At 59.1% G+C, this 461,373-nt stretch carries 397 protein-coding genes, 2 tRNA genes, 4 rRNA genes and 11 pseudogenes (2 of these 414 only partly in view); 184 read left to right on the top strand and 230 right to left on the bottom strand.

Annotated elements, in window-relative coordinates:
* On the top strand, positions 1-125 hold the 3' end of the coding sequence (elbB, locus tag ACOYXE_RS23815) for an isoprenoid biosynthesis glyoxalase ElbB (protein WP_160059851.1). The gene continues 544 nt to the left of window position 1, outside the view; 125 of the gene's 669 nt are visible here — the last part of the coding sequence; its start codon lies off the left edge, out of view; the stop codon is at positions 123-125.
* A 129-nt stretch (positions 126-254) separates the two neighbouring features.
* On the opposite strand, the gene ACOYXE_RS23810 is transcribed toward elbB, so the two are convergent.
* Both ACOYXE_RS23810 and ACOYXE_RS23805 read right to left on the bottom strand, forming a co-directional pair.
* A complete protein-coding gene (locus tag ACOYXE_RS23810) occupies positions 255-710 on the bottom strand; it encodes a YaiI/YqxD family protein (RefSeq protein WP_007911138.1) in 456 nt (151 codons plus the stop codon).
* Between the two features lie 132 nt (positions 711-842).
* Positions 843-2,741: an FTR1 family protein gene (locus ACOYXE_RS23805; RefSeq protein WP_460926734.1), complete on the bottom strand. Its 1,899-nt coding sequence runs from the start codon at positions 2,739-2,741 to the stop codon at positions 843-845.
* A 188-nt stretch (positions 2,742-2,929) separates the two neighbouring features.
* Here ACOYXE_RS23805 and ACOYXE_RS23800 point away from each other — a divergent pair, with 188 nt between their 5' ends.
* From ACOYXE_RS23800 to ACOYXE_RS23780, 5 genes are all read left to right on the top strand, one after another.
* Complete coding sequence (locus tag ACOYXE_RS23800; protein ID WP_460926733.1) at positions 2,930-4,330, top strand: COG3014 family protein; 1,401 nt, start codon at positions 2,930-2,932, stop codon at positions 4,328-4,330.
* 207 nt (positions 4,331-4,537) lie between these two features.
* Positions 4,538-5,932, top strand: coding sequence for a COG3014 family protein (locus ACOYXE_RS23795; protein ID WP_160059854.1), 1,395 nt, complete (start codon positions 4,538-4,540; stop codon positions 5,930-5,932).
* Positions 5,933-5,947: 15 nt separating this feature from the next.
* The gene (locus ACOYXE_RS23790; RefSeq protein WP_007911131.1) at positions 5,948-6,322 is read left to right on the top strand and encodes a YcfL family protein; all 375 of its coding nucleotides are present in this window, start codon (positions 5,948-5,950) and stop codon (positions 6,320-6,322) included.
* A 36-nt stretch (positions 6,323-6,358) separates the two neighbouring features.
* Positions 6,359-6,946, top strand: a complete 588-nt coding sequence (lpoB, locus tag ACOYXE_RS23785) for a penicillin-binding protein activator LpoB (protein ID WP_016772610.1) — start codon at positions 6,359-6,361, stop codon at positions 6,944-6,946.
* A 3-nt stretch (positions 6,947-6,949) separates the two neighbouring features.
* The gene (locus ACOYXE_RS23780; RefSeq protein ID WP_160059855.1) at positions 6,950-7,693 is read left to right on the top strand and encodes a penicillin-binding protein activator LpoB; all 744 of its coding nucleotides are present in this window, start codon (positions 6,950-6,952) and stop codon (positions 7,691-7,693) included.
* Between the two features lie 115 nt (positions 7,694-7,808).
* Here ACOYXE_RS23780 and rhtB read toward each other — a convergent pair whose 3' ends face one another.
* The 3 genes from rhtB to ACOYXE_RS23765 all read right to left on the bottom strand — a co-directional run bounded on the left by rhtB (position 7,809) and on the right by ACOYXE_RS23765 (position 11,126).
* Positions 7,809-8,441 (bottom strand): homoserine/homoserine lactone efflux protein, encoded by a 633-nt coding sequence (gene rhtB, locus ACOYXE_RS23775; protein ID WP_034152015.1) that lies wholly within the window; start codon positions 8,439-8,441, stop codon positions 7,809-7,811.
* Between the two features lie 193 nt (positions 8,442-8,634).
* On the bottom strand, positions 8,635-9,216 hold the full coding sequence (locus tag ACOYXE_RS23770) for a mechanosensitive ion channel family protein (protein ID WP_160059857.1): 582 nt from the start codon (positions 9,214-9,216) through the stop codon (positions 8,635-8,637).
* Positions 9,216-11,126, bottom strand: a complete 1,911-nt coding sequence (locus tag ACOYXE_RS23765; RefSeq protein WP_160059858.1) for an ATP-binding cassette domain-containing protein — start codon at positions 11,124-11,126, stop codon at positions 9,216-9,218. Before ACOYXE_RS23765 ends, ACOYXE_RS23770 begins: the two co-directional genes overlap by 1 nt.
* Positions 11,127-11,176: 50 nt before the next feature.
* Between ACOYXE_RS23765 and ACOYXE_RS23760 the strand changes: the two genes are divergently transcribed.
* Positions 11,177-11,638, top strand: coding sequence for a TIGR02444 family protein (locus ACOYXE_RS23760; protein ID WP_460926732.1), 462 nt, complete (start codon positions 11,177-11,179; stop codon positions 11,636-11,638).
* Here ACOYXE_RS23760 and ACOYXE_RS23755 read toward each other — a convergent pair.
* Positions 11,635-12,798: an AlgP family protein gene (locus tag ACOYXE_RS23755; RefSeq protein WP_460926731.1), complete on the bottom strand. Its 1,164-nt coding sequence runs from the start codon at positions 12,796-12,798 to the stop codon at positions 11,635-11,637. The genes ACOYXE_RS23760 and ACOYXE_RS23755 overlap by 4 nt on opposite strands.
* A 192-nt stretch (positions 12,799-12,990) precedes the next feature.
* On the opposite strand from ACOYXE_RS23755, the gene ACOYXE_RS23750 reads away from it, so the two are divergent.
* A complete protein-coding gene (locus tag ACOYXE_RS23750) occupies positions 12,991-13,656 on the top strand; it encodes an FKBP-type peptidyl-prolyl cis-trans isomerase (protein ID WP_160059861.1) in 666 nt (221 codons plus the stop codon).
* Positions 13,657-13,716: 60 nt separating this feature from the next.
* Here ACOYXE_RS23750 and ACOYXE_RS23745 read toward each other — a convergent pair whose 3' ends face one another.
* The 8 genes and pseudogenes from ACOYXE_RS23745 to ACOYXE_RS23710 form a co-directional block, all read right to left on the bottom strand.
* Positions 13,717-14,175, bottom strand: coding sequence for an Rsd/AlgQ family anti-sigma factor (locus tag ACOYXE_RS23745; RefSeq protein WP_064116385.1), 459 nt, complete (start codon positions 14,173-14,175; stop codon positions 13,717-13,719).
* A gap of 183 nt (positions 14,176-14,358) precedes the next feature.
* Positions 14,359-14,910, bottom strand: coding sequence for a disulfide bond formation protein B (locus ACOYXE_RS23740; protein WP_160059862.1), 552 nt, complete (start codon positions 14,908-14,910; stop codon positions 14,359-14,361).
* Positions 14,911-15,128: 218 nt separating this feature from the next.
* On the bottom strand, positions 15,129-16,367 hold the full coding sequence (locus ACOYXE_RS23735) for a heme biosynthesis protein HemY (RefSeq protein WP_405122672.1): 1,239 nt from the start codon (positions 16,365-16,367) through the stop codon (positions 15,129-15,131).
* Entirely contained in the window at positions 16,364-17,506 is a 1,143-nt protein-coding gene (locus ACOYXE_RS23730; RefSeq protein ID WP_405122671.1) for a uroporphyrinogen-III C-methyltransferase, read from the bottom strand. The genes ACOYXE_RS23735 and ACOYXE_RS23730 overlap by 4 nt, the downstream gene beginning before the upstream one ends.
* A 16-nt stretch (positions 17,507-17,522) precedes the next feature.
* On the bottom strand, positions 17,523-18,284 hold the full coding sequence (locus tag ACOYXE_RS23725; protein ID WP_160059865.1) for a uroporphyrinogen-III synthase: 762 nt from the start codon (positions 18,282-18,284) through the stop codon (positions 17,523-17,525).
* Positions 18,281-19,222, bottom strand: a complete 942-nt coding sequence (gene hemC / locus ACOYXE_RS23720; protein ID WP_160059866.1) for a hydroxymethylbilane synthase — start codon at positions 19,220-19,222, stop codon at positions 18,281-18,283. Before hemC ends, ACOYXE_RS23725 begins: the two co-directional genes overlap by 4 nt.
* A 138-nt stretch (positions 19,223-19,360) precedes the next feature.
* On the bottom strand, positions 19,361-20,107 hold the full coding sequence (locus ACOYXE_RS23715; protein ID WP_007911111.1) for a LytR/AlgR family response regulator transcription factor: 747 nt from the start codon (positions 20,105-20,107) through the stop codon (positions 19,361-19,363).
* Positions 20,104-20,244: pseudogene (locus ACOYXE_RS23710) on the bottom strand (sensor histidine kinase); the annotation flags it as partial. The pseudogene ACOYXE_RS23710 and the gene ACOYXE_RS23715, both read right to left, overlap by 4 nt.
* Positions 20,245-20,578: 334 nt before the next feature.
* Between ACOYXE_RS23710 and argH the strand changes: the two are divergent.
* Entirely contained in the window at positions 20,579-21,973 is a 1,395-nt protein-coding gene (gene argH, locus ACOYXE_RS23705; protein ID WP_007911110.1) for an argininosuccinate lyase, read from the top strand.
* Between the two features lie 126 nt (positions 21,974-22,099).
* Here the strand turns inward: argH and ACOYXE_RS23700 are convergent, their stop codons facing one another.
* Positions 22,100-22,759, bottom strand: a complete 660-nt coding sequence (locus ACOYXE_RS23700) for a glutathione S-transferase family protein (protein WP_160059867.1) — start codon at positions 22,757-22,759, stop codon at positions 22,100-22,102.
* Positions 22,760-22,882: 123 nt separating this feature from the next.
* On the opposite strand from ACOYXE_RS23700, the gene ACOYXE_RS23695 reads away from it, so the two are divergent.
* The 3 genes from ACOYXE_RS23695 to ACOYXE_RS23685 all read left to right on the top strand — a co-directional run bounded on the left by ACOYXE_RS23695 (position 22,883) and on the right by ACOYXE_RS23685 (position 26,715).
* Complete coding sequence (locus tag ACOYXE_RS23695) at positions 22,883-23,167, top strand: hypothetical protein (RefSeq protein ID WP_160059868.1); 285 nt, start codon at positions 22,883-22,885, stop codon at positions 23,165-23,167.
* A gap of 275 nt (positions 23,168-23,442) precedes the next feature.
* Positions 23,443-23,688: a TIGR02647 family protein gene (locus ACOYXE_RS23690; protein WP_008084565.1), complete on the top strand. Its 246-nt coding sequence runs from the start codon at positions 23,443-23,445 to the stop codon at positions 23,686-23,688.
* A gap of 183 nt (positions 23,689-23,871) precedes the next feature.
* On the top strand, positions 23,872-26,715 hold the full coding sequence (locus ACOYXE_RS23685; RefSeq protein WP_460926730.1) for a class I adenylate cyclase: 2,844 nt from the start codon (positions 23,872-23,874) through the stop codon (positions 26,713-26,715).
* Positions 26,716-26,721: 6 nt separating this feature from the next.
* Here the strand turns inward: ACOYXE_RS23685 and rnk are convergent, their stop codons facing one another.
* From rnk to cyaY, 3 genes are all read right to left on the bottom strand, one after another.
* Positions 26,722-27,132: a nucleoside diphosphate kinase regulator gene (gene rnk / locus ACOYXE_RS23680; protein WP_007911103.1), complete on the bottom strand. Its 411-nt coding sequence runs from the start codon at positions 27,130-27,132 to the stop codon at positions 26,722-26,724.
* A 128-nt stretch (positions 27,133-27,260) separates the two neighbouring features.
* A complete protein-coding gene (locus tag ACOYXE_RS23675) occupies positions 27,261-27,485 on the bottom strand; it encodes a DUF1289 domain-containing protein (RefSeq protein WP_080750722.1) in 225 nt (74 codons plus the stop codon).
* Positions 27,486-27,489: 4 nt separating this feature from the next.
* Positions 27,490-27,822, bottom strand: coding sequence for an iron donor protein CyaY (gene cyaY / locus ACOYXE_RS23670; protein WP_160059870.1), 333 nt, complete (start codon positions 27,820-27,822; stop codon positions 27,490-27,492).
* Positions 27,823-28,148: 326 nt separating this feature from the next.
* Here cyaY and lptM point away from each other — a divergent pair, with 326 nt between their 5' ends.
* From lptM to ACOYXE_RS23640, 6 genes are read left to right on the top strand one after another with little or no spacing between them, the layout of a single operon-like run.
* Positions 28,149-28,322 carry an LPS translocon maturation chaperone LptM gene (lptM, locus tag ACOYXE_RS23665; protein WP_007911098.1) on the top strand — a complete coding sequence of 58 codons (174 nt, stop codon included), beginning with the start codon at positions 28,149-28,151 and terminating at the stop codon, positions 28,320-28,322.
* 9 nt (positions 28,323-28,331) lie between these two features.
* Positions 28,332-29,579, top strand: a complete 1,248-nt coding sequence (gene lysA, locus ACOYXE_RS23660) for a diaminopimelate decarboxylase (RefSeq protein ID WP_064389521.1) — start codon at positions 28,332-28,334, stop codon at positions 29,577-29,579.
* Between the two features lie 3 nt (positions 29,580-29,582).
* Positions 29,583-30,413, top strand: a complete 831-nt coding sequence (gene dapF, locus ACOYXE_RS23655; protein WP_160059871.1) for a diaminopimelate epimerase — start codon at positions 29,583-29,585, stop codon at positions 30,411-30,413.
* A gap of 13 nt (positions 30,414-30,426) precedes the next feature.
* A complete protein-coding gene (locus tag ACOYXE_RS23650) occupies positions 30,427-31,152 on the top strand; it encodes a DUF484 family protein (protein WP_008084574.1) in 726 nt (241 codons plus the stop codon).
* Between the two features lie 2 nt (positions 31,153-31,154).
* Positions 31,155-32,054 (top strand): tyrosine recombinase XerC, encoded by a 900-nt coding sequence (gene xerC / locus ACOYXE_RS23645; RefSeq protein ID WP_160059872.1) that lies wholly within the window; start codon positions 31,155-31,157, stop codon positions 32,052-32,054.
* Entirely contained in the window at positions 32,051-32,758 is a 708-nt protein-coding gene (locus tag ACOYXE_RS23640; protein WP_405122667.1) for an HAD family hydrolase, read from the top strand. The genes xerC and ACOYXE_RS23640 overlap by 4 nt, the downstream gene beginning before the upstream one ends.
* A 192-nt stretch (positions 32,759-32,950) precedes the next feature.
* Here ACOYXE_RS23640 and sutA read toward each other — a convergent pair whose 3' ends face one another.
* From sutA to glnK, 4 genes are all read right to left on the bottom strand, one after another.
* On the bottom strand, positions 32,951-33,277 hold the full coding sequence (sutA, locus tag ACOYXE_RS23635) for a transcriptional regulator SutA (RefSeq protein ID WP_007920420.1): 327 nt from the start codon (positions 33,275-33,277) through the stop codon (positions 32,951-32,953).
* A gap of 102 nt (positions 33,278-33,379) precedes the next feature.
* On the bottom strand, positions 33,380-33,805 hold the full coding sequence (locus tag ACOYXE_RS23630; RefSeq protein WP_095049349.1) for a secondary thiamine-phosphate synthase enzyme YjbQ: 426 nt from the start codon (positions 33,803-33,805) through the stop codon (positions 33,380-33,382).
* Between the two features lie 215 nt (positions 33,806-34,020).
* A complete protein-coding gene (locus ACOYXE_RS23625; protein ID WP_034152035.1) occupies positions 34,021-35,358 on the bottom strand; it encodes an ammonium transporter in 1,338 nt (445 codons plus the stop codon).
* 38 nt (positions 35,359-35,396) lie between these two features.
* On the bottom strand, positions 35,397-35,735 hold the full coding sequence (gene glnK, locus ACOYXE_RS23620) for a P-II family nitrogen regulator (protein WP_002555808.1): 339 nt from the start codon (positions 35,733-35,735) through the stop codon (positions 35,397-35,399).
* A gap of 414 nt (positions 35,736-36,149) precedes the next feature.
* Here glnK and ACOYXE_RS23615 point away from each other — a divergent pair, with 414 nt between their 5' ends.
* On the top strand, positions 36,150-36,410 hold the full coding sequence (locus tag ACOYXE_RS23615; protein ID WP_008086041.1) for an accessory factor UbiK family protein: 261 nt from the start codon (positions 36,150-36,152) through the stop codon (positions 36,408-36,410).
* Positions 36,411-36,769: 359 nt separating this feature from the next.
* The gene (locus ACOYXE_RS23610) at positions 36,770-37,297 is read left to right on the top strand and encodes a BRO-N domain-containing protein (RefSeq protein ID WP_460926729.1); all 528 of its coding nucleotides are present in this window, start codon (positions 36,770-36,772) and stop codon (positions 37,295-37,297) included.
* Here ACOYXE_RS23610 and ACOYXE_RS23605 read toward each other — a convergent pair.
* Complete coding sequence (locus tag ACOYXE_RS23605) at positions 37,292-37,561, bottom strand: HigA family addiction module antitoxin (RefSeq protein ID WP_460926728.1); 270 nt, start codon at positions 37,559-37,561, stop codon at positions 37,292-37,294. The genes ACOYXE_RS23610 and ACOYXE_RS23605 overlap by 6 nt on opposite strands.
* 204 nt (positions 37,562-37,765) lie before the next feature.
* Between ACOYXE_RS23605 and ACOYXE_RS23600 the strand changes: the two genes are divergently transcribed.
* Positions 37,766-37,963 (top strand): hypothetical protein, encoded by a 198-nt coding sequence (locus ACOYXE_RS23600; protein WP_160059876.1) that lies wholly within the window; start codon positions 37,766-37,768, stop codon positions 37,961-37,963.
* A 147-nt stretch (positions 37,964-38,110) separates the two neighbouring features.
* Positions 38,111-39,604 (top strand): YifB family Mg chelatase-like AAA ATPase, encoded by a 1,494-nt coding sequence (locus ACOYXE_RS23595; protein WP_405122666.1) that lies wholly within the window; start codon positions 38,111-38,113, stop codon positions 39,602-39,604.
* On the opposite strand, the gene ACOYXE_RS23590 is transcribed toward ACOYXE_RS23595, so the two are convergent.
* From ACOYXE_RS23590 to ACOYXE_RS23580, 3 genes are all read right to left on the bottom strand, one after another.
* Positions 39,601-40,815, bottom strand: a complete 1,215-nt coding sequence (locus ACOYXE_RS23590) for an aldose 1-epimerase family protein (RefSeq protein ID WP_460926727.1) — start codon at positions 40,813-40,815, stop codon at positions 39,601-39,603. The two genes, ACOYXE_RS23595 and ACOYXE_RS23590, sit on opposite strands and share 4 nt — an antisense overlap.
* A 219-nt stretch (positions 40,816-41,034) precedes the next feature.
* Complete coding sequence (locus ACOYXE_RS23585; protein WP_460926726.1) at positions 41,035-43,011, bottom strand: methyl-accepting chemotaxis protein; 1,977 nt, start codon at positions 43,009-43,011, stop codon at positions 41,035-41,037.
* A 184-nt stretch (positions 43,012-43,195) separates the two neighbouring features.
* Complete coding sequence (locus tag ACOYXE_RS23580) at positions 43,196-44,116, bottom strand: LysR substrate-binding domain-containing protein (protein WP_160059903.1); 921 nt, start codon at positions 44,114-44,116, stop codon at positions 43,196-43,198.
* 158 nt (positions 44,117-44,274) lie between these two features.
* On the opposite strand from ACOYXE_RS23580, the gene ACOYXE_RS23575 reads away from it, so the two are divergent.
* Positions 44,275-45,672: a NorM family multidrug efflux MATE transporter gene (locus ACOYXE_RS23575; protein ID WP_160059904.1), complete on the top strand. Its 1,398-nt coding sequence runs from the start codon at positions 44,275-44,277 to the stop codon at positions 45,670-45,672.
* A 107-nt stretch (positions 45,673-45,779) separates the two neighbouring features.
* Here ACOYXE_RS23575 and ACOYXE_RS23570 read toward each other — a convergent pair whose 3' ends face one another.
* Positions 45,780-47,453 carry a putative bifunctional diguanylate cyclase/phosphodiesterase gene (locus tag ACOYXE_RS23570; protein ID WP_160059905.1) on the bottom strand — a complete coding sequence of 558 codons (1,674 nt, stop codon included), beginning with the start codon at positions 47,451-47,453 and terminating at the stop codon, positions 45,780-45,782.
* Positions 47,454-47,715: 262 nt separating this feature from the next.
* Here ACOYXE_RS23570 and rep point away from each other — a divergent pair, with 262 nt between their 5' ends.
* On the top strand, positions 47,716-49,725 hold the full coding sequence (gene rep, locus ACOYXE_RS23565) for a DNA helicase Rep (RefSeq protein ID WP_008086063.1): 2,010 nt from the start codon (positions 47,716-47,718) through the stop codon (positions 49,723-49,725).
* Between the two features lie 57 nt (positions 49,726-49,782).
* The gene (locus tag ACOYXE_RS23560; RefSeq protein WP_034152041.1) at positions 49,783-50,355 is read left to right on the top strand and encodes a xanthine phosphoribosyltransferase; all 573 of its coding nucleotides are present in this window, start codon (positions 49,783-49,785) and stop codon (positions 50,353-50,355) included.
* Positions 50,356-50,485: 130 nt separating this feature from the next.
* Here ACOYXE_RS23560 and ACOYXE_RS23555 read toward each other — a convergent pair whose 3' ends face one another.
* The 6 genes from ACOYXE_RS23555 to dadA all read right to left on the bottom strand — a co-directional run bounded on the left by ACOYXE_RS23555 (position 50,486) and on the right by dadA (position 56,791).
* Positions 50,486-52,408 (bottom strand): acetyl-CoA hydrolase/transferase C-terminal domain-containing protein, encoded by a 1,923-nt coding sequence (locus ACOYXE_RS23555; protein WP_460926725.1) that lies wholly within the window; start codon positions 52,406-52,408, stop codon positions 50,486-50,488.
* Between the two features lie 353 nt (positions 52,409-52,761).
* Positions 52,762-53,175: a c-type cytochrome gene (locus tag ACOYXE_RS23550; protein WP_102901447.1), complete on the bottom strand. Its 414-nt coding sequence runs from the start codon at positions 53,173-53,175 to the stop codon at positions 52,762-52,764.
* 181 nt (positions 53,176-53,356) lie between these two features.
* Entirely contained in the window at positions 53,357-53,905 is a 549-nt protein-coding gene (locus ACOYXE_RS23545) for a cupin domain-containing protein (RefSeq protein WP_007920393.1), read from the bottom strand.
* 88 nt (positions 53,906-53,993) lie between these two features.
* On the bottom strand, positions 53,994-55,067 hold the full coding sequence (gene alr, locus ACOYXE_RS23540) for an alanine racemase (protein WP_460926724.1): 1,074 nt from the start codon (positions 55,065-55,067) through the stop codon (positions 53,994-53,996).
* Between the two features lie 94 nt (positions 55,068-55,161).
* Positions 55,162-55,515 carry a RidA family protein gene (locus ACOYXE_RS23535; protein WP_034152045.1) on the bottom strand — a complete coding sequence of 118 codons (354 nt, stop codon included), beginning with the start codon at positions 55,513-55,515 and terminating at the stop codon, positions 55,162-55,164.
* Positions 55,487-56,791 (bottom strand): D-amino acid dehydrogenase, encoded by a 1,305-nt coding sequence (dadA, locus tag ACOYXE_RS23530; protein ID WP_460926723.1) that lies wholly within the window; start codon positions 56,789-56,791, stop codon positions 55,487-55,489. The genes ACOYXE_RS23535 and dadA overlap by 29 nt, the downstream gene beginning before the upstream one ends.
* Before the next feature lie 155 nt (positions 56,792-56,946).
* Between dadA and ACOYXE_RS23525 the strand changes: the two genes are divergently transcribed.
* Positions 56,947-57,435: an Lrp/AsnC ligand binding domain-containing protein gene (locus tag ACOYXE_RS23525; RefSeq protein ID WP_003177284.1), complete on the top strand. Its 489-nt coding sequence runs from the start codon at positions 56,947-56,949 to the stop codon at positions 57,433-57,435.
* A gap of 110 nt (positions 57,436-57,545) precedes the next feature.
* Here ACOYXE_RS23525 and ACOYXE_RS23520 read toward each other — a convergent pair whose 3' ends face one another.
* Positions 57,546-57,899, bottom strand: a complete 354-nt coding sequence (locus tag ACOYXE_RS23520; protein WP_160059908.1) for a YkgJ family cysteine cluster protein — start codon at positions 57,897-57,899, stop codon at positions 57,546-57,548.
* Positions 57,900-58,047: 148 nt separating this feature from the next.
* Between ACOYXE_RS23520 and ACOYXE_RS23515 the strand changes: the two genes are divergently transcribed.
* On the top strand, positions 58,048-59,358 hold the full coding sequence (locus ACOYXE_RS23515; RefSeq protein ID WP_160059909.1) for an NAD(P)/FAD-dependent oxidoreductase: 1,311 nt from the start codon (positions 58,048-58,050) through the stop codon (positions 59,356-59,358).
* 58 nt (positions 59,359-59,416) lie between these two features.
* Here ACOYXE_RS23515 and ACOYXE_RS23510 read toward each other — a convergent pair whose 3' ends face one another.
* Positions 59,417-59,662 (bottom strand): DUF1127 domain-containing protein, encoded by a 246-nt coding sequence (locus ACOYXE_RS23510; protein ID WP_160059910.1) that lies wholly within the window; start codon positions 59,660-59,662, stop codon positions 59,417-59,419.
* Between the two features lie 179 nt (positions 59,663-59,841).
* Between ACOYXE_RS23510 and ACOYXE_RS23505 the strand changes: the two genes are divergently transcribed.
* Together ACOYXE_RS23505 and ACOYXE_RS23500 are read left to right on the top strand one after the other, a co-directional pair.
* Entirely contained in the window at positions 59,842-61,263 is a 1,422-nt protein-coding gene (locus tag ACOYXE_RS23505) for an aminotransferase-like domain-containing protein (RefSeq protein ID WP_160059911.1), read from the top strand.
* A gap of 60 nt (positions 61,264-61,323) precedes the next feature.
* Complete coding sequence (locus ACOYXE_RS23500) at positions 61,324-62,892, top strand: phospholipase D family protein (RefSeq protein WP_160059912.1); 1,569 nt, start codon at positions 61,324-61,326, stop codon at positions 62,890-62,892.
* A gap of 12 nt (positions 62,893-62,904) precedes the next feature.
* Here ACOYXE_RS23500 and ACOYXE_RS23495 read toward each other — a convergent pair whose 3' ends face one another.
* Both ACOYXE_RS23495 and ACOYXE_RS23490 read right to left on the bottom strand, forming a co-directional pair.
* A complete protein-coding gene (locus tag ACOYXE_RS23495; RefSeq protein ID WP_405122660.1) occupies positions 62,905-64,050 on the bottom strand; it encodes an MFS transporter in 1,146 nt (381 codons plus the stop codon).
* 192 nt (positions 64,051-64,242) lie between these two features.
* Positions 64,243-65,736 (bottom strand): aldehyde dehydrogenase, encoded by a 1,494-nt coding sequence (locus ACOYXE_RS23490; protein WP_460926722.1) that lies wholly within the window; start codon positions 65,734-65,736, stop codon positions 64,243-64,245.
* A gap of 239 nt (positions 65,737-65,975) precedes the next feature.
* Here ACOYXE_RS23490 and ACOYXE_RS23485 point away from each other — a divergent pair, with 239 nt between their 5' ends.
* A complete protein-coding gene (locus ACOYXE_RS23485; RefSeq protein ID WP_160059914.1) occupies positions 65,976-66,338 on the top strand; it encodes a cupin domain-containing protein in 363 nt (120 codons plus the stop codon).
* Between the two features lie 179 nt (positions 66,339-66,517).
* Here ACOYXE_RS23485 and rpmG read toward each other — a convergent pair whose 3' ends face one another.
* The gene (rpmG, locus tag ACOYXE_RS23480; RefSeq protein ID WP_003177274.1) at positions 66,518-66,673 is read right to left on the bottom strand and encodes a 50S ribosomal protein L33; all 156 of its coding nucleotides are present in this window, start codon (positions 66,671-66,673) and stop codon (positions 66,518-66,520) included.
* An 11-nt stretch (positions 66,674-66,684) separates the two neighbouring features.
* Positions 66,685-66,918 (bottom strand): 50S ribosomal protein L28, encoded by a 234-nt coding sequence (gene rpmB / locus ACOYXE_RS23475; protein ID WP_007920377.1) that lies wholly within the window; start codon positions 66,916-66,918, stop codon positions 66,685-66,687.
* A gap of 448 nt (positions 66,919-67,366) precedes the next feature.
* On the opposite strand from rpmB, the gene ACOYXE_RS23470 reads away from it, so the two are divergent.
* The gene (locus ACOYXE_RS23470; protein WP_405122659.1) at positions 67,367-68,953 is read left to right on the top strand and encodes an ABC transporter substrate-binding protein; all 1,587 of its coding nucleotides are present in this window, start codon (positions 67,367-67,369) and stop codon (positions 68,951-68,953) included.
* A 148-nt stretch (positions 68,954-69,101) separates the two neighbouring features.
* On the opposite strand, the gene radC is transcribed toward ACOYXE_RS23470, so the two are convergent.
* On the bottom strand, positions 69,102-69,776 hold the full coding sequence (gene radC / locus ACOYXE_RS23465; RefSeq protein WP_034152053.1) for a RadC family protein: 675 nt from the start codon (positions 69,774-69,776) through the stop codon (positions 69,102-69,104).
* Between the two features lie 133 nt (positions 69,777-69,909).
* Between radC and coaBC the strand changes: the two genes are divergently transcribed.
* From coaBC to ACOYXE_RS23430, 7 genes and pseudogenes are all read left to right on the top strand, one after another.
* Positions 69,910-71,118: a bifunctional phosphopantothenoylcysteine decarboxylase/phosphopantothenate--cysteine ligase CoaBC gene (coaBC, locus tag ACOYXE_RS23460; RefSeq protein ID WP_160059916.1), complete on the top strand. Its 1,209-nt coding sequence runs from the start codon at positions 69,910-69,912 to the stop codon at positions 71,116-71,118.
* Positions 71,119-71,123: 5 nt separating this feature from the next.
* The gene (dut, locus tag ACOYXE_RS23455; RefSeq protein WP_160059917.1) at positions 71,124-71,579 is read left to right on the top strand and encodes a dUTP diphosphatase; all 456 of its coding nucleotides are present in this window, start codon (positions 71,124-71,126) and stop codon (positions 71,577-71,579) included.
* A 268-nt stretch (positions 71,580-71,847) separates the two neighbouring features.
* Positions 71,848-73,224 (top strand): annotated as a pseudogene (locus tag ACOYXE_RS23450) (phosphomannomutase/phosphoglucomutase); the annotation flags it as partial.
* Positions 73,225-73,241: 17 nt separating this feature from the next.
* Positions 73,242-74,147: an acetylglutamate kinase gene (gene argB / locus ACOYXE_RS23445; RefSeq protein WP_003229488.1), complete on the top strand. Its 906-nt coding sequence runs from the start codon at positions 73,242-73,244 to the stop codon at positions 74,145-74,147.
* 211 nt (positions 74,148-74,358) lie between these two features.
* On the top strand, positions 74,359-74,610 hold the full coding sequence (locus tag ACOYXE_RS23440; RefSeq protein WP_160059918.1) for a hypothetical protein: 252 nt from the start codon (positions 74,359-74,361) through the stop codon (positions 74,608-74,610).
* Positions 74,611-74,628: 18 nt separating this feature from the next.
* Complete coding sequence (locus ACOYXE_RS23435) at positions 74,629-75,201, top strand: hypothetical protein (RefSeq protein ID WP_160059919.1); 573 nt, start codon at positions 74,629-74,631, stop codon at positions 75,199-75,201.
* Complete coding sequence (locus ACOYXE_RS23430) at positions 75,188-75,571, top strand: hypothetical protein (RefSeq protein WP_160059920.1); 384 nt, start codon at positions 75,188-75,190, stop codon at positions 75,569-75,571. Before ACOYXE_RS23435 ends, ACOYXE_RS23430 begins: the two co-directional genes overlap by 14 nt.
* Before the next feature lie 103 nt (positions 75,572-75,674).
* Here ACOYXE_RS23430 and pyrE read toward each other — a convergent pair whose 3' ends face one another.
* Positions 75,675-76,319, bottom strand: a complete 645-nt coding sequence (pyrE, locus tag ACOYXE_RS23425; protein ID WP_460926721.1) for an orotate phosphoribosyltransferase — start codon at positions 76,317-76,319, stop codon at positions 75,675-75,677.
* Positions 76,320-76,401: 82 nt separating this feature from the next.
* On the opposite strand from pyrE, the gene ACOYXE_RS23420 reads away from it, so the two are divergent.
* Positions 76,402-77,181, top strand: coding sequence for an exodeoxyribonuclease III (locus ACOYXE_RS23420; protein WP_160059922.1), 780 nt, complete (start codon positions 76,402-76,404; stop codon positions 77,179-77,181).
* A gap of 80 nt (positions 77,182-77,261) precedes the next feature.
* Here ACOYXE_RS23420 and gltS read toward each other — a convergent pair whose 3' ends face one another.
* The 3 genes from gltS to rph form a co-directional block, all read right to left on the bottom strand.
* A complete protein-coding gene (gene gltS, locus ACOYXE_RS23415; RefSeq protein ID WP_405122658.1) occupies positions 77,262-78,470 on the bottom strand; it encodes a sodium/glutamate symporter in 1,209 nt (402 codons plus the stop codon).
* 356 nt (positions 78,471-78,826) lie between these two features.
* On the bottom strand, positions 78,827-79,195 hold the full coding sequence (locus tag ACOYXE_RS23410) for a DUF4870 domain-containing protein (protein WP_007920344.1): 369 nt from the start codon (positions 79,193-79,195) through the stop codon (positions 78,827-78,829).
* 28 nt (positions 79,196-79,223) lie between these two features.
* A complete protein-coding gene (gene rph / locus ACOYXE_RS23405) occupies positions 79,224-79,946 on the bottom strand; it encodes a ribonuclease PH (RefSeq protein WP_016985814.1) in 723 nt (240 codons plus the stop codon).
* A 269-nt stretch (positions 79,947-80,215) separates the two neighbouring features.
* On the opposite strand from rph, the gene ACOYXE_RS23400 reads away from it, so the two are divergent.
* The 6 genes and pseudogenes from ACOYXE_RS23400 to ACOYXE_RS23375 all read left to right on the top strand — a co-directional run bounded on the left by ACOYXE_RS23400 (position 80,216) and on the right by ACOYXE_RS23375 (position 85,522).
* Complete coding sequence (locus tag ACOYXE_RS23400) at positions 80,216-81,079, top strand: YicC/YloC family endoribonuclease (protein ID WP_160059924.1); 864 nt, start codon at positions 80,216-80,218, stop codon at positions 81,077-81,079.
* A gap of 12 nt (positions 81,080-81,091) precedes the next feature.
* Positions 81,092-81,712 (top strand): guanylate kinase, encoded by a 621-nt coding sequence (gmk, locus tag ACOYXE_RS23395; RefSeq protein ID WP_008078609.1) that lies wholly within the window; start codon positions 81,092-81,094, stop codon positions 81,710-81,712.
* Between the two features lie 167 nt (positions 81,713-81,879).
* Positions 81,880-82,143, top strand: a complete 264-nt coding sequence (gene rpoZ, locus ACOYXE_RS23390; RefSeq protein WP_007894670.1) for a DNA-directed RNA polymerase subunit omega — start codon at positions 81,880-81,882, stop codon at positions 82,141-82,143.
* A 57-nt stretch (positions 82,144-82,200) separates the two neighbouring features.
* Positions 82,201-84,307: pseudogene (spoT, locus tag ACOYXE_RS23385) on the top strand (bifunctional GTP diphosphokinase/guanosine-3',5'-bis pyrophosphate 3'-pyrophosphohydrolase).
* Positions 84,308-84,331: 24 nt separating this feature from the next.
* Positions 84,332-84,712 carry a RidA family protein gene (locus tag ACOYXE_RS23380; RefSeq protein WP_014340863.1) on the top strand — a complete coding sequence of 127 codons (381 nt, stop codon included), beginning with the start codon at positions 84,332-84,334 and terminating at the stop codon, positions 84,710-84,712.
* 69 nt (positions 84,713-84,781) lie between these two features.
* Positions 84,782-85,522: a hypothetical protein gene (locus ACOYXE_RS23375; RefSeq protein ID WP_405122657.1), complete on the top strand. Its 741-nt coding sequence runs from the start codon at positions 84,782-84,784 to the stop codon at positions 85,520-85,522.
* 140 nt (positions 85,523-85,662) lie between these two features.
* Here the strand turns inward: ACOYXE_RS23375 and ACOYXE_RS23370 are convergent, their stop codons facing one another.
* Positions 85,663-86,520: an SDR family oxidoreductase gene (locus ACOYXE_RS23370; protein WP_160059926.1), complete on the bottom strand. Its 858-nt coding sequence runs from the start codon at positions 86,518-86,520 to the stop codon at positions 85,663-85,665.
* Between the two features lie 188 nt (positions 86,521-86,708).
* Here ACOYXE_RS23370 and exbB point away from each other — a divergent pair, with 188 nt between their 5' ends.
* The 6 genes from exbB (at position 86,709) to ACOYXE_RS23340 (ending at position 93,518) form a co-directional block, all read left to right on the top strand.
* Positions 86,709-87,662, top strand: a complete 954-nt coding sequence (gene exbB / locus ACOYXE_RS23365) for a tonB-system energizer ExbB (RefSeq protein WP_405122656.1) — start codon at positions 86,709-86,711, stop codon at positions 87,660-87,662.
* Between the two features lie 6 nt (positions 87,663-87,668).
* The gene (exbD, locus tag ACOYXE_RS23360) at positions 87,669-88,097 is read left to right on the top strand and encodes a TonB system transport protein ExbD (protein ID WP_007920333.1); all 429 of its coding nucleotides are present in this window, start codon (positions 87,669-87,671) and stop codon (positions 88,095-88,097) included.
* Entirely contained in the window at positions 88,094-88,840 is a 747-nt protein-coding gene (locus ACOYXE_RS23355) for a TonB family protein (protein WP_038359287.1), read from the top strand. Before exbD ends, ACOYXE_RS23355 begins: the two co-directional genes overlap by 4 nt.
* 183 nt (positions 88,841-89,023) lie before the next feature.
* Positions 89,024-89,953 (top strand): hydrogen peroxide-inducible genes activator, encoded by a 930-nt coding sequence (locus tag ACOYXE_RS23350; protein ID WP_405122654.1) that lies wholly within the window; start codon positions 89,024-89,026, stop codon positions 89,951-89,953.
* A gap of 9 nt (positions 89,954-89,962) precedes the next feature.
* Positions 89,963-92,038, top strand: a complete 2,076-nt coding sequence (gene recG / locus ACOYXE_RS23345; RefSeq protein WP_460926720.1) for an ATP-dependent DNA helicase RecG — start codon at positions 89,963-89,965, stop codon at positions 92,036-92,038.
* Between the two features lie 79 nt (positions 92,039-92,117).
* The gene (locus ACOYXE_RS23340; RefSeq protein WP_460926719.1) at positions 92,118-93,518 is read left to right on the top strand and encodes an HDOD domain-containing protein; all 1,401 of its coding nucleotides are present in this window, start codon (positions 92,118-92,120) and stop codon (positions 93,516-93,518) included.
* Positions 93,519-93,582: 64 nt separating this feature from the next.
* Here ACOYXE_RS23340 and ACOYXE_RS23335 read toward each other — a convergent pair whose 3' ends face one another.
* Positions 93,583-96,195, bottom strand: a complete 2,613-nt coding sequence (locus ACOYXE_RS23335; RefSeq protein WP_460926718.1) for an NHL repeat-containing protein — start codon at positions 96,193-96,195, stop codon at positions 93,583-93,585.
* A gap of 191 nt (positions 96,196-96,386) precedes the next feature.
* On the bottom strand, positions 96,387-96,770 hold the full coding sequence (locus ACOYXE_RS23330) for a hypothetical protein (RefSeq protein ID WP_007920327.1): 384 nt from the start codon (positions 96,768-96,770) through the stop codon (positions 96,387-96,389).
* 584 nt (positions 96,771-97,354) lie between these two features.
* Between ACOYXE_RS23330 and ACOYXE_RS23325 the strand changes: the two genes are divergently transcribed.
* Complete coding sequence (locus ACOYXE_RS23325; RefSeq protein ID WP_160059930.1) at positions 97,355-97,726, top strand: DUF6124 family protein; 372 nt, start codon at positions 97,355-97,357, stop codon at positions 97,724-97,726.
* A gap of 63 nt (positions 97,727-97,789) precedes the next feature.
* Here ACOYXE_RS23325 and ACOYXE_RS23320 read toward each other — a convergent pair whose 3' ends face one another.
* From ACOYXE_RS23320 to ACOYXE_RS23140, 37 genes and pseudogenes are all read right to left on the bottom strand, one after another.
* Positions 97,790-98,809 (bottom strand): hypothetical protein, encoded by a 1,020-nt coding sequence (locus tag ACOYXE_RS23320; RefSeq protein ID WP_460926717.1) that lies wholly within the window; start codon positions 98,807-98,809, stop codon positions 97,790-97,792.
* A gap of 97 nt (positions 98,810-98,906) precedes the next feature.
* Positions 98,907-99,893: a hypothetical protein gene (locus tag ACOYXE_RS23315; protein WP_100846806.1), complete on the bottom strand. Its 987-nt coding sequence runs from the start codon at positions 99,891-99,893 to the stop codon at positions 98,907-98,909.
* A 54-nt stretch (positions 99,894-99,947) separates the two neighbouring features.
* Positions 99,948-100,709, bottom strand: a complete 762-nt coding sequence (locus tag ACOYXE_RS23310; RefSeq protein ID WP_238156312.1) for a lysozyme inhibitor LprI family protein — start codon at positions 100,707-100,709, stop codon at positions 99,948-99,950.
* Positions 100,706-101,569, bottom strand: a complete 864-nt coding sequence (locus ACOYXE_RS23305) for a tetratricopeptide repeat protein (protein ID WP_460926716.1) — start codon at positions 101,567-101,569, stop codon at positions 100,706-100,708. Before ACOYXE_RS23305 ends, ACOYXE_RS23310 begins: the two co-directional genes overlap by 4 nt.
* A gap of 4 nt (positions 101,570-101,573) precedes the next feature.
* Complete coding sequence (locus ACOYXE_RS23300) at positions 101,574-102,029, bottom strand: hypothetical protein (RefSeq protein WP_460929876.1); 456 nt, start codon at positions 102,027-102,029, stop codon at positions 101,574-101,576.
* Positions 102,030-102,117: 88 nt separating this feature from the next.
* Positions 102,118-102,870: a hypothetical protein gene (locus tag ACOYXE_RS23295; protein ID WP_460926715.1), complete on the bottom strand. Its 753-nt coding sequence runs from the start codon at positions 102,868-102,870 to the stop codon at positions 102,118-102,120.
* Complete coding sequence (locus ACOYXE_RS23290) at positions 102,863-103,351, bottom strand: cell division protein (RefSeq protein ID WP_460926714.1); 489 nt, start codon at positions 103,349-103,351, stop codon at positions 102,863-102,865. Before ACOYXE_RS23290 ends, ACOYXE_RS23295 begins: the two co-directional genes overlap by 8 nt.
* Positions 103,352-103,489: 138 nt before the next feature.
* Complete coding sequence (locus ACOYXE_RS23285) at positions 103,490-104,854, bottom strand: lysozyme inhibitor LprI family protein (RefSeq protein WP_460926713.1); 1,365 nt, start codon at positions 104,852-104,854, stop codon at positions 103,490-103,492.
* 20 nt (positions 104,855-104,874) lie between these two features.
* On the bottom strand, positions 104,875-105,336 hold the full coding sequence (locus ACOYXE_RS23280) for an XAC2610-related protein (RefSeq protein ID WP_405122648.1): 462 nt from the start codon (positions 105,334-105,336) through the stop codon (positions 104,875-104,877).
* A gap of 38 nt (positions 105,337-105,374) precedes the next feature.
* The gene (locus ACOYXE_RS23275; RefSeq protein WP_405122647.1) at positions 105,375-106,304 is read right to left on the bottom strand and encodes a tetratricopeptide repeat protein; all 930 of its coding nucleotides are present in this window, start codon (positions 106,302-106,304) and stop codon (positions 105,375-105,377) included.
* A gap of 307 nt (positions 106,305-106,611) precedes the next feature.
* A complete protein-coding gene (locus ACOYXE_RS23270) occupies positions 106,612-107,388 on the bottom strand; it encodes a hypothetical protein (RefSeq protein WP_460926712.1) in 777 nt (258 codons plus the stop codon).
* A 14-nt stretch (positions 107,389-107,402) separates the two neighbouring features.
* Positions 107,403-107,909 carry a hypothetical protein gene (locus ACOYXE_RS23265; RefSeq protein WP_405122645.1) on the bottom strand — a complete coding sequence of 169 codons (507 nt, stop codon included), beginning with the start codon at positions 107,907-107,909 and terminating at the stop codon, positions 107,403-107,405.
* 2 nt (positions 107,910-107,911) lie between these two features.
* Positions 107,912-109,669 carry a peptidoglycan-binding domain-containing protein gene (locus ACOYXE_RS23260; protein ID WP_212620771.1) on the bottom strand — a complete coding sequence of 586 codons (1,758 nt, stop codon included), beginning with the start codon at positions 109,667-109,669 and terminating at the stop codon, positions 107,912-107,914.
* A gap of 11 nt (positions 109,670-109,680) precedes the next feature.
* Positions 109,681-112,129, bottom strand: a pseudogene (gene tssI / locus ACOYXE_RS23255) (type VI secretion system tip protein TssI/VgrG).
* A 28-nt stretch (positions 112,130-112,157) separates the two neighbouring features.
* On the bottom strand, positions 112,158-113,159 hold the full coding sequence (locus ACOYXE_RS23250; protein WP_095119789.1) for a serine/threonine-protein kinase: 1,002 nt from the start codon (positions 113,157-113,159) through the stop codon (positions 112,158-112,160).
* Positions 113,156-113,884: a PP2C family protein-serine/threonine phosphatase gene (locus ACOYXE_RS23245; protein WP_038359322.1), complete on the bottom strand. Its 729-nt coding sequence runs from the start codon at positions 113,882-113,884 to the stop codon at positions 113,156-113,158. The genes ACOYXE_RS23250 and ACOYXE_RS23245 overlap by 4 nt, the downstream gene beginning before the upstream one ends.
* Positions 113,884-117,423 (bottom strand): type VI secretion system membrane subunit TssM, encoded by a 3,540-nt coding sequence (gene tssM / locus ACOYXE_RS23240; RefSeq protein ID WP_460926711.1) that lies wholly within the window; start codon positions 117,421-117,423, stop codon positions 113,884-113,886. The genes ACOYXE_RS23245 and tssM overlap by 1 nt, the downstream gene beginning before the upstream one ends.
* Before the next feature lie 13 nt (positions 117,424-117,436).
* Positions 117,437-118,312: a type IVB secretion system protein IcmH/DotU gene (icmH, locus tag ACOYXE_RS23235; RefSeq protein WP_016985783.1), complete on the bottom strand. Its 876-nt coding sequence runs from the start codon at positions 118,310-118,312 to the stop codon at positions 117,437-117,439.
* 5 nt (positions 118,313-118,317) lie between these two features.
* The gene (gene tssK, locus ACOYXE_RS23230) at positions 118,318-119,649 is read right to left on the bottom strand and encodes a type VI secretion system baseplate subunit TssK (RefSeq protein WP_460926710.1); all 1,332 of its coding nucleotides are present in this window, start codon (positions 119,647-119,649) and stop codon (positions 118,318-118,320) included.
* Positions 119,650-119,651: 2 nt separating this feature from the next.
* On the bottom strand, positions 119,652-120,152 hold the full coding sequence (gene tssJ, locus ACOYXE_RS23225; RefSeq protein ID WP_186613293.1) for a type VI secretion system lipoprotein TssJ: 501 nt from the start codon (positions 120,150-120,152) through the stop codon (positions 119,652-119,654).
* Between the two features lie 5 nt (positions 120,153-120,157).
* Entirely contained in the window at positions 120,158-121,354 is a 1,197-nt protein-coding gene (gene tagH, locus ACOYXE_RS23220) for a type VI secretion system-associated FHA domain protein TagH (RefSeq protein WP_034152083.1), read from the bottom strand.
* Between the two features lie 18 nt (positions 121,355-121,372).
* Positions 121,373-121,513, bottom strand: coding sequence for a hypothetical protein (locus ACOYXE_RS23215; protein ID WP_003229566.1), 141 nt, complete (start codon positions 121,511-121,513; stop codon positions 121,373-121,375).
* A 93-nt stretch (positions 121,514-121,606) separates the two neighbouring features.
* Positions 121,607-123,127, bottom strand: a complete 1,521-nt coding sequence (locus tag ACOYXE_RS23210) for a sigma-54 interaction domain-containing protein (RefSeq protein WP_460926709.1) — start codon at positions 123,125-123,127, stop codon at positions 121,607-121,609.
* Positions 123,128-123,137: 10 nt separating this feature from the next.
* Positions 123,138-125,795, bottom strand: a complete 2,658-nt coding sequence (gene tssH / locus ACOYXE_RS23205) for a type VI secretion system ATPase TssH (protein ID WP_160059949.1) — start codon at positions 125,793-125,795, stop codon at positions 123,138-123,140.
* 11 nt (positions 125,796-125,806) lie between these two features.
* Positions 125,807-126,814 (bottom strand): type VI secretion system baseplate subunit TssG, encoded by a 1,008-nt coding sequence (gene tssG / locus ACOYXE_RS23200; RefSeq protein ID WP_160059950.1) that lies wholly within the window; start codon positions 126,812-126,814, stop codon positions 125,807-125,809.
* Positions 126,778-128,565: a type VI secretion system baseplate subunit TssF gene (gene tssF / locus ACOYXE_RS23195; protein ID WP_160059951.1), complete on the bottom strand. Its 1,788-nt coding sequence runs from the start codon at positions 128,563-128,565 to the stop codon at positions 126,778-126,780. The genes tssG and tssF overlap by 37 nt, the downstream gene beginning before the upstream one ends.
* Before the next feature lie 69 nt (positions 128,566-128,634).
* Positions 128,635-129,057, bottom strand: coding sequence for a hypothetical protein (locus ACOYXE_RS23190; protein ID WP_160059952.1), 423 nt, complete (start codon positions 129,055-129,057; stop codon positions 128,635-128,637).
* Between the two features lie 270 nt (positions 129,058-129,327).
* The gene (locus tag ACOYXE_RS23185) at positions 129,328-129,714 is read right to left on the bottom strand and encodes a hypothetical protein (protein ID WP_146011287.1); all 387 of its coding nucleotides are present in this window, start codon (positions 129,712-129,714) and stop codon (positions 129,328-129,330) included.
* Positions 129,711-130,703 carry a DUF6402 family protein gene (locus ACOYXE_RS23180; protein ID WP_102356311.1) on the bottom strand — a complete coding sequence of 331 codons (993 nt, stop codon included), beginning with the start codon at positions 130,701-130,703 and terminating at the stop codon, positions 129,711-129,713. Before ACOYXE_RS23180 ends, ACOYXE_RS23185 begins: the two co-directional genes overlap by 4 nt.
* Before the next feature lie 11 nt (positions 130,704-130,714).
* Positions 130,715-131,239, bottom strand: coding sequence for a PAAR domain-containing protein (locus tag ACOYXE_RS23175; protein WP_160059953.1), 525 nt, complete (start codon positions 131,237-131,239; stop codon positions 130,715-130,717).
* 11 nt (positions 131,240-131,250) lie between these two features.
* Positions 131,251-131,658, bottom strand: coding sequence for a type VI secretion system baseplate subunit TssE (gene tssE, locus ACOYXE_RS23170; protein WP_007920274.1), 408 nt, complete (start codon positions 131,656-131,658; stop codon positions 131,251-131,253).
* A gap of 9 nt (positions 131,659-131,667) precedes the next feature.
* The gene (gene tssC / locus ACOYXE_RS23165) at positions 131,668-133,143 is read right to left on the bottom strand and encodes a type VI secretion system contractile sheath large subunit (RefSeq protein ID WP_007920272.1); all 1,476 of its coding nucleotides are present in this window, start codon (positions 133,141-133,143) and stop codon (positions 131,668-131,670) included.
* 25 nt (positions 133,144-133,168) lie between these two features.
* Entirely contained in the window at positions 133,169-133,672 is a 504-nt protein-coding gene (gene tssB, locus ACOYXE_RS23160) for a type VI secretion system contractile sheath small subunit (protein ID WP_003229587.1), read from the bottom strand.
* 32 nt (positions 133,673-133,704) lie between these two features.
* A complete protein-coding gene (tssA, locus tag ACOYXE_RS23155; protein ID WP_007920270.1) occupies positions 133,705-135,267 on the bottom strand; it encodes a type VI secretion system protein TssA in 1,563 nt (520 codons plus the stop codon).
* Positions 135,268-135,910: 643 nt separating this feature from the next.
* The gene (locus ACOYXE_RS23150) at positions 135,911-136,186 is read right to left on the bottom strand and encodes an HU family DNA-binding protein (RefSeq protein ID WP_003213368.1); all 276 of its coding nucleotides are present in this window, start codon (positions 136,184-136,186) and stop codon (positions 135,911-135,913) included.
* Positions 136,187-136,376: 190 nt separating this feature from the next.
* The gene (locus tag ACOYXE_RS23145; RefSeq protein WP_160059954.1) at positions 136,377-137,525 is read right to left on the bottom strand and encodes an NAD(P)/FAD-dependent oxidoreductase; all 1,149 of its coding nucleotides are present in this window, start codon (positions 137,523-137,525) and stop codon (positions 136,377-136,379) included.
* Positions 137,526-137,545: 20 nt separating this feature from the next.
* A complete protein-coding gene (locus ACOYXE_RS23140; protein WP_003437744.1) occupies positions 137,546-137,713 on the bottom strand; it encodes a rubredoxin in 168 nt (55 codons plus the stop codon).
* Positions 137,714-137,913: 200 nt separating this feature from the next.
* On the opposite strand from ACOYXE_RS23140, the gene ACOYXE_RS23135 reads away from it, so the two are divergent.
* Together ACOYXE_RS23135 and ubiA are read left to right on the top strand one after the other, a co-directional pair.
* Entirely contained in the window at positions 137,914-138,474 is a 561-nt protein-coding gene (locus ACOYXE_RS23135) for a chorismate--pyruvate lyase family protein (RefSeq protein ID WP_460926708.1), read from the top strand.
* A complete protein-coding gene (gene ubiA, locus ACOYXE_RS23130; RefSeq protein ID WP_405122638.1) occupies positions 138,474-139,364 on the top strand; it encodes a 4-hydroxybenzoate octaprenyltransferase in 891 nt (296 codons plus the stop codon). Before ACOYXE_RS23135 ends, ubiA begins: the two co-directional genes overlap by 1 nt.
* 111 nt (positions 139,365-139,475) lie before the next feature.
* Here ubiA and ACOYXE_RS23125 read toward each other — a convergent pair whose 3' ends face one another.
* Complete coding sequence (locus ACOYXE_RS23125; protein WP_134176439.1) at positions 139,476-139,859, bottom strand: COG4315 family predicted lipoprotein; 384 nt, start codon at positions 139,857-139,859, stop codon at positions 139,476-139,478.
* A 151-nt stretch (positions 139,860-140,010) separates the two neighbouring features.
* Between ACOYXE_RS23125 and phoB the strand changes: the two genes are divergently transcribed.
* From phoB to ACOYXE_RS23110, 3 genes are all read left to right on the top strand, one after another.
* Positions 140,011-140,700 (top strand): phosphate regulon transcriptional regulator PhoB, encoded by a 690-nt coding sequence (gene phoB, locus ACOYXE_RS23120; protein ID WP_460926707.1) that lies wholly within the window; start codon positions 140,011-140,013, stop codon positions 140,698-140,700.
* Between the two features lie 139 nt (positions 140,701-140,839).
* Positions 140,840-142,126 (top strand): phosphate regulon sensor histidine kinase PhoR, encoded by a 1,287-nt coding sequence (gene phoR, locus ACOYXE_RS23115; RefSeq protein WP_238785362.1) that lies wholly within the window; start codon positions 140,840-140,842, stop codon positions 142,124-142,126.
* 110 nt (positions 142,127-142,236) lie between these two features.
* Positions 142,237-143,577 carry a hemolysin family protein gene (locus tag ACOYXE_RS23110; RefSeq protein ID WP_007920256.1) on the top strand — a complete coding sequence of 447 codons (1,341 nt, stop codon included), beginning with the start codon at positions 142,237-142,239 and terminating at the stop codon, positions 143,575-143,577.
* 137 nt (positions 143,578-143,714) lie between these two features.
* On the opposite strand, the gene ACOYXE_RS23105 is transcribed toward ACOYXE_RS23110, so the two are convergent.
* The 8 genes from ACOYXE_RS23105 to ACOYXE_RS23070 form a co-directional block, all read right to left on the bottom strand.
* Positions 143,715-144,611, bottom strand: coding sequence for a peptidoglycan DD-metalloendopeptidase family protein (locus ACOYXE_RS23105; RefSeq protein WP_160059959.1), 897 nt, complete (start codon positions 144,609-144,611; stop codon positions 143,715-143,717).
* 208 nt (positions 144,612-144,819) lie between these two features.
* The gene (locus ACOYXE_RS23100) at positions 144,820-145,776 is read right to left on the bottom strand and encodes a response regulator (RefSeq protein ID WP_095049645.1); all 957 of its coding nucleotides are present in this window, start codon (positions 145,774-145,776) and stop codon (positions 144,820-144,822) included.
* Positions 145,777-145,952: 176 nt separating this feature from the next.
* Positions 145,953-146,714, bottom strand: coding sequence for a phosphate signaling complex protein PhoU (phoU, locus tag ACOYXE_RS23095; RefSeq protein WP_007954334.1), 762 nt, complete (start codon positions 146,712-146,714; stop codon positions 145,953-145,955).
* A 121-nt stretch (positions 146,715-146,835) separates the two neighbouring features.
* The gene (gene pstB / locus ACOYXE_RS23090; RefSeq protein WP_016985765.1) at positions 146,836-147,669 is read right to left on the bottom strand and encodes a phosphate ABC transporter ATP-binding protein PstB; all 834 of its coding nucleotides are present in this window, start codon (positions 147,667-147,669) and stop codon (positions 146,836-146,838) included.
* 93 nt (positions 147,670-147,762) lie between these two features.
* Entirely contained in the window at positions 147,763-149,433 is a 1,671-nt protein-coding gene (pstA, locus tag ACOYXE_RS23085; protein ID WP_007920248.1) for a phosphate ABC transporter permease PstA, read from the bottom strand.
* Positions 149,434-149,449: 16 nt separating this feature from the next.
* The gene (locus ACOYXE_RS23080; protein ID WP_460929874.1) at positions 149,450-151,483 is read right to left on the bottom strand and encodes an ABC transporter permease subunit; all 2,034 of its coding nucleotides are present in this window, start codon (positions 151,481-151,483) and stop codon (positions 149,450-149,452) included.
* Positions 151,484-151,905: 422 nt separating this feature from the next.
* A complete protein-coding gene (locus tag ACOYXE_RS23075) occupies positions 151,906-152,904 on the bottom strand; it encodes a phosphate ABC transporter substrate-binding protein PstS (RefSeq protein ID WP_007920246.1) in 999 nt (332 codons plus the stop codon).
* Between the two features lie 233 nt (positions 152,905-153,137).
* On the bottom strand, positions 153,138-154,436 hold the full coding sequence (locus tag ACOYXE_RS23070; protein WP_460926706.1) for an MFS transporter: 1,299 nt from the start codon (positions 154,434-154,436) through the stop codon (positions 153,138-153,140).
* A 376-nt stretch (positions 154,437-154,812) separates the two neighbouring features.
* On the opposite strand from ACOYXE_RS23070, the gene ACOYXE_RS23065 reads away from it, so the two are divergent.
* Entirely contained in the window at positions 154,813-155,217 is a 405-nt protein-coding gene (locus ACOYXE_RS23065) for an acyl-CoA thioesterase (protein ID WP_003229628.1), read from the top strand.
* A gap of 57 nt (positions 155,218-155,274) precedes the next feature.
* On the top strand, positions 155,275-156,174 hold the full coding sequence (locus tag ACOYXE_RS23060) for a D-hexose-6-phosphate mutarotase (RefSeq protein ID WP_460926705.1): 900 nt from the start codon (positions 155,275-155,277) through the stop codon (positions 156,172-156,174).
* A 124-nt stretch (positions 156,175-156,298) separates the two neighbouring features.
* Here the strand turns inward: ACOYXE_RS23060 and ACOYXE_RS23055 are convergent, their stop codons facing one another.
* From ACOYXE_RS23055 to ACOYXE_RS23035, 5 genes are all read right to left on the bottom strand, one after another.
* A complete protein-coding gene (locus ACOYXE_RS23055; RefSeq protein ID WP_460926704.1) occupies positions 156,299-156,835 on the bottom strand; it encodes a DUF3299 domain-containing protein in 537 nt (178 codons plus the stop codon).
* Between the two features lie 93 nt (positions 156,836-156,928).
* Positions 156,929-157,174 (bottom strand): GlsB/YeaQ/YmgE family stress response membrane protein, encoded by a 246-nt coding sequence (locus ACOYXE_RS23050; RefSeq protein WP_007920223.1) that lies wholly within the window; start codon positions 157,172-157,174, stop codon positions 156,929-156,931.
* A gap of 110 nt (positions 157,175-157,284) precedes the next feature.
* Positions 157,285-158,367: a 5-(carboxyamino)imidazole ribonucleotide synthase gene (locus ACOYXE_RS23045; RefSeq protein ID WP_158958421.1), complete on the bottom strand. Its 1,083-nt coding sequence runs from the start codon at positions 158,365-158,367 to the stop codon at positions 157,285-157,287.
* A 10-nt stretch (positions 158,368-158,377) separates the two neighbouring features.
* Positions 158,378-158,869 carry a 5-(carboxyamino)imidazole ribonucleotide mutase gene (gene purE / locus ACOYXE_RS23040; protein ID WP_007920220.1) on the bottom strand — a complete coding sequence of 164 codons (492 nt, stop codon included), beginning with the start codon at positions 158,867-158,869 and terminating at the stop codon, positions 158,378-158,380.
* 330 nt (positions 158,870-159,199) lie between these two features.
* Positions 159,200-160,108, bottom strand: coding sequence for a LysR substrate-binding domain-containing protein (locus ACOYXE_RS23035; protein ID WP_460926703.1), 909 nt, complete (start codon positions 160,106-160,108; stop codon positions 159,200-159,202).
* A 180-nt stretch (positions 160,109-160,288) separates the two neighbouring features.
* On the opposite strand from ACOYXE_RS23035, the gene aspA reads away from it, so the two are divergent.
* The 6 genes from aspA (at position 160,289) to ACOYXE_RS23005 (ending at position 171,976) form a co-directional block, all read left to right on the top strand.
* On the top strand, positions 160,289-161,713 hold the full coding sequence (gene aspA / locus ACOYXE_RS23030; RefSeq protein ID WP_122596765.1) for an aspartate ammonia-lyase: 1,425 nt from the start codon (positions 160,289-160,291) through the stop codon (positions 161,711-161,713).
* Between the two features lie 485 nt (positions 161,714-162,198).
* A complete protein-coding gene (locus ACOYXE_RS23025; RefSeq protein WP_160059964.1) occupies positions 162,199-163,647 on the top strand; it encodes an alanine/glycine:cation symporter family protein in 1,449 nt (482 codons plus the stop codon).
* A 172-nt stretch (positions 163,648-163,819) separates the two neighbouring features.
* On the top strand, positions 163,820-164,824 hold the full coding sequence (locus ACOYXE_RS23020; protein ID WP_160059965.1) for an asparaginase: 1,005 nt from the start codon (positions 163,820-163,822) through the stop codon (positions 164,822-164,824).
* A gap of 248 nt (positions 164,825-165,072) precedes the next feature.
* On the top strand, positions 165,073-166,065 hold the full coding sequence (locus ACOYXE_RS23015; protein WP_160059966.1) for an AraC family transcriptional regulator: 993 nt from the start codon (positions 165,073-165,075) through the stop codon (positions 166,063-166,065).
* Positions 166,066-166,192: 127 nt separating this feature from the next.
* Positions 166,193-167,218, top strand: coding sequence for a histone deacetylase family protein (locus ACOYXE_RS23010; protein ID WP_460926702.1), 1,026 nt, complete (start codon positions 166,193-166,195; stop codon positions 167,216-167,218).
* Positions 167,219-167,371: 153 nt separating this feature from the next.
* The gene (locus ACOYXE_RS23005) at positions 167,372-171,976 is read left to right on the top strand and encodes a dermonecrotic toxin domain-containing protein (RefSeq protein WP_460926701.1); all 4,605 of its coding nucleotides are present in this window, start codon (positions 167,372-167,374) and stop codon (positions 171,974-171,976) included.
* On the opposite strand, the gene pdxR is transcribed toward ACOYXE_RS23005, so the two are convergent.
* Positions 171,933-173,486: a MocR-like pyridoxine biosynthesis transcription factor PdxR gene (gene pdxR, locus ACOYXE_RS23000; protein ID WP_160059969.1), complete on the bottom strand. Its 1,554-nt coding sequence runs from the start codon at positions 173,484-173,486 to the stop codon at positions 171,933-171,935. The two genes, ACOYXE_RS23005 and pdxR, sit on opposite strands and share 44 nt — an antisense overlap.
* Positions 173,487-173,578: 92 nt before the next feature.
* Here pdxR and ACOYXE_RS22995 point away from each other — a divergent pair, with 92 nt between their 5' ends.
* The 3 genes from ACOYXE_RS22995 to ACOYXE_RS22985 are packed head-to-tail and all read left to right on the top strand — an operon-like array spanning position 173,579 to position 175,343.
* Positions 173,579-174,202, top strand: coding sequence for an FMN-binding negative transcriptional regulator (locus ACOYXE_RS22995; protein ID WP_160059970.1), 624 nt, complete (start codon positions 173,579-173,581; stop codon positions 174,200-174,202).
* A gap of 10 nt (positions 174,203-174,212) precedes the next feature.
* Positions 174,213-174,659, top strand: coding sequence for a GNAT family N-acetyltransferase (locus ACOYXE_RS22990; protein ID WP_460926700.1), 447 nt, complete (start codon positions 174,213-174,215; stop codon positions 174,657-174,659).
* Between the two features lie 12 nt (positions 174,660-174,671).
* Complete coding sequence (locus ACOYXE_RS22985) at positions 174,672-175,343, top strand: GNAT family N-acetyltransferase (RefSeq protein WP_160059972.1); 672 nt, start codon at positions 174,672-174,674, stop codon at positions 175,341-175,343.
* A 111-nt stretch (positions 175,344-175,454) separates the two neighbouring features.
* Here ACOYXE_RS22985 and ACOYXE_RS22980 read toward each other — a convergent pair whose 3' ends face one another.
* The gene (locus ACOYXE_RS22980) at positions 175,455-176,354 is read right to left on the bottom strand and encodes a homocysteine S-methyltransferase family protein (RefSeq protein WP_405122630.1); all 900 of its coding nucleotides are present in this window, start codon (positions 176,352-176,354) and stop codon (positions 175,455-175,457) included.
* Between the two features lie 113 nt (positions 176,355-176,467).
* Between ACOYXE_RS22980 and ACOYXE_RS22975 the strand changes: the two genes are divergently transcribed.
* Positions 176,468-177,289 carry an ABC transporter substrate-binding protein gene (locus ACOYXE_RS22975; protein WP_460926699.1) on the top strand — a complete coding sequence of 274 codons (822 nt, stop codon included), beginning with the start codon at positions 176,468-176,470 and terminating at the stop codon, positions 177,287-177,289.
* Positions 177,286-178,123 (top strand): annotated as a pseudogene (locus tag ACOYXE_RS22970) (amino acid ABC transporter permease). Before ACOYXE_RS22975 ends, ACOYXE_RS22970 begins: the two are co-directional and overlap by 4 nt.
* A 32-nt stretch (positions 178,124-178,155) precedes the next feature.
* Here ACOYXE_RS22970 and ACOYXE_RS22965 read toward each other — a convergent pair.
* Both ACOYXE_RS22965 and ACOYXE_RS22960 read right to left on the bottom strand, forming a co-directional pair.
* The gene (locus ACOYXE_RS22965; RefSeq protein WP_150793866.1) at positions 178,156-178,434 is read right to left on the bottom strand and encodes a helix-turn-helix domain-containing protein; all 279 of its coding nucleotides are present in this window, start codon (positions 178,432-178,434) and stop codon (positions 178,156-178,158) included.
* Complete coding sequence (locus ACOYXE_RS22960) at positions 178,431-179,783, bottom strand: type II toxin-antitoxin system HipA family toxin (RefSeq protein ID WP_460926698.1); 1,353 nt, start codon at positions 179,781-179,783, stop codon at positions 178,431-178,433. Before ACOYXE_RS22960 ends, ACOYXE_RS22965 begins: the two co-directional genes overlap by 4 nt.
* A gap of 228 nt (positions 179,784-180,011) precedes the next feature.
* On the opposite strand from ACOYXE_RS22960, the gene ACOYXE_RS22955 reads away from it, so the two are divergent.
* Both ACOYXE_RS22955 and ACOYXE_RS22950 read left to right on the top strand, forming a co-directional pair.
* A complete protein-coding gene (locus ACOYXE_RS22955) occupies positions 180,012-182,969 on the top strand; it encodes an autotransporter outer membrane beta-barrel domain-containing protein (RefSeq protein ID WP_460926697.1) in 2,958 nt (985 codons plus the stop codon).
* A gap of 200 nt (positions 182,970-183,169) precedes the next feature.
* Entirely contained in the window at positions 183,170-185,353 is a 2,184-nt protein-coding gene (locus tag ACOYXE_RS22950; RefSeq protein ID WP_460926696.1) for an autotransporter outer membrane beta-barrel domain-containing protein, read from the top strand.
* A 179-nt stretch (positions 185,354-185,532) separates the two neighbouring features.
* On the opposite strand, the gene oadA is transcribed toward ACOYXE_RS22950, so the two are convergent.
* The gene (oadA, locus tag ACOYXE_RS22945) at positions 185,533-187,341 is read right to left on the bottom strand and encodes a sodium-extruding oxaloacetate decarboxylase subunit alpha (RefSeq protein ID WP_160059978.1); all 1,809 of its coding nucleotides are present in this window, start codon (positions 187,339-187,341) and stop codon (positions 185,533-185,535) included.
* A gap of 101 nt (positions 187,342-187,442) precedes the next feature.
* Complete coding sequence (locus tag ACOYXE_RS22940) at positions 187,443-188,858, bottom strand: acetyl-CoA carboxylase biotin carboxylase subunit (RefSeq protein WP_025112637.1); 1,416 nt, start codon at positions 188,856-188,858, stop codon at positions 187,443-187,445.
* A gap of 190 nt (positions 188,859-189,048) precedes the next feature.
* Between ACOYXE_RS22940 and ACOYXE_RS22935 the strand changes: the two genes are divergently transcribed.
* Entirely contained in the window at positions 189,049-190,011 is a 963-nt protein-coding gene (locus ACOYXE_RS22935) for a LysR family transcriptional regulator (RefSeq protein ID WP_077575110.1), read from the top strand.
* On the opposite strand, the gene ACOYXE_RS22930 is transcribed toward ACOYXE_RS22935, so the two are convergent.
* The 3 genes from ACOYXE_RS22930 to ACOYXE_RS22920 form a co-directional block, all read right to left on the bottom strand.
* Positions 189,953-190,156 carry a PA3496 family putative envelope integrity protein gene (locus ACOYXE_RS22930; RefSeq protein ID WP_077575111.1) on the bottom strand — a complete coding sequence of 68 codons (204 nt, stop codon included), beginning with the start codon at positions 190,154-190,156 and terminating at the stop codon, positions 189,953-189,955. The genes ACOYXE_RS22935 and ACOYXE_RS22930 overlap by 59 nt on opposite strands.
* 158 nt (positions 190,157-190,314) lie before the next feature.
* Positions 190,315-191,181, bottom strand: coding sequence for a transcriptional regulator HexR (gene hexR / locus ACOYXE_RS22925; protein ID WP_008078846.1), 867 nt, complete (start codon positions 191,179-191,181; stop codon positions 190,315-190,317).
* Between the two features lie 127 nt (positions 191,182-191,308).
* Complete coding sequence (locus tag ACOYXE_RS22920) at positions 191,309-194,179, bottom strand: putative bifunctional diguanylate cyclase/phosphodiesterase (RefSeq protein ID WP_405122628.1); 2,871 nt, start codon at positions 194,177-194,179, stop codon at positions 191,309-191,311.
* A gap of 257 nt (positions 194,180-194,436) precedes the next feature.
* Here ACOYXE_RS22920 and uvrD point away from each other — a divergent pair, with 257 nt between their 5' ends.
* The 3 genes from uvrD (at position 194,437) to ACOYXE_RS22905 (ending at position 198,338) form a co-directional block, all read left to right on the top strand.
* Positions 194,437-196,620, top strand: coding sequence for a DNA helicase II (uvrD, locus tag ACOYXE_RS22915; protein ID WP_003229685.1), 2,184 nt, complete (start codon positions 194,437-194,439; stop codon positions 196,618-196,620).
* Positions 196,621-196,917: 297 nt separating this feature from the next.
* Entirely contained in the window at positions 196,918-197,793 is an 876-nt protein-coding gene (locus ACOYXE_RS22910) for a Tim44 domain-containing protein (RefSeq protein WP_160059981.1), read from the top strand.
* Positions 197,794-197,930: 137 nt separating this feature from the next.
* Positions 197,931-198,338, top strand: a complete 408-nt coding sequence (locus ACOYXE_RS22905; RefSeq protein ID WP_003187120.1) for an SMI1/KNR4 family protein — start codon at positions 197,931-197,933, stop codon at positions 198,336-198,338.
* Between the two features lie 21 nt (positions 198,339-198,359).
* On the opposite strand, the gene ACOYXE_RS22900 is transcribed toward ACOYXE_RS22905, so the two are convergent.
* A complete protein-coding gene (locus ACOYXE_RS22900; RefSeq protein ID WP_460926695.1) occupies positions 198,360-200,123 on the bottom strand; it encodes a cation:proton antiporter in 1,764 nt (587 codons plus the stop codon).
* A gap of 279 nt (positions 200,124-200,402) precedes the next feature.
* Here ACOYXE_RS22900 and ACOYXE_RS22895 point away from each other — a divergent pair, with 279 nt between their 5' ends.
* Positions 200,403-200,885, top strand: a complete 483-nt coding sequence (locus ACOYXE_RS22895; RefSeq protein WP_097089417.1) for an acyl-CoA thioesterase — start codon at positions 200,403-200,405, stop codon at positions 200,883-200,885.
* A gap of 104 nt (positions 200,886-200,989) precedes the next feature.
* Here ACOYXE_RS22895 and pdxY read toward each other — a convergent pair whose 3' ends face one another.
* On the bottom strand, positions 200,990-201,862 hold the full coding sequence (pdxY, locus tag ACOYXE_RS22890) for a pyridoxal kinase PdxY (RefSeq protein WP_160059983.1): 873 nt from the start codon (positions 201,860-201,862) through the stop codon (positions 200,990-200,992).
* Positions 201,863-201,979: 117 nt separating this feature from the next.
* Between pdxY and ACOYXE_RS22885 the strand changes: the two genes are divergently transcribed.
* Entirely contained in the window at positions 201,980-202,393 is a 414-nt protein-coding gene (locus tag ACOYXE_RS22885; protein WP_026000521.1) for a DUF3301 domain-containing protein, read from the top strand.
* A gap of 6 nt (positions 202,394-202,399) precedes the next feature.
* Here the strand turns inward: ACOYXE_RS22885 and ACOYXE_RS22880 are convergent, their stop codons facing one another.
* On the bottom strand, positions 202,400-203,365 hold the full coding sequence (locus tag ACOYXE_RS22880; protein WP_460926694.1) for a CobW family GTP-binding protein: 966 nt from the start codon (positions 203,363-203,365) through the stop codon (positions 202,400-202,402).
* Positions 203,366-203,394: 29 nt separating this feature from the next.
* On the opposite strand from ACOYXE_RS22880, the gene ACOYXE_RS22875 reads away from it, so the two are divergent.
* Complete coding sequence (locus tag ACOYXE_RS22875; protein ID WP_460926693.1) at positions 203,395-203,751, top strand: NADH:ubiquinone oxidoreductase; 357 nt, start codon at positions 203,395-203,397, stop codon at positions 203,749-203,751.
* Positions 203,752-203,755: 4 nt separating this feature from the next.
* Here ACOYXE_RS22875 and ACOYXE_RS22870 read toward each other — a convergent pair whose 3' ends face one another.
* Positions 203,756-204,400 (bottom strand): DUF1826 domain-containing protein, encoded by a 645-nt coding sequence (locus ACOYXE_RS22870; protein ID WP_160059986.1) that lies wholly within the window; start codon positions 204,398-204,400, stop codon positions 203,756-203,758.
* Positions 204,400-205,605, bottom strand: coding sequence for a zinc metallochaperone GTPase ZigA (gene zigA, locus ACOYXE_RS22865; RefSeq protein ID WP_160059987.1), 1,206 nt, complete (start codon positions 205,603-205,605; stop codon positions 204,400-204,402). The genes ACOYXE_RS22870 and zigA overlap by 1 nt, the downstream gene beginning before the upstream one ends.
* A 221-nt stretch (positions 205,606-205,826) precedes the next feature.
* Here zigA and ACOYXE_RS22860 point away from each other — a divergent pair, with 221 nt between their 5' ends.
* Positions 205,827-206,204 carry a glutamine synthetase gene (locus tag ACOYXE_RS22860; protein WP_460926692.1) on the top strand — a complete coding sequence of 126 codons (378 nt, stop codon included), beginning with the start codon at positions 205,827-205,829 and terminating at the stop codon, positions 206,202-206,204.
* On the opposite strand, the gene ACOYXE_RS22855 is transcribed toward ACOYXE_RS22860, so the two are convergent.
* Complete coding sequence (locus ACOYXE_RS22855; RefSeq protein ID WP_405122625.1) at positions 206,201-207,403, bottom strand: N-acetylmuramoyl-L-alanine amidase; 1,203 nt, start codon at positions 207,401-207,403, stop codon at positions 206,201-206,203. The genes ACOYXE_RS22860 and ACOYXE_RS22855 overlap by 4 nt on opposite strands.
* 84 nt (positions 207,404-207,487) lie before the next feature.
* Between ACOYXE_RS22855 and folE2 the strand changes: the two genes are divergently transcribed.
* The 6 genes and pseudogenes from folE2 to ACOYXE_RS22825 all read left to right on the top strand — a co-directional run bounded on the left by folE2 (position 207,488) and on the right by ACOYXE_RS22825 (position 212,695).
* Positions 207,488-208,384 (top strand): GTP cyclohydrolase FolE2, encoded by an 897-nt coding sequence (folE2, locus tag ACOYXE_RS22850; RefSeq protein WP_160059990.1) that lies wholly within the window; start codon positions 207,488-207,490, stop codon positions 208,382-208,384.
* Positions 208,381-209,049 carry a metal ABC transporter ATP-binding protein gene (locus tag ACOYXE_RS22845; protein WP_160059991.1) on the top strand — a complete coding sequence of 223 codons (669 nt, stop codon included), beginning with the start codon at positions 208,381-208,383 and terminating at the stop codon, positions 209,047-209,049. Before folE2 ends, ACOYXE_RS22845 begins: the two co-directional genes overlap by 4 nt.
* Positions 209,049-209,916, top strand: a pseudogene (locus ACOYXE_RS22840) (metal ABC transporter permease). The gene ACOYXE_RS22845 and the pseudogene ACOYXE_RS22840 overlap by 1 nt, the downstream one beginning before the upstream one ends.
* 11 nt (positions 209,917-209,927) lie before the next feature.
* The gene (locus ACOYXE_RS22835) at positions 209,928-210,803 is read left to right on the top strand and encodes a metal ABC transporter substrate-binding protein (RefSeq protein WP_460926691.1); all 876 of its coding nucleotides are present in this window, start codon (positions 209,928-209,930) and stop codon (positions 210,801-210,803) included.
* The gene (locus tag ACOYXE_RS22830; protein WP_460926690.1) at positions 210,800-211,360 is read left to right on the top strand and encodes a gamma carbonic anhydrase family protein; all 561 of its coding nucleotides are present in this window, start codon (positions 210,800-210,802) and stop codon (positions 211,358-211,360) included. Before ACOYXE_RS22835 ends, ACOYXE_RS22830 begins: the two co-directional genes overlap by 4 nt.
* Before the next feature lie 3 nt (positions 211,361-211,363).
* The gene (locus tag ACOYXE_RS22825) at positions 211,364-212,695 is read left to right on the top strand and encodes a dihydroorotase (protein WP_460926689.1); all 1,332 of its coding nucleotides are present in this window, start codon (positions 211,364-211,366) and stop codon (positions 212,693-212,695) included.
* Positions 212,696-212,805: 110 nt separating this feature from the next.
* Here the strand turns inward: ACOYXE_RS22825 and ACOYXE_RS22820 are convergent, their stop codons facing one another.
* Positions 212,806-213,324 carry a DUF3617 domain-containing protein gene (locus ACOYXE_RS22820; RefSeq protein ID WP_122604649.1) on the bottom strand — a complete coding sequence of 173 codons (519 nt, stop codon included), beginning with the start codon at positions 213,322-213,324 and terminating at the stop codon, positions 212,806-212,808.
* 131 nt (positions 213,325-213,455) lie between these two features.
* Between ACOYXE_RS22820 and cls the strand changes: the two genes are divergently transcribed.
* Positions 213,456-214,895, top strand: a complete 1,440-nt coding sequence (cls, locus tag ACOYXE_RS22815; RefSeq protein WP_405122620.1) for a cardiolipin synthase — start codon at positions 213,456-213,458, stop codon at positions 214,893-214,895.
* 49 nt (positions 214,896-214,944) lie between these two features.
* On the opposite strand, the gene cfaB is transcribed toward cls, so the two are convergent.
* From cfaB to hflK (ACOYXE_RS22775), 8 genes are all read right to left on the bottom strand, one after another.
* Positions 214,945-216,132, bottom strand: coding sequence for a C17 cyclopropane fatty acid synthase CfaB (gene cfaB, locus ACOYXE_RS22810; RefSeq protein WP_460926688.1), 1,188 nt, complete (start codon positions 216,130-216,132; stop codon positions 214,945-214,947).
* A gap of 84 nt (positions 216,133-216,216) precedes the next feature.
* Positions 216,217-217,005, bottom strand: coding sequence for an HvfC/BufC N-terminal domain-containing protein (locus ACOYXE_RS22805; protein WP_160059998.1), 789 nt, complete (start codon positions 217,003-217,005; stop codon positions 216,217-216,219).
* The gene (bufB, locus tag ACOYXE_RS22800; protein WP_160059999.1) at positions 216,996-217,841 is read right to left on the bottom strand and encodes an MNIO family bufferin maturase; all 846 of its coding nucleotides are present in this window, start codon (positions 217,839-217,841) and stop codon (positions 216,996-216,998) included. The genes ACOYXE_RS22805 and bufB overlap by 10 nt, the downstream gene beginning before the upstream one ends.
* 66 nt (positions 217,842-217,907) lie before the next feature.
* Positions 217,908-218,159: a BufA2 family periplasmic bufferin-type metallophore gene (gene bufA2 / locus ACOYXE_RS22795; protein ID WP_160060000.1), complete on the bottom strand. Its 252-nt coding sequence runs from the start codon at positions 218,157-218,159 to the stop codon at positions 217,908-217,910.
* Between the two features lie 111 nt (positions 218,160-218,270).
* Entirely contained in the window at positions 218,271-220,178 is a 1,908-nt protein-coding gene (locus ACOYXE_RS22790; protein WP_460926687.1) for a heavy metal translocating P-type ATPase, read from the bottom strand.
* Positions 220,175-221,224: a protease modulator HflK gene (gene hflK / locus ACOYXE_RS22785; protein ID WP_460926686.1), complete on the bottom strand. Its 1,050-nt coding sequence runs from the start codon at positions 221,222-221,224 to the stop codon at positions 220,175-220,177. The genes ACOYXE_RS22790 and hflK (ACOYXE_RS22785) overlap by 4 nt, the downstream gene beginning before the upstream one ends.
* Complete coding sequence (gene hflC, locus ACOYXE_RS22780) at positions 221,221-222,249, bottom strand: protease modulator HflC (RefSeq protein ID WP_460926685.1); 1,029 nt, start codon at positions 222,247-222,249, stop codon at positions 221,221-221,223. Before hflC ends, hflK (ACOYXE_RS22785) begins: the two co-directional genes overlap by 4 nt.
* The gene (gene hflK, locus ACOYXE_RS22775; protein WP_460926684.1) at positions 222,246-224,207 is read right to left on the bottom strand and encodes a protease modulator HflK; all 1,962 of its coding nucleotides are present in this window, start codon (positions 224,205-224,207) and stop codon (positions 222,246-222,248) included. The genes hflC and hflK (ACOYXE_RS22775) overlap by 4 nt, the downstream gene beginning before the upstream one ends.
* Positions 224,208-224,418: 211 nt before the next feature.
* Between hflK (ACOYXE_RS22775) and lpdA the strand changes: the two genes are divergently transcribed.
* The gene (gene lpdA / locus ACOYXE_RS22770; RefSeq protein WP_160060005.1) at positions 224,419-225,819 is read left to right on the top strand and encodes a dihydrolipoyl dehydrogenase; all 1,401 of its coding nucleotides are present in this window, start codon (positions 224,419-224,421) and stop codon (positions 225,817-225,819) included.
* Between the two features lie 128 nt (positions 225,820-225,947).
* On the opposite strand, the gene ACOYXE_RS22765 is transcribed toward lpdA, so the two are convergent.
* A complete protein-coding gene (locus ACOYXE_RS22765) occupies positions 225,948-226,421 on the bottom strand; it encodes an Lrp/AsnC family transcriptional regulator (protein ID WP_160060006.1) in 474 nt (157 codons plus the stop codon).
* Between the two features lie 144 nt (positions 226,422-226,565).
* Here ACOYXE_RS22765 and ACOYXE_RS22760 point away from each other — a divergent pair, with 144 nt between their 5' ends.
* Positions 226,566-227,195 carry a LysE family translocator gene (locus tag ACOYXE_RS22760; RefSeq protein ID WP_160060007.1) on the top strand — a complete coding sequence of 210 codons (630 nt, stop codon included), beginning with the start codon at positions 226,566-226,568 and terminating at the stop codon, positions 227,193-227,195.
* Here ACOYXE_RS22760 and ACOYXE_RS22755 read toward each other — a convergent pair.
* The 6 genes from ACOYXE_RS22755 to ACOYXE_RS22730 form a co-directional block, all read right to left on the bottom strand.
* Entirely contained in the window at positions 227,192-229,330 is a 2,139-nt protein-coding gene (locus ACOYXE_RS22755) for a hypothetical protein (protein ID WP_460926683.1), read from the bottom strand. The genes ACOYXE_RS22760 and ACOYXE_RS22755 overlap by 4 nt on opposite strands.
* A complete protein-coding gene (locus ACOYXE_RS22750; protein ID WP_160060009.1) occupies positions 229,317-230,501 on the bottom strand; it encodes a DUF3142 domain-containing protein in 1,185 nt (394 codons plus the stop codon). The genes ACOYXE_RS22755 and ACOYXE_RS22750 overlap by 14 nt, the downstream gene beginning before the upstream one ends.
* Before the next feature lie 135 nt (positions 230,502-230,636).
* On the bottom strand, positions 230,637-231,476 hold the full coding sequence (locus tag ACOYXE_RS22745) for a class I SAM-dependent methyltransferase (RefSeq protein WP_034152164.1): 840 nt from the start codon (positions 231,474-231,476) through the stop codon (positions 230,637-230,639).
* Complete coding sequence (locus ACOYXE_RS22740; RefSeq protein ID WP_160060011.1) at positions 231,470-232,624, bottom strand: acyltransferase family protein; 1,155 nt, start codon at positions 232,622-232,624, stop codon at positions 231,470-231,472. Before ACOYXE_RS22740 ends, ACOYXE_RS22745 begins: the two co-directional genes overlap by 7 nt.
* A complete protein-coding gene (locus ACOYXE_RS22735; protein WP_405122610.1) occupies positions 232,621-233,922 on the bottom strand; it encodes a glycosyltransferase in 1,302 nt (433 codons plus the stop codon). The genes ACOYXE_RS22740 and ACOYXE_RS22735 overlap by 4 nt, the downstream gene beginning before the upstream one ends.
* On the bottom strand, positions 233,916-235,493 hold the full coding sequence (locus ACOYXE_RS22730) for a glycosyltransferase (protein WP_238785186.1): 1,578 nt from the start codon (positions 235,491-235,493) through the stop codon (positions 233,916-233,918). Before ACOYXE_RS22730 ends, ACOYXE_RS22735 begins: the two co-directional genes overlap by 7 nt.
* Before the next feature lie 427 nt (positions 235,494-235,920).
* On the opposite strand from ACOYXE_RS22730, the gene ACOYXE_RS22725 reads away from it, so the two are divergent.
* Genes ACOYXE_RS22725 through ACOYXE_RS22690 form a run of 8 tightly spaced genes read left to right on the top strand, consistent with a single transcriptional unit; the run spans position 235,921 to position 244,909 of the window.
* Entirely contained in the window at positions 235,921-236,835 is a 915-nt protein-coding gene (locus ACOYXE_RS22725; protein ID WP_160060014.1) for a GDP-mannose 4,6-dehydratase, read from the top strand.
* Positions 236,832-237,803, top strand: a complete 972-nt coding sequence (gene gmd / locus ACOYXE_RS22720) for a GDP-mannose 4,6-dehydratase (protein ID WP_160060015.1) — start codon at positions 236,832-236,834, stop codon at positions 237,801-237,803. The genes ACOYXE_RS22725 and gmd overlap by 4 nt, the downstream gene beginning before the upstream one ends.
* A 3-nt stretch (positions 237,804-237,806) precedes the next feature.
* Positions 237,807-239,249 (top strand): mannose-1-phosphate guanylyltransferase/mannose-6-phosphate isomerase, encoded by a 1,443-nt coding sequence (locus tag ACOYXE_RS22715; protein ID WP_160060016.1) that lies wholly within the window; start codon positions 237,807-237,809, stop codon positions 239,247-239,249.
* A complete protein-coding gene (locus tag ACOYXE_RS22710; protein ID WP_123454862.1) occupies positions 239,250-240,047 on the top strand; it encodes an ABC transporter permease in 798 nt (265 codons plus the stop codon).
* The gene (locus tag ACOYXE_RS22705) at positions 240,047-241,300 is read left to right on the top strand and encodes an ABC transporter ATP-binding protein (protein ID WP_160060017.1); all 1,254 of its coding nucleotides are present in this window, start codon (positions 240,047-240,049) and stop codon (positions 241,298-241,300) included. The genes ACOYXE_RS22710 and ACOYXE_RS22705 overlap by 1 nt, the downstream gene beginning before the upstream one ends.
* Positions 241,297-242,664, top strand: coding sequence for a glycosyltransferase family 4 protein (locus ACOYXE_RS22700; RefSeq protein WP_160060018.1), 1,368 nt, complete (start codon positions 241,297-241,299; stop codon positions 242,662-242,664). Before ACOYXE_RS22705 ends, ACOYXE_RS22700 begins: the two co-directional genes overlap by 4 nt.
* Complete coding sequence (locus ACOYXE_RS22695) at positions 242,648-243,778, top strand: glycosyltransferase family 4 protein (RefSeq protein ID WP_460926682.1); 1,131 nt, start codon at positions 242,648-242,650, stop codon at positions 243,776-243,778. The genes ACOYXE_RS22700 and ACOYXE_RS22695 overlap by 17 nt, the downstream gene beginning before the upstream one ends.
* A complete protein-coding gene (locus ACOYXE_RS22690) occupies positions 243,779-244,909 on the top strand; it encodes a glycosyltransferase family 4 protein (RefSeq protein ID WP_160060020.1) in 1,131 nt (376 codons plus the stop codon).
* A gap of 132 nt (positions 244,910-245,041) precedes the next feature.
* On the opposite strand, the gene ACOYXE_RS22685 is transcribed toward ACOYXE_RS22690, so the two are convergent.
* The 19 genes from ACOYXE_RS22685 to mnmG all read right to left on the bottom strand — a co-directional run bounded on the left by ACOYXE_RS22685 (position 245,042) and on the right by mnmG (position 264,611).
* Positions 245,042-247,072, bottom strand: coding sequence for a pyridoxamine 5'-phosphate oxidase family protein (locus ACOYXE_RS22685; protein WP_460926681.1), 2,031 nt, complete (start codon positions 247,070-247,072; stop codon positions 245,042-245,044).
* A gap of 45 nt (positions 247,073-247,117) precedes the next feature.
* Positions 247,118-247,744: a glutathione S-transferase family protein gene (locus ACOYXE_RS22680; protein ID WP_160060022.1), complete on the bottom strand. Its 627-nt coding sequence runs from the start codon at positions 247,742-247,744 to the stop codon at positions 247,118-247,120.
* A 105-nt stretch (positions 247,745-247,849) separates the two neighbouring features.
* Positions 247,850-248,776, bottom strand: coding sequence for a LysR family transcriptional regulator (locus ACOYXE_RS22675; protein ID WP_160060023.1), 927 nt, complete (start codon positions 248,774-248,776; stop codon positions 247,850-247,852).
* Positions 248,777-248,851: 75 nt separating this feature from the next.
* Positions 248,852-250,684: a glutamine--fructose-6-phosphate transaminase (isomerizing) gene (glmS, locus tag ACOYXE_RS22670; RefSeq protein ID WP_460926680.1), complete on the bottom strand. Its 1,833-nt coding sequence runs from the start codon at positions 250,682-250,684 to the stop codon at positions 248,852-248,854.
* A 2-nt stretch (positions 250,685-250,686) separates the two neighbouring features.
* Entirely contained in the window at positions 250,687-251,463 is a 777-nt protein-coding gene (locus ACOYXE_RS22665; RefSeq protein ID WP_160060025.1) for a DeoR/GlpR family DNA-binding transcription regulator, read from the bottom strand.
* A gap of 157 nt (positions 251,464-251,620) precedes the next feature.
* Complete coding sequence (gene glmU, locus ACOYXE_RS22660; protein ID WP_460926679.1) at positions 251,621-252,988, bottom strand: bifunctional UDP-N-acetylglucosamine diphosphorylase/glucosamine-1-phosphate N-acetyltransferase GlmU; 1,368 nt, start codon at positions 252,986-252,988, stop codon at positions 251,621-251,623.
* Positions 252,989-253,106: 118 nt separating this feature from the next.
* Complete coding sequence (locus ACOYXE_RS22655) at positions 253,107-253,532, bottom strand: F0F1 ATP synthase subunit epsilon (protein WP_007911962.1); 426 nt, start codon at positions 253,530-253,532, stop codon at positions 253,107-253,109.
* Between the two features lie 45 nt (positions 253,533-253,577).
* A complete protein-coding gene (gene atpD / locus ACOYXE_RS22650) occupies positions 253,578-254,957 on the bottom strand; it encodes a F0F1 ATP synthase subunit beta (RefSeq protein ID WP_016984062.1) in 1,380 nt (459 codons plus the stop codon).
* A gap of 27 nt (positions 254,958-254,984) precedes the next feature.
* Positions 254,985-255,845, bottom strand: a complete 861-nt coding sequence (gene atpG, locus ACOYXE_RS22645) for a F0F1 ATP synthase subunit gamma (RefSeq protein ID WP_007911960.1) — start codon at positions 255,843-255,845, stop codon at positions 254,985-254,987.
* A 50-nt stretch (positions 255,846-255,895) separates the two neighbouring features.
* A complete protein-coding gene (gene atpA, locus ACOYXE_RS22640) occupies positions 255,896-257,440 on the bottom strand; it encodes a F0F1 ATP synthase subunit alpha (protein WP_016984064.1) in 1,545 nt (514 codons plus the stop codon).
* A 21-nt stretch (positions 257,441-257,461) separates the two neighbouring features.
* Entirely contained in the window at positions 257,462-257,998 is a 537-nt protein-coding gene (locus tag ACOYXE_RS22635) for a F0F1 ATP synthase subunit delta (RefSeq protein ID WP_007911956.1), read from the bottom strand.
* Between the two features lie 12 nt (positions 257,999-258,010).
* Positions 258,011-258,481: a F0F1 ATP synthase subunit B gene (locus ACOYXE_RS22630; RefSeq protein WP_003229781.1), complete on the bottom strand. Its 471-nt coding sequence runs from the start codon at positions 258,479-258,481 to the stop codon at positions 258,011-258,013.
* Positions 258,482-258,540: 59 nt separating this feature from the next.
* Complete coding sequence (atpE, locus tag ACOYXE_RS22625) at positions 258,541-258,798, bottom strand: F0F1 ATP synthase subunit C (RefSeq protein ID WP_003097235.1); 258 nt, start codon at positions 258,796-258,798, stop codon at positions 258,541-258,543.
* A 133-nt stretch (positions 258,799-258,931) separates the two neighbouring features.
* Positions 258,932-259,801: a F0F1 ATP synthase subunit A gene (gene atpB / locus ACOYXE_RS22620; protein WP_007911917.1), complete on the bottom strand. Its 870-nt coding sequence runs from the start codon at positions 259,799-259,801 to the stop codon at positions 258,932-258,934.
* Between the two features lie 16 nt (positions 259,802-259,817).
* Positions 259,818-260,225 carry a F0F1 ATP synthase subunit I gene (locus tag ACOYXE_RS22615; protein ID WP_008084411.1) on the bottom strand — a complete coding sequence of 136 codons (408 nt, stop codon included), beginning with the start codon at positions 260,223-260,225 and terminating at the stop codon, positions 259,818-259,820.
* Between the two features lie 148 nt (positions 260,226-260,373).
* On the bottom strand, positions 260,374-261,246 hold the full coding sequence (locus ACOYXE_RS22610) for a ParB/RepB/Spo0J family partition protein (protein ID WP_116028606.1): 873 nt from the start codon (positions 261,244-261,246) through the stop codon (positions 260,374-260,376).
* Between the two features lie 9 nt (positions 261,247-261,255).
* A complete protein-coding gene (locus ACOYXE_RS22605; RefSeq protein ID WP_008084406.1) occupies positions 261,256-262,053 on the bottom strand; it encodes a ParA family protein in 798 nt (265 codons plus the stop codon).
* A gap of 18 nt (positions 262,054-262,071) precedes the next feature.
* Positions 262,072-262,716: a 16S rRNA (guanine(527)-N(7))-methyltransferase RsmG gene (gene rsmG, locus ACOYXE_RS22600; RefSeq protein WP_007911906.1), complete on the bottom strand. Its 645-nt coding sequence runs from the start codon at positions 262,714-262,716 to the stop codon at positions 262,072-262,074.
* Positions 262,713-264,611: a tRNA uridine-5-carboxymethylaminomethyl(34) synthesis enzyme MnmG gene (mnmG, locus tag ACOYXE_RS22595; RefSeq protein WP_016984066.1), complete on the bottom strand. Its 1,899-nt coding sequence runs from the start codon at positions 264,609-264,611 to the stop codon at positions 262,713-262,715. Before mnmG ends, rsmG begins: the two co-directional genes overlap by 4 nt.
* A 571-nt stretch (positions 264,612-265,182) precedes the next feature.
* On the opposite strand from mnmG, the gene ACOYXE_RS22590 reads away from it, so the two are divergent.
* From ACOYXE_RS22590 to ACOYXE_RS22580, 3 genes and pseudogenes are all read left to right on the top strand, one after another.
* Entirely contained in the window at positions 265,183-265,689 is a 507-nt protein-coding gene (locus ACOYXE_RS22590) for a sigma-70 family RNA polymerase sigma factor (RefSeq protein WP_160060027.1), read from the top strand.
* On the top strand, positions 265,689-266,636 hold the full coding sequence (locus ACOYXE_RS22585) for a FecR domain-containing protein (protein WP_160060028.1): 948 nt from the start codon (positions 265,689-265,691) through the stop codon (positions 266,634-266,636). Before ACOYXE_RS22590 ends, ACOYXE_RS22585 begins: the two co-directional genes overlap by 1 nt.
* 119 nt (positions 266,637-266,755) lie before the next feature.
* Positions 266,756-269,192 (top strand): annotated as a pseudogene (locus ACOYXE_RS22580) (TonB-dependent siderophore receptor).
* A gap of 40 nt (positions 269,193-269,232) precedes the next feature.
* On the opposite strand, the gene mnmE reads toward ACOYXE_RS22580, so the two are convergent.
* From mnmE to rpmH, 5 genes are all read right to left on the bottom strand, one after another.
* Complete coding sequence (gene mnmE / locus ACOYXE_RS22575; protein ID WP_460926678.1) at positions 269,233-270,603, bottom strand: tRNA uridine-5-carboxymethylaminomethyl(34) synthesis GTPase MnmE; 1,371 nt, start codon at positions 270,601-270,603, stop codon at positions 269,233-269,235.
* Positions 270,604-270,682: 79 nt separating this feature from the next.
* Positions 270,683-272,362, bottom strand: a complete 1,680-nt coding sequence (yidC, locus tag ACOYXE_RS22570) for a membrane protein insertase YidC (protein ID WP_160060031.1) — start codon at positions 272,360-272,362, stop codon at positions 270,683-270,685.
* Between the two features lie 2 nt (positions 272,363-272,364).
* A complete protein-coding gene (gene yidD / locus ACOYXE_RS22565; protein WP_077430980.1) occupies positions 272,365-272,610 on the bottom strand; it encodes a membrane protein insertion efficiency factor YidD in 246 nt (81 codons plus the stop codon).
* Positions 272,603-273,004, bottom strand: coding sequence for a ribonuclease P protein component (rnpA, locus tag ACOYXE_RS22560; RefSeq protein WP_042704971.1), 402 nt, complete (start codon positions 273,002-273,004; stop codon positions 272,603-272,605). The genes yidD and rnpA overlap by 8 nt, the downstream gene beginning before the upstream one ends.
* Before the next feature lie 16 nt (positions 273,005-273,020).
* Positions 273,021-273,155, bottom strand: coding sequence for a 50S ribosomal protein L34 (rpmH, locus tag ACOYXE_RS22555; protein WP_003213577.1), 135 nt, complete (start codon positions 273,153-273,155; stop codon positions 273,021-273,023).
* A 566-nt stretch (positions 273,156-273,721) separates the two neighbouring features.
* On the opposite strand from rpmH, the gene dnaA reads away from it, so the two are divergent.
* The 16 genes from dnaA (at position 273,722) to ACOYXE_RS22475 (ending at position 290,793) form a co-directional block, all read left to right on the top strand.
* Positions 273,722-275,251 (top strand): chromosomal replication initiator protein DnaA, encoded by a 1,530-nt coding sequence (dnaA, locus tag ACOYXE_RS22550; protein ID WP_038359566.1) that lies wholly within the window; start codon positions 273,722-273,724, stop codon positions 275,249-275,251.
* 39 nt (positions 275,252-275,290) lie between these two features.
* Positions 275,291-276,394, top strand: coding sequence for a DNA polymerase III subunit beta (dnaN, locus tag ACOYXE_RS22545; protein WP_007911887.1), 1,104 nt, complete (start codon positions 275,291-275,293; stop codon positions 276,392-276,394).
* A 14-nt stretch (positions 276,395-276,408) separates the two neighbouring features.
* Positions 276,409-277,512 carry a DNA replication/repair protein RecF gene (recF, locus tag ACOYXE_RS22540; RefSeq protein WP_038359568.1) on the top strand — a complete coding sequence of 368 codons (1,104 nt, stop codon included), beginning with the start codon at positions 276,409-276,411 and terminating at the stop codon, positions 277,510-277,512.
* Between the two features lie 5 nt (positions 277,513-277,517).
* Positions 277,518-279,935, top strand: a complete 2,418-nt coding sequence (gene gyrB, locus ACOYXE_RS22535) for a DNA topoisomerase (ATP-hydrolyzing) subunit B (protein WP_007911885.1) — start codon at positions 277,518-277,520, stop codon at positions 279,933-279,935.
* 403 nt (positions 279,936-280,338) lie between these two features.
* Positions 280,339-281,163, top strand: a complete 825-nt coding sequence (locus ACOYXE_RS22530) for an acetaldehyde dehydrogenase (acetylating) (protein ID WP_238785187.1) — start codon at positions 280,339-280,341, stop codon at positions 281,161-281,163.
* Positions 281,160-282,155, top strand: coding sequence for a 4-hydroxy-2-oxovalerate aldolase (gene dmpG, locus ACOYXE_RS22525; protein WP_460926677.1), 996 nt, complete (start codon positions 281,160-281,162; stop codon positions 282,153-282,155). The genes ACOYXE_RS22530 and dmpG overlap by 4 nt, the downstream gene beginning before the upstream one ends.
* A 22-nt stretch (positions 282,156-282,177) precedes the next feature.
* The gene (locus tag ACOYXE_RS22520) at positions 282,178-283,728 is read left to right on the top strand and encodes an amino acid adenylation domain-containing protein (RefSeq protein WP_160054411.1); all 1,551 of its coding nucleotides are present in this window, start codon (positions 282,178-282,180) and stop codon (positions 283,726-283,728) included.
* A gap of 37 nt (positions 283,729-283,765) precedes the next feature.
* Positions 283,766-284,737 (top strand): chlorinating enzyme, encoded by a 972-nt coding sequence (locus ACOYXE_RS22515; RefSeq protein ID WP_202982144.1) that lies wholly within the window; start codon positions 283,766-283,768, stop codon positions 284,735-284,737.
* Positions 284,731-284,961, top strand: a complete 231-nt coding sequence (locus ACOYXE_RS22510) for an acyl carrier protein (RefSeq protein WP_160054413.1) — start codon at positions 284,731-284,733, stop codon at positions 284,959-284,961. The genes ACOYXE_RS22515 and ACOYXE_RS22510 overlap by 7 nt, the downstream gene beginning before the upstream one ends.
* 53 nt (positions 284,962-285,014) lie before the next feature.
* A complete protein-coding gene (locus tag ACOYXE_RS22505; RefSeq protein WP_160054415.1) occupies positions 285,015-286,448 on the top strand; it encodes a class I tRNA ligase family protein in 1,434 nt (477 codons plus the stop codon).
* 16 nt (positions 286,449-286,464) lie between these two features.
* Positions 286,465-287,079 (top strand): LysE family translocator, encoded by a 615-nt coding sequence (locus ACOYXE_RS22500; protein ID WP_160054417.1) that lies wholly within the window; start codon positions 286,465-286,467, stop codon positions 287,077-287,079.
* Position 287,080: 1 nt separating this feature from the next.
* Complete coding sequence (locus ACOYXE_RS22495) at positions 287,081-287,473, top strand: cupin domain-containing protein (RefSeq protein WP_460926676.1); 393 nt, start codon at positions 287,081-287,083, stop codon at positions 287,471-287,473.
* Positions 287,466-288,209: a thioesterase II family protein gene (locus ACOYXE_RS22490; RefSeq protein ID WP_460926675.1), complete on the top strand. Its 744-nt coding sequence runs from the start codon at positions 287,466-287,468 to the stop codon at positions 288,207-288,209. The genes ACOYXE_RS22495 and ACOYXE_RS22490 overlap by 8 nt, the downstream gene beginning before the upstream one ends.
* Positions 288,210-288,230: 21 nt before the next feature.
* Entirely contained in the window at positions 288,231-288,827 is a 597-nt protein-coding gene (locus ACOYXE_RS22485; RefSeq protein WP_160054423.1) for a LysE family translocator, read from the top strand.
* Positions 288,824-289,807, top strand: coding sequence for a quinone oxidoreductase family protein (locus ACOYXE_RS22480; protein WP_160054425.1), 984 nt, complete (start codon positions 288,824-288,826; stop codon positions 289,805-289,807). The genes ACOYXE_RS22485 and ACOYXE_RS22480 overlap by 4 nt, the downstream gene beginning before the upstream one ends.
* A gap of 167 nt (positions 289,808-289,974) precedes the next feature.
* Positions 289,975-290,793 carry an AraC family transcriptional regulator gene (locus ACOYXE_RS22475; RefSeq protein ID WP_174244421.1) on the top strand — a complete coding sequence of 273 codons (819 nt, stop codon included), beginning with the start codon at positions 289,975-289,977 and terminating at the stop codon, positions 290,791-290,793.
* Positions 290,794-291,396: 603 nt separating this feature from the next.
* Here ACOYXE_RS22475 and ACOYXE_RS22470 read toward each other — a convergent pair.
* Positions 291,397-292,113, bottom strand: coding sequence for a response regulator transcription factor (locus tag ACOYXE_RS22470; protein WP_460926674.1), 717 nt, complete (start codon positions 292,111-292,113; stop codon positions 291,397-291,399).
* 169 nt (positions 292,114-292,282) lie between these two features.
* Between ACOYXE_RS22470 and ACOYXE_RS22465 the strand changes: the two genes are divergently transcribed.
* Positions 292,283-293,815 (top strand): sensor histidine kinase, encoded by a 1,533-nt coding sequence (locus ACOYXE_RS22465; RefSeq protein ID WP_160054429.1) that lies wholly within the window; start codon positions 292,283-292,285, stop codon positions 293,813-293,815.
* Positions 293,816-293,984: 169 nt separating this feature from the next.
* On the opposite strand, the gene ACOYXE_RS22460 is transcribed toward ACOYXE_RS22465, so the two are convergent.
* The 4 genes from ACOYXE_RS22460 to glyQ all read right to left on the bottom strand — a co-directional run bounded on the left by ACOYXE_RS22460 (position 293,985) and on the right by glyQ (position 298,396).
* Entirely contained in the window at positions 293,985-294,764 is a 780-nt protein-coding gene (locus ACOYXE_RS22460; protein ID WP_160054431.1) for a lysophospholipid acyltransferase family protein, read from the bottom strand.
* An 83-nt stretch (positions 294,765-294,847) separates the two neighbouring features.
* Positions 294,848-295,387 carry a D-glycero-beta-D-manno-heptose 1,7-bisphosphate 7-phosphatase gene (gene gmhB / locus ACOYXE_RS22455; RefSeq protein WP_174244422.1) on the bottom strand — a complete coding sequence of 180 codons (540 nt, stop codon included), beginning with the start codon at positions 295,385-295,387 and terminating at the stop codon, positions 294,848-294,850.
* Between the two features lie 4 nt (positions 295,388-295,391).
* Entirely contained in the window at positions 295,392-297,446 is a 2,055-nt protein-coding gene (glyS, locus tag ACOYXE_RS22450) for a glycine--tRNA ligase subunit beta (RefSeq protein WP_150649159.1), read from the bottom strand.
* Positions 297,443-298,396: a glycine--tRNA ligase subunit alpha gene (gene glyQ, locus ACOYXE_RS22445; RefSeq protein ID WP_460926673.1), complete on the bottom strand. Its 954-nt coding sequence runs from the start codon at positions 298,394-298,396 to the stop codon at positions 297,443-297,445. The genes glyS and glyQ overlap by 4 nt, the downstream gene beginning before the upstream one ends.
* A gap of 81 nt (positions 298,397-298,477) precedes the next feature.
* On the opposite strand from glyQ, the gene ACOYXE_RS22440 reads away from it, so the two are divergent.
* The 3 genes from ACOYXE_RS22440 (at position 298,478) to ACOYXE_RS22430 (ending at position 300,276) form a co-directional block, all read left to right on the top strand.
* On the top strand, positions 298,478-299,035 hold the full coding sequence (locus ACOYXE_RS22440; RefSeq protein ID WP_460926672.1) for a DNA-3-methyladenine glycosylase I: 558 nt from the start codon (positions 298,478-298,480) through the stop codon (positions 299,033-299,035).
* A gap of 40 nt (positions 299,036-299,075) precedes the next feature.
* Positions 299,076-299,963: a lysophospholipid acyltransferase gene (locus tag ACOYXE_RS22435; protein ID WP_160054439.1), complete on the top strand. Its 888-nt coding sequence runs from the start codon at positions 299,076-299,078 to the stop codon at positions 299,961-299,963.
* Positions 299,964-300,036: 73 nt separating this feature from the next.
* Positions 300,037-300,276 carry a PilZ domain-containing protein gene (locus ACOYXE_RS22430; protein WP_095119686.1) on the top strand — a complete coding sequence of 80 codons (240 nt, stop codon included), beginning with the start codon at positions 300,037-300,039 and terminating at the stop codon, positions 300,274-300,276.
* Between the two features lies 1 nt (position 300,277).
* Here ACOYXE_RS22430 and ACOYXE_RS22425 read toward each other — a convergent pair whose 3' ends face one another.
* The 5 genes from ACOYXE_RS22425 to def form a co-directional block, all read right to left on the bottom strand.
* Positions 300,278-300,592 (bottom strand): tetratricopeptide repeat protein, encoded by a 315-nt coding sequence (locus ACOYXE_RS22425; protein ID WP_095119685.1) that lies wholly within the window; start codon positions 300,590-300,592, stop codon positions 300,278-300,280.
* A 150-nt stretch (positions 300,593-300,742) separates the two neighbouring features.
* A complete protein-coding gene (gene trkA, locus ACOYXE_RS22420) occupies positions 300,743-302,119 on the bottom strand; it encodes a Trk system potassium transporter TrkA (RefSeq protein ID WP_077575169.1) in 1,377 nt (458 codons plus the stop codon).
* A 22-nt stretch (positions 302,120-302,141) separates the two neighbouring features.
* Complete coding sequence (gene rsmB / locus ACOYXE_RS22415; protein ID WP_160054441.1) at positions 302,142-303,452, bottom strand: 16S rRNA (cytosine(967)-C(5))-methyltransferase RsmB; 1,311 nt, start codon at positions 303,450-303,452, stop codon at positions 302,142-302,144.
* Positions 303,449-304,408 carry a methionyl-tRNA formyltransferase gene (gene fmt, locus ACOYXE_RS22410; RefSeq protein WP_405122596.1) on the bottom strand — a complete coding sequence of 320 codons (960 nt, stop codon included), beginning with the start codon at positions 304,406-304,408 and terminating at the stop codon, positions 303,449-303,451. The genes rsmB and fmt overlap by 4 nt, the downstream gene beginning before the upstream one ends.
* Before the next feature lie 58 nt (positions 304,409-304,466).
* Positions 304,467-304,973: a peptide deformylase gene (gene def / locus ACOYXE_RS22405; RefSeq protein WP_064116564.1), complete on the bottom strand. Its 507-nt coding sequence runs from the start codon at positions 304,971-304,973 to the stop codon at positions 304,467-304,469.
* A 160-nt stretch (positions 304,974-305,133) separates the two neighbouring features.
* Here def and ACOYXE_RS22400 point away from each other — a divergent pair, with 160 nt between their 5' ends.
* The 8 genes from ACOYXE_RS22400 to ACOYXE_RS22365 all read left to right on the top strand — a co-directional run bounded on the left by ACOYXE_RS22400 (position 305,134) and on the right by ACOYXE_RS22365 (position 313,295).
* On the top strand, positions 305,134-306,159 hold the full coding sequence (locus tag ACOYXE_RS22400; RefSeq protein WP_460926671.1) for a LysM peptidoglycan-binding domain-containing protein: 1,026 nt from the start codon (positions 305,134-305,136) through the stop codon (positions 306,157-306,159).
* Positions 306,160-306,239: 80 nt separating this feature from the next.
* Positions 306,240-307,340, top strand: coding sequence for a DNA-processing protein DprA (dprA, locus tag ACOYXE_RS22395; protein WP_460926670.1), 1,101 nt, complete (start codon positions 306,240-306,242; stop codon positions 307,338-307,340).
* A 55-nt stretch (positions 307,341-307,395) separates the two neighbouring features.
* Positions 307,396-307,953, top strand: coding sequence for an L-threonylcarbamoyladenylate synthase type 1 TsaC (locus ACOYXE_RS22390; protein WP_160054449.1), 558 nt, complete (start codon positions 307,396-307,398; stop codon positions 307,951-307,953).
* A 268-nt stretch (positions 307,954-308,221) separates the two neighbouring features.
* Positions 308,222-308,890: a GNAT family N-acetyltransferase gene (locus tag ACOYXE_RS22385; protein ID WP_460926669.1), complete on the top strand. Its 669-nt coding sequence runs from the start codon at positions 308,222-308,224 to the stop codon at positions 308,888-308,890.
* Positions 308,868-309,602: an iron-containing redox enzyme family protein gene (locus tag ACOYXE_RS22380; RefSeq protein WP_460926668.1), complete on the top strand. Its 735-nt coding sequence runs from the start codon at positions 308,868-308,870 to the stop codon at positions 309,600-309,602. The genes ACOYXE_RS22385 and ACOYXE_RS22380 overlap by 23 nt, the downstream gene beginning before the upstream one ends.
* Before the next feature lie 42 nt (positions 309,603-309,644).
* Positions 309,645-310,739 (top strand): DUF3419 family protein, encoded by a 1,095-nt coding sequence (locus ACOYXE_RS22375; protein WP_405122594.1) that lies wholly within the window; start codon positions 309,645-309,647, stop codon positions 310,737-310,739.
* Complete coding sequence (locus tag ACOYXE_RS22370; protein ID WP_405122593.1) at positions 310,736-312,004, top strand: aminotransferase class I/II-fold pyridoxal phosphate-dependent enzyme; 1,269 nt, start codon at positions 310,736-310,738, stop codon at positions 312,002-312,004. Before ACOYXE_RS22375 ends, ACOYXE_RS22370 begins: the two co-directional genes overlap by 4 nt.
* Positions 312,005-312,008: 4 nt before the next feature.
* The gene (locus ACOYXE_RS22365) at positions 312,009-313,295 is read left to right on the top strand and encodes a phenylacetate--CoA ligase family protein (RefSeq protein ID WP_460926666.1); all 1,287 of its coding nucleotides are present in this window, start codon (positions 312,009-312,011) and stop codon (positions 313,293-313,295) included.
* Positions 313,296-313,350: 55 nt separating this feature from the next.
* Here ACOYXE_RS22365 and ACOYXE_RS22360 read toward each other — a convergent pair whose 3' ends face one another.
* Positions 313,351-314,328 (bottom strand): NADPH:quinone reductase, encoded by a 978-nt coding sequence (locus ACOYXE_RS22360; RefSeq protein WP_405122592.1) that lies wholly within the window; start codon positions 314,326-314,328, stop codon positions 313,351-313,353.
* A 150-nt stretch (positions 314,329-314,478) separates the two neighbouring features.
* Here ACOYXE_RS22360 and hemF point away from each other — a divergent pair, with 150 nt between their 5' ends.
* Entirely contained in the window at positions 314,479-315,393 is a 915-nt protein-coding gene (hemF, locus tag ACOYXE_RS22355; protein WP_160054461.1) for an oxygen-dependent coproporphyrinogen oxidase, read from the top strand.
* Positions 315,394-315,402: 9 nt separating this feature from the next.
* On the top strand, positions 315,403-316,224 hold the full coding sequence (gene aroE / locus ACOYXE_RS22350) for a shikimate dehydrogenase (protein WP_160054463.1): 822 nt from the start codon (positions 315,403-315,405) through the stop codon (positions 316,222-316,224).
* A gap of 116 nt (positions 316,225-316,340) precedes the next feature.
* Here the strand turns inward: aroE and ACOYXE_RS22345 are convergent, their stop codons facing one another.
* The 3 genes from ACOYXE_RS22345 to betC all read right to left on the bottom strand — a co-directional run bounded on the left by ACOYXE_RS22345 (position 316,341) and on the right by betC (position 320,618).
* Entirely contained in the window at positions 316,341-317,909 is a 1,569-nt protein-coding gene (locus tag ACOYXE_RS22345; RefSeq protein WP_460926665.1) for a SulP family inorganic anion transporter, read from the bottom strand.
* Between the two features lie 257 nt (positions 317,910-318,166).
* Positions 318,167-319,087 carry a choline ABC transporter substrate-binding protein gene (choX, locus tag ACOYXE_RS22340; RefSeq protein ID WP_460926663.1) on the bottom strand — a complete coding sequence of 307 codons (921 nt, stop codon included), beginning with the start codon at positions 319,085-319,087 and terminating at the stop codon, positions 318,167-318,169.
* 16 nt (positions 319,088-319,103) lie between these two features.
* A complete protein-coding gene (betC, locus tag ACOYXE_RS22335; RefSeq protein WP_160054469.1) occupies positions 319,104-320,618 on the bottom strand; it encodes a choline-sulfatase in 1,515 nt (504 codons plus the stop codon).
* A gap of 114 nt (positions 320,619-320,732) precedes the next feature.
* Here betC and ACOYXE_RS22330 point away from each other — a divergent pair, with 114 nt between their 5' ends.
* Positions 320,733-321,683, top strand: a complete 951-nt coding sequence (locus tag ACOYXE_RS22330; protein ID WP_160054471.1) for a choline sulfate utilization transcriptional regulator — start codon at positions 320,733-320,735, stop codon at positions 321,681-321,683.
* A gap of 72 nt (positions 321,684-321,755) precedes the next feature.
* On the opposite strand, the gene ACOYXE_RS22325 is transcribed toward ACOYXE_RS22330, so the two are convergent.
* Positions 321,756-322,421, bottom strand: coding sequence for an NAD(P)-dependent oxidoreductase (locus tag ACOYXE_RS22325; RefSeq protein ID WP_077575182.1), 666 nt, complete (start codon positions 322,419-322,421; stop codon positions 321,756-321,758).
* A gap of 82 nt (positions 322,422-322,503) precedes the next feature.
* Here ACOYXE_RS22325 and ACOYXE_RS22320 point away from each other — a divergent pair, with 82 nt between their 5' ends.
* Entirely contained in the window at positions 322,504-322,830 is a 327-nt protein-coding gene (locus tag ACOYXE_RS22320; protein WP_160054473.1) for a DOPA 4,5-dioxygenase family protein, read from the top strand.
* A gap of 16 nt (positions 322,831-322,846) precedes the next feature.
* On the opposite strand, the gene ACOYXE_RS22315 is transcribed toward ACOYXE_RS22320, so the two are convergent.
* Positions 322,847-323,248, bottom strand: a complete 402-nt coding sequence (locus ACOYXE_RS22315; RefSeq protein ID WP_460926661.1) for a GFA family protein — start codon at positions 323,246-323,248, stop codon at positions 322,847-322,849.
* A gap of 322 nt (positions 323,249-323,570) precedes the next feature.
* Here ACOYXE_RS22315 and ACOYXE_RS22310 point away from each other — a divergent pair, with 322 nt between their 5' ends.
* The 9 genes and pseudogenes from ACOYXE_RS22310 (at position 323,571) to ACOYXE_RS22270 (ending at position 334,037) form a co-directional block, all read left to right on the top strand.
* Complete coding sequence (locus ACOYXE_RS22310) at positions 323,571-324,878, top strand: CitMHS family transporter (protein WP_095119664.1); 1,308 nt, start codon at positions 323,571-323,573, stop codon at positions 324,876-324,878.
* Positions 324,879-324,963: 85 nt separating this feature from the next.
* On the top strand, positions 324,964-325,731 hold the full coding sequence (locus ACOYXE_RS22305; RefSeq protein ID WP_034152222.1) for a TerC family protein: 768 nt from the start codon (positions 324,964-324,966) through the stop codon (positions 325,729-325,731).
* A 305-nt stretch (positions 325,732-326,036) separates the two neighbouring features.
* A complete protein-coding gene (locus tag ACOYXE_RS22300; protein WP_460926660.1) occupies positions 326,037-327,695 on the top strand; it encodes a Na/Pi cotransporter family protein in 1,659 nt (552 codons plus the stop codon).
* 166 nt (positions 327,696-327,861) lie between these two features.
* Positions 327,862-329,253 carry a M16 family metallopeptidase gene (locus tag ACOYXE_RS22295; RefSeq protein WP_460926659.1) on the top strand — a complete coding sequence of 464 codons (1,392 nt, stop codon included), beginning with the start codon at positions 327,862-327,864 and terminating at the stop codon, positions 329,251-329,253.
* Positions 329,254-329,444: 191 nt separating this feature from the next.
* Positions 329,445-330,473 carry a DUF5924 family protein gene (locus ACOYXE_RS22290; protein ID WP_007911799.1) on the top strand — a complete coding sequence of 343 codons (1,029 nt, stop codon included), beginning with the start codon at positions 329,445-329,447 and terminating at the stop codon, positions 330,471-330,473.
* Between the two features lie 54 nt (positions 330,474-330,527).
* Positions 330,528-331,676 carry an ABC transporter permease gene (locus tag ACOYXE_RS22285; protein ID WP_460926657.1) on the top strand — a complete coding sequence of 383 codons (1,149 nt, stop codon included), beginning with the start codon at positions 330,528-330,530 and terminating at the stop codon, positions 331,674-331,676.
* Positions 331,673-332,476: an ABC transporter ATP-binding protein gene (locus ACOYXE_RS22280; RefSeq protein WP_095113112.1), complete on the top strand. Its 804-nt coding sequence runs from the start codon at positions 331,673-331,675 to the stop codon at positions 332,474-332,476. The genes ACOYXE_RS22285 and ACOYXE_RS22280 overlap by 4 nt, the downstream gene beginning before the upstream one ends.
* A gap of 1 nt (position 332,477) precedes the next feature.
* The gene (locus tag ACOYXE_RS22275; protein ID WP_016986431.1) at positions 332,478-333,416 is read left to right on the top strand and encodes an MlaD family protein; all 939 of its coding nucleotides are present in this window, start codon (positions 332,478-332,480) and stop codon (positions 333,414-333,416) included.
* Positions 333,413-334,037: pseudogene (locus ACOYXE_RS22270) on the top strand (ABC-type transport auxiliary lipoprotein family protein). Before ACOYXE_RS22275 ends, ACOYXE_RS22270 begins: the two are co-directional and overlap by 4 nt.
* A 121-nt stretch (positions 334,038-334,158) precedes the next feature.
* On the opposite strand, the gene ACOYXE_RS22265 reads toward ACOYXE_RS22270, so the two are convergent.
* The 5 genes from ACOYXE_RS22265 to ACOYXE_RS22245 all read right to left on the bottom strand — a co-directional run bounded on the left by ACOYXE_RS22265 (position 334,159) and on the right by ACOYXE_RS22245 (position 338,609).
* A complete protein-coding gene (locus ACOYXE_RS22265) occupies positions 334,159-335,388 on the bottom strand; it encodes a nucleoside recognition domain-containing protein (protein ID WP_460926654.1) in 1,230 nt (409 codons plus the stop codon).
* Between the two features lie 198 nt (positions 335,389-335,586).
* Positions 335,587-336,918 carry a glutamate/aspartate:proton symporter GltP gene (gene gltP, locus ACOYXE_RS22260; protein ID WP_034152229.1) on the bottom strand — a complete coding sequence of 444 codons (1,332 nt, stop codon included), beginning with the start codon at positions 336,916-336,918 and terminating at the stop codon, positions 335,587-335,589.
* Positions 336,919-337,620: 702 nt separating this feature from the next.
* Entirely contained in the window at positions 337,621-338,085 is a 465-nt protein-coding gene (locus ACOYXE_RS22255; RefSeq protein ID WP_160054491.1) for an inhibitor of vertebrate lysozyme family protein, read from the bottom strand.
* A 2-nt stretch (positions 338,086-338,087) separates the two neighbouring features.
* Positions 338,088-338,252 (bottom strand): DUF1328 domain-containing protein, encoded by a 165-nt coding sequence (locus ACOYXE_RS22250; RefSeq protein WP_003177151.1) that lies wholly within the window; start codon positions 338,250-338,252, stop codon positions 338,088-338,090.
* Positions 338,253-338,324: 72 nt separating this feature from the next.
* The gene (locus ACOYXE_RS22245) at positions 338,325-338,609 is read right to left on the bottom strand and encodes a hypothetical protein (protein ID WP_160054493.1); all 285 of its coding nucleotides are present in this window, start codon (positions 338,607-338,609) and stop codon (positions 338,325-338,327) included.
* Positions 338,610-339,036: 427 nt separating this feature from the next.
* On the opposite strand from ACOYXE_RS22245, the gene algB reads away from it, so the two are divergent.
* Positions 339,037-340,383, top strand: coding sequence for a sigma-54-dependent response regulator transcription factor AlgB (gene algB, locus ACOYXE_RS22240; RefSeq protein WP_047297450.1), 1,347 nt, complete (start codon positions 339,037-339,039; stop codon positions 340,381-340,383).
* A 10-nt stretch (positions 340,384-340,393) separates the two neighbouring features.
* The gene (locus ACOYXE_RS22235; protein ID WP_160054495.1) at positions 340,394-342,184 is read left to right on the top strand and encodes an ATP-binding protein; all 1,791 of its coding nucleotides are present in this window, start codon (positions 340,394-340,396) and stop codon (positions 342,182-342,184) included.
* On the opposite strand, the gene ACOYXE_RS22230 is transcribed toward ACOYXE_RS22235, so the two are convergent.
* From ACOYXE_RS22230 to ACOYXE_RS22200, 7 genes are all read right to left on the bottom strand, one after another.
* A complete protein-coding gene (locus ACOYXE_RS22230; protein WP_174244487.1) occupies positions 342,181-343,794 on the bottom strand; it encodes an EAL domain-containing protein in 1,614 nt (537 codons plus the stop codon). The two genes, ACOYXE_RS22235 and ACOYXE_RS22230, sit on opposite strands and share 4 nt — an antisense overlap.
* A 76-nt stretch (positions 343,795-343,870) precedes the next feature.
* Positions 343,871-344,653: an N-acetylmuramoyl-L-alanine amidase gene (locus ACOYXE_RS22225; RefSeq protein WP_460926649.1), complete on the bottom strand. Its 783-nt coding sequence runs from the start codon at positions 344,651-344,653 to the stop codon at positions 343,871-343,873.
* 101 nt (positions 344,654-344,754) lie between these two features.
* Complete coding sequence (locus ACOYXE_RS22220) at positions 344,755-346,812, bottom strand: GGDEF domain-containing protein (protein ID WP_460926647.1); 2,058 nt, start codon at positions 346,810-346,812, stop codon at positions 344,755-344,757.
* Positions 346,809-347,687, bottom strand: a complete 879-nt coding sequence (locus ACOYXE_RS22215) for an endonuclease/exonuclease/phosphatase family protein (RefSeq protein ID WP_007911779.1) — start codon at positions 347,685-347,687, stop codon at positions 346,809-346,811. Before ACOYXE_RS22215 ends, ACOYXE_RS22220 begins: the two co-directional genes overlap by 4 nt.
* Before the next feature lie 14 nt (positions 347,688-347,701).
* Entirely contained in the window at positions 347,702-348,343 is a 642-nt protein-coding gene (locus ACOYXE_RS22210) for a thiol:disulfide interchange protein DsbA/DsbL (protein WP_160054503.1), read from the bottom strand.
* 266 nt (positions 348,344-348,609) lie between these two features.
* A complete protein-coding gene (locus tag ACOYXE_RS22205; RefSeq protein ID WP_460926645.1) occupies positions 348,610-349,221 on the bottom strand; it encodes a c-type cytochrome in 612 nt (203 codons plus the stop codon).
* 43 nt (positions 349,222-349,264) lie between these two features.
* Positions 349,265-349,555 carry a c-type cytochrome gene (locus ACOYXE_RS22200; protein ID WP_038365005.1) on the bottom strand — a complete coding sequence of 97 codons (291 nt, stop codon included), beginning with the start codon at positions 349,553-349,555 and terminating at the stop codon, positions 349,265-349,267.
* Positions 349,556-349,746: 191 nt separating this feature from the next.
* Here ACOYXE_RS22200 and yihA point away from each other — a divergent pair, with 191 nt between their 5' ends.
* Positions 349,747-350,391 (top strand): ribosome biogenesis GTP-binding protein YihA/YsxC, encoded by a 645-nt coding sequence (gene yihA, locus ACOYXE_RS22195; protein ID WP_282356628.1) that lies wholly within the window; start codon positions 349,747-349,749, stop codon positions 350,389-350,391.
* Positions 350,392-350,803: 412 nt separating this feature from the next.
* On the opposite strand, the gene polA is transcribed toward yihA, so the two are convergent.
* Entirely contained in the window at positions 350,804-353,608 is a 2,805-nt protein-coding gene (polA, locus tag ACOYXE_RS22190) for a DNA polymerase I (protein WP_405122581.1), read from the bottom strand.
* 74 nt (positions 353,609-353,682) lie between these two features.
* On the opposite strand from polA, the gene ACOYXE_RS22185 reads away from it, so the two are divergent.
* Both ACOYXE_RS22185 and ACOYXE_RS22180 read left to right on the top strand, forming a co-directional pair.
* Positions 353,683-353,973: a DUF2782 domain-containing protein gene (locus tag ACOYXE_RS22185; RefSeq protein ID WP_064389732.1), complete on the top strand. Its 291-nt coding sequence runs from the start codon at positions 353,683-353,685 to the stop codon at positions 353,971-353,973.
* 54 nt (positions 353,974-354,027) lie between these two features.
* Positions 354,028-354,981 (top strand): homoserine kinase, encoded by a 954-nt coding sequence (locus tag ACOYXE_RS22180; protein WP_460926641.1) that lies wholly within the window; start codon positions 354,028-354,030, stop codon positions 354,979-354,981.
* Positions 354,982-355,071: 90 nt separating this feature from the next.
* Here the strand turns inward: ACOYXE_RS22180 and ACOYXE_RS22175 are convergent, their stop codons facing one another.
* Positions 355,072-355,992 (bottom strand): zinc ABC transporter substrate-binding protein, encoded by a 921-nt coding sequence (locus ACOYXE_RS22175; RefSeq protein ID WP_460926639.1) that lies wholly within the window; start codon positions 355,990-355,992, stop codon positions 355,072-355,074.
* Positions 355,993-356,058: 66 nt separating this feature from the next.
* Between ACOYXE_RS22175 and ACOYXE_RS22170 the strand changes: the two genes are divergently transcribed.
* The 4 genes and pseudogenes from ACOYXE_RS22170 to ACOYXE_RS22155 all read left to right on the top strand — a co-directional run bounded on the left by ACOYXE_RS22170 (position 356,059) and on the right by ACOYXE_RS22155 (position 358,859).
* Positions 356,059-356,541, top strand: a complete 483-nt coding sequence (locus ACOYXE_RS22170) for a Fur family transcriptional regulator (RefSeq protein ID WP_007911760.1) — start codon at positions 356,059-356,061, stop codon at positions 356,539-356,541.
* Positions 356,541-357,326, top strand: a complete 786-nt coding sequence (gene znuC, locus ACOYXE_RS22165; RefSeq protein WP_008081224.1) for a zinc ABC transporter ATP-binding protein ZnuC — start codon at positions 356,541-356,543, stop codon at positions 357,324-357,326. The genes ACOYXE_RS22170 and znuC overlap by 1 nt, the downstream gene beginning before the upstream one ends.
* Positions 357,319-358,108, top strand: a pseudogene (znuB, locus tag ACOYXE_RS22160) (zinc ABC transporter permease subunit ZnuB). Before znuC ends, znuB begins: the two are co-directional and overlap by 8 nt.
* Before the next feature lie 37 nt (positions 358,109-358,145).
* Positions 358,146-358,859: a PA5502 family lipoprotein gene (locus tag ACOYXE_RS22155; protein WP_160054511.1), complete on the top strand. Its 714-nt coding sequence runs from the start codon at positions 358,146-358,148 to the stop codon at positions 358,857-358,859.
* A 124-nt stretch (positions 358,860-358,983) separates the two neighbouring features.
* On the opposite strand, the gene katE is transcribed toward ACOYXE_RS22155, so the two are convergent.
* Positions 358,984-361,125: a catalase HPII gene (gene katE / locus ACOYXE_RS22150; RefSeq protein ID WP_160060036.1), complete on the bottom strand. Its 2,142-nt coding sequence runs from the start codon at positions 361,123-361,125 to the stop codon at positions 358,984-358,986.
* A 260-nt stretch (positions 361,126-361,385) separates the two neighbouring features.
* Between katE and ACOYXE_RS22145 the strand changes: the two genes are divergently transcribed.
* From ACOYXE_RS22145 to ACOYXE_RS22135, 3 genes are all read left to right on the top strand, one after another.
* Entirely contained in the window at positions 361,386-362,393 is a 1,008-nt protein-coding gene (locus ACOYXE_RS22145; RefSeq protein ID WP_160054513.1) for a methionine ABC transporter ATP-binding protein, read from the top strand.
* A complete protein-coding gene (locus ACOYXE_RS22140; RefSeq protein WP_160054515.1) occupies positions 362,393-363,067 on the top strand; it encodes a methionine ABC transporter permease in 675 nt (224 codons plus the stop codon). Before ACOYXE_RS22145 ends, ACOYXE_RS22140 begins: the two co-directional genes overlap by 1 nt.
* Positions 363,068-363,143: 76 nt before the next feature.
* Positions 363,144-363,914 (top strand): MetQ/NlpA family ABC transporter substrate-binding protein, encoded by a 771-nt coding sequence (locus ACOYXE_RS22135; RefSeq protein ID WP_095125096.1) that lies wholly within the window; start codon positions 363,144-363,146, stop codon positions 363,912-363,914.
* A 281-nt stretch (positions 363,915-364,195) separates the two neighbouring features.
* Here the strand turns inward: ACOYXE_RS22135 and ACOYXE_RS22130 are convergent, their stop codons facing one another.
* Genes ACOYXE_RS22130 through ACOYXE_RS22110 form a run of 5 tightly spaced genes read right to left on the bottom strand, consistent with a single transcriptional unit; the run spans position 364,196 to position 368,104 of the window.
* On the bottom strand, positions 364,196-364,831 hold the full coding sequence (locus ACOYXE_RS22130; protein ID WP_007911741.1) for an SCO family protein: 636 nt from the start codon (positions 364,829-364,831) through the stop codon (positions 364,196-364,198).
* Entirely contained in the window at positions 364,828-365,727 is a 900-nt protein-coding gene (cyoE, locus tag ACOYXE_RS22125) for a heme o synthase (protein ID WP_038365028.1), read from the bottom strand. The genes ACOYXE_RS22130 and cyoE overlap by 4 nt, the downstream gene beginning before the upstream one ends.
* Complete coding sequence (locus ACOYXE_RS22120; RefSeq protein ID WP_460926633.1) at positions 365,715-366,794, bottom strand: COX15/CtaA family protein; 1,080 nt, start codon at positions 366,792-366,794, stop codon at positions 365,715-365,717. The genes cyoE and ACOYXE_RS22120 overlap by 13 nt, the downstream gene beginning before the upstream one ends.
* A 10-nt stretch (positions 366,795-366,804) precedes the next feature.
* Positions 366,805-367,398, bottom strand: coding sequence for a hypothetical protein (locus ACOYXE_RS22115; protein WP_405122577.1), 594 nt, complete (start codon positions 367,396-367,398; stop codon positions 366,805-366,807).
* On the bottom strand, positions 367,364-368,104 hold the full coding sequence (locus ACOYXE_RS22110; protein ID WP_405122576.1) for an SURF1 family protein: 741 nt from the start codon (positions 368,102-368,104) through the stop codon (positions 367,364-367,366). Before ACOYXE_RS22110 ends, ACOYXE_RS22115 begins: the two co-directional genes overlap by 35 nt.
* A 71-nt stretch (positions 368,105-368,175) precedes the next feature.
* On the opposite strand from ACOYXE_RS22110, the gene ACOYXE_RS22105 reads away from it, so the two are divergent.
* On the top strand, positions 368,176-368,379 hold the full coding sequence (locus ACOYXE_RS22105) for a twin transmembrane helix small protein (RefSeq protein ID WP_102902573.1): 204 nt from the start codon (positions 368,176-368,178) through the stop codon (positions 368,377-368,379).
* 102 nt (positions 368,380-368,481) lie between these two features.
* On the opposite strand, the gene ACOYXE_RS22100 is transcribed toward ACOYXE_RS22105, so the two are convergent.
* From ACOYXE_RS22100 to coxB, 4 genes are all read right to left on the bottom strand, one after another.
* Complete coding sequence (locus ACOYXE_RS22100) at positions 368,482-369,369, bottom strand: cytochrome c oxidase subunit 3 (protein ID WP_160054525.1); 888 nt, start codon at positions 369,367-369,369, stop codon at positions 368,482-368,484.
* A 25-nt stretch (positions 369,370-369,394) separates the two neighbouring features.
* Positions 369,395-369,946, bottom strand: a complete 552-nt coding sequence (locus ACOYXE_RS22095; RefSeq protein ID WP_007911727.1) for a cytochrome c oxidase assembly protein — start codon at positions 369,944-369,946, stop codon at positions 369,395-369,397.
* A 126-nt stretch (positions 369,947-370,072) separates the two neighbouring features.
* Positions 370,073-371,659, bottom strand: coding sequence for a cytochrome c oxidase subunit I (gene ctaD / locus ACOYXE_RS22090; RefSeq protein WP_008081194.1), 1,587 nt, complete (start codon positions 371,657-371,659; stop codon positions 370,073-370,075).
* Between the two features lie 82 nt (positions 371,660-371,741).
* Entirely contained in the window at positions 371,742-372,869 is a 1,128-nt protein-coding gene (gene coxB, locus ACOYXE_RS22085; RefSeq protein ID WP_405122574.1) for a cytochrome c oxidase subunit II, read from the bottom strand.
* Positions 372,870-373,238: 369 nt separating this feature from the next.
* Between coxB and ACOYXE_RS22080 the strand changes: the two genes are divergently transcribed.
* A complete protein-coding gene (locus ACOYXE_RS22080; protein ID WP_095119633.1) occupies positions 373,239-373,889 on the top strand; it encodes a hypothetical protein in 651 nt (216 codons plus the stop codon).
* A 119-nt stretch (positions 373,890-374,008) separates the two neighbouring features.
* On the opposite strand, the gene ACOYXE_RS22075 is transcribed toward ACOYXE_RS22080, so the two are convergent.
* From ACOYXE_RS22075 to ACOYXE_RS22065, 3 genes are all read right to left on the bottom strand, one after another.
* Positions 374,009-375,535: a SulP family inorganic anion transporter gene (locus ACOYXE_RS22075; RefSeq protein WP_460926628.1), complete on the bottom strand. Its 1,527-nt coding sequence runs from the start codon at positions 375,533-375,535 to the stop codon at positions 374,009-374,011.
* Between the two features lie 90 nt (positions 375,536-375,625).
* Entirely contained in the window at positions 375,626-376,354 is a 729-nt protein-coding gene (locus tag ACOYXE_RS22070) for a carbonic anhydrase (RefSeq protein WP_007911720.1), read from the bottom strand.
* A gap of 237 nt (positions 376,355-376,591) precedes the next feature.
* Positions 376,592-377,650, bottom strand: a complete 1,059-nt coding sequence (locus tag ACOYXE_RS22065) for a PA0069 family radical SAM protein (RefSeq protein WP_405122572.1) — start codon at positions 377,648-377,650, stop codon at positions 376,592-376,594.
* 221 nt (positions 377,651-377,871) lie between these two features.
* On the opposite strand from ACOYXE_RS22065, the gene ACOYXE_RS22060 reads away from it, so the two are divergent.
* Complete coding sequence (locus ACOYXE_RS22060) at positions 377,872-378,174, top strand: hypothetical protein (protein ID WP_160054536.1); 303 nt, start codon at positions 377,872-377,874, stop codon at positions 378,172-378,174.
* 69 nt (positions 378,175-378,243) lie between these two features.
* Here ACOYXE_RS22060 and ACOYXE_RS22055 read toward each other — a convergent pair whose 3' ends face one another.
* The 3 genes from ACOYXE_RS22055 to ACOYXE_RS22045 are packed head-to-tail and all read right to left on the bottom strand — an operon-like array spanning position 378,244 to position 382,091.
* Positions 378,244-379,545, bottom strand: coding sequence for a c-type cytochrome (locus ACOYXE_RS22055; RefSeq protein WP_160054538.1), 1,302 nt, complete (start codon positions 379,543-379,545; stop codon positions 378,244-378,246).
* A 12-nt stretch (positions 379,546-379,557) separates the two neighbouring features.
* The gene (locus ACOYXE_RS22050; protein ID WP_405122569.1) at positions 379,558-381,342 is read right to left on the bottom strand and encodes a GMC family oxidoreductase; all 1,785 of its coding nucleotides are present in this window, start codon (positions 381,340-381,342) and stop codon (positions 379,558-379,560) included.
* A gap of 2 nt (positions 381,343-381,344) precedes the next feature.
* Positions 381,345-382,091, bottom strand: a complete 747-nt coding sequence (locus ACOYXE_RS22045) for a gluconate 2-dehydrogenase subunit 3 family protein (RefSeq protein WP_460926624.1) — start codon at positions 382,089-382,091, stop codon at positions 381,345-381,347.
* 304 nt (positions 382,092-382,395) lie between these two features.
* On the opposite strand from ACOYXE_RS22045, the gene ACOYXE_RS22040 reads away from it, so the two are divergent.
* A complete protein-coding gene (locus tag ACOYXE_RS22040) occupies positions 382,396-383,040 on the top strand; it encodes a dual specificity protein phosphatase family protein (protein ID WP_460926622.1) in 645 nt (214 codons plus the stop codon).
* A gap of 4 nt (positions 383,041-383,044) precedes the next feature.
* Here ACOYXE_RS22040 and ACOYXE_RS22035 read toward each other — a convergent pair whose 3' ends face one another.
* The 3 genes from ACOYXE_RS22035 to prlC all read right to left on the bottom strand — a co-directional run bounded on the left by ACOYXE_RS22035 (position 383,045) and on the right by prlC (position 387,524).
* Positions 383,045-385,069, bottom strand: coding sequence for a M3 family metallopeptidase (locus ACOYXE_RS22035; protein ID WP_460926620.1), 2,025 nt, complete (start codon positions 385,067-385,069; stop codon positions 383,045-383,047).
* Between the two features lie 113 nt (positions 385,070-385,182).
* Positions 385,183-385,476 carry a YheV family putative zinc ribbon protein gene (locus ACOYXE_RS22030; protein ID WP_150652827.1) on the bottom strand — a complete coding sequence of 98 codons (294 nt, stop codon included), beginning with the start codon at positions 385,474-385,476 and terminating at the stop codon, positions 385,183-385,185.
* Entirely contained in the window at positions 385,473-387,524 is a 2,052-nt protein-coding gene (prlC, locus tag ACOYXE_RS22025; RefSeq protein ID WP_160054548.1) for an oligopeptidase A, read from the bottom strand. The genes ACOYXE_RS22030 and prlC overlap by 4 nt, the downstream gene beginning before the upstream one ends.
* An 88-nt stretch (positions 387,525-387,612) precedes the next feature.
* Between prlC and ACOYXE_RS22020 the strand changes: the two genes are divergently transcribed.
* Together ACOYXE_RS22020 and ACOYXE_RS22015 are read left to right on the top strand one after the other, a co-directional pair.
* Positions 387,613-388,158, top strand: coding sequence for a gamma carbonic anhydrase family protein (locus ACOYXE_RS22020; RefSeq protein ID WP_160054550.1), 546 nt, complete (start codon positions 387,613-387,615; stop codon positions 388,156-388,158).
* Positions 388,159-388,187: 29 nt separating this feature from the next.
* Positions 388,188-388,838, top strand: a complete 651-nt coding sequence (locus tag ACOYXE_RS22015; RefSeq protein ID WP_460926618.1) for an HAD family hydrolase — start codon at positions 388,188-388,190, stop codon at positions 388,836-388,838.
* Between the two features lie 84 nt (positions 388,839-388,922).
* Here the strand turns inward: ACOYXE_RS22015 and ACOYXE_RS22010 are convergent, their stop codons facing one another.
* Complete coding sequence (locus tag ACOYXE_RS22010) at positions 388,923-390,014, bottom strand: aminopeptidase (RefSeq protein WP_160054554.1); 1,092 nt, start codon at positions 390,012-390,014, stop codon at positions 388,923-388,925.
* Between the two features lie 59 nt (positions 390,015-390,073).
* Between ACOYXE_RS22010 and ACOYXE_RS22005 the strand changes: the two genes are divergently transcribed.
* Positions 390,074-390,496 (top strand): PA0061/PA0062 family lipoprotein, encoded by a 423-nt coding sequence (locus ACOYXE_RS22005; protein ID WP_460926617.1) that lies wholly within the window; start codon positions 390,074-390,076, stop codon positions 390,494-390,496.
* A 40-nt stretch (positions 390,497-390,536) separates the two neighbouring features.
* Positions 390,537-390,956, top strand: coding sequence for a PA0061/PA0062 family lipoprotein (locus ACOYXE_RS22000; RefSeq protein WP_160054556.1), 420 nt, complete (start codon positions 390,537-390,539; stop codon positions 390,954-390,956).
* 6 nt (positions 390,957-390,962) lie between these two features.
* Here the strand turns inward: ACOYXE_RS22000 and ACOYXE_RS21995 are convergent, their stop codons facing one another.
* The gene (locus tag ACOYXE_RS21995) at positions 390,963-391,202 is read right to left on the bottom strand and encodes a DUF1161 domain-containing protein (protein WP_160054558.1); all 240 of its coding nucleotides are present in this window, start codon (positions 391,200-391,202) and stop codon (positions 390,963-390,965) included.
* Between the two features lie 247 nt (positions 391,203-391,449).
* Complete coding sequence (locus tag ACOYXE_RS21990; RefSeq protein ID WP_160054560.1) at positions 391,450-391,881, bottom strand: OsmC family protein; 432 nt, start codon at positions 391,879-391,881, stop codon at positions 391,450-391,452.
* Positions 391,882-392,123: 242 nt separating this feature from the next.
* Between ACOYXE_RS21990 and ACOYXE_RS21985 the strand changes: the two genes are divergently transcribed.
* The gene (locus ACOYXE_RS21985; protein WP_405122562.1) at positions 392,124-393,125 is read left to right on the top strand and encodes an LLM class flavin-dependent oxidoreductase; all 1,002 of its coding nucleotides are present in this window, start codon (positions 392,124-392,126) and stop codon (positions 393,123-393,125) included.
* Positions 393,126-393,378: 253 nt separating this feature from the next.
* Here the strand turns inward: ACOYXE_RS21985 and ACOYXE_RS21980 are convergent, their stop codons facing one another.
* Positions 393,379-393,603, bottom strand: a complete 225-nt coding sequence (locus ACOYXE_RS21980) for a DUF1161 domain-containing protein (protein ID WP_160054564.1) — start codon at positions 393,601-393,603, stop codon at positions 393,379-393,381.
* A gap of 128 nt (positions 393,604-393,731) precedes the next feature.
* Positions 393,732-393,947: a dodecin gene (locus tag ACOYXE_RS21975; RefSeq protein ID WP_016985551.1), complete on the bottom strand. Its 216-nt coding sequence runs from the start codon at positions 393,945-393,947 to the stop codon at positions 393,732-393,734.
* Between the two features lie 157 nt (positions 393,948-394,104).
* Between ACOYXE_RS21975 and ACOYXE_RS21970 the strand changes: the two genes are divergently transcribed.
* Positions 394,105-394,431 (top strand): ElaB/YgaM/YqjD family protein, encoded by a 327-nt coding sequence (locus tag ACOYXE_RS21970; protein ID WP_007911686.1) that lies wholly within the window; start codon positions 394,105-394,107, stop codon positions 394,429-394,431.
* Here ACOYXE_RS21970 and ACOYXE_RS21965 read toward each other — a convergent pair.
* Positions 394,404-395,321 (bottom strand): annotated as a pseudogene (locus tag ACOYXE_RS21965) (LysR family transcriptional regulator). The gene ACOYXE_RS21970 and the pseudogene ACOYXE_RS21965 overlap by 28 nt on opposite strands.
* Positions 395,322-395,435: 114 nt before the next feature.
* On the opposite strand from ACOYXE_RS21965, the gene trpB reads away from it, so the two are divergent.
* The 3 genes from trpB (at position 395,436) to ACOYXE_RS21950 (ending at position 398,058) form a co-directional block, all read left to right on the top strand.
* Positions 395,436-396,668, top strand: coding sequence for a tryptophan synthase subunit beta (gene trpB / locus ACOYXE_RS21960; protein ID WP_160054568.1), 1,233 nt, complete (start codon positions 395,436-395,438; stop codon positions 396,666-396,668).
* Positions 396,668-397,480, top strand: coding sequence for a tryptophan synthase subunit alpha (gene trpA, locus ACOYXE_RS21955; protein ID WP_460926615.1), 813 nt, complete (start codon positions 396,668-396,670; stop codon positions 397,478-397,480). Before trpB ends, trpA begins: the two co-directional genes overlap by 1 nt.
* A gap of 122 nt (positions 397,481-397,602) precedes the next feature.
* Positions 397,603-398,058 (top strand): anti-virulence regulator CigR family protein, encoded by a 456-nt coding sequence (locus ACOYXE_RS21950; protein ID WP_160054572.1) that lies wholly within the window; start codon positions 397,603-397,605, stop codon positions 398,056-398,058.
* A gap of 84 nt (positions 398,059-398,142) precedes the next feature.
* Here the strand turns inward: ACOYXE_RS21950 and ACOYXE_RS21945 are convergent, their stop codons facing one another.
* The 11 genes from ACOYXE_RS21945 to ACOYXE_RS21895 form a co-directional block, all read right to left on the bottom strand.
* Positions 398,143-400,104, bottom strand: coding sequence for a DUF7844 domain-containing protein (locus ACOYXE_RS21945; protein WP_160054573.1), 1,962 nt, complete (start codon positions 400,102-400,104; stop codon positions 398,143-398,145).
* The gene (locus tag ACOYXE_RS21940; RefSeq protein WP_007911662.1) at positions 400,101-400,421 is read right to left on the bottom strand and encodes a DUF2388 domain-containing protein; all 321 of its coding nucleotides are present in this window, start codon (positions 400,419-400,421) and stop codon (positions 400,101-400,103) included. Before ACOYXE_RS21940 ends, ACOYXE_RS21945 begins: the two co-directional genes overlap by 4 nt.
* 43 nt (positions 400,422-400,464) lie before the next feature.
* Positions 400,465-400,782 (bottom strand): DUF2388 domain-containing protein, encoded by a 318-nt coding sequence (locus ACOYXE_RS21935; RefSeq protein WP_077575231.1) that lies wholly within the window; start codon positions 400,780-400,782, stop codon positions 400,465-400,467.
* 107 nt (positions 400,783-400,889) lie between these two features.
* Positions 400,890-401,207, bottom strand: coding sequence for a DUF2388 domain-containing protein (locus ACOYXE_RS21930; RefSeq protein ID WP_007911658.1), 318 nt, complete (start codon positions 401,205-401,207; stop codon positions 400,890-400,892).
* Between the two features lie 135 nt (positions 401,208-401,342).
* Positions 401,343-401,552 (bottom strand): DUF1127 domain-containing protein, encoded by a 210-nt coding sequence (locus ACOYXE_RS21925; protein WP_160054575.1) that lies wholly within the window; start codon positions 401,550-401,552, stop codon positions 401,343-401,345.
* Positions 401,553-401,809: 257 nt separating this feature from the next.
* Positions 401,810-402,025, bottom strand: a complete 216-nt coding sequence (locus tag ACOYXE_RS21920) for a DUF1127 domain-containing protein (RefSeq protein WP_007911656.1) — start codon at positions 402,023-402,025, stop codon at positions 401,810-401,812.
* Positions 402,026-402,346: 321 nt separating this feature from the next.
* Complete coding sequence (locus tag ACOYXE_RS21915) at positions 402,347-403,840, bottom strand: acetyl-CoA hydrolase/transferase family protein (protein WP_123593397.1); 1,494 nt, start codon at positions 403,838-403,840, stop codon at positions 402,347-402,349.
* A gap of 215 nt (positions 403,841-404,055) precedes the next feature.
* Positions 404,056-405,489 (bottom strand): NAD(P)(+) transhydrogenase (Re/Si-specific) subunit beta, encoded by a 1,434-nt coding sequence (locus ACOYXE_RS21910; RefSeq protein ID WP_160054577.1) that lies wholly within the window; start codon positions 405,487-405,489, stop codon positions 404,056-404,058.
* The gene (locus tag ACOYXE_RS21905) at positions 405,489-405,809 is read right to left on the bottom strand and encodes an NAD(P) transhydrogenase subunit alpha part 2 (RefSeq protein WP_003187417.1); all 321 of its coding nucleotides are present in this window, start codon (positions 405,807-405,809) and stop codon (positions 405,489-405,491) included. The genes ACOYXE_RS21910 and ACOYXE_RS21905 overlap by 1 nt, the downstream gene beginning before the upstream one ends.
* A 15-nt stretch (positions 405,810-405,824) precedes the next feature.
* A complete protein-coding gene (locus ACOYXE_RS21900) occupies positions 405,825-406,946 on the bottom strand; it encodes a Re/Si-specific NAD(P)(+) transhydrogenase subunit alpha (RefSeq protein ID WP_160054579.1) in 1,122 nt (373 codons plus the stop codon).
* A gap of 434 nt (positions 406,947-407,380) precedes the next feature.
* Entirely contained in the window at positions 407,381-408,280 is a 900-nt protein-coding gene (locus ACOYXE_RS21895) for a LysR family transcriptional regulator (RefSeq protein WP_460926610.1), read from the bottom strand.
* Between the two features lie 158 nt (positions 408,281-408,438).
* Between ACOYXE_RS21895 and ACOYXE_RS21890 the strand changes: the two genes are divergently transcribed.
* The 8 genes and pseudogenes from ACOYXE_RS21890 (at position 408,439) to rrf (ACOYXE_RS21855) (ending at position 416,873) form a co-directional block, all read left to right on the top strand.
* Positions 408,439-409,620, top strand: coding sequence for an acyl-CoA dehydrogenase (locus tag ACOYXE_RS21890; protein ID WP_007953903.1), 1,182 nt, complete (start codon positions 408,439-408,441; stop codon positions 409,618-409,620).
* Between the two features lie 13 nt (positions 409,621-409,633).
* Positions 409,634-410,855: pseudogene (locus tag ACOYXE_RS21885) on the top strand (CaiB/BaiF CoA transferase family protein).
* Between the two features lie 574 nt (positions 410,856-411,429).
* Positions 411,430-412,966 (top strand): 16S ribosomal RNA (locus ACOYXE_RS21880).
* A 123-nt stretch (positions 412,967-413,089) separates the two neighbouring features.
* Positions 413,090-413,166: transfer RNA gene (locus tag ACOYXE_RS21875), tRNA-Ile, on the top strand.
* 10 nt (positions 413,167-413,176) lie between these two features.
* Positions 413,177-413,252, top strand: a tRNA-Ala gene (locus ACOYXE_RS21870).
* A 234-nt stretch (positions 413,253-413,486) separates the two neighbouring features.
* A 23S ribosomal RNA gene (locus tag ACOYXE_RS21865) occupies positions 413,487-416,380 on the top strand.
* A gap of 156 nt (positions 416,381-416,536) precedes the next feature.
* Positions 416,537-416,652 (top strand): 5S ribosomal RNA (rrf, locus tag ACOYXE_RS21860).
* 105 nt (positions 416,653-416,757) lie between these two features.
* A 5S ribosomal RNA gene (gene rrf / locus ACOYXE_RS21855) occupies positions 416,758-416,873 on the top strand.
* The 16S, 23S and 5S rRNA genes sit together here with 2 tRNA genes alongside, the layout of an rRNA operon.
* A 72-nt stretch (positions 416,874-416,945) precedes the next feature.
* On the opposite strand, the gene ACOYXE_RS21850 is transcribed toward rrf (ACOYXE_RS21855), so the two are convergent.
* From ACOYXE_RS21850 to ACOYXE_RS21835, 4 genes are all read right to left on the bottom strand, one after another.
* Complete coding sequence (locus tag ACOYXE_RS21850; protein WP_160054586.1) at positions 416,946-418,124, bottom strand: PepSY-associated TM helix domain-containing protein; 1,179 nt, start codon at positions 418,122-418,124, stop codon at positions 416,946-416,948.
* Between the two features lie 78 nt (positions 418,125-418,202).
* Entirely contained in the window at positions 418,203-420,707 is a 2,505-nt protein-coding gene (locus ACOYXE_RS21845) for a TonB-dependent siderophore receptor (protein WP_160054588.1), read from the bottom strand.
* Between the two features lie 87 nt (positions 420,708-420,794).
* Entirely contained in the window at positions 420,795-421,796 is a 1,002-nt protein-coding gene (locus tag ACOYXE_RS21840) for a FecR domain-containing protein (RefSeq protein ID WP_160054590.1), read from the bottom strand.
* Positions 421,796-422,296, bottom strand: coding sequence for a sigma-70 family RNA polymerase sigma factor (locus ACOYXE_RS21835; RefSeq protein WP_160054592.1), 501 nt, complete (start codon positions 422,294-422,296; stop codon positions 421,796-421,798). The genes ACOYXE_RS21840 and ACOYXE_RS21835 overlap by 1 nt, the downstream gene beginning before the upstream one ends.
* A 304-nt stretch (positions 422,297-422,600) precedes the next feature.
* On the opposite strand from ACOYXE_RS21835, the gene ACOYXE_RS21830 reads away from it, so the two are divergent.
* On the top strand, positions 422,601-424,481 hold the full coding sequence (locus ACOYXE_RS21830) for a methyl-accepting chemotaxis protein (protein WP_034151784.1): 1,881 nt from the start codon (positions 422,601-422,603) through the stop codon (positions 424,479-424,481).
* A 146-nt stretch (positions 424,482-424,627) separates the two neighbouring features.
* Here the strand turns inward: ACOYXE_RS21830 and ACOYXE_RS21825 are convergent, their stop codons facing one another.
* From ACOYXE_RS21825 to ACOYXE_RS21805, 5 genes are all read right to left on the bottom strand, one after another.
* Positions 424,628-425,095 (bottom strand): SRPBCC family protein, encoded by a 468-nt coding sequence (locus ACOYXE_RS21825; protein ID WP_460926606.1) that lies wholly within the window; start codon positions 425,093-425,095, stop codon positions 424,628-424,630.
* Positions 425,096-425,118: 23 nt separating this feature from the next.
* Positions 425,119-428,511: a non-ribosomal peptide synthetase gene (locus ACOYXE_RS21820; protein ID WP_460926604.1), complete on the bottom strand. Its 3,393-nt coding sequence runs from the start codon at positions 428,509-428,511 to the stop codon at positions 425,119-425,121.
* A 13-nt stretch (positions 428,512-428,524) separates the two neighbouring features.
* Positions 428,525-429,454, bottom strand: coding sequence for a diiron oxygenase (locus ACOYXE_RS21815; protein WP_160054598.1), 930 nt, complete (start codon positions 429,452-429,454; stop codon positions 428,525-428,527).
* Entirely contained in the window at positions 429,451-430,224 is a 774-nt protein-coding gene (locus ACOYXE_RS21810; RefSeq protein ID WP_460926602.1) for a DUF3050 domain-containing protein, read from the bottom strand. The genes ACOYXE_RS21815 and ACOYXE_RS21810 overlap by 4 nt, the downstream gene beginning before the upstream one ends.
* A 749-nt stretch (positions 430,225-430,973) precedes the next feature.
* Positions 430,974-431,684: a GntR family transcriptional regulator gene (locus ACOYXE_RS21805; RefSeq protein WP_160054602.1), complete on the bottom strand. Its 711-nt coding sequence runs from the start codon at positions 431,682-431,684 to the stop codon at positions 430,974-430,976.
* A 197-nt stretch (positions 431,685-431,881) separates the two neighbouring features.
* Here ACOYXE_RS21805 and lapG point away from each other — a divergent pair, with 197 nt between their 5' ends.
* Both lapG and lapD read left to right on the top strand, forming a co-directional pair.
* Positions 431,882-432,574 (top strand): cysteine protease LapG, encoded by a 693-nt coding sequence (lapG, locus tag ACOYXE_RS21800; protein ID WP_160054604.1) that lies wholly within the window; start codon positions 431,882-431,884, stop codon positions 432,572-432,574.
* A 14-nt stretch (positions 432,575-432,588) separates the two neighbouring features.
* Entirely contained in the window at positions 432,589-434,535 is a 1,947-nt protein-coding gene (gene lapD, locus ACOYXE_RS21795) for a cyclic di-GMP receptor LapD (protein WP_160054606.1), read from the top strand.
* Positions 434,536-434,805: 270 nt separating this feature from the next.
* On the opposite strand, the gene ACOYXE_RS21790 is transcribed toward lapD, so the two are convergent.
* Positions 434,806-435,144 carry a hypothetical protein gene (locus ACOYXE_RS21790; RefSeq protein WP_007918987.1) on the bottom strand — a complete coding sequence of 113 codons (339 nt, stop codon included), beginning with the start codon at positions 435,142-435,144 and terminating at the stop codon, positions 434,806-434,808.
* 149 nt (positions 435,145-435,293) lie between these two features.
* The gene (locus ACOYXE_RS21785; protein ID WP_460926598.1) at positions 435,294-452,732 is read right to left on the bottom strand and encodes an immunoglobulin-like domain-containing protein; all 17,439 of its coding nucleotides are present in this window, start codon (positions 452,730-452,732) and stop codon (positions 435,294-435,296) included.
* A 357-nt stretch (positions 452,733-453,089) separates the two neighbouring features.
* Between ACOYXE_RS21785 and ACOYXE_RS21780 the strand changes: the two genes are divergently transcribed.
* From ACOYXE_RS21780 to ACOYXE_RS21750, 7 genes are all read left to right on the top strand, one after another.
* Positions 453,090-454,439 (top strand): TolC family outer membrane protein, encoded by a 1,350-nt coding sequence (locus ACOYXE_RS21780; RefSeq protein WP_007918308.1) that lies wholly within the window; start codon positions 453,090-453,092, stop codon positions 454,437-454,439.
* A gap of 34 nt (positions 454,440-454,473) precedes the next feature.
* A complete protein-coding gene (locus ACOYXE_RS21775; RefSeq protein ID WP_160054610.1) occupies positions 454,474-456,630 on the top strand; it encodes a type I secretion system permease/ATPase in 2,157 nt (718 codons plus the stop codon).
* Positions 456,620-457,987: an HlyD family type I secretion periplasmic adaptor subunit gene (locus ACOYXE_RS21770; protein WP_007918311.1), complete on the top strand. Its 1,368-nt coding sequence runs from the start codon at positions 456,620-456,622 to the stop codon at positions 457,985-457,987. The genes ACOYXE_RS21775 and ACOYXE_RS21770 overlap by 11 nt, the downstream gene beginning before the upstream one ends.
* Positions 457,988-458,344: 357 nt before the next feature.
* Positions 458,345-459,241 carry a TauD/TfdA dioxygenase family protein gene (locus tag ACOYXE_RS21765; RefSeq protein WP_160054612.1) on the top strand — a complete coding sequence of 299 codons (897 nt, stop codon included), beginning with the start codon at positions 458,345-458,347 and terminating at the stop codon, positions 459,239-459,241.
* Between the two features lie 22 nt (positions 459,242-459,263).
* Positions 459,264-460,124, top strand: coding sequence for an ABC transporter ATP-binding protein (locus ACOYXE_RS21760; RefSeq protein WP_016985557.1), 861 nt, complete (start codon positions 459,264-459,266; stop codon positions 460,122-460,124).
* Between the two features lie 20 nt (positions 460,125-460,144).
* Complete coding sequence (locus ACOYXE_RS21755; protein ID WP_160054616.1) at positions 460,145-461,011, top strand: ABC transporter permease; 867 nt, start codon at positions 460,145-460,147, stop codon at positions 461,009-461,011.
* Between the two features lie 128 nt (positions 461,012-461,139).
* A protein-coding gene (locus ACOYXE_RS21750) for a LysR family transcriptional regulator (protein WP_025113444.1) crosses the window boundary here: on the top strand, positions 461,140-461,373 show its beginning. 684 nt of this gene lie beyond the right edge of the window; 234 of the gene's 918 nt are visible here — the first part of the coding sequence; its start codon is at positions 461,140-461,142; its stop codon lies off the right edge, out of view.

Below are 461,373 nucleotides of genomic sequence, written 5' to 3'. Positions count from 1 at the left end.
ACAAGGCGCGTAAACTGGTGACGACCCCGGCTTACATGCTGGCGCAGAACATCAGTGAGGCGGCTTCGGGGATCAACAAGCTGGTCGACCGTGTGCTCGAACTGACCCACGAAAACGACGCCTGATCCCCCGCAGCACACACGACAACTGTGGGAGCGAGCCTGCTCGCGAATGCGGTGTGTCATTCAACTCGATGTTGTCTGATACAACGCCTTCGCGAGCAGGCTCGCTCCCACAGGGGATTTGTGTAGGGCTTAAGGTTTTCGCGTCAGTCGGGTGAGAATCCGGTCCAGTGCATTGGCGAACGCCTGCTTCTCGCGATCGCCAAACGGCGCCGGCCCGCCGCTCATCTGGCCCTGCTCGCGCAGATCGGTGAACAGGTTGCGCACGGCCAGGCGCTCGCCCATGTTCTGCGCATCGAACTCCTTACCGCGCGGATCCAGCGCCGCGACGCCCTTCTTCACCAGCCGGTCGGCCAGCGGGATATCGCTGCAGATCACCAGTTCACCAGGCACCGCGTGCTCGACCAGATAATCGTCTGCCGCATCCGGGCCGCTCGGCACCACGATCAGTTTGACGATGGCCAGCCCCGGTTTGATCTGCGGCTGCCCGGCCACCAGCACCACTTCAAACTGACGCTTGAGGGCGAACTTCACCACCAGATCCTTCGCCGCCCGTGGGCAGGCGTCGGCATCGATCCATACACGCATTTTCTTTACCTCTAAAAGCAAAAGATCGCAGCCTGCGGCAGCTCACAGAGTGCGCGTCGTGCCGCAATATTGCGACATGCTACGCCCCTGTAGGAGCTGCCGAAGGCTGCGATCTTTTAAGGGAGCACTCAATCAAGCAGCCGAAACCCGCCGCTTCTCCGCCACCCAACTACGCCCATACAACACACCAATCGCCAGAATCGCCACCGCCTGCGCCGTTAACGAATACGCATCGGCATGAATGCCCAGCCAATCGAATTCAAAGAACGCCACCGGCCGCGTGCCGAAGATCCCGGCTTCCTGCAAGGCCTTCACACCGTGCCCGGCAAACACCACCGACAGCGCACACAGCAGCGCCGCGTTGATGCTGAAGAACAGCGTCAGCGGCAGTTTCGCCGAACCGCGCAGAATCACCCACGCCAGACCCACCAGCAGCACCAGCGCCGTCGCCCCGCCCGCAAGCACCGCGTCATGCCCGGCAGGACCGGCCTGCAACCACAGGGTTTCGTAGAACAGGATCACTTCGAACAACTCGCGGTACACCGAGAAGAACGCGAGGATCGCGAAACCGAAACGTCCGCCGCCACCAACCAGGCTGCTCTTGATGTAATCCTGCCAGGCCGCTGCGTGGCGACGGTCATGCATCCACACGCCGAGCCACAAGACCATGACACTGGCGAACAGCGCTGTTGCGCCTTCGAGCAGTTCACGCTGCGAGCCACTGACATCGATCACATACGCTGCCAGCGCCCAGGTGCCGAGGCCGGCCAGCAGCGCCAGCCCCCAACCGACGTTGACGCTGCGCACCGCCGATTGCTGGCCGGTGTTACGCAGGAAGGCGAGGATCGCCGCCAGCACCAGAATCGCTTCCAGACCTTCGCGCAGCAGAATCAGTAAACCGGAGATGTAGCTCAGCGACCAGCTCAGACCATCGCTGCCAAGCAGGCCGGCAGACTCTTTTAACTTGGCCTTGGCCACGTTCAGGCGCTGCTCGGCCTGCTCGACCGGCAAGCCGTCCTGCAACGATTGCCGGTACGCCATCAGCGATTTTTCGGTGTCCTTGCGCACGTTGGCGTCGACGTTATCCAGCGAGCTCTCGACCAGCTCGAAGCCTTCCAGATAGGCCGCGACCGACAGGTCATAAGCCTGATCGTGATCACCGGCGCGATACGCCGCCAAGCTCTTGTCCAGCGTTGCGGCGGTGTAGTCGAGCAACTGCGCCGGACCACGCTTGACCTGCGGCGGCTGCGCGCGTTGCGCACGAAATGTCGCCGCCGCTTGCGGGCCTTCGGCAGCCTGCACTTCGGCCGGGGTCTGGCGGGCCAGATCGGCGATGTTGTAGCTCTTCTCCGACTTGGCCGCCGCCGGATCGGCGCTGAAGCCGGCGATGTAAGTCGCCAGATCCCAGCGCTGACGATCGTCAAGCTGATCGGCAAACGCCGGCATGTCGGTGCCTTCGACGCCTTGGCCGAGGGTGTTGTAGATCGCGTACAGGCTCAGGTGATCCAACCGCGCCGCATCACGCAGATTGGCGGGTGCCGGGGTCATGCCGAGTCCCGCCGGGCCGTCACCGGCGCCGCTGTCACCGTGGCACACCGAGCAATTCTGCGCATAGAGCGGTGCGCCGCGAGTCGGATCCGGAGTGATGATCGGTGCCTGGCTGACTTCATAGGCTACCGCCAGTTGCGCGCCCAGTTGCCGCGCCTGACGAGCCACTTCGGCGCCGTCCTGCTTCGCGGTGATCGCTGCCTTCAATGCGCTGACACCTTGCTCCAACGCAGCTTTTTCAGGCTTGGCCGGCATGCCGGCGATCAAGCCTTGCAGCGCTTGGGTGAACTCCAGTTGCTCGCGATATTCGGAGTCATCGACCACCTTGCCTGCGGCTACCGTCGGCGGGTAGTCGGCGCTGATGTAGTCGAGCAGGTGCAGCGCTTGCGGTGCGCCTTCCGCGGTATCGGCCAGCAGATTGAAGCTGCTCAGGGCAAACAGCGGGAACACCAGCCAGGCCAGGAAACGGGACGAGGCAGTCATGAAGAATTCTCAAATGGAAATGCGAAGTTACATATTGTTCACTTCGAACGCATTTCCCTCAAGCTTTGTCGATGCCGCGTCAGACATGACGCGAGCTATCGGAGAAAAAAACGACACATCACTTAGCCACTATTGCACCCTATACTGCGCTAACTGTCGCATTTCCCGCTCAAGGATGAACCCCTTTCATGCGCCATCGCTTGCACTTGCCCCTGTTGATCGCCGCCGTTGTGCAACTGAGCGGCTGCGGTGCGTATCGCAATTACGATATGGAACTGCAACAGACCACCGACCAGTTCAAGGCCGGCAACATCGACAGCGCCCTGTCCGTGATCGAAGCGAACAATCCGGCCCCGGAAAAAGACCTGCTCTACTATTTCGAAAAGGGCGCCGTACTGAGTGCCGGCGGCGAGTTTGCGCAGAGCCAGACCACCTGGCGCAGCGCCGAGCAGATGATCATCGAGCGCCAGGACACCATTGAAACCACCGGCGACAAGTTGCTCGCCGCCATGGGCGATCACTGGGGCAGCATCATCAATGACAAGCTGCGCCGCTACGATGGTTACGACTACGAAAAAGTCATGCTGACCACACAAATGGCCCTCAACCAACTGGCCATGAATGATTTTGACGGCGCCCGTGCCGACATCAAGAAAACCCACGAGCGCGAAGCGCTGATCGCCCGCCAGCGGGAGCTGGAATACGAGCGTGTCGAAGAAGCGGCCAAGGCCAGCGGCGCCCGCGTCCATTACAAGGATCTGCAAGGCTACCCGGTGGTCATGCTGGAATCTTCCGCCGTCATCGCCTTGAAGAACGGCTATCAGAGCGCGTTCAGTCACTATCTTGCCGGCTTCACCTATGAAGCGCTGGGCGAGAAAGATCTGGCAGCGCCCGGCTATCGTCAGGCAATAGAACTGCGTCCGGACATGGCGTTTTTCCAGCAGGCATTGCGCGACCTCGACAGCCCTGGACTGAAGGTAGACGAAAGCGATGTGCTGATCATCGTGCAGAGCGGCCTGGCGCCGGCTCGCAGTTCCGTGCGCGTGCCCTACCCGGTGAAGTTGGCGGACGGGCAAGTCATCGTTGCCAATGTATCGTTTCCCGTGATGGTCCCTGACACCTCGACCCCGGCGTTCAATCAAGTGAGCATCGACGGTCGTCAGAAAAAGCTGATCGCCGTCAACAGCATTACCGACATGTCCTTGCGTACGCTGCGTGACGACATGCCGGGCATTATCCAGCGCACAACCTATCGGGCATTTCTGGCGGCCGATGTTCAGGCAACGGACAATCGACGCGATCCGAGCAAAGCCTCCTACGTCACTCACTGGGATGGCTTCGAGCAAGCCGACACCCGTACCTGGCGAACCCTGCCCAACCTCACCCAAGTTGTGCGCCTGCGCCTGAAAAAAGGTGAGCACCTGATCAGCCTGCCCAACGCGCCCGGGGCTGCGCCACTGAAAATCCGCATCGACCAGAACCGCCAGGTCATCAACTTGCGTGCCTTGGATGATCGGGTGTTTGCCAATGGCAGCGCATTCCAGTCGGACGGGGCGTCGGCAAGGAGCGTGGTATCCAACCTGAAATAAGCAATGGCACCAAACTAACAAGTGAGATTAAAAAGCTATTACATAGCCATCACCGCCTGCTTATAATGCCGCGCCCGCGTTATTGCGCTCGGGCATTAAAGCTCCTCAGGTTATGAGGAATTGGCAGGAGGCCAGCGCCACTGCCGATGGGTCACACCAGCCCGACCAGCATCCGCGGCTGTATTACTCCAGGGAAGAAGTACCCCCATGGCATTCCGCGCCCCCACTCTGATCGCGCTCAGCGCCGTCACTTTGCTGTCCGGCTGTTCGGCGTTTCGCAACTACGACTCGGAACTGGCACAGACCAACCAGCAACTGGCCACCGGCAACGTCGACGCCGCGCTGACTTTGCTGGAAAAGAACAACACCGGCCCCGACAAAGACCTGCTCTATTACTTCGAGAAAGGTGAGTTGCTGCGCGCCAAGGGCGACCTTTCGGGCAGCCAGAATGCCTGGACCAGCGCCGATGGGGTGGTGGGTCAGTGGGAGGACTCGGTCAAGCTCGACACCGGTAAGTACCTGGCTCAGTTCGGCAGCTTCATCGTCAACGACAAAGTGCGTCGCTACGAAGGCTACGACTACGAAAAAGTCATGCTGACCACGCAGATGGCCCTGAACCTGCTGGCGGTCAATGACTTCGACGGCGCACGTACTGCGATCAAGAAAACTCACGAACGTGAAGCAGTGATCGCCGACCTGCGCGACAAGGAATACCTCAAGAGCGAAGAAGAGGCCGAAAAAGAAGGCATCAAGACGCAGTACAAGGACTTGCAGGGTTATCCGGTCGCCAGCCTCGACGCACCGGAAGTGGTGGGTCTGAAGAACAGCTACCAGAGTGCCTTCAGCCATTATCTGTCCGGCTTCGTCTATGAAGCGCTGGGCGAAAAAGGCCTGGCTGCACCGGGCTACCGCAAGGCTGCCGAACTGCGCCCGAACACGCCGCTGCTGGAGCAGGCGCTGGTCAATCTCGACAAGCCGAGCAAGTCCGACGACAGCGACATTCTGATCGTGGTGCAAAGCGGTCTGGCGCCGGCCCGTGATTCGATCCGTGTGCCACTGCCATTGCCAATCTCCAACAACGTGGTGATCACACCGCTGTCGTTCCCGATCATCAAACCTGACACCTCTACGGCGACGTTCGCGCAAATCGGCGTCGACGGTCAGCAGGTCGATCTGACCGCGCTCAACAGCACCACCGCCATGTCCCGCCGCGCCCTGCGTGACGACATGCCGGGGATCATCCTGCGCACCACCGTGCGGGCGATCACCAAAGGCGTGGCGCAGAAGCAGATCAACGAAACCAACCCGCTGGCCGGTCTGGCCGTCGGTATCTCTTCAGCTGTGCTCGAAGGTGCCGATACCCGTACGTGGCGCACCCTGCCGGACTACACCCAAGTGGTGCGTCTGCGTCTGAAAAAGGGTGAGCATCAGGTTACCCTGCCAAGCGCCGTGGGCGGTTCGGTGGTCAAGGTCACTGTCGATCAGCGTTATCAAGTGATCACTTTGCGCGCCGTGGGCAACCAGGTGTTCGCCGGCGGCCTCGCCGCACACGTCATCCCGAGCGCCGGCGCGACCAACGTCGCCAGCCTCAAACAACCTTAAGAACGGAGTCTTTGCATGCGTTTCAAACTCATCGCCGTCGCCGCCCTCGCCTTGCTGGCGAGCGGCTGCGCCACCCCGCCACCGCCAGAGCCGGGCAGCGCCGCGAGCAAAGTCGTGGCCATGGGTCCGCAGAAACACATCGTCGTCGGCGCCATGCGCGTCGCCCGCGAAAACGGCTTCATGACGGTCAATGTGCAGTTGAGCAACACCCTCAACAGCAACAAGATTTTCTACTACCGCTTCGCCTGGCTCGGCGCGGAAGGCTTCCCGATTGCCGAAGAAGAAGTCTGGAAAAGCCAAATGATGTACGGCGCCCAGACCAGCTTCATTCAAGGCATCGCCCCGACCCCGAAAGCCGTGGACTTCCGTCTGGAAATCAAGACGCCGTAAGCCTGCCACCCTATTCCTGTTTTAGAGAGCACTCCCATGTTTGCACGCTTTTCCTGCATCGCCGTTATCGCCCTGCTGGCCTCCGGTTGCGCCAACACTTCGCCGACCCTGGGCAGCAAGAACATCAGCTACGGCGACACCAAAGCGGTTGAAACCGTAACCAACGAATTCGGTTCGACCGACCTGCAAATGATCGCCGAATCGATGACCCGCTCGCTGGCCCAGTCCGGCATTCTGCAGGGTCGTCCGGTGGTTCAGGTCTACGACGTGAAGAACAAGACCAGCGAGTACATCGACACCCGCGAAATCACCACCAGCATCAAGACTCAGCTGATGAAAACCGGTGTTGCGCGTTTCGCCAGCGACAACAACGCCATGCAAAGCCAGGTTGACCAGCTCAAGCTGCAAAACCAGAGCGGCCTGTACAAGAAGAGCACCGTGGCCAAGACCGGCAACATGGTTGCCGCCAAGTACCGCATCGAAGGCTCGATCAGCTCGATCGTCAAGCGCAGCAGCGACTACAAGGACGTCTTCTATAAATTCAGCCTGCAACTGATCGACGTTGAAAGCGGTCTGGCCGAGTGGATGGACGAAAAAGAGATCCGCAAAACCACGGAGCGTTAATTGATGCGCGCATGGATTGGCATGATGGCCCTGGCTTGCGCGTTCAGCGTGCAAGCGGCCCCGAAAGTCGCGGTGACGGATCTGGCGTATCAGGAACGTGTGGAGCAATACATCCACATCGTTTCCGCTCAGAGCAATCATCGCGAGGGTTACTACAGCTCCAGCGGCTCGTCGAGCTACAACGAGATCGAAGCGAGCACCAGCTACATCGAGCAAGGCGAGCTGCGCAAATTCACTGGCGACATCAAGGGTGAAATCCTGCGTACCGGCATGTTCCAGCTGGTGCAGGGCACGCCGTACACCGCGTCGTCCAAGGGTGACGTTTATGACGTGATCAAGCGGATCAAGGCCGGCAACTTCAAAGGCGCCGACTATGTGCTGTTTGGTACGGTGTCGGACATCGACTTCACTCAGGACGTCAACGAGCTGGCGCACACCGACAGCTATTCGGCGGTACTGGGCCTGACGTTGGTGGCGGATTTCAGCCTGATCAACACCAAGACCTTCGAAATCACTTCGGCCTTCACGGCGATGGGTGAAGCGCAGGACACCAAACTGGTGAACCATCGCGACATCAAGATCTCGCTGAACCGCCCACGAGTGGTGCGTGACGTGTCGAAGGCGCTGGGTGAAGACGTGGCCGGGCAACTGAGCATGCAGCTCGGTGGCGGTGGTTACGAGCAGCCGCGCGAAGCGCCGCAGCGCAACAATCTGCCGCGCGATACTGCGCCAGTGATTCTGCGCTGATGACTGGCCCCTGATCATTCCCATGCTCCGCGTGGGAATGCATCCCGGAACGCTCCGCGTTTCAGCCAAAAAAAAGGCGACCCGCAAAGGTCGCCTTTTTTTGTGCCTGCGCGGTTTATGCTGCCGCTTTACGCAACGTCGCCATAAACGCCGCCGCGCCGATGAACAGCCCGGCAAATGTACGGTTCATGCGCTTCTGCTGCTGCGGGGTGCGCAACAGACGCAACACCTTCGACGCCAGACCGGTGTAGCCCGCCATGACGATCAGGTCGACACAAACCATGGTCACGCCGATCACCACGTACTGAATCAACAGCGGCGCATGCGGGTTGATGAACTGCGGCAACACCGCGAGCATGAACACCAGGGCCTTGGGGTTGCTGATGTTTACCAGAAAGCCACGGAACACCAACGCCAGCGGTTTGCCGATCGGCCGCACTGCTGCGTCATCGCTCATGTCCATGGGCAGTGCACGCCACTGCTTGATGGCCAGATATACAAGATAAGCGACACCGAACCATTTGATCGCGTGGAAGGCCGTGGCCGAAGCGGTGAGGATCGCGCCAACACCGGCGCCGACAATCGCAATCTGCACCGCCAGACCGATTTGCAAGCCGAGGGCGTTCCAGTAACCACGCCAGAAACCGTATTGCAGACCGCTGGACATCGACGCAATGGCGCCAGCACCCGGGGACAGACTGATCACCCAGCAGGCGGCAAAAAACGCCAGCCATGTTTGAAGCTCCATCGCACACCTCGACTCATGCTCGTGACAAATGCCTAAGCTAATGCGGGTTTGAATGGATGACTACCGATTTTTTGCTGAATGTTGCAGGTGCTGCTGAGGGCCCCTTCGCGAGCAAGCTCGCTCCCACAGTAGACCGCGATCAAATGTGGGAGCGAGCTTGCTCGCGAAGGCGTCAGAACAGACGCCGCAGAATCTACTTCTCGAAACCGCTCGACGGAAACACATCCGTACCGCGCCAACGCCGCACCGAGCGCTGGAAAAACAAGCTGTTCGGCACCTGCACCATCGCGCTGCCAGTGCCCAATTCCTCAGCCTCGATCAACGTGGTGTAGAGCAGATTGATCGCCACCACCCGGCCTTTGACGCCTGGCTTGTCGGTGGTATCGACCAGCTCGACGATATCCCCGAGGCGAAACGGCCCGACGGTGAAAATCAGAATCGCGCAGAGCAGGTTCGACAGCACGCTCCACATCGCGAAGAACGCCACCGCCGCCACCGCGACGAACCCCGACAGCGCCGTCCACAACACCGTGGCCGAGACACCGAGACGTTCCAGCACAAAGATCAGTGCACTGCCCATGATCAGCCAGCGCAGCACACCACGCAGCGGCATCAGCAACTGCGGCGGGAACGGATAGCGCTCACCCAATCTTGTCAGGCCTTTGGCGACGAAGCGCTGGGTGAGGTAACCGGCCAGCAGGATCAGCAGAATCTGCACGACAAACCAGATCGGCTCGACCCACTCCGCCGGCAGCGGCAGCTTGAACGCATCCATCAGGACAGCGCCTCCAGCTCCGCTTGCATGCTTTCCAATACCTCGAGGGCTTCCATCCACGCCTCTTCCAGCTCGCCTTCACGAACCTTCAGCTTGGCCTGTTCGGCGAGCAGATCACGCAATTCGTTCTTGCGTGCCGGCTCGTAGATGTCGCTGTCGCCGAGGCTGGCGTCGACCTTGGCGAGCTTCTCGTGAAGCTTGCCCAACTCGGCTTCGAGCTTGTCGGCTTCACGCTTGTGCGGGGCCAATTGCTGACGCAACGCAGCTGCGGCCTGACGCTGAGCCTTCTTGTCGGTCTTGTCCGGGTTCACCGGCGTATTGCTGACTGGCGCGTTGCGCTGGCGGTATTCCACCAGCCAGCGCGCATAGTCTTCGAGGTCGCCATCGAACTCTTCGACCTTGCCGTCTGCGACCAGGTAGAAGTTATCGGTGGTGCTCTTGAGCAAGTGCCGATCGTGAGACACCACCAACACCGCACCGCTGAATTCCTGCAGCGCCATGGTCAGCGCCAGGCGCATTTCCAGGTCGAGGTGGTTGGTCGGTTCGTCGAGCAGCAGCAGGTTTGGTCGTTCCCAGGCGATCAGCGCCAAGGCCAGACGCGCCTTTTCACCACCGGAGAAATTCAGCACTGGCTCATCGATGCGTGCGCCACGGAAATCGAAGCCGCCGAGGAAGTCGCGCAGAGTCTGCTCGCGTTCGCTCGGCGCCAGACGCTGCATGTGCAGCAACGGACTGGCCTTGGAATCCAGCGAGTCGAGCTGATGCTGAGCGAAGTAGCCGACCACGGTGTTCTCGCCACGGGTCAGGCGCCCGGCGATCGGAGACAGCTCGCCGGCAAGGTTCTTGATCAGGGTCGATTTACCCGCGCCGTTCGGCCCGAGCAGGCCGATCCGCGCACCCGGGGTCAGTTGCAGCTTGACCTTCTCGAGGATGGTTTTGTCGCCGTAACCGAGGCTCGCATCAGACAGATCGATCAGCGGGCTGGAGATCTTGCTCGACTCGCGGAAAACGAAATCGAACGGCGAATCGACGTGGGCCGCCGACAGCTCTTCCATCCGCTCCAGGGCTTTGATCCGGCTCTGCGCCTGACGGGCCTTGGTCGCTTGCGCCTTGAAGCGGGCGATGTAGCTTTCCATGTGCGCACGTTGCGCCTGCTGCTTCTCGTAGGCCTGTTGCTGCTGGGCCAGACGCTCGGCACGGGCGCGTTCGAATGCGGTATAGCCGCCGCGATACAAAGTGATCTTGCGCTGATCGACATGCGCCACGTGGTCGACGACTTCGTCGAGGAAATCGCGGTCGTGGGAAATCAGCAGCAAGGTGCCCGGGTAGCTTTTCAGCCACTCTTCGAGCCAGATGATCGCGTCGAGATCCAAGTGGTTGGTCGGTTCGTCGAGCAGCAACAAGTCCGACGGGCACATCAAGGCCTGCGCCAGATTCAGACGCATCCGCCAGCCACCGGAGAAATCACCGACCTGACGATCCATCTGCTCGTTGGTGAAACCCAGACCGGCGAGCAACTTGCGCGCTCGTGCGTCGGCGGTGTAACCGTCGGCGCTGTCGAGTTCCGAGTGCAGGCGGGCCTGAGCGGCACCGTCGTGCGCGGCTTCGGCGGCGGCGAGGTCACGTTGCACCTCGCGTAGACGCAGGTCGCCATCGAGCACATAGTCGACGGCAAGCCGCTCGAGCGTCTCGATTTCCTGGCGCATGTGGGCGATGCGCCAGTCGGCCGGCAAGAAGCAGTCACCCGAATCCGGGTGCAGCTCACCCCGGATCAAAGCGAAAAGGCTCGATTTGCCGGCGCCGTTGGCACCGATGAGGCCGGCTTTGTGGCCGGCGTGCAGGGTCAGCTCGGCGTCTTCTAGCAGACGTTGCGGGCCACGCTGTAAAGTCAGGTTCTGAAGTCGGATCATAATGGCGGCGGAGTCTACCAGCTTCGCTCACAACTGGCGCGAGTAGCACGATGTCCTCTGACCTGTGGAGCTTTTCCCTTGCCACCTACGCCCGACCGGGCGTGGAAGACGCCTGCCTGCAACTGCAAACGGCGGGGGCCAATGTGTGCCTGCTGCTGTGCGGCTTATGGCTGGAACAACGTGGCGCAACCTGCGACGAACAACGCGTAAGGCAGCTTCAGGCGCTGACCGGACAGTGGGATATCGAGGTGGTGCAGCCGCTGCGAACCCTGCGCATGCAATGGAAAGCGCGGGCGGTGGATGACGCGGTTTTGAAAGGCATGCGCGAGCAGATCAAATCACTCGAGCTGGAAGCTGAGCGAGCGTTGCTGTCACGGCTTGAGGGTGTGGCGCAGGAGTGGATGCAAAACGACGCAGGCTCGGAAACCTGGCTGGAAGAATTGGCCGGCACAGCGGCCAGCCCGAACCGCGACGCGCTGCAAGTGCTGCGCGTCGCGGCAACCGGCACTTAGGAAGCGCTGGTCGGGTTGTTGCTGACGCTCCACGCAGCGGCTGGCGATGGCGTAGTCGATGGCGTCGAGGTAGTAGCGGCTGGAGCAGGTGCCGATGGCGCAGCCGACGCTGCCGGTGCGGCTGGCTTAGCAGCAGGCGCGGTAGCCGGTTTAGCAGCAGCTGGTTTGGCAGCGGCTGGCTTTTTAACGGCTGGTTTTGCGGCAGGTTTTGCAGCTGGCTTGGCGGCTGGTTTTGCAGCAACAGGCTTGGCAGCAGCGGCCGGTTTAGCGGCTGGCTTGGCTGCCGGTTTGGCGGCGGCATTCACGGCTGGTTTGGCAGCAGCTTTTGCTGGCGCTTTTGCAGCAGGTTTGGCGGCAGCTGGTTTAGCGGCAGTCTTGGCAGCTGGTTTTGCAGCAGCAGGTTTAGCTGCGGCGGTTTTCGCTGGAGCAGCTTTTGCTGCAGCTGGTTTGGCGGCTGGTTTAGCAGCGGCGGCACGGGTAGCCGGCTTGGCAGCGGCAGTACGCGCAGCAGGTTTTGCCGCCGTGCTTTTAGCCGCTGGTTTTGCAGCGCTCGCCGCAGCAGGTTTCTTCGCTGCAGGTTTTGCGGCCGCTTTGGCAGCTGGTTTTGCAGCGGCTTTCACCGGTGTTTTTGCAGCTGGCTTGGCAGCGGTTTTAGCAGCAGCTTTTGCAGCAGGCTTGGCCGCCGCGGTTTTCGCTGGAGCTTTTGCAGCAGCAGGTTTGGCAGCTGCTTTCTTCGCCGGTGCCGCTGCCGGTTTGGCTGCACGCGAGGACAACACTTTGCCCACGGCTTCTTGAACGCGACCAACACCTTGGGCCAGTTTCAGGCTTTCCTGGGCATCGCGCTTGAGTTGCAGAATGTAGCTGCGGGTGTCGGACTGACGATCCTTCAAGGCATCGAGAAGGTCTTCCAGTTCTTTCACTGCGCCCTTGGCTTTGGTCTGTGCCTTGGCTTTGCCGGCGGCAGCTGCGTCCTGCAATTTGGTGCGGGATTTATGAAGTTTTTCCTGCGCCTTGCCGCGTTGCTTTTCCAGTTTGGCGAGCAGTTTTTCAGCATCAGCCAAGGCTTGGGAGCAAGCGTTTTCCAGATGCTCGAGCAAGCTGCCCGAGAGTTGTTGGAGTAAGTGCAACGGAGTATTTACAGGCTTCTTGGTGGCCGACATGGTTTACCTCCTGGCTGACGTGGGTGCGGCTCATACTAGACCTCTGCAGTTACCGCCGCTAGGGCATCTTGACAGTATCGATTGCGTTGCGTTGCACCGAATCGAAAATGTTCTGCGCGAAGTCAAAAGCAGTTCACCGTTGCAGACGTTCGCGCTGGCATAATCCACCGCATCTCAGGACGGAGAGTGCCCATGTCGCGCTACTTTTTTTTATCCCTCTGGATGATTTTTTCGGCCGCTCACGCGGACGAAAAAACCACCGCGAACGATGCTCACGATCTGGCCTACAGCCTCGGTGCCAGCCTCGGTGAACGGCTGCGCCAGGAAGTCCCGCAATTGCAGATTCAGGCGCTGATCGATGGCTTGCAGCAAGCCTATCAAGGCAAGCCGCTGGCACTGAGCGAAGCACGCATCGAACAGATTCTGGCCGATCATGAAGCGCAACATGCCGAACATTCTGCGCAGCCTTCGAGCGACGCGGCGATGGAAAACGAGCAACGTTTTCTGACCGCTGAAAAAGCCAGACCGGGCGTAAAAGAACTGGCCGACGGCATCCTGCTCACCGAGCTGACACCTGGCAATGGCACCAAGGCCGGGCCTGACGGAAAAGTGCAGGTGCTGTATGTCGGTCGACTGCCGGATGGCACGGTGTTCGATCAAAACACTCAGCCGCAATGGTTCAACCTCGACAGCGTGATCGCGGGTTGGCGCACCGCGCTGCAGAACATGCCGGTGGGAGCAAAATGGCGACTGGTGATTCCGTCGGATCAGGCCTATGGCGCCGACGGTGCCGGCGACCTGATTGCACCGTTCACACCGCTGGTATTTGAAGTGGAATTGCGTGGCGCGACGAGTTGATCGGGCAATAAAAAACGGTGCGCTTTCGGGCGCACCGTTTTTTTTGATCAGGATTCGGGATCAGGCCTGAACCGGATCTTCTTCCTTGTGTGCTGTGTGCAGCACTTCAATCAGGCAGTCTTCCAGCTCGAAGCGCTCGTGCAGCAGGCCGCCGAGTTCCTTGAACTTCTCGGCTACGCATTTGCCTTCATCGCACAGATCGTTGAAGGCGAGCAGCTTCTCGGTGATGACGTCGATGCGCGGATAGATCGTCTCGGCGAGTTCCAGACCACGCTTGTCGTTGAACGCCTTGGCTTCGCCAGTCAGCTGTTCGTAGATTTCGAAGTGCCCGGCCGAGACGTAATCGACCAGCACACCGCAGAATTCCTGCAGAGGCTTGCGGCTCTCGGACAGCGACTCAGGCTGTGCACCGAGTTTGTCGTAGGCACCGATCAGATCTTCACGCTCTTGCAACCAGCGGTCGATCAGCAGATGAACTCCACCCCAACGTTCCTGAGCATTCTGACAACTTTCGAGCATGGCGATCTCTCTTCCCTTGTGGGTCATGCTGCTCTACACCCGCGCCCCTCTTTTGATTTTGCCTTGGGGAACGGCCGGGCAGAGCGTCATCGAGCAACATAAATCCAATGACACGTGCGGGCCAGATTATGCCCGCGCGCCTATGGCTTCAAGGTACGCAGGAGATAAAGTTCATACAAGTGTTTAATCCCGCAGCAGCACCGAGTGCGACGCTTCGCCGCTGAGCGGGCGTTGCAGAGCACTCCAGACCAGCCGCAACAATTGATACACCGCCAGAATCGAGACGGCGACAAAGAACAACAGGCTCCACTCCGGGATGCTCAGGTCGAACAGGGTCCAGGAAATTTCCGCACAATCGGCACCGCCGCTAAACAATGTTTGCAAGGCACAGATCCATGGCAGACCGCTGAATAAGGCCTCGGGAGCTGGCGAGCAATTGAGCAGGTGCAGCAGCGGATCGCTCTGTATCAATACCTGCCGCCAGGCCGCCGTGGTGCCTCCCATGCTCGCGCCCAAGGTCAACAGCCAGTACAACCACAGACCAACACGCCTGGGGCCGTGCACCGCTGCCACACCACTGGACACGCACAGTAGCGTAAGGAACAGACGCTGCACCAGGCACAGGCTGCACGGCGTCAGGCCGACAGCATATTCAAGATAATAGGAAGCTCCCAGAGCAAAGGCCCCCGCAGTGAAAGCCATGAAGAACAAGGAGCGTGAGCAGGCCAACGACATGGCTTTTCCGTAACAGTAGAGACAGACGGTTACGGTAGAGGAAAGCGTGTCAGCCTTTCAAGGCAAGGCCCTGCCGACAGTTCACCAGAGGTGTAGGGAAAACCCGACAGGTTCGATAGGAATCGGTGTAGCCCGTTGTAGGAATTTGCCTCAGGCGCTCAACGAAGTGGAAAATTCAGCCACAAAAGGTAAGCGAGGGAGCGAACTCCCTCGCCACTTCAGACATGGGCCGGAACCGGCAACGGCGCGGCCAGCAGGCGCTCGTCCAGCAGACCAAGGCCTTCCTGGAACAACTGATTGCTGCGCTCGGTATCGCCCAACTGGGCGAGCAGGCGCGCCAGCTCCGCACAGGCCTCGGGATTGCGCTGCACACGCAGACTGCTTTCCAGGTAATCCCGTGCCTTGCCCCACAGACTGGTTTGCAGGCACAGTCGGCCGAGGGTCAACAGCAAGCTCGGATCGTTCGGATGATCCTTCAGCCAGCCTTCGGCGGTTTGCAACTGACGCGCTGGATCGCTACCGCGCACCAGACCGTAGAGACGGGCCAGATGGCTGTCGTACTTGCGCTTGAGGGCATTGCGCAGCACTTCTTCCGCTTCGACCTGAGCGCCCAACTGACGCAGTTGTTCGGCGTACGCCAACACCAAGGGTGGCTCCTGACGTTGAGCTGAGGTGAGTTGCTCCCAAGCGCGCGTGAGCGACTGCAAGCCAACGGTCCCGTCCTCTTCACGCTGCGCTGCCAGCGACAGGTTTTCACCCCAGGCGCGGCGTTCCAGTTCAGCCAGTTCGGCGGGTGGCAGGACTTTGTCCTTGCGCAACTCCGGCAGCAAACGAATCACCGCCGACCATTCGCCGCGCTGCTGATACAAGCGCTGCAACTGACGCAGCGTCTGTGCATTGCGCGGATGGCGATCGTGCATCGCTTGCAGGGTGACCAAGGCACCGTCGGTATCGCCACGGTCGGTCTGCAACTGCGCATGACTCAGAGCAATAGCCAGTTCTGCTTGAGGCTGACGCTCCAGTGCGCGCTCCAGCAAACGATCGCACTCTTCGTAATTGCCTTGCTCATTGGCTGCGCGGGCAGCGCCGAGGTAGTACAGCAATGGCTGACGCTCGGCTTCAGCTGCTCGATAAAGATGACGCTGAGCACTGGCCCAGCGACCTTCGGCCAGATCCAGTTGACCGTGCTCGATCGCTACCTGCACGCGCCGACTGCGGTTACGGCGCGACCAGGGATTGACCACGCCCGTGGAGGTCATGACCAGCTCGACCAACGCCTTGATGCCCCAGATCAGCAGCCACAACACTGCGATCACCGCCAGTGTCGCCCACAGGCTCGACTCGTAGCGGAAGCTCTTGTAGGCCACCAGCACGTAACCGGAATGCTCGGCAATAGCCAGACCCAGTGCCGCCGTCGCCGCTATCACCAGAAACACAATCACATACAGGCGTTTCATGGCGTAGCCTCCTGCGCGGTGCTGGCGGCAGGTTTGGCGAAAGGTTTCACCGATTCTTCGGCATTGACGTTGCGCCGCTCAAGATAGGCTTGCACCGCACTCAGCGTGCCGGCCAAGTCCGGCGTCGTGACCGTGACCGGTTCCTTGCTTAGCTCGGCAACCTGTTCGAGCATCACTTTGCTTTGCGGATTGTCCGGGTTGAAATTGCCCTTGAGGACATCACGCGCCTCAGCCAGCGCCTGGGTGTAGACCGGCGCCTGACCGTTGAGCGCGGCCCACTGCGCCTGCTCCAGCGCCAGGCTCAGGGCCAGACGCACTTGACTCAGGCTCTGCCCGGCCAGCAGCGGCCGCACATTCTTGTCGGCATTGAAATCGATACGGATGTAGCGCGAGACCTTATCCCACCACTGCGCCCAACGACTGGCGCCATCACCGTCGGCAGTCAGGCCCAGCAGCGATTCACCGCGATCCTTGTACTCCGGCGCCAGCTCGGTGAGGTCGATGACTTGATCACGCAGCGCGCCGAGACGCAGGAACAAACCGGTACGATCCGGTTGTGCAGTGCTGCGCAGCGCCACGAGGGTTTTCGCCACTTGCTCGCGAGCGGCGAAGGAACCGGGATCGTTTTGCTCACGGAGGATTTCGTCAGCTCCCTGCACCAGCGCTTGAGCGCTGCTGATGTCCTGCAACGCCGAAAGACGCAGGCTGGCCAGACGCAGCAGATGCTCGGCCTCGGCCAGGCGCCAGTCCTTGCGGCTGGCGCCCAGCACCGTTTCAAGACGTTGATTGAGGCGCTGTTGGTCGCCCTGGAGTTGCGTCACCAGACGCTGGCGCTCGGCAAGTTCGTCGGCCCCTGGCAACTGCGCGAGGCGCTCGGTCAGGCGCTGTTCATTGAGCTTCAGGCTCTGCGCCTGATCGTTCAACGCCTGCACTTCACCGGACTGCTGCTGAGTGTTGGTCTGCAGGTGACGGACCTGCCAGACACCCCAGCCGCCGATCGCGACACCGGCGGCGCCGAGCAACAAGGCGACGATGGCCAATCCATTGCCTCGGCGCGGCTCTGTGGCCGGCGGTGGAGTTTCAACCTGGGGTTCAATCACAGGCTGGACGTCATCTTTTGGCAAGGCTGTTTCGCTCACGTATCCATCCTTTGCATTAGAAAACGGGTACGGGATGCTCCCGTAGCGCCGTCAGCAAAGCCGCGGCACTCGCGCCGCGGCAATCCACAACTGTTTGAGCCCCGGCGGCAAGTGCCAGCTCGGCGACTCTTGGGCTTGGAACAAACAACGGCAATTGCGCAATTGTTGGCCAGGCATCGCCGGCCATCTGACGCAGGTGCTCGAAACCCTGTCCACTGCTGACCACCAGCCCGTTCAAGCGTTCCGCTTCGATCCGCCGTGGCAGTTCATCCGGGGCATAGGCTGGCAGGTCGCGTCGATACAATTCCAGATACTCGACACTAGCACCTAGCTCGCGCAAACGCTCGGCGAGCAGTTCACGCCCACCCTCTCCACGCAGGATCAATACCTGCGCCCCGGGCTGACCGACCGCTGCACGCAGACGCGGCAATTGCAGCAAGGCTTCACTGTCATCGCCATCGGCCGGGAAGCTGACGTCGAGGCCATGCTCGCGCAGAATCTGTGCGGTCGCCGCGCCGACGCTGAACCACGGCATTGTCAGCGAAGACGAGTTGCCGAGCAGATCCAGCGCAATGCGTGCCGCCGGCTTGCTGACCACGATCACCGCGTCGCAACGCGGTAACCGCGCAATCGCCTGACGAATATTGTCAGAGACCGGCAGCGCAACAATGTCCAGAAGCGGCAAACAACTACTGAAAAAACCCTGCACTGCCAACGTCTGCGCCAGCGCCGTGCAGTCATCCGCAGGGCGGGTCAGCAGCAGGCGCCAGCCAGTCACTCGTGACCCGCCTCGCCATAGACCGCTTTGAGAATATCGTCGGCGCCCTGGCTGAGCAGATCTTCGGCCACCTTCACGCCCAATCCTTCGGCATCGGCACGTGGCGCACGAGCTTCGGCGCTAAGCAGCTTGCCACCGCTCGGTTCACCGACCAGACCGCGCAACCACAACTGCTCGCCTTCCAGCACGGCGTAGCAGGCGATCGGCACTTGGCAGCCGCCATTCAGATGTTTGTTGAGGGCACGTTCGGCAGTGACGCGCGACGAGGTGTCGGCGTGATGCAGCGGTGCGAGCAAGGCGTGGATTGCAGTGTCAGCGCTGCGGCATTCGATACCGACTGCACCCTGGCCACCGGCCGGCAGGCTGTCATCGACACTGATCGCCGAAGTGATGCGGTCTTCAAAACCGAGGCGGATCAAACCGGCTGCCGCGAGAATAATTGCGTCGTACTCGCCGGCGTCAAGCTTGGCCAGGCGGGTGTTGACGTTGCCGCGCAGGAAGCGAATTTGCAGATCCGGGCGACGGGTCAGCAATTGCGCCTGACGACGCAGGCTGGAGGTGCCGACAATGGCGCCGGCAGGCAACGCATCGAGGCTGGCGTAGGTATTGGAAACGAAGGCATCACGCGGGTCTTCGCGCTCGCAGATGCAGAACAGACCGAGGCCTTCCGGGAAGTCCATCGGCACGTCTTTCATCGAGTGGACGGCGATGTCGGCTTCGTTTTCCAGCAACGCGGTTTCCAGTTCTTTGACGAACAGACCCTTGCCGCCGATTTTCGACAGGGGCGAATCGAGCAGCTTGTCGCCGCGACTGACCATGGGCACCAGCGTCACCAGCAGACCCGGATGGGCCGCTTCCAGACGGGCTTTGACGTATTCGGCCTGCCAGAGGGCCAGCGCACTTTTACGGGTGGCGATGCGGATTTCGCGAGAGGACATGGATCAATCCGTACTGAATAGATACGGCGGATAATAACAGCTCAGCCAAATCCACTTTGACCTGAATCAGAGTCGGCGCGGCCTCCCTGGCCTGCAATGCCCGGTTAAAAGGAGCTGGAGCCGTCCGGAATGACCGGGTTACAGGCCCTGCATCATCTTGCGCACACCGGCCACATGCCGACGGCTGACGATCAGCGCATCACCATTGAGACCTTTGAGGAACAGCTGGAAATGCCCCAGCGGCGTGCGTTGCAGACGTTCGATACGGTCGCGGGCGACCAAGGCGTTGCGGTGGATACGCACGAAGCGCTCGCCGAATTCGTCTTCGAGAGCCTTGAGTGGCTCGTCGAGCAGCACTTCGCCGGCCTCGTGGCGCAAAGTCACGTATTTATGATCGGCAATGAAATAGACCACCTGATCCAGAGGGATCAGTTCGATGCCTTTGCGGGTGCGCGCACTGATGTGGCTGCGCGGGCCGGTGCCACTTTCGGCAGCGGGACGGGTCAGGGCCGAGAGTTGCGCCCGGTTGGGACGTTCAGCCCGTTTCAGGGCGTCATGCAGATGTTCAGTTCGCACGGGTTTCACCACATAGCCCACGGCGCTGGCCTGCAGGGCTTCCACGGCAAATTCATCGGGGCTGGTGCAAAACACCACGGCCGGCGGCGTTTCGCGTTCGCACAGACGGGCAGCGACCTGCAGGCCATCAAGGCCTGGCATACGGATATCGAGCAGCACGATATCCGGCTTGTGGCTGTCGATCAGTGCCAACGCCTCTTCGCCATTCGTGGCGCTGGGCTCCAGAACTGTATAACCCTCGAGCTCGCTCACCATTCGGCTGAGGCGCTCGCGAGCCAGTGGTTCGTCATCAACGATCAGGACATTCATATTGCGCTGGATTCCTGCGTGAGTCTCGCACAAGGATAGCGTAGACAGGTGAAGTGACGTCCGTCACCGCGATCCACGCTAAGACTAGCCCGAGCGCCAAAAAGTGCCGTACGTCGGCCAGCAATATTTGCCAGTGTCCGGGTCGTACTGCTCAAAGCCCGCTGTTTCCTGCGTTTCTCACGGGGTTTGCCGAAGGACAAAACACCCACCCCCTCTTCTTATAGTCGGCGGCCAGACCTTTGCGCGATCCGGAGCCGCGTCGACCCTTATGTCCAACTGTAGACGCTCGCCGGGCCGATATTGCTCAATCGAAAAATATCCTTGCGCAAAACCTCCGGGGCCAGCGGCGACTATGGCGCACACAATGAGAAAAAAACGTATCGACCAGTGTCAGCGACAGGATTGGCAACCCTGTTATTATCCGCGCCAGCGTTTCACGCCTTCTTTCTTCAAGCCGATACGAGCGAATTCATGAGCACTGACAAGACCAATCAGTCCTGGGGCGGCCGCTTCAGTGAACCCGTCGACGCCTTCGTCGCCCGCTTCACCGCCTCCGTCACTTTCGACCAGCGCCTGTATCGCCACGACATCATGGGCTCGATCGCCCACGCCACCATGCTGGCCAAGGTCGGCGTGCTGACCGATGCCGAGCGCGACAGCATCATCGATGGCCTGAAGACCATTCAGGGCGAAATCGAGGCCGGCCAGTTCGACTGGCGCATCGATCTCGAAGACGTGCACATGAACATCGAAGCACGCCTGACCGACCGCATCGGCGTCACCGGTAAAAAGCTGCACACCGGGCGTAGCCGCAACGACCAGGTCGCCACCGACATCCGCCTGTGGCTGCGTGACGAGATTGATCTGATCCTCGCCGAAATTACCCGCCTGCAAAAAGGCCTGCTGGAGCAAGCCGAGCGCGAAGCCGCGAGCATCATGCCGGGCTTCACCCACCTGCAGACGGCGCAGCCGGTGACTTTCGGGCACCACATGCTGGCCTGGTTCGAAATGCTCAGCCGCGACTACGAGCGTCTGGTCGACTGCCGCAAGCGCACCAACCGCATGCCACTGGGCAGCGCCGCGCTGGCTGGCACCACCTACCCGATCGACCGTGAATACACCGCGCAACTGCTGGGCTTCGACGCCGTCGGCGGCAACTCGCTGGACAACGTCTCCGATCGCGACTTCGCCATCGAATTCTGCTCGGCCGCGAGCATCGCGATGATGCACTTGTCGCGTTTCTCCGAAGAGCTGGTGCTGTGGACCAGCGCGCAATTCCAGTTCATCGATCTGCCGGACCGTTTCTGCACCGGCAGCTCGATCATGCCGCAAAAGAAAAACCCCGATGTGCCAGAGCTGGTGCGGGGCAAGACCGGCCGCGTGTTCGGCGCACTGATGGGCCTGCTGACCTTGATGAAGGGCCAACCGCTGGCTTACAACAAAGACAACCAGGAAGACAAAGAGCCGCTGTTCGACGCCGCCGACACCCTGCGTGACTCGCTGCGGGCCTTTGCCGACATGATCCCGGCGATCAAACCCAAGCACGCGATCATGCGTGAAGCGGCGCTGCGTGGCTTCTCCACCGCGACCGATCTGGCGGATTATCTGGTGCGTCGTGGTCTGCCGTTCCGTGATTGCCACGAGATCGTTGGTCACGCCGTGAAATACGGCGTGGACACTGGCAAGGATCTGGCCGAGATGAGCCTGGAAGAACTGCGCCAGTTCAGCGATCAGATCGAGCAGGACGTGTTTGCCGTGCTGACCCTGGAAGGCTCGGTGAATGCCCGTGACCATATCGGCGGCACTGCGCCGGCGCAGGTCAAGGCTGCTGTGGTTCGCGGTCAGGCGCTGATCGCCAGCCGCTAAAAGCCAAAAGCTTCGCGAGCAGGCTCGCTCCCACAGATTCTGCGTCGAACACGTAATCGTGTTTCAGCACATAACTCTGTGGGAGCGAGCCTGCTCGCGAATGCGATCTTCAGAACAGCAAAAAAATCACTTCTTGGCAGCGATCATCGCCAAAAACGCCGGCATCGCCGCTTCCTTGTCCGCCGCAATCTTCTGCACATGCGGATTCTGCTCCAGCCGTTCCAGCAACGCCTTCGCCTGCGGCATCTCCGCCAGCAAATCGATCCCGAACAGCTTCTGCCCGACCGCACAGGCCAGCGGCACGCTGTAGAAGAAATACAAATCGGCAATGCTCAGACTGTCGCCCGCCACGTACGGGGCGAATTTGCCGTGACGGCCCAGCGCAGCAAAACCCAGTAGCAATTCAGTCTTGGTCTTTTCCTTGATCGCGTCCGGCAAGGTCATGCCGAAGAACGCCTCGCCATAGCAGGCACGCCCAGGCAACTCGATGTACAGCTCGATTTCCTTGGCAATCGCCAACACCTGCGCGCGCTCGAATGGATCGCTTGGCAGCAGCGGTGTGCCTTTCTGGGTCTGCTCGAGGTATTCAAGGATGATCGCGGTTTCGTTGATAAAACCGGCGTCTACACCGAGCACCGGCACTTTGCCGCGCGGGCTGATGGCCAGTGATTCAGGGGTCGACGTCGGGTAGAACGTGACCTCTTCGAACGGCAGGCCTTTTTCCAGCAGCGCCAGCTTGACCATGTTGTAGTAGTTGCTGACTGAGAATCCGTAGAGCTTGAACATCACATAGCCTCCAGGCCGTGCGGGGTGGGCAGGGCCTGTTTATAGATCGCACAGGCGAATCGCGCCAGCAGCATCACCCCGCGGAATGCGGGTAAACTGGCGCCTTTCCATGAGGAGCCTGCCATGAGCGAGCCGACAGACATCGACAACGACGACGAAGAGTTCACCGAGGCTACGTTGATCGAAGCCATCGAGAACCAGATCGAAAGCGACAACCCGCCAGCGGCCAAAGCGACGTTCAACAAGCTGACCTTGGTGGGTGTGGAGCGCGAAGAGATCCTCAACCTGATGGCGCACGTGCTGGCCTGCGAGATTGACGCGATGCTCGATGAAGACCGTGCGTTCAATACCGAATGGTACGAAGCGGCGCTGCGCGCACTGCCAGAGTTGCCACCCGAAAAGCAGTAACAACACATTCCCCCCTGTGGGAGCGACGGTGCGACGATTCGACTTGCTCGCGAAGGCGTTTTATCAGTCAACTTATTTGCTGAATGACACACCGCTTTCGCGAGCAGGCTCGCTCCCACACAATTTGTCACCCATCCATCCAGCCAACTCTCCGGCCCCGACTACACTGGAATCCGCCTCAAGACAAAATCCCTGATCTGAGCACTGGACATGCCGCAAAAGCGGGTTCACCTTAGGGACGCTGTCGTCCAATTCCTAGAAAGTCTGGAGTCCTTATGTCGCTTACCCCTGAGTTGGTTGCCGAACTGGAAGTCCTCGCACTCTTTCCCCTGGACAGTTCCCAGGAAGGTTTGAAAATTCATCAGACCGCTGCCCCGAAACATATTTCTGCCGCCAAACGCCTCTTTGAAAAAGACCTGACGGATCAGCCCGATGGCGGGTATCTGACCAGCCTCGGTCGCGATGCCGCACAAAATGTGCAAACCGTGCTGACCATTCTGAGAGAGCAGGAAACCGCCTGATCCTTCCCGACTTTGCCCACGGGAACTCCTGCCACGGGATTTCCGCGGGCCTGCCCGGCCTCCCGCGATATAAATCTGACGTCAAAAAACAAATTCAGCTTAAAAGTCCCGCTGCGCTAAGGCTAAACTGCCTGACATTCCGAGACCCTCTACGTCCGAGCCTGCGAGCCGGTTTGAGCTGACATGACGCGCACCCACGAAATCCGCCCCGACCTGGACGAAGGCATTGACCGCAAGGTCCTCAGCCAACTGCGCGCGCGTTTTCTCAAACTCAATGAAGGCCGCCTCGGCCGCGCCCTGGAAGGTTTGTCGACGCGCCAACAGAGCGTGTTGACGCTGTTGCCGCTGTTCTTCCACGTCAACCATCCGCTGCTGCCGGGTTATGTCTCGGGCAGTACGCCGGCCGGTCTGTCGAATTACGAGCCGGACACCAATACGCTCGCCGAAGCGCAACGCCTGACCCGTTCGTTCTCCTACAAGCCGCGTCACGGCAGCAACCCGCCACGACCGATCCACGGCCTGTTCCTGATGGGCAGCCTTGGCACGCTGGCACAGGCCGATCAGAGCGACATGGACGTGTGGGTCTGCCACGCGCCTGACTTGAGCGAAAGTGAACTCAGTGAGCTGAGCAAGAAATGTCAGTTGCTCGAAACCTGGGCTGCGAGCCAGGGCGCCGAAGCGCATTTTTTCCTGATCGACCCGGAGCGCTTCGTCAAAGGCGAACGCGACACCCAGCTCAGCTCGGAAAACTGCGGCAGCACTCAGCACTATCTGTTGCTGGACGAGTTTTACCGCACCGCAATCTGGCTGGCCGGGCGCACGCCGATCTGGTGGCTGGTGCCGGTTTACGAAGAAACCGCCTACGACCTCTACACCCACACCCTGCTGTCCAAGCGTTTCATCCGCGCCGACGAAACCCTCGACCTTGGCCACCTGGCGAGAATCCCGCCAGGCGAGTTCATCGGCGCCGGGTTGTGGCAGTTGTTCAAAGGCATCGAGTCACCGTACAAATCGGTGCTCAAACTGCTGCTGACCGAGGTCTACGCCAGCGAACACCCGCAGGTGCAGTGCCTGAGCCTGCGCTTCAAAAAAGCCGTGTTCGCCAACCAACTGGATCTGGATGAACTGGACCCGTACATGGTCGTGTACCGGCGTATCGAGGAATACCTCACCGCGCGTAACGAGCCGGAGCGGCTGGAACTGGTGCGCCGCGCGCTGTACCTGAAGGTCAACCGCAAGCTCACCGGCAACAGCCGCACCCAGAGCTGGCAACGCACGTTGCTGGAACGGCTGGCCAGCGAGTGGCATTGGGATCAGCGACAACTGACCCTGCTAGACAGCCGCAGTCAGTGGAAAGTCCGCCAGGTCAGCGCCGAACGCCGCGCGCTGGTCAATGAGCTGAACTACAGCTATCGCTTCCTGACCCAGTTCGCTCGCACCGAGCAGACCGTCAGCCTGATCAACAAGCGCGACCTCAATGTGCTCGGCCGCAGGCTCTATGCCGCCTTCGAGCGCAAGGCCGACAAGGTCGAGTTCATCAACCCCGGCATCGCCCCGGATCTGGCCGAAGACACCCTGACCCTGGTGCAGTCGCGCAACAAGAAGGAGCCGGGACAAACCCAGTGGGGCCTGTACAACGGCAGCCTGACCGCATTGGAGTGGGAACACTTCGCGCCAATCAAGCGCAGCCGCGAGTTACTGGAGCTGTTGACCTGGTGCCACCGCAACGGTGTGATCGACAGCAGCACGCGCCTCGCTTTGCATCCCGGCACCAGCGACCTGAGCGAGTTCGAGCTGTTCAACCTGCTCGGCAGCCTGCAGCAGTGCATCGCCCTGCCCTTGCCCACCGTCGCGGAAGAACCGCTGCTGTGCGCCGCGGTGCCGAGCGAAGTGTTGATTCTGGTAAACGTCGGGATTGATCCGCTCAAACATCACCGCGACCTCAATATCCTGATGACCACCGAGCGAACCGACTCGCTGAGCTACGCCGGTGTGCGCGAAAACCTCGTGCTGACGCTGGATCAGGTCACGCTCAACAGCTGGAACGAAGTACTGGTCAACCGCTTCGACGGCCCGCATGCCCTGCTCGACTGCCTGCGCGATTACCTCAACAATTTGCCACGCGGGCCATCGCAGCCGTCGCTGAAGGTGCGCTGCTTCTGCCACAACCGCGCGCAGTTCATTGCCCGTCGGGTTGAAGAAATCATCGACACCGCGCAGAACCTGCTGCTCAGCGAGTTGAATCACCGCTATCTGATTCAGGTGCAGCAGCATTATCACGTACTGGAATTGGTGCCGGGCCAGGTCAACCACGTCGCCCTCGCCACCCTGCCGGCGCTGGTCGATTACCTCGGCGAGGAACAGCCGCGCTACAGCCCGCTGCACCTGGACCCGATGGCGCTGGAGGAACACGACCTCGCGCTGATCCTGCCAATGGGCCAGCCGGAGTGCATTCAGGTGTTCTACCGCATTACCGAACAGCAAGCCGAGCTGTACGTATTGGATGAATTCAATGCGCTGTGGCAGCAGCATTTGCCGTACCACGACGAGCAGAGTCTGCTGGTGCCGCTGCAGCGCTTCCTGCAATCGATCCTGTTCCGTCGCGAAGCCGTGTTGCCGATGGATGCCGGCCCGGGTGCCCGTCTCGAAACGTTGTATTACCAGTTATTGCCTTCGGGGCCGGGACGCGCACGACGGGTCGAAGCGCGGCCGGCACCGCAGACGCCGGTGAACAAGCCGTTCTACGACGTGCAGGCGATCGTCGGCAAAGCCGCACCGGGCGAAGTGCAGGTCACTCTGTACTGCAATCAACGGGAATTCAGCGAGCTGGAACATGGCGACCAGCTGTTCAGCGTGGTCGCCCGGGAGATCGTCGAGCAGCGCCGCGACAGCGAACGCTATCGCTGCTACATCACCGACCTCGACCTCTCGGGCCTGCTCGGTGACGGGCAGAGTTCAAGCAATCTGTATCTGCGCTACAAGGCTGACCTGGAGCGCGCCCTGAACGAGGCACTCGAACAGGTCTGAGGCGGATTACTCGGGAAACGCGCCACCGTTGGCCGGTTGCGATTCGACTTCCAGCAAAGTCAGTTTGAGGGTCTTGCCACCGGGTGCCGGCCAGTCAATGTGCTGACCGACCTTCAGGCCCAGCAACGCGCTGCCGACCGGGGCCAGAATCGAGATCTTGCCTTCATCGGCGTTGGCATCCTTTGGATAGACCAGCGTCAGGTGATAGTCCTTGCCACTGCCTTCTTCGCGGCAATGCACACGGGAATTCATCGTCACGACATCGGCGGGCACTTCATCGTGGCCGACCACGGTATCGGCGCGGTCCAGCTCGGTTTGCAGCGCAATCACGCCCGGCAGCGTGTCATCCAGGCTGTCGATCAGGCGTTCCAGACGTTGCACGTCCAGACGGGTAAGGGTGATGGAAGGTGCGGTCATGATCCGGGCAGACTCCTTTCTTCTGCACACAAAAAAAGCAAAACCCCGCCAAAAAAGACGGGGTTTTCACCAGGCCTCGATGGGTTGAGGCGTGTTCGGACACTATCACAGCTCAAAAAATATACAAGTCACGCCCCGCCGCACTGTTTGCGCTGCGACGCCTGCGCGCAAATTACCCGTCGCCGCTCGTCGTCCGCCGAACGCCATTCGCGAATGTCCTCGACATGACGGAAGCAGCCGAGGCAGACCTTTTGTTCGTCGAGTCGGCAAACGCCGCTGCACGGCGAGGGCACGGCCGGGCTGATGTTGCTGTAGAGCGGCTTCGGTGGACGAACAGGAGCGGTGTCGGTCACGGAATCACAGACCTTCGAAGTCGAATTCAGCGCCAGCCTGCTGCTGGACGATGCGCTCGAGCATTTCGCCCAATTGCTCTTCGCTCTTGTCGCACATCCAGCGCTCGCTTTCTTCGTCGTAGTCGAAGTGGAAACCACCGGACACCGCCGCCAGCCACAGCTGACGCAGCGGCTCCTGGCGGCTGAAGATCAGCTGCGAGCCGTTTTCGAACTTGACGGTGAGCACACCGGCCGAGTTCTCCATGTCGATATCCAGATCACTTTCGTCAAAGATGTCTTCCAGTTTTTCCTGGGTTTCATCGACCAGATCGTGAAAACGGGCTTCGGACAAACTCATTGCGGCAACCTCAAAAAATGTCTGATCAGGCTCAAGCGCCGAAAGATACGGACGCTGCCGGCCGATTGCAAAGATTAACGACCAAGCACCTGCCGGCCCAGTAACACCGAACCCTGTGGGAGCGAGCCTGCTCGCGAATGGCCGGCACATCCAACATTATCGCTAGCTGACACTCCGCTATCGCGAGCAGGCTCACTCCTACAGGAGATTGCGGCGGTTCGGGCAGCTTTGGGCGAGCCCCGCCGGACGGGAACCCCCTCGCATAGGCAAGCTGCCGGGTGGCCGGTATACTCCGGCGCAATTAACGCATTTTCAAGGATTTCGCCATGAAGCGCCTGATCTCTTCCCTTGCTGCGCTCGTCGCGGTTGCCTGCCTCGTTTCGGCCTGTGGTCAAAAAGGCCCGCTGTACCTGCCGGATGACGATCAGGACCCGGCCGAGCAAGCCCAGTCTTCGCAGAAGCAACCGTCCAAAGCACACAAGCACGACGTTTACCAATAAGGGATCGCCATGGACGCTTTTAACTACCGTGGCGGGGAACTGTTCGCGGAAGGTGTGGCGCTGTCCGCCATCGCCGATCGTTTCGGTACGCCTACTTATGTGTACTCGCGCGCGCATATCGAAGCTCAGTATCTGGCTTACGCCGATGCCTTGGCCGGCATGCCGCACCTCGTCTGCTTTGCGGTCAAGGCCAACTCCAACCTCGGCGTACTGAATGTCCTGGCCCGTCTCGGTGCCGGTTTCGACATCGTTTCCCGTGGTGAACTGGAGCGTGTACTCGCCGCTGGCGGCAGTGCTGACAAGATCGTCTTCTCCGGTGTCGGCAAGACCCGTGACGACATGCGTCGCGCACTGGAAGTCGGCGTGCACTGCTTCAACGTCGAATCCACCGACGAGTTGGAACGCCTGCAAGTGGTCGCCGCCGAGCTGGGCGTTCGCGCCCCGGTATCGCTGCGGGTGAACCCGGACGTCGATGCCGGCACCCACCCGTACATTTCCACCGGTCTCAAAGAGAACAAGTTCGGTATCGCCATTGCCGACGCCGAAGACGTGTACGTACGCGCCGCGCATCTGCCGAACCTGGAAGTGGTTGGCGTCGACTGCCACATCGGTTCGCAACTGACCACCCTGCCACCGTTCCTTGATGCCCTCGACCGCCTTCTGGATCTGGTCGATCGTCTCGGCGATTGCGGCATTCACCTGCGCCACATCGATCTCGGTGGTGGTCTGGGTGTGCGTTATCGCGATGAAGAGCCGCCATTGGCTGCCGACTACATCAAAGCCGTACGCGAGCGTCTGAACGGTCGTGATCTGGCGCTGGTGTTCGAGCCGGGCCGTTTCATCGTTGCCAACGCCGGCGTGCTGCTGACTCAGGTCGAGTACCTCAAGCACACCGAACACAAGGATTTCGCCATCGTCGACGCGGCGATGAACGACCTGATTCGCCCGGCGCTGTATCAGGCGTGGATGGACGTCACGGCGGTCAAACCGCGTGACACCGCTGCGCGCAAATACGACATCGTCGGCCCGATCTGCGAAACCGGTGACTTCCTCGCCAAGGATCGCGAATTGGCCCTGGCCGAAGGCGATCTGCTGGCCGTGCATTCGGCCGGCGCCTACGGTTTTGTGATGAGCTCCAACTACAACACCCGTGGCCGTGCCGCTGAAGTGTTGGTAGACGGTGATCAGGTTTTTGAAGTGCGTCGCCGCGAGACCGTGGCCGAGCTGTTTGCCGGCGAAAGCCTGCTGCCGGAGTAAGCCATGCTGCTGCGTTTTACTAAAATGCACGGCTTGGGCAATGACTTCATGGTTCTCGACCTGGTCAGCCAGCACGCGCATATTCAGCCGAAGCACGCCAAGCAATGGGGCGACCGCCATACCGGCATCGGTTTCGACCAGCTGCTGATCGTCGAGGCACCGAGTAACCCGGACGTGGATTTCCGTTACCGGATCTTCAATTCCGATGGCTCGGAAGTCGAGCAGTGCGGCAACGGTGCGCGCTGCTTTGCGCGCTTCGTGCTCGACAAGCGTCTGACCGCGAAACGACAGATTCGCGTCGAGACCAAGGGCGGCATCATCGAACTGGACGTGCGTAACGACGGCCAGATCGGTGTGAACATGGGCGCCCCGCGTCTGGTGCCGGCGGACATTCCGTTCGAAGCGCCGGCGCAGGCCATCAGCTATCAGCTGGAAGTCGACGGCACCACGGTCGAACTGGCTGCCGTGTCGATGGGCAACCCGCATGCGGTATTGCGCGTGCAGGACATCAACAGCGCACCGGTGCATGAACTGGGGGCAAAAATCGAACACCATCCGCGCTTCCCGGCGCGAGTGAATGTCGGTTTCCTCCAAGTCATCGACCGTAACCGTGCGCAGTTGCGCGTGTGGGAACGCGGCGCCGGGGAAACCCAAGCCTGCGGTACCGGCGCGTGTGCAGCGGCTGTCGCTGCGATCAGCCAGGGGTGGATGGATTCGCCGCTATTGATCGACCTGCCCGGCGGGCGTCTGTCCATTGAATGGGCGGGCCCTGGCCAACCGGTGCTGATGACCGGTCCGGCAGTGCGTGTATACGAAGGACAAGTACGTCTTTGAGTGAGCAGAAACCATGACCGATAAGCCTCAGGTACCCGCCCGACAGTCCGACGAATCAGCGTCCGAAAGCCTGGAGGCGGCAGCGGTTGCTGCGTACCTTGAGGCGCATCCGGACTTCTTCGTCGAGCACGAAGAACTGCTGCCCGCCCTGCGCATTCCTCACCAGCGCGGTGATACCGTTTCGCTGGTCGAGCGGCAGATGACCATTCTGCGCGACCGCAACATCGAGATGCGTCACCGCCTCTCGCATTTGATGGACGTCGCCCGCGACAACGATCGCCTGTTCGACAAGACCCGCCGCCTGATTCTTTCTCTAATGGACGCCGCCAGCCTGGAAGACGTGGTGATCAGCGTCGAAGACAGTCTGCGCCAGGATTTCCAGGTGCCTTTTGTCAGCCTGATCCTGCTCGGTGACAACCCGGCACCGGTCGGTCGCTGGGTCACTCACGCTGACGCCCAAGTCGCCATCGGCGGCTTGCTTACCGAAGGCAAAAGCGTCAGCGGCAGCCTGCGTGAGCATGAACTGGACTTCCTCTTCGGCGAAGAACAGCGCAAGCAGATCGGCTCCACCGCCGTGGTCGCGGTCAGTCATCAAGGCATCCACGGCATTCTCGCGATCGCCAGCCGTGATCCGCAGCACTACAAGAGTTCGGTCGGCACGCTGTTCTTGAGCTACATCGCCGAAGTCATGGGCCGCGTGCTGCCACGGGTCAACAGCTCCCTGCGCTCGGTACGCTGAACATGGAACGACAACTGGACGCTTACTGCGAACACCTGCGCAGTGAGCGGCAGGTGTCGCCGCACACGATCTACCATTACCGACGCGACCTCGACAAAGTGTTGGGCTGGTGCGTCAAACAGAACATTGGTAGTTGGGCCGCGCTGGACACACAGCGGATGCGGGGCTTGATCATTCAACTGCATGGCAAAGGCCAATCCTCCAGCAGCCTGGCCCGGCTATTGTCGGCGGTGCGTGGGCTCTATCGGTACCTGAACCGCGAAGGTTTGTGCGAACACGATCCTGCGAACGGCTTGTCGACACCCAAGGACAAACGTCGGTTGCCGAAAGTCATCGACACTGACCGCGCCCTGCAATTGTTTGAAGGTGCAGTGGAGGACGATTTCCTAGCCCGACGGGATCAGGCGATTCTTGAGCTTTTCTACTCCTCGGGTTTGCGCTTATCAGAGCTGACAGGGCTTAACCTTGAACAACTCGACCTCGCCGATGGGATGGTTCAGGTGCTCGGCAAAGGCAGCAAGACTCGCCTGCTTCCAGTGGGGAGAAAGGCGCGTGAAGCCCTAGAGCTATGGCTGCCCTTCCGCGCCATGGCCAACCCGGTAGACGATGCGGTATTTATCAGCCAGCAAGGTCGGCGCCTAGGTCCTCGTTCGATCCAGCTAAGAGTCAAAGCGGCAGGAGCGCGGGAACTGGGACAAAACCTACACCCGCACATGTTGCGACACTCCTTCGCAAGCCATTTGCTGGAGTCTTCCCAAGATCTGCGAGGGGTGCAGGAACTGCTAGGCCATTCGAATATCACGACCACCCAGATCTACACCCACTTGGACTTCCAGCACCTTGCAACGGTCTACGACAGTGCCCACCCACGGGCCAAACGCATGAAAGGCGATGATTCATGAGCATCCAGTTGATCACCTTCGACCTCGACGACACCCTGTGGGACACCGCGCCAGTGATCGTCAGCGCCGAAGCGGTATTGCGCGAATGGCTGAGCGAACATGCGCCGAACCTGGGCGCGGTGCCGGTCGAAGATTTGTGGGCGATTCGCGAGCGTGTATTGGCTAACGAACCGGGGCTCAAGCATCGGATCAGCGCGCTACGTCGGCGGGTGTTGTTTCATGCGATGGAAGACGCTGGATATGCCCATGGCCAAGCTACCGACCTGGCGGACAAGGGTTTTGAAGTATTTCTGCATGCGCGGCATCAGATCGAAGTGTTCCCTGAAGTCGAGCCGGTGCTGGAGATCCTCGCCAATCACTACGCGCTTGGCGTAGTCACCAATGGCAATGCCGATGTGCGCCGGTTGGGGCTGGCGGACTACTTCAAGTTTGCGTTGTGTGCGGAAGATATCGGCATCGCCAAACCGGATGCCCGGTTGTTCCACGAAGCCTTGCAGCGCGGTGGCGCCACGGCCGAAACCGCCGTACATATCGGCGATCATCCGGGCGATGACATTGCCGGCGCGCAGCAGGCGGGGTTGCGGGCGATCTGGTTTAACCCGGCGGGTAAGGTCTGGGAAGCGGATCGCCTGCCGGATGCCGAGATTCGCAGCCTGAGCGATTTGCCAGCCGTACTCGCGCGCTGGAATGCCTCCTCGAACTGATCTACCACCCCCCTGTGGGAGCGAGCCTGCTCGCGAAGGCAATCTGTCATCCAATATTGATGTTGACTGACCCGCCGCTTTCGCGAGCAGGCTCGCTCCCACAAGGGAATTGCGTTCACTTCAATTGCGGAATTCCAGGCATGAAAAAGCCCGCAGCGACGGCGGGCTCTTTCAGCAAGCAAGCGGCACGCCTCAGATAGGGCGGCTGCCGTACTTGTTGTCTGGCTTCTTCGGCGGATCGGCGACCACGTTGGCCTCCACTTCCTGAACCTTGCCGCCACGCGACAGGAACTCTTCCATGGCCTTGGCCAGGGCGTCGCGTTCCTTGTTCTTGGCTTCAATGCTCGGCAACTCGTCTACCGACACCGCAGCCTTGGCTTTGCCTTTGGCAGCCGGGGCCGGCGTATCGTCGCCACCATCGTCGTCAGCAACGTCTTCCGCTGCTGCTTCCAGACCTTCCTCGGCCTCGTCTTCGTCGCCTACTTCGAGGTCGTCGTTTTCCAGATCATCGTCGCTCATGTTCTACCTCATGACTTGCGAAAAGCAGATTAGTTATAGACCAGCTTTGGCAACTGTCGAAAGTCGCCGTTAAAAAATCAGTAACCATTGGTGACCAACGGTTTATGCCCCTTCACCGTGCAAGGTGGCGAGGACTTTTCGGGCACCGCCATGATCACGGTGCTCGCCCAGATAAACGCCTTGCCAGGTTCCCAGTGCCAGACGACCTGCCGAAACCGGCAGACTGATCTGGCAGCCAAGCACGCTGGCCTTGAAGTGCGCCGGGAGGTCGTCCAGGCCTTCGTCGTTATGCTCATAGCCGTCTGTTCCTTGTGGGATCAGACGATTGAAAAATCGTTCGAAGTCGCGACGTACCGCCGGATCGGCGTTCTCGTTGATGGTCAACGACGCCGAGGTATGCTGCAGCCACAAATGCAACAGACCGACCCGGCACTGCCTGAGTTCAGGCAGGCCAGCGAGTAACTCGTCCGTTACCAGATGAAAGCCCCGGGGCCGTGCCCGCAGGGTTATCAGAGTCTGTTGCCACATACAGTTCTCCGCACGTTCGGGGCGCATTCTAGCGCGCTCTGGGAAAAAACAAAGGCCCTAATATTCGCTCAATGATGTAAGCCATTGGCCGGTGAAAAACCGCCGTCGTAAACACGACTAAAGGCGTACGAAAAATCCTTTCAGCCTGTCGCTTAATGACAAATCCCGGACAAAAAAATGCCCGGCGAACCGGGCAATTTTTTCAGTGCGCGTACTTACAGGTTGTAGCCGCGTTCGTTGTGTTGTGCCAGATCGAGGCCAACCGACTCTTCTTCCTCGGTCACACGCAGACCCATGACGGCGTCGAGGACCTTGAGGATGATGAAGGTGACGATCGCGGTGTAGATCACCGTGAAGCCCACGCCTTTGACCTGAATCCACACTTGCGCACCGATGTCGGTGACGGTGCCGAAGCCACCCAGAGCAGGAGCTGCGAATACACCGGTGAGGATCGCGCCGAGAATACCGCCGATACCGTGTACGCCGAAGGCGTCCAGGGAGTCGTCATAACCGAGCTTGCGTTTCAGGGTGGTGGCGCAGAAGAAGCACACCACACCTGCGGCCAGACCGATGACCAGTGCGCCCATCGGGCCCACGGTGCCAGCTGCTGGAGTGATCGCTACCAGACCGGCAACTACACCCGATGCGATACCCAGTGCACTTGGCTTGCCGTGGGTGACCCACTCGGCAAACATCCAGCCCAGTGCGGCGGCAGCGGTAGCGATCTGAGTGACCAGCATCGCCATGCCGGCGGTGCCGTTGGCCGCCGCAGCGGAACCGGCGTTGAAGCCGAACCAGCCGACCCACAGCATCGCCGCGCCCATCAGGGTGTAACCCAGATTGTGCGGAGCCATCGGGGTGGTCGGGAAGCCTTTGCGCTTGCCCAATACCAGGCAGGCAATCAGACCGGCCACACCGGCGTTGATGTGCACCACGGTGCCGCCGGCGAAGTCGAGTACGCCCCAGTCCCACATCAGGCCGCCGTTGCCGGACCAGACCATGTGCGCGATCGGTGCATAAACCAGGGTGAACCAGATGCCCATGAAGATCAGCATCGCGGAGAACTTCATCCGCTCGGCGAACGCACCGACGATCAGCGCCGGGGTGATGATCGCGAAGGTCATCTGAAAGGTGATGAACACCGCCTCAGGGAACAGCGCCGCAGGGCCGGTCAGGCTCGAAGGCGTGACACCGGCGAGGAACGCCTTGCCCATGCCGCCGAAGAACGAGTTGAAATTGACGACGCCCTGCTCCATACCGGTGGTGTCGAACGCAATGCTGTAGCCATAAATGACCCACAGGATGCTGATCAGACCGGTAATGGCGAAGCACTGCATCATCACGGAAAGAATGTTTTTCGAGCGAACCATGCCGCCGTAAAACAGCGCCAGGCCGGGGATGGTCATGAACAGCACGAGGGCTGTTGAGGTGAGCATCCAGGCGGTATCGCCGGAATTGAGGACCGGGGCCGCCACTTCGTCTGCCGCCATAGCAAGGCCGGGCATTACGATAGACAACAGGGCTCCTAGCCCTGCGAATTTACGCAGAGTCATATTGTTTTCTCCTGGGGCGTTGGGGTTTGTGGCGGCGCTTAGATCGCGTCGGTATCGGTTTCGCCGGTACGGATGCGAATCGCCTGTTCCAGATTGACCACGAAGATCTTGCCGTCACCGATCTTGCCGGTGTTGGCCGCTTTGGTTATCGCTTCGATAACCCGATCCAGATCCTTGTCGTCGATGGCCACGTCGATTTTCACCTTGGGCAGAAAATCGACCACATATTCCGCGCCGCGATACAGCTCGGTGTGACCCTTCTGCCGGCCGAAGCCTTTGACTTCAGTAACGGTAATGCCCTGCACGCCGATTTCGGACAGCGACTCGCGCACGTCGTCCAACTTGAACGGCTTGATGATGGCAGTGACTAGCTTCATGAAAACTCTCTCCCGAATTGGTGGACTTGCCCCAGGAAAACAAACCCGACTCAAGTCTAAGCGCAGTGCCTGGCTTTGTAACGCATCGTCGGCCGTACCTGCCCGACTGACGCCAGCTAACCGCTGCCGACGAAACTCCCCGCTCCGTCTGCCGCACTGCATTCGTCACAGCGACTGCATCAGTGCATGGGTCGAAGGTGACTAAGCAGAAACCTTGCCATCTCGCCAAAAACCTCTGATTTCAATCCCTTGGCCTCTGTCGCACGCCATCCCGTGCAAAACCCCATCCGGATACGCACAACAACGGTGCGTCGCCATCCGTCCGCCTGCGCGAAAAGCGTGCATCCCTGACCACGAGATTGACTATAGACACTGCGTGATACACTGCCGGCCATTGTTTCCAGGACATCCACCATGCTCGCGCCCAAAGACTTCCTCGACGCCCTGAGCGGCACCGCTTCCCGCCTGTTCAACGGCGACACCCCGCTGCCAAAAGCCGAAATCGAAAGCCAGTTCAAGATGCTGCTGCAGAGTGCGTTCAGCAAACTCGACCTGGTGAGCCGTGAAGAATTTGATAGTCAGATGGTTGTGTTGGCGCGTACTCGCGCTCGACTTGAAAGCCTCGAAGCCAAAGTCGCCGAGATGGAAGCGAAGCTGACGCCGCCCGCTGAATAATCCGCGCCCCCTGTAGGAGCTGCCGAAGGCTGCGATCTTTTGATCTCCAGCCCTTCAACCATCCCGGCAACGTCCTACAACCTGCACCACCGCCGTCCGATTGCGCCGAAAAGCCCAGGTTTCTAAGCTCACCCGATGCTGAATGTTCAGCACCGGGTTTGGCGACCCGAACAGCTTAAGGCGCACGACAACCATGATGGCGGCTACATTTACCGCCACATCGTTTCATGGCGGTTGTGCGTGGGAGACCTTCGGGTCTGCCGGGTTCCTTTTGCTCCGGTTCGCCAACCCGCGTACAACTGCCACCCAATCGTTTGGCGACGATTGAGGGCAGCCCCTTAAGCAAGAGGAACTGCTCCATGAATCAAGAAGAGACTTATCTAAGCCCGCACATCTTCACCCGCCACAAACTCCCCCTCCACGCCCTTCTCATCCAGAACCAACCCTGGTTCTGCGCCCGAGACCTGAGCCGCCTGCTGCACATCTACCTCAACGAACGCATGCTGCGAAAACTCGACCCCGACCAATACCAAACCCGTAAAACCCTGATCCACAACCAGATCGAAAACACCCTGCTGATCAGCGAATCAGGCATCTACGCCCTCCTCGTCTACCACTACTGCCCCGAATACCGAGCGCTGCGCGAATGGCTCACCCACCAAGTCATCCCCACCCTGCGCGACGCCCAACACCCCACCACAAGCGAACGCCCACACCTGAGCCTGCTCAGTTGGCCGGACATGACATTGAGTTTGTTGCACTGGAATAACCAGCCGTGGATACGGTTGCAGGATGTGCCGCAGATGATGGTGGAACGGGAACAGACCAAGCGCCCAATGACGGGGCCATGGTGGAAAAGAGCTTCGCGAATGCTGCAATCGCTATAAACCCGCATGCCGGAGCTGGGCCCTGCGCAAATCGTAAGTCGATTGCAGATTCATCCAGAACTCAGGCGTAGTGTTGAGATGAGTGGCAAGGCTGATTGCCAGATCGGCGCAGATCCCGAGCTGGCATTTCACAAGCTTTTCGATCTCACTTTCGGGCCATTTCGTGGGCATGGCCAGATCCATGACAGTCATGCCCAACGGCTCCATGAATTCCTTATTCAGAACCTCGCCCGGATGAATCGGGCGCATACCATTGCGGTCCATTTTTCGCCTCCAGAGGCTGCATTGAACGGCCAAACTGGAGCATCCGACTCCCGGATACAAGACCTTCACCCCCCTTTCGCCGGCGTCCTACACCTATTAGGGCATGGCCCTACAAACATCAGCGTCTGCGCCTGATTACGCGACTTTTCCTCCTTGTACTACGGTGGCCAACAAAGCATCTGTCACCCAAAAAACGAGGCCTCAATGAAAGACAAAAAGAGAAGGGCAAAGCTAGAAGAGATTGTTGGATATCACGCTGAAGCACTTCGGTTAGCCGGAGGTATTTCAGCCAATCAGCGTCATTTTATTGAGGTAGCGGCCAAGTACGGTAAAGAACTCGAACCGAATGGTTGGCTGGCCGGGGGAGGAAGCCAAGTAAGAAATCTCGAAGAAGAAAACTAATGTGGCGCCTCTACTGAACGTGGAAGGGCACCTTGGCAACATCCAGTGAAGGTTTGCCCTCGCATCCGTGTCGCCTGGATTCGCTCTCCCAACTACCCTTCAAAAACCCGCAGGAAGCGGCTCCCCGATTCAGCTCAAGGAACGACCATGTCCCTCTCCATCGTCCACAGTCGCGCCCAGATAGGCGTGGAAGCCCCCGCTGTCACCGTCGAAGTCCATCTGGCCAACGGTCTGCCGTCGCTGACCATGGTCGGCCTGCCCGAGGCGGCGGTGAAGGAGAGCAAGGATCGGGTGCGCAGTGCGATCATCAACTCCGGGCTGCAGTTTCCGGCGCGGCGGATCACCTTGAATCTGGCGCCGGCAGATTTGCCCAAGGATGGCGGGCGGTTTGATCTGGCGATTGCCCTGGGGATTCTGTCGGCGAGTGTGCAGGTGCCGTGTCTGACGCTGGATGATGTGGAATGTCTGGGTGAGTTGGCGTTGTCCGGCGCAGTACGAGCGGTGCGTGGCGTGTTGCCGGCAGCGTTGGCGGCGCGCAAGGCGGGTCGTGCGTTGGTGGTGCCGCGGGCGAATGCCGAGGAGGCGTGTCTGGCCTCGGGGTTGAAGGTGTTTGCGGTGGATCATTTGCTGGAGGCGGTGGCGCATTTCAATGGGCATACGCCGGTTGAACCTTATGTCTCCGACGGGCTGATGCATGCCAGCAAGCCTTATCCCGACTTGAATGAAGTGCAGGGGCAAGTGGCGGCGAAACGGGCGTTGCTGATTGCTGCTGCGGGCGCCCATAACTTGCTGTTCAGCGGGCCGCCTGGGACGGGTAAGACATTGTTGGCGAGTCGCCTGCCGGGGCTGTTGCCGCCGCTGGCCGAGAGTGAAGCACTGGAGGTGGCGGCGATCCAGTCAGTCGCCAGTGGCGCACCGCTGACCCATTGGCCGCAGCGCCCATTCCGTCAACCGCACCACTCCGCATCCGGGCCGGCACTGGTCGGTGGCAGTTCAAAACCGCAACCCGGTGAGATTACCCTCGCCCACCATGGCGTGCTGTTTCTCGATGAGTTGCCAGAATTTGATCGCAAGGTATTGGAGGTTTTACGCGAGCCTTTGGAGTCGGGTCATATCGTGATTTCCCGAGCCAAGGATCGCGTACGTTTTCCGGCACGCTTCCAGTTGGTCGCAGCGATGAATCCCTGCCCCTGTGGATATCTTGGCGAGCCGAGCGGCAAGTGCTCGTGTACACCGGACATGGTCCAGCGCTATCGCAACAAGCTTTCGGGGCCGTTGTTGGATCGGATTGATCTGCACCTGACGGTGGCGCGGGAAGCGACGGCGTTGAACCCGCAGGTAAAGCCGGGAGAAGACAGCGCCAGCGCCGCAGCGTTGGTAGCCGAGGCGCGAGAACGGCAGCAAAAGCGTCAAGGCTGCGCCAATGCGTTTCTCGATCTGCCGGGATTGAAGCGGCACTGCAAGTTATCCACAGTCGACGAAGCCTGGCTGGAGTCGGCCTGTGAGCGTTTAACGCTATCGCTGCGTTCCGCGCACCGGCTTCTCAAGGTCGCCCGCACTCTGGCAGACCTCGAGCAAGTCGATGCAATCAAACGCGAACACTTGGCCGAGGCACTGCAATACCGGCCGGCGACGCCTTAATGCTCGGTCAGATCAACCAGCGGCGTCTGCCGCACTTCGGTCTCGCGCCCCGCCTGAATTTCGGTCACACGCTTCAAGGCCTTATCCACAGCACCTTTGTCCGCGAGCAGGCTGTAGCTGATCTGGAACTGTTTGTGTTCTTTCGGTGCAATGGTCGGCACCAGATTCAGCGGACGCTGATAGCGGCGGTTGTAAGAAAAACTGGTGCCCGGCTCCAGCCCCGTGACATAGCCCTGGCCTTGGGTATCGGTATTTTTCCACAGGGAGAACACCGGCAACTGCTGGGTATTGAAGCCAACAGAAACACCGAGGCTGCCCGTCTTGTTATGCAAAACGGTCAGGGTTTCGCCTTTGGCGTCGGCATAGGGCACGACGTTGTAGACGGTTTCGTCGTAGTCCTTGGTCGGTGCGCGGTAGGTCTGCCAGTCTGGCAAATCACCCTTGGCCTTGTCGTTGAACGGCGACACCTGTTTCACCGGAGCGGCAAATCGTGCGCCTTGCTCGAGGAACGGCGTACTGAAGTTGCTGTGATACAGCGCCTGGTATTCCTTCGGGTAATCGCCGTTGTTGGTCAGCGTATCGTTGAGGGCGAAGCGCACGCTGCCGGGCTCGGTGACCAGCTCAGTGACGACCGAGAAGTCGACTTTCTTGAACGCTTGCTCTTTCAGCTCGCCGCGCAGGCTGATGGCGTAGGGCGGCTTTTCGTCGATGTGCAGCGTGACCGTACTCGCCGGAATGTTGGCGGCGCGTCCGTGCAAGGTCAGCAGCTCACCATTATCGATGCCGGGATGGCCGACCCATTCGTAACCGCAGCGGGCGACCAGCTCATTGAAGCCTTCCAGCCAACCCAGCCCACCGCGTCCGTTGAGCTCGATGAAGGCCGGGTTGACCACGTCCTTGACCGGCGAATCCCAACCCATGCGCACGTTGCCGACAGAGGCTTGCAAGACATTCATGCCTCGGGTTGGTACCACCGAGAGTTTCATCGTGCCGTTATCGATATCAACGATGCTGACACCTTCCTGCCGCCCTCCGTGCAAGGTACGCAGGCTTACGGAGAAGGGTTTGTCGGTTTTCACACCGAGCTGTTCACTGGTGATGGTCCAGTTTTGCGCGGGCTTGTTGGTATCGAGAAGGACGTAATCCCATGCCATGGCGTGGGAAGCAGCAGTGAATGCGCCGAGGGCGACGGCGAGTTTGAGCGGGGTCATGGCAGCAGCCTTTATTGGAGTTGTGCCATTTTTATAGCGCTGCGGAAACGTTTCAGCAAGTGTATTAGACCGACAGATCGCATGTTCTGCCGAAGATCCTCAGTGATGCAATCGCGAGCAGGCTCGCTCCCACAGGGGATCCGGGTCTTCACAAAAACTGTGAATCACACCGAACACTGTGGGAGCGAGCCTGCTCGCGAAAGCTATTTCAAAGGCGCATCAACGAAAGCGATCAACCTCGGAACGCAGATCCGCCGCCAGCTTCTCCAGCTCTTTAGCCGTAACAGCCAGGTTCGACACAACCTCACGCTGCTCACTGTTGGCCAACGCAATGCTCTGCAAATTGCTGCTCAACAACGTCGCGGTGCTGCTCTGCTCCTGAGTCGCCGTGGTAATCGCGGCAAACTGTTGCCCCGCCGACCGGCTCTGCTCGTCAATACGTGCCAGCGCCGAGGCAACATTGGCATTGCGCGACAAACCTTCCTGCATCAGCACATTGCCCTGCTCCATGGTGCTGATCGCGTTACCGGTTTCCTGCTGGATGCTGTGAATCATGCTGGAAATTTCATCGGTGGCCTGACGAGTACGCGAAGCCAGGCTGCGCACCTCATCGGCCACCACAGCAAAGCCACGACCCTGCTCACCAGCACGGGCAGCTTCGATTGCTGCGTTAAGTGCCAGAAGGTTGGTCTGCTCGGCGATCGAGGTGATCACACCCACGATGCCGCCAATTTCCTGCGAGCGCTGACCGAGGGTGTTGATCACGGTGGCGGTGCTGTTCAGGGCGCCAGCGATTTGCTCCAGCGAGGACGACGCTTCTTCCATCGAGCTGCGGCCAATCTGGGTTTGCTGGGCGTTTTCCTGCGCCAGACGCTGGGTCGCGCCCATGTTGTCGGCAATGTTCAGCGACGTTGCGCTGAACTCTTCCACCGCGCCGGCCATGCTGGTGATTTCGCCAGATTGTTGCTCCATGCCTTCATAGGCACCGCCGGACAAACCGGACAGGGCCTGGGCACGGCTGTTGACCTCTTCCGAGGAGCGACGGATGTGCTCGACCATCGTCGACAGCGCCTGGCTCATCTGGTTGAAAGCGCGGGACAACTGACCGATTTCATCGTTGCTCGATACGTTCAGACGCACGCTCAGATCGCCAGCACCCAAAGCTTCGGCCTGACGCACCAGGTCACTCAGTGGCGCCAGTTTGCTGCGCAGCAGCCAGACCACAGAACCGACCGCCAACAGCATCGCCAACAGACTGCCGATCGCCAGTTGCGTACCGACGCTCCAGGTCACTGCACGGATTTCGGCTTTCGGCATGCTCGCCACCACCGACCACGGCCCGCCGTCGAACGGTACGGCAACGCTGTAGAAATCCTCGGATTTGTCAGCCCAGAACTGACCTTTGCCCGGCGTCTTGGCCAGACCAGTGATCACTGGAATCGACTGATCCAGCGCTTGCACACCGGCTGGCGCGACCAGCCATTTGTTCTGCTCGTCGAGCAGCGCCAGCGAGCCGGTCTGACCGATACGGAAACGCTTGAGGTTGTCGAACTGGGCGTTCTGCGCGTCGGTGTAGTCGAAACCGACGAACAGCACCGCAATCACCTTGCCGCTGCCATCGCGCACCGGGGTGTATTGGGTCATGTAGGAGCGCTCGAACAACAAGGCACGACCGACGTAGCTTTGTCCTGCCATCAGCTTCGCGTAGGCCGGGTGCGCGTGGTCGAGCAAGGTGCCGATGGCGCGCGTGCCGTCCTGCTTGGTCAGCGAGGTGCTGACCCGCACGAAGTCTTCGCCGCTGCGTACGAACAGGGTGGCGACGCCAGCGGTCATCTGTTTGAACTCGTCGACCTCCTTGAGGTTGTTGTTCAAGACTTCGCTGCCCAGGTGCAGACCCGGGGTCTGGGTGCCGGCCACCGTCACCGGTTCACTCGGGTGAATGCTCAGACCCGCGCTGAAGCGCTTCTCGAACAGTCCGCTCAGGCGCTGGGTGCTTTCACGCAGCGTGCCGTGAAAGGTACTCAGTTGGTCGGCCAGCAGCCGCGCCTCACTGGCCAGATGCTCTTCACGGGTGGCGAGGTTGGCGGAATCCAGCGAACGCAAGGCGAACACCGTACTGCCACTGATAACTATCGCCAGTATTACAGCGAGCGCGAGGCCCAGCTGCGAGGCGATCCGAGCGCGAGGTTGAGACATGGACAGCTCCTGGCCGAGCCACGGGATCCTCCTTGATCTCGACTCGGATAATTTTCTAATAGTGGGGGCGAATCGTGGATACCGGCACGACGGTTCCACTTGCTCATAGTCGGCGGGAAAACCGAATACTTGAGCGCGCAACGTGGGTATGGCGCAAGGCCGCTATTGTGGCGGCTCGAACGTTTCAGCTCAAGCGCTCAACCGCCGGCAGCTCCATGGCGCGGACTTCGCCTTGCAGAAAGTCGCTGAGGCGGCGCAAACGTTCACCTCCGGGACGGGTCTTTGGCCACACCAGATAATAATTCAGTCCGCTGGCGACGGCCGTCGGCCACGGCAGACTCAGGCGTCCTTGCGCGACGTCCTCGGCGACCATCAACAGATCACCCATCGATACACCGTAACCGCGCGCCGCTGCGATCATCCCTAACTCGAGGGTATCGAACACCTGTCCGCCCTTGAGCGACACCTGATCGGACAGCCCCATGTGCTCCAGCCAACTGCGCCAATCGCGACGGTCGGGCGTCGGGTGGAGCAATTCGGTGCAGGCCAGTCGAGCCAGATCCCATGGCTGATCATTCAGCAGGTTTGGCGCACCCACCGGAATCAGCTCTTCAGGAAACAGCAGGCTGGCCTCCCAGTCCGGCGGAAAATGCCCGTCACTCAACAACACAGCACAGTCGAAAGGCTCATCGTTGAAGTCCACCGAATCCACATCCATCCAGGCGCTGGTCAGTTGCACTTCGTTGCCCGGCTGCAAGTGGCGGAAGCGACTGAGTCGCGCGAGCAGCCAGCGCATGGTCAGGGTCGACGGCGCCTTCATGCGCAGAATGTCGTCTTCGGCGCGCAAGGTATTGCAGGCCCGCTCCAGAGCACCGAAGCCTTCGCGGATTCCCGGCAATAGCAGACGCGCCGCTTCGGTCAGTTGCAGATTGCGCCCGCTGCGATGAAACAGCCGACAGGCGAAGTGATCTTCGAGGGTTCGAATATGCCGGCTCACCGCACTCTGGGTAATCGACAACTCTTCAGCCGCACGGGTGAACGAGCTATGTCGCGCCGCCGCTTCAAATGCGCGCAGGGCATACAAGGGAGGAAGACGACGGGACATACAGAAAGCTCCTATAGCGGGATGCAGCCGGACTGACAGAATCTGCTCAGGATGAGTTTTACTCATGCCATCCATCCTTTTTATCCCTTTGTGCAACGCCTGCCAAGCGCCGAGAATCGACGGTCTCCTGTTCCCTCTGAAATCGAGTGGTGATGACCATGCAGCATCCTGTGCGTACCGAACTCTGGGCTATCCTGCGGCTGGCAGGGCCGTTGATCGCTTCACAGTTGGCGCACATGTTGATGGTGCTGACTGACACTTTAATGATGGCGCGCCTCAGTCCGGAAGCGTTGGCTGGCGGCGGACTGGGTGCGGCGACTTATTCGTTCGTGTCGATTTTCTGCATCGGCGTGATTGCGGCGGTCGGCACGCTGGTGGCGATTCGCAAGGGCGCCGGCGACATCATTGGCGCGGCACGCCTGACCCAGGCCGGGTTGTGGCTGGCGTGGCTGATGGCACTGGGCGCCGGCTTGCTGCTGTGGAACCTGAAACCGGTGTTGCTGCTGTTCGGCCAGACCGAAACCAACGTCAATGCCGCCGGACAATTCCTGATCGCCCTGCCCTTCGCTCTGCCCGGCTACCTCAGCTTCATGGCTTTGCGCGGCTTCACCAGTGCGATTGGCCGGGCGACGCCGGTGATGGTTATCAGCCTGGCCGGTACGGTGGCCAACTTCCTGCTCAATTACGCGCTGATCACTGGCATGTTCGGCCTGCCGAAAATGGGCCTGATGGGCATCGGCCTGGTCACGGCAATCGTTGCCAACTGCATGGCGTTGGCATTGGCCTGGCACATCCGTCGGCATCCGGCGTATGACGCTTATCCGCTGCGCGCGGGCCTGTCACGGCCGAATCGCCAGTACCTGAAAGAACTGTGGCGCCTCGGTCTGCCGATTGGCGGGACCTACGCTGTGGAAGTCGGTTTGTTCGCCTTCGCGGCGCTGTGCATGGGCACCATGGGCAGCACGCAACTGGGCGCACACCAGATTGCCCTGCAGATTGTTTCGGTGGCATTCATGGTGCCGGCGGGGATGTCGTACGCGATCACCATGCGTGTCGGTCAGCACTACGGTGCCGGGCAATTGAACGATGCGCGAATGTCCGGGCGGGTCGGGATCGTCTTCGGCGCCGTGGTCATGCTGGGTTTCGCCATGGTGTTCTGGTTGCTGCCGAACCAGTTGGTCGGGTTGTTTCTCGATCACAACGATCCGGCGTTTGCCGAGGTGATTCGCCTCGCGGTGAGCCTGCTGGCGGTGGCGGCGTGGTTTGAGTTGTTCGACGGCACGCAGACGATTGCCATGGGCTGCATTCGCGGACTCAAGGATGCGAAAACCACGTTCCTGGTCGGTCTCGGCTGCTATTGGCTGATCGGTGCACCGGCCGCGTGGTGGATGGCGTTCCACCTCAATTGGGGGCCGACGGGCGTCTGGTGGGGGTTGGCGCTGGGGTTGGCGTGTGCGGCGGTGAGTTTGACGCTGGCGTTTGAATGGAAGATGAAGCGGATGATTCGGCTGGAGCCTGCGTCATCAAGTCAGTTCACTGTCCCGCAGACCGACTGAGATCCCTTGTAGGAGTGAGCCTGCTCGCGATAGCGGTGTGTCAGACAACTCATCATTTCTGACACACCGCTATCGCGAGCAGGCTCACTCCTACATTGGTTATGTGCTCAGCTCACGATCTCGAGGGCTGACTGCTGGCTTGAGCCGAAGGTCAGATACTCAACCAGTTCCGCCAACGGCAACGGCCGGCTGATCAGATAACCCTGCACCTGATCGCAACCAAACCCGCGCAGCAGTTCTAGTTGTTCAGGAGTTTCCACCCCCTCCGCGACCACTTCCAGATGCAGGTTGTGCGCGAGATTGATCATCGCGTGCACCAGTTTGCGGTTTTCTTCGCGTTGTTCCATGCCGCCAACGAAGCTCTTGTCGATCTTCAACAAGGTGATCGGCAGGCTGTTGAGGTGCACGAACGAGGAAAACCCGGTGCCGAAGTCATCCAGAGAAAAGCGCACGCCGAGGCGACCAAGCGCATCCATGGTCTGCTTGACCAGATCGCTGCGGCGCATCACGGCCGTTTCGGTCAGCTCAAACTCCAGCCATTGCGCTTCGACGCCACGCTCTGCAATCAATCGGCTCAATGTCGGCAATAACTGACTGTCCTGGAACTGGCGGAACGACAGGTTGATCGCCATGTGCAGCGCCGGCAACCCGCGCTCGCGCAGCGCCTGCATGTCACGCAGGGCCCGGGAAATCACCCAGTAACCCAACGGCACGATCAAACCACTCTGCTCGGCCAGTGGCACGAATTCACTCGGCGGCAGCAGGCCGCGCTCGCTGTGCCGCCAACGTACCAACGCTTCGAGGCCAACAATCTGGCCATCCTGCATATTCAGACGGGGCTGGTAATGCAGCTCCAGCTCATCGCGGCGCAAGGCCCGGCGCAGTTCGCTTTCCAGATCAGCCATGCTCCGCGCGTTGCGGTTGATGCGTTCGTTGAAGATATGAAAAGTGCAGCCTTGGGTACTTTTTGCCTGCTGCATGGCGATGTGCGCGTGCCACATCAGCGGGTCGGCGCCGCCCTGCGCCCGGGCGTGGGCGATGCCGAGGCTGGAGCCGATCAGCAGGCTCTCGCCATCAACCCAGTAAGGTTCGGCGAGCGCTTCAGTGATGCGTTCGGCCATCCACTCGGCGCGCTGCGGAGCGCGGCGGGTGTCGATCAGCAAAGCAAATTCATCGCTGCCGAGGCGTGCCAGTTGATCGCCAGCCTCGAGCTGACTTTTCAGCCGCGCGACGACTTGCAGGATCAAGCGATCGCCGGCCTGATGGCCAAGCGCGTCGTTGGCGTGGCGGAAGTTGTCGAGATCAAGATGCCCGAGGGCCAGGCCGCGACCGTCGTTTTCCGCGAGGCGCGCGGCGAGCAAGGTCTGAAAACCCTGACGGTTGGCAATGCCGGTCAGCGGATCCTGTTCGGCCAGGCGTTGCAGCGTGGTTTCGAGAACGCCGCGTTCGCGTACATGGCGCAGGCAACGCCGTAGCATGCCGGCGTCGAGGGCGTCGAACACCAGCCAGTCACTGACGCCAACCGGCGCGGTGTCCGGCTCATGTTCCAGCAGCAAGACCGTCGGCAGGCTGCAACGGCCGGGTGCCGGTTGCAATGCCGGAAGGGTCAACAACACCGCATTGCGGTTGTCTTCGAACAAACTGCTGACCGACTCCCAGCTCGGCGCGCTGATCAGCACCGCCGCGCTCCCCATCGGAGCCAGACACTCGCGCAATAACGCTGTCCACGCAGGCTCTTCGGCCAGTAGCAGCAAACGCAAGGGTTCGACAGGCGTAGACAAGCTAGCTCCCTAGACTCTGCAATGATGTGGGCGGGGCATTATGCCGTTGCGATGTTCAATGACCAAATGACAACGGTTATCAAAACGTTATTTTGTGTCACGAATGAGAACATTAGCCGCAAAATCACCGCGCATCCTGCGTGAAAGTAACAAAACCGGCAAATTTGAATCGCGTGGTACGTCACAAGTCGGAGAGAGCAGCACAAATCGCTGAGCCTGTTAAAATGCCGGCCCATTTCGTCAACGACTCCCGAATTTTCGTATGTCCCGACTCAATCCCCGGCAGCAAGAAGCCGTGAACTACGTCGGCGGCCCTCTATTGGTGCTCGCCGGTGCTGGCTCCGGCAAGACCAGCGTGATCACGCGTAAAATCGCGCACCTGATCCAGAACTGCGGCATCCGCGCCCAGTACATCGTCGCCATGACCTTTACCAACAAGGCCGCGCGCGAGATGAAAGAGCGGGTCGGCACCCTGCTGCGCGCCGGTGAAGGTCGCGGCCTGACGGTCTGCACGTTCCACAACCTTGGTCTGAACATCATCCGCAAGGAACACGCGCGGCTGGGCTACAAGCCCGGTTTCTCGATCTTTGACGAGACCGACGTCAAGTCCCTGATGACCGACATCATGCAGAAGGAATACGCGGGCGAAGACGGCGTCGACGAAATCAAGAACATGATCGGCGCCTGGAAAAACGACCTGATCCTGCCGCCGCAGGCGCTGGAGAACGCGCGTAATCCCAAGGAGCAGACTGCCGCCATCGTCTACACCCACTATCAGCGCACGCTGAAAGCGTTCAACGCGGTGGACTTCGACGACTTGATCCTGCTGCCGGTAAAACTCTTCGAAGAACACGCCGACATCCTCGAAAAGTGGCAGAACAAAGTGCGCTACCTGCTAGTCGACGAGTATCAGGACACCAACGCCAGCCAATATTTGCTAGTGAAAATGCTCATCGGCAAGCGCAACCAGTTCACTGTGGTAGGCGACGACGACCAGTCGATCTACGCCTGGCGCGGCGCGCGCCCGGAAAACCTGATGTTGCTCAAGGACGACTATCCGTCCTTGAAAGTGGTGATGCTCGAGCAGAACTACCGCTCGACTAGTCGCATCCTGCGTTGCGCCAACGTGCTGATCTCGAACAACCCGCACGAATTCGAAAAGCAGCTGTGGAGCGAGATGGGCCACGGCGACGAGATCCGCGTGATCCGCTGCCGCAACGAGGACGCCGAAGCCGAGCGCGTGGCCATGGAAATCCTCAGCCTGCACTTGCGCACCGACCGTCCATACAGCGATTTCGCCATCCTTTATCGCGGTAACTATCAGGCCAAGCTGATCGAACTGAAGCTGCAGCACCATCAGGTGCCGTACCGCCTGAGCGGAGGTAACAGCTTCTTCGGCCGTCAGGAAGTGAAAGACCTGATGGCCTACTTCCGCCTGATCGTCAACCCGGATGACGACAACGCCTTCCTGCGGGTGATCAACGTGCCGCGCCGGGAAATCGGCTCGACTACGCTGGAAAAACTCGGCAACTACGCCACCGAACGCAAGATCTCGATGTACGCCGCCACCGACGAAATCGGTCTGGGCGAGCATCTGGACAGCCGCTTCACCGATCGCCTGTCGCGCTTCAAGCGTTTCATGGACAAGGTGCGCGAGCAGTGCGCCGGCGAAGACCCGATCTCCGCCCTGCGCAGCATGGTCATGGACATCGACTACGAGAACTGGCTGCGCACCAACAGCTCCAGCGACAAGGCTGCCGATTACCGTATGAGCAACGTCTGGTTCCTGATCGAGGCGTTGAAAAACACCCTCGAGAAGGACGAAGAAGGCGAAATGACCGTCGAGGACGCCATCGGCAAACTGGTCTTGCGCGACATGCTCGAACGTCAGCAGGAAGAGGAAGACGGCGCCGAAGGCGTGCAAATGATGACGCTGCATGCGTCCAAGGGTCTGGAATTCCCTTACGTGTTCATCATGGGCATGGAAGAAGAAATCCTCCCGCACCGCTCCAGCATCGAAGCCGACACCATCGAAGAAGAACGCCGCCTGGCCTACGTGGGCATCACCCGCGCGCGCCAGACCCTGGCCTTCACCTTCGCCGCCAAGCGCAAGCAGTACGGCGAGATCATCGACTGCGCGCCCAGCCGCTTTCTCGATGAGCTGCCGCCGGACGATCTCGCGTGGGAAGGCAACGACGACACACCCACCGAAGTCAAAGTCGTGCGCGGCAACAGCGCATTGGCTGATATACGCGCGATGTTAAAGCGCTAGAATTGACCCCTTTTTACTAGACCTTCGGCGCACAAAGCGCCAAAAGAGGACAGCTTCATGGAAGCATTGCAGCAGAAAATCCGCGAACAAGGCATTGTGCTTTCCGACCAGGTCCTGAAGGTCGATGCCTTCCTGAACCACCAGATCGACCCGGCCCTGATGAAGCTGATCGGCGACGAATTCGCCTCGCTGTTCAAGGATTCGGGCATCACCAAGATCGTCACCATCGAAGCCTCGGGCATCGCCCCGGCGATCATGACCGGTCTGAACCTCGGCGTGCCGGTGATCTTCGCCCGCAAGCAACAGTCCCTGACCCTGACGGAAAACCTGCTGTCGGCGACCGTTTACTCGTTCACCAAAAAGACCGAAAGCACCGTGGCCATCTCCCCGCGCCACCTGACCAGCAGCGACCGCGTGCTGATCATCGACGACTTTTTGGCCAACGGTAAGGCCTCGCAAGCGCTGATCTCGATCATCAAACAGGCCGGCGCGACCGTTGCCGGTCTGGGCATCGTCATCGAGAAGTCGTTCCAGGGCGGCCGCGCCGAACTGGACTCGCAGGGCTACCGCGTTGAATCGCTGGCCCGCGTGAAATCGCTGACAGGTGGCGTGGTCACCTTCATCGAATAAAGCCACACCGCAGCCCCCCCCTGTAGGAGTGAGCCTGCTCGCGATAGCGGAGTGTCAGTCGACATCTTGTTTGACTGATACACCGCCATCGCGAGCAGGCTCACTCCTACAGTTGTTTTGGGTCAGGCAGTTATTGCGCGGTGGCTTTCAGGCCGGTGAGGAGCAGGCGCTGGAACAGGTCTTCTTTCAGGCCTTCCGGGTTTGTAAGTTGCATGCGCTCAAGGTGCTCGGGGTATAGCGAAGCCTCCGGCGCATCGAGAGCTGCCTTGCCCAGCTCCAGAATCTCGGTGAGTTTGAATTTGCTCTTCAGCCAATTCAGCGCACGCAATAGATCCCGTTCGATCGCGGTGAAATCACAGCCCAGCGGATACTCGGGAAACAGGTTCGGATGGCGTGCGGCGATGGCTTGCAAACGCTGAGGCGTGTTCTCGGTGAAGCGCGGATCGAGACGGAAATCCTTTGGCAGCTTGCCGACTTTTTGCGCTTGCTCGATCAGGCCCTGCTGGAAGCGTGAATCGCTGATATTCAGCAGCGATTCAATGACGACCGCATCGGATTTACCGCGCAAATCAGCGATGCCGTACTCTGTGACGACGATGTCGCGCAGGTGCCGTGGGATCGTGCAATGGCCGTATTCCCAAACGATGTTGGAGCTGACGTCGCCACCGGACTCACGCCAGCTGCGCAGGATCAGAATCGAACGCGCATCGTGCAGCGCGTGCCCCTGCGCGACGAAGTTGTACTGCCCGCCGACACCGCTGAGTACTCGGCCATCTTCCAGTTGATCCGCCACGCCAGCGCCAAGCAGGGTCATGGTGAACACGGTGTTGATGAATCGCGCGTCGAGGCGCTGCAGACGCTTGAGTTCTTCCTGCCCGTAGAGCTCGTTGATGTAGCTGATGCGGGTCATGTTGAATTCGAGGCGTTTGCTCAGTGGCAGCTCACGTAAGCGCTCGTAAAAACTGCGCGGGCCAAGGAAGAAACCGCCGTGCACCGAGATGCCGTCAGTTTGCGCGGCCTCGTCGAGGGTGCCGGCGTTGGCCTGTTCCTGAGTCTGCACGTCGGGGTAGACCTTGCGCCGAATAATTCCCGCGTCCGCCAATACCAGCAGGCCATTGACGAACATTTCGCTGCAGCCGTAAAGGCCTTTGGCGAATGGCCCAGTGCCGCCCTCGCGGTTGATCAATTGCGCCCATTGGCTGAGGTTGATGTCGTCGAGCAACGCCTTATAACCGGTGTTATCCGCCTGACGCGCCAGCAATGCGGCGGTCAACGCGTCGCCCATCGAACCGATGCCGATCTGCAACGTACCGCCGTCGCGCACCAGCGTACTCGCGTGCAAGCCAATGAAATGATCCTGAAAACCGACGGGCATGTTTGGCGTGGAAAATAGCGTGCTGCTGTCCTTCGCGTCGATCAGCAGGTCGAAGGTGTCGATATCGACTTCGGCGTCGCCGGGCATGTACGGCAGATCGGTGTGCACCTGGCCGACCAGCAAAATAGTCTCCCCGGCCTCGCGACGCTTGGCGATCATCGGCAACAGGTCGAGGGTGATGTCCGGGTTGCAGCTCAGGCTCAGGCGATCCGGATGTTCGCTGCTGCTGGCGAGCAATTGCGCCACCAGATTCAGCCCGGCGGCGTTGATGTCGCGCGCGGCGTGGCTGTAGTTGCTGCTGACGTAATCCTGCTGGGTCGGCGCGCTATTGAGCAGGCTGCCGGGCTGCATGAAGAACTGTTCGATGCGAATGTTGGCGGGCAGGCTGTCGCGGTGCAGGTCGGCGAGGAAATCGAATTCCGGGTAGTCACCGAAGACGCGTTCGACGAAGGGTTCGATAAAGCGCTTCTGCAAACCGTCACCCAGGTTCGGCCGGCCGAGGCACAGCGCGGTGTAGATCGTCAGTTGCCGCTCGGGCAGGCTTTTGATCCGCCGGTACAGCGCGTTGACGAAGTGATTGGGCTTGCCCAGGCCCAGCGGCATGCCCATGTGGATATGCGCCGGCATGCGTGCCAGCACGTCGTCCACTGCCTGTTCGATCGAACACAACTGCACCATCTGAAGCCTCCTGCCCGTTCCGTGAATAGGGGTAGACCGAGCTTGCCTTGAGTTTGCTGCAATGAACAGCTTGGAGATTGGATCAGTGTTTTTTCCAGATTCGTTTAGGGCCTTAAACCGTCACCCTCACCCTAGCCCTCTCCCGGAGGGAGAGGGGACTGAATGGGGGATATTGGGGAGGTACGCCGACGTGAAATAGCTTTGTTGAATCCATAATCGCTAAGGTCTTTCAGGTCGATGTCGGAACCTCGGTCTGCCCCCTCTCCCTCCGGGAGAGGGCTGGGGTGAGGGGTTCTTGAATCGCGCCCACAAAAAAACCGTCCGAAGACGGTTTTTTTCGTCAGAAGTGCGCCTTACTTCAGGCCGGACATCTTCTCGATTGCGCCTTTCAGGTCGGCGTCGGAGCAATCGGCGCATGTGCCTTTAGGCGGCATGGCATTGATGCCGGTGATGGCCTTGGCCAGGATGCCGTCGAGGCCGCCCTGGTGATCGGCTCGTTCTTTCCAGGCTGCGGTGTCACCGATTTTCGGCGCGCCTAACAGGCCGGAGCCATGGCAAGCGTTGCAATGTTTGGCAATGATTGAGTCTGGAGTCTTGGCATCACCGCCGCCGGCAGTCGCAGCCACTTCCATCCCTTTGCATTCCTGCCCCTGAACACACACCTGGCCGACTGGCTCGAGGCGCTTGGCAATGTCGTCATTCGTCGCAGCTTGAGCGCTGACAGCCCAGAGGGCCAATACGGTTGCTGGTGCAGCCAGCATTTTCATAATTAGGTTCACGCGTTCACCCTCAATGGTGGCTATTCACGCCTGCGGCCACGGTTCGCAGGCGGGCGGAAGTATAGCGGGTAGCCCGTCACACTGAAACAACCCCATAGTCGAAGGGGTTATACCGCACGGTAGAAAAACTCTCCGGGTGCCTTTGCCATCATGGCTTGGCACCTCTTTGTTAAAAATTCGCCGGCGTGGCTGCGCTGATTAGTCGCGCAGGCGCGTCGAACGGATTACGGAAACGGTGCGGCTTGGTACTTTCAAAGTAGTAGCTGTCGCCGGCTTCGAGAATAAAAGTTTCCAAGCCCACCACCAGTTCCAGACGGCCTTCCACCAGAATCCCGGTTTCCTCGCCTTCATGGGTGAGCATTTCTTCGCCGGTATCGGCGCCCGGCGGGTAGATTTCATTGAGGAAGGCGATGGCGCGGCTGGGGTGTGCGCGGCCGACCAGTTTCATGGTCACGGCGCCGTCGGAAATGTCGATCAGCTCGTTGGCCTTGTAGACGATCTGGGTCGGGACTTCCTGCAGGATTTCTTCGGAAAAGAACTCGACCATGGACATGGGAATCCCGCCCAGTACCTTTCTCAACGAACTGATCGAGGGGCTGACGCTGTTCTTTTCGATCATCGAAATGGTGCTGTTGGTGACGCCCGCGCGTTTGGCGAGTTCACGCTGGGAAAGCCCTTTGAGCTTGCGGATCGATTGCAGTCGTTCACCGACGTCCAAGGCGGGAGCCTCCTGATGTTGTAAGAATATTGAGCGTTATCATGGCGACAGCGTTCAGTATTTACAACACTTGACCCCCGCAGCGGCTTTAACCCTCGGAATAGAGCCTTGGCACCCGACGCAGATTGCAGAAGATCTGATACGGAATGGTGTCGGCCCACTGCGCCACTTCACTGGCGAGGATGTTTTTGCCCCACAGCTCGACGGTTGAACCGAGGTCGGCTTCCGGCACATCCGTCAGATCGATGCACAGCATGTCCATCGACACCCGACCGAGAATGCGGCTGCGCTTGCCGGCAACCAACACTGGCGTACCGGTCGGTGCCTGACGTGGATAGCCGTCGGCGTAACCCATGGCAACCACGCCGATGCGCATTGGTTTGTCGGTGATGAATTTGGCGCCGTAACCGATAGGTTCACCCGCTGGCAGCTCACGCACGCAGATGACTTTCGATTCCAGGGTCATCACCGGTTGCAGACGCTCGGCCACGGCATTGGCTTCTTCGAACGGGGTTGCACCGTAAAGCATGATGCCCGGGCGCACCCAGTCACTGTGAATCTGCGGCCAACCGAGTACGGCGGGCGAGTTGCGCAGGCTGACTTCCGCGGCCAGACCCTGACGCGCCGCCTCAAACACCGCGACCTGTTCGGTGCTGCTCTGCGCGTGCAGTTCATCGGCGCGGGCGAAGTGGCTCATCAAGACGATTTTCGCGACTTTACCGCTGGCCAGCAGACGCTGATAAGCGGCTGCGTAATCCTTTGGATGCAGACCGACGCGGTGCATGCCCGAATCGAGCTTCAGCCACACAGTAATCGGTTTGCTCAGGGTCGCCTGCTCGATCGATTCGAGCTGCCACAGCGAATGCACCACGGTCCAGAAATCATGCTCGACAACCAGCGCCAGCTCATCGGCTTCGAAGATGCCTTCGAGCAACAACACCGGGGCCTTGATGCCGGCCGCGCGCAACTCCAGCCCTTCTTCGATGCAGGCGACGGCAAAACCGTCGGCCTCGGCTTCCAGTGCCTGGGCGCAACGTACCGCGCCATGGCCGTAGGCGTCCGCCTTGATCACTGCAAGCGCCTTGGCGCCGGTGACTTCGCGGGCAATTCGGTAGTTGTGGCGCAGGGCTTCTAGGTCGATCAGGGCACGGGCAGGACGCATGGCGGCAGACTTCTAGGCGGTCATGGGAAGAAAAACCGGCGCCGACTGACGACGTGAACCGCCAACAGCGCCGGGAGAGGGATCTTTACAACGGTTACGGCAGCGCGGCGACGATAGAAATTTCTACCAGAATGCTCGGCTTGGCCATTTTCGCTTCGACAGTAGCGCGGGCCGGGGCAGCGCCTTTTGGCAGCCACTGATCCCACACCGAGTTCATCCCGGCGAAGTGCGCCTCGATGTCGTTCAGGTAAATCGTCGCCGACAACAGATGCTGTTTGTCAGTCCCGGCCAGATCAAGCAAACGCTCGATATTGGCCAGTACGTCGCGGGTCTGCTGTTCAATCCCGGCGTCGAAGTCGTCGCCGACCTGTCCGGCCAGATACACGGTGCCGTTGTGGCTGACGATCTGACTCATGCGCTCATTGGTGAGCTGGCGCTGGATTGACATGTTTTGCGGACTCCTGGGTTTTGTTGCCATAACGGGAAATATCGAGGCCTTCGGCGCTGATCTGTGGTTTTTTCTTCGCCATCAGGTCGGCCAGCAAACGACCGGAACCGCACGCCATGGTCCAGCCGAGCGTGCCGTGACCGGTGTTGAGGAACAGGTTTTTGAACGGCGTGGCACCGACGATCGGCGTGCCGTCCGGCGTGGTCGGACGCAGACCGGTCCAGAAACTCGCCTCGGCCAGATTACCGCCCTGAGGATAAAGGTCGTTGACGATCATCTCCAGGGTTTCGCGGCGACGCGGGTTCAGCGACAGGTCAAAACCGGCGATCTCGGCCATGCCGCCGACGCGGATGCGGTTGTCGAAACGGGTGATCGCGACCTTGTAGGTCTCGTCGAGAATGGTCGAGGTCGGGGCCATCGCCGGGTTGGTGATCGGCACGGTCAGCGAGTAACCCTTGAGCGGATACACCGGGGCTTTGATGCCCAGTGGCTTGAGCAGTTGCGGCGAGTAGCTGCCGAGGGCCAGCACGTAGCGGTCGGCGGTTTCCAGCTTGCCGTCGATCCACACACCGTTGATGCGATCACCGGCGTAGTCGAGTTTCTGGATGTCCTGGCCGAAGCGGAATTCGACACCGAGCTTCACGGCCATTTCGGCGAGACGCGTGGTGAACATCTGGCAGTCGCCAGTCTGGTCGTTTGGCAGGCGCAGGGCACCAGCGAGGATGTCAGTCACACCTGCCAGTGCCGGTTCGACGCGGGCAATGCCGGCGCGGTCGAGGACTTCAAACGGCACCCCGGATTCTTTCAGCACGGCGATGTCTTTGGCGGCGCCATCCAGCTGTGCCTGGGTGCGGAACAACTGGGTCGTGCCGAGGCTGCGGCCTTCGTAGGCGATGCCGGTTTCGGCGCGCAATTCGTCGAGGCAATCGCGGCTGTACTCGGACAGACGCACCATGCGCTCTTTGTTCACCGCGTAACGGTTGGCGGTGCAGTTGCGCAGCATCTGCGCCATCCACAGGTACTGGTCGATGTCGGCAGTGGCCTTGATCGCGAGAGGGGCGTGGCGTTGCAGCAACCACTTGATCGCCTTCAGCGGTACGCCCGGCGCGGTCCACGGCGAGGCGTAGCCCGGCGACACCTGACCGGCGTTGGCGAAACTGGTCTCCATGGCCGCAGCAGGCTGCCGGTCGACCACCACCACTTCAAACCCGGCACGGGCCAGATAGTAAGCACTGGCGGTACCGATGACGCCGCTACCCAAGACCATTACACGCATTTTGTATCCCTCATCGCGGCTGGGCCGCGCACGTCTGTTGTTAGAGCAATGATGCGCGCAGTGTAAAAAAGAAATGCCAGTGCTTTTCACTATATAAGCGCCTATATTTGGCGACAATTCTCGGCAAAAACCCTTTTCACGGAGGCGCATCCCCTATGCGTACCAACACTCAGACCAAACGTGAGCTGGACAAGATCGACCGCAACATCTTGCGGATCCTGCAGGCGGACGGACGGATTTCCTTTACCGAACTCGGCGAAAAAGTCGGCCTCTCCACCACGCCGTGCACCGAGCGGGTGCGGCGTCTGGAGCGCGAAGGGATCATCATGGGCTACAACGCCCGGCTGAATCCGCAGCACTTGAAGGGTAGCTTGCTGGTGTTCGTCGAGATCAGCCTCGACTACAAATCCGGCGACACGTTCGAAGAGTTCCGCCGCGCGGTGCTGAAGTTGCCGCACGTGCTGGAATGCCATCTGGTCTCAGGGGATTTCGACTATCTGGTGAAGGCGCGGATTTCCGAGATGGCCTCGTACCGCAAGCTGCTGGGCGACATTCTGTTGAAGCTGCCGCATGTGCGGGAGTCGAAGAGTTATATCGTGATGGAAGAGGTGAAAGAGAGCCTGAGCTTACCTATTCCGGATTGAAGATCGGTGGCGCTCCATTCGCGAGCAGGCTCGCTCCCACAGGGGAATGCATTCCAAATGTGGGAGCGAGCCTGCTCGCGATGGCGTCGACTCGGTCCCGAGTGAACGCGTTAAACCAACACCTGCCGATGCGCCGCCATGTACTCGAAGATCTGCTTCTCGACCCGCGGATGAATCAGCTCCACCGGCCGCCGCTCATTCGGGCAAGGCAAGGTTTTGGTCGTGCCGAACAGCCGGCAAATCAACGGCCGCTCTTCATACACCGTGCAGCCATTCGGCCCCAGGTGCACACAGTTCAGTTCTTCCATCGCCGCATCCTGCTCGGCGCGGGTCTTGCGCGGCAGGCGGGCCATTTCTTCCGGTGAGGTGGTCACCGGCCCACAGCAATCGTGGCAGCCAGGCACACACTCGAACGAGGGGATCTGCTGACGCAAAGTGCGGACTGTCTGGCTGTTGCAGCTCATCAAAACGGTAACCAAGGTGGAATAGGCGCCAATTGTGCCGCAAAAGCCCTGATCCAGACACCGCAAGCCGACCAGTGTTGCCCACGTTCGGGGGTGCGGCTTATGCTCCGTCAAATTTTCTCGACACCTTAGCCGTTGGATGACGCCCATGACTGCCCGCGCCTTTACCTCCGCGAGCCAACCCCACGTTGCCTCTTACTACGCCGCCAGCAGCCTGCCGCAGCCCGATCACCCGATCTTGCAAGGTGAGGTGCTCGCCGATGTCTGCGTGGTCGGCGGTGGCTTTTCCGGGTTGAACACGGCGCTGGAACTGGCTGAACGCGGCCTCAGCGTAGTGTTGCTGGAAGCGCACAAGATCGGTTGGGGCGCCAGTGGTCGCAACGGCGGGCAGCTTATTCGCGGGGTCGGTCACGGTCTCGATCAGTTCGCCAACGTCATCGGCGCCGACGGCGTGCGTGAGATGAAACTGATGGGCCTGGAAGCGGTGGAAATCGTCCGCCAGCGCGTCGAGCGTTTTCAGATTGCCTGCGACCTGACCTGGGGCTACTGCGACCTCGCCAACAAACCCGCCGACCTTGAGGGTTTTGCCGAGGACGCCGAAGAATTGCGTGGCCTCGGTTATCGCTACGAAACCCGTTTGCTGCAAGCCAACGAGATGCACACCGTAGTCGGTTCCAAGCGCTATGTCGGTGGTTTGATCGACATGGGGTCAGGGCATTTGCATCCGCTCAATCTCGCGTTGGGCGAAGCAGCGGCGGCGCAGCAATTGGGCGTCAAACTGTTTGAACACTCGGTGGTGACACATATCGATTACGGCCCCGAAGTCAAAGTCCACACGGCCCAAGGTTCGGTGCGCGCCAAAACATTGGTGCTCGGTTGCAACGCCTATCTCAACGATCTGAATTCACAGCTTAGCGGTAAGGTTCTGCCCGCCGGCAGCTACATCATCGCCACCGAGCCGTTGAGCGAAGAACAGGCGCATAACCTGCTGCCGCAGAACATGGCGGTCTGCGACCAACGTGTCGCGCTGGATTATTACCGACTCTCGGCGGATCGTCGTTTGCTGTTCGGCGGTGCCTGCCATTATTCGGGGCGCGATCCAAAGGATATCGGCGCCTACATGCAACCGAAGATGCTCGAAGTGTTCCCGCAACTCGCTGGCGTGAATATCGAATATCAGTGGGGCGGCATGATCGGCATCGGCGCGAACCGCTTGCCGCAGATTGGTCGGCTCGCGGATCAGCCGAACGTGTATTACGCCCAGGCGTACTCCGGGCACGGGGTGAATGCCACGCACCTGGCGGGCAAGTTATTGGCCGAGGCGATCAGCGGGCAACACAGCGGTGGCTTTGATCTGTTTGCCAAGGTGCCGCACATCACCTTCCCGGGCGGCAAGCATTTGCGCTCGCCGTTGTTGGCGCTGGGGATGTTGTGGCATCGCCTCAAAGAGTTGGTCTGATGGTTTGCGGCGCTCATGAGACCTGCTCGCGAAGGGGCCGGCAAGAACAATACAGATCTCAGATCCGCCAGAACGGCTTCAACCCCTCCTCCTGCGCCTGTTCACGCGTCAGCCCGATATCCCTGAGCTGATCCGCCGTCAGCGCCAGCAACGCCTTGCGCGTGTGCAGACGATGCCAGAACAGATTCCAGCGACTCAGGCCGGACGGTGCGTTACGCATGATCTCATTGCGTGCACGATCCTTCTGCCCTGCCGCCAGTTCCTGACTGTGTAACGTCAGCCGCACATCGCTCAAGCCATTCATTTTCAATGCTCCTGTTTACTTGGGTAGCCAGAGATTCCATGATGCGCGGGCAAGCAAAACCATTACAGATTCAAAGCAACTGTATTAACTCCATACAGATTCGTCGTTTTACCGACTGAATTGTCAATTTTTGCCACGTCTGTACTGGTTTATCGAATCACCTGCACCGAGGCAGCGCCATGACCCTTTACGTAAATCTCGCCGAATTGCTCGGCACGCGCATCGAAAACGGCTTCTATCGTCCCGGCGATCGGTTGCCGTCGGTGCGCGCCTTGAGCGTTGAACACGGGGTCAGCCTGAGCACGGTGCAGCAAGCTTATCGCGTGCTCGAAGACAGTGGCCTGGCCACGCCGAAACCCAAATCCGGCTACTTCGTGCCAGTCGGCCGCGAACTGCCGGAGTTGCCCGCCGTTGGCCGCCCGGCACAGCGACCGGTGGAAATTTCGCAATGGGATCAGGTGCTGGAATTGATTCGCGCGGTGCCGCGCAAGGATGTCGTGCAACTGGGTCGCGGCATGCCGGACATCAGCTCGCCGACCATGAAGCCGCTGCTGCGCGGCTTGGCACGAATCAGCCGCCGTCAGGACATGCCCGGTCTGTATTACGACAATATCCACGGCACCCTCGAACTGCGCGAGCAGATCGCCCGACTGATGCTCGATTCCGGCTGCCAGTTGAGCGCCAGCGATCTGGTGATCACCACCGGTTGCCACGAAGCGCTGTCGACCAGCATCCACGCGATCTGCGAGCCGGGCGACATCGTCGCGGTGGACTCGCCAAGCTTTCACGGTGCCATGCAGACGCTTAAAGGCCTGGGCATGAAGGCCCTGGAAATCCCCACCGATCCGCTCACCGGCATCAGCCTGGAAGCCCTGGAACTGGCGCTGGAGCAATGGCCGATCAAGGTCATCCAGATCACCCCCAACTGCAATAACCCGCTGGGTTACATCATGCCGGAGTCGCGCAAACGCGCCCTGCTCACCCTCGCGCAGCGCTTCGACGTGGCGATCATCGAGGACGATGTATATGGCGAGCTGGCCTACACCTACCCGCGCCCGCGCACGATCAAATCTTTCGACGAAGACGGCCGCGTATTGCTGTGCAGTTCGTTTTCCAAGACCTTGGCGCCGGGCCTGCGCATCGGCTGGGTCGCACCGGGCCGTTACCTCGAGCGCGTGCTGCACATGAAATACATCAGCACCGGATCGACCGCGCCGCAGCCGCAGATCGCCATCGCCGAATTCCTCAAGGCCGGCCACTTCGAACCGCACTTGCGGCGCATGCGCACGCAATACCAGCGCAGTCGCGACATGATGATCGACTGGGTTACCCGCTATTTCCCGGCAGGCACACGCGCCAGTAGGCCGCAAGGCAGCTTCATGTTGTGGGTCGAATTGCCGGAAGGTTTCGACACCTTGAAACTCAATCGTGAGTTGCACGACCAAGGCGTACAGATTGCCGTCGGCAGCATTTTTTCCGCCTCGGGCAAGTACCGCAATTGCCTGCGGATGAACTACGCTGCCAAACCGACAGCGCAGATCGAAGAGGCGGTGCGCAAGGTCGGCGAGACGGCCGTCAGATTGCTGGCCGAGGCCGACTGACCTTTTTCCAGAGAACCGCGTCCATATGCCGACCCTAGCCGCCATTCGGAATGACCCTACGTGAGATTCAGACAGCCCCTGTTCGCTTTGCTGTTACTCGCCTCGTTCCTGAGCGGCTGTGCCAGTCTCGATGTTCCGCGCGAGCCGAGTCAGGCATTGCCGGCTTCCGATTCCAGCTTCGGCCGTTCGATTCAGGCACAAGCGGCGCCCTATCAAGGCCGCTCGGGGTTTCGCCTGCTGTCCAACAGCAGCGAGGCGTTCACCGCGCGCGCCGAACTGATCCGCAACGCCCAGACCAGCCTCGATCTGCAGTACTACATCGTCCACGATGGCATCAGCACGCGGATGCTGGTGGAGGAACTGCTCAAGGCTGCCGACCGTGGCGTGCGCGTGCGCATCCTCCTCGATGACACCACCAGCGATGGCCTCGACCAGATCATCGCCACTCTGGCGGCGCATCCGCAGATTCAGATTCGTTTGTTCAATCCGCTGCATCTGGGCCGCAGCACCGGCGTCACCCGCGCGGCCGGTCGCTTGTTCAACCTGTCGCTGCAGCATCGACGCATGCACAACAAGCTGTGGCTGGCGGATAACAGCGTGGCCATCGTCGGCGGGCGCAATCTGGGTGACGAGTATTTCGACGCCGAGCCGAACCTGAATTTCACCGACATCGACATGCTCAGCGTCGGGCCGGTGGCCGAGCAGCTCGGACACAGTTTCGACCAGTACTGGAACAGCGCGCTGAGCAAGCCGATCGACGAGTTTCTTACCAGCCAACCGACCGCCAAGGACCTGCAGAACACCCGCACACGCCTGGAAGAATCGCTGGAAGACACCCGCAAACAAAATCACGCGCTGTATCAGCAGTTGATGACGTTCAAGACCGAACCGCGCATGGACATCTGGCGCAAAGAACTGATCTGGGCGTGGAATCAGGCGTTGTGGGACGCGCCGAGCAAGGTCTTGGCCAAGGGTGAGCCGGATCCGCAATTGCTGCTGACCACGCAACTGGCACCCGAGCTTACAGGCGTGAGCAAAGAGCTGATCATGATTTCGGCGTACTTCGTGCCGGGCCAGCCGGGGCTGGTTTACCTGACCGGTCGCGCCGATGCCGGCGTCTCGGTGAGCCTGCTGACCAACGCGCTGGAGGCCACCGATGTGCCGGCGGTGCATGGCGGATATGCACCGTATCGCAAGGCGCTATTGGAGCACGGCGTGAAACTGTACGAACTGCGGCGCCAGCCTGGGGATAACTACGGCAGCGGCCCGCATGTGTTTTACAGCAAGTCGTTTCGCGGTTCCGATTCAAGCCTGCACAGCAAAGCGATGATCTTTGATCGGCAGAAGTCTTTCATTGGCTCGTTCAACTTCGACCCGCGCTCGGTGCTGTGGAATACCGAGGTCGGGGTGTTGGTGGACAGCCCTGAGCTGGCCGGGCATGTGCGCGAACTGGCGCTGCAAGGCATGGCGCCAGCGCTGAGTTACGAGGCGAAATTGCAGGATGGCCAGATTGTCTGGATCACTGAGGACAACGGCCAGATGCACACCCTGACCAAGGAGCCGGGGAGTTGGTGGCGGCGGTTCAACGCGTGGTTCAGCACCACTGTCGGGCTTGAGCGAATGCTTTAAAGAGCAAAAGATCTACGCAGGCTCGGTCACTGGGCCAAACGCACCCTGACGCAAAAGCAGCAGAACCAACCCAAACGCCCCAATCGCCATCAACAACGGCAACGCATGCCCGCTGATCCACTGACTGCCCGCCCCGGCCGCGAGCGGCCCGACCAGACAACCCACACCCCATAGCTGCGCAATGTGCGCGTTCGCCCGCACCAGCGCATCGTCGCGATAACGCTCGCCAATCAGAATCAGCGACAGGGTGAACAAACCACCGGCACTCGCCCCGAACAATACCCAAAGTGGCCAGATCAGCAGCGTGTCGAGCAACAGCGGAATCGCCAGACTCGACAGCATCAACACCACGGCGCAGCCGGCAAACAACGTACGCCGCGACAGATAATCGGCCAACGCGCCAATCGGCAATTGCAGCAACGCATCGCCGACCACCACCGTGCTGACCATCGCCAGCGCGATTTCAGCGGTGAAGCCCTGTTGCAGGCAATACACCGGCAGCAACGTCAGGATCATCGCCTCGAACGCGGCAAACAATGACACCGCCCAGGCAATTGCCGGCAGCTCTCGGGCAAATCCCCACAGATCGCGGAACGTCACACTACTGGCTTCACTGCTCGGTGCACCACTGCGGCCCAACAGAAGCAAAGGCGAAACCAACAGCAGGCCGACGCCGACCCAGAATCCGTAATCCTCTTCGGTGCCGAGCGCACCCAGCAGCAATGGGCCAGACAACTGGCTCAACGCATAGCTGCTGCCGTACAGCGCCACCAAGCGACCGCGCCAGTGCTCAACCACCAGTTGATTGATCCAGCTCTCGCCGAGGATGAACACGATGGTCAGGATCACCCCGATCATCAGCCGTAGCACCAGCCAGATCGGGTAACTCGGCAACAGCGCCAACAAGCCGATCGACAGCGCCCCGGCCCACAGGCACAGGCGCATCAGATTGGCCGTGCCGAAGCGCGCCGCCAGATGACTGGAAATCTTCGCGCCGAGCAACACGCCAATCGCTGGCATCGCTGCCATTACACCGATGGCGAAGGAGCCGTAACCCCAGCCTTCCAGGCGCAACGACACCAACGGCATGCTGACCCCCAGGGCCAGACCGACACTCAAGACAGACGCCAACACGGCGAAATACGTCGCCCACCGCATGTTCCACGCTCCTGTGGATAATTATTTTTTGGAGGCCACATCAAACAAATGTGGGAGCGAGCCTGCTCGCGAATACGGCTGCACATTCAGCACATGGGCTGACTGATACACCGCTTTCGCGAGCAGGCTCGCTCCCACAGGGATCTGCTTCGTCTGGAGGTTCTGCTCTTGCGAACAGACCCTCCTAACGGCTTACAGCTTGATCCACGTCGCCTTCAGCTCGGTGTATTTGTCGAACGCGTGCAGCGACTTGTCACGACCGTTGCCCGATTGCTTGAAGCCGCCAAACGGTGCGGTCATGTCGCCGCCGTCGTACTGGTTGACCCACACGCTGCCGGCACGTAGCGCCTTGGCGGTCAGGTGCGCCTTGGAGATGTCCTGGGTCCAGACTGCTGCGGCCAGGCCGTACGGCGTGTCGTTGGCGATCTGGATCGCTTCTTCAGCGGTATCGAAAGCGATGACCGACAGTACTGGGCCGAAGATCTCTTCCTGAGCGATCTTCATCGCGTTGCTCACGCCGTCGAAAATCGTTGGCTCAACGTAGGTGCCACCGGTTTCCTGCAGAATGCGTTTGCCGCCAGCCACCAATTTGGCGCCATCGGTATGACCGGATTCGATGTATGACAGCACGGTATTCATCTGCTGGGTATCCACCAGCGCACCAACGTTGGTCGCCGGATCCAGGGGATTGCCCGGTTTCCAGGCTTTCAGCGCCTCGATCACCATCGGCAGGAACTTGTCTTTGATCGAACGCTCGACCAGCAGACGCGAGCCGGCGGTGCAGACTTCGCCTTGGTTGAAGGCGATGGCGCTGGCGGCGGATTCAGCCGCGGCCTGCAGATCCGGAGCATCGGCAAAGACGATGTTCGGGCTCTTGCCACCGGCCTCCAGCCAGACGCGTTTCATGTTCGATTCGCCGGAGTAGATCATCAGTTGCTTGGCGATCTTGGTCGAACCGGTGAACACCAGCGTATCGACGTCGTTGTGCAGGGTCAGCGCCTTGCCAACGGTATGACCATAGCCCGGCAGCACGTTGAGCACGCCTTTCGGAATGCCGGCTTCAACCGCCAGTGCGGCGATGCGGATGGCGGTCAGCGGGGATTTTTCCGATGGCTTGAGGATCACCGAGTTACCGGTCGACAGCGCCGGACCGAGTTTCCAGCAAGCCATCATCAGTGGGAAGTTCCACGGCACGATGGCGCCGACCACGCCTACCGGCTCGCGGGTCACCAGACCCAACTGGTCGTGCGGCGTAGCGGCGACTTCGTCGTAGATCTTGTCGATCGCTTCACCGCTCCAGCTCAGCGCTTGCGCCGCGCCCGGGACGTCGATGTACAGCGAATCGCTGATCGGCTTGCCCATGTCGAGGGTTTCGAGCAGGGCCAGTTCTTCGGCGTGCTGCTTCAGCAGGCCGGCAAAACGGATCATGGTGGCTTTGCGCTTGGTTGGCGCCAGGCGCGACCAGACGCCGGAATTGAAGGTGGCGCGGGCGTTTTCCACGGCGCGCTGGGCGTCGGCGGCGTCACAGCTGGCGATCTTGCCAAGCAGACGGCCATCGACCGGGCTGATGCACTCGAAGGTCTCGCCGGAGACGGCGTCGGTGTATTCGCCATTGAGATAAGCGCGGCCTTCGATCTTCAGGTCGCGGGCGCGTTGCTCCCAGTCGGCACGAGTCAGGGTGGTCATTTCGAGTGTCCTCCGCTTGTTGAATACGAGCGCCGCGCGATCTTCGCCAGCGTCCTCAGGAATTCTGCCCGGCCAGCCGGTTTTTCGGCCAGAGGCACCCGCCACCCTAAACCAGCGGCCGGGGTTGTTTCAATATATTTGACATAAGGTGGCCATACGGCCTTGCGGTGTTGATTTTAATCAACATAGACTTTGGCCCTTTCCAGCCAATCGCGCCGTATTCACGGGAGATAACAACAATGAACATCCAGAACGTCGTCGACATCAGCCTGACCAGCAGCGAAGCCGAACGCTATCGTCCGGACCCGGCGAAGGTGCTGAAGGGAGATCCTGAGCAAGCGGTGTTCCATCAGTACGAAAGCCCTTGCGGGCAGATGGGCGTTGGCGTTTGGGAAGGTGCGATCGGGCAGTGGACGGTGAATTACACCGAGCATGAGTACTGCGAAATCCTGCAGGGGGTTTCGGTGCTGCGTGACAGCGATGGTAACGCCAAGACCTTGCGTGTTGGCGACCGGTTTGTAATTCCGGCGGGTTTCCGCGGCACCTGGGAAGTGCTTGAGGCTTGCCGCAAGATCTATGTGATCTTTGAACAGAAGGCTTGATCGAACGCCCCCTGTAGGAGCTGCCGAAGGCTGCGATCTTTTGCCCTTGATCCTTAAAAACAAGATCAAAAGATCGCAGCCTTCGGCAGCTCCTACACAGACCGCGTGCAGATATCGAGGCAACAAAAAAGGCCCGTATCGTGAGATACGGGCCTTTTTTGTAAGTCGGGAAAAATCAATTACTTGATTTTGCCTTCCTTGTAGATCACGTGCTTGCGAACAACCGGATCATATTTCTTGATCTCGATTTTGTCCGGGGTAGTACGCTTGTTCTTGTCGGTAGTGTAGAAGTGACCAGTACCGGCGCTCGAGATCAAACGAATCAATTCACGCATGATTAGCTCCCTTAAATCTTGCCATCGCGGCGAAGTTCGGCGAGCACGACAGTGATGCCACGCTTGTCGATGATACGCATGCCTTTGGCAGATACGCGCAGACGCACAAAACGTTTCTCTTCTTCAACCCAGAAGCGGTGATGCTGCAGGTTCGGCAGGAAACGACGACGGGTTTTGTTGTTTGCGTGGGAAATGTTATTCCCAGTCACCGGACCCTTACCGGTAACTTGACATACTCTCGACATGCCTCAGCCCTCTAAAACCACATGCCCAACCCGGCATGGGTTGGCCGCTTAATCTCTCAGTCATTTGGCGCCAGGCGCCGCGTTTCTTTAGAGGTCTTACCGGCTACACCTACAGTGAAGGAACCGGGCCCCTAGAAAAGAGCGCTGCTTTATACCAGAAAGACCGGGGTGCAACAACATTCGGTGTGAAATCAATCGGTAAAAAGGCGCTTTTTTGGTCTGCGAACGCTTTGGATAAAGGCCGGCATCGATTTTTACCACTCGTCGCAGAAAGTCGCCCAAGCAGGCGTTTCAGACTTTTTGCGAAGCACCGCGGTCTGAAAAACGGCCACCACTGTGCCCTTAAAATGCAAAAAGGGGATAGTCATTTGTAATCCAGCCCTCTAGGGTAGGCCTTTTCCAGACTGCACTTGCAGATGGGCCTTCGATCTGTAAAAGGAAACCGACCATGCGCCTCGCTGCCCTACCCTTGTTGCTCGCCCCGCTCCTGCTGAGCCCCCTGGCGCAGGCCGCCGCGCTGAGCGTCTGCACCGAGGCCAGCCCGGAAGGGTTCGACGTAGTGCAATACAACTCGCTGACCACCACCAATGCCTCGGCCGACGTGCTGATGAACCGCCTGGTGGATTTCGATACCACCAGCGGCAAAGTCGTGCCGAGCCTGGCCGACAGCTGGGAAGTCAGTACCGATGGCCTGACTTATGTATTCAAGCTGCACCCGCAGGTGAAATTTCATACGACTGATTACTTCAAACCGAGCCGCGAGTTGACCGCCGAAGACGTCAAATTCAGCTTCGACCGCATGCTCGACCCGGCCAACCCGTGGCACAAGGTCGCTCAAAGCGGCTTCCCGCATGCGCAGTCGATGCAGTTGCCAGCGCTGATCAAGAAGATTGACGCGCTCGATCCGCTGACCGTGCGCTTCACCCTTGATCATCCTGATTCGACATTCCTGGCGACCCTGAGCATGGGCTTCGCCTCGATCTACTCCGCCGAATACGCCGACAAACTGATGAAGGCCAACGCCACGGACAAGCTCAACAGCCAGCCGATCGGCACCGGCCCGTTCGTGTTCAACCGTTTCCAGAAAGACGCAGCGATCCGTTACAAGGCCAACCCGGATTACTTCGGTGGCAAGCCTGCGGTGGATCCGTTGATCTTCGCCATCACCCCGGACGCTAACGTGCGCCTGCAAAAACTGCGGCGCAATGAATGCCAGATCGCCCTGTCGCCAAAACCTTTGGACGTACAGGCCGCGCTGAAAGAACCGACGCTGAAAGTCGAAAAGACTGACGCGTTCATGACCGCATTCGTCGGCATCAACAGCCAGCATCCGCCGCTGGACAAACCAGAAGTGCGTCAGGCGATCAACCTCGCCTTCGACAAGGCCAACTACATCAAAGCCGTGTTTGAAGACACCGCCGAAGCCGCCAACGGCCCTTACCCGCCGAACACCTGGAGCTACGCGAAGAACCTGCCGGGGTACCCGCACGATGTCGCCAAAGCCAAGGCGTTGTTGGTCAAGGCCGGGTTGAAGGATGGCTTCCAGACCACCATCTGGACGCGTCCGTCGGGCAGCCTGCTCAACCCAAACCCGAGTCTGGGCGCGCAGATGCTGCAGTCGGATCTGGCGGAAATCGGCATTCAAGCGGAAATCCGTGTGATCGAGTGGGGCGAGCTGATCCGTCGCGCCAAGGCGGGCGAGCATGACCTGCTGTTCATGGGCTGGGCCGGCGATAACGGCGACCCGGACAACTTCCTCACGCCGCAGTTTTCCTGCGCAGCGGTCAAGTCGGGCACCAACTTTGCGCGCTACTGCAATGCTGATCTCGACAAGCTGATCAGCGCCGGCAAGACCACCAGTGAGCAAGGTGTGCGCACCAAACTGTACGAACAGGCGCAGACGCAGATTCAGCAGCAGGCGTTGTGGCTGCCGCTGGCGCACCCGACTGCCTACGCGCTGACGCGCAAGGATGTGCAGGGTTACTCCGTGAGCCCGTTTGGCCGGCAGGACTATTCCAAGGTCAACCTGAAATAACCTGCCCGGCACAAAACTCTGTGGATGCAATCAAACCTGTGGGAGCGAGCTTGCTCGCGAAAGCGGTCTGTCCGTAAAAGTGATGCTGACTGACACGAAGCCTTCGCGAGCAAGCTCGCTCCCACAGGGATTTGATCGTTCCTGGGCGTTACATCCAGCCACACTCCGCCATCGATAACGGCTCCCCATCGCCGACGATGAAGTGATCCAGCACCCGTACATCAATCAGCTCCAGCGCCTTTTGCAGGCGCTTGGTCAGCAGCCGATCTGCCTGACTGGGGTCGGTATTCCCCGATGGATGGTTGTGGCACAGGATCAACGCCGCCGCGTTATTGGCCAAACATCGCTTCACCACCTCGCGCGGATGCACGCTGGTGTTGTCGATCGAGCCGCGAAACAGTATCTCGAAATTCAGTACTTGATGTTTGGAGTCGAGAAACAGGCAACCAAACACCTCATGCGGTTCGTGGCGCAGCATCGATTTCAGATAATCGCGAACGACCTGAGGGTTTTCCAGGGCTGGTTTCTGCCGTGATTTCTCAGCCAGATGTCGCCTGTTCATTTCCTGAGCAGCTTGCAGTTGCGCAAACTTTGCCGGTCCGAGCCCCAATTGTTTGCTGAATGCGTCCTGATCGGCCTCAAGCAGCAAACGCAGGCTACCGAATTGAGTCAACAGATTGCGCGCCAGGTCCACAGCGCTTATTCCGGGCAATCCGGTGCGCAGAAAAATGGCCAATAACTCAGCATCCGAAAGGCTCGCTGCACCGTGTTCCAATAACCTTTCCCGCGGGCGTTCCGCCGCAGGCCAATCGCGAATACTCATACACATTCCCTGTCTGTGGGCGCCGCTGTTCCGTAGCGGTCGCTGTGATATCGTAGCCCATCTTTTTTGCGGTCGATTCAACCCTGGGGAGGGGCATCGCATCGCAGTCATCAACGAAATGAAAGGCAGACCTATGCAGCGGCTGTATCGGAAACGCATCGTTCTGGGCGTCGGCGGCGGCATCGCGGCCTACAAGAGCGCCGATCTGGTTCGTCGCCTGATCGACCAGGGTGCCGAAGTGCGCGTGGTCATGACACACGGTGGCGCCGAGTTCATCACCCCGCTGACCATGCAGGCCTTGTCCGGCCACCCGGTTCACCTCGACTTGCTCGACCCGGCCGCCGAAGCCGCGATGGGTCACATCGAGCTGGCCAAATGGGCCGATCTGGTGCTGATCGCCCCGGCCACCGCCGACCTGATTGCCCGTCTTGCCCAAGGCATCGCCAACGATTTGCTGACCACTTTAGTGTTGGCCACCGACGCTGTCGTCGCCGTTGCTCCGGCAATGAATCAAGCGATGTGGCGCGATCCGGCGACCCAGGCCAACCTGCAACTCCTGGAAAGCCGTGGCCTTAAGGCCTTCGGCCCGGCGTCTGGCAGTCAGGCCTGCGGCGACGTCGGCATGGGCCGCATGATGGAAGCCACCGATCTGGCGCAATGCGCAGCGGACTGTTTCCAGCGTCAGGCACTGACCGGCAAGCACGTGGTCATTACCGCCGGCCCGACCCAGGAAAACATCGACCCGGTGCGCTACATCACCAATCACAGCTCCGGAAAAATGGGCTTTGCCCTCGCCGAAGCAGCCGTGGAAGCCGGCGCCCGTGTGACCCTGATCAGCGGCCCGGTGCACCTGCCGACGCCAGATCGCGTCACACGCATAGACGTGGTCAGCGCCCGCGACATGCTCGCAGCCTGTGAATCGGCGATCCCGTGCGACGTGTTCATCGCCTCGGCAGCCGTTGCGGACTACCGCCCGGAAGTCGTCGCCCCGCAAAAACTCAAGAAAGATCCTACGAGCGGTGACGGCTTTGTCCTGCAAATGGTGCGCAATCCAGACATTCTGGCCACCATCGCGACCCGTCCCGACCGTCCGTTCAGTGTCGGCTTCGCCGCCGAGACCGAACACCTTCTCGACTACGCTGCACGCAAGCTGAAGGACAAGAATCTCGATTTGATCGTCGCCAACGACGTCGCCAACCCGAGCATCGGTTTCAACAGTGAAGAAAACGCCTGCAGCGTGATTGACCGTGCGCTGCACGCCACGGTTTTCGCCCAGACCAGCAAGAGCAAGATCGCTCGCCAACTGGTCACTTTTATCGCCGAACGTCTGAACCAGGTTTAATTTACATGCACGCTTTGCAAGCCAAGATCCTCGACCCACGCATCGGCAGCGAATTCCCGCTGCCGCAATACGCCACTCTGGGTTCCGCTGCCCTGGACCTGAGAGCCATGCTCCAACAGGACACGATGCTGAATCCAGGAGAAACCCTGCTCATCCCAACAGGATTATCTATCCACGTTGGCGACCCGGGTCTGGCGGCGTTGATTTTGCCTCGCTCAGGGCTGGGTCATAAACACGGCATAGTGCTGGGCAATAGCGTCGGTCTGATCGATTCCGACTACCAAGGCGAATTGATGGTTTCATGCTGGAACCGCGGATCGACTGCATTCAACATCGAGGTTGGCTCACGTATCGCTCAATTGGTTCTTGTACCCGTGGTTCAAGCTCACTTTGAGATAGTCGAGCAGTTTGACCAAAGCGAACGCGGCACCGGTGGCTTCGGCCACACCGGCACCAACTAAGCGGAAAAATCCCCTGCAGGCGCTGCCGGAGACAGCGCCACAGGGGAAAATTTCAGGCAGATCAGCTGAATGGTTTACCGCCAAAAATCAAGGTTTTGCCGGCCGAAAGTCACGCCAGCCGAGGCGTCATGGCCCTTTCGCACCACGAACTCTCTGTGGAAAACGCCGTCATACCCTTCAGTTTGAGCCTGCCGTCGAACGATTCGTCGGTCTGTCCCGCCACTTTCGAGATGGAGCATTTCCGTAGATGAGCACCCCAGCCAAGATTGCCCCGAAGCTGCCCGACAGCATTTTCCGCGCCTATGACATTCGCGGCACCGTGCCGGAATTCCTCAATGCCGAAACCGCTTACTGGATTGGCCGCGCCATCGGTTCGCAGAGCCTGGCCCAAGGTGAGCCGAACGTGTCCGTCGGTCGCGACGGCCGCTTGTCCGGCCCCGAGCTGGTTGCCGAGCTGATCCGCGGCATCGCCGAGAGCGGCTGCCACGTCAGCGATGTCGGTCTGGTGCCGACGCCGGCGCTGTACTACGCCGCCAACGTCCTGGCCGGCAAATCCGGGGTGATGCTCACCGGCAGCCACAACCCGTCGAACTACAACGGTTTCAAGATCGTCATCGCCGGCGACACCCTCGCCAACGAACAGATCCAGGCCCTGCATGAACGCCTCAAGACCAACAACTTGAGCAGCGGCACGGGCAGCGTCACCCAAGTAGAAATCCTCGACCGCTACAACACCGAAATCGTCCAGGACATCAAACTGGCCCGGCGCATGAAGGTCGTGGTCGACTGCGGCAACGGCGCGGCCGGCGTGATTGCCCCGCAACTGATCGAAGCGCTGAATTGCGAAGTGATTCCGCTGTTCTGTGAGGTCGACGGCAACTTCCCGAACCACCACCCGGATCCGGGCAAGCCTGAAAACCTCGTCGACCTGATCGCCAAGGTCAAGGAAACCAACGCCGACATCGGCCTCGCCTTCGACGGCGACGGCGACCGTGTCGGCGTGGTGACCAACACCGGCAGCATCGTCTACCCCGATCGCCTGCTGATGCTGTTCGCCCGCGACGTAGTGGCGCGCAATCCGGACGCGGAAATCATCTTCGACGTCAAATGCACCCGCCGTCTGGTGCCGCTGATCAAGGAATACGGCGGCCGACCGCTAATGTGGAAGACCGGTCATTCGTTGATCAAAAAGAAAATGAAACAATCCGGTGCGCTATTGGCCGGCGAAATGAGCGGGCACATCTTCTTCAAGGAACGCTGGTTCGGCTTCGACGACGGTATCTACAGCGCCGCACGGCTGCTGGAGATCCTTAGCAAGGAAAAATCCACTGCGGAAGAGCTGTTTGCGACCTTCCCGAACGATATTTCTACGCCGGAAATCAATATCCATGTGACCGAAGAGAGCAAATTCAGCATCATTGATGCACTGCACGACGCACAGTGGGGCGCAGGCGCTGACCTGACCACCATCGACGGCGTGCGAGTCGATTACGCCAAAGGCTGGGGCCTGGTGCGCGCGTCCAACACCACACCGGTGCTGGTGCTGCGCTTCGAGGCCGATGACGAGGCTGAATTGCAACGCATCAAGGATGTGTTCCACGCCCAACTGAAACGCGTTGCACCTGATCTCCAACTACCGTTCTGATCCACCCGGAGCCCTGAATGACCCTCGAACGCGAAGCCGCCGCCCATACCGCCCAGGTCCTGTCCGAAGCGTTGCCTTACATCCGACGCTATGTCGGCAAGACCCTGGTGATCAAATACGGCGGCAACGCGATGGAAAGCGAGGAGCTGAAAACCGGCTTCGCCCGCGACATCGTCTTGATGAAAGCCGTGGGCATCAACCCGGTGGTCGTGCACGGTGGCGGCCCGCAGATCGGTGATCTGCTCAAGCGCCTGTCGATCGAAAGCCATTTCGTCGATGGCATGCGAGTCACCGATGCCGCGACCATGGACGTGGTGGAAATGGTCCTCGGCGGCCAGGTCAACAAGAGCATCGTCAACCTCATCAACCGTCACGGCGGCAGCGCCATCGGCCTTACCGGTAAAGACGCCGGGCTGATTCGTGCGAAGAAGCTCACCGTGACCCGCCAGACGCCGGAGATGACTCAGCCGGAAATCATCGACATCGGTCAGGTAGGTGAAGTGGTCGGGATCAACACCGAACTGCTGAACTTGCTGGTCAAAGGCAACTTCATCCCGGTCATCGCGCCGATTGGCGTGGGTGAGAACGGCGAGTCGTACAACATCAACGCTGACCTGGTCGCTGGTAAAGTTGCCGAGGCGTTGAAAGCCGAGAAGCTGATGCTGCTGACCAACATCGCCGGCCTGATGGACAAGTCGGGCACCGTGCTGACTGGCCTTAGCACCCAGCAGGTCGACGATCTGATCGCCGACGGCACCATCTACGGCGGCATGCTGCCGAAGATTCGCTGCGCGCTGGAAGCGGTTCAGGGCGGCGTCGGTAGTTCGTTGATCATTGACGGTCGAGTGCCTAACGCGATCCTGCTGGAAATCTTCACTGATACCGGTGTGGGTACGCTGATCAGCAATCGCAAGCGTCCTTGATCGGTAATTGCTGAAAAGCCAAAGATCGCAGCCTGCGTCGGCTCCTACATCACACGGAATTTCATTTGTATGAATTCCCTGTAGGAGCTGACGAAGTCTGCGATCTTTTTTGTGCCCGCAAGAAACGTCCGACATAACTCAGCGAAACGTCCGACATTCCCTCAGAACAAATCTCCCTAGGATCCTCCCTTCATCCACCGGAGATTTACCCATGCAAAAAGATTACGTCCCTTACGGCAGCGATGTTTCCCCTGGCACTTACGAGTGTGTTGATTGCGGCCATCAGTATTCCAATCAAGCCAAGACCTCGATGCCTCCGTGCCCGCAATTTCGCAAAACAGCACATGCGTTGAATGGCTGGAAAATCCTCACTGGGCAAGGTGATGCGATCAAAGACCCTTATCCAGAACAGCCTGCCAACATCAAAAGCGCCGAGGTCATCACGCCCTCGAACAAAAAATAACCCCGGAGCGCCTGAGACATGCAGATCTCGTTCACGATTGACGCCGACGCTTTCGAGCTGGAACAAAAGGAACCGGTCAAGAAAACCTTGCGCATCGGCGACGCGGAAATCGCCCACGCCTTGCAGCGTATAGCCAAGGCCAGTCTGACCGAATACCTGAAAATGCTGGTCGAGGGCGGCATGCCCAGTCGCGCTGACGAGGCCAAGCAGGATCGCCTGCTCTACCTGATTCAAAGCTACTTCGGGCAAACACTACCGACCGAGTCGCAGATCTCGACGATCTTCCAGCTGACCCAGAGCCAAAGCAAAACCTTGCTGAAGAACACCGTTTCACGCTTTCGCAATCAGCTCGACGACATCCTCCAGCACAGCATGCGCGCGGTGATCGAGACAGCCGAACACGCGCAAACCGTGTTTCTGGTGGTCATCAGCTCGGACGTGATTCGCGATGAGCTGAACATGCTGATCACCCAGAACGAGCCGACCTTCAAACCCATCACCAAGCGCAAAGGCAGCGCCGGGCAGTTCGAGATCAGCGAAGACTCCCACGACTTGCTCTGCACGACGCTGGGGCTCAATGCCGTTCAGTGACATCGTCGCGGTCAGTGGCTTGCTGCTGACCCTGACCACGTTCATGTTCAATCTGGCGTGGCCGGCGCTCAGTGAAGCGCTGGCGCTGGATGAATACCAGTCGGGGCCGCTGAACAGAAAACGCAGCAGGGACAAGGTTCGGGGGGCTTTTTACGGGCGCGCGCTGCCGCTGACGTGCGCGTTTGTGGCGCTGTTTTACGTCAACCTGCCGGCCGCGGTGGGGATTATTCGCAGCAGCACACTGGATCTGTGGGATTTTGATGTGGATCGCACGCTGTACGTAATGGTCGTAATGGCGTTGCTGGCATTTGCACTGATCAACACGGGATTAACCGTGAAACTGCTCAGAAAATGGCGAAACCTGCGTTAAACCGCCCCCCCCTGCAGAAGCTGCCGAAGGCTGCGATCTTTTGATTCTGTTTTTAAGATCAAAAGATCGCAGCCTTCGGCAGCTCCTACAGAATGATGTCGTATCAGACGCCGAACTGGGCGCGGTACGCTTCCACGGCTGGCAGGTGTTGCTTGAGCTGCGGATCATCGGCAAGGAATTCCAGCACCTGATTCAGCGAAACAATGCTGATCACCGGAATGCCGAAGTCGCGCTCGACTTCCTGGATGGCCGACAACTCACCATTGCCACGCTCCTGACGGTTCAGGGCAATCAGTACGCCGGCAGCCTTGGCGCCGTCCTGCGAGGCGATGATCTGCATCACTTCACGGATTGCGGTGCCGGCGGTAATCACGTCATCGATGATCAGCACATCACCGGTCAATGGCGCGCCGACCAGACTACCGCCTTCGCCATGAGCCTTGGCTTCCTTGCGGTTGAAGCACCATGGCAGGTCACGGTCGTGATGCTCGGCCAGCGCAACGGCAGTGGTTGCCGCCAGCGGGATGCCTTTGTAGGCCGGGCCGAACAGAACGTCGAAAGGAACACCGCTTTCAGCGATGGCCGCAGCGTAGAAACGCCCGAGCTGCGCCAAGGCCGAGCCCGAATTGAACAGGCCGGCGTTGAAGAAGTAAGGACTGGTGCGCCCGGACTTCAGGGTGAACTCACCGAAGCGCAAAACGCCGCGATCGATGGCAAAACGAATGAAATCGCGCTGATACGCTTGCATGAAAAAAACCCCAAATACCACGGATTTAGCTAATTAGCTTGACGCCGTGTATCATACACGCACGCGATTTTTGGGGCCATTTATGCGGATCATCAGTGTGAACGTCAATGGTATTCAGGCTGCAGTCGAGCGTGGTTTGCTCAGTTGGCTGCAAGCACAGAATGCCGACGTCATCTGCCTGCAGGACACCCGTGCCTCCGCCTTTGAACTGGATGACCCAGCCTTCCAACTGGATGGCTACTTCCTTTATGCCTGCGATGCTGAAGTCCCTGCCCAAGGCGGCGTGGCTTTGTATTCGCGGTTGCAACCGAAGGCTGTCATCAGCGGTCTCGGTTTCGAGACGGCCGACCGCTACGGGCGCTACCTGCAAGCAGATTTCGACAAAGTCAGTATTGCCACCTTGCTGCTCCCTTCGGGGATGAACGGCGACGAGGACTTGAACCAGAAGTTCAAGCTCATGGACGACTTCGGCAAGTACCTGGACAAACAGCGACGCAAACGTCGCGAGTACATTTATTGTGGCTCGTTGTACGTGGCGCAGCAGAAGCTCGACATCAAGAACTGGCGCGACAGCCAGCAATCTCCGGGCTTCCTGGCGCCAGAACGCGCCTGGATGGACGAGATTGTCGGCAACATGGGCTACGTAGATGCCCTGCGCGAAGTCAGCCGTGAAGGCGACCAGTACAGCTGGTGGCCGGACAGCGAACAGGCCGAGATGCTCAATCTGGGCTGGCGTTTCGATTACCAGATCCTGACTCCAGGCCTGCGACGCTTTGTGCGCAGCGCACGCCTGCCACGTCAGCCACGGTTCTCGCAGCACGCACCGCTGATCGTCGACTACGACTGGACGCTGACCATCTAAGCGTCGTTTTGCAGTACAAAAAATGCCCGTATCGCAAGATACGGGCATTTTTTATGCGTCACTTCCAGACAGGCTCGAATTCAGACTGCGACGAAGAACGGTAAGGCCAGATACAGCTTGATCACGATGACATTGATTATGTCGATGAAGAACGCTCCGACCATCGGCACCACCAGAAAAGCGATCTGCGAGGGGCCGTAGCGTTGCGTCACGGCCTGCATGTTGGCAATGGCAGTCGGCGTGGCACCCAGGCCAAAACCGCAATGCCCCGCCGCCAGGACGGCGGCATCGTAATTACGGCCCATCACCCGGAATGTCACGAAAATCGCGAACAGCGCCATGACCATGGCCTGCATCGCCAGAATGATGAAGATCGGCAGCGCTAGCGCGGCCAGATCCCACAACTTGAGCGACATCAGGGCGATCGCCAGAAACAACGACAGACTGACATTACCCAGTACCGAGACCTCACGCTCAAACACCTGATACAAGCCCAGCGCTGAAAGACCGTTGCGCAGCACAACGCCTACAAACAGGACACACACAAACGTCGGCAACTCGAATGCAGTCCCTTGCAGTAGGCCGTTCAACAGATTGCCCGCGAGCAAGCTGACTGCAATCAGAGCGAGGGTTTCGACAAACGAAAATGGCGTGATCGAGCGCTCCTTGTTCGGCTGTTCAAAACCTTTTGGCAACCGTGGCACTTCCTGCTGATTGCAACCGGGCACCTCCACTCGCTTGATGAGCAACCGCGCAACCGGCCCGCCGATCAAACCACCCAGCACCAGACCAAACGTCGCGGAGGCCATCGCCAGTTCGGACGCCGAGGCCAGACCGTACTTCTCGCTGAATACCGTGCCCCAAGCAGCGCCGGTTCCATGACCGCCCGCCAGGGTGATCGATCCGGTCAGCAGCCCCATCAACGGGTCGAGCCCAAGCATTTTTGCCAACCCGATCCCCATCGCATTCTGCACCACCAACAGACCGGTGACCGCCAGCAGGAATATTCCGACGATGCGCCCGCCTTTTTTCAGACTGGCAAAGTCTGCGCTCAGCCCAATGGTGGCAAAAAAGGCCAGCATCAAAGGTGTTTGCAAGGAAGTATCAAAGCGAATTTCAATATCGAACGTTCGCAGTAACAGTAAAATCAAGGCAACTACCAAGCCACCTGCGACAGGTTCAGGGATATTGTAACTGCGCATGAAGCCAACACGCCTAACGAGCCCGCGCCCCAGTAGAAGTACTAAGGAAGCGGCCACAAGCGTTCCGTAAAAATCGAGCTGAATCATTGGAATTATTCTTGGCTATTTATTCAGAGGCGAATTTTTACCTGCATCCACCCCCTGAACCGGCTGATTGTCTCAACACTGATTACTCGGGAATTCAAGAGCCTTCGATGGCTTGAACATATCTTAATATTTCATTAGAAATATTAGCCGAGCAACTTTAACAATCGTTGACCTTGATTCCAAGGACATGAATCCTAACCAAGCCAATGCAGTTGTGACTAAAAGTGTATATGCGAAAATAACAGGACTTGTCATCGCAGCCAGACTATTCCTACATACAGTAACGATTAATTATGCTGCATAAATAAAAATGCCCTGACATGTCAGGGCATTGGTATTAGAACTTTGCGCGTTTCTTATTTGATCAGGCGCCACGTAAATGGATATCTGTAAGGAAAACCTTCATTGGCTTTCACTCCGGCAATGATCGTCAAAACCAGTGCGCCGATAGCCAGTATTCCCAACAGAAAGAAACCGATGATCAGCACCATCAGCAGAAAGCAGATCAACGATGCAATGGCGACAGTGATCTGAAAATTCAGCGCCTCCTTGCCTTGGGCATCGATGAACGGGTCTGTCTCGCGCTTCATCTGCCACAGGATCAACGGCCCGATCAAATTGCCGAATGGAATCCAGATCCCCAACAAGGCGGACAAGTGACAAAACATCGCCCATTGGCGAACCTCTTGGCTCGGTTTGGGCAGCAACTCTTGCTCGTCACTCATCGCGTCCTCCTTGCGGTTATCAACCTGCTCAGTCGGCCAGTGCAGCCTTTTGCAGTTCGAAGATTTCGTTCATGCCCTGCTTGGCCAGTTCCAGCATGGCGTTCAAGTCTTCAGGCTGGAACGGCGCGCCTTCAGCGGTGCCCTGTACTTCGATGAAACCACCGGTGCTGGTCATCACTACGTTGAGGTCGGTCTCGGCAGCGGAATCTTCAAGATAGTCCAGATCCAGCACGGCCTCGCCCTGATACATGCCGACGGATACCGCACCGATCATTTGCTTGAGCGGATCGCCACCCTTCAGGCCGCCACGCTTCTTGATCACTTTCAGCGCATCAACCAGTGCAACCATTGCGCCAGTGATAGAAGCGGTGCGAGTGCCACCGTCAGCCTGGATCACGTCGCAGTCAACGTAAAGGGTGACGTCACCCAGCTTGGACATGTCCAGCGCAGCGCGCAGGGAACGACCGATCAGACGCTGGATTTCCAGGGTGCGACCGCCCTGCTTGCCACGGCTCGCTTCACGCTGGTTACGCTCGCCGGTAGCACGCGGCAGCATGCCGTATTCGGCAGTCAACCAGCCTTGGCCCTGGCCCTTGAGGAAACGCGGCACGCCGTTTTCGACGCTGACGGTGCAGATGACTTTGGTATCACCGAATTCGACCAGTACGGATCCCTCGGCGTGTTTGGTGTAGTTGCGGGTAATGCGGATCGAGCGGAGCTGATCGGCAGCGCGACCACTTGGACGTTTCATAGGGAATACCTGTACTGGGGACGGAAAACTGCCGAGCATTATAGAGCGCTGCACCGCGCCTGGGCACTCGTTAAAAAATCCGGGCGACGCTCGAAGCCCCTGAAACACCGATTACCGACGGGCTGCAGCCCTTTGTCACACCGTGTGTTTGGGCGCATTCGCCGCACTGCGCTACAATCCTGCGCCTTTGCTGCCAGTCGGCTTAAATTCATTGATATCGAGCCTGCGGAACATCCTGCTGCGCCGATCTGCATTGCGAGGTCACCGCCATGGTGCACAGCATGACCGCCTTCGCCCGCGTCGAAAAAGCCGGCGCCCAGGGCACCCTGAGCTGGGAGCTGCGCTCGGTCAACAGCCGCTATCTGGAGCCACATTTGCGTCTGCCAGAGTCGTTTCGCGACCTCGAAGGCGCGGTGCGTGAAGCGCTGCGTCAGGGCCTGTCGCGAGGCAAACTCGAATGCACCCTGCGGTTCACCGAAGAAAGCACCGGCAAAACCCTGCAAGTCGATCGCGAGCGCGCCGCGCAACTGGTCGCAGCAGCCGAGACCATTGCCGGCCTGATCAAGAATCCTGCCGCACTCAATCCCCTGGAAGTGCTGGCCTGGCCCGGTGTACTCGTGGGTGATGCGACTGACCCGCAGGCATTGAACGCCGACGCACTGGCCCTGTTCAATCAAGGCCTGAAAGAGTTGAAGGCCGGCCGCGAGCGCGAAGGCGCGGAGCTGGCACGCCTGATCAACGAGCGCCTGACTTCCATTGAAGAAGACGTAGTGACCCTGCGTGAACTGGTGCCACAGATGCTCGCCACCCAACGCCAGAAAGTCCTCGACCGCTTCAACGACATGAAAGCCGAGCTGGACCCGCAGCGCCTCGAACAGGAAATGGTCATGCTCGCGCAAAAGAGCGATGTGGCCGAAGAACTGGATCGCCTGAGCACCCACATCATCGAAGTGCGCCGGGTACTGAAGTCCGGCGGCGCTGCCGGGCGCCGCCTGGACTTCCTGATGCAGGAACTCAACCGCGAAGCCAACACACTGGGCTCCAAGGCCTTCGACCCGCGCAGCACCCAAGCCGCCGTCAACCTCAAGGTGTTGATCGAGCAGATGCGTGAACAAGTGCAGAATATTGAGTAAGGCAACCCCGACATGACCCACAGCACCGGCACTCTGTACATTATTTCCGCGCCATCGGGCGCGGGCAAAAGCAGCCTGGTCAAGGCTTTGACCGACGCCATACCGGAAATTCGCGTTTCGGTTTCGCACACCACCCGCGCCATGCGTCCGGGCGAAGTGGACGGCGTGAACTATCACTTCGTGACCCGCGAAGAGTTTGTGAAGATGGGCGAGCATGGCGACTTCCTCGAACGCGCCGAAGTCTTCGGCAACTTCTACGGTACCTCGCAAAGCCGCCTGCAGCAGACGCTGGACGAAGGTCACGACCTGATTCTGGAAATCGACTGGCAAGGCGCCGAGCAAGTGCGCAAGTTGATGCCGCAAGCACGCTCGATCTTTATCCTGCCGCCGTCGCTTCAAGCCCTGCACCAGCGCCTGACCAACCGCGGTCAGGACAGCGACGAGATCATTGACGGCCGGATGCGCGAAGCGGTCAGCGAGATGAGTCACTATGTCGAGTACGACTACCTGATCATCAACGACGATTTTGCTCACGCACTGGACGATCTGAAGGCGATTTTCCGCGCCAATCAACTCCAACAGAAACGCCAGCAGGTACGTTTCGGCAAATTGCTTGCCGAATTGCTCGGTTAATCAGCACTTCCCAAAACGCCTGCAAGCGCTTTACATTGGAGCTTGCAGCGCGTTGAAGGGCTTGGTCAAAAAATCAGCGCTTCCCTAATCGCTGGTGATTTTTTAAACTGTTGAGTCCGCTCGCCCAACCGGGCAGCGCGCATATTGCATTCGCTCCGAGGAATACCATGGCCCGCGTAACCGTTGAAGACTGCCTGAACCACGTGGAAAACCGTTTTGAGCTGGTCATGCTCTCTACCAAACGTGCCCGTCAACTGGCCACCGGCGGCAAAGAGCCACTGGTTCAGTGGGAAAACGACAAGCCTACCGTTGTTGCCCTGCGTGAAATCGCTGAAGGCCTGATGAGCTACGAGTTCATCGCCAACGCTGAGATCGTCGAAGACGAACCGCTGTTCGCAGCGTTCGAGGACGAGTCCAACGAGGCCGTCTAAGCCTATGCCTGGTCGACGTAGCACGGCGCGGGATCACAGCTTACGGCAGGAATTATCATGCCGAGCATAGACGCCCTCGCCGATCGCTTATCGACCTACCTCGGCAACGACCAGGTCAACCTGGTCCGCCGAGCGTATTTCTACGCCGAACAAGCCCATGACGGTCAGCGCCGTCGCAGCGGCGAGGCGTATGTCACGCATCCTCTTGCGGTGGCGAATATTCTTGCCGACATGCACATGGACCATCAGAGTCTGATGGCCGCGATGCTGCATGACGTGATCGAAGACACCGGTATCGCCAAAGAAGCGCTGCAAGCGCAGTTCGGTGAAACCGTGGCCGAACTGGTCGATGGGGTCAGCAAACTGACCCAGATGAATTTCGAGACCAAGGCCGAAGCCCAAGCCGAAAACTTCCAGAAAATGGCCATGGCCATGGCGCGCGACATTCGCGTGATCCTGGTCAAGCTTGCCGACCGCCTGCACAACATGCGCACGCTGGAAGTGCTGTCCGGCGAAAAACGCCGCCGGATCGCCAAGGAAACCCTCGAAATCTATGCGCCCATCGCCAACCGGCTGGGCATGCATGCGATCCGCATCGAATTCGAAGACCTCGGCTTCAAGGCCATGCACCCGATGCGTTCCGCGCGGATCTACCAGGCGGTCAAACGCGCCCGGGGCAATCGCAAGGAAATCGTCAACAAGATCGAAGAATCCCTCGGCCATTGCCTCGCCATCGACGGCATCCAGGGCGAAGTCAGCGGTCGCCAGAAACACCTCTACGGCATCTACAAGAAAATGCGCGGCAAGCGTCGGGCCTTCAACGAGATCATGGACGTCTACGCGTTCCGGATCATCGTCGACAAGGTCGATACCTGCTACCGCGTGCTCGGCGCTGTACATAATTTGTACAAACCGTTGCCGGGGCGCTTCAAGGATTACATCGCGATCCCCAAGCGCCAACGGCTATCAGTCGCTGCATACCACGCTGTTCGGCATGCACGGCGTACCGATCGAGATTCAGATCCGTACCCGCGAAATGGAAGAGATGGCCAACAACGGCATCGCCGCCCATTGGCTGTACAAATCCAGCGGTGACGAACAGCCGAAAGGCACTCACGCCCGCGCCCGCCAGTGGGTCAAAGGCGTGCTGGAAATGCAGCAACGTGCCGGCAACTCGCTGGAATTCATCGAGAGCGTGAAGATCGACCTGTTCCCGGACGAGGTCTACGTGTTCACGCCCAAAGGCCGGATCATGGAGCTGCCGAAAGGCTCCACGGCGGTCGACTTTGCCTACGCGGTGCACACCGACGTTGGCAACAGCTGCATTGCCTGCCGGATCAACCGTCGTCTCGCGCCGCTGTCCGAACCGCTGCAAAGCGGCTCCACGGTCGAGATCGTCAGCGCTCCCGGCGCCCGACCGAATCCGGCATGGCTCAATTTCGTCGTCACCGGCAAGGCGCGCACGCACATCCGCCATGCGCTGAAACTGCAACGTCGCTCCGAGTCCATCAGCCTCGGCGAACGCCTGCTGAACAAGGTGCTCAACGGTTTCGACAGTTCGCTGGAGAAGATCCCGGCCGAACGCGTCAAAGCCATGCTCACCGAGTACCGCCTCGAACTGATCGAAGACTTGCTCGAAGACATTGGCCTCGGCAACCGCATGGCTTACGTCGTTGCCCGACGGCTGCTCGGCGAAGGCGAACAGTTGCCAAGCCCGGAAGGACCGCTGGCCATTCGCGGTACCGAAGGTCTGGTACTGAGCTACGCCAAGTGCTGCACGCCGATCCCGGGCGACCCGATTGTCGGGCACCTGTCGGCGGGCAAAGGCATGGTCGTGCACCTGGACAACTGCCGCAACATCAGCGAAATCCGGCACAACCCGGAAAAATGCATCCAGCTCTCGTGGGCCAAGGATGTCACCGGCGAATTCAACGTCGAACTGCGCGTCGAGCTGGAACACCAGCGCGGCCTGATCGCTCTGCTGGCCAGCAGCGTCAACGCGGCTGACGGCAATATCGAGAAAATCAGCATGGACGAACGCGATGGTCGCATCAGCGTGGTCCAGTTGGTGGTCAGCGTCCACGATCGTGTGCACCTGGCCCGCGTGATCAAGAAGCTGCGCGCCTTGACCGGGGTGATTCGCATCACCCGCATGCGTGCATAACGCAACCCTAACAAGGAGTCATACATGACCAAGACTGTTATCACCAGCGACAAGGCCCCGGCCGCCATCGGTACTTACTCCCAGGCGATCAAGGCAGGCAACACCGTTTACATGTCGGGTCAGATTCCTCTGGACCCAAAAACCATGGAACTGGTTGAAGGCTTCGAAGCCCAGACCGTCCAGGTGTTCGAGAACCTCAAAGCAGTGGCCGAAGCCGCCGGCGGTTCGTTCAAGGATATCGTCAAACTGAATATCTTCCTCACCGACCTGAGCCACTTCGCCAAGGTCAACGAGATCATGGGCAAGTACTTCGACCAGCCATACCCGGCCCGCGCCGCCATTGGCGTGGCTGCCCTGCCAAAGGGTGCGCAGGTTGAAATGGATGCCATTCTGGTCATCGAGTGATGCGCACGGCGCGGCCCTCAAACGCCGCGCCGACTGCTCAGCAAGAAAAGGTTTTGAAAGGATTCCACCATGCGCAAAGCGCTAGCTCTCCCGCTGTTCGCCATTTTCCTCGGCGGCTGCGCCAGCAACCCTGCCGACCGTGACATCAGTGGCACCTGGATCAACCAGGTGGCGATCGATGCCGCAGCCAAGGGCGGCCCCCTGCGCGAAGCGCTTCAGGCTTACGGCCCGAACCTTGAGTGGGACGTTAACACCAAGGCCGGTCAGGCCCGCTACACCAACGGTTTTGAGAACGTCGAAGGACGGCTGCTGGGTGAGAAATCCGGCGCCTGGAAGGTCGACTTCTATGGCAGCTCCGCCAGTGAGCTGAAACGCGATGGCGGGCAACTGCAGCAAGCCGCCAGCGAGAACGAACCCGAGCAGGTTTTCGACCGCGCACAGATTCCCGTGCCGGAGGGCGCACCGATCGGCGCCAGCTTCGAACGTGCGCTGTATTCGGCCTATCTGGGCGGTGACTGGAAAATCACCAACGGCCAGGGCGAAGGCAGCACCGTGAAATTCCAGGCGGATGGCCAGGTCTCCGGCTTACCGGGTGCCGACCGTTATGCGTTATGCCTGGCGGGCGATTGCGCCTCGATGAGCAACGGCAATGACAGCATGTGGTTGCAGCAGAATGGTCAGGGCAATAACTGGATCTTTGTGCGCAAGGGCAAAGAGCTGGAAATTCTCCAGGCGGTGAATGCTGCGTTGGCGGATGAACAACCGCAGTTCACCGCTGGTGAGCGCAAGTGGTTGCTGGAGAAGCAGTAACCCGGACCTCAACTCGCTGAGATCCCCTGTAGGAGTGAGCCTGCTCGCGATAGCGGTCTAACAGTCAGCATAAGTGTTGAATGTCAGACCGCTATCGCGAGCAGGCTCACTCCTACATTTGTTTTTGGGGTGTCAGGAAGTCAGCATTTACCTTCGAGGATCGCGGCGTAGCCTTCGCGGTAACTTGGGTACGTTGGCGTCCAGCCCAACGCTTTCGCCCGGCCATTGCTGCAGCGCTTGCTGCCGGTGCGCCGCACACTGGCATCTTCAGACCATTCGGTAACGCCCAGATACTCACGCAACCAGCCTACGACTTCCGCTAACGGCGCGGGCGCATCGTCAACGCCGATATAGAAATCCTCCAGCTTCACGCCCTGCCGATCTTTCTCCAACAGGAACGCCAGCAATCCTGCCGCGTCGTCAGCATGAATCCGATTGCCATACAGCGGCGGATCAACCGCCACGCGATAACCGCGACGCACTTGAGTCAGCAGCCATTCGCGGCCCGGCCCGTAGATCCCGGTCAAACGCAGAATGCTCGCAGGAATGCCACTGTTCAGCGCCACTTGCTCCGCTTCGAGCATCAACCGCCCGGAATAACCCGCAGCGACCGTCGCCGATGTCTCATCGACCCACTCACCCTCCTGCTGCCCATACACACTGCTGCTGGAAACGAAGACCAGCCGCTCAGGCACCTGCCCATAGTCGTCCAGCCAACTCAGGACATTCTGCAAACCCTGCACATAAGCCGCGCGATAACCGGCCTCATCGTGATCAGTGGCGGCGGCGCAATACACCAGATAGTCCACGGCACCCACCGGCCAGGTCGCCGGGCAGTCTTCATTGAACAGGTCGCCGGCAACGCCGATCACTCCAGCAGGCAGCTTCGAAACATCCCGGCGCAGGCCGTGAACTTCCCAGCCAGCCGCCAGCAATTGCTTGGCCAGACGACTGCCGACATCACCACAACCGGCAATCAAAACAGAAGGCGCGGACATCAAAAAACTCCTATCGGAAAGGCACAGACTAGCTCTGGCACAGGACGAACGGCTAGCAATGGTAGAAAAAAAGATACTCTATTACTTTTGTTAACAAGAATTACTTGCAATAATGCACGCCACTTTTGTTCTCGGCCTCACGAGGCCTGGAAGAGCATCAACGTTTTTCTATCTCAGGTCCGGCCAGCATGACACGTAATCAAATCCCCGCTTCGCCAACCAAACGACCTCGCGCCTGGAGCGCAGTGGCGGCTCTGCTGCTCAGCCTGATGCTGGCACCGACCGCCGCTTTCGCCGACGCCCAGGCACCTGCAACGCCAGCCGCCACCGAGCAAAGCGCACCAGCCGCTGCTCCGGCTGCCCCGGCCGCTACCGATCCGGTGCAAGCAGTTGACGCTGCCGACGTTCCTGAAGTTCTCGAAGCCGACAACAGCCTGGGCATGGCCCACGACCTGTCGCCTTGGGGCATGTACCAGAACGCCGACATCATCGTGAAAATCGTCATGATCGGTCTGGCCATCGCTTCGATCATCACCTGGACCATCTGGATCGCCAAAGGCTTCGAGCTGATGGGCGCCAAGCGTCGTCTGCGTGGCGAAATCGCTGCACTGAAGAAAGCCACCACCCTTAAAGAAGCCAGCGCCACCGCCGGCAAGGAAGGCACCCTCGCCAACCTGCTGGTGCACGACGCCCTCGAAGAGATGCGCCTGTCGGTCAACAGCCGCGAGAAAGAAGGCATCAAGGAACGCGTGAGCTTCCGTCTCGAGCGCCTGGTCGCGGCCTGCGGTCGGAATATGAGCAGCGGCACCGGCGTCCTCGCCACCATCGGTTCCACCGCGCCGTTTGTCGGCCTGTTCGGTACCGTGTGGGGCATCATGAACTCCTTCATCGGCATCGCCAAAACCCAGACCACCAACCTTGCTGTCGTCGCGCCCGGCATTGCTGAAGCCCTGCTGGCCACTGCATTGGGTCTGGTTGCTGCGATTCCGGCCGTGGTGATCTATAACGTCTTCGCCCGGTCCATCGCCGGTTACAAGGCGCAGGTTTCCGATGCCTCGGCAGAAGTACTGCTGCTGGTCAGCCGCGACCTCGACCACCAGCCTGAGCGCAGCTCCCAGCCGCACATGGTCAAAGTGGGGTAATCGGCCATGGGCCTGCATTTGAAAGAAGGCGCAGACGACGATCTGGCCGAGAACCACGAAATCAACGTCACGCCGTTCATCGACGTGATGCTGGTGCTGTTGATCATCTTCATGGTGGCCGCTCCGTTGGCCACCGTGGACATCAAAGTCGACCTGCCTGCCTCGACCGCCAAACCGGCACCGCGGCCAGAAAAACCGGTGTTCCTCAGCGTCAAGGCTGACCAACGCCTGTACATCGGCGACGATGAAGTGAAAGCCGAAACCCTTGGCGCCGTGCTCGACGCCAAGACTCAGGGCAAGAAAGACACCACCATCTTCTTCCAGGCCGATAAAGGCGTGGATTACGGCGACCTCATGAGCGTGATGGATAAACTGCGCTCCGCCGGTTATCTGAAGGTCGGTCTGGTCGGACTTGAGACGGCAGCCAAGAAATGATCACGACGCGCCATAAGCTGACGCGTTACAGCGGTAGCCTGGCCGTGGTGCTGGGCGTTCACGCGCTGGCCATCGCGCTGGCGCTGAACTGGACCGCCCGCCCGCCCATCGAATTGCCCCCACAGGCAATGATGGTCGAGCTGGCCCCGGTTCCGGCCCCGCCACCGCCTGCTCCGCCGAAAGTCGTCACACCGCCGCAGCCACCGGCTCCGGTTGAAGAGTTGCCGATTCCGAAGCTGGCCGAAGCACCGAAAGCTGAAATCGCGGTGCAGAAACCCAAGCCGAAGCCCAAGCCTAAACCGCCGAAGCCGGTCGAGAAGAAGCTGCCCGATCCACCGAAGGAAAAACCTTCCGAGGAGAAGCCGGCCGACACGCAACCGACCCAGGCCCCGACGGAGAAATCCGCCCAGCCTGCGCCAGGCCCGTCGCCGGCCCAGATGGCTGCCAAGGCCAGCTGGCAAGGCACCCTGCTCGCGCATTTGGCCAAGTACAAAAAGTACCCGGCCAGTGCTCAGGCACGGGGCAAGGAAGGCTTGAACCGCCTGCGTTTCGTGGTGGATGCCGAAGGTAATGTGCTGTCGTTCGAACTGGTGGGCCGCTCGGGCAACGCCGATCTGGACCGGGCTACCCTGGAAATGATCCGCCGCGCGCAACCGCTGCCCAAGCCACCGGCCGACATGCTCAACAACGGCTCGATCGAAATTGTTGCGCCGTTTGTTTATTCCCTCGAACGCCGCCGTTAAGTAGCAAGACCAAGAGATCGCAGCCTTCGGCAGCTCCTACATTGGAATGCATTTCCCTGTAGGAGCTGCCGAAGGCTGCGATCTTTTGCTTTATGACGTAGTCGCATTGGGCCCTCAGTCTGATAACGTGCGTCTATCGATTGCAGCCGGTATGCTTGGCCCGCATCTTCATGGACGCTTGCTATGACCCTCACAGAATTACGCTACATCGTTACCCTCGCCCAAGAGCAGCATTTCGGCCACGCCGCCGAACGTTGCCACGTCAGCCAGCCGACCCTCTCGGTGGGCGTGAAAAAGCTTGAAGACGAACTCGGTGTGCTGATTTTCGAGCGCAGCAAAAGTGCCGTGCGCCTGACCCCGGTCGGCGAAGGCATCGTCGCCCAGGCGCAGAAAGTCCTCGAACAAGCGCAAGGCATCCGTGAACTGGCCCAAGCCGGCAAAAACCAGCTGACCGCGCCGCTGAAAGTCGGCGCGATCTACACCGTCGGCCCGTACCTGTTCCCGCACCTGATTCCGCAGCTGCACCGGGTCGCCCCGCAGATGCCGTTGTACATCGAAGAAAACTTCACCCACGTGCTGCGCGACAAACTGCGCAACGGCGAACTCGACGCGATCATCATCGCCCTGCCGTTCAACGAAGCCGACGTGCTGACCCTGCCGCTGTACGACGAGCCGTTCTACGTCTTGATGCCGGCCCAGCACCCGTGGACGCAAAAAGAAACCATCGACGCCGGCCTGCTCAACGACAAGAGCCTGCTGCTGCTTGGCGAAGGCCACTGCTTCCGCGATCAGGTTCTCGAAGCCTGCCCGACCCTGACCAAGGGCAACGACGGCGCCAAGCACACCACCGTCGAATCCAGCTCACTGGAAACCATCCGCCACATGGTCGCGTCCGGTCTGGGCATCTCGATCCTGCCGTTGTCGGCGGTCGACAGCCATCACTACGCCCCGGGCGTGATCGAAGTGCGCCCACTGTCGCCACCGGTGCCGTTCCGCACCGTCGCCATTGCCTGGCGCGCGAGCTTCCCACGGCCGAAAGCCATCGAGATCCTCGCCGACTCCATTCGCCTGTGTTCGGTGGCCAAGCCAGCGGCATCGGTTACGGCCGGTTAAGCGAGCGTCATGACGGAGCTGTCGCAAGTGTCGGTGACGGCACTCAAGGGTGTCGGCGAAGCCATGGCCGAGAAACTGGCCAAGGTCGGTCTGGAGAATCTGCAGGACGTGCTGTTTCACCTGCCGCTGCGTTATCAGGATCGCACCCGCGTGGTGCCGATCGGTGCGCTGCGACCGGGGCAGGACGCCGTGGTCGAAGGCACCGTCAGCGGCGCCGACGTGGTCATGGGCCGCCGGCGCAGCCTCGTCGTGCGCTTGCAGGATGGTACCGGCGGTCTCAGCCTGCGCTTCTACCATTTCAGCAACGCACAGAAAGAAGGCCTCAAGCGCGGCACGCGGGTGCGCTGCTACGGCGAGGCACGGCCCGGCGCGTCAGGATTGGAAATCTACCACCCGGAATACCGCGCCATTACCGGTGACGAACCGCCGCCAGTGGATGAAACCCTGACCCCGGTCTATCCGCTCACCGAAGGCCTGACCCAAGCGCGTCTGCGCCAGTTGTGTCTGCAGACGCTGACCATGCTCAAGCCAGACACCCTGCCCGACTGGCTGCCGACCGAGCTGGCCCGCGACTATCAATTGGCACCGCTGGCCGATGCGATCCGCTACCTGCACAACCCGCCCGCCGATGCCGACGTCGACGAACTCGCCCTCGGCCATCACTGGGCCCAGCATCGCCTCGCCTTTGAAGAGCTGCTGACCCATCAACTGTCGCAGCAACGCCTGCGCGAAAGCATGCGTTCCTTGCGCGCGCCAGCGATGCCGAAAGCGACCAAGCTGCCGCCGAAATACCTGGCCAACCTCGGCTTCAACCCGACTGGTGCGCAACAGCGTGTCGGCAACGAAATCGCCTACGACCTCAGCCAACACGAGCCTATGCTGCGGCTGATTCAGGGCGATGTCGGCGCGGGTAAAACCGTGGTCGCAGCACTCGCGGCATTGCAGGCGTTGGAGGCCGGGTATCAAGTCGCGCTGATGGCGCCGACCGAGATCCTCGCCGAGCAACATTTCATCACCTTCAAGCGTTGGCTCGAACCGCTGGGCATCGACGTCGCGTGGCTGGCCGGCAAGCTCAAGGGCAAGAACCGCGTCGCCGCGCTGGAGCAGATCGCCAGCGGCGCGCCGATGGTGGTCGGCACCCACGCGCTGTTCCAGGACGAAGTGCAGTTCAAGAACCTCGCGCTGGTGATCATCGACGAACAGCATCGTTTCGGTGTGCAGCAGCGTCTGGCGCTGCGGCAGAAAGGCGTCGGCGGACGCATGTGCCCGCACCAACTGATCATGACCGCCACGCCGATTCCTCGAACACTGGCGATGAGCGCCTACGCCGACCTCGACACCTCCATCCTCGACGAACTCCCGCCCGGACGAACCCCGGTCAACACCGTGCTGGTCACCGACACCCGCCGCGTCGAAGTCATCGAACGCGTGCGCGGTGCCTGCGCCGAAGGGCGTCAGGCCTATTGGGTATGCACGCTGATCGAAGAGTCGGAAGAGCTCACCTGTCAGGCCGCCGAAACCACCTTCGAAGATCTCACCCTCGCCCTCGGCGAACTGAAAGTCGGGTTGATCCACGGGCGCATGAAACCCGTCGAGAAGGCCGCCGTCATGGCCGAATTCAAGGCTGGCAACCTGCAACTGCTGGTCGCCACCACAGTGATCGAAGTCGGCGTCGACGTACCCAACGCCAGCCTGATGATCATCGAAAACCCCGAACGCCTCGGCCTTGCGCAACTGCACCAATTGCGTGGTCGCGTCGGTCGGGGCAGCGCCGCCAGCCACTGCGTGCTGCTCTACCATCCGCCGCTGTCGCAGATCGGTCGCCAGCGACTGGGCATCATGCGCGAGACCAACGACGGTTTCGTCATCGCCGAAAAAGACCTCGAATTGCGCGGCCCCGGGGAAATGCTCGGCACCCGCCAGACCGGTCTGCTGCAATTCAAAGTCGCCGACCTGATGCGCGACGCCGACCTGCTGCCCGCCGTCCGCGACGCCGCGCAAGCCTTGCTGGAACGCTGGCCAACCCACGTCAGCCCATTACTCGATCGCTGGTTGCGCCACGGGCAGCAATACGGCCAAGTGTGAGCACCGTCGCAGTTTCTGACAGATCGTTCTGACCAAGCTGGTTATACTCCTGCCATTGTTTCAAAAACGGATACAGATCATGACCGAAGCCGCTCTCGCCCCCGAATCCCCGCACGCGCCGTCTGTCATTCGGCTGCTGCTAGGCAAGCTGGGCATCGCCTACGAAGAAGTGCTCGACCACCACGGCCTCAATGCCTCGCGCAAGGTACAAGCCGTGTTGCTGGACGACTCCGTCGGCGCGCTGATGGTGCTGTTTCCGCAGAGCCAACTGCTCGACCTCAATCGCCTCGCCGAACTCACCGGCCGGCGTCTGACTGCCGTCTCGACCGAGCGTCTGGAAAAAATGCTCGGCAAACACAGCCTCAGCCTGCTGCCAGGCCTGCCAGCGCTGACCAGTTCGCCGTGCCTCTACGAAGAAAGCCTGCTGCGTGAGCCGAAGTTGCTGATCAACTCCGGTGAGCCGGGCCTGCTGCTGGAAATCGCCAGCGAAGACTTCAAGACCATGCTGACTAAGGCCAGCGCCGCCAATTTCGGCGAAGCGCTGAGCAGTATCCGCCCGAACCTCGATCGCCCGGACGATGACCGCGAGGAAATCACCCAGGCCGTACAGGCGTTCACAGCGCGGCGCATTCAGCAACGGCTGGAAGCGACCATCGAGATTCCGCCGCTGGCCGAGACTGCGCAAAAAATCATCAAACTGCGCGTCGACCCCAACGCCACCATCGACGACATCACCGGCGTGGTCGAAACCGACCCGGCACTGGCCGCACAAGTGGTGAGCTGGGCGGCGTCGCCGTACTACGCGTCACCGGGCAAGATCCGTTCGGTGGAAGACGCGATCGTTCGCGTGCTCGGTTTTGATCTGGTGATCAACCTCGCGCTGGGCCTGGCCCTCGGCAAGACCCTGAGCCTGCCCAAAGATCACCCGCAACACACCACGCCGTACTGGCAGCAGTCGATCTACACCGCCGCCGTCATCGAAGGCCTGACCCGCGCCATGCCGCGCGCCCAGCGCCCGGAAGCCGGCCTGACGTATCTGGCCGGTCTGCTGCACAACTTCGGTTACCTGCTACTGGCCCACGTGTTTCCGCCGCACTTCTCGCTGATCTGCCGCCACTTGGAGGTCAACCCGCACCTGTGCCACAGCTACATCGAGCAACACCTGCTCGGCATCAGCCGCGAACAGATCGGCTCGTGGCTGATGCGCTACTGGGACATGCCGGACGAACTGGCCACCGCTCTGCGCTTCCAGCACGACCCAAGCTACGACGGCGCCTACGCCGAATACCCGAACCTCGTCTGCCTGGCCGTGCGCCTGCTGCGTGGACGCGGGATTGGCTCTGGACCGGATGAAGATATTCCGGATGCGCTGCTCGAACGCGTCGGCCTGACTCGCGACAAAGCCAATGACGTTGTCAGCAAAGTGCTTGAGGCCGAGGTGTTATTGCGTGAACTGGCCTCGCAGTTCAGCCAGGCCTGAATGCAAAGCGGGCAAGCGACCTCCCGTTGGAGCGACGCTTGCCCGCGATGGGCCAACCTGCGGCTTAAGCCGACTTGTCCAGGTAACGGATCACCCAGCCTTTATCGTACCCAGAGTCGGTGAAATACACTCCGCCCACCACGATACGCCCATCGACCATTACCGCCATGCCGTGGGGGTATTCGAAACCCGCGCTTTCATTGAAAACGGTAAATCCCGAACCAAAGAAAGAGGCGTCTGGAGAACCATCCGCCAGAAAGCGTGCGGTGACCGCGCTGAGATTCTCATCAAGCGCCCCAGTGCCACTGCTACCGCAAACGATGACTGAACCGTCCGTACGCGGCACGCAATGCAACCATCTGACGCCTTGGGGGACAGGTGAAGAAATCAGTGGTTGACCACCATTGAACACCTGATTGTAGGAGCCGCTGAAATTGAGCACCGCAATCAAGCCATGAGAAACGTTCTTCACCGCCGCACCACCGGCCACAACGATTTTGTCGTCGACTATTGCCGCAACGTCCAGGCTGATCCATTGATCGTGGGGCACGTCCACAACTCCGTTGATGCCAAAGCCTGTGTCAATCTTGCCCGTAGCGTCGAAACGAGTAACGAAGGCGCCATGCGCACTCACCGCAAAGTAATTGCCGCAGATCACCACGGCGCCGTCAGCCTGGGTCGCGGCCGCTTGCGCAACGATGTCCGAAGGCGAAATCTCTGCAAGCTCTACGAACGCAAAGCCCGTGCCGTTGAAGGTCGTATCGGGTGAGCCATTCGGCTCGAACCTCAGAACGATACCTTTTGTCCGGCCGGAAGCATCCTCAACGGTACTGACCACGACGATTTTTTCGTCCAGTTGTTGCGCGACCAGCCCTGCTGCGCCAGCCCCTGCGGCACCGCTGGAAGACTTTTGCGCCAACGCGGTATATGCGTCTCCTCCCATCTTCTCGAAGGGAATGTAAAGCACACCTTGTTCCCCGAAAGACGTTTGCGGTTGTCCGTCCTCGCGCTGTCTGACCAGCACCAGGCCCGTCGAGTAATTCGAGCCTTCTGCCGTGTACTGAGCACGAACCAGCCAACCGCCATCGCTCAGCGGTGTAAACCCGAGGATCCGGCTCATGTAAAAACTTTCTTTCAGCCTGATCTCGACGTAGCCAGAGTCTTCCCCACCGAAAGCTGTGTCGAGAGCGCCGTTTTCGAGCAGACGAACGATCCGCGTGGGCGCACCCTCCGTCGAGAGGCGGACGGCAACCAACAGTTTATTTTGCGGTAGCGCCAGCAACGCCCTCACGTCATATCCCGAGAACCCGAGGAAGGGAAATCTGAGGATGCCATCTTCGCCAAAGGTCGGATCGTTATTTAAAGACGGTGTGCCCGCCAGATAGCGCACGAAATGCCCAGGGATTCTGGAAGGATCGGCATAGACGGAGAGCTCGATGCACACCACGATCCGACTGTCCTCCATGACGGCCACACCTCGCGCAAAGGCTGCCCCTGCGCTGTCTTCAAACAGCGCATGCCCCGTACCGTTGAAAGCCGTATCCGGTTTTCCATTAGCAAGAAAACGCGCCGTCACCATGGCTGATTCACCGTGACCGACAACAACGATCGAACCACCCACCTGCGAGGCATGCGTCCACGCCAACCCTTTCAGTAACGGCGAAAACAGCGGCTTGCCGCCATTGAACACAAGGTTTGCCGCGCCGCTGGTCGTGAACGCAGCGATCAACCCACCTTCAAGGCCACTACGCAAGGCTCGGCCCGCGACGATAATCCTGCCATCGCCTTCACGTACCGAAATCGATTGCAGAAAACTCTCGCCTTCGTCGTCGGGAATCAACACGGCCACGCCGCCGTTGAACTGACTGTCCAGTGCGCCATTTGTGTCCAGACGCGCCAGAAAAACTCCACGGCCTCCCGATTCGTCCTGGTATGCACCGCAGACCAGCACCTTGCCATCGGCTTGAACGGCGATGCCGTGGGCGGTACTCGATGTAGCGATCTCCGGAATCACATAGCCCGAACCGTTGAATGATTGATCGAGTGACCCATCCGCTTGCAGACGTATCACAACATTTACTGGCAGTGGCGCCTCATCAAAAAATACGGAATGGAGCAGGACGATTTTGTCGCCCACTAGCAGGGCCGCTGACCGCGATCGAGGGTGCGAAGTCTCAGAGGAGCGGGTGTTCGGGGGACTTGCCTTGCGCGGCGCGTTAGCGGGTTCGGGATTGCCGTAGTAGGAGATATACCGCATCCCGTTGGTGCCGAACGCTTCGTTCAGTTCACCGGTATTTTTCAGGCGGACCAATGCCAGGCCAACGTCATTGGAGGTAGTCGAGTAATACTGAAGGTGTATCAGCCAACCATCATCCTCAAGCGCATCGAGACCGGATACATAGCTGATCCGAGCACCTTGCAACGCTATTTCAACGAAACCTCTGCGCGCTGCACCGAAGGTCTCGTCCAGCGAACCGTCTTCATTCAGCATCGCAATGGCAACCGGAGCATTCGCGCCCGTTAAAGGTATCGCAACGAGTAATTTTGCATCGGGGAGCGCCAAGACTGCCGCCGCTTCGTCGCCCGCGATGCCGGGTATCGGTAACGTCAACACGCCATTGCGAGCAAATGTCGGATCGAGTGACCTAGGGGTAGAAATACTGTGTGTCTGCGTCATGAGCTTGTTCCATCAAGTTGGTGAGTCCCTTAACGCTGGAACTGGAACTTGAGTAGAGCATCGCCATGACGCACAAAACACCTGATAGAAATGACAGTCCGGCTGTCTTTACGAGCCGCAATGATGGCCTTACAAGACAAGCGCACCGTTATTCAGTGCGCGCGCATGGATCTGTTCAAGCCAGCACCTTCTTAAGCCTTAGCCTTAGCCTTTCTTGGCTTCAAATACTTCATCAACCCCTGAAACCACATCACCAGCGCCGGATTCCCCTTGAGCTGGATCGACTTGTCCTGAATCCCCTGCATAAACGCCAACTGCTTGTTCTTCGCCTGCATCGTCGCAAAGCCATAACCGGCATCTTTAAACGCAATCGCAAACGCCGGCTCTGCCACTACGCCAGACTTGCTGGTGATGCGCTGATCCTTGACCACGAAATGCCGCGCCACTTTCCCATCCAGCGTCTGCAGCTGAAACACCAGATCCTTGTCACCCAACTGCTGCTGGAACGCAGGATTTGTCCGGCTGGCCTTACCCATCAACAAACCCATCATCCACAGAAGAAAACGAAATTTCATGCGCACAGCCTCAAAAGGAAAATGAACGGCCGGGGCAGTGTAAGGGATTCGGACGATAACGCCAGTATCTGACTCTATTGGAAGAGGATGCGGACCATTTCCCGCACGATGACCGCCAAGTCACGATTCAGCGCTCGCCCACTGATCGTTCCCCCGCGCCGCGTGGGAATGCATCCCGAGACGCTCCGCGCCTCACCACTCACCTTTCCTACACCTGTTGAAACACATCCCTGTAGGAGCCGGCGAAGCCTGCGATCTTTTGATCTTCCGCCCCGCGAATCTATGGGAAATTTCCTGCAAAGTGCGGGGCTGTCCATGAACTAGGCGAGTTGGCTGGCTATCGATAGGCTCTGTGTGTCGCCGCAGATTGGCGATACGGACGTGCAAGTCCGGTTGGAGTACACATTGGTTATGGCAATTCGCCGAGCGTTTTCCTATGCTCGCGGATCGTTATGGCAGCTGTGTATGGGAGACCTTCGGGTCTGCCGGGTTACTCCACCGGTCTTGCACACCTATGCACAGCTGCCACCACTTTCGAAGTGCGAGCGAAACGGTGTCGGCTCCTTAAACTGGAGTAAGACCGAATGATCAAACCAACACCCAATCCCCCAGAATCCCCAGACGTTTCGCCCTACGAAACCCTGGAATCAAAGAAATTCCACGAAGCCGCCGAGCGCGCCCTCGACCACCATTTCAAACCAGCCGTCGAACCACATCCCAAACGTGAGAACGGCCTCTTCAAACTCTCCCCCGGCACCGACGCCGAAGCCCTCATGGCCAACGCCTCCGAAGATCTCCTGTCCATCAGCGTCATCGCCTGCGACCTCGCCGACGACCTCCACGGCTCCCGCCGCTCGGTGGCGCTGGCCCTGAGCAGAATGGCGGACGGTGTGCGACTGATGGTGGAAGGGACACTCGACCAGATTGAAGTGCGAAGCGTGGCGGCCAAGCCGTAGCGAGATTTGCGGATGGAAAAAAGGGGACGTTAAGTCCCCTTTTCTAAATCTCGATAACAAAAACTAGCGAAAGTCCTCTGCGCTTTTTGGGCGCGTTTCCAACCCCTGGAGCGCCGCCCGGTTTATGTAGGCATTCCCTCCCTCACCGCAATACTGCCGGAACACCGCCTTGTCGTCCTTGAGCACCGTCAGATAACTCAGAAAGGCTTGATTAACGAGGTAGGTATAAGCACCGTTTTTGAACTTGATGATGTTCAAGTTCACGCTGCCTTCCGAAGCGTTCACGACAAAGAATTTGCCCTTGGGCGGCAAAGCCGTCTTCGGATAGACCATCTCTATTTTGCTCGGCACGCCGTAACGGTACTGAACAAAACCGGCCGTGGGCTTGTTGTTTCCCCGTGCACAAACGGAAACCGTCTTACCACCCTCCAACGGGCAACTGAAGTAAATGTCTTCGTCATCTGAACACAACGTTCCATCCTGCCCGCCCTTCAAAGGCGCTGTTTCTTGCGAGACGCGTTCTGGTATTTGAGTGACATCCGCGCAATTGGACAAACACACCAGCTTCGAAAGCTCCGGAACATCACTTTCAGTAAACAGGTACGTCGCTGAACCGTCACGGTTGCGGGCGTGGTACACGGGAACACTGACGGCCAGCCCCTTGGCAGACACCGGCACCTCGGTATTCCGACCCGAGACGACCCAGCCTTCGGACATCCCGCACAACTCCTCCAAAGCGACATCATTGAACGGATCTTTCGTGGGCACGGCGAACGGCTTGGCATCACCTCGGCAGTCGTAGCCATGCCAATAGGGCCCGGTGTTCATATCAATGTCGATCGAGAAAACATAAGCGCCGTCGAGCACCACTTTTCCGCTGTCGTAGGTGAATACCAGCCAGCGACGCGACTTCGCCTGTGAGGAGTTTTCCTCCTCCAGGATGTAGCGCTCGCCATCTCGATACAGCCAGAAAACACTCATCGCTCCGGCCGATACCGGCCTTTCGGAGAGACGTTGCCCGGACTTAGCGTCTACAAGGAAATCGTCTTTCAGCGCCAGCGCACAGTCGCTGTCGGCGGCCATGCAAGACTCGAGTGACGGGAACATCGGCCCTGCCCCCACAGAGAAAGAACACAGCAATAACGCGATCAAGCCTAATCTTTTCAACTTGCCACCTGTTTCAAAGCGAGTAATCCATCACTTCTTCAAGCCACCAGCATTGCCCACGAACAAACCGATACTCGAATACATAATCGGTATCCGGTTTCTGCAGGATGGCGACGGCGTGATCACCCTGCTCTTCCTTGACGGTCAACGTCAGGCCCTGGGCCTCTCGCTTCGCCAGATCCGGGATTATTGGGAACTTGAGCTGATCACCGCTGAGACTGTTTTTTTGCATCTCGGGCTCGGGGTCGCCGGCCACGGTTGTGACCATTTTCAGCGGCTGTAGGACGAAGGCTTTCTGCAACTCCGCGCGTTCAGAGAAGGCTGAGAGGAATGTTGAAAAGTCGGGCGAGGGACACACTTCACCGTCGATCTTTAACGCTTTCTGGCGGATCTCCTGTTGCAGTTTCGAATCGGCAATGATTTTTGCATCAAGGTCTGCCAGACGCTTTTTGATACTAGTTGCATCCTTGTAGGCACACACAACATCGACGCCGTTTTCAAGGTCTCGGCCGTCTCGGCAATCCTGCAATTCGGGGTCTGGTGGATCACCGCGAAAAAACCGCAACGACAACTGTTCGCCCTGCTTGATGAGTGGCAATTCCAGCGTCCAATAGGTGTAGCCTTCGAAACCACCGTTTGCCTCTTTTTGCCTCATGAGCACGTAAAGGGACTTCCCCGCTCGCTCAGGGAATTTGCGTTCGAAAAAAAACACCGATGCGACTTCATCACCCACGAGCGGCGCCACAAACGAGAGTTCTGGCCTCGTGGCACTCATTGTCGTGTAGAAAACCTCCCCACCGGGAACGTAGGCACCTGTCGTCTGACCTTTGAGTGTGTTCTTCAAGAACAACACGGTGATCTTCTGCCCGCCCACCGTTGCCACCACCGGCGGATGCATTTGCTTGATGGTTTGCAGGTCATCCGCCGTTGCCGTTTGCGCGGTAAAACCGATGATCGATGCAAGCAAGCACACACAACTTGAAAACCTGTTCACTTCCATTACTTCCTTGTCGATCGACGAATTGATCAATCTTCAATAACTAGCGCGAGGGCATCACGATGACTCAGGTTCGCCACATTTCAGCGCTTTTATTTGCTCGTTCTTGATCGGAATCACACAGGCGCGACGCTTCTCACCGGGCGCGCGAAGCTCCGTAGTGCTTAACGTCAGGTGCAGACCGTCATCTGTAAATACAGGGGCCTCGAATCCAGCATCGGCGTAACCGGACTGGAATGACTTGCCGTCAAAACTGCAGAACCGCGTCAATGACAACACTCGCCATCCACCGTCAGGCGCGAGAATTTGGACCGTCAAGCATGGGTTGTCGAACGAGTAGAGATAGCGCGCGACTACATCCTGGTAACGCTTCGCGCCGGATCTGGACACCTTATTCATATCAACCACATCACCCGAGTCATCTGCCACGATCCTGTCCAGATATGCAGCGCGTTCCAGGCTCATTCTGATGATGCAGCTATCGACGGTTGTAGAGTGAAGCGCCGTATCAGGGTCGATATCCGTGGCTTCGAGCGGGCATGTGGTATCGCGCAACTTGATCCACGCACGCTGTGACTCTCTGGCGATGGCCATGAAAGCCTTGCCCTGTTCAGGGTCGCGTTTTTGCTGAACCTCAAACCTTGCCATCAGCTTTTTGTAGCTGGCATTGAGGTTGGCGTCGGCCCGCTTAAGTTCGGCCGCCACGCATTGATTAAATTCCAAGCTAGAGGTAATGACTTCGCATTCGTCCTCGGCGTGCGCATATAACGCGCATAGCATCCCAAGAGGTAACGCGATAAAGCGGACAATCCTGTTCAATTTTTCATTCCTTGATGTGCAGTTCGCTCAATGACTCGTTGCGGAACTTTCTGCGCCTTGCCGTCGGCGCTCATCGCGTCGCGGTACTGACTGTAATAGCGTTGCGCTTCGTCTGTACGATCGAGGCGCCAGAGTGAATCGGCGATGTTCAACATCAGCACCGTGCGTTTACCAACGGCCTCAACGCCGCGATAAAACTTCAGCGCCAACTCATCTCTACCGCCCTCGGCCAAATAGAAGGCCAAGTCGTTAAAAGCTTGAACATTGCGCGCTGGTGGGTGACAAGCCATATAGGACTCTGGACTTATAGTGCGAAGATTGAATGCGAGTTCTTCCACGCGAGATTGCGGCATCTCAATATTTGAGACCTGCTTCAATAAGTCCTTTGGAGACGGCGTCTGCAGGACGAGGTCAGGCGCATCCTCTTCCCCGGAAGTCCACCGATTGCCCTCCCACTTGCCGTAGCAAAACCTGGCTGCAGGCTGACTGAGCACGCAACCGGTCTCCATCGAAATGACCCCGCAACCAGTTTCCTCTGTCGGGATTTCTTCACCCTCCTGGCCAATGACAACGCCATACAGAGTCTGAAGGAGGAGCAATGTTTTCTTGTCGGGACTTAACCAAGCCTCATGCGTTTCAGTACCCACCGCGGGTACATAGAGGGGAAACGTTTTTCCATTGGCGGTAAACGAGGCAACCGCCGACTCCGCAGCGGGCCTGCCCCATGTCTTGTCCTTCAGCGTCACTAAGTGCCCGCCAACCCCCACGATCTGAATATTTTCAGACAAGGCATTGGCTGAAACTAACAGGCCCATGACAAACATCAACCGCTTAAGACTGCCCGCGAGAAGACGGTTCATCTACTCACTCCTCATCCATCGGCGACGATTCCACGTCGGTCATGCTCAGCAGTCGAAATTCATTGTTCACAAACTCGTAGTAACGATCCCGATTACCACTTTCCAAAGCATTCCCCTGCGCATCTTCTTCGCCGTCGAGCGTGATGCCGGAGACGATGATCAAGCGGCTGTCGGGCTGGTAAACCATGCCGAAGTTGCTGCCGTCGTAAGCATTCGGCAGACCGCCAACGACTTCCCCAGTCTGAGCGTCCAGCACTTCGCCGCAAATGGCGCTGCCGCCACAGCCGAGCCTGTGCAGGATGTAATGGCCGGCGAAGTTGACCTTGCCTTTCAGGGCTTGCACCCGCGCTTGGTCCATCATTGGGCTGCTGTTTTCTTGCGGCACCAGCTTATGGTTGGGGCCGGTGAAAGCGGGCGTGACGGTGTAATCCTTGAAGGCTGGATCGACCGCGAATGCCATGGACGCGGCAGCCAATATCAAGCTGCCGAGAAGAACCGAAAATCCTTTCACGCTGTAGCTCCATCTATGCAATGCATCATCAACATCCTCACTCGAAGGTGATGCTCCGCACTGCTGTTTTGATTTTTTCAAATCCCTCAGCGCTTATCGCCAACGGGGCTGATGAGCCCGACTCTGCCGAACCAATCAGCACCTGTTCGTTATGCATAAGGCAGAAGGTGATGCGACTGAACAGACGTCGACTCTTATCGTGATAACCGATGATGAATCCTGACGACTTTGTCCCGTCCAGCGACTCGAACGTGTAGGTTTGCGGATCCCCCGCCAACAATGTCGGGCTCCAGCCGTGATCAGTCAGAGTTGCCGGACACTTGAGGTCGTTGGCTTCACGCAACAGCTGCACCTCAATCGAGTCATCAGACGGCAACTTCTGAGCAGTGAGGGCGGAAAAATTCTCCGCGTTTTCACACATAACACCAAACCATGGCTCGCTCAGACCTGCTGACTTTTCGAAATTCCACTCAGCGGTGTTTGAGCTTGACGCCTGCCACAATTGCGGCGCGTTCAATGTGTTTGGAAGTTGTTTTGTCGCAACGAATACCAGATCAGGCGAATTGAACTGCAGCCATTGATCTTGCGTAAGCGTCATCGAAAACCGGCAGGGTGTCATCACGACCAAAGCGGTGATTGGCCCTTTAGCCGCCTGCGATTGACCGGAAGCATTACCGACCAACACGGTCTTGTCGGCAATTGCATGACTAACCTGCGTGAGTGCAAAACCAAACAGCAGTCCGCGTAGGTATCGAGGTTTTATGAGACTTATCGGTGATACATCAGCCACGGCTCGGGTCGCTCGATACGATCTCGCAAATGCCTTTCCGACAGTCATGTCGATAGAGCCAAAATAGCGGCGGCAACAATGCGAGCAGCGCAAAACCGTCAAGCCACAGGTGCGACCAAACCTCCTTTTGCGCTGACAGCCACATGTCCTGCGGCGCCCATAACAGGATGCCTGCGATCAACCAGCCCCACACTGCCGGGTTTTTCAAGCGATTGCCCAAGTGCACCAGCGCGAGCATATACAGCGAATAACTTTGCAGCGTCGCGCCGAACAGCGCGAGCCACCAGACTTGTTGTTCGTGGCCGGCGGTGGGTACTGCGTCGGTGCCCCAGAACGACAGTTCGAGAACGTGCAGATAGCCGTCGAGTAAACCGGAATGCCCGGCCCAGGTCAGGGTGAGTCCGGCGAGAATGTGCACGATTGCGGCGGCGTATAGCCAGAGCACTAGCGCTGGGCGAAGGGAGTTAGAGGGGGCTGGCATTCCGTGTCCTGAGCGCATTCCTTGGGGGTGGGGAGTTTAAAGGAAAATCGCAGTCGTCAGATGCTCAAAAACTAAACGTTTTACCGGACGGATTCAGACTCAACGACTGCGAAAACGCATCAGACATGACCCGGCATTTCAGATGCAGTGACTGGCCTTGATCGGTTCAGCGCCCTGCGATCCCAATCGACCCACGTTGAAGATGCCCAACTGATTACCTTTGTCAGCCGCCATCTGATAACAGGCTAACGCCCGGGACATATCCTTCGCTCCAAACTCGCCACCTTCAAAGGTCGAGGCCAGATAATTCATCGCGTCTGTGGAACCCATGGTGATCGCCCGAATGACCTGCTCTTTCGCCTGCTCGGGATGGAGGCAAGGGCCGTTATAGTCGGTGGAGTTTCCTGAACAAAGAAACGTGGCATAGGCCAGCGCGCCACTTGGTATTTTCGAGGCCGCTTTGAACAACGCCTCTACCTTGCTCGTTTCCAACTGAGACGCCATTTGCGAAAGACTCAGGCTTGCCGCCGACAGGCTCGCCTGTGCATCACCCGACTCTGCAGCACACACGAAATTTTCCAGCGACGCTTCAATCAGCTCTACGGTCAGCGGATATTGCTCAAGAAACCCAAGCCCACCTAACGCTTCGGCACGTTGATAACAGAAGTTCTCGGCGCGGCTCATTCCCGGGTTATCTGTTGCGACAAGATCCTTCTCACTGATCGACCAATCCTCAATCCCCTCAAGCACCCAGCACGCCTGACGAGAGAAGTTGAAGATTTTCACATTGCTGTTACCCGCCCGTTTATCCACAACGTTGACGTGACTGTCGTCGACCTCTTCGATCTCGACTCCAGGTGTCTTGCCGGGTGTGATTGCAGCCATCAGCGGATAGGTGAACGTTGTTCCACTAACTCCCGAGGTCGAAGGCTCAAAGGTACTTCGATCCTTCCCAGCTACCGGTTTCAACACCAGCGACTTGACCGTCATTGCAGTCAGACGGCGCTGTGATTCGCTGTTGGCGGAAAACGCTGTCAGGAACGGCGCGAACTCCTCCGAGGGGCAAGCGTCGCTGGTGGGAGCCGTCGAAGCGTTCTTGTCGGATGAAAGTACAGGGACGATCTTGTCCAGATACTCCGAACGCTCACGACTCATTCTGGCGATACACGAGTTAACGGCGAAGACATGCGCCGGCATCCCCGTCTCGATTTCGAATGCCTCCAACGGACAATTCGCATCGCGCAATTTCAGCCACGCACGCTGCGACTCTTTGACCTTCGCGGCGTACTCCGCGCCCAATGCCGAATCTGCTCGATAGTCAGACTCAAGTCGCGTCATTAGCTGCTTGTAGCTGACATTCAACTGCGTATCGGCAGCCTTCTTCGCCGCCTCCGAGCAGGGCACCATTTCCAGACTTGAGGTGACATGGCTGCAGTCGTCCTGCGCATAGGCAGCTGAAGCCGGCAGCAATACGGCCAGCAGGGTTAAAACAAAACGGTTCACTGTGTTCATCCTTGAGTCATTCAGGTTTTGCGTTCGGTGAATCGGGTGATGCATTGCTTGGGGATGTTCATTTCCCAGTAAGTGCTGAGCAACGCTTTGCGTTTTTTGTCGACGCGCAGGTTAACGAAACCATCGCCGCAGTCCGGCTGTAACTCTTCAACCGTGCCGGTTTTGGCTTGATAAATGAACACCCGGTAGTAGTGGTAAGTGCCCATGCCGTCATCGAGTTGCCAGATCGCGAAATCCTGGGCGCCGTCAAAATTGAAATCGTCGAACTGCACGTGGAGTTCGTTTTCGGCTTCAAAATCGATTGTCCGCGACTCGCTGTGCGCTTCGCTTTTAACCGCGATGTTCAGTTTGGAGCCTTCGAGAACCAGCGTCGCGTCGACGCCTTTGGTTGGGCTGAACGTGGTGGTTTCGGCTAACGCCGGGATCGTCCACATCAGGCCGAGCAGTGATACCGCTAGAGTTTTGAATTGCATGTGCTCGCCCTACTCCTCCCCGTGAAACGCGGCTCGTCTCAATTGCAGTTTTCTCGAGATTTCGCTGCCTGCGGAATACGTTCACCCTTTCCGTTCATTGTCATTTTAGCGATGTATTCCTTATAAAGCGGACATGCGTCGGACTTCATTCCGATATCCCAATAAGCATCTGCCAAATTCAATGTTGCAACGACTCTCTCCGGAAACTTTTTATGAATCCCCCTCAAAAGCAAAGCAGCTAAAACATTGTTTTTGCTACGATACAAATAATAAGCATAGTCATTTAGAGGCCCGACATTATCATTGGAAATTATCAACGTTAGCTCATACACCAGCTCTTGAGGAATACTCCTCCTTACCTTGTTACCGCTATCATCGAGCCCATAAAATAATTCTCCTTTTTCGCCCTGAGGAAGCTTACCAAGAATATATTTGAAGTCTTTCCTGATTTCTGCAAGCTGATCCTCATTACTCAAATAGCTAAAATCGGGCCCATTTTCGGAGAACTGAGAAAACAGGGTGCAACACGCCACACGCTGAACATTAAACTTTTGCGGAAATAGTGCTTCAACTGGTACCTTCTCACCACCCAAGGTATATTTTTCATTTCTACTAGGTTCCGCCCAAGTAGATTTTTTATAGAGAACCCAGTCTTTCCGCGCAGAATTCCATTTAAAACTATACTGCGTAAGATCAGTATTACGAGTATAAAAATCCAGTAACAACGAAAACTCACCTGGTAGATAACCTACAGATAACCCACCGTCTCCAAGTTCAAAAACCCCCGAAACTGACTTATTACCACCACCAATATCTATAGTAATTCGCGAAATTGTACCGTCATCCTCAAGTGGTCTAACACCATACGGATCGCAGATTCCATCCCCATTCAGGTCAGCCTCGCAGCTAGAGCTCGCATTGACCACTGACGCCAGGAGCGCGAAAACTAAAAAAGCTACCACCCTCATTCTAAGGTCCCCTCAAGTGCAACTATGCCCGGTTCGGCGTATTGTTTAGCCGCTGAAAATAAAAATGGACAACAAAGGAGACAGATTTATTTGGGCTCAACGATAAAACAAACGGATAAATAAATCCGCCCCCTTTACCAGCCCCCTTTACCACCTGACTTAAATTGCCAATGTGGTGACGTATGCGCTGGATCATCTGGAAGAATAGATGGCGGTGAAGCAGGAAGTAACACCGCAAGAGGATACACGGGACGGATTCAGCTAAAAATGAACCGCCCCGTTTTCTCTATTGCCGCGCGCACAATTTTTAATATTTTTTGTCCTGCAAGCCAAAGTAATTTTTAATGCTAGCCGCATCTTTATAAGCACAGACCACTTTATTTCCCGTAACCAGATCTGCCCCCTCCATACAGTTATCTAGAGCTGGGTCAGGCAAATCGCCACTAAAATGAAGCAAGGATACACTTCTGCCATTTCTCCTTATTGGAAATTCCATTACCGAATAAGCAAAACCGTCAAATGCCGAGTTCGACAATTTTCTTTTTGTCAACACAAACATAGATTTTCCGGCTCTCGCAGGAGACTTCCACTCGTAGAAAAATACAGAAGCGATCTGATCCCCCTCAACCTTCCAAACATAGTTTAGAGAGGGTTTACCGGAGCTCAATGATGAGTAATATATTTCAGCATCGGCAACATGCTCTTCTTTAGCTATCGCCTTCAGACTATTTTTCAAAAAAAATACAGCGATCTTTTCTTCGCCCAAAGAGGCTACTACCGTAGGATGGAATTCACCTATTGTGGGTGCGGCATCCGCAAACACATTGGACGCTACGAAGCCAAAAGCTACAAACGGAATAAAATGCCGATTAAATAGAGTTAAATATTTTTTCAACTTTATATATCCTTTTGAGGAAAAAATGGAACAGACCACGTTTTTCGGGCAATTACTAAAACCGTGGTCTGTCCCCATTTCACCCCGCAAACTAGAACCTGTTTGAATCCGAATATACGGAACAGATCTATTTATACGCCGCACCAAAGTCAAAGCCGCTGAGCGCAACACCGCAAATAAATCCGTCACCTTTTCTCAATTAACTATTCTGATTTACCTTCATATTTTTTGGTTTCCGAATTAAATGTCCACGCATGAGGCGTAGTTAACGCTTGCTTCCCTTTATAGCGAATATTCCCATCGCCATCTCTTTGATAGGAGTAGACCTGAATGTCTTTAAACCCGCCCGCAGCCACAGGAGACTTCTCTAAGACCTCAACTCTAGCAAAATAATCACCTCCAACGAATTTCAAATAACCCTTACACTGAATTAGAAATCCATAAGTCATTTCCTTGCTAGAACCTTCGCTATCATAGGAAGAAAATATAAAGTCCTTAACACCATCACCATTGAGATCGCCGTTATAAACCACCTTCCCCTCTTGGACGGAAAATTTTTCGCCATTTACTCTCGACAATACATCTATATTTTCTCCACCATCAGACCATTGTGAAATAAAATGCTTCGCTCCTCCCGGAGCATCACATACATCAATAGTGGCAGCGCTAACTACAGGAGAAAATATTAGAAAAGCAAAAAAATATCTCACAATTAAACTTCCAATACAAAGGTATTCCTACCTGTCCTGACGGAGCCCTGAGGCTGATTCGCACCAAAGTTGATGCTCGTGGTGATCGTAGAGTTAATTACAGCCGCAGCCGCTAACAACTTCGCTGTTAAAGCTGTTTCATGTGCATCCCCCCAACTAGACACCGCACCCGACCAGTTAACTCCGGCAGTACCGTTTATTGCCTGCTGTATGACAGGGGTGATTTTTTCAAAGTCATCATGTACGACATGAGATGGCCGAAATACATGCCACCGAAGAAGAATAGCCACAGACTTCTCCGAAGTAAAGACTTTGCCTAAGGTACTATTTACAGTAGTGGCTCCGACATGAAAAGTGACTTCTTTTTTTAAGATATCCGTCACTCGAACTTTAGCCATCGACCACATCGCAGTCTTGTAATCCTGTAGAGTCCGGCCCGACATGCTCATCCTGTAGAACCAATGCCAAGTCTTTAAATAGTGCGCCTCTTCTTTCGTTTTCGCTAACTCATCAAATTCGGTATCTGCATGAGCATCTTGACCTTTGACAAAGGTGTCATTCGTCAACTTAACCCAACCGGAATAAGTCTTCACTTCATCAGAATACAAACTCGAGCTACCCCAATCATGTATTGGATAAAGACCAAAATTACCGAATGCCTTATTGAAAGCTTCATTACTTTTATTTTTCAGATAAGCAATAAACCCTACAAGCTCTCCCTTGCCATACTTTCCACTTTTAAACAAACCCATAGTCCAGTGACATGGCCCTGCGGAGATCAACGCATTATCCCACGCATTCAATACATCAAAACGCCCAAAGCATTCAGCTTCTGCTACAACTCGGACGGTACGGTATGTTGATAACGCGGCTGTATTAAGTTGCGTTGAATTGACTTCAGCACCAGTAATATTTTTAACCGACATTTCTGCTTCAGGAGACCAACTATGCGCCTTTGTAGCATTAGGTCCACCAAACCCACTTGATTCGTAATACCCTACAGATTGATAGTCTGATTGATTCTTCCCTGCCGGAAATTCAAAATAATCAGTAAAATCCCTCACTAATACTCGCGGAGCTCCAACAGTAAAGTCTTTATCGGCCCAAATATTACAACCAGCCGCAGCCAAATTAGTTCTAGCACCCTGGGCCAGGGTCCAAGCTTCGAAAACAACAGGACATCTGTAATCATTATCAAGCCAATGTTCTATAGCTGCCCTTGTCTTCTCATTCACCACTCCGCTTATTGGCCCATCGTACTTCTCGGAATTATCTACAGACTGAAGACTGTCAACGTAATAACTTGCTGGAGAGATTGTAGAGCCGGTTACACTAGGAGCCTTCCCCGCCTGCGCCACAATCGCTGCAGAACTATCAAAATACACATCTAAATTGTTTATTTTTACTGGAGATCCTGCCTGATCCAGTAACAGTTGCCCCTGCTTTTCCGGTCTTACACAGGCGACCTTATTCATAGATGCATATATTTGAAACTCTCTAACAGCCCAACCAGTGCGCGCACCAAATCCGCCGTCCGGCTTTCCAACTATCGAGAAACCTAGTGCAACTAGATCCTCTTGAAGTTTTCTAACATGCTCAGGAACAGCGAGCGCTGCACTACTCCCTAAAAACGCTGCTGTTGTTTCGGCATTAAGCACAGTTAAAACGGGATTGTCATTCCCCCCCCATCGTGGAGGCTTATTTTGCGCAGGTTTTCCATCGTGATCTCCACGGCGGAGGTCAAAATTACCATAGGTCATTCCTTGCTCCCTCAAGCAATGTGCTGTTCTTGGAGCCGCTTGATATCAGCAGCCAATAGATAATCTTTGTCTGTTATTTCGCAAGAGCGATGGAAACAACGAGTGGCATATTTAGTTTTCGGGCCGTTCTCACCATCTATCTTCCCATTATAAAACCCAAGATTCTTTAACCTAGACTGGAGTCCCTTAATGTCCGAAGCGTCGGATTGCGCACTTAAGTCAAGCTCCCAAATCCACGGCTGAGAATCTGTTCCAAATGGATAAAACGTAAGTTTCCCTTTTTTTGCGGCTGGAGGAACTGGTTGATCTATAAAACCATCCGCAGTGGTTGTGCCTTTATAGGTCACTCCATCAACCTCCAACACATACGGTTGGCCTCCGATTCCCTTTTTCTCATAGGGACGCTTCATCTGAATTCGGAAGCTCTTTTTCTCGGATGCTGGCGGAGGAGGTGGCGGCGCATTCAATAACGCCTGATCCATCAAACTCCCCGCCTTATCCTTATCCGCCGCCCCCGGAAGCACCGGCGGCTTAATCCCGATCCCGGTCCCCGACCCAGCCGACCCGCCAGCATTAATCTTCACCACCGGCCCAACCACCGTAACCCCACCGCCATCGAGCTTGATAAAGCTCCCACCCCCAAGAATGGTCAGCTCCGTCCCCGCCTCAATAACAATCTTGTCCCCAGCCTTGAGGTGAATCTCTTTCCCCACACTCGTCAGCTGCGCAGTCCCCAGCTTCACATGCTGGTTCTGCCCCACCGTCAGGTGATCATCCAGCTTCGCTTCAACTTTGCGATCGCTGATGGTGGTGCGGTGTTCTTCAGCCTTCAGCTCGGTGTAAGTGTTCTTAACCACCGTGTCATGACGTTCATTCCCGACCCGAATCTTCTGATCATGCTCTACGTTTTCATCCCAATCGCGCTGCGCATGAATGTAGATCTGCTCCGCACCTTTCTTGTCTTCGATGCGCAGCTCGTTGTAGCCACCGCCCCCCGGAGAGCTAAGGGTTTTGAACACACTGCGAGTCTTGTTCGCCGGCAGTGCATACGGCACCGGGTTTTCCTTGTGGTACAGGCAGCCGGTCACCAGCGGTTGGTCGGGGTCGCCTTCGAGGAAGGTGACGAGGACTTCCATGCCGATACGCGGGATGGAGATGGCGCCGTAGCGGTCGCCGGCCCAGGAGCTGGAGACGCGCAGCCAGCAGCTGGTTTTGTCGTCGGCCTGGCCTTCGCGGTCCCAGTGGAACTGGACTTTGATGCGGCCGTATTGGTCGCAGTGGATTTCTTCGCCTTTGGGGCCGGTGACCATGGCGGTCTGGCTGCCGAGCACGCGCGGTTTCGGGTGTTCGAGGGCCGGACGGTAGAACACGTCCCACGGGGTGGCGAGGAAGGTGTTGCGGTAGCCTTGGTGGAAGTCGTCTTTGTTGTCGGTGGTGTCGCTGGTCACGCCTTCTTCGAGGACTTGCGGCTGTTTGCCTTCGTGGAAGAGTTCAGTGAGCAGCCACAGGTCGTTCCACTCGGTGCGCGGGTGGTCGGACATTTCCATGAAGTGGCCGCTGACCAGTTTGGTCTGGTCGCCGCGACCTTCGGCCTCGACGGTAGTCGGCGCGGTGGCGTTCGAGGGCGCGCTGGCTGAGGAACTTGCCACGGGCGCGGTCGATGAAGCAGCCGGGGTAGTCGTAGTCTTCCAGATCTGGTTCGGCGTCTTTGCTATCGAGAGCGCCTTCGGGTTTGTACGCAGCTTCCATTTGCAGGCGCGGTTTTTCGAAGTCGTAGTCGCGGCGGGTGGTGCGGCTGGTGCGGGTTTCCAGGCGCAGCTTGAAGCCTTTGATCACCGGTTCTTCGGCGACCATGCCGCTACCCTGCACATACGCGGTGGGCTGACCGAGTTTGCGGAACACGGTCTGGTCGTCGCCGAACACCAGCAGATGGCCTTTGTCGCTGTGCTGGAAGTGATAGTGAATCCCCTCCTCCTCGCACAGGCGCTGGACGAAGTGCAGGTCGGTTTCGTCGTACTGCACGCAGTAGTCGCGATCCGGGCACGGCTGGCTGAGCTGGAAGTTGTAAGCGTTGCCCTTGATGCCATGTTCTTCGAGGATCAGCGCGATGATTTTCGGCGCCGACATCTGTTGGTAGATGCGCTGGTTGGTGCGGTGATGCAGGTATTGCAGTTGCGGCACCATCGACACTTTGTAGCGGGTCAGGCGCTTGCCGGCATCGCCTTGAGCAACTCGGTAGATCTGGCCGTGGATGCCCGAGCCTTGTGGATCGAACGCCAGAAATGCCTGCTTGTGCAGCAGTTGTTCGAGGTCCAGATCCGGGTTCTCGCTGACCAGTTCGAGGTCGAAGCGATACGGCTGGCTGATGCCTTCGGTGCCGGTGAACGACAGCACTTGCAGGTCGCCGACGTAGTCTTCGACCTTGAGGCTGAAGTGGGTTTCGTTAGCTGGGTTGAACATAAAGTGCTCCCTGTTCGAATGTCATCCGTTACGCCCGAAGTCGCAGACGTTGCAGCCAGGACGAAGTGGCGCCCAAGGCGTCACGCAATTGTTGGGCAGTGATGCTGCGTTCTGCCGGGTCGAAGCTCAGCGCGGTTCGCAGCGCTGGCCAGCCGTGTTTCGGTAAATTCGCCGGGGCTTGCAGTTCGCGCTCCAGGTGCTCGTCGCGGGCCTGGGTCGAGGGCAAGCGGCGGAACGGGTGTTTGCCGCCCGCCAGTTCATAGATCACGCAGGCCACGCCGTACACGTCCGCGCTGGCCGACAACGGTTGGCCCTCAAGCAGTTCGGGGGCGGCGTAGCCCGGTGTCCAGGCGTTGAAGCGTTCGCGGCTCAGGTGCGGCAGGCCGGGCATCACGCCCTCCTCTGCCTGACCGAGGCCGAAGTCAAAGAGACGCAAGCCGTCTTCGCTGAGCATGACGTTGCTCGGTTTCATGTCACCGTGCAGCACGCCGCGACCGTGGGCGTAGGCCAGCGTGTCGAGCAGCGGCAGGACGATGTCGCGCAGTTCTTGCCACGGCAGGCCGAGGGGCCGCTCGCAGAGCAATTTGTCCAGGGTCAGGCCACGCATGTATTCCATGGTGATGAAGGCCCGCTGGCAGTCGGTGTCGACTTCAAAGGTGTGTGCACGCACGACGTTGTCGTGGCGCAGGCGTCGGGTCAGGGCGAACTCGCTGTAGAGCAAGGCACTGGCGTCCGGCGATTCGGCAAATTCTTCGCTGAGGATTTTCAGCGCAATGTAAGGGTCGGGATCACCGAACTGTTCGTGCAGCAGATCCCGCGCCCGGTAAACGGCGCCCATGCCACCGGCCCCGAGCAAACGCTCGAGGTGGTAGCGACCGGCGAGTACATCCGGCAGTGCACCGATGCTGGCCTTGGTCGGCGCCAGCAAAGGCTCTGCTTTGTTTTCCTTGGCGAAGGCGAAGTAGGTCAGGTTGTTGGCCTGCTCTTCGCTCATCAGCAAGTCATCGACTGAGGATTCGATTTCAGTCATTGGCGGATCACCACGGCTGTCAGGTTGTCGCGCGCGGCGCCACGCAGGGCGCCGTCGAACAACCGTTCCAGCGCCACGTGCGGCGCGCTGAGGCTGAGGGCGTTGCCGAGGGCATCGCTGCTCAGGCCCTGATACAAACCATCGCTGCAGAGCAAAAACGCATCGCCCGGATAGACCTCGAGTTCGAGGACATCCAGGGTCAGTTGTTCGGCGGCGCCGACGGCTCGGGTCAAGGCCTGAGCCGCCGGGTGTGCCGCCGCTTGTTCGACGCTCATTTGTTGCTCGTCGATCAGTTGCTGTTGCAGCGAATGATCCTTGGACAGTTGATACAAACGCTGCCCACGCCACATATAGCAACGACTGTCGCCGGCCCAGATGCAGGCCGCGCGATTGCCTTCCACCAGCAGCGCCACGACGGTGCTGCCCATGATGCTGTCGTGACGTCCGGCGGTGACCGTCAACTCCTGCCCCAAACGCCGGTTCAGCCAGTGCAGGCACTGGCGAATGGCTTTGAGGCGTTCGTCGAAGTCCTCGTGTTGCGGCAGTTCAGCCAGGCTGGCGACGATCAACTGGCTGGCGATGTCGCCACCCTGATGACCGCCCATGCCGTCCGCGACCACCCACAGCCCCTGCTGTGGCGAGTCGAGGAAGGCATCTTCGTTGCGCGCCCGCACCTTGCCCGGGTCGGTACGCGCCGCGCTGCGCCAGGCACTGGCCACCAGCATCAGAGCTGCACCGGCATACGGAAGGTGCGCAGTACGCCCATGTCGAACGGGTTCGGCGTGCGCTGGCTGGTCAGCAGGTAGTTGGCGCGCAGGCCACCTACATCGGCTTTCAGCACCAGCACATCGCGACCGGTCAGGTACTCGGTCTGCATCAGGTCGAACAGACGGAACAGCGACCATGGGCCGGAGTTCTTCTCGATGCCGATCGGGCGCCCGGCCATTTTGTCCATGACCAGACTGGTGCGACCGTCCTCAGCATCGGTCGGCCATTTGAACGACATTGGCAGGATCGGACCGTGGCGGTATTCCATGGTCTTGTCGCCGAACTTGAACTCGGAACGGCTGACCGCCGGATCGAGGGTGTACGGCTCCAGTTTGAACTGCACGGTCGGCTCGGCCGGGTTGATCGAGAAGAAGCTCTGACGAATCGTCAGCGCCGCCGCCATCTGGTCCAGATACATTTTCGACACCGGCAGGCTGTGACCGTCGACGCTGCGCATGCGGTAGTTGCCCGGATCGCCACTGACGAACGGACGCATGTAGCTGTCGAAGAAGCGGTCGACGGTGCCTTGCGCGCGGAAGAACTCGCGGAAATCGCTGATCGCTACGTCGCTGGTGCTGCTGGCGCTGAACGGATAACGCTTGCTGATGGTTTTGCCATACACGCTGTACAGCTCGTTCTGATAACGGCCGTTCAGGTATTGGTAAGCATCGTTGAGCACCAGGCGCCACGAGTCTTCGGCCAGCACGTTGAACCACACGCTGAGCGGACGCGGCAGACGGCTGGACGCATTGCGCAGGTTGGTCAGCGCATCACGCTGGCCGCTCATGCGGGTTTTCGCCATTTCGAACGCGGCTTGTTCCGGCGTGCTGGAACGGGCCAGACCGGCGAGTTGCAGTTGCAGGTCGTTGAGCGCGCTCAGTGCAGGCGTCAGGTCCGCCGCCGGGCCGTTGTTGTCATCGAGCAAACGATGCAGCGGTTCGAAGCGACGTTGCAGCGACTTCTTCGCGGTGTCCGGCAGGGTCTTCGCCACGTTCAGCGCCGAAGCCTTGTCCGCGACAGCCGAGGCCAGTTTACCGACTTTACCCAGTTTGCCTTTCTGCCCGGCCAGTGCATCAGCAGCGTCGCCAGCTTCTTCGACAGGATCTGCAGCGGCCTGGAAGCGCGTGTTCTCACGCACTTCAGTGAGCAAGGCCAGCACCGGCGAGTTGGCCGAAGTCAGGCCCGCCAGTTGTTCGGCGCCTTCACCGGCGTCGCTGATTGGCGGCAGGGCAACCTGGCCAACGGCTTCGCTCCAGTAATTGGCGTAGTCGCGGAAATACAACTGCTCCAGCTCGACCATCAGACGGCGCAAGTCCATGTCGCTGATGCCGGCGCCTTCGCCGAGTACCCAGTTGTCACGCAGGATGTCGGTGACCAGCGCCGAACCCTGCACCGAGAAATACTGCTGATAACCGGTTTGCGTGTAGAAACCCGGGATCACGTATTCGGTGCCGATAAACAGCGAGCCTTGTGGACCGAGGTGTTGGCTGAAGCGGTAGTCCGGCAGATTACGCGCCTGCTCGCGGAGCATGCGGTAAACCACGGTAGCCAGCGATTCGCTGCGCAAGACCTGACGCGCCTGAGTGACCAATTGGTCGTTCAGCGGGTAGATAAACGGCTGCTTCAGCAAACGCTCAAGATGCGCATTCAGACCGTTCTGCACCGCGGTATTACCGGTGTAGCGCGTCGACCAGTCAGTGCCGACCCAGTCCTTCAGCCACGCGGCATCGCGACGGTCTTTCATGTTCAGCATCAGGTACGCGCGCAGGCTGTTGAGCAGGCGGTCGCGGTCCTTCATGTTGGCGCGGATCTGCCCTTCGAGCATGGTTGCAACCCGTGGCAGCAGTTGCTTTTCAAGCTCGCGCTCGTAAGCCTCTTTGACCACTGGATTGACGTCTTCACCCTGATACAGACCGCCACGTTCGTGGTACGAAACGTCGCCCTTCTTCGGGAACACCTGTGTCGCAGCGTAGCTGGTATCGAGGGTTTTCAGCACGCCCATGGCGTCATCACGCGGCGACAATGCCGTGCGTTGCTGCGTCCAGTTCTGCGCCAGATTGCGCAAGTTTTCCAGACGCTCGTAGTTGGCCGAGAAACCGCCCGCCCATAGCATGCCGAACAGTGCCAGTGCCGCCAGTGCGCCGACGTACAACGCACGTTGGCCCCAATGAATACGGCTGCGTTCGCGCTTGTCCAGACCGGCCAGATCGGACTCAGGGAAAATCACCTGGCTGAACAAGTGGTGGATAAACCGCGAACGACCGCTGCGCAGGGTCGGCAGCACGCCGGCGCTCATGCCGAGGCTGGCGCCGATGCCGGCGGTGCTCGCATCCATCTCTTGGGTCAGGTGCGGCGCACTGGTCAGGTAGAAACCGCGCAGTTGCGTGGCACGCTGATAACGGTTGCCGGTGAACGCCATGTCGACGAACAGGCACAGGCGCTCGCCGATCTGCCCCAGTTGATGCGGGAAGTCGAGGATGCGGCCACGGCGCTGAGTGTCGCGCTCGGAGTGCATGCGCATGATCACTTGGCTGTTGAGGCGACGCAGCAGTTCTTCGAACTCGTTGCGCAACACAGCGACGTCGGTGCCGACCTGATCCTTGCGGAAACTGGTGCCGAGTACCTGATCGCTTTCTTCGCGAGTCAGTTGATCGAAGAACTCGTCGAAGCCGAGCAGCTTGTCAGCCTTGCTCAGGACCAGATAGACCGGCACGTCGACGTGCAGTTTCTGATGCACGTCTTGCAGACGGCCGCGAACCTGGCGTGCGAGGGTATCGATGTCTTGCTCACTGCCGCCAAGCAGGGTTTCCACCGGAATGGTCACCAGCACGCCGTTCAACGGACGCCCGCGACGACGCTTGCGCAGCAGCTCCAGCAACGTCGTCCAGGCACCGCCATCGACTTCCACATCCGGTTGCGTGGTGTAACGCCCGGCGGTGTCGATCAGCACACCGTGGTCGGCGAAGTACCAGTCGCAATGACGGGTGCCGAGGGTGTCGCGGGTCAGCTTGCGGTCGATCTTGTTGATCGGGAATTCCAGACCGGAAAAGTCCAGCAGGCTGGTCTTGCCGGAAGCCTGCGGACCGATCAGCAGGTACCACGGCAAGTCACTGCGCCAACGCTCGCTGCGGCCGCGATACAGGCTGGAAGTCTTCAGGGTTTTCAGCGCGTCTTTGAAGCGCGCCTTCAACTCTTTCTGCTCTTCGTCGATCAGCTCTTCACGGCGAATGCGATCCTGGCCGTCCTCGCTTTCTTCCTCGGCTTTCTTGCGGATACCCGCGCGCCAGCTGACGAAGACCATGGTCAGGCCCCAGATCAGGAATAGCACGGCAATGGTCAGCAAGCGCGCGGTCGCACTCTCCCAGAACTTGTAGTCATCAACCGCCAACAACGGGCCGACGAACCACACCAGCAGCGCCACGAACAGCACCAGCAGTAAGGTCCAGACCCAGGTCTGGCGCAGGAAGGCGCCGACTTTCTTGAAAAACTTTTTCATCACACGTCCCTGTTTACGGCTGCGACTGCGGTTGAACCGCGGCTGGATCAAGCGGCTGATAAGGTTGCAGAACGGTGTCGCGCTGCTCGCCCAAGACCCAGGCGAAGCCCGAATACATCACCACCAGACAGACGAAAGTGAACAACACCACCATCCACGCCGGCACGATGCGCACCAGGTTGCGACGCTGATCGTTCAAGCCTTCCCAGTGCGGCGACAACTCGCGCGGCACGTCGCCACGCAACTGACGAATCTGCCGATACAGAGCATCGCGGATGCCTTCAAGCTCGAGCATGCCGCGTGCCTGTACGCGGTACTTGCCCTCGAAACCGAGGGACAGGCACAGGTACATCAGCTCGAGCATCGGCAAGTGCTTGACCGGGTTCTTCGACAGTCGATCGAGCAACTGGAAGAACTTCTCGCCACCAAAGGTCTCGTTGTGGAAGCTGCTCAGCAGGCTCATCTGCGACCATTCGCTTTCGTTGCCCCACGGTGTGGTCACGACGGCTTCGTCGACCACGGTGCAGAGCACGTAACGCGCGGCCATCACCTGGCTGCTTTCGGCGCCGTTGTGCAGGGCGCGTACTTCAAACAACTTGAGCCCGGCAGTCAGGCGCTCGTTGAGTGCGTAGAGATCTTCTCGGGTTTCGCTGTGCTTGAGGCGCACCACTTCCGAAAGCAGCTCGGACGAGGCCGCGACCAGCGAATTGAGACTGATGTTGAACGCTTCGGCCGGGCGCAGGCGCGCGGCGTAGATCATGCGTTCTTCCAGTTGCTCGAAACGCGGCGGCGCGGCGAAGTCGGTCAGCGGACTCGATGCCGGTCCGTGGCCTTGACGATCGAGCAGGACGGTTTTGTCGTCCTGGTTGTAATCCGTTTCCTTGATCATGTCGGTCAGTTCCTGATGGCCCAGAATTTCAGTTCAAGCTCGGCGAATTCGCCGGACACGTGGAACGCGAAACCGCCGGAGCGCTCGAGTTGTGCCAGGTCTTCGGAACTGAGTTCGAGGATGAAATAGGTTTTGTTCGAGTGGAACGCGATCTGCCGTGGGGCCACCGGCAACGGTTTGACCTTGATCCCCGGCAAGTGCAGGTTGACCAGTTGGCGGATACGCTCCACCGGGCCGACCTTGAGGTGCGCCGGCAAGCGATGGCGCAGTTCTTCGGAATCGCAGTTGGCACTGGCTGCCAGCACGAACGACGCCGAGCCAAGCAGTTTGTGGTCGTGCAACGGCGAGACGATGATGCCGTACTGACGCGCTTGCAGGATCAGTTCGATGGCGTGCTGTTCGAGAACCATCGACAGCACCTGACGAATCGCTTCCATCAGCTTTCGGAAGCTGCCGCCCTGGTCAGCGTGGGAGTAGCGGCTGTCCAGACGCGGACGTTTGCTCTCGCCGGAAAAGGTCGCCAGATCGCCGAGCATGGTCAGCAGCGTGCGGTACAACTCTTCCGGGTGCACTTGCTCCAGGTCGAGGTAGTGGCGCAGCAGCAGTTCGGTGCGGTTGATCAGTTGCAGCATCATGAAGTCACCGACCTCAGCACCGCCGACCTTGCCGTTGGAGCGAATCCGCTCGGCAATCGTGTCGCCACGGTGGTTGAGCATGCTGATGACTTCTTTCAGGCACGACAGCAGGTAGCTGGAGGCGTGGGCCTGAATGTAGGTCGGCACGAAATCCGGGTCGAGGCTGATCACGCCGTCCGGCGTGGTGTCGAGCACGTCGCAGATCTTCAGTTTCACGTAAGCCTGATCGCTCTGCTGCTCACCGAGCAACAGTTTGAAGTCCGGGCGACCGCAGCTGACCTGGCTGGCGGAGTCGTCGCCGGCGTTGGAGTCGGCCACTTCGGCGTCGTACGCGGTGTAACGCGCAAGCACGTCGGACTGCTCCGGACGACGCGCTTCGATGTGGTTACCGGTGACCAGCGGCAGCGCCAGGTAGATCGGCGTGTTGCCGGTGTTCGGCGGTACGTCCAGCGCCAGCGGCTCAGTGTTGCCACCGAGTTCGAACAGGCTGCCGTCCGGCAAAATCCCCGAGGCTTCACTGATTACCAGTTTGCCCATGTTGAGGAACTGCAGGTCGATCTCCAGATTGAGGAAACCCCAGGTGTAGCCACCCAGCAATTGCGTGCGGGTTTTCATCTGGTGATCGTAATAGCGATCGTTGTGCTGGAAGTGCTGCGGCCGCAGCAGCATGCCTTCCTGCCAAATGACTTTATGGGTATTCATGATCAGTCATCCGCCTTGGCGAGCACTTGATTGGTGTTGCGGATGCCGGTCTGGTCCAGCGTCAGATCGACTTCGGTGACTTCCAGCGGAGTGATCTGAACGGTGTGGCGCCATTGGGTGTCCGGCAAGTCGCGGTAAGCGGCGAGGACGCCGACATAAAGGCTGCCCTCTTCCACCTTGAGCTTCATCTCCACGGTTTCACCCGGGCGCAGCTCGAGTTCTTCGCTGGCCACCAGATCCGGGTTGAGGGATTCCTTGGCGCGTTCGTAAAGGCTGAAGAAATCAGCATTCTCGAAAGTCACCGGGTGCTTGAGTTCGAACAGACGCACGACAATCGGCGACGGCCGACCGTTGAGGTCCGGGTTGAGCTGATCGCTGCCGGTCAGCTTCAGGTTAATCTTGGTCACTTTCGAGTACGGCGACAGCGACGAGCAACCGGCGAGCAACACCAGCATGGTGAGCGCAGTCAGCGTCTTGAAAAAAGCGGTCGAGCGGCGAGACATGCGCATCATCCTTGGTGGTCGGTGTGGAGGGTGGAGATCAGGCGGATCTGTTCTTCGTAAGCCTGGGCAAAGTCGCGGGCCAGCAGACGCTCGCTCCAGTCATCGTCCTGACGCAGCGCCTGGTGATAACGGCCGAACGCTCTCCAGCGTCCGCCCGAAGTCGCGATCAACGGCTTGTTGTCACGCTCGAAACGCAGGGTCAGTTGCTCCGGCGAGAAGTGCTCCAGGGTGCCACGCACGGCGGCGCGGCTGGCGGTCAGCAGCGCCACCTGATGCGCCTGCAGATCGCGGAACGCACGGGAGATCGCTTGCTCGGCCGGCAGATGGCCGGGCTTGCTTGGCTGCAACAGAATCTGCAGGGCTTCGCTCGGATCGACGGCGAATTTCAGCGGATTCTTGTTGGTGCCTTGCACGGTGGTCTGGGCCAGACGCAATTCGTTTTTCAGCTCCGAGCGGGTGCGCAGGCTCTGCTGCAATCCGCCGATGCTTTGGCGCAGCAAGCGCGCCGCGTTCAACGCCAGGGCTTCGCGTTCGTCGTGGCTGAGACCTTTGACGTCGACACCCAGCGCCGCACCGAAATGATCCCAGAAACCTTCGCTCTGGCGCTCGACGGCTTTCGGTGCCGGAGCGGGCTCAGGTTCGACCGGAGCGGCAATCAGCTCCGGCACCATCAGGCTTTCCATGTCGATACGTGCGTAGTCGGCACGCTGACGGGAATCCTCAGGCTTGGTGTTCGGCGCCAGCAGTTCGTCGATTTCCGAGTACACACGCTCTTGCTGTTCGAGGGCGTTGAGCGGGTCGAGATCGAGGAAGGCGTCGTCCGGGATGATGCTGCCAGCAGCGCGCGGACGGCCGACTTCACCGTCGAAGGTCGCCGGGTCGCGTACCAGGCGCGCGCGAATCTCGAAGTCGCCCAGCACGTAGGTGCTGCCGTGCTCGATGCGCACTGGTTCGCCTTTGTGCAGACGCGCGCCGCTCTCGCCGTCCTGGACACCGTTGCTGCTGGTGTCGGTGAGGAAGAACGTGCCCTCGCGGTAGCTGACAATCGCGTGGTGATTGGACAGGTGACGCTTGCGGTCAGGGATGATCCAGTCGCAGTCCTCGCCCCGCCCGATCACGCCGCCGGCCTGTTTAAAGGTCTTCTGGCACAACTCCGTGGGCACGAACTGCTTGGTGTTCAGCATTTCGAAAACCAATTCCATGTTTGATGCTCCTTGCGGTCACTTGCCGCGATTGACCGCTTGCGGATCACCCAACGGGCGATAGTCGTTGTCGTTGAATTTGTAATTGCCGCTACAGCCGCCAAGGCCGCATAGAACGACGAGGGTCAGCAGGACAGCGTGCCAGTGACGAACAGACATCAGAGGGTCTCCAGGTGTAGACAAAGCACAAAGCGCCGACCCTTGCGGGCGGCGCTGAAAATGGTTTTTGCGAGGGTTTCGATGACGTTTTGCCTACCCATCGAAATCTCCCAGATTGATGTTCAGACGGCCGAGCCGATATAGCAGCGTGCGTCGCGGCAGACCCAGTTCGCGGGCGGCGAGGGTCTGGTTGCCGTCGTTTTTGCGCAGGCAATCGAGCAATAACGTGCGTTCGACCTGCTCGAGGCGTTCACGCAAATTCAAGTGGCTGTTGTCTTCCGGCATTGCCTCCATGCGCAGGGAGAAATGCTCGGCGAGCAACTCGCCGCCTTCGCACAACAGCACCGCACGTTCGACCAATGCCTTGAGTTCACGCACGTTGCCGGGGAAGTTGTAGCCGGACAGGTGTTCCAGCGCGGCACTCGACCAGCGCACCGGATTGCGTTGCAAATACGTGCAGGTCTTCTCGGCGAAGTGCTGGGCCAGTTCGAGGATGTCGCCTTCACGCTGACGCAGCGCCGGCAGCTCGATCGGGAATTGCGCGAGACGGTAATACAGGTCCTCACGGAATTTGCCCTCGCTGACCAGCGTCGACAGATCGCGGTGCGTCGCAGCGATGATGCGTACGTCGATCTTGTGGGTGTCGTTGGAACCCAGCGGACGAATCTCGCCTTCCTGCAACACGCGCAGAATCTTCGCCTGCAACGACAGCGGCATGTCGCCGATCTCGTCGAGCAACAACGTGCCGCCATTGGCCGCATCGAACAGGCCGGCGCGGTCGCGATCGGCACCGGTGAACGCGCCTTTGCGATAGCCGAACAGCTCGCTTTCCAGAAGATTTTCCGGAACCGCCGCGCAGTTCTGCACGATGAACGCCTGAGAACGACGCGGGCCGCAATCGTGAATCGCCCGGGCGACGACTTCCTTGCCGGTGCCGGTTTCACCGCGCAGCAGCACGGTGTACGGGCTGTGCAGGACTTTGCTGATCAGTGAATGGGTCTGGCGCATCGCCGCGCTTTTACCGATCAAGCCATAGCCACTGATGCTCGGCACGCTGCGTGCCACCGTGGTCGATTCCGCCAGCGGCTGACGCAGGCGTTGCAACAAATGCAATTGGCCAAGCACGAACGAGCCGAGCTGGCCGAGGGAATCAGCGAAGCCTTGCAGGTGGGTGCGACGACGGCTGGCGCACAGCAGCAAACCTTCAACAGCTTTGTGCTGATTGACCAGCGGCACGCACAACAGCGACTGCCACGGCGAGGTCGCCGCCGGCAGAAAACTGGTTTCGTGCAGGCTGCCGCTCAAGTCGTCGAGGCACACCACGCGGTTCTGGCACAGGGCAAATTGCAGCAGTTGTTCACCGTTGTAATCCGCCGGCAGGCTCGCCGCTTCACGCGGTTGCAAGGCGCCGTCGAGGCATTCGGCGTTCATCCCCAGGCACGTGTGAGTGGCGTCGAGCAGATACAGCTGCGTCAATTCGCAACCGCTCAACTCGGCCAGACCACGCACGAAGTCACCCAGCAACGCAGCACCGTCCGCCGCCCGCGACAGACTGGCGAACTGCGCCAGCAACGCTTCGGCATAGACCAGTGGCTGCGGCACCTGAGTGAACATCACACCCACCTCAGGCGAACTCGCACGTCACGCTGGCATCACCGTCGAGCGTGGCATGCACACGCTTGAGGCTTTCGCCGGTGGCCATGGCGTCGAGCAGACGATCCGCCACCAGCGGCAGCACGTGCTGATCGAGCAGATGGTCGATCAGGCGCGCGCCGCTGTCGCTTTGCGTGCAGCGCTCGGAAAGGTGATCGACGAGATTCTGGCACCAGCTGAAATCCAGCTGACGACGATTCAGGCGCTCGCCGAGACGACCGAGTTTGATCTCGATCAGCTCGCGCAATACCGGGCCGCCGACCGGGTAGTAAGGCACCACTTTCATCCGCGCCAGCAGCGCCGGTTTGAAGTGCTTGCTCAGCACCGGGCGAATGGTTTCTTCGAGGACTTCGGCAGTCGGACGTGCGCCGTTTTCGCAGAGGTCGCTGATCTTGTCGCTACCGAGGTTCGAGGTCATCAGGATCAACGTGTTGCGGAAGTCGATCTCGCGACCTTCGCCGTCGTTGGCCACGCCTTTGTCGAAGATTTGGTAGAACAGGTTAAGCACGTCCGGGTCAGCCTTTTCGACTTCATCGAGCAGCACTACCGAGTACGGTTTCTGGCGTACGGCTTCGGTGAGCATGCCGCCCTCGCCGTAACCGACGTAGCCTGGTGGTGCGCCGATCAGGCGGGAGACGGTGTGCTTCTCCTGGAACTCGGACATGTTGATGGTGGTGATGAAACGATCACCGCCGTACAGCAAGTCAGCCAGGGCCAGCGCGGTTTCGGTTTTACCGACGCCGCTCGGGCCGACCAGCAGGAATACGCCGACTGGCGCATCAGGTTTGTTCAGGCCGGCAGCGGTCGCACGCATCGAGCGATCCAAGGCGTGCACGGCTTGTTCCTGACCACGGATGCGCGTGCGCAGGTCAGTGGCGAAACTGGCGACTTTGGCGTTGTGCTCGCGGGCCAGTTGCGCCAATGGCACGCCGGTCCAGGCGCTGATGACTTCGGCGACCAGACGCGGGCACACTTCGAAGCTGACCAGACGCTCCTTGACCTGTGCGGCGGTCAGGGCGCTGTGGGTTTCGTTGAGCTGGGCTTCCAGCGCTTCGACGCTCTGGCCTTCTTCGACTTCGGCGGCAACGGTTTCGATCACAGTGCCTTCGGCGTCTTCCTCAACGGTCACCACAGGCTCGACGGCTGCGGCTTCGCGGGCCTTGGCCAGTTGCTGACGCAGTTCCAGCAGGCGCTCGGCCAGTTGCTTCTGTTCAGTCCACAGGGTTTCCAGCGCGACCATTTCAGTTTCGGCTTCGTCCAAACGCGCTTCCAGTGCCTCCAGCGCTTCATGGTCGATCAGCAGACCAGCCTCGGCATCGCGACGCAGCGCCTGACGCTGACGGCCACCTTCAGCCAGTTCGCCACGCAGGCGCTCAAGACTTTCCGGGGCGGCGGCGAGGCTGATGCGTACGCGGGCGCACGCGGTGTCGAGAACGTCGACGGCTTTGTCCGGCAGTTGCCGACCGGCCAGATAACGTGCGGACAGTTCAGCCGCCGAGACCACCGCGTCATCACGCAGGTAGATGCCGTGGCTCTTCTCGTAAACCTGGGCCAGACCTCGGAGGATGGTCACCGCTTCGCTGACGGTCGGTTCGTGCAGTTGCACTGGTTGGAAACGACGGGCCAAGGCCGGGTCTTTCTCGAAGTATTTCTTGTACTCAGCCCAGGTGGTTGCAGCGATGGTGCGCAATTCGCCACGGGCCAGCGCCGGTTTCAGCAGGTTGGCCGCGTCGGAACCGCCGGCATTGCCGCCCGCGCCGATCAGGGTGTGGGCTTCGTCGATGAACAGAATGATCGGTTTTGGCGAGGCTTTGACTTCGTCGATCACGCCTTTGAGACGACGTTCGAATTCACCTTTGACGCTGGCGCCGGCCTGCAAAAGGCCCATGTCCAGCGACAGCAGTTCAACGCCTTTGAGCACTTGCGGCACTTCACCGGCAGCAATGCGCGAAGCTAGGCCTTCGACGATGGCGGTCTTACCGACACCGGCCTCACCGACGACGATCGGGTTGTTCTTGCGACGACGGGCGAGGATGTCGACCATCTGCCGAATCGCGCCGTCACGGCACAGCACCGGGTCGAGTTTGCCGTCGCGGGCCTGCTGGGTCAGGTTGTGGGTGAAGCGCTGCAACAGCGATTCGCCCTGGGCGGCGGGTTTGCCATTGGCCGCCGGTTGCTCTTTTTGCGACAGAGCAAATTCCTTCAGGCGATCGATGTTCAGCTTGGCGAGCAGCGGCTGATAACGGCTGCCGGCGTAACGCATCGGATTGCGCAGCAGGGCGAGGATCAGCGCGGCGTCTTCGACCTGGGTCTGGCCCAGTTCGAGGTTGGCCACCAGCAGCGCATCTTGCAGCCACTGCACCAGTTCCGGGGCGAACACCGGATTACGCGAAGCGCTGTGCTCGACGCGCGATTGCAGCGCGGCGCTGAGTTCGCCGGCGTCGACGTCTGCATCCTGCAGTGCGCGCGACAACAAGCCGTTCGGACGCTCGAGCAGACCGAGCATCAAATCTTCGACGAGGATCTTGCTGCCGCCACGGGCCACGCAACGCTCGGCCGAACGCTCCAGATCACGACGGGTTTCGGCGTCCAGCGCCTGGATGAGTTGTTGCAGGTCTACGTTGATCATGGCTCACGTCCTTAATGAATTTTGCTGCCCAGGGTCACCACGCCGTCCGCTTTTTCGCGGCCCAGCCAACTGGTCCAACCGAGGCGACAGGCGTTCTGCTCACCGATGCGCAGTTCGCGGATTTCTTCCTGGCGCAACACCAGGCGGATGTCGTAATCGAGCGGGTCACGCAAGGTGAACCGCACCAGCGCGCAGAGCGGCTGGTAACCGAAACCGATCGGCAGGAATTCATGGAATCGCTGCCAGTCGAGTTCGGTGATGTGAATGCGGAATTTGCCGCTGCGGTCGCGCACGTGTTCACCGAGCACAAGGTCTTCACCGAGCAGGCTGTTGGCACGACCCAAACGATTGCGCTGCTCTTCGAGAATTTCTACGCGGCGCTCGATGCACTGCTCGATGACCAGGTCTTCGTGCTTGAAGTAGTAACGCAGCACGGCTTCGATCAGCGCCGCCGAGTGCGCGCGCAAGCTGAGCAGGCCGAGGTACGGCAGCAGGCGCTTCCAGTTGAGTTCCTTGGCCTTGCGGATCTCGTCGCCGCCGAGACCGATCAGCGCAAACAGCTGCGCCGAAAACGGGTCGAGCGCGCCGCTCTGGAAACTTGCGCGATAGCGATACTTGCGCCAGATCGGCAGCATCAGCCGTTGCAGGCGATGGTGGAACAGGTCGAGGAAGTTGCGCGTCGGGTTGCCGTCCTCGCTGTCGCCCAAGGCTTGTTCGCCGTAGAACGCCGGCAACGGCGAGCCCGAGCCGACCAGGCCGATCAGGTTGAAACGCACGCGCGCGCGCATCTGCCCATGCTCTTCGAAGAACTCGACGCGATCGACGTCGCTGCGCGGAAAGCCCAGGCTCGGGTTGGCCTGGAACTCCACATGGTCGTACAGATCGTCTTCGCTCAGGTGCGGGTGTGCCTCGCGCAGCCGGTCGATCACCAGCAGCACGGCCTGAAACAGCGAGTACTCGCGTATTACCTTGGTCAGCCCGCTTAAAGCAGGGGCTGCAGGCCCATACGTGGTGTCCATTGGTACACCTCTCCCTGTGTGCTTTTTACGCGCAGCTCATGGAATGAATTGAGACTGGCGTAAAGCGCGAAAAACTCGTTAAGAACCGAAGCGAAAACGAACAGGTCGCCTTCGCCGATATACCCTTCCGGGTCGATGGTCAGTTCGGTGCGCAAACCGCGCACCGGCAACCCACGGTGCAAGCGGTCAACGTGGTGATGCTTGATGTGCTTGAGGCCGCCGAGCAGGCGTTTGCTGACCTTCTCCGCGTGCTGGTCGTAGTAGCGCGGCAGGTCGTAGGTTTCGAGAATCACCTTCAACGCATTGACGTCGGCCAGCGACAGATAGTTAAGCGACATGTTGCTGATCAGCTTCCACAGGAAGTCACGGTTCAGCGGTGGCGCGAAACTGGAAGTGGCCGGGGTGATGTTGCGGAAACTGAGGAACTCCGGCGTCTCTTCGCAGGCCATGCAGATGTCGCCAAGCTTGAGCTTGCGCGGCAGGTTCTGGTTGGTGCAGATCAGCTCGATCGACAGGGTTTCGTGGGCTTCGGTGTGGCGGATGCCGAAGCTCAGATAGGTGTCGAGACCGTCGTGCAGCAAGGACGAACGCTGGCGGATGCTGTAATGCGGACGGCTGTTGGGCACGTCGAAACTCGGGTCGTGTTCGAAGGATTCGAACGGCACGTATTCCTGATAACCGAGACCGCCGGGCTTCCAGCCGGTCACGGTTTCCACCGAGAACACGCCGCAGTTTTCCAGATCGTATTCCGCTGGGAGCAACAGGTATTCATCCTGTTTGCCGTCGAGGCGAATCGGCAAAGCATCGTGGGCGAACAGGTTGGCAATCGGCGTGCAGAACAGCTTCACATTATCCAGCGTCGGCCGCATGCGCATGATGCCGCTCTTGCGAATGTCGAAGCGCAACTCCAGGCCACGCATCTGCTTGAGGGTGTCTTCCGGCAGCGCGTTGATAATGTCCAGACCGTTGACGTCGACGAACAGAAACTTGTCCTGGAAGGCGAAGTATTCCTGCAGGTAGCGATAGCCACGGAAGGTGTTCAGCGGATACGGGATCAGCGCTTCTTCTTCGGCAAAGCCCACCGGTTTGACTCGATCACCGGGAATCTTGAACGCCATCGGCTTGCCGCTGACGCCATCGATCGGTTTGCCGGCACCGTCGAGCGGGATCAGTTCGATGCCTTCGAGGTTGCGCAGCAGGCTCAGGTAGAGCATCTGGCTGATATAGCGCTCGCCAGCAAAGTGCAGACGCAGTTTGCTCAGTTCCAGCTCACCGAGGTGGCCGTCGGCGCTCATTTCCAGACGCAGGCTGAGCAGCGAGCCGTCGCCCTTCACCGAGTAGTTCAGTGCGGCCAGATCGAGGGGCAACACTTCGGTCGGATAGCAAGTGCGGAAGCGGCAACGCACGTCTTCGATCGGCTTGCTTTCAACCGGCGTATCACGCTCGACGCGCAACGCCGGCCCGGAACGCTTGAGCGGATCGAACTGCAAAATGCTGAACGCCGGCAGCGGGCGCATGTAGTTCGGCCAGAGCAATTGCATCAACGAATGGCTGAGTTCCGGCAGCTCGTCATCGAGCTTCTGGCGCAGCCGCCCAGTCAGAAACGCAAAGCCTTCGAGCAACCGCTCCACGTCCGGATCCCGCCCTGCCTGGCCCAGATACGGCGCCAACGCCGGACTACGCTCGGCGAAACGGCGACCGAGTTGGCGCAGTGCGGTGAGTTCGCTTTGGTAGTAGTGGTTAAAGGACACGGGTTATCTGCCTGGTAGTGGAACTTATGGAAATACCAACCTGATGATTACGCTCGATACCTGACCTGATCATTGGATGGCACTCTCAGGCTGGCTCGGCTGGATGCGCCCGACCTTGTTTCGCGATGCCCAACGCAACTCGACAACTTGAGAAGCGAGGATTGCCAGCAACGTGACGCAACCTTGAGCCACACCATAAAACAAGGCTCTCAGTGGGTTGTCGGGTAGCATCCAAAGCAGGATGAAGCCCACCATAAGGCTCAGGATCACCAGCTTGGCGACAAGATTCGGGATCAGCGCAGCTATCAAATTGACACCAAGAAAAATGTAAAACAGCGCGTAGCTGGCCATACCGATGGCAACTCCACGGGTGGTGAACCCGCCGTTCAGATGCTTGTAGGCATGTACGACTGCATTATTCAAAAACACGTAGGCCACACACCCCACGGCATGGAAAAACAAGCAACTGGCAAGACGGGTGTAGTTGCTCATGCTGGTCCCAGATTTCCGTACCACGATCCAAAGCCATGAATAGCTACAACAGCGGCCAAAACCGAAAGCGTTAGGGCACGGTGAAGGCGTGAGCGTCGAGCCGCGCGATGCGAAGCTGTCAGTAGCAATACCAAACTCAATATCGCCAGACAGCCAAACAGGTCACTGTCAGCAACGCCGGCCAGATACCCCTGTAAACTCATTGCATCCATGCTTACCGTTCTCCTACTTTCTCAGTTGACGAGGCCAACCTATTTTTGAAATCAGGCATTAACGACACTCTGAAACTATCCAACTTTCCCAGCCTTCAGAGCCTGGATAAACAATCATCTCTCCACGAAACTCAGGGGCAATACCGGGACTGCCCTCGTCCCGCCAGAGATACCATTCTGATGTTTTTAGCAGATCATCATTTTTTGTATAAACACGATAAAAATACGGACTGCTGAAATACTTGAAAACACGCCCGACCACTACGCCCAAAAAATTGTAATTGGGCACATAGGTTGCGATATAGCAACTACCAGATTCATTCCAGTCAACGTACAGAGGCTTCGCGGCCTTCGAGCTAAGCACCTTCAAGCTCAAAAGAATCAAAACCGGCACAAGCGCGCACAGTGAAAGAATCAAGACCCAATTTTTAGGTGAAGCTTTCATGGCATCGCCTTTGGCTTGATCGATCGTTGCGAAAATTCGGCAAAGTCTGCAGCGGTGAAACGATGATGAATTGATACGGGGATTTTCTTGACCGTAGAGTACACAAACAAATCACCACCCTTTCCAAAACTATTGCGGTAACTGTTGTAGCTATCGTTGGTCACCTTGAAATAAAGCTGCCCCTCGACTTCGTATGTTTTTGGCGAAGTTAAATATGCATAAACGCTAGGCCTGACAACACCGTCGTGATTCCAGTATCCGAGCAACTGATCGTCACCATCTTCATTCAAAAACTCATAGGTATCACGTACATAACACCCAATCTCTTCAATCGTTAATGTAGCAGGCATTTTTTTCGTCTTGGGAGTTGTACTGAATTTCGTGACTGCAAACTTAACCACGAATCCACCCAAAGTACCGTACACGTCATCAAGTGGATTATTCTTCTTTTCCGAAGTGGTAATCCCTATCGATCGAAAATTATATTGGGTAGCAGTCTCCAGCATTCTTGCGCTCAAGGCACTGTAGTCATGAGCGCCCCTTACGAGATCCTGGCCAGTTTCATCAAGAACTCCGAGTGTTCTCATGCAAGTCATAAATTGCAAAAGTCCCGGTGCTAACTGCGTTAGTCCTCGCTGACGACCGATAAACTCATTGTATTGACTGGGGCTTGTGGCCTTCGCAAGAAGCTCCTTGATGGTTTCACCTGTGTGGGGCGAGGAGGAGGTGAGCCATTCAAAATCCAAATCATCAAACAGCTTTTCTGCGGTGATCTTGTCAACAGCGAGACGCCCCCGTTTCTCGCTTGGGGACATCTCAAAAGGCGCACCGTCGAACCAGCGCTGCATGAGTCGAGCACTTTCCTTCCAGCCCATTTTCCTCATCACACCCGGAATATCTGTGATCTGGAAGCTATCGACAGCCGCCTCCGCAGGCTTCTTGTCAGAGGAAGGGGTGAGCTGAGCTGTTACAGGAGTGGGTGCCGGCATGTGATAGTCCCTTAAGCAATCACGAGCGAAGACTGTTCTTCGACGATAAGCGTGACACTTTCAGCAAGGTGAGAAGCGATAGGCTTCGTTCGGCCTTGCGCATCAGTAACGCCCTTGACCTCCTTACCGGAGGCTGTACGCAATGTGTATGACCGGTCAGCAACCGGTGCTCCATTCCTAGGATTACGAACAACAAAGTGCTGGCTGAACGGCCACTGAATCTCCACCGGCAACGGCGGCACAAACGGCGCCGGCGAATGCGAATTGCCGATAATCACCGTTCCGGAACCTGCCGTAACCTTGTTGCCATGCGTACCTTCAGAATCGACGGTGACAGCAGATTTACCGTTGATTTTTACCGTCGTGGCAAGGCCCCCGACCATCGCACCACCACACGCAGAGGCATCGCCTTCACGGGCGGCCGCGAGGCCGTCGAAGAACACGTCGCCGGAACCGGCGGCGATCGGGTTGGTACCGTGGCCTGGAAGTGGGCAAGCGGTGGGGTCGGATACGCGTGCTGCAGGTTTGCCAGACATCGGGGTTCTCCTTAGGTGACCTTCACTTGTCCGCTGCCATCCAGGCGCGCGGAAAAACTGACCTGACGCTTGAACCCTTCTACTTCCAGCAGGCCTTCGATGCTGAAGGCGAGGCGAAGCTGATCGTGGTCACGCGGCAGGGAAATGACACGCACATTGCTCAGGCGCGGCTCGTAGGCTTCGATGAAGTTTTCGATGGCCAGACGGGCCTGACTCAGGGAGTCGTGCAGGCTCAGACGCATGTCATTGAGATCGGGCAACCCGTAGTCGGCCAGCGTTTGCACGCTGCCGGCCCGGGTGCTGAGCATTTTGGCCAGATGGGCAGCCACTGACGCCATGGCACAAGCCTCAAGGCTGTTGCCCTTGCGTAGTTGCGCGTCGCCATTGAGGCGTTCGAACAGGCTGCCGTATCCGTCCATGAGTCGCTCTTACTCTTTGTCCAGCTTGCCAACCAGCGACAGGGTGAAATCAGCACCCATGTACTTGAAGTGCGGACGCACGTTCAAGCTCACGCGGTACCAGCCCGGCTCGCCTTCAACGTCGCTGACGATCACTTGCGCAGCGCGCAGCGGACGACGGCCACGGACTTCGGCGCTCGGGTTTTCCTGGTCGGCAACGTACTGACGGATCCACTTGTTCAGTTCCAGCTCGAGATCGGTACGCTCTTTCCACGAACCGAGTTGCTCGCGCTGCAGCACTTTCAAGTAGTGAGCCAGGCGGTTGACGATCATCATGTACGGCAGTTGGGTGCCGAGCTTGTAGTTCAGCTCTGCAGCCTTGCCTTCTGCGCTGATGCCGAAGAACTTCGGCTTCTGCACCGAGCTGGCGGAGAAGAACGCCGCGTTGTCGGAGCCTTTACGCATGGTCAGGGAGATGAAGCCTTCCTCGGCCAGTTCGTATTCACGACGGTCGGAAACCAGAACCTCAGTAGGGATCTTGGTTTCGATTTCGCCCATGCTTTCGAAATGGTGCAACGGCAGGTCTTCAACCGCGCCACCGCTCTGCGGGCCGATGATGTTCGGGCACCAGCGGAATTTGGCGAAGCTGTCGGTCAGCTTGGTGCCGAACGCGTAAGCGGTGTTGCCCCACAGGTAGTGCTCGTGGCTGTTGGCAACGGTTTCCTTGTACACGAACGATTTGACCGGGTTTTCTTCCGGATCGTACGGGTTACGCAGCAGGAAACGCGGCACGGTCAGACCAACGTAGCGGGAGTCTTCCGAAGTACGGAAGCTCTGCCATTTGGCGAATTGCGGGCCTTCGAAGTGGTCTTTCAGATCTTTCAGATCCGGCAGGCCGGTGAAGCTTTCCAGACCGAAGAATTTCGGGCCGGCAGCAGCGATGAACGGCGCGTGGGACATGCACGAAACGCTGGCCACGTACTGCATCAGCTTCACGTCTGGCGAGCTTGGCGACATGTAGTAGTTGGCGATGATCGCGCCCACAGGCTGACCACCGAACTGGCCGTATTCAGCGGTGTAGATGTGCTTGTACAGGCCCGACTGCATGACTTCCGGCGAGTCTTCGAAATCGTCCAGCAGGTCTTCTTTCGAGACGTTGAGGATTTCGATCTTGATGTTTTCGCGGAAGTTGGTGCGGTCGACCAGCAACTGCAGACCACGCCACGACGATTCCAGAGCCTGGAAATCCGGGTGGTGCAGGATTTCGTCCATCTGACGGCTGAGCTTGGCATCGATCTCGGCGATCATGCGGTCAACCATGGCCTTCTTGACCGGCTCACCGTTGTTCTGCGGCTTGAGCAGTTCTTCGATGAACGCCGACACGCCACGCTTGGCGATATCGTAGGCTTCGTCGTCCGGAGTCAGACGGGTTTCGGCGATGATGCTGTCGAGAATGCTGTACTCGCCGTTGCCGGCGCTCTTCTCTTGTGCTGCGCTAGTGCTCATTGTGTTGGCTTCCTTGGCTGGAGTCTCAGGCGTCCGGGGCTGCGGCGTTCAGGCCCAGCTCACCGAGTACGCGACCGCGGGATTCGTCGTCGGCGAGCACGCCTTCGATCGCTTTACGGAACGCAGGTGCGTTACCCAGCGGGCCTTTGAGGGCCACCAGCGCATCGCGCAGTTCCATCAGTTTTTTCAGCTCAGGCACTTGCTCGACCAGGCTGGCCGGGTTGAAGTCCTTCATCGAATTGACGCGCAGTTGCACAGCCAGCTCGTCGGCCTCGCCATCTTCCTGCAGACGGTTCGGCACGCTCAGCGTCAGACCCAGCTCTTGCTTGGCCAACACTTCGTCGAAGGTCATCTTGTCGATGCTGATCGGCTTGCGATCTTCGATTTTGCGATCGTCCTTGCGGTGGGTGTAGTCACCGATTGCCAGCAGCTTCAGCGGCAGTTCAATCTCTTCCTGAGCACCGCCGGTGGCGGGTTTGAAGGTGACGTTGATGCGTTCCTTGGGGGCTACCGAGCCTTCTTTGGCCATGGCTTTTCTCCTTGCGGTTGTGGCCCTGGGGCCTATTCGAGTACCACTTCGAGATCGAGGTGGCACAGCCTGCGATAAATCTCTTCCTTGCGTTCACGTACGGCATGGTTCTGCGGCAACAACTCGCAGCAGCTATGCAGTAGATGCAGCACTTCCAATGCAAGATCCGGCTCCCAGGCGTGCAGGCCTGAGTCCTGTAATGTCTGATCGAGGGTTTCCAGCTGGTTCTTGGCCAGTTCGTATTTCTTGGCCATGAAGCACAGGCGCGCGAGGGCGAACTGCCAGAAGAAGCGTTCGCGGCCACCGTGAGCGGATTGCAAACCCTGCTTGAGCGTCTGCACGGCGGGCTTCAGGCCTTCCTTGCGCAGCAGCGGCAGGACTTCTTCGAGGGCCTTTTCCCAAGCCGGCTGGGTTTCGACGTTTTCGCTTTCGACCTTGCGCGGCGCGCTGGCGCTTTGCAGGTGCGGCATGACGTTGGCGGCGATCCACGCGCGGGTGGACGGATCGGCAAACGGCGCGCCGTCATGGAAACGCAACTCGACAATGCCGGGCAGCCGTTGAACCAAAAGCGCGAAGTGGATTTCCACTTCGCGCATTGCCAACTCGGCGTTGAGGTTCTGGAGACATTCCCAGACCATCCTCTGGCCATCGAACCAGAACGGCGCCTTCGCCAGGCTCGCCTCCAGTTCCACCAGCAGATCAGCGTATTTGCCCTGATCGAAACGGTCCTGATAGAGCTTGAGTTTTTCCAGCGGCAGACCGCGCAATACGGTGATCTGCTCGGCGTTGCGCTCCGGCACCGCGTCGATGGTCATCCACAACAGCGTGCGATTGAGGCGCAGGGCGCGCAGGTCGGTGGCTTTCTGCTTGAGCCACCAGGCGCACAGCGGACGCGCGCTTTCCTGTTGGGCGCGCAGGGCTTTGTGCGCGTCTCGTTCGTTATCGATCGGTGCGCCAGGGGTGAGCAACTGGCTCGCGGCCTGCTTGACCTGCGCCACTGCCGCACCCACAACGCCGGGGGCCGGTTGGTTGTCGGCCGCGCGCTGGATCATGGTTTTCAGGCGACGGGAAATCGGCAGCAACAGCGGCGAGTCATCACCCAAGTGCTCAGCACAAGCCGCTTCGAGACCGGACAGGTGCTCGGACAGCTGCCGGAACATCGGCAACTGCTCTTTGATCGCAATGTTTTCGGTGATGACCTGCTCGAGACGCGGCACCAGCCAGCCGATGGCGGCGGCACGGGTGCGGGGTTTGAGCGGGTGAACGTCGGCCCAGTTGTTTTCCGACAGATGGTGCAGCAACCCGAGCCCGGCCAGCAGCCCGGGGAAGGATTCGCGCTGGTACAGCGACCAGGTCAGCCAGGCGCCGACACGCAAATCCTTGGATTGGGTACGCAGCAGATTTTCGCTGTTTTCGCGAATTTTCAGCCAGTCGATCTGCCCGCTTTCGTGCATCGAAGAGGCTTTGGCCAGCTCGCTTTCCAGCGCCTCGAATTCGCTCGAAAAACGAACGTCTTCGCCCGCGAAATTCTCTTTGGAAACAGAGACTTTAGCGAGTTCGAGGTAATGGGCGGAAAGTTTGCTTGAGTAGGACATCCATGGCCTTTATTAAGGATTACAGTCAGGCGCCTATTGGAGTAACCGCGGCGCGGGACAGTATCGAAGAGCGGTGGTGCGACTCATCCAATTGAGATGTGCTCTTTCAAGTGGGCGCATCGTAATCACTATGATGGCCACTAGCAAGCATCTGATTAAACAACAAGACGAAGTGTTTTTTGTTTGTTGTAGGAGGTTTCCCTATATTCAGTCAGGGAATCCCCGATGCTCTGTTTATATTCGCATACCCTTACAAAACACCGGGAAAGCTTGATTTAGAGCGATCGTTCCAACTGTCATCGATCACCGGAAACCGGGGCAGGCGAGAATGACGCGGAGCATGACGGGTTTTGAAAAAATCGGATGTAGGATGATTCCGAAAGACTTCAGTGTTGTTTCAACAAATCACAGCGAGACAACCAACAACTCAGAAAGTGCCATCAATATGATGGCTTTTATATATAGAGTATTGATTTAACTGTGTGAGGCTGATCGATAGCCAACAAACGCAATCAGTCAGTCGGCCTTTATTAAGGCTTCACGCCAGAATAAATCGGCAGGCATAAAAAATGGGCACCCGACCGCAATCGGTGTGCCCATTTTTTTCTGCGGTTCTCCCCGTTATTCGAGGAGTTCGCCGCAATTAAGGATTGACGCTGTCTTTCAACGATTTGCCTGGCTTGAACGCCACGGTGTTGCTGGCCTTGATTTTGACCGGTTCGCCGGTCTGCGGGTTTTTGCCGGTGCGGGCGCCGCGGTGGCGCTGCAGGAAGGTGCCGAAGCCGACCAGCGTCACGCTGTCCTTGCGGTGCAGAGCGCCGGTGATTTCTTCGAGAACGGCGTTGAGTACGCGGTTGGCCTGCTCTTTGGTCAGATCTGCTTTTTCAGCGATTGCAGCGGCGAGTTCTGGTTTACGCATTAGTGAAGCCCCTTTGACGGTTTTTTGTTGTTATGTCCGTGCTGTTCTCGTTGGAACAGCGCCCAAGGCGCCGCAGGCTCTACTCTGCGGCAGACGGGAGTGAGAATGGCACGCGGATACCGGCGGCGCCAGTCTCCCCGCGACCTTTGTCGGGGCAAAAGCGGGGTGATTCCGACAGAACGACCGGTATTTACGCCAGCAGCGCCGGAAGCTGTTTGTTCAGGGCGAGTTTTTCCATGACTGCCGCGCCTGTCAGCGTGTAACCAAGCAATTGACCGTCTGCGCTGTGGCACAAGGCTTTGATGTCGGCGCCCTGCCCTTCAACCGTCCAGACGCCTTCGCTGCCCCGTGGCGGCGGCGAAACCACCAGTGGGCACACCGGGGTTTTAACGGTGATCGGCATCGGGCCGTAGCTCACCGCGGTCGGGTTTCCGGCGAGGGTTTGTGCCAGTGCTCGCGCACAACTCATGAGGGGCATCACGTACAGCAGATTCAGCCCATCGACTTCGGCACAATCGCCCAAGGCGTAGATGTTGGCGTGGGAGGTTTTCAGATGGCGATCCACCACGACGCCGCGGTTGACCTGTACGCCAGCGGCCGCCGCCAGATCGATGCGCGGGCGCAAGCCAATGGCCGAGACCACCACATCGCATGGGATGACCTGGCCGTCGGACAGATGCGCTTCGAGGCCGTCGGCAACTCTCTGCAATCGGGTCAGCACCGGACCGAGGTGGAATTTCGCACCGAGGCTTTCCAGCCCGGCCTGCACCGCTGCCGCAGCGGCCGGGTGCAGCAGCATCGGCATGACTTGTTCGCACGGCGCCACCAGTTGCACTTCGTAGCCGCCAAGAATCAGGTCATTGGCAAACTCGCAGCCAATCAGGCCAGCACCGAGCAGCAGCACCCGACGCTTGCCCGCCGCAGCGGCGCGGAAACGTGCGTAGTCTTCAAGATCATTGATCGGGAACACCAGATCGGCGCCATCGCCTTCGATGGGCACACGCACGGTTTCTGCGCCCCAGGCGAGGATCAGGTCGCGGTAGTACACCGCCTCCTCGCCAATCCACAAGCGCTTGTGGCCGGCGTCGATGCCGCTGATGCGCGTATGAGTGCGCACCTCGGCCTTCAACTGCTCGGCCATCGCGCCCGGTTCGGCCATGCTCAGGCCGTCGGCGTCTTTGTTCTTGCCGAAACCGGTGGAGAGCATCGGCTTGGAGTAAGAGCGGCCGTCATCGGCGGTAATCAGCAGCAGCGGGGTTTCGCTGTCGAGTTTGCGAAACTCCCGGGCCAGGTTGTAGCCCGCAAGGCCAGTGCCAATGATGACGACAGGTGCGCTCATGCCTTACTCCTTGATTGTGTTTAGTTGATTTCGATCATTTCGAAGTCCATTTTGCCGACACCGCAGTCCGGGCACAGCCAGTCTTCCGGTACGTCTTGCCACAGGGTGCCCGGCGCAATGCCGTCATCCGGCCAGCCGTCGGCTTCGTTGTAGATCAGGCCACAGACGATGCATTGCCACTTTTTCATTCAGGTACTTCCTCAGGGTTCAGGCTTAGTGCCGGCGCGGACGGTCGATGGAGTTGCGCTGCCATCCGGCTCAGGGCGTTTTGTACTGATGGTGCCGGGCAGATGCAAGTCTGTTCGGCGCAATGGCGCCCCGGGCCAATCAATATCGCAGCTCGCCATGGTAAGCTCGCCGCCTCATTTGCGGCCAATAATGACTCATTGTGCAACATTCAAATGCCTGCCCGACCCCGCTCTGGCTGACCCAAAGCCGACTGACGCCCCTCCCCGATTCGGTGACCCTCGACTGGTTGTTCGACGAAGGCTCCCTCACCCGCCGCCTGACCCGGCTGTCCAATGACGGCTTCAGCGTCACACCACTGTTTGAAGGCTGGGACACCCTACGCGCTGACGAATGCGCTGCGCTGGATCTGGCCGAGGGCAGCGAAGGCTGGGTGCGCGAGGTGTATTTGCGTGGCCACGGCGAGGCTTGGGTGTTTGCCCGCAGCGTCGCTTCGCGCGCCGCCTTGCAGGGCGACGGTTTGCACATGGACGAACTGGGCAGCCGCTCGCTGGGCGAATTGCTGTTTTGCGATCAGGCGTTCCAGCGCCGCGCCCTCGAAGTTTGCCACTACCCTGAACAATGGCTGCCTCAAGCGGCAAAAACGCCTGAGCTGTGGGGCCGGCGTTCGCGCTTTGATCGTGGCGCGCTGAGCGTCCTGGTCGCGGAAATCTTCCTGCCGAGCCTGTGGACCGCCGCCCGCGCCCATCCGGAGAACATCTGATGTATCAGAGCCTGCTCAAGTCGCTGAATCGATTGAACCCGCGCGCCTGGGATTTCATTCAGTTAACCCGGATGGACAAGCCGATCGGCATTTACCTGCTGCTGTGGCCGACCCTGTGGGCACTGTGGATTGCCGGCAAAGGCTCGCCGTCGCTGGCCAACATCGTGATTTTCGTCCTCGGCGTGATCTTGACCCGCGCCGGTGGCTGCGTGATCAACGACTGGGCCGATCGCAAGGTCGACGGCCACGTCAAACGCACCGCACAACGACCATTGGCGGCTGGCAGAATCAGTTCGAAAGAAGCGCTGGTGTTCTTCGCCCTGTTGATGGGCGTGAGTTTTCTGCTGGTGCTGTGCACCAATGCGCCGACGATCTGGCTGTCGCTCGGTGGTCTGGCGTTGGCGTTCACTTATCCGTTCATGAAGCGCTACACCTATTACCCGCAAGTGGTGCTGGGCGCGGCATTCTCGTGGGGGATGCCGATGGCGTTCACTGCCGAGACCGGTGAGTTGCCGGCGGCAGCGTGGCTGCTATGGATCGCCAACCTGCTTTGGACGGTGGGTTACGACACCTATTACGCGATGACCGACCGCGATGACGACTTGAAGATTGGCGTGAAGTCGACGGCGATTCTGTTTGGCGAGGCGGATCGGGTGATCATCCTCAGTTTGCAGGCGCTGTCGCTGGGCTGCCTGTTGCTGGCGGGATCGAAGTTCGAGCTGGGCGTCTGGTTCCATCTCGGCTTGCTGGTGGCTGCCGGGTGTTATGCGTGGGAGTTCTGGTACACGCGGGATCGCGACCGGATGCGCTGCTTCAAAGCGTTTTTGCACAACCACTGGGCCGGATTGGCGATTTTCGTCGGGATCGTGCTGGATTACGCACTGCGCTAAACACAAATCAATGTAGGAGTGAGCCTGCTCGCGATAGCGGTGTATCAGTTAACGAAAATGTCGACTGATAAACCGCTATCGCGAGCAGGCTCACTCCTACAGGGGCAGCGTTTATTTGGCTTTGGCGACTTTCCACGCGCCGTCCATTTTGCCGTCACCGGTCATGTCACCGGCCTTCTTGTCCATCACGAAGGTGTACAGCGGCATGCCTTGGTAGGCCCATTGCATTGAGCCGTCGTCGCGTTTGATGACAGTCCAGTCACCCATCGACTTGTCACCCGCCGTGGCCATTAACGGAGGCCAGTTGGTTGCGCATTTGTCGTTGCACATGGACTTGCCGCCCGAGTCCTTGGCGAAGGTGTACAGGGTCATGCCCTTGTGATCGGTGTACATGCCGTCCTTCTCCATCGCCGGATCCGCGGCCAGCGCAAATCCAGGCAGAGTCAGGGCGGCAGCCATCAGCAGTGCTTTAAAAGAAACAGTCATTTGAGTCATGGAAACCTTCTTTTGTGGTTGTCAGGATTCGGACTTAGAGCTTAGTTCAGGATTTGCACAATCGCCGTCGGACTAAAATACTGTCACACGACTGCAATAATTCCGTTATCTAATGCGGCGCAAGACAGTAAAATGACAAGAGGATTAAGGCATGGTTGGCAGGAGCATTCTGATCGTCGACGACGAAGCGCCCATTCGCGAAATGATCGCCGTTGCGTTGGAAATGGCCGGCTATGACTGCCTCGAGGCAGAGAACTCGCAGCAGGTCCACGCCATCATCGTCGACCGCAAGCCGGACCTGATCCTGCTCGACTGGATGCTGCCCGGCACCTCCGGTATCGAACTGGCCCGTCGCCTGAAGCGCGATGAACTGACCGGGGACATCCCGATCATCATGCTCACCGCCAAGGGCGAAGAGGACAACAAGATCCAGGGGCTTGAAGTCGGCGCCGACGACTACATCACCAAACCGTTTTCCCCGCGCGAACTGGTTGCCCGCCTGAAAGCCGTGCTGCGTCGCGCCGGCCCGACCGACGGCGAAGCACCGATCGAAGTCGGCGGCCTGCTGCTCGACCCGATCAGCCACCGCGTGACCATCGACGGCAAACCCGCCGAGATGGGCCCGACCGAATACCGTCTGCTGCAATTCTTCATGACCCACCAGGAACGCGCCTACACCCGTGGCCAGTTGCTGGATCAGGTCTGGGGCGGCAACGTCTACGTTGAAGAACGCACCGTCGACGTGCACATCCGCCGCCTGCGCAAGGCCCTCGGCGACGCTTACGAAAATCTGGTACAAACCGTGCGCGGCACCGGCTACCGGTTTTCCACAAAAGCATAAAAAAACAGCTGCAAGCTTCTAGCTACAAGCGGCAAGTAACAGCGAGCCGCTCTGACTTGTAGCTTGCAGCTTGAAACTTGAAGCTGCGGCTAAGGACGCCCCCGTGAATCAAAACTGGCATGGCACCCTGATTCGCCACATGCTGTTGCTGGTCACAGCGTGTCTGGTGATCGGCCTGATCACCGGCTATTACGGCTGGAGCCTCGCGGCGGGTCTGGGTATTTATCTGGGCTGGACGCTCAAGCAGTTGCTGCGTCTGCACGAGTGGCTGCGCCAGCACCAACCCGACGAAGCACCGCCGGACGGCTATGGCCTGTGGGGCGAAGTGTTCGACAGCATCTACCACCTGCAACGCCGCGACCAACGCGTACGCGGGCGCCTGCAAGCGGTGATCGACCGTGTGCAGGAATCCACCGCTGCGCTGAAAGACGCGGTAATCATGCTCGACAGCGACGGCAACCTGGAATGGTGGAACCGTGCTGCCGAAACCCTGCTCGGCCTCAAGACTCCGCAGGACAGCGGCCAACCGGTGACCAACCTGGTGCGCCATCCACGCTTCAAGGAATACTTCGAGCAGAACAGCTACGCCGAGCCACTGGAAATCCCCTCGCCAACCAATGATCGCGTGCGCATTCAGTTGTATCTGACCCGCTACGGCAACAATGAACACTTGATGCTGGTGCGCGACGTCACACGCATCCATCAGCTGGAACAGATGCGCAAAGACTTCATCGCCAACGTCTCTCACGAATTGCGCACGCCGCTGACGGTGATCTGCGGCTATCTGGAAACCCTGCTCGACAACGTCGAGGAAGTGAATCCACGCTGGAGCCGCGCCCTGCAGCAAATGCAACAACAGGGCGGGCGCATGCAGACACTGCTCAACGATTTGTTGCTGCTGGCGAAACTCGAAGCCACCGATTACCCGTCGGACAACCAGCCGGTGCAAGTCGACACCCTGCTGCAATCGATCAAGAGCGATGCGCAGCAATTGTCCGGCTCAAAGAACCAGCGCATAACGCTGGAAGCCGATGCCGGCCTGTTGCTCAAGGGCAGCGAGGCGGAATTGCGCAGTGCGTTTTCCAATCTGGTGTTCAACGCGGTGAAGTACACCCCGGCCGAGGGCAACATCCGCATTCGCTGGTGGGGCGACGATCAGGGCGCGCACCTCAGCGTGCAGGATTCCGGGATCGGCATCGACAGCAAACACTTGCCGCGCCTGACCGAACGCTTCTACCGCGTCGACTCCAGCCGCAACTCCAACACCGGGGGCACCGGGCTCGGCCTGGCCATCGTCAAGCACGTGCTGCTGCGCCACCGCGCACGCATGGAGATCAGCAGCGTGCCCGGTCACGGCAGCACGTTCACCTGCCATTTCGCCCCGGCGCAAGTGGCCCAGGCGCGGGCGATCAGCGCCGCTGAGTAATGTCGCACTAGGCAATCGCCAGGTCAGCCGCTACATTGGCTGACTTGTGCCTGCCTTTCAGGCGCGACTTTTACCTCTCTTGAATCACACGGAACCCGCAAAACTCCATCATGGACCCTTCCCCTGGCTTGTCCCTCGCAACAATATTCGCCGATTTCGGCATGATCCTTTTTGCTCTGATCCTGGTTTTGCTCAACGGCTTTTTCGTTGCGGCGGAATTCGCCATGGTCAAACTGCGCTCGACCCGGGTCGAGGCCATCGCTGATCAGAACGGCTGGCGCGGGCACATCCTGCGCACCGTACACAGTCAGCTCGATGCGTACCTCTCGGCGTGCCAGCTCGGTATCACTCTCGCCTCGCTTGGCCTCGGTTGGGTCGGTGAGCCGGCCTTTGCGCACATTCTCGAACCGCTGCTGAGCGCGGTCGGCGTGCAGTCGCCGGAGATCGTCAAAGGCGTATCGTTCTTCACCGCGTTCTTCATCATTTCGTACCTGCACATTGTGGTCGGTGAACTGGCCCCGAAATCCTGGGCGATCCGCAAACCCGAGCTGCTGTCGCTGTGGACGGCGGTGCCGCTGTACCTGTTCTACTGGGCGATGTACCCGGCGATCTATCTGCTCAACGCCAGCGCCAACGCGATTCTGCGGATCGCCGGCCAGGGCGAACCCGGCCCGCATCACGAACACCATTACAGCCGCGAAGAACTGAAACTGATCCTGCATTCCAGTCGCGGCCAGGATCCAAGTGATCAGGGCATGCGTGTATTGGCGTCGGCGGTGGAAATGGGCGAGCTGGAAGTGGTCGACTGGGCCAACTCCCGCGAAGACTTGATCACCCTGGAATTCAATGCGCCGCTGAAAGAAATCCTGGCGATGTTCCGTCGCCACAAGTTCAGCCGTTATCCGGTGTACGACAGCGAGCGCCAGGAGTTCGTCGGCCTGCTGCACATCAAGGATCTGCTGTTGGAGCTGGCGGCGCTGGACCACATTCCCGAGTCGTTCAACCTCGCTGAACTGACCCGTCCACTGGAGCGGGTGTCGCGCCACATGCCGCTGTCGCAGCTGCTTGAGCAGTTCCGCAAGGGTGGCTCGCACTTCGCCGTGGTCGAAGAGGCTGATGGCAACATCATCGGCTACCTGACCATGGAAGACGTGCTGGAAGTGCTGGTCGGCGATATTCAGGACGAACACCGCAAAGCGGAGCGCGGGATCCTCGCTTATCAGCCGGGCAAGCTCTTGGTGCGTGGTGACACGCCGCTGTTCAAGGTGGAACGCCTGTTGGGCATCGACCTTGATCACATCGAAGCGGAAACCCTTGCCGGGCTGGTCTACGAAACCCTGAAACGGGTGCCGGAAGAGGAAGAAGTGCTGGAAGTCGAAGGCCTGCGGATCATCATCAAGAAGATGAAAGGGCCGAAGATTGTGCTGGCCAAGGTGTTGATGCTGGATTGAGTGCAATGCGGGATACCGCGTTGCCTGCTAAAAGATCGTCCGATCGCGGCCCGAACCTGCGGCAGCTCCTACAGGGATCGCATTCCTATGTAGGAGCTGCCGCAGGTTCGGGCCGCGATCGGACGATCTTTTTTGCTTTATTGCTTGCCCAACGCAAAGTTGGGCAACGCCCCCAGCGGCTGGTTGAACTGGTAGGGAATCGAAACCAGCCCCGCCCCGCTGTTGCGCTGCACCACGAAGTGCAGGTGCGGGCCGCTGCTGTTGCCGGTGTTGCCCGACAGTGCCAGCGGACTGCCCACCGCCACCCGCTGCCCTTCACGCACGCTCACCGAACCTTGCTTGAGGTGCAGGTACACACCCATGGTGCCGTCGTCGTGCAGCACCCGCACGAAATTGCCGGACGCATCATTGCCGCGCCCGCTCTGCGAATTTTCGGTTTTCACCACCACCCCTGCCCGCGCGGCAATGATCGGCGTGCCGACCGGCATGGCGATGTCCATCGCGTACTTGTTCTTCGGCCCGTAGTGGCTGTATTGGCCGTTGGCGCCCTGACTCAGACGGAAAGGCCCACCGCGCCATGGCAGCGGATAGCGATAGCCCTGCGCGGTGCCGGCAGGGTCACCGAGGGAATAGTGAAATTGCGGCGTGTACACCATCGGCTGCTTGCCGGACACCGCCGTCAGCAACGCCAACCGCGTATTGCTGCGCGCCGGCAGCACCCGGCGGATGGTTTGTGCTGGCGCGCCACGCACATTGCTCATCCCGGTAAACGCCAGCGCCACCTCGACCGGCGCATACAGATCATTGCGCACGAACACCACGTCAGTGCCTTTCTGTTTTTTGATGTCGAGATAGACCTGCCGCTCCAGGCGCTCGACCATCCGGTCCTGAAAAACGAACACCTGCGCGCCTTTGCTCGGCCGGTCGCTGTACGAGACCACGCCGTTGGCATCGGTGGATTTGTAAATGGTCATGGCCACAGCCGAGGTGGAGGCCATGAAGAGACCACAGAAAAACAGCAGGCGCGCGAGCATGGGCAAGAGTCTGTCGAAGTAAGGCCTGGGAATGAGCCTAGCAGGTGAAGCAGACCAGGCTAGTCGACAGATGTTTCAAATTGGCCAGTCTGGGAGATTGGTGGTGCAAGTGATGGCCCCTTCGCGAGCAGGCTCGCTCCCACATTTGGAATGCATTCCAGGGTGGGAGCGAGCCTGCTCGCGATAGCGGACTGTCAGGCGACGAAAATTACGCGCCTGGAACGAAGTGCTTCTGCGCCGTGCCGCGAGCGATCAGGCGGGAGATGTAGTCGAGCTTCTGCGCGTCCTGATCAACGAAGCGGAAGGTCAGTTGCAGCCAGTCGCTGTCCGGTTTCGGCTCAAACGCGACAACCGCGTGCAGGTAACCGTTGAGGCGGGCGATTTCGGCATTGTCGCCCTGCTCCAGATCGAGCACGGCGCTGTCGAGGATCTGCGGCAGGGTGTCGGTGCGTTTCACCACCAGCAACGCTTCCTTGATGCTCAGGGCCTTGATCACGCATTGCTGAGTACCGCTTGGCAGGCGCAATTGGCCTTGGCCGCGACCGCTGGCCGGCGCTGAAGCGGCGGCTGGCGCCTTGACCGGTGGGCTGTTGAGCAAACCACGGGACGGCGCAGCGGCGGGCGCTGGCGCGGCAGCAGCCGGTTTGGCGAACGGGTTGACCGCCGCAGCTGCCGGTGCACCACCAACCACGGCAGGCTTGCCACCGGTCAAGGCACTCAGGGAATCGTTGCCGAACGCCGAGTTCATCTTGGTCGGCGCGCTGTTCATCAGGGTGTCGAGCTTGCCGACCTTGTTCAGCGCCTGCTTGACCTTGGTCAGCAGTTGCTCGTTGGTGAACGGCTTGCTGACGTAGCCGGAAACGCCGGCCTGAATCGCCTGCACGACGTTTTCCTTGTCGCCACGGCTGGTAACCATAACGAACGGCATGGTCTTCAAATTGTCTTGCTCGCGGCACCAGGTCAGCAGTTCGAGACCGGACATTTCCGGCATTTCCCAGTCACACAGGACCAGGTCGAAGGCTTCTCTGGCCAGCATGGCCTGAGCCTTTTTACCGTTGACGGCGTCCTCGGTGCGGATCCCCGGGAAGTAATTACGCAGGCACTTTTTCACCAGGTCACGAATGAACGAAGCATCGTCCACGACCAACACACTGATCTTGCTCATCCAACACCCCTATTAAAATCCCGGCAAGCATAACGCTGGCTGATGGCACATTGCCAAAACTCTTCAGTCACGCCGGGACTTTTCGTTCGCGGGTGCTGCTTTTTAATCGAATCTGCCCATGAAAAGCACAAACAAAAACGCCCGGCCAAAGGGCCGGGCGCTTTTCTCAGGCAATCTTACTTATCGTCAGCATCGCCCGGAACATTAGCGGTTTCGCCGCTTGTGCCTTCAACTTCTTCTTTCATGCGCTTGAGGCCCATGTGGCGCACGTCGGTGCCACGCACCAGGTAAATGACCAATTCGGAGATGTTGCGCGCGTGGTCGCCGATGCGTTCCAGCGAACGCAGCACCCAGATGATGCTCAAGACCCGCGAGATAGAGCGCGGGTCTTCCATCATGTAGGTGGCCAGCTCACGCAGCGCGGTCTTGTATTCGCGGTCGATGATCTTGTCGTACTGCGCCACCGACAACGCCAGGTCGGCGTCGAAACGGGCAAACGCGTCCAGCGCATCACGAACCATGTTGCGCACCTGGTCGCCAATGTGACGAACCTCGACATAACCGCGCGGCGCTTCACCTTCTTCGCACAGCTGAATCGCACGACGGGCGATCTTGGTCGCTTCGTCACCGATGCGCTCCAGGTCGATCACCGACTTGGAGATGCTGATGATCAAACGCAGGTCGGACGCCGCCGGCTGACGACGGGCGAGAATGCGCAGGCATTCTTCGTCGATGTTGCGTTCCATCTGGTTGATCTGGTCATCGATCTCGCGCACCTGCTGAGCCAGGCCGGAATCGGCCTCGATCAGCGCGGTCACCGCGTCGTTGACCTGTTTCTCGACCAGCCCGCCCATGGCCAGGAGGTGGCTGCGCACTTCCTCGAGCTCAGCATTGAACTGCGCAGAGATGTGATGGGTCAGGCCTTCCTTAGAAATCATTGTGTTCGCTCCGCAAAAGCTTTAACCAAGAGCTGCAAGCTACAAGCTGCAAGCTGAAATTTGTCGTTACGCTGAACCGCTTTGACTTGCCGCTCGCAGCTTGAAGCTCGCGGCTGTACGGTTAACCGTATCGACCGGTGATGTAGTCTTCGGTCTGCTTCTTCGCCGGATTGGTGAACAGGGTATCGGTGTCGCCGAATTCCACCAGTTTGCCCATGTACATGAACGCCGTGTAGTCGGACACCCGCGCGGCCTGTTGCATGTTGTGCGTGACGATGACGATGGTGAACTTGGATTTAAGCTCGTAGATCAGCTCTTCGACTTTCAGCGTCGAGATCGGGTCGAGGGCCGAGCACGGTTCGTCGAGCAGCAGCACTTCCGGCTCAACCGCGATGGTACGGGCGATGACCAGACGCTGTTGCTGACCACCGGACAGGCCAAGTGCCGATTCATGCAGACGGTCTTTGACTTCGTCCCACAGTGCCGCACCTTTCAACGCCCATTCTACCGCCTCGTCGAGAATGCGCTTCTTGTTGATGCCCTGGATGCGCAGGCCGTACACCACGTTTTCGTAAATGGTCTTCGGGAACGGGTTGGGCTTCTGGAACACCATGCCGACGCGACGACGCAGCTCGGCAACGTCTTCGCCCTTGCGATAGATGTTGTTGCCGTAAAGGTTGATCGCGCCTTCTACGCGGCAGCCGTCAACCAGATCGTTCATGCGGTTGAAGGTGCGCAGCAGCGTCGACTTACCGCAGCCGGACGGGCCGATGAAGGCGGTCACGCGCTGTTTCGGGATGTTCATGCTGACGTCGAACAGCGCTTGTTTCTCGCCGTAGTACAGGCTCAGGCCCGGTACTTCGATGGCAACGGTTTCCTGTTCGAGACTGAGGCTCTGCTTGTCGCGGCCCAGGGCCGACATGTTGATGCCGTGGGTATGTGTTTCGTGCTGCATGGTTCTCACTCCGTTCGTAGCTGCGAGCTTCTAGCTGCAAGCTGCAAGTTTGAGCAAAAGCGGCTTGTAGCTTGCCGCTTGTGGCTAAGGGCTTTAGCTATCCAGTGCTTTGTATTTTTCGCGCAGGTGGTTGCGGATATACACCGCCGACAGGTTCAACGTGGCGATCACCAGTACCAGCAACAGCGCCGTGGCATACACCAGCGGACGGGCCGCTTCGACGTTCGGGCTCTGGAAGCCGACGTCATAGATGTGGAAGCCCAGGTGCATGATCTTCTGATCCAGGTGCAGGTACGGGTAGTTGCCGTCCACCGGCAGCGACGGCGCCAGTTTCACCACACCCACCAGCATCAGCGGCGCCACTTCACCGGCGGCGCGAGCCACGGCGAGAATCATGCCGGTCATCATCGCCGGGCTGGCCATCGGGATCACAATCTTCCACAGGGTTTCAGCCTTGGTCGCGCCGAGGGCCAACGAGCCTTCACGCACGGTACGTGGAATACGCGCCAGACCTTCCTCGGTCGCCACAATCACCACCGGCACCGCCAGCAGTGCCAGGGTCAGCGATGCCCAAAGCAGACCCGGTGTACCGAAGGTCGGCGCCGGCAGTGCTTCGGGGAAGAACAAACGGTCGACCGAACCACCGAGTACATAAACGAAGAAGCCCAGACCGAACACGCCGTAAACGATCGCAGGAACGCCAGCGAGGTTGTTCACCGCGATACGGATGATCCGCGTCAGGGTGTTCTGCTTGGCGTATTCCCGCAGGTACACCGCCGCCAGCACGCCGAACGGGGTGACGATCATCGCCATGATCAACGTCATCATCACGGTGCCGAAGATCGCCGGGAAAATCCCGCCTTCGGTGTTCGCTTCACGCGGGTCGTCCGACAGGAATTCCCAGATCTTGCTGAAGTAGAAGCCGACCTTGGTGAAGGTGCTCATCGCGTTCGGCTGGTAGGCGTGAACCACTTTGCCCAGACCGATTTCGATCTCTTTGCCGTTGGCATCACGAGCGGTCAAGGCATCGCGGTTGAACTGCGCATGCAGATCGGCCAGGCGCGCTTCGATGTCCTGATAACGCGCATTCAGCTCGGCACGCTCGGACTCCATGTCCGCTTGCGCGGTGGCGTCGAGCTTGCCTTCCAGTTCCAGTTTGCGACCGTGCAGACGGATGCGCTCCAGACCTGCGTTGATCGCACCGATGTCAGTCTTTTCCAGCGACTTCAGTTGTGCCGCCAGACCGTTCACACGGTTGATTCGCGCCTGCAACTCAGGCCACGCAGCCTCACCCTCGGCGATGACTTTGCCATCCTGTTTGACGTTGACCAGGTAGCCGTAGAAATTGCCCCACTCGCGACGCTCGATCGCCATCAGTTCTGGCGGCGTGGTCTGGTTGGTCAGCCACTCGCCGACGATCCAGGTGAAGTCGTTACCGTTCAGATCACGGTTGCCGACCTTGATCAGCTCGCGGGTCATGAATTCCGGGCCTTCATCGGGCACCGGCAAACCGGCGCTCTTCAGACGGGCGCGAGGCACTTCTTCTTTCTGTACCACTTCACCGATGACCAGGTGATTGGCCTGGCCCGGTACGTCGTAATGGGCGTGGACCAGGTCCGCCGGCCAGAAGTGACCGAGACCGCGCACGGCAATCACCGCCAACAGGCCAATGGTCATGATGACCGCGATGGACACCGCGCCACCGCTGATCCAGACGCCCGGGGCGCCGCTCTTGAACCATCCTTTCAGGGAGTTCTGTTTCACAGACTTCTACCTTTGCTTAAAGCGACGAGTATTTCTTGCGCAGACGCTGACGAATCAGTTCTGCCAGGGTGTTCATGACGAAGGTGAACAACAGCAACACCAGCGCCGAGAGGAACAGCACGCGGTAGTGGCTGCCGCCGACTTCCGACTCGGGCATTTCCACCGCGACGTTGGCGGCCAGGGTGCGCAGGCCTTCGAACAGGTTCATTTCCATGACCGGGGTGTTACCGGTGGCCATCAGCACGATCATGGTTTCGCCGACCGCACGGCCCATGCCGATCATCAGCGCCGAGAAGATCCCCGGGCTGGCGGTCAGGATGACGACACGGGTCATGGTCTGCCACGGCGTGGCACCGAGGGCCAGCGAGCCGAGGGTCAGACCGCGAGGCACACTGAACACGGCGTCTTCAGCGATCGAGTAGATGTTCGGGATCACTGCAAAACCCATGGCCAGACCGACCACCAGGGCGTTGCGCTGGTCGTAAGTGATGCCGAGGTCGTGGGAAATCCACATGCGCATGTCGCCGCCGAAGAACCAGTTCTCCATGAACGGGCTCATGTACAGCGACAGCCAGCCCACGAACAGAATCACTGGAATCAGCAGCGCACTTTCCCAGCCGTCCGGGACTCGCAGGCGGATTGATTCAGGCAAACGGCTGAAGGTGAAACCGGCGACCAGAATGCCGATCGGCAGCAACATCAGCAGGCTGAAGATGCCCGGCAGATGCCCTTCGACATATGGCGCGAGGAACAGACCGGCGAAGAAACCGAGGATCACCGTCGGCATCGCTTCCATCAGCTCGATCACCGGTTTGACCTTGCGGCGCATGCCCGGGGCCATGAAGTACGCGGTGTAGATTGCAGCAGCAACGGCCAGCGGCGCGGCCAGCAGCATCGCGTAGAATGCGGCTTTCAGCGTGCCGAAGGTCAGTGGCGACAGGCTCAGTTTCGGTTCGAAATCGGTGTTGGCTGCAGTCGATTGCCAGACGTATTTAGGCTCGTCGTAGTTCTCGTACCAGACCTTGCTCCACAGCGCGCTCCACGAGACTTCCGGGTGCGGGTTGTCGAGCAGCAAGGGTTGCAGCTTGCCGCCGGCTTCAACGATCACGCGGTTGGCGCGCGGTGACAGGCCGAATACGCCTTGACCATCGACTACCTGATCAACCAGCAGCGTGCGATGTGCGGTGCTGTGGAACACGCCGAGCTTGCCGCTGGCATCCAGCGCGAGGAAGCCTTTGCGGCGCTCTTCGGCGGTGATTTCAACGATCGGCGTGGTGCCCATCTGGAAGGTACGAATCTGTTTCAGGCGCAGCTCACCGTCGGTATCACGGGCCATAAACCATTGGGCCAGACCACCCTTGGAGTCGCCGACAATCAGCGAGATACCACCGACCAGTTGCGTGGTCGCGGTGACTTCGGCATCAGCGTTTTCCAGCAGTTTGTAGCGACCGTTGAGGCTCTTGTCGCGCAGGCTGAACACATCGGCCTGAGCGCGACCGTTGACCACGTACAGCCATTGCTGGCGCGGGTCGACGAAGATGTTTTTCACCGGCTCAGTCATCTGTGGCAGATCGATACGCTTCTGCTCGTTGGTGACTTCACCGGTCATCATGTTTTCTTCGCTGGTCAGCGACAGCACGTTGAGTTGCGAACCGGTCGAACCGACCAGCATCAGCGTCGTGTCGGTGGCATTCAGGCTGACATGCTCCAGCGCACCGCCGGCTTCGTTCAACGCGATCGGCGTCTCGCCATACGGATACTCGATGGCCGGGCTGATGGTTTTCTTGCCATCGGGGTAGCTGACTTTATAGGTGTGACGGAACACCAGCGCCTGACCGTTGGACAGGCCCACGGCCACCAGCGGATGGCCTGGCTGGTCTTCACCAATCGAGGTCACGGTGGCGCCGGCAGGCACCGGCAGATCGACGCGCTTCAGCTCAGCGCCACTGTCGATATCAAAGAACAATGCCTGGCCCTTGTCGGAAACACGCATGGCCACCTGATTCTGCTCTTCGAGCGAAATCATCAGCGGCTTGCCGGCGTCCTGCATCCAGGCCGGGGTGATCGAGTCTTTCGCGGTCAGGTCGGCACCCTGGAATAGCGGCGCAACCACGTAGGCGAGGAAAAAGAAGATCAGGGTGATGGCTGCCAGCACCGCGAGACCGCCAACGAGGACGTACCAGCGAGTGAAGCGATCCTTGAGCGCGCGAATGCGGCGCTTGCGTTGCAGCTCAGGCGTATTGAAATCAATGCGCTTGGGAGGATTAGTAGTCATTTGGGAATTGGCCAGATCATTCATGCGCTCACCCTAGCGATCCTGTATGACAGAAAGATGACAATGCAGTGACGCAGCAAATCCACCGCCAGCGGGACTGGCAGAGGATCAAAAATTTGAGGTGTGGAAAAGGCCGGTCTGCGCGCAGATCCGGCCTTTCACCTGAGTCCGGCGGGGTTCACCCCGGACTCAATTTGTTACTTCTTTGCGACAGCGCCGCCTTCCTGCAGACCCAGGTCAGCCAGTGCTTTTGCAGCAACCTTGGCTGGCAGTGGGATGTAGCCGTCTTTCACTACCACTTCCTGGCCCTGTTTCGACAGCACCAGTTTCACGAACTCAGCTTCCAGCGGAGCCAGAGGCTTGTTCGGGGCTTTGTTGACGTAAACGTAGAGGAAACGCGACAGCGGGTATTTGCCGTTCAGGGCGTTTTCTTCGGTGTCTTCGATGAAGTCGGTGCTGCCTTTCTTGGCCAGAGGAACGGTCTTCACGCTGGCGGTCTTGTAACCGATGCCCGAGTAACCGATGCCGTTCAGCGAGGAGCTGATCGACTGCACAACCGACGCCGAACCAGGTTGTTCGTTAACGTTTGGTTTGTAGTCGCCTTTGCACAGGGCTTCTTCTTTGAAGTAGCCGTAGGTGCCGGATACCGAGTTACGGCCGAACAGCTGTACTGGCTTGTTGGCCAGATCGCCGGTCACACCCAGTTCGCCCCAGGTTTTCACGTCGGCTTTGGCGCCGCACAGACGGGTCGACGAGAAGATCGCATCAACCTGTTCCATGGTCAGGTGCTGGATCGGGTTGTCCTTGTGCACGAACACAGCCAGGGCATCCACGGCAACCGGGATAGCGGTTGGCTTGTAGCCGTACTTCTGCTCGAAGGCCGCCAGTTCGGTGTCCTTCATCTTGCGGCTCATCGGGCCCAGGTTGGAGGTGCCTTCAGTCAAAGCAGGTGGCGCAGTGGCGGAGCCAGCGGCCTGAATCTGGATGTTGACGTTCGGGTATTCTTTTTTGTAGTTCTCAGCCCAGAGGGTCATGAGGTTGGCCAGGGTATCGGAGCCGACGCTGGACAGGTTGCCCGACACACCAGTGGTCTTGGTGTAGCTCGGGATAGCAGGGTCAACAGCGGCAACCGCGTTGGCAGTCGCAACGCCAGCAGCGACAAAAGTCATTGCCGCCATCAAACGCTTCAGTTTCATGCCTTACTCCTAGCAGATAGGGTGTGTTAAGTCGGGGCCAAGTATCAGCAGGCCGTGTGAACACTCTATGGCTGAAATATGACAATTGGATGAAAGGCCAGCATTCGATTCTTTGCAGGATGATTCGTGTTGCCTCCATCGCGAGCAGGCTCACTCCTACACTTGAAATGCGTTCCAAATGTAGGAGTGAGCCTGCTCGCGATGGCATCAGAACAACTGATGCAGAGTCTGGATCAGCGCCCCTTCTTCCACAGCCACGCGCCGACCAGAATCCCCATCGCGCACAGCACTGCCACATAGTAGGTCGGGCCCATCGCGCTTTCTTTCAGCAGCAGACTGACCACCATCGGCGTCAGGCCACCAAAAATCGCGTAAGCCACGTTATACGAGAACGACAACCCGCTGAAACGCACCACCGGTGGAAACGCCTTAACCATCACGTATGGAACCGCCCCAATTGTGCCAACCAGAAAACCGGTCAGCGCATACAGCGGGAACAACCAGTTCGGGTGATCGGCGAGGCTGTGATAGAAGGTCCAGGAGCTGATCAGCAAGCCCAGGCAACCAAACACGAATACGCGACCGGCGCCAAAGCGATCCGCCAACGCGCCGGAGATAACGCAGCCAATGCTCAGGAACACGATCGCCAGACTGTTCGATTGCAGCGACTCGGTCGGCGTGAAGTGATAGACCGTTTGCAACACGGTCGGGGTCATCAGAATGACCACGACGATGCCAGCGGAGAGCAACCAGGTCAGCAGCATCGAGATCGCAATCGCGCCGCGATGATCACGCAGCACCGCACGCAGCGGCACTTCTTCAGCCAAGGCTTTGCGCAACTGCAGTTCGGCAAACACAGGGGTCTCGTGCAGCCAACGGCGCAGGTAGACCGAGAACAGGCCGAACACACCGCCCAGCAGGAATGGAATCCGCCAGGCGTAATCGGAAACTTCCGCTGGCGTATAAATGCTGTTGATCGCGGTGGCGACCAAAGAGCCGAGCAGAATGCCGGCGGTCAGCCCGCTGGTGAGGGTGCCACAGGCATAACCCATGTGCTTTTGCGGAACGTGTTCGGAAACGAAGACCCACGCCCCTGGCACTTCACCGCCAATCGCCGCACCTTGAATGACCCGCATCAATAGAAGAAGAATCGGCGCCCACATGCCGATCTGCGCATACGTTGGCAGCAGGCCCATGATCAGGGTCGGCACGGCCATCATGAAAATGCTCAGGGTGAACATCTTCTTGCGCCCCAGCAGGTCGCCGAAGTGCGCCATGACGATGCCACCCAGCGGCCGTGCGAGGTAACCGGCGGCAAAGATACCGAAGGTCTGCATCAGGCGCAGCCACTCGGGCATGTCGGCCGGGAAGAACAGCTTGCCGACCACGGTGGCGAAGAAAACGAAGATGATGAAATCGTAAAACTCCAGCGCGCCACCAAGGGCAGACAGCGACAGAGTCTTGTAGTCGTTGCGGGTCAACGGTCGTGCGGGTTGCTCGGGCTGCGCGAGGCTCGAAGGCGCTGTGGTCATGGCAAGGGCTTCTCTTATAGTCGGATCTGCCGCCACAACAACGCTGGCGGTGGCTTGGGCAGGTTCGGCACCATAGCAAATTGTTCGAAAAAGCACATAGAGGCGCGTAATTGACGGTCGAAATGAGAACCGGATGGTCGTCGTGGAGTCTACCGACCGATATACTCGCAACCTGCTCCGGTTTGTAAGGGGTTGCTGTGCGAAAACGTCGTTGGCCCGGCCTTTGCTCGGGATTAGCCGGTTTCGCAGAGTTTCTCCTTAGGCGCCTGATGGAAAACGTGACGAACGTAGTAGGTTCGGTGCTGAATCGTTTTTCCCGAAGACGGCTACCACCAGCAATACCAACGAAGAGTCACGGGTCAGAGGCACCCTCGGCATGATAGAGCTCGAACAAGAAGATCCAATCCCGCAAGGCGACCTGGCCCTGCAAATCACCGCACTTCCACGCGAAACCAATGGCTTTGGCGATATTTTCGGCGGCTGGCTGGTGGCGCAGATGGATTTGGCCGGCACCGCAATGGCCAGCCGTGTCGCTGGCGGCCGGGTCGCCACCGTGGCCATCGATCGCATGGCGTTCCTTGTGCCAGTGGCTGTCGGCGCGCAATTGTCCTTCTATACCCAGACCCTGGAAATCGGCCGCAGCTCGATCCAGATGATGGTCGAAGTGTGGAGCGACGACCCGCTGTCCAGCGAGTGGCGTAAAGTCACCGAAGCGGTGTTCGTCTTCGTTGCCATCGACGGCAGCGGTCGCACTCGCTCGGTTCCACCGCGCGCGCGCTAAACCTGGCGGCCGTTTGACGGTCGATAGTTGTCCTTGTTACTGATCGAGAGCTGTCCCATGAACACGCCCAACGTTGAAGCGGTGAAACTGGATGAACTGAACTGCTGGCGCATTCGCCACGGTCAGGCCGAAGTGCTGGTGGCCCAGCAAGGCGCGCACATCCTCAGTTATCAGATCGATGGCCAGCCGCCGATCATCTGGCTCAACGACAAGGCCGAGTTCAAAACAGGCAAAAGTATCCGCGCCGGCGTGCCGGTGTGCTGGCCGTGGTTCGGCAAGTTCGAACGCAACCCGCAGAGCGTGCAGGCCATGTACACCGGTGAGCAACCGGCACCCGCGCACGGTCTGGTGCGGGCGATGGATTGGGAGTTGGGCGGCATCGAATCAGAGGCTGACGGCGTCAAGGTCGAACTCAAGCTGCCCTACCCCGCGGGTGGCCTGCAGGGCTGGCCGCATCAGGTCGATCTGACCCTGACTCTGCACTTGTCCGAGCAACTGAGTTTCAGCCTGACCAGCCACAACCGTGGCAGTGACACCGTCAGCCTGAGCCAGGCGCTGCATACGTATTTCGCGGTCAGTGATGTGCGCCATGTGCATGTCGATGGTGTCGATGGCTTGAGTTACATCGAGACGCTGGACGACTGGAAAACCAACAGCCAGCAAGGCGATCTGCATTTTGCCGGTGAGACCGACCGCATCTATCTCGACGCTCCACCACAACTGAGCATCGTCGATCCGGCCTGGGAACGGCGCATTGTGCTGACGGCTACCGGTTCACGCACGGCGGTGATCTGGAACCCTTGGAGCGATCGCGCGGCAGCGCTGGCCGACATGGACAACGATGGCTGGCAGCGCATGCTGTGCATCGAGACGGCGAATGTGATGGACGACATCGTCACGCTGGCGCCGGGGGCGAGTCATACCATGGGCGTCAGCGTCGCCAGCAAACCGCTCTAACAGCACCGCAAAACCAAATGTAGGAATGAGCCTGCTCGCGATAGCGGTTCGTCAGATCCATTAAATTGGCTGACACGACGCTATCGCGAGCAGGCTCACTCCTACAGTAGTTTTGTGGTGACTGTTAGAGATCGGACTCCTGCACCACCCGCACTTTGTCCGCCTCCAGTGCATACGCCGCATCGGCCAGATCATTGCTGACCTTCTCGACTTTCAGCGTGCCGCTCACCCACAACGGCGTGTAGATATCATCCAGTTTCAAACCTTTCGGATATCGCACCAGCACCAGTTGATTCGGTGGCGGCGGCGGCACGTGGATACAGGCGCCCGGATACGGCACGAGGAAGAACAGCGTGCTGCGGCCCTTGGCGTCGGACTCCAGCGGCACCGGATAACCACCGATGCGGATGTGTTTGTCGTTCATCGATGCCACGGTTTTGGTCGAATACATCACCGCCGGCAGACCTTTGGCCTGCTTCATCCCGCCCTTCTCGGTGAAGGTGCCGGTGGCTTCCGGGGAGTTGTGGTCGATTTCAGGCATGGCCTCTAGGGCCTTCTGGTCCGACTTGGGCATCAGTTCGAGCCAGTCGGTTTCCGGCAGTTCGCCGGCGTGGGCCAAACCGCTGCCCAGAAATAGGAGAGTCAACAGAAGACGGCGCATGAAAGTGCTCGGTATAGAAAGGAAGGAACAATGAGTCGCCGAGCATTCTAGCCCTCCCCGCCACTTTGGCAGAGAGGGCTTTGTCGCTTTGGATCAGTTCTTTTTGATCAGACCGTAGATCACCAGCAACACGATCGCGCCGACCAGTGCGCCGATGAAACCTGCGCCCTCGCCCGCGTGATAGATGCCCAGAGCCTGGCCGCCGTAAGTGGCTGCCAGCGAACCGCCGATACCGAGCAGGATGGTCATGATCCAGCCCATGCTGTCATCGCCCGGTTTCAGGAACCGTGCCAGCAGGCCGACGATCAAGCCGATAAAGATGGTTCCGATAATTCCCATGGCATTTCCCTCTCAAAGATAGATATGCGAAGCCTAGTCAGACTTTGGCATCCTGCCATGAGAGAACGGCGGCCCCTGAATGGTTCCGCCGCTGCCACATGAAACTGTCGTTACTCGGCGATCAGCGCTTCGACCTTGACGATCTGCGCCTGCAGCGTGGCCATGTCGGCGCAACGCAGGTTGGCGTGGCCGACCTTGCGCCCGGCCTTGAAGGCCTTGCCGTAGTGATGCAGATGGCAGTCTTCGATGGCGATGACTTTCTCAACCGGCGGTACCACGCCGATGAAGTTGAGCATCGCGCTCTCGCCGACCTTGGCGGTCGAACCCAGCGGCAGGCCGGCAACGGCGCGCAGGTGGTTTTCGAACTGGCTGCACTCGGCGCCTTCAGTGGTCCAGTGCCCGGAGTTGTGCACGCGCGGGGCGATCTCGTTGGCCTTGAGGCCACCGTCGACTTCAAAGAACTCGAACGCCATCACGCCGACGTAGTCGAGCTGCTTGAGCACACGGCTCGAGTAGTCTTCGGCCAGCGCCTGCAACGGGTGATCGGTGCTGGCCACCGACAGCTTGAGGATGCCGCTGTCGTGGGTGTTGTGTACCAGCGGATAGAACCTGGTTTCACCATCGCGGGCACGTACGGCGATCAGCGAGACTTCACCGGTGAACGGCACGAAGCCTTCCAGCAGGCAGGAAACACTGCCGAGTTCGGCGAAGGTGCCGACCACGTCTTCTGGCTTGCGCAGGACTTTCTGGCCCTTCCCGTCGTAACCCAAAGTGCGGGTTTTCAGCACGGCTGGCAGACCGATGGAAGCGACCGCAGCGTCCAGATCGGCTTGCGATTGGATATCGGCGAAGGCCGGAGTCGGGATGCCCAAGTCCTTGAACATGCTCTTTTCGAACCAGCGATCGCGAGCGATGCGCAGGGCTTCGGCGCTCGGGTAGACCGGGACGAATTGCGACAGGAATGCCACGGTTTCGGCCGGGACGCTTTCGAACTCGAAGGTCACCAGATCGACTTCATCGGCCAATTGGCGCAGATGATCCTGATCGCCGTAATCGGCCCGCAGGTGTTCGCCCAGCGCCGCGGCGCAAGCGTCCGGCGCAGGGTCGAGGAAAGCGAAGTTCATGCCTAGCGGAGTGCCCGCCAGGGCCAACATGCGACCCAACTGGCCGCCACCGATTACACCGATCTTCATCTCAACAACCTCAGGCAATACGTGGGTCTGGATTGTCCAGGACGCTGTCTGTCTGCTCGGCACGGAAGGTTTTCAGTACCGCGTGGAACTGTGGATGCTTGGCGCCGAGGATGCTCGCCGAGAGCAGCGCGGCGTTGATCGCGCCGGCTTTACCGATAGCGAGAGTGGCGACCGGAATGCCCGCTGGCATCTGCACGATCGACAGCAGCGAGTCGACGCCCGAGAGCATGGCCGACTGCACCGGCACGCCCAGCACCGGCAGGTGGGTCTTGGCCGCACACATGCCTGGCAAGTGGGCTGCGCCACCGGCACCGGCGATAATCACCTCGATGCCGCGGCTTTCAGCCTCTTCGGCGTACTGGAACAGCAGATCCGGGGTGCGGTGGGCAGAGACCACTTTGACCTCGTACGGGATGCCGAGCTTTTCCAGCATATCGGCGGTGTGGCTAAGGGTGGACCAATCGGACTTGGAGCCCATGATCACGCCAACCAGTGCACTCATCGTCGCGCCTCTTCTCTCTGGAGCGCCCGCAGGCGCGTCATAAAACAACAAGCCACGCAGGTTGCGTGGCTTGATTGTACGAAAAATGGCCGGACGTGCCGGCCGAAGGCCGCGCAGTATACCGTAAAGAAAGCAATAAACAGCCCCCCGCGCGACCATCTGTCATCTGCCGCAAATGCCCGGTTTTATTGACCTGAAGGTCAGCGACAGAACACCGCAAATCCCCTGTAGGAGTGAGCCTGCTCGCGATGGCGGTGTGTCAGTCACATCGTCGCTGAATGTGCTGACGCTATCGCGAGAGGCTCACTCCTACAAGGGGTCCGCGTAGGCTCAGGAAGCTTGTGCAGCGCCACCCTCGAGCTTGCGCCACAGCAGGCGCACGTTGGCTTTACGCACCAAGGCGCAACGGTACAGGCGAATCTCCAGCGGCACATGCCATTGCGGGCCACCGCAGACCACCATCTCACCACGCGCCAGCTCAGCACGCACGCTCAGTTGCGGCACCCAGGCAATGCCCAAGCCTTCCAGCGCCATGCTTTTCAGGCTGTCGGCCATGGCGGTTTCGTAGATCGTCGTGAAACGCAACTGACGCTGGCGCAGCAAACCGTTTACGGAACGGCCGAGGAAAGCCCCGGCGCTGTAGGCCAGCAACGGCACACTGGCCTCTCCTTCCAGATCGAACAACGGCTTGCCATCAGCATCTGCTGCGCACACCGGCAGCATCTCGGTCTGGCCCAAATGCAGCGACGGGAAAATCTCCGGATCCATCTGCATCGCCGCATCCGGGTCATAGAACGCCAGCATCAGATCGCAGCCACCCTCACGCAACGCATGCACCGCATCGCCAACGTTGGTCGCGACCAACCGCGTGGCAATATTCAAGCCTTCATTACGCAACTGCGCGATCCAGCGCGGGAAAAAGCCCAGCGCCAGCGAGTGAGCCGCAGCGACCTGCATCACTTCGCCCTGCCCGCCTTCCAGATGATGCAAATGGCGCAGCACTTCACCGAGCTGTTCAACCACCGTGCGCGCGGTCACCAGAAACAACTGCCCCGCTGCCGTCAGTTCGACCGGCGTGCGCGAGCGATTGACCAGAGTCAGCCCCAGTGCAGCCTCCAGACTGCGGATCCGCCGACTGAACGCCGGCTGGGTCACGAAGCGTCGCTCAGCGGCCTGCGAGAAGCTACGGGTGGCGGCCAGAGCACTGAAGTCCTCGAGCCATTTGCTTTCCAGATTCATCACGTCCTCCCGGACACGCACCAAAACAGGTCACACGTCTGCCGCGCACGCGGCGTCACACGGGCATTATGCCGAATGTGCATAGGGCAGTGCTGAACAGCATTGGCCCAAAATTTCCCACAAGCCTAGCATTCGCAGCGTTCCGGCACAGACCGGGTCCATATCGAGATGATTTCTATCATGTCCTCCGCTGCATCTTTCCGCACAGAAAACGACCTGCTTGGCGCCCTCGAAGTACCGGCTCAAGCGTATTACGGCATCCAGACCCTGCGAGCGGTGAACAACTTCCGCCTCTCCGGCGTTCCGATTTCGCATTACCCGAAACTGGTTGTCGGCCTGGCAATGGTCAAACAGGCCGCTGCTGACGCCAACCGCGAGTTGGGTCACCTGAGCGAAGCCAAGCACGCGGCCATCAGCGAAGCCTGTGCCCGATTGATCCGCGGTGATTACCACGAAGAGTTCGTGGTCGACATGATTCAAGGTGGCGCCGGTACTTCCACCAACATGAACGCCAACGAAGTGATCGCCAACATTGCGCTCGAAGCAATGGGTCACCAGAAAGGCGAGTACCAGTTCCTGCACCCGAACGACGACGTCAACATGGCGCAGTCGACCAACGACGCCTACCCAACGGCGATCCGCCTGGGCCTGCTACTCGGTCACGACACCCTGCTGGCCAGCCTCGACAGCCTGATTCAGGCGTTCGCGGCCAAGGGCAAAGAATTCGATCACGTCCTGAAAATGGGCCGTACCCAGTTGCAAGACGCCGTGCCGATGACCCTCGGCCAGGAATTCCGTGCCTTCGCCACCACCATGGGCGAAGACCTGGCCCGTCTGAAGACGCTGGCCCCGGAACTGCTGACTGAAGTGAACCTCGGTGGCACTGCGATCGGTACCGGCATCAACGCCGACCCGCGTTATCAAGCGCTGGCTGTTCAGCGTCTGGCACTGATCAGCGGTCAACCGCTGGTTCCAGCCGCCGACCTGATCGAAGCGACTTCCGACATGGGCGCTTTCGTACTGTTCTCCGGCATGCTCAAGCGCACTGCGGTCAAGCTGTCGAAGATCTGCAATGACCTGCGCCTGCTGTCCAGCGGCCCACGCACCGGCATCAACGAAATCAACCTGCCAGCGCGTCAGCCAGGCAGCTCGATCATGCCCGGCAAGGTCAACCCGGTAATTCCGGAAGCTGTGAACCAGGTTGCTTTCCAGGTCATCGGTAACGACCTGGCGCTGACCATGGCAGCCGAAGGCGGCCAACTGCAGCTGAACGTGATGGAGCCACTGATCGCTTTCAAGATCTTCGATTCGATCCGCCTGCTGCAACGCGCCATGGACATGCTGCGCGAGCACTGCATCGTCGGCATCACCGCCAACGAAGCACGCTGCCGTGAACTGGTCGAACACTCGATCGGTCTGGTCACCGCTCTGAACCCGTACATCGGCTACAAAAACGCCACCCGTATCGCCGGCCTCGCCCTTGAAAGCGGCCGCGGCGTACTGGAACTGGTGCGCGAAGAAGGTCTGCTCGACGAAGCCATGCTCGCCGACATCCTGCGCCCGGAAAACATGATTGCTCCGCGTCTGGTTCCGCTCAAAGCCTGAGCCGACACGTTACTTGTAGCACCGCTCACCAGGTCGAGGGACTAGACACCTCTCACCTTTTGAGGGCTTGGGGATTTAGTCCCCAAGCCCTTTTTTTTAACTTCTTCGCGGGCAGGACGTTAAATGTTTTGTGTATTTGATACCGCCAAGATCGCAGCCTTCGGCAGCTCCTACATTGATTGACGTACACCTGTAGGAGCTGCCGAAGGCTGCGATCTTTTGATCTTGCAGCACCCTCGTTTTGTCGCTTGCACCACTACCGTGCAGACGGGCGCGTCACTGATCGGTATAGTGCCGCCCCTCTTCGCGTGAGCGGTCGTCGGTAACGAGGCCATAACCCATGCGAAACCCGAACTAATAACAAACCCGCGAAATGGAACCGGACGAAACCTTCGCCTCACCTGTCGTGCCGTGCGCGCACCGGTGTAACACGATGTTTCTTCCATCCAGTATTTGCTTACACAATAAACAGCGAGGAAAAATCCATGCTCGAAGTCATTAACGACTTCCTCTCAGGGAAAGTACTGATCGTGCTCATTGTCGGGCTCGGTAGCTACTTCACGATTCGCTCGCGTTTCGTTCAATTGCGCCACTTCTTCCACATGTTCGCGGTGTTCCGCGACAGCCTAAAGGGCAGCGCCGGGCAACTCAGCTCGTTCCAGGCTCTGATGCTCAGCCTTGCCGGCCGAGTGGGTGCAGGCAACATCGCCGGTGTCGGCATTGCCGTGACCCTCGGTGGTCCGGGTGCGGTGTTCTGGATGTGGGTGACCGCACTGGTCGGCATGTCCAGCAGCTTCTTCGAATGCACCCTGGCCCAGGTCTACAAGCGCGCCGATGGCGACGGCCTGTACCGTGGTGGCCCGGCCTACTACATCCAGCACGGCCTGAAGCTCAAAGGCATGGCGGTGGTGTTCTCCGTTCTGCTACTGGTCACCTACGGCTTTGCCTTCATTGGCCTGCAGTCCTACACCGTGACCCACTCGCTGCAGAACGCCTTTGAATTCAACCCACAACACACCGGTATCGTCCTGGCGGTGCTGCTGGCCATCACCTTCATCGGCGGCATCAAGCGCATCGCCTCGGTGTCCGACCTGCTGGTGCCGATCAAGACCCTCGCCTATATCGGCGTAACCCTGTACGTGATCGGTACCCAGATCGAACATGTGCCAGCCATGCTGGAAACCATCTTCAAGAGCGCCTTCGGCCTCGATCCGGCCTTTGGTGGTCTGCTCGGCAGCGCCATCGTCATGGGCGTGAAGCGTGGCGTGTTCGCCAACGAAGCGGGTCTGGGCAGTGCGCCGAACGTCGCCGCCGTGGCCGCCGTGAAGCACCCGGGCGCGCAGGGCGTGGTTCAGGCTTTCAGCGTGTTCCTCGACACTTTCGTGATCTGCACCTGCACCGCGCTGCTGATCCTGCTGTCGGGCTTCTACACCCCGGGCTTCGAAGGTGACGGCATCGTCCTGACCCAGAACTCGCTGGCCGCTGTGGTCGGTGACTGGGGTCGCATGTTCGTCAGCGTCGCGCTGTCGCTGTTCGTCTTCACCTGCATCCTCTACAACTACTACCTGGGCGAAAACAGCCTGCAGTTCCTCACCCGCAACCGCGCCGCGCTGATGATTTTCCGCGGTCTGGTGCTGGCGCTGGTGGTATGGGGTTCGATGCAGGACCTATCGACCGTGTTCGCCTTCGCCGACATCACCATGACCTGCCTGGCCTTCGTCAACCTCGTGGCTCTGGCCATGCTGTTCAAGGTCGGCATGCGCGTAATGCGCGACTACGACGGGCAGCGCCGCGCCGGCGTCAAGCAGCCAGTGTTCGACTCGAGCAAATTTGCCGATCTGGACCTCGACCTGAAGGCCTGGCCGACCAATCCGTCTGCCGCTGCCGACAAGACCGAAGCCGAGCCGCAAGGCGTACCTGCAGCGCAACGCTGACAGGTGAATGACGGGCGCATCCCCAGCGCCCGTCAGTTATTGTGGTGCAATAACTTGTAGGAGCGAGTCTGCTCGCGATAGCGGTCTTTCAGCCAACATCAATGTTGAATGATGAACCGCCATCGCGAGCAGGCTCACTCCTACAAGGACCTCATCCTTTCGGAGAATCCCCATGAATTCGTCGACCTACCCCGCCGCCCAACACGTCATGGTGCTCTACACCGGTGGCACCATCGGCATGCAGGCCAGCGCCAATGGTCTGGCCCCGGCGTCCGGTTTCGAAGCGCGGATGCGCGACTACCTGCACAGCCAGCCTGAACTCGTTGTGCCGCAGTGGCGCTTTCGCGAGATGTCGCCGCTGATCGACAGCGCCAACATGACCCCGGCCTACTGGCAGCAACTGCGTGAAGCGGTGGTCGATGCCGTGGATGTGCAAGGCTGCGACAGCGTGCTGATCCTGCACGGCACCGACACCCTGGCCTATAGCGCGGCGGCGATGAGTTTCCAGTTGCTCGGCCTGCATGCGCGGGTTTGCTTCACCGGTTCGATGCTGCCGGCCGGTGTCACCGACAGCGATGCCTGGGAAAACCTCGGCGGTGCGCTGGTTGCCCTCGGCCAAGGTCTGGCGCCGGGCGTGCATCTGTACTTCCACGGCGAACTGCTGGCGCCGACCCGTTGCGCGAAAGTGCGCAGCTTCGGCCGTCATCCGTTCAAGCGTCTGGAGCGTCAGGGCGGCGGTGTCAAAGCCTCTTCGATTCCAGCATCGTTGAACTACAACCAGCCGAAACAACTGGTCAAGGTTGCGGTGCTGCCACTGTTCCCGGGTATCAGTGCCGAAGTGCTCGATGGTCTGCTCGACAGCGGCATTCAAGGTCTGGTGCTGGAGTGCTACGGCAGCGGCACCGGGCCGAGCGACAACCCTGAGTTTCTGGCAAGCCTTGGCCGCGCACGGGATAACAGTGTGGTGGTGGTTGCCGTGACGCAATGCCATGAGGGTGGCGTTGAGCTGGATGTGTATGAGGCGGGCAGTCGCTTGCGCGGTGTTGGCGTGTTGTCCGGTGGCGGCATGACCCGTGAGGCGGCGTTTGGCAAGTTGCACGGGTTGCTCGGTGCAGGGCTGGAAACCGCTGAAGTGCGTCAGCTGATCGAACTGGATTTGTGTGGTGAGTTGCTCTGAGCAAGGCTCTGGAATGGCCCTCACCCTAGCCCTCTCCCGGAGGGAGAGGGAACCGACTTTAGTGTCTTGCGCTATACGCCGACCTGAAAAAAAGTGTCGATTATGGATTCGGCACAGTTTTTTCACGTCGGCGTATCTCTTCAATATCCCCCAATCGGCCCCCTCTCCCTTTGGGAGTGGGCTGGGGTGAGGGGCTACTGCGGCATGCAACTTGCTGCGTTCCAGCCATCTCAAGGCTGGAAGATCTTATGCTCCACTCCCACCTCACCACCCTTAATGCCGTCTCGCTGATCCTCAACACCTTCAAGGCCGAAGGCCTGTCGAGCGAGGCGCTGCTCGCCGGTAGCGGCATCAGTGTCGCGGACTTGCACCGGGCCGACACCCGCATCACCACCAATCAGGAGATGCAGGTCTGCGCCAACGCGGTCGCACTCAAGCACGATATCGGTCTGGAACTGGGCCGGCGCATGCATGTTTCCTGCTACGGCATCCTCGGTTACGCCCTGCTGACCTGTGCCACCTTCGGTGACGCTTTGCGTCTGGCGATCCGTTATCCGGCGCTGTTGGGAACACTTTTCGAGCTGAGTCTGGAAGACGACGGCGAGCGCGTCTGGTTCGTCGCCGCCGACTATCGCGAGAGTCCGTCGATGGCGGTGTTCAATGCCGAGTTCTGCCTGGTGTCGTTGAAAGTCATTTGCGATGACTTGCTCGGGCATCCGCTGCCCTTGCTCGCGACGCGGTTCGAGTACGCCGCGCCGGACTATCGTGACAGTTACGCCGAGCACTTCGACAGCCCGCTGCACTTCGCCGCCAAGGACAACGCCTTTGCCTTCGACCGTCACTGGCTCGATCAACCGCTGCCGCTAGCCGATCTCATCACCCATCAAGCCATGACCGAACGTTGCCGCAAACAGAATCTTGAGTTCACCGGGCGTCAGGCATGGCTGGGGCGCATCCGCCAATTGCTCAGCGCCCAACTCAACGCCGCGCCGGGACTGGAAGGTCTGGCGCAGCAGATGAAGTGCTCGCCGCGCACCTTGCGCCGGCATCTCAAGGACATGGGCAGCAGCTATCAGGAACTGCTCGATGAACTGCGCTTCGAAAGGGCGAAGCAGATGTTGTGTGAGGACCAGTTGCCGATTTATCGCATCGCCGAAACCCTTGGCTTCAGCGAGACCGCGAGCTTTCGTCATGCCTTTGTGCGCTGGAGTGGTGTGGCTCCAAGCCAGTTCAGGGCCTGAAGAAGGGGCGAATTGCGGTCATGATTTTTGGCCAGATCCATCCCCTTTTGGCCTTTCCTGCCGTTCTCCGATTCGCTTCACGCCGCAACACTGTGGGCAACCGAATCAGCCCTGCGGAGAACAACAAATGCTGACGATCTACTCGGACGATCACCACCTGCACCATGGCCGCTGCGAACTCATCGATGGCCAGCTCAAGCCGTGTTTCGAGATGCCCTCGCGCGCCGACCATGTGCTGCAACGCGTGAAAAACCAGAACCTCGGCCCGGTCGAGGCACCGAAGGATTTCGGTCTGGAGCCGATCGCCCGCATCCACGGCCAAGACTATCTCGACTTTTTCAAAGGTGCGTGGGCGCGCTGGACTGAATTCAATACTGACGGTGACTTGCTGCCCTACACCTGGCCGGCGCGCACCCTGCGTGCAATCAAACCGTCCAGCCTGCACGGCCAGCTCGGCTATTACAGCTTCGACGGCGGTGCGCCGATCACCGCCGGTACCTGGCAAGCGGCGTACAGCGCGGCGCAAGTTGCGCTGACCGCGCAAGCAGAAATCCAGCGTGGCGCGCGCGCTGCCTTCGCCCTTTGCCGTCCACCGGGACACCACGCCGCCAGCGATCTGATGGGCGGTTATTGCTACCTCAACAACGCTGCCATCGCCGCGCAGGCCTTCCTCGATCAGGGCCACCAGAAGGTCGCGATCCTCGACGTCGACTATCACCACGGCAACGGTACCCAGTCGATTTTCTACGAGCGCAGCGACGTGCTGTTCACCTCGATCCACGGTCATCCGGAAGCGGAGTTCCCGTTTTTCCTCGGCTACGACGATGAGCATGGCGACGCTGCCGGTGAAGGTTTCAACTTCAATTACCCGCTGCCCGCCGGCTCCGGATGGGACGTGTGGAGTGCGGCACTGGATCAGGCCTGCGACGAGATCGATCGCTATGGCGCCGACGTCATTGTCGTGTCGCTCGGCGTCGACACCTTCAAGGACGATCCGATTTCGCAGTTCAAACTCGACAGCCCGGATTATCTGGCGATGGGCAAGCGCATTGCCGCCCTTGGCAAACCGACGCTGTTTGTCATGGAGGGCGGTTACGCCGTGGAAGAAATCGGCATCAATGCGGTGAACGTGCTCGAAGGGTTCGAGCAATAAACGAATTTTAGCCAGACACACAACACCAGACCCGCCGGTGCGGGTCTTTTTTGGCCCGCGATATTTATCTACCGCACGCCTCCCGCCGCCTGCCTCTACCTTGCCCGGATTCGCCGCCATCCCGGCGCGCGCCCATCAGTGCAGGTGTTGCCAATGCCCGAAATCCCATCGCCCAGCGCCGTCGACGTCTTGACCCAACTGGTGACCGGCCCTTCGCTGCGAGAAGTCGCCTCGAAAACGTTGCGCCCGGCGCTCAAGACCTTGTATCCAGACCTGGAAATCGACCCACAGCTGGCCATGGTCGTGAGACCGACCTGGGTCATCGAGGTGGATGAGGTCGTCCCCGGTCGCCACCGGATCGAGTCGCTGACCGACACACTCGTGCGCCTGGGCCTCTCCGGCAGCACCGTGACGTACCTCGACGGCGAACATTATCTGACCTTGCAACCCGACCAATCCGCAGCCATCCAGCTGCCGGTAAAAATCAGCGCCGTCGGCAAACTGCTCAATCAACTGGCACCGCTGTTGTTCATTGCCTACAAGGAACAGCAGGTCAATTACTGGGACGATTTCACCTACCCCGGGCAACCGCGCTGGCAGCAAATGTCACAAGCCCTGCGCAATCTGTGGGGCGTCGAGGCCAGTCCCGACTGGGATGCCGATCAGCGGGCCATAGTCGCTGCGGTTTACCAGCATCCAGAGAAAAATCAGCGCCTGCCCACCGACAAATACAAAACCCGCGCCTGTCTGATTGATCTGGACCGGGGCGAGGGCGACGAACAAAGCCATCTGACCCTGCTCGACACGGCGGTTCTGATTGGCACCGCCGACGAGCGCACGCTGATCATGACCCACTCGGTGATCCAGGGATTCGAGGCCTTCGACTCCCTGGATGAACTGGGCAAGGCCCTGCCGCGTCGCTACTGGAAAGAGGCCTCCGGCACCGGCTTGAAATGGCGACTGGTCGAACCGCAAGGCAATTTCTTCGACTATCAGGCCTGTACGTTGATTGCTCTGGAAGCCGACGCCCTCGGTGCGATCAATTTTTTCCAAGGCTCAAGCTTGAACGCGCTCTACCCGCACACCGGAACGGTCGGCGATCCTCGAGAACCGCCACCGCGACTCAAACCCAACATCGAACGCCTGCGTCCGATGCTGCCACCCTGGCTCGACAACGCAGCGCCTGCCGATCAGACCCGTTACAGCCGACATTTACTCGACCTGACCATGGTGCAACACACAAACAAGGGCAAATCATTCCAGAGCGAAGTCATCAGCCTGCAGGCGTTTACCCGCGATGCCTTGAAACAAGAGATGCTCAAGGATCATCCCAAGGCCGGCGAGGTGAGCATTGATGACATCGAAATCAGTATCACCAGTCTGGTGGTCTGGGGCACGTTTGTGTTGCCGGGCAATACCCAGACCCAGACGCTGTCGCTGATTGAACTCGCCCTGCAGAACCTTGCCGGGCAGCCACTGGGCAATAAAACCGTCCGTTACAAGGATGGCGGCACGTTGCCTGACTGGATGACCGCAAGCTATCTGGAACAACTGGTGCGTACTGTCGATATCGGCGAGAGCTACCCGGCGCACCTGAGAAACCTGCTGATCGAAGACACAGAGCAAGCCTTGGCACTGCGAGGGCTCTACACCAGCCAGTTGCCTATTGAACTGCCGCTCTTGGCGTTACAACACAAAATACAAGGCAAGGACGGCATCACCGAGCAGGGTTACCGCTATGTCGTTGCGGCGCTGTCCAGCACCGGCGATGAGCGTCATGTCGATCACGAAGAAATCGTCATTCGCCCGCTGGCGTTCGTTGCCCATCGCAGCCGCTCAGGAGCGGACACCGTCGAAAACATGTTTGTCATCGGCCCGCGCGACGCGGACCAAGGCCCGTGCGTACTGTATCGCCCACTGTTCGAGAGGGTGCTGATGCAGTTTCCCTCCCACGCCAACCTGCTTTACGAGATTCAGCAGTCTCGCCAGTTGTGCGAATCGGTCCTCGCCTGGTTGCCGGACGACGTGCGCTTCAACTACAGCCAGTTCGTCTTCACCGGCCGACTGCCTTCGGTATGGACGATCCCGCAATTGCTGGTCAACCCCACGACAGCCCTGGACATGTCCGGCCCCATCGCGCTGGGTAAGGCAGCCATTGAGCAGAATGTCCTGGCAACGCTGCACAACAGCAACGTCCAGGCCGTCATAACTCAAGCCGATCGGCAATCGGTTTCCGATGCGGAAGCGCGTTGGGCTTCGCTTAAAAGCGGTGGCTGGATGGTGTTCAACGCCGCTTTGCCATTCCTCGGACGCAGTGTCGGCACAGCCGCGTGGATCTGGCAGATCATGGACGACCTGCAAGAGGTCAGCGACGTCGCCAATGAACAATCCGGCAGGATCGCCTGGAGCGCGCTGACTGACATTCTTCTGGCGCTGGGCATGGTGCTGGCCCATCGTGCAGCGGTTGGCGAGGCACCGCGAAACGAATTGATAACAACCCAGGAACCCGCGCCGAGCGTAAAAACCGTTGCCGTGGTCACCCAACCCGTGCAGTTGGCGGACGTCTCCAGCAGCGCACTGCCCGGCCTTCACGAAATGTCGATCAATCCCTTTACCGCACTGAAACGATCTCCCACCGCACTGTCCCAGGTGCTCGACAGTTTTCAGATCGCTAAACCCAGAGGGCTCGGCGAGGCGGCCAGCGAGGGCACGCATCAGCACCTCTACCCCCGCCAGAAACAATGGTTCGCCCCTGTGGGCATGCGCTGGTTCGAAGTCGTGCTCAATGAACACGCAGACGTGCAGATTGTCGACTCTCGTCAGCCAACGTTGCGTAAGGGGCCGATGCTGAGTCGCACCGCCAACGGACAATGGGTGATCGACCTTCGATTGCGTCTGCGCGGCGGCGGGCTCGACAGCGCCCTCAAAGTGGTCCAGGACATCAATGAAATGGACGCAAGCCAGTTGACTCGCGAGATCAGCGCGTTCGATTTGACGATGAAAGCCAAACAGGTCCAGCGTGATGCCGACCACACTGCGCTCAACGATGCACTACCGCCCGCCCGCGCGCAGGCCCGTCAGCGGTATCTGGATACGCTCGGCTCACAGCTCGAGGCGTACGGTACGAGCATCGAAAAGATCAAGGCGTTGAATAACAAAGAACCCATTATCAATTACCGCACCGTCATGATCCAGCGACTGGAGATGCAATTGTTTCTCGGGCAGGAATGGCTTGACCTGCATTCCACGGATTTCCAGGCAAACCTCAAAAGCATGCAAGCGATGCTGGCCGACGAAAGCCGTTTCGCCCCCGAGGTATTTATTCAGACCTTCGAGCGAATGAACGAGCAAACCCAGGCCATCATTGAAAAAATGGAGTCGGCCCAGAGCCGTTTTGAAGAACTGGCCTTGCTGGGGAAAAAAGCGGTCAAGGTCATCAATACCTACCGCAAGGCATTGCCCAAATACGATCTGGACGACCTCAAGCTGTTGCAGATCAGTCTCGGCCAGGAGATCTGCATCAAGGCCTGGAGCACGGCGACTGACGCCAACGCCCATCAGGCGCTGGGCGTCCTCATCGAGGATGCGGCACTGAATATCCAGAGCACGCTGAACCTGACCGCCGACGAAAGCCTGGACAGGCTGCGCGAACGCACGGATGCCTTGAACAAGGTTGCCGAACAATTTACCGCTGTCGACCAACGCTTTGGCGATCTGCTGATCGACTACGCCAACCAGATCAACACCGAACGGCTGGAGCATGTGCGCAGTCGGGTTATCGAGTTCAAGGCCCGCACGGATGTGAAGCTGGTCGAACTGCTGCGCTATAGTCACTTGCTGGAGCCGCAGCCCGGCCCATCCAGACGGGCCGCCAAATCGTCATCTGCGCGCCAGATCATCAAAACCAGATCCAGAGGCACGCTGGTCGGCGAACGCAAAAAGAGCCTCGAAGGCCGACAGAACGATCTGGTGGAAGTGCGCACCGTCCTGACGGGGGTCATCGCAACATTCAAGGAGGAGTCACCCGGCGTCTGGGTCGAGCAGCGCACCGCCAAACCCAAGCCACCCAAGACCAATCCCACTTTGAATATCGGTATCCGTGAAGGTCAGGCCCTGCTCGACGGTTTGGCAGCCTTCCACCGGCGTATCGAAGCCCAGCTCAAACGAGGACCACGGATTCCCGTCGAGATTGAAGAGCAATACCAGCGGCATGCCGCCACGTTGCGCGAAGCCAATGCGGCCATCGACGAAGCCTTGACCCGCAGTAACCTGACCGCCGATCTGAAGAGACCGACTGAAGCGCTCAGCCACAAACTTGACGAGGCTGCCAACGCCCTTGATGCAAAAGGCACCAGCACCCGGATCCGGATGGTCAAACAACAACCACCGACGGCGGCCGGGGTTCAGTGGCTGAAGGACATGGGCGAAGTGACGATTTCACAGACCGTGACTCGGCGTCGCCTCAAAGGTCAGGCCCGGGACTTTCTCGACGAATACGCTATAGGCGATGCCCATACCCACAAGGTGTTGTGTTACGCACATTTTCATTACAGCAGCGCGCAAGCACCGGTCACGCCGTTCCCGGTGGGCCATATGAAAACCGTTGCACAACGGTTGATGGGCGGTGCCTACGAACCACGCTTTTTGAATAATCAGGCGCTGATCAATATTCATCGCAGCGGCATTTCCGACAAGTCCGCGCGAGCGCTGTTTCTCACACCTGCCACGCCTGTCGCAACCGGGTCAGCGCCGAGTTGATCGCAGGCTCAGGCACGGCGGCGAAGCCCAGGACCAGTCCGGCACGCTGATCCAGCGGCGCCGTGGAATCCGGCAGCCAGTAACTGCTCAGACCATTGATCTCCACGTCGGCGCGGGCGGCTTGTTCGATCAATTGCCGCTCGCGTTCGATGCTGTCGACCGCCAAGGTCAAGTGCAGTCCGGCCGAGACCGCAGGCAAATCGCCGACGCCGGCAATCACGCTTGGCCAGCCGTCGAGCAAGGCATTGCGCCGGCTCAGCGCAGCGCGGCGCATGCGCCGGATATGCCGCTGAAAATGCCCGGCGGCCATGAATTCGGCCATCACCGCTTGGGTACTGACCTCGGAATGGCGGACATCCACGGCCCGGCGTTGCGAGAATGCATCGACCAGCGCCGGGGGCAGCACCAGATAACCGAGGCGCAATGCCGGAAACGCGACCTTGCCAAAGGTGCCGACATACAGCACCCGGCCCTGTCGATCGAGTGCCGCCAACGGCGCCAGCGGTGCACCGGTGTAGCGGTACTCGCCATCGTAGTCATCCTCGACGATCCAGCCTTGGCAACGCTCGGCCCAGGCGAGCAGTTCCAGGCGTCGCGCCAAGCTCATCACCACGCCGGTCGGGTACTGATGTGAGGGAGTGACATACGCCACCCGACAATCCCCGGTGGCCGACAGCGCTGAGCAATCCATGCCCTCTTCATCCACGGCAATACCGTGCAAACGAGCCCCGGCCACAGCGAACGCATGACCAGCCGCGCGGTAGCCCGGATTCTCGATCGCCACAGCATCGCCCGGTTCCACCAGCAACTGTGCACAAAGGCTAATGCCCTGTTGTGCGCCGCTGGTGATCACAATTTGCTCAGGTGAACACTGCATGCCGCGTGAACTGCGCAGATAGGCGGCGATCATGGCGCGCAGACGCGCGTCGCCGGACGGATCGCCGTAACACAGTTGCTCCAGATCCGGTTTTCGCCAGAAAGCCGCATTCAGCTTGGCCCACACCTCGAACGGGAACAGATCAAACGCCGGAACACCCACCCTGAATGCTCGTGGCGGACCACTCGGTGGCCGGGCCAAATGGTTCTTTTCGATGCGCGAAAAACTATCGCTGTGGATAACTTTACTGGATGAAATTACAGGTAAATCCAGCCAATTTGTGGATAAGGCTGTGGGTAAGCCTGTTGAAAACCCTGTGGATACTTTTGTGGATAATTTTTTCGCAGGGCTCGCTACCGGCATCAATTGTGCGACGTAGGTGCCATCCCCTACCCGCCCTTCGATAAAGCCTTCGGCATACAGTTGATCGTAGGCGCGCACCACGCTGTTGCGGGAGATCCCCAACGCCGCCGCCAGATCGCGACTGGCCGGCAACCGCGTGCCACTCGCCAGCCGCCCGTCCAGTACCCGTAGGCGCAACGCCTGATAGAGCTGCCGACTCAAACCCTGGCGGCGATCAAGCTCGATACCCGCAGGGTTGAAGGGCATGGATAACGTTGGCGAATCGGGCATGGCAATGGACCTATGAAATTGGTCATCAATGGATCTTACAACAGACCAATAGCCTGCCTACGATGCAGGCATTCGCCAAGGAAAATCTGTCCATGTACACGCCACGCGCCTTTGCCATCGAAGACCTGACACAACTGCACGAGCTGATTCTCGCCACCCGCCTCGCCATTCTGGTAACTCACGGCGAAAATGGCCTGCAAGCCAGCCATGTGCCGGTGCTGCTGCATTGCGAACAAGGTGACTACGGCACGCTGTACGGGCACTTGGCCCGCGCCAATCAACAATGGAAAGACCTGCGCGACGGCGCCGAAGCCATGCTGATTTTTGCCGGTGCCGACGCCTACGTCAGCCCGGGCTTTTACCCGAGCAAGGCCGAACACGGCAAAGTCGTGCCGACCTGGAACTACATCGCCGTGCATGCCTATGGCCACGCCGAAACCTTCAGCGACGGCGGGCGCCTGCTCGACATCGTCAGCACCCTCACCGACCGCCATGAAGCCGGCCGCGCACAACCGTGGTCAGTTGCCGATGCGCCCGCCGATTACATCGACGGCATGCTCAAGGCCATCGTCGGTTTCGCCATTCCCATCGACCGTCTCGAAGGCAAGCGCAAGCTCAGCCAGAACCGCAGCGCCGAAGACATTGCCGGCGTGCGCGAAGGCCTCGCTGCCAGCCCCGAAATCAACGATCAAAACCTCGCCCGATTGATGCGCTAAGGAAATCACCATGAGTCAGATCGACATTCGCCCGGCCAGCGCCGCCGACCACGCCGCGTGGCTGCCGCTGTGGCAGGCCTACCTGCGGTTCTACAACACCGAACTGCCGGAAGCTGTGACGCACAGCACTTGGCAGCGTTTTCTCGACCCAAGCGAACCGACCCACGCGGCATTGGCCTGGGCCGACGGTAAAGCCGTGGGCATGGTGCATTACATCTACCATCGCTCGAACTGGAGCATCGAAAACTCCTGCTACCTTCAAGACCTGCTGGTGATCCCCGAGACCCGTGGCACCGGCGTCGGCCGCCTGTTGATCGAACACGTCTACGCCACCGCCAAGGCTGACGGCTGCGGCAAAGTGCACTGGCTGACCCACGAATCCAACGCCACCGCGATCCAGCTCTATGAGCGCATCGCCGAACGCCCGGGCTTCATCCAGTTTCGCAAAGCCATTTAAGGAGACGCGTACATGACCGCATCACTCGCTGACTGGAAAGGCGTCCCCGCCCCCACCGCCACATTGCTTGAAGGCCGTTTCATTCGCTTGGAAAGACTAGACCCGGCGCGCCACGGTGACGAGCTGTTCGCCGCCCTCGAAGGCCCCGGCGCCGACCCGAAACTCTGGGATTACTTGCCCTACGGCCCGTTCCCGGAACGCAGCGTTTTCGACGCTTGGCTGAACAACCACGCGGCCGCCAGCGACCCGTATTTCTTCGCTGTCATCGACCGCGCCAGCGCTCAGGTGCAAGGCATCCTCAGCCTGATGTCGATCGTCCCGGCCCAGGGCCGCATCGAGATCGGCCACGTCACCTTCGGCGCGCCAATGCAGCGCTCGTCGAGAAGCACCGAAGCGGTGTACCTGCTGGCCAAGCACTCCTTCGACCTCGGCTACCGCCGCCTCGAATGGAAATGCAACAACGGCAACGCCCGCTCCAAGTACGCCGCCGAGCGCTTGGGTTTCAGCTTCGAAGGCGTATTCCGCCAGCACATGGTGGTCAAAGGCCAGAACCGCGACACTGCGTGGTACTCGATTCTGGATGGCGAGTGGCCGGCGATTGCGGCAGGGTTCGAGCAGTGGCTGTCAGATGAAAATCAGACGCCCGACGGGCAGGTGAAAGGCTTGGTCGAATGCCGTAGTTAAATCGTCAAAGCAAAAGATCGTCCGAACGCGGCCCGAGCCTGCGGCAGCTCCTACACGGGATTGACGCTCATCCTGTAGGAGCTGCCGCAGGCTGCGATCTTTTGATCTATTTCAGCCTAGCTTTTGCGCCAGCACCGCAATGTGTTCCGGCCCGATCCCGCAGCATCCGCCCAAATGGCTCGCACCGCGCTGCTGCCAGTCAATCGCCCAGTGCAAATAACCCGGCGGATCCAGATCCTCGCGCAGCGGATCAAGTCCATCATTGGCCGTGGCTTCTTTTGGCTGCGGCGGAAACGCATTGGCGTAAGCACCAATGTTTATCTTCACCCCCAGACGCTCGAAGGTTGCACGCGCCGCATCAATCGCGCCACCAATCACTTCCGGCTGACTGCAATTGAACAACAACGTATCGACACCCAACTCAGCTGCCACCGCCGCCGCTTCGGCGACTGGCTCTCCAGAGCGCAGGCGCGGCACTTCATCGGTGTCTTCGTCCTTCAAGGTGAATGACAACCAGAACGGTTTGCCATCCTTCGGCAACCCGGCGCGAATGGCGCGCGCCTCGATGATCGAACTCTGGGTTTCCGCCAGCCACAGATCAACGTGCGGTGCCAGGCCATTGACCAAGGGCGCCAGCAACTCGGTCACTCGCGCGGCCTCGAACAGATCCGGACGATAAGAGCCAAACAGCGGCGGCAATGAGCCAGCTACCCGTACGAATTTTCCCGAGGACTGCACCGCGCGTCGCGCCAACTCACCGGCCAACGCGGCCAGCGCCTGCCCTTCAGCGGCGAAACGCGCTTCGCCAATATGGAACGGCACCACGGCATAACTGTTGGTGGTAATCACATTGGCGCCACTGGCGATGTAAGCGGCATGCACCGCCTCAACCGCTTGCGGCGCCTCGCTCAACGCCAGCGCCGACCACTCGGGCTGACGAAATGGCGCACCGGCGCGCTGCAACTCACGGCCCATGCCGCCATCGAGAATAATCGTGCTGCCTGCGCCCATATGCTTTTCACTCATATGCTTATGAAAATAACTCACTATCAGAGTCGTTCTTATAACTATTTAATACGCACCATTCCGTTAAAAACAACCTCTTTTTTACCCAGGGATCGACTGTGAAATTTAAACCGCTACTGGCCCTGGGCCTGACGATTCTGGCCGCTTCCACTCAAGCCTTCGCTGGCGCCACGCTGGATCGTATCGAGCAGAAAAAAGAGCTGGTCGGTGTGCTGATGGAAAGCTATCCACCGTTCTCGTTTCTCAATGACCAGAATCAGCTTGATGGCTTCGACGTTGATGTCGCCAAGGCTGTGGCTGACAAGTTAGGCGTCAAGCTACGACTGGAAACGCCGTCCTGGGACGTCATTGCCGCCGGCCGCTGGAGCGGTCGCTACGATATCTGCATCTGCTCGATGACGCCGAGCAAAGCCCGCGCCGAAGTGTTCGATTTCCCGGTCGAGTATTACGCTTCGCAAGCGGTGATCGTGGTCAACGCCAAGGATGAGCGGATTCACGATGCCAAGGATCTGAGTGGCAAAAAAGTCGGCCTCACCAGCGCGTCCAGTTACGAAAGTTATCTGAACAAAAACCTGGTCATTGAAGGCGCCGAAGACACGCAGTTGCAGTACCCGTTCGAAGACGTGCAGATCGCGCCGTACGATACCGACAACGTCGCCTTCCAGGATTTGGGCCTGGGCGCCGGCGTGCGCCTGGATGCGATCCTCACCAACCTCGTCACCGCGCAGCCACGTCTGAACCAAGACAAACGCTTCAAACTGGCCGGCGCGCCGCTGTACTCGGAGCCGAACTCGGTGGCCATCGAAAAGGGTGACGCGCAATGGGACGCCAAGGTGCGTGAAGTCTTCGCGCAACTGAAGCAGGACGGCACCCTGAGCAAGCTGTCGCAAAAATGGATCGGCGCTGATATCAGCCAATGACTTCTTTCCCGACACCTCCCCAGCCACCGCAACCGGTGGCTGAAACTCGCCTGCAACGGATGTTCGGTTTTCGTACGCGGCTGTACCTGACCTGGGCAGCGCTGTTCTGCCTGTTCGCCGGGTTCTTCCTGAGCTTCGACCTGAAGTTCTCGATCATCCTCGACAAACTGCCCAATCTGGTTGGCCTGCACCTGGCGCCCAACGGCTTCTTGCAGGGTGCAGCGCTGACGCTTTTCCTGTGTATGTGCTCGATTGTCGCCTCGTCCCTGCTGGGCTTCATCACGGCATTGGCACGTCTGTCGAAAAGCGCCGTGGCGTTCGGCATCGCCAGTTTTTACACCTCGTTCTTTCGCGGCACGCCACTGCTTATCCAGATCCTGCTGATCTACCTGGGCTTGCCGCAACTGGGTATCGTGCCTGGCGCCATTGTCGCGGGCATCATTGCCCTGTCGTTGAACTACGGCGCCTATCTCAGTGAAATCTTCCGCGCCGGCATCCTCGGGGTCGACCACGGCCAGCGCGAAGCTTCGCTGGCACCTGGGGATGCGCGAGACAGTGATTTTCTGGCGCATCACCCTGCCGCAAGCCATGCGCACGATCATCCCGCCCACGACCAACCAGTTCATCTCGATGCTCAAGGACTCGTCACTGATCTCGGTGATGGGCGTCTGGGAAGTGATGTTTCTCGCTCAGTCTTATGGGCGCTCAAGCTACCGCTACATCGAAATGCTGACGACGGCGGCGATCATCTACTGGCTGATGTCGATTGGCCTGGAGTTGATTCAGGCGCGGATGGAGCGGCATTACGGTAAGGCTTACGTGCGGCGGAGCTAGGACGACCGGCACATTGCGGGCTGCGTCAGGTTTTAATGGGGCTCTCGGCGTACCCGCACAACGCCCATTTTCAGGCCAAACGGACGAAACACTGCATTCAACGATTTAAGTGTCTGGTTGCCCTCGCCGTGTTCGATATGTACCAGCGTACGCACCGATATCTTGCACATCTTGGCAAACTGGGTCTGATGCAGCCCCGTCACTTCGACGCGCAAACGGCGAACGGCCTCACCAATCTCCAGTGTTCCTTGCGCGAGAGCCTCTTGAATGTTTTCGATGAGCACTGTGCGCTCGGCAACCGTCATGCTCATTGCAGATCCCACTCTTTCAAGCGTTGCTCCAGATTTTTCAGATGAATGCCTGGGTGATTCATTGTTTTGTCGGGCAAACCACTGGCCGTCAGTATGTCGGGCAGCGCCGCCAGACGTTGGGCATCTTCGCGCAGTCGTTCGAAAAGAGACGGCGCATCACATAACGCTGCCAATGGGTCATCCGGTTCAGCAATGTCCGCCAATGCGCGGCACACACCACGCCAATCGACGTCTCCCGCCCTCTCCAGATCTCTTGGCCATTTGGTCGTACGGGTCACGCCTTCGTCATCCATGACCATAGGCGCCAGGTCATAAATCGGCGCTAGGCGAAAGGTGTTTGCCTGCCGAATGATCGCGGTGTTACGACCATGGTTATCCGAGTTACCAAGGATTTTATTGATCAGATCCCGGCGTAAGTAGTCCGTCACAAGAGTGGGTATCTGGCTGGCCTGCCCTGCTCTGCGCCAGAGCCCGGCGAGCATGTGGATGACCTCCATATGGTTCATCGCACTTCCCGGCGTCGTCACTTGAGCCAACGAGTAAATCGATTCGACAGCCAAGCGGCTTACTTCGCCATCGCTCACCGTGCGATCAAAACGCTGCATCCACAAACTTGGCTTGTTCGCTTCTTCCAGTGCCAAGCCTTCGGCCGCGATCGTTTCAATGCCGAGCTTCTGAAGCGCCTTGTAGTAATGGAATTCGCTTCGCAGGATGTCTTGATCGGTCAGACCGCCTCTGTTTCTGGCAAATTTCACAAACCAGTGCTGCCTGACTTCGTCGTCATCCAATACGGCATCGGGATACAGGAGACCAGCCTTGTTCTCGGCCAATAAAAGCTTCGGCGCCTCACCACCCGCGCCCGTAGCTCCACCGATTGCCGCACCCAGTTCATAGGCATATTCGAGAAAGCGGTTGTCACGCTGGATGACATCCTCACGCTTGAATCCGATTGGCTTGCGCTCATCGACAGCCTCGGCCGACTCTTTTATGCGCATATTGCCGATAGGGGCTGGCGTGCTGCGACCGAGCAGATATAAATCGGCGCTGATGTTCGCCGGTTTTTCTTGACCTAGACGCGCAAGCAAAAAGCGTTTGGCTGCCCCCGCGGGGGCAATGTCGTGCACGAATGCCGGCGTTTTGGAACGGCGACCGTCCCAATCCAGTGGATACAACGCACTCACGGCCTTGGAAAACGGTGAACCTATGGCTTCAATATTTTCAGCAAGGTAGGCCGTTTCGTAGCCAAAACTGCAGCGACTCTCGAAACCCTTTTCAGGATCGTCGAAACTCAGAATCATCGCGTCTTGCCATTTACCCGCCGTGAATATCTGTAAGGTCAGGTCGTACATGCTTTCCCACCTGCATTTAAATGCATTTCAACAGAGCTTTTGTTGCTGATGGATGCAATATAGTGCATCTCAAGTTGAACAGAGTGCCTAAATCTGCAACAAAATGCAGACGAAAACCCGAACATCAAGCTCTGAACGCAAAATAATGCAGATCCGCAACCGACATCATTCTGTAAAAACCCTTCGCTATACAGGACAGTCCGCTTATAACAAAAAGGCCGTCCGACCATGCCGTTCCCGCCCCAGCGCCTGTCCCTCGCCATTGCCCTGTTGATCACCGCCACGGCAGCCCACGGCAAAACCGTGCAGATCGACACCTCCACCACTGCAGCACAAACGCTGGGTGGCAGCGACACGTTGACGATTTCGGCGCCGGGCAGCATCACCAGCAGCGGCAAGGCCGTGAGCCTGAAAGACAGCACCAGCGGTGCCGGTGTGGTGATCGATAACGCCGGCAAAATCGTTTCCAGCGGTGGTCGGGCCATCGACAGCAGCGGCGACCTGACCCTGGCGCGCAACTACACGATCTACAACCGCAGCGGCGGGCAGATTCTCGGCGCCAATGACGCCTTGCGCATCGACAGCAATTTCGTCAGCGGCAGTTTGGTGATCGATAACAGCGGCGTGATTCGCTCCACCACGGGCCAAGGTCTGGACCTCGATGCGCTGCGCAGCGACGGGGTGAAAACCACCATCATCAACCGTGCCGGCGGACTGATTCGCGGCGACGCCAGCGACGGCATGAAGACCGGTGCCAACGCGACCATTACCAACTACGGCGAGATCTCCACCGGCGATTCGCACAATGCCGACGAGAAGTTCGACGGCATCGACATCGATTCCGCAAGCGGTGTCAGCGTGACCAACTACGGAGTGATTTCCGGCGGCCGCCATGGCATCACTACCGACCTTGGCGCGACGCTGATCAACTACGGGCAGGTCACTGGCCGCAATGGCTCAGGGTTCGGTTCCGACGGCGATGGCACGGTGATCAACCACGGCACCATCACAGGCGCTTACTCAGGCTTGCAAGCGAACGGTGACGGCGATGGCGTGGACATCGACAAGATCGCCCACATAGAAAACTACGGGACCATTCAGGGCGTCGGTGCCGGCGGCGTGGACAAGGGCGGGTTCGCCAACGGCAGCGAAGGCATTGCCTTGGGTGGCGGCTACATTCTTAACGCCAAGGACGCTCTGATCAGCGGCGCCGACAGCGCCATTCTGGTCGACGATGGCAGCGGCGGTTCGGGGCTGGCGGCTACCACTCTGGAGAACTTCGGCACCATTCAAGGCCTCAACGGGTTCGGCGTGAAATTCGTCGGCGAGTTCGCCGACAGCGTCATCAACGGCGGTACGATCAGTGGCAGCAATGGCCTGGCGCTGGACCTGGGTGGCGGCAATGACAGCCTGACCTTGCGCAATGGTAGTCGCTTCGTCGGTGTTGTCGACGGCGGTAGCGGTTATGACCGAGTGGTGATGGATGACGCGGCCGGTGGCAGCTTCGGCGCCAGTCGCAACTTCGAATGGCTAGAGGTCAAGCAAGGTGCCTGGACGCTGACCGGCCATGAAGATTTCAGCGATGGCGGCGCAGTGCGCAACGGCGCGACACTGCTCAACCAAGGCAGCATCGCCGGTAACCTGAGTGTTGACGCCGGCGGTGTGTATGCCGGTGGCGGTTCGGTGGGCAGCCTCAACGTCAACGGCACATTGCGCACCGACACCAGCCTCGGTCGCGCAACCATCGTTCGCGATTTGAACATGGGCAGCACAGCCACTCTCGCCTACGGCGTCAATGCCGATGGCAGCAGCGCGCCGGTACAGGTCGGCGGCATCGCCAATCTCAATGGCGCAACGCTCGCGGTGAATACCGGCAGCGGCACGTATCCATGGCAGAGCCATTACACCGTGCTGCAAGCGGCGCAGGTCAACGGCACCTTCGGCAAAGTCACCAGCGACTATGCGTTCCTCACGCCGACCCTCGCCTACACGCCCACCCAGGTCGACCTGACCTACACCCGCAATGACGTGGCCTTCAATGCGTTCGCCGCGACCGGCAACGGTACAAACGCCGCCAACAGCCTCGCCTCAATCGGCAAAAACAGTGCGCTGTACAACGCCTTGCTCAATACCAGTCAAAGCAGCGCCGGCGCGGCAATCGAGCAACTGGCCGGTGCCAGCAACGCCAACCTGACCAGCGCCACCCTCGGCGCCAGCAGTCAAGTCGGCAGCAGCATGCTCTCGGCCATGCAGCAAATGGCCGGCAGCCCGGGACTGATGGTCGGTCTCGATCAGCGCGACACACCCGTGCTGGCGGCCAATGGCGTGCCCTCCGAGGCGCGCAATCTGAATGATCCGAACGCGCGCGGGCGGCTCTGGCTGCAAGGCATCGGCGGCTTCGGCAAGCTCGATGGCGAGCACGGCAGCAGCGGTCTGGAACAACGCACCAAGGGCAGCGTGCTGGGCGTCGACTGGGCTCTAAATCCGGCGTGGCGCCTGGGTGTACTGGGCGGCTATTCGAAAACCGATCTGGATGCGACCGGCGTCGACGGCAACGTCGAGAGCTGGCACGCCGGTGTCTACGCGCTGCATCAAAAAGGCCCGATCTCGCTGCGTCTGGGAGCGGCGTACAGCGGCCATCAAGGTGAAAGCAAACGCACCATCGCCTTCAATGGTTTCAGCGACCGTCCGAAAGGCGACTACGACGCCGACAGCCAGCAAGCCTTCGCCGAACTCGGCTACGCCATGGGCAGTGGCCGCCTCAGCGCCGAGCCGTTCGCCAGCCTCGGTTATCAGCGCTACCACCGCGACCGTTACCAGGAAAAAGGTGGCGCCGCCGCATTGCAAGTCGAGAGCCAGACCCAGGACAACTTCAGCAGCACCTTCGGCCTGCGCCTGGCGCACTTGAGCAGCCTGGACAACGGCATGAGCGTGACGCCGCGCATGGCTGCTGGCTGGAAACACACTTACGGCGATGTCGGCAGCTCGACGCGTCAGGCGTTTGTGACTGGGGGCACGGCGTTCAGTGTCGATGGCAGCTCGCTGGATCGTGACAGTCTGGTGCTGGAAGCCGGGCTGGACGTGGGGATTTCTGCGCGGCACACGTTGGGTGTGGGATACAGCGGCGAGATCGGCAGCAACAGCCGTAATCACGGGTTGATTGGTCAGTGGCAAATGAGTTTTTGAGGGTTGAACAGCCGGCGGGGTCTTGAATGGTTGTAGGAAAAGGGGCCGCTGCGGCCGAGTAAAAATCCTGGTTGCGGATCTCGCGGTTATTTTCTACAAAACGATGCGATGTCGCCTGCAAGCGTGCGGGAAGCAGCCGACATCGGATTTTTTGGGGCATCAATAGAGTTGGGGCTTCTTCCAAAGAAAGGCTCAACCCGATGCTCACTCAACACATATTCAAACCAAAACACTTGGCTTTGGCCATTTCGCTGGCTCTGGGTTGCGTAGCGTTCGCCAACGCTCAGCAACCCTCTGAAATCGCTGATTCATCCGCAATAATGGATACTGCAGAATCGTCCGAAACCAGCCATAAAGAAATGGCGCTCGAACGACTCAGGGCATTTCTCACTGCCCCAAGTACGGTGCCCATCGCTTTTGAAACCCCTGAAAAGACTTTTAAAGGTACCGCTGTAAACGATCTGATCACCCTCGCGGACGGCGCAAGCTTTACGGGACTGCTGGATGGAGGCGAGGGGGATAACGTTCTGTTTCTGAATGCCGCTGAAGGCGGAGAGTTGAAAGACACACGCAATTTCAACGGTCTATTTCTCGCTCGAGGAGCCTGGACGTTGAGTTCCAGGGGAGACTTCAAGGAAGGCGTGCTGGTGAACAGCGGTACCGCTCTGACCAACCTGGGTAGCATCATGGGCGACGTCTATGTCGAGAGGGGGGGCAGCTTTGCAGGTAAAGGTGCGGTGGGAGACCTGGAGGTCGCCGGCCTGCTCACCGTCAATGGAGTGCTAGGCAGCCCGCGCGTGAAAGGCGATTTGCGCTTGTCGCCAAGCGCCGAACTGGCTTATGAGGTTACTCCCAGTGGCAGTCAAACGATCAAGGTCGATGGCACCGCCAGGCTGGAAGGTGCAACCCTGAACGTCGTTGCCGTTCCAGGGGAGTATCCGCAAAGTCGCCAGTACAAAATCATCGAAGCCGGCAAGATAGAAGGTGAATTCGGTAAGGTCCTTAACAACCTCGCTTTCATGACCGCCACACCTCAATACAACAAAAAGTCTGTCGGGCTGACTTACGCCCGTAATGGTGAACCGCTTGCGAGTGTTGCCACGACGAACAATGGTCGTGCAGTTGCCGACAGCATTGTCGAACCACCAGTGCCTACGCCTTCAATGACGCCAACGCCATTGACTGCGTCTGCACCGGTTCCAGTTCCAGTTCGAGTTCCAGTTCCGCCTTCAGCGTCGACTCCCGTTGCAGAGTCCGCACCATCGCCAATGCAGGACGAACCTCTGATTGCGCAAGTTAACGAGACCGCCGAACAGCCCGCTCCTGCGCCACTAAAACCTGCAAACGCGGCAGTCGCCGCACTCCTGACCAGCGACAAAACCACCGCCCCCCTCGCCATCGAACAACTCGCCGCCGGCAGCAACGCCAACCTCGCCAAAGCCACGTTGAGCAGTATCACCCCCGTGAGCGCGAGCATGCTCTCGGCCATGCAACAACTCAATAGCCGTTACGGTTCAGCCTACGGTTCCGGCAACTCACCGCGTCAGGCCGCCAACGGCGCCGATTCCGGGCGGGTGTGGATTCAGGCGCTCGGCCATGGCGGCAAGGTTGACCGCGAGTTCGACAGCACCCTGAAACACGCGACCCAGGGTCTGGTCATGGGCGCCGACTGGCGGCTCGATGAGCAATGGCATATCGGCCTGATCGGCGGGAAATCGCAGACCAGACTCGATGCCCGGCAATACGATGGCGACCTCGACAGCTGGCACCTCGGTGCCTACGCAGTGCGTCAGGACGGACCGTTCTCACTGCGTCTCGGGGCGACCTATGCCAGCCATGACGGCGACAGCAAACGTCGTGTGGCCTTCAACGGGTTCAGCGATCGCCTCAAGGGCAACTATGACGCCAACACCCAGCAAGCCTTTGCCGAACTGGCGGTCAATATTGGCCGGCACAACGCGACGCTCGAACCGTTCGCCAGCCTTGGCTATCAGCGCTACCAGCGCGACAGCTACAGCGAAAAAGGTGGGGATGCGGCGCTGAAGGTCTTCGGGCAAACCCGCGACAACCTCAGCAGCACCTTCGGCCTGCGCACGGCAAAAATCACTCGACTGGATAACGGCATGACGCTGACGCCGCGATTCAGTGCCGGCTGGAAACACACCTTTGGCGAGATTGAAAGCGACACCCGCCAGCAACTGGTCAAGGGTGGCAAACGGTTTGAAGTTGCCGGTGCCGCGCTGGATCGAAACAGCCTGTCGGTGGATGCCGGACTCGATCTTGGGCTGTCAGCCAATCACTCCGTCGGCGTTGGCCTTACCGGTGAAATGGCCACTGACAGCCGCACCCACGGCGTGATGGGCCAATGGCGCATGGCGTTCTGACTGACACAACATTCTTTGTAGGAGCTGCCGAAGGCTGCGATCTTTTGATCTTGTTTTATGAACTCCAAACAACATCAAAAGATCGCAGCCTTCGGCAGCTCCTACAGGATGAAAAAACGCAAAAAAAAGGGGAGCACATGCCCCCCCGAGGTTTAAAGCGTTGGATCGCGGCCGTTATCTCAGCCTTCGATCTCGATCAGAATTTCACCCGGATTGACCCGATCACCCTTTGCCACATGGATCGCAGTGACCTTGCCGGCAATCGCTGCCTGGACTTCGGTTTCCATCTTCATCGCTTCGGTGATCAACACAGCCTGGCCGGCCTTGACGGTGTCGCCCTCCTTGACCAGTACATCGACGATGTTGCCCGGCATGGTGGTGCTGACGTGGCCCGGTGCCGACGCCTGCTTGCGTTTGCTGCTGCCACCGCTGACGAATTCATTGAGCGGTTCGAACACCACTTCTTCCGGCATGCCGTCGATGGACAGGTAGAAGTGACGCTTGCCCTCTGCCTTGACGCCAACACCGGTGATGTCGACGCGGTAGGTTTCGCCGTGGACATCGATGACGAACTCGGTCGGAACGCCTTCGCCGCCCGCTTTTGTCACTCCGCCAGCTTCAGGAATCGGCAGCAGCACTTCAGGGGTCAGGGTGCCAGCGGCACGCTCTTCAAGGAACTTGCGGCCAATGTCCGGGAACATGGCGAAGGTCAGCACGTCTTCTTCGGACTTGGCCAGTGCGCCGATGTCGGCACGTAGCTTGGTCATTTCCGGCTTGAGCAGATCGGCTGGACGCACGTCGATGACTTCTTCGCTGCCGATGGCCTGACGACGCAATTTTTCGTTCACTACGCCCGGCGCTTTGCCGTAGCCGCCCTGCAGGTAGAGCTTCACTTCGTTGGTGATGGTCTTGTAACGCTCGCCGGCCAGCACGTTGAAAAACGCCTGGGTGCCGACAATCTGCGAGGTCGGGGTCACCAGAGGCGGGAAGCCGAGGTCTTCACGCACACGCGGGATTTCCGCCAGCACTTCGGCCATGCGGTTCAGGGCGCCCTGCTCTTTCAGCTGGTTGGCGAGGTTGGAGATCATCCCGCCCGGCACCTGGTTAACTTGCACACGGGTGTCGACGGCGGTGAATTCGCTTTCGAACTGGTGGTACTTCTTGCGCACGGCGTAGAAGTACAGGCCGATCTCTTGCAGCAGTTCGAGGTTCAGACCGGTGTCGTACTCGGTGCCCTTGAGCGCGGCGACCATCGACTCGGTGCCCGGGTGGCTGGTGCCCGAAGCGAAGCTGGAGATCGCGGTGTCGATGTGGTCGGCACCGTTCTCGATCGCCTTGAGCTGGCACATGGTCGCCAGACCGGCAGTGTCGTGGGAGTGGATGAATACCGGCAGCGACTGCTCGGCTTTCAACGCACGAACCAGTTCGCCGGTGGCGTACGGGGTCAGCAGACCGGCCATGTCCTTGATCGCCACCGAGTCGCAACCCATGGCTTCCATTTGCTTGGCTTGTGCCACAAACGCGTCGATGGTGTGCACCGGGCTGGTGGTGTAAGCGATGGTGCCCTGGGCATGTTTGCCGGCCGCTTTCACCGCTTCGATGGCCACGCGCAGGTTCCGCACGTCGTTCATCGCGTCGAAGATGCGGAACACGTCGATGCCATTCACCGCAGCCTTGGCGACGAAGGCTTTGACCACGTCGTCGCTGTAGTGGCGATAGCCGAGCAGATTCTGCCCGCGCAGAAGCATTTGCAGACGAGTGTTAGGCAGTGCCGCACGCAGTTGGCGCAGACGCTCCCACGGATCTTCCTTCAGGAAGCGGACGCAGGCGTCGAACGTCGCGCCGCCCCAGCATTCCAGCGACCAGTAGCCGACTTTGTCGAGCTTGTCGCAGATCGGCAGCATGTCTTCGGTGCGCATGCGGGTGGCGAGCAGCGATTGGTGAGCGTCGCGCAGGATGGTATCGGTAACGAAGATCTTCTTAGTCATTGGTATCTCCTCATAGCGGCAAGCTTCAAGCTAAAAGCTGCAAGAAAAAGCCAATCTGCTTTTACTTGCCGCTTGCAGCTAAAAGCTCGCAGCTGTTTCATTCATAGGCCTGCGTGGGCGGCGATGGCGGCGGCGATGGCCAGGGCCAGCTCTTCGGGTTTGCGCTTGATCGAGTAGTTGGTCAGTTCAGGGTGGCTTTCAACGAAGCTGGTATTGAACTGGCCGCTGCGGAATTCCGGGTTGCGCAGGATTTCCTGGTAGTACGCGGCGGTGGTCTTCACACCTTGCAGACGCATGTCGTCGAGGGCACGCAGGCCACGGTCCATCGCCTCTTCCCAGGTCAGTGCCCAGACCACCAGCTTCAGGCACATCGAATCGTAGAACGGCGGAATGGTGTAGCCGGTGTAGATCGCCGTGTCGGTGCGCACGCCCGGACCACCGGGGGCGTAGTAACGGGTGATCTTGCCGAAGCTCGGCAGGAAATTGTTCTTCGGGTCTTCGGCGTTGATGCGGAACTGCAACGCGAAACCCCGGTGCTGAATGTCTTCCTGTTTCACCGACAGCGGCAGGCCGGAGGCAATGCGAATCTGCTCGCGGACGATGTCGATCCCGGTGATTTCTTCGGTGATGGTGTGTTCCACCTGCACCCGGGTGTTCATCTCCATGAAGTACACCTCGCCCTCGGCGAGCAGAAACTCCACGGTGCCGGCGTTCTCGTAACCGACAGCCTTGGCCGCACGTACCGACAGGTCGCCGATGTAGGCGCGCTGTTCCGGAGTCAGTTGCGGGCTCGGGGCGATTTCGATGAGTTTCTGGTTGCGGCGCTGAATCGAGCAATCACGCTCAAACAGGTGCACGACGTTGCCGAAGCTGTCGCCTAGGATCTGCGCTTCGATGTGCTTGGGATTGACGATGCATTTTTCCAGGAACACTTCGGCAGAACCGAACGCCTTGGTCGCTTCGGAAATCACCCGAGGGAAATTCTGTTCGAGTTCTTCGCGGCTGTTGCAGCGACGGATACCACGACCGCCACCACCGGAAGTGGCTTTGAGCATCACCGGGTAACCGATGCGGTCGCCCTCGGCCAAGGCTTCTTCGATGTCGGCCACGTTGCCTTCGGTGCCCGGCGTGACCGGTACGCCCGCCTTGATCATGCTGCGGCGCGCTTCAGTCTTGTCGCCCATGCGGCGGATGACTTCTGCCGACGGACCAATGAATTTGATCCCGCGTTCGGCGCAGATATCAGCCAGCTCAGCGTTTTCCGAAAGGAAACCGTAACCGGGGTGCAGTGCATCGCAACCGGTTTCGACGGCGAGGTTCACCAGCTTGCGCGGGTTCAGGTAACCGGCCAGTGGCTCGGCACCGATGCTGTGGGCCTCATCTGCACGCTTCACATGCAAGGCATGGCGGTCGGCGTCGGAAAAAATCGCAACCGAGCGAATACCCATTTCGGCGCAGGCTCGCACGATTCGTACGGCAATCTCACCACGGTTGGCGATCAGGATCTTTGTTATCACTTGGAGGTTCCCTTGAGCCGGTGGCACCACGACCTGCTAGACCCAGGTCGACGCGTGACCAAATGTTTCAATTTAGTCGCAGGTCCACACTAGCGCTCATGAGGGATTAACAAAAATGAATAAAAATTGGGTTAGGCATAAGCAAAGACTTATAGTTGAAACATCAGCCCGCCGTCAGAGCGTATAAAAAATGCGTAAGTCCTTGATGCGTATGACATTGCGTCAATTGCAGATCTTCAACGAGGTGTGTGATTTACGCTCTTACAGCCGCGCAGCCGAGGAAATGTCTCTCACACAACCGGCTGTCAGCCTACAGATTCGTCAGCTCGAAGAGCTGATCGGGCAGCCACTATTCGATTATGTCGGCAAAAAACTCTACATGACCGAGGCTGCCGAAGCACTTCAGCGCGCCAGCCGGGACATTTTCGGGCGCCTGGAAAACCTCGATATGCAGCTGTCGGACATGCAGGGTTCGCTGCAAGGTCAGCTGAAACTGGCGGTGGAGTCCAGCGCCAAGTATTTCGTGCCGCACCTGTTCGCCGCTTTCAAGCGTCAGCACCCGGAAGTGAATCTGCAACTGACCGTGGTCAACCGTGGCCAGGTGATTCGCAGGCTTTCGGATAACCGCGATGATCTGGTGATCATGTCGATGGTGCCGCAGGACATGGGTCTAGAGTTTTTGCCGTTCCTCAACAATCCGATTGTTGCCGTGGCGCGCCCGGATCATCCGTTGGCGCACATGGGCCCGCTGCGTTTGCAGGACCTGGAGCCTTACACGCTGCTGATCCGCGAACCGGGGTCGGGTACGCGACTGGCCTGCGAAGAATACTTCAAAGAGAAACGCGTGCACTTCACCCAGACTCAGGAAGTGGCCTCGGCCGAAGCACAACGTGAATGTGTGCAGGCGGGTCTGGGCCTGGCGCTATTGACGCGCCACGCCCTGAACCTGGAGCTGGCGACCGGCGGCCTCGTCGAGTTGCCGGTCGATGAATTGCCGCTGTTCCGTAGCTGGTGTCTGGTGCAAGCGAAAGCCAAACGCTTGTCACCGGTGGCACACGCCTTCCTGGCGTTTATCCGCAGCGAACGGGTGCAGATCAGCGCGCTGGTTGAGCGCTTCGACGGGAAGCTGCGGGTGCCGCCTGCCAGTGAGTGATGTCGGGAAAGTCGCCGATTTCAGCTTGAAGCTGACGGAGTTCGAAGCGATCTTCGATGGCGCGGCGAAATTCCATGCGGCGCTGGTCTTCCTGCTGACGACGGGTTTTCGCGGCGCTGTTGCGTTCTTCGTAGGGCTGAGCCATTTCGAGTCTCCCAAGGCGATGACGGGAGTTTCACGATAGGTGTGGGGGATGACGGTTTGATGAAAGTAACCGTCGTAAAGCAAAAGATCGCAGCCTTCGGCAGCTACAGGGATCGCATTCCACATGTAGGAGCTACCGAAGGCTGCGATCTTTTGCTCTTAATCATCCAGCGCTTTGGCGGCTTTCGGCGACAAACGCAGGCTGCGCAGACTGCGCTTCACGCTCTTGAGGTGATTGACCAGACTCGGCCCGCGCGCCATGGCTACGCCCATCGCCAGCACGTCGATCACCACCAGGTGCGCGATACGCGAGGTCAGCGGCGTATAGATTTCGGTGTCTTCATGCACATCGATCGCCAGATTGACCGTCGACAATTCGGCCAACGGCGTCTGGCTCGGGCACAAGGTAATCAGCGAAGCCCCGCTCTCACGCACCAGATTGGCGGTGATCAGCAAATCCTTGGAGCGCCCGGATTGGGAAATACAGATCGCCACATCGGTCGGTTTCAACGTCACCGCCGACATCGCCTGCATGTGCGGATCAGAATACGCCGCTGCAGTCAGCAGCAAACGGAAGAACTTGTGCTGCGCATCCGCCGCCACCGCGCCCGAGGCGCCGAAGCCATAGAACTCAACACGCTGCGCCTGCGACATCAACGTCACCGCACGCTGCAACTCGATCGGATCGAGCTTCTCGCGAACCTCCATCAAGGTGTGCAACGTGGTGTCGAAAATCTTCAGGCTGTAGTCGGCGACCGAGTCGTCTTCATGGATCGCAAACTGGCCGAAGCTGGCACCGGCCGCGAGGCTTTGCGCTAACTTCAGTTTGAGATCCTGAAAACCGGAGCAACCAATGGCGCGACAGAAGCGCACGATGGTCGGCTCGCTGATGCCGACGCTGTGGGCCAGGTCGGCCATGGAACTGTGCATCACCGCCGCAGGGTCAAGCAGCACGTGGTCGGCGACCTTGAGCTCCGACTTGCGTAACAGGTGACGTGATTGGGCGATGTGTTGCAGCAGATTCAAGGGGCTGGACTCTTCTTATGGGCAAGGATGTAGCACGCTTGTAGTTATACTACATGAATTGGCTTTTTGCCTGCTCAATGCGTAACTCGATGTCCCCATATCAGGCGCGATGAGGTGCATGTAGCCCTTAAAACGGTTTTTCCTGTTCACGCAAAAGCCCGGCCAGACTGTCAGCCTCCACAGGCCGGCTGATCAGATAGCCCTGCACTTCATCGCAACGCTCGGCGCGTAAAAACTCCAGCTGATCCTGTCGCTCGACGCCTTCAGCCACTACTTTCAGCGACAGTCCGTGAGCCATGGCAATGATCGCCCGAGTGATCGCCGCATCTTCACTGCCCTCACCCAATCCGCGAATGAATGCCTGATCGATCTTCACGTAATCCACCGGAATACGCTTGAGATAACTCAGCGATGAATAGCCGGTGCCGAAGTCATCGATCGCCAGTTTCACCCCCAGATCACGCAGTTGCTGGAACGTCGCGATGATGTGTTCGACGCTATCGAGCAGCTGGCTTTCGGTCAGCTCCAGCTCCAGGTAGTGCGGCGCCAAACCGGTTTCCTCCAGCACCTGCCGCACCAGACTGACCAGCTTGCCCTGACGCAATTGATGCACCGACAGGTTGACCGAAACGCGGATCGGCTCCAGCCCCTGACGCTGCCACTCGCAGGCCTGCCAACAGGCCTGACGCAGGACGAATTCGCCGATCGGCCCGATCAGACCGGTTTCCTCGGCGAGCCCGATGAAATCCCCCGGCGGCACTCGACCCATGATCGGATGATCCCAGCGCACCAGCGCCTCCGCCGCATTCAGCCGTCCGGTCTGCAGACACAGCTTCGGTTGATAGAACACCTTCAGCTGCTTTTCCTCAATGGCTTTGCGCAACTGATTTTCCAGCTGCAAGCGCTCAAGGGTGCTGGCCTGCAAGCTATCGGTGTAGAACTGGAAGTTGTTCCCGCCCAGATGCTTGGCGTGTTGCATGGCCATGTTCGACTGGCTGACCAGCGCAGAAATCTCCCGGGCATTGTCCGGCAGCATGCTGATGCCCATCGAGGCGCTGACAACCAATTCATGCCCTTCCACGGTCAGCGGCAAACGCAGCTTGGACGACAATCGCGTGGCAACCCGGGCCAGACTCGACAGGTTACCGTAGGCATCGAACAGCACCGCAAATTCATCACCGGACAATCGCGCGATGGTGTCGGCTTCCGGCAAGGCGTTGACCAGCCGGCGCGCCATTTTCTGCAGCAACTGGTCGGCAATCTCATGGCCCAAGCTGTCGTTGAGCAATTTGAAGCGATCCAGATTGATGTGCAGTAAGGCCAGACTGCGTCGACCCTGACGCGAACGCTGATGCGCTTCATGCAAGCGCTCGCGGAACAGCGAGCGGTTGGCCAGACCGGTCAGTTCGTCGTAATGAGTCAGATAACGCATGCGCTCTTCGGATTCACGCCGCGCCGACAAATCGGCGAAGAAGCCCACGATATGACTGACATTTCCCCGACTATCGCGCACCGCATTCAGTTGCAGCCACTGCGGGTACAACTCGCCGTTCTTGCGCGTCTCCACCAGTTCGCCCTGCCAACTACCATGCTGCTCCAGTGCATGACGGATCGCCACGTAATGACGACGGGCGTCGCGGCTGCATGGCAGCTCGACGACGTTGCGCCCAAGCATGTCCTCGATGTCGTAACCGGTGACCCGGCTGAACGCCTGGTTGATTGCGATCAGCGCGTAGTTCGGGTCGAGAATCACGATGCCTTCACTGGCCGCTTCGAACACCGTCGCCGCCAGTCGCTGTTGTTCTTCGAGACTTTTGCTGGCGCTGATGTCGCGCCGGGTGCCGACCATGCGGATCACCCGCCCGCTGTCGCTGCGTTCTACCGCGCGGCCACGGTCTTCGATCCAGACCCAATGGCCATCGCTGTGACGCACGCGGTATTCGATCTGATAGTCCTCGGTGCGCCCCTTCAAATGCTCGATCAACGCGTATTTCAGCGTCGGCACATCGTCGGGATGCAGGCGTGGTTTGAGGTCGCGCAAAAGCGCCGTGACGTATTCCGGAGCGAGGCCGAACAGCTCCTGAATCTGCGTGTGGTGAACCTCGTCGGTTTGCAGGTTCCAGTCCCACAGACCCAACTCACTGGCTTTCAACGCCAGCGCCAGCCGCGCCTCACTTTTGCTCAGGGCCTGATTGGCTGCATCCAGCTCAAGGCTGCGCTGGGCAACGCGGTCTTCGAGTTCGACCTGAGCTTCACGCAATTTGCCCTCGGCACAGCGACGCTGGTCGATTTCCCTGGCCAGTTCCTGATTGAGCTGCTCGCTGCGCATTTGCGTCTGTTGCAGGTGTTCGATCAAGTGCTGATTCTGAAAGCGCCGCAGCAAACCGCGATCAATCAGCCGATTGACCTGCCAAGCCACCACGCTCAGGGAGCCGAGCAGGATCAACCCGAGCCAGCCCCAACCGCGCGCCTGTTCGTCGCCGCCCCAGAAAAGGTAGCCAATCGCTGGCAGCAGACACGGCAAGGTAAAGGAGAGAAACGCCGGCAGGCTCACCGCGTAGGCGACACTGGCCGACAGGGTTGCGGCGCCAATCAGGCCGAACACCCAGGCTTGTTGCATGAAGTTGTCGGCGGGCACCAGGGCGATGCCGGCGCCGGCCAGCGTCAACCCGGTCATGGTCGAGCCCAGCAGAAACATCCGCCGCCAGATCGGTTGCGCCTGACGATCAGGGATTGCCGAGTCGAACGCTGCGACCTGAATCACCCGCAACGCCACCAGCGACAGCAGCCACACCAGCCAGACGCTGACCACGAAGTAGCGCTGCGGGCTCCAGAGCAAACCGGCGCAGACCAGACCATTGATCAACATGAACAGCGTGGGCAACAACGAGCCCTGATACAGCAGACGCGTGCGCTCCACCGCCATTTCGACGGCATAGTGCTTGCGGATAACCCGGGGTTCCACGGAGGGGCCCGACAGTTCGGAGCTGAGGGTCATGGGCAACGTTCTTGTTCTTATAAGGAGGGCGTGCGCCCGAAACGTGGACGGAGCATACACAAGCCGATCCCGTTGCCAAACTGCTCCAGATCATAATTTCAGCGAAACTTTTCCGTCCTTTGCCACCCGCGAAACCCTTCGAGCGCGGCGGGCCGATGCCTGTAGCCAGTGACCGACCGGTCGTCATCGACAGGAGTTTCATCGGCTAATGCAAAGCTCGGTTTGCCCGGGCCTGCGGCGCACCCTAGAATGCCCCGATGCGCGATGATCTCTCCCTTCTGCTGAACTCCCTCAACGATGCCCAACGCCAGGCCGTAGCAGCCCCCGTTGGCCGTCAGTTGGTCCTGGCCGGTGCTGGCTCCGGTAAAACCCGAGTGCTGGTGCACCGTATCGCCTGGTTGATCCAGGTCGAAAACGCCTCGCCCCACTCCATCCTGTCGGTGACCTTCACCAACAAGGCCGCTGCGGAGATGCGTCATCGCATCGAGCAGTTGCTGGGTATCAACCCGGCCGGCATGTGGGTCGGCACCTTCCACGGCCTGGCGCACCGTTTGCTGCGGGCGCACTGGCAGGAAGCCGGACTGAGCCAGACTTTCCAGATTCTCGACAGCGACGACCAGCAACGGCTGGTCAAGCGGGTGATCCGCGAGCTCGGTCTCGACGAGCAGCGCTGGCCAGCCCGTCAGGCGCAGTGGTTCATCAACGGTCAGAAAGACGAAGGTCTGCGTCCACAACACATTCAGGCCAGCGGTGATTTGTACCTGGCGACCATGCGCGGCATCTACGAAGCCTATGAGGCGGCGTGCCAGCGTGCCGGCGTCATCGATTTCTCCGAATTGCTCTTGCGTGCCCTCGACTTGTGGCGCGATCACCCGGGCCTGCTGGCGCATTACCAGAAGCGCTTCCGCCATATTTTGGTGGACGAGTTCCAGGACACCAACGCCGTGCAGTACGCCTGGTTGCGCCTGCTCGGCAAGGGTGGCGACAGCCTGATGGTGGTCGGCGACGACGACCAGTCGATTTACGGCTGGCGTGGCGCGAAGATCGAGAACATTCATCAATATTCTTCCGACTTCCCGGACTCGGTAACCATTCGCCTGGAGCAGAACTACCGCTCCACCGCCGGCATCCTCAAGGCCGCCAACGCCCTGATCGCCAACAACACCGGGCGTCTGGGCAAAGAGCTATGGACCGACGGCGGTGATGGCGAAGCGATCAATCTGTACGCCGCGTTCAACGAACACGACGAAGCACGCTACGTTGTCGAAACCATCGAAAGCGCGCTGAAAACCGGCTTGGCCCGTAGCGATATCGCGATACTCTATCGCTCCAACGCCCAATCGCGCGTTTTGGAAGAAGCTCTGCTGCGCGAGCGCATTCCGTACCGTATCTACGGTGGTCAGCGCTTCTTCGAGCGTGCGGAAATCAAGAACGCCATGGCCTACCTGCGTTTGCTCGAAGGTCGCGGCAACGATGCGGCGCTGGAACGGGTGATCAACGTGCCGGCCCGTGGCATCGGCGAAAAAACCGTCGAAGCGATCCGCGATCACGCGCGCCACAGCGATGTGTCGATGTGGGAAGCGATGCGCCAACTGGTCGCCAACAAAGGCCTGACCGGTCGCGCTGCCGGTGCGCTGGGTGCGTTTATCGAACTGATCGAAAACCTCGCCGCCAAGTGCATGGAAATGCCGCTGCACTTGATGACACAGACCGTCATTGAGCAATCGGGGCTGATCGCTTATCACGAAGCGGAAAAAGGCGAGAAAGGCCAGGCACGGGTAGAAAACCTTGAGGAACTGGTCAGCGCCGCGCGCAACTTCGAGAACACCGAAGAAGACGAAGAGCTGACGCCACTGGCGGCATTCCTCGGCCACGCTTCTCTGGAGGCCGGCGACACCCAGGCCGACGAACACGAAGACAGCATTCAGCTGATGACCCTGCACAGCGCCAAAGGCCTGGAATTCCCTTACGTGTTCCTCGTGGGCATGGAAGAAGGCCTGTTCCCGCACAAGATGAGCCTGGAAGAACCGGGACGTCTTGAGGAAGAGCGGCGTCTGGCCTATGTCGGTATCACCCGGGCGATGCAGAATCTGGTGATGACCTATGCTGAAACCCGACGCCTGTACGGCAGCGAGACCTACAACAAGGTCTCGCGTTTCGTACGTGAAGTGCCGAAAGGTCTGATCCAGGAAGTGCGTCTGTCGAACAGCGTTAGCCGACCATTTGGCGGCAACCAGTCGATGAGCGGCAGCAACCTGTTCAGCGGCAGCGAAATTCCGGAAACGGGTTTCAGCCTCGGTCAGGCGGTACGCCATTCGATCTTTGGTGACGGCGTGATCCTCAACTTCGAGGGCGCCGGCGCGCAGGCGCGGGTGCAGGTGAACTTCAGCGAAGGCAGCAAGTGGCTGATGCTCGGTTACGCCAAGCTGGAAGCGATCTGACACCAGTTCTGCTGTTTTTGTGGGAGCGAGCCTGCTCGCGAATGAAATCGCTGCGGTTGATCTGATAGACCGCGGTGCGGCTTTCGCGAGCAGGCTTGCTCCCACAGGGTTCGATGTTCTGAGGCGAAATCCCGCTGAACCAATCTCCTTTTCCTACAGCCAAAAGTACACGTTCTTATTGCCTCGCGAAGCTGAACGCGACCTGTCAGGCAAAAGCCCGAAACACTCTCTCGCTAGCCAGTAACACTTCAGCTGTGCAACATGGCGCGCGTGTCTCCACAAACGGGAATACCCTTTATGAAACGTTTTCTTAGCATCGCCATGGCGTTGTGCATCGGCCTGACGATGAGCCTCGACGCCAACGCCAAGCGCTTTGGTGGTGGCAAAAGCGCCGGCGCTGCGCCGACGCACCAGACCAGCCAGATGGCTCCTTCTTCTCCAGGTGTCGGCGGCGCGGCTGCGACCGCAGGTGCTGCAGGTGCCGCTGGCGCTGCCGCCAAGGCCGGCGGTGCTTCGAAATGGCTCGGCCCTCTGGCCGGTATCGCCGCCGGTGGCCTGCTGGCGTCCATGTTCATGGGCGGCGGCTTCCAGGGCATGCAGATCTTCGACATCCTGATCATGGCCGTGATCGCGTTCGTGATCTTCCGCTTCATCGCCGCGCGTCGACGCAAGCAGCAGGAGCAGTTCGCTCCGGCCGGCGCGCCGATGCAGCGTGAAGCGTTCGAGCAGAAGCCTGCCGCCATGGGTTCGATCTTCGGTGGTTCGGCTGCACCTGCTGCCGCCCGTCCGGTGATCAACGCGCCGGCCTGGTTCAACGAGCAGAACTTCCTTGAAGCTGCACGCAGCCACTTCCAGTCGCTGCAGCAGCACTGGGATGCCAACGAAATGGACAAGATCGCCGAGTTCGTGACCCCGCAAATGCTCGAGTTCCTCAAGCGTGAGCGTGCAGATCTGGGCGACGCGTTCCAGTCGACCTACATCGACAACCTCCAGGTACAACTGGATGGCGTCGATGACCGTGCCGACAAGACCATCGCCACCCTGACCTTCAGCGGTGTGTCGAAGACCTCGCGCTTCGACCAGGGCGAAGTGTTCAGCGAAAGCTGGAACATGGAGCGTCCGCAGGGCGACAACCAGCCTTGGCTGGTGGCCGGTATCCGCCAGAACGGCTGATCCCCTCCAGGCGTCACCTGCCGTAATAAAAACCCCAGCCTCGGCTGGGGTTTTCTATTTCGCGGTTGCATCTATAGCGAGCTACTGTATAAACCGGCCCATATAAACCGCGCCATTCAAGCAAGAGGATCCCGGACGTGGAAGAAATCATCGAACAACTGCGTGAAGCCAACGAACCCGTGCCGGTTCCTTTGGAGTTACCTGACGAAGATCTGCTGGTCGAAATCGAAGAACAGCTGTTCATCGACATTCCGTTTGTCTTCAGAGAGTTTTTGCTGACCGTCAGCGATGTGGTGTACGGCAGCCTTGAGCCGGTGACCGTCACCGACCCACAATCCCACACCTACTTGCCGGATGTGGCGGCCAACGCCTGGGATGCCGGGGTTGATCGCAGCCTGATTCCAATCTGTCAGGACGGCGACGACTACTACTGTGTCGAAGAGGACGGCACGGTAGTGTTGTGGCAGGCCGAAGAAGAGTTGATTGCCGAGGAAACCTGGGAATCGGTGTGGCACTGGGCGCGGGACGTCTGGCTGGAAAGCTGATCGGCCAGCCGCCCCGGCAGGTCAATGCCCCGACGACTCCTTGTGGTTGTCGAGGGTTTCCAGCAGCGCCACCTGCATCCGCGTGTGCACGCGGATGAACCAGCGCCAGAGCAGCGCCGCCACGGCGGCCGCGACTACGGCGATCAGCACCAGCAACTTGTTGGTCGGCAAGATACTGGCCGACAAGGCTGCCAACAGCAGGAAAATCACCAGCAGCGAGAGGATCGGGATCACTTCGGAGATCACCCGGCGCACTCGCTGCGTGTGACGCCCGGCCATCTCCGGCTTCACGCCCATCTCCGCCAGCAGCATCGACAGCGCCTTGAGCTTGCGATACGCCGCGATCAGGAACGGCAGCGACACCAGCAACGCCCCGCCCCAGATCAACGCCTTCTGCCAGCTCGGATCGCTGATCCAGTCCTGTAGCCAGGCCGAGAGGCGTTCAGCAAAGAATGCCCCGCTAAAGAAGATCGCAATCACCAACGCCAGATTGACCCCGACCTGGAGCAAGATCTTGCGGATAATCGACGCCAGCATCGCGCCCTCGCCTTGCGGCTGGATACTGCGCAGCCATTCACCGTACATGCCCAACACACGCCCCAGACTCTTGGGCACAGCGCCGGACAGCTTGATCGACAGCGGATCCGCCGCACGAATCAGATAAGGCGTCAGCAGCGTCGTAATCACCGACACCGCCACAGCGACCGGATAAAGGAAGTTACTGGTGACCTGCAAGGTCATCCCCAGCGCGGCGATGATGAAGGAAAATTCGCCAATCTGTGACAGCCCCATCCCGACGCGCAGTGAGGTGCGTCCGTCATTGCCGGCGATAAAAGCCCCGAGGCCGCAGGACAACATCTTGCCGAGCACCACAGCGACGGTGATCACCGCAATCGGCCACGCATATTCGAGAAGAATCAGCGGGTCGAGCATCAACCCGATGGCGACAAAGAAGATCGCGCTGAACAAATCGCGAACCGGCTCGATCAGCCGCTCTATCTTCAGCAATTGCCGCGACTCGGCCATGATCGCGCCGATCAGGAACGCACCGAGCACCATGCTGTATTCGAGTTTGACCACCAACAGGCAGAAGCCGAAACACAGGCCGAGCACGGTGATAAGCAGCATTTCGTTGCTTTCGAATTTGGCCACATAGGCCAGCAGACGCGGTACCAGCAAAATGCCGATGACCAGCGCGACGATCATGAACAGCGACAGCTTGCCGACCGTGGAAAACACTTCGCCGGAGCTGACCGTGCCGCTGACCGCAATGCTGGAAAGCAGCGCAATGATGCCGATGCCGAGGATGTCTTCAACAATCAGTACGCCGAAGATCAACTGCGCAAAGCGCTCGTTTTTCATCTTCAGATCGTTGAGCGCCTTGACGATGATGGTAGTCGAAGAAATCGCCAGAATCGCGCCGAGGAACAGCGAGTCCATGGTGTTCCAGTCAAACCAGCGGCCGATTTCGTAGCCGATCCAGATCATCAGGACGATTTCGAGGAACGCCGCAATAAACGCCGTGGCGCCGACCTTGAACAGCTTGCGCAGGCTGAACTCCAGGCCGAGGCAGAACATCAGGAAAATTACCCCGAGTTCGGCGAGGGTCTTGATGGTTTCCTCGTCATGAATCAGGCCGAACGGTGGCGTGTGCGGGCCGATGATAAAGCCGGCAACGATATAGCCGAGCACCACCGGTTGCTTGAAACGGTGGAACAACACGGTCACCACACCTGCGACCAACATGATCACTGCCAGGTCCTGAATAAAACTGATGGCATGCATGGCGTGGGCTCCTTGAATGACGAGGCTCGCTGACAGACGTCAGAAAAGTCTGGGCGAGCTAGGTAAAAATCCGCTTTTGGTGTGGGAATTGCCCTTGAGGCGGGCTTTTGCAGGGTAACACCGCGACTTCCGCCTGGAAGGCGGTGCAATATATGGAAACAGATCGATTCCGGCGTGACGGCGGCCAGTCGCCCGGCGTCCCGATAACGGTGCTTTTGAAAAGCGACCAGGCACCCGCAGAGGTGCTTCCAGCAACCAGCCTTGATCCGTGAGAACGTTATGGAACCCGGAAACGCCCAGCTGTCGATGACGGTACTAATGACCCCCGACATGGCCAACTTCTCTGGCAATGTCCACGGCGGCACCCTGCTCAAATACCTCGATGAAGTGGCTTATGCCTGCGCGAGCCGTTATGCCGGCCGCTACGTGGTGACCCTGTCGGTGGACCAGGTGATTTTCCGCGAGCCGATTCATGTCGGCGAACTGGTGACTTTCCTCGCCTCGGTCAACTACACCGGCAACACGTCGATGGAAGTCGGCATCAAAGTCGTCACCGAGAACATCCGCGAGCGTTCGGTGCGTCACACCAACAGCTGCTTCTTCACCATGGTTGCGGTGGATGACCAGCGCAAGCCGGCCACCGTACCGCCGCTGCAACCGCAGAACAGTGAAGACAAGCGTCGTTATATGCAGGCGCAGCAGCGCCGGCAGATTCGTCAGGAGCTGGAGAAGCGCTATCAGGAGATCAAGGGCGACGCCTGAGATTTGTAGCGTTAGGAAATCGCTATCGCGAGCAGGCTCACTCCTACATTGGAATTCGTTTCCCTGTAGGAGTGAGCCTGCTCGCGATTGGATTCAACGCGGTCTTACAAACTGATCGCAGTAGCCTCGAACTTCACCCGCGGATGCGCAATCCGATCCTGCGCCCGCACCAGTTGCAACTCATAACTGGCGCACGCCTGAGTCTCCAGCAATACCTCATGCACCGCCGCCGCCGTGAACTCAAACGCGGCCACCAGACTGTCGCCCAACAGCACCCGCGCCAGGAACAGGCCGGACGTCAGATCGCCAACGCCCACCGGCTGACGCGGAAATGCCAGCAGCGGACGACGCAGATGCCAGCTGCCTTCGGCCGTTACCAGTAGCATTTCAAAGCCATCGACCGGTTTACCCGGATAATCCAGATGTTTGACCAGCACCGCTTTCGGCCCGCGCGTCAGCAGCGCACGCGCCATCGCCAGGCAATCGAACAACGACTGCGGCTTGCGCCCGGAAAAACTGTCCAGCTCCAACTGGTTCGGGCACATGATGTCCGCCACGGCGGCCGCCTCCTCCAGAAGGAAATCGCTGACTTCGGTCGGCACGCTGCAGCCCTTCTCCGGATGGCCCATCACCGGGTCACACAGATACAGCGCCTTCGGATTGACCGACTTGATGCGTTCGACACCGCTGAGAATCGCCCGGCCCTGCGCCGCGCTGCCGAGGTATCCGGACAGCACCGCATCGCAGTTGCCCAGCTCGCCAATCGCGGCGATGCCTTCGACCAGCTCGGGAATCTGCTGCGGCGCCAGCACTTCGCCGGCCCATTGGCCGTACTGGGTGTGGTTGGAAAACTGCACGGTGTTGAGCGGCCAGACATTGACCCCGACCCGCTGCATCGGAAAAACCGCGGCGCTGTTGCCGGCGTGGCCGAACACCACGTGGGACTGAATGGCGAGCAGATGAGGCGTACGTTTCATTCGGGTCATTCCGTAAAACGATTGAAATTCAAGCCGCGCAGTATGCGACGAAACGCAGCCTGTACGACAGACCGGCGACGCAGTTAAGCTGACGCTATCTTTTGGAGTTCGATGTTGATGCTGACCCTGGAAAACATCTTCGTGCTGATACTGTTCGCCGCTGCCGGCGCGTGGCTATGGCACAACCACGGCTTGCGCGAACGCGCGCTGGAGCGGGTCAAACAGCATTGCCTGAACGTGCGGGTCGAGTTGCTCGACGGCAACGTTGCCCTGAAGAAGATCGGTTTCATCAAGGACGCCAACGGTCGCCGCCGACTGGCGCGGGTGTACAACTTTGAATTCACCGTGACCGGTGAAACCCGCCATAACGGCACCATCACCCAGTTTGGCGCGCACAGTGCGCAGATCGAACTGGCGCCCTACCCGGCACCGTTCGACGACACGCCACCGGTGGTTGAAGTACACAAGCCGCGCGCCGAAGTCATCGAGTTGAGCCAGTGGCGGCAGGAACATACCAAGTGGAAGCCTTGAGCTGAATCACCGGGTTCGGCATCGCGCCAGCCCCGCCTGCAATTGATCAATATTTTGCGGATCGAAGAAGATCAGTTCGATTCGCGAATCTTTCCGCCATTCGCTGGCCTGCCAGATCAGCTTGGCATTATCCAAAGCATTCGCAGACACCCAGCCATCCGAGCTGCGGATCACCAGTTTCGCTCGCTTCCAATCAAGGCCAGTTAGCCAGTCGGCAGTGCGTTGCTTGTCGAACGTCTGGCCCGGATGCCAACGCCAACCAATGCTCCAGCCACCCTCCTGCGCCTGACTCAGGCAAATCGGCAACGTCGGATCGCTCCAGACGGCCGGCATTTGTCCCAATCCTTTGGGCACGGCCAGGTTATCCACACCGTTGACTGCTTTTGCAGCCAGGCCCGGCAGTTCGTTCAGCGGTAGTTGCGCCTGTTGCGTCCAGATCAGCGGGACTGGCGGCAATCGGTTGGCGATTTTTGCCCGGGCCGTGTCATCCAGGTTTTCGGCCTTGTTCAGCAGCAGCAATCCGGCGCTCGCCAACGCGTCCTGTTGCGCGACTGGTAATGCTTTCCCGCCATGCAGCACCTGAGCATCCAGCACCAGCACACAGGGCTGAACCGCCAGAACGCCTGACCATGGCGCTTCATTCAACTGCTTGAGCAATTGCGCCGGATGCCCCAACCCGGACGGTTCGATAAACAGCCGATCCGGTTTCTCCTTGCGCAACAACCGCCCCAGACCAATCTGAAACGGCGCGCCATTGACGCAACACAGGCAGCCCCCGGCCACTTCGCCGAGTGCGACACCATCGGCATCGCGGGTCAGCAGCGCAGCATCGAGGCCGATCTGGCCGAACTCGTTGATCAGCACCGCCCAACGCTCACCTTCTGGCCGCTGGGCCATGAGCTGGCGAATCAGGCTGGTCTTGCCTGCGCCCAAAGGGCCAGCAATGACATGGGTAGGAATGTTCTGCAACATGGCCGGGAGCTTTCTTGGGAGATTCAAAGATGCGTTGGATGGGATGGTCGTTGCTGTTGACGCTGCTGTCGAGTGAAGCGTGGGCTCAGGCCTGCGTGGTGCACAGTCAGGGCAAGCGGCTCGACGTCAAAGTCTGTCAGCAGAACCGCAATATTCCTGAAAAACTGTTCAACGACGGCTTCTGCCAGCCAACCCTGGCCGGGCAAAAAGTCGAGGTGCAATACGTCGACCAGTGCCCGAGCGGCGCGTTTGGCGTGTGCCGCAACGCGCAAGTCGCCAATATGCCTTATCGCCAGGATATCCACTATTACGGCGTCGCCACCGATGCCGCGTATCTGAAGCCGTATTGCGAGGGCCAGAGCCAGGGTTCTTGGCTCAAGCCTTGAGGCGTCAACCGAGCCAGTCGAGGGTCAGTATCAGACGACGCTCGCCTGCAGCCGGTTGCGGCGAACGGTGAATCAATCCAAAACCTTCATTGCCGTGCCATTTCTCGCCTTTCAGTAAGGCGACGTCGCCGCTCTTGAGTTGCTGTATTTGCGCTTGGGGTTCGGCGTTGGCCTGTCCCAATTGACTGCGATCCATCGCGCCTTCCTTGAGCCATTGGCTGCCAACGCCGGCGTAGGTCGTGATCAGCCGCACCGGCACATGATCAACGTGGAAGCGCGGGCACATGGCTTTATCCAGCACCCGCAGGCGCAGGCCGATGCGCCGCGCACCGAGCAAGCAGGCAAAGGCGCTGACTAACCATTTCAGATCGGCGATAAAGCCTTCGTAACCCTCCAGATCGCGCAAGCCCAAGGCCAGACCAGCAAGATCAGGTTCCGCGTCCTCATCTGGCAACTCCAGACTCAGCGACTCCGCCAGAGGCTCGTTGAGCGACAGTAGCAAGTGGGCAAATTCGCTGATGTGCAAAGGCAGTTGGCGCTGCCAGACGGCGAGGTTGGTGTCGTCTTCCAGAATCCGTGCCAGTGTTTTCGGCGTCGGGCCTTGATGTTGATGGCGGGTACGGTTTTGCAGCAGTTTGAGTGCAAGCATCAGGCAGCCTCTTCGTGCCAAGAGCCGAACGGATCCGCCAGCAATCGCCATCCCTCTACGCCAAGGGCCATTTCTTCATCGGTGAGCAGGCAGGCATCGAGTTCGGCAGAAAGCTGCAGGAAATCGATGTTCTGACCGATGAACACCAACTCCTGGCGACAGTCGCCAACGCTTGGCGTCCAGTTTTCCATGATGGCTGCGGTGCTTTCCTGATCTTGTGGCCACTGCTCCTTCGGCACGAAGCGCCACCAGCGCCCGGCAAAGCCGTGGCGCATCAAACCGCCGGCCTGCGACCAGCTGCCGGCGTCGCTGGGTTTGCTTGCGAGCCAGAAGAAGCCTTTGGAGCGCAGCAACTTGCCGTTCAGCCACGGACGGTCGATGAAGTTGAAGAAGCGCTCCGGGTGAAAGGGTCGGCGTGCGCGGTAGGCTGTGGAAGCGATGCCGTATTCATCGGTTTCCGGCACGTGCTCACCGCGCAATTCCTGCAGCCAGCCCGGTGCTTGCGCGGCTCTGTCGAAATCGAAACGACCGGTATTGAGGATCTTCTCCAGCGGCACTTCGCCCATCACCATCGGAATGATTTCGGCTTGGGCGTTGAGGCGTTTGAGGATGGCGATCAATTCCTCACGCTCGGGCTGGCTGATCAGATCGATCTTGCTGATCAACAGCACGTCGGCGAATTCGATTTGTTCGATCAACAGATCGGTGATCGAGCGTTCGTCTTCTTCGCCGAGAATCTCGCCACGGGAGGCGAGACTCTCTGCCGCGTGGTAGTCCGGCAGGAAATTCAAGCCGTCGACTACAGTGACCATGGTGTCGAGACGCGCGATGTCGGAGAGGCTCTGGCCATGTTCATCGCGGAAGGTAAAGGTTTCGGCCACGGGCAGTGGTTCGGAGATTCCGGTGGATTCGATCAACAAGTAATCGAAGCGGCCCTCACGGGCGAGCTTACTGACCTCTTCCAGCAGGTCTTCGCGTAACGTACAGCAGATACAACCGTTGCTCATTTCGACTATTTTTTCTTCTGCGCGGTTTAAGCTGACATCACGCTGAACTTCGCTGCCATCAATATTGATCTCGCTCATATCATTGACGATGACTGCTACCCGCAAACCCTTTCGATTACGTAGTACGTAATTCAAAAGTGTACTTTTTCCAGCACCAAGAAATCCTGAAAGTACGGTAACGGGCAATTCGGCTGACATTGGATAATCCTCTTTTAATGGCAAGCGATTAGCGCTTTGCTGGCGCTTGGCGTTTTTGTGCTTCATGCGAAGGGTTTCGCTGAAAGTAAACGCTTGAAATCGGCCTGCTCAGACTCGGTTATCTTTTATGTTATAGTATAACAATATAAATAAACCAGCCCTCCTCTTGTCCTAAGTGATAAACCGCAGGAAGCTGAGCCGATACCACTCCGGAATTCGCAATGAAAACTGCGCTGAAATGCTCGTTGTTGAGCCTTGGATTGTTGATCATCGGCAATGCATCGGCTCAGATGCCGGCGCTTGCGACCTGCACACGCAGTGCAAATCTGTTGGCCTGCGTCGATGCCGACGGCAACGCCTATAGCGTCAACACCGTCGGCAACACGCTTTATCTGCGTGGGTTTGAAAAGGCCGGCCAGCGTTATTGGGCGCAAACCAATAGCCGTTTCGGGCAACTGACGTTCTTCACCGGCATCGCTTCTGACGGCGAAGCCTGGGTGGGCTACACACGACGTGTCGGCTGGACGACGATCAATCGCTTCTCCAGCTCGGGTGGTAGCAGCGCGAAATTCACCTGCAGCCGGATTACCGGCTGTTAAACCTGAGCCTCTCGCTGCGCCTGCTGCCAGGCCAGGTGACTGTCGACGGGGGGATTCTTTTCAAAGTAGCGCTGCAATCCTTTAAACAAACCGTCTGCCACGGCTTGCTGATGCCGAGCGGTGACCAATCGCTGGCTGTCCCGCGCATTGGAAATAAAGCCGGTTTCCACAAGGATTGAAGGTACGTCCGGCGATTTCAACACTGCGAATCCAGCCTGTTCCACGCGCTTCTGGTGCAGAGTCGTAATGTCGGCAAGGCTGCCCAGCACCGTACTGCCAAGCTGCAAACTGGCGGCAATCGTTGCATTCATCGACATGTCGAGAATCACCCCGGCGAGCATCGGGTCTTTATCTTTCAAGTTGAGCAGACTCGTTGCACCGAGCAGGTCCGCGCCGTTCTCTCGCTGCGCCATGAAGCGCGCAGTCGCCGACGTTGCGCCCCCCTCAGAAAGGCAATACACCGATGCGCCAGAAGCCGTCAGACGCGGCGCTGCATCGGCATGCACCGAGATAAAAATGTCGGCTTTGTGCTGACGGGCGATCGCCACGCGCTTGCGCAATGGAACGAAAAAGTCGTCATTGCGTACCAGTTTTACGTCGAAGCCTTTCTCTTTTTTCAGACGCTTAGCCAGCATCTGCGCGATGGAAAGCACTACATCTTTTTCGCGTTCGCCCTTGGCGCCGACCGCGCCGGGATCCTTTCCGCCATGTCCCGGATCGACGACTACGACGATGTCGCGCTTCGGATGAGCACTGATCTGCGGTGTTTCACGTGGAACCTTTGGAGCTATTTGAATCAGTTTTGCGCTGACCAAGTCCAATACCAAGCGATGACTTTGTCCGTCTTGCGGCGCTAAAAGAAAGCTGTTCAGTAATACCGGACTGCTCAGATCCAGAACAATTCGCGTATCGCCCTGACCAAAGGGCCCGGATCGGATCGCGCGTATCACCGTGTCATTCAGCGCCAAGTGGCTGAAATCCCCACCCAAGCTTGCCCCACTCACATCAATGATGAGTCGTTCAGGCGCACTGAGCGTGAAGGTCTTGTAGCTGACCGGCCCACTCAAATCGAACACCAACCGCACTTTGTCCTCAGATCGCCAAAGTCGTGCCTGACGAATTTGCGTAGCAGATACGCTGAAGGGCAAAGCAAAAGCGGCGCTGGCCAAAATCAGATTGAGCACTTGACGTCTGTGCATATGAAAACCTGTTCATGAAAAAGACATCGTGATTTGAATTGTTATAATGTAACATTTAATTGAATCACCATGATGGTCCCGAACATGAATTCGCTTTCACTCCCGGATATCGCCGCGCAGACCGCTCGCCAAGCTTTGCCACTCGAATGGGTGGGGATGCAAGGCATCGCATTACCCGTTTTGTTGGAAGGCCAACACCTGAATGCCAAGGCTGACGCTGGAGTGAGCCTTGATGATGGCGAGGCGCGCGGCATTCATATGTCGCGGCTGTATTTGGCCCTGGAGATACTCGAACAGGAACGCCTGACACCCGCTCTCCTGCACGAAGTACTCAAGCGCTTTCTAGAAAGCCACCAGGGGTTATCCAACTGTGCGTACGTGAATATTCACTGCGACTTACTGCTGAAACGCCCCGCGCTAATCAGCCCGTTGGCCGGCTGGAAATCCTATCCGACGACTATTTCGGCAAGCCTGAAAAATCAAATGTTCCACGTGGAACTCAAAATTGACGTGCCCTACTCTTCGACTTGCCCTTGCTCAGCGGCGTTGGCGCGGCAGTTGATCCAGCAACAATTTATCGACGACTTCGCCAACAAAGGTCTTCAGCACGCAGACGTTTTGGCATGGCTAGGCTCGACTCAAGGCATCGTCGCCACACCTCACAGCCAACGCAGCATTGCGCAATTGCATCTGCACCTAGACGAATTCATCGATGAATTGCCGCTGAGCGTGATCATCAATGACGCCGAGGCGGCCCTTGGCACCGCTGTACAAACCGCAGTAAAGCGCGCGGACGAACAAGCCTTCGCCCTCGCCAACGGCCAGAACCTGATGTTCTGTGAAGATGCCGCGCGCCGTCTGAATATGGCATTGCGTCGCACCCCAGGAGTCAGCGGATTCAATCTGCGGGTCATTCACGCCGAAAGCCTGCACGCCCACGACGCCGTCGCCGAAAGCCACTGGCAGCGTGAACAAGCATGATCCGCTGCCAATCGCTGAGTTGGGGCGCACCCGGTCAACCACTGACGAGCCCGCTGAGTATTGAGTTCGACAGCGGCAGCCTGACCGCGATCATCGGTGCCAATGGCTGCGGCAAGAGCAGCCTGCTGAAAGTCATCGCCGGATTGCAAAAACCTTTGGCAGGCAACGTTGCCCTCAGTGTTCCACGTCAAAGCGGGTTGTCATTCCTGCCCCAGCAACAGCATCTCGACCGACAATTCCCCATCAGCCTGGAAGAACTGATCTGCGCCGGTTTCTGGGGCCGACGGCTTTCAACACAATTGCGCGCACAACGTCTGAAAGACGCACTGGAAAACTGGCACCTCAGCGGACTCGGGGAGCGTCCACTCATGGCCCTGTCCGGTGGAGAACTGCAACGTGCCCTGCTCGCCCGCCTGAGTCTGACCGACGCTCCAGTGTTGTTGCTCGACGAACCCCACGCCGCACTCGATGAGCTCGGCCAACAACTGCTTTGGCAGCACATCCATACCTGGCATGGCGAAGGTCGAACACTGGTCGTCGTGTGTCACGACCTCGCCGCCGTACGCCAGCACATCCCGCAAACCTTGCTGATCAAAAACCACGAATGCGTGTTCGGAGCCAGCAACGAGTTGATCCGGCAAACCCCTCACACGCAGGTGGCCTGATGCTCGCCGTCGCCCATTTCTGGCAGCCGTTCAACGAATTTTTATTCATGCGCCGCGCCCTGCTCGGCGGCTTGGTATTGGCGTGCAGCACTGCGCCGCTCGGCGTGTTTTTGATCCTGCGGCGAATGAGCCTGATCGGTGACGCGGTGGCCCACGGAATACTTCCCGGCGCCGCACTGGGTTTCTGGTTTGCCGGACTCAGCCTGCCTGCGCTGACGCTCGGAGGTCTCGGGGCCGGCCTGAGCATGGCCGGCCTCGCCGCCTGGATCACCCGCCGCACCGGCCTGCGCGAAGACGCCAGCCTCGCCGCGATCTATCCCATTTCCCTCGCCAGCGGCGTACTGATACTCGGCATCGCCGGCAAACGCCTTGACCTGTTGCATCTGCTGTTCGGCTCAGCACTGGCCGTCGACGGCCCGACCCTCACCGGCATGTTATGGGTTTCGGGATTCAGCCTGGTCGCCATGGCGCTGATCTACAAGCCGCTGTTGCTCGACACCCTCGACCCGCTGTTCCTGAGAACCGTCAGCCGCCTCGGACCCCATCGCCCACGGCGTCTTTCTGACTCTGGTCGTACTCAACCTGGTGATCGGCTTCCAGGCAATCGGCGCTCTGATGGTGGTTGGACTGATGATGCTTCCCGCCGCCGCTTCGCGATTCTGGAGCCGCCGTCTGCCGATCCTGATGGCCATCGCGGCCGTCATCGGTTGCCTCTCGGTGTGGTTCGGTTTGCTGCTGTCGTTCTACTGCTCTTTGCCCAGCGGCCCGGCCATCGTCCTCGTCGCCGGTGTCGGTTATCTGCTGTCCGTGGTGTTCGGGCCGGTCCACGGTTTGTTGCGCCGCCCGCCTTTGCTCACATCCCAATGAGGTGTTTCCCGATGCGCGCTCTACTCGTGTTGCTTAGCCTGATGCTGTCGATGTCCTTGTCGGCGGCGGAAAAATTACCGGTGGTCACCAGCTTCAGCATCCTCGCCGACATGGTGCATCAGGTCGGCGGCGAGCATATCCAGATCACCAACATGGTCGGCCCGGACGCTGACGCACACACCTACGAGCCAACACCGGACGATGCCAAAGCATTGCTTGGCGCAAGATTGATCATCAAGAACGGCCTCGGTTTCGAGCCGTGGCTGGATCGTCTGGTCACCAGCACCGACACTAAAGCCACGGTCATCAGTGCCAGTCACGGCGTGATTCCCCGCTCGCTGGATGAGGACGGCGAAACCGTTCCCGACCCACACGCCTGGCATAATCTGGCGAACGCCGAGTTGTATATCGCCAATATCACCAAGGCACTGGTCACTGCAGATCCTGCGAACAAAGCCGACTACGAACGCAACAGCAAAATCTATCTGAAGCAGATCTACGCCCTGCTCGCCGAGGCCAAAAACAAACTCGGTGCGCTGCCTCCGGGCAACCGCAAAATCGTCACCAGCCACGATGCCTTCGGTTATCTCGGCCAGGCGTACGGCATCGACTTCATGGCACCGCAAGGCTTGTCCACAGAACGAGAGCCATCGGCCGCGGAAGTCGCTGCGCTGATTACCCAGATTCGCCAAGCCCACGTCAAAGCGGTGTTCATGGAAAACATCAAAGACGCGCGTCTGCTCAAACAGATCGCCGACGAAAGCGGCGCGCACATTGGTGGCACGCTCTACTCCGACGCCCTCGCCGCCCGCGGCCCCGCCAGCACCTTCACCGGGCTGTTCGAATACAACCTCGACACCCTCTACAACGCGCTGAGCCAACCATGATCCGCAAGAACCCATCAGGTGATTTGCCACAAATTGCCGAGTCAGCCTACGTCGACAAAACCGCAATCATCTGCGGCAAAGTGGTGATCGGCGAGAACGTGTTCGTCGGTCCCTACGCGGTGATCCGCGCCGACGAAGTGGACGCCTCGGGTGCAATGGAGCCGATCACCATCGGCGCCAATTCGAATATCCAGGACGGCGTAGTCATCCATTCCAAATCCGGCGCAGCAGTGACCATTGGTGAGTTCACTTCCATTGCCCACCGCTCGATCGTCCACGGCCCCTGCGTCGTGGGCGACCGCGTGTTCATCGGCTTCAACAGCGTGTTGTTCAACTGCATCGTCGGCAATGGTTGCGTGGTGCGGCACAACTCGGTGGTCGACGGTCGAGATTTGCCAGACGCTTTTTACGTACCCTCGACTACTCGCATCGGCCCAAACACCGACCTCTCGTTATTCCCGCCAGTGAGTGTCAGCGCCTCGGAGTTTTCCGAAGATGTGGCGCGCACCAACGTCGATCTGGTGCGCGGCTACAAAGCCTTGCAGAACGAGTTCTGAATCATGAGCAGCGTGCTGATTCGCAACGCAAGACTGGTCAATGAAGGACGCGAGTTCGACGGCGATCTATTGGTCAGCAACGGGCGCATCGTCAAGATTGCTCGCAGCATCGAAGGCGAAAACGCCAAGGTGGAAATCGACGCGAATGGCCAATGGTTGCTGCCGGGGATGATTGACGACCAAGTGCATTTTCGTGAGCCCGGTGCGCCAGCCAAGGGCAGCATTCATAGCGAATCTCGGGCGGCGGTTGCCGGCGGTATCACCAGTTTCATGGACATGCCCAATACCAACCCGGCCACCCTCACCCTCGCAGCGCTGGCCGACAAAAAGCGCCGGGCGGCGCTCGGTTCGGTGGCCAATTACGGCTTTCACTTTGGCGTGAGCCGCAACAACCTCGATACGGTCGCCGCGCTCAATCCCTGCGAAGTGGCTGGGGTGAAAGTGTTCATGGGCGCGTCCACCGGCAACATGCTGGTGGATGATCCGCAAATTCTTGAGCGACTGTTCGCGGAAGTGCCAACGATCCTGTTGGCCCACTGCGAACATACTCCGAGTATCGACGCCAACGCGGCCAATCTGCGTGAGTTGTTCGGTGAGCGAATACCGCCCGGCGCTCACCCGCTTATCCGCGATGCCGAGGCATGTTATCGATCCTCTTCACTGGCGGTGGAGCTGGCGCAACGTCACGGCACGCGCCTGCATGTTTTGCACCTGACCACAGCGCGTGAACTGGCGTTGTTCGAGGACAAACCCCTAGCGCAGAAACGCATCACCGCTGAAGTCTGTCTGCATCATTTGCTGTTCGATGATCGCGATTACTCAAGCCTTGGAAACTTGATCAAGTGCAACCCGGCGATCAAGACTCAGGCCGATCGCGATGCGTTGCGCGCGGCCCTGAACAGCAATCTACTGGACGTGATCGGCAGTGACCATGCGCCACATACCTGGGAAGAAAAGCAGCGAGCTTATGCGCAGGCGCCTTCCGGATTACCGCTGGTACAGCATGCGTTGCCCGCGTTAATGGAGCTGGTGGCGGATGGAATTTTGCCGATCACGACCTTGGTGGCGAAGACCAGCCATCGCGTCGCGGATCTGTTTGCGATTCCGGATCGTGGGTATTCGCGTGAGGGGTATTGGGCGGATCTGGTGCTGGTTGAACGGCAAACGCTGGAGGTCGATCGGCAACCGATTCTGTCGCAGTGCGGATGGACGCCGTTTGCCGGGTGCAGCTTTCGGCATCGGGTGAATACGACGATTGTTTCGGGGCAGATTGCCTGGCGGGAGGGTCAGGTGAATGAGGCGTGTCGAGGATTGGCGCTGAGGTTTATGCGTTGATTCAAACCCCTGTAGGAGCTGACGAGTGAAACGAGGCTGCGATCTTTTGATCCTTTTGTAAAATCAAGATCAAAAGATCGCAGCGTCCCGCAGCTCCTACATGGAATGTTTTACGCGCGAGGTTTCACAGCGCCGCAATCCTGGCCCAGCCAAACCGCGCGAGTCTCGAGACTGCCCTTCTGGTTGATCCCGATCGCGTTGAACGTGCCGTTGGCCACAGTGGTGAACTCACGATCACTGAGGAACGTCGCCACCCCGGTGCCCTGCGCTTTCGGGCAACTGAAACGGAATTTCCATTGGTTGCCGCTGCGCTCGGTGATCTGCTGTTTGCAACCCGATTGCGGATCGGCCAGCGGGATATCGTTGGTCGCCACTTGCTGCGGCGTCAGACACGCGCGGATACCTTTGCCGCCGATGTTGATCCCGTTCTTCTCCAGCGCCGCACGTTGTTGCGGGGTCATCTGACCTTGCAGTTGACCGAGGATCGATTGCACATCCATCGGCTGGTCATCGACCTTGACGTTGCTCGATGTCATTTCCCACAGCCCCGGCTGCAGCATCTGCGCCTGCGCAATCACCGGCAATGCCAAACCCAGGCCCAGCGCCAAACCCAGCAGACGAACGTTCATCGAAAAACTCCTGATCAGTAGTGGCCGTTAGACGTCGGCCGATTGCTTCGGTTCATGCACCAATTAAATAGCGACATTCGCGACAGAACATGGTCTGTTAAGCATTGAATCTTCCGGAGCAAGGCTGCCCCATGGATTATTTTGGACCGCACATTTTCGGTTATCTGATCGCCCTGATACACACCCTCGGCTTGATCGCTGCCATCCACGCGGTGCTCACCGTACGCACGGCTCAAGGCTCGATCGCTTGGGCATTGTCGCTGATCTTCATTCCCTACCTCACGCTTATTCCGTACTTGGTGTTTGGCCGCAGTACCTTCGATGGTTATATCAAAGCGCGGCGTCAGGCCAACGAACAGATGCGTCAGGCGATCTCCGAACTGAACTGGCGCCCGTGGGTGGAAGAGGCACTGACTGCGCGCGCCTCGAATGCCTACGCCTCGTTACGCGCCATGCCCAAACTCGGTCGCATGCCGTGCCTGGCGAACAATCAAGTGCAACTGTTGATAAACGGTGCGGCCACTTTCGACGCGATCTTCCAGGCGATCGATCAAGCGAAAGAAGCGGTGCTGATCCAGTTTTTCATCATTCACGATGATCGGCTCGGCCAGCGCCTGCGCGATCTGTTACTGAGGAAAGCCGCCGAAGGCGTGTCTATTCACCTGCTCTACGACGGCATCGGCAGCCACGCCCTGCCCCACAGTTATGTGCAGGCATTGCGCGATGGCGGCGTCGAGGTCAAAGCATTCGCCACACGCAGCGGCTGGCTCAATCGCTTTCAGGTCAACTTCCGTAACCACCGCAAGATCGTCGTGGTCGATGGCGTGGTCGGCTTTGTCGGTGGACATAACGTCGGCGATGAATACATGGGCGAAAAACCACCACTGGCACCTTGGCGCGATACCCATGTGAAGGTACGTGGCCCGGTCGTCGCGTGTATGCAGGAATCCTTCGCCGAAGACTGGTTCTGGGCTGCGCGTACCCTGCCGCCGCTGATCCTGCCCGACGAATACCCGGATGACGGCGTGCTCTGCCAATTGCTCGCCAGCGGCCCGGCGGATGCCTACGAAACCTGCTCGCTGTTCTTTGTCGAAGCGATTCACGCGGCGACCGAGCGAGTGTGGATCACCAGCCCGTATTTCATCCCTGATGAAGCCGTGTTCGCTGCATTGCGTTTGGCCGTGTTGCGTGGGGTCGATGTTCGATTGCTACTGCCGTCGCGTCCCGATCACCGCATCGTCTACGCCGCTTCCAGCCTTTACGCATTTGAAGCCGTGCGCGCCGGCGTGCGGGTATTCCGCTACGAACCCGGTTTCCTGCATCAGAAAGTGGTGTTGATCGACAGCGAGATCAGCGCCATCGGCAGCGCCAATCTGGACAACCGCTCATTCCGGCTGAATTTCGAAGTGATGCTGCTGACCGTCGACAGTGACTTTGCCGCCAGTGTGGAAAACATGCTCAAAGAGGATTTCGAACAAGCCTATGAAATCGCCAAGGAAGAAAGCCGGGAGATCCACCGCCTGCAACAGGTCGGCATGCGGATCGCCCGGCTGATTTCGCCGATTCTCTAAAAACCCCTCACCCTGACCCTCTCCCAAAGGGAGAGAGGATTATTCAGTGTTAAGGGTTATAGATGTCGTCGCGAGTCCACGGCAGTTCATGGCTGCCATCCGGGTGGGCCTTTACCGCGAGGATCTGGTGCAGATTGATCCAGCCACGCGCGAACGCATAGGCGCAGCCGGCCAGGTACAAACGCCAGATGCGCAGCGCTTGATCCGGTACCAGTTTGCCGGCGGCTTCGAGATTGTCCTCCAGCCGCTCGCTCCAGTGATCCAGCGTGCGCGCGTAATGCAGGCGCAGACTTTCGACGTCGACAATCTCCAGGCCGGCTTCGCTGATCTCGGCCGAAATCATCGCCAGGTGCGGCAACTCACCGTTGGGAAACACGTACTTCTCGATAAACTCCCCGGCACCGCGTCCTACCGGTCGGCCATCAGTGTGTTTGGCGGTAATACCATGGTTCATCACCAGGCCGCCCTCCTTCACCGCGCCGAACAGGGTTTTGCAGTACTCGGCGAGATTGGCGTGACCGACATGTTCGAACATGCCGACACTGACCACTTTGTCGAAACGCCCGTCCTGGGGCAAATCGCGGTAGTCGAGCAACTGTAATTCGATCTGGTCTTCCAGGCCTTCGGCCTTGACCCGCTCACGCGCCAATTCCAGCTGTTCTTTGCTCAGGGTGATGCCAAAGACTTTTGCGCCGAATTCCCGCGCGGCATACCGCGCCAACCCACCCCAGCCGCAACCGACATCCAGCAGGTAGTCGCCTGGCTGCAAGCGCAGCTTGCGGCATAAATGTCGGAATTTGGCTTGTTGCGCTTGTTCGAGGGTTTCGCTGCCCGTTTCGAAGTACGCGCAGGAATACGCCATGTCGCTGTCCAGCCAGAGCTGGTAGAACGCATTGGACAGGTCGTAATGGTAGGAAATGGCTTTGGCGTCGGTTTCCTTGTCGTGCACCGAACGTACTGGCTGACTGTCGTCATCTTCGCCGAGCAAAGCGTTGCTCAATTCGTCGCAGACCCGGATGACTTCGCTGATCGAACCCTCCAGTTCAAGTTTACCTTCAACGAATGCCGCTCCGAGCGCATCCAGGCTTGGGTGGGTGAACTGGCTGACCATCTGCGGGTCCTTTACCACGATGGTGACGCTGGGCGCCGGCCCCAGATTAAACTCATGGCCATCCCAGAGTCGCAGGCGAAGCGGAAGCTGCAGATTCTGTAAGGCCGGTGGAAATTGCACGAGCATGGAAAATCCCCCTTGTTTCAGACGTCAGATCTGAGGGTAGACCATCCCGGAAAAATAGCAGGCTATCGATTTGATTAGCCTTATCTATCGTTGCAGACGCTCCAACAAGCCTTCCTGAATCCACTGTTTCAGCCAGGTAACGGCTTGAAGTGGCGCGCCTTCACCATAAGTGACTGCTAACTCGGCGCACAGTTCGGCGAAACTCCATCCTTGGTTGAGCAAGCCATCGAGGGCCGTGGCTTGCGCCGGATCGAGGCTGCGGTAACTGCAGATCAACTGGTTGCGCCAGATCAGGCAGATCTGTGGGATTTCGAGCGCCATGCTGTCAGGGAATTCCGATTCTTCCTTTACCGCGCGCCACATTGAAAGACTATTGCAGCGGCACTCCAGCCACTGCAGGGACGGCACCGGTCTGACCCGCAGCTCTGGCCATTCTTCCGGAGCGAGGGCGACCATGGCTTCAATCGTCAGCGGTTCACCAAAAGGTGCATCGAAAGCCAGGGTGAAAGCCCATTCGAGCGCGATCATCTCGGCCAGCGGCGCACTCTGCTCCGGCACCAGATACTCGCGGACAAAGCCTTCGAAGCCTCTGCCCAACCAGCGCAGGCTGTAGTGCGTTGATGGACACTGACGGATGTACGCCATGGCGAGCGCTTCGAATTCTTCATCACCCATCCAGTGCAGGATCGTCGGAAAGTCATTGCGCAAGACTTCCAGCAAGCGCGCTTTGTAAGCGTTGTGATAGATCGCCAAGCCCGTTTCGACATCCAGTGTCGGGCCACCGATCAGGCTCCTGCTCAGGGTCAGATTTGCGCCGGTGTCTTCTTCGAGCAGAAAGGATTCGAATGCCAGTTGCCACTCTTTCAGGCGCATTGCTGCCTCCCGGCCAGAGCCTTATTCCCCAGCTGACGGGCCTTTTGCAGTTCATCGAGCAATTCGTCGAAGGGCGGAAAATGATCGTCGCGTTCCAGCAACGTGGCCACCGGGCCGAAATGTTCGAGCGTGCGTTGGTACAGCGCCCAGACCGGATCGCTCACCGGATGGTCATGGGTGTCGATCACGTAGTCACCATAATCGCTGTGCCCTGCCAGATGCAGTTGGCGGACTTTATCGACGGGCAGGCTACTGATAAAGACCCACGGATCGAAGCCATGATTGCGTGAACTGACGTAGACATTGTTCACGTCGAGCAGCAATTCGCACCCGCTCACGCGGCTAAGCAAAGCGAGAAATTCCCACTCAGTGAAATCATCAGAGGCGGCACGGACATAACTGGAGACGTTCTCCAGAACCAACGGACGCTGCAAAACATCCTGAACCTGCATCACCCGAGCGGCAATGTAATCCAGGCTTTCTTCGGTGTAAGGCAGCGGCAGCAGATCATGTAACTGATGGGCATTGCCACGGCTCCAGCACAGATGATCGGAGATCCATGCAGGTCGGACCCGATTGGCCAGTTGCTTGAGTTGTTTGAGATAGTCCGGATCGAGGGCATGCGGCCCGCCGATAGACAGAGATACACCGTGCATCACCAACGGATAACGCTCGGCGATCGCATCAAGGTAATACAGGGCCTTGCCGCCCTGCACCATGAAATTTTCCGAGACCACTTCGAACCAGTCGACATTTGGCGACTGCTCAAGGATCTGCTGGTAATAAGCGCTACGCAAACCCAGGCCGTAGCCCAGGGAGGGAATGGAAACAGACATGCGGCGAACTCCTGATAAAAAGTGGCCGCAGTGGAACCATCCACTGCGGCGACACTTGCCGGTCAGTTATTCGCCGACCTTGCCACCGGCCTGTTCACACGCCGCCTGAGTCATTGCCTTGAAGCCCTGGCCTTTACAGGCACCCATGCCTTTGCAGGCGTGGTCTTTGGTCTTGCAGTCATTCTGGCCTTTGCAGCCGTTCACGCCATAGCAATGCACGTTGGCATCGGCAGCCATTGCGTTGGTGGCAACACCGGCAAACATTGTGGCGGCAGCCAAAGCGAGAGCGGCACCAGCAGCAGCGGATTTGATCGTCATTTTTCTTATCCTCGGTAATCGTCAGGGGTGTCGGCTGAAAGGTTTGTTCAGTCCCGACATAGCACTAGAGAGAGCCGCCCCGACGGCGTTACAGCGGATCGAAAAATAATGTCAAAGGTCTTCCTTGAGTTTTAGTAGCGGCTCTTGAAAGCGCAGCAACCGCCCGGCATTTCCGAGTACCAGCAAGGTGCTGAGGTTATGCAGCAGCGCCGCAATCATCGCCCCTGCTGCACCCAACCAGCCGAATGCGGCAAACACCACAATGGCCAGCGTCCAGCCCAGACCGATGATCACATTGACCTGCAATGTCCGGCGACATTGGCGGCTGAGGCGCACGCAGGTGCCGAGCCGGCGCAGGTCGCTGCCGATCAAAACGATGTCGGCCGAGGCCAACGCTATGTCTGCACCACCGGCGCCCATTGCCACACCGACCACTCCCGCCTTCAGCGCGAGCGAATCATTAATGCCGTCACCGACCACCATTGGCCGGAAACCATTGTCGATTTCCCTGAGCACGCGATTGAGTTTGTCCTCGGGCAACGCCTGGGCTTCGACCTCATGCAAACCGACCTCTTTGGCCATCGATTGAGCCACGCTGTGTCGATCGCCTGTGAGCAACAGTTGTCGCCCAAGGCCCAACTCACGCAATTCACTGAGGGCAAACCGGGCTTCCGGTTTGACGCTGTCAGCGAGCAACAGCCAGGCGAGGAATTCACCGTTCAGCGCCAGACCGGCGATCGGGCCGTCATGATCGGGAACCTTGGTCGTGGCAATACCCAGTTGCGCGAACAATTCTGGCCGACCGAGCGCCGCTTCGCCCTGCCCGGTCATGGCGACTACACCGAGCCCCTGACGCTCGTGAATATCACTCAGCGTTAGATATTGGTCCTGACTGACCAACCCTGCGAGTGCCCGACTGACCGGATGACTACTCGCCGCGCCGAGGCTAGCGGCAAGCGCCATGACCGCAGACGACTGTGCCTGTGGGCTGTTGATCGACTGCAAGCGCAAGGTGCCATAAGTCAGCGTCCCGGTCTTGTCGACGACCAGCGATGTCAGGTCAGCCAGTTCTTCGAGGAACGCCGAACTGCGAATCAGAATCCCGTGACGCGCTGCCACCGCGACACCGGCAATCGCCGTCGCCGGAGCGGACAACACCAGCGCGCACGGACACGCTGCCACCAACACGGCGAGCATGGCCTGCGCATCGTTGGTGATAAACCAGGTCACCGCTGCCAGCAACAACACCAGCACCATGTAACCCCCGGCATAACGTTCGAGCAACCGGGTGATCGGTGGCTTCGAACGCTCGGCGTTCTGCATCAGTGCGATGACTTTACCGAGGGTCGACTCATCGCCGGTGCGGGTCACTTCGATGCGCAACAAACCGTCGAGGTTGATCGCACCGCCGAACACCGTCATGCCGACACCCGCCTCGACCGGCACTGATTCACCGGTAATTGAAGCGGTATCGAGACTGGCCTGACCAGACAGAACCCGACCATCCGCCGGCACCCGATCCCCCGCGCGCACCTCAACGGTGTCGCCGGATTTCAGCGCGCCGTTGTCCACTTCGATGATCGAGCCGTCGGCCTGAACCTTGCGCGCATGGCTGCGGGTCAGTTGGCCGAGGGCGTGAATCGCCTCCTGCGAGCCGAGGACGCTGCGCTCCTCCAGGACATGACCGAAGATCATGATGATCGGCAGCAATGCCGCCGTCAGCAGATCGCCAGTCGCCCACGCCCCGAGCATGGCCAAGGCAATCAGCTGATCAGTGATGCCGTGCAGGCTCGGATAACGCAGGCTGTACCATGCCGAACGCATCACCGGCACGGCGACCAACAAAGAGGCGAAACCGAGCAACAACTGGCTGACCCCGGTTTGCTCCGGAACCAGCCAGCGCCAGATCAGCCCCAGACCAAGAAGGCCCAGCGCGAGCATCGCCAAAGTCAGTTGCCGTGCGGCGCGGCGTTGTTCGGCCGAGGACAACAGGCTCGGTGCAGCGGTCGTCGCAGTCATTTACTGGCTCCCTGAATGATCAGGCGGGAATCGTCTTTCGGGTCGACCGTGGTGACCGATCCGGCCTGACCGAGAATCTTCGGCATACGCTCGCGGTACAGACGCAGGAGCATTTGCGGGTCTGTATTTTTGGCCAGACTCGACACCGTGGCAGTGTCGGCAGAGGCTTTGGCCAAGCGTTCACCAGCCTGCGCGTGAGCAACCTGCAGTGTGCGGTCGGCCTGTTCGTTGGCGGTTTGGGTGAGTTTCTCGGCGTCGGTACGCGCATTGGCCACGGCTTTGTCGGCCTGCTGGCTGGCGGTCAATACCGCGTTAAATGCACTGACCGCAGGGTTGGGCAGACTCGATTGCACATCGACCCGCGCCACTTCAATCCCGATGCCCTGCCCGCTCGCCTTCAACTCGGCCAAGCGTTTGTTGATGCCCTGTACCAGATCACCGCGCAATCTCTCACGCCGTTCGGCAGCCTGGTTGTCGGCGCCGATCAATTCCGGACGAGCGACCAGAATGGTGTCCAGATCTCTGGCGGCAGTCAGTGCCACGGCACTGCGAGTGACCAACCGATCGAGCGCCGGCAGCACATGCTCAGCCTGCAACACGAAGTCATAGGGGAAGGTGACTTTGTAGAACACCCGCACATCCAGTTGCACGACGCCGGCATCACCGGTCAATAAATAACCAGATCCGGCCAGTGCGTCGCTCAGTGGTGTGGCAAAGGAAGCGACCCGATCAGCCTTGAGTGCCTCATCGCTGCGCAGAAGATTTTCCACCCGCCGCTCGATCACCCGATCCGCGGCTGGCAACAAAACCACCTGTTCGAACGGCTGTGGCCAAGCCAGCAACAGCCCGGCGTTCTGCACGCGATCCAGTGCACCAAAGTGCAAAACCACAGCACGATTCTGCGGATCGATCTGCCGCACATTGGAAAACGCCCAAGCCAAAGCGGCCAACACCGTCACCGCGTACAGGGCGAGAAATGCCAAACGACCGGCCTGAAACCACGGACTGTTCAGCGAATGTGTTCCACGTGGAACTTCTTCACTCATGGTTGCGATCCGGATTTACTGTCGAGTGTTGGCGGGCCGTCGACCAGCACGCGGAATGGCGCCGCGTCAGTGCGCAAGATCAGTTTTGTGTCCGGTGTGACGATGGTGCCAAGGGTGTCCAGCGAGCGCAGCAAGTTGTAGAGCTGCGGCGAACTGGCGTAAGCACGGCCATAAATCTGCGCCGCTTCGACGCGAGACTGCGCCTCGATTTCTGCTACTTTCACGGTCGCATCAGCCTGCACAATTCGCGCATCGCGCTCGGCAGCGGAACGGATCTGCGCAGCTTCACGTTTGCCGATCGCCGTACGCTCGGTGGCAATGGTTTCACGCTCGGCGCGCATGCGATCGACCGTGGCGGTGAGTGTTACAGACGGCAAGGTCAAACGCTCGATGCCGACTTGCACGACGCGCACGCCATAGGTCGCGAGCAATTGCTGATCGATCTGCTGACGCAACTGCGCTTCAAAATCGGCGATATGCACCTGACTGGCATCGGTGTTCACCAGATTGGCCAGATCGAAGCTGCTGGCCGTGGTTTCCAGCGCCGAGCCGACAAAAGTGCGGATCTGCCGTGCCGCTTCATCTGGCTGGTTCTGCACCGCGCGCATGAAGCGCTGCACATTGTCTGGATCACCCTGCACCTGCCACGCCACATAGGCCTGGACGATGATGCGTAAACCGTCGCGAGTGCCGACATCCTGCAAGCCGCTAGAGGTGGTGCGCAAACGTAAATCCACCGGAATCGCCGCCTCGAATGGCGCCGGCCAGCGCCAACTCAAACCCGGATCAAGCAACACCCGCGCGGGGTTACCAAAACGCGTGATGACCGTGGCTTCGCCCGAGCGCACTTGCACCAGGCTCGCTGCTGCGATGGCGAACGCCACCAGCAACACGGCACACCCCATGCGTCGCCACGGAAAAGGCCCCGCCTCTTCCGGCGCTCCGTGGTGATGGTGATGATGCCCGCCGTGGCCGTGATCGTGGCCGCTGTGATCATGCGGTTCGTGAGTGTGTGACTGGCTCAATGGGCGACTCCTGGTTGAGCGGTGGTACGCGCGGGCGTCGGGTCAGCCGGCAGCGTGAAAGTCCGAAGATCGATAGTCGGCCCATTGCTGCTGCCACCGAGACGATGATCGAGTACCAGCAATTTGGCTTTGCTCAGGCCTTGGCCGAGCTGACCGAGATATTGCTCGAGCACGAAAGCCTGACCGGCACTGGCGTAGGCTTTTTGCTCGGCCGTGAATTTCAGATCCGCCGCCTGCGCGGTGGCACTGGTTTCGCGGGCATTGGCGCTGGCCTGATCGCGAGCAAGGCTGGCCTGCAATTGCGCCTGATTGCTCGCCTCGGCCGCCGCGCCACGCTCACGGGAAATCAACGCTTGCGCGCCGATCTGCGCGGCTTGCACGCTGTGATAGGCGTTGGCGGCACCGGCCGGCGGGTGGATGGCTTCGACCACCGTGGCGAGAATTTCCACGCCACTGTTAAGTTGTTGCAGATCACTTTGCACCGCGCGACCGATCTCCTCGCCCAACCCGACCCGGTCTTCACCGAGCAAACCGTCGAGCGTGCGCGAGGCAAAGTCGTGCACCAGAATCCGGCTCGCCGTGCTGCGAATCAGCGTCGGCACATCGGCACTGTTGTAGGTCGCGGCCAGCGCGGCCTGATCAGTCAAGCCAATGCGATAGACGAAACGCACGTCCATATTGACGATCTGAAAGCTCTGCTGAGCGCCACGGCTGCTGGCGATGACTTGCGACTTGTCGTTGACGTGGCTGGCGTCCCACAAGCGGTTGGCTGTGATCGGCGCCGGGCCTTCGGCGGGATCGGCCTGCAGCGGCGCCGGGCTTTCGCCAACGCTGGTGGCCAATTCGTGCACCACGCCGTTTTCGACGATCAATACTCGGCCCAACGGCCACGGCAAACCTGTGTGCAATCCCGGGCCGAACACCTGCACCGGTTTGCCGAAACGCTCATAAATACCGCGACCCTGTAGTGGGATTTCATGGATACCGGTGAGCAACCAACCTACCACTGCGACGAGCGCCAGCACCGGCAGAAACGCTCGGCGCATATAACTGAACGCCCAGATCTGGCGCAGATCGATGCCAAAGCGGTTGTGCAATTCGTGCTGCAACGCGAGTAAAGGCTGGGGTGGCCAACGCAGCATGTCGGCAACAAAACTGCGCGCCAGCAACGTAGGCTCAAGCTGTTCGCGACGAGGGCTGAAGACGGAAAGAACGGCGCGCAATAGCAACTCGATCGCGACCAATCCCGGCAGGATACCCATCAGTACAGACACGCGAACTGGCCAAACGGCATTCTCGCCAGCAAACAACAAACACAGCGCGCCGAGCACCAGACTGATGATCGCCACGCGCGTCAGTTGCGCCAATGAACCGGCTTCCGGCCATTGCGCAGGATTCTCCTGAGCCAGTTGTCGCTCAAGCACCAGCAAGCCGAACGCTAGGAGTAATGCCAACGCCGCGCCCACCGTGGCGGACAATCCAACGGCTGCGGCGGGCAGTGCGAGGTTCCACACCTGTTCGATGCTCAGCGCCACTAACAACGCCCAGCCGCCTAACCACAGCGTCGCTGCGCCGATCTGGCCGAGCATATGCAAGCCACGCTGACTGAGGCGATCCAGCAACCGTTCGTACCAACCTTCCGGCGCAGAGAACTCCCCACCGGCATTCGGCGCCAGGACAACAGGATTCATCACTCGCGCGCGCCATTGCGTCACCCACCACGCCGATTGCAGCCCGGCGACCAACACCAGCAGCGCCGCGCTCAAATTAACCAGCAGCGGCAGCCACAATGACTGCGGCGCAAACAGCCCGACGAAAAACGCCAACACCCAGCCTGCTCCGGCCAATGCGCCAAGACCAAAAGCCCAGCGCCGCAGTCGCCTGCCCTGTGTGGCCGCCTGCTGAAAACGCGGCAGCCCGGCCACCAGCGTGCCATCCACCTCCAGATCAACTCGCATATCACCCCAACATCATTGGCTTGCCGTTCATATCGTTACGATATAACGAAAAGCGTGAAATATTCGTACACAATTACGCGTATTCAAAGATGCCCAACCTGTCGCTTGCCTGAAGCCTTGACCGAAATGCCTGGAAACGCACATATTACGTTCGTAATTTTTATTCAGAACTACTTTTAGCGATCCGCATTCATCCATCAGGAGCAAGCTCATGAGCAACTATGACGTGGTGATTCTGGGCGGCGGCCCCGGAGGCTATAACGCGGCGATTCGTGCCGGCCAGTTGGGCCTCAAGGCCGCGTGTGTGGAAGGTCGTGCGACGCTGGGCGGCACCTGCCTGAACGTCGGTTGCATGCCGTCCAAAGCCCTGTTGCATGCCTCGGAGCTGTACGAGGCGGCGATGGGTGCGGAATTCGCCAATCTCGGCATCGAAGTCAAACCGACGCTGAACCTCGCGCAAATGATGAAACAGAAAGACGAGAGCGTGACCGGCCTGACCAAAGGCATCGAGTTTCTCTTTCGCAAGAACAAGGTTGACTGGATCAAAGGCTGGGGCCACATCGACGGCCCGGGCAAGGTCACGGTGACCGACGATCAGGGCGGCAAAGTCGAACTGACCGCCAAGGACATCATCATCGCCACCGGTTCCGAGCCCACTCCCCTTCCGGGCGTCGAGATCGACAACAAACGTATCCTTGATTCGACCGGTGCGCTTTCCCTGAGTGAAGTGCCCAAACACCTGGTGGTGATCGGTGCCGGTGTGATCGGCCTGGAGTTGGGCTCGGTGTGGCGGCGCCTCGGCGCGCAGGTCACCGTGGTCGAATACCTCGACCGCATCTGCCCGGGCGTCGATGGCGAGGCCGGCAAAACCCTGCAACGCTCGCTGAGCAAACAGGGCATCGCGTTCAAGTTGAGTTCGAAAGTCACCAGCGCCACCGCTTCCGCCAACAGTGTGCAACTCAGCGTCGAGCCGGCCGCTGGCGGCACTGCCGAGTTGCTGGAAGCCGATTACGTGCTGGTGGCCATCGGTCGTCGCCCGTACACCCAGGGCCTCGGTCTGGAGAACGTCGGCCTGAGCACCGACAAACGCGGCATGCTCGCCAACAAACAGCACCGCACCGAAGCCGCCGGAGTCTGGGTGATCGGCGATGTGACCTCCGGGCCGATGCTCGCGCACAAGGCTGAAGACGAAGCGATGGCCTGCGTCGAGCAGATCCATGGCAAGGCCGGCGAGGTCAATTACGATTTGATCCCCAACGTGATCTACACCAGACCGGAGCTGGCCAGCGTCGGCAAGACTGAAGAACAACTCAAGGCCGAGGGCCGTGCCTATAAAGTCGGCAAGTTTCCCTTCACCGCCAACAGCCGGGCGAAGATCAACCATGAGACCGAAGGTTTCGCCAAAGTCCTCGCTGATGAGCGCACCGATGAAGTACTCGGCGTTCACCTGGTCGGTCCGAGCGTGAGTGAAATGATTGGCGAGTTTTGTGTGGCGATGGAGTTCAGTGCTTCGGCGGAGGACATTGCGTTGACGTGCCATCCGCATCCAACGCGGTCAGAGGCGTTGCGCCAGGCGGCGATGAATGTCGAAGGGATGGCGACGCAGATGTAGGTTTCGGAATTTTTATTGGCTGCCCCAGCGCTTTCGCGAGCAGGCTCGCTCCCACATTCGACCGCGATACGCCTGAAAGAGCGCGGTCACTGTGGGAGCGAGCTTGCTCGCGAAGGATGCGACTCGGTCTATAGCGGAAGATGTCCGAGAGGCAACGCCCCCGGCGTCTTCACCGTGTGAATCGCAAAGTTGCTGCGGATGTCACTCACCCCCGGCAGCTTCAGCAGGCAACCGCTGAGAAAGCGATCGTACGCACGCAGATCCGGCACCACCACTTGCAGCAAAAAGTCCGACTCTCCCGACACCAGAAACGCCGAGATCACTTCCGGCAACGCCGTCACTGCGGTGTAAAACGCCTCGGCCTGTGCATCGTTGTGCCGCTCGACCTTGACCCCGACAAACACCGTCAGTCCCAGCCCGACTTCATCGCGATCGAGATTGGCCTGATAACCGCGAATCACCCCGGCCTCTTCCAGCATCCGCACCCGGCGCAGGCACGGCGAGGCCGACAGGCCGATTTCATCCGCCAGCTCGACATTGCTCAGGCGCCCGTTACGTTGCAGGGCCGCGAGAATCTTGCGATCGAAGGCATCGATTTTCATTTTTGGCAGACCCCGATAGTCGTGCAATGGGAAACCAGCAGATTATGCCAATCAAGAAGGTTTTTGAAGCGGACTACGCAAGCACCTGCCCTACCCTTCGGCTCTAGACTTGGCGCACCGAATCGACAACGAAAGGGCGGCAACATGGCGAATTTCTGGCTGTTTTTCCTGGCATTGGCGGTGGTCTATCTATTGCCCGGCCCGGACATGATCCTGCTGCTGCAAACTGGTGCCCGGCAGGGACGCGGCGCGGCGCTGGCCACCGCTATTGGCTTGGGCATTGCCCGTGGTTGTCACGTGGCGCTGGCGGCATTGGGGCTGGCCGCGCTGTTCAAGGCTGCGCCGTGGACATTCGAGGTAGTGCGGCTGGCGGGGGCGGCGTATCTGTTGTGGATCGGCATTCAATGCCTACGCAGCAATCTGCTGCCGAACCTGAATACTGGCGAGCCTGGCGATTCCCACGGGCGTTGGCGCGAAGCCGTCAGACGCGGTTTGCTGACCAACCTGCTCAATCCCAAGGCGTTACTGTTCTGCTCGGTGCTGCTACCGCAATTCATCGTCAATGAAGGCGCAGCGGTGCTGAGCCAGTTCGCCGTGCTGGGCATGCTGCTGGTCGGCGTCGGCCTGCTGTTCGACAGCGCCTACGCCCTCACCGGCGCCGCGCTGGGTCGTTGGCTGCAACACAGTCCAACGGCCCAACGTGTACAACAATGGCTGTTCGGCAGCCTGCTGATCGGTTTCGCCGTGCGCCTGACGTTCGTCCAGCAGGCTTAGCCTTTGCGGGCCTTGCGCTGGCGACGGCTGATGAACAGCAACGCAGCGGCCGCGACCAGCACAACCGCACCGATCTGCACCGGCCACTTGTACGGCCGCAGCGACGAGCGCACAGCATCGGTTACCTGGGTGACGTAACGCTTGTCGGCGTTTTCGAAATCCGGGTACGGGCACTGATTGCCGAAGTCCACCGCCCACGGTACGAACGGGCCTTCCTTGATGTAGCGCTGATACAGCGCGCTCTGATCTTCCAGGCTGCTGTTCCAGCCGGCGGCGTTGCACAGTACAGCAGCAAACGCCTGGCTGGTGTGCGGCAGATTGTCTGCGGCGCGCCCGGCTAGCGCAGTGGCGACAAAACGGTAGTGATAGCGCTGATCCGGTTTCGCTTCGCTGGCGGCCTGACGTTGCACTTCGGCCTCGCTTACCAGCGGGCCGACTTTCAGCTCCGTGCTTTCCAGACTGTAGTTGCCACCGAACGTGGCGTAGTCCGGCGCCATCTCGTAACCGAGAATGTCCATGCCCCACTCGCGAGCTGTCCACGCGGCGTTGTACAGCGCACTCGCACGTTTGGTCGGCCACCACGAAGCATCGGCCTTCAGCCGTTGTTCGCCGTAGAGTCGGGCCTTGTTTTGCAGGTCGGGATTGTCGAAATAAGCGACCGCATCGGCGTAATGCCCCTCACGCAGCAAACGCCGGCCGAGCAGATTGCGCAGGCTGGCAGCGACCGGCAACGGCACGTAGTTGTCACGCTCCTGCTGTGTCAGCGCGGGCGGAGCCGGGACGTTATCGTCGACGTATTTTTTCAGCTCATCGACCGTCAGCACGCGCTCGGCCACGCTCGCGGCATCGAACCAGTAGACACTGTTGCTGCGATACAACTGCACGAAGGCTTGCAGGTATTCGCCGCGCTGCAAGGCGAGAATCGCGCTTTCACCTTCGACCCGGCACTTCGGCTGAACGGTTTCATACGCCCAGTCCGGTGTGCGCCGGTAACCCCAGTCTTCGCTCTGCGGGAAAGCTTGCGCGGCTTTCGAATAGGCCGCAGCCGCGGCATTTTTATCGCCGTCACGCACCGCCAGTTTCGCCCGTAGCCACCACGCCAGTCCGCCGTCGCCGGCGTTCTCGAGAAAAGCCTTGGCTCCGGCGTAATCGCCCTGTTGATAACTCATCGCCGCCAGGCGATCAGCATTATCGAGGCTGCCACGGGTGCTGTTTTGCAGCAGCTTGACCAGTTTCTTCTCGTTCGGCGGCTCATCGCCAAACGACCAGCCCTGGCGGCTTACCAACGATGCCGTGACCAGTTGCTGCACGGCTTTGTGCTGCAGCAGCTCGGCCAGTTCGGCCTCGGGCAGCTCCGCCAGTTCATTCATCAATTGCTTGAGCGAGGTGTAACCCACGGCCGAGCCGTGCAGGTTCTGTGCTTCATACAATTCGATGGCGCCGTTCCAGTCGCCCGCCGTGCGCAACACCCGCGCCTCTTCACCGAGACTGGCAACACCCAACTCCAACGGATCGCTGAAACCGTCGATGCTCAGTTGCCGGGCCTGGCGGAAGGCATCACGCGATCGCTCTAGCGACACGACCGCATCCGCGGCTTCGCTGCTCATCGCGAACCAGGTACGCCCGAGAGAATACGCCGCCCAGGTACTGCGCAACGCGCGCTGATCCGCCGGCAGCGCCAGCAGCTTGTCGAAATAAGCGATGGCGAGTTGATGATCGCCCGTGGCAAACGCCACCGCGCCGGCGACGTACAAACGGATTTCCGCTGGCAGACTGGCACCCTGCGCCTCGACCTGACGCGCATCGGTCAGGCCGCGCAGCTGTTTGACCAACGCTTGTTGCTCGGCGCTCAGGCCGGCTTGTTCGGCGATTTCCCGAGACTCGGCCGCCGCGTTTTCCTCGCCGTACATATCATTGGGATTGTGTGTCGCCGCGGTGACGTTCTTCAGCCCGGCGATGGTTTTGCCGAGGCGGCTGAGCTCGAAGTGGAAGTTGCCCTCAGGCAGATCTGCGAGGGTCTGCCCGCGATTGTCGAGCAGGCGCATGGGGAAATCCGGCCCGCAGGCCAGCGCCGAACCCAGCGGAAAGCAGAGGCTCAGGCAGAGCAGATGGCGGGGCCAGTTACGGGTCAACATGCGAACCTCCTTGATCAATATGTGCGCAGCGCGCCCAACCGATGGCGCGTTGTCCGCCCGCCGGCATGCGGCCGTCGCGCAGGCGGGTGAAGGTAAGCAGATCCGGGCTTTGTTGCAACGAGTAACCGGCGAGCGCATCAGCGCCTTCACAGCTTTGCGCTTTCAGCGTGATCCGTGCGGGCCAGGCACTGTCGAGGTTGCCAGGGTTGTCGAGTCTGATGTCGTAGAGACCGTTGTATTCGCTCAACACCACGCCGAGCTGACTGGCGAGTTGCTCACCACGGGAGACTGCGCGCAGGGTGGTCAGGCTCCAGGCACGGCGATCATTGGCCAGCGGCAAGCGAAACCAGATCAACCCGGCCAGATGCGCCGGCGGGTCTTCGCGCAAGGCCTTGCCGAGTTGGCTCAATTGCAGCGGATCGGCGAGCAATTCCTGGCGCTCACCGCTCCGCTCAAGTTGCACTTCGCTTTCCACCACTGGCGCCCCGCCGTCATCCGGTAACAGCGCCACGCCGTAAGCCGGCAGCGCGAGATAAAAAGGTTTATCGGTGATTCGCGCCCAGGCCTTGGCCCACTTCAACGCCTGATCGGAATCGAAGAGCCCTCGACGCGGGTCACTGACGGCGTGGACTTGCAACACGCTGCTGTCGACGGTTTGCAGGAGTACGGGCAATTGCGAACTATCGAGCCAGGCTGGCAGCGCGGTGATGCTTAGCGGGATGTCCGTCGGCAATGCCACGCGCAGATGTTTGAGGAATTCAGCGTAGGCCGGCAAGCGTGCGTTACCGGCGTCGTGATCGATCTCGACGCCGCTCAGCCTCAGGCCTTGCGCCTGCCAGTCGGCTAGCACCTGCAGAATCTGCGCGGTGACCTGATCCTGATCCAGCGACTTGAGTTGTCCGTCGAGACGAATCACCGCAATCAACGGACGACCATCGGCTTTCAATAACGGCGCATCGATTCGCGCGCTGCTCCATCCGGCATTTGGAAAGGCTTGCAGTGCGAGGACGCGTAGCGTTGAGAAATCCTGGCGACTGTCACGCAGCGCCGCCTCGTGGGCCGGCGTCCATTGACGTTGCCAGATGTAGAGTTGTTGGTCGAGGGGCGGAGCGTCCTGCTGCTTGCAAGCCACAAGCAAGATGCCCAAGAACAGAACCACAATAAATCGCATACCTTCCAACCCCCTGACACCACAAGGCTGCAAGGTTACACAAAAACCCTGTAGGAGCTGTCGAGTGAAACGAGGCTGCGATCTTTTGATCTTTTTTCAGGATCAAGATCAAAAGATCGCAGCGTGCCGCAGCTCCTACAGGGGGGCGGCGGGTTTACGGGCGATGATCACCTGGCTTTTCGCAACCACCGCATCCAGCGCCTGTTTGATCTGCGCGCCACGCGGCGAGTCCAGCACCGCTTGCCAGGTGTCGGCCCAGTGATTGAGCAACGGATGATCCGGGTTGCTGAAGTCGACCTTGGCTTCCCAGAACAGCAACATCCACATCGACCAGTAAAAACCGTACTGGCTGTGGCTGATGATCTCCAGCCCGGCTTCACTGACCATCGCCTTGAACTGTTCTTCGCTGATGATGCGAATGTGGTTGGGCTTCTGGAAATACTCCGCCGCGGCGATGTCTTTTTGCAGGTCTTCGGAGCTTGGGTGCGGCACGCTCAGCAGGTACAGGGCCCCCGGCTTGCCGACGCGTACCAGTTCGGCAAGGAACTGCGCCGGGTCGTCGACGTGCTCGATGACTTCCGTCGAGACCACACGCGTGGCCGTGCCGTCGGCAATCGGCAGTGGATTGCAGTCGGTGACGTGGCATTCGATGTCCCGCGCTGGCGTATCGCTGAGACGCTGACGGGTCGCTTCGACCTTCGCTCCGTCGATATCGGCAATGATGATCTTCGCCCCACGCATGCCACAGAAGTGCACATTGCCGCCATCACCGCAGCCGACGTCGAGCAAGGTGTCGGCGGCGGTCACCGGAAAGCCTTTGAACAGCTCGCCGGTTTCCTGGTTGAACCAGCCACTGAGCATCGCATCGTGCAGGCCGAGCATGTACGGATCGGTCTTCTCGGCGACCGCCACGACAGGCTGCGCGGCGACCGGAGCAGGCGTGCCCGCCGTGAGTTTCTTCAAAAGGCTCAGCATGAGGTAGCTCCAGAGGATGGGATGGCGGTTCGAGACGTGCCGAGGCGTTTGACCAGCGCAGCGCCACGGTTGCGCATCGGCATTTCGATAAGGCGATAATTCAGTTCGCTGAGCAGCACGATCAGGCCGAACGCCAGCAGCAGTGTGACGATCGGATGCCCGGCGGGGCTGGGCAAACCGGCGCTCTGCAAACGGAAGATCAGTTCACGTACCAGTTGATAGGCCGGAATGTGGATCAGGTACATACCGTAGGAGCGACTGCCGACCCACGCCAGCACACGCTGCACAGCACCGGCAGGCATCAGGTAGTCGCGGTTGTACGAAGCGATCCACACAAGCAAGGCGCCGAGTACGGCAATCGAGCCGATGCGGTAAGGAGCAAAGGTGAAACGGTCAGTGGCCATGAAGCTCAACAGTGATCCGATGGCGATCAACGCCGAAATTCCGGCCCACGGTCGACGCAGGAAGGTCGGCTGCCAGCGTTGATAACCCGGCTGCGCGCTCCACATCGCCAACAGCACGCCGAGGGCCAGCGCGTCTGTACGCACGACCATCAGCAACGGTGTGCGCACGGTCAGAATCTGCACCGCCACCAGCGCCAGCAATGCCCAGACCAGACGCCGGCGAAACAGCAGAATCAACAGCGGGAACAGCAGATAAAACTGCTCCTCCAGCGCCAGGCTCCAATATACGAAACTGCTGCCGTATTCGTAATGAAAGAAGCTGTCGGCAAAACGAAAGTTCGCGTACTGCAGCACCCCGGCCAGCGTCGCTTGCAAGTTGGCGCTCAGCGTGCCGAACGCCCCGGAGCGATTGAGAAACACGCAGGCCAGCAGCATCAGCGCCAGCCACAACCAGGCCGACGGCAACAAGCGAAACGCCCGGCGCAGCCAGAAATTTCGGGTCTCCTGCCAGTATTCCTGCCGCGTCGTACAGCCTTGCAGCGTCGGGATCAGGCTACGGGCGATGACAAAACCGGAGATCGCAAAGAACAGATCGACGCCCCACCACGGCTGCGCCCAGCCATGAATCTTCTCCAGCAACGGCACCGGGTCGGTGAACAGGCTGCCCTGCATGTGGTGGAACAACACGCCCAACACGGCAATCGCGCGCAGGACTTCAATGTCCATGATCCGTTTGCTGGTCATGCTTCAGGGGCTTCCATGGCCACTGCGCGTTGTTCGAACAATTGCGCGAGGAACACCTGTAAGCGTTGTTCGGCCACGGCCTGACTGCAGAAACCTTGCAGACTGCTGACGGCTTGCGCCGACATCTGTGCGTAACGCGCCGGGTGGTTTTTCGCCACGTCGTAACTGGCCTTGTAGGCTTCACACAACGACGCCCAGTTGGTTACGTAACGCAAGGTGCGAAAGGCTCGACGCGGGTCGTGCGGCCACGCGGTGAGTTCATCCGTGGACTCGATCAGAAAGGCGTTGTCGGCGCTCAGGTAATCGATCATCGCCGTGGTGCGCGGTGCCACCGCCGGTTTGCCGCAGGACATGAATTCCATCAGCGGCAAGCACTGGCCTTCGCCATACGAGGTGTTGACTACATAACGGGTGGCCTGCACCAGACGCTCGTAATCCGGGTCGGCGAGATAGCCGTAGATCAACACGATGCGGCAACGGTAGGACTGGTTTTTATACAGGTGATGGAGGATGTCGCTGAGCGCTTCTTCGGCATCGTGATGGGTCAGTTTGAGGACCAGCGTGGCGTCTTCGACGTCGCGGAAACTGACACAGAAGGCGCTGAGCATGTCTTCCCAATTCTTGCGCCCGTCGCCGGGATTGAACACCGAGGTGTACACCACGCCGTCGAGCAACAACTCTTGTTCGGTGACCGGCGCAGTGAAATCGATGCCCTCACCACTGCGCAGATGCGCTGGGCCAAAGGCATTCAAGTCGAGCTTGCGACTGTCCGCCACCAGCCCTTTGATAGTCAGGCGCAGCGGCCCCGTCGAGGTTTGCCCCTGCAACTGCGCGCCACGGGCCGCAAAGCGATCCCACACCGGTGCCGGCACCGCAACGATCGGGTAGTCATCCGTCATCGCTTCGCGCACGGCGTTGACCGTGTAATTGGAATGGGTGATCGCTGCGCCACAGGCTGCCAGCACCGTGCGCCAGTCGTTGCGCGGTTCACCGGCAAACGGCTCGTTGGGGATGGTGCTGAATTCCCACGCAAACACCGGCAACGTCGGACACGCCAGGTGCACCGGGGTGCGATGCGGCGGCGAGAACGACAGAAATACACACGGCTCGCCACGGCTCAGGCATTCCAGGTACAGCGCATCGACCTCGGCTTGCGGATCGAGCACTTCCACCACCCGCCCGAGCCGTTCGAGCACCGGACGGTACTCCTTGAGCACGAAGTAATAGCTGTACTCCGAACGCCCGAGGTTCTGCGCGATGGTGTGCTGGTTGGTTTCCGAATGAATGATGATCAGCATGAGGCGTTATCCGTCACGGGCGCGACATCGGCAGCATCGGAGGCCAGCGCGAAAAAGTCCGCCATGCGTTTTTGCACCGGGGCGAACGCGCAGTAATCGTGCATGCGTTCGATGGCGGCCGCCGACATCTGCTGATAATCCAGTGGCTGGGTCTTGGCCATCCGATAGCTGTTTTCGTAGGCGTGTTTCAGCGAGCCCCAGTCCGGGCGATAGCGCAAAGTACGGTAGATGATGCGCGTGTCCTGCGGCCAGATCGTCAGCTCTTCGCTGGACTTGATCACGAATGCCACCGCGTCATCGATGTAGTCTTCCATCGCCGTGTGATCGGGGGCGATCACCGGTGTGCCGCTGGACATGAACTCCATGAGCGGCAGGCACAGGCCTTCACAGCGCGAGGCGTTCACGTAGAAACTTGCGGCCTGATACAGCCTGGCGTACTGCGTGTCGTCGAGATAACCGTGCATCACCACCACCCGGCAGGCGAACGGCGTGAGTTGCGCAAGCAATGTCATCAACTCGCTGTAATAGGAAGCCAGATCGTTCTGGGTAATCTTCAACACAAGCGTCGCGTCGGACGTTTCGCGAAACGCCCAACAGAATGCGGTGATCAGTTGATGCCAGTTCTTGCGGCCATCCCTGGGGTTGAACACGGTGACATAAACCACACCGTCGACCGTGGTTTCGACCACCGAAGTGGTGTCCGGCAAGTTCAGCGTCACCGGTTCGACGACGGGGACCGGCAGCGGCCCACACACCGCCGGCAAGCGTTGTTCGAGCCAGCCGTGCAGCGTATCTGGCACCAGATCGCGAATGCCTTCCCAATACCAGTTGTAGAGAAACTTCACCCGTGGCACCGGTTCTGCCTGCTCGTGTCCCAGATCCAGCACCCATAGACGCAGGTAATGCCGGGCAATGACGAAGCGGCGTTGGAGGGTCAGCGGTGGCGGACGCGCGGCTTCGATTTCGGCCGCCAGCGCGGCTTCTTCTTCCGGCGTGATCGGTGTCGGGATCAGTGCATCGGCGCAGAGGCCGAGGGTGCGAGTATCGAAAATGCAGCCCTTGATCGCCAGCGTGGTGCCTGGATTGACTGGCGCACCCAGTGTCTGCTGACGGATCGCCGCGAAGTTTTCCCACAGCGGCGTGGGCAATACCAGCACAGGGAAGTCTTCGCCCATGGCACGACGAATGGCTCGAGCGGTGTGGCTCGACAGCGTGATAACCCGCCCATGGCGAGCGAGCATCTGCGTCCAGTCCTGACGCGGGTCGTTGTCCCACTGTTCGTCAGGAATCGAGTCGAACTCCCAGGCCACCACACACACCGTCGGGCATTCGAGGTCGACCGGGGTTTTCTGCGGCGGAGTGAACGACAGGAACAGGCTGTCTTCGCCAGCGGCGAGCAGTTGTCGATACAGCGGATCGACGTCGGCGGTGGACGCGACCACGTGCACGCGCCCAAGGCTTTCCAGCACCGGGCGATAGGCCTTGAGCACGAAGTAATAACTGTATTCCGGACGGCCGAGACTCTGGCCGATGGAACTGTCATTGACGTCCGAGTAAAGAATGAAATTCATGGCATCCCACGATGAAGGCGCCATCCCGGTACCTTCATGCTATGACGGCCGTGCGCTGGATCGAGTCGGCATGGCCAGCCTTCGTCCTTCGTCATCGGGTACGTCTTCGTTCTTGTTTTAGTGGTCGGTTTCACCCTGCGTCGCGGTTCTCGAATCAAAGCCCGGGATTTGGCGACGAAGGGCATTCTAAACACATCCGTCAGGTATTCGTGAACCGCCCGGCGAGAATAAATCCGCTACGCTGACGAGAACTGACCAGTCACGGTATGGCCAGTTGAAATTGCTCGGCAATTGGCACAGATTGACAGCAAATAACTACAACAACGTTTTCGCCTGTCGTCTTAGCGGTTTTTTCCAACCGGTCTGACAGACCCTTCTCTAAAGCCTGTAGGAAGTGCTGCGAAAACCAAGACCAAGGGGTCGCTGTTTGAAAAAGCGTCTGTTCGTCACGGGTCTCAGTGGATTCGTTGGACAACATATTCAGTCACGTTTGGCCTCGCCTGACTCTGCGTGGGAACTGCTGCCTGCAGCTTCACGTTACGACCTGACGGCTCCAGACAGCCTTGTCGACCTGTGGCCGCAAATGCCTGACGCGGTCATTCATCTGGCCGGCCAGACGTTCGTCCCCGAAGCCTTCCGCGACCCGGCACGGACCTTCGACATCAATCTGCTCGGCACCCTCAATCTGTTGCAGGCTCTCAAGGCCCGTGGTTTTCAGGGCACCTTCCTGTACGTCAGCTCCGGCGACGTTTACGGCCAGGTCAGCGAAAGCGATCTGCCGATCACCGAACAACAAGCGCCCTGCCCGCGCAATCCGTATGCGGTGAGCAAACTCTCGGCCGAGTTTCTCAGCCTGCAATGGGGTTTGAGTGAGGACTGGCCGGTGCTCGTCGCGCGGCCGTTCAACCACATCGGCGCAGGACAGAAAGAAGGTTTCGTCATCGCCAGTGCCGCCCGTCAGATCAATCGCATCAAACAGGGCCTGCAAGCCCCGCAACTGGAAGTCGGCGATATCGACGTAACGCGGGATTTCCTAGATGTCGGCGATGTGATTTCGGCCTATTTCGCGCTGCTGGAGAAAGGTGTACCGGGACAGGTTTACAACATCTGCTCAGGGCGCGAGCAGAGCATCCGCAGTCTGATTGAACAACTGGCCGATCTGGCCGAAGCGCCAGTGCAACTGGTTCAAGATCCGGCACGCATGCGCCGCGCCGACCAGCGCCGCGTTTGCGGCAGTCATACCAAGCTGAGCCGGATCACCGGATGGACGCCTGAAATCACAACACAACAATCCCTGCGGGCGATCCTGTCCGACTGGGAGAAGCGAGTAAAACAAGAATGACTAAAAGTGCACTGATCACAGGGATTACTGGCCAGGACGGCGCATATCTGGCCAAACTGTTGCTCGACAAGGGCTACAAGGTTCATGGCCTGGTAGCACGACGCAGCAGCGATTCGCGCTGGCGCCTGCGCGAGATGGGTGTCGAAGCCGACATCGTTTATCTCGATGGCGACATGGCCGATGCCTGCTCGGTGCAGCGTGCGGTCATCAAGTCGGCGCCGGACGAGGTATATAACCTCGCCGCGCAAAGCTTTGTCGCCGCCTCGTGGGATCAACCGGTGACCACCGGCATCGTCGACGGCCTGGGCGTTACCCATCTGCTCGAGGCGATCCGTCAATTCAGCCCGCACACCCGCTTCTATCAGGCTTCGACCAGTGAAATGTTCGGTCTGATCCAGGCTGAGCAGCAGGACGAAAACACACCCTTCTACCCCCGCAGCCCTTACGGTGTGGCCAAGCTGTACGGCCACTGGATCACCGTCAACTACCGCGAAAGCTTCAACCTGCACGCCAGCAGCGGCATTCTCTTCAACCATGAATCGCCACTGCGCGGCATCGAGTTCGTCACCCGCAAGGTCACCGACGCCGCCGCACGCATCAAACAAGGCAAACAGCAGGAGCTGGCCTTGGGCAACATCGACGCCAAACGTGATTGGGGGTTTGCCGGTGATTACGTCGAAGCCATGTGGCTGATGTTGCAACAAGACAAGCCTGACGATTTTGTGGTCGCCACCGGCATCACCACCACCGTACGGGAAATGTGCCGCATCGCCTTCGATCACGTCGGCCTCAACTACCGCGATTACGTGAAGATCGACCCCGCGTTCTTCCGCCCGGCCGAAGTCGAAGTGCTGCTCGGCAATCCGGCCAAGGCTCAGCGCGTGCTGGGCTGGAAGCCGAAAACCGACCTGGATACCTTGATCCGCATGATGATGGATGCGGACATGAAACGCGTCGCCAAGGAGTAGGCCATGCTGATCCCCGTGATTCTGTCCGGCGGTGCCGGCACCCGTTTGTGGCCGGTGTCCCGCGAGGGCCATCCCAAGCCGTTCATGACCCTGCCCGACGGCCAGTCGCTGCTGGGCAAGACCTACCAGCGTGCCGCCGCATTGCTGGACGGCTGGGGTGACATCGTCACGGTGACCAACCGCGAGTACTACTTCCAGAGCAAGGATCACTATTGCGCCGCCCACGTGTCGCGCCATCGCGGGCACTTCCTGCTGGAGCCGACCGGGCGCAACACGGCGCCGGCCATTGCTGCTGCCGCGTTGTCGCTGCAAGCACTGCATGGTGATAACGCGATCATGGTGGTGATGCCCGCCGACCATTTGATCGTCAATCAGGACGCGCTGAAAACGGCGGTCGAGCACGCGGTCAATCTGGCCAAAGACGGCTATCTGGTGACCTTCGGCGTGATCCCGACGGCGGCGGAAACCGGCTTCGGCTACATCGAGACCGGTGCCCCACTGGATGCCAAAGGTGCGGCGAAAGTGCAGCGTTTCGTCGAGAAACCCGACCTGCAAACCGCCACGCATTATCTGGAGAGCGGCAACTTCCTGTGGAACTCAGGCATGTTCTGCTTCACCACCGCCACCGTGATTGCCGAGCTGCAATTGCACGCGCCCGAACTGCTCGAGCAGACTCGCGCCTGCATGGCCGCCAGCGCGCCGATTGAAACCGTCGGTTGCCTGCAGCAAGAACTGTCGCCGGCGCTGTTCGCGGAAATCACCGACATTTCCATCGATTACGCACTGATGGAGCGCTCGGAAAAAGTCGTTGTCGTGCCCGCAGGCTTCGACTGGAGTGACATCGGTTCGTGGGGCGCCGTCGCGGCATTGGTGCCGGCCGACGCAGACAACAACCGCGCCAGCGGCGAAGCGATTTTCATCGACAGCCACAACAACTTCGTCCAGAGCGAAGGTCGTCTGGTGGCGACGGTGGGTGTGGATAACTTGATCATCGTCGACACCGCCGACGCGGTGTTGGTGGCCCATGCCGACCGTGCGCAAGACGTACGCCGCGTGGCCAAGCAACTCAAGGACAAATCCCACGAAGCCTATCGGTTGCATCGTACCGTCAGCCGCCCGTGGGGTACTTACACGGTTCTCGAAGAAGGTCCGCGCTTCAAGATCAAGCGCATCGTGGTCAAGCCTGGCGGCAAGTTGTCGCTGCAAATGCACCATCACCGCAACGAACACTGGGTGGTGGTCGAAGGCATGGCCAAGGTCACCAACAATGGCAGCGGTACAACGCTGGTAGCCAAGAACGAATCGACCTTCATCGCCGCCGGCCACAAGCATCGCCTGGAAAACCCCGGGGTGATCGACCTGGTGATCATCGAAGTGCAAAGCGGCGAATACCTGGGAGAGGACGACATCGTTCGCTTCGAAGACCAATACGGCAGGACGGTTTAAATGCTGCTTTCCCTGTTCCGCTCGTTGCATGGCTACCGGGGCTTCATCCTCGGCAGCGTGCAGCGAGAGTTTCAAGCCCGGTACCGCAATTCGTTGTTCGGCGCGCTGTGGCCGATCTTCAATCCACTGTCGATGATCGTCGTTTACACCGTGATCTTTTCCCACATCATGCGCGCCCGTTTACCCGGCGTGGATGACAGCATGGCCTACAGCGTCTACCTCTGCGCCGGGCTGCTGGCGTGGGGACTGTTTTCCGAAATTACCCTGCGCAGCCAGAACATGTTTCTGGAAAACGCCAACCTGCTGAAGAAAATCAGCTTCCCGCGCATCTGCCTGCCGGTGATAGTGCTGTGCAACGCCGGGATCAACTTCGCGATCATCATCAGCCTGTTTCTCGGCTTTCTGCTGATCACCGGACGCTGGCCGGGCATGGCCTTGTTGGCGCTGATTCCATTGATCGCCCTGCAAATGATGTTCTGCGCCGGACTGGGCATGGTCCTCGGCGTATTGAACGTGTTCTTCCGTGATGTCGGTCAGCTGTTCGGCATCTGCCTGCAATTCTGGTTTTGGCTGACGCCGATCGTTTACCCGATCACGATCCTGCCGGAATGGGTACAGCGCCTGCTGCAACTCAACCCGCTGACCAATCTGTTCAGCAGTTATCAAAACCTGTTTCTCTACGGTCAGTGGCCGGTCTGGAGCTCGCTGCTGCCGATCTTCGTCACGGGTGTGCTGTTTTGTCTGATCGGTCTGCGGCTGTTTCGCCAGCGCGTCGGCGAAATGGTGGATGAACTCTGATGGGGCATATTCGCGTCACCGGCCTGAGCAAGGCCTACAAACAATACCCTAACCGTTGGAGCCGACTGGCCGAGTGGCTGCTCCCGTTTTCGCCGATCCGCCACCGCCAGCACTGGGTGCTGCAAGACGTCGAATTCGAAATCGCCCCCGGTGAAGCGGTGGGCATCGTCGGCGCCAACGGCGCGGGCAAAAGCACTTTGCTGAAGATGATCACCGGCACCACCCAGCCCACCACCGGCACAATCGAACTGCAAGGCCGCGTGGCCGCGCTGCTGGAGCTGGGCATGGGTTTCCACCCGGATTTCACCGGTCGCCAGAACGCCATCATGGCCGGCCAGTTGCTGGGCATGCAGCTCGAAGAAATCGAGGCACTGATACCCGACATCGAGCATTTCGCCGAGATCGGCGACGCCATCGACCAGCCGGTACGCACTTACTCCAGCGGCATGCAGATGCGCCTGGCGTTCAGCGTTGCCACGGCGCGACGCCCGGACATCCTTATCGTCGACGAGGCACTGTCGGTGGGCGACGCCTACTTCCAGCACAAAAGCTTCGAACGCATCCGCAGTTTCCGCAAATCCGGCACCACGCTGCTGATCGTGTCCCACGACCGTTCGGCCATTCAATCGATCTGCGATTCGGCGATTCTGCTCAAGGATGGCCGCATGGCCATGTACGGCAAACCCGAACCCGTGCTCGATTATTACAACGCGCTGATGGCCGAACGCGAGGGCCAGATCGTCCGTCAGGAAATGCTCGCCGGCGGCGAAGTGCAAACCGTCTCCGGTACCGGCGAAGCAGCGATTCTCGGCGTGCGCCTGCTCGATGAAAACGATCGCAGCATCGACGCTGCCGAAGTCGGTCAAGCGGTGGTGCTCGAAGTGAAAGTTGAAGTGCGCAAGGACATCGAACGGCTGGTACTGGGTTTTATCCTCAAGGATCGTCTGGGCCAGATGATGTACGGCATCAACACCCACCGCCTCGACAAGGCGCTGACCGACCTGCACGCCGGCGAGCGTTTCACCTATCGCTTCGCTTTCGTCATGGGATTGGGCAAAGGCAATTATTCCGTATCGCTGAGCCTGTCGCGCCTGGACTCTCACCTCGATCGCAATTTCGAATGGCGCGACTACGGGCTGGTGTTCCACGTGATCAACAATCGGCAGGAAGATTTTGTCGGCTGCTCATGGCTGGGTGCCAAGACCACCATCTCGCGCGACACCGAAGTCCGGCCTGTCGAGCGCTTGCCATGACCCGCTTGCTCGTCGAATGCACCCATGTGTTCAAACACCCGACCATCAACTCGGGGATTCAGCGTGTGGTGCGCAACGTCATCAAGCAACTGCCCGCCAGCGCCGCAGGTGTGGAGTGCATGCCGGTGGTGGTACTCAATGGCGAACTCTACCGCGTGCTGCAACTGGCATCGCTCGATACGCCTTTTTTCAACAGGCTGGAAACCTTCGGAGGACGCCTGGAGCGCCTCGCTCATCGCTTCTGGCAGTGGCATCAGCGTCGTGATGCGCAACTCACCTCGAAACTGGCGCGACGGATTTTGTATGTCGGCTACCGGCTGACAATCTTCGGCGCGTTCGGCCTGCCGATCCGCCTGATCCGACAGATCAACCGCACGCAACTGCTCAAACGTTGCTCCCCCCTGCAACATCGGCCGGGCGATCAACTGGTGTTGCTGGATTCATCCTGGCACTCGGATTTGTTCGCCCACGTCGAGCGACTCAAACGCGACGGCGTCGGCATGATCGCGGTGATCTACGACTTGATCCCTCTGACTCATCCGCAGTTTTACGACACGCGTCTGGTCGAGGTTTTCAGCGAGTGGTTCGACTGGATCACCCGCACGGCCGACGGCTACATGGCGATTTCCGCCACGGTGCGCGATCAGGTGCGTGAAGAATTGCAGCGCAGAATCGGTGCCGAACAAACCGACCAGCGCTGGTTCGATTTCTTTCACTTGGGTTCCGAACTGGATCTGCATACCGACCATGCGACGGTCGATCCGCGCCTGAAGCAATTGTTCACGACAACAGACCCGGTTTACCTGATGGTCAGCACCATCGAACCACGCAAGAACCATGCGTATCTGCTTGATGCCTTCGAGCGCGCCTGGATCACAGGCTCGACCGCACGGCTGTGCATCGCCGGGCGGGTCGGCTGGAAATGCGATGCCCTCCTCGCCCGGGTGCGCAATCATCCAGAGCTGAATCAGCGTCTGTTCATGTTTAACGATCTCAGTGACACCAGCCTTGAACACGCCTACGCCCACGCCAGTGCACTGGTGTTTCCTTCGTTCGTCGAAGGCTTCGGCTTGCCCTTGGTGGAAGCCATGCAGCGTGGCTTGCCGGCGATGGGTAGTGACATTGCGGTGTTTCGCGAAATCGGAGGCGAGTTCATGGCGTATTTCGATTTGCAGGATCCGCAAAGCCTTGCCGACTTGATCAACGGCTTCCAGTGCAGCGGCCAGTTCCCTGCCGCCCGCGATGTTGCTGATTGGCAGTGGATCGGCTGGCGCGAAGCCAGTCAGCAACTGGCCGAACGCAGTGTGCGTAATGTTCTGCAAGCGCCGGCGGCGCCAGCGAGGCAGCATGCGCATAGCGCTTAACGCACGCATTCTCCAGGCGCCGCGCACCGGCATCGGCCATTACGTTGCCGAACTGGTCAACGCCTTGCGCAGCGAACCCGAGATTGACGTGACCTTGTTCCACGGGTGGGGCTGGAGCTCGGCGCTGCCGGAAGCGGCCATGCCCGGTTACTCGCGCCTGACGCCGCTGCTGCGACAGATTCCCGGGGCTTATCAGGCGCGCCGCTGGCTGGAGCAGAAACGCTTCGATCAGGGGCGCGCGCAAGGTATCGACCTCTATCACGAACCGAGCCTGTGGCCGCTGGCCTTCGACGGCCCGACCGTGATCACCCTGCATGACCTGACCCACCTGCATTTCCCTGAGACCCAGCCCCCGGCGCGGCTCAAGGAAATCGAACGTCGATTGGCCGTGGGTGTGGAGCAAGCCCAAGTGATTCTCACCGACTCGCAAGCCATCGCCGAGGAAGCTCAAGCCTATTTCAGCCTGCCTGCCGAGCGTTTCGTCGTTGCACCACTGGGCATCGCCGAGCGCTTTCATCCGCGCGAGGCGAGCACCATTGATGCGGTGCTCAAGGCGCATGCGGTGGCGGCGCGGGAATATTTTCTATGCGTGGGCACGCTGGAGCCGCGCAAGAACCTTGGCCTGGCCCTGCGCGCCCATGCCCTGTTACCCGAAGCCGTGCGCCAGCGTTATCCGCTGCTGATCGTCGGCATGGCCGGCTGGGAGCGCGAGCAGTTCAGTGAACCTTTGCGTCAGGCGCTGGCCAGCGGGCATGTGTGCCTGCTCGGCTATCTGCCCGATGAACAGGTCGCGCAATTGCTGGCCGGTGCCCGCGCACTGATTTTTCCATCGCTGTACGAAGGGTTTGGTCTGCCGGTACTGGAGGCCATGGCCAGTGGCACCCCGGTGGTGCTCACGCATTCTTCGGCGATGCCGGAAGTCGCCGGTGCAGCGGGCAACTATATTGAAGCTGACGATGCAGAAGGCCTGCGTGATGCGCTGAGCCGACTGATCGACGATCAAGCGCATTGGCAGGCATGCCAAGAAGCCGGGTTACAGCAGTCACGGCTTTTTTCCTGGGAGCGTTGTGCACAGGCCACCGCCAGTGCCTACCGCCAGGCCATGGGAGGTTGAATGCGAGTTCTTCATTTTTTCAAGACGTACCTGCCTGACTCGGTCGGCGGCATTGAGCAAGTGATCTTCCAACTGTGCGAGAGCGGCGCCCAGCACGGTATCGACGGCCAGGTGCTGACCCTCAGTGCTGACCCGACACCGCCCGTGGTGAAATTGGGCCAGCACGAAGTGCACCGCGCCAAACTCGACATCCAGTTCGCCTCCACGGGTTTTTCCTGGAGCGTGTTCAAACAGTTTCGCGAACTGGCGGCCGAGGCCGACGTGGTCAATTACCACTTCCCGTGGCCGTTCATGGACCTGGTGCATTTCGCCAGTGCGATGAATAAACCGAGTGTGGTGACTTATCACTCGGACATCATTCGCCAGAAGCACCTGCTCAAACTCTATCGCCCGTTGATGAACCGCTTCCTCGCCAGCGCCGACCGCATTGTTGCCGCTTCGCCGAACTACCTGCACACCAGCGATGTGCTGCAACAGTTCCAGAACAAGACCCGAGTAATTCCCTACGGTTTGAACAAGGCTGGTTATCCACAGGCGGATGCAGAGCGGATGAATCGCTGGCGCCAGCAGGTTGGGGATAAGTTTTTTCTGTTTGTCGGGGTGATGCGTTACTACAAGGGCCTGCACATTCTGCTCGAGGCGCTGAAAGACGTGGATTATCCCGTCGTCATTGTCGGTGCCGGGCCATTGGAACTGGAACTGCACGCTCAAGCGCAAGCGCTGGGCCTGCGCAATATTCATTTCCTCGGACGCTTGGGTGACGAGGACAAAGTCGCGCTGCTGCAACTGAGCTACGCGATTGTTTTCCCGTCACACCTGCGCTCGGAAGCTTTCGGCATCTCGCTGCTGGAAGGTGCGATGTACGGCAAACCGATGATTTCCAGCGAGATCGGCACTGGCACCAGCTACATCAATATTCACAACGAAACCGGGCTGGTGGTCCCGCCCAGTCATCCACAGGCGTTTCGCGAGGCGATGCGCACGCTCTGGGAAGACCCGGTGCGCGCCGCTGCCATGGGGGTGAAAGCCGAAGCGCGTTACCGGCAGTTATTCACAGCCGATGAAATGGGCCGCAAATGGACAGAGCTGTATCAGGAATTGCTGGAAGAGAAATCGCTGTCCTACGCCTGAGCGTGGGTTGAATACCGATCCCCTGTAGGAGCTGCCGAAGGCTCGGGCCGCGATCGGACGATCTTTTGATCTTGTTTTTAAAAATCAAAATCAAAAGAACGCGGCCTTCGGCAGCTCCTACACGGGTTCGGGTTACAGGTCTAAGACCAGTGGCTGATTGCTTTGCGCCGGAACGGCACAGCAAATCAGCACATGTCCCGCTTCCGGAATATCCGCCGGCAGCTGTGGATAATTCACTGCACCACTGACCAGCCGGGTCTTGCACGTACCGCACGAACCACCGCGGCAACTGAACTCCGGCCGTAATCCGCGGCTTTCCGCCAGCTCCAGCAAACTCCCGCCATCGGGCTGCCAGCGCGCCTCTTTCGCCGAGCGCTCGAACACCACCGGGACCGATGTGGTCGCTGCGGGCGGTTGTTCGATGACGATCGCGTCCGGATCGGCCTGACGTTTCAGCGTCGACGGGCCAAAGGTTTCCGCATGAATCTGTGCGTCACGCACATCCAGCTCGCGCAGGGTGTCGTACAACCCTTGAGTAAAAGCACCGGGGCCGCAAAGCACAAAGTCGAGCTGGTCGAAGTCTTCGGCATCCAGCAGGTTCCTCAGCACGGTGCCGTCGATGCGACCACGCACATCGAAATCCTCGCCCTCTTGCAGATCGGCTTCCGGCTGGCTGAGCAATCGCAGGATTCGTACAGAGTCACCTGCGGTTTCGAGCAAACGATCCAGCTCCCTGCGAAACGGCTGATCCGCGAGGCTGCGTGAACTCTGCAACAACAATGTCGGACGAATCCCCCGAGTGCGTAAGCCTTGGTAAACCACCTCACGCAACATCGACAGCAACGGCGTGATGCCCACACCGGCGGCCAACAGCACCAACGGTCGCTGCTCCTGCGGCGCGACGGTGAAATGCCCTTGCGGTGCCCGTGCTTCGAGTACATCGCCGACACGAATCTGCTCATGCAGGTGCGACGAGATCAGTCCTTCGCGCTTCACGCTGATGCGGTAGAAACCATCTGATGGCGCACTCGAAAGGCTGTAGGTGCGGATGTGCACCTCGCCATCAATGGTGAAACGCAGCGGTAGATGCTGGCCGGCGAGAAACACCGGTAAACCGGCGCCATCGTTCGGCTCCAGATAGATCGAGCGGATGTTGCGGCTCTCCGCCTCAATTTTCGCCACCCGCAGCGGCCGCCACTGGTTCCCCAGCGCCTGCGCCTGCAAACGCGCATCCGCCTCAGCCCAATTGCCGGTCAACAGACTAGTCGGCGACATGCCGTCGAAGCGCCAGCGCAACGCCAAGGCTGCCGGGCGCCGCACCAGTTTCTCCACTTCAAATGTCCACAACCGTTCCGCACCTTGAAACGCCTCGATCTGCGGGTCATCGAGAAGGATCTCGGTGCGCCCGCTGAGTTGCAGCAGATCACCTGTGGAAAAGTCGATGAACAGCAGGCCGGCCTTGGGATTGAGCAACAGATTGCCGAGAGTGTTGAAATGCAGGTTGCCGGCGAAGTCGGGGATGGTCAGACGATTGCCTTCCACCCGCACGAAACCGGCCTGGCCGCCACGATGAGAAACATCCACCGCGCGCTCGCCCTCGACATCCACATAACTGGCGACGAAAAACGTATCGGCGCCAGTGATCAACGCAGTGGCCGCGTCATCTAGGCCGTGCAGATATTCAGCCGGGCGCGTCTGCGGATCCGTCAGCGGCACACGTTGATACTGGCGCAGTTGAATGTATTGCGGGCAGTTGCCGAAGGCTTGATCCACGCTCACCTCAAAACCCTGAGCGCTCAGATTGCCGACATGGCCGTTAAGGCGATTGCGCCGGCGGGTGTGCAACTCGATGCCAAGCAAACCGATCGGTTCGCCGTTACGCAGTTGCGCCGGGTCATCGGCAGCAGGCTGGCTGGCGAAATGCAGATGCTCGGGATCCGGCGAATGGGCAAACCCCGGCGCGCCTTCGAGCACACTGGCCCACGGCCGCCCTTGCGCATCGACTGCGCCGTATAGCATGAAGGGCAGTTGCTGATAGAACTCGCGGTGCTGATCAGGCATCCAGGTGCGAATCACCTTACGCCCGAAGGCTTCCATGCGTTCAGCAACCCCGACCTTCGCTTGCAACTGTTGCTCGCCAGCGTGCCACGGTGAACGTTCCATCACGACCTCTCCCCTGCACCGTCGGCACAGTGTGGATTGCGAAAATCAGGCGGTGGTTTGCAGACCGGCAACCGTGCGCGGCATGCCGACGAAACCAGGCAGGGCCTCGACCCGGGCCAGCCAGGCGCGGACGTTGCCGTAGTCGTCCAGCGACACGTTGCCTTCCGGTGCGTGGGCGATGTAACTGTAGGCCGAAACGTCGGCAATACTCGGCTCGTCACCGGCCAGATACACGGTTTTGCCTAATTCGATGTCCATCACCTTGAGCAGGTTGTGCGCACGGGTAATCGCCTCTTCTGCATTCAGTTGGGCACCAAACACCGTGACCAATCGCGCAGCAGCGGGGCCGAAAGCGATCGGTCCTGCGGCGGCCGACAACCAGCGCTGTACCCGTGCGGCGCCGACAGGATCGGTTGGCAGCCAACGACCATGGCCGTATTTCTGCGCCAGATACACCAGAATCGCGTTGGAATCGGCCAGCACCACGCCGTCGTCATCAATGGCCGGCACTTGGCCGAAACTGTTGATCGCGAGGTAGGCCGGCTGCTTGTGCTCACCTTTGGCCAGATCGACGAAGATCAGCTCGGTCGGTAGTTGCAGCAGGGACAACATCAGCTCGACACGGTGGGCGTGGCCGGAACGTGGGAAGTTGTAGAGTTTGATCGCTTGCATGGTCGACTCCGTTGAACAGGGGCGCCACTGCGGGGATGAGAGCGCCGATGGAGGCCATCTTCCACTTATCGCGAAAACAACAGAATCACCAGCAACTGCAATCGATTATTTCACTGAGTGAAATAACGCAGCATTTTTCAAGGCCGGATGTTCGCGCAAAGCCTCTGCCGTGAAATCGACAAAACTGCGGATCCGCGCTGGCGCCTTGCGCCCGCCCTGATACACGACGTGGATCGGCAGCGGCGGCAGTTCAAATTCGGCGAGCACTATTTCCAGTGTGCCGGCGGCAACCTGACTCGCCACTTGATAGGACAACACCCGGGTCAAACCCAAGCCCGTGCAAGCTGCTGTAATCGCAGCCTGATTGGCGGTCACGATCAGACGCGGCTCTGGACGCACGCTGAGCGGTTCGCCCGCGTCGAGAAACGGCCAACTGCGTTGCTGGCCAATCGCTGAAGTCGCCACCACTGGCGCGCCCGCCAATGCGTGGGGATGAGCCGGCCGGCCATATTTGGCAAAGTAGTCCGGCGAGCCGCAAATGACCCGACGCACCTCCCCGACCCGAATCGCATGCTGATTGCTGTCCGGTAGATCACCAATGCGCACCGCGACATCGATGCCCTCCTCAACCATGTTGACGATACGATCAACCAGTACGGCATTGATCGTGACATCCGGATACTGCGCGAGATAACGCGCCATCACCGGCGTCACAAACAAATCACCGAACAACACCGGCGCCGTCACCGTCAATTGCCCACGCGGCTCGGCATGACTGCCCGCCGCCGAATCCTCTGCCTCCTGCACCTCGGCGAGAATCCGCCGACAATCTTCCAGGTAACGCTGCCCCGCTTCGCTCAAATGCACACTGCGCGTGGTGCGGATCAACAACTGCGTGCCGATGCGCAACTCCAGCGCCGCCACCGCCCGCGTGACGCTGGCCGCTGACAAACCCAGACGACGCGCGGCAGCAGAGAAGCCTTGCTCCTGGGCGACGATGGTGAAGATGTGCATTTCCTGGAAGCGATCCATGGAGACCCTCAAGTCAGATACAAAAATCGCAGCCGAAGCTGCGATTTTTTTGCGCCGATGTCAGCTGTGGATAACTTATTCCACCGTCACCGACTTCGCCAGGTTACGTGGCTGATCGACGTCCGTGCCCTTGAGCACCGCAACGTAGTACGACAGCAACTGCAGCGGAACCGTGTAGAGGATCGGCGAGAGGATGTCGTGGATATGCGGCATCTGCACCACGTGGGTGCCTTCGCCGTTGGTCATGCCGGCTTTTTCGTCGGCGAACACGATCAATTCACCGCCACGAGCGCGGACTTCCTGCAGGTTGGACTTGAGCTTTTCCAGCAGTTCGTTGTTCGGCGCCACAGTGACCACCGGCATGTCGTTATCCACAAGCGCCAGCGGGCCGTGCTTCAGCTCGCCGGCCGGGTAGGCTTCGGCGTGGATGTAGGAGATTTCCTTGAGTTTCAGGGCACCTTCCATCGCCACCGGGAATTGCGCACCACGACCGAGGAACAGGGTGTGGTTTTTCTCGGCGAACAGCTCGGCGATCTTCTCCACGGTGCTGTCCATGGCCAGCGCTTCGCCAAGACGGGTTGGCAGACGACGCAGCTCTTCGACCAGACGCGCTTCAACGCCGTCAGCCAACGTGCCGCGCACTTGACCCAGCGACAGCGTCAGCAACAACAGGCCGACCAATTGCGTGGTGAAGGCTTTGGTGGAGGCCACACCAATTTCGCGGCCGGCCTGAGTCAGCAGGGTCAGATCGGACTCGCGCACCAGCGAGCTGATGCCGACGTTGCAGATCGCCAGGCTGGCGAGGAAACCCAGCTCTTTGGCGTTGCGCAGGGCTGCCAGGGTGTCGGCGGTTTCACCGGACTGCGAGATGGTCACGAACAGGGTGTCCGGCTGCACCACCACTTTGCGGTAGCGGAATTCGCTGGCGACTTCGACCTGGCACGGGATACCGGCCAGTTCTTCGAGCCAGTAACGCGCCACCATTCCGGCGTGATAGCTGGTGCCGCAGGCGACGATCTGCACGTTGCGGACTTTGGCAAACAGCTCGGCGGCTTGTGGGCCGAAGGCTTGCACCAACACTTGATCGTTGCTCAGGCGACCTTCGAGGGTGCGCTGCACAACGGCCGGTTGCTCGTGGATTTCCTTGAGCATGTAGTGGCGGTATTCACCTTTGTCGGCGGCTTCGGCACCGTCGCTGTACTGCACGGTCTGGCGCTCGACAGCATTGCCGTTGATGTCCCAGACTTGCACTTCATCGCGGCGAATTTCGGCGATATCGCCTTCTTCCAGGTACATGAAGCGGTCGGTGACCTGACGCAGCGCCAACTGGTCGGAGGCGAGGAAGTTCTCGCCCAGACCCAGACCGATCACCAACGGGCTGCCACTGCGCGCGGCGACCAGACGATCCGGCTGCTTGGCATTGATCACGGCCAGACCGTAAGCACCGTGCAGTTCCTTGACCGTTGCTTTAAGCGCAACGCTCAGATCAGGCTGATCCTTGAGTTTATGGTTGAGCAGGTGAGCGATGACTTCGGTATCGGTATCCGAAGTAAACACGTAACCCTGCGCTTTCAGCTGTTCGCGCAGGGCTTCGTGGTTTTCGATGATGCCGTTGTGCACCACCGCGATGTCGCCGGAAAAATGCGGGTGGGCGTTGCGTTCACAGGGTGCGCCGTGGGTGGCCCAACGGGTGTGGGCAATGCCGAGTCGGCCAACCAGCGGGTGTTCAGCCAGCGCTGCTTCGAGTTCGCTGACCTTGCCCGGGCGACGCATGCGCTCAAGGGTTTCATCGTTGGTGAAGACCGCGACACCGGCGCTGTCATAGCCGCGGTATTCCAGGCGCTTGAGGCCCTCGAGCAGGATGGCGGTGATATTACGTTCAGCAACTGCGCCGACAATTCCACACATGCTTATTTCTCCTGACTGACAGCCGCGCAAATCACGGTGATACCGCGGGCCTGAATCTGATCGCGTGCCTCGCTAGGCAGGCGATCATCGGTAATTAGGGTATGGACGCTGCTCCACGGCAGCTCCAGGTTGGGAATCTTGCGACCGATCTTGTCGGCCTCGACCATGACGATGACTTCCCGCGCCACTTCGGCCATGACCCGGCTCAAACCGAGCAGCTCATTGAAGGTCGTGGTGCCGCGCATCAGGTCGATACCGTCGGCGCCAATGAACAATTGGTCGAAGTCGTAAGAGCGTAGTACCTGCTCGGCGACCTGGCCCTGAAAGGATTCCGAATGCGGATCCCAGGTGCCGCCGGTCATCAGCAGCACCGGTTCGTGTTCGAGTTCGCTCAAGGCATTGGCGACGTACAGGGAGTTGGTCATCACTACCAGACCGGGCTGTTGGCCAAGCTCCGGGATCATGGCGGCGGTGGTGCTGCCGCTGTCGATGATGATCCGCGCGTGTTCGCGGATGCGTTTCACCGCTGCACGGGCAATCGCCTGTTTGTATTTGGAAACGCTCTGCGCGGTTTCCGCTACCAACTCTTGGGGCATTGTGATCGCCCCGCCGTAGCGGCGCAGCAGCAGGCCATGGCTTTCAAGCGCAGCAAGATCCTTGCGAATCGTAACTTCGGAGGTTTCGAAACGCTTGGCCAGTTCATCCACACTGACTTCGCCCTGCTCGTTGAGCAAGGCGAGGATGTTGTGGCGGCGTTGCGGCGTGTTGCGTTTCGACATGGCTTAAGTTTCGTTTCGAAAGATAACGTAAGCAATCAAAACCTATCAGCCCTAAATCGTCAAGCTGTCGCCCAAAAAAAATCGCAGCCTTCAACATTCCCGTAGGAGCTGCCGAAGGCTGCGATCTCTTGATCTTCAAAAAACCGCTGTGGATAACTCAGCTCTTCCTGATCTTCTCCGGCCGCTTCCAGCCGTCGATATTCCTCTGCCGCGCTCGGCCCACGGCCAACTGCGCGTTATCCACATTCTGCGTAATGGTCGAACCGGCTGCCGTGGTCGCACCGGCAGAGATATCCACAGGCGCGACCAACGAGTTATTGGAGCCGACGAACACGTCAGCACCCAACACGGTTTTCCACTTGTTGGCGCCATCGTAGTTGCAGGTGATGGTGCCGGCGCCAATATTGGTACGCGCACCGATTTCGGCATCACCCAGATAAGTCAGGTGACCTGCTTTGGCGCCTTCACCCATATGGGCGTTTTTCAGTTCAACAAAGTTACCCACATGCGCACGCGCTTCGAGCACGGTGCCTGGACGCAGACGCGCAAACGGGCCGGCATCGCTGCCCTCGCCCATAACGGCACCTTCAATATGACTGTTGGCCTTGATCACCACGCCTTTGCGCAGGGTGCTGTCCTTGATCACACAATTCGGGCCGATCACCACATCGTCTTCGATGACGACGTTGCCTTCGAGGATCACGTTGATATCGATCAGCACGTCGCGACCCACAGTGACTTCTCCACGCACATCGAAACGCGCCGGATCACGCAGGGTCACGCCTTGCGCCATCAAACGACGGCCAGCGCGCAGCTGGTAATGACGCTCCAGCTCGGACAGCTGCTTGCGATCATTGGCGCCCTGCACCTCCATCGGGTCGTGTGGTTGTTCGGTGGCCACCACCAGACCATCGCTGACCGCCATTTCGATCACGTCGGTCAGGTAATACTCGCCTTGGGCGTTGTTGTTCGACAGGCGACTCATCCAATCGGCCAGACGATTGGCCGGCACCGCGAGAATGCCGGTGTTGCCTTCAGTAATGGCGCGCTGGGCTTCGCTGGCATCTTTGTGCTCAACAATGGCGGCTACTTTGCCGTCAGCATCGCGCACGATGCGGCCGTAACCGGTTGGGTCTTCCAGTTCGACGGTTAGCAAACCCATCTGCCCGGGCACGACATGCTTGAGCAAACGTTGCAGGGTTTCGACTTCGATCAGCGGCACGTCACCGTATAGGATCAACACCGTGTCGGCAGTAATGAACGGCACCGCTTGGGCAGTGGCATGACCGGTGCCGAGTTGTTTGTCTTGCAGGACGAAATTCAGATCCTCAGCGGCCAGGCGTTCACGCACCACATCGGCACCATGGCCGATCACCACATGAATGCGTTGTGGCTCAAGTTGCCGGGCGCTGTGGATAACATGGCCCAGCATGGAGTTGCCGGCAATCGGGTGCAGCACTTTCGGCAGTGCCGAACGCATACGAGTGCCTTGACCGGCCGCGAGGATAACGATTTCAAGAGACATGACTGGCTACCAATCCTGGGTGGTCAGCGACTGCGACCGGGTTTCGGGAATTCGGAAAAGAAAAAAGGGTAGCCGAGGCTACCCTTTTTTATCAATCGCACAACAAGCGGCTGACGGATTAACCGCCAAACTTCTTGCGGATCTGCTGGACGGTGCGCAGCTGAGCTGCAGCCTCGGCCAGCCGTGCTGACGCAGCGCTGTAGTCGAAATCAGCGCCTTTTTCATGCAGAGCATGCTCGGCAGCCTTGAGAGCTGCTTGAGCCTGAGCTTCATCCAGGTCGGCGGCACGTTGCACGGTATCGGCAAGCACTTTGACCATGTTCGGCTGAACCTCGAGGAAACCACCGGAGATGTAGAACACCTCGGGTTCCCCGCCTTGCTTGATCAGGCGGATCGGACCTGGCTTCAGATTAGTGATCAGCGGCGCGTGACCCAGAGCGATACCAAGATCACCCAGTGCACCGTGCGCAATCACCATCTCGACCAGGCCGGAAAAGATTTCCCCTTCCGCGCTGACGATATCGCAATGGACTGTCATAGCCATCTGATTGCCTCAACCTAAATTAGCGCCCGTTGCCGGGCGCCGGGATTACAGTTTCTTGGCTTTCTCGATCGCTTCTTCGATGCCGCCAACCATGTAGAACGCTTGTTCTGGCAGGTGGTCGTAGTCACCGTTGAGGATGCCTTTGAAGCCAGCAATGGTGTCTTTCAGGGAAACGTATTTACCCGAAGCACCGGTGAAGACTTCAGCCACGAAGAACGGCTGCGACAAGAAGCGCTGGATCTTACGAGCACGGTTTACCAACTGCTTGTCGGCTTCCGACAGCTCGTCCATACCCAGGATCGCGATGATGTCCTTCAGCTCTTTGTAACGTTGCAGAACGTACTGAACGCCGCGAGCGGTGTCGTAGTGGTCCTGACCGATTACGTTCGGATCCAGCTGACGCGAAGTCGAATCCAGTGGATCTACCGCTGGGTAGATACCCAGGGAGGCGATGTCACGGGACAGAACGACGGTGGCGTCCAAGTGGGCGAAGGTGGTCGCTGGCGACGGGTCAGTCAAGTCATCCGCAGGTACGTATACCGCTTGGATCGAAGTGATCGAACCTTCTTTGGTCGAAGTGATACGTTCTTGCAGAACGCCCATCTCTTCAGCCAGAGTCGGCTGGTAACCTACTGCCGAAGGCATACGGCCCAGCAGTGCGGATACTTCAGTACCGGCCAGGGTGTAACGATAGATGTTGTCGACGAACAGCAGAACGTCGTTACCTTCGTCACGGAACTTCTCGGCCATGGTCAGGCCGGTCAGTGCTACGCGCAGACGGTTACCCGGCGGCTCGTTCATCTGACCGTAAACCAGTGCCACTTTGTCCAGAACGTTGGAGTCCTTCATCTCGTGGTAGAAGTCGTTACCCTCACGAGTACGCTCACCCACACCGGCGAACACGGAATAACCGCTGTGCTCGATGGCGATGTTACGGATCAGTTCCATCATGTTTACGGTTTTGCCTACACCGGCACCACCGAACAGACCGACTTTACCGCCTTTGGCAAACGGGCAAACCAGGTCGATAACCTTGATGCCGGTTTCCAGCAGGTCGTTGCCGCCTGCCTGTTCAGCGAACGAAGGCGCTGGACGGTGAATGCCCCAACGCTCTTCGGTGTCGATCGGGCCAGCTTCGTCGATCGGGTTACCGAGGACGTCCATGATCCGGCCCAGGGTCGCTTTACCGACCGGTACGGAGATGGCTGCGCCAGAGTCGGTAACTTCCAGACCGCGCTTCAAGCCCTCGGTGGAACCCATCGCAATGGTACGAACCACGCCGTCGCCCAGCTGCTGCTGAACTTCCAGAGTGGTGCCGGCATCGCTTTTGACTTTCAAAGCGTTGTAGATGCTCGGTACGCTGTCGCGTGGAAATTCCACGTCGATAACGGCGCCGATGATTTGAACGATACGTCCGCTACTCATAGCTGGATCCTCTGAATATTTGAACCGTTAAACCGCGGCAGCGCCGCCGACGATTTCCGAGATCTCTTGGGTGATCGCAGCCTGACGCGCCTTGTTGTAGATCAGCTGCAAATCGCTGATCAAATCACCGGCGTTGTCGGTAGCGTTCTTCATCGCGATCATCCGCGCAGCTTGTTCAGCCGCGTTGTTCTCGACCACCGCCTGGTAGACCTGCGACTCAACGTAGCGGACCATCAAGCCGTCAAGCAGCTCTTTGGCATCCGGTTCGTAGAGATAGTCCCAGTGGTGCTTGAGATCCTGATCCGGGGTGGCCACCAGTGGAATCAACTGCTCCACGGTAGGCTGTTGCGTCATGGTGTTGATGAACTTGTTGGACACCACGGACAGGCGATCAATACGGCCATCCAGGTAGGCATCCAGCATCACCTTGACGCTGCCGATCAAGTCATTGATCGACGGCTCTTCACCCAGGTGGCTGATAGCTGCAACGACGTTACCGCCGAAGTTACGGAAAAAGGCCGCACCCTTGCTACCAACGACACACAGATCAATCTCGACGCCGTTTTCGCGGTTTACCGCCATGTCCTTGACCAGGGCCTTGAACAGGTTGGTATTCAAGCCGCCGCACAGACCACGGTCACTGCTCACCACAACATAACCAACGCGCTTGATTTCGCGGTCGATCATGAACGGGTGGCGGTATTCCGGGTTGGCGTTGGCCAGATGCCCAATAACCTGGCGGATACGCTCCGCATAAGGACGGCTAGCAGCCATGCGCATTTGTGCCTTGCGCATTTTGCTGACCGCCACTTTTTCCATGGCGCTGGTAATCTTTTGCGTGCTTTTGATGCTCGCAATCTTACTGCGAATCTCTTTTGCGCCTGCCATGTAACACCTATCAGGTTAGCAAGCGGGAGCCTCGCGGCTCCCGCTGCGGCTTACCAGGTTTGGGTGGCCTTGAACTTCTCGATACCGGCTTTCATGCCAGCGTCGATTTCGTCATTGAAGTCACCTTTAACGTTGATCTTGGCCATCAAATCGGCGTGATCGCGGTTGAAGAAAGCAATCAGCGCTTGTTCGAAGCTGCCGATCTTGGCGATTTCAATGTCAGTCAGGAACCCACGCTCAGCGGCATACAGCGACAGCGCCATGTCAGCGATCGACATTGGTGCGTATTGCTTCTGCTTCATCAGCTCGGTAACGCGCTGACCATGCTCAAGTTGCTTACGGGTCGCTTCGTCCAGGTCAGAAGCGAACTGGGCGAATGCCGCCAGTTCACGGTACTGAGCCAGAGCGGTACGGATACCACCGGACAGCTTCTTGATGATCTTGGTCTGAGCGGCACCACCCACACGGGATACCGAAACACCGGCGTTCACTGCAGGGCGGATGCCCGAGTTGAACATGGCCGATTCCAGGAAGATCTGACCGTCGGTGATGGAAATCACGTTGGTCGGAACGAACGCGGAAACGTCGCCAGCCTGGGTTTCGATGATCGGCAATGCGGTCAGGGAACCGGTTTTGCCGGTCACTGCGCCGTTGGTGAACTTCTCTACGTATTCTTCCGAAACGCGGGATGCGCGCTCCAGCAGACGGGAGTGGAGATAGAACACGTCGCCTGGGTAAGCTTCACGGCCTGGTGGACGGCGCAGCAGCAGGGAAATCTGGCGGTAAGCCACTGCTTGCTTGGACAGATCGTCATAAACGATCAGCGCGTCTTCACCGCGGTCGCGGAAGAATTCACCCATGGTGCAACCGGAGTACGGTGCCAGGAATTGCAGCGCAGGAGATTCCGAAGCACTGGCAGCCACGATGATCGTGTTGGCCAGGGCGCCGTTTTCTTCCAGCTTGCGAACCACGTTGGCGATGGTCGATTGTTTCTGACCAATAGCTACGTAGACGCAGAAAATGCCGCTGTCTTTCTGGTTGATGATCGCGTCGATCGCCAGAGCGGTTTTACCGATCTGACGGTCACCGATGATCAGCTCACGCTGGCCACGGCCGACAGGGATCATGGCATCGACAGCCTTGTAGCCAGTCTGTACAGGCTGGTCTACCGACTTACGCCAGATCACGCCCGGAGCAACTTTCTCGACCGCGTCGGTCTCGGTGTTGCCCAGTGGACCTTTGCCGTCAACAGGGTTGCCCAGTGCGTCGACTACGCGACCCAGCAGTTCCTTACCAACCGGAACTTCGAGGATGCGGCCGGTGCACTTGGCGCTCATGCCTTCAGCCAGAGACTGGTAAGCGCCCAGTACAACGGCACCTACGGAGTCTTGCTCCAGGTTGAGGGCCATACCGTAGACGCCGCCCGGAAACTCGATCATCTCGCCGTACATTACGTCGGCCAGACCGTGAATCCGCACGATGCCGTCAGATACGCTGACGACAGTGCCTTCGTTACGGGCTTGGGAGGTCACATCGAGCTTGTCGATGCGGCCCTTGATAATTTCACTTATTTCGGAAGGATTGAGTTGCTGCATTGCTCTGCTGCCCCTTCAAACTCAAGATTTCAATGCTTCGGCAAGTTTCGCGATTTTGCCGCGAATCGAGCCATCGATAACCAGGTCGCCGGCGCGGATAACGACACCACCTATAAGGGCAGCATCCTCCGCAACTTGCAGGCGCACTTCCCGGTTGAGTCGTGCACTGAGAACCTTGGCGAGTTTGTCTTGCTGTTCTTGGTTCAATGCAAAAGCACTGGTCACTTCAACGTCTACCGACTTCTCTTGTTCGGCCTTGTACAGGTCGAAAAGAGCGGCAATCTCCGGCAGAAGCGGGAGACGGTCGTTTTCGGCAACGACATTGATGAAGTTCTGTGCCTTGGCATCAAACTTGTCGCCGCACACGTCAATAAACGTGGCGGCCTTTTCTGCGCTCGTCAGTCGCGGGGCCTTGAGCACGCGCTGCATGGTGTCGTCTTGCGACACCGCTGCAGCCAGGCCGAGCATGGCTGACCAATTGGCCAGTTGCTGGTGGGCCTGAGCGTGCTCGAAGGCCGCCTTAGCGTAAGGTCGGGCCAACGTGGTCAGTTCTGCCATGATCGCCCTCGCTTAGATTTCAGCAGCCAGTTGGTTAACCAGCTCTGCGTGCGCGTTTTGATCGATTGTGGCACCCAGGATCTTCTCGGCGCCGCCGACAGCCAGCAAACCCACTTGGGCGCGCAGCTTGTCTTTGACACTGTTCAGTTCCTGTTCGATCTCGGCTTGAGCCTGAACCTTCACACGGTCAGCGTCGACACGGGCCTTTTCAACGGCCTCTTCGACAATCTGGTTACCGCGTTTCTTGGCTTGCTCGATGATTTCAGCTGCCTGAGCTTTCGCTTCGCGCAGTTGCTGACCCGCTTTTTCTTGGGCCAACTCCAGGTCGCGAGCTGCACGGCTGGCAGCGTCCAGACCATCAGCGATCTTCTTTTGACGTTCGTGCAGAGCAGCGATGACCGGAGGCCATACATACTTCATGCAGAACAGTACAAAAATCAGGAACGCAACGGACTGGCCAATCAGGGTCGCATTAATGTTCACGCCAACACCTCGCAGTTACGTTGTCCATCACATCAAATTACTCGGAAGAATCCGGGTAATTAGCCAGCGATCTGACCAACGAACGGGTTCGCAAAGGTGAAGAACAGAGCGATACCAACACCGATCATGGTTACGGCGTCGAGCAGACCGGCAACGATGAACATTTTAACTTGCAGCATTGGAACCATTTCTGGCTGACGCGCTGCGCCTTCCAGGAACTTGCCGCCCAGCAGGCCGAAACCAATTGCGGTACCCAGTGCGCCCAGGCCGATCAACAGTGCAACAGCGATAGCGGTTAGACCAACTACAGTTTCCATCTTTCCTCCCGACTTTTACGTCGTATGGTTTAGGTTTTTTAGATTAAAGCGGTAAAACAAATCGTTTCAGGTGCCCTGTGAAGAGCCCCTTCCCGTTTGACCGGGAAGGACATCAGACTAGTCGAGACTGGCCTTAATGGTTTTCTTCGTGCGCCATCGACAGGTAGACGATGGTCAGCATCATGAAGATGAACGCCTGCAGCGTGATGATCAGGATGTGGAACACAGCCCACGCCCACTGCAGAACAACGCCCAGGCCGCTCAGCCAGAGCAGACCACTGCCGAACATCACAGCGATCAGAATGAACACCAGCTCGCCGGCATACATGTTGCCGAACAGACGCAGAGCCAGAGAGATCGGTTTGGCGATCAGGGTCACGAATTCCAGCAGGAAGTTCACCGGAATCAGCAGGGCTTGAACGAAAATGTTCTTGCTGCCGAACGGGTGCAGGGTCAGTTCGCCGATGAAGCCGCCGAAGCCCTTGACCTTGATGCTGTAGAAAATGATCAGTGCGAAAACCGAGAACGCCATGCCCAGGGTCGCGTTCGGGTCGGTAGTCGACACGGCGCGGAACGGGATGTGGTGGTCACCGGAGATCAGGATGGCCAGCTGAGGAATCCAGTCGACCGGTACCAGGTCGACGGCGTTCATCAGGAACACCCAGACGAAGATGGTCAGTGCCAACGGTGCAATCACCGGGCTACGGCCATGGAAGCTGTCTTTCACGCTGCCATCGACGAATTCGACCAATACTTCAACGAAGTTCTGCAAAGCACCCGGCTGACCCGAAGTCGCTTTCTTTGCCGCCATGCGGAAAAGAAGTACGAAGATCAGACCCAACGCGACCGACCAGCCGAGAGTATCGACGTGGAAAGCCCAGAAGCCCATTTCTTTGGCCTCTGCTGCGGTATGGGCAAAGCCCCAGCCGCCGTTAGGTAGCTGACCGAAGGTCAGGTTCTGCAAGTGGTGCTGGATATAGCCCGAAGCGGTTGTTTCTGCCATGGTTGCCTCAAACGCCCTAAGGTCTCGAAAGTCTTGTTCTCATCAGCAGGGGAGCGAACCAGCTGACCGACTGAGTCAGCACGAACACGCCGAATACTGCTATCGGCGCCAGTGGCTTCACACCTGCAAACACCAGTGCAAAGAGCACTGCCGTCAAAATCAGTTTGCCTGCCTCGCCGGCATAAAATGACCGGACGATGGACTGGGCTGCTCGGGCGCCGGAAAACCGAAATGCCTTGTGAGCGAAATAAACATTGGGCAGCAAGGCTATCAGGCCCCCGCAAAGTCCCGAGTATCCGGCAACGACTCCGTGCCATTGCCAGAGCGCCAAAGCGGCAATGAGCAAAATGACAAATTGAGCCATTAACACCGGAAAAACCGCCAGGCGATGGAACGGCAGGCGGTTTGGCTTGCGGGTTTCCATCACGTTTGCTCTCCAATGGTCGGCTGCCAGAATTCAATAACTTGGCATAATTTGTGCCGACAAAATGCGCGCAGAGTATAGGGGCGGTTCTGCCCCTATTCAACTGTCAGGTAGTGATTTCCGACTGCGCGCTACATGAGGAAATGTTTCAGCGGATGTGCGCGAGCACACCTTGAAGCTCATCGAGGGAGTTGTAACCGATCACCAACTGACCCTTTCCCTTCTTGCCGTGGCGAATCTGCACCGCAGAGCCTAGGCGCTCGGCCAGACGCTGTTCGAGGCGGGCGATATCCGGGTCGGGTTTGCTCGCTTCCACAGGCTCCGGTTTGCCACTCAACCACTGACGAACCAGTGCTTCAGTTTGGCGCACGGTGAGGCCGCGTGCGACAACATGTCGCGCCCCTTCCACCTGCTGATTGTCCGGCAGACCGAGCAAAGCACGGGCATGACCCATTTCCAGGTCGCCGTGGGACAACATGGTCTTGATGACTTCCGGCAGTGCAATAAGCCGCAACAGGTTAGCCACAGTGACGCGGGACTTACCCACAGCCTCGGCGACCTGTTGCTGCGTCAGCTGGAACTCCTGCTGCAAACGCTGCAGGGCCACCGCTTCTTCGATCGGGTTGAGATCTTCACGCTGGATGTTCTCGATCAGCGCAATGGCGATCGCGGTTTCATCCGGTACGTCGCGCACCATCGCCGGGATGGTTTCCTGCCCGGCTTGCTGACTCGCGCGCCAGCGGCGTTCACCGGCGATGATCTCGAAGCGGCCACCGCCAATCGGGCGCACCACGATCGGCTGCATCACGCCTTGCGCCTTGATCGACGCTGCCAGTTCTTCCAGCGCCTGAGGATCCATGTCGCGGCGCGGCTGGTATTTGCCGCGCTGCAGCAGATCCAGTGGCAAGTGCTGCAGTTCGCGGGTGTCAGCTTGCGCCGCTTGTTCTTCCAGCGCGCTGACGGTCGGACCACTCAGCAGTGCATCCAGTCCACGTCCGAGACCTCGTTTCTTGACGGCCATGGGGATTCCTTAAGTTGCCTGAGCGGCGGCGATGCGTGAGTTTTTGCGCTGACGACGAACCATCTCGCCGGCCAGGGCCAGATAAGCCAGGGCGCCGCGCGATTGCTTGTCGTAGGCAAGCGCCGGCATGCCGTAGCTCGGCGCTTCGGCCAGGCGGATGTTGCGCGGGATCACCGTGTCGTACAGCTGATCGCCGAAGTGTTCCTTGAGCTGCGCCGAAACGTCGTTCATCAGGCTCAGGCGCGGGTCATACATGGTCCGCAGCAGGCCTTCGACTTTCAGGTTCGGGTTGAGCAATTCAGCGATGCGCTTGATGTTATCCACAAGGTCACTCAAGCCTTCGAGCGCGAAGTACTCGCACTGCATGGGGATAATCACCCCGTCAGCGGCGACCAGTGCGTTCAGCGTGAGCATCGACAGCGACGGCGGGCAGTCGATCAGAATGTAATCGTAGTTTTCACGGATCGGCGCCAGCGCGCTGCGCAGACGGCTTTCCTTCATCTGCATTTCCAGCAGCACCACTTCGGCCGCCGTCAAATCGCGGTTGGCCGGCAGCAGTTGGTAACCGCCGTGCTCGGAATAGTGCATGGCCTGGGCCAGATCGCATTCGCCGATCAGCAGGTCGTAGACCGAGTTTTCCAGGCCGTGTTTATCCACACCGCTACCCATGGTGGCGTTGCCCTGTGGATCGAGATCGATCAACAGCACCCGGCGCTTGGTCGCGACCAGGGATGCTGCGAGGTTGATGCAGGTGGTGGTCTTACCCACACCACCCTTCTGGTTCGCTATCGCGAATACCTTAGCCATTCTTGCTTGTGTTCCCAATCATGCCGTGCGGCGCAGTATCAGCAGATGGCGTTGGCCTTGGCAACCGGGTACGGCCAGGGCGTGTTCGCTATCGAGTTTGAAGTCTGCCGGCAATGCTACCAGCTCATCGGCCGGATGAACGCCCTTCATTGCCAGCCATCGTGTATCGGCATCGCCGAGGTGGCGAGTCCAGTTGGTGAAGTTCTCCATACTGCTGAACGCCCGGGAAATAATCCCGTTGAACGGCTGTGCAGGCTGGAAGGCTTCGACACGGCTGTGGATAACTTGCAGGTTATCCAGTTTGAGTTCGAGTTTGACCTGAGTCAGAAAGCGGGTTTTCTTGCCGTTGCTGTCCAGACAAGTCACTTGCGAATCCGGATACAGGATCGCCAACGGGATGCCTGGCATGCCGCCGCCACTGCCAACGTCGAGCCAACGACCGTTCTCGATGAACGACATCACGCTGAGACTATCGAGCAAATGCCTCGACACCATTTCGTCCGGATCGCGCACAGCGGTCAGGTTGTAGGCCTGGTTCCATTTGATCAACAGGGCCAGATAACCCAGCAGCAATTCGTGCTGGGTTTCAGTGAGATTGACACCGAGCTCGCGGGCTCCTGTGGATAACTCTTCGGCGTGTTGCGAAGTGACCTTAGAACTCAAGCGCTTTGCTCCAACTGACGGCCCGCGCCGCGTTTTTTCAAATGAATCATCAGCAGCGAAATCGCTGCCGGGGTCACACCCGGGATCCGCGAAGCCTGGCCCAGCGTCTCTGGTCGAGTCGCGCCGAGCTTGCTCTGGATCTCCTTGGAAAGACCGGAAATGTTGGTGTAATCGATATCCACAGGCAGTTTCGTGTCTTCACTGGCGCGCAGACGGGCGATTTCGTCCTGTTGACGGTCGATGTAACCGGCGTATTTGGTCTTGATTTCCACCTGTTCGGCAACCTGTGGATCTTCGGCGCCGTTGCCGGTCACTTCGACCAGACCAGCGTAGTCGATTTCCGGTCGACTCAAGAGGTTGAGCAAGTTGTATTCGTGGGTCAGCGGCGTGCCGAATTTCTCGGCAATCGCATCGCCCTGCTGCGTGTTCGGGCGAACCCAGGTGCTTTTCAGGCGCTGCTCTTCCAGCTCGATACTTTCGCGTTTCTTGCAGAAGGCCGCCCAACGCGCGTCATCGACCAGACCCAGCTCGCGACCTTTTTCGGTCAGACGCAGGTCAGCGTTGTCCTCACGCAGAATCAGACGGTACTCGGCACGGGAAGTGAACATGCGGTACGGCTCTTGGGTACCGAGGGTGATCAGGTCGTCGACCAAAACGCCGATGTAGGCTTCATCGCGACGCGGGCACCAGGCTTCTTTGCCCTTGGCGCGCAGTGCGGCGTTGGCGCCAGCGAGCAAACCTTGGGCGCCAGCTTCTTCGTAGCCGGTGGTGCCGTTGATTTGCCCGGCGAAGAACAGACCGCCGATGACTTTGGTTTCCAGGCTGTACTTCAGGTCGCGTGGATCGAAGTAGTCGTACTCGATCGCATAACCCGGACGCACGATGTGCGCGTTTTCCATGCCACGGATCGATTGCACGATCTGCAATTGCACGTCGAACGGCAAGCTTGTGGATATCCCGTTCGGATACAGCTCATGGGTGGTCAAACCTTCCGGTTCGATAAACACCTGATGGCTTTCCTTGTCGGCAAAGCGATGGATCTTGTCTTCGATCGACGGGCAGTAGCGCGGGCCGATGCCTTCGATTTCACCAGCGGCGGAATACATCGGCGAACGATCGAGGTTCGCCGCGATGATTTCGTGGGTGCGGGCGTTTGTGTGAGTAATCCAGCAACTGACCTGACGTGGATGCTGTTCTTTGTTGCCCATGAACGACATCACCGGAATCGGCGTATCGCCGGGTTGCTCGGTCATCACCGAGAAATCCACAGACTTGCCGTCGATACGCGGCGGTGTGCCGGTTTTCAGGCGACCGACACGCAGTGGCAGTTCACGCAGACGGTGAGCCAGGGCGATCGACGGCGGATCACCGGCGCGACCGCCGGAGAAATTCTGCAAACCGATGTGGATAAGTCCGCCGAGGAACGTACCGGTGGTCAACACCACGGAATCGGCGAAAAAGCGCAGACCCATTTGCGTGACAACACCACGGACTTGTTCCTGCTCGACGATCAGGTCGTCAGCCGCTTGTTGAAATATCCACAGGTTTGGTTGGTTTTCCAGAATTTCGCGGACAGCGGCTTTGTACAGAATCCGGTCGGCTTGCGCACGGGTCGCCCGTACGGCTGGGCCTTTGCGGCTGTTCAACACGCGAAACTGGATGCCGCCCAAATCGGTGGCCGTTGCCATCGCGCCGCCGAGGGCATCGATTTCCTTGACCAGATGGCTTTTGCCAATACCACCGATGGCCGGGTTGCAACTCATGGCACCGAGGGTTTCCACGTTATGCGTCAGCAACAGGGTTTTTGCCCCCATACGTGCTGAGGCCAGTGCTGCCTCGGTACCGGCATGACCGCCGCCGATGACGATCACTTCAAAACGGGAAGGGAAATCCACCACGCACCTCGTGCCTGCTTAAGTAGGTAATTCAGGAATAGTTTGAGATCAGGTTTCTGAACCTGGTCGACAAGTATAGGGACTTCGCCCTTCCTAAAGAACCCTTTGCACAAAATTTAACCAGCTGTGGAGAACTCGAGGTTAAAAGAATAAAAAAGAGAGAAATTTATAAAACCTTTGTTTTTATGTTTATTCTTACTGAGCCACCTTTCTGTGGATAGATTGCTACAGGCCTTTATATTCAATGTGTACAGAGTTTTAAAACCCTGTGCTCATGTGCTAATGAGGCCCTTGGATAACCGCTGTAAGCCTGTGGATGAAAGGGAAGGTTATCCACAGAGGGGTTTATGTCCAGTTTTTAAGCCCTGTTATCAACCGACCTCAGTGGCAGTTATTCACAGGGCTTAATCCACAGAAAAAACGATACAGCAGCTTTTTCAGCGCGCAAAAAAAACACCAGCGAGGGTTCGCTGGCGACAAAGAAGCTGATGGAGGTAAGTGCGAGGGCTATTGTGAGAGAACGTAACAGGGGCTAATAATAGGCATTATCATTAACTCATCAGTTTTCCCTATGTCCCTACCCGCCCACACCGCTGCGATTGAGCAAATCTACGAGCAACATCATTCGTGGCTATATGGATGGCTCAAGGGAAAATTGCATGACGCCTGCGATGCCGCCGATGTGGCGCATGACACGTTTGTGCGGATTCTGGCGGCCCGCAATGCCGCGCAGATTCGCGAGCCACGGGACTATCTGGCGACAATTGCACGCGGTCTGGTGATTGATCGTTATCGCAGACAGGCTATCGAAGCAGCATATTTGCAGACCCTGGCGGCTCGACCGGAAGCCACCGCCATCAGCGAGGAAGACAAGGCGCTGATCATCGAAACTCTGGTCGCTGTGGATAAAGCCTTGGCCGGGCTCGGCGCCAGAAGCCAACAGATTTTCATGCTGTCGCAGATCGATGGCCTGACTTATCAACAGATCGCCCTGCAGCTGAAGGTTTCTCTGACCACGGTGAAGAAACACATGATCCGCTCCCTGACGGAATGTGCCCTGGTCATGGCGCAGCGTTGATGGCCATCGCCCCCAACCGTCAGGTTTTCGAAGCGGCCGCCAGTTGGTATGTGCAGTTTCAAACGGATCCGCCGACGCTCGCCGAACAGAAGGCCTGGCAGCTGTGGATAGATAGCGACCCGGCACATCTGGCGGCGTGGAACCAGATGGAACAAATGCAACGCCACCTCGGCACACTACCGCAGGATCTGAAACGTCGGGCACTGAACACCGGTCAGCAACGCCGTCAGGTGCTGAAACTGTTGCTGCTCGGGGCGGGGACGGGGTTCGTTGGCTGGAATGTTCAGCATCACGCTTCCTTGGGGAATGTTTGGGCGGACTATAAAACCGGGGTTGGTCAGCTTCGCAATATCGCATTGGCGGATGGCAGCCAGATTCAGCTCAACACCGACACTGCCATTGACGTGTCTTTCGACCCGGTACAGCGGCTGATTCGCCTGCGCTCGGGCGAAATCCTGATCCAAACCGGAAAGCTTGGCGATCAACGACCCTTTTTCGTCGAAACCCGTGATGGCCGGATACAAGCCTTGGGCACTCGATTCTCCGTCCACCAGTTCCCGGGTTCTACCCGCGTGGGGGTGCTGGAAAATCGGGTCAGCGTTCAACCGGGGGATTCATCAACAGCCGCCATTATTCTGAATGCAGGGGAAGGCGCTGACTTCGATAGCCGGCATATCGGACTCATTCATCCCTTCCAACCCTCGGAAGTGGCATGGACCAACGGCCAATTGATCGTCCTCAATGCACGTTTGGGCGATGTGATCGAAGAATTGGGCCGTTATCGCAGCGGGGTTTTGCACTGCGACGCGCGCGCCCGGGATCTGCGGGTATCCGGCACCTTTCGGCTCGACTCCACCGATGCCGTTCTGGCCAATCTCCAGGCCTCGTTACCGATCAACGTCCGCTACTTCACCCGTTACTGGGTCTCGATCAGCCACAACGTCTGATCGAAAATCACCTGGGGAAAAATAAATTGAAACCAAGGTTATCTTTTTTTGCCCTGACCCGGCCCTACAGGTAATCGCGATAAACGCGGCTCTTCGCCACCTTCAGGGCTTATCCACACATGCGTCTTCCCACGTTCCGTCAGCGTTTTTCCCACCACTGCATTGCCTACAGCCTACTGATGACCAGTGCCGCGCCTTGCCTGGTAATGACCAATAACGCCTTCGCGGCGATGGCCGCCCAGCGCTACACCATTGCTGCCGGCCCGCTGGACAATGCGTTGAGCCAGTTCGCCTCTGCTTCGAACGTGATTCTGTCGTTCTCGCCGCAACAGACCAGCCGTTTACGCAGTGCGGGACTGAACGGCAACTTCACCGTCGAACAGGGATTCTCCCAACTGCTGCAAGGCTCGGGGTTGCAAGCCATACCGCAGGCGCCTAGCAGCTACATTCTGCAGGCGCTGCCCACTGGTGACTCGCTGGAACTGGCCCCGACCAACATCAACGGGCAATTAGCCAACCCGATGAACCTGGATTACGCCGCCGACGTTGGCTACAAGGCGCAAAGCAGCCGGATTGGTACGAAAACCAGCACACCGTTGTCGGAAACGCCACGCTCGGTGTCAGTCGTAACCGCGCAACGCATGAAAGATCAGAAATCCCAGACGCTCACCGAGGTGCTTGGCTACGTCCCGGGGATCTTTGCCCCTCCGTTTGCCGCCGGCGACAGTCTGGCCGGAGATCTGTTTTTCATACGGGGTTTCAATGCCACCGATTACGGCTACGGTCTGTTGCGCGATGGACTACGCGTACAGGGCAACCGCTATGACACCAGCACCGAGCCTTATGGTCTTGAGCGAGTGGAGATTTTCCGCGGCCCGTCTTCTCTGCTGTACGGGGAAAACGCTCCCGGCGGTCTGGTCAATCTGGTGAGCAAACGCCCGACCGCCGCGCCACAAGGCGAAGTGCAATTGGGTTATGGCTCGAATAATCGTAGGCAGATCGGCGTCGATGTCTCCGGTCCACTCAATAACAGCGGTAATGTTCTCGGGCGGGTGGTGATGCTCGGGCGCAAGTCGGACACCCAGACCGATCATGTCCCGGATGACCGGATCTACATCGCGCCATCGCTGACTCTGAATTTCGACGATTTCAATACGCTGACCCTACTGGCCAACTACCAGAAGGATCACACCAACATGGAACTTGGCCTACCGGCCGCCGGGACTTTGCTGACCAACCCCAACGGCAAGTTATCCAAGGGCACAATGCTCGGCGATCCGGACTGGAATACCTTCGAACGGGAAACCTGGAGCACCGGTTACGAGTTCAGTCACTCGTTCAACGACGACTGGCAGTTCCGGCAGAACTCGCGCTACATGCAGTCGCGCATTACCCGCCACGAAACCTGGCCGGGCAACCTCAACAATGCCGGTTTCGGCACACGCCTGAACATGACGGCCTACGATCGCTACAACAAATCGATGGTGTATTCGCTGGATAACCAACTGGAAGGCAAATTCCAGGTCGGCGGTCTGGAAAATACCGTGCTATTCGGCGCCAGCTACGACCGCACTTCCTTCAATCAAGACTGGGATGCCGGCGTCGTCGGGCCGATCGATGTGTATAACCCGGTGTACCTGCGCGACCCTACCACACCGATTGCGGTGCAAAACACCTTGCTCGAGCAGCAGATGAAAGGGGTTTATGCACAGATCCAGAGCAAGTACGACCATTGGTTGTTTCTGCTCGGCGGTCGTCAGGATTGGGTCGACAGTGATTTCCGCGACAAGGTGGCCCAGTCGAGTGACATCAGCTCCGAGGATAAGAAATTCACTTATCAGGGCGGCGTGATGTACCAGTTCGACAACGGCATGACGCCGTATGTCAGCTACTCGACCTCGTTCGTGCCGGTGCAGCAGATTTCCAACGCCGGCGCACCGCTTGATCCGATCACCAGCAGCCAATATGAAGTGGGCCTGAAATACGAGCCGATCGGCTGGGACACAGCGTTCACTGCTTCGGTGTACGACCTGCGCAAAAAGGACGACACCTACTTCGACGCCACCACGTCGAGCTATCGCCAAGTGGGCGAAAGCCGTTCCAAGGGTGTAGAGCTGGAACTTAACAGCAATCTGACGCAGAACCTCAACGTCACGGCGGCCTACACCTACACCGACGCGCGAATCACCAAGGATGCCGCGACGTCATTGGTCAAAGGCCATCAGATGACCGGCGTGCCGCGTAATCAGGCCTCGGACCTGGGCGAAATACCGATTCCTCGATGGCGATCTGAAAGGTTTGTATGTGGGTGGCGGTGTGCGTTACTTCGACAGTGCCTTCGCCTACACCTCGCCTTCTCTGTACGGAAAGCTGGATGCCGGCGATGTCACCTTGGTTGATGCGGCGATCGGCTATCAGATCGACACGCACTGGAGCGTGGACCTAAATGCGAAAAACCTGTTCGACAAGGAATATGTGTCGGGATGCAATGATGCCGGCCGCTGCTACTGGGGAGAAGACCGGACCTTGCTCGGTACGGTTTCCTACAACTGGTAAATGAAAAGGGGCTGTGGATAAATTGTCCACAGCCCCTTTGTCATTTGCCAATGCAGAAGCTGGAAAATATCCGACCTAGCAGATCATCGGAGCTGAAGGCACCAGTGATTTCGCCGAGAGAATGCTGGGCTTGACGCAGATCTTCCGCCAATAACTCTCCGGCGCCAGCCAAGGTCAGCTGGGCGCGGCCGTGTTCCAACGCTGCACTGGCGTGGCGCAAGGCTTCAAGATGCCGGCGACGTGCGCTGAAACTGCTTTCCGAGGTCTGCTCGTAACCCATACAGGCTTTGAGATGGTCACGCAGCAGGTCAAGGCCTTCACCGGCCGACTTGGCGCTGAGGCTGATCGTCACATGGCCGTCTTCACTGGTTTTCAGGGCAATGGCTTCGCCGGTCAAATCGGCTTTGTTGCGGATCAGGGTGACCTTCGCCGGATCTGGTCGGGTTTCAAGGAATTCCGGCCATAGGGCAAAGGGATCCAGCGCTTCCGGCGCAGTGGCGTCGACCACCAACAACACCCGATCAGCCTCGCCAATGGCTTTCAATGCGCGCTCGACCCCGATCTTTTCCACATGATCATCGGTATCGCGCAGTCCGGCCGTATCGACAACGTGCAGTGGCATACCATCAATGTGGATATGTTCGCGCAGGATGTCGCGGGTCGTACCGGCAATTTCGGTAACGATGGCGGCTTCACGACCGGCCAAGGCATTCAACAGACTGGACTTGCCGGCATTCGGACGACCGGCGATCACCACAGTCATACCATCGCGCAGCAACGCACCCTGCCCGGCTTCTCGCAGTACTGTGGATAACTCGACGCGCACTTTGTCGAGCATGCTCAGCACATGGCCATCGGCAAGGAAGTCGATTTCTTCTTCCGGGAAGTCGATGGCGGCTTCGACGTAGATACGCAAACCGATCAGTTGCTCGGTCAAGTTATGCACACGCTGGGAAAACGCACCCTGCAAGGAACGCAGAGCATTGCGCGCAGCCTGTGCAGAACTGGCTTCGATCAAATCGGCAATCGCCTCGGCCTGGGTCAGGTCGAGCTTGTCATTGAGGAAGGCGCGTTCGCTGAATTCACCAGGACGGGCCAAGCGACATCCCAGTTCCAGGCAGCGTTTGAGCAACATATCCAGAACGATCGGGCCGCCGTGGCCTTGCAGTTCTAGCACGTCTTCACCGGTGAACGAGTTCGGCCCCGGGAAATACAGCGCCAGACCTTCATCGAGGACTTGCTGGTCGTCGCTGAAAAACGGGCCGTAATGGGCGTAACGCGGTTTCAGTTCGCGGCCGCTGATGGCTTTCGCTGCAACGCTGGCCAACGGCCCGGAAATACGAACGATGCCCACACCACCACGGCCTTGAGCGGTGGCGACAGCGGCGATGGTTTCACGAGGTGCGCTCATTGACCGGTATCCAGACAAAAATGACAGATAGCAAAACGCCCCACTAGGGGGCGTTTTGAGTGGTTATCCACAGTGTAAATCAAGCAGCGGCTTGGGTAGCCCGTTCGATTTTACGTGTGATGTACCACTGTTGTGCAATCGACAGGCAGTTGTTCACAACCCAGTACAGCACCAGACCTGCCGGGAACCACAGGAAGAAGAAGGTGAAGATGATTGGCATCATTTTCATGACCTTCGCCTGCATCGGATCCGGAGGAGTCGGGTTCAGCTGCTGCTGGATGAACATGGTTGCGCCCATGATGATCGGCAGAATGAAGAACGGATCCTTGATCGACAGGTCAGTGATCCACAGCATGAACGGCGCTTGGCGCATTTCCACGCTTTCCAGCAGAACCCAGTACAGAGAAAGGAAAACCGGCATCTGCACGAGGATCGGCAAGCAGCCGCCCAGCGGATTGATCTTCTCTTTCTTGTACAGCTCCATCATGGCTTGCGACATTTTCTGCCGGTCGTCGCCATGTTGCTCTTTCAGAGCAGCCAGTTTCGGCGCAACGGCACGCATACGCGCCATCGATTTGTAGCTGGCAGCCGACAGAGGGAAGAAAATACCCTTGATCAGCATGGTCAGGAAAATGATCGACCAGCCCCAGTTACCGACAATGGCGTGAATGTGTTGCAGCAGCCAGAAGATTGGCTGAGCAATGAACCACAGAATGCCGTAGTCGACGGTCAGTTCCAGACCTGGGGACAACTCTTTCAGCACAGCCTGGCTTTTCGGACCGGCGTAAAGGATAGCGCTGGTTTCAACTTTGGCACCCGGTGCAGCGGTCAGTGTTGGACCTGTGTAACCGATGATGTAGTTGCCTTTGCTGTCTTTACGGGTCTGGACGATGTTGTTTTCGCCCTTTGCCGGAATCCACGCAGTCACGAAGTAGTGCTGTAGCCAGGCTACCCAACCACCGGTGACGGTTTCTTTCAGTTGTGCCTTGTCCATGTCCTTCATGGACACTTTCTTGTACGGCTCCGAACTTGTCCACAGGGCAGCGCCCAGATAAGTTGCGGTGCCAGTAGCGGTTGTGGACGAAGGATCAGCGCTAGCATCGCGCTTCAACTGCGCGAACATCGCGCCATTCCAGGGCTGAGCGCTCTGGTTATCCACAATGTAGGAAACGGCTACGTCATACAGGCCACGTTTCAGAGTGAAACGCTTGATGTAATTGACGCCGTCCTTGCTGAACTTCAGGTCTACGACCAGTTGGTCCTGACCGTCAGCCAGTTGATAAGTCTTCTTCTCCGAGGAGTAGACCGGACGACCGGCCGGATTTGCATCCGGGCCATTGGTGCCGATCAGACCGCTTTGTGCCAGATACACACGTTCGCCGCCGTTATCGAACAGCTGGAACGGAACATCAGGACGATCCTGACGACGTGGATACAGAGGCAAGGTCAATTGAGCAACATCACCACCTTGTGGATCGATCGCGAGATCGAGCACGTCGGTTTTGATCTGGATCAGATCCTTGCTGGCGGCTACCGGCGTTTCGGCAGGTGCACTGGTATCGCTAGCGGCACGCGGAATATCGTCACTGGCTGCAGCATTATTGCCAGTGGCGGTGTCCGGCAAACCGGATGTAGTCGTACTGGAAGCAACATTCTGAGTCGGCAGGGCAGCCTGACCATAGTCCTGGTTCCATTTAAGGACCATAACGTAGGCCACGATTGCCAGGGCGACGATCAGGATCGTGCGTTTGATATCCATGATTACTCGGCCATCGAAGAAGAACGGGAGGTAGGGATAGGTGGAACCGGGTCATAACCACCGGGATTCCACGGATGACAGCGACCTAAACGACGAAAGGCCAGCCAGCCACCGCGCAGAAGGCCATGATTTTCGATGGCTTCTAACGCGTAGCAGGAACAACTGGGGTAGAAACGACAGTGGTTGGCCATTAAAGGACTAATGGCATAGCGATAAAACTGGATCGGAACGAGGGCCAGTTTACGCATCTGGACTGTCTACCCCTACAGTTTCGGTTTTGACTTCTGGAACTGGCTTGCTGCGTGCCAGACGCTTCCAGAGCTTGCCGAAATGCTGAATCAATTCGGGGTTTTCTACATCGCCCAGACCTTTGCGCGCGACGATAACGATGTCCCAGCCGACCAGTGAATCCTGGTGCAGACGGAACGATTCGCGCATCAAACGTTTGAGGCGATTGCGCTCAACGGAGAGCTTTACGCTCTTTTTCCCGATAACCAGCCCGAGACGGGGGTGATCAAGATCGTTGTTGCGTGCAAGGAGCAGGAGATTTTTCCCCGGAACCTTGCCGGTAGGGGAGTCAAAGACTGCCTTGAAATGCCGGGGAGTAAGCAGACGCTTTTCCCGACTGAAGTCCTGACTCACCTCCAGTACCGGATTATCAAACTGCCAGACGCGCACGACCTTTGGCGCGGCGACGCGACAGGACTGCACGGCCGTTCTTGGTAGCCATGCGAGCACGGAAACCGTGGGTACGGGCGCGTTTGATAGTGCTTGGTTGGAAAGTACGTTTCATGTCGTGTTACCTGGTTCGTCCACAACGGGCCGGAATGGCCCCCGTTTTAAGAGACCGGGGATTCTAGAGAAAGCAAGCCTTCAGGTCAATTTCCAACCAGCGTTTCCTTATAAATAGATCTCAAGGTGTTCTTTGCCTGATCACCTGCTCGTCATACATAAAAATAAAGAAGGGAATTATTTAAAGCTTTTCTGTAAAGCTTATAAAAGCTAGGCACACCTTCTTCTGTGGATAAGTAGCATTAGGCCTTGTCTGACGTGATGTACAGAGAATGACAACTACAGTGGAAAACCGTGTTCAGCCTGTGCTGCGCTGTCGGATAACCTGTGTGTGGAATGGCCTGTTATCCACAGGCCTGTTATCCACCGAGTTCAACCCCCAGTTGTCCAGTGCCCTTAGAGGTGGTTATCCACAGAGCTTATTCACACACCGTTGGTCGCCTTTTTCTGATTCAACGCATTGATAAATCATGGACACCGGGCAACCTGCATGTGGATAAGTGGGCGGCTCGCCGCTACAATGGCCGCTTGTTTTTGCCTCACCGGCTTTCAACTTAGGGGATATCCGTGTCAGTGGAACTTTGGCAGCAGTGCGTGGAGCTTTTGCGCGAGGAGCTGCCTGCCCAACAATTCAACACCTGGATCCGTCCACTACAGGTCGAAGCCGAAGGCGACGAGTTGCGCGTCTACGCACCGAACCGTTTTGTGCTGGACTGGGTCAACGAAAAGTACCTGGGCCGCGTCCTTGAACTGCTGGATGAGCACGGCAACGGCATGGCGCCTGCGCTTTCCTTATTAATAGGCAGCAAACGCAGTTCCGCTCCGCGTGCAGCACCGAACGCGCCGCTTGCAGCCGCGCAGGTTTCCCAGCAGGCCCAGGCAAATGCCACGCCTGTGAGTACGCCGGCACCCACGCAGACGCCAGCGCCGGCAGCCAAGCGTTCGACGCAGAAAAGCCCTGAAGTCAGCGATGAGCCGTCTCGCGACAGTTTCGACCCGATGTCCGGTGCCGCTTCGCAGCAAGCCCCGGTCCGCGCCGAACAGCGCACCGTGCAGGTCGAAGGCGCGCTCAAGCACACCAGTTACCTGAACCGCACCTTCACCTTCGAAAACTTCGTCGAAGGTAAATCCAACCAGCTCGCACGCGCGGCGGCCTGGCAAGTGGCGGACAACCCCAAGCACGGCTACAACCCACTGTTCCTTTATGGTGGCGTTGGTTTGGGTAAGACTCACTTGATGCACGCGGTGGGTAACCATCTGTTAAAGAAGAACCCGAATGCCAAGGTCGTGTATCTGCATTCCGAGCGTTTCGTGGCCGACATGGTCAAGGCACTGCAGCTGAACGCGATCAATGAGTTCAAGCGTTTCTACCGTTCGGTGGATGCTCTGTTGATCGACGACATTCAGTTCTTCGCCCGCAAAGAGCGCTCGCAAGAAGAGTTTTTCCACACCTTCAACGCCCTGCTTGAAGGTGGCCAGCAGGTCATTCTCACCAGTGACCGCTACCCGAAAGAAATCGAAGGCCTTGAAGAGCGCCTCAAATCCCGCTTCGGCTGGGGCCTGACGGTTGCCGTCGAGCCGCCGGAACTGGAAACCCGCGTGGCGATCTTGATGAAGAAGGCCGACCAGGCCAAAGTCGACTTGCCGCACGACGCCGCGTTCTTCATTGCCCAGCGCATTCGCTCCAACGTCCGTGAGCTGGAAGGCGCGCTTAAACGCGTGATCGCCCACTCGCACTTCATGGGCCGCGACATCACCATCGAGCTGATTCGCGAATCCCTGAAAGACCTGTTGGCGTTGCAGGACAAACTGGTCTCTGTGGATAACATTCAGCGCACCGTCGCCGAGTACTACAAGATCAAGATCTCGGACTTGCTGTCCAAGCGCCGTTCGCGCTCGGTAGCGCGTCCGCGTCAGGTGGCCATGGCCTTGTCCAAGGAACTGACCAACCACAGCCTGCCGGAAATCGGCGATGTGTTTGGCGGCCGCGATCACACCACCGTGTTGCACGCCTGTCGCAAGATCAACGAACTTAAGGAATCCGACGCGGACATCCGCGAGGACTACAAGAACCTGCTGCGTACACTGACTACTTGATGAACACCAGCGCAGCTTATTAAGGCAAGGGACTAGACCATGCATTTCACCATTCAACGCGAAGCCCTGTTGAAACCCCTGCAACTGGTCGCAGGCGTCGTCGAGCGCCGACAGACCTTGCCGGTACTCTCCAACGTGCTGCTGGTTGTCGAAGGCCAGCAACTGTCGCTGACCGGTACCGACCTGGAAGTCGAGCTGGTCGGTCGTGTGCAACTTGAAGAGCCGGCTGAAACAGGTTCCATCACCGTGCCTGCGCGCAAGCTGATGGATATCTGCAAAAGCTTGCCCAACGATGCGCTGATCGACATCAAGGTCGACGAGCAGAAGCTGGTCGTAAAGGCTGGCCGTAGTCGCTTCACCCTGTCGACCCTGCCAGCCAACGATTTCCCGACCGTTGAAGAAGGTCCGGGCTCGCTGACCTGCAGCCTGGAGCAAAGCAAACTGCGTCGCCTGATCGAACGCACCAGCTTCGCCATGGCTCAGCAGGACGTGCGTTACTACCTCAACGGCATGCTGCTGGAGGTGTCCGAAGGCATCATCCGCGCCGTGGCCACCGACGGTCACCGTCTGGCCATGTGCTCGATGAAAGCCGATATCGGCCAGCCGGATCGCCATCAGGTGATCGTGCCGCGCAAAGGTATTCTCGAACTGGCACGTCTGCTCACCGAGCCGGACGGCAATGTCAGTATCGTATTGGGCCAGCACCACATCCGCGCCACTACCGGCGAATTCACCTTCACCTCGAAACTGGTCGACGGCAAGTTCCCGGACTACGAGCGCGTTCTGCCAAAGGGCGGCGACAAGCTGGTACTGGGCGATCGTCAGGCTCTTCGTGAAGCATTCAGCCGTACCGCGATTCTGTCCAACGAGAAGTACCGTGGTATCCGTCTGCAGCTGGCCAGTGGTCAGTTGAAGATCCAGGCCAACAACCCGGAGCAGGAAGAAGCGGAAGAAGAAGTGGGCGTTGAATACAACGGCGGCTCGCTGGAAATCGGCTTCAACGTGAGCTACTTGCTCGACGTGCTGGGCGTGATGACTACCGAGCAGGTTCGTCTGATCCTGTCCGACTCCAACAGCAGTGCGCTGGTGCAAGAGTCCGACAACGACGATTCGGCTTACGTTGTCATGCCGATGCGTCTGTAATCAGCTGACCCTGGATGTCCTTAAGTCGTGTTTCGGTCACCGCGGTGCGCAATCTGCACCCGGTGACCTTCTCCCCCTCCCCCCGCATCAACATTCTTTACGGCGCTAACGGCAGCGGCAAAACCAGTGTTCTGGAAGCCATTCATCTGCTGGGGCTTGCCCGTTCGTTTCGTAGCACGCGGCTGTTGCCGGTCATCCAGTATGAGCAACTTGCCTGTACCGTGTTCGGTCAGGTCGAATTGGCCGAGGGTGGGCATAGCGCTTTGGGCATCTCGCGCGATCGTCAGGGTGAGTTCCAGATCCGCATCGACGGCCAGAACGCCCGTAGTGCTGCGCAACTGGCGGAGATCCTGCCGCTGCAGTTGATCAACCCCGACAGCTTCCGTCTGCTCGAAGGCGCGCCGAAGATTCGTCGGCAGTTTCTCGACTGGGGCGTGTTCCACGTCGAGCCGCGCTTCATGGCCACCTGGCAGCGTTTGCAGAAGGCCTTGCGCCAGAGAAACTCATGGCTGCGGCATGGTACACTTGACGCCGTTTCGCAAGCGGTTTGGGACAGGGAACTGTGCCAGGCCAGCGCTGAAATCGATGAATACCGCCGCGCTTACATCAAAGCCTTGAAACCAGTCTTTGAACAAACCTTGAGCGAACTGGTTGAGCTCGAAGGTTTGACGCTCAGCTATTACCGAGGCTGGGACAAAGACCGGGAATTGAGCGCCGTACTGGCTGGTTCCGTACAACGGGATCAGCAAATGGGTCATACCCAGGCCGGACCGCAACGGGCTGATTTGCGTCTTAGATTGGGCGCGCACAATGCCGCGGACATTTTGTCCCGGGGTCAGCAGAAGTTGGTGGTCTGTGCACTGCGGATTGCCCAAGGGCATCTGGTCAGCCAGGCCCGCCGCGGTCAGTGTATTTATCTGGTGGATGATTTGCCGTCCGAGCTGGACGAGGGCCACCGTCGCGCGCTGTGCCGCTTGCTGGAAGACTTACGCTGCCAGGTGTTCATCACCTGTGTAGATCACGAATTATTGAGGGAAGGCTGGCAGACGGAAACGCCAGTCGCTCTGTTCCACGTGGAACAGGGCCGTATCACCCAGACCCACGACCATCGGGAGTGAAGGCATTGAGCGAAGAAAATACGTACGACTCAACGAGCATTAAAGTGCTGAAAGGCCTGGATGCCGTACGCAAACGTCCCGGTATGTACATTGGCGACACCGATGATGGCAGCGGTCTGCACCACATGGTGTTCGAGGTGGTCGACAACTCGATCGACGAAGCCCTCGCCGGCCACTGCGACGACATCAGCATCATCATCCACCCGGATGAGTCCATCACCGTTAAAGACAACGGCCGTGGCATCCCGGTAGACGTGCACAAAGAGGAAGGCGTTTCCGCCGCCGAGGTCATCATGACTGTCCTCCACGCTGGCGGTAAGTTCGACGACAACTCCTACAAAGTTTCCGGCGGTCTGCACGGTGTGGGTGTGTCGGTAGTGAACGCACTGTCCGAAGAGCTGGTACTGACCGTTCGCCGCAGCGGCAAGATCTGGGAACAGACTTACGTCCATGGCGTACCTCAGGCGCCGATGGCCATCGTTGGCGACAGCGAAACCACCGGTACCCAGATCCACTTCAAGGCTTCCAGCGAAACCTTCAAGAACATTCATTTCAGCTGGGACATCCTGGCCAAGCGTATTCGTGAACTGTCCTTCCTCAACTCCGGTGTCGGCATCGTCCTCAAGGATGAGCGCAGCGGCAAGGAAGAGCTGTTCAAGTACGAAGGCGGTCTGCGTGCGTTCGTTGAATACCTGAATACCAACAAGACTGCGGTCAACCAGGTGTTCCACTTCAACATCCAGCGTGAAGACGGCATCGGCGTGGAAATCGCCCTGCAGTGGAACGACAGCTTCAACGAGAACCTGTTGTGCTTCACCAACAACATTCCTCAGCGCGACGGCGGCACTCACCTGGTGGGCTTCCGTTCGGCACTGACGCGTAACCTAAACAACTACATCGAGCAGGAAGGTCTGGCGAAGAAGCATAAAGTCGCCACCACCGGTGATGATGCCCGTGAAGGCCTGACCGCGATCATCTCGGTAAAAGTGCCGGATCCGAAGTTCAGCTCGCAGACCAAAGACAAGCTGGTGTCTTCCGAAGTGAAGACCGCGGTCGAGCAGGAGATGGGCAAGTACTTCTCCGACTTCCTCCTGGAAAACCCGAACGAAGCCAAGCTGGTTGTCGGCAAGATGATCGATGCCGCCCGTGCCCGTGAAGCGGCGCGCAAAGCTCGTGAGATGACCCGCCGCAAAGGCGCGCTGGACATCGCCGGCCTGCCAGGCAAGCTCGCTGACTGCCAGGAAAAAGACCCGGCACTGTCCGAACTTTACCTCGTGGAAGGTGACTCTGCGGGCGGCTCTGCCAAGCAGGGACGTAACCGCAAGACCCAGGCGATCCTGCCGTTGAAGGGCAAGATCCTCAACGTCGAGAAAGCCCGTTTCGACAAGATGATCTCTTCCCAGGAAGTGGGCACCTTGATTACAGCACTGGGATGCGGTATCGGTCGCGACGAATACAACATCGACAAGCTGCGCTATCACAACATCATCATCATGACCGATGCTGACGTCGACGGTTCGCACATCCGTACCCTGTTGCTGACCTTCTTCTTCCGTCAGTTGCCGGAGCTGATCGAGCGCGGCTATATCTACATCGCCCAGCCGCCGCTGTACAAGGTCAAGAAAGGCAAGCAAGAGCAATACATCAAAGACGACGACGCCATGGAAGAGTACATGACGCAGTCGGCCCTGGAAGATGCGAGCCTGCACCTGAACGAAGAAGCCCCGGGCATTTCCGGTGAAGCGCTTGAGCGTCTGGTGAACGACTTCCGCATGGTGATGAAGACCCTCAAGCGTCTGTCGCGCCTGTACCCGCAGGAGCTGACCGAGCACTTCATCTACCTGCCGGCCGTGAGCCTGGAAAAGCTTGGCGACCACGCAGCGATGCAAGAGTGGCTGGCTCAGTACGAAGCGCGTCTGCGCACCGTGGAAAAGTCCGGTCTGGTTTACAAGGCCAGCCTGCGTGAAGACCGTGAACGTGGCGTTTGGCTGCCAGAGGTCGAACTGATCTCCCATGGCCTGTCAAACTACGTCACCTTCAACCGCGACTTTTTCGGCAGCAACGACTACAAGACCGTCGTCACCCTCGGTGCTCAACTGAGCACCCTGCTCGACGAAGGCGCGTACATCCAGCGTGGCGAGCGCAAGAAAGCGGTCACTGAGTTCAAGGAAGCACTCGACTGGCTGATGGCAGAAAGCACCAAGCGCCACACCATTCAGCGATACAAAGGTCTGGGCGAAATGAACCCGGATCAGCTTTGGGAAACCACCATGGACCCAAGCGTGCGCCGCATGCTGAAAGTCACCATCGAAGACGCCATTGGCGCAGACCAGATCTTCAACACCCTGATGGGTGATGCGGTCGAACCTCGCCGTGATTTCATCGAGAGCAATGCGCTGGCGGTTTCGAACCTGGATTTCTGATCCGGTTGCAGGATCCCGGAAGCGACTGTATTTCACGATCAGTTGCTTTCGTTGCCCCGATAAAAAAGGCCAACCCCTGTGGGTTGGCCTTTTTTTGTGGGAAAAAAGCGCTCCTCGTCCAAGATTCCCGCCTCATCCAGTTACCTGTCCTGACACTTCGCTTCTAAGCCAGTCAGTGAACTCGGCAATAAATTGTTTCTATTTCCTCATCTACCCAAGAACGTACAAGCAACGCTCTAGGTCGCTGGCTTAAGGTCTCTAAACGGGTTCGGGGCTCTCGGAAATAGAGTCCCAAGCGAGGTAACGGGGATGGATGTCAGGTCTGGAGGCAGCAAAAATGGAATCAGTAATACCTCGCAAACGCGCAGCAATAATCGGATCGGGAAGTATAGGAATCGATTTGATGTACAAGGCGATGCGCTCTCACCATCTGGATCTCAGAATGGTGATAGGACGCAGTTCCAATAGCGAAGGTTTGGCTAGAGCCCGTGAGTTGGGCATTGCTACGTCGTCCGATGGAATTGAGTTTCTGGCGCAACACGCCAATGAGCTCGATATTGTTTTTGACGCGACATCTGCTCAATCACACAGGATTAACGATCAGGTATTTCGCAAGGCTAACCTCCTGGCGATTGACATGACCCCGGCCAAGATTGGCTCGATCTGTGTGCCATCGATCAACCTCGACAGCATCGCCAATGAGCGCAACGTGAATCTGGTTACGTGTGGCGGACAGGCAAGTATTCCGTTGGCCTTTGCGATTGCTCAATCGTTCGAATCTCTGGAGTACATCGAGGTTGCTTCGACCATCGCATCGGACAGCGCCGGTCTGGCGACTCGGGAAAACATTAATCAGTACATTTTGACCACCGAGCAGGCATTACGACACTTTAGCGGTGCGGGCTCGACCAAAGCGGTTCTGAATATCAACCCGGCTAAACCTGGCATCGACATGCAGACGACGGTATTCGCCAAAGGCCGCTACGAATGCATCGAGAAGGTGCGGGCGAGCGTTCGGCAGATGGTTGCCCGTGTTCAACAATATGTACCTGGCTATCAGATGGTTCTGGAACCTATCGAGTCGAAAGGCCACTTGACCATGAGTGTGACGGTACGGGGTAGCGGTGACTACCTTCCCGCCTACGCAGGCAACCTGGACATCATCAACTGCGCCGCGATTGCCGTAGCCGAATTCCACTCTGCCTGTTGGGAGCGTAACGCCGCATGATCACCATTACCGATTGCACCTTGCGTGATGGCAATCATGCTGTCCGGCACCAGCTTTCAAAAGAACAGATTCACCGATATGCAGCGCAGGCCGACGCTGCAGGCATCGATATTATCGAGGTCGACCACGGCAACGGACTTGGCGGTTCTTCGGCACTTCTGGGTATCAGTTGCGTCGATGATCGAGAAATGCTCGAAATTGCCAGATCGGCCATTCAAAACGGACGTTTGGGTATCCACTTCATCCCTGGGCTGGGCAAATCGACAGATCTTGAGATGGCTATCGACGTCGGTGTAGATGTTTTCCGTATAGCCAGCCACTGCACGGAAGCCAACATCACTGCTCCCTACATCGAGTCGGTCAAGAATCAAGGCAAAACCGTATACGGCGTCTTGATGATGACTCATATGGCTGAGCCTGAGTTACTGGCTGAGCAGGCGTCACTCATGGCTGGCTACGGCGCCGATGCGGTCATTCTGATGGACAGTGCAGGTCACCTGACGCCTGACGACGTGCGTTGGCGAATTCAGGCTATCCAGCGGTTAACCGACACCAAGCTTGGCTTCCATGCACACAACAATCTCGGCATGGCAGTTGCCAACTCAATTGCTGCAGTCGAGGAAGGTGCTGAACTGCTGGATGCTTGCATCAAGGGCTTTGGAGCGGGTGCCGGTAATACGCAACTGGAGACCCTGATCGCCGTGTTGAATCGCTTGGGGTATCGGACTCAGTGTTCCTTCGAGGCTGTCGCCGGACTAGCTCGCACTTCGGAACAATATCTCGATTGCCTGACGCCGCACATTGGCGCTGCCAATATCGCTAGTGGCATTTATGGGCTGTTCTCTGGTTTTGCGCCGCATATAAGACGCGCAGCGGAACAGTTCAGCGTGGATGAATTTCGCCTCTATCAATTGTTGGGGCAACGCAAGTTAGTGGCTGGACAGGAAGACATCATCATCGAGACCGCGGCCAAACTTTCTACTGCCAACTGACGCCACTTCAGGAAATAAGTCGATGTCTGTTAATGATAAGCAGGGCCCTCGCGCGCCCATGATTCATGAAAAAGTAACGTATTGGGCGAATGAAACGCCTGATGCGATTGCTGTACGAAGTGCATATGAAACATTGAATTATGCCCAACTTGATCGCGAATCCAGCGCTTTGGCTTCCTATCTTGGTGAGCAAGGAATTCAGGCGGGAGATCTGGTCGGAATATTTCTTCAGCCCTCTGTGTCGACCCTGGTTTGCATCATTGGCATTCTTAAAAGCGGTGCTGCCTATGTGCCGCTGGATATCGCCAATCCGGCTGCCCGACTGACATTGATGATTCAACAGTTGGCGAATCTCAAACTTATCTTCACCTCCGAAAATGCCGCTGATCTGCTGCAGGATCTGCCGATTGCAGTCATCGAAATCGAGTCATTGCGTAAAGACTTGGCAGCAGCTCCGACAGCCACTGCGGTAGTTTCGTCTGCCCGTGAAGACGATCTTTGCTACACCGTATTCACGTCGGGCACCACCGGTATTCCCAAAGCGGTAGCAATCACCCATCGCAGTTGGGCGAACCTGATCAGTTGGCATGTGGATGAATACCGCCTTGACCGCGAAGCCAACGGCATCCTGGTGTCGGCGTTCGGGTTCGATATTTCCCAGCGCAGCCTCGTGACACCTCTGTACTGCGGGGCGGCGATTTCGCTAACCAGCAGTGCTGTATTCGATGGGTATGAGATTGTCGACCTCATTGAGCGTCACCGGATTGGCAGTATTCACCTGGCTCCAAGTTCGCTCTATCTGATCATCCAGGCCGGACAGGCGGGTGATCGTCTCGCCACACTACGGCATCTGTTCATCGGCGGCGAAGCACTGGCTACAGCCCGGGTAATGGAGTGGGCGCGGAAAAAAGGTTCAGCATGCAACCTGATCCATCAGTACGGCGTTGCCGAGTGTACCGATGTTGCCACGTCCTATTCGATGTCCGACTACGAGTCCTATCTGGCCGAAGGTATTCCAATGGGAAGCCCTGTCGGTAATTGCCGGGTCGACATACTTGATGACGAAGATCGGCCTGTGTCGGTCGGCGATATCGGCCAGATCGTTATCTCCGGCATGGGGGTCGGCCGAGGCTATCTGAACAACCTCCCTCTGCAGGCAGAGCGCTTCCGGGAAATATCCATTGATGGCGTTGTACAGCGGGCGTACTTCACCGGTGACTACGCTCGGCGCCTGTCTGAGCACAAGTCTATCTGCCTGGGTCGACGGGATAACCAAATCAAGATCCGAGGCATGCTGGTGAATCTGTCCGAGATCGAGAACGGGGTTCGCAACGCCTTGCCAGCTGCCGAGGACGCGATTGTCCTGAACACTCAAGCCGTACCCGGCCAGGATCCGGAGCTCACTGCCTTCGTGGCGACCGCGGGCGAACTTCCACCGATCCGCGATATCGGTCATCGGCTCGGGAATCTCCTGCCCCGCCATATGCATCCACGCCGCTATGTGGCCTGCAAACAGTTTCCCTTGACCCAGAACGGCAAGATTGATCGCCAGGCTCTTTTGAACCTGGCCTGAACCAAGCGTACGCAACATCCAAAAAAGGAAGCAACACATGAGCCAGATGGACCAAAAAATTTCGGCAACGACTGGATTACCTGCGAGCGCAGTAATCACTGATGACATTCAGAAGGATATCGAGTTCTTCGAAAAAAATGGCTTCATCGGTCCGATCAAACTGTACGAACCGGATGAAGCGGCAGAAATCCTGCGCGCATTACGCGCTGCAAACCATGATCGTTCGCACATTCTTTATGACAACAACATGAACTACGACCGACATTTCGATATTCCCGAACTGTCCCGTCACATCATGCACCCAACGATTCTGAAGTACCTTCGCGGCATTCTGGGGGCCGATCTGCTGTGCTGGCGTTCGGAATGGTTCGCCAAATTTCCAGGCGGGCGAGGTACTGAATGGCACCAGGTTCGCGATTACAGCTATACCGATGGCAACCCACTGATTGTCCCGACTCAGACAGACTGGAACGCCTACATCGATCTGACGGTATGGACCGCGTTCACGCCCGCTACCAAGGAAACGGCCTGCATGCGCTTCCTGCCGGGTTCGCATAAAAAGTATTACTACGATGAGAAGAAAAGCGTCTCCACGGGGCGTAACGGTGAATACCAGCACACCCAGACGGACACCGGTTTCTTCGGTTACGACTTTTCCGAATTCAAGGTCGACCCATCCTGGGACCCTGAAAGTGCAAACCCGGTAGATATGGAACTGCAAGCTGGCGAGTGCGTGATTTTTACGGCGTCCTGCGCACACGCTTCTCACGACAACACCACCGAACGGCAGACCCGTCTGGCTATTTCCGGCCGCTATGTTCCGACCCATGTCCGCGTCTATCCAGATCTGAAGAGCTATAACGCGCATGGCGAAACATTCGACCTCGCTGACTACGCGACGGTGCTCGTATCCGGTGAGGACACCTACGACCACAACAAAATTCGCAATGCCAACAACCGCGGCCAAGAGTTCTCATTCTCTCCGGCAGAGGAGAAAACCCCATGCTGAATGCTATTCACAAGATCTGCTCAGAAGTCCTGAACTACCCGCAACTGGAAATGGATGAGGACTTCTTCGACGTCGGAGGCCATTCCCTGATGATGGCCGAGATCCAACGCCAACTGCATGAGGATCTGAAAGTTCACATCAACATGGAGTCACTGTTCCGAAACTCCTCGGTTATCAAACTGAGTAAGGCCATCCAACCAACGCTGACCGAGCAAACGGCCTAAGCCTGGGCCGGCCTGCGTCAGCTGCGTGGGCCGGCTTATCTGGAGAAAAAATGATGAAAACTTTTGCATTGCTGGAGCAGCCACAAACTGGCGAAGCTGCTGACCTTACCTTCAAGCGAGGCTCGCTGTTTGCCGCGTTCATGAGTCGTGCAACCCAATGCGCGCCGGTCACTGCCGATAAGATCGAGGCGGGCTTGCACCTGAACCGGCTGCTGGAAAATGGTCAAGTGCACTTCAACACACTCGAAGATGGTTCATTCGAGGCATTCTATGGTCCATCCAGCGATGCCACGGTGCAAATCTCGACACAGATTCCATTCTGGTCGGAAAAAATTGTCTCGCGGATTCGAAAGAGCGTGCGTCAATCCCAGGGCGCGATCTGTTCGTTGAAGCTTTTCGATTCGCCAGAGTCCATCGATGTATTCGTCACGGACTGGAGCTCCTGCACAGCAGCCTGCGCCATCGCCGTACACAAATATCACTGGTTCACACGTCGATTGTCCGAACGCCCCGATGCCGACAACTATTTCACCGGTGCCTATGTCCGTAATCCGTTAACTGGCGACCTGATGTCCGTGTGGGTCGCGGACTGGGTCAAGCCCGACTTCGGTACGGGTGCCGTACTGGTTAACCCTGCTCACAACAAGACTGATCTTGAGTTCGCCAAGCAGGTCGGCCTGCCGATTCGGTTCGCCCTCTCTCTCGATGCGCAAGTGGACGAGCACTCGATGCCGACCCCTCCTGTGCTCAAAGCTGGTTTCGCCATCCGCACCGGTTGGCTTGATAGCAAGCCTGCGGCGCAAGTCCACAACGACACAATCAACGTGCTTCTGCGCAAGGGTAGCGCTCGGTTGCACGAAGATAAACGCATCCCTGGCGAAGTGATTGCTCGTATTGAGCAAACTTCGCCAGAGAGGGCAGAACTGTACTGGAGCCCTCAACACGGGACATTCCATCAGGAATCTACCCAAGGATTACCCGTTCGGGTGGATTTCAGTCCGAGTTTTCAGGCAGCGGTGACCACGGTCGCGCATCGCCCGGATCATCTGCAAGTCGACGCGGCAATACAGAAGAAGAATATTGGTGTGCTTGCCGGGCTGATCTTCGATTTGGGTGGATTAGAGGCATTTGTTCCTCTGACGCTGCTTGAGTCCGTCGAGTATGCCGGTAGCCGCAGTGAAGGCGATCCAGCGGTAGACCTTGCGCTTTTGGTTGGGGAAGAACCCGAGAAGGTGCTAGTGATCCGCAAGGCTTTGATCGACCAGATCGACAGTTTCCTCAATGGTTGTCAGAAGCTTTCAGCTCGTTTGGGAGAGAACGGTGCATTGCCGCCTGCTCAAGTGACTACCGCGCTAACCCAAGGCGATCCGGTCTCGGCCTTCCGGACCTTTTACCAATGGCAGAAGCAGATGGTCGCTAACGATGAAGTAGTCGACCAGTCTGCCTACACCTCGATTCTTTCAACATTTGGCCTCAAATCGGCCTGAAACAGGAGATCACGACATGGAAATCTTCCTCTACGCGTTCAGCGTCATGTACAGCCCCGGTCCGGTCAATGTGATGGGCCTGAATGCCGGACTCACGGGGCAGTTTCGTCGCACGGTCGGATTCTTCATCGGCGTAGGCTGCGCGATGTTCGCGTTATTCCTTATTTTTGGTTACACCGGCGAGGCGCTGATTTCTCGCTCCGTACTGCCATACCTGGCGCTCATCGGTGGGCTTTATACCTTGTACCTGGCGTTCAAAGTCTTTACCTCAAAAGTGGTTCTGCCGGGCAAGACCGAAGAGACGCAGTCGCCGGACAAACCACTTACATTCTGGAACGGCTTCTTGATCCAGGCGTTGAATCCAAAAGGGATGATGGTGGTTCTGCCCATCACCACGGTGATGTTCCCGGCTGCCCATGTCACCGGTGCCAGTATCGCGGTGGTATCAACCATGATCGCACTGGGCGGCGCAGGAGCCCCCGGTATCTATTCGCTGCTGGGCGCTGTTCTTGGCAAGCGCATCACCAAAGAGTCTTACTTCAACTTCTTCAATCGGCTGATGGGTATCGCTCTGGCGATCTGTGCGGCTTTCATGCTCTACGACTTCTACGCTCACACGCAAGGACTCTGACATGCACAAGCAACAGCCAGTGATCAATTGGGATACCGTCCCGAGAGAGCAATTGGGCGACTTGATAGTCCGGCAGATCGTCAGCGGTGATGAGCTGATGATGGTCAAGCTGACGATGAAGGCTGGCGCCGTCGTTAAGCATCACAGTCATCCCAACGAACAGATGACTTATATCCTCAAGGGCAAAATCCGCTTCACACACGGGCTGGATATGGAGCAGAGCACAACATTGTGTGCGGGGGACGTTCTGCACTTTCCAGCCAATGTACCGCACGCAGCGGAGTGCCTTGAGGACACGATCGACCTTGATGTGTTTACGCCACCACGCCGCGACTGGTTCACCGCTAATGGCAACGACTATTTCGAACGGCCGGTCGAGGCGAACGATGCGTAACCCACCCTCGACCAGATGGCTGCAGAGAACTGTCCAACCGGCAGCTCGCAGTCGATTGCTGTGTTTTCCGTTCGGCGGCGGCAGCGCCTCGTTCTATAGAGACTGGCAAGCGATGCTGGGCCCGCAAATTGAAGTTTGCGCTATCCAGCTGCCAGGACGGGAAGCACGTTTTGGCGAGCCGTTCATCACGGATATCAATGATCTTTTGCCGCCATTGGTCCACGCTGCCAGCGATCTGTTCGAGCTGCCTTTGCACCTGTTTGGCTACAGCCTGGGTGCTGGCATCGCGCATAAATTCGCTACCTACTGCGATTCTCTCTATCCCAATGCGCGGATAGTTTCGCTTACGGCATGTGCGAGCTCAGCAGCTGCCGCACATCGATTGTGTTCATCAACCATGAACGACGAGCAGTTCATGGAGTACATCATGGGGCTCGGAGGTCTTCCCCACGAAGTGGCGGCTAATCCGGGTTTGCGTGCGATTGCCCTGAGGACCTTGCGTAGCGACTTCAGTCTTTCTGAAAGCATAAATCTTGCTGACGCTGACCCGGTTTCAATACCCGTTCTCGCGATCGGCGGCGATGCCGACCCTTCTGTCCCGATCTCCGGTTTGAAGGCATGGTCTAGCAAGACCACGGAGAATTGTTTCCACCAAGTGTTCCCTGGTGATCACTTTTTCGTTCGTCAGAACCTGCCGGAAGTAATAGACAGCCTGCGAGATTTTATCGCCTTGTAACTCGACTGGATCGCCTTTGAAATGGATTTCATTAACGTGTTTCTCAACGTCACCACAGGTGCATCGTTGATTTTGATGATGCCTGGCCCTACCAACACCTTGCTAATGACATCCGGTTATACCTGTGGCCCAGCCAAAACTTTGCCTCTGATCGCCACCGAAGCATTTGGCTACAGCATTGCAATCAGCGCTTGGGGGTTTGTACTCATAGCATTGTCCGCACGGTATCCGGGCATCGGTACAGCAGTGAAGTTACTGTGCGCGGCCTATCTGGCTTATCTGGCTGTGCGCATTGCCTCGACGAAGCTGCTGGCAAGCGAGTCCCGCCGACCGGCAGTAAGCTCCAGATCATTGCTGACGGCAACGTTGCTCAATCCCAAGGCACTGTTATTTGCCTCTGTGGTGTTTCCGCGAGAAGTTTATGGTACTGCGCAGCTCTACAGTTGGGCGCTGCTGTCCTTCGTCCTGATCGTCGTGCCGATTGGATTCGCCTGGGCCTGGTTGGGGCAGGTCGTACGGACAGCTCCAAGCCATGCCATGCAACTCTGGGTGCCCAAACTGATCGGGCTGTCTCTACTCTCCTTTTCCATTTACCTGACTTGCTCGGCACTCAAATGAAAACTGACGACACACTACAAGTGATCTTTCGTTCCCACGGATCACCTTCCGTGATTGAGTACCAGTCTATGGCGGTCAATGCGTTGGGACCGGGACAAGTGAGAATCCACAATCACGCGATTGGTGTGAATTTTATCGACACCTACTTCCGCTCCGGACTGTACCCTCCTCCTGCGTTGCCCTCAGGGTTGGGCACCGAGGGCGCTGGTACGGTGATTGAATGTGCAGACGATGTGACGCGATTCCGGATTGGTGACAGGGTTGCTTACGTACAATCTTCGCTGGGCGCCTATGCAACACAACACTGGGTGGATCAAAGCCGACTTGTTCACCTGCCGGACGATATCAGCTACGTAACCGCCGCCGGCGGCTTGCTAAAGGGTCTTACCACGATTTGCTTGTTCAATCGGGTCAGTCAGCCGAAAAGCGGGGATACGGTTCTTTTTCATGCCGCAGCCGGTGGCGTGGGCTTGCTGGCCTGCCAATACGCCAAGCGCAAAGGTATTCGCCTGATCGGCGTTGTTTCAACGCAAGCCAAGGCTGAGTTGGCGCGCTCGGCGGGAGCGTGGACGACCCTGCTTGCTGGAGATGACATCGCCGACCAGACAAGGCGGCTAACCGGCGGAAAGGGGGTGCCATTTGTCTACGACTCAGTCGGGCGTTCTACCTGGCAAGCCTCGCTGAATGCCACAGCTTCCTGCGGGCATATCATCAGTTTTGGCAATTCATCAGGGCCCGTTGAAAACGTGGCACTAGCGCAACTGGCACGCGCGGGATCACTAACAGTCAGCCGCCCCATATTGTTCGACTACATCAGCGATTCAGCAGTACTGCAAAGCTATGCGGAGGAATTTTTCCAGTGTTTGCGAGAGGGGATGAAGGTTCAAGTGGGCGCAACCCTGTCGCTTGCGGAAGCCGAGCGAGCACACACGTTGTTGGAAAGTCGTAACACGACTGGATCTATAGTACTCATACCTTAGATGAAAGTTCTGTGCTGGAGAGCAGGTGGCTCTTCAAAAAATCAGAGCACAGTGCTAGCTTCTTGAAAGCTGGGCATGCTTATTATCCTGCCAATTGTCAAACGTTAGACCATCTCGCTAAGGATCAGCACTATGTCAGGAATCTTCAAAAGCCAGGTAGTTCGGCCATGATTGAGCTTCCATCTCCGAAGGATTGGGTACGACATTCGCCTCACACATCAAAACTCGAGCGGTTGGAAGCTTTTTTTAGCGCACATGGTTTTGACCCTCATCGGCATGACACATATGCCATTGGCCGGACACTTTCGGGCGTGCAAAGTTTTCGCTATCGCGGGGAGAATCGGAATAGCCTGCCAGGGGAAACCTTGGTCCTGCACCCAGATGAAGAACACGACGGCCATGCCGGCAGCGATTCGGGCTTCCGTTATCGAATGCTGTATATCACTCCGGAGTTAGCTCAGCAGGTGCTGCACGGTAAACCTTTGCCCTTCCTGAAAGGAGGCATCTCCAGTGATCCCCGGTTTGCCGCTGCAACTGACAACATACTTTCCGCGTTGGATGATCCGCTCGATCCGCTAGAGGAGGACGACGCTATATTTCAACTCTTCACCACGCTGCAAGCCATATGTGGCGAGCGTGCCGCTACCGGTGCCAATTGCTTTACGGCGGCCGACAGAGCGCGGGAGTATATGAACGATAATCTTCAGCAACCGGTCAGCCTGGATGACCTGGCTGATTGCACCGGTCGGGACAAGTGGAGTTTATCCAAAGACTATCGGGTTTATTTCGGCACAAGCCCCCACCGCTATCTGACGATGCGACGTTTGGACCGAGTCAAAGCGGCGATTTTTGCGGGTAAATCGCTGGTGGAAGCTTCGGTAGAGGCAGGTTTTTTTGATCAAAGCCACATGACCAAGCATTTCAAAAAAGCATTTGGAGTATCACCGGCGCGCTGGTGTCGGTCGAGGGATAGAGATTTAATCTAAGTGCGTTTGCATAAACTTTAGGGCGGCGTGATTTTTCCAGGAAAACTACTATTGATTGTTTTGGGTAGTGCGTCGTAGTACCTGCGATTAATGTCACGCGCTGTTGCCTTTAATGCTGAAGTCAGGCGGGTGAATTGACCTGTGCCGATTACAATAAATTGGATTGGAACGCCGTCTTTGGTTAAAACATATGCTGTGCCCATGTTTATCCTGACAGCATTCAAGTTGCGACCGTGTTAATTGCGGGAAAGATTGAACACACCGCGACAGCATACGGCGCTCTATGGATCACGATGTTCAACTATTCGCGGAAATCAAGATGCTTAAACTTATTATCCGAGACACCCATAAAAAAAGTGACTATTTCTTTCTCGCATTGGCAATTATGGTAGGAGGATCAGCGGGTTATATAGTTTCGGGATTTGCTCCTGTCACCGCCGTCCCGTTCACCCTGTTGGCGATCGTGTTTCTGTATTCAACCTGGCGTCAACCGACAAGTGCTCCACCCCATTGATCAAGGCCTGTCGCCGGCAACATCTTGGTCAAGATGGGAAACTTAACTTGGAGCTTGCAGGCGCTTTTGATCAATTTATTGCACGTAACTCACTCGTTTACCGCTGCCACACTCTCCAACCGATACCCATATCCATAAATAGTCAGTAACTGCCACCCTCGATCCGCCGTCAGCCCGAGTTTGTTGCGCAATCTATAGATATGCGTATCCAACGGCCGTGACGATGCCATCTCCTCATGCGGCCAAAACCGCTCATACAGATAATCCCGAGACAATGGCCGGCCCAGATTGCTGAACAGACACCGAGCCAGTCGATACTCACGCTCGGTCATGACGATGGGTTTGCCCTCGCGGGTGACGGTCAGTTCGGCGTCATCGAAGGTCAGGTCATTGAAGCTCAATACTTCGCTAGCCGCCCGTTGCTGGCTATGCCGACGCAACACCGCAGCCACCCGCGCCTTCAACTCATTCGGCCGAAACGGCTTGCTCACATAATCATCAGCCCCGGCATTCAACGCCTGAACAATATCGCTCTCGCCATCACGACTGGTCAGCATAATCGCCGCCGGTGGCGCTTCCATATGCTCGCGGGTCCAGCGCAGCAGGACCAGACCGGTGAGGTCGGGCAGTTGCCAATCGAGGATCAGCAGGTCGAAGGTTTCCCGGCGCAGTTGGCGCAGCAGGTCCTCACCGCGTTCGAAACTGTGCAGTGACCACGGCTGTTCGCCGGTATCGGCCATCTGCTGCAGGGTTTGCTCGACCCGGCGCAGTTCGGCGGGTTCGTCGTCCAGTATCGCAACGCGCATACGCGATAGTTCCTTGTTGCTTGGGCAGTTGGGCGTCAACCATAGTCGCTTGGTCATCACCTTGAAAGTAAGCGGCCCGCCGTTGGTCGACGTCCGCTATGATTCTTCGGGTCTACGTCTCAGACCTGTGACCTATGAAAGCATTCATCCTGCCCCGCCCTTTTTCCCCATGAACAATCAGCGCCGGCGCGAAAGCCGTGAGCCGAGTCAGGTGCAGCGACTGTTTCGACAGTTGGTGCGTGAGTGGTTGTGGATAAGTCTAGTGCTGTTGCCGCTGACTGCGTTGCTGTCTTATCGCGCGCAGATCAACCTGCACGATGCGACTCCAGTTATGGGCGCGTTGTTGTCAGTTGCTTTGGTGGCGGGCAGTCTTGGATTTCTGTTATGGCGCCCGCGTTGGGCGCTCTGGGTAACGTTGATCGGCATGGCGTGCGCGTTGCTGACCAGTGCAGGTTTAGCGGAAGCGCGTCGTTGGTGGTCGCCGACGCCGGCAGTGCTGGGGATGTTGTTCGGTTATCTGATCTGGAACTGGCGGCGCCTGAGTGTAGTGCTGACCTATTTCGGTTGGGAGCTGGCACGGCTCGACAGCGAGCCGAAAGTTTTCCCCGAACGCCGTCGCTCGCAATTCACGGGTGCTGATCGCCTGCAGGGCCAGATCATGGCGCTTGAGCAAGCCATGAGCCGTACCCGCGATACCCGGCGCTTTATTGCCGACGGCTTGGAGTATCTGCCAGTCGCCACGCTGATCAGCGATCCCAAGGGCCAGATCCTGCTGGGCAATCGCAAGGCTCGCCAGCTATTCGATCACAACTTGGTGGGGGACGATGTTCTCGATCAACTGGCGAGCCTCGGTTACCCGGATTTATCCACAGAAGCGCGACCGACTTTGTCCGCCCTGCCGCTGTTGGAGTTTCGCGATAGCAAGGAACGCAGCCTGCGTCTCGAGCGTGCCGCCCTCCTTCCGGTGGACGGTGACACGCCAATTGGCTGGCTCCTGAGCCTCACTGACCTCAGCGCTGAACGCGAGGCCGAGGAACAACGTAGCGTGTTGCTGCGCTTTCTTTCCCACGACCTGCGCGCCCCGCACTCGGCGATCCTCGCCTTGCTCGATGTGCACCGTCATCAAGTGGGGGCCGATGCGCCGTTGTTCGAACAAATCGAACGCCAGGTACGTCGCGCGCTGGATCTGACTGACGGGTTTGTTCTGCTGGCGCGTGCCGAATCCGAGGCTTACCAATTTCAGCCGACGTTGTTCGCGATGTTGGTGCTGGACGTGCTGGATCAAGCGTTGCCCATCGCCCAGCAGAAACGTATCGAGCTGCTGCATGACATGGATGAAGAGTCGCAAGAACGTCTGATCAATGCTGATCAGGGCTTGCTGACCCGCGCGCTGTTCAACCTCTTGGAGAACGCGATCAAGTACAGCCCGGCAGATACCACTATCACCCTGCGCTTCAGTTGCCGCGAGGAATGGTTGCACTGTGAATTGATCGATCAAGGCAAGGGCATCGCCGCTGATGAATTGCCCGACCTGTTCAGTCAATACCGACGTTTTTCTTCCGCGCAGGGCATCGACGGCGTGGGCCTCGGCTTATCGATGGTCAAAGCGGTAGTCGATCATCACGGCGGCAAAATTGAATGCCGCAGCGCGGTTGATCAAGGCACCACCTTCCTGCTTGAGTTACCGCTTGTCCCCGACTGATCAGGCACAAAAAAACCGGCTATATCAGCCGGTTTTCTTACATCCGAAAAAAAACTTATGCACCTTTTACGGTCTTTTATGAGCTTGAGAAATATATAAGTAAATCAATCACTTATTATCAATATTCAAGCGTTTTTAACAAAACCGTACACAGGTTATCCACAAAATCTCAGACAGCCACTTGATCGCTTGCAGCAGGTGCCTGCGGGGCCGGTGGCAGCGAGCCCATTTCGCGCTGAGTCTTCTCGTTCCAGGCTTGCACCCGGTCGTTCAGCTCGGCGATGGCGCGCGGGCCTGTGCCTTCGGCATACATCGGTTCGCCGATGACTACGGTGATCACCCCGGACTTCTTGCCCCAGCCGATTTTCGGCCAGAACTTGCCGGCATTGTGTGCAATCGGCAGCACAGGAAGCGCCGCATTCACCGCCAAAGCGCTACCACTGCGGGAGAACTTGCCGACAGTGCCGTAAGGAACGCGTGTACCTTCCGGGAAGATCAGCACCCAAACGTTGTCCTTCAGCAACTCATCACCCTTCGCCGCGACTTGTTTCAAAGCAGCTTTCGGGTTGTCGCGATCAATCGCGATCGGCCGCAACATGGCCATCGCCCAGCCGAAGAACGGTACATAAAGCAGTTCACGCTTGAGCACTTGGCTCAATGGCGAGAAATAAGCGGAGAGAAAGAACGTCTCCCAAGTGCTCTGGTGGTTCGACTGAATCACGCAGGGCCTGTCAGGCACGTTTTGCGCGCCTTTGATTTCGTAACGGATACCGAGAAACACCTTGGTCAACCACAAGGCGCAGCGACACCAGTACACGTTGATAAAACGATAACGCGCCTTGAATGGCAAAAACGGCGCGATAAAAAAACTCAAGCTGCACCACAGCAGGGAGGTGGTGCCCAGCAGCAGGTAAAAGAGAAAAATCCTGATGGCCCGCAGTATCGACATAGTGACGTTTACCGTGACGGGGCAATGCCCGAGTGTTCAAGCGCACTCCCGATCAATCCCTGGTCAGGAACTTCAGAAGTACTCTAGTTGTGGATAAGTTCTGCGGCAATCGCCGCCAGATCGTCAAAAATCAGGGTGCCAACCGGCAGGGTTTTGCCCTGAGTCTTTGCGCCTTTTCCGGTCTTTACCAAAACTGGCTGTGAATCGACGGCTTTGGCGGCCTCCAGGTCACCAAGGCTGTCGCCGACGAACCAGACATTGGTCAGCTCGACGTTGTAATGCGCCGCGATGGTTTTCAACATCCCCGGTTTCGGCTTGCGGCAATCGCAGCCTTCGTCCGGCCCGTGCGGGCAATACACGATCAGCCCGACGTCACCGCCCTGCTCCGCCACCAACTCGCGCAAACGCGCGTGCATGGCATCGAGGGTGGCGAGGTCGTAATAGCCGCGAGCAATGCCCGACTGGTTGGTGGCCACCGCCACCGTCCAGCCGGCCTTGCTCAACTGCGCAATCGCTTCGATCGAGCCGGGCAACGGAATCCACTCCGCCACGGACTTGATGTAAGCGTCGGAGTCGTAATTGATCACTCCGTCCCGATCGAGAATCAGCAGTTTCAACAGCAATCCCTCAACCCAGCAGCGAAATGTCGGCAACACCGAGGAACAGGCCACGCAGACGCGCCAGCAGCGCGTAACGGTTGGCCCGCACATTGGCGTCGTCGGCATTGACCATCACCGCGTCGAAGAACGCATCCACCGGCTCACGCAATGCCGCCAGGCGGGCCAGCGATTCGTTGTACTGACGCGCCGCGGCCATTGGCTGCACCGCTTGATCCGCTTGCTGGATCGCCGAGTACAGCGAGAACTCATTGGCGTTGTCGAAATACTTGGCTTGCACCTCGGTCGGCACCGCGCCTTCGAGTTTGCTCAGCAGGTTCGATACACGCTTGTTCACCGCCGCCAGCGCTGCCGCTTCCGGCAGCTTGCGGAAGGCCTGAACCGCTTGCACACGCTGATCGAAGTCCAGCGCCGATCCCGGCTTCAGGGCTCGGACCGACAGGTAAGTCGCCACTTCAACGCCTTCGTCTTCGTAACGTGCACGGAGACGGTCGAAGATGAACTCCAATACGGACTCGTTGAGGCCGGCAGCCTTGACCTTGGCACCGAACGCATTCACCGCGAATGCGACGGCGTCGTTCAGGTCCAGATCGAGTTTTTTCTCGATGAGGATACGCAGCACGCCGAGTGCCGCACGGCGCAGGGCGTACGGGTCTTTGCTACCGGTTGGCAGCATGCCGATACCGAAGATACCGACCAGGGTGTCGAGCTTGTCAGCGATCGCGACGGCTGCACCGGTCAGGGTGGCTGGCAGTTCTGCACCGGCACCGCGTGGCATGTACTGCTCGTTGAGCGCCAGCGCGACGTCTTCCGGCTCGCCATCATTGAGGGCGTAGTAATAGCCGGCGACACCTTGCATCTCCGGGAACTCGCCGACCATTTCGGTGGCCAGGTCGCACTTCGACAGCAGGCCAGCGCGAGCAGCCCACGAAGCGTTGCCGCCAATGCGTGCGGCGATGTACGCAGCCAGTTTCGATACGCGTTCGGCCTTGTCGTAGACGCTGCCGAGTTTTTCCTGGAACACCACGTTCTTCAGGCGATCATTGAAAGCTTCGAGTTTCTGCTTCTTGTCTTGCTTGAAGAAGAACTCGGCGTCGGTCAGGCGCGGGCGAACCACTTTTTCGTTACCGGCGATGATCTGCTGCGGATCTTTACTTTCGATGTTGGCCACAGTGATGAAACGTGGCAGCAACTTGCCGTCGGCATCCAGCAGGCAGAAGTACTTCTGGTTGTCCTGCATGGTGGTGATCAGCGCTTCCTGCGGCACGTCGAGGAAACGTTCCTCGAACGAGCACACCAGCGGCACCGGCCATTCAACCAGCGCGGTCACTTCGTCAAGCAGTGCCGGCGGAACGATTGCCGTGCCTTCCTGACGGGTGGCCAGTTCTTCGGTGCGCTTGCTGATGATCTCGCGACGCTCGTTTGCATCGGCGAGTACATAAGCGGCACGCAGGTCGGCGAGGTAGCTCGACGGCGAACCGATGCGCACGCTTTGCGGGTGATGGAAACGGTGACCACGGGAATCACGGCCAGCCTTTTGCGCGAGGATGGTGCAATCGATGACCTGGTCACCGAGCAGCATCACCAGCCATTGGGTCGGACGCACGAACTCTTCCTTGCGCGCACCCCAACGCATGCGTTTCGGGATTGGCAGGTCGTTCAGCGAATCTTCGACGATGGTCGGCAGCAGGCTCGCGGTCGGCTTGCCGGCGATGCTCTGGCTGTAACGCAGTTTCGGACCGCTCTGATCGATTTCGCTCAGATCAACGCCGCACTTCTTGGCAAAGCCCAGGGCTGCCTGAGTCGGATTGCCTTCAGCGTCGAACGCCGCCTGACGTGGCGGGCCGTCGAGGTTGATGCTGCGATCCGGTTGCTGGGTCGCCAGCGCGGTGATCAGCACAGCCAAACGACGTGGCGCGGCGTAGACGGTTTTAGTCTCATAGTTCAGGCCAGCGGCTTGCAGGCCCTTGTCGATACCGGCGAGGAACGCCTCAGCCAAGGTATTCAGGGCTTTCGGTGGCAGTTCTTCGGTGCCCAGTTCAACCAGAAAATCTTGCGCACTCATTGTGCTGCCTCCAGCTTGGCCAGTACTTCATCACGCAGATCCGGGGTCGCCATCGGGAAGCCCAGCTTGGCGCGTGCCAGCAGGTAGGCTTGCGCAACGGAACGCGCCAGGGTGCGTACGCGCAGAATGTATTGCTGACGCGCGGTTACCGAGATCGCCCGGCGCGCATCCAGCAGGTTGAAGGTGTGCGACGCCTTCAGGACCATTTCGTAGCTCGGCAACGGCAGCGGCTGATCGAGTTCGATCAGACGCTTGGCTTCGCCTTCATAGAAGTCGAACAGTTCGAACAGCTTGTCGACGTTGGCGTGTTCGAAGTTGTAAGTGGACTGCTCCACTTCGTTCTGGTGGAACACGTCGCCGTAGGTGACTTTGCCCATCGGGCCGTCAGCCCAGACCAGGTCGTAGACCGAATCCACGCCCTGCAGGTACATGGCCAGACGCTCAAGACCGTAAGTGATCTCGCCGGTCACCGGGTAGCACTCGATACCGCCCGCCTGCTGGAAGTAAGTGAACTGAGTCACTTCCATGCCGTTCAGCCAGACTTCCCAGCCCAGACCCCAGGCGCCGAGGGTCGGCGATTCCCAGTTGTCTTCGACGAAGCGAATGTCGTGGACCAGTGGGTCCAGGTCGACATGCTTGAGCGAGCCCAGGTACAGCTCCTGAAAGTTGTCCGGGTTCGGCTTGAGGACCACCTGGAACTGGTAGTAGTGCTGCAGACGGTTCGGGTTTTCACCGTAACGGCCGTCAGTCGGACGGCGGCTTGGCTGCACGTAGGCGGCGTTCCAGGTTTCCGGGCCGATGGCGCGGAGGAAGGTCGCGGTGTGGAAAGTGCCGGCGCCTACTTCCATATCGTAGGGCTGAAGTACCACACAACCTTGCTCGGCCCAGTATTGCTGGAGCGCGAGGATCAAGTCTTGGAAGGTACGCACGGCTGGCGTAGGCTGGCTCACGAAATTCACCTGTTTCTTGGGCTGCGATTTAAAGAGCGGGAGTATACCCGATTCATTGCTGCGCACGCCCCCTGGAGCCTTATGCCACGCTGCTTTTGGTGTACCGAAGATCCGCTGTACATGGCTTATCACGACCAGGAGTGGGGCACGCCGCTACGCGATGCGCAGGGTTTGTTCGAGTTGCTTTTGCTCGAAGGGTTCCAGGCCGGGTTGTCCTGGATCACCGTGCTGCGCAAGCGCGAGCGTTATCGCGAGGTGTTGTTCGGCTTCGACGTACAGCGTGTGGCGCAGATGAGCGACGCCGAAATCGACGAATTGATGCTCGATCCGGGGATTATTCGCAACCGCCTCAAACTCAACGCCGCCCGTCGTAATGCCCAGGCCTGGCTGGCGCTGGAGGACCCGGTGGCGTTGCTCTGGTCGTTCGTTGGCGATCAACCGATCATCAATCATTTCAAGGATCGCAGCGAAGTCCCTGCGATCACCCCCGAAGCGCTGGCGATGAGCAAAACCTTGAAAAAGGCCGGGTTCACGTTCGTCGGCCCGACCATTTGCTACGCGCTGATGCAGGCTTCGGGCATGGTCATGGACCACACGCAGGACTGCGACCGCTACGCGCAGCTCGCCAACGGCGGTTAGAATGGCCGCCTCGCGAACCGCACAAGATCAGGAGTGACCTGTGGAAAAGTTTAAAGGCGCCTTGCTGGTAGGCGCTCTGCGGCTGTTTGCCCTGCTGCCATGGCGGGCGGTGCAGGCCGTGGGTTCGGCGATCGGCTGGATCATGTGGAAAACCCCCAACCGTTCCCGCGACGTGGTGCGGATCAACCTCGCCAAATGTTTTCCACAGATGGATCCGGTCGAACGTGAACGTCTGGTCGGCCAGAGTTTGAAAGACATCGGCAAGTCGTTGACCGAAAGCGCCTGCGCGTGGATCTGGCCGGCGCAGCGTTCGATCGACCTGGTGCGTGAAGTCGAAGGTCTCGACGTGCTCAAGGATGCGCTGGCCTCGGGCAAAGGCGTGGTCGGCATCACCAGCCACCTCGGCAACTGGGAAGTGCTCAACCACTTCTATTGCAGCCAGTGCAAACCGATCATTTTCTACCGTCCGCCGAAGCTCAAGGCTGTGGATGAATTGCTGCGCAAACAGCGTGTGCAACTGGGCAACAAAGTCGCTGCTTCCACCAAGGAAGGCATCCTCAGCGTCATCAAGGAAGTGCGCAAAGGTGGTGCAGTGGGCATTCCCGCTGACCCGGAACCGGCCGAATCCGCCGGGATCTTCGTGCCGTTCTTCGCGACTCAAGCGCTGACCAGTAAATTCGTGCCGAACATGTTGGCCGGCGGCAAAGCCGTTGGCGTGTTCCTGCATGCGCTGCGCCTGCCAGACGGTTCTGGCTACAAAGTGATCCTCGAAGCGGCGCCGGAAGCCATGTACAGCACCGATACCGCCGAATCCTGCGCAGCGATGAGTAAAGTCGTCGAGCGTTATGTGGCGGCGTATCCAAGCCAGTACATGTGGAGCATGAAGCGCTTCAAAAAGCGTCCGCCGGGCGAAGAGCGCTGGTACTGAGCTGATTGGCATGATCTGTGGATAACCTCACTGGTGAGGTTATCCACAACCGTTCATCAAAGGGCGCAAGAAGATGTCCGAACAACGCAAATCCTTCCGCATCAAGATCACCCACGACAGCTTCGGCGAATGCCTCGGACAGACGCGCAACCTGTCGCCTACCGGGGTGTTTGTGCAGCATCCGGTTTTGGCTTCTTTGCCCAAAGGTGCAGTGGTTTACGGCCAGGTGCAGGGGTTACCCACAGGCGCGCCACGGGTGCGCATGGAAGTGGTGACAGTGAATGCCGAAGGCATCGGTCTTCGTTACCTTTGATTCACTGCGCCTGACGATCCAGTTTCTTTAGAAACACCGTCATTTCCTTTTCGGCCTGCTTGTCGCCATGGGCGCGGGCCGCTTCCAGACCTTGTTCCCACGCTTGCCGCGCGGCGACGTGATCGCCCAGCGCCAGATGCGCCTTGCCCAATAGTTTCCATGCCGCCGAATACTTCGGATCAAAACCGACACAGCGCTGGAAATGCTCGGCAGCCTTGGCGTTTTCGCCCAGATCCAGATAACCCTTGCCCAGGCCGAAGCGCAGCAATGAGTTATCCACACCCTTGGCGAGCATTTTTTCCAGGGATTCGAGCATGGGAGATTCCTTGAATGAGGTGTGTCAGGGATGAGTCTTGCTATGGGATACCGCTATCGCGAGCAGGCTCACTCCTACAGGGGAACGCATTCCAAATGTGGGAGCGAGCCTGCTCGCGATGACACCAGTCTGATCCCCCGATAATCCGGATCAGAAGAAGCTCAACCCCACATGAAACAGCTTCTCCACATCGCGAATATGCTTTTTATCCACAAGGAACAGAATCACATGGTCGCCCGCTTCGATCACCGTGTCATCGTGGGCGATGATCACCTGTTCGTTGCGGATCACCGCACCAATCGTGGTGCCCGGCGGCAGGCCGATCTTCTCGATCGGTTTACCGATCACCTTGCTCGACTTCGCATCACCGTGGGCAATCGCCTCAATGGCTTCCGCCGCACCGCGACGCAGTGAGTGCACGCTGACGATATCGCCACGACGGACGTGGGCCAGCAGGGTGCCGATGGTCGCCAGTTGCGGGCTGATGGCGATGTCGATATCGCCGCCCTGAATCAGGTCGACGTAGGCCGGGTTGTTGATGATCGTCATGACCTTCTTCGCCCCCAGCCGTTTGGCCAGCAGCGACGACATGATGTTGGCTTCGTCATCGTTGGTCAGCGCTAGAAAAATGTCGGCGTCGGCGATGTTCTCTTCCAGCAGCAAATCGCGGTCGGACGCGCTGCCCTGCAGCACCACGGTGCTGTCGAGGGTGTCGGAGAGATAACGGCAACGCGCCGGGTTCATCTCGATGATCTTCACCTGATAGCGGCTTTCGATGGCCTCGGCCAGCCGTTCACCGATCTGCCCGCCGCCCGCGATGACGATGCGTTTGTAGGTTTCGTCGAGACGGCGCATTTCGCTCATGACCGCACGAATATTCTCACGGGCGGCGATGAAGAAGACTTCGTCATCGGCCTCGATCACCGTATCGCCCTGGGGCAGGATCGGTCGGTCACGGCGGAAAATCGCGGCCACGCGCGTCTCGACATTCGGCATATGTTCGCGCAACTGACGCAATTGCTGACCGACCAGCGGCCCGCCGTAATAAGCGCGCACCGCCACCAGTTGCGCCGCGCCTTCGGCGAAGTCGATCACCTGCAAGGCGCCCGGATGCTGGATCAGGCGCTTGATATAGTTGGTCACCACTTGCTCGGGGCTGATCAGCACGTCGACCGGAATCGCTTCGTTCTGGAACAGCTGTTCTTCGCGATGGAGGTAAGACGCTTCGCGCACCCGGGCGATCTTGGTCGGGGTGTGGAACAGCGTGTGGGCGACCTGGCAGGCGACCATGTTGGTTTCGTCGCTGTTGGTCACCGCCACCAGCATGTCGGCGTCGTCGGCGCCGGCCTGACGCAGCACCGACGGCAGCGAGCCACGGCCCTGCACGGTACGAATATCGAGGCGGTCGCCGAGGTCGCGCAGGCGCTCGCCGTCGGTATCGACCACGGTGATGTCGTTGGCTTCGCTGGCGAGGTGCTCAGCCAGCGAACCGCCGACCTGCCCCGCCCCGAGGATGATGATTTTCATCCAGTCACTCCATTGAACCCATTTAGCCGCGCGCGGCAGCGATCTTGATCAGCTTGGCGTAGTAGAACCCGTCATGCCCGCCCTGCTGGGCCAGCAATTGGCGACCATGGGGCTGTTTGATCCCGGCACTGGTGGCCAGATCCAGTTCGCGGGCACCCGGCGTACGCTCGAGGAACGCGGCGATGACTTCGGTGTTTTCGGTCGGCAGCGTCGAGCAGGTGGCGTACAGCAGGATGCCGCCGACTTCGAGGGTTTTCCACATCGCATCGAGCAGTTCGCCTTGCAGTTGCGCGAGGGCGACGATGTCGGCCGGCTGACGGGTCAGCTTGATGTCCGGATGGCGACGGATCACGCCGGTGGCCGAGCACGGCGCGTCGAGCAGGATGCGCTGGAAGGGTTTGCCGTCCCACCATTTCTCGGTGTCGCGACCGTCGGCGGCGATCAGTTCCGCGTTCAAGCCGAGGCGTTCGAGGTTTTCCTTAACGCGCACCAGCCGTTTGGCTTCCAGATCCACCGCCACCACACCGGCCAGCGCCGGTTCGGCTTCGAGGATGTGGCAGGTCTTGCCGCCGGGCGCGCAACAGGCGTCGAGCACGCGTTGCCCCGGCGCCAGATCGAGCAGATCGGCAGCCAGTTGCGCCGCTTCGTCCTGCACGCTGATCCAGCCTTCGGCGAAACCTGGCAGGCTGCGCACGTCAGCAGCGGCTTCGAGGATGATGCCGTCGCGGCTGTAAATGCACGGTGTTGCGGCAATCCCGGCCTCAGTCAGCAAACCAAGGTAAGCGTCGCGGCTGTGATGGCGGCGATTGACCCGCAGAATCATCGGCGGATGCGCATTGTTCGCTTCGCAGATTGCTTCCCACTGTTCCGGCCAGAAAGCCTTGAGGGATTTTTGCAGCCAGCGCGGGTGAGCGGTACGCACCACTGGATCACGTTCCAGCTCGGCGAAAATCGTCTCGCTTTCGCGCTGGGCATTGCGCAACACGGCGTTGAGCAGGCCTTTGGCCCACGGCTTTTTCAGCTTCTCGGCGCAACCGACGGTTTCGCCAATGGCGGCGTGGGCCGGCACGCGGGTGTAAAGCAATTGGTAGAGGCCGACCAGCAGCAAGGCTTCGACATCGGCGTCGGCAGCCTTGAACGGTTTCTGCAGCAGCTTTTCCGCCAGCGCCGAAAGACGTGGCTGCCAGCGCGCGGTGCCGAAGGCCAGATCCTGAGTGAAACCGCGATCGCGATCCTCGACCTTGTCCAGTTGCGTCGGCAGGGAGCTGTTCAGCGAGGCTTTGCCGCTGAGCACGGCGGCGAGTGCCTTGGCGGCGGCCAGACGCGGATTCATTGCGCGTCCACCGTTGCACCCAACACAGTGCCGACGGCGAATTTCTCACGACGGCTGTTGAACAGGTCGCTGAAGTTCAGCGCTTTACCGCCGGGCAATTGCAGGCGGGTCAGGCACAGCGCCTGCTCACCGCAGGCGACGACCAGGCCGTCCTTGCTGGCGCTGAGGATTTCACCCGGTGCGCCTTTACCTTCGGCGAGTGTTGCCGCCAGGACTTTCAGCGCTTCACCGTTAAGGGTGCTGTGGGTGATCGGCCATGGGTTGAAGGCGCGCACCAGTCGCTCCAGCTCAACCGCCGGACGGCTCCAGTCGATGCGCGCTTCGTCCTTGTTCAGCTTGTGTGCATAAGTGGCGAGCTCATCATTCTGCACTTCGCCTTCCAGCGTGCCAGCAGCCAGACCGGCAATCGCTTGCACCACGGCTGGTGGGCCCATTTCTGCGAGGCGATCATGCAAGGAGCCACCAGTGTCTTCACCGGTGATTGGCGTGACGACCTTGAGCAGCATCGGCCCGGTGTCGAGGCCGGCTTCCATGCGCATCACGGTTACGCCGCTCTCGGCATCACCGTGCTCTACGGCGCGTTGAATCGGCGCCGCACCGCGCCAGCGTGGCAGCAGCGAGGCATGACTGTTGATGCAGCCCAAACGCGGGATATCCAGCACCACTTGCGGCAGGATCAGTCCGTAGGCGACCACTACCAGCAGATCCGGTTTCAGCGCGGCCAGTTCAGCCTGAGCCTCAGGATTGCGCAATGTCGGCGGCTGCAACACCTGGATATGGTTTTCCAGGGCGAGCTGTTTGACCGGGCTCGGCATCAGTTTTTGCCCGCGACCGGCCGGACGATCCGGTTGGGTGTAAGCCGCAACGATCTCGTAAGGGCTGTTCAGCAGGGCCTTGAGGTGTTCGGCGGCGAATTCCGGGGTGCCGGCAAAAACGATGCGCAGTGGCTCAGTCATGAAGGGCGTCTCTTGAAAAGAAAAAGGCTTGCCGCAGCAAGCCTTTGAAGGAGGGGCATCAAGCGTTCTGGCGGTGCTGCTTTTCCAGTTTCTTCTTGATCCGGTCGCGTTTGAGCGTGGACAGGTAATCGACGAACAATTTGCCGTTGAGGTGGTCGCATTCGTGCTGGATGCACACCGCGAGCAGGCCTTCGGCGATCAGCTCATAGGGCTTGCCGTCGCGGTCCAGCGCCTTGATTTTGACCTTTTGCGGGCGATCGACATTTTCGTAGAAACCCGGTACCGAGAGGCAGCCTTCCTGGTATTGCTCCATTTCCTCGGTCAGCGATTCGAACTCGGGGTTGATGAACACCCGCGGTTCGGTGCGGTCTTCGGAAAGGTCCATCACGACGATACGTTTGTGCACGTTGACCTGGGTCGCGGCAAGGCCGATGCCCGGCGCTTCATACATTGTTTCAAACATGTCATCGACCAACTGACGCACTTCGTCGTCCACTACAGCCACAGGCTTGGCGATAGTGCGCAGACGCGGGTCCGGGAATTCGAGGATGTTTAAAATGGCCATAGGCTTTGATTGCTGCACACGTTGAGTAAAGTCGGGCGATGGCCTGGCAGGTCCGAAGATGCAGGCTACCGTTGTGAAGCGTAGCTTGTGCATTTTGCACAAGCGAGCCACGGGGGCTCTGACGGTTCACGCGAATGCACATGATAAAGGGATTCACTGCATGAGGAAAACACTACTCGCCCTGCTGCTGTTGGCTTCGGCTGGCGTGGCGCAAGGGCAAGTGCAACTCAGGGAAGGTTTTCCACAGCAATATACGGTGGTTTCGGGGGATACACTCTGGGACATTTCCGGCAAATACCTGCGCGAACCCTGGCAGTGGCCACAACTGTGGCGGGCCAATCCGCAAATCGAAAACCCCAACCTGATCTATCCCGGCGACACGCTGACGCTCAGTTATGTCGACGGCCAGCCGCGTCTGACGCTCAATCGTAGCGAGTCGCGCGGCACCATCAAGCTCTCGCCGCGTATTCGCACCAGCCCGGTAGCCGAGGCGATTCCGAGCATTCCACTGAAGTCGATCAACAGCTTTCTGCTGAGCAACCGCATCGTCGACAAGGTCGAGGATTTCGACAAGGCACCTTACATCGTCGCCGGTGATGCCGAACGCGTGCTCAGCGGCACCGGTGACCGGATCTTTGCACGTGGCCATTTCGACCCGAATCAGCCGGTTTACGGGATCTTCCGTCAGGGCAAGGTCTACACCGATCCTGAGACCAAGGAGTTCCTCGGGATCAACGCAGACGATATCGGTGGCGGTGAGATCGTCGCCACCGAAGGCGACGTCGCCACCCTCGCCCTGCAACGCACCACCCAGGAAGTGCGCCTCGGCGATCGTTTGTTCAGCGGCGAAGAGCGCTCGATCAACTCGACCTTCATGCCCAGCGCACCGACCACCAGTATCAACGGCGTGATCATCGACGTGCCGCGTGGCGTCACCCAGATCGGCTTGATGGATGTGGTCACCCTGAACAAGGGCAAGCGCGACGGTCTGGCCGAAGGCAATGTGCTGGTGGTGATGAAGACCGGGGAAACCGTGCGCGACCGTGTCACCGGCCAACCGCTGAAGATCCCCGACGAACGCGCCGGGTTGCTGATGGTGTTCCGCACCTACGACAAACTCAGCTACGGCCTCGTTCTCAACGCTTCACGCTCGCTGGCGGTGCTCGACAAGGTGCGAAATCCGTAAGCTTGCTTAACAAGTTACCAACAGAGTTATCCACAGCTTGTTCCGAATGGTTCGGGGCTTATAACGATCAAGGATGATCCATGATATTGCCTGTCTGTACGCCGGTTTCCCCAGCGGAACTGGAAGCGCGCCTGCGCCTGCACCGCTTGCCGGATGTCGGCCCGAAGCGCTTTGCCAAATTGCTTGAAGCCTTCGGCTCGGCCTCAAAAGCCATCAGCGCTCCGGCCAGTGCGTGGCGTTCGTTGGGTTTGCCGGCGACGTGCGCCGAAGCGCGGCGCTGTCCAGACGTTCGCGACGGTGCCAGCCATGCAATGCGCTGGCTAGAGCGGCCAGAGCATCATTTGCTGATGTGGGATCAAGCCGATTACCCGGCGCTGCTGGCGCAGATTCCTGATCCGCCGCCAATGTTGTTCGTTGCCGGTGATCCGCTGATTCTCGAGAAACCGCAACTGGCGATGGTGGGTAGCCGTCGCGCGTCGCGTCCGGGAATGGACACCGCCGCAGCATTTTCCCGCTGCCTCGCCGGGGCCGGTTTTGTCATCACCAGCGGGTTGGCGTTGGGTATCGATGCCGCTGCGCATCAGGCTGCTCTGGATGTTGGCGGGCTGACCGTGGGCGTAATCGGCACCGGGCTGGAAAACTTTTATCCACAGCGCAATCGACGCTTGGCTGATGCGATGATTGCGTCCGGCAGCGCGGTGCTTTCGGAGTTTCCTCTGGACGCCGGGCCGACCGCGAGCAACTTCCCGCGACGCAACCGCATCATCAGTGGTTTGTCCCTTGGCGTTCTGGTAGTCGAGGCGAGCGTTGCCAGCGGCTCTTTGATTACCGCAAGGCTGGCGGCGGAACAGGGGCGCGAGGTTTACGCGATTCCCGGTTCGATTCATCACCCCGGTGCGCGCGGTTGTCACCAGTTGATTCGAGACGGTGCAGTGCTGGTGGAAACCATCGAACACATCCTCGAAGCGTTGCGTGGCTGGCAGCATTTGCCGTTGTCCACGGATTCTCCGAAAGTCGATCATCCGTTGCTCGCCCTGCTCCACGCCGCGCCGCACACCAGCGAAGGCTTGGCCGACAGCAGCGGCTGGGCATTACCGAAAGTGCTGGCGGCCCTCACCGAACTGGAAATGGATGGCCGTGCGGTGTGCGAAAACGGTCGCTGGTTGGCCAGGACGCGCTAGGTTTTACAAGGAAGATCGGTAAACTGCGCGAAACCTGTTTGCGGAGAGTTTTTTCATGGTCAACAGTTGGCGTGTGCAGCAAGCCGCACGAGAGATTCGCGCCGGAGCGGTGATTGCCTATCCAACCGAAGCCGTCTGGGGGCTGGGTTGCGACCCGTGGAACGAAGAGGCAGTGGATCGGTTGCTGGCGATCAAGAATCGTTCGGTGGTCAAAGGGCTGATCCTGGTCGCCGACAACATTCGCCAGTTCGACTTCCTGTTCGAAGACTTCCCGCAAGAGTGGATCGACCGCATGGCCAGCACCTGGCCGGGGCCGAACACCTGGCTGGTGCCACATCAGGGCTTGTTGCCGGAATGGGTCACCGGCGTGCACGACACCGTGGCACTGCGGGTCAGCGATCACCCGCAAGTGCGTGATTTGTGCTCGATGATCGGGCCATTGATTTCGACCTCTGCCAACCCGCAGGGTCGCCCGGCAGCGCGCACGCGTTTACGGGTTGAGCAATATTTCCGTGGCCAGATCGATCTGGTATTGGGCGGCAGCCTTGGCGGGCGGAAAAATCCTAGCGTCATTCGCGATCTGGCGACGGGTAAGGTTATTCGTCCCGACTGACCCGATTTCCGCCTCACCTGTTTTTAACTCCTCGACTGTTTTGGCGAGGAGTTTTTTTCTGTCTGCGATTTATCCTTGGTAATCTGCATAACTTAAACAATCTGTTGTTTATGTTGTACTGCTGTGTGTCAGATAAATCGATAAATTAGAAGTTTCAGTAACTTTTCCCACGTCATTATCAGAAGTCGCGTAGTGGCGATATTTCTAAAAGCATCCATTATTTCAATGCGCTCAGAAACTTCGATAAGTTAACGTCTGCGGAGAAGGAATGGATACTACGAACTTACAACTCAAGGATTATCTGCAGGGGCTTCAAGAGACATTAACCAGGCAGCATGCCGATTATCGTATTGTTATGCTTGATGCGGGGTCAGATGCCAGCGAGTTTGAACGGTTCATCGGCCGCCAGTTTCGTCTGCGATTAAAGCATTACATGCTGACTTCCAGAGCCCGGGCACTTGAAACAAGGCTGGCGATTTCATCGCGCAGTACACATTTTCTGCTGTATCAACGCGATCAACTGACGGCGGTTTTGCGAGTGACCCCTTCGCCTTTCGAATGGGCTTTGCTGGCGCACCAGTATGTTTCTCCGACCGTGGCGCTGGCGCGTCATGTCGAGTTCAGTCGCCTGATCACGCATTCGCAACAGCACCGACCGGCGCTGACCAATGTGCTGCTTGCAGCCGCCACCGAATGGGCGATCGATCGCGGCTATCAAGGTGTGACGGCCTTGTGCCGATCGCCACAACGGCGACTGTTCCAGCGCTTTGGCCTGACCCCGATCACTTCCAGCTCACTGCATATCGAACACCGCGCGCGCGGCGATTACTGGCTGCTGTCTGCGCAATGGCGGGAAGTCCTCACGGCGCTGCAACAACCTTTCCCCATCAACGGCAACTACCCGGAGAGTCGCGATGAATGCGTCCGTCAGTTTTGAACAACAGCTGATTCTGCTCGATCAGCGCATTGAAAAAGCGTGGGCCGATATTCTGGATAATTCCCGGATGGTCAAGGCTATCCGCGAGGGCAGTGTTTCCAGAGCGTTATATGCGATCTACATGATCGAAACCTTTCATTACACCGCACACAATGCCCGAAATCAGGGTTTGGTCGGTGTGCGGCATGCCGATAATCCTGTTTATGCGAAATTCTGTTTTGAACATGCTGCGCAAGAAGTCGGTCATGAAAAAATGGCCTTGCATGATGTCATGAGCCTGGGATTGAAGAATGAAGTCTTTGATATGCCACCGGCACTTCCGGCGACGGAAGTATTGATTGCTTATTTGTACTGGATTTCTTTTACCGGTAATCCGTTACAGCGGCTGGGATACAGTTACTGGGCGGAAAACGCTTATCACTTTATTACTCCGTTGATCGCCAAGCTGAGTGAAACACTGGCGCTGAAGCCCGCTCAACTGACGTTCTTCATTGCTCATTCGGATATCGATGTCGAGCACTTCACTGAGATCAAACTCATCCTCCAGCGGACCTGCAAGCGTCAGGCTGACTGGGATGCCATTGCCACCGTGATGGAAACCAGTCTGCGCCTGACCGGCAACATGCTCGAAGCCGTTTATGAGCAATATGAAGCCTGGCAAAACGGCCTCGCGCCCCGCTACGAATTCCTCCATGTGCTGGATAAATCATGACGCCTTCCCGTTCATTTTCACGTCGGGCAGGCGGAGGTCGAGATGGCTGACTACTTCGAGCGGTTGAACTACGCGTTGGGGGATGAAGACACCGCACTCGAGTACACGATTTTGCCCGAGCAATCCAGGCATGTGTTGGGTGTAGCCGGCTGCGGCGGGCGGCTTCTGCCGTTGCTGGCCCGTCACCCTGCCCGCATGACTTGCGCTGATATCAGTGCGCCGCAACTGGCCTTCACCCGCTTGCGTTTAGCTTTGCTTGAGCAGACCGATCGCCAGTCGTTCATGGATTTCATGGGCTACTGGCCGGAAACGTCGGTGGCACGGCGCAAATCCATCTTTCGCCTTCTGGATCTGCCTCCGCTTGATCGCCGCTGGCTGGCGGACCTGTTTCATTCCCGTCATTGGCAGGCACCGATTTACCAAGGGGCCTTCGAGCAGACCCTGCAGCGGTTGGCGAAGATCAATGGTTTGTTCACCGGCAAGGCGGGGCGGGCGATTTTCCAGTTTCGTGATCTGGGAGAGCAATCGGCTTATTACCAAAGCCGGTTTCCCCTCAAGCGCTGGAAGGCTGTGATCGCCTTGTTGGGCAACGCAGCGGTGCTCAACTCGCTGTTGTACAAAGGGGCGTTTCCCCGCAACAACCTGGGTATCAGTTCCCGCGAGGTGTATCTGGATATCTTCCATACCTTGTTTACCACCCAGGTCGTGCGCGAAAGCTTTTTCCTGCAAATGCTGTTTTTCGGTGAACTGCGATATCCGCAGGGCTTTCCGCTGGAGTGCAATCCACAGGTTTTTCAACTGGCACGCAAGGCGCAGCAGCAATGCCGGTTGACTGTGGTGCAGGGCGATATCTTCGACTGTGCTTCGAGATGCAGGGATGTCGACTTCGTCTCGTTTTCCGACGTGCCTTCATTCCTGCCGGCGGAGGTTGGCATGGATGTCCTGCAGCGGCTCCGGCCCGCCCTGGGCGAGGATGCGCTGACGGTTATTCGTGGCCATTTGCATGTGGTCAGGCCCGATAGCACAGGCTTCTGCGACGTTACCGCGCAGTTTCAGGAGGCGATCGCACGAGAAAAAACTCAACTCTGGCGAGTACAGGTCTATCGCCAGACATCATCTGTGCAGGTATCTCGATGAACACACCTCATCCGACCGTCAATTGGGTCAAGAACCGTGTCCGTCAGGCGCGTGACGATCAACAGCAATTGTTCGACGCCGGGCTCAATGGCCTGAACCTGGTGCAGCGCGATGGCAAGGTCATAGAGTTGAGCAGTGGCGAGCAGTTGACCGAATTTCTCTCGTGCTCCTATCTGGGACTCGAGAGCGATCCCCGTCTGGTTCAAGGCGCAGTGCAAGCCGTCGAGTCTTTCGGTGTGCAGTTTGCTGCCGCCCGCACCCGAGCGCTGCTACCGCCGATGCGCGAACTCGATGGGCAGTTGAACCGCATTTTCCAGGGGCATACGGTGACATTCAACTCGGTGGGCAGCGCCCATCTGGGTTGTCTGCCGCTGCTGGGCTCCGGTGAGCTGCCGTCGTACCCCCTGCGCCGTGGCCCGGGCTGGATCGTTGACCGCGCGGCCCATGCTTCAATGCAGGTACTGCAAGGCATTCTGTGGCAGTTCGGCCCTGTCCAGCGCTGCGATTGCAGTGATCTTCAGCAAGTCGAAGATGCCTGCTCCACCGCTGTCGCTGCCGGCAATACCCCCATTATCCTGACTGACAGCATCGGCTCGATGCGCGGGCTTTATCCCGTTAACAGGCTGCTGCAACTGGCTGAGCGCTTTGAGGGTTATCTGTATGCGGATGACGCTCACGGCACTTCGATCCATGGCCTGAACGGGGGCGGTTATGCGCTTGATGTCGCCGCTGAGCCGTTGCGCGATCGTTTGATCCTGTTGTCGTCATTGTCCAAAGCCTTCGGCGCAACCGGCGGTGCAATTACGGTGCTGACGTCGGTCGATGCCGAGCTGATTCGGCGTCATGCGTCGACTTATACGTTCGGGGGCCCACTGTCCATGGGCGGAGTCGGTGCGGCAGTCGCCTCGACAAAGATTCATCTATCTGCAGGTTTGCGGGAGTTGCAGGCTTCATTATGGAAAAATGTTGAAGTTATCGATGGTCTGCTCGGGCCGGTTCTGGGCAACCATCAGATTGCTTCACCGATACGTTTCGTCCGGGTCGGAGCCGAAAGAGACGCCATCAGCCTGGCGTTGCACCTGCGTCGGCACGCCATCGCGGTCACCACGGCCTTGTTTCCGGTGGTGGCCAAAGGTGAAGCAATCCTGCGACTGGCCATCAGCGCCAATCACAGCGAGGTTCAGTTGAAGCATCTGGCGAGTGCCGTCAACGAAGGATTCGCTGAGTTGGGCATTCGTCAGGGAGAGCCGCATCATGTGCAGTGACCTGATGCAACGGAGCTGTGCAAAGACCATTCAGGCTGCAGCTGCAGAGGCCTTCGCGCGTAAATTGGACGATGCGCGGTCTCTGCCATGGTTCTGCACCTTGTGTCCGCAGATTCAACACGTACAGACCGCAGAGGATCTGCATCGGCTACCGATCCTCGCCGTGGAGGACGATCAGGGCGGGTTGCTGTTTACTCACCTCAGCGATGCGTCACATCGCGCACCGGGCGGTGGGCTGACCCTGACTTCAGGTGGCAGCACCGGCAATTGCAAGCACATCACCCATTCCTGGGCATTCAACGAAAGCATCGTGCCCTTGGGCGCGCGAGTATTTGCTGCGACCGATGACCTGCCACGAGTCGTCATCAATTGCCTGACGCCTGGTGAAATGCAGGGAGCCTTTCAATACGCGGCGGCCATCGTCCAGCACATTAGCGCGCGTCTGCTGCCTGCAGGCGCGCTGATGGGCATGCAGCGCATAGCCGGGTTGATTCATTCACAAGCGGCCGACGCTTTGATCTGCACGCCCTCGTTCGCCGAGGCGCTGTTCAATCATGCCGATGTCGATGGAGTGCAGCTGCGCAGTTTGAGATGGCTCTACTACATCGGTGAACCTTGCCGTCAGCCGCTACGCGAGCAACTGGCACGAGACTGGCCAGCCCTGAACATACGATCGTTGGGTTATAGCTCGACGGAGACCGGCCCGATCGGTTTCCAGTGCGCGCACCTTGAGCATGGTTTCTACCATCTGCATGCAGATGCCATGCTGCTTGAAGTGGTCGATCCTTTAAGCCTGCAAGCGGTGGTGGACGGTGAACCCGGCGAGTTTCTGCTGACCCCTTTGCTGCCCGATCAGGTGCCTTTGTTGCGGTACCGCATTGGTGATCGTGGGCGAGTTTTGCCCAGGCAATCCGGCTGTGCCTGTGGCAGCGCTTTGCCAATACTGGAACTGCAGGGTCGAATCGAAACTTCGATCAAGCTGGGCGGAGCGATCATCACTCAGCGACAGGTCCTGAGCGTGCTCGCAGAAGCGTTGCCCGAACTGCACGCTTCGGATGTGCAGGTGCAGATTGATCGACAGGCCGACGGTGCGCAGCTGCGGCTGCTTATCGCGGAGGACCGATTACCCGCCGCTGCTGAACGTGTCATCGAACAGGCTTTGCACAACGAGGCGCAAGCGAGCGCATTGCTCAGATTGCCCGGTGTGTTGGGCATGCAGGTACAGCTTCTGCCCCGTGGTGATTTCGCAACCACCCTGGCAGGCAAGACGCCGTTCTTTGTCGAGAGGTGACGTCCCGGGCCAGCCTCGTGAGGCTCGCCCGGGTGCTTCGTTTGATGGCTGCGTTTCAGGGTTGCAGAACGGTGGAGCCGGTAGTGCGCCGCGCCGACAGCTCGGTTTGCGCCTTCGCTGCGTCGGCCAATGAATACCGCTGGCTGACGTCCACTTTCAATTTGCCGCTGATGATCATTTCGAACAATTCATCGGCCATCCGCTGCAGATTCTCGGCATTGTTGGCATAAGTTGCCAGCGTCGGCCGGGTCACGTATAGCGAGCCTTTGGCGGCCAGAATGCCCAGATTGACCCCGTCCACCGCACCGGAAGCATTGCCGAAGCTCACGACCAGACCGCGCGGCGATACGCTGTCGAGCGAGGTCAGCCAAGTGTCCTTGCCAACGCCGTCATAGACCACCGGGACTTTTTTACCGTCGGTCAACTCCAGCACACGCTGGGCGACGTTTTCGTGACTGTAATCAATGGTCGCCCAAGCGCCATTGGCCTTGGCCAGTTCGGCTTTTTCTTTGGAGCTGACGGTGCCGATCAGCTTCACGTCCAAGGCCTTGGCCCATTGGCAGGCCAGCGAACCGACGCCACCGGCGGCGGCGTGGAACAGAATGGTTTCGCCACCCTTAAGTTCATAGGTCTGGCGCAACAGGTATTGCACGGTCAGGCCTTTGAGCATGACCCCGGCAGCGGTTTCGAAACTGATTTCGTCGGGCAGGTGCACCAGATTGTCCTGGGGCAGTACATGCAATTCGCTGTAAGCACCCAATGGGCCGCTGCCATAGGCGACGCGATCGCCGACTTTGAACCTGGTGACGTCGCTGCCCACGGCATCGACGATGCCCGCGCCTTCCGCCCCCAGGCCGGACGGCAAGGCGGGCGGCGCATACAGACCGCTGCGGTAATAGGTATCGATGAAGTTCAGGCCGATGGCCTTGTTGGCGACGCGCACCTGATTCGGGCCGGGTGCGGCGGGTTGGTAATCAACATATTCGAGCACTTCGGGGCCGCCGTGGGCGCGGAACTGGATACGCTTTGCCATCTGCCTGCTCTCCTTGGGTCTTTCGTAAGCCCCCTATCCAACTCTCATGCTTGATCTTCGTCAACTGCGGCGCGCCAGTCTGCGGTGGTATGCTACGCGCCCATTTGCGTCGCCCGTCTGCCGGGGCGCCGCCCGATTCAAGGTGAAGCCATGACGACCCGCACCGACGCCGTAAAGGCCTATCTGCTCGATCTGCAAGACCGCATCTGTGCGGCTCTCGAAACCGAAGACGGCGGCACGCGCTTCGTCGAAGACGCCTGGACCCGGCCTGCCGGCGGTGGCGGTCGCACCCGCGTGATCGAGAACGGCACGCTGATCGAAAAGGGCGGTGTCAACTTTTCCCACGTCTTCGGCAGCGGTCTGCCACCGTCAGCCAGCGCCCACCGCCCGGAACTGGCCGGCCGTGGTTTTGAAGCCCTCGGCGTGTCGCTGGTGATTCACCCGCACAACCCGCACGTGCCGACGTCCCACGCCAACGTGCGATTCTTCATCGCCGAGAAAGAAGGTGAAGAACCGGTCTGGTGGTTCGGCGGCGGATTTGACCTGACCCCGTATTACGGCAACGAAGAAGACTGCATCCACTGGCACCGCGTTGCCGAACAGGCGTGTGCGCCTTTCGGGCCGGACGTATATTCGCGTTACAAGGCCTGGTGCGACACCTATTTCCACATCAAGCATCGCCACGAACCGCGCGGCATCGGCGGTCTGTTCTTCGATGACCTGAACGAGTGGGACTTCGACACCAGCTTCGCCTTCATGCGCGCCATCGGCGATGCTTTCATCGACGCTTATCTGCCGATCGTGCAGCGCCGCAAAAACGCCGCGTTCACCGCTCAACAACGTGAGTTCCAGGAATTCCGCCGTGGCCGCTACGTCGAGTTCAACCTGGTATACGACCGTGGCACGTTGTTCGGCCTGCAATCGGGCGGGCGTACCGAGTCGATCCTGATGTCGCTGCCGCCGCAAGTGCGCTGGGGTTACGACTGGAAGGCTGCGCCTGGCAGCGAAGAAGCGCGCCTGACCGAGTACTTCCTGCAAGATCGCGACTGGCTGGCCGAGGCCTGAGGATTTCTGATGGATCGTTACGTCGTTTTCGGTAACCCGATCGGTCACAGCAAATCGCCGATGATTCACAAACTGTTCGCCGAGCAGACCGGTCAGCGCCTCGACTACAGCGCCTTGCTGGCGCCGCTTGAAGATTTCGCTGGCTGCGCCACGGCGTTTTTCCAGGAAGGTCGCGGCGCCAACGTCACCGTGCCGTTCAAGGAGGACGCTTACCGTTTGGCCAACAGCCTGACTGCTCGTGCGCAACGGGCCGGCGCGGTGAACACCCTGAGCAAACTGGCTGACGGCTCGCTGCTCGGTGACAACACCGACGGCGCCGGGCTGGTGCGCGATCTGACGGTGAACGCCGGATTCAGCCTGACTGGCAAGCGCATCCTGTTGTTGGGGGCGGGTGGCGCTGTGCGCGGGGTGCTGGAGCCTTTGCTGGCGGAGAAACCCGCATCGGTAGTCATCGCCAATCGTACGGTGGACAAGGCTGAGTTGCTGGCGGAGCTGTTCTGCGACCTGGGGCCGGTGTCGGCCAGTGGTTTCGACTGGCTGCGCGAGCCGGTGGACGTGATCATCAATGCCACGTCGGCGAGCCTGACCGGCGATGTACCGCCGATTGCGCCGAGCCTGATCGAGCCGGGTAAAACCCTGTGCTACGACATGATGTACGGCAAGGAACCGACGGCGTTCTGCCGCTGGGCCAGCGAACAGGGTGCGGCGGTGGTGATGGATGGCTTGGGCATGCTCGCTGAACAGGCGGCTGAGGCGTTCTTTTTGTGGCGCGGTGTGCGCCCGGATACGGCGCCCGTGCTGGCCGAACTACGCCGCCAGTTGGCCCAATAGATACCCATGTGGGAGCGGGCCTGCTCGCGAAAGCGGTCTGTCTGACACATCAATGTTGGCTGTGCCGCAGTCTTCGCGAGCAGGCTCGCCCCCACAAGGATTACCTCTATTGCCAATCAATCCTCAAACCGGATCGGGCATTTCTCCGGTCCTTCCAGCTTCCGCAACTCCTCCACCACCTGCGGCCGCGCCCGGCGCAGGGTCAGGCTGCGATCCTGGCTCAACAACCGCCGCGCCTCCTGATGCAGCATCTCCACCCCCGAATAGTCGATGAAGTTGATCTGCTGCGCCTCGATCACCACCCGCGCGCCATGCATGCGTTGCAGGCGTACCTGCAGGTAATGGCTGGCGCCGAAAAAGATCGACCCGCCGACGCGCAACACATCGTCCTCACCGTCGCGCCAATGCTGCACACGCGGTTGCGAAGTGCGCTTGAGGTAGAAGAACAGTGATGCCAGCACGCCCGCGTAGATTGCTGTCTGTAATTCCAGCAGCAACGTTGCCAGACACGTCAGGGCCATGACCACGAACTCGGCGCGACTGACCCGCAGCAAGGCGCGAATCCCGCGATGATCGACCAACCCCCAGGCAATCAAAAGAATGCTGCCCGCCATCGCCGGAATCGGAATGTGCGCAATCAGCCCCGCGCCAAAAATCGCAAACAATGCCACCCAAATCGCTGAAAACACCCCGGCCAGCGGCGAGCATGCGCCCGCCTCGTAACTGAGGCCCGAACGGGTAAACGAGCCCGCCGACAATGATCCGGAAAAGAACGCCCCGACGATATTCGACAAGCCCTGCGCGCGGACTTCCTGATTGGCATCGAGCAATTGCTGCGAGCGTGCCGAAATCGAGCGGGCAATCGACAGGCTGGTGACCAACCCGAGCATGCCCACTGCGACGGCGCTCGGCAGCAGGCGCAAGATCAAATCCAGATCCAGCGGCAACGCACTGAATGGCGGCAGCCGTCCGACGAACGCGCTGACCAGATGCACATGGCCGAACATCGCCGGCCACAGCCACACCAGCAGACTGGCCAATGCGAGGGTTATCAACAGCGTCGGCCAGCGTGGCAGCAATTGTTTCAACACCACACCGACGACTACCGTTGCCACACCGAGTACCAACGAAGGTTTATCCACAGCCCTGAGGTGTTGCAGCAGATCCATCAAACTCGCCAGCGCTGTGGCCTTGGCCGGCAACTCCAGTCCCAACAGGTTCGGCAATTGCCCGATGGCGATCACCACTGCGGCACCGAGGGTGAACCCCAGCACCACCGAGTGCGAGACGAAGTTCACCAGCGCGCCGAAACGCAGTAAACCGAGCAGCCACTGGAAAATCCCGGCGAGGAAGGTCAGCAGCAGGATAAGCGTGATGTAGTCCTGCGACGCCGGAATCGCTAAAGGACTGACACTGGCAAACAGCACAATGGAAATCGCCGCCGTCGGGCCGCAGATCAGATGCCACGACGAACCCCACAGGCAGGCGATCAGCACCGGGATGATCGCCGCATAGAGGCCGTACTCGGGTGGCAGACCTGCGATCAACGCGTAGGCAATCGACTGGGGTAACGCGAGAATCGCACCGCTGAGGCCGACGATCAGATCCCGTCCGACGCTGGCGCGGGTTTGCCGCGGTAGCCAGGTGAGGAAGGGCAAGAGAGAGTGGCGGCTGGGGAAGGCCATGGGTCCTCGCGGTTGGGGTTTTGTTCAAGGTTATCAGGGTGCCTGGGGAAAGGCCCCTCACCCTAGCCCTCTCCCAGAGGGAGAGGGGACTGACCGAGGTGTTTGGACTGGCTACATCGACCTGAGGAATCAGCGTCGAACTCAGGTCTCGAATCAAACAACGATCGGCTCCCTTTCCCCCTCGCCCCCTTTGGGGGAGAGGGCTGGGGTGAGGGGGAATAAATCTCAAGCCGTAAACAATTCCAGCAACCCCACGATCAAAGCTTCGCCTTCACCGCCGCCAACGCATCCTTCCCGTCAACCGTCTTCACCCCGTCCAGCCACTTATCCAGCACCGCCGGATTCGCCTTGATCCACGCCTTCGCCGCCTCGGCATTAGTGACCTTCTTGTTCACCACCTCAGCCATGATGCTGTTCTCCATCTCCTGGGTGAACGACAGATTGCTCAGCAATTTACCCACATTCGGACACGCCTCGGCATAGCCTTTGCGCGTCAACGTAAACACGCTGCCGGTATCGCCAAAATACTTCTCGCCACCCTTCAGGTAATGCATCTTCAACTGCACGTTCATCGGGTGCGGGGTCCAGCCGAGGAAGGTGACGAATTTCTGTTTCTTCACGGCCCGCGACACTTCAGCCAGCATCGCCTGTTCGCTGGATTCGATCAGCTTCCACTGGCCCATGTCGAAGTCGTTTTTCTTGATGATTTCCTGCAACGAGATATTCGCCGGCGCGCCGGAGCCGATGCCGTAGATCTTGCGCTCGAACTTGTCCGCGTATTTGTTCAGGTCGGCAAAGTTATGCACACCCGCATCCCACACGTAATCCGGCACGGCGAGGGTGAATTCGGTGCCGTCGAGATTCTTCGCCAGTTGCGTGACATCGCCGGTGGCGACGAACTTGTCATAGAAGCCCTGCTGCGCCGGCATCCAGTTGCCGAGGAACACGTCCACCTGGCCGTCCTTCAAACCGCCAAAGGTAATCGGCACCGCGAGTGTGTCGACCTTGGCCTTGTAGCCCATGCCGTCCAGCAGAAACCCGGTGATCGCATTGGTCGCGGCAATATCGCTCCAGCCCGGGTCGGCCATTTTCACCGTGTCGCAGCTTTGCTCGGCGAAGGCCGATGCGCTGCTCAGCGCGAGCAGGCCAACCGTCACTACTGTGGATAACTTACGCATGGACTTCCCCTTAACATTATTGGTTTTGGCAGGGTTGTGGATAACGTGCTTTGCGTTCCAGATCATCGAGGTCGATGTGGTTGCGCATGTACTGCTGACTGGCGTCCACCAGCGGCTGGTGATCCCAGCTCTTCAGCTTGCCGATGGTCAGCGCCTCGGCAACAAATCGGCGACGGCGTTGGCTGGCGAGGACCTCACGGTGAATCGCCGGAATGTCCCATTTGGCCCGCGCTTCGGCGATAAAATCATCGAACAGCTGGCGATGCTGCGGCGATTGGCTGAGTTCTTCCATCTCACGCGGATCGTTGTCTACGTCGAAGAGTAAGCAAGGGTCGCTTTCACTGTAGATAAATTTGTAGGCACCGCGACGGATCATCATCAACGGGCTGATGGTGCCTTCGGCCATGTATTCGCCAAACACTTCGTCATGACCGCCCTGCCCTTGCAGGTGTGAAACCAGTGAGCGGCCGTCCAGCGGCAAGCCCGATTCCAGCGTGCCGCCGGCCAGTTCAACGAATGTCGGCAGCAGGTCGGCGGTCGACACGGCAGCGCTGACGCGGCCCGATTCGAACTGCCCCGGCGCACTTATCAACAGGGGCACACGGGCTGCCATTTCGTACCAGTGCATTTTGTACCAGAGGCCTTTCTCGCCCAACATGTCGCCATGGTCGCCTGAGAAGACAATGATGGTGTCATCGATTAACCCGGTTTCTTCCAGCGTTTGCAGAAGTTTGCCGACGTTGGCGTCGATATAGCTGCACGCACCGAAGTACGCCCGGCGTGCATCACGAATTTTATCCACAGGCAATGGCTTATCCCACAGGTCGTAGACCTTGAGCAGACGCTGCGAGTGCGGATCGAGTTCGTGTTGATCCGGCGTTGTCGGAAGCGGGATTTCGCCATCGTCGTACAAATCCCAAAAAGCCTTGGGAATTGTGTACGGGTCGTGTGGGTGAGTCATCGACACGGTCAGGCAGAACGGCTGATCGCCATCTTCGCGAATGTGATCGAACAAGTATTGCTGCGCCTTGAACACCACCTCTTCATCGAAATCCAGCTGATTGGTGCGTACGCACGGTCCGGCCTGCAGCACCGAAGACATGTTGTGATACCAGCTCGGCCGCACATCCGGCTCGTCCCAGTTCACCGCCCAGCCATAGTCGGCCGGGTAGATGTCGCTAGTCAGGCGTTCTTCGTAGCCGTGCAACTGATCGGGGCCACAGAAATGCATCTTGCCCGACAGCGCGGTGCGGTAGCCGAGACGGCGCAGGTAATGGGCGTAAGTCGGCACATCGGCGGGGAAATCGGCAGCGTTGTCATAGGCGCCAATCTTGCTCGGCAATTGGCCGCTGACCAAGGTGAAACGAGACGGCGCGCACAACGGGCTGTTGCAGTATGCGGCGTCGAATACCACGCCTTGAGCGGCGAGGCGGGAAAGATTCGGCAGTTTGATCGGCGAAGGGCCGTAGAACGGCAACATTGGCGCGGCCATCTGATCGGCCATGATGAAAAGAATATTCTTGCGCTTCATGTGATCGCGGCATTCCATAGTGAATATTTATGCGACATTGCTGCGATCGAGCATGGAGTTCATGCTTTGTCTGGTAAAGCCCGCGCCCGACAATGACTAGGATAAGCACAGCTTATGTATGACGCCTTGGGTGATCTGTCCCTCGACCTGCTGCGCGCCTTTGAGGCGGCCGCTCGCCAGCGCAGCTTTACCGCCGCGGCGGTAGAGCTTGGCACTACGCAACCAGCAATCAGTCAGCAGATCAAACGGCTGGAAGAACAGCTCGGCACACGCCTGTTTGATCGGATTTATCGAGGGATCGAGCTGACCGAAGTCGGTGCGATCCTGTTCGAGCAAGTTACCCTTGGTTTGCAGAACATCGACGCAGGATTGAGCGCGATCAGCTCACAACAGCAACACGAGGTCCTGCAAGTTGCCACCGATTTTGCCTTCGCCGCTTATTGGTTAATGCCGCGGCTGCACCGTTTTCACGAGGCCAATCCGCAGGTCGACGTCAGCCTGGTGACCAGCGAACGCAACCACAACATGCTGCGCACCGACATCGACGTGGCGATCCTGTTTGGCGATGGGCGTTTCAAGCAGGGCGAAAGCCATTGGCTGTTCAGCGAAGAAGTGTTCCCGGTGTGCAGTCCGCAGTTGCTCAAGGATCGCGCCCAGCCCCTGCCGGCTCAGGCGTTACTGGAGTTTCCGTTGTTGCACCTGCGCGGGCAAAACAGCAGCAACTGGTTTGACTGGAGTGGTCTGTTCCGTGAACTCGGTATCAATACACCGCCGGCGCCGGGGCAATTGCGCTTCGACAATTACACGCTGTTGATTCAAGCGGCGATTGGCGGCCAAGGCGTGGCGATTGGTTGGCGCCACCTTGTGGATAACTTGCTGAGTCAGGGTTTGCTGTGCCGTCCCATCGCCGAAACGACCCTGTCGCGCCTCGGTTATTACGTGGTGCTGCCGCAACGCAAACGCCGGGGTGCGTTGATTCAGCAGTTTGTCGATTGGCTGATGGCGGAACAGGCGAGCAGCGCGGAGTCCTTGAGTGGGCTGGCGCTGCCTTCGATTGCGGTTTGAGGATCAAAAGATCGCAGCCTGCGGCAGCTCCTACACCGATCTCATGTAGGAGCTGCCGCAGGCTGCGATCTTTTACGAATCTGAAGCCGCCACGAAATTCACATGCTGGCCCACATGCAGATTCAACCGCAGCTCATCAGCAATCCCCACCGCCACGCGATTCAAACGCTCCAGCGGTTCGGCCAGACCCGGTTCCAGATTGCCGCCGACCTGACTGAAATGCTCAATCGTCAGGCCCGCGACGCCATGTGGCGCATTCACCAGCGTCCAGTGCAGCGGACTGCTTTGCACGGCTTCGCGAATTTCCTCGGCGGCATGGCGTTGCAGGCGATCATCGACATCCGGTTCATCAAGAACGGCAAAATCGCCCACCAGAAACAGCCGCGACACATTGGCCGCTTGCAGCCCATCGACCAGCGCATCGACGGCCAGCACCTGCTCGACCGGCCCGAGCACGACGGCCCGTTCAACCTGATCGCTACTGAACGGCAACCCCGGCGCATCCAGTAAACAGATGACCGCCGAACTACCGGCCACGCTCTGATTGATCCGCTCCGAGTCGAACAAATCGCCGGTTTTGGTGCGCAAACCCGGACGCGGTGCCAGTGCGGTCAAATCGTCGAGGATGGCAATGACTTCGTGCTGACGGCGCAGCAACTCAGCCATCAACGCGCTGCCCAGGCTACTCATGGCACCATAGAGCACCACTTTTACCGCCGGGGTTTCGGCATTTTTCATGGCTGATCCCTTTTCTTATCCCTTGTATGGCGTGTGACATACGAGCAACGCCGAGGGTTCGAACCGATTCAGAGGCTTTCAGATGCAAGCGATCAAGGGTTATCACGCCCATGTCTATTTCGACGCCAGGACCATCGAGCAGGCGCGGGCCTTGTGCGAGCAGGCCGCGCAATTATTTGCGCTGAAAATGGGCCGCGTCCACGAACGCCCGGTCGGGCCGCATCCGGACTGGAGTTGCCAATTGGCCTTCGGCCCTGAGCTGATCGGCGATGTGCTGCCGTGGCTGGCGCTCAATCGCAAAGGCCTGGTGGTGTTTTTGCACCCGGACACTGGCGATGACTTGCTCGATCATACTGAGCACGCGATCTGGATGGGCGCGATCCGAACGCTGGATCTGTCTATTTTTTGATCAGGCTCTTGTAAACCTACAGCGTTTCTTCGGCTTCGCCTGGCAGATGCTCGTCCAGATGCAGCCAGGGCAATTGGCTGTCAGTCCAGATATGCCGCTCGGCCGGCGCCAGTTGCGGCTGATCAAGGGTAGCGATGGTCACGTCGATGCTATCGGGGCTAAGCCGCGTCACCAGCGCCAGTTGCGCACCGCAGTTCGGGCAGAAGAACCGCGCGCAACTACCCGACGAGTCATATCGCGATGGCGCGGCGGCCAGCCACTGGAAATTCGCCACCGGCACGGTGATCCATGTGGTGACGATGCCACCGCTGACTCGGCGACAAATCGAACAATGGCAATGGGCGATATCCTGCAACGCCCCGCTGAACTGATAACGAATGTGTCCGCAATGGCAGCCGCCGCTGTGCAATTCGCTCATTTCGAAGCTCCCCTTCCCGTGTTTATTGACTCTGGTTCGCATCCGACGGCCGGTTGACCGTTCACCCAAAGCTTTCTTCAACGAAAGGTAGCTGAAAGCTTCCCCGATTAGCATCGCCTCCACTTCCGGCAACAGACCGGTTGGCCAATGCGTGTGATACCTCGCACGAACGGCCCAATTAACAACAACAATGGTGATTCTGATGTCCTCTGTAACCCGCCTCCTCGCTTCAACTCCGCCCGTACGTCTCGTGCTTCCCGTTCTGCGCTGATCCCGTCCGATCTGCTCATTTAACTAGCCGCGCTACGCCTGGAGTATTCCCATGCTGACTTTCCTTGGCTTCGCCATGGTCATCACGTTCATGTTCCTGATCATGACCAAGCGCCTGTCCGCGCTGATCGCTCTGATCATCATCCCGATTGTCTTCGCCCTGTTCGGCGGTTTTGCACCGAAGATCGGTCCGATGATGCTCGAAGGCATCACCAAGCTGGCGCCGACCGGCGTGATGCTGATGTTCGCCATTCTCTATTTCGCCCTGATGATCGACTCTGGCCTGTTTGACCCGGCCGTGCGCAAGATCCTCAAACTGGTCAAGGGCGACCCGCTGAAGGTTTCGGTCGGCACCGCCGTACTGGCGCTCGTCGTTTCCCTCGATGGTGACGGCGCGACCACTTACATGATCTGCGTGGCCGCCATGCTGCCGCTGTACAGCCGCATCGGCATGAGCCCGCGGATCATGGCCGGTCTGATCATCCTCGCCGGTGGCGTGATGAACATGACCCCGTGGGGCGGCCCGACTGCCCGTGCCGCCAGTGCTCTGCATGTCGACCCGTCGGACATCTTCGTGCCGATGATTCCGGCGATGGCGGCTGGTGTTCTGGCGATCCTGGTCATCGCCTACTTTTACGGTAAGCGTGAGCGTGCACGTCTCGGTGAGCTGCATCTGGTTGGCGATGATGTCGATCACAGCGAAATCAGCGTGTCGCAGTTCCCGGATGCCCGCCGTCCGAAACTGATCTGGTTCAACGGCGCCCTGACCTTCGGCCTGATGTGCACGCTGATCGCCGGCCTGCTGCCATTGCCGGTGTTGTTCATGGTGGCGTTCAGTATTGCCATGATCGTCAACTACCCTTGCCTGCAGATGCAGAAGGATCGCGTCGCGGCTCACGCCGGTAGCGTGCTGGCAGTGGTCGGGCTGATCTTTGCGGCGGGTATCTTCACCGGTATCCTGTCCGGCACCGGCATGGTCGATGCGATGTCGAAGAGCCTGTTGGCAGTGATTCCGGATTTCCTCGGCCCGTATCTGGCCGTGATCACGGCGCTGGTGAGCATGCCGTTCACCTTCTTCATGTCCAACGATGCGTTCTACTATGGCGTGTTGCCGGTGTTGGCCGAAGCCGCCAGCCACTACGGGATCACCGCAGTCGAAATGGCCCGTGCCTCGATCGTCGGTCAGCCCGTCCACTTGCTGAGCCCGTTGGTGCCATCGACCTATCTGTTGGTGGCCCTGGCCGGCATTGATTTCGGTGACCACCAGCGTTTCACCCTGAAATGGGCGATCCTGGTATGTATCTGCATCCTGATTGCTGCACTGCTGTTGGGGACTTTCCCGGTGTTCAGCACTCTATAAGCCCAAGACTCACCGTTTCGGGTCCTGGCTTCGCGGTTTGAAGCCCGGACCTTTTTCGGTTTAACAATCGCTCAAAGGAATACACATGGAATGGCTGACCAACCCCGAAATCTGGGTTGCCTTCTTCACCCTGACCGCCCTGGAAATCGTCCTCGGCATCGATAACATCATCATGATTTCGATCCTGGTCAGCCGCATGCCCAAGCACATGCAGCAGCGCACCCGGATCTTCGGTCTTGGCCTGGCCATGATCACGCGCATCCTGTTGCTGCTGTCGATCACCTGGGTCATGCGTCTCACCGCCGACCTGTTCGAAGTGTTCGGCCAAGGCATTTCCGGCCGCGACCTGATCCTGTTCTTCGGTGGTCTGTTCCTGCTGTGGAAGAGCTCGCAAGAGATGTACCACGCACTGGAAGGCGAAGACGAAAGCGACGACACCCCCGGCGGCAAGGGCGGCAACTTCCTCTACACCATCATCCAGATCGCGATCATCGACATCGTCTTCTCGCTGGATTCGGTGATCACTGCCGTGGGCATGGTTTCCCACGTGCCGGTGATGGTTGCGGCGATCGTTGTGGCCGTGCTGGTGATGATGCTGGCCTCGGGCAAGATCAGCGAGTTCATCGACAAGCACCCGTCGCTGAAGATGCTGGCGCTGTCGTTCCTGCTGGTGGTCGGTACCGTGCTGATCGCCGAGTCGTTCGACGTGCATGTGCCGAAGGGCTACGTCTACTTCGCCATGGCGTTCTCGCTGGCGGTGGAAGCGATCAACATCAAGCTGCGCGGCGCGATGGCCAAGAAAAAACAGCAGCAAGACCCGGTGAAACTGCGCAAGGACATCCCGGGCCAGTAACCCGGTAGTCTTCAGGTAACACCCCTTGTAGGAGTGAGCCTGCTCGCGATAGCGGTCTGTCAGTCAACATCAATGTTGAGGCTGATGGCCCTATCGCGAGCAGGCTCACTCCTACATTTGTTTGTGGTGGATTCAGGTGGGTGAATGAACCCGTTTTCATGACACTTTTGTTTCAATCGACACTTTAGCTGTGCAATGCTGGCGCCCAGACCGTTAGCCAACTACAGCTTAAGTATCAAAAACGTAGAAACCGCGCGGTACCGTCAACTTGCCCCTCTGGGGCGCTGCTACTACAGGGGGTTTGTATGCTCACCCTGCTCAATCTGCTTTCCGCCGTGGCCCTGTTGATCTGGGGCACGCACATCGTCCGAACCGGCATCCTGCGGGTGTACGGCACCAACCTGCGCCATGTGATTGGCCAAAACATGTCCAAGCGCTGGCTCGCCTTTGTCGCCGGCATCGTCGTGACCGCGATGGTGCAAAGCAGCAACGCCACCGCGATGCTCGTCACTTCATTTGTCGGCCAAGGACTGATGGCGCTGACCCCGGCGCTGGCGACCATGCTCGGCGCCGACGTCGGTACCGCGCTGATGGCGCGGGTGCTGACGTTTGACCTGTCATGGCTGTCGCCGCTGCTGATTTTTCTCGGGGTGATTTTCTTTCTGTCGCGCAAACAGACGCGGCTCGGACAGATGGGCCGGGTGTCGATCGGGCTCGGGCTGATCATTCTCGCGCTGCAATTGATCGTCGAAGCCGCCGCGCCGATCACCCACGCTCAAGGCGTGAAGGTGATTTTCGCCTCGTTGACTGGCGACATCCTCCTCGACGCCTTGGTCGGCGCATTATTCGCGATGATTTCCTACTCCAGCCTCGCCGCCGTGCTGCTCACCGCGACGCTGGCCGGTGCTGCGGTCATCAGTTTGCCGGTGGCAATTGGTCTGGTGATCGGCGCCAACATCGGCAGCGGCGTGCTGGCGTTCATGAGCACCAGCATGCAGAACGCCGCTGGCCGTCAAGTGGCGCTGGGCAGTCTGTTGTACAAACTGATCGGCCTGCTGTTGATCATCCCGGTGCTCGACCCGCTGGTGCACTGGATCGACAGCCTCGACTTCAGCCCGCAGGAAATGGTCATCGGCTTCCACTTGCTCTACAACACCGCGCGCTGCCTGATTCTGCTGCCAAGCGTCGGCCCGATGGCGCGCCTCTGCGCGTGGCTACTGCCGGAACGGCCGGAGGTCAACGGCACTGCCAAACCGCGTCATCTCGACGCGACTGCACTGGTCACACCGAGCCTGGCGCTGGCCAACGCCGCGCGGGAAACCCTGCGCATGGGCGATCTGCTGGAGAACATGCTCGACGCCACTCTTGATGTACTGCGCGGCAAGCAGACCGCTGTCACCCAGGAAATACGTCGGCTGACCGATGACATCGAATCCTTGTACAGCGCAATCAAGCTGTATCTGGCGCAGATGCCCCGCGAAGACCTCGGCGAGCAGGACAGTCGACGCTGGACCGAGATCATTGAGCTGGCGATCAACCTCAAATTGGCTGCCGACCTGATCGAACGCATGCTGCGCAAGATCCAGCAGCAGAAGACCTCGCAGCGCCGTTCGTTTTCCGAGGAAGGTCTGGAGGATCTGGCCGGATTGCAGCAGCAACTGATTTCTAACTTGCGTCTGGGCCTGTCGGTATTCCTCAGTGGCGATCGTGAAAGCGCCCGGCAGTTGCTGCGCGAGAAACGCCGCTTTCGCGCACAGGAGCGCCGTCTGGCCCATGCGCATGTCAGCCGTTTGCAACGCAAGATCGTCCAGAGTATCGAGACCAGCTCGCTGCATCTGGAGTTGATTGCCGACATGAAACGCCTGAATTCGCTGTTTTGCGGCAGTGCGTATGTGGTGCTGGAAACGGCGGACACCGGAGCGCTGGCGGCGGATGATATTGCCGACATTACGCATTCGCCTTGAACGACTGGGGCTGGGTTTAGTCAGTTACATTGATTCAGCCTTAAGACCTTCGCGAGCAGGCTCGCTCCCACATTTGAAATATATTCCCTTGTGGGAGCGAGCCTGCTCGCGAATGGCGGCCTGAATAGCGACACGGATCTCCAAATCAGCCGTACGGAAGCCTGTTATGCGTTGCCTGTTGTTCGCCTGTCTGTTGCTCGGTTCCCTGCCCGCCTTTGCCCTGGATCGTTTTCAGGTCGAAGGCTATGCGCTGCCCAACGGTTTGCAGCTGATGCTCAAACCCGGCACCGAACGCGGGCATGTGGCGATTCGCTTGGTGGTTGGCGTTGGCCTCGATGATTTCGATTGCGCTGAAAAAGAGCTGCCGCACCTGCTCGAACACCTGTTGTTCAGCGGCATCGACGCCACTGGCGAAGGCGGTCTGGAGGAGCGCATGCAAGCACTGGGCGGTGACTGGAATGCCTTTACCAGCAACGCCGATACCACGTTCGTCATCGAAGCACCGGCGAAGAATCAGCGCAAGGTCCTCGACCTGCTGCTCGCTCTGCTCACGCAAACGCGCATTGACGACAATGCGATCAACGCCGCCAAACGCGTGGTCGAACGCGAGGACGGTGGCCATTACACGCGCCTGCAACGCTTTCTCGATCGTCAGGATCTCGGCCACACCGCGAGCAATCAGCTCGCCGTCGAACTGGGCCTGAAATGCCCGCAGCGCGCCGAGGTCGGTCACCTGACTCAGGAGCAATTGGAGAAGGTGCGCAAGGCCTGGTATGCGCCGAACAATATGACCCTGATTGTCGTCGGCGAACTCGACAAACTGCTGCCGGCCTATCTGGAGCGCACCTGGGGCGCGCTCGAAGCGGTTGAGCCGAGCGAGCACCGTGCACTGCCGGACATCAGCACCAGCGCCGCCCATGAACGCACCCTCACCCGTGGCTTTATCGGCGACAGCGCCAAGTTGCACTGGCTGGTGCCGGAACCGGTGATCGATGATCAGTACGACCAGACCTTCGACATTCTCAAGGATTACCTCGACTGGGCGTTGTACCGACAGATCCGCCTCAACCACGGCTTGTCTTACGGGCCATGGGCTGAGCGTGAGGTATTTGGCGGTGTGGGCTTCATGAGCCTCAACGCCGATCTGGACCGTGATGACGTCGACGAAGCGATCCAGGTGCTGGAAGACCTCAAGGCTGATCTGCTGAAAAACGGCCTCGATCCGGACACCTTTGCGCGGATCAAACAGGCTTCCATCGCCCATCAGACCTGGGCGGTGCAGGGCAACAGTGCGCTGGCGGATTACTACTGGAGCGCCCTCGGCGATTATCAGGACGGCCGCTTTGCCAACCCGGCGCGCGAGCTTCAAGGCGTGACGCTGGAAGCGGCGAACAAGGCCATGCGTGAGTTGCTGTTGCAGCCGGGGTATCTGCGGATCGAGAAGCCGTTGATCAGTGATGATCAGGTGTTGTGGTTGAGTGCGGGTGGCTTGGGTCTGGTGTTGCTGGTCCTGATCGGTTGGCGTTTGCATCACCGCCGCCGGCCGGCCGAGCACTAATCCTGTAGGAGTGAGCCTGCTCGCGATAGCGGTCCTTCAGTCACCATTTCTTCGGCTGATACACCGCTATCGCGAGCAGGCTCACTCCTACAAGGGAATGCGTTGGTTTTAAGTGACCGGCAGCCTCGCCACAGCGCCCGGCGGGCGCTACTCTGTCGAGGTTTTTTCCTATCCAGTCGTGAACCGCCCAAATGCCAAAAATACAGCTCCTGATCCAGCGCATTCTCGAACTGATGAAGCGCTATCCCGGGGTCATTGCGCTTGGCGGGTTCATCTCCGGGGTCGGCAGTTTCATCATGGTCGATCGTCAGCAGGGTCTGGCGAGCTGGATCACCGTGATCATGCTGCTCAGCTGGATCTGGCTGATGCTGGAGAACACCCTTACCGGCCTCTTCACTCGCATCTTCAAACGCGAGATCCCCCAGCCGCTGCTGCGTTACGCGACGCAGATGATCCATCAGGAAAGCCTGTTTTTCGTCCTGCCGTTTTTCTTCATCACCACGACCTGGAACAGTGGCCAGTTGTTTTTCACCGGCCTGCTCAGCGTGGCGGCACTGATCTCGATCGTTGATCCGCTCTATTACAAATGGCTGGCGCCACGGCGCTGGGCGTTTCTCGCGCTGCACACCCTGACCCTGTTCGCCGCCCTGCTCACTGCGTTGCCGGTGATCATGCACCTGACCACCGCGCAGAGCTTCAAGTGGGCGCTGGGCATTGCCGTGCTGTTGTCGTTCCCGAGTCTGGCGTCGATCTTCCCGATCCGCACGCTGCGCAATGCCTTGGCGATCCTGTGCATTACCGTTGGTATTGGCGGCGTCGGTTGGGCGCTGCGTTCGTGGGTGCCGCCGGCGACGCTGTGGATGACCGACGTGGCGATCAGCACGCAAATGCAGGACCGCACCCCCGGTGCCAGCCTCGACACGGTCAGCGCCGAGCAGATTCGCGGCGATGGCCTGTATGCCTACACCGCAATCAACGCGCCGCGCGGGCTGGATGAGCGGATTTATCACGTCTGGCAATTCAACGGCAAAGAGGTCGACCGCATCGCCCTCGATATCCACGGCGGGCGCAAGGAAGGCTACCGGGCGTGGACGCACAAGCAGAACTTCCCCGGCAACCCGGCGGGCAAGTGGCAGGTGCGGGTGCTGACCGAGGATGGCCAGGTGATCGGCGTGCTGCGCTTCGAAGTCACGGACAGCACAGCGATCAAAGAAAAGTAATCCGGTTCGTGCTATTACGTTAGTTCGCATAAAGGCCGAACAAGCACGGAGCTTATGACCAGCAGCTCGATCAGCGGTAATGCCCAACTGGACACGTCGATAACCCCTGCCCGCCTGCGGGTCACGGGGGACTGGACGCTTGCCCATTACGCCGAGCTCAAGCAACTGAGCGAAAAGCTCCACGGCCAGTACGATGCCAACACCCCGATCGACCTCAACAGCCTCGGCGCCCTCGACACCGCTGGCGCCTCGTTGCTGGTCGAACTGCTCGGCTCCGAACGCCTCGGCCAGTCCGCCGAACACCCCGATTGCACCCTGACCTCCGCCGACCGCGCGCTGCTGCAAACCGTGTACTGCTCGATGACCGACTTCTGCGTGCCGATCAAGGAAGCGGAAATCAGCGTCAGCGTGCAATTGCTCACGCGCATCGGTCGCGCCGTCGACACCATCTGGCAAGACACCCTGCAACTGCTCGGTTTTGTCGGCCTGATCATGGAAACCATTGCTCGCAGCCTGTTTCGGCCCAAGCGCTGGCGCATCACCCCAATGATTGCGCACATCGAGCAGACCGGCCTCGACGCCGCACCGATCGTGGCGTTGCTGACCTTTCTGGTCGGTGCGGTGGTGGCGTTTCTCGGGGCGACGGTGCTGGCCAGTTTTGGCGCGACGATTTTTACCGTGGATCTGGTGGGCTTCTCGTTCCTGCGCGAATTCGGCGTGCTGCTCACGGCGATCCTCATGGCCGGGCGCACCGCCAGTGCCTTTACCGCGCAGATCGGCTCGATGAAGGCCAACGAAGAAATCGACGCGATCCGCACCCTCGGCCTCGACCCGATGGAGTTGCTGGTGGTGCCGCGGGTGCTGGCGATGCTGGTGGCGCTGCCGATGCTGACGTTTCTGGCGATGCTTTGCGGGATCGTCGGTGGCGGCGTGGTCTGCGCGGTGTCGCTGGATATCTCGCCGGCGATGTTCCTGACCCTGTTGCAGTCTGACATCGGCGTTCAACACTTTCTGGTCGGCTTGGTGAAGGCGCCGATCTTCGCCTTCATCATCGCCGCGATTGGTTGCCTGGAAGGCTTCAAGGTCAGCGGCAGCGCCGAGTCGGTCGGCGCCCACACCACCTCTGCTGTGGTGCAATCGATTTTCGTGGTGATCGTGCTCGACGCGGTGGCCGCACTGTTCTTCATGGAGATGGGCTGGTGAGTCGTCTACCCCGCGCGCCCTCGGAGGCGGTGATCGAAGTTCGTGGCCTGTGCAATCGCTTCGGCAGCCAGAGCGTGCACGAGAACCTCGATCTGGATTTGTACAAGGGCGAAATCCTCGCCGTGGTCGGTGGTTCCGGCAGCGGCAAATCGGTGCTGTTGCGCAGCATTGTCGGTCTGCGCCGGCCCAGCGAAGGCATGGTCACGGTGTTCGGCAAGAACCTGCCGAGCCTGTCCGAGCATGAGCGCTCGCTGGTCGAGCGACGCTTCGGTGTGCTGTTCCAGAAAGGCGCGTTGTTCTCGTCGCTGACGGTGACCGAGAACGTCGCCCTGCCCCTCATCGAACACGCCGGCTTGAGCCGCAACGACGCCGAGCACCTGGCAGCGGTGAAACTGGCACTGGCTGGGCTGCCGCTGTCGGCAGCGGACAAATACCCGGCGTCGCTGTCCGGCGGCATGATCAAGCGCGCCGCGCTGGCGCGGGCCTTGGCGCTGGATCCGGATATTCTGTTTCTCGACGAGCCGACTGCCGGCCTTGATCCGATAGGCGCTGCGCAGTTCGATCAACTGATTCTGACCCTGCGCGATGCGTTGGGTCTGAGCGTATTTCTGGTGACCCACGACCTCGACACGCTCTACACCATCACCGACCGCGTGGCGGTGCTGGCGCAGAAAAAAGTCCTGGTCGCAGGTCCCATCGACGTCGTTTCGGAAACCGACGACGCGTGGATTCACGAATACTTCCACGGCCCGCGCGGCCGCTCGGCGCTGGACGCCGCCAAATTGCTCAACGAGGTCTGACATGGAAACCCGAGCCCATCATGTGTTGATCGGCCTGTTCACGGTGATTGTGGTGGCAGGCGCCCTGCTCTTCGGTCTGTTCCTGGCCAAGTCCAGCGTCGACACCGAATTCAAGGATTACGAGATTGTCTTCAGCGAGGCGGTCAGTGGCTTGTCCAAGGGTAGCCCTGTGCAATACAGCGGGATCAAGGTCGGCGATGTGATCAACCTGCGCCTTGATCCAAAAGATCCACGGCGGGTGCTGGCGCGGATTCGTCTGGCCGGTGATACGCCGGTCAAGGAAGACACCCAGGCCAAGCTGGCGCTGGCCGGGATCACGGGGACGTCGATCATCCAGCTCAGCGGTGGTACCCCGGAAAGCCCGAAACTGCGTGGGCATGACGGTAATCTGCCGACCATCGTCGCGTCGCCCTCGCCTATTTCGCGCTTGCTCAATGACTCCAACGATTTGATGACCGGCATCACTGCGCTGCTGCAGAACGCCAATCAGATGTTCTCTGCCGAGAACGTCGAGCGCGTCAGCAAAACCCTCGCCCATCTGGAGCAGACTACCGGCACCATCAATGATCAGCGCGGTGACATCAAGCAAGCCATGCAGCAACTGGCGACCGTCGGTAAACAGGCCGGCAGCATGCTCGAACAGACCTCGTTACTGATGCGCAACGCCAACGGCTTGATCAACGATCAGGGCAAGCAAGCGTTGGGTAGCGCCGAGCAAGCGATGAAGTCGCTAGAGCAAAGCACAACAACCATCAGCACTTTGCTCAGCAAAAACGAAAACTCCCTCGATAACGGCATGCAGGGCCTCAATGGCCTGGCCCCTGCGATCCGCGAACTGCGCGAGACGCTGACTTCGTTGCGCGCCATCTCGCAACGCCTTGAGGCCAACCCCAGCGGCTACCTGCTGGGCCGTGACAAGAACAAGGAATTCACACCATGAAGCTGACTCGACTTGCCCTCCTCGCCGGCTTCACGCTGATCAGCGCCTGTTCGATTCTGCCCCAGTCCGAGCCGTCGGATGTCTATCGCCTGCCGGCCGCACAGGCGCCCGCCTCGGGCCAGCTCGGCGGCAACGCAGCAGTGGTCGTTGCGGCTGAACAAGCTGCAGGCCAGTGAGGCGTTGAACCGGCCGACGATTGCGGTGATTCCGCAGGGCGATGTGATCAGCAGCTACAAGGGCTCGCGCTGGAGCGATCCGGCGCCGGTGCTGGTGCGTAATCGTCTGCTGGATGGGTTTCAGAGTGATGGTCGGGTGACGTTGCTCAGTACCGATGACAGCAACTTTGCTGCGGATCTGGAACTGGGCGGGAGTTTGCAGGCGTTTCAGACTGAGTATCAGGGCACGCAGGCCAGCGTTGTGGTGCGGGTTGATGCGTTGCTGGTGCGCGGTTATGACCAGCGGATTCTGGCCAGTCGACGGTTTGAAGAGCGTCAGCCGTTGAATGATGTGCAGGTGCCGTCGGTGGTCGCCGGGTTTGGTCAGGCCAGTGATCGCTTGACCGCGAAAGTCGTCGCCTGGACCGTCGATCAAGGCCAGAAACTGGCCCCCCCGAAACCTTAAGCCCAACACACAACCCCTGTAGGAGTGAGCCTGCTCGCGATAGCGGTGTATCAGTCACCGATGATGGCGATTGATAAACCGCTATCGCGAGCAGGCTCACTCCTACAGTCTGGATTTTTGTTCAGCCGAAGAACCAGTAGCAGACGAAGATCGCACCCACGACCCCGGCAAACTCCGCCAGCAACGCACACCCCACCGCATGCCGCGCGCGCTGAATCCCCACCGCGCCGAAATACACCGCCAGCACATAGAACGTGGTCTCGGTACTGCCCTGAATCGTCGCCGCGACCAGCGCTGGGAAGCTGTCGACCCCCGAGGTCTGCATCGTCTCGATCAACATCGCCCGTGCCGCGCTGCCGGAGAACGGCTTGACCATTGCTGTCGGCAGCGCATCGACAAAGCGCGTGTCCCAACCGGCCCACTCGACCAGATGGCGAATTCCGTCCAGCCCGAAGTCCAAGGCACCAGAGGCACGCAACACGCCTACAGCACAGAGCATTGCCACCAGATACGGCAGCAGATTCTTCGCGACATCGAAGCCCTCTTTGGCGCCCTCTACAAACGCCTCGTAGACCTTCACTTTCTTTAACGCGCCGATCAGCAAGAACAGCATGATCAACCCGAACAGCGTGAGATTGCCGAGGATCGACGACAATCCTGCCAGAGCCGTCGCCGAAAGGGTGCCCAGCAGCGCCATGAAACCACCCAGTATCAACGCCCCGGGAATCAGATACGCCAACACCACCGGACCCCAGATCCGCAAACGCTGCATGAACGCCACCGAGAGGAAGCCGACGATCGTCGAGCAACTGGTCGCCAGCAGGATCGGCAGGAACACCAGTGTCGGGTCCGGCGCGCCTTGCTGGGCGCGGTACATGAAGATCGTCACCGGCAGCAGGGTCAGGGAGGAGGCGTTGAGCACCAGGAAGAGGATTTGCGCGTTACTGGCGATGGTGGCACTGGGATTGAGCTCCTGCAGCGCCTTCATGGCTTTCAGGCCGATCGGCGTGGCCGCGTTGTCGAGGCCCAGACCGTTGGCGGCGAAGTTCAGGGTGATCAGGCCAAGGGCAGGGTGGCCGGCCGGGACTTCCGGCATCAGCCGCAGGAACAGCGGGCCGAGTACCTTGGCCAGCCATTCGACGATCCCGGCCTTCTCGGCGATGCGCAGAAAGCCCAGCCACAGGGTGAGGGTGCCGAACAGCAGCACCATGACTTCGACCGAGAGCTTGGCCATGGCGAAAATGCTTTCCACCATCGCCGCAAAGATCCCGGCGTTGCCGCCGATCAGCCACTGCGCGAGCGCCGATACGGCTGCCACGATGAAGAAGCCAAGCCACAGGCCATTAAGCATCAGTCAAATCCCCCGAAGAATGCGGCGAATGATAGCGGGGTCGCCAGAAACGACAAACCCCGGATTTCTCCGGGGTTCGTTTGGCTGACTCGGTCCACTGTAGGAGTGAGCCTGCTCGCGATCGCGGTGTATCAGACAACAGAGATGTTGAATGTACAGCCCTCATCGCGAGCAGGCTCACTCCTACAGGGATTTGTGTCAGTTCTTGGAGATTTCGCCTGCTGGCAGTTTTTCCTTGCTGCGCCAGTGCGGCAGGGAGTTCCAGTAGCGCTGGCCCTTGGCGTCGTCGTACATGCCTTCCCAACGTGCGATAACCAGTACCGCCAAGGCGTTACCAATCACGTTCAGAGCGGTACGCGCCATGTCCATGATGCGGTCGACACCGGCGATGAACGCCAGACCTTCCAGCGGAATACCGACGCTGCCCAGAGTGGCCAGCAGTACCACGAAGGACACGCCCGGTACGCCGGCGATGCCTTTGGAGGTGACCATCAGGGTCAGGACCAGCAGCAGTTGTTGGCTGATCGACAGATCGATGCCGTACAGCTGAGCAATGAAGATCGCGGCGATCGACTGGTACAGGGTCGAACCGTCGAGGTTGAACGAATAACCGGTCGGTACCACGAAGCTGCAGATGGCTTTCGGTGCGCCGTAGGCTTCCATCTTCTCGATCACCCGTGGCAGCACGGTTTCCGAGGAGGCAGTGGAGTAGGCCAGCACCAGCTCATCCTTGAAGATGCGCATCAGCTTGATCACCGAGAAGCCGAACAGCTTGGCGATCAGGCCCAGTACCACGAAGGCGAAGAAGGCGATGGCGACGTAAACCAGGATCACCAGTTTGGCCAGCGGCAGCAGCGAGGCGAAGCCGAAGTTGGCGACGGTCACCGCGATCAGTGCGAACACGCCGATCGGCGCATAGTTCATGATCATGTGGGTGACTTTGAACATGCTTTCCGAGACGCCCTGGAACATCTTCACCAGCGGCTCGCGCAGGTCCGACTGCAGGCTCGACAGACCGAGACCGAACAGCACGGAGAAGAAGATGATCGGCAGCATTTCGCCGCGGGCCATGGCCGCGAAGATGTTCGACGGGATCAGGTTGAGGATGGTCTCGATGAACGCGTGTTCATGCTGTACCTCGGCGGCGGTTGCCTGGTACTTGGAGATGTCCACCGTGCCGAGGGTGCTCATGTCGATGCCTGTGCCCGGATGGAACAGGTTGGCCAGCAACAGGCCGACGACGATGGCGATGGTGGTGACGATTTCGAAATAGATGATCGTCTTCAGGCCGATACGCCCGAGCTTCTTGGCGTCGCCCACGCCGGCAATGCCGACAATCAGGGAAGAGATGACGATCGGGATCACGATCATCTTGATCAGACGGATAAAGATATCGCCTGCCGGTTGCAGGACGTTGCTGATCCACCAGGCCTTCTCGGCACTGAAGTGGTTGAGCAACGCACCAATTGCAATACCCAAAACCAGACCGATGAGGATCTGCCAGGCGAGGCTAATTTTTGCCTTCTTCATTATCTTTACCCTTACTTGCGTTTGACTCAGGCACATGCAGGAACTGGAACGCTCATTAGCGGAAAAGTCTGTGCATCTGCCTCCGTATAAGGTGCCCCGAAGCGCGTGATTACGGCTCTTCGGCAGGCGAAAAAAGGCGCAACTATTCCGATGCAAGGTTGCGCCGTCTAATGCCGTAAACGCCTACCCTATGCCGAATCGGCATGAGCTTTTTTAAATGAAACTGGCGTCCCAACCGGTTCGATTGTGACATTTCGGCCGGCATAAGTGCCGTGAACCGGTCTTTACAGCGTGGGTTGGTTATTTTTTGAACGAGAAAAATCGACAAAAAATCTAGGAAAAAGCCTACGCAGGAAGACTAGAAGTCCTACTGTTTAAACGGTCTCTTTGTCGATATACGGTCGCCGTGAAACACCGCGTAATGTTTTTGCGCGCAGTGTCAGCGATAAAAAGGATGAGCTGGACGCTCTGGATCAATGTTTTGCGTGTTTGAAAGCTCAGCGCAAGTCCGTCGAACCACTGTGGGTCGGCGAACCTGCGGCGCAGCTTTTACCCTGACCCGGCCCTCGCGCAGGCACTCCCTGTACCCGTAGGTCACTCCGACCCTGCAACAGTCAGAACGTCCCGGCCCCCTGGTCATGCGCCAGCCTTCCTCAGGTCGGCGCAATGGAAGACAGCAGGGCTGCTGTCTTCATGTTCAGATCAGTACCACTTCGGATCTTTTTTCAGGGTTTCCATTAGCAGATCCTGCATGCCCTGGTCGGGTTTGCCGAGGAAGCGGTAGGTGGCATGTCGCGTTGGCGACTTGTCGGCCGGCAGTCCCTCGGGCACATCAACGAGCATGGCGTAAGCGTCTTTCTTGTCGAAACTGAACGCGACGATCAAGCGGTGGTTCAAGCACTTGTCTGCGGATTCGCAGAGCGGCCCGACCAGATACTGGTCGCCATCTTCAGTTACGGCATTCATTTGCTGGTCAGGCGTGCCGGACAGGTTCATCACCCATTCCGGCAGGCGCTCTTCCTTCTTCACCACGCCTTCCCAGGTTTCCCGGTATTGCGGGTCGGAACTCAACAGTTCGTTGACTCGCGTCTGGCCGTCATTGGCCGCCATCGCCATGGCACTACCGCCCAGAAGCAGGGCGGCTGCCAGTGTCTTTAACACACTCATCGTTAACCTCGGCCGCGACGGCCAAAGAAGAAGGAAGCGATGAACATCACCAGGAACACGACAAAGAGAATCTTGGCGATACCCGTGGCGGTGCCCGCGATACCACCGAAGCCCAGTACTGCAGCGATGATGGCAATGATCAAGAATGTAATTGCCCAGCTCAACATGGTGATTCTCCTTACTTCTCTATTTGGGGGTGTTACGTGTTCCGGCGCTCTGCGCCCGAATTCGTTTGCTCTTTAGAAAACCCAGCGCTCTTCACGTGGCAGTTGATCCAGTGGCTGCGCCTGATCGACGTCCATCATGCGCATCGAGGCGCTTTCGGCCTGACTGCTGCTGACGGCGCTGAAGTGCGTTTGCGTGTTGTGCTGGATCGAAATCAACGGCTCAACCTGCTGGCTGTTTTCCCAGCGCAGGTATTGCTGGCAGGCGATCAGGGTGATCAGCAGCGCCAATACGCCAAACAGACCTTGCTGGATGTGCAGTGGCGAGATACGCACTTGGGCGGCACGTGGGCGAGTCATCCTGGGTTCCTCACTCTTATTCGGTTGGGGCAGTTCTGATCTGCCCGGGATGAGTGAGATATTGCAGCCTGCATGCCAGTTTTTTATTTGAAAAATATTCAATAAAATCAATGAGTTGTAAGCATGATGAAAAACGTCTGCGACGCATCCTGCACGATGGGTCCTCTGGGGTCGTGCGCAATGCACGATTTTTTCGTAGGAGATTTCATTCTTATGGAATTGAGAGCAGGGCGTAGATGTCAGAAAAGTACGCAGGGAATGCCCTGCAAATCTGAATTTGTTTAAAAAACCAGCAAAACCAACAACTTGGCTGTAAAGGCAGGAGAGAGCTACCCTCCTATGGCTGGCATCGTTCAGAATCAACCATGCAACTTGCCCGATTTTTCCGGGACTAACCCAAGACCAATCACTATGGAGCGTAGGAAAAATGGAATCTGCCACTGAGCATCAAGGCCGCATTCTGCTGGTGGACGACGAATCCGCCATCCTGCGTACTTTCCGTTATTGCCTCGAAGACGAGGGCTATACGGTGGCCACCGCCAACAGCGCGGCTCAGGCCGAGGCATTGTTGCAGCGCCAGGTCTTCGACCTGTGCTTCCTTGATTTGCGCCTGGGCGAAGACAACGGTCTCGACGTGCTGGCGCAGATGCGCATTCAGGCGCCGTGGATGCGCGTGGTCATCGTCACCGCGCATTCGGCTGTCGATACCGCCGTCGATGCGATCCAGGCGGGCGCCGCCGACTATCTGGTCAAGCCGTGCAGCCCGGATCAGTTGCGTTTGGCCACCGCCAAGCAACTGGAAGTGCGCCAACTGTCAGCGCGCCTCGAAGCGCTGGAAGGCGAGATCCGCAAACCGAAGGACGGGCTCGATTCCCACAGCCCGGCGATGAAAGTCGTATTGGAAACCGCCCGCCAGGTCGCCGGCACCGACGCCAACATTCTTATCCTCGGCGAGTCCGGTACCGGTAAAGGTGAGCTGGCCCGAGCGATTCATGGCTGGAGCAAACGTGAGAAGAAATCCTGCGTGACCATCAACTGCCCGTCGTTGACCGCCGAACTGATGGAAAGCGAGCTGTTCGGCCACAGTCGCGGTGCGTTTACCGGCGCCAGTGAAAGCACGCTGGGCCGGGTTAATCAGGCCGACGGCGGTACGCTGTTTCTCGACGAGATCGGCGATTTTCCCCTGACATTGCAACCCAAGTTGCTGCGTTTCATTCAAGACAAGGAATATGAGCGGGTAGGGGATCCAGTCACCCGTCGCGCTGACGTACGCATTCTGGCTGCGACCAACCTCAACCTGGAAGACATGGTCCGTGACGGGCGTTTCCGTGAAGACCTGCTCTATCGCTTGAACGTCATCACCCTGCACTTGCCGCCACTGCGTGAGCGCGCCGAAGACATTCTGACTTTGGCTGATCGCTTCCTCGCTCGCTTCGTTAAAGAGTACGCACGTCCGGCACGGGGCTTCAGCGACGAGGCTCGCGAGGCGCTGCTGGGCTACCGCTGGCCGGGCAACATTCGTGAGCTGCGTAACGTGGTTGAGCGGGCGAGCATCATCTGCCCGCAGGAACGCGTGGAAATCAGCCACCTCGGCATGGCCGAACAACCGGCCAACAATGCGCCAAGAGTCGGTGCGGCGCTGAGTCTCGACGAGTTGGAAAAAGCCCATATCGGCGCGGTGCTCGCCACCGCCGGCACGCTGGATCAAGCGGCGAAAACCCTGGGCATCGACGCCTCGACCCTGTATCGCAAGCGCAAGCAGTACAACCTGTGAGCGCCGGGCGATGAAACTGGCGATGAAGTTGCGCACGCGGTTGTTCCTGAGTATTTCCGCCTTGATCACGGTGGCCTTGCTCGGGCTGTTGCTCGGGCTGGTCAGCGTGATGCAGATGGCCGGCACTCAAGAAGCTTTGGTGCGCAGCAACTTCGTCACTCTGGATCTGGGGCTCAAGTTGCGGCAGACGCTGGGTGATCAACTGATCATCATGCTGGCCGAAAAGCCTGATCCCGTGGCGTTCGAAGCGTCGAAACAGCATTACTTCGAGTTGCTGGACCAAGGCATCGCCCAAGAGCAAGAGGGCGATGGTCGGCTATACGGCTTCAGTCGGGCAAAAGCGGATTATCTGAGCTTCCTGGAAGCTTTCGATTTGTCGCGTGACCCGGCCGGCTCCATAAGCAGCAGCGCTGACTTCAGGGAGCGCTTCAATACGTTGCGCAACGGACTGATCACCGAACACAAGCATGCACTGGATAACATCAACGCGGTACAGCGTGAGGCGCGTGACCGTGCCTTGTTGATTGCGGGTCTGCTTGGATTTGTCGGATTGGCGGTGCTGATCATCGGTTTCATCACGGCCCACGGGATTGCCAGGCGTTTTGGCGCGCCGATCGAGGCGCTGGCGCAAGCGGCGGACAATATCGGCCAAGGCAATTTTGAAGTGACCCTGCCGATTTCGTCGGCGATGGAAATGAATCAGCTGACCAAGCGTTTCGGCATGATGGCTGAGGCACTGCGCGAACATCAGGCGACCAACGTCGATGAATTGCTCGCCGGCCAGCAACGCTTGCAAGCGGTACTCGACAGCATCGATGACGGCTTGCTGATGATCGACCGCCAGGGGAATCTGGAGCACCTCAATCCCGTCGCTCAGCGGCAGTTGGGTTGGGACGATGATCGTCTCGGCCAGGGACTGGGCACGGCGCTGGAACGACCAGAGCTGGATGCGCAGCTGCAACTGGTGCTGCGCGGCGGCACGCTGGAGCGGGCGCCGGAAGATTTGAGTATTGAGGTTGACGGCGAATCACGCCTGCTGACCTACAGCCTGACGCCGGTCAGTCATACCCAAGGGCATATTCTCGGCGCGGTGATGGTGCTGCACGATGTCACCGAGCAGCGTGCCTTCGAACGGGTGCGCAGTGAATTCGTGCTGCGCGCTTCACATGAGCTACGCACGCCGGTTACCGGCATGCACATGGCCTTCGGTTTGTTCCGCGAGCGAGCGAAGTTTCCAGCGGAGTCGCGCGAGGCTGATCTGCTCGACACCGTGAATGAGGAAATGCAGCGCCTGATGCAGTTGATCAATGACTTGCTTAACTTCTCGCGTTATCAGAATGGCCTGCAGAAACTCACATTGGCGCCATGCTCCATCGAAGACTTGCTGGAGCAGGCGCAGCTGCGCTTTGCCGATTCGGCGGCGGCCAAGGGCATCGCCCTGAATGTCGAAGTACAGGCGCCGCTGCCACGTTTGCAGGCTGATCAGGCGCAACTCGATCGCGTGCTCGACAACCTGATCGACAACGCCCTGCGCCATACCGCCCGCGACGGTCAGATTCGCTTGCAGGCACGTCGGCATGGCGAGCGGGTGATAATCAGCGTCGAAGACAACGGTGAAGGCATTGCCTACGGCCAGCAAGGGCGAATCTTCGAGCCGTTCGTGCAGGTCGGGCGCAAGAAGGGCGGCGCTGGACTGGGTCTGGCGCTGTGCAAGGAAATCGTCCAGCTGCATGGCGGACGCATGGGGGTTTATTCGCGGCCGGGGCAGGGCACGCAGTTCTATATGGCGCTCGCGGTTTAGGCTTCGTCGTCCATACGCCTTCCCGCGAGGCGTCGGCCACGGGTGATCAGTTCGATGAACTGCACCGCGCTCAGCGCATGGGCGAACAACCAGCCTTGACCGAATTTCACGCCTTCGCTACTGAGCAGCTCAGCCTGTGATTCCAGTTCGATGCCTTCGGCAATCACCTTCAGATCCAGCGCCTGGGCCATGTGAATGATGTGCGGAGCGACGCCGCTGCTGGCGGCGTCATGACCCAGTGCATCAATAAACGCTTTGTCGATCTTCAGGCAGTCCACCGGCAAGGTTTGCAGGTAGGCGAGGCTGCAATAGCCGGTGCCGAAGTCGTCGATCAACACCTGATGGCCGACATCGCGCAAGGCTTGCAGGTTTTCCCGCGCCACCACCACGTCAATCAAGCCACGCTCAGTGACCTCGAAGGCTATCTGCCGCGCGGCTACACGATGGAGCGTTAGCAGCCGCGCCATGACCTGGCCGATGCGCGGCACCATCACGTCGCAGGCAGCCAGGTTGACCGAGATATACAGTTGCGGATTGGCTCGCAGCACCGGACCCAGTTGCTCCAGCAAACGCTGGAGGACAAAGTCGGTCATCTGCCGAATCTGCCCGGTATTTTCCGCCATGGGGATGAACAGGTCCGGGCTGGTCAGTGTGCCGTCGGGGCGGCGCCAGCGCAGCAGCGCTTCGGCGCCGACGCAGTTGCGGCTGTCGAGGTCGAAGATCGGCTGGTAGAGCACCTGTAGCTCGCCCCGGCGAATGGCGCCATTGAGTTCGGCGTCCAGTGACTGGCGCTGGCGCACCAGCAAGAACACAAAGAACCCTAGGAATGCGCCGAGCACTAGACAGGCCGGAACCATCCACCACCAGATCGCAGGGATGTGCATGCCGGTGCGCGGCGTGATCAGCACCAGTTGATATTCCGGGTTGTTGGTGGGCATGCGGTAGATCAGCCGAGTCTGAGTGACTTGTAATGACTCGCGGCTTTTCGGTGGCCAATGTTCGGTCGGTGGCCAGGCCTGCGCCGTACCGAGGACCGGGATCGCCCGGGTGCCGTGATCGAGAACCACCAAAAGGCTGCTGCCGGGCGACAGATCGACCATGTCGGTCAGATGCCCACGTGATGTGGCCACACGAAAATTGCCGCGGCCCAGCATCAGCGCGGCGCGGTTTTCATCGGGTTCGGTGGTGGTATTGAGCCAATAGCTGTAAGTCGGCCCTCTGATATCCGGCGCCCGTACTACCGACACGCCTTCCTGACGTGGGCGGTTGGAGCAGATCCGCGTGGCGTCCATGTAAGCCGCTTCGTAGACGAAGCGATAGTTAAAGGTGACTTGCTGCAGGGTCGCGATCATTTCATCGTCACAACTGCGCAATGGCTGCGCTTCGAGATCGTCAAGACTTTCGCGTAACTGGCCGAACAATTGTTCGAGGCGGGCGAGGAAACGTTCGCCTTGCGCGTTCATTTCCTGACTTTCGCTTTGCTCGACCTGTCGCATTGCCACGAACATTCCGCCGGCGATCAGCAGGCAGGCACTGAGGACAGCCGCGATCATCGCCAAAAACCACGGGCGATAAAACCAGCTACGCAGCGTCTCTCGGGTAGCAACCATCATGGAATATCCGAAGAATTACCAATGAGTTATAGCTGCTGATTGCGATTTCGCCCTAACCGTCGGGCGGGCGTCATTATTTTGTCTGGTTAAGTACCAGCAACAACGCTGCCGTTTGCGCATCCGGCGTGCCGTTGAAGCGCGAGGGCCGGAAGTGCATCTGGAACGCGGCGAGGACATGGCGCGTGGCGACGTCCAGCTCGCCGGTCTGTGGTGTGTCATAACCCAAGTGCGCCAATTGCGCCTGGAACCAGCTGATGCTTGGCAGCTCGCTGCTGTTGAACAGCATCTGCTGACGCGCAACCGCCTGTTCGTTCGGCCATATGCCCAGGCCTTCGGCAGCGAGGCGCTTCCACGGGAACAATGGGCCCGGATCGAGTTTGCGCAGTGGTGCGATGTCGCTGTGGCCGATGATGTGCCGCGGGCTGACGCCGTTGCGCTTGCTGATGTCCTTGAGCAGGACGATCAACGATTGGATCTGCGCTTCGCTGTACGGATACCACAGACGCCCGGTCGGCGTGTCTTTGAAGCCTGGATTGACGATTTCAATGCCGATCGAGCTGGAGTTGAGCCAGGTACGGCCCTGCCATTGGCTTTCGCCGGCATGCCAGGCGCGCTGGTTCTCATCCATCAGTTTATAGACGGTGCCGCCCTTGTCGTCGCCGATCAGGTAATGGCTGCTGACCTCGCCGTGGGTCAGCAATTGCAGAGAGCGCTCCAGCGAGGCCGACGTGTAATGCACGATCACGAACTGGATACGGCTGTCGTAATTGGCCGAAGGATGGCTGATGTCGTAACGCGGGCTGCTGGAACAAGCGGCCAGAACGAGCAGCGAAGCGAGGAGGGCAAAGAATTTCATGGCAGAAGGCAGTACACGCAAGACAGTAATGCAACAGTGTAACGTACTGCCTTGCGTCTCGACGGCCAGTGGGCGGATTTAAACAAAATGGAACAATTTGCTCAGCCCAGCTCGACCCGATTGCGTCCTGCATTTTTAGCGCGGTATAGCGCCTGATCGGCTCTTTTCAGTACCAGATCGCTGTGTTCTCCAGCGCGGAATGATGCCAGTCCCATGGAAATGGTGATCGTCACCCGCTCGCCCTTGAAGTGAAACGGGCAAGCTTCGATCGCTGCGCGCAGGGCCTCCAGCAGTTTGGCGCCTACTGCCGGCGGCGTTGCCGGCATCAACAGAACGAACTCTTCCCCGCCGAAACGGGCAATGAAGTCCGAGCCGCGCAGGCGTTTGCGCAACACGGTGGCGATGATTTTCAGCACCTTGTCGCCGGCCAGATGGCCGTAGTTGTCGTTGATCCGTTTGAAGTGATCGAGGTCGAGCATGGCCAGGCTCAGGGTGTTGCCGTGTTGTTGCCACTGCTGGATTTCGTGCTCGAGGCGTTCGCTCCACGCGGCGCGATTGGGCAGGCCGGTGAGCGGATCGATCAAGGCTTTCTGTCTTTGTACTTCAAGATGTTCGCGGAAACCTTGGGCTTCCTGTTCCATATGCGCTACGCGCTCTGACAGGCTTTTCAGCCGCGTGGCGACTTCCTGCTCGCGGGCGTCGCGCTGCTTCTGGTGCTGATCCATGGTGCCGAGCAGGCCTTCGAGATGGTTCTCCAGCACGTGCTTGAGGTCTTCCAGATCCGCTGCTTCCTGCACGCTGGTCTGCAGGCCGTCGACTTGCTCGCGGATCTGCGTGTCCATTGCCCGCGCCGCCGAGCTGTTGTCGGCATGGCCTTCGCTGGCCGCTTGCAGGTTGCTCTGGAATGCTTCGAGGCGTTCGTTGAGCTGTTGCAGATAGGCTTCGAATTCGTGCTGACCGCTGTCGGTGATCGCCAGCATCAACGTCGCAAGATCGTCGAGGATCGGGATCAATTCGTACCAGTTCAAACCGTGTTTGAGCCGCTCACGCATGGCTTCGGCTTGTGGACGGTGACGTTCAGGCAGAGTCAGGTCGTCGAGCAGCCCGATCAGGGTGTCTTCGATGTGTTTGGCCACGGAGCTATAGGATGGCTCGGGGGTGTCTGGCAGGGCGAACAGGATGTCGTGCTCGGGCTGCTCCGGGTCGATGGCGGCCAGCGCCAGGGCAATTGGCTCGGGCAGTGGCAGGCTGTCGAGGATCAGTGGAGTCGGATCGCCGGGGTGGGTCAGTTCATCAGGATTGATGGCGGCAGGCGCGATTTCATTCTGAGCAGGAGCCGGGGTGAAAACAGGCTCAAGCTTGATGTGCTCAGCCTGCGGTTCGACCGGATGGCTGCTGACTTTGCTGACGACCGTGGGTGGTACAAAGTTAACCACCTCTGCCGGTTCCGGTTCCAAATGAGCCTGGGTGGCTGGCGTCGTTGTTTCGACGGGCACCACTGCTTCGATGGCAGGCGCTGCCGTCATGGCTTCGATCACGGCGACAGGGGCGGGCTGTGTGGCTTCTGGTTCGGGCGCCGGTGGGCCAAGCCGTTGCGGCGGCGCGGGTGATTCTGTCGCTGGCGCTTCTTCGCTGTCGCGGCTACCAAACAGCCGTTGCAGCAGACCCGGGCGACCCGGCTCTGCGGGCGTTTCCAGCTGACTCAACGCCTTACCCTGCAAGCCGCTGAGTTCACTCAGCAGCAATGGCATTTCCCGCGCCGAGCCGACGCGGCCATCCAGTTGTTTGGCGAACTTCTTCAAGGGCTGGGCGACTTCACGTGGCAGCGGCAAAGCCTGCAACTGCGTGACCAGCGATGTCAGCGCGCTGCTGACTTGATCAATGCGGGTTTCGCGGCGCTGCTCGGAATCGAGCACGGCTTTTTCCAGGCGCGGCAAAAGGGCGGCCAGGCCGGCGTCCATGTCGTCGGTGCGCACCACGTCGCGCATCTCTTTCATGCACTGATCAACGACCTTGTCGGTACCTTCAGCCGCCAGTGTGCTGCGCACCAGACCGCGACGCAGCAAGTCGAGCCTGGCGGCCCAGCGGCGTTCGAGTTTGTCCTGCTGTTCGATGCTTTTGAGGTACTTCTCTTTCCAGCGCTGGGCGTCGTCGCTCATTCAGGGGTTCCGCGAGGGGCAGGACTCAACGCGGGCAATGCATCGGCCGTGAGCGAACCCGGCAGACGAATCTCTACCGCGACCGGCAGGTGATCGGAAATCGGTTGGGCCAGCACTTCGACCTTTTCCAGGGTCAGGGTCGGGCTGAGCAAAATATGATCAAGGCAACGTTGAGGACGCCAGCTGGGGAAAGTCGCTTCCACCTGCGGGGCCAGTAGGCCGAGATCGCGTAACGGAGAGTGTTGTAGCAGATCGCTGGCGTGGGTGTTCATGTCGCCCATCAACACCTGGTGTTTATAACCACCGATCAGCTCACGAATATAGGCCAGTTGCAGGCTGCGTGTTCGCGCACCAAGGGCCAGGTGCATCATTACCACCACCAACGCTTCCGGGCCTTCGCCGAAACGCAGCAGAATCGCCCCGCGACCTTTCGGGCCGGGCAGCGGGTGATCTTCGATCGCCGACGGTTTCAGGCGACTGAGCACGCCATTGCTGTGCTGAGCGAGTCGGCCGAGGTTGCGATTGAGTTGTTGATACCAGTAAGGGAAGGCGCCGAGTTGGGCCAGATGTTCCACCTGATTGACGTAGCCCGAACGCAAGCTGCCGCCATCGGCTTCCTGCAGAGCGACCAGATCGAAGTCGCCGAGCAAGTCACCGATCTTTTGCAGGTTGCCTGAACGGCCGTTGTGCGGCAGCAGGTGCTGCCAGCTACGGGTCAGGTAATGCCGATAGCGCTCGGTGCTGATGCCGACCTGGATATTGAAACTGAGCAGACGCAAACGCTGGTCTGCGGGCAGGCCCGTGGACTCCAGGTGATGCTCGTTGACCTGCGGATCATGCAGGCCAACGATGCGTTCAGACTTCCAGCGGCGCATGGCGGTAGCCGCGCTTAGTTGGCAGCAGCCTTGGTTGCCGCTCGCTCTTTGGCGACCAGTTGGTCAGCCAGTTGCAGCGCTTGTTCGGCACCACCGGCGGAGCCGATGTCAAAGCGGTACTTGCCATTGACGATCATGGTTGGCACTCCAGTGATTTCATACTTCTTGGCCAGTTCGCGAGCTTTTACGATCTGACCTTTGATGGCGAACGAGTCGAACGTGGCGAGGAATTTGTCCTTGTCTACGCCCTGGGTGGCGAGGAAGTCAGCCATGTCGTTCTTGTCGGTCAGCTTCTTGTGTTGTTTCTGGATTGCTTCGAATACGGCGTTGTGAACCTTGTGCTCGACGCCCATGGCTTCGAGGGTCAGGAACATCTGACCGTGAGCGTCCCATGGGCCGCCGAACATGGCTGGAATACGTACGAAGTTGACGTCGGACGGCAGTTTCTCAACCCAAGGGTTGATCACGGGCTCAAAAGCGTAGCAGTGCGGGCAGCCGTACCAGAACAGCTCGACCACTTCGATCTTGCCAGGCTCTGCAACCGGAACCGGGTTGGCCAGTTCCACGTAAGGGGCGGCAGGGGCTTCGGCGGCTTGAGCGGTCACGCCGAACAGGCTGGCAGCGACGAGGGCGGCGCTGATGATCAGATTACGCATGCTTTACTCCTGGACAATTTGGGTCGCCTCGCGCGACCTGTTTTCAGACAGATCCTGGCGGGCATGAGTTCTGTAGTGTAACGGCAGCGGCCACAAAAAAGGGCGGCCAAAGCCACCCTTTTTATACTTGCTGCGACGGATTAATCGAGCGTTAACATTGCCGGAGATATCAACTCCTGCATTGAATCACGCAACACCCCTGTAGGAGCTGCCGAAGGCTGCGATCTTTTGATCTTCAGCCTCGCTCAACGCGCGATCCGGCGCGCTTAGTGCAAACCCTGAATGTAGCTGGAGACCGCCGCAATATCTTCGTCGCTGAGGCGCTTGGCGATGGTCTGCATGGTCATGGTGTCGCCGTCGTTGGTGCGGCCACCTTCTTCCTTGCGGAAATCGGTCAGCTGCTTGGCGATGTATTGAGCGTGTTGGCCACCCAGGTGCGGAAAGCCGGCAGCCGCGTTGCCGGCGCCGTTCGGTGAGTGGCAGCCGGTGCAAGCTGGCAGGCCGTTGGCCAGGTTGCCGCCACGGAACAGGGCCTCACCGCGTGCAACGATCTTCGGATCGGCGGCGCCGACACTGCCCTTCTGGGTGGCGAAGTAGGCGGCGATGTCGGCCAGATCCTGATCGCTCAGGTTGGTCAGCAGGCCGGTCATTTCCAGAACGGTGCGCTTGCCCGACTTGATGTCGTGCAGTTGCTTGGTCAGGTACCGTTCACCTTGACCTGCCAGTTTCGGAAAGTTTGGCGCCATGCTGTTGCCGTCCGGGCCATGGCAGGCTCCGCAAACGGCGGCTTTTGCCTGGCCCGCTGCGGCATCACCGGCAGCATGGGCGAAGCCTGAGATTCCCACGGTCAACAGCAGACTCACGATCAATTTGTTCATCAGCTAATCCAACTACGGCTAAGGGTTAAGTTATGGACCGGGTTTACTCGCTCATCCAAAGGATGATGGCTTGGTAATCCTCGGCACTGCAGTCCATGCACAAACCACGCGGCGGCATCGCCTTGAAACCCTGGGTCACGTGTTGCACCAGCGTCCCCATACCTTTCGCCAACCTCGGCGTCCAAGCTTCCTGATCGCCTCTTTTGGGCGCCATGGGTAGTTGGCCGGAATGACAGGCACCACAAACACGGTTGTACACAGCTTCCGGATCCTGTGTAGCCTGTGCGCTGTAAAGCGGCATCAAGACTCCGGCAGCCAGCAGCCATTTCGTCATAAAACGACCTTTTCAGGGTTGAGAGCGTTCTGCGTTCTAATGCGCAATCAAAGTCTGTCGCTCTCGTGAACTTCATCCTTCGCTGGGACAAAGCACACACAAAATCTGCGGCATTATATACTGGCGTCACTGAAACGGAAGCGACACCGCGTTCCGCGCCCAATCCCGGCGCCGCCCACATCGGAAATCCCATGCAACTCAAGAATCCCATCCTCGGCCTGTGCCAACAGTCCACGTTCATGCTCAGTGCCGCCAAAGTCGATCAATGCCCTGACGACGAAGGCTTCGAAGTAGCGTTTGCCGGTCGTTCCAACGCCGGCAAATCCAGCGCGCTGAACACTTTGACTCACGCCAGCCTGGCGCGCACCTCGAAAACTCCGGGCCGCACACAGCTGTTGAACTTCTTCAAGCTAGACGAAGATCGCCGTCTGGTCGACCTGCCGGGCTATGGTTACGCAAAAGTACCGATCCCGCTGAAGATGCACTGGCAGCGTCACCTTGAGGCTTACCTCGGTGGCCGCGAGAGTTTGAAGGGTTTGATTTTGATGATGGACATCCGTCATCCAATGACCGACTTCGACCTGCTCATGCTCGACTGGGCCGTTGCGGCCGGCATGCCGATGCACATCCTGCTGACCAAGGCCGACAAACTGACCTACGGCGCAGCCAAAAACACCCTGCTCAAAGTGCAGTCGGAAATTCGCAAAGGCTGGGGCGATCAAGTCACCATCCAACTGTTCTCCGCACCAAAACGCATGGGCCTGGAAGACGCCTACACTGTACTGGCCGGCTGGATGGAACTGGCAGACAAAGGCGCCGAGGCGGCAGCCGAGTAAGTCGGGATTGGGAAAAATTGGTTGTAGTGTGGTCAGGCAAGGCAAAGGTGATGCTCAAAAGCGGAGTTTAGGGGACCTAAATGAGCATTTTGAGTAGCGCCTTTAACGCAGCATGGCCGCGCTACAGCCGATTTTTGGGCAAAAAAAGCCCCGGATTTCATTGGGGAGGGAGAAATTCCGGGGTTTAAGTTCCGAACCGCTAGGGCGGGGTTCAGATATCTGCCAACACTTAACACAACATAGGAGCATCGAAGGGCTTCACCAGCCATTCAGTATCTCTGAGTAGTGTCCTTCCAGATTAGTTCAGATTTTTTTCAAAAAGCTTTGGAATAATCCCAAGCGCTTTTCGAAATAAGCAGATTTTCCGGGGCTGCCGCGACGTCATGTCGCGGCAAAACCGTATTCAAATGGCTCAGTGAGCCTCATCCCAATTGTTGCCCACGCCCACTTCGACCAGCAGTGGCACATCCAGCTTCGCCGCTTCGCTCATGTGCACGCGAATCTCGGCGCTGACCTGTTCGACCAGATCCTCGCGAACCTCCAGCACCAATTCATCGTGTACCTGCAGGATGACTTTGGCGTCCAGTCCGGACGTCGCCAGCCAGTTATCCACAGCCACCATGGCCTTCTTGATGATGTCGGCGGCCGTGCCTTGCATTGGCGCGTTGATCGCCGTGCGTTCGGCGGCGGCGCGCTCCTGCGGCTTGTTCGAGTTGATTTCCGGCAGGTACAGGCGACGACCGAAGAAGGTCTCGACATAACCCTGATCCGCCGCCTGCGTGCGGGTGCGATCCATGTACTCGCGAACCCCCGGATAACGGGCGAAGTAGGTGTCGATGTAAGCCTTGGCAGTTTTGGTGTCTACGCCGATGTCCTTGCCGAGTTTCTGCGCGCCCATGCCGTAGATCAGGCCGAAGTTGATCGCCTTGGCGCCACGGCGCTGGTCGGATGTCACCTCGTTGAGTTCGACCTTGAACACTTCGGCAGCGGTGGCGGTGTGCACGTCCAGATTGTTGCGGAAGGCGTTCATCAGGCCTTCATCTTTGGACAGGTGCGCCATGATCCGCAGTTCGATTTGCGAATAGTCCGCCGCCAGCAGTTTGTAGCCCTTTGGCGCTACAAACGCCTGACGGATGCGTCGACCTTCAGCGGTGCGCACCGGGATGTTCTGCAGGTTCGGATCGCTGGAAGACAAGCGCCCGGTCGACGCCACGGCCTGGTGATACGAGGTGTGAATACGCCCGGTGCGCGGGTTTATCTGCTCTGGCAGGCGATCGGTGTAGGTGCTTTTCAGCTTGCTCATCGAGCGGTGCTCCATCAGCACCTTCGGCAAGCGGTGATCGTCTTCAGCAAGTTTCGCCAGCACTTCTTCAGCAGTGGACGGCTGACCTTTGGCGGTCTTCTTCAGCACCGGCAGGCCGAGTTTCTCGTAGAGAATCACGCCCAGTTGCTTCGGCGAGCCGAGGTTGAATTCTTCCCCGGCGATTTCGAAGGCTTCGCGCTCCAGCGCAACCATTTTGTTGCCCAGCTCGATGCTCTGGATGCCGAGCAGCTCAGCGTCGACAAACGCGCCTTGGCGTTCGATGCGCGCCAGCACCGGCACCAACGGAATCTCGATGTCGGTCAAAACGCTGGCCAGACTCGGGATCGCGCTGAGTTTTTCGAACAGCGTCTGGTGCAGACGCAGGGTGATGTCGGCGTCTTCGGCGGCGTACGGCCCGGCCTGCTCCAGCGCGATCTGGTCGAAGGTCAGCTGCTTGGCGCCTTTGCCGGCGATGTCCTGGAAGCTCACGGTGGTGTGATCCAGGTACTTTTGCGCGAGGCTGTCCATGTCGTGGCGGGTCGCGGTGGAGTTGAGCACGTAGGACTCAAGCATCGTGTCGAAGGCGATGCCGCGCACGGTGATGCCGTTGTTCTGGTCGCCACCGATGGCGCAGTTGGCCAAAATGTTCATGTCGAACTTGGCGTGCTGGCCGACCTTCAGCTTGCTCGGGTCTTCGAGAATCGGCTTGAGCGCGCGCAGCACGGTGTCGCGATCCAACTGCTCCGGCACGCCGATGTAGGAGTGGGTCAGCGGAATATACGCGGCTTCGTTGGCCTGCACGGCGAACGACAGGCCGACCAGTTGCGCCTGCTGCGCGTCGATGCCGGTGGTTTCGGTGTCGAAGGCGAACAGTTTGGCGTTGTTGAGTTTTTCCAGCCAGACGTCGAAGCGCGCCTGATCTAGGATGGTTTCGTAAGCGGCTTCAGCAGGAACGGCAGGCGCTTCTTCTGCTGGTGCGCTGAACAGATCGCCAGCCGGCGCAGGCTCGCTGCCTGCGCTCAATTCCAGACGTTTGGCGTCGCGATCCAGATCGTTGATCCAGCTTTTGAATTCCAGCAGCGAGTACAGCTCGTAGAGCTTGGCCGGGTCTTCCGCGCCCATCTGCAAGTCATCGAGTTCGACGTCCAGCGGCACATCGACCTTGATGGTCGCCAGTTGATAGGAGAGGAACGCCATCTCCTTGTGCTCTTCAAGCTTGGCCGGCAGGGTTTTCGCGCCGCGAATCGGCAGGGTCGGGACGATGTCGAGATTGGCGTACAGCTCGGTCAAGCCGCCGTTGACGCCGACCAGCAGGCCGGAAGCGGTCTTCGGGCCAATGCCCGGAACGCCCGGAATGTTGTCGGACGAATCGCCCATCAGCGCCAGATAATCGATGATCTGCTCCGGTGCGACGCCGAATTTCTCCTTCACGCCTTCGACGTCCATCGAGCTACCGGACATGGTGTTGACCAAGGTAATGTGGCCGTCGACCAGTTGCGCCATGTCCTTGTCGCCGGTGGAGATCACCACCGGGCGATCCGCCGCCGCGCTGCTGCGGGCGAGGGTGCCGATCACGTCGTCAGCCTCGACGCCTTCGACGCACAGCAGCGGGAAGCCGAGGGCGATCACGCTCTGGTGCAGCGGCTCGATCTGCACGCGCATGTCGTCGGGCATGCTCGGGCGATTGGCTTTGTATTCGGCGTACATCTCATCGCGAAATGTCCCGCCCTTGGCGTCGAACACCACGGCGAACGGGCTGTCCGGGTACTGCTTGCGCAGACTCTTGAGCATGTTCAGCACGCCTTTGACCGCACCGGTCGGCAGGCCTTTGGAAGTGGTCAGTGGTGGCAGCGCGTGAAACGCGCGGTACAGGTAAGACGAACCGTCCACCAGGACGAGGGGGGCTTGGCTCATGAGCAGGATCAACCTTTTCGGCGGGTCCGGCGCTAGAATAGCGGGACCGTTGACGACAAAGGGACAAGGTTATCATGCGTACGTTAAATCGCTTGCTGCTGGTCGGTCTGATTGCTGCCTCACCGTTGGCCGCGATGGCGGCGGATGATGCGCCGTCGGGAGATCCTGAAGTCACCATTCGCACGGAAGGCGACAAGACGATTCAGGAGTACCGTCAAAACGGGTTCCTGTACGCGATCAAAGTCACGCCGAAGGGCGCACCACCCTACTTTCTGGTGCGTGCAGACGGGACGGATGCAAACTTCATCCGCTCGGATCAGCCGGATATGCTGATTCCGTCGTGGAAGATTTTCGAATGGAAGTAGATTTTTAATTCACTCGGCGCCGCAATTGGCGGCGCCCGTACTGGCAGTTAAAACATGTCTGTGTTCACTCCCCTGGCTCGGCCCGAGCTGGAAACCTTTCTCGCCCCTTACGGGCTTGGCCGTCTGCTTGATTTCCAGGGGATCGCCGCCGGCAGCGAAAACACCAATTTCTTTATCAGCCTGGAGCAGGGCGAGTTCGTCCTGACCCTGGTTGAGCGCGGTCCGGTGCAGGAGATGCCGTTCTTCATCGAGCTGCTCGACGTGCTGCATGAAGCCGACTTGCCGGTGCCGTATGCACTGCGCACCACCGACGGCGTGGCGCTGCGTGAGCTGAAAGGCAAACCGGCGCTGTTGCAACCGCGCCTGTCCGGCAAGCACATCAAGGTCGCTAATGCTCAGCATTGCGCGCAGGTCGGCGAGTTGCAGGCGCATCTGCACCTTGCGACCCAGGGCGAGCGCATGATCAAGCGCAAGACCGATCGTGGCCTCGACTGGATGCTGGAGGAGGGTACGGAGTTTCTTTCGCACCTGAGCGATGAACCGCGTGCGCTGCTGCAAAAGGCGCTGGATGAAATCACCGAGCGCAAAGACAAGATTCTCGCGCTGCCGCGGGCGAACATTCATGCCGACCTGTTTCGCGATAACGCGATGTTCGAAGGCACGCACCTGACCGGGCTGATCGACTTCTACAACGCCTGTTCGGGGCCGATGCTGTATGACGTGGCGATTGCCTTGAATGACTGGTGTTCGGACGAGGACGGTTTGATCGATGGGCCGCGAGCCCGCGCGTTTCTCGGCGCCTACGCGGCGCTGCGGCCATTCACGGCTGCGGAGGCCGAGTTGTGGCCGACCATGCTGCGCGTGGCCTGTGTGCGGTTCTGGCTGTCGCGATTGATCGCGGCGGAGCAGTTCGCCGGGCAGGATGTGTTGATTCACGATCCGCAGGAGTTTGAGCAGCGCTTGGCGCAGCGGCAGCAGGTGCACACACCTTTGCCTTTCGCGCTTTAAGATCAAAAGATCGCAGCCTTCGGCATCTCCTACAGGATTTACATCAATCCCCTGTAGGAGCTGCCGAAGGCTGCGATCTTTTTCTATGGCTTACAACGATTCCAGGCACCCGGCCAGATCATTGCCGAGCTTTTCCAGAACCTGCTCATAACCCTGAGCCGTCGCCGGGGTGTACCCGCCCAACGCATCCAGCTCAGCCAGTTTCACCGGCAGCCCGGCCACCAAAGTCTCGGCCAGACGCGGGCGCAACGGCGGCTCGCTGAACACGCAAGTCTTGCCCACTTCCTGCAACCGCTTGCGCATCGCCGCAACATGCTGCGCACCCGGCTGCACTTCCGCCGCAACGCTGAACACGCCGGTGTGCTTCAGGCCATAAGCCTCTTCAAAATAATCAAACGCCTCGTGAAAGACGAAGTACGGCTTGCCTTCAACGCTGGCCAGACGCTTCTTCAAACGCTGATCCAGTGCATCGAGACGCTCGTCGAACGCCTTGGCGTTGCTCTGATAGCGCGCGGCGTTGGCCGGGTCGGCGGCGCTGAGGTCTGCGGCCATTTTGTCGGCAATCACCCGCGCATTCACCGGCGATAACCACAAATGCGCATCCAGCGTGCCCGGGCGGTGATCGTGATCATGCTCGTCGGCGTCTTCGGTGTGGGAATGGCTGTCCTCGGCAAAACGCCGCAGTTTCATCCCTGGCAGATCCTGCACGGCGACGCTCGGCAGCGTACGACCGTTCAGCACGCGCGGCAGGAAACCTTCCATATCCGGGCCGATCCAGTAGAGCAGATCCACCGACTGCACCTTCCGTACGTCGGATGGCCGCAGCGCGTAATTGTGTGGCGAAGCACCCGGCGGCAGCAGCACTTCGGGAATCGCCACGCCGTCCTGCACGGCCGCTGCAATCAGCTGCAACGGTTTGATGCTGGTGAGGACTTTGACCTCGGCCTGAGCCGAACCGATCAGCAGAAAACTGGCGACAAAAGCCACAAAAACAGAAAAAAGTCGGGACACGATGACCACTCAAGGAGGCGAGAACGGGTAACATAATAACGTCTCTATCAAAACTCGTCGCCGCCCATGCCTATTACACCGATTGCCAGCCGTCCCCACGACCACTCTCATTGCGTACACAGCGCTTTGTCCGAGGCCGATACCTTGTGCGCCCAGAAAGGCTTGCGCCTGACCGCGTTGCGCCGCCGGGTGCTGGAATTGGTATGGCAGAGCCACAAGCCACTGGGCGCCTACGATATTCTCGCGGTGCTGAGCGAGCAGGACGGCCGCCGCGCCGCGCCGCCGACCGTGTACCGCGCGCTGGATTTCCTCCTGGAAAACGGCCTGGTGCATCGCATCTCTTCGCTGAACGCCTTCGTCGGCTGCGTACACCCGGAACACGCGCATCAGGGCCAGTTCCTGATCTGCCGTGACTGTCACGCTGCCATCGAACTTGAACAAAAAGTGATCAGCGACGCGATCATCAACAGCGCCAAAGACGTCGGTTTCATCGTCGAAGCGCAGACCGTCGAAGTCGTCGGCCTGTGCTCCGGTTGCCAGGGGGCTTGATGAGCAATGCGCTGATCCGTCTGGAGCAGGTCGCCGTCACGTTTGCCGGGCAGACTGTGCTGGACAACATCGAGCTGAGTGTCGAGCCGGGGCAGATCGTCACCCTGATCGGTCCCAACGGCGCTGGCAAGACCACGCTGGTGCGCGCCGTGCTCGGGCTGTTGAAACCAGACAGCGGCAGCGTCTGGCGCAAGCCGAAGCTGCGCGTTGGCTACATGCCGCAAAAACTTCACGTCGATCCGACCTTGCCGCTGTCGGTGCTGCGCTTTCTGCGGCTGGTGCCGGGCGTTGACCGTCCGCGTGCGCTGGCGGCATTGAAAGAAGTCGGCGCCGAACACGTCATCGACAGCCCGGTGCAGAGCGTTTCCGGGGGGGAAATGCAGCGCGTACTGCTCGCTCGGGCGCTGCTGCGCGAACCGGAATTGCTGGTGCTCGACGAGCCGGTGCAGGGCGTCGACGTCGCCGGGCAAGCCGAGTTGTACAGCCTGATCACCCGTCTGCGCGATCGCCATGGTTGCGGCGTGTTGATGGTGTCCCACGATTTGCATCTGGTGATGAGCACCACCGATCAGGTGGTCTGCCTCAACCGTCACGTCTGCTGCTCCGGGCATCCCGAGCAGGTCAGTGGCGATCCGGCGTTCGTTGAGCTGTTCGGCAAGAACGCGCAGAGCCTGGCGGTCTATCACCATCATCACGACCACGCTCACGACCTGCACGGTTCAGTGGTCAAAGGGCCGGTCATTGGCCAGCCTCACGTTCACGGAGACAACTGCAAGCATGGCTGATTTTCTGTTGTATGCCCTGCTTGCAGGTCTGGCGTTGGCGATCGTTGCAGGTCCGCTGGGTTCGTTCGTGGTCTGGCGGCGCATGGCCTATTTCGGCGATACCCTGTCCCACGCCGCATTGCTCGGCGTGGCGCTGGGCTTTTTGCTGGATGTCAGCCCGACCGTTGCGGTCACCGTAGGCTGTCTGTTGCTGGCGGTGCTGCTGGTCACGTTGCAACAGCGTCAACCGCTGGCGTCTGACACGCTTTTGGGAATTCTCGCACCGAGCACGCTCTCTCTCGGTCTGGTGGTACTAAGCTTCATGCATGAAGTGCGGATCGACCTGATGGCCTATCTGTTCGGCGACCTGCTGGCGATCAGCCCGACTGATCTGGCGTGGATCCTCGGCGGCAGCGCGGCGGTGCTGGTGTTGCTGGTGACGCTGTGGCGGCCATTGCTGGCGATTACCGTGCACGAAGAGTTGGCCAAAGTCGAAGGCCTGCCGGTCGCTGGCCTGCGCATGGCACTGATGCTGTTGATCGCGGTGGTGATCGCGGTGGCGATGAAAATCGTCGGTGTGTTGCTGATTACTTCACTGTTGATCATCCCGGCAGCTGCGGCACAGCGTCACGCCCGTTCGCCGGAGCAGATGGCACTGGGCGCGAGCCTGCTGGGCATGCTCGCGGTGTGTGGCGGGCTGGCCTTGTCGTGGTTCCAGGACACCCCGGCGAGGCCCGTCAATCGTTGTGACGGCGGCCGCACTGTTTCTGCTGAGTTTTGTTCTGCCCCGTCGTGGGGTGTAGACTTGGCCGCTTTTTGCGCAAATAGAGAGTCGCAGGAATGAAGCCGTTCGCCTCCCGTTATCTGCTCCTTGTCGCATTTTCAGTGCTGCTGGGCGCCTGCCAAAGTACCCCACCGGTGGTTGAAGCCCCCGATGCGCGGGCTACGGCCATCGCACAGCTGGAGCAAAGCCTGGCCAGCAGCGAACTGGCCACCGCTGAAGACCAATTGGCTGCTTTGCAGAAAGACGCCCCAAACGATCAGTCCCTTGAGCAGTACCAGCGGCAGCTTGCCGAAGCGTATCTGCGTCGCAGCCAGATCGTGTTGCAGAAGGGTGATGTGAATGCCGCCGCCACAGCATTGAGCCGTGCCCGCGTGCTGATGCCCAAAGCGCCGGCGCTGACCGGTGGCGTCAACGGCGCCATCACCGAAGCGCGCAAGGCTGAGCTGGAAAAGGCCGAAGCAGCCTTGCTGGCCGCCGAGGCGAAGCCGAAAGCCAAGGTGATCGATCCGACTGCAGAGAGCACCACGGTTGCGTTGAATATCACCGATAGTCGCAAACTTCGCCGTCAACTGGATGCGATCGCTGCTGATGTGGTGAATTATGAGTGTGGGGTGACCATTCAGGCACCACGGACGAATGACTATCCATGGTTGTCGACGTTGCTGACCAAACGGGTAAAGAAGCTGAACCCGGATTTTGATCTGAAGATTGAGAAGCAAATCGTGCGCACAGTGCCGGCGCAGATGGTTCTGAGCCCGCGTAAACCCTAAAAAGCTTCGCGAGCAGGCTCGCTCCCACAGTAGATTTTCGTCGATCACAGGAATTGTGTTCACTGAAAATCCCAATGTGGGAGCGAGCCTGCTCGCGAAAGCGTCCTCTCAGCCAGCAAAAATCTTAAGCTGGAATGGCCTTGGCCTTAGGCTCGCGATCCCAAACCCGATGCTGCCCGATCGCCGTAAAGAACGGCTTGGTTAGCGCCGGTACATCCTTGCCCTGCAACAACCCGGCATCCGCTTCCAGTTTCAGCAGATCCTGCAACTGCTTGGCATCCCCGTGCAACGCAATCGCCTTCAAATGCTTGTACGCCTCCAGCAGGTAATGCAACGCCACGCCGTCACCGCTCAACGCCTTCACCGACGCCGCACCGCCCGGCACAAACACCGCATCGAAAATAACCGACGGCATGCCTTCCATCGAAGCATCCACAGGCAACATTTTTCCGTCCGCAGTTTTCACCGGCGCCGAAGTCGGCCCCAGCAACTTGGCATGCGCACCTTCAGCCGCCAATGCCTTCTTCATCGCATCAATCGCTGCACCATCGACGCCGTTAGCAGCAAGAATCGCCACTTTTCGTGTCTTGATGTTTTCCGGCAGCAGATTCGCCTGGCTCAGTGCTGGCGAGTGATCGAATGACACCTTGCGCACATCCACCGTGCCTTTGCTCGGCGCAGGCAGACCCAGATTAGCCGCCACGCGCTTGGCCAGTTCCAGATCGATGTTGGCCAGAATCTCGTTCACTTCCCGCGCACGGATGAACTCGCGCTCAACCTTGCCCAGCTCGAAGCTGTAAGCGGCAATGATGTGCTCCTTCTCGTGATCGCTCATGCTGTTGAAAAACAGAGTCGCTTGGGAGAAGTGATCGCTGAACGACTCACTGCGCTGGCGGATCTTGTTCGCATCAATGCGCTCTGGATAACTTTCGAAACCACCGTCCTGCGCGGCCGGCGGGGTTTCTTTCGGCCAGCCGCCATCAATCGAGTTCGGCTCATACGAAGCGCGCCCCTTGTCGATCACCGAGCGGTGCTGGGCATCACGCTGGCCGTTATGAAACGGTGCGACCGGGCGGTTGATCGGCAGCTCATGAAAGTTCGGCCCACCGAGTCGGCTGATTTGCGTATCGGTGTAGGAAAACAGTCGGCCTTGCAGCAGCGGGTCATTGGAGAAGTCGATGCCCGGCACGATGTGGCCAGGGCAGAACGCGACCTGCTCGGTCTCGGCAAAGAAATTGTCCGGGTTGCGGTTCAGGGTCATTTTGCCGAGCGGCGTGATCGGCACGATTTCTTCTGGGATCAGCTTGGTCGGGTCGAGGATGTCGAAATCGAAGTCGTGCTCGTTTTCCTCCTCGATGACCTGTACGCCGAGTTCCCATTCCGGGTAATCGCCCATCTCGATCGCTTCCCAGAGGTCGCGACGATGGTAGTCGGTGTCTTTACCGGCGAGCTTCTGCGCCTCGTCCCAGACCAGCGAGCACGTGCCGGCAGTGGGGCGCCAGTGGAATTTGACGAAGCGCGATTTACCCTCGGCGTTGATCAGGCGGAAGGTGTGCACGCCGAAGCCCTGCATGCTGCGCAGGCTTTTCGGGATCGCCCGGTCGGACATCGCCCAGATGACCATGTGCGCGGACTCCGGCACCAAGGACACGAAATCCCAGAAAGTGTCGTGGGCCGAGCCGCCGGTAGGAATTTCATTGTGCGGCTCGGGTTTCACCGCGTGGACGAAATCGGGAAACTTGATCGCGTCCTGAATGAAAAACACCGGCATGTTGTTGCCGACCAGGTCGAAGTTGCCTTCATCGGTGAAGAACTTCACCGCGAAACCACGCACGTCACGCACGGTGTCGCCGGAGCCACGCGGGCCCTGCACGGTGGAAAAGCGCACGAACACCGGGGTCTTTTTCCCCGGATCCTGTAGGAAACCGGCCTTGGTCAGCGTCGAATGGTTCTCGTACGCCTGAAAGAAACCATGCGCGCCGGTGCCGCGGGCGTGAACGATGCGCTCCGGGATCCGCTCATGGTCAAAATGCGTGATCTTTTCCCGCATGATGAAGTCTTCAAGCAGCGACGGCCCACGCGGGCCGGCCTTGAGGGTGTTCTGGTTGTCGGCGATCTTCACGCCCTGGTTGGTGCGCAGCGCCTGGCCGGTGGCATCGGAGCGAAACTTTTCCAGGCTGTCGAGTTTGGCGTTGGTGTTGGCACGATCCGGGGCATCGGTACCGGCCATCTGGCTTTTATCGGTCGTAGGCTTCTTGCTCATCAGTCGTAAACTCCTCGGTTGACCCCGTGGTTTGCCGGGGACTCTTGAGTGGTTCCCGGGCACGGCACCCAGGGTTTTCAAGTCGCTTACTTAGTGACTGATGGGCTGCTTTGGACGTTCCTTTTTTATGACCTTTGATCTTGTTATTGCCAAATCGAAGGTTAATTGCGAAATAAATGCTAAGAACCTCTATACGGACAGGCTAAAATGCGCGCCCGGCTAACCGCTGATCCTTTTCTAACGCGCCCCACAAGGTTCGCTACGTGATCGAGTTTCAAAACGTCCACAAGACTTACCGCGTCGCCGGTAAGGACATTCCCGCGCTGCACCCGACCAGTCTCTCTATCGAGAACGGGCAGGTGTTCGGCCTGATCGGCCATTCCGGTGCGGGCAAAAGTACCCTGCTGCGTCTGATCAATCGCCTGGAAGACTCCAGTGGCGGCAAGATCTACGTCGACGGCGAAGAAGTCACCGCGCTGGATGCCAACGGCCTGCGCCGTTTCCGCCAGCAAGTCGGGATGATCTTCCAGCACTTCAACCTGCTTGCCTCCAAGACCGTGGCCGACAACGTTGCGTTGCCGCTGACCCTGGCCGGCGAACTGTCGAGCAGTGACATCGACAAGCGCGTTGCCGAGTTGCTGGCGCGAGTCGGTCTGTCTGCCCACGCCAAGAAGTACCCGGCGCAATTGTCCGGCGGCCAGAAGCAGCGCGTCGGCATCGCCCGCGCCCTGGCGACCAAGCCGAAGATTCTGCTGTGCGACGAGGCCACCAGTGCCCTCGACCCGCAGACCACCGCGTCGGTTCTGCAATTGCTGGCCGAGATCAACCGCGAACTGAAACTGACCATCGTCCTGATCACCCACGAGATGGATGTCATCCGTCGCGTCTGCGATCAAGTCGCGGTGATGGATGCCGGCGTAATCGTCGAGCAAGGTTCGGTGGCCGATGTGTTCCTGCATCCGAAGCACCCGACCACCAAACGCTTTGTTCAGGAAAGCGAGCAGATCGACGAAAGCGAGCAGCGCGATGACTTCGCTCACGTGCCGGGCCGTATCGTGCGTCTGACCTTCCAGGGCGAAGCGACCTACGCGCCGCTGCTCGGTACCGTCGCCCGGGAAACCGGCGTCGACTACAGCATCCTTGCCGGTCGCATCGACCGCATCAAAGACATTCCGTACGGGCAATTGACCCTCGCCGTCACCGGTGGCGACATGGAAGCGGCCTTCGCCCGCTTCACCGCCGCTGACGTTCACATGGAGGTATTGCGCTAATGGAAGACCTGATCAGTTTCTTCACCAATATCGACTGGTACGAAATCTGGCTGGCCACCGGTGACACCATGCTGATGCTCGGTGGTTCGCTGCTGTTCACCGTGTTGCTCGGCCTGCCGCTGGGCGTGTTGCTGTTCCTCTGCAGCCCGCGTCAGTTGCTGGAAAACCGTGGCCTCTACGCGTTCATGTCGCTGGCGGTGAACATCCTGCGTTCGCTGCCGTTCATTATTCTGTTGATCGTGATGATCCCGTTCACCGTGCTGATCACCGGCACGTCGCTGGGCGTGGCCGGTGCGATTCCGCCATTGGTTGTGGGTGCGACGCCATTCTTCGCGCGTCTGGTGGAAACCGCGCTGCGTGAGGTTGATCGCGGCATTATCGAAGCGACCCAGTCGATGGGCGCGACCACGCGGCAGATCATCATCAACGCTCTGCTGCCGGAAGCCCGCCCGGGCATCTTCGCGGCGATTACGGTGACGGCGATTACACTGGTGTCCTACACGGCGATGGCCGGTGTGGTCGGCGCGGGTGGTCTGGGTGACCTGGCGATCCGTTTCGGTTACCAGCGTTTCCAGACTGACGTGATGATCGTCACCGTGGTGTTGCTGTTGATTCTGGTGCAAGTGTTGCAGATGGTCGGTGATCGACTGGTCGTGCATTTCTCGCGCAAATAACCGGTTTTGTAATGAACAGATGAGCCGGCCATTCGCTGGCAGGCGCCAGACGGGCGCCTCATAAGGAGTTAGCTGAATGAAAAAACTGATCGCTGCTTTTGCTGCTGTCGCAGCATTCTCGGCCCACGCCGAAACCCTGACCGTTGCCGCCACCCCGGTGCCGCACGCGGAAATCCTCGAGTTCGTGAAACCGGCGCTGGCCAAAGAAGGCGTGGAGCTGAAGGTCAAGGTGTTCACCGACTACATTCAGCCGAACGTACAGGTCGCGGAAAAGCGTCTGGACGCCAACTTCTTCCAGCACCAGCCGTATCTCGATGAGTTCAACAAGGCCAAGGGCACTAGTCTGGTTGCCGTGACCGGTGTGCACCTGGAGCCGCTGGGCGCTTACTCGAGCAAGCTCAAGGACCTGAAGGATCTGCCAAGCGGCGCCAACGTGGTGATCCCGAACGACGCCACCAACGGCGGCCGCGCGCTGTTGCTGCTGGCCAAGGCTGGCGTGATCACTTTGAAGGATCCGACCAACATCCTGTCGACCGTCAAAGACATTGCGACAAATCCGAAAGACCTGAAAATCCGTGAACTGGAAGCCGCGACCATCCCGCGCGTGCTGACTCAGGTTGATCTGGCACTGATCAACACCAACTACGCGCTGGAAGCCAAGCTTGATCCGTCCAAGGATGCGCTGGTGATTGAAGGTAATGATTCGCCGTACGTGAACATCCTCGTGTCCCGCGCGGACAACAAGGACAGCGACGCGATGAAGAAACTCGCTGCTGCGCTGCACAGCCCGGAAGTGAAGAAGTTCATTACCGAGAAGTACAAAGGCGCGGTGCTGCCGGCGTTCTGATTGGGCTGGCTGCAATGAAAAAGGGGACGCTAATGGCGTCCCCTTTTTTGTGTCTGGTGTTGGGCTTTGGACCTGCTGTGAAGCTTCCCCTCACCCCAGCCCTCTCCCGGAGGGAGAGGGGGCCGACCGAGGTGTCTTGCGTTCTACATCGACCTGACAGACCGAGTTGATTATGGATTCAGCGGATAACTTTCAGGTCGGCGTAACTCTTGAATATCCCCCAATCAGTTCCCTCTCCCTCTGGGAGAGGGCTAGGGTGAGGGGCTTTTGCCTTTAGGCGATTACTTGCGATTAAGCATGACCGGCAGCTGCGCAACCAGTTTGGCGTTATTCAACGGCGCCCGAATAAACCCCCGCTGCGTCCCGTCCGGCCCGATCACTGCCAGATTGCCGCTATGGTCGACGGTGTAATTCGGCTTACTGGTATCCGCCGGAATAAACGGAATACTCACCGCATTCGCCACCTTCTGCAGTTCTTCAATCGAGGTCGGCGTCAGGCCGACAAACTGCGGATCGAAATAACCCAGATACTGCTTCAACTGCTTGGGGTTATCGCGGTTCGGGTCAACGCTGACCAGCACGATCTGCAATTTATCCACAGCGTCCTTGGGCAACTCGCTCTTGATCTGGCGCAGTTGGGCGAGGGTGGTCGGGCAGATGTCCGGGCAGAAGGTATAGCCGAAAAACAGCAGACTCCATTTACCTTTCAACTCATTGATCGCCACCGGTTTGCCGTCCTGATCAGTCATCGTCACGTCCGGCAGATTGCGGCTCTGCGGCAGCAGGATGATGCCGGCGTCGATCAGCGCCGTAGGGTCGCCCTGGCCCTTGCCGCTCAGCACTTTGTTGACGGTAAGTCCCAGGATCAGCGCGATCACGGCGACGAGGATGAAGACGGTTTTCTGGGTTCGAGTCATAGGTTCAACAGTAAGTAGTGGTCTACGAGCAGGGCGATGAACAGCAGAAACAAGTACCAAATAGAGTACTTGAAGGTGTTGATCGCCGCGTGCGGCCGAGTGCCACGGTACAGCACCACGGCCCATTGCAGAAACCTTGCGCCGAGAGCGAGCGCGCAAATCAGGTAGAGCACGCCGCTCATGTGGATCACGTACGGCAGCAGACTCACCGCCAGCAGCGCGAAGGTGTACAGCAGAATGTGCACCTTGGTGTAGTGCTCGCCGTGGGTGACCGGCAGCATCGGGATGTCAGCCTTGGCATATTCCTCTTTGCGATGGATCGCCAGCGCCCAGAAGTGCGGCGGCGTCCAGGCGAAGATGATCAGCACCAGCAACAACGGTTCGGCGCTGACGTGGCCAGTGGCAGCGGTCCAGCCGAGCAGCGGCGGGGCGGCGCCGGCGAGGCCACCAATGACGATGTTCTGTGGCGTCGCACGTTTGAGGAAACCGGTGTAGATCACCGCATAACCAAGAAGCGAAGCCAAGGTCAGCCACGCCGTCAGCGGATTGGTGAAAGTCAGCAACAAGGCCTGTCCGAGCAGCGCCAGCACCAGTGCAAACGTCAGCGCTGCCGCCGGAGAAACCCGGCCTTCAGCCAGCGGCCGTTTGTGCGTGCGCGCCATCACTGCATCGATGCGTCGATCCACCACATGATTGACCGCCGCCGCGCCGCCGGCACACAACGCAATCCCCAGATTGCCGAACACCAGCACCGTCCACGGCACCCCGGCGCGGGTCGCGAGGAACATGCCGACCAGCGAGGTGATGAGCATCAGCACCACGACTTTCGGTTTGGTCAGCTCCAGATAATCACGCCAGATCGCCTGATGCGGGCGCTCGCCAATCAGAATCGCCACGGCGTTTCTCCTTTTATGGTGATGGGCGCGGCCGCGTGTTTACGCGGACTCAGACGCCAGCGTGCGAGCACCGGTTGTTTGACCCGAACCAGACTGGTGCGCGCGTGGTAATTGACCAGCACCATGGTCAGCAACAGCGCCGCACCGCCGGCGTTATGCGCGACCGCCACCGGCAGCGGCAGATGGAACAACACGTTGCTGATACCGAGGGTGATTTGCGCTGCGAGGGCGATCAGCACCAGGCCGGCCAGCCGCGTCATACCGATCACTTTCAATTGCCAAGCCAAGCCAAGCAAAACCAACGTCACCAGCAAAGCGCCGATCCGGTGAGTCAGGTGAATCGCCGTGCGCGCATCGCTGTCGAGTTGTCCGCCCAAGTAATTCGGGCCGATGTGTTGAGTCAGGTGAAAGCCGTTGGCGAAATCCGCTGGCGGCAACCATTGCCCGTGGCAGGTCGGAAAATCGATGCACGCCACTGCCGCATAGTTGGAACTGACCCAGCCACCCAGCGCAATCTGACCAATCACCAACAACAATCCCGCTGTCGCCCAATACTGCAAACGCTTGGGCACGGTCAGCGCCGGCAGCACCCCGGACAATCGCAACGTCAGTAAAAACAACAGACTCAGCGTCGCAAAGCCGCCGAGCAAATGCCCGGTGACCACCTGCGGCCAAAGCTTGAGCGTCACCGTCCACATGCCGAACGCCGCTTGTGCGATCACGACAGCCAGCAGAAACAGCGGCAGTTTCAACGGCTGCCCCGGATGACGACGGTTAACCCACGCGCGTCCGGCCAGAATCGAAATAAACAGGCCGAGGGTGCCGGCGAAATAGCGGTGGATCATCTCGTTCCAGCCCTTGTGCGCCTCCACTGGCGAGTCGGGGTAATGCAGTTCGGCATGGGCCAGTTGGGCTTCGCTTTTCGGCACGCTGATAAACCCGTAGCAGCCCGGCCAGTCCGGACAGCCGAGGCCAGCGTGGGTCAGGCGCGTGTAGGCGCCGAGCAGCACCACAATAAGTGCCAGCAGGGTGGCAAACAGCGCGAGGCGAAATCCAGGTTTGGCCATGACGATGCCCTTATCCGATGTTCGACAGTTTCAGCAGGTGCCGCAGGTCGTTGAGCAGATCCTTGCCTTTTACATTCGGCTCGTAACGCAGTACGAGATTGCCGTGAGGGTCGATGATCCACAGTTGCGGCGTGGCTTTGTCGCCGGTTGTCTTGCTGAACACACCGGCGTCCAGCGGGTAGCGTTGCAGTTGCGGATATTCGCGGGTCAGCTTGGCGTCGTAATCAGCGCTCACCGGTTGCGCAGCAGCAAGGGCGTGGCTTGCGCGGCCGGCATCGCGACCGAGGCCGATCTGGATCTGCCGCGCCAGATAGACCAGTTGCTGGCAGTCCACCGCGCATTCTTTCGGTGCGGTGACCAGTATCTGCCAGCGCTCTTCCTCCGCTTGCACGCCGAGGTCGGCGCGGGTCTGGCCGTTGCCGATCAGTTCGCCGTGATAGCTGCGACCTTCTGGCACCCAGAACTGCAATTTGTACATGCCGGTGGCGAGCACCATCGGCCCGATCACGCCAAGCACAATCAGCAATAACTGAATGCGCCCGCGACGACGGGTGGCGGCAGGCTTCGCCTCAGACATGCTGGGTGGATTCATGGCCGTTCCCATGGTGGTTCTCCTTTGCGTTGTGCAAGCCCAAATAGACGTAGAGGCCGAGCAGGGCGGTGGCCATGGCGAACCACTGCACGGCGTAACCGAGGTGTTTTTCCGGGCCCATGGCGACCACCGGCCAATCGGCCTCGTAGCTGGCCGGGCCGGATTCGGCGCGTAATTCGTAGGTGAAGCCGTCGCGCTCAAGGGTTTTCCACAGCTTGACGGGTTCGACGGCAGTGATGGTTTGCGGCCAGGTGCTGCTGACCGGGTCGGCGTGCAACTGAAAAGTGGCGCCAGGGGCGACGTAGACCCAGGCATCGACATTCAACGCTTCACTGGGCGTAGTGAATTGTGGCGGCACGCGGCGATCCGGCCACGGCAGCCAGCCGCGATTGACCAGCAGCCACAATCCGGTGCGTTGATCCTGAAAGGGTTGCAGCAACTCGACGCCGACCTTGCCGTTACGCTGGCGGTTATCCAGCAGCAAACTGTGCGCGGCATCGAACTGGCCGTGCAGATGCACGCGGCGATAGGCCGGATCGGCGCTGTTCAGCAACTCAGTGCTGGCCATCGGATCGGCCGCACGACGTTCGGCGTAACTGGCGAGCAGGGCGGTTTTCTCGGCACCACGGCTCAATTGCCAGAAGCCTAATGACACCAGCAGCGGCAGCAACAATGCCACCACCACGGTCGGTATCACGCCCGGGCGAAAACGCTTCATGGCTGCGCCACAAAGTCAGTCGTTGCGCTCGCTATACTCAATTGCATCGCCTGTCCCCCGGAGTTCTTCCCATGCTCAAAACAGCGATCGTCCTGATGCTGATTGCCACGGTGATCAGCCTGTTCAGCGGCCTGTTTTTCCTGGTCAAGGACGACAGCAGCTCGAATCGCCTGGTCATCGCCTTGAGTGTTCGGGTGGCATTGGCCGCTGCCACCGTCGGCTTGATTGCCTGGGGCTTTTACAGCGGCCAACTGGTGTCCCACGTGACGTGGTAAACACTCGCTGCAAGTGGCAAGCGGCAAGCTACAAGTTAAAAGCCTTACCGTTTTGCCTTGAAGCTTGCAGCTCGCAGCTTTTGTTGTGGCTTGCAGCTGTTGTTAGAGCACATAAACGAAGATAAACAGGCCGATCCACACCACGTCGACGAAGTGCCAATACCAGCTCGCCGCTTCGAAACCGAACTGATGTTCGTTGTCGAAATGGCCCTTCATGATGCGCATCAGCATCACAAACAGAATGATCGTGCCGATGGTTACGTGGGCGCCGTGGAACCCGGTGAGCATGAAGAACGTCGCGCCATAAATGCCCGAACCGAGGGTCAGGCCCAGTTCGTGATAGGCGTGAATGTATTCCTCAGCCTGGAAGCCAAGAAACGCGCAGCCGAGCAGCACAGTTATCGCCAGCCAGATTTTCAGCGCGCCGCGATGGCCCTTCTTCAAGGCATGGTGGGCGATGGTGATGGTCACGCTGGAGCTGACCAGCAGAATCGTGTTGATCAGCGGTAGGCCCCACGGGCTGATGACGTCCTTGGGCGGCGGGAACAGTTTCGGATCCGGCGTGTGCAGCAGCGGCCAGGTGAACTGGAAGTTCGGCCAGAGCATATGGGCGAGGCCTTTCGTTCCTTCGCCACCGAGCGCCGGCCCGGAGACGTGGCGCACGTAGAACAGCGCGCCGAAGAAGGCGACGAAGAACATCACCTCGGAGAAGATGAACCAACTCATGCCCCAGCGAAACGAGCGATCCAGCTGCGCGCTGTAAAGGCCCGCGCGGCTTTCCTTGATCACCGCCCCGAACCAGCCGAACAGCATGTACGCCAGCAACAGGCTGCCGACGAAAAAGATGTACGGGCCGTGGGATTCCGGGCGCGTCGCCTTCAGATCGTTGAACCAGACGGCCAGGCCGTAAACGGTGATGGCCATGCCGAAGGTGGCGATGATCGGCCATTTGCTCTGGGCCGGAACGTAATAGTGCTCATGAGTTGCCATTTATTGTTCTCCTTATCGGGCACGCTCAACCGCCAGTGTTTACAGCCACCGGCGGATGTCGGGCGGTGATATCGAACAGCGTGTAGGACAGCGTCAGGTGCTTCACATCCTTGGGCATGTCGCGGTCAACAATGAAACGCACCGGCATCTCGATCTGCTGACCGGGCTGCAGCACCTGCTGGGTAAAGCAAAAGCATTCGGTCTTGTGGAAATACGCCGCCGCATTGCTCGGCGCGATACTCGGCACCGCTTGCGCACTCATCGGTTTGTCGGTGGGATTGCGCGCGATGAAGATCATCTCGTTGACCGCGCCGGGGTTGGCGGTGAGTTCGTCATGCTTGGGATAAAAGTCCCACGGCATATCGACGTTGTTGGTCGAGAGAAACTGCACGCGCACCTGGCGCGAAGTGTCGACCACTTGCTCACCCTCGTACTGTCCACCGGTCTTGCCATTGATGCCGAAGGCTTTGCACATCACATCGTAGATCGGCACCAGGGCAAAACCGAAGACAAACATCGCCACCACCACCCCGAGCAGGCGGGTGACCAGTTTTTTCAGCGAGATCGAGTCAGCCATGGTTCATGCCTCTCACCAGATCCCTTGTGGAAGCGAGCTTGCTCGCGAAGCAGACAACTCGGTGCACCAGATGAACCGCGTCATCGTTCTTCGCGAGCAGGCTCGCTCCCACAGGGAGATCTTTGTTCATTTCACTTCCGGCGGTGTGGTGAAGGTGTGATAAGGCGCCGGTGACGGCACGCTCCACTCCAGACCTTCCGCACCATCCCAAGGCTTGGCCGGTGCTGGCGGGCCGCCGCGAATGGTCTTGATCACGATGAACAAGAAGAAAATCTGCGTCGCGCCAAACATGAACGCGCCAATCGAGGAGACCATGTTGAAGTCGGCGAACTGCAGGTTGTAGTCCGGAATCCGCCGAGGCATCCCCGCAAGACCGACGAAGTGCATCGGGAAGAAGGTCAGGTTCATGCCGACAAACGACAGCCAGAAATGCAGCTTGCCGAGGGTTTCGTCGTACATGTGGCCGGTCCATTTCGGCAGCCAGTAGTAGGTCGAAGCGAAGATGCCGAAGATCGCCCCCGGCACCAGCACGTAGTGGAAGTGCGCGACCACAAAGTAGGTGTCCTGGTACTGGAAGTCCGCCGGGGCGATCGCCAGCATCAATCCGGAGAAACCGCCGATGGAGAACAGGATCACGAACGCCACGGCGAAAAGCATCGGCGTCTCGAAGGTCAGCGAGCCTTGCCACATGGTGCTGGCCCAGTTGAACACCTTCACCCCGGTCGGCACCGCGATCAGCAGCGTGGCGTACATGAAGAACAGCTCGCCCACCAGCGGAATGCCGACCACGAACATGTGGTGCGCCCAGACAATGAACGACAGGAAGGCGATGCTCGCCGTCGCGTAGACCATCGAGGTATAGCCGAACAGCGGCTTGCGCGAGAAGGTCGGGATGATCGAGCTGACGGCGCCGAAGGCCGGCAGGATCATGATGTACACCTCGGGATGCCCGAAGAACCAGAACACATGCTGGAACAACACCGGGTCACCGCCACCGGCTGCACTGAAGAAACTGGTGCCGAAGTGGATGTCCATCAGCATCATCGTCACGCACCCGGCCAGCACCGGCATCACCGCAATCAGCAGGAACGCGGTGATCAGCCAGGTCCAGACGAACAGCGGCATTTTCATCAGGGTCATGCCGGGGGCGCGCAGGTTGAGGATGGTCGCGACCACGTTGATCGCGCCCATGATCGAACTGATGCCCATCAAGTGGATGGCGAAGATAAAGAAGGTCACGCTTTCCGGTGCATACGTCGTCGACAGCGGCGCATAGAACGTCCAGCCGAAGTTCGGCCCGCCACCGGGGGTGAACAGGGTCGACACGAGGATCAGGAACGCCGCCGGCAGCAGCCAGAAGCTGAAGTTGTTCATCCGCGGCAGGGCCATGTCCGGCGCGCCGATCATCAACGGGATCATCCAGTTGGCGAGGCCGACGAAGGCCGGCATCACCGCACCGAAGACCATCACCAGACCGTGCATGGTGGTCATCTGGTTGAAGAACGCCGGTTCGACGATCTGCAGCCCTGGTTGGAACAGTTCGGCGCGAATCACCATCGCGAACGTACCGCCGAGCAGGAACATGCAGAACGCAAACCACAGGTACAGCGTGCCGATGTCCTTGTGGTTGGTGGTCAGCACCCAGCGCATCAGGCCTTTGGCGGGGCCGTGGGCGTGGTCGGCATGACCGTGGTCATCGATGACAGCGCTCATGGCCGGTCTCCTTTACGTGAGTGAATGAGGCAGGCCGGGGCGCGTTGCCCCGACCGGTTCACGAGGTACGCGATAGACCGGCTCATTTGCTTTCCGCCTGTTTCAGCTCCAGCACTTCTTTTGGCGTGACCATGTCGCCCTTGTTGTTGCCCCAGGCGTTACGTTCGTAGGTCACGACCGCTGCGATATCGACTTCCGACAGCTGCTTGCCGAACGCCGCCATGGCGGTGCCGGGCTTGCCGTGGAAGACAATGCTCAAGTGATCCTTGATCGGGCCAGTGGCAATTTTCGAGCCCTTGAGCGCCGGGAACATCGGCGGCAGGCCTTGGCCTTCGGCCTGGTGACAGGCAACGCAGGTGGTGTGATAAACCTTGTCGCCACGTTCCTTGAGTTCCTCGAGGGTCCATTCCTTGCTGGTCAGCTCTTTAAGCTGCGCGGCTTCGGCTTTGCGCTCGGCGAGCCACTTGTCGTAGTCGGCCTTCTCTTTGACCTCGACCACGATCGGCATGAAGCCATGGTCCTTGCCGCACAGTTCGGCGCACTGGCCACGGTAAATGCCGGGCTTGTCGATGCGCGTCCACGCCTCGTTGACGAATCCCGGGATCGCATCGCGTTTCACCGCGAAGGCCGGCACCCACCACGAGTGAATAACGTCGGCCGAGGTCACGAGGAAACGCACCTTGGCGCCAGTCGGCAGCACCAGCGGCTTGTCGACCTCGAGCAAGTAATGCTCGCCCTTGGTTTCCTTGTTGTGGATCTGTTCGGCGGGGGTGGCCAGGTTGCTGAAGAACTCGACGTCCTGGCCCAGGTATTTGTAGTGCCACTTCCACTGGTAACCGGTGATCTGGATATCGATATCCGGCTCACTGGTGTCGTACATCTTGATCAGGGTGGCGGTCGCCGGCACGGCCATCGCCACCAGAATCAGGAACGGTACGACGGTCCAGAGAATTTCGACGGTGGTGCTTTCGTGGAATTTTGCGGCGACCTGCCCGGTAGAACGGCGGTGCACCATCATCGACCAGAACATGGCGCCGAAGACGATGATCCCGATCACCACACAGATCCAGAAAATGGTCATGTGCAGGTCGAATACTGCGTGACTGATTTCAGTCGCTCCAGGCGCCATATTCACAGTCCATGCGGCGTGCGCCGGACTGAAAATCGACCACAACAGGAGGCCCATCCAGACGTGTGGATGTCGCATCATTGCGGGTTCCCCTTATCGTTCTTGTTATCCCGCCGGCTTTCGCCTGCGGCAAGGGAGCGGCTGCATCAGACTACGAACTTGAATCGCCGGGCCTTGCTGCGGGTGCAGTCGGGCGTCATCAGCTAACTCCATTCACTGGCGAGTATAGACAGCGACGGGAAATTGCAATGTGCACACGTAAATCAACTGAAACAGCTGGCACTTGCGTTCAAGGGCACGAATGGAGAAGGATGCAGACGAGTGGTGGCAAACCGATATAACGCAGGTGCATCAAGGATGAAATAATTATGACAAATGCGTCTTAGCATTTTTCGTAAGCCAGCTAAGTTATGTCTTCCCTATTTCATTGCCTTGTTTCCTGGAGTTTTCATGAACACCGCCGCATTGCGCGAGCAGATCCAAAAAGCCCAACAACACGAAAAAGAAACCGGCCTGCTGACCCGTCAGCTGGAAAGCAAGCTGCCTCATTTACATCCGGCGATCCAATTGCCGGAAGCCGACGCCAATGGTGTGCTGACGCGTTTTGTCGCCGCCTATATCGATGAAGTGCCGGACCTGCTGGATGCAGCCAATGAAGTTGCCAGGGAAGCGGGAATCGAATCGCAGATCAAACCGGTGCTGAAAATCGCCGAGCAGTATTTCCTCCAGCCGCCGGCCATCATGGCCGGGCACGTTGGCCTGGACAGCCTGCTTGACGAAGCCTATCTGGCGCACCGTTTTGTCGAAGAGGTCAACGACCTGTACATCAAGCATTTCGGCCAGCCACTGATCCCTCTGGACATGACGGTCGCCAACTTGATTGCTCACCAATTGATCGGTGAGGAATTTGCCAACCAACTGGACGAAGCGGTGCATCACGCGATCGACGAGATGCTCAACGACGAGAGTTTTGCGCTGGAGTCGGTAGAGGTCTACCGCGAAAAACTCAGCAGCCCGGACACCGGCGCCGCGTGGAAACGCTGGCCGTGCATGGGCCGACGCCTGGGTGTGGGTCTGGAACTGGACCAGCCCGCGGCCTGAGTTACACACAATCGAATGTAGGAGCTGCCGCAGGCTGCGATCTTTTGATCTTTTACAATCAGAATCAAAAGATCGCAGCCTGCGGCAGCTCCTACAGGGGTTGAGTTCAACCAGCAAATTTAACCGGCCGCGCCGATCCCGGTAGTCGTTCGAATCCGTCCTTCAAGCCTGCGCTTCAACCCGCGCGACTCAATCAACAGCTTCGAGCCCTTCGCCGCATTCGCCCGGCCCCACTCTTCCAGCAACTCCAGACACGAATGGTCAATGTAGCTCAGATTATTGAGCGGCACATGCACCGTCGTCCCCTGGGGAATGCTGCCCAGCACTTGCGTCAGCGCCGGCACCTTGAGGAAGGTCGCCGCACCGACCAGACGCAATTCCATCTCACCCTCCTGCGGCAGATCGATCAGGCTGATCTTCAATCGCGAAGCCTTGAACGCCAGTTTCAACATCGTCAGACCGAAACCGATCAACACCCCGGTCAGCAGGTCAGTGAAGATGATCGCCAGCGCCGTCGCCGCATAAGTGAACATCGGCATCCGTCCATAACGTCCCAGCCCTCGAAACGCTTTGAGATCGACCAGTTTGAACCCGGTGTAAACCAGCACACCGGCCAGACTCGCCACCGGAATGCTTTGCAGCACACTCGACAGCAACAACACGAATGCCAGCAGCCACAGGCCATGGAAGATCGTCGAGTAACGCGTGGTCGCGCCGGCCTGGACGTTGGCCGAACTGCGCACGATCACCCCGGTCATCGGCAACGCGCCGAGCAGACCGCAGAGCATGTTGCCGACACCTTGCGCCGACAGTTCACGGTCGAAGTCCGAACGCACGCCGCTGTGCATGCGATCTACCGCTGCGGCGGACAGCAACGTTTCGGCGCTGGCGATAAACGCCACGGCGAACGCGGCGATCAGCAGCGTCGGATCAGCCAGGCTGAGCAAGTCCGCCGGTTTCAGCCAATCGATGGCTTCGGCCAGATTCGCCGGCACCTCGACGCGTTTGACTTGCAGGGCCAGCAACAGACTTGCCCCGGTCGCCAGCCCGACACCGAGCAATGCCCCAGGAACGAAGCGCAACGAATGTGGGCGAAACTTCTCCCACAGCCACATCACCGCGATGGTCGACAGCCCGAGCAACCCGGCCTGCCAGCCAAACGACGGCAAGGCCTGCGCCACCGCCGCCGGAAACGCCGTAAGGTTATCCAGCCCCGAAGGTTTCGGCGACGCATCAAGCATCACATGCACCTGCGACAGCACGATCAAGACGCCAATCCCCGCCAGCATCCCGTACACCACCGCTGGCGCCGTGACCCGAAACCAGCAACCGAGCTTCAAGCGCCCGGCGACCAGTTGCAGAAAACCGGCGAGCAGCAGAATCGGCCCGAGCATCTCGATACCGTGCTGACGCATCAGTTCAAACACCAACACCGCCAGACCCGCCGCCGGCCCGCTGACCTGTAACGGCGATCCCGCCAGCCAGCCGACCACCAGACCACCGATGATCCCGGTGATCAGCCCTTTGGCCGGCGGCAATCCTGAGGCGATCGCAATACCCATGCACAGCGGCAGGGCGACCAGAAACACAACCACTGAAGCGAGCAGCTCCCGTGGCAACACCGCTTTCAATTGAGCCGCACGCATGGCGATTCTCCCGAAGTTTTCTTCAGGCATGGCGAGGCCGGGTCGCTGAATCAGCGACCGGCGTCAAACCACACAGATGTTTAGGAGGATTTAGAAGCGCGCTTTGGGCGTCGCCACCGGAATCGGATGGCTGCCGTCGAGCGGCAGGAAACGTCCCTGATCCGCGTCGTAAGCTTTGATTTCGCTGGTTTCGATGTCGTAGACCCAGCCATGGATGAACAAATGACCGTTCGCCATGCGCGAGGCTACCGAAGGATGGGTACGCAAGTGCTGCAATTGGGCGATGACGTTTTCCTCGGTGAGGATCGGCATGCTTTCTTTTTCGTCGGCGCAGTTACAGTTCTCATGCACCATGGTTTTCGCGACTTCAGCGTGGCGCAGCCAGGCTTTCACTGTCGGCATTTTTTCCAGGCTGTCCGGATTGAGCACCGCACGCATGGCGCCGCAATCGGAGTGGCCGCAGATGATGATGTGCTGCACGCCGAGCGCCAGTACCGCGTATTCGATCGCGGTGGAAACGCCGCCGTTCATCTGCCCGTAAGGCGGCACGACGTTGCCGACGTTACGGGTCACGAACAGATCGCCGGGCGAGCTGTGGGTAATCAGCTCGGGGACGATGCGCGAGTCGGCGCAGGTGATGAACATCGCCTTGGGCGCTTGGGCCGTGGCGAGTTTCTTGAAGAGTTCTTCCTGCTGTGGGAAGACCTCATGATGAAAATGCAAAAAGCCGTCTACGATCTGTCGCAGCGCTGCATCGGCGGATTCCGCTTCAGGGGTTTGCGCCGACGCAGCCAACGGCTGTTTATCCTTGTCACTCATGATTCATCCTCTTTGGCGGATTAGGGGAGTCATTCCCATGTATTCCGGTATGAAGCCAGTGGCTGTTTAAACATCCGGGTCATCCCGACCCGTCAGTCACTCGATGAACAAGGTAGCCGCCGAAACTTAACTCAAACTGAATCAAACGCTCTAGAACGTGTGTTCCAGGTCACAAAAAACGTGACTGGGTGATTTCGGCGGAAGGATACCAACCCCTCAACCATAGGCCAATTGTCGCTAAATCAACGACATCTGGCGACCCGGCGGACAGAAGACCGTGCAATCGAGGTTATAGCCCTCGCGATGATTCAAGCCAAGACGCTTGATCGCTTTGGCAAACCGCTGCGCGAGCAGATCGGCGAACACCCCTTCACCGCGCATGCGTGCACCAAAACGGCTGTCGTAGAGTTCGCCGCCACGGCTCTGGCGGATCAGGCTCAGCACGTGCGCGGCGCGTTGCGGGTAGTGCGACTGAAGCCATTCCTCGAACAGCGGCGCCACTTCCAGCGGCAGACGCAACATCATGTACGCAGCACTTTGCGCACCGGCGGCGTGGGCTTCGTTGAGCAGATTTTCGATTTCACTGTCATTGATCATTGGAATCATCGGTGAACACAGCACACCAACGGGAATGCCTGCTTCGCGCATCACCCGGATCGCGCGCAATCGTGCCTTGGGTGCAGCGGCGCGCGGTTCGAGGATGCGTTTGAGTTCGTCGTCCAGCGTGGTCAGGCTGATCATTACGGCCACTAGCCGTTGCTGCGCCAGTTCGGTGAGCAGGTCGAGGTCGCGCAGAATCAGCGAGCCTTTGGTGATGATGGTCACCGGGTGCTTATAGCGCAGCAGCACTTCGAGGGTCTGGCGGGTGATTTTGTGTTCACGCTCGATCGGCTGATACGGGTCGGTGTTGGAACCCAGGTTGATCGGCGCACATTGATAGCCTTTCTTTCCGAGCTGTTCTTCCAGCACTTGGGCGGCGTTGGTCTTGGCGATCAGTTTCGTTTCGAAATCCAGCCCGGGTGACATGTCCCAATAGGCGTGGCTGGGCCGTGCGTAGCAATAGATGCAGCCATGCTCGCAGCCTCGATAGGGATTGATGGAACGGTCGAACGGCAAGTCTGGTGAAGTGTTACGGGTGATGATGGTTTTTGCGGTTTCGATCATCACCTCGGTGCCTTGCGTCAGCGGCACTTCCTGATACCAGCCGTCATCCTCCGCCACCGAGCGGTTCGGCGCGAAGCGGTTGTGCGGGTTACTGGCGGTTCCGCGACCGCGGGGCGGGAGAGGGTTGATCATTGGGTGGGCTCCTGATCTGTATATACATACAGTACCTGAGCGCACCCGGTGTGATCCAGTACCGTTCAGCGATGGGATACGCGCTGACTGGCAAAGTTTATATATAAGTGCAAAGTACAATCCGAGATACATATGTCCCGTTGTCGCGCCAAGTTATCGAATATAGTCTTGGCCACTTCCATCGGCATTTGTCCGGTAACTAAATTAAAAGGATTTAATTCATGTCTTATCTCAATCAGCGTGGCGTCTTTATGCAAATGATGCTGCCCAATGCATCGGAGCCCAATACCATTGTTTCGATGCAACTTGCGCGCAAGGAACTGGGCTGGAACGCCGAGCAGGAGCTGCCCACCGAGACTCTGGTTGACTCGGACTACGTGGTGGCAGTGTCCAGCGACCGTGGCAAAACGTTCACTGTTCGCACCAACAAGAACGATGTGGACGGTGATGGTGATATTGATAACGACGACAAGGCGAAGCTGATTGCATTGGCCAAGGCTTATGTAAGTATCGTTAATCCGTAAGATTGGAACTTGTTGCGATATCTGTCATTAAAAAACCCTGCATGAATGGTTCATGCAGGGTTTTTGTTTTTAATGATGATCGGTGACTTGGCCAAGATCATCAGTGGACGTAGTTTTCATATCGTCGCTGCGTAAACCCGCAACTTCTTTGGCGCTGACCGGCGCACCTTTATTACCCCAACTGCCGCGGATGAAGCTCACCACATCCGCCACTTCCTGATCCGACAGACGCCAGGCGAAGCCCGGCATGGTGAAGGTCGACGGCGCCGTGTGTGTCGCCGGCAACGTACCGCCCTTGAGCACGATGTGAATCAACGAAGTCGGGTCTTCCGATTGCAGCACCGGATTACCCGCCAGCGCCGGGAACACCCGGGTATAACCGTGGCCATCGGTGCGGTGGCACGCGGCGCAGTTGTCGATGTACACCGCAGCGCCACGCTGACTGTCATCACCGTTCCACAGCGCCTTGGCGGCTTTTTCATCGTACTGATGCGGTTGATCGTTCGGATCAGTGGCCGGCAACGACTTGAGGTAGCGGGCAATCGCCGTCAGATCGGCATCCGTCATGTATTGCATGCTGTGGGTGACCACATCGCTCATGCCGCCGAACACGGCGCTGCGATCGCTACGCCCGGTCTTGAGGAACTGCACCAGTTGCTCTTCGCTCCAGCTACCGAGGCCATCCTTGTGATCACCACGCAGACTTTTGGCGATCCAGCCTTCCAGCGGCGCACTGCCGGCGAGGAAGTTTTTGCCATCGGCCGCGCTCAGGGATTTTTCCTGCATGGTCAGGGCGCGCGGCGTATGGCAGGCACCGCAATGACCGAGGCCTTCGACCAGATATGCACCACGATCGATCACCGGGTCGGTACTCGTCGCTTTGTAGTCTTCGACCTTCGGCGCAAACATCCAGCGCCAACCCATCAGCGGCCAGCGCATGCTGAGTGGCCACGGAATGTCGCTGGCCTTGTTCTCTTGCGCCACCGGTTCTACGCCGTGCATGAAGTACGCGTACAACGCTTGCATGTCGGTTTCGCTGACACGCGCGTAGGACGGATACGGCATCGCCGGGTACAACGTACTACCGTTTTTGGCGACGCCATGGCGTACGGCCTGATCGAAGTCCTCGAAGCTGTATTCACCGACGCCGGTTTTGTCCGGGGTGATGTTGGTCGAGTAGATCGTGCCGATCGGGGTTTCCATCGGCAGGCCACCGGCGAACGGTTTGCCGCCCTTGGCGGTGTGGCAGGCCACGCAGTCACCGGCGCGGGCGAGGTATTCGCCCTGTTTGATCAGACTTTGATCAACTTCAGCCGCATGAATTGAGGCACTGCCGAGCAGCGCCAGAGTCGCGATAACGAGATTTTTCATGGTCATCGCTCCTTAAGCCTGAACCAGCGGGCCGGGGTTTTTCAGGTATTGCTCGCGGATCGCCTTCGCCGACCAGTAGGTCAGTGCGGCAACCAGCCCGGTCGGGTTGTAACCCAGGCCTTGCGGGAATGCCGAGGCACCCGGAACGAAAACGTTGTGCACGTCCCAGCTCTGCAAGTAGCGGTTCAGCGCGCTCTTCTTTGGGTCGGTGCCCATGATCGCGCCACCGTTAAGGTGGGTGGTCTGGTACGACGCGGTGTTGAAGTGGTCGCCGACTTTCTTGCCGATCACCGCAATGGCTTTCGGGCCCATCGCTTCGGCGACCTTGCCCATTTTCTCGACCATGAAACGGTTCATCTTGATGTCGTTTTCCTGCCAGTCGAAGGTCATCCGCAGCAGCGGCAAACCATAGGCATCGCGGTACACCGGATCGAGATCGAGGTAGTTGCCCCGGTAGGACTGATGCGCGCCGTGGGCGTCCATCGACACCTGGTGGGTGTAGTAATCGGCGGTCGCGCGTTTCCAGGCACTGCCCCACGCCGGTGTGCCCGGCGGGTTCGAAGTGCCGGCAATCGGCCGGCTGCCAGCCTGGTTGACCCACATCGGCGAGCCGCCGACGAAGCCGTGCGGGCCGTGGTCGAAGTTGTCGGCGTTGAAGTCATCCAGCGCCACGCCGTTGCCGCCGGCGCCGATGAAGTTGTTGGTGTGGGTGTCCTTGTCGAAGAACGCCTTGATGGTCGCCATGTTCTGGTAGGCGAAGTTGCGCCCGACCACGCCCTCGCCAGTCTTCGGGTCGTACGGTTTGCCGATGCCGGAGAGCAGCATCAAACGCACGTTGTGCAACTGGAACGCGCCGAGAATCACCAGATCCGCCGGTTGCTCGATCTCGCGACCCTGTCCGTCGATGTAGGTCACGCCGGTGGCTTTGGATTTGCTGCTGTCGAGATTGACCCGCAACACATGCGAGTTAGGCCGCAGCTCGAAATTCGGCAGCGGCTTGAGCGCCGGCAGAATGTTCACGTTCGGCGAGGCTTTGGAATACATGTAGCAAACGTAACCACTGCAGAAACCGCAGAAGTTGCACGGCCCCATCTGTGCGCCGTAAGGGTTGGTGTAAGGCCCCGAGGTGTTTGCCGAAGGCAAGTTGTAGGGCTTGTAACCGACTTCAGTCGCTGCTTTGCCGAACAGCTGTGCGGAGACTGTGTTTTTCTGCGCTTCCAGCGGGAACGGGTTGGAGCGATCCGGCGCGTACGGGTTGCCGCCCTTGCCCTGACCGACCAATTGGCCTTTCACCGTCCAGGCCTGGCCCGAGGTGCCGAAGACTTTTTCGGCGAAATCGAAGAACGGCTCCAGTTCTTCATAGCTGACGCCGAAGTCCTGGATGGTCATGTCCTTGGGGATAAAGCTTTTGCCGTAGCGCTCTTCGTAGTGGCTACGCATGCGCAACTCGATCGGATCGACCCGGAAGTGCACGCCCGACCAGTGCAGTCCGGCGCCGCCAACACCATTGCCCGGCAGAAACGCGCCCAACTGGCGGTTCGGCAGGGCGATGTCGTTGACGCTGTGGCGAATGGTGACGGTTTCCTTGGAGATGTCCTGAAAGAGTTTTTTACGCACGCTGTAGGTGAGTTCGTCGATCACCTGCGGATAGTTGCCGTCCGGGTAGGTGTCCTGCATCGGCCCGCGCTCCAGCGCCAGCACGTTGAGACCCGCTTCGGTTAGCTCCTTGGCCATGATCGCGCCGGTCCAGCCGAAGCCCACGATTACTGCGTCAACCTTCTTCATTACCGTTGCCATGCTTACGCCCTCTCGCCGCGAATCGAAACTGCCGGGAAGGGGTATTGCTCGTTACGTTCCACCCAATCCATGAAATCGGCGCGGGCGCCGGGGAAGCCGATCATGGTCCAGCCGACCATGCCTTTGTTGCCACCGTGGATCGGGTCGCAGAAGAACCCCTCCTTGGTGTTTTGCAGCAGCAGATTGAAGAAAATCTTCGCCGGAACCGCGTCGAACTGCGCTTTGCCGGTTTCAAGTTGCTTGAGCAAATCGTCTCGGGTAGCGCTGTCTTGCTCAGCAAATACTTTACCGTTGAGGGATTTTGCCCACTGATCCGTGGCGGCGATGCCGAGGCGATAGATCTCTTTGGGCACCAGTTTGCTCTGCCAGCCCATTTCCGGAGCGGCGTCGGCGTTGAACGGGCCTTGCATGTACCACAGCGCACCGGCGGCGTACGGCGTGTTCATCTGCCGGTCGATGTATTCCGGCACGCCGGCTTCGAGCGCGCCCGGGCCTTGGGCATCGTTGGGGATCAGCTGTGCGACGGCGGCATTGATGAACGCCCATTCTTCGGCGGTGAAATAGCTCGGCTGATACACGCTGGCATCAGTGCGAACCGGTTGCGGCGCGGGCGCAGCTGGTTTGGCTTCAGGCGCTGCTTGCAAGACGCTGCTGCCCAGACCGGTGCCAGCCAGGGTGACCACCGGAATCAGGGTCAGGGATTTGCGCAAAAACTCACGCCGCGGGTTGTCTCGATCTGCATCAGACATGGGGGTGCACCTCATCAGGCATTAGGGGACAGCCGCTTCTGCGAACGGCTTGAGGATTTTTCGTCGAGACGGATCCGGTCTGACCCGGAAAAAGGGGACGCGTCTGCAACATGATGTGACAAATGGTAGCAGGCTAAGCTTCTCGATGAACCGATTCATCGGAAAAAAACAGCGGTTTTCTGCGTGACGGTGAATGAAACCGTGCCGATTCACGATTCTTTGACGGATGACTCACAGGGCTTTGACCGCGCAACGCCGAAGCTGCGTTCCCCTCATCGATGAATCCCGACACGGTCACCCCAGCATGTCCCGAGTACGCTTGTTCCCTGCTTTGTGTTTATCACTTGTAGCGCTGCTGCACTGGCTGCCGGCCCAGGCTGCGGCAACCGCGACGGCCCGTCCCGCTGATTGGGCGCAACCGGTCGAAGTGCAATACAACCTGTTCCAGATGTCGCCGACGCTCTATCGAAGCGCGTTACCGGATGGCGGCGCCGTGCCGTTGCTGAAAAATCTCAAAGTCGCCACGGTGATCAACTTCCTCCCGGAAGCCGACAGTAATTGGTTGTCCGAGCCCGGCATCAATCAGGTGCAACTGCCGTATCGCACCAACCATGTTGACGACGCCGATGTGCTCAAGACCTTGCGGGCTATTCAGTCTGCCGAAGCCAACGGTCCGGTGTTGATGCACTGCAAGCACGGCTCCGACCGCACCGGCCTGATGGCGGCGATGTACCGTGTGGTGGTGCAGGGCTGGAGCAAAGAGGATGCCTTGAGCGAGATGACTCAGGGCGGTTTTGGTGAGAGCGGGCACTTCCGCGATAGCGTGCGCTACGTGATGCAGGCCGATGTCGACAAGCTGCGCACGGCGCTGGCCAATGGCGATTGCAGTACCAGTGCTTTCGCCACCTGTTCGATGAAAAGCTGGTTCAAGTCCGCCCACGTCGAGTGATCGGTCAGTCCGGTTGCGCTGCCAGATCAGCGGCGACCGGCTGGCCCATAAAGGTTTCCAGCGCGCTGAACAGCGAAGTCGAATCACCAGAGAAGAACGCTTCACGCAGTTCCCGGCCGGTTTGCACATTGAAGACCCCATCGCGCTCAAAGCGCTTGAACGCTTCGCTGGCCAGTACGCCTGACCATTTGTAGGCGTAGACCGAGGCTTCGTAACCGGTCACCAGATAATCGAAACTGTTGGCAAGGCGGCAATACGCGGGCAATTGTAGCTGCGGTATTTGTTGTAGCACCGCTTGGAAGCACTGTTGCGCGTTTCGGCCGTTTTCTTCGCTGCGGTGCAATTCCAGATCGAATAAAGCCTCAAGCAGCAACGTAGCGGTATCGCGACTGGTGTGCGTGGCGATGGCGGCCAGCGCTGACGTTAGCCGTGTGCGGCTTAGTGGCGCACGGGTTTTGTAGTGTACTGACAGCCACTGAAGCAGCTCCTCTGAAAGACTTAATTGTTCGAACAGTTGCCCGGCGAACTCGCCCGTATCACGCCCCAGTTGCGAGATACCCGACAGGTTGTGATGGGGCGAACGGGTCAGCACCTGTTGCAGGCAATGCCCGAACTCATGGAAAAGCACGCGCAGGTCTTTATGTGAAAGCAGGCAGGGATGCTCGCTGGTCGCGGACGGGAAGTTGCAGTGGAGGATGGCGATCGGCAGGGCTGGCCGGCCCTCGGCATTGATGCGTCGGTTGCGCACAGTATTGGTCAAGGCAAAGTCAGGGGCGTCCTCGCGATGAAACGGATCAACGTAGATGTACCCCATCACCTGATCGTATTCGCTGACCTCCAACAGGCGCACATCCTCGTGCCAATGGCTGAGGTCTTGCTGCTCTGCCAGTTTGATACCGAACAGGTGTTCATTGAACTGGCAGAACCGGCGCAGCGTTTCATCCAGCGGAAAATACTCGCGAAGTCCTTTCAGTGTGCTCGCCGAGCGTTGCTGGCGTAATTGCTCAGCAAAAAACTCGAAATCCCAGGCCTGCAGTTCTGCGACACCTTGCGTTGCGGCGAATGCTTGCAGCGCCTGTATGTCCTGCTCCAGTGCGGCGCGATTGTGCTCGATCTGCTGTTTTAGAAAATGTTCGACCTGAGCGGGCGAGTTGGCCATGTGATTTGAAAGCCGCAGATGGGCAAAGCTCTCGAAACCCAGCAAACTGGCTTTTTCATGGCGTAACCCGAGTAACTTTTGCAAGACCGGACCGTTGTCGAACTGAAGAGCCTGCGGTCCTTGATCCGAGGCCCGGGTGCAATAAGCGCGGAAATACTCTTCGCGCAAACTCCGGTCTCGCGCATTTTTCATGAAGTATTCGTAAGTGTTGCGATCCAGCGTCAGCAACCAACCGCTTTTTCCCGTTCGACGCGCATTCAGCGCCAGTCGATCCTTGAGCGCGGCTGACAAGCCGTTGAGCGTCGCCGCCTGGTCAATCTGCTTGCTCCAGGCGGCATTGCTGCGCTCCAGATTGATCTGGAACAATTGCTCCTGAAGCTCGATGTCGAGGTTTATTGCGGTTAACCGCTGTCGCTGATCGGCGGGCAATTCGATGCCCGACCGACGAAAAGCGCGCAGTGTCTTGGCCAGCGACGCTTTGCGAAAGTCATCAAAGCTGTCGGCGATCGGGCTCTGCTGCAGACGTTGATACGTGTGATAAAGCTCCAGGTTCGCAGCCTTCTGCACCCGATAGCGAGCCGCAGTAATGCTGCACAGGGCGCTTTGCTCTATCCAGTCGATGTCCGTGGTTTTGACGGTCGAGAGCACTTCAATGATGCCCATGGTTTCAGCGAGCCGTGCGTCGGCTTCGGCGACGGCCACCACCAGATCATCCCAATTGGGGTGGTCGGTCTGGGTGGCGATCACTTCGGCGATGATCCGCTGATTATCGGCCACGATGGCATTGATGGCGGGTGCCAGGTGCTCGGCCTTCACGTCGGACCAGGCCGGCAGCTGCCAGCGTTGTAGCAGGGGATTGGTAGGGGGCATCGCGTCTTCCTTGACCGCAGGTTGAAAAAAATCAGCCTACGGAGAAAGCGCAAGGGCAAGGCATTAGATAGATACCACCTCGCACCGCTGATTCGGTGCGAGGCAGTCATGGCTCAATTGGGCTGGTCAGGCTTTTTTTTCAGTTTCGGGTTGGGGAAAAACTGTACGGCCTGCACGGTCTTGTCCGGCGCGGGTTTGTTCAGCGCACTGGTGTTGACCCGCGTGCCCAATTCTTTCGGCACCGACAGCCCTTGCTCGTTTAGCGTATCCGAGTAACCGCAGGCCACACATTCGCGGTGCGGCACGCCGTCCTCGTTCCACATCATCAGCTTGTCCGGTTCGCTGCACGCCGGGCAGACCGCCCCGGCGATAAAGCGCTTCTTGGTAATCACAGGCCCCTCACTCATGCTGCCGCGTCCTCACTCAGGCCGCTGTGGCGCAACAGTGCGTCAATCGATGGCTCACGGCCACGGAAGTCGACGAACAGCACCATCGGCGCCTGCGAACCGCCGCGCGCCAGAATCGCTTCGCGGAAGGCGCGGCCGGTTTCTGCGTTGAGCACGCCGTCTTCTTCAAACTTCGAGAAGGCATCGGCCGACAGCACTTCCGCCCACTTGTAGCTGTAGTAACCCGCCGCGTAACCGCCGGCAAAGATGTGCGCGAAGCTGTTCGGGAAGCGGTTGTAGGCCGGCGGACGCATCACCGACACTTCGTCGCGAACGCCTTCCAGCACTTGCAGCGGATTGCGGCCGTCACCGTGGGTGGCGTGCAGTTCGAAGTCGAACAGCGAGAACTCGAGCTGACGGACCATCATCAGGCCGGACTGGAAGTTCTTCGCCGCGAGCATTTTTTCGAGCAGGTCCTGAGGCAGCGGCTCACCAGATTCGTAGTGACCGGAAATCAGCGCGAGACCTTCCGGCTCCCAGCACCAGTTTTCCATGAACTGGCTTGGCAGCTCGACCGCGTCCCACGCCACGCCGTTGATCCCGGAAACACCGGCGTGATCAACGCGAGTCAGCAGGTGGTGCAGGCCATGACCGAATTCGTGGAACAGCGTGGTCACTTCGTCGTGGGTCAGCAGCGCAGGCTTGCCGCTGTCGGCCGGGGTGAAGTTGCACACCAGATTGGCCACCGGGCTTTGCAGCACGCCGTCGACGGTACGACGACGGTCGCGGGCGCCGTCCATCCACGCCCCGCCACGCTTGTTGGCGCGGGCATAAAGGTCGAAGAAGAAGCGGCCGACGTGCTGGCCGTTTTCCTTGATTTCGAACAGGCGCACGTCCGGGTGCCAGGTGTCGAAGCCCTTCTGCTCGGCGATCTCGATGCCGTACAGACGCTGAACGATGGCAAACAGACCGCCCAGCACTTTGTCGATCGGGAAGTACGCACGCAGGGTTTCCTGGGCAACGCTGTAGCGCTGTTCACGGAGCTTTTCGCCGTAGAAACCGCTGTCCCAGCTTTGCAGATCGGCGCAGCCCTGTTCGGCGGCGTAGGCGCGCAGCTGTTGCAGATCCTGCTCAGCGAACGGCTTGCTGCGCTTGGCCAGATCGCGCAGGAAGCTCAGTACCTGATCGCTGGATTCGGCCATTTTCGTGGCCAGGCTCAGCTCGGAGAAGCTGGCGAAACCCAGCAGCTTGGCCAGTTCCTGACGCAGATCGAGGATCTCTTCCATCACCGGGCCGTTATCGTTCTGACCGGCGTTCGGGCCTTGATCCGAGGCGCGGGTGCAGTAGGCGGCGTAGACTTCTTCACGCAGCGCGCGGTCTTGCGCGTAAGTCATCACCGCGTAGTAGCTCGGGAATTCCAAGGTGATCAGCCAGCCATCGAGGCCTTTGGCTTGCGCGGCGGCAGCCATTTGCGCCTTGGCCGAATCGGTCAGGCCGGCGAGGGCGGCTTCGTCGCTGACGTGCTTGGTCCAAGCCTGCGTAGCGTCGAGCAGTTGGTTGGAGAAGCGGCTGCCCAGCTCGGACAGTTTGCTTTGCACTTCGGCGTAGCGTTTCTGCTCGGCTTCCGGCAGGTCGATACCCGACAGACGGAAGTCACGCAGAGCGTGTTCCAGAATAGTCTTTTGCGCCACGTCGAAACCAGCGGCTTCCGGGCTGTTGGCCAGCGCTTCATAAGCCTGGAACAGCTCGCGGTTCTGGCCCATCTCGGTGGAGTAGGCGCTCAGGGCAGGCAGGCACGACTCGTAAGCTTCGCGAAGCTCGGCGCTGTTGCACACGGCGTTGAGGTGGCTGACCGGGCTCCAGGCAGCGCCGAGACGGTCATTGAGTTCGTCCATCGCCAGTACCAGGCCGGCCCAGGTCGGGTTATGGACTTGGCTCTTGAGGATTTCGGCGATGGCGGCGCGGTTGTCGGCCAGGATCGTTTCGATGGCGGGCAGGACGTGTTCGGCACGGATCGTGGAGAACGGTGGCAGGTCGTAGGACTGCAGCAGAGGGTTGTTCACGCTCACGGTTGGCACCTTGGCTGGGGAAACATTGCCCCATCTTAATTACAATCGGCATCATCCGCAGCTATCGGCGACAGAGAGAGAAATTATCGTGTCCGTTCGCAAGTACCAGAATCACACCCCCAGCCTGAGCAAAGGCGCCTTTGTCGACAGCTCGGCGGTGGTGATCGGCGACGTCGAAATCGGTGAAGACAGCTCGGTCTGGCCGCTGACCGTGATCCGCGGCGACATGCACCGCATCCGTATCGGCGCGCGCACCAGCGTCCAGGACGGTTGCGTGCTGCACATCACCCACGCCGGCCCGTTCAACCCGGACGGCTTCCCGCTGCTGATCGGCGATGACGTGACCATCGCCCACAAAGTCATGCTGCATGGCTGCAGCGTTGGCAGCCGCGTGCTGATCGGCATGGGCAGCATCGTCATGGACGGCGCGGTGGTCGAGGACGATGTGATCATCGGCGCCGGCAGCCTGGTACCGCCGGGCAAGCGCCTTGAAAGTGGCTTCCTTTATGTGGGTAGCCCGGTGAAGCAGGTGCGTCCGCTCACCGACAAGGAAAAAGCCTTCTTCACCTACAGCGCGGCGAACTACGTGAAGCTCAAGGATCTACATCTGGCCGAAGGCTACGACACACTCTGATTCGAATTGGCGACTGCCCAGGAATTTTCATGCATTACCAAACCGTACTGTTCGACCTCGATGGCACCCTGACCGACCCACGTGAGGGCATCACCCGTTCCATTCAGTTTGCCCTCGCCAAACTCGGCATCGATGAGCCGGATCTGACCAGACTGGAACACTTTATCGGCCCGCCGTTGTTGCAGGCGTTCATGCAGTTCTACGATTTTGATGAAGCCAAGGCGTGGCAGGCGGTGAATTTCTATCGTGAGCGCTTCAAGGTCACTGGCCTGTATGAAAACCGTGTGTTCGAGGGTGTTACGCCGTTGCTGGAAACCCTGAGTGGCCAAGGACGGCAGTTGTACATCGCGACTTCGAAGCCATGGGAGTTCGCCCGCGAGATTGCTCGGCATTTTGATTTTGCCCGGCACTTCAAGGTGATCTACGGCAGTGAGCTGGATGGCACGCGGACCAACAAGGTTGAGCTGATTGCGCATCTGATCAAGGAAGAAGGGCTGGATCCGGCGGATACGCTGATGATCGGTGATCGCAAGCACGACCTGATCGGCGCGCGCAGTAACGGGCTGGATGCGGCGGCAGTGGGTTATGGGTTTGGCAGTTTTGAAGAGTTGAACGCTGAGGCGCCGGCTTATCACTTTGAAACTTTGGACGAGTTGCATCAGGCCTTTTTGCAGCGCTGATCAAATTGCTTTCGCGAGCAGGCTCACTCCTACATTTGGAACGCATTCCCCTTTAGGAGTGAGCCTGCTCGCGATGACGGTTTTTTAGCCACTGAAGGCCTGAGCGTCTGCCAACGCTTTGAGTGCCGCCTTGCGCTCGCTCACCGGCAATTTGCCAAGTTCCTCCACCTCAGCATAAAACCTCATCCAATCCCCCCCGACCTTTTTGAACAACGCCGCAAACGCCGGCACCCACTGGTCATACAAACCAAACGGCAGCAACCGCGCATTGTTCAGCGGCGCGTTCACCCAGGCGTCGTAACGCTTGTCCCCGGCCCACTGGCTGTCCCTCATCATTCTGTATTTGCGGCGAAACTGCTCGAACTCGGCCGCTTTACGTTCGCGCATCAGCTCGGTCGCTAATGGCTGTGTATAAAGCTTCTCCAGCCGTGAGCGGGTATCGAGCACCAACTCAATAAACTGATCGCGTTGTTTCAGCCGTGAATCGGTGTCCGCCGGCAACCCCCGAAACGCTCGCCACTGCCGCGTGCCTTCCTGCTCGACAAACGTGGCAAATGACTCGTTGAACTCGGTGTCGTCCTTTACATAGAAGCGCTGATGCGCCAGCTCATGAAAAATCAGCGTGGCCAGACGCTCATCGCCCCAGCCCATCATCGAGTTAAGGATCGGGTCATTGAACCAGCCCAGCGTCGAATAGGCCTCAACGCCGCCAATCGAAACGTCCATGCCCTGCAAACGCTGGATCGCCGCTTCACCCCGCGCCGCGCTCTGGCTGTAGTAACCGCGATAGGCCACACAACCGGCAATCGGGAAGCAATGGTTCTGTGGCGTCAGGGAGAACTCCTGAGTGGCGAACACATTCCACACCACGTACGGGCGATGGATGTCGGCGTAAAGGCGATAGCTCTCGTTATCCGGCAGGTGCAGATGTTCGCTGGCAAAGGCGCGGGCTTTTTGTGATTGCGCCAAATGTGCGCGCAGTGTCTCGTCGCGGCTCGGGTCATTGATCACCTTTTCCACTGGCTCCCGCGCCCGCAGCAATTGCAGCTGGCCGCTGGCCAACTGAGCGTAATAGCTGACGCTGGCGCAACCGTTGAGCAACAAAAACAACACACCCGGAAACAAAACCCGAAAAACGCGATCAAGTAACCCAAGGCTTGGAAACGGCCTGATCAAAATAAGAAATCCCCCGGAGAGTCTGTCCGCAAGACTATCCCGCCTTAAGGAGCACCGCTATGCGCATGTTGATGCTGTCAGGAGGCCTGCTGACGCTGGCCGGTTGTGCCGGATTCGGAATGCCCGATCCTGACCCTTCGCAAGCCTGGATCGATCTCGATGCCCGGCAGCAGGATACGGCGCTGCAAGCATTGCAGGTCGATACCCAGGCAACCACCGATAAACGCTACTTCGAAGTGCAGCCCGGCAGTCATGAATTGAAGGTGCGTTATCAGTTTCCGGTGGAGGCGACCAACATCGGTCCCGACGCTGAGCCGCTGTGGCGCGATTGCCAGTTGAGCGTGAAATTCAAGGATTTCAATGCCGGCCAGCGTTATCAGTTACAGGCCGGCAGTATCGGCTTCCGGCCATGGGCCAAGCTCTATGACGAGCAGCGCAAAGTGGTAGGCCAGGGCACGCCGGCAGGCTGTCAGCGAACCTGAACGGCGCTATGCTGAGTATTCAGATCAGTGGATATTCGTCATGCGCCAGTTGCTGTTGTTGCTCGTTGCCAGTCTTGTGGCCGGTTGTCAGACGCCATTGCCCCCGGTCGATCCGCACATGGCCTGGGTCGATTTTTCGACGCCGACGCCCGGCGGTAAAGTGCTCATGGCCGAGCGCCTCGACAAACAGCGACTGAATGACGGGCGCTACTTTCAGGTCACCCCGGGCAGCCACGAATTGCGCGTGCGGTTTGATTTCGAAGTGTTTGGCGGTGGTGGCGCGCTGATGACCGGGCCGGTGGAGCGGTTGTGCTACATGTACATCCGCTATGACCATTTCGAGGCCGGCCAGCGTTACACGCTGGAGGGCCGCTCGCTGGCGTTCACCCCAAGTGCCCGGCTGTACAACGCCAAGCGCGAGATTGTCGCCGAGGATCACGACTACAACTGCATTATCTGAGGCGACTCAGCTGTCGTTCTTCTGATAGATGATCGCTTTGGTGCCGTTCTCGCATGAACCGACCACCATGGCGATGTCATGTTTTGCGGCCTCTTCTTTGCTTACGATTTCCAGTGTGTAGGACGGCACTGCTTTAGCCTGAATCTTGACTTCGATCTCTTCCTTGAGTTTTTCGCAGTTTTTGGGTGCCGCAATTACCGAGGTGGCCAGTGCACTGCAGAGAATCGCCAAGCCAATACGTTTCATGAGTGAAGCTCCCTGAGGCAGCGCGCACGGGCGTGCGCTGAAGCTGCTGTCATTGATTCGACCATACTTTTACAGCGAGGGTTCTGACTTCGCTCACAAGTTGTGTTTTCGGTTTCAAACTCCGGGTTGATTGTGAAATCGCCTTCGCGAGCAAGCTCGCTCCCACATTGGTTCTGGCTAGACCCGTTCATTGTGGGAGCGAGCTTGCTCGCGAAGGCGTCGGCAAAGCCAACGCCTGATTCGAACCTTAAGAAATCAGCGAAGCCTCAAGCGTAATCTTCGCATTCAGCACTTTCGACACCGGGCACCCTTCCTTGGCCTTGTTGCTCAGCTCTTCAAACTGCTCCTGCGTCGCTCCAGGGATCTTCGCCTTGAGGATCAGCTTCACCGCCGTGATCGCGAACCCGCCCTCCACCTGATCGAGGGTCACTTCCGCCTGAGTATCAATGCTGTCGGCCTTCAGCCCCGCATCGCCCAGAATCATCGAAAACGCCATGGAAAAACAGCCAGCATGCGCCGCGCCGATCAGTTCCTCCGGGTTGGTACCTTTGCCGCCCTCAAACCGGGCCTTGAACCCGTACGGCGCTTCTCTGAGGACACCGGTTTCGGTGGAGATGGAGCCGATGCCGGTTTTCAGATCGCCTGCCCAATGTGCGGATGCTTTCTTCACGATAGCCATGTCTGCCTCCTCAAGATCTGGCGCGGAAACGCCGCGCCGTCGTGGTTTTTACTTGCAAGGCTTCTGAGGATAGACGCCGCAGCAAAGTTCAGCCCGGCTGAATCGTTGACTTTTTTAGTAGGAAATTTCATCACCGCTATTGAAACTCGGGTATATGCCCTCATTGCACAAAACACGCTTATGGATTTGGCAGGTTTTCGTTCGCAAGAAAAACCTGCCTCCCCACTCGGAGACGCAGGTTTATGAAACAACTGTCCGACGTAAAATTTTCCACCCTCGATCTGGTACCGGTGCGCGAAAACGGCAGCCCGGCGCAATCGCTGCGCAATTCGCTGGATCTGGCACAGCACGTCGAGAAATTCGGCTACACGCGATTCTGGGTGGCCGAACATCACAACATGGACGGCATCGCCAGTTCCGCGACATCGGTTTTGCTGGGCTATCTGGCTGGCGGTACGTCGACCATACGTGTCGGCTCCGGCGGCGTGATGCTGCCCAATCATGCGCCGCTGGTGATCGCTGAGCAGTTCGGCACCTTGGAAAGCCTGTATCCGGGTCGGATTGATCTCGGTCTGGGCCGCGCGCCCGGTTCCGATCAGATGACTGCTCGGGCGCTGCGCCGTGAGCGCTCCGGCAGTGCCGATGATTTCCCCGAAGACGTCGCCGAACTGGTGCGCTACCTCGGCCCGCGTACCCCGGATCAGCGTGTGATCGCGATGCCGGGCACCGGCACCAATGTGCCGATCTGGTTGCTGGGTTCCAGCCTGTTCAGTGCTCAACTGGCCGGTGAGCGCGGCTTGCCTTACGCCTTCGCCTCGCATTTCGCCCCGCGTTTCATGCACGAGGCGATCCGCGTTTATCGCAATCACTTCAAGCCTTCGGCGGTGCTCGACAAGCCGTATGTGATGCTCGGTGTGCCGCTGGTGGCGGCGGATACCGACGAGCAGGCGGACTACCTGGCGACGTCGGTGTATCAGCGCATTCTGGCGTTGATGCGTGGGCAGAGCCTGGTGCAGCGTCCACCAGTGACAACCATGGACGGGCTGTGGTTGCCGCATGAGCGTGAAGCCGTCGGTGATTTCCTGGGACTGGCGATGGTCGGCAGCCCGCAGAAGATCCGCGCCAAGCTGGAGGTGCTGGTTGAGCAGACGCAGGCGGATGAGCTGATTTTCACCAGTGATCTCTACGAGCACGCTGATCGTGTGTATTCGTACGAGTTGTTGGCGCAAATAATGAAGGGCTGAAAGGCACCCTCACCCTAGCCCTCTCCCAGAGGGAGAGGGGACTGACCGGGTTATATGTTCGAGATACATCGACCTGAAATAACGAGTCGTACTCAGGATCTGAACAGCCCCCCCGATCCGCTCCCTTTCCCCCTCGCCCCTAGGGGGAGAGGGCTGGGGTGAGGGGGTTCGATTTCAAACACACCAAAAGCCCCAAAATCCCAGATACAAAAAAGCCGACGCATTCACGTCGGCTTTTGTATTTCAGGCGCGATCAACCGCGTTTGTAAACGATTTCCTTGGTGCCACCTTCGCAGGTGCCAACGACCTTGGCGCCAGCATCTGCGCCCTTGTCGACAATCTCCAGCGAATACCCGGAAGCACCCTTGGCATCAATCTTCGCCGCGATCTCGCTTTTCAGCTCTTCACAAGGCTTACCGGCAGCAAACGCACCACCCGCAAGGCTCAACAAACCTACTGCCAAAATGAACTTCTTCATCGGTCGCACTCCCTGGTCGGATTGAAAGAGGCGGGCATCAGGTCATCCACCCGATGCACTCACCCTGTAGCGCTTTGCCATTCCTATGGCACTCGGCCAGCGCGCAAGTTCAGAAGACTAGACCAAACTCAGCTGCTGGCAATCTTGAAGCCGACTTTCAGCGTCACCTGAAAGTGCGCTGCCTTGCCGTCCTTGATGTGACCACGGGTTTCGGTCACTTCAAACCATTCCAGGTTGCGAATGGTCTTGTTGGCTTCAGCAATTGCGTTGTTGATGGCGTCTTCAATGCTGCTGGTCGACGAACCGACCAGCTCGACTTTTTTGTACGTGTGATGGTCACTCATAACGATCTCCTTGGCGTGTGGAATTGAGACTAGCAGTGAATCTGCACTGTTGATTTCGGCGGCTTTGCGCAGACGAAGTTCAGATTTTCTGCACTTTCTCAAACCGCTGAAGTCCCAACCAACACACGCCACTCATCACCAATGCAGGAGAGCCACCATGGCCAACACCTCTTTACGTAAAGCCTCGTTGCAAAGCATGGAAGCCGAGATCGAGAGTCTGCTCAAGTCGTTGGAGAGCCTGAAGGACGACGCTTCGGACGAGTCGCGCAAGACCCTCAAGGCGCTGAAAAGCAATGCCGAAAGTGCGCTGAAACATTCGCGTCACCTGCTCAGCGATGCCTATGAAGAAGTCAAAGTGAAAACCCGCGAAACCGGGATCGCCACCCGTGATTACGCTCAGGAACATCCATGGACGACGGCCGGTGTGGCCGTCGGTGCGATCGGTCTGCTCGCGGCTTATTTGCTGTTCAAGCGCGGTGAGTGATCGCTCTGGCGCAACTCGTTCTTGAGCCATTGCGCCAGTTGCCGAGCGCGCCCGTCTGCGGCGCGCTTGGGTAGCCATAACGCCAGTTGTGCCGGGGTTTCACAGAAACCCCATGGCGCAACCAGGCGACCGGCTTTCAAGTCTTCTGTCACCAGCGGCTCCGGCGCGATGGCCACGCCGAGACCGGCCACTGCGGCCTCCAGCAAATAATACAAATGCTCAAAACCTTGCCCGAGCTTCAGCGCTTTTGCGTCAAGGTCGCTTTGCTGTGCCCAGCTTGATCAAGCTTGTGGGCGAGAAGTTGTGTGCAGCAGCGGTTCATTGAGCAGCGCTGAGGCTGGCGCCGTTCGCAGGCGTTGATAGCCGCTGAACAGTGGACTCATGACCGGGCCGATGCGTTCTGCAGCCAATTCGTAAACCTGCATGTCTGCCGGCCATGGCGGCTCGGCGAACAGCAGCAAAGCATCCAGCCCCGGACGTCGTGGATCGAGATCGCCTTCACCCGCCGATAGATGCAAACGCAAATCCGGAAGATCGGCATTCAATCGGCCCAAACGCGGGATAAACCAGCGCGCCAGCAGGCTTCCAGAGCAGCCGAGTACAAACGGCGCATCCGCCATGCTTTGCGTCAATTCAGCGCAAACACTGCGAAGCCGATCAAAAGCCTCGCCGCTGGCATCACGCAGACGCATGCCTGCATCTGTGAGTTTCAAGCCGCGCCCGTCTTTAACAAACAAGCTGACGCCCAAGTGTTCTTCGAGCACTTTCAGCTGACGGCTGACCGCACCATGGGTGACGTGCAGCTGTTCGGCGGCCTGACTGACGCTGTTCAATCGGGCCGTGGCTTCGAACGCACGCAAGGCGTTCAGCGGAGGAAGATCATGGCTCATGGTATCTGTGAGTTTTCCTGACAGGTTGTGGCGATCTTATCGGTTTTCAGCTTAGAAGGTCAGGGGTAGAGTGGTCGTCATTGTCTCTTGACCCGAATTCACCTGGAGCGACTCATGACCCAGACTTCGAACACCTCTGATCTGCGTAACGGCCCGGACGATAACGGCCTGTTCGGCTCGTTCGGTGGCCGCTACGTGGCGGAAACCCTGATGCCGTTGATCCTCGATCTGGCCCGTGAATACGAAACGGCCAAGGAAGATCCGGCATTCAAAGAAGAATTGGCCTACTTCCAGCGCGACTACGTCGGACGTCCGAGCCCGCTGTATTTCGCCGAACGCCTGACCGAGTTCTGCGGCGGCGCGAAGATTTATCTCAAGCGCGAAGAGCTGAACCACACCGGCGCGCACAAGATCAACAACTGCATCGGCCAGATCCTGTTGGCGCGGCGCATGGGCAAAAAACGCATCATCGCCGAGACCGGCGCCGGCATGCACGGCGTGGCCACTGCCACCGTCGCCGCACGTTTCGGTCTGGATTGCGTGATCTACATGGGTACCACTGACATCGAACGTCAGCAGGCCAACGTATTCCGCATGAAGCTGCTCGGCGCTGAAGTGATTCCGGTGGTTGCCGGCACCGGCACTCTGAAAGACGCGATGAACGAAGCCCTGCGTGACTGGGTAACCAACGTCGACAGCACCTTTTACCTGATCGGCACCGTTGCCGGCCCGCATCCTTATCCAGCGATGGTTCGCGACTTCCAGGCCGTCATCGGCAAGGAAACCCGCGACCAGTTGCAAGCGCAGGAAGGCCGTCTGCCGGACAGTCTGGTGGCGTGCATCGGTGGCGGTTCCAACGCGATGGGCCTGTTTCACCCGTTCCTTGACGACAAAAGCGTCGAAATCATCGGTGTTGAAGCCGCCGGTTACGGCATTGAAACCGGCAAGCACGCGGCGAGCCTCAATGGCGGCGTCCCGGGTGTGTTGCACGGCAACCGTACCTTCCTGCTGCAGGACGACGACGGCCAGATCATCGACGCTCACTCGATTTCCGCCGGCCTCGATTACCCAGGCATTGGTCCTGAACACGCGTGGTTGCATGACATCGGCCGCGTTCAGTACACCTCGGTGACCGACGACGAAGCTCTGGATGCATTCCACAAATGCTGCCGCCTGGAAGGGATCATTCCTGCCCTGGAAAGCGCCCACGCCCTAGCTGAAGTGTTCAAGCGTGCACCGAAGCTGCCGAAGGATCACCTGATGGTGGTCAACCTCTCCGGCCGTGGCGACAAAGACATGCAGACCGTCATGCACCATATGGAACAGTCCCAGCAGGAGAAACACTGATGAGCCGCCTGCAAACCCGCTTTGCCGACCTCAAGGAACAGAACCGCGCTGCGCTGGTGACCTTCGTCACCGCTGGTGATCCGGACTACGACACCTCGCTGGCGATCCTCAAGGGCTTGCCGGGTACCGGCGCCGACGTGATCGAGCTGGGCATGCCGTTCACCGATCCGATGGCCGACGGCCCGGCGATTCAACTGGCGAACATCCGTGCCTTGGGCGCCAAACAGAACCTGCTGAAAACCCTGCAAATGGTTCGTGAGTTCCGTGAAGGCAACAGCGACACGCCGCTGGTGTTGATGGGCTATTTCAACCCGATTCACATGTATGGCGTCGAGCGCTTCATCGCTGATGCGAAAGAGGCTGGTGTCGATGGCCTTATCGTGGTCGACATGCCGCCTGAGCATAACGCCGAGCTGTGCGACCCGGCACAGGCTGCCGGTCTGGACTTTATCCGTCTGACCACGCCGACCACAGACGATGCGCGTCTGCCGAAAGTGCTCAATGGCAGCTCCGGTTTCGTTTACTACGTGTCGGTGGCCGGTGTGACCGGTGCCGGTGCAGCAACGCTGGAGCACGTCGAAGAGGCGGTGACCCGTCTGCGTCGTCATACCGATCTGCCGATCAGCATTGGTTTCGGTATCCGCACCCCAGAGCAAGCAGCGGCCATTGCTCGTCTGGCAGATGGTGTTGTGGTGGGTTCGGCGTTGATCGATCACATCGCCAACGCAACGACGCCAGCCCAGGCCATCGACGGTGTACTGAGCCTGTGCTCGGCACTCTCCGAAGGCGTGCGTAAGGCCCGCGTCAGTTGAAGGTAAAGTTCCTGATACAGAGGAATTAGCGCTTCGCGGCACAGACTAAATGAGCAAGACCGAGGGCTTCAGAACATCGTTCTGAAGCCTTTTTTGCTGTTTGTGCCGTGAGGAAATACCCGATGAAAATGCCGAAACGTCTGATGGTCGGACTGGGCGTGCTGATGATCAGCGCGACGCCGCTGCTGGCCAGCGCTGATCAGCGCGACGATCACGACCACGGCGGCCCGCAGCAGGGCCAGCACGATAACCGCGGCGACAATCACGGTGACGACCACCGTGGCCCACAGAATGATCACCGTGGTGGTCCGCCGCCGCACGACTTCGGCCCGGTGCGCCAGACCATTCGTGACAATCATGGCTACTTCGTACGCGGTGCACCGCCACCTCCGGGCATTCATTTGGAGCGTGGCCGGCCGTTGCCGCACGGGTATTACGGCGAGCGTCTGGATAATCGTGCGCTAGGTCGTTTGCCGGTGTATCCGGGCTACGAATGGCGTCGGGCGGGAGGCGATATCGTGCTGATCGCGGTGGGTACCGGGATCGTTTACGAGATTCTCGACGGGGTTTTGTATTAATCCTTAGTCAGTCAAAAGATCGCAGCCTGCGGCAGCTCCTACATGGGATTGTGTAGGAGCTGCCGCAGGCTGCGATCTTTTGCTTCAGGGCAGTTCCAGGCCCCCAGAGGCTTTGTGCAATTTGCGCAGATGCGCGCCGATCTGCTTCACATTCTCCTCACTGGCGGCAATCTCCGCAGCACGCTTGGGTTCCAGCAACTTACGTACTTCTGCGTCCAGATCACCCGACAGGGCCAGCAGCTTCTTCTGTCGCTGACTGCTCTCCGCTTCGAGTCGAGTGAACTCGGTCGGCTGTGGCAATCCGTAACCCTTGGAATCGAGCAATTCCGCCGGACGACTAAGGAATCCGCTGTTGGCGAGAATCTCCTGCAACGTCGCGTTGGCCTTGTCCATGCCGCCGTTTTCCAGCTCGCGCGCACCGAGGTAACGCTGCTTGACCTCGTCTTGTGCCAGCAGCAACTGGCGCCGATAACTGGCCTGCTCCAACAGCAGCAGTGCGGCGCTGGTGCGCAAGTCGGCGCGCTCGAACCACTCACGGCGTTCTTCGGCTGTCAGCGAAAGCCATTCTTCAACGGTGTTCTGCTTGATCGGCAATTGCTTCTTCAGCACATCGAACATCGCCTGATAGCGATCGCGGAACGAGTCGAAGCGGTAACCCAGACGCAACGCTTCTTTCGGATCATCCAGCACGCTGGTGTCCGCCAGGCCACGGCCCTTCATCACCTCCAGCAAACCGTTGGGCATGATGCTGTCCAGACCCACGAACTGGTTGTTGTTACTGCCGCTGCGCAACAGCTTCAGGCCTTCCACCGCACAGTTGTTGGAGAGGAAGAAGTAGTTGCCGTCGTAGCTCCAGTGCATTTCGGCCGCATGCTCGACTACGCCTTCGATCTCGTCCCGTGACAGGTTCAGCGGCACTGAGGCGAGGCTGCGCAGTTCGGTCTTGGTGTATTCGTCGATGACCTGCGCGAGCGGCAACACGAACAGGCGCGACGGGTATTTGCCGACCAGTCCGTCCCAGCTCGACAGCTGTACATCACCGACAAAGGCGCGGTAGGACAACACCAGATGCTGATCCAGATCGAGCCGGCAATCCGGGCCACGTGGACGGCCGGGTGCGCAAATCACCAGACGCAACATGCTGTGGCCCCAGCGGCTGACCCAGTTCTGATTGGCCTCGGCCAGCAGATAGTCGACGGCATAGACCCGTTCCGGATCAACTTGCCCCAATGGCTGTTTGGCGAAGTCGTTGCCAGCATTGAGGAAGGAGAAGGTCTTGCTGCAGGTATCTTTGGCCGGCGGTGCCCAGCCGAAGTGTTGCTGGTAATAGCGATACAGCGCCGGGCGGCGGCAGGCGTAGCTCGGGTCGAGGAGGAAATACTCCATGTTGACCGCGACGAACTCCTTGGGACTGGAGATTTCGTACAGGTCCGGGCTGCGAGCGATTTGCCGGTTGTGTTGTTCACGTTCACCACGACGACCGACGTATTGCTGCCAACCAGCGAGGTCGAGCAGGCGCGGATCATCGCTGAGGGTGAAGCGCCGGCCATTCTGGCCACGGCATTCGTCGGGAATGCCGATCAGCCCGGCGCTGTTGAAACGTCGGGTGCAGCGCTGGATCAGCGTGCGCTCGGCGTCCGGCCACAAGCGCGCACGATCGTAAATGTGGGTGATCTCATGCAGCACCGTGGCGAGCAGTTCCTGGCGCACAGTGCCGTGGGGGCGATTGGTTTTTTCTTTGGCTGCGCTGCCATCGGTGAGGCCCGCAAGCAGTTTGCGATTCAGATCGAGTTCGGAAACCAGCGTGGCCTGGCCATAGGCATTGCCGGGCATGTCATCGGTCCAGCCGACATCGATACGCCGATCCAGCCGCTCGATAAAACTCGGCGGCAGCTTTTGCATCGCCTCATCGATCAGCGCCTGGCTGGCCTGTTGTTGGGCGGGGCTCAGACCGTCGGTCTTGAGCCGCAATTGCAGGCCGGCGTGGGCGCTGTTGCCAAGTAGCAACAACGCCCCGGCAAGCAGCCAGGCGCCGATTGACTTCACAGTGCGAGGATGGCTTCGGCGAGAACCTGATCGCTGGCGTCACGCGCTTCCGGCACACGAGTGCGCAGGGTGTTCAGCGCTGCTTCCAGATGCGCGCCGCGGATATCGCCGTTGGTGGCGACAAAACTGGCAGCGTCATCGTGGGCTTCGCGGATGATTTTCGAGTCGCGAATCGACGTGGTGGTGTCGGAAGTGAAATCGATGGTGCGCTGGGAGGCACGAACGATGATGTTACTGGTGGCTACCAGGGTGTGCGCCTGGGCCACATCGGCCAACAAAAACAGGCCAAGGGCGGCAGCAATCAGCGGGCTACGCATGGAACGACTCCGGAGGGGCAAGGATAACTGGGGAACAGGATAACTATTGGACGAGAATTGCCTCTGCCAGTTCAAGGTCACTGACATGAAGTTTCGGCCGGGTTTTGCGCAAGTAATGCAGCGCGGATTCCAGACGAGCACCTCGCCATTCACCGTCACTGGCAACAAACGCGGCGGCATCATCGTGGGCCGCGAGCAGTAGTTTACGGTCGAAAGGTGCGGAAGACACCATGCTGGTGGCGTAACCACTGACGACGGTGCCTTGGGTCGATGCGTTGAAAGCATCAAAGGCATTAACCGGCGCCGTCCAGCAGGCGGTGAACAATACGGAGGGAATCAGTAGATTTGGAAGAAAGCGCATCGGACTCGGTAATTTTTAGTGAGCCCAAAGGCTAGCGCAATGCCCGGGCCAGAGCCAGCGCCGAAACATCGGGACACGACCGGCGTGTCCCGATTGGTACCTGGCGCTTAGATCGTCAGGATGGCCTGCGCCAGTTGTGCGTCAGTAGCTTGCAGCTGTGGCGCCTGATGACGGATGTGATCCAGTGCGCTTTCCAGTTTCACGCCACGGATTTCGCCTTCGCTGGCCACGAAGCTGGCAGCGTCGTCACGGGCGGCAAGGACAATTTTGTCATCACGGAACGACGACGTGACGTCGGAGGTGGCGTCGGAAGAGGATTTCAGAGCGCCGACAACGGCGTCGGTGGTCACGATGAAGCTGGTGGCGCTGGCGTTGGCAGCCACGGCCAGCAGGGCGGCGGCACTGAGCAGACGAAGACGGGACATGGTGTAACTCCTGTGGATAAACCGTATTGAGAGGTGGCTCGGTATCTGAGGAGTCAGACGCCAGTGACACAGCATTCGCCACGTTCTGCGTGGATATTAGGCCTGCTTTGCGGGATTCGCACAGTGGGCAGAGTGCTAGCGCCAGAAGGGTTTATCCAGCTCATGGAGGCGATCGGCGTGGCTGAGGCCAAGATCGGCGAGATCCCGACCGTCGAGCTGGGACAGCAAGCGCCGCGTCCTGGCGCGCTCCAAGAACTCCCACAGGCTGCGAAACAAGCGCCGTAGAGCATTGGGGCGAGCAACCAGCAGGCTCGAAGTTTCTGAAACATCCTGTAAGTCTTTCATGGCGTATTCCTTTTACCGGTGAAGGCGGAAGGTCATGTTGAGCGTGTGACAGACAAAGATGCAGATACACTAGCGCTAAATTGTACTGGTTAAGATTTAGAAAAATTAAAACTGTATCTGTATGAGCAGTAGACAGCTGTATTGAGACTTTCGAGAACCTGAAACGACAAAACCCGTCGCGGTTTCCCGCGACGGGTTTTGTTTGTTCAATTCGGGTTGCTGGCGGTGGGTCTAACGACCAGAGCCAGCGACGCTACTTAGCGCCAGAACGGCTTGCTCAGCTCTTCGTAGCGTTGTGCTTCGCTGATACCGGCATCAGCCAGCAGACGCGAATCCAGACGAGCCAGTTGATGGCGGCTGGAGATGCGGCGCTGCCACAACATCAGGTTGGCGATAACGCGCAGAGGCAGGGAAGCCTGGGTGTTTACAGCTTTGTCTTCGAAGAACAGTTCGGAACTGAGTGTACGTTCCATGGTTGACATCCTTCCGCTTGTGGCGGGATCAGGTAGTGGTTTGACTGGTGCCCATGATCCTCTCGTTTGCCTAGTCTCTCTAGATACAGTTCAACTGTATTGTGAGTGACCAGTTAACTGTTTATAGGGGGTGTACGGGTCAAATTTGAGCAAACTGTACCTGTCCGCACTCAAGTGGTGCGTTTTTGCTCGATTCAAGGAAAAGGGTAGGTAAATGCTGTAGGAAAAGACCGGTACAGAAGTACAGTTTTTGTCAGTCTTGAGGGTTGGAACAATCCGCTGACGCAAACTGTGTTTGCATCAGCGGTTTATCTGTGTGAACTACACCGCCAGCATGCGTCCGGTTTCTTCCAGATTCATGTGCCAGCTCAAGGCTTCACGCAGGATGTGCGGGGTGTGACCACCAATTGCACAGGCCTTCGTGAAGTAATCATTCAGTGCCTGACGGAAGTCCGGGTGAACACAGTTATCGATGATCACTCGCGCACGCTCCCGTGGTGCCAGGCCGCGAAGGTCCGCCAACCCCACCTCGGTCACCAGAATGTCGACGTCATGCTCGGTGTGGTCAACGTGGCTGACCATCGGCACCACGCTGGAAATCGCGCCGCCCTTGGCGATCGACTTGGTCACGAACACCGCCAGATGCGCGTTACGCGCGAAGTCACCGGAACCGCCAATGCCGTTCATCATTCGCGTGCCGCAAACGTGGGTGGAGTTGACGTTGCCATAGATGTCGAACTCCAGCGCCGTGTTGATGCCGATGATGCCCAGGCGCCGCACGACTTCCGGGTGGTTGGAGATCTCCTGCGGACGCAGTACCAGTTTGTCCTTGTACTTCTCCAGATTGCCGAACACGTCGCTGTTGCGGCGCTCCGACAACGTGATCGAGCTGCCCGACGCAAAACTCAGCTTGCCGGCGTCGATCAGGTCGAAGGTCGAGTCCTGCAGCACTTCGGAGTACATGGTCAAATCTTCGAACGGCGAATCGATCAGGCCACACATCACCGCGTTGGCGATGTTGCCGATCCCCGCCTGCAACGGGCCGAGCTTGTTGGTCATGCGCCCGGCGTCGACTTCCTGCTTGAAGAAGGTGATCAGGTGATCGGCGATGGCATTGGTGTCGACGTCCGGCGACGACACGGTGGACGGCGAATCCGCCTGCTGGGTGATGACGATGGCGACAATCTTCTCCGGCGGAATCGGAATCGCCGTGCTGCCGATGCGGTCGTCGACTTTTACCAGCGGGATCGGCGTGCGCGTCGGGCGGTAGGTCGGGATATAGATGTCGTGCAGGCCTTCGAGGTTGGCGTTGTGCGCCAGGTTGATCTCGACGATCACCTGTTTGGCGAAAATCGCGAAGCTTGCCGAGTTGCCCACCGACGTGGTCGGCACAATGTGACCTTGCTCGGTGATGGCCACGGCTTCGATGACCGCGATGTCCGGCAGTTTCAGTTGCTGGTTGCGCAGCTGCTCTACGGTTTCCGACAGATGCTGGTCGATGAACATCACCTGCCCGGCGTTGATCGCTTTGCGCAAGGTGCTGTCGACCTGGAATGGCATGCGTCGCGACAGTACGCCGGCTTCGGTCAATTGCTTGTCGAGGTCATTGCCCAGGCTGGCGCCAGTCATCAGGCTGATCTTCAGCGGCGTGACCTTGGCGCGCTCGGCCAATGCGTGGGGAACGGCTTTGGCTTCGCCGGCGCGGGTGAAACCGCTCATGCCGACGGTCATGCCGTCCTCAATCAGAGCGGCGGCGTCGGCAGCGCTCATCACTTTGTCCAACAACGAAGGCAGGCGAATACGGTCACGGTACATGGATTATTATCTCGGGCAACGAGTAGCAGGATGCGCAGTCTAGTGAATTTGACGGGCGCCTGTCCCGCTACCAAGGTCGCAAACGAGGCGTCTATTTAGCGGGTTTCAAGTAAAACACCGTTACTGGATCTGCAACAACGCGGCAAATTGTCAGACGTGTTGCGCAAGCAAAAACGCCCCGACGAGTCGGGGCGTTCGGTATCGCAGCGGGGGTGTTACTCGACCGCTTTGACCATGTCTTCGATGACTTTCTTCGCGTCGCCGAAGACCATCATGGTCTTGTCCAGGTAGAACAGTTCGTTGTCCAGACCGGCATAGCCGCTGGCCATCGAGCGTTTGTTGACGATGATGGTCTTGGCCTTGAACGCTTCGAGAATCGGCATGCCGGCAATCGGCGACTTCGGATCGTTCTTCGCGGCCGGGTTGACCACGTCGTTCGCGCCGAGCACCAGCACCACGTCGGCCTGGCCGAACTCGGAGTTGATGTCTTCCATCTCGAACACCTGGTCGTAAGGCACTTCGGCCTCGGCGAGCAGCACGTTCATGTGCCCCGGCATACGGCCGGCAACCGGGTGAATCGCGTACTTCACGGTCACGCCACGGTGGGTCAGCTTCTCGGTCAGTTCCTTCAGCGCGTGCTGTGCACGGGCTACCGCCAAGCCGTAACCCGGCACGATGATCACGGTATCGGCGTTGGTCAGCAGGAAGGTTGCGTCGTCAGCCGAACCGGATTTCACCGGACGCGCTTCTTTCGCACCGGCAGGACCTGCGTCGGCCGTGTTGCCGAAACCGCCGAGCAGTACATTAAAGAAGGAACGGTTCATCGCCTTGCACATGATGTACGAGAGGATCGCGCCGCTCGAACCCACCAGGGAACCGGCAATGATCAGCATCGAGTTGTTCAGCGAGAATCCGATACCTGCCGCCGCCCAGCCGGAATAGCTGTTGAGCATCGACACCACCACCGGCATGTCGGCACCGCCAATCGGGATGATGATCAGCACGCCCATCACGAACGCCAACGCCAGCATCAGTGCGAACGCGGTGAGGTTGCCGGTGAACATGAAAGTCAGGCCGAGTGCCAGCGTGGCCAGACCCAGCACTGCATTCAATTTGTGCTGACCGGTGAACTGTACCGGTGCGCCCTGGAACAGACGGAACTTGTACTTGCCCGACAGCTTGCCGAACGCAATCACCGAACCGGAGAAGGTGATCGCACCGATGGCCGCACCGAGGAACAGCTCCAGACGGTTGCCTGTCGGGATCGAGTCGCCCAGCTGTTTAACAATGCCCAATGACTGCGGCTCAACCACCGCAGCGATGGCGATGAACACGGCCGCGAGGCCGATCATGCTGTGCATGAAGGCGACCAGTTCCGGCATCTTGGTCATTTCAACGCGTTTGGCCATGATCGAACCGGCGGTGCCGCCGACCAACAAGCCAACGATGACATAACCGATACCGGCAGTCGCGAGCTCGGCACCGAGCTTATAGATGAGGCCGACGGTGGTGATGATCGCCAACGCCATGCCGAGCATGCCGAACAGGTTGCCGCGCCGCGAGGTGGTCGGGTGCGACAGGCCTTTGAGGGCCTGGATAAAGCAGATCGACGCGATCAGGTAGAGCGTCGTGACGAGATTCATGCTCATTACTTCGGCGCCTCTTCTTTTACTTTCGGGGCTTTCTTCTTGAACATCTCAAGCATGCGGCGGGTGACCAGGAAGCCACCGAACACGTTGACCGCCGCCAGTGCCACGGCGAGGGTGCCCATGGTTTTGCCCAGCGGGGTAACGGTCAGTGCGGCCGCGAGCATGGCGCCGACGATCACGATCGCCGAGATGGCGTTGGTTACCGCCATCAACGGCGTGTGCAGCGCAGGTGTAACGTTCCAGACCACGTGGTAGCCGACATAAATCGCCAGCACGAAGATGATCAGGTTGTAGATACCGGGGGAGATAAGCTCTTCCATCGTCTGAATCCCTGCTTAGGCGTTTTTGCGGATGACTTGGCCGTCGCGGCACATCAGGCACGCGGCGACGATGTCGTCTTCGAGGTTGACGTCGAACTGGCCTTCTTTGGTGAAGACCAGCTTGAGGAAGTCCAGCAGGTTGCGTGCGTACAGTGCCGAGGCGTCTGCGGCGACTTCACCGGCCAGATTGGTTGGGCCACAGATGGTCACGCCATTCTCGACGACGACTTGGTCTGCCACGGTCAGTGGGCAGTTGCCGCCCTGAGCCGCTGCGAGGTCGATGACCACCGAACCCGGTTTCATCTGCGCCACGGTGTCCGCGCTCAACAGCGTCGGTGCCTTGCGGCCCGGAATCAGCGCGGTGGTGATGACGATGTCGGCCTGCTTGGCGCGTTCGTGTACGGCCTGAGCCTGACGCTGCATCCAGCTTGCCGGCATTGGCCGCGCGTAACCGCCGACACCGACGGCGCATTCACGCTCTTCATCGGTCTCGTAAGGCACGTCGACGAACTTCGCACCGAGGGATTCGATCTGCTCTTTTACCGCCGGACGCACGTCGGACGCTTCGATCACCGCACCCAGACGTTTCGCCGTGGCGATCGCCTGCAACCCGGCAACACCGGCGCCGAGAATCAGCACACGCGCCGCTTTCACGGTACCCGCAGCGGTCATCAGCATCGGCATAAAACGTGGGTAGTGGTGAGCAGCCAGCAACACAGCCTTATAGCCGGCAATGTTCGCCTGCGACGACAACACATCGAGACTCTGCGCGCGCGAGGTGCGCGGCGCCGCTTCAAGGGCGAATGCGGTAATCCCGCACTCGGCCATCTTCGCGATGGTTTCGTTGTTGAACGGGTTGAGCATGCCCACCAGCACCGTACCGCGCTTGATCAGCGTCAGTTCGACATCGCTCGGGGCGACCACTTTGAGAATCAGCTCGGCGCCAAACGCGTCATTGGCACTGCCAATGGTTGCGCCTGCCGCTTCATAGGCACTGTCGACCACACTGGCTTTTACGCCGGCGCCGGTTTGCACAGTGACCTTATGACCTTGGCTGATCAGCTTTTTAATGGTTTCCGGGGTTGCAGCAACCCGTGTTTCACCGGTCTGGGTTTCGAGAGGAACACCAATGTGCACGTCAAATCTCCTGCGTGATCTTATTGAGTAAACCCATGCACTACGGATGGTGCGACTGGGGCGGCCGATCAGCACGATCCCGCCAAATCAGGGCGGGGCGCGGCATTTTGCAGGCGAACTTTATGCCCTTCAAGGGATTATGACGGGTGACGGAAAATTAACTACAAGTCATGCCGTGACCGAATGTCGCAGATGGCCAGCTGAATCCCTTGCAGGCCGTGCCTTGCAAGGATTCTGGCCGATTATGGAAAAATTTCTCATCGGTGACGTGAATAGGCATCAATGCGTCGCCGATGGAGGCTCAAAGCCACGTCGTCAGGCGCTTGTGGGACGTCTGTACGACTTTCGGATACAGTCTGTGCAATTGCGACAAATACTTATATCTGTAGGGCTTTTTATTTCCTGACTACGGGGTTAGATATCGCCGATAGCCTTTATCCTTCTAAGCTGTAGCTCTGCGCCTGAGTTACCAACCAGTCACGAAATGCCTTCAATGACGCTGATTCGACCTTTCGTTCGGGAATCATCAGGTAATAGGCCTTGATGCTGGAGAGTGCCTGCGGGTTGGCAATCACCAAGCGTTTTTCGGCCAGTTCACGCTGGATCAGGAACGGTGGAATCAGCGCAATGCCCATGTCGTGCATGGCGGCCTGGGCGAGCATGGAGAATAGCTCGTAGCGTGGACCTGTCATGTCGCGGGGGATATTCAGGTGTTGTGAGTTGAACCATTGGCGCCAGGCATAAGGGCGGGTGGTCTGCTGAAGTAGTGGCAGCTCGGCGATGGCTCCGGCTGTGAGATGTGTCTTGTCACCGAGGAGGACCGGGCTGCACACCGGCATCGGATTCTCGCCCATCAGTCTGTGGGATTCGGTACCGGACCAGTCGGCATCGCCGAAGTAGATCGCGGCATCGAACTCAGTATCGGCAAACAGGAAGGGGCGAGTGCGATTGGTCAGGTTGACGGTGACCTCCGGGTGTTTGAGCTGGAAATCCTTGAGCCGTGGCAGCAGCCATTGCGTGCCGAAGGTTGGCACCACAGCCAGTTCGATCACGTTGGTGCCTTGCTGGCCCATCACCGAGAGGGTGTCGCGCTCGACCGCATCGAGTTGCGTGGCGACGCGGCGGCTGTAGGAAAGTCCCGCCTCGGTCAGTTTCACGCCACGTCGCGAGCGTCGGAACAGTTCCACGCTGAGGAACTCCTCTAGGCTGGCGATCTGTCGGCAAATGGCGCCCTGGGTGAGGGAAAGTTCTTCAGCGGCGCGGGTAAAGCTCTCGTGACGCGCGGCGGCCTCGAAACTGATCAGCGCTGTGGTGCTGGGGATCTTCCTGCGCATGTACATCAACCTCACTAATGCGCCGCATAAAAGGCATTTCACGACGTTTCGGAGTGAGAAATTAGCACAACAGAATGCGAAATCCTCGTTTGCCGCGACCGCGAACCGCGCCTAGGATCAATGCCACGTTAATTCACCCGATTTGCGAGGACACACTCATGGGCGGTAAAGCTAGCTTCAACTGGATCGATCCCCTGCTGCTGGATCAACAGCTCACCGAAGAAGAGCGCATGATCCGCGACACCGCCGAGCAGTTCGCTCAACAGAGCCTCGCACCGCGTGTTCTCGAAGCTTTCCGTCATGAGAAAACCGATCCGGCGATCTTCCGCGAGATGGGCGAAGTCGGCCTGTTGGGCGCGACCATCCCTGAGCAATATGGTGGCAGCGGTCTGAACTATGTCAGCTACGGTCTGATTGCTCGCGAAGTGGAGCGTGTCGACTCCGGCTACCGCTCGATGATGAGCGTGCAGTCCTCCTTGGTCATGGTGCCGATCAACGAGTTCGGTACCGAAGCACAGAAACAGAAATACCTGCCGAAACTGGCTTCCGGCGAGTGGATCGGCTGCTTCGGCCTGACCGAGCCAAACCACGGTTCCGATCCGGGCGCGATGATTACCCGTGCACGTAAAGTCGACGGCGGCTACAGCCTGACCGGCGCGAAGATGTGGATCACCAACAGCCCGATCGCCGATGTGTTCGTGGTCTGGGCCAAAGACGATGCTGGCGACATCCGTGGTTTCGTACTGGAGAAGGGCTGGAAAGGCCTCAGCGCTCCAGCGATTCACGGCAAGGTCGGCCTGCGTGCGTCGATCACCGGTGAGATCGTCATGGATAACGTGTTCGTGCCGGAAGAGAACATTTTCCCGGACGTGCGTGGTCTGAAAGGTCCATTCACCTGCCTCAACTCTGCACGCTACGGCATCTCTTGGGGCGCACTGGGCGCTGCCGAATTCTGCTGGCACACCGCCCGCCAATACACACTGGATCGCCAGCAGTTCGGTCGCCCGTTGGCCGCCACTCAGTTGATCCAGAAGAAGCTGGCGGACATGCAGACTGAAATCACACTGGCCCTGCAAGGCTGCCTGCGTCTGGGTCGCATGAAGGACGAAGGTACCGCTGCGGTCGAAATCACTTCGATCATGAAGCGCAACTCCTGCGGCAAGTCGCTGGACATCGCCCGTATGGCGCGCGACATGCTCGGCGGCAACGGTATCTCCGATGAGTTCGGTGTGGCCCGTCATCTGGTCAACCTGGAAGTGGTGAATACCTATGAAGGGACTCACGACGTTCACGCGCTGATCCTGGGGCGTGCGCAAACCGGCCTGCAAGCGTTCTATTAATAGGAGAGCGACCATGGGCGCGCTGTCGCATCTGCGGGTACTGGATTTATCGCGCGTGTTGGCCGGGCCGTGGGCCGGGCAGATCCTCGCCGACCTTGGCGCTGAGGTGATCAAGGTCGAGCGTCCGGGCAATGGTGACGACACTCGTGCCTGGGGACCGCCCTTCCTTAAAGACGCTTATGGTGAGAACACCTCGGAAGCGGCTTATTACCTGTCGGCCAACCGCAACAAGCAATCGGTGACCATCGACTTCACCCGCCCTGAGGGTCAGAAGCTGGTGCGCGAGTTGGCGGCCAAGTCGGACATCCTCATCGAGAACTTCAAGGTCGGTGGTCTGGCGGCTTATGGGCTGGACTATGAGTCGCTGAAGGCGATCAATCCGAACCTGATCTATTGCTCGATTACCGGGTTCGAGCCAGACCGGGCCTTATGCCAAGCGTGCTGGCTATGACTTCATGATTCAGGGGCTGGGAGGGTTGATGAGCCTGACCGGTCGTCCCGAGGGTGATGAAGGTGCCGGCCCGGTGAAGGTGGGTGTGGCGTTGACGGATATCCTCACCGGTCTGTATTCGACGGTGGCGATTCTGGCGGCGCTGGCTCATCGCGATCACGACGGTGGTGGTCAGCACATCGATATGGCGTTGCTGGATGTGCAGGTTGCGTGTCTGGCTAACCAAGCGATGAATTACCTGACGACGGGCAACCCGCCGAAGCGTCTGGGCAATGCGCATCCGAACATCGTGCCTTATCAGGACTTTCCTACGGCCGACGGCGATTTCATTCTCACCGTGGGTAATGACGGGCAATTCCGCAAGTTTGCCGAAGTGGCCGGGCAGCCGCAGTGGGCTGACGATCCGCGGTTTGCTACTAATAAGCTGCGAGTAGCGAATCGGGCGGTGTTGATTCCGCTGATTCGCCAGGCGACGGTATTCAAGACGACTGCCGAGTGGGTTGCCGAGTTGGAGCAGGCGGGCGTGCCTTGTGGGCCGATCAATGATCTGTCGCAGGTGTTTGACGATCCGCAGGTGAAGGCGCGTGGTCTGGCGATAGCGTTGCCGCATGCATTGGCGGGAATGGTGCCCCAAGTGGCTAGCCCGATTCGTCTTTCGCAGACACCGGTTGAATATCGCCGAGCGCCTCCTTTATTGGGTGAGCATACGCTGGAGGTTCTACAGAGTGTGCTGGGCCTGGGGGCGGGTGCGGTGGCTGAATTGAAGGCGGCTGGGGTGCTCTGAATAGAAGGGATCGTGCTTTCTCGCTATACATCGAGGTTTCTGGTCGATTTTTAACCAATCTGCAAGTGATTGAAAGAAAAGCGAAATTAACGGTTGACGGCAGATTTCAGGTGTCTATAATTCGCCCCACTTCCGGCGCAGTCGAAACGGAAAACTCCTTGAGAATCAATGAGTTATGTAGGTTTCGGCGGCAGGTTGCTTCAGTTCATCGAAGTCAAAAGGAAGTTGAAAAAGAGGTGTTGACAGCAGCGTGTAACGCTGTAGAATTCGCCTCCCGCTGACGAGAGATCGGAAGCGCAAGTGGTTGAAGTTGTTGAAGAAATCTTCGAAAACTTCTGAAAATAATCACTTGACAGCAAATGAGGCTGCTGTAGAATGCGCGCCTCGGTTGAGACGAAAGATCTTAACCAACCGCTCTTTAACAACTGAATCAAGCAATTCGTGTGGGTGCTTGTGGAGTCAGACTGATAGTCAACAAGATTATCAGCATCACAAGTTACTCCGCGAGAAATCAAAGATGTAACCAACGATTGCTGAGCCAAGTTTAGGGTTTCTTAAAAACCCAAAGATGTTTGAACTGAAGAGTTTGATCATGGCTCAGATTGAACGCTGGCGGCAGGCCTAACACATGCAAGTCGAGCGGATGAGAGGAGCTTGCTCCTGGATTCAGCGGCGGACGGGTGAGTAATGCCTAGGAATCTGCCTGGTAGTGGGGGACAACGTTTCGAAAGGAACGCTAATACCGCATACGTCCTACGGGAGAAAGCAGGGGACCTTCGGGCCTTGCGCTATCAGATGAGCCTAGGTCGGATTAGCTAGTTGGTGAGGTAATGGCTCACCAAGGCGACGATCCGTAACTGGTCTGAGAGGATGATCAGTCACACTGGAACTGAGACACGGTCCAGACTCCTACGGGAGGCAGCAGTGGGGAATATTGGACAATGGGCGAAAGCCTGATCCAGCCATGCCGCGTGTGTGAAGAAGGTCTTCGGATTGTAAAGCACTTTAAGTTGGGAGGAAGGGTTGTAGATTAATACTCTGCAATTTTGACGTTACCGACAGAATAAGCACCGGCTAACTCTGTGCCAGCAGCCGCGGTAATACAGAGGGTGCAAGCGTTAATCGGAATTACTGGGCGTAAAGCGCGCGTAGGTGGTTCGTTAAGTTGGATGTGAAATCCCCGGGCTCAACCTGGGAACTGCATTCAAAACTGTCGAGCTAGAGTATGGTAGAGGGTGGTGGAATTTCCTGTGTAGCGGTGAAATGCGTAGATATAGGAAGGAACACCAGTGGCGAAGGCGACCACCTGGACTGATACTGACACTGAGGTGCGAAAGCGTGGGGAGCAAACAGGATTAGATACCCTGGTAGTCCACGCCGTAAACGATGTCAACTAGCCGTTGGGAGCCTTGAGCTCTTAGTGGCGCAGCTAACGCATTAAGTTGACCGCCTGGGGAGTACGGCCGCAAGGTTAAAACTCAAATGAATTGACGGGGGCCCGCACAAGCGGTGGAGCATGTGGTTTAATTCGAAGCAACGCGAAGAACCTTACCAGGCCTTGACATCCAATGAACTTTCCAGAGATGGATTGGTGCCTTCGGGAACATTGAGACAGGTGCTGCATGGCTGTCGTCAGCTCGTGTCGTGAGATGTTGGGTTAAGTCCCGTAACGAGCGCAACCCTTGTCCTTAGTTACCAGCACGTTATGGTGGGCACTCTAAGGAGACTGCCGGTGACAAACCGGAGGAAGGTGGGGATGACGTCAAGTCATCATGGCCCTTACGGCCTGGGCTACACACGTGCTACAATGGTCGGTACAAAGGGTTGCCAAGCCGCGAGGTGGAGCTAATCCCATAAAACCGATCGTAGTCCGGATCGCAGTCTGCAACTCGACTGCGTGAAGTCGGAATCGCTAGTAATCGTGAATCAGAATGTCACGGTGAATACGTTCCCGGGCCTTGTACACACCGCCCGTCACACCATGGGAGTGGGTTGCACCAGAAGTAGCTAGTCTAACCTTCGGGAGGACGGTTACCACGGTGTGATTCATGACTGGGGTGAAGTCGTAACAAGGTAGCCGTAGGGGAACCTGCGGCTGGATCACCTCCTTAATCGACGACATCAGCTGCTCCATAAGTTCCCACACGAATTGCTTGATTCATTGAAGAAGACGATAGAAGCAGCTTTAAGCTCCAAGCTGATAGCTCCAAGCTAACAGTTACGCGCTCGAAATTGGGTCTGTAGCTCAGTTGGTTAGAGCGCACCCCTGATAAGGGTGAGGTCGGCAGTTCGAATCTGCCCAGACCCACCAATTTTGTTATGGGGCCATAGCTCAGCTGGGAGAGCGCCTGCCTTGCACGCAGGAGGTCAGCGGTTCGATCCCGCTTGGCTCCACCATATAACTGCTTCTGAAAGCTTAGAAATGAGTATTCCATTGAGAATATTGATTTCTAGTCTTTTGATTAGATCGTTCTTTAAAAATTTGGGTATGTGATAGAAAGATAGACTGAACGTTACTTTCACTGGTAACGGATCAGGCTAAGGTAAAATTTGTGAGTTCTCTTAGTTGAGAAATTCGAATTTTCGGCGAATGTCGTCTTCACAGTATAACCAGATTGCTTGGGGTTATATGGTCAAGTGAAGAAGCGCATACGGTGGATGCCTTGGCAGTCAGAGGCGATGAAAGACGTGGTAGCCTGCGAAAAGCTTCGGGGAGTCGGCAAACAGACTTTGATCCGGAGATGTCTGAATGGGGGAACCCAGCCATCATAAGATGGTTATCTTGTACTGAATACATAGGTGCAAGAGGCGAACCAGGGGAACTGAAACATCTAAGTACCCTGAGGAAAAGAAATCAACCGAGATTCCCTTAGTAGTGGCGAGCGAACGGGGACTAGCCCTTAAGTGGCTTTGAGATTAGCGGAACGCTCTGGAAAGTGCGGCCATAGTGGGTGATAGCCCTGTACGCGAAAATCTCTTAGTCATGAAATCGAGTAGGACGGAGCACGAGAAACTTTGTCTGAATATGGGGGGACCATCCTCCAAGGCTAAATACTACTGACTGACCGATAGTGAACTAGTACCGTGAGGGAAAGGCGAAAAGAACCCCGGAGAGGGGAGTGAAATAGATCCTGAAACCGTATGCGTACAAGCAGTGGGAGCCCACTTTGTTGGGTGACTGCGTACCTTTTGTATAATGGGTCAGCGACTTATTTTCAGTGGCGAGCTTAACCGAATAGGGGAGGCGTAGCGAAAGCGAGTCTTAATAGGGCGTCTAGTCGCTGGGAATAGACCCGAAACCGGGCGATCTATCCATGGGCAGGTTGAAGGTTGGGTAACACTAACTGGAGGACCGAACCGACTACCGTTGAAAAGTTAGCGGATGACCTGTGGATCGGAGTGAAAGGCTAATCAAGCTCGGAGATAGCTGGTTCTCCTCGAAAGCTATTTAGGTAGCGCCTCATGTATCACTGTAGGGGGTAGAGCACTGTTTCGGCTAGGGGGTCATCCCGACTTACCAAACCGATGCAAACTCCGAATACCTACAAGTGCCGAGCATGGGAGACACACGGCGGGTGCTAACGTCCGTCGTGAAAAGGGAAACAACCCAGACCGTCAGCTAAGGTCCCAAAGTTATGGTTAAGTGGGAAACGATGTGGGAAGGCTTAGACAGCTAGGAGGTTGGCTTAGAAGCAGCCACCCTTTAAAGAAAGCGTAATAGCTCACTAGTCGAGTCGGCCTGCGCGGAAGATGTAACGGGGCTCAAACCATACACCGAAGCTACGGGTATCATCTTCGGATGATGCGGTAGAGGAGCGTTCTGTAAGCCTGTGAAGGTGAGTTGAGAAGCTTGCTGGAGGTATCAGAAGTGCGAATGCTGACATGAGTAACGACAATGGGTGTGAAAAACACCCACGCCGAAAGACCAAGGTTTCCTGCGCAACGTTAATCGACGCAGGGTTAGTCGGTCCCTAAGGCGAGGCTGAAAAGCGTAGTCGATGGAAAACAGGTTAATATTCCTGTACTTCTGGTTATTGCGATGGAGGGACGGAGAAGGCTAGGCCAGCTTGGCGTTGGTTGTCCAAGTTTAAGGTGGTAGGCTGAGATCTTAGGTAAATCCGGGATCTTAAGGCCGAGAGCTGATGACGAGTGTTCTTTTAGAACACGAAGTGGTTGATGCCATGCTTCCAAGAAAAGCTTCTAAGCTTCAGGTAACCAGGAACCGTACCCCAAACCGACACAGGTGGTTGGGTAGAGAATACCAAGGCGCTTGAGAGAACTCGGGTGAAGGAACTAGGCAAAATGGCACCGTAACTTCGGGAGAAGGTGCGCCGGTGAGGGTGAAGGACTTGCTCCGTAAGCTCATGCCGGTCGAAGATACCAGGCCGCTGCGACTGTTTATTAAAAACACAGCACTCTGCAAACACGAAAGTGGACGTATAGGGTGTGACGCCTGCCCGGTGCCGGAAGGTTAATTGATGGGGTTAGCTAACGCGAAGCTCTTGATCGAAGCCCCGGTAAACGGCGGCCGTAACTATAACGGTCCTAAGGTAGCGAAATTCCTTGTCGGGTAAGTTCCGACCTGCACGAATGGCGTAACGATGGCGGCGCTGTCTCCACCCGAGACTCAGTGAAATTGAAATCGCTGTGAAGATGCAGTGTATCCGCGGCTAGACGGAAAGACCCCGTGAACCTTTACTATAGCTTTGCACTGGACTTTGAATTTGCTTGTGTAGGATAGGTGGGAGGCTTTGAAGCGTGGACGCCAGTTCGCGTGGAGCCATCCTTGAAATACCACCCTGGCAACTTTGAGGTTCTAACTCAGGTCCGTTATCCGGATCGAGGACAGTGTATGGTGGGTAGTTTGACTGGGGCGGTCTCCTCCTAAAGAGTAACGGAGGAGTACGAAGGTGCGCTCAGACCGGTCGGAAATCGGTCGTAGAGTATAAAGGCAAAAGCGCGCTTGACTGCGAGACAGACACGTCGAGCAGGTACGAAAGTAGGTCTTAGTGATCCGGTGGTTCTGTATGGAAGGGCCATCGCTCAACGGATAAAAGGTACTCCGGGGATAACAGGCTGATACCGCCCAAGAGTTCATATCGACGGCGGTGTTTGGCACCTCGATGTCGGCTCATCACATCCTGGGGCTGAAGCCGGTCCCAAGGGTATGGCTGTTCGCCATTTAAAGTGGTACGCGAGCTGGGTTTAGAACGTCGTGAGACAGTTCGGTCCCTATCTGCCGTGGACGTTTGAGATTTGAGAGGGGCTGCTCCTAGTACGAGAGGACCGGAGTGGACGAACCTCTGGTGTTCCGGTTGTCACGCCAGTGGCATTGCCGGGTAGCTATGTTCGGGAAAGATAACCGCTGAAAGCATCTAAGCGGGAAACTTGCCTCAAGATGAGATCTCACTGGAACCTTGAGTTCCCTGAAGGGCCGTCGAAGACTACGACGTTGATAGGTTGGGTGTGTAAGCGCTGTGAGGCGTTGAGCTAACCAATACTAATTGCCCGTGAGGCTTGACCATATAACACCCAAGCAATTTGTGAACTCGAGAGAGACCAGATTGCGGTGTGTGAAGACGAAACGAACCGAAAGTTTGATGTTCACAAAACACCGAAAGCTGTCACATACCCAATTTGCTGAAGCGAGGCCCTCTGGTCACGACTCAGTACCCGAATTTCTTGACGACCATAGAGCGTTGGAACCACCTGATCCCATCCCGAACTCAGCAGTGAAACGATGCATCGCCGATGGTAGTGTGGGGTTTCCCCATGTGAGAGTAGGTCATCGTCAAGATTAAATTCCAAAACCCCAATTGCGAAAGCAGTTGGGGTTTTGTTTTAGTAGAAACATCCGTTTTTGCTGGCTTGTTACCGTGTTGACGGGCCAGATACAGAATTTCTTGACGACCATAGAGCGTTGGAACCACCTGATCCCATCCCGAACTCAGCAGTGAAACGATGCATCGCCGATGGTAGTGTGGGGTTTCCCCATGTGAGAGTAGGTCATCGTCAAGATTGAATTCCGAAACCCCTGTCTGCTAACGCAGACAGGGGTTTTGTCATTTCAGCGCCTGCAAAAACCAATCATCAAACTGCTTTGCGTGCCTTGCTGATACGTCGAGCCTGCCATTTTCGCCACCAGATGTAGACGCCAGTCGCTGACAGTCCTGCAATTAAAACACCTAACACCGCGATCATTACCTGCCCGGTCACACCAATGATCCGTCCACCATGTATCGGGAGCTGCAACCGATAAAACTGCTCTCCCAACGTTCCCCGCCCTGCAATCTCCTGCCCTAACAAGCGCCCGTCCGTACCGTGAAAGAACAACCAGGATTTACCATGGGCTTCAGTGTCGTGCTGCCCAAATCCAGCGCCGTAGAAGTTGTACTCAAAGCTGTAATACAACTCCCCGATCGCAGCAGTCAGTCCTAACCTTTTCCCCTCCTGTAGTGCCCTTTCGTACGCTTGCTGATAACTCAACTGCGTCACCCCAAGATCACCAACAGGCATTCGCCCTCGAGCCTCATAGACGCTCGGCTCAATCGGCGAAAACAGCGACACCGCAGGCTTGAACACCTGGCTCGGTAAGTTCATCGCTACGCTGCTGATGGCGATCGGCAACAACAACAGCCACAACCACAATCCCCCCGCACGATGCAGATCGAAGTTCAGCCGGTAGGCATGCCCACCCTTGACCTTCCAGGCCGTCGACCACTTCTTCCAGAATGGCTTTCCTCTCGGTAATGTCAGCCATAGCGCCACAAAACAATCGATCACCCAGGCAACGGCCACCAACCCCATCAGCCACAATCCCCAGTTCCCCGGCAATGTCAGGTTGTAGTGAAACTCAAGGATGAACGGGACAAAATTCTTCCGTTCAAAACAGCACTCCCCCCAATAACGCTGACCCGTCTGCTCAGCGCTCACCGGGTCCAGATAAAACACCTGATTACGTTCGTCGAATGGCTTACCCGTCGCCGGATCATTACGTGGAACTGCCGCCAGTAAAGCGGTATGCCCCGCCTCATGCGGATACTCCATGTACCAGACCTGCAGCTTCGGATGCGCAGATTGCACCGCATCAACCAATTCACCCGGCGGCAGTCTAGAGCCCTGCGCAGAGGCAGCATAAAACTCCGGGTTCAACCATTCATCCAACTCATGGTTGAACGCCAGAATGCTTCCAGTAATCCCGGCCAACAGCAAAAACACTGCGGTAGCCAAACCGATATATCGATGCAACAACACCAAAAACGCACGCATTGGAATTTCCCCCCAGAAACGACAAAGCCAGCCCCTGAACATTCAGGGGCTGGCTTTTTTATGCACAGGACCAAAGGCTTAGAACTGGTAGCTGACCGTCGCCGCCACGTTGCGCTCTTCACCCATGTAGCAGAAGTTCAGGCTCGCGCAGGAAGCGACGTAGGACTCGTTGGTCAGGTTGTTCGCATTCAGACGCACATCGACGCCCTTCAAGCCGACCTTGCCCAAGTCATAGCCAATCGAGGCATCGAACAGCGTGTAGGAAGGCACCTTCAGGGTGTTTTCCGCATCGGCCCAGCTGTAGCCGACATAACGCACGCCGCCGCCCAGTCGCAGGCCATCGAGTGCCGCGCTGTCGAACTTGTAGTCCGCCCACAACGACGCCATATGACGTGGCGCTTGCGTCGGTGAGTTGCCTTTGTTCTCAATCACGTCGGTCGGGGTGCTCAACGTACTGACCATCGACTTCGAGTATTCGATATCGGTGAAGGTGTAGCTGCCAAGGACTTTGAGGTTATCGGTCAGCTGCATGTGCGCTTCCAGCTCAAGACCTTGGGAGCGCACAGCACCCACCGCGCGATAGAAGTTTTCCTGCGGCAGTTTGGTCGCCAGGTTCTCCTGATCAATGCGAAACAGCGAGGCGGTGAACAGGTTATCAGTGCCCGGCGGCTGATACTTCAAACCGACTTCCCACTGTGTGCCGTCGGTAGGTGCCAGCGGATTACCGGCGCTGTCGGCATAGGAGTTCGGGTTGAACGACTCCGAGTAACTGATGTACGGCGCCAAGCCGTTATCAAACAGGTACAACGCACCGGCACGGCCAGTGAGCTTGGTGCGGCGATCATTGATCTCTGTGCCAACCGGACGTCCGGCTTCAGCGATACGGTTTTCGTCCGAAGTCTCGACCCAGTCCTGGCGCAGACCCAGCGAGAAACGCCACTTGTCCATCTCGATCAAGTCTTGCAGGTAAACCCCGGTCTGTTCCAGACGGCGCAGGTAACTGGTCTCGCCATACATGTCGATCGCCGAGTTGCCATACACCGGATTGAAAGCATTGATCGGCGTGAGTCCGCCACTGGTCCAGTCGACCACGGTTTTACGCCGCTGATAATCCGCGCCCATCAGCACCGTGTGTTTGGTCGCACCGGTAAAAAATTCCGCCTGGAGCATGTTATCGACGATAAACGCATGCAGACGCTCGTCCCCGCCGGTGTAATAGCGGTTCAGCTCGTTGCTGCTCGGCGAGGTCCAGCCATAGGCGTAGACCTGATCCATGTTCACTTTGGAATCGAGGTAACGGAAGTTCTGGCGTGCGGTGAAGACATCGTTGAAGCGATGTTCGAATTGATACCCGAACGACTGCTGATCGCGCGAGTAACCATCAACGCCTGGCTCACCTTCGAAGAAGTGCGGCGAGATGCGGTTGCCATTGCGCTGATGAATCGTGCCGTCGGCGGGCACACCACCGTGGTAACCGCCATCCGGATCGTGTTGCAGATAAGCCTGCAGGGTCAGCGAAGTGTCTTCACTGAAATCGATACTCAGCGTGGGTGCGAGGGCGAAGCGTTTTTCCTTGTTGTGGTCGAATTGCGTGTCGGACTGATCCGTTAACCCGGTCAGACGATAGGCGATACGCTTGTCGTCATCGACCGGGCCGCTGAAATCAAAACCGACTCCACGCTGACCCTGCGTCCCGACCGTGGCTTGCACCTGATGGTAAGCCTCATAAAGCGGTTTCTTGCTGGTCAGCGCCACCAGGCCGCCGGGCGAACTGCGGCCATACAGCACCGACGACGGTCCCTTGAGAATGTCCACGCGCTCAAGGAAATACGGGTCGACCTGCATGGTGCTGTAAGTACCGCTGTCGCCCATCGACTTGAGGCCATCGAGATAGATGTTGTCCACCGAGCCATCGTTGAAACCGCGCATCGCTACATAGTCATAGCGATGAGTCGCGCCATACGGATTGGTCAGCACGCCCGGGATGTAACGCATTGCCTGCGAGACAGTCTGCGAGCCTTGGTCATCCATTTGCTCGCGAGTGACCACCGATACGCTTTGCGAGGTTTCCAGCAACGCGGTACTGGTCTTGGTGGCGATCTGGCTGTGAGTGGCGTTGTAGCCATCCATGCTGCCCAAAGCGTTGCCGAGGGCGAAGCCTTTGATGTCGGTGGTAGGCAGGGCCAGTGCTTCGGTCTCAGCCAATGGGCGCAGGATGTAACTGCTGCCGTCCTGACTAACCGCTTCCATACCGGAGCCACCGAGCAAATGGCTCAACGCCTGATCGGTCGAATATTCACCCTGTACGCCCAGCGATTGCCGGCCCTGAGTTTGCTGCGGGGTCATCGACAACGTGATGCCAGCCTGACGGGCAAACTGATTCAGCGCCTCACCGAGAGGGCCCGCAGCCACGTTGTAGCGGTGGCTGACTTCACTGCCAGCGGGAGCCGCCGCCATGCTTATTGCAGGCATCACACCAACGCCCAATGCAGTCGAAAACAGCGCCGCTCGAACGGCGTGGCGCAACAGGCCAGATTCGGCAATGAAATTCAGAGAGTTCTTACAGGTGGCGCGGACAGTCATTGTAGGTTTCCGTAGGCAGTCGCGAAGGCTGAGTTGAAGTGCTTACTGACTAAGCCGGACTTGCTGCAAAAACCCGCCAAAAAAATTTCAGACCGCACGTTCCAGAGTCACCCACCAGCGCGTGCGATAGCGCAATTGCACCGGCAACGTCTGCGGCAGAATCGCCAGCAGTTTGTCGGTGTCTTCCAGACGGAATACGCCGGACAGACGCAGCTCCGCCACTTGCGGCGCACAGTTCAGAAAGCCCTGCCGATAACGCGCGACTTCGGCGAGAAAGTCACCCAGACGCATATTGCGTGTGACGATCAAGCCATCGATCCAGGCGCCAGCGTCCATGTCCAGCGTCGGGGCCGGGCGGACCTGGTGATGGTCGATCAGATAACTCTGCCCGGCGAGTGCTTCTACCGAGGTGCCGCCGGAGTGGATGGCAACCTGGCCATGGGTGACGCTGAGCCGCGTGCAGTCATTGTCCTGACGCAGGATGAATCGGGCATCGACGGGCTCATAAGTCCCGTGACGATTTTGTACCCGCAGCGGCCGATCAGTCGGCGCGCCCTCGTCGGAGCCACCACACGTGACAATGATCTCGCCGCGAGTCAGTTTGATCAGGCGCTGTTGCGCCGTGTAATCCAGATCCACCGCGCTGGCCGTGTTCAACTCGATCCGGGTACCGTCCGGCAACTGGAAGGCGCGCCGCTCGCCCGTCGCCGTAGCGTAATCGGCGCTCCATTGCTGCCACGCGGCAGTGTCCTTGGCCAGCCAGGCGGCGGAACCCATCAGCAATGCGCCAGACAACAGCTTCAAAGCCTGCCGACGGCCAAGGCCTTGGGCACTGTTTTCCAAAGTATTGAACGCCACCTGCGCACCGGGTACTGCACGCAGATTGTTGCTCAATTCGGCTTGCAGCGACTGCACGCGTTGCCAGGCCAGTTCATGCTCGTGGTGTTCGGCACGCCATTGCTCACACTGGCGATTCAACCGCGAATTGCCATGGTTATTGCGCAAGCGCAACAGCCAATGGATGGCTTGTTTGACCACGTGTTGCTGTGGCTCGGCACGGCGACCGAGTGCGGTGTGATCTACAGGCATCAGCTTTCGTACCGCAGCACGTAGCAGTGATACAGCGCATCGGCGACGTAACGCTCAACTGAGCGCAACGACAGGCCCATCTGCTCGGCAATCTGCTTGTGGGTCAAACCTTCGCACTGCGCCAGCAGAAAGGCCTGACGCACTTTCGGCTTCAGTCCTTCAAGCATGCGCGCGATGTTTTCCAGCAGTTCGATCACCAGCGCCCGGGCTTCGGCACTAGGCGTCTCGGCTTCGGGCAAATGAGCAATGGTTTCCAGATAGGCCCGTTCGATTTCTTCGCGACGCCAATGGTCGATCACCAGCCCGCGAGCGATGGTCCGCAGGAAAGCGCGCGGCGCCTTGAGTTCGAGGCGTTCGGTGCGTTGCAGCAGACGCAGGAAAGTGTCCTGCGCGAGATCTGCCGCATCCGCCGCATTGCCCAGCCGTGCGCGCAGCCAAGCGTTAAGCCAGCCGTGATGACTACTGTAAAGCGCCTGTACTGCAAACTCAGGTGAGGACATGAACGCGGACGTCACAAATGATAATTAGTCGCATTGTCATGAAGGGTTACGGAATTTGCAACCGTCGCTCGAACATTGCTCCTGGAAAACACCTGGTTGAAAGCTCTGGCACGCCGTTCGGCGGGAATCCGGCAGAAATACCATCCATTTCCCGCTCAACCCTAAGATTTCTCCGACACGTGCCGACAGACTGGTGAGACATGCGTGCACCAAAGTAGAGCGGCCAGAAGAACGCTGCCTGCGCTGTACATGGAATGTTGCATCCGGAACGCATCCCCACTTTTCGCATAAGAAGTCCCATGAAATGAATCTCAAGTTCAGCCATAAAATCCTGTTGGCCGCCTCGGGCGTCGTGGTCCTGGCGTTCGCGCTGTTCACCCTCTACAACGACTACCTGCAGCGAAACACCATTCGCCAGAACCTCCAGTCCTCCGTACAGCAGGCCGGTGATCTGACCGCCAGCAGCGTGCAGAACTGGATGAGCGGGCGGATTCTGGTGCTGGAAAACCTCGCGCAGAATGTTGCGCATCAGGGCAAGGACGCGGATTTCCCGGGTCTGGTCGATCAACCGGCCTTCACCTCGAATTTCCAGTTCACCTACGTCGGTCAGGCCAACGGTGTGTTCACCCAGCGTCCTGACGCGAAGATGCCTGACGGCTATGACCCGCGTCAGCGCCCTTGGTACAAGCAAGCCGTGGTAGCTGACAAAACCATGCTGACGCCGCCGTACATGGCTGCTGTCGGCGGGCTGGTGGTGACCATTGCCATGCCGGTGAAAAAGAACGGCGAACTGCTCGGTGTGGTCGGTGGTGACCTGAGCCTGGAAACCCTGGTGAAGATCATCAACTCGGTGGACTTCGGTGGCCTGGGCCATGCGTTTCTGGTCAGCGCCGACGGTCAGGTGATCGTCAGCCCGGACAAAGACCAGGTCATGAAAAACCTGAAAGACATTTACCCGAACACCAGCGTGCGCATCGAAAAGGGCAACCAGAACGTCGTGCTTAACGGTCAGGAACGTATTCTGTCGTTCACTCCGGTCAGCGACCTGCCGAATGCGCAGTGGTACATCGGTCTGTCGATCGATCGCGACAAGGCCTACGCCGCACTGAGCCAATTCCGCACTTCGGCGTTGATCGCGATGTTTGTCGCCGTGGCCGCGATTGCCTTGCTGCTGAGCCTGTTGATCAACGTTCTGATGCGTCCGCTGACCACCATGGGCCGCGCGATGCAGGACATTGCTCAGGGCGAAGGCGACCTGACCCGTCGTCTGGTGGTTGAGAGCAAGGACGAATTCGGTGAGTTGGGCAGTGCGTTCAACCAGTTCGTTGAACGGATTCACGCGTCGATTTCCGAAGTGTCCTCGGCAACCCGTCATGTGCACGATTTGTCGCAACGGGTGATGGCGTCGTCCAACGCCTCGATCATCGGCTCCGACGAGCAAAGTGCACGCACCAACAGCGTCGCTGCGGCGATCAACGAACTGGGCGCTGCTACTCAGGAAATCGCCCGCAACGCTGCCGATGCTTCGCAACACGCCAGCGGCGCCAGCGAGCAGGCCGATGACGGTCGTCAGGTGGTCGAGCAGACGATTCAGGCAATGACCGAGCTGTCGCAGAAGATCAGCCTGTCGTGCACGCAGATCGAAACCCTGAACGCCAGCACCGACAACATCGGCCATATCCTCGATGTGATCAAAGGGATTTCGCAGCAGACCAACCTGTTGGCACTCAACGCTGCGATCGAAGCGGCGCGTGCCGGTGAAGCCGGACGTGGTTTTGCGGTGGTGGCGGATGAGGTGCGTAACCTCGCCCATCGCACTCAGGAATCGGCGGAAGAGATCCACAAGATGATCACTTCGCTGCAGATCGGTTCGCGCGAAGCGGTGACCACCATGAACGCTAGTCAGGCCTCCAGCGAGCAAAGCGTGGAAGTGGCCAATCAGGCAGGTTTGCGTCTGGTCAGCGTGACTCAGCGCATTGGTGAAATCGACGGTATGAACCAGTCGGTGGCCGCGGCCACTGAAGAGCAGACCGCCGTGGTGGAAACCCTCAACGTCGACGTTAACCAGATCAACCTTCTGAACCAGCAGAGCGTGGCCAACCTCAACGAGACGTTGAAGGATTGTGATGCGTTGTCGCAGCAGGCTAATCGCCTGAAGCAACTGGTCGACAGTTTCAAAATCTGATTTTCAGATTGAAGACCGCGTTATCGTTCTTCGCGAGCAGGCTCACTCCTACAAATTAAATCGGGTTCCATCTGAAGGAACCCGATCAACTGTAGGAGTGAGCCTGCTCGCGATAGCGGTCTAGAACTCACCGCCGAACTCAGGCCTTAAACAAACAGCCTCAGCACATTCCCCATCGCATCATCCGCAAACCCCTGCACAAACTCCTTGAACCCCGGCAGCGCCTCTTCACCCCCCGAAGCAGGCTCGGCAATGATCGTCCACGTCGCCCGGGATTTGCTTGCGCCCAGCGATTGCACATTCATCGCCGCCCACAGATTCGCCACGCCCAAGGTGTTGTAAATCGTCGTCCAGGTCATGCTTCGTGCGTGTTCATCGCGGGAGTTCAGTTGCTCAACCACCACGTTGCCATCCTTGAAGCATTTCTTGCGCAGCGAGGACACGCCCTCGCCGATAGTTTCTATGTGCGACAGCGCCGGAATGAAACGGTCGAAACCGCCGAAGTGGCCGACCACCGCCCAGACTTGCGCCGCGTCCGCCGGCACTTCTACCGAAGAGACAACGTGGCAGCCGTGCGGATTTTTGATCAGAGTGTCGGGTTGCAGAGTGCTCATGGTGTTGCTCCTTTTTTGTGGCTTCAGATGAAGTTGATTTCTTTCAGGTAATCGCAGCCGCGACGCAGCAGCGCTGGGGACTTCTGTGGGTAGTGCGCGCCCATCTGCTGCACGCCGGCCTCGGCGTTGGCGTGGCCGATCAGGGAAATGTCGCCGATGTCTTCTTCAAAGCCGTTGAGGTAGAAACCGAGCACGCCGAACAGCGCGTTGGCGGCGTCTACCCGGCCCAGTTGCTGCTGCCAGTCGGCGACGCTGACCAATGCGAACTCGCTGCCGGTTTCGCGGAACGAAGCAACGTAGGCGTCCCAGCTCAAAGGCTCGGGGTTGTGCAGGTTGAACACCGCGCGGTCGGGCGAATAACGGCTGGCGTGGAAGGCGATGAAACGGGCGAGAAAGTCCACCGGCATCAGGTCAAAATTAAGCGCGAAGGCCGGCACCTGGCCGAGCTGGATCGAGCCTTTGAGCATCAGCATCAAGCGGTTTTTGTGCGGCTGACAAACGCCGCTCAAGCTGTTGAAACTGATGTTGCCGGGGCGATACAGATTGACGCTCACACCACGCTCCCGCGCCCGTTCGAGGATGCGTTCGCCGACCCATTTCGACAGGTTGTAGCCGTTGCGAATGTAGATCGGTGGCGTCAGCGCGGCGGGCAGTTCCAGCACCCGTCCCGCATCATCGACCGTGCTTGAGGCCGACAGCGTCGAGACGAAGTTGAAGACCTTTTTGCTTTGCCCTTCGCACAAGCGCAGCAGGGCGAAAATCGGCTCGACGTTGTCCGCCGCCAGCGACTCGTAATCGAGCACGTGATTGACGTTGGCGGCGTTGTGCACCAGTGCGCCGAACTCGCGATCAAGGCGCTGATAATCTTCGTCGTTCATGCCCAGTTGCGGGCGCGAAATATCTGCCGCGTAAACCCGCACACGACGCAGATCCAGATGCTCCAGACGGTTTTCCCGCAGTGCCTCGGCAAACCGTTGCACCGCCGTTTTTCCGCCGCCATCACGCACCAGACACGCCACTTCGCTGGCGCCCCAACCGAGTAGCGCCTCGACGATGTGCACACCGACAAAACTGTTGGCGCCGGTGACGATGACCTTGTGCACATCGCCCATGCGGCTGATCGGCAGCGGTTCGATGTCCAGCGCACGCTCGGCGTCAGCCATGGCCTGGGCGCTGAGCACCGCGTTGTCATCGGTGCCGCGCACCAGTGTGGCGAGTTTGATGATGGTCGGCAGTTCGATGAAGCGATTGATCGAGATGCTGCGGCCGAACTCCTCACGCAAACGCAGCAACATGCGCGACAGCAAAATCGAGTGACCACCGAGATTGAAGAAGCTTTCGTCGGTGGAAATATCGCTGTTCGGCAACTCCAGCAATTCCGCCCAGATCTCCAGCAACAGTGCTTCATCGGCATTCGCCGGCAGGCATTTCGGCCCGCTGTCCTGCACGTTCACCGGCAGTTCCAGCAGCGCTTTGCGGTCGACCTTGCCGTTGCTGGCGAACGGCATGCTCGGCAGCTCGGTCCACGCCACGGGTTGCATGTAGTCCGGCAAAAACTGTCGGGCGTGAGCCTTCAGTGCTTCGCGCGCGGTGTCTGATTGCGGCTGGGCGAGGAAGGCCAGAATGCGCCGCTGACTGTCGATCACCACCGCCACTTGCCGGTACAACTGGCTCTCGCGCAGGCAGCGCTCGATCTCTTCCGGCTCGACCCGAAAGCCGCGAATCTTCACTTGGTTATCGCGACGTCCGCATAGCTCGATACCGTGCTCGCCCCACTTGGCCATGTCGCCGCTGCGGTAGGCGCGCAACGTCTGCCCGTCCGGCAGATTCAAGGTCAGATAACGCTCGGCGGTCTGCTGTGGATTGTTCAGATAACCGAGGCAGACGCCGGGGCCGACGATGAACAATTCGCCGACGGTGTTCTGCGGCACCGGTTGCAAATCGTCATCGAGAATCAGCACTTGGCTGTTGGCGATCGGCGCGCCGAGGCTGCGATTGCTGTCACCGGGTATCAGTTGACGCGCAGTGATCAGCACCGTGGCTTCGGTCGGGCCGTAAAGGTTATGCAGCGTGCCCTGACGGGTCAGTTGCTCGATGACGAACGGCTCGCAGACATCGCCGCCGGTCATCACTTGCACGCCTTCCAGTTGCTCCAGCGGCAGGATGCTCAACAGCGCCGGCGGCAGGAACGCATGGGTCAGTTGTCGGCGACGGATCAGCGCGATCAGTTGCAGCGGATCACGCCGTTGGGTGTCGTCGGGCACCACCAGTTCGGCACCTTCGAGCAGGGTCGGAAAGATGTCGATCAGTGACGAATCGAAGCTCAATGATGAGAACTGCAAAACTCGACTTTCTGCCTGCAACTGCACGTAATCGGCGTACCACGTGGTGAAGTGCGCAAGGTTGGCCTGACTGAGCAGCACACCTTTTGGATGGCCAGTGGTGCCCGAGGTGTAAAGCGCCATGCACGGCGCATCGAGCTCTGGGCGTCGGCACATCAGCGGTTGGCTCAGATCCGCGTCTGCGCTGGCGATGTGACTGACATCCAGCCCCGCCATGGTTTCGCCAAGCGGATGCTCGCCATCGTGCAGCAGCAACAACGCGCCGGCGTTTTGCAGAATGTATTGCTGACGCTGCAGCGGATGGCTCGGCTCCAGCGGCAGGTACACCGCGCCGCTGCCGAGGATTGCCAGAATCGAGGCGAACAACGCCGGGCTTTTCGGCAGGCAGATACCGACCACCCACGGCTGCGGGTGTTGCTCAAGCAAGGGCTGCAAGCGCTGTTGGATCGCGCGACTGTGGGCGTGTAATTGCCGATAGCTGATCGATTGTTCGGCGAGATGCAGCGCCGGTCGTTCGGCGTGGTGGATCAGGCTTTGTTGCAGGCGCTCGATTGCCGGAGTCTGCGCCTGTTCCAGCAGCGTCGGATTCGCCGTGTCGTTGAGGTGATGGATGTACGCCAGGCTGTCGAGGAACAGCAGGTCTTCCATCCGCTCGAAATCCGCCGCCGGCACCGACGCGGCCTGCTGAAAATAGTCAGCATTACGAGAGAAGCGGCTGACCAGCAACGTCACCTCGTCGATCACCTGCGTCAGAGCTCGCTGGCGCAGTGACTGACCATTGCCGGACGGCTCATCGGCAATCGGCACGCGGCTGATCAGTGAAGAACCGAGGAAGCACAGCAGATCGAGTGAAGGTAAACCGGCCTTGCTGTGCGCATTGATACCCAAGCGCAGGTGCAGGTGGGGGATTGCGCAGCGATCGCCAGCGCCGATGAAGCCATCGTCGATGATCAAGTCCACCGTCGATGCCGCAACGCCGCTGCGCTGCAATGTGTGGCCGTGTTGTTCAAGCTCCAGCGCCAGGTCGGTCATGGCCTGGCTGGCGCCAATCAGCAAAATGTCGAGACGTTTCATGTCGGCCTCCTTGTCAAACCAGGTAGTCACGCAGGGTGTGCTGCACGCAGGGCGTGTCGAGCAGCGAACTGTTGTGGAAGAACTTGACGATGTTGCCCACCAGCGGATGGTGGCGATTGATCGGGAACGCCAGCCCGGCCATTTCATCCCTGAGCGAACGGCGCGTGGCCTCGCTGACCGGCAGTGCGTCGATCAGGCGCAGGTCGAAGGATTTCTGGATGTCGTTGGTCAGGTAATGGCCGATGAACACCGGCAGAATCTGCGCGATGACCTCGCGATCTGCCGCGCTGGCGGTGTGCCAATAGATACGCACCATCCGCGCCCAGAAACTCGAATGGCGACCCTCGTCGAGCAAGTGGTCGGCCATCAGGCCTTTGATCGATGGCTTGACCGTATCGTCGCGTGCGAACGCGGCGACATCGCCGGTCACGGTGTTTTCGGCGATGGCCACGCAGATCAACTCCACCGCGCTGCGCAGGTGCTCCGGTGCCAGCGCTACAGCCGCAGGAATCGCCCGGCTCAGCTCGATTTCATCGGGCAACTGAATCGGTTCGATACCGGTCATCGCGACCGTTTGCTGCATGAAATCCATCGCCACCAGCGCGTGGTAATCCTCGTCGACCACCACGGTCATCGCGTCGTAACGACAGGCAAACGGGAAGGCCACGGCGAAGCGATTCTTGGCGATGCTGCGCGCAGTCTTGTCGACGATCTCGGTCTCGAAAATCACCACATCGTTGATAAATTTGTACAACGTCTGCACCAAGGCGAAATCGCGCTGCTGCGGACACTCGCGCAAGAAGGTTTCGCTGAGCACCAGCGGCTGACGACTGAGCGGGTAGATCAGGCGTTCATCGTCTTCCAGTACACGACGCGGGCGGGTGCGGATGGTGGCGCGGCTCTCCCAGGCGTCGGCAAAGGATTGATAGTCGGCGGCGTTCATTGGGCCACCTCCGCCAACGGTTCGCGCATGCTCAGGCGTAGGCCGTCCCATAAGGCGATGCGGCTTTCCACGGCAGCGATGGCGCTGGCGTAGACCTCGGCCTCGCGTTGCGGATCGCCGTCGACCAGGCGTTCGAGCAGGTGTTCTGCCGCCGGACCGTGATCCTCGGAGTCGACCTCGATATGCCGCTCCAGGTAATAGCGAAAGGTCGGCGCCTGTTCGATACCGATGCCCCAATCGTCAAGAATGCGCTGGAACATGGTCGGGATTACGCTCTCACGGCCATGTAGAAATGCCGCCGCCACGCTGTGTCCCGGTGCGTGCAGGGCGGTGCGCAAGGTGTCGCGGACAAACTGTGCGGCGGCCGGATCAACCTCGACGCTTTGCAGCGCGACGTCATAGCTCACGCCTTCCTGTTGCAGGGTGACGAAGCGCTCCACGGCCGTGGTGCTCGCGCCGATTTCGCGCATCGCATCCAGGTACAACTCGAAATGGCTGTAATGACCATCCGTCAGGCGATCATCCGATTCTTCGCCCAGAACGATCTCATTGATCAACCGGGCGGCGTGAGGATCGCGCGGCGGTAACCACGGCAATCGGGTACACGTCAGTTCCTGCTGCAGGCGTTTGGTCAGCGACATGAAATCCCACACGGCAAATACGTGTGTTTCCATGAAACGTTGTAACACCGATAACGAAGTGATCTCGGAAAAGATCGGGTGAATGCTAAGTTCGGCTTTCTTCAGGGCGAGTTGGTTCTTATTGGGCATCATGATGTCCTTTATCGTTGATGTTGAATGGAACTGTTCTGGCAGCTATGCAATCAGTTAAATGACGACTTACTTGTTTTCTGTCGACGGACGACAGGCTTCTTTGCTGATAGGTAAGTGCGGATCGATATAACTTTGACATGGCGTCATGTCTGCCCATAAGCCGCTACTGCTGAGCCGACGGCATTGGGCTGATACCGAGGTGAAGGGCGAAGTTCACACTTGGCGAAGAAAAGCTAATACACCGGCTAAGTATTTAACAAGAATATTTTTAATTATTTAAAGTTTGCTGTTTTTTGAAGTTGAGTTGTTCCGATAAAACTTCGTGTTGAAGTTTTATTTGGGCGTAGTTGCTCCTTTCGGCGAATAACGGCCAAAATTGATCGACAAGAGTGAATGCCTCACTCGAAGCAACTTTCCAGTAATAAGAGTTGAATGATTTAAAAGGGGCGGAAGTTGGCCGTGACCCCGCGCCATGACTTCCTTTTTCCCGTGGCAAGGCTCCTTCCGTAGGTTCCTGGTGCGGGGACTGCGCCGTCAGTGCGACGCGTCGCCCGTTCTTTATGGGGTTGGCCGTTCAAGAGTGCGGGTAAATGAGCGCCACGGCTATTACCGATTCGTCACCACCAAGGTGCAAATTTCGGGCTGAACGGCGCAGGGAGGTTAGAGCGGGCACGCGGATCCGCCCACCCGAGGGCTGGCAGATCGCGTGGGGATTTGTAAGAGAGTGATTCGCGGAGGGTGCGCGCTCAGCGTGCGGCTTGGCGGCTTTGTGCGGCGGGGGTGGCGAGATAGCGGGTAATCACGTCAACACCGCGATTGAGGTGCTGTTCAAGGAGTTTGATCGACAGTTCAATGTCACGTTCCTGCACGGCTTGCAGCATCGCCCGGTGATCGTCCTGGGACAATTTGCCCAGACCCATGGCCTCAAGGTTGAAACGCAGAAAGCGCTCTTCTTCGTTGAGGCCGTCTTCGACCAGGCGCAGCAAGCGTTTATTGGGCGCCTTGCTGTACAGGGCCATGTGGAACAAACGGTTGAGCCGGCCGATTTCCGTGTAATCGTGCTGCGCCTCCAGTTCCTCGATGTAACTCGCCGCAAGGGCGTGATCGGCAGAAGTCAGCAGCGGGATCGACTGCCGCATGGCTTCGGATTCGAGCAAGATGCGCAGTTCGTAGGTTTCCGTGGCATCGCCTTGAATCAGGGGCGCAACCACTGCGCCTTTGTGCGCAGTAACGCTGAGCAGTTCCTGGGCTTCGAGCTGGCGCAGGGCTTCGCGCACGGGCATGCGGCTGACGCCGAACAAATCGGCCAGATCCTGCTGGCGCAAGGCAGTGCCGCAGGGCAGACGCCCATCGAGAATCGCCGAGCGCAGTGTTTCTTCGATCACCGACCGGGCCAGATGCGCAGGAATCGGTCCGTCGACTTTAATGCTGTGCAGCGGTTTGGGCTTCTGTGTCACGACTACGCACCCTGTATGTCGGCCTGATTTGGATCCAAATGACACTAGTGATTGCTCTACAGGTTGTCAAACCTTGTAAAACAATGTGCTGGCAGCTGAAGTTTAGCGCGCCGGCGATGATCTCATGGTGCCATTGTTTTTTGCCGGGCTAAGCTTCACCATCAAACGCTTTCCTCCCTGCCCTCTGGAAACCTGCTGTGGCGGTATGTTTCGCGATCCCCCGGACGTTGCGCTGGCTAGGCTGCGCACTGTTGCTGGCCGGCATGATGCTGGGCGGTCTGCATGCCGATTGGGATTTTTCCACGATCAGCCGCAAAGCCACGGCGCTCTACGGGCCGCTGGGTGCCGGGCAGCAGCGCATCGATGCCTGGCAAAATCTGTTGGCCACGCAGAAGCAGGTCAGCGAGATGGAAAAGCTCAAAGTGGTGAACCTGTTCTTCAACAAACAGGTGCGCTACGTCGAGGACATCGATCTGTGGCACGAGGTCGACTATTGGGAAACGCCGATCGAAGCCTTATGGAAAGGCGCCGGCGACTGCGAAGACTACGCGATCGCCAAGTATTTCAGCCTGCGCCACCTCGGGGTTTCCAGTGACAAGCTGCGCATCACCTATGTCAAAGCGTTGCGCCAGAACCGTGCACACATGGTCCTGACTTACTATGCCACCCCCGATGCCATGCCGCTGGTGCTCGACAGCCTGATCGATCCGATTCAGCCGGCATCGCAGCGAACCGATTTGCTGCCGGTCTACTCTTTCAATGCGGAAGGGTTGTACTTGCCGGGCGCCAAGGGCAATAAAAAGGTCGGTGATACCAAACGTCTGTCACGCTGGCAGGATGTGTTGAAGAAAATGCAGGCCGAAGGTTTCCCGGTCGAGACGACTAACTAGGAGCACGCGCTCAGATGTCTTTGTTCAAACAGCTGTTGATCGCTATCTGTCTGTTCCTGGTGGTCGCCTTCACCGGCAGCTTCATGGTCAGTCTGGAAAGCTCGCGTACCCAGTACGTCAACCAGTTGCGTTCCCACGCCCAGGACGCCGCGACAGCGCTGGCCTTGTCGCTGACGCCGAATATCGACGATCCGGCGATGGTCGAGCTGCTGGTCAGCTCGATTTTCGACAGTGGTTATTACGCGAGCATCCGCGTGGTGGATCTGAAAACTGACCAGACCATCGTCGAGCGCAGCGGCATTCCGGCCGTCAGCAATGTGCCGGACTGGTTCGTCAAACTGATCGGTCTGGAACCGGCTGGTGGCGATGCACTGGTCAGCCGTGGTTGGGAACAGGCAGCGCGGGTCGAAGTGGTCAGCCATCCGATGTTTGCCGTGGCCAAGCTGTGGCAGAGCGCGTTGGGCAGCCTCGGCTGGCTGCTGATCTGCGGCGCAGTGAGTGCGGTGCTCGGGGCACTACTGCTGCGCCGGCAGTTGAAGCCGCTGGATTACATGGTCAAGCAATCCCACGCCATTGCCCGCCGCGAATTCCTCAGCCTGCCGGATCTGCCGCGCACGCCTGAGTTGCGCCGCGTGGTGCAGGCGATGAACCAGATGGTCGAAAAGCTCAAGGCGCTATTCCAGGAGCAGGCCGAGCGCAGTGAAAAACTGCGCGCCGAGTCCTATCAGGACAATCTCACCGGGCTGGCCAACCGGCGTTATTTCGAGATGCAGTTGAACAACCGGGTGAGCAACCCGGAGCAGGCCAGTTCCGGTTATCTGCTGCTGTTGCGGGTTAAGGATCTGGCGGGGCTCAACCAGCGCTTGGGCGGTCAGCGTACAGATGAATTGTTGAAAGCAGTAGGCGAGCAACTGTCGCGTGAATGCGCCAAATACCCGGAAACCCAGAACCTCGTCACGCGTATTCGTGGCGGTGAATTCGCCGTGCTGGCGCCGGGGCTGGTGCGCGAGGAAGCGCTGCAACTGGCGCAGAATCTCGACAGTGCCCTGAGCAGCCTGCACGCCACGGGCGCTACCGATGTGGCGGCGGTAGCGTCGATCGGCCTGGCGCCGTTCGCTCACGGCGATTCGCCGCAGTCGGTGCTCAGCCTCGGTGATCAGGCGCTGGCGCAGGCTGAAGGGCAGGGTGAGCAGAACTGGGCCTGCATCGATCAGAGCCTGACGGCGGACGTTGGCGACGATCACCACGCCTGGCACCGCTTGCTCGATCAGGCCTTGAGTCAGCAGCGTTTCGAGCTGTATTTCCAACCGGTGGTCGCCGCTGCAGACACGCAACTGGTGCTGCATTACAAAGTGCTCTCACGCCTGCTCGATGATCAGGGCCAGACCATTCCGGCCGGGCGCTTCTTGCCATGGCTGGAGCGCTTCGGCTGGACCGCGCGACTGGATCGGCTGATGCTCGAACGCGTGCTGGAACAGATGAAAGTGCATGAGGATTCGCTGGCGCTGAACCTGTCCTCGGCGACCCTGGCTGATCCGCAGGCGCTGAACAAAGTCTTCGAGATTCTGCGCGCGCATTCCAATCTGGGCGCGCGCCTGACCCTGGAAATCGGTGAGGAACAATTGCCGGAGCAGGCGGTGCTGGAGCAGTTGACCCGGCGTCTGCGTGAACTCGGCTTTTCGCTCAGCCTGCAGCGCTTTGGTGGGCGCTTCAGCATGATTGGCAACCTGGCGCGGTTGGGGCTGGCGTACCTGAAGATCGATGGCAGCTACATTCGTGCGATTGATCAGGAGAGTGACAAGCGTCTGTTCATCGAGGCGATCCAGCGGGCGGCGCACAGCATTGATCTGCCGCTGATTGCCGAGCGGGTCGAGACGGAAGGGGAGTTGTCGGTGATTCGCGAGATGGGTTTGTATGGGGTTCAGGGGCAGTTGTTGGGTGAGCCGCGGCCTTGGCGGTAAGAGCAACCCTCACCCTAACCCTCTCCCAGAGGGAGAGGGGACTGTCCGTGGGATATTGACGCAATACGCCGACGTGAGCGATTTGCGCTGAATCCATAATCGACTCGATTGCTCAGGTCGATGTACAGCGCCAGACACCTCGGTCAGCTCCTGCTGAATCCATAATCGACTCGATTCCTCAGGTCGGTGTATGACGCCAGACACCTCGGTCGGCTCCCTCTCCCTCCGGGAGAGGGCTGGGGTGAGGGTCGGCTTTTGATTCTGACGGGATCAGATCAACCCGCCCTCATCCTCATCGATCAACTGACTCAACCCGCCCAACGCCTCACGCGCCTGAGTCCGGTCCATCAGCTTGGCCTGAGCCGCCGGCGGCAGATCGGTGACGCGGATCACGCCTTTCTGGGTCAGCACCTGAATCAGGTCGTCGAGGACCCGAATCATTTCGAAGTCACTCTGCTTGAGCTGTTTCAGGCTGGTTTCCACCACTTCGTTGGCGAACCAGGCCTGGATTTCATGGCTGTCGGCCGGCAGCGTTTCCGTGGCCTCGGCGTAGGCCGCGGCTTCCACGCGAATCAACAGACCTTGCGCATCGCGTTGCACGTAAAACATTGAGCATCCCTCGGAAATGAACCAGCGTCATGCTGTCAGCAGCATAGCCAACTGCACGCGAGTATGCGGTGCGGCGACGTAATCGTCACCGTCGCGGTAGGCGCAAACGTGACGGCCGCCCCAAATGGGGCGGCCGTTTTGTTCACGCATCAGCTGTTGTTGTGGTCGACCTTGATGGTCGGATCGCTGCCAGCAATCAGGTTATGAATGTTGGCGCTCGACCAGTTGTTGCCTTCCAGTTTGATCGTCACGTCCGGGGTTGCAGCAGCGGCGTCGCCCGAGTTGAACTTGCCCGCCGAACTGACCTGCAGCGACGACGTGCCATCGACCGTGGTGATCTTCAGGAAGTTGTCGATGGTGCTACCGGTCTCGCCCTGCAGCAGATCGCGCAGATCGATACGATCACCTTCACTGGCCTTGAAGTCCTTGATCACGTCGTTGCCGGTGTCGCCCGCTTTCCAGACGAAGGTGTCGGCACCCGAACCACCGATCAGGATGTCGTTGCCCTGACCGCCGATCAGCGTGTCGTTGCCGGTACCGCCGAGCAGGATGTCATTGCCTTTGCCGCCATCGAGCCAGTCGTTGCCGCCCGAGCCGAAGAGGATGTCATTGCCCGCGCCACCCAACAGCGTGTCGTTACCGTCATGCGCACCGGACACATCGAACGCCTGATAGTGCTCGGTGATGTACTGGTGCACGTTGCTGGTGGTGACCTTGCTGACGTCGACCCCGGTTTCCTTGGCAACGAACGCCTGCATCGCCTGATAACCCTCGCCGGCAATGCCGTTGAAGCTGACCAGATCGCCGAAGAGGATGTCGTTGCCCTCGCCACCGCTGACGGTGTCGTTGCCCGGCATCGTTGCTTCGGTGTGGCCGATGATCGAGTTGGCCAGATCCTTTGGGTCGATGTTGGTCTGCGGTGTTTTATCCGAATCGTAAGGTCTCAGATCGTTGAGGCTGACGTCGTTGTTCAGTCCGATAGCCTCGACGCTCGACAGACCGCTGAGCAAGGCAAAACCACTGGTCGAGTTGCTGGTCGTCGACGAGTTAGTGCTGTTGCCGGTACCCGCCAGGCTCGACAACTCATAAGTGCCGTCGCCCTGCGCGTGGATGGTGCCCAGATTAGAGCTGCTCCAGCCCCACCACGAATTGTAGGTTTGCAGGGTTACGGTGCCGGCGCTGTTGATCGTCAACGCATGGGTATTGTCGATGTAGGTGCTGAAGGTGTCGCCCGGCTTGTAGTTGCTGGTTTTCACTACATCGTCGAGCTTCACGTTGCCGTACAGCGTCGGGTTGGTCTGCTCGCCGCTCTGGTAGTAGGTCGGCTGGCCATCGGTGATGAAGTACGTAAGGTTCTTCGCGCCGCTGTTGGCCAACGCTTCCGTGCTCTGGAACCAGTTGGCCGTGGTCTTGAAGACGTCCTCGTAGTTGGTGCCGCCGCCGGAGGCCATCGAGTCCAGTACCGCTTTAAGTTGCGTCAGCGCGTTCGGGTCGTTGAGGTTTACCGACACCGACTTGTTGACCTGGGTATCGAAGTCGACGAGGAAAATGTTCACTGTGCCCGAATTGCTGCCGCCCAGGCTCTGCTTGAGGCTGTTGAACACCGACGTCAGAGAGTCTTTGGCGGCGTTGAGCGACGACGCGCTCATGCTGCCGGAGCTGTCGACCATGAACGCGATGTTGTAGTTGGTGCCCGGGACCACGGTCAGGCCACCGATGTCGGCGACGATGATGTCGTTGCCATCGGTGCCGGTGACGGTGTCATCGCCCGAGGTCGCCACGACCGCGTTGTAGACGGCCGGCACCACGCTGACCGGAATGGTCGCGGTGCTGCTGGCCGAGCCGCCGACCATCTCGGTGGAGGTCGAGGTCACGGTCAGGTTGAACTGGCCGTTGTAGTACGGCGGTGGCGTTACGGTCAGGCTGCCGAGGTTCCAGCCGGTGACGTTGGCGTCGCCGCTGCTGGCGGTAACAGTAAAGGTATGACCCGCACCATCGCTGAGCACCGAGCCGACTGGCGCGCCGCTGATCTTCACGCTCAGGGTTTCCGAGCCGTCGGTGTCGGTCAGGGCGGTGGTGACCGCCGACAGTTTCACCGTGGTGCCTTCGGCGCCGGTGTTGAGTTTGTAGCCGTCGTAATAGCCTTCGCCGTTAGTGCCGTGCAGATCGGAGACGGTCACGCCCGAATTCACCAGATCCTTCACGCCGGTGTAGATCGGTACGCCGGCGCTGCTCAGGTCGATCGGCGTACTGCCGTTGACCGACAGGTTGACGTCGTAGCTGCCCGGGCCGCTCTGGTTGTGGTGGTAGATGTCCAGGGTGTAGTAGCCGCTGGTGGTCGGGGTGAAGGAACCGTTGAGGTTGCCGCCCACGCCCCACGTGGTCGATGCCACATTCTTGCCACCAATGGTGACCAACAGGCTGTCATCGCCGATGCCGCTGAAGGTGTAGGTCTTGCCGGCTTCCAGATAAATCAGGCCGGAAGTCTTCGACGCGGTGCCGGCGGTCACGCTGCCGTCGGACTGGACGTTGTTCACGTTAGTGCTGGTGTTCGGTGTGCCGGCGCCGTCGATGACGTTTTTCAACGTGGTCGAATCCGCGCCGTTGCCGTTGGTGCCCAGACCCGACAGGCCGGTCCAGACTTCCTTGATCAGGCCGGTGGACTTCACGCTGTTGTCGGCGACGCTCACGGTCGGCGCATCCGCCACCGGAGTGACATCGATCTTCACGGTGCCGGTGTTACCCAACAGTTGGCCGTCGGTTGGCTGGAATTTGATCTGCGCGTAGTCCGCCTGATTGTTGCCCAGGCCGGTGCCGCCGTAACCGTTGACGCCCGACTCGTTGGCATCCGGCAGGAAGCGCAGCTTGCCCGCGTCGATGTCAGCCTTGCTGAAGGTCTGGTTATTGGCGACGTCTTTCCAGGTCGAACCGTCCAGATACTGCAGTTTGCCTTCGCCCGGCAGCTGGGTGATTTTGATGCCGAGGCTGCTGGCCGGGCTGTCGACGTCGGTCACACCGAAAGTCGACCAGCCGAGCACCAGCGGCGTGTCTTCGGTGCCGGTGACATTGCTCGGTGCAGCAACCGGTGCGTCGTTGACTGCCACCACGTTGACCGTAGTGGTCGCGGTGTTGGAGTAGTTGCCGCCATCGGTCACGGTCACGGTGATGATGCGCGGCACGGTGCTCGGGTTTTCGCTGCCGTTGGTGAAGCTGATGTTCTTGATGGCCTGCATGTAGTCGGCCAGTGTCGCGTTGCCCGACAGCGTCAGGGTCACGGTGCCGTTGGTGCTGTTGGCATTGATGGTAATGCCGTTGACGCTGTTGCCGAGGTTCAGCGCATCACCGTCCTGCCGGTTGGTCAGGACCACAGTGGCGCCGGTGAGCATGGTGCTGTCCGGGTCAGTGATGCTGATGTCGGTGTCGGCAATCGACACGCCCGCGCCCGGGGTGTTTTCGGTAAAAGTCACCTTGTAGTCGGCACCGGTGGCGCCGCTGGAATTGTTGGCATCCAGGTCGATGACTGGCGGCGCATCGTTGTCGATGATCGACGTGCTGACGCTGCCGTTGGTGGCGCTGACCGCGAGGTTCTCGAAGTTGCCGCCGGTGGCCGAATCGATCTTGACCACGAAGTTCTCGGTGCCTTCGGTGATCTTGTCATCGATGGTCGCGACGTTGAACTGCGCGCTGCTCGCACCGGCCGGAATCTTCACGGTGTACACGCCGGTGAAATCCGAACCGTCGGCGGCAGTGCCGCTGTAGACGATTTTCAGGGTCACTTCGGTTTGCGCCGGGTGGTTCAGGCTGACCGTGTAGCTGGCGGTCTGGCCTTCGGTCACCGAACTGCTGCCAGTGATGCTGACCGTGGTGGTGTCGATAGTGTCGGTGACGCTGGTCACGGCTGGCGTGTTGCTGGTCACGAGGTTTTCGAAGTTGCCGCCGCTGGTACCGGTGATGGTTGCCTGCACGTTGCCGGCGTCTTTGTAGACGTCATCGGCTGGCGCTGGAACGGTCACGGTGCCGGTGGTTTTACCCGCGTCGATGGTGATCACGGCGCCGTTGCTCAGGGTTACGGTGACTGGCGAGCCAGCGGCGTTGGTCAGGGTCGCGGTGTAAGTGATCTGGCCACCTTCGGCCACGGTGCCGGTCGCGGACAGCGTCAGGTTGGTGGTGTCGACGGTGTCGGTCACGGTGGTGCTGACCGGGGTTTTGTCGGCCACGAGGTTTTCGTAGTTGCCGCCCGTGACGTTGGTGATCGAGTTGGTCAGCGGCGCGTGACCGGTCAATGCGTCGTTAGGCGCAGTGGTGGTCGCGGTGCCGGTGGTCTGGCCAACACCGATGGTGATGGTCTGACCGTTGGCCAGCGTTACCACAACTGGCGAGCCAGTCACTGGAGCACCGACCGTGGCGGTGTAGACGACGTTGCCGCCCTCTGCCGCAGTGGTCGTTGCCGTCAGCTTCACGGTAGTGGTGTCGATGGTGTCGGTGACGCTGGTGATAGCCGGAGTCGTGCTTGGCACCAGATTTTCGAAGTTGCCACCGGTGGCGTTGCTGATCGTGGCCTGCACGGTGCCGGCGTCTTTGTAGACGTCGTCCGCTGGTGCAGGAACGGTCACGGTGCCGCTGGTTTTGCCGGCGTCGATGGTGATCACCGAACCGTTGCTCAGGGTTACGGTGACTGGCGAGCCAGCGGCGTTGGTCAGGGTCGCGGTGTAAGTGATCTGGCCACCTTCGGCCACGGTGCCGGTCGCGGACAGCGACAGGTTGGTGGTGTCGACGGTGTCGGTCACAGTGGTGCTGACCGGAGTCTTGTCGGCGACCAGGTTCTCGTAGTTACCGCCGCTGACGTTGGTGATCGCGTTGGTCAGTGGCGCGTGACCGGTCAATGCGTCGTTAGGCGCAGTGGTGGTCGCGGTGCCCGTGGTCTGGCCTACACCGATGGTGATGGTCTGACCGTTGGCCAGGGTCACGACAACCGGCGAACCGGTGACTGGCGCGCCGACCGTGGCGGTGTAGACAACGTTGCCGCCCTCGGCTGCAGTTGTGGTTGCAGTGAGTTTTACGGTGGTCGTGTCGATCGTGTCGGTGACGCTGGTTACGGCCGGAGTCGTGCTCGGCACGAGGTTTTCGAAGTTGCCACCGGTGGCGGTGCTGATGGTCGCCTGCACGGTACCGGCGTCTTTGTAGACGTCATCGGCTGGCGCTGGAACGGTCACGGTGCCAGTGGTTTTACCCGCGTCGATGGTGATCACGGCGCCGTTGCTCAGAGTCACGGTGACTGGCGAGCCAGCGGCGTTGGTCAGGGTCGCGGTGTAAACAATCGAACCGCCTTCAGCAACCGAACCCGTCGCGCTGAGCGACAGATTGGTGGTGTCGACAGTGTCGGTCACGTTGGTGCTGACTGGCGTTTTGTCAGCCACAAGGTTTTCGTAGTTACCACCGCTGACATTGGTGATCGCGTTCGTCAGCGGTGCGTGACCGGTCAAGACATCGTTTGGCGCGGTAGTAGTTGCGGTGCCGGTGGTCTGGTCAACACCGATGGTGATGGTCTGACCGTTCGACAGGGTGACCACGACTGGCGAGCCCGTCACTGGCGCACCGACGGTCGCGGTGTAAACGACGTTACCGCCTTCAGCGGCAGTGGCGGTCGCGGTCAGTTTCACCGTGGTGGTGTCGATGGTATCGGTGACGCTTGTAATAGCCGGCGTCGTGCTCGGCACCAGGTTTTCGAAGTTGCCACCGGTGGCGGTGCTGATGGTCGCCTGCACGGTACCGGCGTCTTTGTAGACGTCATCGGCTGGCGCTGGAACGGTCACGGTGCCAGTGGTTTTACCCGCGTCGATGGTGATCACGGCGCCGTTGCTCAGCGTCACGGTCACTGGCGAGCCAGCGGCGTTGGTCAGGGTCGCGGTGTAGACGATCGAACCGCCCTCGGCCACAGAACCGGTAGCGCTAAGCGACAGGTTGGTGGTGTCGACGGTATCGGTCACGTTGGTGCTGACCGGCGTCTTGTCGGCTACGAGGTTCTCGTAGTTGCCGCCGCTGACGTTGGTGATCGCATTGGTCAGCGGAGCGTGGCCAGTCAATGCGTCGTTCGGCGCGGTGGTGGTCGCGGTGCCCGTGGTCTGGCCGACGCCGATGGTGATGGTCTGACCGTTGGCCAGGGTTACCACAACCGGCGAACCGGTTACCGGAGCACCAACCGTGGCGGTGTAAACGACGTTGCCACCTTCGGCTGCGGTAGCGGTTGCCGTCAGTTTCACAGTGGTGGTGTCGATGGTATCGGTGACGCTTGTAATAGCCGGCGTCGTGCTCGGCACCAGGTTTTCGAAGTTGCCACCGGTGGCGGTGCTGATCGTGGCCTGCACGGTACCGGCGTCTTTGTAGACGTCGTCGGCTGGCGCTGGAACGGTGACGGTGCCGGTGGTTTTGCCCGCTTCGATGGTGATCACCGAGCCATTGCTCAGCGTCACGGTCACTGGCGAGCCAGCGGCGTTGGTCAGGGTCGCGGTGTAGACGATCGAACCGCCCTCGGCCACAGAACCGGTAGCGCTAAGCGACAGGTTGGTGGTGTCGACGGTATCGGTCACGTTGGTGCTGACCGGCGTCTTGTCGGCTACGAGGTTCTCGTAGTTGCCGCCGCTGACGTTGGTGATCGCATTGGTCAGCGGAGCGTGACCGGTCAATGCGTCGTTTGGCGCCGTGGTGGTCGCGGTGCCCGTGGTCTGGCCGACGCCAATGGTGATGGTCTGACCGTTGGCCAGGGTTACCACAACCGGCGAACCGGTTACCGGAGCACCAACCGTGGCGGTGTAAACGACGTTGCCACCTTCGGCTGCGGTAGCGGTTGCCGTCAGTTTCACAGTGGTGGTGTCGATGGTGTCGGTGACGCTGGTTACGGCCGGAGTCGTGCTCGGCACGAGGTTTTCGAAGTTGCCACCGGTGGCGGTGCTGATGGTCGCCTGCACGGTACCGGCATCTTTGTAGACGTCATCGGCTGGCGCTGGAACGGTCACGGTGCCGGTGGTTTTGCCGGCCTCGATGGTAATCACCGCGCCGTTCGACAGGGTCACGGTCACTGGGGAGCCAGCGGCGTTGGTCAGGGTTGCGGTGTAAACAATCGAACCGCCCTCAGCCACGGAGCCGGTCGCGCTGAGCGACAGATTGGTCGTGTCGACAGTGTCGGTCACGTTGGTGCTGACCGGCGTCTTGTCGGCTACGAGGTTCTCGTAGTTGCCGCCGCTGACGTTGGTGATCGCGTTGGTCAGCGGAGCGTGACCGGTCAATGCGTCGTTTGGCGCCGTGGTGGTCGCGGTACCGGTGGTCTGGCCTACGCCGATGGTGATCGTCTGACCGTTTGCCAGGGTTACGACAACCGGCGAGCCGGTGACTGGCGCGCCGACAGTCGCGGTGTAGGTGACGTTGCCACCCTCAGCTGTCGACTCGGTGGCGGTGAGTTTGACGGTGGTGGTGTCGATGGTGTCGCTGACGCTGGTCACAGCCGGCACGGTGCTCGGCACCAGATTCTCGAAGTTGCCGCCGGTCGCGGTCGAAATGGTTGCTTCGACTTTGCCTGCATCTTTGTAAACGTCATCCGCCGGCGCTGCGACGGTGACGGTGCCAGTGGTTTTACCGGCTTCGATAGTGATCACGGCGCCGTTCGACAGGGTCACGGTGACTGGTGAGCCGGCCGCGTTGGTCAGCGTTGCGGTGTAGATGATCGAGCCACCTTCAGCAACCGAACCCGTCGCGCTGAGCGACAGGTGGGTGGTGTCGACGGTATCGGTGACCGTTGTCGAAACCGGGGTCTTGTCGGCCACCAGATTCTCGTAATTGCCGCCGGTTACTCCGGTGATCGAGTTGGTCAGTGGCGCTTGACCGGTCAGTGCATCGTTCGGTGCGGTAGTGGTCACGGTGCCGGTAGTTTTGCCGACTTCGATGGTGATGTTCTGGCCGTTGGCCAGGGTCACGGTGACTGGCGAGCCGGTCACTGGAGCGCCCACAGTGGCGGTGTAAGTGACGGTGCCGCCTTCAGCCACGGAGGTATCGGCCGTCAATTTCACGGTCGAGGTGTCGATGGTGTCAGTCACTTCGGTGACGGCCGGCACAGTGCTTGGTACCAGGTTTTCGAAGTTGCCACCGGTGGCGGTGGAGATCGTCGCTTCAACCTTGCCGGCGTCTTTGTAGACATCGTCGGCCGGGGCTGGAACGGTCACGGTGCCGGTGGTTTTGCCGGCCTCAATGGTGATCACGGCGCCGTTGGACAGGGTTACGGTCACTGGCGAGCCAGCAGCGTTGGTCAATGTCGCGGTGTAGATGATCGAGCCGCCCTCAGCCACAGAACCGGTCGCGCTGAGCGACAGGTGGGTGGTGTCGACGGTATCGGTGACCGTTGTCGAAACCGGGGTCTTGTCGGCCACCAGATTCTCGTAATCGCCGCCGGTTACTCCGGTGATCGAGTTGGTCAGCGGTGCATGGCCAGTCAACGCATCGTTCGGCGCGGTGAAGGTGACGGTGCCGGTGGTTTTACCGACTTCGATGGTGATGTTCTGACCGTTGGCCAGGGTCACCACAACCGGAGAGCCTGTCACAGGCGCCCCGACTGTCGCGGTGTAAGTGACGGTGCCACCTTCAGCGGCGGTCTCGGTCGCCGTCAGTTTCACGGTCGAGGTGTCGATGGTGTCAGTCACTTCGGTGACGGCTGGAACAGTGCTCGGCACCAGATTTTCGAAGTTGCCACCGGTAGCGGTGGAGATCGTCGCTTCAACCTTGCCGGCGTCTTTGTAGACGTCATCGGCCGGGGCTGGAACAGTCACGGTGCCAGTGGTTTTACCGGCTTCGATGGTGATTACCGCGCCATTCGACAGGGTCACGGTGACTGGCGAGCCAGCGGCATTGGTCAGCGTCGCGGTGTAGATGATCGAACCGCCTTCAGCCACGGTGCCGGTCGCAGTCAGCGACAGGTCAGTGGTGTCGACAGTGTCGGTGACATTGGTCGAAACCGGCGTCTTGTCCGCCACCAGATTTTCGAAGTTGCCGCCGCTTACCTCGGTGATCGCATTGGTGATCGGCGCGTGGCCGGTCAATGCATCGTTCGGCGCGGTGGTGGTCGCGGTGCCGGTGGTCTGGCCAACACCAATGGTAATGGTCTGACCGTTAGCCAGGGTCACGACCACAGGTGACCCGGTCACTGGCGCGCCGACGGTTGCGGTGTAAGTCACGCTGCCACCCTCAGCCGCCGACTCGTTCGCGGTGAGTTTGACGGTGGTGGTGTCGAGGGTGTCGGTGACGTTGGTCACGGCCGGCACGGTGCTCGGCACCAGGTTTTCGAAGTTGCCGCCGGTTGCATCCTTGATTGTCACTTCGACTTTGCCGGCGTCTTTGTAGACGTCATCGGCTGGAGCAGCGACGGTCACGGTACCCGTGGTTTTACCGGCTTCGATGGTGATCACCGAACCGTTGCTCAGGGTCACGGTTACCGGCGTGCCGGCCGGGTTGGTCAGCGTCGCGGTGTAAACGATCGAACCGCCTTCAGCCACCGAATCGGTCGCGGTCAGGTTGAGGTTGGTGGTGTCGTTGGTGTCCGACACTGCGGTGTCGGCGGACTTGCCGTCGACCGCGAGTTTTTCGTAGTTGCCGCCGGTAGCGCCGTCGATGGTCACGCTCAGCGAGCTGCCGCCGGCCAACGGGCTATTCGGCGCGACGAAGTTCACCGTGCCGCTGGTTTCACCGACGGCGATGGTGATGGTCTGGCCGCTGGACAGGTTCACGACAACCGGCGAGCCAGTGACTGGCGCGGTCACGGTCGCGGTGTAGACCACGGTTTCGCCTTCAGCGACGTTGGCGGTGGCGGTCAGCGACACGGTGGAGGTGTCGATGGTGTCGTTAACGGTGGTGACGGCTGGCGCTGTGCTGGTGACCAGGTTTTCGAAGTCGCCACCGGTCGCGCCCTTGATGGTCGCTTCAACGGTACCGGCATCTTTGTAGACGTCATCTTTCGGCGCGTCGACGGTGACGGTGCCGGTGGTTTTGCCGGCGTCGATGGTGATCACCGAGCCGTTGCTCAGGGTCACGGTGACTGGCGAGCCAGCGGCGTTGGTCAGGGTCGCGGTGTAGGTGATCTGGCCGCCTTCGTTCACCGAACCGGTGGCGCTGAGCGACAGGTTGGTGGTGTCGACGGTATCAGTCACGTTGGTGCTGACCGGGGTTTTGTCGGCCACGAGGTTCTCGTAATTGCCGCCGCTCACGTCGGTGATCGAGTTGGTCAGCGGCGCATGGCCGGTTAACGCATCGTTTGGTGCGGTGGTGGTCACGGTGCCGGTGGTTTTACCCACTTCGATGGTGATGTTCTGACCGTTGGCCAGGGTCACGACAACTGGCGAACCGGTCACAGGTGCACCGACAGTGGCGGTGTAGGTGACGGTGCCACCTTCAGTCGCTGACTCGGTGGCGGTCAGTTTGACCGTCGAAGTGTCGATGGTATCAGTGACGTCGGTAACGGCTGGCGTGGTGCTCGGAACGAGGTTCTCGAAATCGCCGCCGGTGGCGTCCTTGATGGTCACTTCGACTTTGCCGGCGTCTTTGTAGACGTCATCGGCGGGCGCAGGAACTGACACGGTGCCAGTGGTTTTGCCCGCTTCGATGGTGATCACCGAGCCGTTGCTCAGGGTCACGGTCACCGGCGTGCCGGCCGGGTTGGTCAGGGTCGCGGTGTAAACAATCGAACCGCCTTCAGCCACGGTGCCAGTCGCGGTCAGCGTCAAATCGGTGGTGTCGACGGTGTCGGTCACGGTGGTGCTGACCGGAGTTTTATCGGCGACGAGGTTTTCGTAATTACCGCCGGAAACGCCAGTGATCGCATTGGTCAGCGGGGTGTGGCCGTTCAACGCATCATTCGGTGCGGTGGTGGTGACGGTGCCGGTGGTTTTGCCGATTTCGATGGTGATGTTCTGACCGTTGGCCAAGGTCACGACGACAGGCGAGCCGGTGACTGGTGCACCGACGGTGGCGGTGTAAGTGACGGTGCCACCTTCAGCCGCAGACTCGGTGGCGGTCAGTTTGACGGTGCTGGTGTCGATGGTGTCGGTGACTTCGGTCACGGCCGGAACAGTGCTCGGCACCAGATTCTCGAAGTTGCCGCCGGTTGCATCTTTGATTGTCACTTCGACTTTGCCGGCGTCTTTGTAGACGTCATCGGCAGGCGCCGCAACGGTGACGGTGCCGGTGGTCTTGCCCGCTTCAATGGTGATCACCGAGCCGTTGCTCAGGGTCACGGTCACCGGCGTACCGGCCGGGTTGGTGAGGGTCGCCGTGTAGATGATCGAACCGCCCTCGGCCACCGAATTGGTGGCGCTGAGGGACAGATCGGTGGTGTCGACGGTGTCAGTAACTTTGGTCGACACCGGAGTCTTGTCGGCCACGAGGTTCTCGTAGTTGCCGCCGCTGACACCAGTGATCGAATTACCCAGCGACGCCTGACCGGTCAGCGCATCGTTCGGCGCAGTGAACGTCACGGTGCCAGTGGTTTTGCCGACTTCAATGATGATGCTCTGGCCGTTAGCCAGAGTGACCACGACAGGCGAACCGGTGACCGGCGCGCCAACCGTGGCGGTGTAAGTGACGGTGCCACCTTCAGCCACAGTGGTGTCGGCCGTCAGTTTGACGGTCGAGGTGTCGATGGTGTCAGTCACATCGGTAACGGCTGGCGTGGTGCTTGGCACCAGATTCTCGAAGTTGCCGCCCGTTGCATCCTTGATGGTGACTTCGACTTTCCCGGCGTCCTTGTAGACGTCATCGGCAGGCGCCGCAACGGTAACAGTGCCGGTGGTCTTGCCCGCTTCGATGGTGATCACCGAGCCGTTGCTCAATGTCACGGTGACTGGCGTGCCAGCCGGGTTGGTCAGGGTCGCGGTGTAAACAATCGAACCACCCTCAGCCACGGTGCCAGTCGCACTCAGCGACAGGTTGGTGGTGTCGACGGTGTCGGTCACCGACGTCACGGCCGGAGTTTTGTCGGCCACAAGGTTTTCGTAGTTGCCGCCGCTGGCGCCGTCGATTTTCACGCTCAGCGTGTTGCCGCCAGCGAGGGCATCGTTCGGTGCGGTGAAGTTGACACTGCCGCTGCTGGCGCCGACCGGAATGGTGATGGTCTGGCCGTTGGACAGAGTCACCACAACCGGCGCGCCGGTGACTGGAGCGGTTACGGAGGCGGTGTAAACCACCACGCCGCCTTCAGTGGTGCTGGCGGTAGCGGTCAGCGAAACGGTGCTGTTGTCGATGGTGTCGGTCACGTCGGTGACCGCTGGAGTCTTGTCGACCACCAGGTTCTCGAAGTTGCCGCCGGTGGTCTTGGTGATGCTCGCATCGACCTTGCCAGCGTCCTTGTAGACGTCATCGGCCGGTGCTGCGACGGTCGCGGTGCCGGTGGTCGCGCCCTTGGCGATGTTGATCACCGCGCCGTTGCTCAGGGTCACGGTCATCGCCGTGCCTGCCGGGTTGGTCAGGCTCGCGGTGTAGACGATCGAGCCGCCCTCGGCAACCGAGCCGGTGGCGCTCAGGCTGATATTGGTGGTGTCGACGGTGTCGGTCACGGTGGTGACCACCGCGGAACGGTTGGCATCGACCTGTTCGAAGTTGCCGCCACTGTGGCTGGCGATCGCAGTCTGTACCTTGCCGCCGTCGATGTACGGCGTATTGGCAGGCGCAGCGAAGTTCACCGAACCGCTGGTGGCGCCGGCGGCGATGTTGATCACCGCGCCGTTGGCCAGGGTCACGGTCATAGCGGTGCCGGCCGGGTTGCTCAGGGTCGCGGTGTAGGTGATCTGGCCACCTTCGCTGACGGTGTCGCTGGCGCTGAGGGTCAGCGTGGTTTTGTCGATGGTGTCATTGACGGTGGTGCTGACCGGGGTCTTGCTGACATCAAGCTTCTCGAAGTTGCCGCCAGTCGCATCGGTCATGGTCACGGTGAGCTTGCTGACGTCTTTGTAGACGTCGTCGCTCGGCGCGGCGATGGTCACCGAACCGCTGGTTTTGCCAGCCTCGATGGTGATGGTCTGGCCGTTGCTCAGGTTGACGGTCACCGGCGTTTGCGCGGCGTTGGTCAGGGTCGCGGTGTAGGTGATCGACGTGCCTTCAAGCACATAGCTTTCGGCGCTGAGGGTCAGGTGCGTGGTGTTGATGGTGTCGGCAACATTGGTCACCGCTGGCGTCGGATTGGCCACCAGATTTTCGAAGTTGCCGCCGTCGGTGCCCTTGATGGTCACTTCGACTTTGCCGGCGTCTTTGTAGACGTCATCGGCCGGGGCTGGGACGGTCACGGTACCGGTGGTCTTGCCGGCGTCGATGGTGATGGTCGAACCGTTGCTCAGGGTCACGGTCACCGGCGTGCCGGCCGGATTGGTCAGGGTTGCGGTGTAAACGATCGAACCGCCTTCGTTGACGTTGCCGGTGGCGGTCAGCGAAACGGTGGTGGTGTCGACGGTGTCGGTCACGGTGGTGCTGACCGGGGTTTTATCGGCGACCAGGTTTTCGTAGTTGCCGCCGCTGACGTTGGTGATTGCGTTGGTCAGTGGTGCATGGCCGGCGAGCACGTCGTTCGGTGCGGTGGTCGACACGGTGCCGGTGGTTTGGCCGACAGCGATGGTGATGCTTTGGCCGTTAGCCAGGGTGACTACGACTGGCGAGCCGGTCACTGGCGCGCCAACAGTGGCGGTGTAGGTGACGGTGCCACCTTCAGCAGCAGTTTCGGTGGCAGTCAGCTTCACCGTCGAGGTGTCGATGGTGTCAGTGACGTCGGTCACGGCTGCAACGGTGCTTGGCACCAGGTTCTCGAAGTCGCCGCCGGTGGCGTCCTTGATGGTGACTTCGACTTTGCCGGCGTCCTTATAGACGTCATCGGCAGGTGCAGCGACGGTCACGGTGCCGGTGGTTTTGCCCGCTTCGATGGTGATTACCGAGCCATTGCTCAGGGTCACGGTGACGGGCGAGCCTGCTGCGTTGGTCAGGGTCGCGGTGTAAACGATCGAGCCGCCTTCAGCCACGGTACCGGTGGCGCTGAGCGTCAGGTTGGTGGTGTCGGTGGTGTCGGTCACGGTGGTGCTGACCGGGGTTTTGTCAGCGACCAGATTTTCGTAATTGCCGCCGCTGACCTCGGTGATTGAGTTGGTCAGTGGAGCATGACCGGTCAGCGCATCGTTCGGTGCGGTGGCAGTCGCGGTGCCGGTGGTCTGGCCGACGGCGATGGTGATGGTCTGACCGTTGGCCAGGGTCACGATGACCGGCGAGCCGGTGACTGGCGCGCCGACGGTCGCGGTGTAAGTGACGGTGCCGCCTTCAGCTGCGGTTTCGGTCGCGGTCAGTTTCACCGTCGAAGTGTCGATGGTGTCAGTGACGTCGGTGACGGCTGGGGCGGTGCTCGGAACGAGGTTCTCGAAGTTGCCGCCGGTGGCGTCCTTGATGGTCACTTCGACTTTGCCGGCGTCCTTGTAGACGTCATCGGCTGGGGCTGCGACGGTCACGGTACCGCTGGTTTTACCGGCTTCAATGGTGATCACCGAACCGTTCGACAGGGTCACGGTGACGGGCGAGCCTGCGGCATTGGTCAGGGTCGCGGTGTAGGTGATCTGGCCGCCTTCAGCCACGGTGCCGGTCGCACTCAGTATCAGGTCGGTGGTGTCAGTGGTGTCAGTCACAGTGGTGCTGACCGGGGTTTTGTCGGCGACGAGATCTTCGTAATTGCCGCCGCTCACGCCCGTGATCGCGTTGGTGATCGGTGCATGGCCGGTCAACGCGTCATTCGGTGCCGTGGTGGTCACTGTGCCGGTGGTTTTACCCACTTCGATAGTGATGTTTTGACCGTTGGCCAGGGTCACCACAACTGGTGAACCGGTCACCGGAGCGCCAATAGTCGCGGTGTAAGTGACGGTGCCACCTTCAGCCGTCGACTCGGTGGCGGTCAGTTTGACCGTGGTGGTGTCGACGGTATCGGTTACGTCGGTGACGGCCGGAGCGGTGCTCGGAACGAGGTTCTCGAAGTTGCCGCCGCTGGCGTCCTTGATCGTGACTTCGACTTTGCCGGCGTCTTTGTAGACGTCATCGGCTGGTGCGGCGACGGTCACGGTGCCGGTGGTTTTGCCGGCTTCGATGGTGATCACCGAACCGTTCGACAGGGTTACGGTGACAGGCGAACCTGCGGCGTTGGTCAGGGTCGCGGTGTAAGTGATCTGGCCGCCTTCAGCCACAGAACCGGTGGCGCTGAGCGACAGGTTGGTGGTGTCGGCAACATCGGTAACGCTGGTTGAAACCGGAGTCTTGTCGGCAACCAGATCTTCGTAATTACCGCCCGAAACCCCAGTGATCGAGTTGGTCAGCGGCGCATTGCCGGTCAGCGCATCGTTAGGCGCGGTGGTGGTCACGGTGCCGGTTGTTTTGCCGACTTCGATGGTAATGCTCTGACCGTTGGCCAGGGTCACGATGACAGGCGAGCCGGTCACCGGCGCGCCGACAGTGGCGGTGTAAGTGACGGTGCCGCCTTCAGCGACGGAGGTGTCGGCCGTCAATTTAACGGTCGAGGTGTCGATGGTGTCGGTGACTTCGGTCACGGCTGGAACGGTGCTCGGCACCAGGTTCTCGAAGTTGCCGCCGGAAGCGTCCTTGATAGTCACTTCAACTTTGCCGGCGTCTTTATAGACGTCATCGGCTGGCGCCGGAACGGTCACGGTGCCGGTGGTCTTGCCCGCCTCGATGGTGATCACCGAACCATTGCTCAAGGTCACGGAGACTGGTGTGCCGGCCGGGTTGGTCAGGGTCGCGGTGTAAACGATCGAACCACCTTCGGCCACGGTCCCGGTCGCTGTCAGCGACAGGTTGGTATCGTCGATCGAATCGGAAATGGTGGTGGTTGCTGGCGTGGTGTTCGGCACCAGATTTTCGAAATTGCCGCCGCTGGTGCCGGTAATCGTAGTGCTGACGGTGCTGCCATTGTTGTAAACGTCGTTGGCCGCGGTTGGCACGTTGACCGAGCCCGTGGTCTTGCCGGCTTCAATGGTGATGGTCGAACCGTTCGACAGAGTGATCGTCACCGGAGTTTGCGCGGCGTTGCTCAGCGTCGCGGTGTAAGTGATCTGGCCGCCTTCAACGACTGTGCCGGTGGCGGTGAGGCTGACGCTGGTGGTGTCGATCGAATCGGTGACCGTGGTGGTCGCCGGCGTAGTGTTCGGCACCAGGCTTTCAAAATTGCCGCCAGTAGCGCCGGTAATGGTGGTGCTGACGGTGCCGCCATTGTTGTAAACGTCATTGGCCGCGGTCGGCACGTTGACGGTGCCCGTGGTCTGGCCGGCTTCAATGGTAATGGTCGAACCGTTCGACAGGGTGACGGTCACCGGGGTTTGCGCCGGGTTGGTCAGCGTTGCGGTGTAGGTGATCTGGCCACCCTCGACCACTGTGCCGGTGGCGGTCAGGGTCAGGTTAGTGGTGTCGATCGAGTCGGTGATGGTAGTCACCGCTGGCGTCGTGTTTGGGACCAGGTTTTCGAAGTTGCCGCCGCTGGCACCGGTGATGGTGGTGGTGACGGTGCTGCCATTGTTATAGACGTCGTTGGCCGGGGTCGGCACGTTGACGGTGCCCGTGGTCTGGCCGGCGCCGATGGTGATGGTCGAGCCGTTCGACAGGGTGACGGTCACCGGGGTTTGCGCCGGGTTGGTCAGCGTTGCGGTGTAAGTGATCTGCCCGCCTTCGGTGACACTCGGCCCCGCCGTCAGGGTGACGGTGGTGGTGTCGATGGTGTCGGTGACCTGGGTCGTGGCCGGAGTGGTCGGCGGCGTCACGGTGATGCCATTGCCGCCGGTGGTGCCGGTGACGGTCACGTCGATCTGGGTCGGGTCGTTATAAACGGTGTCGTTCGGCGCCAGCGGCACGTTGACGGTGCCCGTGGTGGAGCCGGTTGTAATCACGATCACCACGCCGTTGGACAGGGTGATGGTCAGGTCGGTCAGCGGCGCCTGGGTCAGGGTTGCGGTGTACACCAGCACGCCGCCGGCTTCGGTGATGGTCGGCGTGGCGCTGAGGCTCAGGGTCGACTCACGCAGGGCGTTGGTGGTGGTATCGGTGGTCTGGCCGCCGGTGATGTTTTGCGCGGTTTGACCGGCAGCATTGATGCCTGCGGTCGGGAAACCAATGGTCGGGTCAACGCGGCCAGCGGTGGCGTCGAGCATCACGAAACTGTGACCGCCACCGGCGGCACCGCCAGTGCCTGCGGCGCTCGGGCCGGCAGCGGTGGCATCGAGGGCGGTAGTCGGGTCGACACCGGCGGCGATGGCTTGCTGCAGTTCTGCTACCGACGGCGCAGCCTGCGCGGTGGCCTCAGCCAGGTCCTTGCTGGAGTCGGGCGCGGTGGCGCTCCACTGGGTTTCGCGACCCAGATCGAGGGTGCGGCCATCAGCCAATTCAAGTGACACGGCGCCGGAGAGGCCGGTGTCGATCTGGTCGCCAACGAACAGGCGATCGCCTTCAACGAGTACGCGACGCACGCCCTCTGGGGACACCACGAATACCTGACCGACAATGCTTTTGACGATGGCAACAACACTGCTCATTGAAGACTCTCCGGGTGTCACGTTCAGTTGACTTCCATGGACCTGACGGCATGGGCGCCGATTCAGTCTGGACGTACTTTAAAAATTTGCGAAACAAGTTTGACGCGTGTTTTCGTCAATAATTTGGCTATATTCTTTCGCTATTAACTTTATGCCAAACTATTGACCTTCTGGGTGCCATCCTAAACAATCGCCCCACTAATGTCACATTGATATTTCCGCGGCGACCTGTCCTTCAGCGTGTGATCCAGTTCCTGTTTTGAACTTTCCGACATACGGTCAATCTGGTTGCCATCATCCGACGCAGCGCCACGTTTTGCTGTGATTCAAGACAAGAAGTTCTGGGAAATTCCTATCATGCGTTCGCCCCTGCTTTTCGCCGTACCCTTCGCTCTCGCCGCCTCTTTTGTACAAGCGCAATCCTTACCAGAAGCCATGCAGCAGGCACTGGATGTCCATCCGGAAATCCAGGCAGGGGTCAACAGTCGTTTGGCGGCGGATTATCAATTAAGAGCGGCGAAAGGGGGATACCTGCCGAAGGTCGATCTGCTCGGCGGTTATGGCCGTGAGGGTACCGACAGCGTCACCACCCGCGCCAATTCCGGTAACCACTACGAAACCCTGAATCGCAGCGAGTCAAGTTTACGTCTCTCGCAAATGGTCTTTGACGGTTTTGCGACGTCCAGCGAAGTCGGGCGTCAACAAGCCACCGTTAACTCTCGCGCCTATTCGCTGCTTGGCACTTCCGAGCGCACAGCGTTGACAGTTGCCCAGGTCTACCTGGACGTGTTGACCCGTCGCGAATTCGTGCGTCTGGCCGAAGAAAACCTCAAAAGCCACCAGCGCATCTACGACCAGATCCAGCTGCGCACCCAGCGCGGCGTCGGCAGTGGCGCCGATCTTGATCAGGCCGAAGCGCGGATGGCCCAGGCCCGCAACAACCTGATCACCGAGCAAACCAACCTCGCCGACTCGGAAACCAACTTCCTCAGCGCCGTCGGCCAGATGCCCGATCAACTCGAGCGTCCGGCGCCGTTCATGGCGATGATGCCGGCCAACCTCAATGAAGCGCGCCAGCAGATGCTGGAAAACAGCCCGATCCTGCGCTCGGCCGAATCCGACATCGCCGCTGCCGAGAAGCAGTACGAAACCGCCAAGTCGACCTTCTACCCACGTTTCGACGCCGAACTGGGCCGTACCGCCGACAACGATCTCGACGGCCAGAACGGTCACAACAACGAGTGGCAAGCCATGCTGCGCATGCGCTTCAACCTGTATTCCGGTGGCAGCAACAAGGCCGATCTGGAGTCCAAGTCGTACCTGTCGAACCAGGCGCTGGACATCCGCAACAACGCTTTGCGTCAGTTGAACGAAGAGCTGGGTCTGGCCTGGAACGCCTTGAACAACGCTAACGCGCAGGTGCCGATCGCGCAGCAGTACGTCGATCACAGCACCTCGGTGCGCACCGCCTACCAGCGTCAGTTCAGCCTCGGCGAACGCACCCTGCTCGATTTGCTTGACAGCGAAAACGAGTTGTTCACCGCTTCGCGGCGTCTGGCTGAAATCAAAAACATTCAGTTATTTACTCAGTACCGAATCAAGGCGACCATGGGCGAGTTGCTCAGAAGCCAGGGAGTGGTCGCACCGTTGGCATCCGTTGTGCAGAACGACGTGAAGCCCAAGGTCCAGCTGCCTGGGATGAATTGAGTTATCCCTTTTCAACTGTCAAAGAGTGTCGAGCGTGGAATCAGAAGTCAGTCGAGTTCAACTCAGTCATGATCCACGCGCGTTGCACGACGATCCGTTACTGGACGGTCTGCTCGCCCTTTGCATGCTCCATCAGAAACCCGCCAGCGCGGCGATGCTGACCACGGGCCTGCCGCTGCCCAAACAACGCCTGAGTGTCGAGTTGCTGCCCCGCGCGGCGGCTCGCGCCGGTCTGCAAGGTCGAGTGCTGCAGCGCAAACTGGAAGAAATTCCGGCGATCGCCATGCCGGCGTTGCTGCTGCTCAAGGATGGCCGCAGTGCCGTTCTGTTGGGCTGGCAAGGTGACGACGAGGCTCGGGTGCTGCTCAGCGAAAGCGATGGCGGCGAATCCGTGGTCAGTCGCGAACTACTCGCCGACGATTACACCGGCAAAGTGTTCTTCGCCCAACCGCAACACAAATTCGACGTCAACCACGGCACGCTGATTCCGCGTGCGCGCTCGTGGTTTCGCGACACCCTCAAGCGTTCGCGCTGGCTGTACGCCGATGCCATCGCCGCGAGTTTCCTGATCAACATCATCGCCATGGCCGCGCCGCTGTTCGTGATGAACGTCTACGACCGCGTGGTGCCGAACCAGGCCGAAGCGACCCTGTGGGTGCTGGCGTTGGGTATCACCGGTGCCTACATCTTCGACCTGGTGCTCAAGAGTCTGCGCGCCCTGTGCCTGGATCTGGCCGGGAAGAAAACCGACCTGATCATTTCCGCTACGCTGTTCGAGCGCATCGTCGGCATGGCCATGAAGTACCGTCCGGCACGGGTCGGCAGTTTTGCGCAGAACATCCACGAGTTTCAGAGCCTGCGCGACTTCCTTGCCTCGCTGACCCTGACCAGCCTGATCGACCTGCCGTTCACCATCCTCATCTTCATCGTCATCGCCATTCTCGGCGGGCATCTGGTGTGGATTCCGGTGCTGGCGTTCCCGATTGCGTTGCTGATCGGCTACGCCTTGCAGAAGCCGCTGGTGGCCACCATGGAACGCACCATGGCCCTCGGTGCCGAGCGCCAGTCGAGCCTGATCGAAACCCTCGCCGGCCTCGACGCGGTCAAGGTCAACAACGCCGAGAGCGAGCGCCAGTACCAGTGGGAACAGACCATTGGCACCCTCAGCCGCCTCGAGCTGCGAGTGAAAATGCTCTCCGGTCTGGCGATGAACATCACCCTGCTGATCCAGCAACTGGCCGGGGTGATCATGATCGTCTTCGGCGTCTACCAGATCATCGCCGGTAACCTGAGTATGGGCGGTCTGATTGCCTGCTACATGCTCAGCGGCCGCGCACTGAGCCCGCTGGCGTCGCTGTCGGGTTTGTTGACCCGTTACCAGCAGGCACGGGTGACCATGACTTCGGTCGACCAGATGATGGAGCTGCCGCAAGAACGCAACTTCGAAGAGCGCCCGCTGAGCCGCAAGGTTCTGCAAGGCGCGATCGAGTGCCGCCAGCTCAACTTCACTTATCCGGAACAACAGAACCCGGCGCTGAAGAACATCAATCTGGTGATCCGTCCCGGCGAGAAAATCGGCATCATCGGCCGCAGCGGCTCGGGCAAGAGTTCGCTGGCGAAACTGCTGGTGGGTCTGTATCAGCCGGACGACGGCGCGTTGTTGGTCGACGGTGTGGATATTCGTCAGATCGACGTCAGCGAACTGCGTTACAACATCGGCTACGTGCCGCAAGACATTCAACTGCTGGCCGGCACCCTGCGTGACAACCTCGTCTCCGGCGCACGTTATGTCGAAGACGAGCTGGTCCTGCAGGCGGCCGAACTGGCTGGCGTCCACGAATTCGCCCGCCTGCACCCGCAAGGTTACGAACTGCAAGTCGGCGAGCGCGGGCAGAACCTCTCCGGCGGTCAACGGCAGAACGTTGCGCTGGCTCGGGCCTTGTTGCTCAACCCACCGATTTTGCTCATGGACGAGCCGACCAGTGCGATGGACAACACCGGTGAAGAACGCCTCAAGCAACGCCTCGCCGCCGTCATTGAAAACAAGACCGTGGTGCTGGTGACGCACCGGGCTTCACTGTTGTCGCTGGTCGATCGTCTGCTGGTGATCGACCGTGGACAGATTCTCGCCGATGGCCCGAAAGCCGCCGTGATGGAAGCGTTGAAGAAGGGGCAGATCAGTGTTGCTTAAGTCGGGTTTCAAGGATTCGATCCGTCGCTACTTCAAAGGCTCGGCATCGTTGCAGGGCCAGCCCCTGCCGGAGGTCAACAAAGCGCTGATCGAAGACGCCCCGCGCGTCGTACGCCTGACCATCTGGGCGATCATCGGCTTCTTTATCTTCCTGCTGCTGTGGGCCAACTTCGCCGTGATCGACGAAGTGACCAAGGGCGACGGCAAGGCGATTCCGTCGTCGAAGATCCAGAAAATCCAGAACCTTGAGGGCGGGATCATCTCCGAACTGTTCGTCAAGGAAGGCCAGATTGTTGAAGCAGGCGCGCCGTTGATTCGCCTCGACGACACGCGATTTGCTTCCAACGTTGGCGAAACCGAAGCTGATCGCCTGTCGATGCTGCTGCGCGTAGAACGCCTCAGCGCCGAGGTCGATGACCGCCCGCTGAATTTCCCCGAGGACGTACTTAAAGCCGTGCCGGGTCAGGCGAAAAGCGAAGAGTCGCTGTACATCAGCCGCCGCCAGCAGTTGCACGACGAGATCGGTGGTTTGCAGGAGCAGTTGATTCAGCGTCAGCAAGAGCTGCGCGAATTCGCCTCCAAGCAAGCGCAGTATCGTCAGCAACTCGGCTTGCAGCGTCAGGAAATCAACATGTCCGAGCCGCTGGTGGCGCAGGGCGCGGTGTCGCCGGTGGAAGTCTTGCGTCTGAAGCGTGCCGAGGTGGAAACCCGCGGTCAGCTGGATGCAACGACGCTGGCGATTCCGCGTGCCGAATCGGCGATCAAGGAAGTGCAGCGCAAGATCGACGAGACGCGCGGCAAATTCCGCAGCGAAGCGCTGACCCAACTCAACGAGGCGCGCACCGACCTGAACAAGGCCAGCGCCACCGGCAAGGCGTTGGAAGACCGCGTCAGCCGCACGCTGGTGACATCGCCGGTGCGCGGCATCGTCAACAAGTTGCTGGTCAACACCATCGGCGGCGTGATCCAGCCAGGCAGTGACATGGTCGAAATCGTACCGCTGGATGACACCTTGCTGGTCGAAGCCAAGATCCGTCCGCAAGACATCGCGTTCCTGCACCCGGGGCAGGAAGCGATCGTCAAATTCACCGCGTACGACTACACCATTTACGGCGGGCTCAAAGCCAAGCTCGAGCAGATCGGTGCCGACACCATCACCGACGAAGACAAGAAAACCACGTACTACATCATCAAGGTGCGCACTGAGCGCAGCCACCTCGGTACGGACGAGAAGCCATTGCTGATCATCCCGGGGATGGTCGCTTCGGTGGACATCATTACCGGCAAGAAGTCGGTGTTGAGTTATCTGCTCAAGCCGATCATCCGCGCGCGGGCCGAGGCGTTGCACGAGCGTTGATTTTTTAGTGGCCTCACTGGCCTCATCGCGAGCAGGCTCACTCCTACAGTAATCGCATTTCTCCAGATGGAATGCGATCCCTGGAGCGAGCCTGCTCGCGAAGGCGTCAGTGGGAATACCGCATCCCTGTCAGTAAGTGACAAAAACCGTCACTCACCACTCAGTCCATTCCTCACCATTCGCCATATCGTTATTCATTAACGGTATTTAATTTCCTATTCTTATAGCTATAAAGTCACCCCCTGCGTACCTGCCGACCAATCGGCGCGCCGCACGACCTGAACCAACACGCAATCCAGCGTGAGTGTCTGATCGACGAGCGCGCCCGTGAGCGTGCCGTGCGTGGGAGATGGAAAGATGTCCGCAGCTACTGCTTCCCCAAGCGCCGCGACCGCCGCGCCGCAATCCTTTGAAATCCGTCCGTTCAGCGGTGCCGTCGGCGCCGAAATCATTGGCCTCGACCTCTCTCGGCCGGTCAATGATCAGGACTTTGCGCGCATCCACCGCGCGCACCTGGATCACCACGTCGTGGTGTTCCGCGACCAGCAAATCACCCCGCAACAGCAAATCGACTTCAGCCGCCGCTTCGGCGTGTTGCAGATCCATGTGCTCAAGCAGTTCCTGCTGGCCAACCACCCGGAAATCCTCATCGTTTCCAACATCATCGAAAACGGCCAGAACATCGGCCTCGGTGATGCTGGCAAGTTCTGGCACTCCGATCTTTCTTATAAAGAGCTGCCAAGCCTCGGCTCGATGCTCCACGCTCAGGAGTTGCCAGAGGAGGGCGGCGACACGCTGTTCGCCGACATGCACAAAGCCTGGGACAACTTGCCCGAAGCGTTGCGCAAAGCGGTCGAAGGCCGCAGTGCCGCGCACTCCTACACGGCGCGTTACAGCGAAACCAAATTCGAAGGCAACTGGCGCCCGACGCTGACCCCGGAGCAACTGGCTCAGGTCGCGGAAGTGGTGCACCCGGTGGTGCGCACGCACCCGGAAAACGGCCGCAAGGCGTTGTTCGTCAGCGAAGGTTTCACCACGCGCATCGTCGGCCTGCCGGAAGACGAGAGCCAGCAACTGCTGAGCGAGCTGTACGCCCACAGCGTGCTGCCGCAGAACATCTACCGCCATCAGTGGCAACCCCGCGATCTGGTGTTCTGGGATAACCGTTCGCTGATCCATCTCGCCGCCGGCTGCCCGGCGCACCTGCGCCGCAAGCTGTATCGCACGACCATCCAGGGCGACGCGCCTTTCTGATTCGCCGGAGATTGATCAAATCATGAACGCTCCCTTGCCAGGCCACGCGGCCAGCAACCCGATCGCCCGCAGCGAAGCGCTGCTGGCGGTCGATCACGTCAGCCTCGAATACCGCACGCCGCAACGCGTGGTGCGCGCCACCCACCAGGTCAGTTTTGAAATCGATCCAGCCGATCGCTACGTGCTGCTCGGCCCCTCCGGTTGCGGCAAATCCACCTTGCTCAAAGCGGTCGCCGGGTTCATTCAACCGTGCGAAGGCGAGATCCGTCTGCAAGGCCAGCGCGTCGACGCGCCGGGGCCGGACCGCATCGTGGTGTTTCAGGAGTTCGATCAACTGCCGCCGTGGAAAACTGTCAAACAGAACGTGATGTTTCCGCTGCTTGCATCGCGCACCCTGAAGAAAAAAGAAGCCGAAGAACGTGCGCTGCACTATCTGGAAAAGGTCGGCCTGGCGGCATTTGCCGATGCTTATCCGCACACTTTGTCTGGCGGCATGAAAGCGCGGGTGGCGATTGCCCGAGCGTTGGCGATGCAGCCGAAAATCCTCTTGATGGACGAACCGTTCGCCGCCCTCGATGCGCTGACCCGGCGCAAGATGCAGGAAGAATTGCTGCTGCTCTGGGAAGAGGTGCGCTTCACGCTGCTGTTCGTCACCCACTCGATTGAAGAGGCGTTGGTGGTCGGTAATCGCATCCTGCTGCTGTCGCCGCATCCCGGCCGAGTGCGCGCCGAAGTGCACAGCCATCAATACGATCTGCACAGCCTCGGTGGCGTGGCGTTTCAGGAATCGGCGCGGCGCATTCATCGTCTGCTGTTCGACGAAGGCCAGTCGCCGGAAACCGAGCGTGACCACGACTTCAACGATATTCGCATCGCCTATTGAGCGGCCAGGAGGACTACCCGATGAGCCATTCATCATCTGTGCGTGAAGAATTCGAAAGTGTGCTGGAGCCGCTGACCGAAGTGCCGGTCGAGCGCGAACTATCGCTTGGCACGCGATTGTGGCAGCAGGGCTGGTTGCGTAAAGGTCTGATCCTGATTGTGCTGGCGGTGCTGTGGGAAGTGGTCGCGCGGATTCAGAACAACGACCTTATGCTGCCGAGCTTTTTGCAGACCAGTCACGCGCTGTTCGAGGGGCTGCTCAGTGGTGAGTTGCTGGCCAAGGTGTGGATATCGTTGGTGGTGCTGATCAAGGGTTACCTGATCGGCATCGTTTTGGCGTTCGCCCTGACTACGTTGGCGGTATCGACGCAGTTAGGCCGTGATCTGTTGAGCACGATGACCTCGATGTTCAACCCGCTGCCGGCGATTGCCCTGCTGCCGCTGGCGCTGCTGTGGTTTGGCCTGGGACAGAACAGCCTGATTTTCGTGCTGGTGCATTCGGTGTTGTGGGCACTGGCGTTGAACACCTATGCCGGGTTCCTCGGTGTTTCCGAAACCCTGCGCATGGCGGGTCGCAATTACGGTTTGACGGGCTTGCGGCTGGTGCTGTTCATCCTGATCCCGGCGGCGTTGCCGTCGATTCTCGCCGGGTTGAAGATCGGCTGGGCGTTTGCCTGGCGCACGTTGATCGCCGCTGAATTGGTGTTTGGCGCGACCAGTGGCAAGGGTGGACTGGGTTGGTACATCTTCCAGAATCGTAATGAGCTGTACACCGACAAGGTGTTTGCCGGCTTGGCGGTGGTGATTCTGATCGGGTTGCTGGTGGAGAATCTGGTGTTCGACACGCTGGAGCGGGTGACCGTCAAGCGTTGGGGGATGCAGCGGTAATTTTTGGTGTGGCGGCTGGCCTCATCGCGAGCCTGCTCGCGAAGGCGTCTTTGAAGGCGCCGCCAAAGCTGAAGGATGTTTGCTAGCATTGCGCCCAGATCAATCCTGATCAGCCAAGAGTGCTCAGCATGCAGCTCCCGGACATGAACCTTCTGGTCGCCCTCGACGCCTTGCTCGACGAGGGCAGTGTGGTCGGCGCCGCACGGCGAATGAACCTCAGCCCGGCGGCCATGAGCCGCACCCTGACGCGAATCCGCGAAGCCATCGGTGATCCGATCCTCGTGCGTGCTGGACGTGGCTTGGTGCCGACACCCAAGGCGCTGGAGTTGCGCGAACAGGTGCGCGACGTGGTCGAGCAGGCC

The organism is Pseudomonas sp. MC6, assembly GCF_054790575.1.
The sequence above is the reverse complement of the archived record's forward strand: the minus strand, read 5'-3'. Positions and strand labels throughout refer to the sequence as shown.

Excerpts from the sequence above, each read along its gene's own strand:
- rnk (WP_007911103.1), bottom strand. The coding sequence starts at position 27,132 with ATGACCGCACCTTCCATCACCCTTACCCGTCTGGACGTGCAACGTCTG.
- ACOYXE_RS21835 (WP_160054592.1), bottom strand. The coding sequence starts at position 422,296 with ATGTCCTCACCTGAGTTTGCAGTACAGGCGCTTTACAGTAGTCATCAC.
- ACOYXE_RS23055 (WP_460926704.1), bottom strand. The coding sequence starts at position 156,835 with ATGCGCCGTCTTCTGTTGACTCTCCTATTTCTGGGCAGCGGTTTGGCC.
- ACOYXE_RS23320 (WP_460926717.1), bottom strand. The coding sequence starts at position 98,809 with ATGGCCGCCGACAGCGACTGTGCGCTGGCGCTGAAAGACGATTTCCTT.
- ACOYXE_RS23490 (WP_460926722.1), bottom strand. The coding sequence starts at position 65,736 with ATGACCACCCTGACTCGTGCCGACTGGGAGCAACGCGCCCGCGACCTG.
- ACOYXE_RS22390 (WP_160054449.1), top strand. The coding sequence starts at position 307,396 with ATGGTCAACAGTTGGCGTGTGCAGCAAGCCGCACGAGAGATTCGCGCC.
- ACOYXE_RS23140 (WP_003437744.1), bottom strand. The coding sequence starts at position 137,713 with ATGAAAAAGTGGCAATGCATCGTCTGTGGCCTGATCTACAACGAAGCC.
- ACOYXE_RS22900 (WP_460926695.1), bottom strand. The coding sequence starts at position 200,123 with ATGCATGCCATCAGTTTTATTCAGGACCTGGCAGTGATCATGTTGGTC.
- phoU (WP_007954334.1), bottom strand. The coding sequence starts at position 146,714 with ATGATTTCTAAGGAAGGCCTGACCCATCACATCTCTGCGCAGTTCAAT.
- ACOYXE_RS22760 (WP_160060007.1), top strand. The coding sequence starts at position 226,566 with ATGGCGAATTTCTGGCTGTTTTTCCTGGCATTGGCGGTGGTCTATCTA.
- folE2 (WP_160059990.1), top strand. The coding sequence starts at position 207,488 with ATGAATTCGCTTTCACTCCCGGATATCGCCGCGCAGACCGCTCGCCAA.
- ACOYXE_RS22990 (WP_460926700.1), top strand. The coding sequence starts at position 174,213 with ATGAGTCAGATCGACATTCGCCCGGCCAGCGCCGCCGACCACGCCGCG.
- ACOYXE_RS22855 (WP_405122625.1), bottom strand. The coding sequence starts at position 207,403 with ATGCACAGACGTCAAGTGCTCAATCTGATTTTGGCCAGCGCCGCTTTT.
- bufA2 (WP_160060000.1), bottom strand. The coding sequence starts at position 218,159 with ATGACGATCAAATCCGCTGCTGCTGGTGCCGCTCTCGCTTTGGCTGCC.
- ACOYXE_RS23150 (WP_003213368.1), bottom strand. The coding sequence starts at position 136,186 with ATGCGTAAACCAGAACTCGCCGCTGCAATCGCTGAAAAAGCAGATCTG.
- aspA (WP_122596765.1), top strand. The coding sequence starts at position 160,289 with ATGTCCTCCGCTGCATCTTTCCGCACAGAAAACGACCTGCTTGGCGCC.
- tssC (WP_007920272.1), bottom strand. The coding sequence starts at position 133,143 with ATGAGCACTAGCGCAGCACAAGAGAAGAGCGCCGGCAACGGCGAGTAC.
- ACOYXE_RS21850 (WP_160054586.1), bottom strand. The coding sequence starts at position 418,124 with ATGCGTGCGTTTTTGGTGTTGTTGCATCGATATATCGGTTTGGCTACC.
- ACOYXE_RS23070 (WP_460926706.1), bottom strand. The coding sequence starts at position 154,436 with ATGACCACAGCGCCTTCGAGCCTCGCGCAGCCCGAGCAACCCGCACGA.
- ACOYXE_RS22845 (WP_160059991.1), top strand. The coding sequence starts at position 208,381 with ATGATCCGCTGCCAATCGCTGAGTTGGGGCGCACCCGGTCAACCACTG.
- ACOYXE_RS22070 (WP_007911720.1), bottom strand. The coding sequence starts at position 376,354 with ATGAGTGACAAGGATAAACAGCCGTTGGCTGCGTCGGCGCAAACCCCT.
- def (WP_064116564.1), bottom strand. The coding sequence starts at position 304,973 with ATGGCCATTTTAAACATCCTCGAATTCCCGGACCCGCGTCTGCGCACT.
- ACOYXE_RS23760 (WP_460926732.1), top strand. The coding sequence starts at position 11,177 with ATGTCCTCTGACCTGTGGAGCTTTTCCCTTGCCACCTACGCCCGACCG.
- ACOYXE_RS23110 (WP_007920256.1), top strand. The coding sequence starts at position 142,237 with ATGGACCCTTCCCCTGGCTTGTCCCTCGCAACAATATTCGCCGATTTC.
- ACOYXE_RS22080 (WP_095119633.1), top strand. The coding sequence starts at position 373,239 with ATGAACACCGCCGCATTGCGCGAGCAGATCCAAAAAGCCCAACAACAC.
- aroE (WP_160054463.1), top strand. The coding sequence starts at position 315,403 with ATGGATCGTTACGTCGTTTTCGGTAACCCGATCGGTCACAGCAAATCG.
- trkA (WP_077575169.1), bottom strand. The coding sequence starts at position 302,119 with ATGAAAATCATCATCCTCGGGGCGGGGCAGGTCGGCGGTTCGCTGGCT.
- atpG (WP_007911960.1), bottom strand. The coding sequence starts at position 255,845 with ATGGCAGGCGCAAAAGAGATTCGCAGTAAGATTGCGAGCATCAAAAGC.
- ACOYXE_RS22520 (WP_160054411.1), top strand. The coding sequence starts at position 282,178 with ATGTCTGTTAATGATAAGCAGGGCCCTCGCGCGCCCATGATTCATGAA.
- ACOYXE_RS22735 (WP_405122610.1), bottom strand. The coding sequence starts at position 233,922 with ATGCTGATCATCATTCATTCGGAAACCAACCAGCACACCATCGCGCAG.
- dnaN (WP_007911887.1), top strand. The coding sequence starts at position 275,291 with ATGCATTTCACCATTCAACGCGAAGCCCTGTTGAAACCCCTGCAACTG.
- ACOYXE_RS23375 (WP_405122657.1), top strand. The coding sequence starts at position 84,782 with ATGCGCAAAGCGCTAGCTCTCCCGCTGTTCGCCATTTTCCTCGGCGGC.
- exbB (WP_405122656.1), top strand. The coding sequence starts at position 86,709 with ATGACACGTAATCAAATCCCCGCTTCGCCAACCAAACGACCTCGCGCC.
- ACOYXE_RS23100 (WP_095049645.1), bottom strand. The coding sequence starts at position 145,776 with ATGAGCAAGATCAGTGTGTTGGTCGTGGACGATGCTTCGTTCATTCGT.
- ACOYXE_RS22930 (WP_077575111.1), bottom strand. The coding sequence starts at position 190,156 with ATGGCTCAGCCCTACGAAGAACGCAACAGCGCCGCGAAAACCCGTCGT.
- ACOYXE_RS22210 (WP_160054503.1), bottom strand. The coding sequence starts at position 348,343 with ATGCGTAATCTGATCATCAGCGCCGCCCTCGTCGCTGCCAGCCTGTTC.
- glnK (WP_002555808.1), bottom strand. The coding sequence starts at position 35,735 with ATGAAGCTAGTCACTGCCATCATCAAGCCGTTCAAGTTGGACGACGTG.
- ACOYXE_RS23210 (WP_460926709.1), bottom strand. The coding sequence starts at position 123,127 with ATGTTCACTCAGGTGCCGCAGCCACTGGTCTATGCCGAAGCGTTGCTG.
- ACOYXE_RS22105 (WP_102902573.1), top strand. The coding sequence starts at position 368,176 with ATGCTCAAAACAGCGATCGTCCTGATGCTGATTGCCACGGTGATCAGC.
- bufB (WP_160059999.1), bottom strand. The coding sequence starts at position 217,841 with ATGTCTGTTTCCATTCCCTCCCTGGGCTACGGCCTGGGTTTGCGTAGC.
- ACOYXE_RS22000 (WP_160054556.1), top strand. The coding sequence starts at position 390,537 with ATGCGCCAGTTGCTGTTGTTGCTCGTTGCCAGTCTTGTGGCCGGTTGT.
- ACOYXE_RS22065 (WP_405122572.1), bottom strand. The coding sequence starts at position 377,650 with ATGATCAACCCTCTCCCGCCCCGCGGTCGCGGAACCGCCAGTAACCCG.
- ACOYXE_RS22665 (WP_160060025.1), bottom strand. The coding sequence starts at position 251,463 with ATGTCGAAACGCAACACGCCGCAACGCCGCCACAACATCCTCGCCTTG.
- ACOYXE_RS22400 (WP_460926671.1), top strand. The coding sequence starts at position 305,134 with ATGAGGAAAACACTACTCGCCCTGCTGCTGTTGGCTTCGGCTGGCGTG.
- uvrD (WP_003229685.1), top strand. The coding sequence starts at position 194,437 with ATGCGCGATGATCTCTCCCTTCTGCTGAACTCCCTCAACGATGCCCAA.
- yidC (WP_160060031.1), bottom strand. The coding sequence starts at position 272,362 with ATGGATATCAAACGCACGATCCTGATCGTCGCCCTGGCAATCGTGGCC.
- ACOYXE_RS22615 (WP_008084411.1), bottom strand. The coding sequence starts at position 260,225 with ATGGAAACCCGCAAGCCAAACCGCCTGCCGTTCCATCGCCTGGCGGTT.
- rpmG (WP_003177274.1), bottom strand. The coding sequence starts at position 66,673 with ATGCGTGAATTGATTCGTTTGATCTCGAGCGCCGGTACTGGTCACTTC.
- ACOYXE_RS22155 (WP_160054511.1), top strand. The coding sequence starts at position 358,146 with ATGAAGCCGTTCGCCTCCCGTTATCTGCTCCTTGTCGCATTTTCAGTG.
- ACOYXE_RS22880 (WP_460926694.1), bottom strand. The coding sequence starts at position 203,365 with ATGTTGCAGAACATTCCTACCCATGTCATTGCTGGCCCTTTGGGCGCA.
- ACOYXE_RS23045 (WP_158958421.1), bottom strand. The coding sequence starts at position 158,367 with ATGAAGATCGGTGTAATCGGTGGCGGCCAGTTGGGTCGCATGTTGGCC.
- recF (WP_038359568.1), top strand. The coding sequence starts at position 276,409 with ATGTCCTTAAGTCGTGTTTCGGTCACCGCGGTGCGCAATCTGCACCCG.
- recG (WP_460926720.1), top strand. The coding sequence starts at position 89,963 with ATGACGGAGCTGTCGCAAGTGTCGGTGACGGCACTCAAGGGTGTCGGC.
- ACOYXE_RS22490 (WP_460926675.1), top strand. The coding sequence starts at position 287,466 with ATGCGTAACCCACCCTCGACCAGATGGCTGCAGAGAACTGTCCAACCG.
- ACOYXE_RS23715 (WP_007911111.1), bottom strand. The coding sequence starts at position 20,107 with ATGAATGTCCTGATCGTTGATGACGAACCACTGGCTCGCGAGCGCCTC.
- ACOYXE_RS22050 (WP_405122569.1), bottom strand. The coding sequence starts at position 381,342 with ATGGCAACGGTAATGAAGAAGGTTGACGCAGTAATCGTGGGCTTCGGC.
- ACOYXE_RS22505 (WP_160054415.1), top strand. The coding sequence starts at position 285,015 with ATGAAAACTTTTGCATTGCTGGAGCAGCCACAAACTGGCGAAGCTGCT.
- ACOYXE_RS22440 (WP_460926672.1), top strand. The coding sequence starts at position 298,478 with ATGCCACGCTGCTTTTGGTGTACCGAAGATCCGCTGTACATGGCTTAT.
- ACOYXE_RS22680 (WP_160060022.1), bottom strand. The coding sequence starts at position 247,744 with ATGCAAGCGATCAAACTCTACAACTTCCCACGTTCCGGCCACGCCCAC.
- rep (WP_008086063.1), top strand. The coding sequence starts at position 47,716 with ATGTCCCGACTCAATCCCCGGCAGCAAGAAGCCGTGAACTACGTCGGC.
- ACOYXE_RS23315 (WP_100846806.1), bottom strand. The coding sequence starts at position 99,893 with ATGGAAGTGAACAGGTTTTCAAGTTGTGTGTGCTTGCTTGCATCGATC.
- hemF (WP_160054461.1), top strand. The coding sequence starts at position 314,479 with ATGACGACCCGCACCGACGCCGTAAAGGCCTATCTGCTCGATCTGCAA.
- ACOYXE_RS22750 (WP_160060009.1), bottom strand. The coding sequence starts at position 230,501 with ATGCGATTTATTGTGGTTCTGTTCTTGGGCATCTTGCTTGTGGCTTGC.
- ACOYXE_RS22510 (WP_160054413.1), top strand. The coding sequence starts at position 284,731 with ATGCTGAATGCTATTCACAAGATCTGCTCAGAAGTCCTGAACTACCCG.
- ACOYXE_RS22035 (WP_460926620.1), bottom strand. The coding sequence starts at position 385,069 with ATGCCCCCTACCAATCCCCTGCTACAACGCTGGCAGCTGCCGGCCTGG.
- ACOYXE_RS22755 (WP_460926683.1), bottom strand. The coding sequence starts at position 229,330 with ATGTTGACCCGTAACTGGCCCCGCCATCTGCTCTGCCTGAGCCTCTGC.
- lapD (WP_160054606.1), top strand. The coding sequence starts at position 432,589 with ATGTCTTTGTTCAAACAGCTGTTGATCGCTATCTGTCTGTTCCTGGTG.
- cls (WP_405122620.1), top strand. The coding sequence starts at position 213,456 with ATGGATTATTTTGGACCGCACATTTTCGGTTATCTGATCGCCCTGATA.
- ACOYXE_RS22315 (WP_460926661.1), bottom strand. The coding sequence starts at position 323,248 with ATGAGCGAATTGCACAGCGGCGGCTGCCATTGCGGACACATTCGTTAT.
- ACOYXE_RS23325 (WP_160059930.1), top strand. The coding sequence starts at position 97,355 with ATGATCAAACCAACACCCAATCCCCCAGAATCCCCAGACGTTTCGCCC.
- ACOYXE_RS23440 (WP_160059918.1), top strand. The coding sequence starts at position 74,359 with ATGCAAAAAGATTACGTCCCTTACGGCAGCGATGTTTCCCCTGGCACT.
- algB (WP_047297450.1), top strand. The coding sequence starts at position 339,037 with ATGGAATCTGCCACTGAGCATCAAGGCCGCATTCTGCTGGTGGACGAC.
- ACOYXE_RS22225 (WP_460926649.1), bottom strand. The coding sequence starts at position 344,653 with ATGAAATTCTTTGCCCTCCTCGCTTCGCTGCTCGTTCTGGCCGCTTGT.
- glyS (WP_150649159.1), bottom strand. The coding sequence starts at position 297,446 with ATGAGTGCGCAAGATTTTCTGGTTGAACTGGGCACCGAAGAACTGCCA.
- ACOYXE_RS23190 (WP_160059952.1), bottom strand. The coding sequence starts at position 129,057 with ATGAGCAACTACACCCGTCTTGCCAGTTGCTTGTTTTTCCATGCCGTG.
- ACOYXE_RS22140 (WP_160054515.1), top strand. The coding sequence starts at position 362,393 with ATGGAAGACCTGATCAGTTTCTTCACCAATATCGACTGGTACGAAATC.
- tssK (WP_460926710.1), bottom strand. The coding sequence starts at position 119,649 with ATGAATACCCATAAAGTCATTTGGCAGGAAGGCATGCTGCTGCGGCCG.
- ACOYXE_RS22215 (WP_007911779.1), bottom strand. The coding sequence starts at position 347,687 with ATGCGCCGCTGGAAGTCTGAACGCATCGTTGGCCTGCATGATCCGCAG.
- ACOYXE_RS22470 (WP_460926674.1), bottom strand. The coding sequence starts at position 292,113 with ATGCGCGTTGCGATACTGGACGACGAACCCGCCGAACTGCGCCGGGTC.
- ACOYXE_RS22200 (WP_038365005.1), bottom strand. The coding sequence starts at position 349,555 with ATGACGAAATGGCTGCTGGCTGCCGGAGTCTTGATGCCGCTTTACAGC.
- rph (WP_016985814.1), bottom strand. The coding sequence starts at position 79,946 with ATGAAACGTCCAAGTGGTCGCGCTGCCGATCAGCTCCGCTCGATCCGC.
- ACOYXE_RS23175 (WP_160059953.1), bottom strand. The coding sequence starts at position 131,239 with ATGTCTGGCAAACCTGCAGCACGCGTATCCGACCCCACCGCTTGCCCA.
- dprA (WP_460926670.1), top strand. The coding sequence starts at position 306,240 with ATGATATTGCCTGTCTGTACGCCGGTTTCCCCAGCGGAACTGGAAGCG.
- gltP (WP_034152229.1), bottom strand. The coding sequence starts at position 336,918 with ATGAAGAAGGCAAAAATTAGCCTCGCCTGGCAGATCCTCATCGGTCTG.
- ACOYXE_RS22060 (WP_160054536.1), top strand. The coding sequence starts at position 377,872 with ATGTCTTATCTCAATCAGCGTGGCGTCTTTATGCAAATGATGCTGCCC.
- lpdA (WP_160060005.1), top strand. The coding sequence starts at position 224,419 with ATGAGCAACTATGACGTGGTGATTCTGGGCGGCGGCCCCGGAGGCTAT.
- exbD (WP_007920333.1), top strand. The coding sequence starts at position 87,669 with ATGGGCCTGCATTTGAAAGAAGGCGCAGACGACGATCTGGCCGAGAAC.
- ACOYXE_RS23780 (WP_160059855.1), top strand. The coding sequence starts at position 6,950 with ATGCGCGCATGGATTGGCATGATGGCCCTGGCTTGCGCGTTCAGCGTG.
- choX (WP_460926663.1), bottom strand. The coding sequence starts at position 319,087 with ATGCGTAAGTTATCCACAGTAGTGACGGTTGGCCTGCTCGCGCTGAGC.
- tssA (WP_007920270.1), bottom strand. The coding sequence starts at position 135,267 with ATGTCCTACTCAAGCAAACTTTCCGCCCATTACCTCGAACTCGCTAAA.
- ACOYXE_RS23410 (WP_007920344.1), bottom strand. The coding sequence starts at position 79,195 with ATGAGTGACGAGCAAGAGTTGCTGCCCAAACCGAGCCAAGAGGTTCGC.
- ACOYXE_RS23630 (WP_095049349.1), bottom strand. The coding sequence starts at position 33,805 with ATGTGGCAACAGACTCTGATAACCCTGCGGGCACGGCCCCGGGGCTTT.
- pstB (WP_016985765.1), bottom strand. The coding sequence starts at position 147,669 with ATGCAGCACGAAACACATACCCACGGCATCAACATGTCGGCCCTGGGC.
- ACOYXE_RS22530 (WP_238785187.1), top strand. The coding sequence starts at position 280,339 with ATGTACAAGGCGATGCGCTCTCACCATCTGGATCTCAGAATGGTGATA.
- oadA (WP_160059978.1), bottom strand. The coding sequence starts at position 187,341 with ATGACTAAGAAGATCTTCGTTACCGATACCATCCTGCGCGACGCTCAC.
- ACOYXE_RS22700 (WP_160060018.1), top strand. The coding sequence starts at position 241,297 with ATGACCCGCTTGCTCGTCGAATGCACCCATGTGTTCAAACACCCGACC.
- ACOYXE_RS23585 (WP_460926726.1), bottom strand. The coding sequence starts at position 43,011 with ATGTCTCAACCTCGCGCTCGGATCGCCTCGCAGCTGGGCCTCGCGCTC.
- gmk (WP_008078609.1), top strand. The coding sequence starts at position 81,092 with ATGACCCACAGCACCGGCACTCTGTACATTATTTCCGCGCCATCGGGC.
- ACOYXE_RS22235 (WP_160054495.1), top strand. The coding sequence starts at position 340,394 with ATGAAACTGGCGATGAAGTTGCGCACGCGGTTGTTCCTGAGTATTTCC.
- ACOYXE_RS22825 (WP_460926689.1), top strand. The coding sequence starts at position 211,364 with ATGAGCAGCGTGCTGATTCGCAACGCAAGACTGGTCAATGAAGGACGC.
- ACOYXE_RS22385 (WP_460926669.1), top strand. The coding sequence starts at position 308,222 with ATGGATACTACGAACTTACAACTCAAGGATTATCTGCAGGGGCTTCAA.
- ACOYXE_RS21925 (WP_160054575.1), bottom strand. The coding sequence starts at position 401,552 with ATGAAAGACTTACAGGATGTTTCAGAAACTTCGAGCCTGCTGGTTGCT.
- ACOYXE_RS22430 (WP_095119686.1), top strand. The coding sequence starts at position 300,037 with ATGTCCGAACAACGCAAATCCTTCCGCATCAAGATCACCCACGACAGC.
- ACOYXE_RS22765 (WP_160060006.1), bottom strand. The coding sequence starts at position 226,421 with ATGAAAATCGATGCCTTCGATCGCAAGATTCTCGCGGCCCTGCAACGT.
- ACOYXE_RS23745 (WP_064116385.1), bottom strand. The coding sequence starts at position 14,175 with ATGCTCGAAAGTTGTCAGAATGCTCAGGAACGTTGGGGTGGAGTTCAT.
- ACOYXE_RS22275 (WP_016986431.1), top strand. The coding sequence starts at position 332,478 with ATGGAAACCCGAGCCCATCATGTGTTGATCGGCCTGTTCACGGTGATT.
- phoR (WP_238785362.1), top strand. The coding sequence starts at position 140,840 with ATGCTGTTGCTGGTCACAGCGTGTCTGGTGATCGGCCTGATCACCGGC.
- ACOYXE_RS23300 (WP_460929876.1), bottom strand. The coding sequence starts at position 102,029 with ATGGCATTCGCGGTCGATCCAGCCTTCAAGGATTACACCGTCACGCCC.
- ACOYXE_RS22585 (WP_160060028.1), top strand. The coding sequence starts at position 265,689 with ATGGCCATCGCCCCCAACCGTCAGGTTTTCGAAGCGGCCGCCAGTTGG.
- ACOYXE_RS23615 (WP_008086041.1), top strand. The coding sequence starts at position 36,150 with ATGCTCGCGCCCAAAGACTTCCTCGACGCCCTGAGCGGCACCGCTTCC.
- ACOYXE_RS23555 (WP_460926725.1), bottom strand. The coding sequence starts at position 52,408 with ATGGTGCAGTTGTGTTCGATCGAACAGGCAGTGGACGACGTGCTGGCA.
- ACOYXE_RS22205 (WP_460926645.1), bottom strand. The coding sequence starts at position 349,221 with ATGAACAAATTGATCGTGAGTCTGCTGTTGACCGTGGGAATCTCAGGC.
- ACOYXE_RS22465 (WP_160054429.1), top strand. The coding sequence starts at position 292,283 with ATGAACAATCAGCGCCGGCGCGAAAGCCGTGAGCCGAGTCAGGTGCAG.
- ACOYXE_RS21845 (WP_160054588.1), bottom strand. The coding sequence starts at position 420,707 with ATGACTGTCCGCGCCACCTGTAAGAACTCTCTGAATTTCATTGCCGAA.
- ACOYXE_RS23485 (WP_160059914.1), top strand. The coding sequence starts at position 65,976 with ATGAACATCCAGAACGTCGTCGACATCAGCCTGACCAGCAGCGAAGCC.
- ACOYXE_RS22180 (WP_460926641.1), top strand. The coding sequence starts at position 354,028 with ATGTCTGTGTTCACTCCCCTGGCTCGGCCCGAGCTGGAAACCTTTCTC.
- ACOYXE_RS22110 (WP_405122576.1), bottom strand. The coding sequence starts at position 368,104 with ATGAAGCGTTTTCGCCCGGGCGTGATACCGACCGTGGTGGTGGCATTG.
- atpB (WP_007911917.1), bottom strand. The coding sequence starts at position 259,801 with ATGGCAGAAACAACCGCTTCGGGCTATATCCAGCACCACTTGCAGAAC.
- rsmB (WP_160054441.1), bottom strand. The coding sequence starts at position 303,452 with ATGAATCCGCGTCTGGCCGCCGCCAAGGCACTCGCCGCCGTGCTCAGC.
- ACOYXE_RS22920 (WP_405122628.1), bottom strand. The coding sequence starts at position 194,179 with ATGACCCTCAGCTCCGAACTGTCGGGCCCCTCCGTGGAACCCCGGGTT.
- purE (WP_007920220.1), bottom strand. The coding sequence starts at position 158,869 with ATGAGTGCACTGGTTGGCGTGATCATGGGCTCCAAGTCCGATTGGTCC.
- ACOYXE_RS23355 (WP_038359287.1), top strand. The coding sequence starts at position 88,094 with ATGATCACGACGCGCCATAAGCTGACGCGTTACAGCGGTAGCCTGGCC.
- ACOYXE_RS21760 (WP_016985557.1), top strand. The coding sequence starts at position 459,264 with ATGAACGCTCCCTTGCCAGGCCACGCGGCCAGCAACCCGATCGCCCGC.
- ACOYXE_RS23250 (WP_095119789.1), bottom strand. The coding sequence starts at position 113,159 with ATGACTGAAATCGAATCCTCAGTCGATGACTTGCTGATGAGCGAAGAG.
- ACOYXE_RS22475 (WP_174244421.1), top strand. The coding sequence starts at position 289,975 with ATGATTGAGCTTCCATCTCCGAAGGATTGGGTACGACATTCGCCTCAC.
- ACOYXE_RS22675 (WP_160060023.1), bottom strand. The coding sequence starts at position 248,776 with ATGGATCGCTTCCAGGAAATGCACATCTTCACCATCGTCGCCCAGGAG.
- ACOYXE_RS22980 (WP_405122630.1), bottom strand. The coding sequence starts at position 176,354 with ATGGGCGCAGGCAGCACGATTATTCTCGATGGCGGCATGGGCCGTGAG.
- ACOYXE_RS21920 (WP_007911656.1), bottom strand. The coding sequence starts at position 402,025 with ATGGAACGTACACTCAGTTCCGAACTGTTCTTCGAAGACAAAGCTGTA.
- ACOYXE_RS21995 (WP_160054558.1), bottom strand. The coding sequence starts at position 391,202 with ATGAAACGTATTGGCTTGGCGATTCTCTGCAGTGCACTGGCCACCTCG.
- ubiA (WP_405122638.1), top strand. The coding sequence starts at position 138,474 with ATGTATCAGAGCCTGCTCAAGTCGCTGAATCGATTGAACCCGCGCGCC.
- ACOYXE_RS22960 (WP_460926698.1), bottom strand. The coding sequence starts at position 179,783 with ATGTACGACCTGACCTTACAGATATTCACGGCGGGTAAATGGCAAGAC.
- xerC (WP_160059872.1), top strand. The coding sequence starts at position 31,155 with ATGGAACGACAACTGGACGCTTACTGCGAACACCTGCGCAGTGAGCGG.
- ACOYXE_RS23640 (WP_405122667.1), top strand. The coding sequence starts at position 32,051 with ATGAGCATCCAGTTGATCACCTTCGACCTCGACGACACCCTGTGGGAC.
- ACOYXE_RS23560 (WP_034152041.1), top strand. The coding sequence starts at position 49,783 with ATGGAAGCATTGCAGCAGAAAATCCGCGAACAAGGCATTGTGCTTTCC.
- ACOYXE_RS23765 (WP_160059858.1), bottom strand. The coding sequence starts at position 11,126 with ATGATCCGACTTCAGAACCTGACTTTACAGCGTGGCCCGCAACGTCTG.
- ACOYXE_RS21780 (WP_007918308.1), top strand. The coding sequence starts at position 453,090 with ATGCGTTCGCCCCTGCTTTTCGCCGTACCCTTCGCTCTCGCCGCCTCT.
- ACOYXE_RS22895 (WP_097089417.1), top strand. The coding sequence starts at position 200,403 with ATGGAACCCGGAAACGCCCAGCTGTCGATGACGGTACTAATGACCCCC.
- ACOYXE_RS22130 (WP_007911741.1), bottom strand. The coding sequence starts at position 364,831 with ATGACTCGAACCCAGAAAACCGTCTTCATCCTCGTCGCCGTGATCGCG.
- ACOYXE_RS22220 (WP_460926647.1), bottom strand. The coding sequence starts at position 346,812 with ATGAGCGACGACGCCCAGCGCTGGAAAGAGAAGTACCTCAAAAGCATC.
- pyrE (WP_460926721.1), bottom strand. The coding sequence starts at position 76,319 with ATGCAAGCGTATCAGCGCGATTTCATTCGTTTTGCCATCGATCGCGGC.
- ACOYXE_RS23735 (WP_405122672.1), bottom strand. The coding sequence starts at position 16,367 with ATGAAACGCCTGTATGTGATTGTGTTTCTGGTGATAGCGGCGACGGCG.
- ACOYXE_RS22030 (WP_150652827.1), bottom strand. The coding sequence starts at position 385,476 with ATGAGTGAGGGGCCTGTGATTACCAAGAAGCGCTTTATCGCCGGGGCG.
- betC (WP_160054469.1), bottom strand. The coding sequence starts at position 320,618 with ATGAAGCGCAAGAATATTCTTTTCATCATGGCCGATCAGATGGCCGCG.
- lptM (WP_007911098.1), top strand. The coding sequence starts at position 28,149 with ATGAAGCGCCTGATCTCTTCCCTTGCTGCGCTCGTCGCGGTTGCCTGC.
- ctaD (WP_008081194.1), bottom strand. The coding sequence starts at position 371,659 with ATGAGCGCTGTCATCGATGACCACGGTCATGCCGACCACGCCCACGGC.
- dadA (WP_460926723.1), bottom strand. The coding sequence starts at position 56,791 with ATGCGTGTAATGGTCTTGGGTAGCGGCGTCATCGGTACCGCCAGTGCT.
- lysA (WP_064389521.1), top strand. The coding sequence starts at position 28,332 with ATGGACGCTTTTAACTACCGTGGCGGGGAACTGTTCGCGGAAGGTGTG.
- hemC (WP_160059866.1), bottom strand. The coding sequence starts at position 19,222 with ATGTCCTCTCGCGAAATCCGCATCGCCACCCGTAAAAGTGCGCTGGCC.
- ACOYXE_RS21980 (WP_160054564.1), bottom strand. The coding sequence starts at position 393,603 with ATGAAGAAGTTCATTTTGGCAGTAGGTTTGTTGAGCCTTGCGGGTGGT.
- ACOYXE_RS22740 (WP_160060011.1), bottom strand. The coding sequence starts at position 232,624 with ATGACCAGCAAACGGATCATGGACATTGAAGTCCTGCGCGCGATTGCC.
- ACOYXE_RS22705 (WP_160060017.1), top strand. The coding sequence starts at position 240,047 with ATGGGGCATATTCGCGTCACCGGCCTGAGCAAGGCCTACAAACAATAC.
- hflK (WP_460926684.1), bottom strand. The coding sequence starts at position 224,207 with ATGCGAGTTGATCTGGAGGTGGATGGCACGCTGGTGGCCGGGCTGCCG.
- ACOYXE_RS22745 (WP_034152164.1), bottom strand. The coding sequence starts at position 231,476 with ATGCTGAGCCTTTTGAAGAAACTCACGGCGGGCACGCCTGCTCCGGTC.
- ACOYXE_RS21825 (WP_460926606.1), bottom strand. The coding sequence starts at position 425,095 with ATGAGCACTCTGCAACCCGACACTCTGATCAAAAATCCGCACGGCTGC.
- ACOYXE_RS23790 (WP_007911131.1), top strand. The coding sequence starts at position 5,948 with ATGCGTTTCAAACTCATCGCCGTCGCCGCCCTCGCCTTGCTGGCGAGC.
- ACOYXE_RS22055 (WP_160054538.1), bottom strand. The coding sequence starts at position 379,545 with ATGAAAAATCTCGTTATCGCGACTCTGGCGCTGCTCGGCAGTGCCTCA.
- ACOYXE_RS22885 (WP_026000521.1), top strand. The coding sequence starts at position 201,980 with ATGCTGACCCTGGAAAACATCTTCGTGCTGATACTGTTCGCCGCTGCC.
- ACOYXE_RS23060 (WP_460926705.1), top strand. The coding sequence starts at position 155,275 with ATGAACACGCCCAACGTTGAAGCGGTGAAACTGGATGAACTGAACTGC.
- cyaY (WP_160059870.1), bottom strand. The coding sequence starts at position 27,822 with ATGAGTTTGTCCGAAGCCCGTTTTCACGATCTGGTCGATGAAACCCAG.
- ACOYXE_RS23435 (WP_160059919.1), top strand. The coding sequence starts at position 74,629 with ATGCAGATCTCGTTCACGATTGACGCCGACGCTTTCGAGCTGGAACAA.
- ACOYXE_RS21890 (WP_007953903.1), top strand. The coding sequence starts at position 408,439 with ATGGGCGGTAAAGCTAGCTTCAACTGGATCGATCCCCTGCTGCTGGAT.
- ACOYXE_RS23305 (WP_460926716.1), bottom strand. The coding sequence starts at position 101,569 with ATGAACCGTCTTCTCGCGGGCAGTCTTAAGCGGTTGATGTTTGTCATG.
- ACOYXE_RS21895 (WP_460926610.1), bottom strand. The coding sequence starts at position 408,280 with ATGCGCAGGAAGATCCCCAGCACCACAGCGCTGATCAGTTTCGAGGCC.
- ACOYXE_RS21935 (WP_077575231.1), bottom strand. The coding sequence starts at position 400,782 with ATGCGCTTTCTTCCAAATCTACTGATTCCCTCCGTATTGTTCACCGCC.
- ACOYXE_RS23795 (WP_160059854.1), top strand. The coding sequence starts at position 4,538 with ATGGCATTCCGCGCCCCCACTCTGATCGCGCTCAGCGCCGTCACTTTG.
- mnmE (WP_460926678.1), bottom strand. The coding sequence starts at position 270,603 with ATGAGCGCACCTCGTGAAACCATCGCCGCTGTCGCCACCGCTCAAGGC.
- ACOYXE_RS22265 (WP_460926654.1), bottom strand. The coding sequence starts at position 335,388 with ATGCTTAATGGCCTGTGGCTTGGCTTCTTCATCGTGGCAGCCGTATCG.
- ACOYXE_RS22295 (WP_460926659.1), top strand. The coding sequence starts at position 327,862 with ATGCGTTGCCTGTTGTTCGCCTGTCTGTTGCTCGGTTCCCTGCCCGCC.
- gmd (WP_160060015.1), top strand. The coding sequence starts at position 236,832 with ATGACTAAAAGTGCACTGATCACAGGGATTACTGGCCAGGACGGCGCA.
- ACOYXE_RS22135 (WP_095125096.1), top strand. The coding sequence starts at position 363,144 with ATGAAAAAACTGATCGCTGCTTTTGCTGCTGTCGCAGCATTCTCGGCC.
- ACOYXE_RS23515 (WP_160059909.1), top strand. The coding sequence starts at position 58,048 with ATGACTGCCCGCGCCTTTACCTCCGCGAGCCAACCCCACGTTGCCTCT.
- yihA (WP_282356628.1), top strand. The coding sequence starts at position 349,747 with ATGCAACTCAAGAATCCCATCCTCGGCCTGTGCCAACAGTCCACGTTC.
- ACOYXE_RS22610 (WP_116028606.1), bottom strand. The coding sequence starts at position 261,246 with ATGGCCGTCAAGAAACGAGGTCTCGGACGTGGACTGGATGCACTGCTG.
- ACOYXE_RS23075 (WP_007920246.1), bottom strand. The coding sequence starts at position 152,904 with ATGAAACTGAAGCGTTTGATGGCGGCAATGACTTTTGTCGCTGCTGGC.
- ACOYXE_RS22480 (WP_160054425.1), top strand. The coding sequence starts at position 288,824 with ATGAAAACTGACGACACACTACAAGTGATCTTTCGTTCCCACGGATCA.
- ACOYXE_RS23145 (WP_160059954.1), bottom strand. The coding sequence starts at position 137,525 with ATGAGCGCACCTGTCGTCATCATTGGCACTGGCCTTGCGGGCTACAAC.
- ACOYXE_RS22965 (WP_150793866.1), bottom strand. The coding sequence starts at position 178,434 with ATGAGCATGACGGTTGCCGAGCGCACAGTGCTCATCGAAAACATTCAA.
- ACOYXE_RS23590 (WP_460926727.1), bottom strand. The coding sequence starts at position 40,815 with ATGACCCCGCTCAAACTCGCCGTCGCCCTCGGCGCATTCACTGCTGCT.
- ACOYXE_RS23535 (WP_034152045.1), bottom strand. The coding sequence starts at position 55,515 with ATGTCAATCCAGCGCCAGCTCACCAATGAGCGCATGAGTCAGATCGTC.
- ACOYXE_RS21950 (WP_160054572.1), top strand. The coding sequence starts at position 397,603 with ATGAAAATGCCGAAACGTCTGATGGTCGGACTGGGCGTGCTGATGATC.
- ACOYXE_RS22330 (WP_160054471.1), top strand. The coding sequence starts at position 320,733 with ATGTATGACGCCTTGGGTGATCTGTCCCTCGACCTGCTGCGCGCCTTT.
- ACOYXE_RS21840 (WP_160054590.1), bottom strand. The coding sequence starts at position 421,796 with ATGCCTGTAGATCACACCGCACTCGGTCGCCGTGCCGAGCCACAGCAA.
- radC (WP_034152053.1), bottom strand. The coding sequence starts at position 69,776 with ATGAGTATTCGCGATTGGCCTGCGGCGGAACGCCCGCGGGAAAGGTTA.
- ACOYXE_RS23510 (WP_160059910.1), bottom strand. The coding sequence starts at position 59,662 with ATGAATGGCTTGAGCGATGTGCGGCTGACGTTACACAGTCAGGAACTG.
- ACOYXE_RS22120 (WP_460926633.1), bottom strand. The coding sequence starts at position 366,794 with ATGGCCAAACCTGGATTTCGCCTCGCGCTGTTTGCCACCCTGCTGGCA.
- ACOYXE_RS21915 (WP_123593397.1), bottom strand. The coding sequence starts at position 403,840 with ATGTACCGTGACCGTATTCGCCTGCCTTCGTTGTTGGACAAAGTGATG.
- tssB (WP_003229587.1), bottom strand. The coding sequence starts at position 133,672 with ATGGCCAAAGAAGGCTCGGTAGCCCCCAAGGAACGCATCAACGTCACC.
- ACOYXE_RS22950 (WP_460926696.1), top strand. The coding sequence starts at position 183,170 with ATGCTCACTCAACACATATTCAAACCAAAACACTTGGCTTTGGCCATT.
- ACOYXE_RS23520 (WP_160059908.1), bottom strand. The coding sequence starts at position 57,899 with ATGAGCTGCAACAGCCAGACAGTCCGCACTTTGCGTCAGCAGATCCCC.
- ACOYXE_RS22255 (WP_160054491.1), bottom strand. The coding sequence starts at position 338,085 with ATGAGTGTGTTAAAGACACTGGCAGCCGCCCTGCTTCTGGGCGGTAGT.
- ACOYXE_RS23015 (WP_160059966.1), top strand. The coding sequence starts at position 165,073 with ATGCTCCACTCCCACCTCACCACCCTTAATGCCGTCTCGCTGATCCTC.
- fmt (WP_405122596.1), bottom strand. The coding sequence starts at position 304,408 with ATGACTGAGCCACTGCGCATCGTTTTTGCCGGCACCCCGGAATTCGCC.
- alr (WP_460926724.1), bottom strand. The coding sequence starts at position 55,067 with ATGCGTCCTGCCCGTGCCCTGATCGACCTAGAAGCCCTGCGCCACAAC.
- ACOYXE_RS22095 (WP_007911727.1), bottom strand. The coding sequence starts at position 369,946 with ATGGCTGACTCGATCTCGCTGAAAAAACTGGTCACCCGCCTGCTCGGG.
- ACOYXE_RS23695 (WP_160059868.1), top strand. The coding sequence starts at position 22,883 with ATGAGCGAGCCGACAGACATCGACAACGACGACGAAGAGTTCACCGAG.
- ACOYXE_RS21820 (WP_460926604.1), bottom strand. The coding sequence starts at position 428,511 with ATGAAACGTCTCGACATTTTGCTGATTGGCGCCAGCCAGGCCATGACC.
- ACOYXE_RS23800 (WP_460926733.1), top strand. The coding sequence starts at position 2,930 with ATGCGCCATCGCTTGCACTTGCCCCTGTTGATCGCCGCCGTTGTGCAA.
- ACOYXE_RS22360 (WP_405122592.1), bottom strand. The coding sequence starts at position 314,328 with ATGGCAAAGCGTATCCAGTTCCGCGCCCACGGCGGCCCCGAAGTGCTC.
- ACOYXE_RS23380 (WP_014340863.1), top strand. The coding sequence starts at position 84,332 with ATGACCAAGACTGTTATCACCAGCGACAAGGCCCCGGCCGCCATCGGT.
- ACOYXE_RS23575 (WP_160059904.1), top strand. The coding sequence starts at position 44,275 with ATGCAGCATCCTGTGCGTACCGAACTCTGGGCTATCCTGCGGCTGGCA.
- ACOYXE_RS22935 (WP_077575110.1), top strand. The coding sequence starts at position 189,049 with ATGCGTAAGTCCTTGATGCGTATGACATTGCGTCAATTGCAGATCTTC.
- glmS (WP_460926680.1), bottom strand. The coding sequence starts at position 250,684 with ATGTGTGGAATTGTCGGCGCAGTTGCTGAACGTAATATCACCGCCATC.
- yidD (WP_077430980.1), bottom strand. The coding sequence starts at position 272,610 with ATGCGTAAACTGGCCCTCGTTCCGATCCAGTTTTATCGCTATGCCATT.
- ACOYXE_RS22655 (WP_007911962.1), bottom strand. The coding sequence starts at position 253,532 with ATGGCTATGACAGTCCATTGCGATATCGTCAGCGCGGAAGGGGAAATC.
- ACOYXE_RS23400 (WP_160059924.1), top strand. The coding sequence starts at position 80,216 with ATGGTGCACAGCATGACCGCCTTCGCCCGCGTCGAAAAAGCCGGCGCC.
- ACOYXE_RS23810 (WP_007911138.1), bottom strand. The coding sequence starts at position 710 with ATGCGTGTATGGATCGATGCCGACGCCTGCCCACGGGCGGCGAAGGAT.
- ACOYXE_RS22005 (WP_460926617.1), top strand. The coding sequence starts at position 390,074 with ATGCGCATGTTGATGCTGTCAGGAGGCCTGCTGACGCTGGCCGGTTGT.
- sutA (WP_007920420.1), bottom strand. The coding sequence starts at position 33,277 with ATGAGCGACGATGATCTGGAAAACGACGACCTCGAAGTAGGCGACGAA.
- ACOYXE_RS22425 (WP_095119685.1), bottom strand. The coding sequence starts at position 300,592 with ATGCTCGAATCCCTGGAAAAAATGCTCGCCAAGGGTGTGGATAACTCA.
- ACOYXE_RS22300 (WP_460926660.1), top strand. The coding sequence starts at position 326,037 with ATGCTCACCCTGCTCAATCTGCTTTCCGCCGTGGCCCTGTTGATCTGG.
- ACOYXE_RS22500 (WP_160054417.1), top strand. The coding sequence starts at position 286,465 with ATGGAAATCTTCCTCTACGCGTTCAGCGTCATGTACAGCCCCGGTCCG.
- zigA (WP_160059987.1), bottom strand. The coding sequence starts at position 205,605 with ATGTCAGCCGAATTGCCCGTTACCGTACTTTCAGGATTTCTTGGTGCT.
- ACOYXE_RS23275 (WP_405122647.1), bottom strand. The coding sequence starts at position 106,304 with ATGAGGGTGGTAGCTTTTTTAGTTTTCGCGCTCCTGGCGTCAGTGGTC.
- ACOYXE_RS22115 (WP_405122577.1), bottom strand. The coding sequence starts at position 367,398 with ATGGGAACGGCCATGAATCCACCCAGCATGTCTGAGGCGAAGCCTGCC.
- tssG (WP_160059950.1), bottom strand. The coding sequence starts at position 126,814 with ATGGACACCACGTATGGGCCTGCAGCCCCTGCTTTAAGCGGGCTGACC.
- ACOYXE_RS22230 (WP_174244487.1), bottom strand. The coding sequence starts at position 343,794 with ATGGTTGCTACCCGAGAGACGCTGCGTAGCTGGTTTTATCGCCCGTGG.
- ACOYXE_RS22245 (WP_160054493.1), bottom strand. The coding sequence starts at position 338,609 with ATGACTCGCCCACGTGCCGCCCAAGTGCGTATCTCGCCACTGCACATC.
- ACOYXE_RS22485 (WP_160054423.1), top strand. The coding sequence starts at position 288,231 with ATGGATTTCATTAACGTGTTTCTCAACGTCACCACAGGTGCATCGTTG.
- ACOYXE_RS23215 (WP_003229566.1), bottom strand. The coding sequence starts at position 121,513 with ATGTCTGTTCGTCACTGGCACGCTGTCCTGCTGACCCTCGTCGTTCTA.
- ACOYXE_RS22590 (WP_160060027.1), top strand. The coding sequence starts at position 265,183 with ATGTCCCTACCCGCCCACACCGCTGCGATTGAGCAAATCTACGAGCAA.
- ACOYXE_RS23050 (WP_007920223.1), bottom strand. The coding sequence starts at position 157,174 with ATGGGAATTATCGGAACCATCTTTATCGGCTTGATCGTCGGCCTGCTG.
- polA (WP_405122581.1), bottom strand. The coding sequence starts at position 353,608 with ATGAGCCAAGCCCCCCTCGTCCTGGTGGACGGTTCGTCTTACCTGTAC.
- ACOYXE_RS22605 (WP_008084406.1), bottom strand. The coding sequence starts at position 262,053 with ATGGCTAAGGTATTCGCGATAGCGAACCAGAAGGGTGGTGTGGGTAAG.
- trpA (WP_460926615.1), top strand. The coding sequence starts at position 396,668 with ATGAGCCGCCTGCAAACCCGCTTTGCCGACCTCAAGGAACAGAACCGC.
- tssH (WP_160059949.1), bottom strand. The coding sequence starts at position 125,795 with ATGATCAACGTAGACCTGCAACAACTCATCCAGGCGCTGGACGCCGAA.
- ACOYXE_RS22285 (WP_460926657.1), top strand. The coding sequence starts at position 330,528 with ATGACCAGCAGCTCGATCAGCGGTAATGCCCAACTGGACACGTCGATA.
- ACOYXE_RS23770 (WP_160059857.1), bottom strand. The coding sequence starts at position 9,216 with ATGGATGCGTTCAAGCTGCCGCTGCCGGCGGAGTGGGTCGAGCCGATC.
- ACOYXE_RS22730 (WP_238785186.1), bottom strand. The coding sequence starts at position 235,493 with ATGAATTTCATTCTTTACTCGGACGTCAATGACAGTTCCATCGGCCAG.
- ACOYXE_RS22325 (WP_077575182.1), bottom strand. The coding sequence starts at position 322,421 with ATGAAAAATGCCGAAACCCCGGCGGTAAAAGTGGTGCTCTATGGTGCC.
- hflK (WP_460926686.1), bottom strand. The coding sequence starts at position 221,224 with ATGAGTGAAGAAGTTCCACGTGGAACACATTCGCTGAACAGTCCGTGG.
- dmpG (WP_460926677.1), top strand. The coding sequence starts at position 281,160 with ATGATCACCATTACCGATTGCACCTTGCGTGATGGCAATCATGCTGTC.
- atpE (WP_003097235.1), bottom strand. The coding sequence starts at position 258,798 with ATGGAAACTGTAGTTGGTCTAACCGCTATCGCTGTTGCACTGTTGATC.
- ACOYXE_RS22305 (WP_034152222.1), top strand. The coding sequence starts at position 324,964 with ATGGAATGGCTGACCAACCCCGAAATCTGGGTTGCCTTCTTCACCCTG.
- ACOYXE_RS21930 (WP_007911658.1), bottom strand. The coding sequence starts at position 401,207 with ATGTCCCGTCTTCGTCTGCTCAGTGCCGCCGCCCTGCTGGCCGTGGCT.
- ACOYXE_RS21940 (WP_007911662.1), bottom strand. The coding sequence starts at position 400,421 with ATGCGTAGCCCGCTGATTGCTGCCGCCCTTGGCCTGTTTTTGTTGGCC.
- ACOYXE_RS22710 (WP_123454862.1), top strand. The coding sequence starts at position 239,250 with ATGCTGCTTTCCCTGTTCCGCTCGTTGCATGGCTACCGGGGCTTCATC.
- ACOYXE_RS23335 (WP_460926718.1), bottom strand. The coding sequence starts at position 96,195 with ATGACGCAGACACACAGTATTTCTACCCCTAGGTCACTCGATCCGACA.
- ACOYXE_RS21990 (WP_160054560.1), bottom strand. The coding sequence starts at position 391,881 with ATGGCTATCGTGAAGAAAGCATCCGCACATTGGGCAGGCGATCTGAAA.
- ACOYXE_RS22860 (WP_460926692.1), top strand. The coding sequence starts at position 205,827 with ATGAAAACTGCGCTGAAATGCTCGTTGTTGAGCCTTGGATTGTTGATC.
- ACOYXE_RS23010 (WP_460926702.1), top strand. The coding sequence starts at position 166,193 with ATGCTGACGATCTACTCGGACGATCACCACCTGCACCATGGCCGCTGC.
- ACOYXE_RS23495 (WP_405122660.1), bottom strand. The coding sequence starts at position 64,050 with ATGCGGTGGGCGACGTATTTCGCCGTGTTGGCGTCTGTCTTGAGTGTC.
- phoB (WP_460926707.1), top strand. The coding sequence starts at position 140,011 with ATGGTTGGCAGGAGCATTCTGATCGTCGACGACGAAGCGCCCATTCGC.
- ACOYXE_RS23690 (WP_008084565.1), top strand. The coding sequence starts at position 23,443 with ATGTCGCTTACCCCTGAGTTGGTTGCCGAACTGGAAGTCCTCGCACTC.
- ACOYXE_RS23740 (WP_160059862.1), bottom strand. The coding sequence starts at position 14,910 with ATGTCGTTGGCCTGCTCACGCTCCTTGTTCTTCATGGCTTTCACTGCG.
- ACOYXE_RS22365 (WP_460926666.1), top strand. The coding sequence starts at position 312,009 with ATGCAACGGAGCTGTGCAAAGACCATTCAGGCTGCAGCTGCAGAGGCC.
- ACOYXE_RS22910 (WP_160059981.1), top strand. The coding sequence starts at position 196,918 with ATGAAACGTTTTCTTAGCATCGCCATGGCGTTGTGCATCGGCCTGACG.
- dut (WP_160059917.1), top strand. The coding sequence starts at position 71,124 with ATGCACGCTTTGCAAGCCAAGATCCTCGACCCACGCATCGGCAGCGAA.
- ACOYXE_RS23525 (WP_003177284.1), top strand. The coding sequence starts at position 56,947 with ATGCGTACCAACACTCAGACCAAACGTGAGCTGGACAAGATCGACCGC.
- ACOYXE_RS22170 (WP_007911760.1), top strand. The coding sequence starts at position 356,059 with ATGCCTATTACACCGATTGCCAGCCGTCCCCACGACCACTCTCATTGC.
- ACOYXE_RS23340 (WP_460926719.1), top strand. The coding sequence starts at position 92,118 with ATGACCGAAGCCGCTCTCGCCCCCGAATCCCCGCACGCGCCGTCTGTC.
- ACOYXE_RS22790 (WP_460926687.1), bottom strand. The coding sequence starts at position 220,178 with ATGACTGCGACGACCGCTGCACCGAGCCTGTTGTCCTCGGCCGAACAA.
- ACOYXE_RS23420 (WP_160059922.1), top strand. The coding sequence starts at position 76,402 with ATGCGGATCATCAGTGTGAACGTCAATGGTATTCAGGCTGCAGTCGAG.
- gltS (WP_405122658.1), bottom strand. The coding sequence starts at position 78,470 with ATGATTCAGCTCGATTTTTACGGAACGCTTGTGGCCGCTTCCTTAGTA.
- ACOYXE_RS22685 (WP_460926681.1), bottom strand. The coding sequence starts at position 247,072 with ATGGAACGTTCACCGTGGCACGCTGGCGAGCAACAGTTGCAAGCGAAG.
- ACOYXE_RS23185 (WP_146011287.1), bottom strand. The coding sequence starts at position 129,714 with ATGAAAGCTTCACCTAAAAATTGGGTCTTGATTCTTTCACTGTGCGCG.
- ACOYXE_RS23700 (WP_160059867.1), bottom strand. The coding sequence starts at position 22,759 with ATGTTCAAGCTCTACGGATTCTCAGTCAGCAACTACTACAACATGGTC.
- ACOYXE_RS23260 (WP_212620771.1), bottom strand. The coding sequence starts at position 109,669 with ATGACCTATGGTAATTTTGACCTCCGCCGTGGAGATCACGATGGAAAA.
- ACOYXE_RS23105 (WP_160059959.1), bottom strand. The coding sequence starts at position 144,611 with ATGCTCGCGCGCCTGCTGTTTTTCTGTGGTCTCTTCATGGCCTCCACC.
- ACOYXE_RS22870 (WP_160059986.1), bottom strand. The coding sequence starts at position 204,400 with ATGCTTGCACTCAAACTGCTGCAAAACCGTACCCGCCATCAACATCAA.
- tagH (WP_034152083.1), bottom strand. The coding sequence starts at position 121,354 with ATGGAATTGGTTTTCGAAATGCTGAACACCAAGCAGTTCGTGCCCACG.
- ACOYXE_RS23290 (WP_460926714.1), bottom strand. The coding sequence starts at position 103,351 with ATGCCAGCCCCCTCTAACTCCCTTCGCCCAGCGCTAGTGCTCTGGCTA.
- ACOYXE_RS22515 (WP_202982144.1), top strand. The coding sequence starts at position 283,766 with ATGAGCCAGATGGACCAAAAAATTTCGGCAACGACTGGATTACCTGCG.
- znuC (WP_008081224.1), top strand. The coding sequence starts at position 356,541 with ATGAGCAATGCGCTGATCCGTCTGGAGCAGGTCGCCGTCACGTTTGCC.
- pdxY (WP_160059983.1), bottom strand. The coding sequence starts at position 201,862 with ATGAAACGTACGCCTCATCTGCTCGCCATTCAGTCCCACGTGGTGTTC.
- ACOYXE_RS23180 (WP_102356311.1), bottom strand. The coding sequence starts at position 130,703 with ATGCCGGCACCCACTCCTGTAACAGCTCAGCTCACCCCTTCCTCTGAC.
- rhtB (WP_034152015.1), bottom strand. The coding sequence starts at position 8,441 with ATGGAGCTTCAAACATGGCTGGCGTTTTTTGCCGCCTGCTGGGTGATC.
- ACOYXE_RS22345 (WP_460926665.1), bottom strand. The coding sequence starts at position 317,909 with ATGGCCTTCCCCAGCCGCCACTCTCTCTTGCCCTTCCTCACCTGGCTA.
- ACOYXE_RS22875 (WP_460926693.1), top strand. The coding sequence starts at position 203,395 with ATGCGTTGGATGGGATGGTCGTTGCTGTTGACGCTGCTGTCGAGTGAA.
- ACOYXE_RS22805 (WP_160059998.1), bottom strand. The coding sequence starts at position 217,005 with ATGCGCCTGAAAGAGTGGCAACTGGCATTCGAATCCTTTCTGCTCGAA.
- argH (WP_007911110.1), top strand. The coding sequence starts at position 20,579 with ATGAGCACTGACAAGACCAATCAGTCCTGGGGCGGCCGCTTCAGTGAA.
- rpoZ (WP_007894670.1), top strand. The coding sequence starts at position 81,880 with ATGGCCCGCGTAACCGTTGAAGACTGCCTGAACCACGTGGAAAACCGT.
- ACOYXE_RS23025 (WP_160059964.1), top strand. The coding sequence starts at position 162,199 with ATGCTCGAAGTCATTAACGACTTCCTCTCAGGGAAAGTACTGATCGTG.
- ACOYXE_RS22715 (WP_160060016.1), top strand. The coding sequence starts at position 237,807 with ATGCTGATCCCCGTGATTCTGTCCGGCGGTGCCGGCACCCGTTTGTGG.
- ACOYXE_RS23625 (WP_034152035.1), bottom strand. The coding sequence starts at position 35,358 with ATGACTCTGCGTAAATTCGCAGGGCTAGGAGCCCTGTTGTCTATCGTA.
- ACOYXE_RS22985 (WP_160059972.1), top strand. The coding sequence starts at position 174,672 with ATGACCGCATCACTCGCTGACTGGAAAGGCGTCCCCGCCCCCACCGCC.
- ACOYXE_RS22695 (WP_460926682.1), top strand. The coding sequence starts at position 242,648 with ATGCGCATAGCGCTTAACGCACGCATTCTCCAGGCGCCGCGCACCGGC.
- glmU (WP_460926679.1), bottom strand. The coding sequence starts at position 252,988 with ATGTCTCTTGAAATCGTTATCCTCGCGGCCGGTCAAGGCACTCGTATG.
- ACOYXE_RS23430 (WP_160059920.1), top strand. The coding sequence starts at position 75,188 with ATGCCGTTCAGTGACATCGTCGCGGTCAGTGGCTTGCTGCTGACCCTG.
- ACOYXE_RS23245 (WP_038359322.1), bottom strand. The coding sequence starts at position 113,884 with ATGCTGGTGGCCAGTGCCTGGCGCAGCGCGGCGCGTACCGACCCGGGC.
- coxB (WP_405122574.1), bottom strand. The coding sequence starts at position 372,869 with ATGATGCGACATCCACACGTCTGGATGGGCCTCCTGTTGTGGTCGATT.
- tssE (WP_007920274.1), bottom strand. The coding sequence starts at position 131,658 with ATGGACGGATACGGCAGCCTGTTCGAACGCCTCAATGGCGACGCGCAA.
- coaBC (WP_160059916.1), top strand. The coding sequence starts at position 69,910 with ATGCAGCGGCTGTATCGGAAACGCATCGTTCTGGGCGTCGGCGGCGGC.
- rpmB (WP_007920377.1), bottom strand. The coding sequence starts at position 66,918 with ATGTCGAGAGTATGTCAAGTTACCGGTAAGGGTCCGGTGACTGGGAAT.
- ACOYXE_RS22370 (WP_405122593.1), top strand. The coding sequence starts at position 310,736 with ATGAACACACCTCATCCGACCGTCAATTGGGTCAAGAACCGTGTCCGT.
- ACOYXE_RS22995 (WP_160059970.1), top strand. The coding sequence starts at position 173,579 with ATGTACACGCCACGCGCCTTTGCCATCGAAGACCTGACACAACTGCAC.
- ACOYXE_RS23650 (WP_008084574.1), top strand. The coding sequence starts at position 30,427 with ATGACCGATAAGCCTCAGGTACCCGCCCGACAGTCCGACGAATCAGCG.
- ACOYXE_RS21810 (WP_460926602.1), bottom strand. The coding sequence starts at position 430,224 with ATGCCCAATAAGAACCAACTCGCCCTGAAGAAAGCCGAACTTAGCATT.
- ACOYXE_RS23595 (WP_405122666.1), top strand. The coding sequence starts at position 38,111 with ATGTCCCTCTCCATCGTCCACAGTCGCGCCCAGATAGGCGTGGAAGCC.
- lpoB (WP_016772610.1), top strand. The coding sequence starts at position 6,359 with ATGTTTGCACGCTTTTCCTGCATCGCCGTTATCGCCCTGCTGGCCTCC.
- ACOYXE_RS23505 (WP_160059911.1), top strand. The coding sequence starts at position 59,842 with ATGACCCTTTACGTAAATCTCGCCGAATTGCTCGGCACGCGCATCGAA.
- ACOYXE_RS22290 (WP_007911799.1), top strand. The coding sequence starts at position 329,445 with ATGCCAAAAATACAGCTCCTGATCCAGCGCATTCTCGAACTGATGAAG.
- ACOYXE_RS23280 (WP_405122648.1), bottom strand. The coding sequence starts at position 105,336 with ATGCAATTCAAAACTCTAGCGGTATCACTGCTCGGCCTGATGTGGACG.
- rpmH (WP_003213577.1), bottom strand. The coding sequence starts at position 273,155 with ATGAAACGTACTTTCCAACCAAGCACTATCAAACGCGCCCGTACCCAC.
- ACOYXE_RS23005 (WP_460926701.1), top strand. The coding sequence starts at position 167,372 with ATGCCCGAAATCCCATCGCCCAGCGCCGTCGACGTCTTGACCCAACTG.
- ACOYXE_RS23550 (WP_102901447.1), bottom strand. The coding sequence starts at position 53,175 with ATGAAAATGCTGGCTGCACCAGCAACCGTATTGGCCCTCTGGGCTGTC.
- ACOYXE_RS22250 (WP_003177151.1), bottom strand. The coding sequence starts at position 338,252 with ATGTTGAGCTGGGCAATTACATTCTTGATCATTGCCATCATCGCTGCA.
- atpA (WP_016984064.1), bottom strand. The coding sequence starts at position 257,440 with ATGCAGCAACTCAATCCTTCCGAAATAAGTGAAATTATCAAGGGCCGC.
- ACOYXE_RS22635 (WP_007911956.1), bottom strand. The coding sequence starts at position 257,998 with ATGGCAGAACTGACCACGTTGGCCCGACCTTACGCTAAGGCGGCCTTC.
- ACOYXE_RS23605 (WP_460926728.1), bottom strand. The coding sequence starts at position 37,561 with ATGGACCGCAATGGTATGCGCCCGATTCATCCGGGCGAGGTTCTGAAT.
- pdxR (WP_160059969.1), bottom strand. The coding sequence starts at position 173,486 with ATGCCCGATTCGCCAACGTTATCCATGCCCTTCAACCCTGCGGGTATC.
- ACOYXE_RS22380 (WP_460926668.1), top strand. The coding sequence starts at position 308,868 with ATGAATGCGTCCGTCAGTTTTGAACAACAGCTGATTCTGCTCGATCAG.
- ACOYXE_RS22495 (WP_460926676.1), top strand. The coding sequence starts at position 287,081 with ATGCACAAGCAACAGCCAGTGATCAATTGGGATACCGTCCCGAGAGAG.
- tssJ (WP_186613293.1), bottom strand. The coding sequence starts at position 120,152 with ATGTCTCGCCGCTCGACCGCTTTTTTCAAGACGCTGACTGCGCTCACC.
- ACOYXE_RS22040 (WP_460926622.1), top strand. The coding sequence starts at position 382,396 with ATGTCCCGAGTACGCTTGTTCCCTGCTTTGTGTTTATCACTTGTAGCG.
- ACOYXE_RS23600 (WP_160059876.1), top strand. The coding sequence starts at position 37,766 with ATGAAAGACAAAAAGAGAAGGGCAAAGCTAGAAGAGATTGTTGGATAT.
- ACOYXE_RS21815 (WP_160054598.1), bottom strand. The coding sequence starts at position 429,454 with ATGAACGCCGCCGACTATCAATCCTTTGCCGACGCCTGGGAGAGCCGC.
- ACOYXE_RS23750 (WP_160059861.1), top strand. The coding sequence starts at position 12,991 with ATGTCGCGCTACTTTTTTTTATCCCTCTGGATGATTTTTTCGGCCGCT.
- tssM (WP_460926711.1), bottom strand. The coding sequence starts at position 117,423 with ATGAAAAAGTTTTTCAAGAAAGTCGGCGCCTTCCTGCGCCAGACCTGG.
- ACOYXE_RS22310 (WP_095119664.1), top strand. The coding sequence starts at position 323,571 with ATGCTGACTTTCCTTGGCTTCGCCATGGTCATCACGTTCATGTTCCTG.
- ACOYXE_RS22835 (WP_460926691.1), top strand. The coding sequence starts at position 209,928 with ATGCGCGCTCTACTCGTGTTGCTTAGCCTGATGCTGTCGATGTCCTTG.
- ACOYXE_RS22075 (WP_460926628.1), bottom strand. The coding sequence starts at position 375,535 with ATGCGTGCGGCTCAATTGAAAGCGGTGTTGCCACGGGAGCTGCTCGCT.
- ACOYXE_RS22830 (WP_460926690.1), top strand. The coding sequence starts at position 210,800 with ATGATCCGCAAGAACCCATCAGGTGATTTGCCACAAATTGCCGAGTCA.
- ACOYXE_RS21970 (WP_007911686.1), top strand. The coding sequence starts at position 394,105 with ATGGCCAACACCTCTTTACGTAAAGCCTCGTTGCAAAGCATGGAAGCC.
- ACOYXE_RS22185 (WP_064389732.1), top strand. The coding sequence starts at position 353,683 with ATGCGTACGTTAAATCGCTTGCTGCTGGTCGGTCTGATTGCTGCCTCA.
- ACOYXE_RS23020 (WP_160059965.1), top strand. The coding sequence starts at position 163,820 with ATGAATTCGTCGACCTACCCCGCCGCCCAACACGTCATGGTGCTCTAC.
- ACOYXE_RS22320 (WP_160054473.1), top strand. The coding sequence starts at position 322,504 with ATGCAAGCGATCAAGGGTTATCACGCCCATGTCTATTTCGACGCCAGG.
- ACOYXE_RS22100 (WP_160054525.1), bottom strand. The coding sequence starts at position 369,369 with ATGGCAACTCATGAGCACTATTACGTTCCGGCCCAGAGCAAATGGCCG.
- ACOYXE_RS23685 (WP_460926730.1), top strand. The coding sequence starts at position 23,872 with ATGACGCGCACCCACGAAATCCGCCCCGACCTGGACGAAGGCATTGAC.
- dapF (WP_160059871.1), top strand. The coding sequence starts at position 29,583 with ATGCTGCTGCGTTTTACTAAAATGCACGGCTTGGGCAATGACTTCATG.
- ACOYXE_RS21975 (WP_016985551.1), bottom strand. The coding sequence starts at position 393,947 with ATGAGTGACCATCACACGTACAAAAAAGTCGAGCTGGTCGGTTCGTCG.
- trpB (WP_160054568.1), top strand. The coding sequence starts at position 395,436 with ATGACCCAGACTTCGAACACCTCTGATCTGCGTAACGGCCCGGACGAT.
- ACOYXE_RS23370 (WP_160059926.1), bottom strand. The coding sequence starts at position 86,520 with ATGTCCGCGCCTTCTGTTTTGATTGCCGGTTGTGGTGATGTCGGCAGT.
- ACOYXE_RS21830 (WP_034151784.1), top strand. The coding sequence starts at position 422,601 with ATGAATCTCAAGTTCAGCCATAAAATCCTGTTGGCCGCCTCGGGCGTC.
- icmH (WP_016985783.1), bottom strand. The coding sequence starts at position 118,312 with ATGATCAAGGAAACGGATTACAACCAGGACGACAAAACCGTCCTGCTC.
- ACOYXE_RS21905 (WP_003187417.1), bottom strand. The coding sequence starts at position 405,809 with ATGGAAGAGCTTATCTCCCCCGGTATCTACAACCTGATCATCTTCGTG.
- ACOYXE_RS21910 (WP_160054577.1), bottom strand. The coding sequence starts at position 405,489 with ATGAGCATGAATCTCGTCACGACGCTCTACCTGATCGCGTCGATCTGC.
- ACOYXE_RS22820 (WP_122604649.1), bottom strand. The coding sequence starts at position 213,324 with ATGAACGTTCGTCTGCTGGGTTTGGCGCTGGGCCTGGGTTTGGCATTG.
- ACOYXE_RS23080 (WP_460929874.1), bottom strand. The coding sequence starts at position 151,483 with ATGCAGGACGCCGGCAAGCCGCTGATGATTTCGCTCGAAGAGCAGAAT.
- ACOYXE_RS22045 (WP_460926624.1), bottom strand. The coding sequence starts at position 382,091 with ATGTCTGATGCAGATCGAGACAACCCGCGGCGTGAGTTTTTGCGCAAA.
- ACOYXE_RS22015 (WP_460926618.1), top strand. The coding sequence starts at position 388,188 with ATGCATTACCAAACCGTACTGTTCGACCTCGATGGCACCCTGACCGAC.
- ACOYXE_RS22955 (WP_460926697.1), top strand. The coding sequence starts at position 180,012 with ATGCCGTTCCCGCCCCAGCGCCTGTCCCTCGCCATTGCCCTGTTGATC.
- argB (WP_003229488.1), top strand. The coding sequence starts at position 73,242 with ATGACCCTCGAACGCGAAGCCGCCGCCCATACCGCCCAGGTCCTGTCC.
- ACOYXE_RS22460 (WP_160054431.1), bottom strand. The coding sequence starts at position 294,764 with ATGTCGATACTGCGGGCCATCAGGATTTTTCTCTTTTACCTGCTGCTG.
- ACOYXE_RS23125 (WP_134176439.1), bottom strand. The coding sequence starts at position 139,859 with ATGACTCAAATGACTGTTTCTTTTAAAGCACTGCTGATGGCTGCCGCC.
- ACOYXE_RS23470 (WP_405122659.1), top strand. The coding sequence starts at position 67,367 with ATGCGCCTCGCTGCCCTACCCTTGTTGCTCGCCCCGCTCCTGCTGAGC.
- ACOYXE_RS23755 (WP_460926731.1), bottom strand. The coding sequence starts at position 12,798 with ATGTCGGCCACCAAGAAGCCTGTAAATACTCCGTTGCACTTACTCCAA.
- ACOYXE_RS21785 (WP_460926598.1), bottom strand. The coding sequence starts at position 452,732 with ATGAGCAGTGTTGTTGCCATCGTCAAAAGCATTGTCGGTCAGGTATTC.
- ACOYXE_RS22375 (WP_405122594.1), top strand. The coding sequence starts at position 309,645 with ATGGCTGACTACTTCGAGCGGTTGAACTACGCGTTGGGGGATGAAGAC.
- ACOYXE_RS21985 (WP_405122562.1), top strand. The coding sequence starts at position 392,124 with ATGAAACAACTGTCCGACGTAAAATTTTCCACCCTCGATCTGGTACCG.
- ACOYXE_RS22690 (WP_160060020.1), top strand. The coding sequence starts at position 243,779 with ATGCGAGTTCTTCATTTTTTCAAGACGTACCTGCCTGACTCGGTCGGC.
- cfaB (WP_460926688.1), bottom strand. The coding sequence starts at position 216,132 with ATGCTCGTGCAATTTCCACCGGCCTTACAGAATCTGCAGCTTCCGCTT.
- ACOYXE_RS23805 (WP_460926734.1), bottom strand. The coding sequence starts at position 2,741 with ATGACTGCCTCGTCCCGTTTCCTGGCCTGGCTGGTGTTCCCGCTGTTT.
- ACOYXE_RS23035 (WP_460926703.1), bottom strand. The coding sequence starts at position 160,108 with ATGAATCTGGAAAGCAAATGGCTCGAGGACTTCAGTGCTCTGGCCGCC.
- ACOYXE_RS23610 (WP_460926729.1), top strand. The coding sequence starts at position 36,770 with ATGAATCAAGAAGAGACTTATCTAAGCCCGCACATCTTCACCCGCCAC.
- atpD (WP_016984062.1), bottom strand. The coding sequence starts at position 254,957 with ATGAGTAGCGGACGTATCGTTCAAATCATCGGCGCCGTTATCGACGTG.
- ACOYXE_RS21755 (WP_160054616.1), top strand. The coding sequence starts at position 460,145 with ATGAGCCATTCATCATCTGTGCGTGAAGAATTCGAAAGTGTGCTGGAG.
- ACOYXE_RS23350 (WP_405122654.1), top strand. The coding sequence starts at position 89,024 with ATGACCCTCACAGAATTACGCTACATCGTTACCCTCGCCCAAGAGCAG.
- ACOYXE_RS23330 (WP_007920327.1), bottom strand. The coding sequence starts at position 96,770 with ATGAAATTTCGTTTTCTTCTGTGGATGATGGGTTTGTTGATGGGTAAG.
- ACOYXE_RS23065 (WP_003229628.1), top strand. The coding sequence starts at position 154,813 with ATGATAGAGCTCGAACAAGAAGATCCAATCCCGCAAGGCGACCTGGCC.
- ACOYXE_RS21790 (WP_007918987.1), bottom strand. The coding sequence starts at position 435,144 with ATGTTTTACGTGCAACGCGATGCGCAAGGTCTGTTGATTCGCGTGGAA.
- ACOYXE_RS23580 (WP_160059903.1), bottom strand. The coding sequence starts at position 44,116 with ATGTCCCGTCGTCTTCCTCCCTTGTATGCCCTGCGCGCATTTGAAGCG.
- ACOYXE_RS21765 (WP_160054612.1), top strand. The coding sequence starts at position 458,345 with ATGTCCGCAGCTACTGCTTCCCCAAGCGCCGCGACCGCCGCGCCGCAA.